Annotated in this window: 429 protein-coding genes, 7 tRNA genes and 3 rRNA genes (2 of these 439 cut by a window edge); 307 read left to right on the top strand and 132 right to left on the bottom strand. The window is 63.2% G+C overall.

What is annotated here, in order from left to right:
* The 4 genes from HCR84_RS11545 to HCR84_RS11530 all read left to right on the top strand — a co-directional run.
* Nucleotides 1–697 carry the 3' portion of an ROK family transcriptional regulator gene (locus HCR84_RS11545; RefSeq protein ID WP_235940664.1) on the top strand. Its footprint begins 416 nt before the window's first position, so 697 of the gene's 1,113 nt are visible here — the last part of the coding sequence; its start codon lies off the left edge, out of view; the stop codon is at nt 695–697.
* A gap of 91 nt (nt 698–788) precedes the next feature.
* Nucleotides 789–1,892 carry an ABC transporter substrate-binding protein gene (locus HCR84_RS11540; RefSeq protein WP_166980870.1) on the top strand — a complete coding sequence of 368 codons (1,104 nt, stop codon included), beginning with the start codon at nt 789–791 and terminating at the stop codon, nt 1,890–1,892.
* An 89-nt stretch (nt 1,893–1,981) separates the two neighbouring features.
* On the top strand, nt 1,982–2,803 hold the full coding sequence (locus HCR84_RS11535) for an ATP-binding cassette domain-containing protein (protein ID WP_166981997.1): 822 nt from the start codon (nt 1,982–1,984) through the stop codon (nt 2,801–2,803).
* On the top strand, nt 2,796–4,073 hold the full coding sequence (locus HCR84_RS11530; protein WP_235940663.1) for a sugar ABC transporter permease: 1,278 nt from the start codon (nt 2,796–2,798) through the stop codon (nt 4,071–4,073). The genes HCR84_RS11535 and HCR84_RS11530 overlap by 8 nt, the downstream gene beginning before the upstream one ends.
* A 54-nt stretch (nt 4,074–4,127) precedes the next feature.
* On the opposite strand, the gene HCR84_RS11525 is transcribed toward HCR84_RS11530, so the two are convergent.
* A complete protein-coding gene (locus HCR84_RS11525; RefSeq protein WP_166980872.1) occupies nt 4,128–4,541 on the bottom strand; it encodes a hypothetical protein in 414 nt (137 codons plus the stop codon).
* A gap of 73 nt (nt 4,542–4,614) precedes the next feature.
* Between HCR84_RS11525 and HCR84_RS11520 the strand changes: the two genes are divergently transcribed.
* Nucleotides 4,615–5,241: a MerR family transcriptional regulator gene (locus tag HCR84_RS11520; RefSeq protein ID WP_166980874.1), complete on the top strand. Its 627-nt coding sequence runs from the start codon at nt 4,615–4,617 to the stop codon at nt 5,239–5,241.
* A gap of 44 nt (nt 5,242–5,285) precedes the next feature.
* On the opposite strand, the gene HCR84_RS11515 is transcribed toward HCR84_RS11520, so the two are convergent.
* Nucleotides 5,286–6,248, bottom strand: a complete 963-nt coding sequence (locus tag HCR84_RS11515; protein WP_166980876.1) for a metallophosphoesterase — start codon at nt 6,246–6,248, stop codon at nt 5,286–5,288.
* Nucleotides 6,249–6,250: 2 nt separating this feature from the next.
* The gene (locus HCR84_RS11510) at nt 6,251–8,791 is read right to left on the bottom strand and encodes a transglycosylase domain-containing protein (RefSeq protein ID WP_195706639.1); all 2,541 of its coding nucleotides are present in this window, start codon (nt 8,789–8,791) and stop codon (nt 6,251–6,253) included.
* Between the two features lie 129 nt (nt 8,792–8,920).
* On the opposite strand from HCR84_RS11510, the gene sp36 reads away from it, so the two are divergent.
* Both sp36 and HCR84_RS11500 read left to right on the top strand, forming a co-directional pair.
* The gene (sp36, locus tag HCR84_RS11505) at nt 8,921–9,079 is read left to right on the top strand and encodes a Sp36 family protein (protein ID WP_166980880.1); all 159 of its coding nucleotides are present in this window, start codon (nt 8,921–8,923) and stop codon (nt 9,077–9,079) included.
* The gene (locus tag HCR84_RS11500) at nt 9,079–9,549 is read left to right on the top strand and encodes a RidA family protein (RefSeq protein WP_166980882.1); all 471 of its coding nucleotides are present in this window, start codon (nt 9,079–9,081) and stop codon (nt 9,547–9,549) included. Before sp36 ends, HCR84_RS11500 begins: the two co-directional genes overlap by 1 nt.
* Before the next feature lie 39 nt (nt 9,550–9,588).
* On the opposite strand, the gene HCR84_RS11495 is transcribed toward HCR84_RS11500, so the two are convergent.
* Nucleotides 9,589–10,743, bottom strand: a complete 1,155-nt coding sequence (locus tag HCR84_RS11495; protein ID WP_166980884.1) for a glycoside hydrolase family 3 protein — start codon at nt 10,741–10,743, stop codon at nt 9,589–9,591.
* Between the two features lie 331 nt (nt 10,744–11,074).
* Between HCR84_RS11495 and HCR84_RS17655 the strand changes: the two genes are divergently transcribed.
* Both HCR84_RS17655 and HCR84_RS11485 read left to right on the top strand, forming a co-directional pair.
* Nucleotides 11,075–11,380, top strand: a complete 306-nt coding sequence (locus HCR84_RS17655; protein ID WP_235940662.1) for a hemerythrin domain-containing protein — start codon at nt 11,075–11,077, stop codon at nt 11,378–11,380.
* Between the two features lie 278 nt (nt 11,381–11,658).
* Complete coding sequence (locus tag HCR84_RS11485) at nt 11,659–12,513, top strand: endonuclease domain-containing protein (RefSeq protein WP_166980886.1); 855 nt, start codon at nt 11,659–11,661, stop codon at nt 12,511–12,513.
* Nucleotides 12,514–12,617: 104 nt separating this feature from the next.
* Here the strand turns inward: HCR84_RS11485 and acs are convergent, their stop codons facing one another.
* On the bottom strand, nt 12,618–14,585 hold the full coding sequence (acs, locus tag HCR84_RS11480; protein WP_166980888.1) for an acetate--CoA ligase: 1,968 nt from the start codon (nt 14,583–14,585) through the stop codon (nt 12,618–12,620).
* Between the two features lie 416 nt (nt 14,586–15,001).
* On the opposite strand from acs, the gene HCR84_RS11475 reads away from it, so the two are divergent.
* The 5 genes from HCR84_RS11475 (at nt 15,002) to HCR84_RS11455 (ending at nt 20,395) form a co-directional block, all read left to right on the top strand.
* On the top strand, nt 15,002–15,988 hold the full coding sequence (locus HCR84_RS11475) for a TadA family conjugal transfer-associated ATPase (RefSeq protein WP_235940661.1): 987 nt from the start codon (nt 15,002–15,004) through the stop codon (nt 15,986–15,988).
* A complete protein-coding gene (locus tag HCR84_RS11470) occupies nt 15,985–16,980 on the top strand; it encodes a hypothetical protein (protein WP_166980892.1) in 996 nt (331 codons plus the stop codon). Before HCR84_RS11475 ends, HCR84_RS11470 begins: the two co-directional genes overlap by 4 nt.
* A 132-nt stretch (nt 16,981–17,112) precedes the next feature.
* Nucleotides 17,113–18,756, top strand: a complete 1,644-nt coding sequence (locus HCR84_RS11465; protein WP_166980894.1) for a LuxR C-terminal-related transcriptional regulator — start codon at nt 17,113–17,115, stop codon at nt 18,754–18,756.
* A 137-nt stretch (nt 18,757–18,893) separates the two neighbouring features.
* A complete protein-coding gene (locus HCR84_RS11460) occupies nt 18,894–19,241 on the top strand; it encodes a PQ-loop repeat-containing protein (protein WP_235940660.1) in 348 nt (115 codons plus the stop codon).
* 20 nt (nt 19,242–19,261) lie between these two features.
* A complete protein-coding gene (locus HCR84_RS11455; RefSeq protein WP_166980896.1) occupies nt 19,262–20,395 on the top strand; it encodes a flavin-containing monooxygenase in 1,134 nt (377 codons plus the stop codon).
* 41 nt (nt 20,396–20,436) lie between these two features.
* On the opposite strand, the gene HCR84_RS11450 is transcribed toward HCR84_RS11455, so the two are convergent.
* On the bottom strand, nt 20,437–20,961 hold the full coding sequence (locus tag HCR84_RS11450) for a VOC family protein (protein WP_166980898.1): 525 nt from the start codon (nt 20,959–20,961) through the stop codon (nt 20,437–20,439).
* 256 nt (nt 20,962–21,217) lie between these two features.
* Between HCR84_RS11450 and HCR84_RS11445 the strand changes: the two genes are divergently transcribed.
* Genes HCR84_RS11445 through HCR84_RS11435 form a run of 3 tightly spaced genes read left to right on the top strand, consistent with a single transcriptional unit; the run spans nt 21,218 to nt 22,084 of the window.
* The gene (locus HCR84_RS11445; RefSeq protein ID WP_166980900.1) at nt 21,218–21,415 is read left to right on the top strand and encodes a DUF4244 domain-containing protein; all 198 of its coding nucleotides are present in this window, start codon (nt 21,218–21,220) and stop codon (nt 21,413–21,415) included.
* Complete coding sequence (locus HCR84_RS11440; RefSeq protein ID WP_235940659.1) at nt 21,396–21,734, top strand: TadE family type IV pilus minor pilin; 339 nt, start codon at nt 21,396–21,398, stop codon at nt 21,732–21,734. Before HCR84_RS11445 ends, HCR84_RS11440 begins: the two co-directional genes overlap by 20 nt.
* Nucleotides 21,734–22,084, top strand: a complete 351-nt coding sequence (locus HCR84_RS11435) for an Rv3654c family TadE-like protein (protein WP_166980902.1) — start codon at nt 21,734–21,736, stop codon at nt 22,082–22,084. Before HCR84_RS11440 ends, HCR84_RS11435 begins: the two co-directional genes overlap by 1 nt.
* Here HCR84_RS11435 and HCR84_RS11430 read toward each other — a convergent pair.
* Nucleotides 22,075–22,311 (bottom strand): hypothetical protein, encoded by a 237-nt coding sequence (locus HCR84_RS11430; RefSeq protein ID WP_166980904.1) that lies wholly within the window; start codon nt 22,309–22,311, stop codon nt 22,075–22,077. The two genes, HCR84_RS11435 and HCR84_RS11430, sit on opposite strands and share 10 nt — an antisense overlap.
* 208 nt (nt 22,312–22,519) lie before the next feature.
* Between HCR84_RS11430 and topA the strand changes: the two genes are divergently transcribed.
* From topA to HCR84_RS11375, 11 genes are all read left to right on the top strand, one after another.
* Complete coding sequence (topA, locus tag HCR84_RS11425; RefSeq protein ID WP_195706637.1) at nt 22,520–25,264, top strand: type I DNA topoisomerase; 2,745 nt, start codon at nt 22,520–22,522, stop codon at nt 25,262–25,264.
* Nucleotides 25,261–25,878, top strand: coding sequence for a dTMP kinase (gene tmk / locus HCR84_RS11420; RefSeq protein ID WP_166980906.1), 618 nt, complete (start codon nt 25,261–25,263; stop codon nt 25,876–25,878). The genes topA and tmk overlap by 4 nt, the downstream gene beginning before the upstream one ends.
* A 288-nt stretch (nt 25,879–26,166) precedes the next feature.
* Entirely contained in the window at nt 26,167–27,171 is a 1,005-nt protein-coding gene (locus tag HCR84_RS11415; protein WP_166980908.1) for a hypothetical protein, read from the top strand.
* A 69-nt stretch (nt 27,172–27,240) separates the two neighbouring features.
* Nucleotides 27,241–28,371: a DNA polymerase III subunit delta' gene (locus tag HCR84_RS11410; RefSeq protein WP_166980909.1), complete on the top strand. Its 1,131-nt coding sequence runs from the start codon at nt 27,241–27,243 to the stop codon at nt 28,369–28,371.
* A gap of 11 nt (nt 28,372–28,382) precedes the next feature.
* Nucleotides 28,383–29,945 carry an alpha/beta hydrolase gene (locus HCR84_RS11405; RefSeq protein WP_166980911.1) on the top strand — a complete coding sequence of 521 codons (1,563 nt, stop codon included), beginning with the start codon at nt 28,383–28,385 and terminating at the stop codon, nt 29,943–29,945.
* Between the two features lie 133 nt (nt 29,946–30,078).
* Nucleotides 30,079–30,151: transfer RNA gene (locus tag HCR84_RS11400), tRNA-Thr, on the top strand.
* A gap of 123 nt (nt 30,152–30,274) precedes the next feature.
* Nucleotides 30,275–32,521, top strand: coding sequence for a heavy metal translocating P-type ATPase (locus HCR84_RS11395; protein ID WP_166980912.1), 2,247 nt, complete (start codon nt 30,275–30,277; stop codon nt 32,519–32,521).
* 54 nt (nt 32,522–32,575) lie between these two features.
* Nucleotides 32,576–33,508, top strand: coding sequence for an aldose 1-epimerase family protein (locus tag HCR84_RS11390; protein ID WP_166980914.1), 933 nt, complete (start codon nt 32,576–32,578; stop codon nt 33,506–33,508).
* Nucleotides 33,509–33,517: 9 nt separating this feature from the next.
* The gene (locus tag HCR84_RS11385) at nt 33,518–34,510 is read left to right on the top strand and encodes a Gfo/Idh/MocA family protein (RefSeq protein ID WP_166980915.1); all 993 of its coding nucleotides are present in this window, start codon (nt 33,518–33,520) and stop codon (nt 34,508–34,510) included.
* Nucleotides 34,511–34,552: 42 nt separating this feature from the next.
* Complete coding sequence (locus HCR84_RS11380; RefSeq protein WP_166980917.1) at nt 34,553–35,962, top strand: D-alanyl-D-alanine carboxypeptidase/D-alanyl-D-alanine-endopeptidase; 1,410 nt, start codon at nt 34,553–34,555, stop codon at nt 35,960–35,962.
* Nucleotides 35,963–35,974: 12 nt separating this feature from the next.
* On the top strand, nt 35,975–36,574 hold the full coding sequence (locus tag HCR84_RS11375) for an isochorismatase family protein (RefSeq protein WP_166980919.1): 600 nt from the start codon (nt 35,975–35,977) through the stop codon (nt 36,572–36,574).
* A 41-nt stretch (nt 36,575–36,615) separates the two neighbouring features.
* On the opposite strand, the gene HCR84_RS11370 is transcribed toward HCR84_RS11375, so the two are convergent.
* The gene (locus HCR84_RS11370; protein ID WP_166980920.1) at nt 36,616–38,058 is read right to left on the bottom strand and encodes a helix-turn-helix transcriptional regulator; all 1,443 of its coding nucleotides are present in this window, start codon (nt 38,056–38,058) and stop codon (nt 36,616–36,618) included.
* Nucleotides 38,059–38,221: 163 nt separating this feature from the next.
* Between HCR84_RS11370 and HCR84_RS11365 the strand changes: the two genes are divergently transcribed.
* The 3 genes from HCR84_RS11365 to HCR84_RS11355 all read left to right on the top strand — a co-directional run bounded on the left by HCR84_RS11365 (nt 38,222) and on the right by HCR84_RS11355 (nt 42,372).
* Nucleotides 38,222–40,057, top strand: coding sequence for a phosphoenolpyruvate carboxykinase (GTP) (locus tag HCR84_RS11365; protein WP_195706731.1), 1,836 nt, complete (start codon nt 38,222–38,224; stop codon nt 40,055–40,057).
* 453 nt (nt 40,058–40,510) lie between these two features.
* Nucleotides 40,511–40,786, top strand: coding sequence for a hypothetical protein (locus tag HCR84_RS11360; protein WP_166980924.1), 276 nt, complete (start codon nt 40,511–40,513; stop codon nt 40,784–40,786).
* Between the two features lie 587 nt (nt 40,787–41,373).
* Nucleotides 41,374–42,372 carry a putative Ig domain-containing protein gene (locus HCR84_RS11355; RefSeq protein WP_166980926.1) on the top strand — a complete coding sequence of 333 codons (999 nt, stop codon included), beginning with the start codon at nt 41,374–41,376 and terminating at the stop codon, nt 42,370–42,372.
* 499 nt (nt 42,373–42,871) lie between these two features.
* Here HCR84_RS11355 and hpaD read toward each other — a convergent pair whose 3' ends face one another.
* The 8 genes from hpaD to HCR84_RS11315 form a co-directional block, all read right to left on the bottom strand.
* Nucleotides 42,872–43,945: a 3,4-dihydroxyphenylacetate 2,3-dioxygenase gene (hpaD, locus tag HCR84_RS11350; RefSeq protein ID WP_166980927.1), complete on the bottom strand. Its 1,074-nt coding sequence runs from the start codon at nt 43,943–43,945 to the stop codon at nt 42,872–42,874.
* 49 nt (nt 43,946–43,994) lie between these two features.
* Nucleotides 43,995–45,497, bottom strand: a complete 1,503-nt coding sequence (gene hpaE / locus HCR84_RS11345) for a 5-carboxymethyl-2-hydroxymuconate semialdehyde dehydrogenase (RefSeq protein WP_166980929.1) — start codon at nt 45,495–45,497, stop codon at nt 43,995–43,997.
* 18 nt (nt 45,498–45,515) lie between these two features.
* Nucleotides 45,516–46,214: a GntR family transcriptional regulator gene (locus HCR84_RS11340; protein ID WP_166980930.1), complete on the bottom strand. Its 699-nt coding sequence runs from the start codon at nt 46,212–46,214 to the stop codon at nt 45,516–45,518.
* The gene (locus HCR84_RS11335) at nt 46,196–47,635 is read right to left on the bottom strand and encodes a fumarylacetoacetate hydrolase family protein (RefSeq protein ID WP_166980932.1); all 1,440 of its coding nucleotides are present in this window, start codon (nt 47,633–47,635) and stop codon (nt 46,196–46,198) included. Before HCR84_RS11335 ends, HCR84_RS11340 begins: the two co-directional genes overlap by 19 nt.
* Nucleotides 47,636–47,745: 110 nt before the next feature.
* Nucleotides 47,746–48,579, bottom strand: a complete 834-nt coding sequence (locus HCR84_RS11330; RefSeq protein WP_166980934.1) for an HpcH/HpaI aldolase family protein — start codon at nt 48,577–48,579, stop codon at nt 47,746–47,748.
* Nucleotides 48,564–49,349, bottom strand: coding sequence for a 2-oxo-hept-4-ene-1,7-dioate hydratase (gene hpaH / locus HCR84_RS11325; RefSeq protein ID WP_166980936.1), 786 nt, complete (start codon nt 49,347–49,349; stop codon nt 48,564–48,566). Before hpaH ends, HCR84_RS11330 begins: the two co-directional genes overlap by 16 nt.
* A gap of 263 nt (nt 49,350–49,612) precedes the next feature.
* Complete coding sequence (locus HCR84_RS11320; RefSeq protein WP_166980938.1) at nt 49,613–51,271, bottom strand: thiamine pyrophosphate-binding protein; 1,659 nt, start codon at nt 51,269–51,271, stop codon at nt 49,613–49,615.
* A 462-nt stretch (nt 51,272–51,733) separates the two neighbouring features.
* Complete coding sequence (locus HCR84_RS11315) at nt 51,734–53,605, bottom strand: ABC transporter ATP-binding protein (protein ID WP_166980940.1); 1,872 nt, start codon at nt 53,603–53,605, stop codon at nt 51,734–51,736.
* 172 nt (nt 53,606–53,777) lie between these two features.
* Between HCR84_RS11315 and HCR84_RS17650 the strand changes: the two genes are divergently transcribed.
* The gene (locus HCR84_RS17650; protein ID WP_235940657.1) at nt 53,778–54,809 is read left to right on the top strand and encodes an A1S_2505 family phage non-structural protein; all 1,032 of its coding nucleotides are present in this window, start codon (nt 53,778–53,780) and stop codon (nt 54,807–54,809) included.
* A 73-nt stretch (nt 54,810–54,882) separates the two neighbouring features.
* Here the strand turns inward: HCR84_RS17650 and HCR84_RS11305 are convergent, their stop codons facing one another.
* Nucleotides 54,883–55,038 carry a hypothetical protein gene (locus HCR84_RS11305; protein WP_166980942.1) on the bottom strand — a complete coding sequence of 52 codons (156 nt, stop codon included), beginning with the start codon at nt 55,036–55,038 and terminating at the stop codon, nt 54,883–54,885.
* A gap of 225 nt (nt 55,039–55,263) precedes the next feature.
* Nucleotides 55,264–55,339: transfer RNA gene (locus tag HCR84_RS11300), tRNA-Lys, on the bottom strand.
* 104 nt (nt 55,340–55,443) lie between these two features.
* Here HCR84_RS11300 and HCR84_RS11295 point away from each other — a divergent pair.
* Entirely contained in the window at nt 55,444–56,073 is a 630-nt protein-coding gene (locus HCR84_RS11295) for a DNA-directed RNA polymerase subunit beta (protein WP_166980944.1), read from the top strand.
* 234 nt (nt 56,074–56,307) lie between these two features.
* Nucleotides 56,308–56,904 (top strand): anti-sigma factor domain-containing protein, encoded by a 597-nt coding sequence (locus HCR84_RS11290; RefSeq protein WP_166980946.1) that lies wholly within the window; start codon nt 56,308–56,310, stop codon nt 56,902–56,904.
* A gap of 20 nt (nt 56,905–56,924) precedes the next feature.
* Here HCR84_RS11290 and pstB read toward each other — a convergent pair whose 3' ends face one another.
* The 8 genes from pstB to HCR84_RS11250 all read right to left on the bottom strand — a co-directional run bounded on the left by pstB (nt 56,925) and on the right by HCR84_RS11250 (nt 65,733).
* Nucleotides 56,925–57,704 carry a phosphate ABC transporter ATP-binding protein PstB gene (gene pstB, locus HCR84_RS11285; RefSeq protein ID WP_166980948.1) on the bottom strand — a complete coding sequence of 260 codons (780 nt, stop codon included), beginning with the start codon at nt 57,702–57,704 and terminating at the stop codon, nt 56,925–56,927.
* A gap of 14 nt (nt 57,705–57,718) precedes the next feature.
* Nucleotides 57,719–58,789 (bottom strand): phosphate ABC transporter permease PstA, encoded by a 1,071-nt coding sequence (gene pstA, locus HCR84_RS11280; protein WP_166980950.1) that lies wholly within the window; start codon nt 58,787–58,789, stop codon nt 57,719–57,721.
* Nucleotides 58,789–59,742, bottom strand: a complete 954-nt coding sequence (gene pstC, locus HCR84_RS11275) for a phosphate ABC transporter permease subunit PstC (protein ID WP_166980952.1) — start codon at nt 59,740–59,742, stop codon at nt 58,789–58,791. The genes pstA and pstC overlap by 1 nt, the downstream gene beginning before the upstream one ends.
* Before the next feature lie 88 nt (nt 59,743–59,830).
* The gene (locus tag HCR84_RS11270) at nt 59,831–60,922 is read right to left on the bottom strand and encodes a phosphate ABC transporter substrate-binding protein PstS (protein ID WP_166980954.1); all 1,092 of its coding nucleotides are present in this window, start codon (nt 60,920–60,922) and stop codon (nt 59,831–59,833) included.
* 128 nt (nt 60,923–61,050) lie between these two features.
* Nucleotides 61,051–61,995, bottom strand: a complete 945-nt coding sequence (locus tag HCR84_RS11265; protein ID WP_166980956.1) for an NUDIX hydrolase — start codon at nt 61,993–61,995, stop codon at nt 61,051–61,053.
* A complete protein-coding gene (locus tag HCR84_RS11260; RefSeq protein WP_166980957.1) occupies nt 61,992–64,166 on the bottom strand; it encodes an RNA degradosome polyphosphate kinase in 2,175 nt (724 codons plus the stop codon). Before HCR84_RS11260 ends, HCR84_RS11265 begins: the two co-directional genes overlap by 4 nt.
* Before the next feature lie 51 nt (nt 64,167–64,217).
* The gene (mshD, locus tag HCR84_RS11255) at nt 64,218–65,069 is read right to left on the bottom strand and encodes a mycothiol synthase (RefSeq protein ID WP_166980959.1); all 852 of its coding nucleotides are present in this window, start codon (nt 65,067–65,069) and stop codon (nt 64,218–64,220) included.
* Complete coding sequence (locus tag HCR84_RS11250; protein ID WP_166980961.1) at nt 65,053–65,733, bottom strand: winged helix-turn-helix transcriptional regulator; 681 nt, start codon at nt 65,731–65,733, stop codon at nt 65,053–65,055. Before HCR84_RS11250 ends, mshD begins: the two co-directional genes overlap by 17 nt.
* Before the next feature lie 70 nt (nt 65,734–65,803).
* On the opposite strand from HCR84_RS11250, the gene HCR84_RS11245 reads away from it, so the two are divergent.
* The 4 genes from HCR84_RS11245 (at nt 65,804) to HCR84_RS11230 (ending at nt 68,813) form a co-directional block, all read left to right on the top strand.
* Nucleotides 65,804–66,097: a hypothetical protein gene (locus HCR84_RS11245; protein ID WP_166980963.1), complete on the top strand. Its 294-nt coding sequence runs from the start codon at nt 65,804–65,806 to the stop codon at nt 66,095–66,097.
* Between the two features lie 167 nt (nt 66,098–66,264).
* Complete coding sequence (locus HCR84_RS11240; RefSeq protein ID WP_166980965.1) at nt 66,265–66,867, top strand: heme-binding beta-barrel domain-containing protein; 603 nt, start codon at nt 66,265–66,267, stop codon at nt 66,865–66,867.
* Nucleotides 66,867–68,000 (top strand): CAF17-like 4Fe-4S cluster assembly/insertion protein YgfZ, encoded by a 1,134-nt coding sequence (ygfZ, locus tag HCR84_RS11235; protein WP_166980967.1) that lies wholly within the window; start codon nt 66,867–66,869, stop codon nt 67,998–68,000. Before HCR84_RS11240 ends, ygfZ begins: the two co-directional genes overlap by 1 nt.
* Nucleotides 68,001–68,063: 63 nt before the next feature.
* Nucleotides 68,064–68,813: a phosphoglyceromutase gene (locus HCR84_RS11230; protein WP_166980969.1), complete on the top strand. Its 750-nt coding sequence runs from the start codon at nt 68,064–68,066 to the stop codon at nt 68,811–68,813.
* Nucleotides 68,814–68,882: 69 nt separating this feature from the next.
* On the opposite strand, the gene phoU is transcribed toward HCR84_RS11230, so the two are convergent.
* Nucleotides 68,883–69,551, bottom strand: a complete 669-nt coding sequence (gene phoU, locus HCR84_RS11225) for a phosphate signaling complex protein PhoU (protein WP_166980971.1) — start codon at nt 69,549–69,551, stop codon at nt 68,883–68,885.
* Between the two features lie 161 nt (nt 69,552–69,712).
* Here phoU and HCR84_RS11220 point away from each other — a divergent pair, with 161 nt between their 5' ends.
* Nucleotides 69,713–70,891 carry a sensor histidine kinase gene (locus tag HCR84_RS11220; RefSeq protein ID WP_166980973.1) on the top strand — a complete coding sequence of 393 codons (1,179 nt, stop codon included), beginning with the start codon at nt 69,713–69,715 and terminating at the stop codon, nt 70,889–70,891.
* On the top strand, nt 70,888–71,571 hold the full coding sequence (locus HCR84_RS11215) for a response regulator transcription factor (RefSeq protein WP_166980975.1): 684 nt from the start codon (nt 70,888–70,890) through the stop codon (nt 71,569–71,571). Before HCR84_RS11220 ends, HCR84_RS11215 begins: the two co-directional genes overlap by 4 nt.
* A gap of 34 nt (nt 71,572–71,605) precedes the next feature.
* On the opposite strand, the gene HCR84_RS11210 is transcribed toward HCR84_RS11215, so the two are convergent.
* Nucleotides 71,606–72,100: a hypothetical protein gene (locus HCR84_RS11210; protein WP_166980977.1), complete on the bottom strand. Its 495-nt coding sequence runs from the start codon at nt 72,098–72,100 to the stop codon at nt 71,606–71,608.
* Nucleotides 72,101–72,288: 188 nt separating this feature from the next.
* Between HCR84_RS11210 and HCR84_RS11205 the strand changes: the two genes are divergently transcribed.
* The 4 genes from HCR84_RS11205 (at nt 72,289) to rlmB (ending at nt 76,436) form a co-directional block, all read left to right on the top strand.
* Nucleotides 72,289–72,771 (top strand): CarD family transcriptional regulator, encoded by a 483-nt coding sequence (locus tag HCR84_RS11205; protein WP_166980979.1) that lies wholly within the window; start codon nt 72,289–72,291, stop codon nt 72,769–72,771.
* A gap of 79 nt (nt 72,772–72,850) precedes the next feature.
* The gene (gene ispD, locus HCR84_RS11200; RefSeq protein ID WP_166980981.1) at nt 72,851–74,032 is read left to right on the top strand and encodes a 2-C-methyl-D-erythritol 4-phosphate cytidylyltransferase; all 1,182 of its coding nucleotides are present in this window, start codon (nt 72,851–72,853) and stop codon (nt 74,030–74,032) included.
* Between the two features lie 9 nt (nt 74,033–74,041).
* Nucleotides 74,042–75,457, top strand: a complete 1,416-nt coding sequence (gene cysS, locus HCR84_RS11195; RefSeq protein ID WP_166980983.1) for a cysteine--tRNA ligase — start codon at nt 74,042–74,044, stop codon at nt 75,455–75,457.
* The gene (rlmB, locus tag HCR84_RS11190; RefSeq protein ID WP_166980985.1) at nt 75,450–76,436 is read left to right on the top strand and encodes a 23S rRNA (guanosine(2251)-2'-O)-methyltransferase RlmB; all 987 of its coding nucleotides are present in this window, start codon (nt 75,450–75,452) and stop codon (nt 76,434–76,436) included. Before cysS ends, rlmB begins: the two co-directional genes overlap by 8 nt.
* Here the strand turns inward: rlmB and HCR84_RS11185 are convergent.
* Complete coding sequence (locus HCR84_RS11185) at nt 76,433–77,722, bottom strand: DUF4032 domain-containing protein (RefSeq protein ID WP_166980987.1); 1,290 nt, start codon at nt 77,720–77,722, stop codon at nt 76,433–76,435. The genes rlmB and HCR84_RS11185 overlap by 4 nt on opposite strands.
* Nucleotides 77,723–77,783: 61 nt before the next feature.
* Entirely contained in the window at nt 77,784–78,887 is a 1,104-nt protein-coding gene (locus HCR84_RS11180; RefSeq protein ID WP_166980989.1) for an ABC transporter ATP-binding protein, read from the bottom strand.
* A 266-nt stretch (nt 78,888–79,153) separates the two neighbouring features.
* On the opposite strand from HCR84_RS11180, the gene HCR84_RS11175 reads away from it, so the two are divergent.
* Complete coding sequence (locus HCR84_RS11175; protein ID WP_166980991.1) at nt 79,154–80,074, top strand: DsbA family protein; 921 nt, start codon at nt 79,154–79,156, stop codon at nt 80,072–80,074.
* 43 nt (nt 80,075–80,117) lie between these two features.
* Nucleotides 80,118–80,190: transfer RNA gene (locus HCR84_RS11170), tRNA-Thr, on the top strand.
* 54 nt (nt 80,191–80,244) lie between these two features.
* Here the strand turns inward: HCR84_RS11170 and HCR84_RS11165 are convergent.
* From HCR84_RS11165 to msrB, 3 genes are read right to left on the bottom strand one after another with little or no spacing between them, the layout of a single operon-like run.
* Nucleotides 80,245–80,631 (bottom strand): hypothetical protein, encoded by a 387-nt coding sequence (locus tag HCR84_RS11165; RefSeq protein WP_166980993.1) that lies wholly within the window; start codon nt 80,629–80,631, stop codon nt 80,245–80,247.
* Nucleotides 80,628–81,200 carry a nitroreductase family protein gene (locus HCR84_RS11160; RefSeq protein WP_166980995.1) on the bottom strand — a complete coding sequence of 191 codons (573 nt, stop codon included), beginning with the start codon at nt 81,198–81,200 and terminating at the stop codon, nt 80,628–80,630. The genes HCR84_RS11165 and HCR84_RS11160 overlap by 4 nt, the downstream gene beginning before the upstream one ends.
* Nucleotides 81,197–81,598, bottom strand: coding sequence for a peptide-methionine (R)-S-oxide reductase MsrB (gene msrB / locus HCR84_RS11155; protein WP_166980997.1), 402 nt, complete (start codon nt 81,596–81,598; stop codon nt 81,197–81,199). Before msrB ends, HCR84_RS11160 begins: the two co-directional genes overlap by 4 nt.
* Before the next feature lie 130 nt (nt 81,599–81,728).
* Between msrB and HCR84_RS11150 the strand changes: the two genes are divergently transcribed.
* The 3 genes from HCR84_RS11150 (at nt 81,729) to groL (ending at nt 84,389) form a co-directional block, all read left to right on the top strand.
* Nucleotides 81,729–82,022, top strand: coding sequence for a DUF3263 domain-containing protein (locus HCR84_RS11150; protein ID WP_166980999.1), 294 nt, complete (start codon nt 81,729–81,731; stop codon nt 82,020–82,022).
* Between the two features lie 159 nt (nt 82,023–82,181).
* Entirely contained in the window at nt 82,182–82,625 is a 444-nt protein-coding gene (locus HCR84_RS11145) for a LytR C-terminal domain-containing protein (protein WP_218043569.1), read from the top strand.
* Nucleotides 82,626–82,769: 144 nt separating this feature from the next.
* On the top strand, nt 82,770–84,389 hold the full coding sequence (groL, locus tag HCR84_RS11140) for a chaperonin GroEL (RefSeq protein ID WP_166981003.1): 1,620 nt from the start codon (nt 82,770–82,772) through the stop codon (nt 84,387–84,389).
* Nucleotides 84,390–84,475: 86 nt separating this feature from the next.
* On the opposite strand, the gene HCR84_RS11135 is transcribed toward groL, so the two are convergent.
* The 3 genes from HCR84_RS11135 to HCR84_RS11125 all read right to left on the bottom strand — a co-directional run bounded on the left by HCR84_RS11135 (nt 84,476) and on the right by HCR84_RS11125 (nt 87,286).
* Nucleotides 84,476–84,766 carry a WXG100 family type VII secretion target gene (locus tag HCR84_RS11135; protein ID WP_166981005.1) on the bottom strand — a complete coding sequence of 97 codons (291 nt, stop codon included), beginning with the start codon at nt 84,764–84,766 and terminating at the stop codon, nt 84,476–84,478.
* 114 nt (nt 84,767–84,880) lie between these two features.
* Nucleotides 84,881–86,587, bottom strand: coding sequence for a HAMP domain-containing sensor histidine kinase (locus HCR84_RS11130; protein ID WP_166981007.1), 1,707 nt, complete (start codon nt 86,585–86,587; stop codon nt 84,881–84,883).
* A 9-nt stretch (nt 86,588–86,596) separates the two neighbouring features.
* Nucleotides 86,597–87,286 carry a response regulator transcription factor gene (locus HCR84_RS11125; protein ID WP_166981009.1) on the bottom strand — a complete coding sequence of 230 codons (690 nt, stop codon included), beginning with the start codon at nt 87,284–87,286 and terminating at the stop codon, nt 86,597–86,599.
* 99 nt (nt 87,287–87,385) lie between these two features.
* Here HCR84_RS11125 and folP point away from each other — a divergent pair, with 99 nt between their 5' ends.
* Nucleotides 87,386–88,309 (top strand): dihydropteroate synthase, encoded by a 924-nt coding sequence (gene folP / locus HCR84_RS11120; protein WP_166981011.1) that lies wholly within the window; start codon nt 87,386–87,388, stop codon nt 88,307–88,309.
* Nucleotides 88,302–89,042: a pyrimidine reductase family protein gene (locus tag HCR84_RS11115; protein WP_166981012.1), complete on the top strand. Its 741-nt coding sequence runs from the start codon at nt 88,302–88,304 to the stop codon at nt 89,040–89,042. Before folP ends, HCR84_RS11115 begins: the two co-directional genes overlap by 8 nt.
* A gap of 1 nt (nt 89,043) precedes the next feature.
* On the opposite strand, the gene HCR84_RS11110 is transcribed toward HCR84_RS11115, so the two are convergent.
* From HCR84_RS11110 to HCR84_RS11100, 3 genes are read right to left on the bottom strand one after another with little or no spacing between them, the layout of a single operon-like run.
* On the bottom strand, nt 89,044–90,684 hold the full coding sequence (locus HCR84_RS11110) for a DNA repair helicase XPB (RefSeq protein ID WP_166981014.1): 1,641 nt from the start codon (nt 90,682–90,684) through the stop codon (nt 89,044–89,046).
* A gap of 37 nt (nt 90,685–90,721) precedes the next feature.
* Nucleotides 90,722–92,578: a helicase-associated domain-containing protein gene (locus HCR84_RS11105; protein ID WP_166981016.1), complete on the bottom strand. Its 1,857-nt coding sequence runs from the start codon at nt 92,576–92,578 to the stop codon at nt 90,722–90,724.
* Nucleotides 92,579–92,591: 13 nt separating this feature from the next.
* Nucleotides 92,592–92,861 (bottom strand): multidrug ABC transporter ATPase, encoded by a 270-nt coding sequence (locus HCR84_RS11100; protein WP_166981018.1) that lies wholly within the window; start codon nt 92,859–92,861, stop codon nt 92,592–92,594.
* 134 nt (nt 92,862–92,995) lie between these two features.
* Between HCR84_RS11100 and HCR84_RS11095 the strand changes: the two genes are divergently transcribed.
* Both HCR84_RS11095 and HCR84_RS11090 read left to right on the top strand, forming a co-directional pair.
* Complete coding sequence (locus tag HCR84_RS11095) at nt 92,996–93,379, top strand: cold-shock protein (RefSeq protein ID WP_166981020.1); 384 nt, start codon at nt 92,996–92,998, stop codon at nt 93,377–93,379.
* Nucleotides 93,372–94,154, top strand: a complete 783-nt coding sequence (locus HCR84_RS11090; RefSeq protein WP_166981022.1) for a DUF3027 domain-containing protein — start codon at nt 93,372–93,374, stop codon at nt 94,152–94,154. Before HCR84_RS11095 ends, HCR84_RS11090 begins: the two co-directional genes overlap by 8 nt.
* Nucleotides 94,155–94,260: 106 nt before the next feature.
* Here HCR84_RS11090 and serC read toward each other — a convergent pair whose 3' ends face one another.
* The gene (serC, locus tag HCR84_RS11085; protein WP_166981024.1) at nt 94,261–95,373 is read right to left on the bottom strand and encodes a phosphoserine transaminase; all 1,113 of its coding nucleotides are present in this window, start codon (nt 95,371–95,373) and stop codon (nt 94,261–94,263) included.
* A 112-nt stretch (nt 95,374–95,485) separates the two neighbouring features.
* Here serC and HCR84_RS11080 point away from each other — a divergent pair, with 112 nt between their 5' ends.
* The 6 genes from HCR84_RS11080 to HCR84_RS11055 all read left to right on the top strand — a co-directional run bounded on the left by HCR84_RS11080 (nt 95,486) and on the right by HCR84_RS11055 (nt 103,000).
* Entirely contained in the window at nt 95,486–96,184 is a 699-nt protein-coding gene (locus HCR84_RS11080; protein WP_166981026.1) for an iron-dependent transcriptional repressor DtxR, read from the top strand.
* A 198-nt stretch (nt 96,185–96,382) separates the two neighbouring features.
* On the top strand, nt 96,383–97,291 hold the full coding sequence (locus tag HCR84_RS17745; protein WP_166981028.1) for a C40 family peptidase: 909 nt from the start codon (nt 96,383–96,385) through the stop codon (nt 97,289–97,291).
* A gap of 324 nt (nt 97,292–97,615) precedes the next feature.
* Nucleotides 97,616–98,119, top strand: coding sequence for an HNH endonuclease (locus tag HCR84_RS11070; RefSeq protein ID WP_166981030.1), 504 nt, complete (start codon nt 97,616–97,618; stop codon nt 98,117–98,119).
* A 31-nt stretch (nt 98,120–98,150) separates the two neighbouring features.
* Nucleotides 98,151–98,222 (top strand) — tRNA-Arg (locus HCR84_RS11065).
* 82 nt (nt 98,223–98,304) lie between these two features.
* On the top strand, nt 98,305–98,964 hold the full coding sequence (locus HCR84_RS11060; protein WP_166981031.1) for a histidine phosphatase family protein: 660 nt from the start codon (nt 98,305–98,307) through the stop codon (nt 98,962–98,964).
* 271 nt (nt 98,965–99,235) lie between these two features.
* Entirely contained in the window at nt 99,236–103,000 is a 3,765-nt protein-coding gene (locus HCR84_RS11055) for an AAA family ATPase (RefSeq protein ID WP_195706636.1), read from the top strand.
* Nucleotides 103,001–103,311: 311 nt separating this feature from the next.
* Here HCR84_RS11055 and mscL read toward each other — a convergent pair whose 3' ends face one another.
* The 3 genes from mscL to HCR84_RS11040 are packed head-to-tail and all read right to left on the bottom strand — an operon-like array spanning nt 103,312 to nt 104,576.
* Nucleotides 103,312–103,701, bottom strand: coding sequence for a large conductance mechanosensitive channel protein MscL (gene mscL / locus HCR84_RS11050; RefSeq protein WP_244972466.1), 390 nt, complete (start codon nt 103,699–103,701; stop codon nt 103,312–103,314).
* Between the two features lie 41 nt (nt 103,702–103,742).
* Nucleotides 103,743–103,982 carry an FmdB family zinc ribbon protein gene (locus HCR84_RS11045; RefSeq protein WP_166981034.1) on the bottom strand — a complete coding sequence of 80 codons (240 nt, stop codon included), beginning with the start codon at nt 103,980–103,982 and terminating at the stop codon, nt 103,743–103,745.
* 6 nt (nt 103,983–103,988) lie between these two features.
* Nucleotides 103,989–104,576, bottom strand: a complete 588-nt coding sequence (locus HCR84_RS11040) for a 5-formyltetrahydrofolate cyclo-ligase (protein ID WP_166981035.1) — start codon at nt 104,574–104,576, stop codon at nt 103,989–103,991.
* A gap of 79 nt (nt 104,577–104,655) precedes the next feature.
* Between HCR84_RS11040 and galU the strand changes: the two genes are divergently transcribed.
* The 6 genes from galU to HCR84_RS11010 all read left to right on the top strand — a co-directional run bounded on the left by galU (nt 104,656) and on the right by HCR84_RS11010 (nt 115,564).
* A complete protein-coding gene (gene galU, locus HCR84_RS11035) occupies nt 104,656–105,549 on the top strand; it encodes a UTP--glucose-1-phosphate uridylyltransferase GalU (RefSeq protein WP_166981036.1) in 894 nt (297 codons plus the stop codon).
* A gap of 39 nt (nt 105,550–105,588) precedes the next feature.
* Nucleotides 105,589–106,251 carry a GNAT family N-acetyltransferase gene (locus HCR84_RS11030; protein ID WP_166981038.1) on the top strand — a complete coding sequence of 221 codons (663 nt, stop codon included), beginning with the start codon at nt 105,589–105,591 and terminating at the stop codon, nt 106,249–106,251.
* A gap of 68 nt (nt 106,252–106,319) precedes the next feature.
* Entirely contained in the window at nt 106,320–107,342 is a 1,023-nt protein-coding gene (locus tag HCR84_RS11025; RefSeq protein WP_166981039.1) for a large exoprotein, read from the top strand.
* 9 nt (nt 107,343–107,351) lie between these two features.
* Nucleotides 107,352–110,060 carry a helix-turn-helix transcriptional regulator gene (locus HCR84_RS11020; RefSeq protein WP_166981040.1) on the top strand — a complete coding sequence of 903 codons (2,709 nt, stop codon included), beginning with the start codon at nt 107,352–107,354 and terminating at the stop codon, nt 110,058–110,060.
* Between the two features lie 75 nt (nt 110,061–110,135).
* Entirely contained in the window at nt 110,136–115,403 is a 5,268-nt protein-coding gene (locus HCR84_RS11015) for a cadherin-like domain-containing protein (RefSeq protein ID WP_166981042.1), read from the top strand.
* Nucleotides 115,404–115,491: 88 nt separating this feature from the next.
* Nucleotides 115,492–115,564: transfer RNA gene (locus tag HCR84_RS11010), tRNA-Ala, on the top strand.
* 51 nt (nt 115,565–115,615) lie between these two features.
* Here HCR84_RS11010 and HCR84_RS11005 read toward each other — a convergent pair.
* The gene (locus tag HCR84_RS11005; protein ID WP_166981043.1) at nt 115,616–116,827 is read right to left on the bottom strand and encodes an FAD-dependent monooxygenase; all 1,212 of its coding nucleotides are present in this window, start codon (nt 116,825–116,827) and stop codon (nt 115,616–115,618) included.
* 68 nt (nt 116,828–116,895) lie between these two features.
* Here HCR84_RS11005 and HCR84_RS11000 point away from each other — a divergent pair, with 68 nt between their 5' ends.
* Both HCR84_RS11000 and HCR84_RS10995 read left to right on the top strand, forming a co-directional pair.
* The gene (locus HCR84_RS11000; protein WP_166981045.1) at nt 116,896–117,489 is read left to right on the top strand and encodes a TetR/AcrR family transcriptional regulator; all 594 of its coding nucleotides are present in this window, start codon (nt 116,896–116,898) and stop codon (nt 117,487–117,489) included.
* 59 nt (nt 117,490–117,548) lie between these two features.
* Nucleotides 117,549–117,944, top strand: coding sequence for a VOC family protein (locus HCR84_RS10995; RefSeq protein ID WP_166981046.1), 396 nt, complete (start codon nt 117,549–117,551; stop codon nt 117,942–117,944).
* Nucleotides 117,945–117,967: 23 nt separating this feature from the next.
* Here HCR84_RS10995 and HCR84_RS10990 read toward each other — a convergent pair whose 3' ends face one another.
* A complete protein-coding gene (locus HCR84_RS10990; RefSeq protein WP_166981047.1) occupies nt 117,968–119,527 on the bottom strand; it encodes a molybdopterin-dependent oxidoreductase in 1,560 nt (519 codons plus the stop codon).
* Nucleotides 119,528–119,599: 72 nt separating this feature from the next.
* On the opposite strand from HCR84_RS10990, the gene HCR84_RS10985 reads away from it, so the two are divergent.
* Together HCR84_RS10985 and HCR84_RS10980 are read left to right on the top strand one after the other, a co-directional pair.
* Nucleotides 119,600–120,163, top strand: coding sequence for a mismatch-specific DNA-glycosylase (locus HCR84_RS10985; RefSeq protein ID WP_166981049.1), 564 nt, complete (start codon nt 119,600–119,602; stop codon nt 120,161–120,163).
* Between the two features lie 127 nt (nt 120,164–120,290).
* Nucleotides 120,291–122,810 carry an ATP-dependent Clp protease ATP-binding subunit gene (locus tag HCR84_RS10980; protein ID WP_195706635.1) on the top strand — a complete coding sequence of 840 codons (2,520 nt, stop codon included), beginning with the start codon at nt 120,291–120,293 and terminating at the stop codon, nt 122,808–122,810.
* Between the two features lie 64 nt (nt 122,811–122,874).
* Here the strand turns inward: HCR84_RS10980 and HCR84_RS10975 are convergent, their stop codons facing one another.
* Nucleotides 122,875–124,263, bottom strand: a complete 1,389-nt coding sequence (locus tag HCR84_RS10975) for an MFS transporter (protein ID WP_166981053.1) — start codon at nt 124,261–124,263, stop codon at nt 122,875–122,877.
* Nucleotides 124,264–124,423: 160 nt separating this feature from the next.
* Between HCR84_RS10975 and HCR84_RS10970 the strand changes: the two genes are divergently transcribed.
* On the top strand, nt 124,424–124,582 hold the full coding sequence (locus tag HCR84_RS10970) for a hypothetical protein (protein ID WP_166981055.1): 159 nt from the start codon (nt 124,424–124,426) through the stop codon (nt 124,580–124,582).
* Nucleotides 124,583–124,604: 22 nt separating this feature from the next.
* On the opposite strand, the gene HCR84_RS17740 is transcribed toward HCR84_RS10970, so the two are convergent.
* Complete coding sequence (locus HCR84_RS17740) at nt 124,605–124,736, bottom strand: hypothetical protein (RefSeq protein ID WP_268921434.1); 132 nt, start codon at nt 124,734–124,736, stop codon at nt 124,605–124,607.
* 57 nt (nt 124,737–124,793) lie between these two features.
* Complete coding sequence (locus tag HCR84_RS10965) at nt 124,794–125,963, bottom strand: acyl-CoA dehydrogenase family protein (protein WP_166981057.1); 1,170 nt, start codon at nt 125,961–125,963, stop codon at nt 124,794–124,796.
* Nucleotides 125,964–126,187: 224 nt separating this feature from the next.
* Here HCR84_RS10965 and HCR84_RS10960 point away from each other — a divergent pair, with 224 nt between their 5' ends.
* From HCR84_RS10960 to HCR84_RS10935, 6 genes are all read left to right on the top strand, one after another.
* Nucleotides 126,188–126,790 carry an NADPH-dependent FMN reductase gene (locus tag HCR84_RS10960; RefSeq protein ID WP_166981059.1) on the top strand — a complete coding sequence of 201 codons (603 nt, stop codon included), beginning with the start codon at nt 126,188–126,190 and terminating at the stop codon, nt 126,788–126,790.
* Between the two features lie 380 nt (nt 126,791–127,170).
* Complete coding sequence (gene nrdH / locus HCR84_RS10955; protein ID WP_166981061.1) at nt 127,171–127,404, top strand: glutaredoxin-like protein NrdH; 234 nt, start codon at nt 127,171–127,173, stop codon at nt 127,402–127,404.
* 76 nt (nt 127,405–127,480) lie between these two features.
* Complete coding sequence (gene nrdI / locus HCR84_RS10950; protein ID WP_166981063.1) at nt 127,481–127,882, top strand: class Ib ribonucleoside-diphosphate reductase assembly flavoprotein NrdI; 402 nt, start codon at nt 127,481–127,483, stop codon at nt 127,880–127,882.
* On the top strand, nt 127,879–130,008 hold the full coding sequence (gene nrdE, locus HCR84_RS10945) for a class 1b ribonucleoside-diphosphate reductase subunit alpha (RefSeq protein WP_166981065.1): 2,130 nt from the start codon (nt 127,879–127,881) through the stop codon (nt 130,006–130,008). Before nrdI ends, nrdE begins: the two co-directional genes overlap by 4 nt.
* Before the next feature lie 36 nt (nt 130,009–130,044).
* Nucleotides 130,045–131,025 (top strand): class 1b ribonucleoside-diphosphate reductase subunit beta, encoded by a 981-nt coding sequence (gene nrdF, locus HCR84_RS10940; protein ID WP_166981067.1) that lies wholly within the window; start codon nt 130,045–130,047, stop codon nt 131,023–131,025.
* Nucleotides 131,026–131,394: 369 nt separating this feature from the next.
* Nucleotides 131,395–131,724 carry a nuclear transport factor 2 family protein gene (locus HCR84_RS10935; protein ID WP_166981069.1) on the top strand — a complete coding sequence of 110 codons (330 nt, stop codon included), beginning with the start codon at nt 131,395–131,397 and terminating at the stop codon, nt 131,722–131,724.
* A 9-nt stretch (nt 131,725–131,733) separates the two neighbouring features.
* Here the strand turns inward: HCR84_RS10935 and HCR84_RS10930 are convergent, their stop codons facing one another.
* Nucleotides 131,734–132,921, bottom strand: coding sequence for an FAD-dependent oxidoreductase (locus tag HCR84_RS10930; RefSeq protein WP_244972464.1), 1,188 nt, complete (start codon nt 132,919–132,921; stop codon nt 131,734–131,736).
* Between the two features lie 37 nt (nt 132,922–132,958).
* On the opposite strand from HCR84_RS10930, the gene HCR84_RS10925 reads away from it, so the two are divergent.
* The 4 genes from HCR84_RS10925 to HCR84_RS17780 are packed head-to-tail and all read left to right on the top strand — an operon-like array spanning nt 132,959 to nt 135,203.
* Nucleotides 132,959–133,516 (top strand): TetR/AcrR family transcriptional regulator, encoded by a 558-nt coding sequence (locus HCR84_RS10925; RefSeq protein WP_166981073.1) that lies wholly within the window; start codon nt 132,959–132,961, stop codon nt 133,514–133,516.
* A gap of 48 nt (nt 133,517–133,564) precedes the next feature.
* Nucleotides 133,565–134,335 (top strand): thioesterase family protein, encoded by a 771-nt coding sequence (locus HCR84_RS10920; RefSeq protein ID WP_166981075.1) that lies wholly within the window; start codon nt 133,565–133,567, stop codon nt 134,333–134,335.
* Between the two features lie 32 nt (nt 134,336–134,367).
* On the top strand, nt 134,368–134,811 hold the full coding sequence (locus HCR84_RS17785; protein ID WP_338040091.1) for a sulfurtransferase: 444 nt from the start codon (nt 134,368–134,370) through the stop codon (nt 134,809–134,811).
* A gap of 11 nt (nt 134,812–134,822) precedes the next feature.
* Nucleotides 134,823–135,203, top strand: coding sequence for a sulfurtransferase (locus HCR84_RS17780; RefSeq protein WP_338040090.1), 381 nt, complete (start codon nt 134,823–134,825; stop codon nt 135,201–135,203).
* Here the strand turns inward: HCR84_RS17780 and hrpA are convergent.
* Nucleotides 135,200–139,135 (bottom strand): ATP-dependent RNA helicase HrpA, encoded by a 3,936-nt coding sequence (hrpA, locus tag HCR84_RS10910; RefSeq protein ID WP_166982012.1) that lies wholly within the window; start codon nt 139,133–139,135, stop codon nt 135,200–135,202. The two genes, HCR84_RS17780 and hrpA, sit on opposite strands and share 4 nt — an antisense overlap.
* Here hrpA and galE point away from each other — a divergent pair.
* The 4 genes from galE (at nt 139,134) to HCR84_RS10890 (ending at nt 145,049) form a co-directional block, all read left to right on the top strand.
* Entirely contained in the window at nt 139,134–140,096 is a 963-nt protein-coding gene (gene galE, locus HCR84_RS10905; RefSeq protein ID WP_166981077.1) for a UDP-glucose 4-epimerase GalE, read from the top strand. The genes hrpA and galE overlap by 2 nt on opposite strands.
* A 144-nt stretch (nt 140,097–140,240) precedes the next feature.
* Complete coding sequence (locus tag HCR84_RS10900) at nt 140,241–140,561, top strand: WhiB family transcriptional regulator (protein WP_166981079.1); 321 nt, start codon at nt 140,241–140,243, stop codon at nt 140,559–140,561.
* Between the two features lie 119 nt (nt 140,562–140,680).
* Nucleotides 140,681–143,674, top strand: a complete 2,994-nt coding sequence (locus HCR84_RS10895; RefSeq protein WP_166981081.1) for a glycosyltransferase family 2 protein — start codon at nt 140,681–140,683, stop codon at nt 143,672–143,674.
* Entirely contained in the window at nt 143,661–145,049 is a 1,389-nt protein-coding gene (locus tag HCR84_RS10890; RefSeq protein WP_166981083.1) for a DUF5719 family protein, read from the top strand. The genes HCR84_RS10895 and HCR84_RS10890 overlap by 14 nt, the downstream gene beginning before the upstream one ends.
* A gap of 2 nt (nt 145,050–145,051) precedes the next feature.
* Here the strand turns inward: HCR84_RS10890 and HCR84_RS10885 are convergent, their stop codons facing one another.
* Nucleotides 145,052–145,504 (bottom strand): hypothetical protein, encoded by a 453-nt coding sequence (locus HCR84_RS10885; RefSeq protein ID WP_235940652.1) that lies wholly within the window; start codon nt 145,502–145,504, stop codon nt 145,052–145,054.
* Between the two features lie 74 nt (nt 145,505–145,578).
* Here HCR84_RS10885 and HCR84_RS10880 point away from each other — a divergent pair, with 74 nt between their 5' ends.
* From HCR84_RS10880 to ahcY, 3 genes are read left to right on the top strand one after another with little or no spacing between them, the layout of a single operon-like run.
* A complete protein-coding gene (locus HCR84_RS10880; protein WP_166981085.1) occupies nt 145,579–145,788 on the top strand; it encodes a DUF3499 family protein in 210 nt (69 codons plus the stop codon).
* Nucleotides 145,788–147,224, top strand: a complete 1,437-nt coding sequence (locus tag HCR84_RS10875) for a phosphomannomutase/phosphoglucomutase (RefSeq protein ID WP_166981087.1) — start codon at nt 145,788–145,790, stop codon at nt 147,222–147,224. Before HCR84_RS10880 ends, HCR84_RS10875 begins: the two co-directional genes overlap by 1 nt.
* Nucleotides 147,225–147,245: 21 nt before the next feature.
* Entirely contained in the window at nt 147,246–148,718 is a 1,473-nt protein-coding gene (gene ahcY / locus HCR84_RS10870) for an adenosylhomocysteinase (protein ID WP_166981089.1), read from the top strand.
* 16 nt (nt 148,719–148,734) lie between these two features.
* Here the strand turns inward: ahcY and HCR84_RS10865 are convergent, their stop codons facing one another.
* Complete coding sequence (locus HCR84_RS10865; protein WP_195706634.1) at nt 148,735–149,607, bottom strand: RDD family protein; 873 nt, start codon at nt 149,605–149,607, stop codon at nt 148,735–148,737.
* Between the two features lie 17 nt (nt 149,608–149,624).
* Between HCR84_RS10865 and HCR84_RS10860 the strand changes: the two genes are divergently transcribed.
* The 3 genes from HCR84_RS10860 to HCR84_RS10850 all read left to right on the top strand — a co-directional run bounded on the left by HCR84_RS10860 (nt 149,625) and on the right by HCR84_RS10850 (nt 152,741).
* Nucleotides 149,625–150,644: a stage II sporulation protein M gene (locus tag HCR84_RS10860; protein WP_166981091.1), complete on the top strand. Its 1,020-nt coding sequence runs from the start codon at nt 149,625–149,627 to the stop codon at nt 150,642–150,644.
* A gap of 67 nt (nt 150,645–150,711) precedes the next feature.
* Nucleotides 150,712–151,146 carry a Fur family transcriptional regulator gene (locus HCR84_RS10855; RefSeq protein ID WP_166981093.1) on the top strand — a complete coding sequence of 145 codons (435 nt, stop codon included), beginning with the start codon at nt 150,712–150,714 and terminating at the stop codon, nt 151,144–151,146.
* A 65-nt stretch (nt 151,147–151,211) separates the two neighbouring features.
* Nucleotides 151,212–152,741, top strand: coding sequence for a catalase (locus HCR84_RS10850; protein WP_166981095.1), 1,530 nt, complete (start codon nt 151,212–151,214; stop codon nt 152,739–152,741).
* Between the two features lie 156 nt (nt 152,742–152,897).
* Here HCR84_RS10850 and HCR84_RS10845 read toward each other — a convergent pair whose 3' ends face one another.
* The 5 genes from HCR84_RS10845 to HCR84_RS10825 are packed head-to-tail and all read right to left on the bottom strand — an operon-like array spanning nt 152,898 to nt 158,371.
* Nucleotides 152,898–154,205 (bottom strand): DUF58 domain-containing protein, encoded by a 1,308-nt coding sequence (locus HCR84_RS10845; protein WP_166981097.1) that lies wholly within the window; start codon nt 154,203–154,205, stop codon nt 152,898–152,900.
* 2 nt (nt 154,206–154,207) lie between these two features.
* Nucleotides 154,208–155,209 (bottom strand): AAA family ATPase, encoded by a 1,002-nt coding sequence (locus HCR84_RS10840; RefSeq protein WP_166981099.1) that lies wholly within the window; start codon nt 155,207–155,209, stop codon nt 154,208–154,210.
* 2 nt (nt 155,210–155,211) lie between these two features.
* Entirely contained in the window at nt 155,212–156,402 is a 1,191-nt protein-coding gene (locus tag HCR84_RS10835) for a DUF4350 domain-containing protein (protein ID WP_166981101.1), read from the bottom strand.
* Nucleotides 156,399–157,061, bottom strand: a complete 663-nt coding sequence (locus HCR84_RS10830) for a DUF4129 domain-containing protein (protein WP_166981103.1) — start codon at nt 157,059–157,061, stop codon at nt 156,399–156,401. The genes HCR84_RS10835 and HCR84_RS10830 overlap by 4 nt, the downstream gene beginning before the upstream one ends.
* Nucleotides 157,058–158,371: a hypothetical protein gene (locus HCR84_RS10825; RefSeq protein WP_166981105.1), complete on the bottom strand. Its 1,314-nt coding sequence runs from the start codon at nt 158,369–158,371 to the stop codon at nt 157,058–157,060. The genes HCR84_RS10830 and HCR84_RS10825 overlap by 4 nt, the downstream gene beginning before the upstream one ends.
* A gap of 168 nt (nt 158,372–158,539) precedes the next feature.
* On the opposite strand from HCR84_RS10825, the gene mtrA reads away from it, so the two are divergent.
* The 6 genes from mtrA to secA all read left to right on the top strand — a co-directional run bounded on the left by mtrA (nt 158,540) and on the right by secA (nt 167,100).
* Nucleotides 158,540–159,223 carry an MtrAB system response regulator MtrA gene (mtrA, locus tag HCR84_RS10820; protein WP_166981107.1) on the top strand — a complete coding sequence of 228 codons (684 nt, stop codon included), beginning with the start codon at nt 158,540–158,542 and terminating at the stop codon, nt 159,221–159,223.
* Nucleotides 159,224–159,226: 3 nt separating this feature from the next.
* The gene (mtrB, locus tag HCR84_RS10815; RefSeq protein ID WP_166981109.1) at nt 159,227–160,861 is read left to right on the top strand and encodes an MtrAB system histidine kinase MtrB; all 1,635 of its coding nucleotides are present in this window, start codon (nt 159,227–159,229) and stop codon (nt 160,859–160,861) included.
* A complete protein-coding gene (locus HCR84_RS10810) occupies nt 160,858–162,534 on the top strand; it encodes an LpqB family beta-propeller domain-containing protein (RefSeq protein WP_166981111.1) in 1,677 nt (558 codons plus the stop codon). The genes mtrB and HCR84_RS10810 overlap by 4 nt, the downstream gene beginning before the upstream one ends.
* Nucleotides 162,535–162,622: 88 nt before the next feature.
* The gene (locus HCR84_RS10805) at nt 162,623–163,363 is read left to right on the top strand and encodes a ComF family protein (protein ID WP_166981113.1); all 741 of its coding nucleotides are present in this window, start codon (nt 162,623–162,625) and stop codon (nt 163,361–163,363) included.
* 62 nt (nt 163,364–163,425) lie between these two features.
* The gene (gene hpf / locus HCR84_RS10800; protein WP_166981115.1) at nt 163,426–164,082 is read left to right on the top strand and encodes a ribosome hibernation-promoting factor, HPF/YfiA family; all 657 of its coding nucleotides are present in this window, start codon (nt 163,426–163,428) and stop codon (nt 164,080–164,082) included.
* A gap of 165 nt (nt 164,083–164,247) precedes the next feature.
* Nucleotides 164,248–167,100 (top strand): preprotein translocase subunit SecA, encoded by a 2,853-nt coding sequence (gene secA, locus HCR84_RS10795; RefSeq protein WP_166981117.1) that lies wholly within the window; start codon nt 164,248–164,250, stop codon nt 167,098–167,100.
* A gap of 6 nt (nt 167,101–167,106) precedes the next feature.
* Here secA and HCR84_RS10790 read toward each other — a convergent pair whose 3' ends face one another.
* Nucleotides 167,107–167,571 (bottom strand): Rv3235 family protein, encoded by a 465-nt coding sequence (locus HCR84_RS10790; RefSeq protein WP_235940650.1) that lies wholly within the window; start codon nt 167,569–167,571, stop codon nt 167,107–167,109.
* Nucleotides 167,572–167,780: 209 nt separating this feature from the next.
* Between HCR84_RS10790 and HCR84_RS10785 the strand changes: the two genes are divergently transcribed.
* The gene (locus HCR84_RS10785) at nt 167,781–168,395 is read left to right on the top strand and encodes a hypothetical protein (protein ID WP_166981119.1); all 615 of its coding nucleotides are present in this window, start codon (nt 167,781–167,783) and stop codon (nt 168,393–168,395) included.
* A gap of 9 nt (nt 168,396–168,404) precedes the next feature.
* Here the strand turns inward: HCR84_RS10785 and HCR84_RS10780 are convergent, their stop codons facing one another.
* The gene (locus HCR84_RS10780; RefSeq protein ID WP_166981121.1) at nt 168,405–168,683 is read right to left on the bottom strand and encodes a helix-turn-helix domain-containing protein; all 279 of its coding nucleotides are present in this window, start codon (nt 168,681–168,683) and stop codon (nt 168,405–168,407) included.
* A gap of 89 nt (nt 168,684–168,772) precedes the next feature.
* On the opposite strand from HCR84_RS10780, the gene HCR84_RS10775 reads away from it, so the two are divergent.
* Genes HCR84_RS10775 through HCR84_RS10765 form a run of 3 tightly spaced genes read left to right on the top strand, consistent with a single transcriptional unit; the run spans nt 168,773 to nt 172,164 of the window.
* Entirely contained in the window at nt 168,773–169,408 is a 636-nt protein-coding gene (locus HCR84_RS10775) for a hypothetical protein (RefSeq protein ID WP_166981123.1), read from the top strand.
* Nucleotides 169,405–170,664: a CpaE/TadZ family protein gene (locus HCR84_RS10770; RefSeq protein WP_166981125.1), complete on the top strand. Its 1,260-nt coding sequence runs from the start codon at nt 169,405–169,407 to the stop codon at nt 170,662–170,664. Before HCR84_RS10775 ends, HCR84_RS10770 begins: the two co-directional genes overlap by 4 nt.
* A 9-nt stretch (nt 170,665–170,673) precedes the next feature.
* Nucleotides 170,674–172,164: a sensor histidine kinase gene (locus HCR84_RS10765; protein ID WP_166981127.1), complete on the top strand. Its 1,491-nt coding sequence runs from the start codon at nt 170,674–170,676 to the stop codon at nt 172,162–172,164.
* Between the two features lie 69 nt (nt 172,165–172,233).
* On the opposite strand, the gene HCR84_RS10760 is transcribed toward HCR84_RS10765, so the two are convergent.
* Nucleotides 172,234–172,482 (bottom strand): WhiB family transcriptional regulator, encoded by a 249-nt coding sequence (locus HCR84_RS10760; RefSeq protein ID WP_166981129.1) that lies wholly within the window; start codon nt 172,480–172,482, stop codon nt 172,234–172,236.
* 176 nt (nt 172,483–172,658) lie between these two features.
* On the opposite strand from HCR84_RS10760, the gene HCR84_RS10755 reads away from it, so the two are divergent.
* Nucleotides 172,659–173,084, top strand: a complete 426-nt coding sequence (locus HCR84_RS10755) for a hypothetical protein (protein ID WP_166981131.1) — start codon at nt 172,659–172,661, stop codon at nt 173,082–173,084.
* A gap of 21 nt (nt 173,085–173,105) precedes the next feature.
* Here HCR84_RS10755 and bcp read toward each other — a convergent pair whose 3' ends face one another.
* Genes bcp through aroA form a run of 3 tightly spaced genes read right to left on the bottom strand, consistent with a single transcriptional unit; the run spans nt 173,106 to nt 176,023 of the window.
* The gene (gene bcp / locus HCR84_RS10750; RefSeq protein ID WP_166981133.1) at nt 173,106–173,585 is read right to left on the bottom strand and encodes a thioredoxin-dependent thiol peroxidase; all 480 of its coding nucleotides are present in this window, start codon (nt 173,583–173,585) and stop codon (nt 173,106–173,108) included.
* 27 nt (nt 173,586–173,612) lie between these two features.
* The gene (gene rsgA / locus HCR84_RS10745; protein WP_166981136.1) at nt 173,613–174,653 is read right to left on the bottom strand and encodes a ribosome small subunit-dependent GTPase A; all 1,041 of its coding nucleotides are present in this window, start codon (nt 174,651–174,653) and stop codon (nt 173,613–173,615) included.
* Complete coding sequence (gene aroA, locus HCR84_RS10740) at nt 174,650–176,023, bottom strand: 3-phosphoshikimate 1-carboxyvinyltransferase (protein WP_166981139.1); 1,374 nt, start codon at nt 176,021–176,023, stop codon at nt 174,650–174,652. Before aroA ends, rsgA begins: the two co-directional genes overlap by 4 nt.
* A gap of 97 nt (nt 176,024–176,120) precedes the next feature.
* Between aroA and HCR84_RS10735 the strand changes: the two genes are divergently transcribed.
* Together HCR84_RS10735 and HCR84_RS10730 are read left to right on the top strand one after the other, a co-directional pair.
* Nucleotides 176,121–176,732, top strand: a complete 612-nt coding sequence (locus HCR84_RS10735; RefSeq protein ID WP_195706633.1) for a sigma-70 family RNA polymerase sigma factor — start codon at nt 176,121–176,123, stop codon at nt 176,730–176,732.
* Nucleotides 176,729–176,968, top strand: a complete 240-nt coding sequence (locus HCR84_RS10730; protein WP_166981144.1) for a zf-HC2 domain-containing protein — start codon at nt 176,729–176,731, stop codon at nt 176,966–176,968. The genes HCR84_RS10735 and HCR84_RS10730 overlap by 4 nt, the downstream gene beginning before the upstream one ends.
* 21 nt (nt 176,969–176,989) lie before the next feature.
* Here HCR84_RS10730 and HCR84_RS10725 read toward each other — a convergent pair whose 3' ends face one another.
* Nucleotides 176,990–178,720 (bottom strand): cation:proton antiporter, encoded by a 1,731-nt coding sequence (locus HCR84_RS10725; RefSeq protein ID WP_166981147.1) that lies wholly within the window; start codon nt 178,718–178,720, stop codon nt 176,990–176,992.
* Nucleotides 178,721–178,802: 82 nt separating this feature from the next.
* Nucleotides 178,803–182,486, bottom strand: a complete 3,684-nt coding sequence (locus tag HCR84_RS10720) for a multifunctional oxoglutarate decarboxylase/oxoglutarate dehydrogenase thiamine pyrophosphate-binding subunit/dihydrolipoyllysine-residue succinyltransferase subunit (RefSeq protein ID WP_195706632.1) — start codon at nt 182,484–182,486, stop codon at nt 178,803–178,805.
* A gap of 137 nt (nt 182,487–182,623) precedes the next feature.
* Between HCR84_RS10720 and guaB1 the strand changes: the two genes are divergently transcribed.
* The 3 genes from guaB1 to HCR84_RS10705 all read left to right on the top strand — a co-directional run bounded on the left by guaB1 (nt 182,624) and on the right by HCR84_RS10705 (nt 186,528).
* Complete coding sequence (guaB1, locus tag HCR84_RS10715; RefSeq protein WP_166981153.1) at nt 182,624–184,060, top strand: GMP reductase; 1,437 nt, start codon at nt 182,624–182,626, stop codon at nt 184,058–184,060.
* A gap of 127 nt (nt 184,061–184,187) precedes the next feature.
* A complete protein-coding gene (locus HCR84_RS10710; RefSeq protein WP_166981156.1) occupies nt 184,188–185,495 on the top strand; it encodes a hemolysin family protein in 1,308 nt (435 codons plus the stop codon).
* Nucleotides 185,488–186,528 (top strand): hemolysin family protein, encoded by a 1,041-nt coding sequence (locus HCR84_RS10705; RefSeq protein WP_166981159.1) that lies wholly within the window; start codon nt 185,488–185,490, stop codon nt 186,526–186,528. Before HCR84_RS10710 ends, HCR84_RS10705 begins: the two co-directional genes overlap by 8 nt.
* On the opposite strand, the gene HCR84_RS10700 is transcribed toward HCR84_RS10705, so the two are convergent.
* Nucleotides 186,529–187,620 carry an oxidoreductase gene (locus HCR84_RS10700; RefSeq protein WP_166982024.1) on the bottom strand — a complete coding sequence of 364 codons (1,092 nt, stop codon included), beginning with the start codon at nt 187,618–187,620 and terminating at the stop codon, nt 186,529–186,531.
* A gap of 29 nt (nt 187,621–187,649) precedes the next feature.
* Between HCR84_RS10700 and HCR84_RS10695 the strand changes: the two genes are divergently transcribed.
* The 3 genes from HCR84_RS10695 to HCR84_RS10685 are packed head-to-tail and all read left to right on the top strand — an operon-like array spanning nt 187,650 to nt 190,063.
* Nucleotides 187,650–188,495, top strand: a complete 846-nt coding sequence (locus tag HCR84_RS10695) for an ADP-dependent NAD(P)H-hydrate dehydratase (RefSeq protein ID WP_166981162.1) — start codon at nt 187,650–187,652, stop codon at nt 188,493–188,495.
* Complete coding sequence (locus HCR84_RS10690) at nt 188,492–189,706, top strand: glycosyltransferase 87 family protein (protein ID WP_166981165.1); 1,215 nt, start codon at nt 188,492–188,494, stop codon at nt 189,704–189,706. The genes HCR84_RS10695 and HCR84_RS10690 overlap by 4 nt, the downstream gene beginning before the upstream one ends.
* Before the next feature lie 36 nt (nt 189,707–189,742).
* The gene (locus HCR84_RS10685; protein WP_166982027.1) at nt 189,743–190,063 is read left to right on the top strand and encodes a thiamine-binding protein; all 321 of its coding nucleotides are present in this window, start codon (nt 189,743–189,745) and stop codon (nt 190,061–190,063) included.
* A 161-nt stretch (nt 190,064–190,224) separates the two neighbouring features.
* Here the strand turns inward: HCR84_RS10685 and HCR84_RS10680 are convergent, their stop codons facing one another.
* The 5 genes from HCR84_RS10680 to HCR84_RS10660 all read right to left on the bottom strand — a co-directional run bounded on the left by HCR84_RS10680 (nt 190,225) and on the right by HCR84_RS10660 (nt 196,039).
* On the bottom strand, nt 190,225–190,866 hold the full coding sequence (locus tag HCR84_RS10680; protein WP_195706631.1) for a response regulator transcription factor: 642 nt from the start codon (nt 190,864–190,866) through the stop codon (nt 190,225–190,227).
* Nucleotides 190,867–190,906: 40 nt separating this feature from the next.
* Complete coding sequence (locus HCR84_RS10675) at nt 190,907–192,097, bottom strand: hypothetical protein (RefSeq protein ID WP_166981172.1); 1,191 nt, start codon at nt 192,095–192,097, stop codon at nt 190,907–190,909.
* The gene (locus HCR84_RS10670) at nt 192,094–193,329 is read right to left on the bottom strand and encodes a sensor histidine kinase (protein WP_166981175.1); all 1,236 of its coding nucleotides are present in this window, start codon (nt 193,327–193,329) and stop codon (nt 192,094–192,096) included. Before HCR84_RS10670 ends, HCR84_RS10675 begins: the two co-directional genes overlap by 4 nt.
* A 58-nt stretch (nt 193,330–193,387) precedes the next feature.
* Nucleotides 193,388–194,593 (bottom strand): homoserine O-acetyltransferase MetX, encoded by a 1,206-nt coding sequence (gene metX, locus HCR84_RS10665; protein WP_166981178.1) that lies wholly within the window; start codon nt 194,591–194,593, stop codon nt 193,388–193,390.
* Nucleotides 194,594–194,716: 123 nt separating this feature from the next.
* Nucleotides 194,717–196,039, bottom strand: coding sequence for a bifunctional o-acetylhomoserine/o-acetylserine sulfhydrylase (locus HCR84_RS10660; protein ID WP_166981181.1), 1,323 nt, complete (start codon nt 196,037–196,039; stop codon nt 194,717–194,719).
* 138 nt (nt 196,040–196,177) lie between these two features.
* Between HCR84_RS10660 and HCR84_RS10655 the strand changes: the two genes are divergently transcribed.
* The 7 genes from HCR84_RS10655 to HCR84_RS10625 are packed head-to-tail and all read left to right on the top strand — an operon-like array spanning nt 196,178 to nt 201,826.
* Nucleotides 196,178–197,116, top strand: coding sequence for a protein kinase family protein (locus tag HCR84_RS10655; protein WP_166981184.1), 939 nt, complete (start codon nt 196,178–196,180; stop codon nt 197,114–197,116).
* Nucleotides 197,117–197,126: 10 nt separating this feature from the next.
* On the top strand, nt 197,127–197,903 hold the full coding sequence (locus tag HCR84_RS10650; RefSeq protein ID WP_166981186.1) for an SDR family oxidoreductase: 777 nt from the start codon (nt 197,127–197,129) through the stop codon (nt 197,901–197,903).
* Nucleotides 197,900–198,397: a phosphoribosyltransferase gene (locus HCR84_RS10645; RefSeq protein WP_166981189.1), complete on the top strand. Its 498-nt coding sequence runs from the start codon at nt 197,900–197,902 to the stop codon at nt 198,395–198,397. Before HCR84_RS10650 ends, HCR84_RS10645 begins: the two co-directional genes overlap by 4 nt.
* Nucleotides 198,394–199,098: a Type 1 glutamine amidotransferase-like domain-containing protein gene (locus HCR84_RS10640; RefSeq protein ID WP_166981192.1), complete on the top strand. Its 705-nt coding sequence runs from the start codon at nt 198,394–198,396 to the stop codon at nt 199,096–199,098. Before HCR84_RS10645 ends, HCR84_RS10640 begins: the two co-directional genes overlap by 4 nt.
* Before the next feature lie 38 nt (nt 199,099–199,136).
* Nucleotides 199,137–199,799, top strand: a complete 663-nt coding sequence (locus tag HCR84_RS10635) for a uracil-DNA glycosylase (protein ID WP_166982030.1) — start codon at nt 199,137–199,139, stop codon at nt 199,797–199,799.
* A gap of 25 nt (nt 199,800–199,824) precedes the next feature.
* A complete protein-coding gene (locus tag HCR84_RS10630) occupies nt 199,825–200,376 on the top strand; it encodes a GNAT family N-acetyltransferase (protein WP_235940649.1) in 552 nt (183 codons plus the stop codon).
* 28 nt (nt 200,377–200,404) lie between these two features.
* On the top strand, nt 200,405–201,826 hold the full coding sequence (locus tag HCR84_RS10625) for an amidase (RefSeq protein WP_166981195.1): 1,422 nt from the start codon (nt 200,405–200,407) through the stop codon (nt 201,824–201,826).
* Here HCR84_RS10625 and HCR84_RS10620 read toward each other — a convergent pair whose 3' ends face one another.
* Genes HCR84_RS10620 through HCR84_RS10595 form a run of 6 tightly spaced genes read right to left on the bottom strand, consistent with a single transcriptional unit; the run spans nt 201,827 to nt 207,680 of the window.
* Nucleotides 201,827–202,630 carry an ABC transporter ATP-binding protein gene (locus HCR84_RS10620; protein WP_166981198.1) on the bottom strand — a complete coding sequence of 268 codons (804 nt, stop codon included), beginning with the start codon at nt 202,628–202,630 and terminating at the stop codon, nt 201,827–201,829.
* Nucleotides 202,627–203,415, bottom strand: a complete 789-nt coding sequence (locus HCR84_RS10615) for an ATP-binding cassette domain-containing protein (protein WP_166981201.1) — start codon at nt 203,413–203,415, stop codon at nt 202,627–202,629. Before HCR84_RS10615 ends, HCR84_RS10620 begins: the two co-directional genes overlap by 4 nt.
* Nucleotides 203,412–204,278: an ABC transporter permease gene (locus HCR84_RS10610; protein ID WP_166982036.1), complete on the bottom strand. Its 867-nt coding sequence runs from the start codon at nt 204,276–204,278 to the stop codon at nt 203,412–203,414. Before HCR84_RS10610 ends, HCR84_RS10615 begins: the two co-directional genes overlap by 4 nt.
* A gap of 5 nt (nt 204,279–204,283) precedes the next feature.
* Entirely contained in the window at nt 204,284–205,237 is a 954-nt protein-coding gene (locus tag HCR84_RS10605; protein ID WP_166981204.1) for an ABC transporter permease, read from the bottom strand.
* Nucleotides 205,234–206,724: an ABC transporter substrate-binding protein gene (locus tag HCR84_RS10600; RefSeq protein WP_166981207.1), complete on the bottom strand. Its 1,491-nt coding sequence runs from the start codon at nt 206,722–206,724 to the stop codon at nt 205,234–205,236. Before HCR84_RS10600 ends, HCR84_RS10605 begins: the two co-directional genes overlap by 4 nt.
* 26 nt (nt 206,725–206,750) lie before the next feature.
* A complete protein-coding gene (locus HCR84_RS10595) occupies nt 206,751–207,680 on the bottom strand; it encodes an alpha/beta fold hydrolase (RefSeq protein ID WP_166981210.1) in 930 nt (309 codons plus the stop codon).
* A gap of 91 nt (nt 207,681–207,771) precedes the next feature.
* Here HCR84_RS10595 and HCR84_RS10590 point away from each other — a divergent pair, with 91 nt between their 5' ends.
* From HCR84_RS10590 to HCR84_RS10555, 8 genes are read left to right on the top strand one after another with little or no spacing between them, the layout of a single operon-like run.
* The gene (locus HCR84_RS10590; RefSeq protein WP_166981212.1) at nt 207,772–208,239 is read left to right on the top strand and encodes a carboxymuconolactone decarboxylase family protein; all 468 of its coding nucleotides are present in this window, start codon (nt 207,772–207,774) and stop codon (nt 208,237–208,239) included.
* A gap of 19 nt (nt 208,240–208,258) precedes the next feature.
* Entirely contained in the window at nt 208,259–208,726 is a 468-nt protein-coding gene (locus HCR84_RS10585; protein ID WP_244972462.1) for an SIP domain-containing protein, read from the top strand.
* A 52-nt stretch (nt 208,727–208,778) separates the two neighbouring features.
* On the top strand, nt 208,779–209,564 hold the full coding sequence (locus HCR84_RS10580) for an aldo/keto reductase (RefSeq protein ID WP_434063561.1): 786 nt from the start codon (nt 208,779–208,781) through the stop codon (nt 209,562–209,564).
* 47 nt (nt 209,565–209,611) lie between these two features.
* Nucleotides 209,612–210,547, top strand: a complete 936-nt coding sequence (locus HCR84_RS10575) for a siderophore-interacting protein (protein WP_166981218.1) — start codon at nt 209,612–209,614, stop codon at nt 210,545–210,547.
* Nucleotides 210,548–210,579: 32 nt separating this feature from the next.
* Entirely contained in the window at nt 210,580–211,596 is a 1,017-nt protein-coding gene (locus tag HCR84_RS10570; RefSeq protein WP_195706630.1) for an iron-siderophore ABC transporter substrate-binding protein, read from the top strand.
* Nucleotides 211,596–212,615 carry an iron-siderophore ABC transporter substrate-binding protein gene (locus tag HCR84_RS10565; RefSeq protein WP_166981220.1) on the top strand — a complete coding sequence of 340 codons (1,020 nt, stop codon included), beginning with the start codon at nt 211,596–211,598 and terminating at the stop codon, nt 212,613–212,615. The genes HCR84_RS10570 and HCR84_RS10565 overlap by 1 nt, the downstream gene beginning before the upstream one ends.
* Nucleotides 212,608–213,615 (top strand): FecCD family ABC transporter permease, encoded by a 1,008-nt coding sequence (locus HCR84_RS10560; protein ID WP_166981222.1) that lies wholly within the window; start codon nt 212,608–212,610, stop codon nt 213,613–213,615. Before HCR84_RS10565 ends, HCR84_RS10560 begins: the two co-directional genes overlap by 8 nt.
* On the top strand, nt 213,612–214,640 hold the full coding sequence (locus HCR84_RS10555; protein WP_166981225.1) for a FecCD family ABC transporter permease: 1,029 nt from the start codon (nt 213,612–213,614) through the stop codon (nt 214,638–214,640). Before HCR84_RS10560 ends, HCR84_RS10555 begins: the two co-directional genes overlap by 4 nt.
* Before the next feature lie 128 nt (nt 214,641–214,768).
* Here HCR84_RS10555 and HCR84_RS10550 read toward each other — a convergent pair whose 3' ends face one another.
* The 5 genes from HCR84_RS10550 to HCR84_RS10530 form a co-directional block, all read right to left on the bottom strand.
* On the bottom strand, nt 214,769–216,214 hold the full coding sequence (locus HCR84_RS10550) for an HNH endonuclease signature motif containing protein (protein ID WP_166981227.1): 1,446 nt from the start codon (nt 216,212–216,214) through the stop codon (nt 214,769–214,771).
* A 165-nt stretch (nt 216,215–216,379) separates the two neighbouring features.
* Entirely contained in the window at nt 216,380–216,811 is a 432-nt protein-coding gene (locus HCR84_RS10545) for a Fe-S oxidoreductase (RefSeq protein ID WP_166981230.1), read from the bottom strand.
* On the bottom strand, nt 216,766–218,187 hold the full coding sequence (locus tag HCR84_RS10540; protein WP_166981233.1) for a dihydrolipoyl dehydrogenase family protein: 1,422 nt from the start codon (nt 218,185–218,187) through the stop codon (nt 216,766–216,768). The genes HCR84_RS10545 and HCR84_RS10540 overlap by 46 nt, the downstream gene beginning before the upstream one ends.
* 35 nt (nt 218,188–218,222) lie before the next feature.
* Nucleotides 218,223–219,041: an arginase family protein gene (locus HCR84_RS10535; protein ID WP_166981235.1), complete on the bottom strand. Its 819-nt coding sequence runs from the start codon at nt 219,039–219,041 to the stop codon at nt 218,223–218,225.
* 100 nt (nt 219,042–219,141) lie between these two features.
* Entirely contained in the window at nt 219,142–219,873 is a 732-nt protein-coding gene (locus HCR84_RS10530) for a PspA/IM30 family protein (RefSeq protein ID WP_166981238.1), read from the bottom strand.
* Nucleotides 219,874–220,052: 179 nt separating this feature from the next.
* Here HCR84_RS10530 and HCR84_RS10525 point away from each other — a divergent pair, with 179 nt between their 5' ends.
* The 3 genes from HCR84_RS10525 to HCR84_RS10515 all read left to right on the top strand — a co-directional run bounded on the left by HCR84_RS10525 (nt 220,053) and on the right by HCR84_RS10515 (nt 222,808).
* A complete protein-coding gene (locus HCR84_RS10525) occupies nt 220,053–220,799 on the top strand; it encodes a gamma-glutamyl-gamma-aminobutyrate hydrolase family protein (protein WP_235940647.1) in 747 nt (248 codons plus the stop codon).
* A 49-nt stretch (nt 220,800–220,848) separates the two neighbouring features.
* Nucleotides 220,849–221,688, top strand: a complete 840-nt coding sequence (locus tag HCR84_RS10520) for a DUF3097 domain-containing protein (RefSeq protein WP_166981240.1) — start codon at nt 220,849–220,851, stop codon at nt 221,686–221,688.
* 175 nt (nt 221,689–221,863) lie between these two features.
* Nucleotides 221,864–222,808, top strand: a complete 945-nt coding sequence (locus tag HCR84_RS10515) for a M23 family metallopeptidase (protein ID WP_235940646.1) — start codon at nt 221,864–221,866, stop codon at nt 222,806–222,808.
* Nucleotides 222,809–222,954: 146 nt separating this feature from the next.
* Here the strand turns inward: HCR84_RS10515 and HCR84_RS10510 are convergent.
* A tRNA-Arg gene (locus HCR84_RS10510) sits at nt 222,955–223,027 on the bottom strand.
* Nucleotides 223,028–223,185: 158 nt separating this feature from the next.
* On the opposite strand from HCR84_RS10510, the gene HCR84_RS10505 reads away from it, so the two are divergent.
* A complete protein-coding gene (locus tag HCR84_RS10505; RefSeq protein ID WP_166981243.1) occupies nt 223,186–223,980 on the top strand; it encodes a transglutaminase-like domain-containing protein in 795 nt (264 codons plus the stop codon).
* 1 nt (nt 223,981) lies between these two features.
* Here the strand turns inward: HCR84_RS10505 and HCR84_RS10500 are convergent, their stop codons facing one another.
* A complete protein-coding gene (locus HCR84_RS10500) occupies nt 223,982–224,629 on the bottom strand; it encodes an arginyl-tRNA synthetase (RefSeq protein ID WP_166981246.1) in 648 nt (215 codons plus the stop codon).
* Nucleotides 224,630–224,736: 107 nt separating this feature from the next.
* Here HCR84_RS10500 and HCR84_RS10495 point away from each other — a divergent pair, with 107 nt between their 5' ends.
* The 8 genes from HCR84_RS10495 to prfA all read left to right on the top strand — a co-directional run bounded on the left by HCR84_RS10495 (nt 224,737) and on the right by prfA (nt 235,516).
* Nucleotides 224,737–226,401, top strand: a complete 1,665-nt coding sequence (locus tag HCR84_RS10495; protein ID WP_166981248.1) for an arginine--tRNA ligase — start codon at nt 224,737–224,739, stop codon at nt 226,399–226,401.
* Between the two features lies 1 nt (nt 226,402).
* Nucleotides 226,403–227,191: an LmeA family phospholipid-binding protein gene (locus tag HCR84_RS10490; protein ID WP_166981251.1), complete on the top strand. Its 789-nt coding sequence runs from the start codon at nt 226,403–226,405 to the stop codon at nt 227,189–227,191.
* 85 nt (nt 227,192–227,276) lie between these two features.
* A complete protein-coding gene (lysA, locus tag HCR84_RS10485) occupies nt 227,277–228,677 on the top strand; it encodes a diaminopimelate decarboxylase (protein WP_166981254.1) in 1,401 nt (466 codons plus the stop codon).
* A complete protein-coding gene (locus HCR84_RS10480) occupies nt 228,674–229,984 on the top strand; it encodes a homoserine dehydrogenase (protein WP_166981256.1) in 1,311 nt (436 codons plus the stop codon). The genes lysA and HCR84_RS10480 overlap by 4 nt, the downstream gene beginning before the upstream one ends.
* Entirely contained in the window at nt 229,984–231,069 is a 1,086-nt protein-coding gene (gene thrC, locus HCR84_RS10475; RefSeq protein WP_166981260.1) for a threonine synthase, read from the top strand. Before HCR84_RS10480 ends, thrC begins: the two co-directional genes overlap by 1 nt.
* On the top strand, nt 231,066–231,986 hold the full coding sequence (gene thrB / locus HCR84_RS10470; protein ID WP_166981263.1) for a homoserine kinase: 921 nt from the start codon (nt 231,066–231,068) through the stop codon (nt 231,984–231,986). Before thrC ends, thrB begins: the two co-directional genes overlap by 4 nt.
* Nucleotides 231,987–232,164: 178 nt before the next feature.
* Nucleotides 232,165–234,339 carry a transcription termination factor Rho gene (gene rho / locus HCR84_RS10465; protein WP_166981265.1) on the top strand — a complete coding sequence of 725 codons (2,175 nt, stop codon included), beginning with the start codon at nt 232,165–232,167 and terminating at the stop codon, nt 234,337–234,339.
* A 97-nt stretch (nt 234,340–234,436) separates the two neighbouring features.
* Nucleotides 234,437–235,516 (top strand): peptide chain release factor 1, encoded by a 1,080-nt coding sequence (gene prfA / locus HCR84_RS10460; RefSeq protein WP_166981268.1) that lies wholly within the window; start codon nt 234,437–234,439, stop codon nt 235,514–235,516.
* Nucleotides 235,517–235,522: 6 nt separating this feature from the next.
* Here prfA and epsC read toward each other — a convergent pair whose 3' ends face one another.
* Complete coding sequence (gene epsC, locus HCR84_RS10455) at nt 235,523–236,086, bottom strand: serine O-acetyltransferase EpsC (RefSeq protein ID WP_166981271.1); 564 nt, start codon at nt 236,084–236,086, stop codon at nt 235,523–235,525.
* 2 nt (nt 236,087–236,088) lie between these two features.
* On the bottom strand, nt 236,089–237,027 hold the full coding sequence (gene cysK, locus HCR84_RS10450; RefSeq protein ID WP_166981274.1) for a cysteine synthase A: 939 nt from the start codon (nt 237,025–237,027) through the stop codon (nt 236,089–236,091).
* Between the two features lie 140 nt (nt 237,028–237,167).
* On the opposite strand from cysK, the gene prmC reads away from it, so the two are divergent.
* The 13 genes from prmC (at nt 237,168) to HCR84_RS10385 (ending at nt 248,583) form a co-directional block, all read left to right on the top strand.
* Entirely contained in the window at nt 237,168–238,040 is an 873-nt protein-coding gene (gene prmC / locus HCR84_RS10445) for a peptide chain release factor N(5)-glutamine methyltransferase (protein ID WP_166981277.1), read from the top strand.
* A 415-nt stretch (nt 238,041–238,455) separates the two neighbouring features.
* A complete protein-coding gene (locus HCR84_RS10440) occupies nt 238,456–239,115 on the top strand; it encodes an L-threonylcarbamoyladenylate synthase (RefSeq protein ID WP_166981282.1) in 660 nt (219 codons plus the stop codon).
* A gap of 8 nt (nt 239,116–239,123) precedes the next feature.
* Nucleotides 239,124–240,383, top strand: coding sequence for an MraY family glycosyltransferase (locus HCR84_RS10435; protein WP_166981285.1), 1,260 nt, complete (start codon nt 239,124–239,126; stop codon nt 240,381–240,383).
* Complete coding sequence (locus tag HCR84_RS10430) at nt 240,380–240,826, top strand: Cg1360 family ATP-synthase-associated protein (RefSeq protein ID WP_166981288.1); 447 nt, start codon at nt 240,380–240,382, stop codon at nt 240,824–240,826. The genes HCR84_RS10435 and HCR84_RS10430 overlap by 4 nt, the downstream gene beginning before the upstream one ends.
* 172 nt (nt 240,827–240,998) lie before the next feature.
* Complete coding sequence (gene atpB / locus HCR84_RS10425) at nt 240,999–241,793, top strand: F0F1 ATP synthase subunit A (RefSeq protein WP_166981291.1); 795 nt, start codon at nt 240,999–241,001, stop codon at nt 241,791–241,793.
* Between the two features lie 44 nt (nt 241,794–241,837).
* Nucleotides 241,838–242,071 carry an ATP synthase F0 subunit C gene (atpE, locus tag HCR84_RS10420; RefSeq protein ID WP_098407340.1) on the top strand — a complete coding sequence of 78 codons (234 nt, stop codon included), beginning with the start codon at nt 241,838–241,840 and terminating at the stop codon, nt 242,069–242,071.
* 29 nt (nt 242,072–242,100) lie between these two features.
* Entirely contained in the window at nt 242,101–242,661 is a 561-nt protein-coding gene (locus HCR84_RS10415; RefSeq protein WP_166982050.1) for a F0F1 ATP synthase subunit B, read from the top strand.
* A gap of 6 nt (nt 242,662–242,667) precedes the next feature.
* The gene (locus HCR84_RS10410; protein WP_166981294.1) at nt 242,668–243,462 is read left to right on the top strand and encodes a F0F1 ATP synthase subunit delta; all 795 of its coding nucleotides are present in this window, start codon (nt 242,668–242,670) and stop codon (nt 243,460–243,462) included.
* Between the two features lie 52 nt (nt 243,463–243,514).
* Entirely contained in the window at nt 243,515–245,143 is a 1,629-nt protein-coding gene (gene atpA / locus HCR84_RS10405) for a F0F1 ATP synthase subunit alpha (protein ID WP_166981297.1), read from the top strand.
* Between the two features lie 3 nt (nt 245,144–245,146).
* Nucleotides 245,147–246,043: a F0F1 ATP synthase subunit gamma gene (locus HCR84_RS10400; protein WP_166981299.1), complete on the top strand. Its 897-nt coding sequence runs from the start codon at nt 245,147–245,149 to the stop codon at nt 246,041–246,043.
* 32 nt (nt 246,044–246,075) lie between these two features.
* On the top strand, nt 246,076–247,539 hold the full coding sequence (gene atpD / locus HCR84_RS10395) for a F0F1 ATP synthase subunit beta (protein WP_166981302.1): 1,464 nt from the start codon (nt 246,076–246,078) through the stop codon (nt 247,537–247,539).
* Between the two features lie 2 nt (nt 247,540–247,541).
* A complete protein-coding gene (locus tag HCR84_RS10390) occupies nt 247,542–247,811 on the top strand; it encodes a F0F1 ATP synthase subunit epsilon (protein ID WP_166981305.1) in 270 nt (89 codons plus the stop codon).
* Nucleotides 247,812–247,842: 31 nt separating this feature from the next.
* Nucleotides 247,843–248,583 carry a YaaA family protein gene (locus HCR84_RS10385; RefSeq protein ID WP_166981307.1) on the top strand — a complete coding sequence of 247 codons (741 nt, stop codon included), beginning with the start codon at nt 247,843–247,845 and terminating at the stop codon, nt 248,581–248,583.
* 26 nt (nt 248,584–248,609) lie between these two features.
* Here HCR84_RS10385 and HCR84_RS10380 read toward each other — a convergent pair whose 3' ends face one another.
* Nucleotides 248,610–249,116 carry a methylated-DNA--[protein]-cysteine S-methyltransferase gene (locus tag HCR84_RS10380; RefSeq protein WP_166981310.1) on the bottom strand — a complete coding sequence of 169 codons (507 nt, stop codon included), beginning with the start codon at nt 249,114–249,116 and terminating at the stop codon, nt 248,610–248,612.
* Between the two features lie 102 nt (nt 249,117–249,218).
* Between HCR84_RS10380 and HCR84_RS10375 the strand changes: the two genes are divergently transcribed.
* From HCR84_RS10375 to HCR84_RS10345, 7 genes are all read left to right on the top strand, one after another.
* Nucleotides 249,219–250,181 carry an aldo/keto reductase gene (locus HCR84_RS10375; protein ID WP_166981313.1) on the top strand — a complete coding sequence of 321 codons (963 nt, stop codon included), beginning with the start codon at nt 249,219–249,221 and terminating at the stop codon, nt 250,179–250,181.
* Between the two features lie 42 nt (nt 250,182–250,223).
* Entirely contained in the window at nt 250,224–250,808 is a 585-nt protein-coding gene (locus HCR84_RS10370; RefSeq protein WP_235940645.1) for a TetR/AcrR family transcriptional regulator, read from the top strand.
* Between the two features lie 8 nt (nt 250,809–250,816).
* A complete protein-coding gene (locus tag HCR84_RS10365; RefSeq protein ID WP_166982056.1) occupies nt 250,817–252,550 on the top strand; it encodes an ABC transporter ATP-binding protein in 1,734 nt (577 codons plus the stop codon).
* Nucleotides 252,547–254,520, top strand: a complete 1,974-nt coding sequence (locus tag HCR84_RS10360) for an ABC transporter ATP-binding protein (RefSeq protein ID WP_166981316.1) — start codon at nt 252,547–252,549, stop codon at nt 254,518–254,520. The genes HCR84_RS10365 and HCR84_RS10360 overlap by 4 nt, the downstream gene beginning before the upstream one ends.
* Before the next feature lie 73 nt (nt 254,521–254,593).
* Nucleotides 254,594–255,751: a DUF4192 family protein gene (locus HCR84_RS10355; RefSeq protein ID WP_166981319.1), complete on the top strand. Its 1,158-nt coding sequence runs from the start codon at nt 254,594–254,596 to the stop codon at nt 255,749–255,751.
* Nucleotides 255,752–255,843: 92 nt separating this feature from the next.
* Nucleotides 255,844–256,641, top strand: coding sequence for a PP2C family protein-serine/threonine phosphatase (locus HCR84_RS10350; protein ID WP_244972461.1), 798 nt, complete (start codon nt 255,844–255,846; stop codon nt 256,639–256,641).
* 101 nt (nt 256,642–256,742) lie between these two features.
* Nucleotides 256,743–259,541 carry an FtsK/SpoIIIE domain-containing protein gene (locus HCR84_RS10345; RefSeq protein ID WP_166981322.1) on the top strand — a complete coding sequence of 933 codons (2,799 nt, stop codon included), beginning with the start codon at nt 256,743–256,745 and terminating at the stop codon, nt 259,539–259,541.
* On the opposite strand, the gene ald is transcribed toward HCR84_RS10345, so the two are convergent.
* Nucleotides 259,542–260,657, bottom strand: a complete 1,116-nt coding sequence (gene ald / locus HCR84_RS10340; RefSeq protein WP_166981324.1) for an alanine dehydrogenase — start codon at nt 260,655–260,657, stop codon at nt 259,542–259,544.
* 98 nt (nt 260,658–260,755) lie between these two features.
* Nucleotides 260,756–261,757 (bottom strand): asparaginase, encoded by a 1,002-nt coding sequence (locus HCR84_RS10335; protein ID WP_166981327.1) that lies wholly within the window; start codon nt 261,755–261,757, stop codon nt 260,756–260,758.
* Nucleotides 261,758–261,825: 68 nt separating this feature from the next.
* On the opposite strand from HCR84_RS10335, the gene HCR84_RS10330 reads away from it, so the two are divergent.
* Nucleotides 261,826–262,314 (top strand): OsmC family protein, encoded by a 489-nt coding sequence (locus HCR84_RS10330; RefSeq protein WP_166981330.1) that lies wholly within the window; start codon nt 261,826–261,828, stop codon nt 262,312–262,314.
* Between the two features lie 8 nt (nt 262,315–262,322).
* On the opposite strand, the gene HCR84_RS10325 is transcribed toward HCR84_RS10330, so the two are convergent.
* Nucleotides 262,323–263,081, bottom strand: a complete 759-nt coding sequence (locus HCR84_RS10325; protein ID WP_166981332.1) for a lysophospholipid acyltransferase family protein — start codon at nt 263,079–263,081, stop codon at nt 262,323–262,325.
* A gap of 121 nt (nt 263,082–263,202) precedes the next feature.
* Here HCR84_RS10325 and HCR84_RS10320 point away from each other — a divergent pair, with 121 nt between their 5' ends.
* Both HCR84_RS10320 and dxr read left to right on the top strand, forming a co-directional pair.
* Nucleotides 263,203–264,171: an FKBP-type peptidyl-prolyl cis-trans isomerase gene (locus HCR84_RS10320; protein ID WP_166981335.1), complete on the top strand. Its 969-nt coding sequence runs from the start codon at nt 263,203–263,205 to the stop codon at nt 264,169–264,171.
* Nucleotides 264,172–264,194: 23 nt separating this feature from the next.
* Nucleotides 264,195–265,271, top strand: a complete 1,077-nt coding sequence (gene dxr, locus HCR84_RS10315; protein ID WP_166981338.1) for a 1-deoxy-D-xylulose-5-phosphate reductoisomerase — start codon at nt 264,195–264,197, stop codon at nt 265,269–265,271.
* Here the strand turns inward: dxr and HCR84_RS10310 are convergent.
* Nucleotides 265,268–266,821 carry a Mur ligase family protein gene (locus HCR84_RS10310; protein WP_235940644.1) on the bottom strand — a complete coding sequence of 518 codons (1,554 nt, stop codon included), beginning with the start codon at nt 266,819–266,821 and terminating at the stop codon, nt 265,268–265,270. The genes dxr and HCR84_RS10310 overlap by 4 nt on opposite strands.
* Before the next feature lie 100 nt (nt 266,822–266,921).
* On the opposite strand from HCR84_RS10310, the gene HCR84_RS10305 reads away from it, so the two are divergent.
* Nucleotides 266,922–268,325 carry a M50 family metallopeptidase gene (locus tag HCR84_RS10305; protein ID WP_235940643.1) on the top strand — a complete coding sequence of 468 codons (1,404 nt, stop codon included), beginning with the start codon at nt 266,922–266,924 and terminating at the stop codon, nt 268,323–268,325.
* On the opposite strand, the gene HCR84_RS10300 is transcribed toward HCR84_RS10305, so the two are convergent.
* Nucleotides 268,309–269,691 carry an MFS transporter gene (locus HCR84_RS10300; RefSeq protein WP_244972460.1) on the bottom strand — a complete coding sequence of 461 codons (1,383 nt, stop codon included), beginning with the start codon at nt 269,689–269,691 and terminating at the stop codon, nt 268,309–268,311. The genes HCR84_RS10305 and HCR84_RS10300 overlap by 17 nt on opposite strands.
* A gap of 93 nt (nt 269,692–269,784) precedes the next feature.
* Here HCR84_RS10300 and HCR84_RS10295 point away from each other — a divergent pair, with 93 nt between their 5' ends.
* The 3 genes from HCR84_RS10295 (at nt 269,785) to HCR84_RS10285 (ending at nt 272,016) form a co-directional block, all read left to right on the top strand.
* Nucleotides 269,785–270,921, top strand: a complete 1,137-nt coding sequence (locus tag HCR84_RS10295; protein ID WP_166981347.1) for a sensor histidine kinase — start codon at nt 269,785–269,787, stop codon at nt 270,919–270,921.
* Nucleotides 270,918–271,577: a response regulator gene (locus tag HCR84_RS10290; protein WP_166981350.1), complete on the top strand. Its 660-nt coding sequence runs from the start codon at nt 270,918–270,920 to the stop codon at nt 271,575–271,577. The genes HCR84_RS10295 and HCR84_RS10290 overlap by 4 nt, the downstream gene beginning before the upstream one ends.
* Nucleotides 271,578–271,698: 121 nt before the next feature.
* Nucleotides 271,699–272,016, top strand: a complete 318-nt coding sequence (locus tag HCR84_RS10285; RefSeq protein ID WP_166981353.1) for an SHOCT domain-containing protein — start codon at nt 271,699–271,701, stop codon at nt 272,014–272,016.
* Nucleotides 272,017–272,068: 52 nt separating this feature from the next.
* Here the strand turns inward: HCR84_RS10285 and HCR84_RS10280 are convergent, their stop codons facing one another.
* Nucleotides 272,069–273,253, bottom strand: a complete 1,185-nt coding sequence (locus tag HCR84_RS10280) for an acetyl-CoA C-acetyltransferase (protein WP_166981356.1) — start codon at nt 273,251–273,253, stop codon at nt 272,069–272,071.
* Between the two features lie 160 nt (nt 273,254–273,413).
* Here HCR84_RS10280 and HCR84_RS10275 point away from each other — a divergent pair, with 160 nt between their 5' ends.
* From HCR84_RS10275 to HCR84_RS10205, 15 genes are all read left to right on the top strand, one after another.
* Nucleotides 273,414–274,199 (top strand): CoA transferase subunit A, encoded by a 786-nt coding sequence (locus HCR84_RS10275; protein ID WP_166981359.1) that lies wholly within the window; start codon nt 273,414–273,416, stop codon nt 274,197–274,199.
* A complete protein-coding gene (locus HCR84_RS10270; protein WP_195706629.1) occupies nt 274,196–274,834 on the top strand; it encodes a CoA transferase subunit B in 639 nt (212 codons plus the stop codon). Before HCR84_RS10275 ends, HCR84_RS10270 begins: the two co-directional genes overlap by 4 nt.
* 87 nt (nt 274,835–274,921) lie before the next feature.
* Complete coding sequence (gene ispG, locus HCR84_RS10265; RefSeq protein WP_166982068.1) at nt 274,922–276,055, top strand: flavodoxin-dependent (E)-4-hydroxy-3-methylbut-2-enyl-diphosphate synthase; 1,134 nt, start codon at nt 274,922–274,924, stop codon at nt 276,053–276,055.
* Between the two features lie 115 nt (nt 276,056–276,170).
* The gene (locus HCR84_RS10260; protein WP_166982071.1) at nt 276,171–277,133 is read left to right on the top strand and encodes an AAA family ATPase; all 963 of its coding nucleotides are present in this window, start codon (nt 276,171–276,173) and stop codon (nt 277,131–277,133) included.
* Between the two features lie 8 nt (nt 277,134–277,141).
* Nucleotides 277,142–278,029 carry a DUF58 domain-containing protein gene (locus tag HCR84_RS10255; protein WP_166981362.1) on the top strand — a complete coding sequence of 296 codons (888 nt, stop codon included), beginning with the start codon at nt 277,142–277,144 and terminating at the stop codon, nt 278,027–278,029.
* Nucleotides 278,016–278,468 (top strand): hypothetical protein, encoded by a 453-nt coding sequence (locus tag HCR84_RS10250; protein WP_166981365.1) that lies wholly within the window; start codon nt 278,016–278,018, stop codon nt 278,466–278,468. The genes HCR84_RS10255 and HCR84_RS10250 overlap by 14 nt, the downstream gene beginning before the upstream one ends.
* The gene (locus HCR84_RS10245) at nt 278,469–279,458 is read left to right on the top strand and encodes a vWA domain-containing protein (protein ID WP_166981368.1); all 990 of its coding nucleotides are present in this window, start codon (nt 278,469–278,471) and stop codon (nt 279,456–279,458) included.
* Complete coding sequence (locus HCR84_RS10240) at nt 279,455–280,447, top strand: vWA domain-containing protein (protein WP_166981371.1); 993 nt, start codon at nt 279,455–279,457, stop codon at nt 280,445–280,447. The genes HCR84_RS10245 and HCR84_RS10240 overlap by 4 nt, the downstream gene beginning before the upstream one ends.
* Nucleotides 280,444–281,166, top strand: coding sequence for a tetratricopeptide repeat protein (locus HCR84_RS10235; RefSeq protein WP_166981374.1), 723 nt, complete (start codon nt 280,444–280,446; stop codon nt 281,164–281,166). Before HCR84_RS10240 ends, HCR84_RS10235 begins: the two co-directional genes overlap by 4 nt.
* 74 nt (nt 281,167–281,240) lie before the next feature.
* Complete coding sequence (locus HCR84_RS10230) at nt 281,241–283,013, top strand: proline--tRNA ligase (protein WP_166981376.1); 1,773 nt, start codon at nt 281,241–281,243, stop codon at nt 283,011–283,013.
* Between the two features lie 124 nt (nt 283,014–283,137).
* On the top strand, nt 283,138–284,127 hold the full coding sequence (nusA, locus tag HCR84_RS10225; RefSeq protein WP_166981379.1) for a transcription termination factor NusA: 990 nt from the start codon (nt 283,138–283,140) through the stop codon (nt 284,125–284,127).
* A 55-nt stretch (nt 284,128–284,182) separates the two neighbouring features.
* On the top strand, nt 284,183–284,428 hold the full coding sequence (locus HCR84_RS10220) for a YlxR family protein (protein ID WP_166981382.1): 246 nt from the start codon (nt 284,183–284,185) through the stop codon (nt 284,426–284,428).
* Nucleotides 284,429–284,511: 83 nt separating this feature from the next.
* Entirely contained in the window at nt 284,512–287,247 is a 2,736-nt protein-coding gene (infB, locus tag HCR84_RS10215; protein ID WP_166981385.1) for a translation initiation factor IF-2, read from the top strand.
* 79 nt (nt 287,248–287,326) lie between these two features.
* Nucleotides 287,327–287,770, top strand: a complete 444-nt coding sequence (rbfA, locus tag HCR84_RS10210) for a 30S ribosome-binding factor RbfA (RefSeq protein WP_166981388.1) — start codon at nt 287,327–287,329, stop codon at nt 287,768–287,770.
* Nucleotides 287,771–287,853: 83 nt separating this feature from the next.
* Complete coding sequence (locus HCR84_RS10205) at nt 287,854–288,507, top strand: hypothetical protein (protein WP_166981391.1); 654 nt, start codon at nt 287,854–287,856, stop codon at nt 288,505–288,507.
* 5 nt (nt 288,508–288,512) lie between these two features.
* On the opposite strand, the gene HCR84_RS10200 is transcribed toward HCR84_RS10205, so the two are convergent.
* Complete coding sequence (locus HCR84_RS10200) at nt 288,513–289,385, bottom strand: HhH-GPD family protein (protein WP_166981397.1); 873 nt, start codon at nt 289,383–289,385, stop codon at nt 288,513–288,515.
* A gap of 114 nt (nt 289,386–289,499) precedes the next feature.
* On the opposite strand from HCR84_RS10200, the gene truB reads away from it, so the two are divergent.
* From truB to HCR84_RS10180, 4 genes are read left to right on the top strand one after another with little or no spacing between them, the layout of a single operon-like run.
* On the top strand, nt 289,500–290,411 hold the full coding sequence (gene truB / locus HCR84_RS10195; RefSeq protein WP_195706628.1) for a tRNA pseudouridine(55) synthase TruB: 912 nt from the start codon (nt 289,500–289,502) through the stop codon (nt 290,409–290,411).
* Nucleotides 290,408–290,767, top strand: coding sequence for a hypothetical protein (locus HCR84_RS10190; protein WP_166981400.1), 360 nt, complete (start codon nt 290,408–290,410; stop codon nt 290,765–290,767). The genes truB and HCR84_RS10190 overlap by 4 nt, the downstream gene beginning before the upstream one ends.
* A 23-nt stretch (nt 290,768–290,790) precedes the next feature.
* Entirely contained in the window at nt 290,791–291,228 is a 438-nt protein-coding gene (locus HCR84_RS10185; RefSeq protein WP_166981403.1) for a hypothetical protein, read from the top strand.
* Nucleotides 291,225–292,154: a bifunctional riboflavin kinase/FAD synthetase gene (locus HCR84_RS10180; RefSeq protein ID WP_166981406.1), complete on the top strand. Its 930-nt coding sequence runs from the start codon at nt 291,225–291,227 to the stop codon at nt 292,152–292,154. The genes HCR84_RS10185 and HCR84_RS10180 overlap by 4 nt, the downstream gene beginning before the upstream one ends.
* On the opposite strand, the gene HCR84_RS10175 is transcribed toward HCR84_RS10180, so the two are convergent.
* Entirely contained in the window at nt 292,155–292,823 is a 669-nt protein-coding gene (locus tag HCR84_RS10175; RefSeq protein ID WP_166981409.1) for a maleylpyruvate isomerase family mycothiol-dependent enzyme, read from the bottom strand.
* A gap of 22 nt (nt 292,824–292,845) precedes the next feature.
* Between HCR84_RS10175 and HCR84_RS10170 the strand changes: the two genes are divergently transcribed.
* The 5 genes from HCR84_RS10170 (at nt 292,846) to HCR84_RS10150 (ending at nt 298,532) form a co-directional block, all read left to right on the top strand.
* Entirely contained in the window at nt 292,846–294,060 is a 1,215-nt protein-coding gene (locus tag HCR84_RS10170) for an MFS transporter (protein WP_166981412.1), read from the top strand.
* A gap of 108 nt (nt 294,061–294,168) precedes the next feature.
* The gene (locus HCR84_RS10165) at nt 294,169–295,164 is read left to right on the top strand and encodes a sugar-binding transcriptional regulator (RefSeq protein ID WP_195706627.1); all 996 of its coding nucleotides are present in this window, start codon (nt 294,169–294,171) and stop codon (nt 295,162–295,164) included.
* On the top strand, nt 295,157–296,149 hold the full coding sequence (deoC, locus tag HCR84_RS10160) for a deoxyribose-phosphate aldolase (RefSeq protein ID WP_166981416.1): 993 nt from the start codon (nt 295,157–295,159) through the stop codon (nt 296,147–296,149). Before HCR84_RS10165 ends, deoC begins: the two co-directional genes overlap by 8 nt.
* Before the next feature lie 20 nt (nt 296,150–296,169).
* On the top strand, nt 296,170–297,684 hold the full coding sequence (locus HCR84_RS10155; protein WP_166981419.1) for an aldehyde dehydrogenase family protein: 1,515 nt from the start codon (nt 296,170–296,172) through the stop codon (nt 297,682–297,684).
* Nucleotides 297,681–298,532: an aldehyde dehydrogenase family protein gene (locus HCR84_RS10150; protein ID WP_166981422.1), complete on the top strand. Its 852-nt coding sequence runs from the start codon at nt 297,681–297,683 to the stop codon at nt 298,530–298,532. Before HCR84_RS10155 ends, HCR84_RS10150 begins: the two co-directional genes overlap by 4 nt.
* Before the next feature lie 52 nt (nt 298,533–298,584).
* Here HCR84_RS10150 and HCR84_RS10145 read toward each other — a convergent pair whose 3' ends face one another.
* Complete coding sequence (locus HCR84_RS10145) at nt 298,585–299,106, bottom strand: hypothetical protein (RefSeq protein WP_166981425.1); 522 nt, start codon at nt 299,104–299,106, stop codon at nt 298,585–298,587.
* Nucleotides 299,107–299,310: 204 nt separating this feature from the next.
* Between HCR84_RS10145 and HCR84_RS10140 the strand changes: the two genes are divergently transcribed.
* Both HCR84_RS10140 and HCR84_RS10135 read left to right on the top strand, forming a co-directional pair.
* Nucleotides 299,311–301,455, top strand: coding sequence for a DEAD/DEAH box helicase (locus HCR84_RS10140; RefSeq protein WP_166981428.1), 2,145 nt, complete (start codon nt 299,311–299,313; stop codon nt 301,453–301,455).
* Entirely contained in the window at nt 301,455–301,817 is a 363-nt protein-coding gene (locus HCR84_RS10135; protein ID WP_166981431.1) for a DUF6804 family protein, read from the top strand. Before HCR84_RS10140 ends, HCR84_RS10135 begins: the two co-directional genes overlap by 1 nt.
* A 4-nt stretch (nt 301,818–301,821) precedes the next feature.
* Here HCR84_RS10135 and HCR84_RS10130 read toward each other — a convergent pair whose 3' ends face one another.
* Nucleotides 301,822–302,091 (bottom strand): mycoredoxin, encoded by a 270-nt coding sequence (locus tag HCR84_RS10130; RefSeq protein WP_166981434.1) that lies wholly within the window; start codon nt 302,089–302,091, stop codon nt 301,822–301,824.
* A 170-nt stretch (nt 302,092–302,261) separates the two neighbouring features.
* On the opposite strand from HCR84_RS10130, the gene HCR84_RS10125 reads away from it, so the two are divergent.
* Genes HCR84_RS10125 through HCR84_RS10115 form a run of 3 tightly spaced genes read left to right on the top strand, consistent with a single transcriptional unit; the run spans nt 302,262 to nt 304,497 of the window.
* The gene (locus HCR84_RS10125) at nt 302,262–303,005 is read left to right on the top strand and encodes a methionine ABC transporter ATP-binding protein (RefSeq protein ID WP_166981437.1); all 744 of its coding nucleotides are present in this window, start codon (nt 302,262–302,264) and stop codon (nt 303,003–303,005) included.
* Nucleotides 303,002–303,673 (top strand): methionine ABC transporter permease, encoded by a 672-nt coding sequence (locus HCR84_RS10120; RefSeq protein ID WP_166981440.1) that lies wholly within the window; start codon nt 303,002–303,004, stop codon nt 303,671–303,673. The genes HCR84_RS10125 and HCR84_RS10120 overlap by 4 nt, the downstream gene beginning before the upstream one ends.
* Before the next feature lie 20 nt (nt 303,674–303,693).
* A complete protein-coding gene (locus HCR84_RS10115; protein WP_166981443.1) occupies nt 303,694–304,497 on the top strand; it encodes a MetQ/NlpA family ABC transporter substrate-binding protein in 804 nt (267 codons plus the stop codon).
* 9 nt (nt 304,498–304,506) lie between these two features.
* Here HCR84_RS10115 and HCR84_RS10110 read toward each other — a convergent pair whose 3' ends face one another.
* Nucleotides 304,507–305,736: a beta-ketoacyl-[acyl-carrier-protein] synthase family protein gene (locus tag HCR84_RS10110; protein ID WP_166981446.1), complete on the bottom strand. Its 1,230-nt coding sequence runs from the start codon at nt 305,734–305,736 to the stop codon at nt 304,507–304,509.
* A complete protein-coding gene (locus HCR84_RS10105; protein WP_166981449.1) occupies nt 305,733–307,247 on the bottom strand; it encodes a class I adenylate-forming enzyme family protein in 1,515 nt (504 codons plus the stop codon). Before HCR84_RS10105 ends, HCR84_RS10110 begins: the two co-directional genes overlap by 4 nt.
* A gap of 144 nt (nt 307,248–307,391) precedes the next feature.
* Between HCR84_RS10105 and HCR84_RS10100 the strand changes: the two genes are divergently transcribed.
* Complete coding sequence (locus HCR84_RS10100) at nt 307,392–308,420, top strand: 6-phosphofructokinase (RefSeq protein WP_166981453.1); 1,029 nt, start codon at nt 307,392–307,394, stop codon at nt 308,418–308,420.
* A gap of 70 nt (nt 308,421–308,490) precedes the next feature.
* Here the strand turns inward: HCR84_RS10100 and HCR84_RS10095 are convergent, their stop codons facing one another.
* Nucleotides 308,491–310,605, bottom strand: a complete 2,115-nt coding sequence (locus HCR84_RS10095; RefSeq protein WP_166981456.1) for a S9 family peptidase — start codon at nt 310,603–310,605, stop codon at nt 308,491–308,493.
* A 59-nt stretch (nt 310,606–310,664) separates the two neighbouring features.
* On the opposite strand from HCR84_RS10095, the gene HCR84_RS10090 reads away from it, so the two are divergent.
* The 3 genes from HCR84_RS10090 (at nt 310,665) to HCR84_RS10080 (ending at nt 313,158) form a co-directional block, all read left to right on the top strand.
* Nucleotides 310,665–311,504, top strand: coding sequence for an aldo/keto reductase (locus tag HCR84_RS10090; RefSeq protein WP_166981459.1), 840 nt, complete (start codon nt 310,665–310,667; stop codon nt 311,502–311,504).
* 149 nt (nt 311,505–311,653) lie between these two features.
* The gene (locus tag HCR84_RS10085; RefSeq protein WP_166981462.1) at nt 311,654–312,832 is read left to right on the top strand and encodes an inorganic phosphate transporter; all 1,179 of its coding nucleotides are present in this window, start codon (nt 311,654–311,656) and stop codon (nt 312,830–312,832) included.
* Nucleotides 312,829–313,158 carry a peptidase gene (locus tag HCR84_RS10080; protein WP_166981465.1) on the top strand — a complete coding sequence of 110 codons (330 nt, stop codon included), beginning with the start codon at nt 312,829–312,831 and terminating at the stop codon, nt 313,156–313,158. The genes HCR84_RS10085 and HCR84_RS10080 overlap by 4 nt, the downstream gene beginning before the upstream one ends.
* 19 nt (nt 313,159–313,177) lie before the next feature.
* Here the strand turns inward: HCR84_RS10080 and HCR84_RS10075 are convergent, their stop codons facing one another.
* Nucleotides 313,178–314,458 (bottom strand): uracil-xanthine permease family protein, encoded by a 1,281-nt coding sequence (locus HCR84_RS10075; RefSeq protein WP_166981468.1) that lies wholly within the window; start codon nt 314,456–314,458, stop codon nt 313,178–313,180.
* 143 nt (nt 314,459–314,601) lie between these two features.
* Between HCR84_RS10075 and HCR84_RS10070 the strand changes: the two genes are divergently transcribed.
* The 4 genes from HCR84_RS10070 to HCR84_RS10055 all read left to right on the top strand — a co-directional run bounded on the left by HCR84_RS10070 (nt 314,602) and on the right by HCR84_RS10055 (nt 318,671).
* The gene (locus HCR84_RS10070; RefSeq protein ID WP_218043638.1) at nt 314,602–316,053 is read left to right on the top strand and encodes an NCS2 family permease; all 1,452 of its coding nucleotides are present in this window, start codon (nt 314,602–314,604) and stop codon (nt 316,051–316,053) included.
* A gap of 44 nt (nt 316,054–316,097) precedes the next feature.
* On the top strand, nt 316,098–317,573 hold the full coding sequence (locus HCR84_RS10065) for an aspartate ammonia-lyase (protein ID WP_166981470.1): 1,476 nt from the start codon (nt 316,098–316,100) through the stop codon (nt 317,571–317,573).
* Between the two features lie 178 nt (nt 317,574–317,751).
* A complete protein-coding gene (locus HCR84_RS10060; RefSeq protein WP_166981473.1) occupies nt 317,752–318,126 on the top strand; it encodes an FKBP-type peptidyl-prolyl cis-trans isomerase in 375 nt (124 codons plus the stop codon).
* Between the two features lie 5 nt (nt 318,127–318,131).
* Entirely contained in the window at nt 318,132–318,671 is a 540-nt protein-coding gene (locus tag HCR84_RS10055) for an adenine phosphoribosyltransferase (protein ID WP_166981476.1), read from the top strand.
* On the opposite strand, the gene HCR84_RS10050 is transcribed toward HCR84_RS10055, so the two are convergent.
* A complete protein-coding gene (locus HCR84_RS10050; RefSeq protein WP_166981479.1) occupies nt 318,656–319,834 on the bottom strand; it encodes a trans-sulfuration enzyme family protein in 1,179 nt (392 codons plus the stop codon). The two genes, HCR84_RS10055 and HCR84_RS10050, sit on opposite strands and share 16 nt — an antisense overlap.
* Nucleotides 319,835–319,942: 108 nt before the next feature.
* On the opposite strand from HCR84_RS10050, the gene HCR84_RS10045 reads away from it, so the two are divergent.
* Both HCR84_RS10045 and HCR84_RS10040 read left to right on the top strand, forming a co-directional pair.
* The gene (locus HCR84_RS10045; protein WP_166981482.1) at nt 319,943–320,419 is read left to right on the top strand and encodes an Lrp/AsnC family transcriptional regulator; all 477 of its coding nucleotides are present in this window, start codon (nt 319,943–319,945) and stop codon (nt 320,417–320,419) included.
* Between the two features lie 60 nt (nt 320,420–320,479).
* Nucleotides 320,480–321,523 (top strand): LLM class flavin-dependent oxidoreductase, encoded by a 1,044-nt coding sequence (locus tag HCR84_RS10040; protein WP_166981485.1) that lies wholly within the window; start codon nt 320,480–320,482, stop codon nt 321,521–321,523.
* Between the two features lie 4 nt (nt 321,524–321,527).
* Here the strand turns inward: HCR84_RS10040 and HCR84_RS10035 are convergent, their stop codons facing one another.
* Nucleotides 321,528–322,916 carry a protealysin inhibitor emfourin gene (locus HCR84_RS10035; RefSeq protein ID WP_166981488.1) on the bottom strand — a complete coding sequence of 463 codons (1,389 nt, stop codon included), beginning with the start codon at nt 322,914–322,916 and terminating at the stop codon, nt 321,528–321,530.
* Between the two features lie 113 nt (nt 322,917–323,029).
* Here HCR84_RS10035 and HCR84_RS10030 point away from each other — a divergent pair, with 113 nt between their 5' ends.
* Together HCR84_RS10030 and HCR84_RS10025 are read left to right on the top strand one after the other, a co-directional pair.
* Nucleotides 323,030–324,157 carry an LLM class flavin-dependent oxidoreductase gene (locus HCR84_RS10030; protein WP_166981491.1) on the top strand — a complete coding sequence of 376 codons (1,128 nt, stop codon included), beginning with the start codon at nt 323,030–323,032 and terminating at the stop codon, nt 324,155–324,157.
* Between the two features lie 2 nt (nt 324,158–324,159).
* A complete protein-coding gene (locus tag HCR84_RS10025) occupies nt 324,160–324,789 on the top strand; it encodes an FMN reductase (RefSeq protein ID WP_166981494.1) in 630 nt (209 codons plus the stop codon).
* Between the two features lie 73 nt (nt 324,790–324,862).
* Here the strand turns inward: HCR84_RS10025 and HCR84_RS10020 are convergent, their stop codons facing one another.
* Entirely contained in the window at nt 324,863–325,057 is a 195-nt protein-coding gene (locus HCR84_RS10020; protein ID WP_166981497.1) for a DUF5302 domain-containing protein, read from the bottom strand.
* Between the two features lie 123 nt (nt 325,058–325,180).
* Here HCR84_RS10020 and HCR84_RS10015 point away from each other — a divergent pair, with 123 nt between their 5' ends.
* The 3 genes from HCR84_RS10015 (at nt 325,181) to HCR84_RS10005 (ending at nt 326,291) form a co-directional block, all read left to right on the top strand.
* A complete protein-coding gene (locus HCR84_RS10015) occupies nt 325,181–325,636 on the top strand; it encodes a VanZ family protein (RefSeq protein WP_166981500.1) in 456 nt (151 codons plus the stop codon).
* Nucleotides 325,637–325,747: 111 nt separating this feature from the next.
* Nucleotides 325,748–326,017, top strand: a complete 270-nt coding sequence (gene rpsO, locus HCR84_RS10010) for a 30S ribosomal protein S15 (protein WP_166981503.1) — start codon at nt 325,748–325,750, stop codon at nt 326,015–326,017.
* A gap of 91 nt (nt 326,018–326,108) precedes the next feature.
* Nucleotides 326,109–326,291 carry a hypothetical protein gene (locus HCR84_RS10005; protein WP_166981507.1) on the top strand — a complete coding sequence of 61 codons (183 nt, stop codon included), beginning with the start codon at nt 326,109–326,111 and terminating at the stop codon, nt 326,289–326,291.
* Here HCR84_RS10005 and HCR84_RS10000 read toward each other — a convergent pair.
* The gene (locus HCR84_RS10000; RefSeq protein ID WP_166981510.1) at nt 326,288–327,469 is read right to left on the bottom strand and encodes an acyltransferase family protein; all 1,182 of its coding nucleotides are present in this window, start codon (nt 327,467–327,469) and stop codon (nt 326,288–326,290) included. The two genes, HCR84_RS10005 and HCR84_RS10000, sit on opposite strands and share 4 nt — an antisense overlap.
* Nucleotides 327,470–327,484: 15 nt before the next feature.
* Nucleotides 327,485–330,952, bottom strand: a complete 3,468-nt coding sequence (locus HCR84_RS09995) for a DUF3376 domain-containing protein (RefSeq protein ID WP_166981513.1) — start codon at nt 330,950–330,952, stop codon at nt 327,485–327,487.
* A gap of 316 nt (nt 330,953–331,268) precedes the next feature.
* Between HCR84_RS09995 and HCR84_RS09990 the strand changes: the two genes are divergently transcribed.
* From HCR84_RS09990 to HCR84_RS09975, 4 genes are all read left to right on the top strand, one after another.
* A complete protein-coding gene (locus tag HCR84_RS09990; RefSeq protein WP_166981516.1) occupies nt 331,269–333,542 on the top strand; it encodes a polyribonucleotide nucleotidyltransferase in 2,274 nt (757 codons plus the stop codon).
* A 211-nt stretch (nt 333,543–333,753) separates the two neighbouring features.
* Nucleotides 333,754–334,845 (top strand): pyruvate dehydrogenase (acetyl-transferring) E1 component subunit alpha, encoded by a 1,092-nt coding sequence (pdhA, locus tag HCR84_RS09985; RefSeq protein ID WP_166981519.1) that lies wholly within the window; start codon nt 333,754–333,756, stop codon nt 334,843–334,845.
* The gene (locus HCR84_RS09980) at nt 334,845–335,891 is read left to right on the top strand and encodes an alpha-ketoacid dehydrogenase subunit beta (protein WP_195706626.1); all 1,047 of its coding nucleotides are present in this window, start codon (nt 334,845–334,847) and stop codon (nt 335,889–335,891) included. The genes pdhA (HCR84_RS09985) and HCR84_RS09980 overlap by 1 nt, the downstream gene beginning before the upstream one ends.
* Nucleotides 335,888–337,228 (top strand): dihydrolipoamide acetyltransferase family protein, encoded by a 1,341-nt coding sequence (locus HCR84_RS09975; protein WP_166981522.1) that lies wholly within the window; start codon nt 335,888–335,890, stop codon nt 337,226–337,228. Before HCR84_RS09980 ends, HCR84_RS09975 begins: the two co-directional genes overlap by 4 nt.
* 40 nt (nt 337,229–337,268) lie before the next feature.
* Here HCR84_RS09975 and HCR84_RS09970 read toward each other — a convergent pair whose 3' ends face one another.
* Nucleotides 337,269–337,862: a TetR/AcrR family transcriptional regulator gene (locus HCR84_RS09970; protein ID WP_166981525.1), complete on the bottom strand. Its 594-nt coding sequence runs from the start codon at nt 337,860–337,862 to the stop codon at nt 337,269–337,271.
* 119 nt (nt 337,863–337,981) lie between these two features.
* On the opposite strand from HCR84_RS09970, the gene HCR84_RS09965 reads away from it, so the two are divergent.
* From HCR84_RS09965 to HCR84_RS09930, 8 genes are read left to right on the top strand one after another with little or no spacing between them, the layout of a single operon-like run.
* Nucleotides 337,982–339,589 carry a carboxyl transferase domain-containing protein gene (locus tag HCR84_RS09965; protein ID WP_166981528.1) on the top strand — a complete coding sequence of 536 codons (1,608 nt, stop codon included), beginning with the start codon at nt 337,982–337,984 and terminating at the stop codon, nt 339,587–339,589.
* Nucleotides 339,589–341,601: an acetyl/propionyl/methylcrotonyl-CoA carboxylase subunit alpha gene (locus tag HCR84_RS09960; RefSeq protein WP_218043568.1), complete on the top strand. Its 2,013-nt coding sequence runs from the start codon at nt 339,589–339,591 to the stop codon at nt 341,599–341,601. Before HCR84_RS09965 ends, HCR84_RS09960 begins: the two co-directional genes overlap by 1 nt.
* Nucleotides 341,598–342,764 carry an acyl-CoA dehydrogenase family protein gene (locus HCR84_RS09955; protein WP_166981531.1) on the top strand — a complete coding sequence of 389 codons (1,167 nt, stop codon included), beginning with the start codon at nt 341,598–341,600 and terminating at the stop codon, nt 342,762–342,764. The genes HCR84_RS09960 and HCR84_RS09955 overlap by 4 nt, the downstream gene beginning before the upstream one ends.
* Before the next feature lie 14 nt (nt 342,765–342,778).
* Nucleotides 342,779–343,258, top strand: a complete 480-nt coding sequence (locus HCR84_RS09950; RefSeq protein ID WP_166981534.1) for a MaoC family dehydratase — start codon at nt 342,779–342,781, stop codon at nt 343,256–343,258.
* Nucleotides 343,255–344,124: an HpcH/HpaI aldolase/citrate lyase family protein gene (locus tag HCR84_RS09945; protein ID WP_166981537.1), complete on the top strand. Its 870-nt coding sequence runs from the start codon at nt 343,255–343,257 to the stop codon at nt 344,122–344,124. The genes HCR84_RS09950 and HCR84_RS09945 overlap by 4 nt, the downstream gene beginning before the upstream one ends.
* Nucleotides 344,125–344,183: 59 nt before the next feature.
* Nucleotides 344,184–345,224, top strand: a complete 1,041-nt coding sequence (locus tag HCR84_RS09940; protein ID WP_244972459.1) for an aldo/keto reductase — start codon at nt 344,184–344,186, stop codon at nt 345,222–345,224.
* Nucleotides 345,225–345,262: 38 nt separating this feature from the next.
* A complete protein-coding gene (locus HCR84_RS09935; RefSeq protein ID WP_166981540.1) occupies nt 345,263–346,627 on the top strand; it encodes a M16 family metallopeptidase in 1,365 nt (454 codons plus the stop codon).
* A 7-nt stretch (nt 346,628–346,634) separates the two neighbouring features.
* Entirely contained in the window at nt 346,635–347,237 is a 603-nt protein-coding gene (locus tag HCR84_RS09930) for a histidine phosphatase family protein (protein WP_166981543.1), read from the top strand.
* Here HCR84_RS09930 and HCR84_RS09925 read toward each other — a convergent pair.
* Nucleotides 347,226–347,699: a GNAT family N-acetyltransferase gene (locus HCR84_RS09925; protein ID WP_235940638.1), complete on the bottom strand. Its 474-nt coding sequence runs from the start codon at nt 347,697–347,699 to the stop codon at nt 347,226–347,228. The two genes, HCR84_RS09930 and HCR84_RS09925, sit on opposite strands and share 12 nt — an antisense overlap.
* Nucleotides 347,700–347,737: 38 nt before the next feature.
* Between HCR84_RS09925 and dapB the strand changes: the two genes are divergently transcribed.
* Nucleotides 347,738–348,475 (top strand): 4-hydroxy-tetrahydrodipicolinate reductase, encoded by a 738-nt coding sequence (gene dapB / locus HCR84_RS09920; protein WP_166981546.1) that lies wholly within the window; start codon nt 347,738–347,740, stop codon nt 348,473–348,475.
* A complete protein-coding gene (locus tag HCR84_RS09915; RefSeq protein WP_166981550.1) occupies nt 348,472–348,927 on the top strand; it encodes a hypothetical protein in 456 nt (151 codons plus the stop codon). The genes dapB and HCR84_RS09915 overlap by 4 nt, the downstream gene beginning before the upstream one ends.
* A 28-nt stretch (nt 348,928–348,955) precedes the next feature.
* On the opposite strand, the gene HCR84_RS09910 is transcribed toward HCR84_RS09915, so the two are convergent.
* Nucleotides 348,956–349,384: an OsmC family peroxiredoxin gene (locus HCR84_RS09910; RefSeq protein WP_166981553.1), complete on the bottom strand. Its 429-nt coding sequence runs from the start codon at nt 349,382–349,384 to the stop codon at nt 348,956–348,958.
* Nucleotides 349,385–349,501: 117 nt separating this feature from the next.
* Here HCR84_RS09910 and HCR84_RS09905 point away from each other — a divergent pair, with 117 nt between their 5' ends.
* The 13 genes from HCR84_RS09905 (at nt 349,502) to dapF (ending at nt 362,970) form a co-directional block, all read left to right on the top strand.
* Nucleotides 349,502–350,263 carry an SDR family NAD(P)-dependent oxidoreductase gene (locus tag HCR84_RS09905; RefSeq protein WP_166981557.1) on the top strand — a complete coding sequence of 254 codons (762 nt, stop codon included), beginning with the start codon at nt 349,502–349,504 and terminating at the stop codon, nt 350,261–350,263.
* Nucleotides 350,264–350,295: 32 nt separating this feature from the next.
* Entirely contained in the window at nt 350,296–351,273 is a 978-nt protein-coding gene (gene dapA, locus HCR84_RS09900; RefSeq protein ID WP_166981560.1) for a 4-hydroxy-tetrahydrodipicolinate synthase, read from the top strand.
* A gap of 39 nt (nt 351,274–351,312) precedes the next feature.
* The gene (locus tag HCR84_RS09895; protein ID WP_166981564.1) at nt 351,313–352,989 is read left to right on the top strand and encodes a ribonuclease J; all 1,677 of its coding nucleotides are present in this window, start codon (nt 351,313–351,315) and stop codon (nt 352,987–352,989) included.
* Nucleotides 352,990–353,055: 66 nt separating this feature from the next.
* A complete protein-coding gene (locus tag HCR84_RS09890) occupies nt 353,056–355,785 on the top strand; it encodes a DNA translocase FtsK (protein WP_166981567.1) in 2,730 nt (909 codons plus the stop codon).
* 7 nt (nt 355,786–355,792) lie between these two features.
* On the top strand, nt 355,793–356,362 hold the full coding sequence (pgsA, locus tag HCR84_RS09885; protein WP_235940637.1) for a CDP-diacylglycerol--glycerol-3-phosphate 3-phosphatidyltransferase: 570 nt from the start codon (nt 355,793–355,795) through the stop codon (nt 356,360–356,362).
* Nucleotides 356,359–356,862 carry a CinA family protein gene (locus HCR84_RS09880; RefSeq protein WP_166981570.1) on the top strand — a complete coding sequence of 168 codons (504 nt, stop codon included), beginning with the start codon at nt 356,359–356,361 and terminating at the stop codon, nt 356,860–356,862. The genes pgsA and HCR84_RS09880 overlap by 4 nt, the downstream gene beginning before the upstream one ends.
* Nucleotides 356,863–357,009: 147 nt before the next feature.
* Nucleotides 357,010–357,318: a helix-turn-helix domain-containing protein gene (locus HCR84_RS09875; protein ID WP_166981573.1), complete on the top strand. Its 309-nt coding sequence runs from the start codon at nt 357,010–357,012 to the stop codon at nt 357,316–357,318.
* A 65-nt stretch (nt 357,319–357,383) separates the two neighbouring features.
* Entirely contained in the window at nt 357,384–357,608 is a 225-nt protein-coding gene (locus tag HCR84_RS09870) for a DUF3046 domain-containing protein (protein WP_166981576.1), read from the top strand.
* A gap of 236 nt (nt 357,609–357,844) precedes the next feature.
* The gene (recA, locus tag HCR84_RS09865) at nt 357,845–358,888 is read left to right on the top strand and encodes a recombinase RecA (RefSeq protein ID WP_166981579.1); all 1,044 of its coding nucleotides are present in this window, start codon (nt 357,845–357,847) and stop codon (nt 358,886–358,888) included.
* Between the two features lie 53 nt (nt 358,889–358,941).
* Nucleotides 358,942–359,502 (top strand): regulatory protein RecX, encoded by a 561-nt coding sequence (locus HCR84_RS09860; protein ID WP_166981582.1) that lies wholly within the window; start codon nt 358,942–358,944, stop codon nt 359,500–359,502.
* Nucleotides 359,503–359,566: 64 nt separating this feature from the next.
* Complete coding sequence (gene miaB / locus HCR84_RS09855; protein ID WP_166981586.1) at nt 359,567–361,144, top strand: tRNA (N6-isopentenyl adenosine(37)-C2)-methylthiotransferase MiaB; 1,578 nt, start codon at nt 359,567–359,569, stop codon at nt 361,142–361,144.
* Nucleotides 361,141–362,079: a tRNA (adenosine(37)-N6)-dimethylallyltransferase MiaA gene (gene miaA, locus HCR84_RS09850; protein WP_166982098.1), complete on the top strand. Its 939-nt coding sequence runs from the start codon at nt 361,141–361,143 to the stop codon at nt 362,077–362,079. Before miaB ends, miaA begins: the two co-directional genes overlap by 4 nt.
* Before the next feature lie 9 nt (nt 362,080–362,088).
* Nucleotides 362,089–362,970, top strand: a complete 882-nt coding sequence (gene dapF / locus HCR84_RS09845; RefSeq protein ID WP_166981589.1) for a diaminopimelate epimerase — start codon at nt 362,089–362,091, stop codon at nt 362,968–362,970.
* Between the two features lie 5 nt (nt 362,971–362,975).
* On the opposite strand, the gene HCR84_RS09840 is transcribed toward dapF, so the two are convergent.
* Nucleotides 362,976–363,617 (bottom strand): class I SAM-dependent methyltransferase, encoded by a 642-nt coding sequence (locus HCR84_RS09840; RefSeq protein WP_166981593.1) that lies wholly within the window; start codon nt 363,615–363,617, stop codon nt 362,976–362,978.
* A gap of 45 nt (nt 363,618–363,662) precedes the next feature.
* Here HCR84_RS09840 and hflX point away from each other — a divergent pair, with 45 nt between their 5' ends.
* Nucleotides 363,663–365,165, top strand: coding sequence for a GTPase HflX (hflX, locus tag HCR84_RS09835; protein WP_166981596.1), 1,503 nt, complete (start codon nt 363,663–363,665; stop codon nt 365,163–365,165).
* Nucleotides 365,166–365,168: 3 nt separating this feature from the next.
* Here the strand turns inward: hflX and lexA are convergent, their stop codons facing one another.
* On the bottom strand, nt 365,169–365,840 hold the full coding sequence (gene lexA / locus HCR84_RS09830) for a transcriptional repressor LexA (protein ID WP_166981599.1): 672 nt from the start codon (nt 365,838–365,840) through the stop codon (nt 365,169–365,171).
* A 252-nt stretch (nt 365,841–366,092) separates the two neighbouring features.
* Between lexA and HCR84_RS09825 the strand changes: the two genes are divergently transcribed.
* Genes HCR84_RS09825 through HCR84_RS09800 form a run of 6 tightly spaced genes read left to right on the top strand, consistent with a single transcriptional unit; the run spans nt 366,093 to nt 370,333 of the window.
* Nucleotides 366,093–366,437, top strand: a complete 345-nt coding sequence (locus tag HCR84_RS09825) for a hypothetical protein (RefSeq protein ID WP_166981602.1) — start codon at nt 366,093–366,095, stop codon at nt 366,435–366,437.
* A 17-nt stretch (nt 366,438–366,454) separates the two neighbouring features.
* Nucleotides 366,455–367,531 (top strand): histidinol-phosphate transaminase, encoded by a 1,077-nt coding sequence (locus HCR84_RS09820; RefSeq protein WP_166981605.1) that lies wholly within the window; start codon nt 366,455–366,457, stop codon nt 367,529–367,531.
* 2 nt (nt 367,532–367,533) lie between these two features.
* Nucleotides 367,534–368,139: an imidazoleglycerol-phosphate dehydratase HisB gene (gene hisB / locus HCR84_RS09815; protein WP_166981608.1), complete on the top strand. Its 606-nt coding sequence runs from the start codon at nt 367,534–367,536 to the stop codon at nt 368,137–368,139.
* Complete coding sequence (hisH, locus tag HCR84_RS09810) at nt 368,136–368,777, top strand: imidazole glycerol phosphate synthase subunit HisH (RefSeq protein WP_166981611.1); 642 nt, start codon at nt 368,136–368,138, stop codon at nt 368,775–368,777. The genes hisB and hisH overlap by 4 nt, the downstream gene beginning before the upstream one ends.
* Nucleotides 368,778–368,829: 52 nt before the next feature.
* Nucleotides 368,830–369,576, top strand: coding sequence for a bifunctional 1-(5-phosphoribosyl)-5-((5-phosphoribosylamino)methylideneamino)imidazole-4-carboxamide isomerase/phosphoribosylanthranilate isomerase PriA (priA, locus tag HCR84_RS09805; protein WP_166981614.1), 747 nt, complete (start codon nt 368,830–368,832; stop codon nt 369,574–369,576).
* On the top strand, nt 369,560–370,333 hold the full coding sequence (locus tag HCR84_RS09800; RefSeq protein ID WP_166981617.1) for an SseB family protein: 774 nt from the start codon (nt 369,560–369,562) through the stop codon (nt 370,331–370,333). The genes priA and HCR84_RS09800 overlap by 17 nt, the downstream gene beginning before the upstream one ends.
* Here the strand turns inward: HCR84_RS09800 and HCR84_RS09795 are convergent.
* Entirely contained in the window at nt 370,330–370,653 is a 324-nt protein-coding gene (locus HCR84_RS09795) for a DUF1844 domain-containing protein (protein ID WP_235940762.1), read from the bottom strand. The genes HCR84_RS09800 and HCR84_RS09795 overlap by 4 nt on opposite strands.
* A 292-nt stretch (nt 370,654–370,945) precedes the next feature.
* Between HCR84_RS09795 and infC the strand changes: the two genes are divergently transcribed.
* From infC to HCR84_RS09705, 18 genes are all read left to right on the top strand, one after another.
* Nucleotides 370,946–371,530 carry a translation initiation factor IF-3 gene (gene infC / locus HCR84_RS09790; RefSeq protein WP_166982101.1) on the top strand — a complete coding sequence of 195 codons (585 nt, stop codon included), beginning with the start codon at nt 370,946–370,948 and terminating at the stop codon, nt 371,528–371,530.
* On the top strand, nt 371,523–371,717 hold the full coding sequence (rpmI, locus tag HCR84_RS09785; RefSeq protein WP_166981623.1) for a 50S ribosomal protein L35: 195 nt from the start codon (nt 371,523–371,525) through the stop codon (nt 371,715–371,717). The genes infC and rpmI overlap by 8 nt, the downstream gene beginning before the upstream one ends.
* 28 nt (nt 371,718–371,745) lie before the next feature.
* Nucleotides 371,746–372,138: a 50S ribosomal protein L20 gene (gene rplT / locus HCR84_RS09780; protein WP_166981626.1), complete on the top strand. Its 393-nt coding sequence runs from the start codon at nt 371,746–371,748 to the stop codon at nt 372,136–372,138.
* Nucleotides 372,139–372,218: 80 nt separating this feature from the next.
* The gene (locus HCR84_RS09775; protein ID WP_166981629.1) at nt 372,219–373,040 is read left to right on the top strand and encodes a TrmH family RNA methyltransferase; all 822 of its coding nucleotides are present in this window, start codon (nt 372,219–372,221) and stop codon (nt 373,038–373,040) included.
* Nucleotides 373,041–373,183: 143 nt separating this feature from the next.
* The gene (locus HCR84_RS09770; protein ID WP_166982104.1) at nt 373,184–373,933 is read left to right on the top strand and encodes an amino acid ABC transporter ATP-binding protein; all 750 of its coding nucleotides are present in this window, start codon (nt 373,184–373,186) and stop codon (nt 373,931–373,933) included.
* 55 nt (nt 373,934–373,988) lie between these two features.
* Nucleotides 373,989–374,882 (top strand): glutamate ABC transporter substrate-binding protein, encoded by an 894-nt coding sequence (locus HCR84_RS09765; protein WP_195706624.1) that lies wholly within the window; start codon nt 373,989–373,991, stop codon nt 374,880–374,882.
* A gap of 74 nt (nt 374,883–374,956) precedes the next feature.
* A complete protein-coding gene (locus HCR84_RS09760) occupies nt 374,957–375,604 on the top strand; it encodes an amino acid ABC transporter permease (RefSeq protein ID WP_166981635.1) in 648 nt (215 codons plus the stop codon).
* The gene (locus tag HCR84_RS09755; RefSeq protein WP_166981638.1) at nt 375,601–376,500 is read left to right on the top strand and encodes an amino acid ABC transporter permease; all 900 of its coding nucleotides are present in this window, start codon (nt 375,601–375,603) and stop codon (nt 376,498–376,500) included. The genes HCR84_RS09760 and HCR84_RS09755 overlap by 4 nt, the downstream gene beginning before the upstream one ends.
* A gap of 36 nt (nt 376,501–376,536) precedes the next feature.
* Nucleotides 376,537–377,577, top strand: a complete 1,041-nt coding sequence (gene pheS / locus HCR84_RS09750; RefSeq protein WP_166981641.1) for a phenylalanine--tRNA ligase subunit alpha — start codon at nt 376,537–376,539, stop codon at nt 377,575–377,577.
* Nucleotides 377,578–377,579: 2 nt separating this feature from the next.
* The gene (pheT, locus tag HCR84_RS09745) at nt 377,580–380,099 is read left to right on the top strand and encodes a phenylalanine--tRNA ligase subunit beta (protein WP_166982107.1); all 2,520 of its coding nucleotides are present in this window, start codon (nt 377,580–377,582) and stop codon (nt 380,097–380,099) included.
* Nucleotides 380,100–380,101: 2 nt separating this feature from the next.
* Complete coding sequence (locus HCR84_RS09740) at nt 380,102–382,639, top strand: DEAD/DEAH box helicase (RefSeq protein WP_434063540.1); 2,538 nt, start codon at nt 380,102–380,104, stop codon at nt 382,637–382,639.
* A gap of 209 nt (nt 382,640–382,848) precedes the next feature.
* The gene (argC, locus tag HCR84_RS09735) at nt 382,849–383,892 is read left to right on the top strand and encodes an N-acetyl-gamma-glutamyl-phosphate reductase (RefSeq protein ID WP_166981644.1); all 1,044 of its coding nucleotides are present in this window, start codon (nt 382,849–382,851) and stop codon (nt 383,890–383,892) included.
* Nucleotides 383,889–385,040 carry a bifunctional glutamate N-acetyltransferase/amino-acid acetyltransferase ArgJ gene (gene argJ / locus HCR84_RS09730; protein WP_166981646.1) on the top strand — a complete coding sequence of 384 codons (1,152 nt, stop codon included), beginning with the start codon at nt 383,889–383,891 and terminating at the stop codon, nt 385,038–385,040. Before argC ends, argJ begins: the two co-directional genes overlap by 4 nt.
* Nucleotides 385,041–385,042: 2 nt before the next feature.
* A complete protein-coding gene (gene argB, locus HCR84_RS09725) occupies nt 385,043–385,951 on the top strand; it encodes an acetylglutamate kinase (RefSeq protein ID WP_166981649.1) in 909 nt (302 codons plus the stop codon).
* Entirely contained in the window at nt 385,948–387,132 is a 1,185-nt protein-coding gene (locus tag HCR84_RS09720; RefSeq protein ID WP_166981652.1) for an acetylornithine transaminase, read from the top strand. The genes argB and HCR84_RS09720 overlap by 4 nt, the downstream gene beginning before the upstream one ends.
* 21 nt (nt 387,133–387,153) lie before the next feature.
* The gene (gene argF, locus HCR84_RS09715) at nt 387,154–388,077 is read left to right on the top strand and encodes an ornithine carbamoyltransferase (RefSeq protein ID WP_166981655.1); all 924 of its coding nucleotides are present in this window, start codon (nt 387,154–387,156) and stop codon (nt 388,075–388,077) included.
* A gap of 13 nt (nt 388,078–388,090) precedes the next feature.
* Nucleotides 388,091–389,521, top strand: coding sequence for an argininosuccinate lyase (gene argH, locus HCR84_RS09710; RefSeq protein ID WP_166981658.1), 1,431 nt, complete (start codon nt 388,091–388,093; stop codon nt 389,519–389,521).
* Between the two features lie 2 nt (nt 389,522–389,523).
* Nucleotides 389,524–390,129, top strand: coding sequence for a DNA-3-methyladenine glycosylase (locus HCR84_RS09705; protein WP_166981661.1), 606 nt, complete (start codon nt 389,524–389,526; stop codon nt 390,127–390,129).
* Between the two features lie 3 nt (nt 390,130–390,132).
* On the opposite strand, the gene HCR84_RS09700 is transcribed toward HCR84_RS09705, so the two are convergent.
* Both HCR84_RS09700 and HCR84_RS09695 read right to left on the bottom strand, forming a co-directional pair.
* The gene (locus HCR84_RS09700) at nt 390,133–390,732 is read right to left on the bottom strand and encodes a hypothetical protein (RefSeq protein ID WP_166981664.1); all 600 of its coding nucleotides are present in this window, start codon (nt 390,730–390,732) and stop codon (nt 390,133–390,135) included.
* A gap of 9 nt (nt 390,733–390,741) precedes the next feature.
* Nucleotides 390,742–391,353, bottom strand: a complete 612-nt coding sequence (locus HCR84_RS09695; protein ID WP_166981667.1) for a DNA-binding protein — start codon at nt 391,351–391,353, stop codon at nt 390,742–390,744.
* Between the two features lie 126 nt (nt 391,354–391,479).
* On the opposite strand from HCR84_RS09695, the gene tyrS reads away from it, so the two are divergent.
* From tyrS to rrf, 4 genes are all read left to right on the top strand, one after another.
* Entirely contained in the window at nt 391,480–392,784 is a 1,305-nt protein-coding gene (tyrS, locus tag HCR84_RS09690) for a tyrosine--tRNA ligase (RefSeq protein ID WP_166981670.1), read from the top strand.
* A gap of 534 nt (nt 392,785–393,318) precedes the next feature.
* Nucleotides 393,319–394,850: ribosomal RNA gene (locus tag HCR84_RS09685) — 16S ribosomal RNA — on the top strand.
* Nucleotides 394,851–395,289: 439 nt separating this feature from the next.
* A 23S ribosomal RNA gene (locus HCR84_RS09680) occupies nt 395,290–398,431 on the top strand.
* Nucleotides 398,432–398,527: 96 nt separating this feature from the next.
* A 5S ribosomal RNA gene (gene rrf / locus HCR84_RS09675) occupies nt 398,528–398,644 on the top strand.
* The 16S, 23S and 5S rRNA genes sit together here, the layout of an rRNA operon.
* A gap of 129 nt (nt 398,645–398,773) precedes the next feature.
* On the opposite strand, the gene HCR84_RS09670 is transcribed toward rrf, so the two are convergent.
* Nucleotides 398,774–399,736, bottom strand: coding sequence for an NAD(P)H-dependent flavin oxidoreductase (locus HCR84_RS09670; protein WP_166984513.1), 963 nt, complete (start codon nt 399,734–399,736; stop codon nt 398,774–398,776).
* A 90-nt stretch (nt 399,737–399,826) separates the two neighbouring features.
* Here HCR84_RS09670 and HCR84_RS09665 point away from each other — a divergent pair, with 90 nt between their 5' ends.
* The 19 genes from HCR84_RS09665 (at nt 399,827) to HCR84_RS09575 (ending at nt 417,519) form a co-directional block, all read left to right on the top strand.
* The gene (locus HCR84_RS09665) at nt 399,827–401,101 is read left to right on the top strand and encodes a hypothetical protein (protein WP_195706623.1); all 1,275 of its coding nucleotides are present in this window, start codon (nt 399,827–399,829) and stop codon (nt 401,099–401,101) included.
* Nucleotides 401,082–402,104, top strand: a complete 1,023-nt coding sequence (locus tag HCR84_RS09660) for an HAD-IIA family hydrolase (protein ID WP_434063560.1) — start codon at nt 401,082–401,084, stop codon at nt 402,102–402,104. The genes HCR84_RS09665 and HCR84_RS09660 overlap by 20 nt, the downstream gene beginning before the upstream one ends.
* A 44-nt stretch (nt 402,105–402,148) precedes the next feature.
* The gene (locus tag HCR84_RS09655; protein WP_166984515.1) at nt 402,149–402,316 is read left to right on the top strand and encodes a hypothetical protein; all 168 of its coding nucleotides are present in this window, start codon (nt 402,149–402,151) and stop codon (nt 402,314–402,316) included.
* Nucleotides 402,313–403,119 carry a TlyA family RNA methyltransferase gene (locus tag HCR84_RS09650; RefSeq protein WP_166984516.1) on the top strand — a complete coding sequence of 269 codons (807 nt, stop codon included), beginning with the start codon at nt 402,313–402,315 and terminating at the stop codon, nt 403,117–403,119. The genes HCR84_RS09655 and HCR84_RS09650 overlap by 4 nt, the downstream gene beginning before the upstream one ends.
* Nucleotides 403,116–404,021, top strand: a complete 906-nt coding sequence (locus HCR84_RS09645) for an NAD kinase (protein ID WP_166984517.1) — start codon at nt 403,116–403,118, stop codon at nt 404,019–404,021. The genes HCR84_RS09650 and HCR84_RS09645 overlap by 4 nt, the downstream gene beginning before the upstream one ends.
* A complete protein-coding gene (gene recN / locus HCR84_RS09640) occupies nt 404,018–405,739 on the top strand; it encodes a DNA repair protein RecN (protein WP_166984518.1) in 1,722 nt (573 codons plus the stop codon). The genes HCR84_RS09645 and recN overlap by 4 nt, the downstream gene beginning before the upstream one ends.
* A 6-nt stretch (nt 405,740–405,745) precedes the next feature.
* Complete coding sequence (pyrG, locus tag HCR84_RS09635; RefSeq protein ID WP_195706622.1) at nt 405,746–407,443, top strand: CTP synthase; 1,698 nt, start codon at nt 405,746–405,748, stop codon at nt 407,441–407,443.
* On the top strand, nt 407,440–408,081 hold the full coding sequence (locus HCR84_RS09630; protein ID WP_166984519.1) for an NUDIX domain-containing protein: 642 nt from the start codon (nt 407,440–407,442) through the stop codon (nt 408,079–408,081). The genes pyrG and HCR84_RS09630 overlap by 4 nt, the downstream gene beginning before the upstream one ends.
* Complete coding sequence (gene xerD / locus HCR84_RS09625) at nt 408,078–408,992, top strand: site-specific tyrosine recombinase XerD (protein WP_166984520.1); 915 nt, start codon at nt 408,078–408,080, stop codon at nt 408,990–408,992. Before HCR84_RS09630 ends, xerD begins: the two co-directional genes overlap by 4 nt.
* A gap of 74 nt (nt 408,993–409,066) precedes the next feature.
* Nucleotides 409,067–409,963: a ParA family protein gene (locus HCR84_RS09620; RefSeq protein WP_166984521.1), complete on the top strand. Its 897-nt coding sequence runs from the start codon at nt 409,067–409,069 to the stop codon at nt 409,961–409,963.
* Complete coding sequence (locus HCR84_RS09615) at nt 409,947–410,798, top strand: segregation and condensation protein A (protein ID WP_434063539.1); 852 nt, start codon at nt 409,947–409,949, stop codon at nt 410,796–410,798. The genes HCR84_RS09620 and HCR84_RS09615 overlap by 17 nt, the downstream gene beginning before the upstream one ends.
* Complete coding sequence (gene scpB, locus HCR84_RS09610) at nt 410,788–411,426, top strand: SMC-Scp complex subunit ScpB (RefSeq protein ID WP_166984523.1); 639 nt, start codon at nt 410,788–410,790, stop codon at nt 411,424–411,426. The genes HCR84_RS09615 and scpB overlap by 11 nt, the downstream gene beginning before the upstream one ends.
* The gene (locus HCR84_RS09605; RefSeq protein ID WP_195706621.1) at nt 411,416–412,264 is read left to right on the top strand and encodes a pseudouridine synthase; all 849 of its coding nucleotides are present in this window, start codon (nt 411,416–411,418) and stop codon (nt 412,262–412,264) included. Before scpB ends, HCR84_RS09605 begins: the two co-directional genes overlap by 11 nt.
* Nucleotides 412,261–413,382: a prephenate dehydrogenase gene (locus HCR84_RS09600; protein ID WP_166984525.1), complete on the top strand. Its 1,122-nt coding sequence runs from the start codon at nt 412,261–412,263 to the stop codon at nt 413,380–413,382. The genes HCR84_RS09605 and HCR84_RS09600 overlap by 4 nt, the downstream gene beginning before the upstream one ends.
* Nucleotides 413,383–413,384: 2 nt before the next feature.
* On the top strand, nt 413,385–414,065 hold the full coding sequence (gene cmk / locus HCR84_RS09595) for a (d)CMP kinase (protein WP_166984526.1): 681 nt from the start codon (nt 413,385–413,387) through the stop codon (nt 414,063–414,065).
* A complete protein-coding gene (gene der / locus HCR84_RS09590) occupies nt 414,058–415,572 on the top strand; it encodes a ribosome biogenesis GTPase Der (protein ID WP_166984527.1) in 1,515 nt (504 codons plus the stop codon). The genes cmk and der overlap by 8 nt, the downstream gene beginning before the upstream one ends.
* Before the next feature lie 33 nt (nt 415,573–415,605).
* Complete coding sequence (locus tag HCR84_RS09585; RefSeq protein ID WP_166984528.1) at nt 415,606–416,520, top strand: NUDIX domain-containing protein; 915 nt, start codon at nt 415,606–415,608, stop codon at nt 416,518–416,520.
* A complete protein-coding gene (locus tag HCR84_RS09580; RefSeq protein ID WP_166984529.1) occupies nt 416,517–417,359 on the top strand; it encodes a DUF1684 domain-containing protein in 843 nt (280 codons plus the stop codon). The genes HCR84_RS09585 and HCR84_RS09580 overlap by 4 nt, the downstream gene beginning before the upstream one ends.
* Nucleotides 417,360–417,442: 83 nt before the next feature.
* Nucleotides 417,443–417,519, top strand: a tRNA-Pro gene (locus HCR84_RS09575).
* 133 nt (nt 417,520–417,652) lie between these two features.
* On the opposite strand, the gene HCR84_RS09570 is transcribed toward HCR84_RS09575, so the two are convergent.
* Nucleotides 417,653–418,612, bottom strand: a complete 960-nt coding sequence (locus HCR84_RS09570) for a tyrosine-type recombinase/integrase (protein WP_434063538.1) — start codon at nt 418,610–418,612, stop codon at nt 417,653–417,655.
* Between the two features lie 422 nt (nt 418,613–419,034).
* A complete protein-coding gene (locus HCR84_RS09565) occupies nt 419,035–419,637 on the bottom strand; it encodes a hypothetical protein (RefSeq protein WP_166984531.1) in 603 nt (200 codons plus the stop codon).
* Between the two features lie 148 nt (nt 419,638–419,785).
* On the opposite strand from HCR84_RS09565, the gene HCR84_RS09560 reads away from it, so the two are divergent.
* On the top strand, nt 419,786–420,082 hold the full coding sequence (locus HCR84_RS09560) for a hypothetical protein (RefSeq protein ID WP_166984532.1): 297 nt from the start codon (nt 419,786–419,788) through the stop codon (nt 420,080–420,082).
* 9 nt (nt 420,083–420,091) lie between these two features.
* Entirely contained in the window at nt 420,092–420,223 is a 132-nt protein-coding gene (locus tag HCR84_RS17735; protein ID WP_276511776.1) for a hypothetical protein, read from the top strand.
* 23 nt (nt 420,224–420,246) lie between these two features.
* Here HCR84_RS17735 and HCR84_RS09555 read toward each other — a convergent pair whose 3' ends face one another.
* The gene (locus tag HCR84_RS09555; RefSeq protein ID WP_166984533.1) at nt 420,247–422,469 is read right to left on the bottom strand and encodes a KAP family P-loop NTPase fold protein; all 2,223 of its coding nucleotides are present in this window, start codon (nt 422,467–422,469) and stop codon (nt 420,247–420,249) included.
* Between the two features lie 375 nt (nt 422,470–422,844).
* On the opposite strand from HCR84_RS09555, the gene HCR84_RS09550 reads away from it, so the two are divergent.
* Nucleotides 422,845–424,020: an IS30 family transposase gene (locus HCR84_RS09550; RefSeq protein WP_166984536.1), complete on the top strand. Its 1,176-nt coding sequence runs from the start codon at nt 422,845–422,847 to the stop codon at nt 424,018–424,020.
* On the opposite strand, the gene HCR84_RS09545 is transcribed toward HCR84_RS09550, so the two are convergent.
* Both HCR84_RS09545 and HCR84_RS09540 read right to left on the bottom strand, forming a co-directional pair.
* Complete coding sequence (locus tag HCR84_RS09545) at nt 423,907–425,109, bottom strand: AlbA family DNA-binding domain-containing protein (protein WP_166983823.1); 1,203 nt, start codon at nt 425,107–425,109, stop codon at nt 423,907–423,909. The two genes, HCR84_RS09550 and HCR84_RS09545, sit on opposite strands and share 114 nt — an antisense overlap.
* 48 nt (nt 425,110–425,157) lie before the next feature.
* Entirely contained in the window at nt 425,158–426,945 is a 1,788-nt protein-coding gene (locus HCR84_RS09540; protein WP_166983822.1) for an SIR2 family protein, read from the bottom strand.
* Between the two features lie 846 nt (nt 426,946–427,791).
* On the opposite strand from HCR84_RS09540, the gene HCR84_RS09535 reads away from it, so the two are divergent.
* The 6 genes from HCR84_RS09535 to HCR84_RS09510 all read left to right on the top strand — a co-directional run bounded on the left by HCR84_RS09535 (nt 427,792) and on the right by HCR84_RS09510 (nt 435,908).
* Entirely contained in the window at nt 427,792–428,028 is a 237-nt protein-coding gene (locus HCR84_RS09535) for a helix-turn-helix domain-containing protein (protein WP_166983821.1), read from the top strand.
* Nucleotides 428,029–428,032: 4 nt separating this feature from the next.
* On the top strand, nt 428,033–429,199 hold the full coding sequence (locus HCR84_RS09530; protein ID WP_166983820.1) for a tyrosine-type recombinase/integrase: 1,167 nt from the start codon (nt 428,033–428,035) through the stop codon (nt 429,197–429,199).
* 80 nt (nt 429,200–429,279) lie between these two features.
* On the top strand, nt 429,280–429,861 hold the full coding sequence (locus HCR84_RS09525; RefSeq protein WP_166983819.1) for a type IV toxin-antitoxin system AbiEi family antitoxin domain-containing protein: 582 nt from the start codon (nt 429,280–429,282) through the stop codon (nt 429,859–429,861).
* On the top strand, nt 429,858–430,775 hold the full coding sequence (locus HCR84_RS09520; protein WP_166983818.1) for a nucleotidyl transferase AbiEii/AbiGii toxin family protein: 918 nt from the start codon (nt 429,858–429,860) through the stop codon (nt 430,773–430,775). The genes HCR84_RS09525 and HCR84_RS09520 overlap by 4 nt, the downstream gene beginning before the upstream one ends.
* 505 nt (nt 430,776–431,280) lie before the next feature.
* Nucleotides 431,281–433,107 (top strand): DUF7380 domain-containing protein, encoded by a 1,827-nt coding sequence (locus tag HCR84_RS09515; protein ID WP_166983817.1) that lies wholly within the window; start codon nt 431,281–431,283, stop codon nt 433,105–433,107.
* A gap of 395 nt (nt 433,108–433,502) precedes the next feature.
* Nucleotides 433,503–435,908, top strand: coding sequence for a DUF4062 domain-containing protein (locus tag HCR84_RS09510; protein ID WP_244972608.1), 2,406 nt, complete (start codon nt 433,503–433,505; stop codon nt 435,906–435,908).
* A 661-nt stretch (nt 435,909–436,569) separates the two neighbouring features.
* Here the strand turns inward: HCR84_RS09510 and HCR84_RS17640 are convergent.
* Nucleotides 436,570–436,983 carry a tyrosine-type recombinase/integrase gene (locus tag HCR84_RS17640; protein ID WP_244972458.1) on the bottom strand — a complete coding sequence of 138 codons (414 nt, stop codon included), beginning with the start codon at nt 436,981–436,983 and terminating at the stop codon, nt 436,570–436,572.
* Nucleotides 436,984–437,556: 573 nt separating this feature from the next.
* Here HCR84_RS17640 and HCR84_RS09500 point away from each other — a divergent pair.
* From HCR84_RS09500 to HCR84_RS09480, 5 genes are all read left to right on the top strand, one after another.
* Nucleotides 437,557–437,916 (top strand): GntR family transcriptional regulator, encoded by a 360-nt coding sequence (locus tag HCR84_RS09500; RefSeq protein WP_166983815.1) that lies wholly within the window; start codon nt 437,557–437,559, stop codon nt 437,914–437,916.
* Nucleotides 437,913–438,815: an ABC transporter ATP-binding protein gene (locus HCR84_RS09495; protein ID WP_166983814.1), complete on the top strand. Its 903-nt coding sequence runs from the start codon at nt 437,913–437,915 to the stop codon at nt 438,813–438,815. The genes HCR84_RS09500 and HCR84_RS09495 overlap by 4 nt, the downstream gene beginning before the upstream one ends.
* The gene (locus HCR84_RS09490; protein WP_166983813.1) at nt 438,812–439,522 is read left to right on the top strand and encodes a hypothetical protein; all 711 of its coding nucleotides are present in this window, start codon (nt 438,812–438,814) and stop codon (nt 439,520–439,522) included. The genes HCR84_RS09495 and HCR84_RS09490 overlap by 4 nt, the downstream gene beginning before the upstream one ends.
* A gap of 313 nt (nt 439,523–439,835) precedes the next feature.
* Nucleotides 439,836–440,045: a hypothetical protein gene (locus tag HCR84_RS09485; protein WP_166983812.1), complete on the top strand. Its 210-nt coding sequence runs from the start codon at nt 439,836–439,838 to the stop codon at nt 440,043–440,045.
* A 16-nt stretch (nt 440,046–440,061) separates the two neighbouring features.
* Nucleotides 440,062–440,523, top strand: coding sequence for a DUF4260 domain-containing protein (locus tag HCR84_RS09480; protein WP_166983811.1), 462 nt, complete (start codon nt 440,062–440,064; stop codon nt 440,521–440,523).
* 23 nt (nt 440,524–440,546) lie between these two features.
* Here the strand turns inward: HCR84_RS09480 and HCR84_RS09475 are convergent, their stop codons facing one another.
* Nucleotides 440,547–440,942, bottom strand: coding sequence for a winged helix-turn-helix transcriptional regulator (locus HCR84_RS09475; protein ID WP_166983810.1), 396 nt, complete (start codon nt 440,940–440,942; stop codon nt 440,547–440,549).
* Between the two features lie 97 nt (nt 440,943–441,039).
* On the opposite strand from HCR84_RS09475, the gene HCR84_RS09470 reads away from it, so the two are divergent.
* Nucleotides 441,040–441,702, top strand: coding sequence for an NADPH-dependent F420 reductase (locus HCR84_RS09470; RefSeq protein ID WP_166983809.1), 663 nt, complete (start codon nt 441,040–441,042; stop codon nt 441,700–441,702).
* Between the two features lie 52 nt (nt 441,703–441,754).
* Nucleotides 441,755–442,798 (top strand): LLM class flavin-dependent oxidoreductase, encoded by a 1,044-nt coding sequence (locus tag HCR84_RS09465; protein ID WP_166983894.1) that lies wholly within the window; start codon nt 441,755–441,757, stop codon nt 442,796–442,798.
* Between the two features lie 21 nt (nt 442,799–442,819).
* Here HCR84_RS09465 and HCR84_RS09460 read toward each other — a convergent pair whose 3' ends face one another.
* The 3 genes from HCR84_RS09460 to HCR84_RS09450 all read right to left on the bottom strand — a co-directional run bounded on the left by HCR84_RS09460 (nt 442,820) and on the right by HCR84_RS09450 (nt 445,489).
* Entirely contained in the window at nt 442,820–443,548 is a 729-nt protein-coding gene (locus HCR84_RS09460) for a SurA N-terminal domain-containing protein (RefSeq protein ID WP_166983808.1), read from the bottom strand.
* A 119-nt stretch (nt 443,549–443,667) separates the two neighbouring features.
* A complete protein-coding gene (locus HCR84_RS09455) occupies nt 443,668–444,915 on the bottom strand; it encodes an MFS transporter (RefSeq protein WP_166983807.1) in 1,248 nt (415 codons plus the stop codon).
* 31 nt (nt 444,916–444,946) lie between these two features.
* Nucleotides 444,947–445,489, bottom strand: coding sequence for a winged helix-turn-helix domain-containing protein (locus tag HCR84_RS09450; protein ID WP_166983806.1), 543 nt, complete (start codon nt 445,487–445,489; stop codon nt 444,947–444,949).
* Between the two features lie 149 nt (nt 445,490–445,638).
* Between HCR84_RS09450 and HCR84_RS09445 the strand changes: the two genes are divergently transcribed.
* Genes HCR84_RS09445 through HCR84_RS09435 form a run of 3 tightly spaced genes read left to right on the top strand, consistent with a single transcriptional unit; the run spans nt 445,639 to nt 447,342 of the window.
* Nucleotides 445,639–446,253, top strand: coding sequence for a hypothetical protein (locus HCR84_RS09445; RefSeq protein WP_166983805.1), 615 nt, complete (start codon nt 445,639–445,641; stop codon nt 446,251–446,253).
* Complete coding sequence (locus tag HCR84_RS09440) at nt 446,253–446,465, top strand: DUF6186 family protein (RefSeq protein ID WP_166983804.1); 213 nt, start codon at nt 446,253–446,255, stop codon at nt 446,463–446,465. The genes HCR84_RS09445 and HCR84_RS09440 overlap by 1 nt, the downstream gene beginning before the upstream one ends.
* Nucleotides 446,466–446,511: 46 nt before the next feature.
* Entirely contained in the window at nt 446,512–447,342 is an 831-nt protein-coding gene (locus tag HCR84_RS09435) for a CPBP family glutamic-type intramembrane protease (RefSeq protein ID WP_166983803.1), read from the top strand.
* A gap of 9 nt (nt 447,343–447,351) precedes the next feature.
* Here HCR84_RS09435 and HCR84_RS09430 read toward each other — a convergent pair whose 3' ends face one another.
* From HCR84_RS09430 to rlmC, 4 genes are all read right to left on the bottom strand, one after another.
* Entirely contained in the window at nt 447,352–448,047 is a 696-nt protein-coding gene (locus HCR84_RS09430) for a lysoplasmalogenase family protein (RefSeq protein WP_166983802.1), read from the bottom strand.
* A 23-nt stretch (nt 448,048–448,070) separates the two neighbouring features.
* Nucleotides 448,071–449,189: a fatty acid desaturase family protein gene (locus HCR84_RS09425; RefSeq protein WP_244972607.1), complete on the bottom strand. Its 1,119-nt coding sequence runs from the start codon at nt 449,187–449,189 to the stop codon at nt 448,071–448,073.
* Nucleotides 449,190–449,373: 184 nt separating this feature from the next.
* Complete coding sequence (locus HCR84_RS09420) at nt 449,374–450,729, bottom strand: coiled-coil domain-containing protein (protein WP_195706620.1); 1,356 nt, start codon at nt 450,727–450,729, stop codon at nt 449,374–449,376.
* Nucleotides 450,730–450,899: 170 nt separating this feature from the next.
* Nucleotides 450,900–452,033, bottom strand: coding sequence for a 23S rRNA (uracil(747)-C(5))-methyltransferase RlmC (rlmC, locus tag HCR84_RS09415; RefSeq protein WP_166983893.1), 1,134 nt, complete (start codon nt 452,031–452,033; stop codon nt 450,900–450,902).
* A 39-nt stretch (nt 452,034–452,072) separates the two neighbouring features.
* On the opposite strand from rlmC, the gene HCR84_RS09410 reads away from it, so the two are divergent.
* Nucleotides 452,073–453,614 carry an arylsulfotransferase family protein gene (locus tag HCR84_RS09410; RefSeq protein WP_166983800.1) on the top strand — a complete coding sequence of 514 codons (1,542 nt, stop codon included), beginning with the start codon at nt 452,073–452,075 and terminating at the stop codon, nt 453,612–453,614.
* Nucleotides 453,615–453,620: 6 nt separating this feature from the next.
* Here the strand turns inward: HCR84_RS09410 and HCR84_RS09405 are convergent, their stop codons facing one another.
* Together HCR84_RS09405 and HCR84_RS09400 are read right to left on the bottom strand one after the other, a co-directional pair.
* Nucleotides 453,621–453,902, bottom strand: a complete 282-nt coding sequence (locus HCR84_RS09405; RefSeq protein ID WP_166983799.1) for a hypothetical protein — start codon at nt 453,900–453,902, stop codon at nt 453,621–453,623.
* Between the two features lie 110 nt (nt 453,903–454,012).
* Nucleotides 454,013–454,702, bottom strand: a complete 690-nt coding sequence (locus tag HCR84_RS09400) for an SDR family oxidoreductase (protein ID WP_166983798.1) — start codon at nt 454,700–454,702, stop codon at nt 454,013–454,015.
* Between the two features lie 94 nt (nt 454,703–454,796).
* On the opposite strand from HCR84_RS09400, the gene HCR84_RS09395 reads away from it, so the two are divergent.
* Entirely contained in the window at nt 454,797–455,288 is a 492-nt protein-coding gene (locus HCR84_RS09395) for a hypothetical protein (protein ID WP_166983797.1), read from the top strand.
* An 18-nt stretch (nt 455,289–455,306) separates the two neighbouring features.
* The gene (locus tag HCR84_RS09390) at nt 455,307–456,047 is read left to right on the top strand and encodes an endonuclease/exonuclease/phosphatase family protein (protein ID WP_166983796.1); all 741 of its coding nucleotides are present in this window, start codon (nt 455,307–455,309) and stop codon (nt 456,045–456,047) included.
* Nucleotides 456,048–456,049: 2 nt separating this feature from the next.
* Here the strand turns inward: HCR84_RS09390 and HCR84_RS09385 are convergent, their stop codons facing one another.
* Nucleotides 456,050–456,652, bottom strand: a complete 603-nt coding sequence (locus HCR84_RS09385) for a TetR/AcrR family transcriptional regulator (RefSeq protein ID WP_166983795.1) — start codon at nt 456,650–456,652, stop codon at nt 456,050–456,052.
* Nucleotides 456,653–456,785: 133 nt separating this feature from the next.
* Here HCR84_RS09385 and pdhA (HCR84_RS09380) point away from each other — a divergent pair, with 133 nt between their 5' ends.
* The 3 genes in view from pdhA (HCR84_RS09380) to HCR84_RS09370 are tightly spaced (at most 6 nt apart) and all read left to right on the top strand, a layout consistent with a single transcriptional unit that may run on beyond the window.
* Nucleotides 456,786–457,898: a pyruvate dehydrogenase (acetyl-transferring) E1 component subunit alpha gene (pdhA, locus tag HCR84_RS09380; RefSeq protein WP_166983794.1), complete on the top strand. Its 1,113-nt coding sequence runs from the start codon at nt 456,786–456,788 to the stop codon at nt 457,896–457,898.
* Nucleotides 457,895–458,890 (top strand): alpha-ketoacid dehydrogenase subunit beta, encoded by a 996-nt coding sequence (locus HCR84_RS09375; protein WP_166983793.1) that lies wholly within the window; start codon nt 457,895–457,897, stop codon nt 458,888–458,890. Before pdhA (HCR84_RS09380) ends, HCR84_RS09375 begins: the two co-directional genes overlap by 4 nt.
* Nucleotides 458,891–458,896: 6 nt before the next feature.
* On the top strand, nt 458,897–459,477 hold the beginning of the coding sequence (locus HCR84_RS09370) for a dihydrolipoamide acetyltransferase family protein (RefSeq protein WP_244972457.1). 757 nt of this gene lie beyond the right edge of the window; the window shows 581 of its 1,338 coding nt (coding positions 1–581); it begins with the start codon at nt 458,897–458,899; its stop codon lies beyond the right edge, outside the window.

Below are 459,477 nucleotides of genomic sequence, written 5' to 3'. Positions count from 1 at the left end.
GGGGATGGTTGCCCGTAACGGCATCCTCAGTGGTTGGAGCGGTGTTGACGTTCCCCATGTGATGGAGGATCTGCTGAAACGGCCCGTGTTCGTTGACAATGCGTCAAATCTCGCCGCTCTTGCTGAAGCGAGAACCGGGGCGGGGCGGGGCAAAGACACCCTTGTCTTCATTGACCTTGACCACGGGATCGGCTCGGGGCTGATTCTGGGAGGGCGGCTTTTTCGCGGACATACCGGCGCTGCGGGCGAGCTCGGGCACACAGTGATCAGGGAAGGCGGGCCCGTGTGTCGGTGCGGCAACCGCGGGTGCCTCGAAGCAATTGCGGGCGGGCCAGCCCTGATCGACCAGCTTGAACCGGAGCACGGCTCGATGAAGCTTGGCGACATCGTGATTCGTGCAGTGGAGGGCGACCCTCGCACGTTGCGAGTGCTCGCGGATGCGGGTCGCCATATCGGGCTGGCCGTCGCCAACCTCTGCAATCTCCTCGACCCGGAGAGGGTCGTCATCGGCGGTGAACTCGCCCGATCCGGTGAGCTCATCCTCGGGCCGATCCGCCACGCGATGGAGCGCTCGGTCATTGTCGGACCCGAAGCGGCCCCCGAAGTCGTGCAGGGTCAATTAGGCAGCCACGCTGCAGCCCGAGGTGCGGTCATCCACGCGATCGACAATGTGAGTCTTCAGTCGAACGTGTCGTGACGTAAATGCAATCGCCTCCTTGAGTTCAAGTCTTGACGCCAATAATCAAACCTGCAAAACTCAAGAGCGTCATCACGACGGAGGTAAATCGATGAAGATCACCACCACAACGAAGACAGTGGTCAGTGCTGCAGCGATCCTTCTCTCCCTAGGAACCCTCACGGCATGTTCCAATGCCGCAGAGTCTCAAGAAGGAGACGAGGACTCGTCCGCTCCCACGATCGGCCTGCTGCTCCCGGACAACGTCACGGAACGCTATGCGAGTGCAGACAAACCGTACTTCGAAGAGAAAATTGCCGACCTCTGCGCCGACTGCAAAGTTCTGTACGCGAATGCAGACGCGGATGCGGCAAAGCAACAACAGCAAGCCGAATCAATGCTCACCCAGGGAGCAGACGTTCTTGTGCTCGATCCATTCGATGGCAAAGCTGCCGCGGCCATCGTCAACCAGTCGATCCAGCAGGACGTTCCGGTCATCGCATATGACCGCATGATCAACAGTCCCGATGTTTCGTACTACATCTCCTTCGACAACGTGAAGGTCGGGGAACTGCAGGCGACCGCGCTCGTGAAGCGAATGAAGGATCTCGGACTGCCCGATGATGCCGGAATTCTCATGGTGAACGGTTCCCCGCGCGACCCGAACGCTGCGCAATTCAAGAAGGGCGCTCACAACGTCATCGATAAGTCCGACCTGACGGTGCTCGCGGAATACGACACCCCAGGATGGAAGCCAGCGAAGGCGCAGAACTGGGTGGCCGGCCAGGTCACCAAGTTTGGCGACGAGATCAAGGGCGTCTACGACGCCAATGACGATACGGCCGGTGGCGCCATCGCAGCCCTGAAAGCAGGGGGAATCGATCCGCTCCCGCCCGTGACCGGCCAAGACGCGGCGCTCTCAGGAATTCAGCGCATTCTCGCCGGCGATCAGTACATGACCGTCTACAAGGCGTTCAAGCCCGAAGCGTATAAGGCCGCTGAACTGGCCTTCGCCCTTGCTGACGGTGACAGCCCGAAGGCCGATTCCACGGTGAAGACCGCGGATGGTGACGAGATTCCCTCGTTCCTCCTCGACCCCGTTCCGGTGACGGCCGGTGAGGTCCAATCAACAGTGATCAAGGACGGCCTCTACACGGTGGACGAGATCTGCACGGACGCGTACGCCGCCGCGTGCAAAGAGAACGGCATCACATAAGTGACACCGGCGTCGGCCGGCCGAGCCACTGAGCCGGTCGGTCGACGCCGCCACGGGACCGGCACAGACGACAAGGAGACGTCGTGACAATGGCATCCGATTCAGACGAACATCAGGCGCCCGCCCGCACACCCGTGTTATCCATGCGGGACATCTCGAAGGGGTTCGGCGCTGTGCGCGCGCTCTCGGATGTGGAGCTTGATGTCTTTCCTGGAGAGGTCGTCGCCATCGTCGGCGACAACGGCGCGGGCAAATCCACACTCGTGAAGATTCTTGCCGGAGTGCATGGAGCCGACAGGGGGTCGATCACGTTCACCGGCGAGCCCGTGGCGATCGCCTCGCCGACAGCATCCCGCGAACTCGGAATCGCAACGGTGTTTCAAGATCTTGCGCTCTGCGACAATCTCGACGTCGTCGCGAATCTGTTCCTCGGGCATGAGCTGAGCGCAGGCACCCTCAACGAGGAACTCATGGAACAGCAGTCGTGGGAGCTGCTTCGGCAGCTTTCGGCGAAGATTCCCTCCGTGCGCACGCCCGTCGCCTCGCTCTCCGGTGGCCAGCGACAGACGGTCGCCATCGCTCGCTCCCTGATTGGTGATCCGCAGGTCGTCATTCTCGACGAACCGACAGCGGCCCTGGGCGTTGCACAGACCGCCGAAGCGCTGAACCTGATCGAACGACTGCGAGAACGCGGACTCGGGGTCATCCTCATCAGCCACAATATGGCCGACGTGCAGGCAGTCGCCGACCGGGTCGTTGTGTTGCGACTCGGCCGAAACAACGGAATGTTCTACACCTCCGACGTGAGCTATGAAGAGATCATCGCCGCGATTACGGGGGCAACAGACAACCCGATGACCACGGGGAGAGAATCCGACGCGAGCAAGGAAGACCCGATTAACAATGAGTGACCACACATCGGCCGCCCAGGCGACGGACAACTCCGAACCCACGTCCGTGGCAATGGACATGCAGGACGAGCGAATCATCCGACAGGAGGGAATCGCCGGCGCGATCCGCGCATTCGGAAAGCGGATACGCGCGGGAAATCTCGGGTCCCTCCCGATCGTGGCCGGGCTCATCCTGATCTGGATCGTCTTTCAGCTTCTCAACTCCAAGTTTCTCTCGGCAGACAACCTGGTAAACCTCACATTGCAGTGCGCAGCTCTCGGGACCATCGCACTCGGTGTCGTCGTTGTGCTTCTCGTCGCACAGATCGACCTGTCCGTTGGCTCTCTCAGCGGCGTGGCATCGGCAGTGCTCGGCGTGACGTTCGTGCAGATGAACTGGCCGATCTGGCTCTCCTTGCTCGCGGCCTTGGCTCTCGGTGCGCTCATCGGCTTCTTCTACGGGTACCTTTACACCCGGTTCGGGGTTCCGACATTTGTGATCACGCTTGCCGGACTGCTCGGGTTCCTCGGACTCCAGCTGTGGATCTTGGGGCCGACCGGAACTGTCAACATTCCGTTCTCGTCGTGGATCGTCCAAATGGCAACATCGACGTTCCTTCCGCCATGGGTTGCGTACACCATCACCGGTCTCACGGTCATCGGCATCATCATCTCGGACGTGCGCAAGGCTCAGCGCCGTGTGAAGGCCGGGCTTTCGAGCGTCGCGCTGTCTCTCACGATCATCAAGGCAGTGGTCATTCTTCTCGTGGCCGTCGTCGCCATCACCTACTTGGCGACCGACCGCGGCATCGGCGTGACGTTCCTCCTGTTCATCGCGCTGAGCGCACTTGTCGGCTTTCTTCTGAACCGGACCCGCTGGGGTCGGTGGATCTACGCCGTCGGCGGAAACGTCGAGGCCGCTCGCCGTGCGGGAATCAACGTTAAAGCGATCTATATTTCAGCGCTGATGGTGGGGACCACGCTTGCGACTCTCGGCGGGCTGCTCGCGGCGGCCCGACTGACAGCCGCGAGCATCTCCAGCGGTGGCGGCACCACGAACTTGACGGCAATCGCTGCTGCCGTGATCGGTGGCACGAGCCTGTTCGGCGGTCGAGGACACGCGTGGTCGGCGCTTCTCGGAATCTTCGTGATTCAGTCGATCTTCAACGGTCTCACGTTGCTCAGCCTCGACTCTTCGGTGCGCTTCATGGTCACGGGTGCCGTGTTGCTGCTCGCCGTGATCATCGATGCGCTCTCGCGCAGGGCCCGCGCGTCGCACGGCCAAGCGTAGGCGCGGGGGAGCAGGTTAGCATGAACGCGCAGAGGCGATGGCGGTCGTCGTCGCTCACCCGGCCGTGCCTGTGACGATTAACAGGATGCCGCCGGCAAGCAGCGATACCGTCAGCAGGGCTGCTCCGAGCCAGATCAGCGCAATCCACCGATTCGGCTTCGTGGGGTCTCGGCCGATCACCGAGAAGAAGAAGCCGCCCGGAATCAAGAGTGCCGTCGAGAGCACCCCGCCCGCAATGCGGTCACCCAGCGGGCCGACGTCGGCCGCGCTCATGACGAGCCCGACAATGAGCCCAAGGGTGACGAGCATTCCCGCGTGGGCATGCCCCGCGCGAAAGAACGATTTCTGCAGATCGTTCGCTCCCTGCCTTCCCGTGACGACGCGCAGCATGAACGTGCCGCCGTATGCGATGCCGATCACCGTGAGCAGCACGACACCGGCGGTGATGGTCATTGATGACGAAAACATCTGTAACTCCCCGTGTTAGATAGTGACGATATCCAATAGTAGATACTGATACTATCTAGCACAAGGGGTGATCATGAGAATCTCTGAACTGTCACACGAGACGAGCGTCTCGGTAGCCAGCATCAAGTACTACCTGCGCGAGGGGCTTCTGCCCGCGGGGGAGATTCTCGGAGCCCGCCAAGCGGATTACGGCGATGCCCACATCGCTCGTCTGCGCTTGATTCGGGCACTCGTCGACGTCGTCGGCCTACCCATCGCCAAGGTGAAGCGCATCTTTGAGCTCATCGACAATCCGGGCGACGACATGTTCGCCACACTGGGCAAGGCAGTGGATTCCCTTCCGCCATACGCGGCAGACGGGGAGACGGATGCTGATGACTACCCGAAGGCCCGCGAGATCATCGAGAGCCTCGGCTGGACCTACGACGCACGCTATGCCGCGACAGGTCAGCTCGAACGTTCGCTCGGCGCGATCGAGGGAACCGGTGTGCCGATGTCTCGCGAACGCCTTGAGGTGTACTCACGTGCGGCGCGCATGGTTGCCGAATTCGACATCTCGCACCTGCCGCAGGCAGACGCGGACCCGAGCGCGACAATCGAGTACAGCGTGCTCGGCACGGCGCTGTACGAGCCGATCCTCGTTGCCCTGCGCCGCCTTGCCCACCAGGACATCGCCGCACGGGCGCTCGCGAACGACTGAACCTCGTCAGAGCGGCGTGGCTGTCGGTGTTGGCGCGCCTCTCGTCAGATTTGGGCGGCGACGAGCGTGATGAGCGTCGCCTCGGGGCGACACGCGAAGCGCACGGGCGCGTAGATCGACGTTCCCAGGCCAGCCGAAACGTTGAGGAACGACGAGCGCAGAGCGTGCGTCCACACCGAGAGCCCCTTCACTTTCTTGCGTGGGATATCGCAATTGGTGACGAGTGCGCCGTAGCCCGGAACGCACACTTGACCGCCATGCGTATGCCCGGCAAAGATCATCTGCGCGCCGTGCGTCACAAATGCGTTGAGCACACGCTGGTATGGCGCGTGAGCGACGCCGAGCGTTACGTGGCGTGAGACGTCGCTGCCGTCGTCTGAGGTTTGATCATCGCGCAGATCATCGATGAGCCCCGTGAGCACGTCGAGACGGTCGCGGTGAATGTGCGGGTCGTCGACACCGAAGAAGTCGAGCGTTGTCCCGTTCACCTCGAGGCTCGTCACCGCGTTGTTCAGGTCTTTCCACCGCAGCGTCTCGGTGAAGAACCGATCCATCGCAGCCGTATCGAGGTTGGGGGAGCGCGGTGGGATGCCGCCGCGTGACCGCTCGAAGTACCGAAGCCAGTTCTTGCGCATCGGACCGTAATAGTCGTTCGAGCCGTGCACCTGCACGCCGGGAATTCCGCGAAAGGTGTCAAGGGCTCGACGGATGCCGATCAGGCCATCTTCATGGCCGAGATTGTCCCCCGTCAGAACGACGAGATCCGGCTTCAGCGCGACGAGCTCGGCAACCCAACGCTGCTTGTCTCGCTGCCACGGTGCCATGTGCAGGTCTGAGATGTGCAGCACGCGAATCGGCTCGGCACCCGGAGGGAGCACAGGAACCGTCTCGGTGCGCAACGTGAACAGACGCCGTTCAATGAGGGACCCCCACGCGAATGCTCCGGCGGCGACTGTCGCTGCCGTTCCGAGCAGACCGCTGACCAGACCGACGGTGCGTCTACTCATAGTCAGTCATCGTCGTTGCCCTTGCCGTTTCCTTTGCCCTTATCGCCCGTGTCGCCGCAATAGACGGTGACATTCACTGTCGAGCCATCGCCGCTTGTCTCGCCCGCGCCCGGATCTTGGGCGGCGACGGTGTCTTTCTCTCCGCCCGGCTCGCACGATCCGGCCTTCTTCACTGTGAATCCGGCGCTCTCCAGTTTGTTCTTGGCGGCATCGTACGATTCGCCGACCACGTCGGGCACTTCCCTGCCCTCGCCGTTGCTGACCGAGATCGTGACCGTCGAGCCGCTATTGACGCGGGCGCCCCCAGCCGGATCCGTGCTCGCCACCTTGCCGGCCTCGATCGTCGAGTCGACCTGCTCATCGGCAACGCTGACCGTGAAGCCGGCATCCTTCAGACTCTGGGTCGCTTCTTCGACGGACTGCCCGACGACGTCGGGAACGTCCTTGAGGATGCGCCGCGTGAGGTCCTTGTCGGCGGCGGGGAAATCATTGCCGCCGTAGAGCTCGAACGTCTTCCGGACGATCTCTTGCGTGAGGCCGAACTTGATCCGGTGCGCCGGCGCACCGTTGAGATACTTGTGATTCATCGGCGTGAAGTTCGTGCTATTGAGGTTACCGACCCACACGGCGTTGGCAACCTCGGTCGTCGAGGTGGCGAGCCAGGTGTCCTTGTAAGCATCCGTCGTTCCGGTCTTGCCGAAGACCGGACCAGCGTACGGGTTGCCCGCGCGGCCCGTGCCCTGTGTCATGACCTGAGTCAGAGACTGCACGGCGGTTGCCGCGACATTCTCGGGAATTGCCTGGTCGCAGGACGTGCCCGGGACCTCCATTTCAGAACCGTCGGCCTTCACGATCTTGTCGATGGCACGAGGCTCGCAGTGCTTTCCTCCGGCGGCCAGCGTGGCGTACGCGTTCGCCATCGAGAGCGGGGCAATCGTGCTTCCCGAACCGATGAGAGACGAGGCGTTGGCTTGCAGCTCGTCGCCATTTGCGGCGTGCGCGCCGAGTGCCACGGCCGTCTTGTTGACATCGCATATGTCGAGTTTCTCACCCATGGCAGCGAATACGGTGTTGATGGACTGCGTCGTTCCGCGCTGCACCGAGTACATGCCGCCGGGCATTCCACCGCCATCTCCGGCGTTCTTCGGACCGGGTGCCCATGCGACCGGCCCATTGCACGTCTGATAATGGAAGTCACGTCGGGTTGCATTCACGATCTCCTGCGTCGAATGCCCCTGCAGAAGCCACTCGACGAGAACCATCGTCTTCCACGTCGATCCCGGCTGGAAACCGCTTGACCCGCCGTAGGTCTTGTCGGTGTTGTAATTCACGACGGTGTAGCCCGCGCCCTTCTCAGGGTTGTTGGAGTACGCGGTATTCTGCACCATCGCGAGGATGCGCCCGGTGCCGGGCTCGATCGATGTCGCCGTGCCGCCGAGCTTCATGCCGTCTTCGTGCGAGGGAACCGCGGCGTGCAGGGAATCTGCCTCGGTCTTCTGCAGTCGCAGGTCGAGGCTCGTGTAGATGTCGAGGCCACCGCGCTTCAGCAGTGAGACGCGTTCAGGCTTCGTGTCGCCGAATGCTTCGTTCTCTGAGATCACCTGGGTGACATAGTCGCAGAAGTACGCATTGGAACCTGCCGCGGCACACCCGCCCTTCGGCGCGGTGATGTTCGGCTTGATCTCTGTATTGACCGCCTCTTCGTACTGCTCGTCGGTGATCTTGCCGTAGTGCTTCATCGCGACGAGCACGACGTCGCGTCGCTTCTTCGTCAGCGCGTACCCGTTCTCTTCGCCGTTATCCGGGTTATCCGGCTTGTCGATGCGCAGCAGGTTCGGGTTGTTGACGATGCCCATCAGGGTCGCTGCCTGCGCGAGCGTGACGTCCTTCGCGCTCGTGCCGAAGTAGTAGTTGGCTGCCGACTCGACGCCGTAGATCACGCCGCCAAAACCAGAGATGTTGAGGTAGCCGCGCAGAATCTCGTCCTTCGAGTATTCCTTCTCGAGGCCGATCGCGTAGCGCATCTCTTTGAGCTTGCGCGAGTAGTGCACGCCCGCCACCTCGTCGTAGCACTTCGAGAGCTCTTCCTTGGTGTCGGTCTCGCTCTCGCACTTCTGAATGCGCACGTTCTTCACATACTGCTGAGTGATCGAGGAACCGCCCTGCGTGTCTTCGCCGAGCTGGTTTGAGACGATGGCGCGAAGCGTACCCGTGAGATCGATGCCGCCGTGCTCGTAATACCGGTTGTCCTCCGTCGCGACGGCGGCATCCTTCAGATATTGCGAAATCTCGTCCCACTGAACCTCGACACGGTTCTGCTCGTAGAAGCTTGCGAGCAGCACGTTTTTGTCGCCGTCTTTGGCATAGATGTTCGACTTCTCCATGAGGGGAGTGATCTCGAGGTACTCGGGGAGGTCGTCGAAGACGCCAATTGCACTGTTTGCCGTGATGCCGGTGACGGCAAGCGCGGGAGTGACAGTGGCAGTGACGAGAACTCCGGCTGCGGCGCTGAGACCGATGAAGCCGAGAAGGCCTCCGACCACGCCTCTAGCCGTTCGTTTCTGTTCAGGCATAAGATTGATGCTAAGTGACGATTCTGAAAAACACCCTACGCCCATGCGTTTTTAACCGGATTGTTGCCTGAGAATATCAGCCCCAGACGAAGGAGCCACATGACCAAGTGGGAGTACCTGACCACACCGCTGATCGTGCACAACACGTCGGCAATCCTCAACAACTGGGGCAGCGAAGGCTGGGAACTCGTGCAGGTCGTGACCGGCCCGGAAGGTGGGCTCGTCGCCTACCTGAAGCGAGAGATTGACGACGCCTGATGGGCCGGATCGCTGATCGTCTTGCAGAACTCGGCCTCGAGCTGCCGGCCGTGGCCGCTCCCGTCGCCGCGTACGTGCCGGCCATCGAGAACGATGGTGTGCTGTACACCTCGGGGCAGCTGCCGTTTGTGGGCGGCGACCTCCCGGCGACGGGGAAGGTCGGGGATGGGCACGGACTCGTTCCGGCATCCGATGCCAAGGAATACGCACGGCAGAGTGCGCTGAACGCGCTTGCGGCTGCCGAGAGCGTGATCGGGTCGCTTGATCGGGTGACGCGCATTGTCAAGGTTGTCGGCTTTGTCGCCTCCGACCCGGCATTCACGGGGCAGCCTGGCGTGATCAACGGTGCAAGCGAACTGCTCGGTGAGGTCTTCGGGGATGCCGGCGTTCACGCTCGCTCCGCCGTCGGCGTCGCCGTGCTTCCCCTCGACTCGCCCGTTGAGGTGGAGCTGGTTCTCGCTTACGCGTAGTGCTGGCCCGCGCGCAGAGCCCGTTGCAGAGCCGGGCGACTACTGCTTTGCTGCTGCGATGCGGTGGGCGGCATCATCGACCTTCGCCGCGAAGGCCGGGTCGTTCTGCGCTCGCTTCAGCACGGCGTCGCGCATCGCGGGATAGACAGAGGGATCACTGGAGACGAGCAGAAGATCGACGCCGGCGTCGATCGCTTTCGTTGCTCGATCAGCCGGTGACCACGACGAGACCTGTGCCGCCGCACTGAGGTCGTCTGTGGTGATGACTCCCGTGAAGCCCAGATCGTCGCGGAGCAGCGCGATGGCCTTCGGGGAGAATGCTGCGGGGGCATCCGGATCGATGTGAGCATAGATTGCCGTTGACATCATGACGACAGCGGCTCCTTCTCCGAGAAGCGTGCGATAGACGCTGACGTCCGGCCCGTCTGCCGTCACCACGGTGTCAACGACCCCGGACGAAAAATCAGTGTTGTCTGTCACAGAGCCAAGCCCGGGGAAGTGCTTGATGGTCGGCATCACTCCGGCATCCCGCATTCCCGCGGCAAACGCTCCCGCTCCAGCCGCCACCGCGCGTTCGTCGCCGCCGTACTGGCGGTCGAGAGCGCCGATTGGCGGGTTCTGCGCCGCATTCTGCGGGGGAACAATATCGGCGACCGGGGCGAGATTCATCGTGATGCCCGCCTGCGCGAGCTGCGTGGCCCAGGTGACGGCCGAGGCCCGCAGGTCGTCTGGGGTCATTGCTCCCTGTTCGAGAGCAGACGGAATGTCGTCGAAGCCAGGCCCGCGAAGCACCTGCACGGTGCCACCCTCTTGATCCGTCGCGACCCAGAGGGGCAGCGACGATGCCGAGGCGTCGGTGAACTGGCTGACAAGCGTGGCTGTCGCATCAACACCGGCCATCGAGCGGCCGTGCAGAAAGAGCCCGCCAACGCCGTCTTCGGCGACGGCGGCGAGCGTCGTAGCGTTGACATCATCGACGGGCGTTCCCACCATGAAGAGCTGGGCAACCTTCTGCTCAAGCGTCATCGATGCCAGGGGGTCGTGCACGCTGGGCGTCGGCGATGCCGTTGTCGTGGGAGCGGTGCGGGTCGGCGTGCCCGTGGAGTCTGACGTCACCGCAGCGGCACACCCGGTGAGCGCGAGAACGGCAAGTGCCGTCACGGCAGCGGGGCTGAGGTGTCGAGCGGAGATCATCGTTCGCCCATCATCGCACTCTGTGGTGCGCGGCGAAGGTTCTGTTGCGGAGTTCGATTCGCTATGCTCGGCTGCAGCGTCGCGTGCCGGTGGCAGAGAAGTGTCAGGCATGGAGGCGCCGAATCCCGAAGGAGCATGATGTTCTCATCGTTCCCTTCGCCCTCACGTGACTGAGGGCGAGAAAGCCAGGTTCGTCGCCTGGAGCCACGAGCTGCGTTCCGTGCATGAGCGGTTGCGCAAAGCGTTGCGAGTGACGACCGCGTCGCTCGATGACGCGGAGTAGGCGGAACCGGCAGCCCGAGATCTGCTGCTGTTCTGCCACGGGTTCTGCGTGGCGCTCACCGGGCACCACGAGGCCGAAGATCGTGAGCTGTTCCCGACGATTGCCGCGGAGCATCCGGAACTGCGTGGCACGCTGCGCAGGCTCGAGCAGGATCACTCGATGATCGCCCACCTGATGGCCGGATTGACGGATGCTGTCGAGAGGGCGGCGAGCCCCGCTGAACTGCGCCGCCACATGGAAGGCATCGCCGCGATCATGGAGAGCCACTTCCGCTACGAGGAACGGCAGCTGCTCACCGTGCTCGACACCCTCGCGCTCGATGGCGCTCCGCGCACGGCGCTCGGCTCGTTCTGAGCGTCGTCGAATTGCGGGAAGCTGGCCCGTCACGGCATCCCGTTGCCTGCTCGTGCCGGGAGGAGGACAGAGTGCCGGCACGAGGGCGATTTCCCCAAAGTGCCCTCGTGCGGGCACAGTACCCTCCTCCCGGCACGGTGCGCTGTGTGAAGCGTGAGGCCCGGGCGGGGCCGGGCTGGCAGGACTGTTCTTCGTCCACAGGAGTGCGACCGTGGCTGTCATGCACAACGACGGCGGAAGCACTGCCTTGAGATGACCGAACAGGGCATGATGCCGACATGCGACCGGCAGATGTCTCCGACCACGTGAATCGAGAAGGTGGTATTTCCCATCGGCTCACACTGTACGAAGCCGGCTTTACGAAGAACGTGATCCGAGCCGCTGTGCGAACCGGACTGGTGCGGTGTGCAGCACGCAATTGGTTGTACACGTCGGCGTGCAGTGTGCCAGAGAAGTGGGCGGCCTTCGCCGGTGGCCAACTCACATGTGTCACGGCCGCAAAACACCTCGGACTGTGGGTGCGTGATGACGATGCGCTGTGTCATATCGCGGTTCACGGTTCAGCGGGAATCACTCTCGATCGCAACAAAGTCCGAGTGCACTACGGAGCGGTTCCCGTGCCTCGGCCGACACGCACGTTGATCGACCCGATCGTCAATGTGATCGTCAACGCGTCCCAATGCGTCGCTTTCGAATCGGCAGTGGCTCTCGCAGACTCTGCCGTTCGCTCCGGCTTCGTGCAACGCGCAGAGCTGAGACGTGTGCAGACGAGGTCATCCGCCTTCAAACGTGTCGCCGCTGCCGTCAGCGAGCTCTCCGACTCCGGGATCGAGACGATTCCACGAATCCGCCTCGCGGCTCACGGCGTTGCGATGGCGCAGCAAGTGAAGATCGCCGGCCACCGCGTAGACGGACTGATCGGGGATCGTCTTGTGCTGCAGTTCGATGGCGGCGAGCATCTCTCTCGTGAGCAGAAGCAGATCGACGCACGGCACGACGCTGAGTTGCAGCTTCTGGGCTATACGGTGCTTCGCTTTACCTACTGGGACGTCGTGGATCTCTGGCACGAGGTGGAGTCAAAGATACTGCGCGCAATCGCACAGTGTCTGCACTTCGATTCCGCGGTCGCATAGGCGCATCGTGACCTCAGCCTGTGGCAGCTGCGCGGTGCTCGATACGCACAAAAACAGCGGATGCCGCAGGGCAGCGCCCCGCGGCATCCGCTGTGCTCGTTGTGCTACTTCTTTACCTGGTCGGTGATCACCTTCATGACCATGGTGTCGGCGAGCGTCGACGTGTCGCCGACCTCGCGACCTTCAGCAAGGTCACGCAGCAGACGCCGCATGATCTTGCCCGAACGGGTCTTGGGCAGCTCGTTCACAATGAATACCTCGCGCGGGCGGGCGATCGGGCCGATCTGCTCGCCAACCCAGCTGCGCAGCGAGCTGGTGATGTCGGCGATCTTCTCGGCCTGATCGAGGTGGCTCTGCTTGATGATCACAAACGCCACAACAGCCTGACCCGTCGTCTCGTCACTCGCCCCCACGACAGCCGACTCCGCGACCATTTCGTTGGCGACGAGCGCCGATTCAACCTCGGCTGTGGAGATTCGGTGACCGGACACGTTCATGACGTCGTCGACACGGCCGAGCAGCCACACGTCGCCGTCTTCGTCGAGTCGGGCACCGTCGCCGGCAAAGTATTTGTCGCCGAACTTCTCCCAGTAGGTCTCTTTGTAGCGCTCCGGGTCACCCCAGACGCCTCGCAGCATCGCCGGCCATGGCTCGTCGACGACGAGCAGGCCGCCCCCGCCGTTGGGTACGGCATTTCCCGTGTCATCAAGCACATTCACAGAGATGCCGGGAATGGCGACCTGCGCGCTGCCCGGCTTTGTCTCGGTCAGGCCCGGAACCGCCGAGATCATGATCGCGCCGGTCTCGGTCTGCCACCACGTGTCGACGATGGGCGTCTTGTCGCCGCCGATGACCTTGCGGTACCACATCCATGCCTCGGGGTTGATGGGCTCGCCCACCGAGCCGAGCACACGCAGCGACGTGAGGTCGAACTCCTGAGGAACCTGCCGGCCCACCTTCATGAACGAGCGAATCGCCGTCGGCGCGGTGTAGAAGATCGAAACCTTGTACTTCTCGATCAGCTCCCACCAGCGGCCGGGGTGCGGGGTGTCTGGCGTTCCCTCATACATCACCTGGGTTGCGCCGTTCGCGAGCGGACCGTAGACGACATACGAGTGGCCCGTCACCCAGCCGATGTCTGCCGTGCACCAGAACACGTCGGTGTCGGCGTGCAGATCAAACACATTCTTGTGCGTGAATGCCGCCTGCGTCAGGTATCCGCCTGAGGTGTGCAGAATGCCCTTCGGCTTTCCGGTCGTTCCCGAGGTGTACAGAATGAAGAGCGGGTTCTCTGCCTCGAACGCCTTCGGCGTGTGATCGGCGGATGCTGCGGGAACGGCGTCATGCCACCAGATGTCGCGACCCTCGGTCCACTCCACCTCGTTTTCGCCGCGCTTCACGACGAGCACGTGCTCCACGGTTTCCTGCGTGTTGCCGTCCTTGCCAGCGAGCGCTGCGTCGACGGCGGGCTTGAGCGATGAGACCTTGCCCTTGCGCCACGCGCCGTCTGCGGTGATGACCACCTTCGCCTCGGCATCGTCGATGCGGGAGCGCAGACTGTCGGCGCTGTAGCCGCCAAACACCACCGAGTGAATCGCGCCGAGGCGTGCCACGGCGAGCATCGAGACAACGGCTTCGGGAATCATCGGCAGGTAGATGGCCACGGGGTCGCCCTTGCCGATGCCGAAGCCGGCGAGCACGTTCGCTGTTCTCTTCACCTCATCGGTGAGCTCAGCGTACGTGATGGTGCGGGTGTCGCCCGGTTCGCCTTCCCAATAGATGGCAACGCGATCGCCGAGTCCTGCTTCGACGTGCCTGTCGAGGCAGTTGTAGGCGACGTTGAGAGTTCCGTCGTCGAACCACTTCGCGAATGGCGGGTTCGTCCAGTCGAGGGTTTTCGTAAACGGGGTTTCCCAGCTGATCAGCTCACGCGCCTGTTTTGCCCAGAACTCGAGGCGGTCAGCGGCGGCATCCTCATAAATTGAGGAAGCGACTACCGAGTTCTTCACGAATTCCTCGGTCGGGGCGAACCGACGGTTCTCCTGCAGCAGGTTATCGATCTGCGTGTTCATAGTTCGACTCTTCGCTCCTTCGCGGTCTGCTTTCAGACTCGACAATACTCGTTGGTGACGTACGGCGATAATCCCCGTCTTTTCGCGGATTCCGAGGGTCGATCGCACGAGGTTACGAAAACTGTCCCCTAAAGTGTGGACGATTTGCTTGCGCTCATCGTGTGAATGCGTATTATGAGACAGGCCGAATACTTCATTCTGGCGTGCAACGCACAGATTCCCCCCAATCGAGACGTTGCAGGACGGCACCCGTTCCCCCCGATGGGTGCCGTCCTCTGTTAACGAGTGTTTTCCCGTTTCGCCGTTCAGGTCGTCGTGTCTGACGTCTTCTCCACAGGTGCGGGACAGTCCCCGGTTGTACACAGATCGACAGACACCGGATGCCGGTTCCCGTCGCACTTCCTAAGCTCACTCGCATGGAGTCCTTCGTCGCCGAGCCGTCGTTCGCACCCGTCGGCGATGCCGCTCGGCTGCAGCTTGCTTCTCAGTGCGGCCCCCTCGCCGCCTACGTGGCCGCCGCCGACGTGACAGACATCGTCGTCAACGGTGACGCGGGGCTCTGGTATGACCGAGGCTCGGGGCTCGTGCACGACGCGCTGTGGAACCTTCCCGAACAGCAGCTGCGCACACTCGCAACTCGGCTCATCGCCCTCGGAGGCAGGCACGTCGACGAGGCGACGCCGTGTGTCGACGTGCGACTCCCCGGCGGCATCCGCGTGCATGCTGTTCTGCCTCCCATCTCGACGACGGGCACCCTGCTCTCCATCAGAGTGCCACGCTCAGGTCGCCTCGACATCGGCGCGCTTCACTCCGCCGGCATGTTCGGCACCGACTCGCGAATCCGTATGCTGCATCGCGCCGTCGCGCGCCGCACCAACCTGCTGATCACCGGCGCTGCCGGAAGCGGCAAGACGACGCTGCTCGCGGCCCTGCTCGGCGAAGCCAACCCCGCCGATCGCATCGTGGCGATCGAAGACGTTGCCGAGCTGCGTATTGAGCACCCGCACGTTGTTTCGCTCGAGTCGCGTCAGGCCAACCTCGAGGGGGCCGGGCAGATCGGCCTTGCGCAGCTGCTGCGCGAAGCACTGCGTATGCGGCCGGATCGGCTGGTGTTGGGGGAGTGCCGTGGCGCTGAGATTCGCGAGCTGCTCGCCGCCCTCAATACGGGGCACGACGGCGGTGCCGGAACCCTGCACGCGAATTCGCTGGCCGACGTACCTGCCCGACTCGAGGCGCTCGGCGCTCTCGCGGGAATGACGGCGGAGGCGATTGGGCGGCAGGCAGTGAGCGCAATCGGACTCGTTCTGCATCTGGAACGCGAGTCGGCAACGCGCCGTCTTGCTCAGGTCGGCCGGCTCGTGCTCACCAATGATCGTCTCGATGTCGTCGTGGAGGAGCCGTGACGCGGGCGAGGGCGAGCGCCGGGGCCCGGCGCAGTGTGGCCCAGCGCGGTACTGCTCAGCGCGGTACTGCCCGGCGCCGCGGTGGCGGGCGTCGTGATGGCCCGCCGGCCGTGGAGACTGTCGCATCCATCGCCGAACGCGTTGCCGTGCTCATGGTCGGCGGCGTCGCGCCGTCTCTCGCGTGGCATTATCTCGACGAGTCGCTCGCACGTCGCGACCCCGCCGCGTCCGTCGTTCACGCCGCCGCCACCGCAGAAGACGTCCCATCATCCCTCGCCTCTGGCGGCGACGACTGGCGGGTGCTCGCCGCAACGCTTGCCGTCTCTGCCCGGTGCGGTGCGCCGGCGGCAACCGCGCTTCATACGCTGGCCGCCACACTGCGGGCGATCGGCCAGACGCAGCGCGACATCGCCGCGGCGCTCGCGGGCCCCCGCTCGACATCGCGCTTGGTGATGCTGCTGCCGCTCGTGGGAATCGGCTTCGGCATGCTGCTGGGCTTCGACACCTGGTCGGCGCTGGCGACAGCGCCCGGTGCCGTGTGCGGAGTGCTCGGCGGGCTTCTCATGCTCGGCGGCTGGCGGTGGAGTTCGGCGCTCGCGCGCCGTGCGCAGCCGCGGGACACCGCGCCGGGGCTCATGGTCGACCTCACAGCCATCGCGCTCTCGGGCGGAGCCTCGGTGCCCCGAGCCCGTGCCGTGATCGATGACGTCGCGGCCGACCTCGGGCTGATTGATGACTCCGGGGTGAGCGAAAGCGCGGTCAACGACGTTGTCGCGCTTGCTCAGCGTGCCGGCGTGCCGGCGGCAGACCTGCTGCGCAGCGAGGCCGCGCGCATCCGTCGCGACGCGGCATCCCGAGCTGCCGATGCCGGCGCCCGCCTCTCGACGCACCTCATGATCCCGCTCGGTGTCTGTGTGCTTCCCGCGTTCATGCTGCTGGGCGTTGCGCCGATGATGATCGGCATCATCTCGTCGACGAATCTCGGCATTTGAGCTGTCATGCTGCCTCTGCCCGCCACGAGCCGTCACTGTGGCATCGGTCCGCGGGACGTGCGCCGCGGTAGAATTCTGTCTGTAGGCTGCGGGTGCGGGTCGTGCTCGCCGTCGCGCGAGCGGGTGATGACGATGACCGACACAGCTGCACGAGAGCTGGCACTCACGGCTTTCCACGCGCAGTCCTGGTCTGCAGCATGCGCGCACTTCGACGAGGCGGACCGAACGGAAGACCTCGGCCCGGACGATCTTGAGTGCTACGCGCAGGCGCTTTCGCTGGTTGGCCGAGACGACGCATGCGTGAGGGTGCTTGACCGCTCCTACCACAGTCGGCTCGACGATGGCGACCGAGAGCAGGCCGCGGAGTGCGCCTTCTGGCTGGCGTTCAACCAGATGAATCGTGGCCAAATGGCATCCGCGGGCGGTTGGCTCGGTCGTGCTGGTGAATTGCTGGGCGACGGCGCCGATGACGCCCCACTTCGAGGTCTGCTGCTCATCCCCGCTGCACTGAACGCTCTCCTGACGGGGGACAGCGACGCCGCCCGCCTGCTTTTCGAGAAGGCGCAGCGGATCGGACGCATCTCCGGGCACCCTGAGCTGCGCGCGTTGAGCGGACTCGGCCTCGGACAGGCGATGATTGCGATGGGCAAGAGCGCCGAGGGGATGGCTCAGCTGGACGCTGTGATGGTCGCGATCACTGCCGGTGAAGTCTCGCCCATCGTTTCCGGGCTCGTTTACTGCGCCGTCATTATTGCCTGTCACGATACCTATGACGTCGGTCGGGCGGCAGAATGGACAGGCGAACTCACCCGGTGGTGTGCAAGCCAGCCGGATCTCGTTGTGTTTCGGGGTGAGTGCTTGGTGCACCGTGCCCAGATTCTCGTTTTGAACGGCAAATGGACTGAGGCAACCGAGCAGGTTCAGCGCGCCAGTGAATGCTTCGGGGCACTGGTCGATCAGGTCGGCATCGGCATGGCGTACTACGAGGCGGCCGAGCTGCATCGGCTGCGCGGTGAATTCGCCGCGGCCGAGAACTCGTACAGGCGAGCGAGCCAGTCAGGTCATGAGACGCAGCCGGGTCTGGCGCTGCTGCGGCTCGCTCAGGGACGCGTGGAGACGGCAATGTCGGGAATTCGCCGGGCGCTCGACGAACGGGGGAAGCCTGGAGATCGTCCACGACATCTGGCCGCGTGTGTGGAGATTGCCCTGGCTCATGCTGACGTCGTGCTCGCCCGCACGGCAGCGTCTGAGCTGGCCGACATCGCCGCCGCGTCCACGGCACGACTGCTTGATGCGATGTCGGCTCAGGCGTGGGGCGAGGTTCTTCTCGCCGAAGAAAGACCGCGGGATGCCCTGGACGAGCTGCGCCGTGCCGATGACGTGTGGCGATCACTGGGAGCCCCGTATCAACGTGCGCGGGTTCGTGCCCTCCAAGGCAGGTGCTGCCAAGATCTCGGGGACATGGATGCGGCCGAGATGGAGTTGGATGCTGCGGCAGATGTCTTCCGGCTGCTGGGAGCGCGGCCGGATATGCTCGCGCTGCGGTCCCTCCGAGGCATCGATGCTGAAACTGGGCCGGGGGGCCTCACCCCGCGAGAAGTTGAAGTGTTGCGCGCTGTCGCAACGGGGTGCACAAATCGAGCGATCGCCGAGCAGTTCGTTCTCAGCGAGAAGACCGTGGCCCGGCATCTGAGCAACATCTTCTCCAAGCTTGAGATCTCGTCGCGTTCGGCGGCTACCGCGTATGCATATGAGAACAGACTGATGAACCGGTGACGTCCGGCCGTCACCCGTGCCCTGCATAGTTTCACCCACGATCGAGGTTCATCCGAATGGGGATTTCGGCCGACGCGGTGGTGCGCTGTGCTCACTTAGATTGAGCGGTACGTCTCGATGAAAGAGAGGTGGCCGCGGTGGACATCAGCATTCCCGTGATTGCGGGTTCGACGTCGACAGTGATCTTTGCGGTCAGTACGCTTCCGATGCTCATCAAAGCAGGCAGAAGTAAAAGCATGAGCTCCTACAGCTTCGGAAACATCGTGCTGGCCAACATCGGCAACGCCGTGCACTCCGTGTACATTTTCAGCCTGCCGTTCGGCCCCGTCTGGGTGCTGCACATCTTTTACCTCGTCTCCACGGTGCTGATGCTTGTGTGGTATCTGCGCTACGAGAAAGCGCGTGGGCCACGTCGACCCGTGTCGGATCCGGGCGACGCTGTTCGCGTGCCGGAGGAGCACCCTGCAGTGGCTGGGCAGCTGTGACGACATAACTGGAGGGAATCATGAACACCATCGATCAGAAGACGAAGAAGCAGACGCGCCACCTGGATGCCGTCGTCGTCGGCGCCGGTCAGGCCGGACTTGCCGCGGCCTATCACCTGAAGCGTCAGGGGGCGAACGTCCTCGTCGTTGACGGCAATGCACGCACAGGAGATAACTGGCGCAGCCACTGGGACTCGCTTCGGCTGTACAGCCCGGCGGTGCACGATGATCTGCCAGGTCTGCCCTTCCCGGCCGACCCGCACTCCTTTCCGACCCGCGATGAGGTGGCCGACTACCTGGAGACATACGCCGCAACGTTCGACCTCCCCGTGCGCCACAGCAGCCCGGTGCGTCGGCTGAGCCGGGAGAACGATGCGTTCGTCGTGGAATGTCCCGATGTGCGGTATACGGCAGACAATGTCATTGTCGCGACGGGCACGTTCGGGCGCAGCCCGAAGATTCCGGCATTCGGGGCAGACCTTGATCCGCAGATCGTGCAACTCCACTCCAGCGAGTACCGCAATCCAGATCAGCTGCGTCCCGGACGGGTGCTGGTGGTCGGCGCGTCGCATTCCGGAGCGGACATCGCCATCGAGGTTGTCCGATCCCACGAGACGGTGCTCTGCGGCAGAGACACCGGTGCACTTCCGGTGCGCCCGGGCACCCGCCGGTTTCGACTTGTCTTCCCGCTCGTCTGGCAGATGTGGGGTCTTGTGCAGACGATCCGCACTCCGATCGGGCGGCGCATGAAAGCTCAGGTGCGAGCGCACGGTGCGCCTCTGCTCCGCGTCACGTCAGCGGATCTCACGGCAGCAGGCGTCGAGCGCGTCACCGAACGGATGATCGGCGCGCAGGGCGGCAATCCTGTCGTCGGCACGCAGCAGCTGCCCGGCATCGCGAATGTCATCTGGTGCACGGGATCGAGGCGTGACGACAGCTGGATCGACCTCCCTGTGATCGGTGACGATGGCTGGCCGCGTGAAGAGCGCGGCGTCGTTCCGACGATGCCCGGTCTCTACTTCACCGGAGTGGCTTTTCAATACTCATTCCGGTCAATGCTGATCGGCGGGGCCGGGGCAGACGCGGAGTACGTTGTCAACCACCTGCTGTCGCGCCGGTCGGAGCGCGACGCGTTGCCGGCACCGGCAGCCTGACCGGAACGACACAAGAATGCGCGCGGTGCACGTGACGTTCGTCAGCGTGTGGGGGCGCTGCTGCGACCCTGGGTTCGACCGCTCAGCTCGGCGTCGAGCGTCTCCTGTGCCACCCGCATCTGCTCGGCGTAGGTGGGGTCCTGCAGCCGCTTCCACATGACGTCTTCTGTGACGTCTTCAACGTGACTCATTACCCACCAGATGTTGCCAAACGGATCTTTGATGCGGCCGCCACGCTGCCCGAAAGCATTGTCCGCCAGCGTGGTCACCGTCTCTGCACCGTTCGCTGCCGCCGTGGCGAACACCTCGTCAGCGTTCGGCACGAAAACACGCAGAAGGCTCGGCATGGCCGGCCACTCCGTGCGGCGATCGAAGGCCAGCACGACGGTGTCGCCCACCCGAATCTCGCCGTGGCCGATTGAGCCATCTTCCGTCGCAATGCGCGCAAGCTCCTCGCCGTCGAACACTCGCGTGACGAAATCGAGAAATGCCCCCGTGTCGCTGGTGACAACCCAGGGGGCGACGCTCGTATAGCCGACCGGTTGGACGTTCTGTGGTGTGGACATTGTCGGTTCCTCTCAGGATGCTCTGGCAGTTGTACGGCAACGATATGCAGTCATGAGGACAGATTCTGTCCGCTTTTTTCGTCACGCGAAAGATTCTGCAGCTGTCGCGGGCGCCGTCGTCCACAGCATCCGCGAGGCGGCGCAGTCTCCACAGCATCCCGGTTCGCCATCCACGTGCTCTCTGTTGGGCGCACACTGGAACCACTCGTGCCATCCGTTCCCGACAGGGAAATCCCCACACCGGGGAGACGAAAGGATGCCCATGCCACGTTCCGATTTCGCCAGGTCACTGCTCGAACGCCTTCGCGACGACGAGGGAGCCGCCACAGCCGAATACGCCATCGCAACAATGGCCGCTGTCGGATTTGCCGGACTTCTCGTCGTGATCATGAAGAGCGACGAGGTGAAGGGCATACTCACCGACCTGGTGCGCCGTGCGCTCACGGTCGACTGACAGCGAGCACGGCAGCGTCACGGCGGAGCTCGCTGTGGTGATCCCCGCCGTGATGCTCGTGCTCGCCCTCTGCATGTGGGGTCTGCAGGCAACAGCACTTCAGGTGAGAGTGACGGATGCCGCTGCTGACGCCGCTCGCACGCTCGCTCGGGGCGACAGCATGTCGCTCGCACGATCCCGAGCGGCGACTCTCGTCGAGGGCGCTCACGTGTCGTCGTCGCACTCGGGCGATTTCGTCTGCGCGACAGTGTCGACGCGCGCCGCCTTGCTGCCGATCACCGTGTCTGCCCGCGGCTGCGCCCTCGCCGGAGGTTTGTGATGGCGAGAGTGACCGTGCACGACGAGCGTGGAGCGGCATCCGTTCTCGCGGTTGCCCTTGTCGCGGCGACGCTCATCGCCACGGGTATTCTCACGCCGCTCTGCGCCGCCTACTCGGCGCGTCAGACAGCGGCCGGCGCAGCGGATGCCGCAGCGCTCGCCGCTGCAGATACGGCATCCGGCCTCGTTCCCGGCATACCGTGCGAGGCTGCGCACCGTGCCGCAGAGCTCAACGGGACATCACTTGTCGACTGCGACGTCACCGGCCTCGTCGCCCTCGTGCGCGTGTCGACGACCGCGGTGGGCATTCCCATCACGGCATCAGCGCGAGCCGGGCCGCCTCAGCTGTAGGTCGTCGTTCGGTAGCGATACCCGATGGCGCTGGGCTGGTCGGAGTCTTCTGAGTCGAACTCCTCGTTTCCCGAACGCGTATAGAGGTACGCCTTGCCCTCGTCGACCGGAACCTCGATCGACGGCTTGGCGTCGCCTGAGGGCAAGAAGCCGACCGAGATCGTCTTCCCCTCAAGCGGGCCGTCCGTGAGCTTTGCGGTATAGCTGCTGCCTGAGGTGTTGTTCATACCTTTATTGTGCGTGACACGGTGGATTCCGCAAGTGTTTCGGGACTCATATGCCCTGCGGCGCTGACAAATGTGCGAAACTCTGTTCTCGGTACGTCAGTCGGCCCACCCATGGCGCGCGTCGTGCCGACGTTCAGAGTCCACACAGGCCACGATGAGGTTACGTCGCAGGCGAGGTGTGTATGGTGTGCACGACGAAAGGAGTCGGGTGTCAGGCACGAAGAAGCTGGTCATCGTTGAGTCACCGACCAAGATGAAGTCCATTGCCGGGTATCTGGGCGAGGGCTACGAGGTACTGTCATCTGTCGGGCACATTCGAGATCTTGCGGAGCCCAAAAAGCTCCCCGCCGAGGTCAAGAAGGGCTCGCTCGGCAAGTTCGCCGTCGACATCGACAACGGCTTCGAACCGTACTACGTGGTCTCCGACGCAAAGAAGAAGACGGTAGCCGAACTCAAACGTGCGCTGAAGAACGCCGACGAACTCCTGCTCGCCACTGATGAAGACCGGGAGGGCGAGGCGATCGCGTGGCACCTGCTTCAGGTGCTCAAGCCCACAGTCCCCGTCAAGCGCATGGTGTTCCACGAGATCACCAAAGACGCGATCCTCGCCGCAAAAGACCACACCCGCGACCTCAACATCTCCCTCGTCGACGCGCAAGAGACGCGACGCATTCTCGACCGGGTCTACGGTTACGAGATCTCGCCCGTGCTGTGGCGCAAGGTGGGCCCTGGACTCTCCGCCGGTCGCGTGCAGTCCGCCGCGACGCGCCTCGTCGTCGACCGGGAGCGCGAGCGCCTCGCCTTCGTCACGGCGTCGTACTGGGACCTCTCTGCCGAGGTGACCCCCGCCGGTGCCGACAGCAGATTCGAGGCAAAGCTCGTGCGCCTCGACGGAACGCGCGTCGCCACAGGCCGCGACTTCAACGACGCCGGAACCCTCACAGCGACGGTGCGTCAGCTCGACGAGGCCGCAGCCACAGCGCTCGCCGCGACCCTCAGCTCTGACGGCACCGCCGCGCGCATCTCGAACCTTGAGACCAAGCCCTACTCACGGCGCCCTGCCGCGCCGTTCATTACGTCGACGCTGCAGCAGGAGGCCGCGCGCAAGCTGCGCTTCTCCGCGCGACAGACAATGAGCGTCGCGCAGTCGCTGTACGAGAACGGGTACATCACCTATATGCGCACCGATTCGGTGTCGCTGTCGAAGCAGGCGACGGATGCTGCCCGAGCGCAGGCCCGCTCGCTGTACGGCGACGACGCTGTTCCCGAGAAGCCCCGCCTGTACTCCGGCAAGTCGAAGAACGCGCAGGAGGCTCACGAGGCGATTCGTCCGTCGGGCGACACGTTCCGCACGCCCGCCTCGCTGCAGAGCTCGCTTCACGGCAACGACTTCAAGCTGTACGAGCTCATCTGGAAGCGCACTGTCGCCAGCCAGATGGCCGACGCTAAGGGGCAGACCGCCACGGTCACGATCGAGGCAGAACTGCAGGGCAGCGATGTCGCGAAGACCGCCGAGCTGACGGCATCCGGTACTGTCATCACCTTTCGCGGATTCCTCGCCGCCTACGAAGAAGGTCAAGACGAGGTGCGTGGCGACCGCGACAAGAACGCGAAGCTTCCGCCCATGACCGAGGGGCAGACCGCCGGGCTCTCTGACGTCGAGGCAAAGGGACACGAGACAAGCCCTCCGCCGCGCTACACGGAGGCGAGCCTCACGAAACGGCTCGAAGAGCTCGGCATTGGCCGACCGTCAACCTACGCCCAGATTCTGACGACGATCGTCGACCGCGGCTACGTCACGCAGCGCGGCACCGCACTTGTGCCGAACTGGATCGCGTTCAGCGTCGTGCGACTGCTGGAAGAGCACTTCAGCGACCTCGTCGAATACGATTTCACGGCGGGCATGGAAGAAGATCTTGACCGCATCGCGGCTGGGGAGGCCAAGCGCGTCGATTGGCTCGGCGACTTCTACTTCGGCAACGACCAGCACGCTGGCCTGCGCCACGTCGTCGACAACCTCGGCGAGATCGACGCTCGCGAGATCAACTCGGTGCGCATCGACGACCAGATCACGCTGCGGATCGGCAAGTACGGGCCGTATCTCGAAGTGATCGACGATGACGCCACACCGAATGCCGAGACGGGGGAGATCCCCGTGCGTCGCATCAACATTCCCGAGGGCCTCGCACCAGATGAGCTGACGCTCGCGAAGGCGCGTGAGCTCAAGGATGCTCCCGTCATTCATGATCGTGAGCTCGGGCAGAACCCCGAGAGCGGCAAGACGATCGTCGTGAAGGACGGCCGCTTTGGGCCCTACGTGACCGAGCTCGAACCGGAGCCCGAGGAGCCCGCGGCCGATGCGCCGAAGAAGAAGGCGAAGAAGGGCCCGAAGCCGCGCACGGCCTCGCTTTTCGCATCGATGTCTCCGGAGACCGTCGACCTGGAGCAGGCGCTCGCGTTGTTGAGCCTTCCCCGCGTCGTCGGCGAAGACCCGGAGTCAGGCGAGCCGATCACGGCCCAGAACGGCCGATTCGGACCGTATCTGAAGAAGGGCACAGACTCGCGGTCGCTCGAGGGCGAAGAGCAGATCTTCGGCATCGATCTCGACGGCGCTCTCGCGATCTTCGCTCAGCCGAAGTATGCGGGTCGTCGCGCGTCCAGCGCTCTGAAGGAGTTTGACGCCGACCCCGAGAGCGGCAAGCCGATTCGCGTGAAGGACGGCCGCTTCGGACCGTACGTGACAGACGGCACAACGAACGTCACGATCCCCAAGGGCGAAGACCCGCAGGACATGACCTTCGATCGCGCCGTTCAGATGCTTGCGGACAAGCGCGCGAAGGGCCCGGCGAAGAAGGCTCCGGCCAAGAAGAAGGCTCCCGCCAAGAAGGCTCCCGCCAAGAAGTCGACCGCGAAGAAGTCGACCGCGAAGAAGAGCGCAACGAGCACAGAATGAGCGGCCTGTTCATTACGCTCGAAGGCGGCGATGGCGTGGGCAAGTCGACCCAGGCGCAGCTCCTTGAGCAGTGGTTCGTCGGGCTCGGCCGCACCGTCGTGCGCACGCGCGAGCCCGGCGGCACCGACGTGGGGGAGCAGATTCGCGAGATCGTTCTGCACCACAGGGGCGACATTGCGTCGCGCGCCGAGGCGCTGCTGTATGCGGCCGATCGCGCGCACCACGTTGCAACGAAGGTGCGCCCAGCGCTCGAGGCCGGCGACGTTGTGATTCAGGACCGCTACATCGACTCGTCCGTCGCCTACCAGGGTGCAGGCCGCGTGCTCTCGGGAGACACGATTCGCGACCTTTCGCTGTGGGCCGTCGAAGGACTGCTTCCCGACCTCACCGTGCTGCTCGACCTCGACGAGGCGGCAGCGCGCGAACGTCTGGATGCCGCCCAGAAGCGGTTCGACAGGCTCGAGGCCGAGAAGGCGGAGTTTCACGCGCGCGTTCGTGCGGCATACCTCAAGCTGGCAGCATCCGACCCTCGCTTCATTGTGCTCGATGCGTCACGTGCGCCAGACGCGATTGCGGCAGATGTGCGTGCCCGGGTGGAGACGCTGCTTTCCTAGCCGCGCTCAGGTGCGCACGTATTGCCGTGGTGCTTCAGACAATGTGCACGGTTGCGGACATTGTGCGGGGGTGTGCGGATGCACGTTGTCCGGACCTCGGGACAGTGTGTTGGCCGTTCGAGCGGTGCCCGCGACGTTGTGCACGGTTGCGGACGTTGTGCGGTGGTGTGCGGGTGCACGTTGTCCGGAAGTCGATACGTCGTCCACAGCATCCGAAAGCCACCACACCGTGCACACCTCAACCCGTTCCACAGAGCTGCGCGCCGGCGGCGTGGCACGGTGTGAGGCATGACGACCACGCTCACGACACTTGCCGTTCCGCAGCCGAAGCTGCTTCTCACAGGACGGGGAGCAACGACACACGACGTCTCGCGCGCAATCCGTCGACAGTGCGAGTCCGGCGCGCTCATCAGGCTCGGCCGCGGTGCTTATCTCGCAGCATCCGAGTGGGCGGCCCTTGACGATCGCGCACGGCTCATCGCGCGGATGCGCGCGGTGCAGGCTCGCCATTCGACGCCGATCGTCTTTTGTCGAGACTCGGCAGCCGCGGTGCTCGACTATCCCGCTTACGGGTACTTCGGTGCGGTGCCGCAGGCAATCAGCAGACGACCACGCCAGTCGACGCCGGAACTTCGCTGGCACCGTGGCTCTCTCGACGATGACGAGATCGTTGAGGGCGACGGCTTCTTCATCACCTCGCCCGAGAGGACCCTGTGGGATATCGCGTGCGCGGCACCCCTGGCTCGTGCCGTGGGAATGCTCGATGCCGGCATTCGCACGCTGCGGCCGAAGGATGCTGCGGTGAGTGCACCGCGCGTTAGCAGAGAGCAGCTGCTTGAGCGCGTCTCGACGCGTTCCGGCAAGCGCGGTGCGGTGCGCGCCGCACGGTCGATCGGCTTCGCGCGAGACGGCGCCGACAGTCTCGGTGAATCACTCAGCCGCGTGCAGGAGTACCTGTTCGGGTTTGAGGAGCCGGATCTGCAGGTTTCGGTGAGTGATGCCGATGGTGAGATCGGCGTGGCAGACCAGTGCTGGCGCGACCACCGTGTGCTGGGCGAGTTCGACGGCTACGAGAAGTACACGCGCAACAGATATGCACACGGAACAGCGCCATCTGAGATCGTGTTCCGCGAGAAGGTGCGCGAAGACCGAATGCGCGCGACCGGCGGGGGAATGGCCAGGTGGCTGTGGGCCGATGCTCATGACGGCACGCGCCTCGCCGCGATACTGACGCGAGCGGGGCTGCCGCGCGAACCCCGCCCGCGTGAGAGCTGGCGAGGGATGCCGCACTGAGTGGTGCCTCGGATCGATTGACAGTCCGAAGCGACTCAGGTGTCTGGGGGCGAAGGTAGGCTATACGTCGTGAACGCATGGGACGATCTGACGGGGCAATCGGGTGCCGTCGAGATTCTGCGCTCCGCAGCATCCGGTTCGAGCTCGTCGATGACCCATGCATGGCTCATCACCGGGCCGCCCGGGTCAGGCCGCTCAAACATCGCGTACGCGTTCGCCGCGGCGCTGCTCAGCGGCGACCCAGACAGCGACCCGCAGACGCTCACCCAGGTCGACTCGCGCACCCACCCCGACCTGTCGATTCTGCGCACCGAGAATGTCACGTACAAGATCGACGACGTGCGCTCATTTGCAACGACATCGTACTTTTCGCCCTCGGTCGGGCGCCATCGCGTCATGGTGATCGAAGACGCCGATCGCATGACCGAGCGCACCTCCAACGTGCTGCTGAAGGCCCTTGAAGAGCCGCCCGAGCGAACCGTGTGGGTGCTCTGCGCACCCAGCGACGCCGACATGCTCCCCACAATTCGCAGCCGCGTGCGCACCCTGCGCCTCAGCATGCCGACAATCGACGACGTCGCCGCGCTTCTGCAGGTGCAATTAGGGGTGGATGCTGTCACAGCAGAACGTGCAGCGCGCCTCGCGCAGAGCCACATCGGCATGGCAAAACGGCTCGCCACCGACACAGACGCCCTCGGTCGCCGCGAACGCACTCTGCGCACAGCGCTGGCCATGCACAACGTCACCGATGCCGTCATGGCTGCCGCCGGCATGCTCGAGATCGCCGGTGATGACGCCAAGGCATTCACAGCCGAACGCGACGAGCTGGAGCGAGCAGGCGCCCTGCGCTCACTCGGCGTCGAGCCAGGGGGAACGGTGCCGCCCGCACTGCGCAGCCAGCTCAAGGCCCTCGACGACGAGCAGAAGCGTCGCGCCACCCGCAGCCTGCGTGATGGAATCGATCGCATCCTCGTCGATCTGCTCTCGCTGTACCGCGACATCACAATGGTTCAGCTTGGTCGCGACACGTCGATCATCAACCGTGAGTTCGCTGATGACCTGCGTCGCGCCGCCGACACAACGAAGCCGGCACGTACGCTTCACACGATGGATGCGCTCCAGCAGGCCAGAACGCGCATTGCAGGAAACGTCGCACCCGCACTCGCCCTCGAGGCTGCGCTGGTGACGGCAATCCGCTGAACGGGAGGACCATGAGAAAGAACCGCGCTCGTCGACTGGCTGTCGTGGCGTTTGCCGCCGCACTCGTCGTGCCCCTGAGCGGATGCTTCACCGCGTTCATCCCTCCCGCAGACGGCGAGATCTCGTCGTCAACGCCCAAGCCGCAGCCCACGACGACGGGTACGACGGCCGAAGAGTTCTACGCGCAGGACGTCGAGTGGTCAACGGACTCCTGTCCGTCGAGCTTCGAGTGCGCTACGGTGCGCGCGCCCATGAACTGGGACGACCCGGAGGCGGGCGAGATCGAGCTCGCGCTCATTCGCAGCAAAGCAACGGGCGACGCTCAGGGCTCGCTTCTGCTCAATCCAGGCGGCCCCGGCGGATCGGGCTACGACTTCGTCGCAGACAGCCTCGACTATGCCGTCGACGCCGACCTCAAGAAGAACTTCGACATCGTCGGCTTCGACCCGCGCGGTGTCGGCAGATCGACGGCCGTGACGTGCTATGGGCCCGCTGAAATGGACGAATACCTCTACGGGCTTCCCCAGAACACCGACGTCGGCAGCGATGCGTGGATCGACGAGATGACGACGAGTGCCACCGACTTCGGCACAGCATGCCTCGACAACACGGGTCCGCTGCTCGAATTCATCACAACTGTGCAGGCGGCGAAAGACCTCGACCTGCTGCGCGAGGTTCTGGGCGACAAGAAATTGAACTACCTCGGGTACTCGTACGGAACGTTCCTCGGTGCCACCTACGCCGAGCTGTTTCCCGACAAGGTTGGACGCCTTGTTCTCGATGGCGCCATCGACCCGTCGACGAGCAACTTCGAGGTATCGAAATCGCAGGCGAAGGGCTTCGAAGACGCATTGACCGCCTTTCTGAAGAACTGCATCGAGAGCAACAGCGAGTGCGCGTTCTCGGGCAGCGTCGACGACGCACGCGAGACGATCGTCGATCTGATCGAGTCGGTCGACGAATCGCCGTTGAAGGGGTCAGACGGCCGGATGCTCGGTGCGAGCACGCTGATCACCGCCATCATCCTTCCCCTGTACTCGGCTGACAGCTGGGAGTATCTCAACCTCATGCTCACCGACGTCATGGCGGGGGATGCCGGCAACGCGTTCTACTTCGCCGACCAGTACAACGGGCGCGAAGACGACGGGTCGTACAAAGACAACTCGACAGAGGCATTCATGGCGTACAACTGCCGCGACTACACCTACAACGCCGATCCCGCCACCATGGAGAAGCAGGCGAAGGAGATCAACGAGGTTGCGCCGGTCTTCGGACCGTACATGGGCTACGGCGACATCAGCTGCGCGAATTGGCCCTTCACAGATGGTGCCGAGCGCAACGAGATTCATGCGGACGGCGCCGACCCGATTCTGGTCGTCGGCACGACGGGCGACCCGGCCACTCCGTACAAGTGGGCGGAAAGCCTCGCCGAGCAGCTCGCCTCGGGGCAGCTCGTGACCTACGAGGGTGAAGGGCACACGGCATACAACAAGGGCTCGCAGTGCGTGAACGACGTTGTCGACGACTATCTCATCAACGGCACCGTTCCGGACGACGACCCGATGTGCTCGTAACGCGCTGACTCGGCCCGGCGCGATCTCGCGAGAACGAGATCTCGTCGGTGACGGGTCCCTCGCGTGGTCACGTGAGCCCTCCAGAACGTGTAATATGGGTCGCTGTGCGCGCACGTTGATTGTGCAGCGCCAGGCCGCCTTAGCTCAGTTGGTAGAGCGATTCACTCGTAATGAATAGGTCGTCGGTTCGATTCCGACAGGTGGCTCAACCAGAACCCCCTTCTCTCTGCGCTCGTGCAGAGAGGAGGGGGTTTTTCGTGTGCGCCGGCGGTGAAGGCCGACGGATGAGCACCACCATTTGATACCCGCGTTTGATACCCCCATGGGGTATGCGGTACTGTAGCGTCATGCAGCCAACGGGAAGTTATGAACTCGACGTCACCGGCATGACGTGCGCGTCTTGTGCCATGCGCATCGAAAAGAAGCTCAACCGCTTGGACGGCGTTGAGGCCAGCGTCAACTACGCGACAGAGAAGGCGCGCGTGAACGTTCCCGCCGATTACGACCCGCAGCTGCTCATCGACGAGGTCGAGAAGACCGGGTACGGAGCCGCGCTTCCACGGCAGAATAACGAGAAGGATGCCGAGGCAGACGCCCCGGACGTCGAGCTCACGAGCCTGAGGCAGCGGCTCATCGGCTCTGCCGTGCTGTCGGTTCCCGTGATCGTTCTCGCCATGGTTCCCGCGTTTCAATTCGTTTACTGGCAGTGGGCATCGCTCGCCCTCGCCGCCCCCGTCGTCGTGTGGGCCGGCTGGCCATTTCACCGCGCTGCCTGGATGAACCTGCGGCACGGCGCAGCCACAATGGACACGCTCGTATCGATGGGCACCATTGCCGCATTTCTCTGGTCGCTGTACGCGCTGTTCTTCGGCACGGCGGGCGTGCCCGGCATGACGCACGAGTTCTCGTTCGCGATCGAGCGCTCCGACGGCGCCGGCAACATCTATCTCGAGGTCGCCGCCGGCGTCACCACGTTCCTCCTCGCCGGCCGTTATGCCGAGAAACGATCGAAGCGTCGCGCGGGCGCTGCGCTGAGGTCACTGCTCGACATGGGAGCGAAGTCCGTTGCCATCGTGCGCGATGGCGTCGAAGGCCGCATCCCGATAGCGCACCTTGCCGTCGGTGATGAGTTCGTCGTGCGGCCAGGCGAGAAGATCGCCACCGACGGTCGCATCGTCAGCGGGCATTCGGCCGTTGACGAATCGATGCTCACCGGCGAGTCGGTTCCCGTCGAAGTGATGGTCGGCGACGACGTCACGGGGGCGACAGTCAACGAGTCTGGAGTGCTCACCGTGCGCGCCTCCCGCGTCGGCTCCGACACGCAGCTGGCACAGATGGCGACGCTCGTCGAGAATGCGCAATCGGGCAAGGCCGAGGTTCAGCGGCTGGCCGACCGCGTCTCGGGGGTCTTTGTTCCCATCGTGATCGGCATCGCCCTCGTCACCCTCGCAGTCTGGCTTCTGCTCGGGGCCGATCCCGTGGCCGCGTTCACCGCAACGGTCGCCGTGCTCATCATCGCCTGCCCCTGCGCGCTCGGGCTCGCCACCCCGACAGCGCTTCTCGTCGGCACGGGCCGCGGCGCCCAGCTCGGCATCCTCATCAAGGGGCCAGACGTTCTCGAGTCGACGAAGAAGGTCGACACGATCGTTCTCGACAAAACAGGAACAGTCACAACGGGAATAATGACAATAACGGATGCCGTCACCGCCCCCGGCGTCGATGCGCACGAGCTCGTGCGTCTCGCCGCAGCCGTGGAGAACGGCTCTGAGCACCCCATCGCCCGCGCCGTCGTGCGTGCAGCGGCATCCGCCGCCCTTCAGCCAGTGACGGACTTTCACAACGTCGAGGGTCTCGGGGTGCGCGCAACAGTATCCGGACGCGACGTGGCGGTGGGGCGCGCGCGGCTGATGGTGCAACTTGGCTTCGCTGCAGACGACGCCGTCACCGCGGCGACCGTCGATGCGGAAGAGCGGGGGAGCACAGCGGTGCAGGTCGGCTGGGACGGCCACGTGCGCGGTGTGCTCGTGATCGCCGATGCCGTGAAGCCCTCGAGCGCCGCCGCCGTCGCCCAGCTGCGCGGCCTCGGGCTCGACGTCGTGCTGCTGACCGGCGACAACGAGACGGTCGCAAGGCAGGTGGCCGACCAGGTGGGAATTACGCGGGTGCACGCCGACGTCATGCCGGCAGACAAGGTCGACGTCGTCGCGTCGCTGCAGAGTGACGGCCACGTTGTCGCGATGGTCGGCGATGGAATCAACGACGCCGCAGCGCTCGCGACCGCCGATCTCGGGCTGGCCATGGGCACGGGTACCGACGTCGCGATGAACGCCGCAGATATCACTCTGGTACGGGGCGACCTGCGCAGCGCGGCCGATGCCATTCGTCTTTCACGCCGCACGCTCGGCACGATCACGGGAAATCTCTTCTGGGCCTTCGCCTACAACGTCGCCGCGATTCCGCTCGCCGCCCTCGGCCTGCTGAACCCGATGCTCGCCGGCGCGGCAATGGCGCTGTCGAGCGTATTCGTCGTCGGCAACAGCCTTCGCCTTCGCCGCTTCGCGTCGGCCGCCCACTGACGCGTCGGGGTCACCGGCTCGTCGAGCGGCAGCATCAGCGTAGGCTTGTGTGACATGAGCGCACCGTGGAATCCCACAGGCACCAGCTTCACCGTCGCCCGCGGGCCCAGCTCGCTTATCGTCACCGAGGTGGGAGCGACGCTGCGCGATCTCGTGCTCGACGGCGTCCGCGTCGCCGAGACCTTCGCCGAAGACGCCGCGCCGACATCATCGCAGGGCGCTGTGCTCGTGCCGTGGCCCAATCGCGTGCGCGATGGCCGGTGGACGCTCGAGACCGCAGACGGTCAACGCACAGTTCAGCAGCTCGACCTCACCGAACCCGCACGCCACAACGCCTCGCACGGCCTGCTGCGCACGCAGGGCTACGTCGTCAGCGACTCGGATGCCGCAAGCATCACGCTCTCGGCCGCCATCCATCCGCAGCGCGGCTACCCGTTCAGCGTGGCAACGTCGGTGCGCTACGCGCTGAGTGACGCCGGGCTCACCGTGACGCACACCATCACCAACCACGGTGCAACGGCCGCTCCCGTCGGCGTCGGCACGCACGGCTACTACCGCATCGGCGACATCGACACCGACGAGCTGACCCTCACGAGCTCTGGCGCCGCGCTTATCGAGGTAGATGAGCGCATGAACCCGGTGCGCACCGTGCCCGTGCCCGAACACAAAGAGCTCAGGGCAGGCCGACGCGTCGCAGAGCTCTCGCTCGACGACGCGTATACGCAGCTTCACGTCTCGGCCGACCGCGTGGAGCATGAACTGGCCGCCGACGATGGCCAGACCGTGACGGTATGGGCTGAAGCGGCCTTCGCGTGGGTGCAGTTCTACACGTCCGATCGCGTGCGCGGCGACGGCACTCGTTCCCTCGCCATCGAGCCCATGACCATGCCCGCAGACGCCTTCAACAGCGGCGACGGTGTGGCGTGGGTGCAGCCGGGCGACACATGGACCGGGTGCTGGGGAGTGACATACCGCGCGACCCAATAGGCTGTCGTCATGTCGACACCGCACGCACTGCGCTGGGGCATCCTCGCCCCCGGAGGAATTGCCCGCAGCTTCACCTCGGATCTTCTGCTGAACGGGTTCACCGTCGCCGCCGTCGGCTCGCGATCTCTCGAGCGTTCTCGCGCCTTTGCTGAGGAGTTCGGCATCGCGCGTGCGCACGGTACGTACGCGGAGCTTCTCGCCGATCCCGAGGTCGATGCGGTGTACGTGGCATCGCCGCACAGCTTTCACTCCGAGCAGGCGACGCGTGCCCTCACGGCGGGCAAGCACGTGCTCGTCGAGAAGCCCTTCACCGTGAACGAAGACGAGGCACGCGGCATCGTCGAGCTGGCGGAGGAGCGCAGGCTCGTCGTGCTTGAGGCGATGTGGACCCGCTACCTTCCGCATATGCGGCGCGTGCGCGAGGTCATCGCCGAAGGCACTCTCGGCGAGATCGTCGCCGTCACGGCCGATCACACGCAGCACATCGATGTCGGCCCGCAACATCGCATGATGGACCCGAACCTCGGCGGGGGAGCGCTTCTCGATCTCGGCATCTACCCGCTCTCGTTCGTCGTCGACGTTCTCGGACTTCCCGCCCGCATCGACGCGACGGCGCAGCTGACAGCCACCGGCGTCGACGCTCAGGTCTCTGCCGTGCTCAGCTACGACACCGGGGCGATGGCGACGACGTTCAGCTCGCTGCGCGGGGCGGGCCCCAATCAGGCAAGCATCATCGGCACAGACGCGCGTATTGACCTCGACCGCGTCTGGTACACCGCCACGTCATTCCGCACGACAACGACGGCCGGCGATGTTCTCGAGGAGTTCACAAGCGAGGTGAGCGGCAGGGGAATGCACTACCAGGCCCTCGAGCTCGAGCGCCTTGTCGCTGCAGGCGAGACCGCAGGCAGCATCCTCTCCCCACGCGAGTCCGTCGAGATTATGGGAGTGCTCGACGAAGTGCGTCGGCAGATCGGCGTGATCTACCCAAGCGAGCACTGACGCCAGGCGTGCTCGGAGGTGCCACCCGCTAAAATCAGAGGCGTGTCCAGCAGCCCTCCTCGATCCTCGTGGCGTCGGCGCACCCTCTGGGTCGTCGGGGTGATCGGCGCTGTGCTTCTCGCCGGTGGCTCACTCGCGGCCGGAACCGTGTTCGAGAACCCGGCAGCCCTCGCGGCCAGTCCTACCGCAACGCCGACGCCAACGCCGACCCCCGACCCACGGCCGGTCGCCGACTCGCCCGTGCCTGCCAACGGCATTCGCCAGTGCTCCGTCGCCGACGCGGCATCCGACCCGCTGCTTCACACGCTGCAGGCGCGCGTGGTCAACGCCCAGACGGGCGAGCTGCTCTACGACCGAGACTCGACGCATGCCGCCGCCACAGCGAGCAACCTCAAGCTGGTCACCGCCGCAGCGGCGCTCGAAACCTTCGGCCCCGACTACCGCATCGCCACACCCGTGATGGCGGGCAGCGAACCTGGAACGATCGTGCTCGTCGGGCAGGGCGACATGACGCTCACGCGTCTGCCGACCGGGCAGGAGTCGGTATACCCCGGAGCCGCCCACCTCGATGCCTTGGCCGCGGCGACGAAGAAGGCGTGGATGGATGCCGGTCACACCGAGCCCATCACCCGCATCATCCTCGACAGCAGCGCCTTCACGGGCGAAACCTGGCTTCCCAGTTGGGACACAAAGGGAATGCGCGAGGGCTACCAGTCGCACGTGACCGCGCTGCAGGTTGACGCCGACCGGTTCTACCCGGCAAACGAGTATTCGCCGAGGGGGAGCGATCCCGTTGCCCGGGCCGGAGAGGCCTTCGCGTCATACTTCCCCGGCGCGACAACTGTCGTCGGCACGGCACCAGCAGATGCTGGCCAGCTCGCCTCCGTTGAGTCGCCGCCTCTGAGCGCGCTCGTCGAGTACATGCTGCTGTACAGCGACAACCCGATGGCCGAGTCGCTTGCACGCCTCGTCGCCATCGAAGAAGGCGCGGGCAGTACGTTCGACGCGCTTGCCGAGGGTGTTCCCGCGGCGCTTGACCCTCTCGGAATCGACACGAGCGACCTCACGATCGTAGACGGCTCCGGGCTCAGCGCACTGAACGCCGTTCCCAACAGCTTCTTCACGAAGCTGCTGCGCGGCATCGACCTCGGCGAAATCGACATGCCGTCGATTCTCGAGGGACTGCCGGTCGCGGGCGAGACGGGCACATTGCGCTACGACAGCCGATTCTCAGGGGACGCCGAGGTGGCGACCGGGCACGTGAAGGCGAAGACCGGGTGGATTCAGACGGCGTATACGCTGTCAGGTGTGATCGACGCCGATGATGGGACGTCCCTGATCTTCTCGATCTACGCGCTCGGAGACGAGCCGCTGCCGTACACGACCGCCCACGCTGTGGACATGTTGGCCACCGCCTTTTATCGTTGCGGAAACGCCCTGTCGAATTTGTGAATTGGAGTACCAGTGACGCGCGCATTGCTGATCATCGATGTTCAGAACGACTTCACGGAAGGCGGGGCGCTCGGCGTGTTCGGCGGAGCCGATGTCGCCCGCAACGTCACTCGATGGCTGAACCTCGCCTCCGCGCGCTATGGAACGGTTGTCGCCTCGCGTGACTGGCATAACGCGACAGACGACAACGGCGGCCATTTCGCGCCAGACGGAGCAGAACCTGACTTTGTCTCGACGTGGCCCGTGCACTGCGTCGCCGACACCCCCGGAGCCGAGTACCATCCGGCCTTTGATACGTCGCCCGTTGGCATCCACGTACGCAAAGGCCAGGGCGTTCCCGCGTACTCGGCGTTTCAGGGCACAACAGACGAAGGCCGCACCCTGCTTCGGGCGCTGACGGAGGCTGGCGTCACCGAGATCGACGCGGTCGGCATCGCAACGGATCATTGCGTTCGAGCATCCGTTCTCGATGCCCTTGACGCAGGCATGCACGTGACGGTGCTGACCGATCTGATCGCCGGCGTCGCGGCCGGACCAAGCGCAGCTGCCCTCGATGAGATGGCCGTGCACGGTGCGACCCTCACGAAATCAAGCGAGGTTCCGACCGCGTAGCTCGGCGCTGTTGCTCGTGGGAACGTGACGGTGCCCGCGTCTTACTCACTCATCGCGTGACGGTCGAGAAAGTCGTACACCTCGTTGTCGTCGACACCGGGGAAGCGGCCAGAGGGAAGCGGAGCCAGCACCTGCGTGTGCAGCCGTGCACTCGGCCACGACTTGTCTCGCCACTTCTCGGCAAGCTCGTCTGAGGGGCGCTGGCAGCACGACTCGTCCGGACACTGCGACTCCGCGCGGCGCTGCGTTTCGCGCCCGCGGAACCACTTAGCCTCATCGAAGGGAACACCAACCGAGATCGAGTACTCGCCAGCGGTCGTCGACCCCGTCTGCGTCGAGCACCAGAACGTTCCCACCGGGGTGTCCGTGAACTGATACTGCTCCGTGGTTCGGTTGCGGCGGGCGAATGCCGAACGGGCACTCCACTTGCGACACACGCGCTGCCCCTCGATGGAGCCGGTGACGTCGCTGGGCAGAGGGATGCTGTCGTTCTCGTAGCCTTTCTGCAGCATCCCCTCATCTGTCACCCGCAGAAAATGCAGTTTCATGTCGAGCTGCGACGTGGCGAGGTTGGTGAGACGAAGGCCCGCTGCCTCGTGCGTCACACCGAAGGCGTCGCGAAAGTCTTCGACGGCGAGATTGCGGTTCTTCTTTGCCTCGCTGAGAAAGGCGACGGCCTTGGTCTGGGGCATGAGGCAGCAGGCGGCGAAGTAGTTGATCTCGAGACGCTGCGTTAGAAATTGGGCGTAGCTTGTGGGTACGGTGTGCCCAAGCAATCGGTGCGCCATCGCCTGCAGTGCCATTGAGCGGAGTCCGTGCCCGCCGGGAATGGACGCGGGCGGCAGGTAGATGCGACCGTTCTCCAGATCAGTGATCGAGCGCGCGGAATTCGGCAGGTCGTTCACATAGAGCAGCTCAAAGCCGAGCTGCTCCGCCATGATGCCGACCGTGCGGTGGGTGAGGGCGCCCGTTGAGTGCCCTGCCGCCGTCACCCGTTCTTCGGCGACCTTCTCGATGTCGGGAAGATAGTTGTCGCGGGCGCGCATCATCGCGCGCAGCTCGGTGTTTGCCCGCCGTGCTTCTTCCGGCGTCGCGATTGCCTCTGACGCGCGGCGCTGAAGCTCGCGGTGCAGCCCAACTATCGATTCGAGCATGTCATCGCTCAGACCCCGATTCGGCTTCACCATCGGCAGCCCGAGTGTTGAATAGAGCGGGCCGGCCTGAGCGTCGAGCAGCTCCAGTTCGAGGGCAGCCCTTCGTGACGGCGGTTCACGCGTCAGCAGGTCTGTGAGGGGCACGTTCACGGCGTCGGCGATCGCCGTGAGCAGCGACAGCTTCGGCTCCCGCTTGCCGTTCTCAATGAGGGAGAGCTGGCTGCCTGTCACGCTCACTGCGGAGCCGAGGGCATCGAGCGTGAGCCCAGCCTGGGTGCGAAAGTGGCGGACACGGTGCCCGAGGGTTGCGAGGTCGCTCGATGTGGCCATGATTCAACAGTATCGCAAAAATCCACTTTCTTGACATGCGTTATGACGTAGATAACGTCGAACCATGCCTCAATGTGGAGATAGGACATGTTCTTGACACCGCTCGGAGGCGAAAATGTCACTCGCAGAATTCATCGGACAACGAATCAACGAGAGTGAAACGATGAACGACGGCGGTGCTGTCGATTCCACCTCGTCTCGGCCAGAGAATCTGAGCGGCCTTGACGCGTTGCGCGCATGGGTCGATGAGGTTGCCGAGCTGACCCAGCCAGACGACGTCGTGTGGTGCGATGGCTCTCGCGGAGAGAACGACCGCCTCACCAAGCAGATGGTCGCTGAGGGCAAGCTCATCAAGCTCAATCCGGAATGGCGACCCAACAGCTACCTTGCCCGCTCGACGCCGTCAGATGTCGCGCGCGTCGAGGCGCGAACCTTCATCGCGAGCGAGACAGAAGAGGATGCCGGTCCCACCAACAACTGGGCCGAGCCGACCGAGATGCGCGAGACCCTCAATCGCGTCTTCACCGGCAGCATGCGCGGTCGCACGATGTACGTCGTTCCGTTCTCGATGGGCCCGGTCGGGGGACCGCTTTCGCAAATCGGCGTTCAGGTGACCGACTCGGCGTACGCCGTCGTCTCGATGAGCATCATGACCCGAATGGGCGACGACGTGCTGAACCTCATTGCCGACGGGGCATCCTGGGTCAAGGCATACCACTCGGTCGGCGCGCCGTTGGCGCCGGGCGAGCAGGATGTCGAATGGCCGTGCAACGACGAGAAGTACATTGTGCAGTTTCCCGAGAGCCGTGAGATCTGGTCGTACGGCTCGGGCTACGGCGGAAACGCGCTGCTGGGCAAGAAGTGCTTCGCCCTGCGCATCGCGAGCGTCATGGCACGCGACGAGGGCTGGCTCGCCGAGCACATGCTGCTGATTCGGGTCACCGATCCGAATGGGCGGGCGTACCACGTCGCCGCTGCCTTCCCCTCCGCCTGCGGAAAGACAAACCTGGCAATGCTGCGCCCGACGATTCCCGGCTGGACGGTCGAGACGATCGGAGACGACATCGCATGGCTGCGTCCGGGCGACGACGGCCGACTCTGGGCGATCAACCCCGAGGCCGGCTTCTTCGGTGTCGCTCCGGGAACGGGTGAGTCGACGAACGTCACAGCCGTCGAGACGCTCTGGGGCAACACGATCTTCACGAACGTGGCTCTGAGAGACGACGGGGACGTGTGGTGGGAAGGGCTCACCGACACACCGCCCGATCACCTCATCGACTGGGAAGGCAACGACTGGACACCCGCGTCGGGTCGCCCCGCGGCGCACCCCAACTCCCGATTCACCGTCGCCGCGGCACAGTGCCCGCAGATGGCGCCCGACTGGGAGGCTGACGGCGGAGTTCCGCTTGACGCGATCCTCTTCGGCGGTCGCCGCGCAACGAACGTTCCTCTGGTTGTCGAGGCATCGGACTGGAGCCACGGCGTGTTCATGGGAGCGACGATCTCGAGTGAGCGCACCGCCGCTGCCGAGGGCACCGTCGGCGAGCTTCGCCGCGACCCGTTCGCGATGCGCCCGTTCTTGGGGTACAACATGGCCGACCACTGGTCGCACTGGCTCTCCATCGGATCGAAGCTTCGCTTCGATCGTGCACCGCGCATCTACCAGGTCAACTGGTTCCGCAAGGGCGACGACGGCCGCTTCCTGTGGCCGGGATTTGGCGAGAACTCGCGCGTTCTCGATTGGATCGGCGCTCGCCTCTCTGGTCAGGTCTCGGCAGAGACGACGCCGATCGGACGCCTGCCGCAGCTCGATGACATTGACCTCACCGGTATCGACGTCGCACGCGACGATCTCGAGGAGCTGTTCTCTGTCGATCGCGAAGGCTGGCTCGAGGAAGCCGACCTCACCGAGGAATTCTTTGAGCAGTTCGGCACAAGGGTTCCGGCGGCGCTGCGGGCCGAGCTTGAGGCTCTGCGCTACCGGCTCACAAAGGAGTAGCACGCTACCGCGGCGCGCGCCGGGGGACACAGTGCGCGCGCCGCGGTCATTCCCGCCAGTGATGGGGAGGTGGGCCGGAAGAGCGCCGTGGCCGGACGATTCCGGAACACCTCCTCGCTCCTGGAGCGAGTGACGACGGGCGGCACATGCCAGTGGGGCGTGCGTGTGCCGCCCGTTTTGCTGTGTCGATTTGCCCAGCCGACGTGAGCCACTTATGAGGTGCTAGCACTTGTGCGTGAACCCCGTTCAGGGGGCAGACGAGCGACAATGCGCGGAGTAGCGTTGTGTGCGGCCGTTTCAAGCAGCCGGCCGCCTCTCTCACCCCAGGGCGATTCATCTTGATGATTGCGATATTTAGGGCGGTGGCGACACCGGCGTACTTTCTTCCCGCGCGCACTGCTCGACAAACTGACATTCACTCACAATTATGACTGCAGGCGCGGAGGAGTTTCGATGATGGTGTCGACGTTTAAACGAGGGTTCGTAGTTGGGACTGCGGGAGTTGTCGCTGCCGCGCTTTCGGCTGCTGGGCCGGCCGTCGGTATCGGCATCGCTCCGGCGTTTGCCGCCGACCCCGTTTTGGTGGAACATACTCACGAGGTTTCGGAGCCCGGGCAGGGATTCTGGACTGTTCCTGCAGGAGCGACCGAGATTACGGCGACGCTTGCTGGTGCTTCAGGTGAAGACGATTTTTTTCGGGAAGCGCCGGCGGCACTGGCGGTCTCGTGACCGTAGGCCTCGATGATTCCCTTGCGGGCAGCAGTCTTGGCTATGTTGTCGGTGCGGTTGGAGGGGGCAGCGAACCCCGCGATGACGGACGTAGCACCCAAGCTGGCGGTGGCGGCACCGCGCTAGCGAGCGGATCTGTTCTCCTTTCCGTCGTGGGTGGCGGCGGGGGCGGTTCACACGAGAAAATAGCGTCATCGAGCAACTCGGTCAATGGGGGTGCCGGTGGTGTTGCAACAATACCGGGGGTCGGAAACGGCGAGCGAGGAATAGCAGGCCAGGATGTTAATTCGCATGCACCCGGTTACGGCGGCACCAACCTCGGCGGTATCGCAGCCCCCGACGCGGTTTACACGGGCTCCGATGTCTATGGAGGATCTGCCGGTGTGAATGGTCCTCCGCAGGTGGATGCTGCGGGAAATATTATGTTGAGCCCAGGCGGCACGGCGGGATTTGTGGGCGGCTCTGGTGGTTCCGGCTATGCAGGTGGTGGAGGCGGAACGTGCGACGTCGGTGAATTATTTCCGGACACCATTTTTGATTATGGTTCGGGTGGCGGTGGGTCCGGCTACCTGGCTGACAGCCCAATTGTGAGCTACATTGCCGGCACTGCTGGCACGAATGTTGGTGCCGGATCAATCACGTTCACGTACTTGCTTCCGACCGTGCCGACAGTGAACGATGTATCGGCGAATGTCGCGTATAATGCGGACGCGACGCCGATTGCGTTGAACACAGAGGGCGCAGAAACGGTTAATGTGGTCACGCCGCCGCAGCACGGAACGGCAGCAGCGTCAGGCTCCGATATCTCGTACACGCCAGGGCCCGGTTTTCACGGCACGGACAGCTTCACATACTCGGCGACGAACGAGATCGGTACAAGTGTCAGCGCGACGGTTTCGATCACCGTTGCGGCACCGGATTTGACGGTGTCCCATTTGGGCGCTGACCACGCGGTACAGGGGCAACCGTATGAGACGCAATTCATCGTCGATGGCGGTACGGGGCCGTATTCGTTTGACATCAGCGGGGGCCTCCCGGACGGACTGACCCTTGATGCTGAAACCGGCATTATTGAGGGAACCCCAACGACATCCGGTTTTGCCGAGGTTGCTGTCACGGCAACCGATTCGAGTACGCCGACGCCGCTTACCGCGACGACGACGTATGAAATGCAGGTGTACAGCAACGTCATCAACGCTCCGGACACCGCGATGGAGGGTGACACGATTGAGGTCAGGGGTGAGAACATCATGCCCGGCGACTACACGATTGTGCTGCGCTCAGACCCAGTGACCTTGGGCGACGTAAGCGTTGCCGATGACGGCATCCTTTCGTTCTCGGGGACAATCCCGGCAGACACGATCGTGGGTGATCACACGATCGAACTCGTCAGGGCAGACACCGTGATCGGATCAGCCACGATCGAGGTCACTGCGGCGCCTGTGCAACCTGGTTCGCCTGCGGACTCGACAGACGCTGCACTACCCATGACAGGAACCGACGCAGCGCCTCTCGCCGCCATCGCGCTCCTGCTGCTGCTCGGCGGTGCCGCTTTGCTTCTGGCCAGACCACGCAAAGCGATATGATCCTGGTGGTGAGTAGCAGCATCCGTTGCGATGCGTGACGCTCACCAGCGGGGCGTGCGTGTTCCTCCCGTTTTGCTGCGCCTGCGGCCGAGATCGAAAGCGGCATTGTCTACGCGAACTGAATGAGCGCGGAGCCAGTGAGTTGGTGGCTCTCTGTACCGTTGCTCGCGGATACCGAGATGTTGAGTCCTGCTGAACCAGACGTGCTCGGAAGGGGAAACGCTGACGGCCAGGTGCTCGTGGCTCGGACGATGCATTGGTCCCCAGTGTCACCCGGCGCCACCGTATGGTTGCCCGGCCACCAGTTAGTTGACCGTGTTTGACGGCGCAGATGCGAGGGCGATGACCGGAACCGACCACGCTCCCGCCGTGAGAACAGACCGCCGATTGATGTTGGACGCGTGGTGTTCGCGCGCATTCTGCATAACGTGCGAAGCCTATGAGGGGAGATGTGCGGCGATAACCCACTGTTCAAGGGCTGCGATTGTCGCGCAGCGGCTCAGAGCGTATTGCCGAGCTTGAAGCCCTTCTCCTCATCGTCCTTGCGGGTGTACGAGAAGCCGTCGGCGCCGACCGTCACGGCCATCTCGCTTGGCTCGTCACGAACGATGAGCGGCTGCGGGTTGCCGTCGAGGTCGAGCACTGTCGAGGCATCCGTGTACCAGCTGGGCACAACCGGGTTGCCCCACCAGTCACGACGCTGGTTGTCGTGCACATCCCACGTGACGCGAGGGTTGTCCGGGTCGCCCGTGTAGTAATCCTGCGTGTAGATCTCGACGCGGTGCCCATCGGGGTCACGAAGGTAGAGGTAGAACGCATTCGAGACACCGTGTCGGCCGGGGCCGCGCTCGATGTGGTCAGACATGCGCAGAGCGCCGAGCTTGTCGCAGATGGCGAGAATGTTGTGCTTCTCGTGCGTGGCGAACGCGACGTGGTGCATGCGCGGCCCGTCTCCGCCCGTGAGCGCTGTGTCGTGCACCGTCGACTTGCGGCGCACCCACGCGGCATACACCACGCCGTCTTCGTCTTGAATGTCTTCGGTCACGCGGAACCCGAGCTCTTCCATGTACGTCACGCCGCGCGGCACGTTGTGCGTCACCTGGTTGAAGTGGTCGAGGCGCACGAGCGAGCCCGGCGTGTACAGGTCGTAGCGCCAGGCGAGGCGCTCGACATGCTCCACCTCGTAGAAGAACTCGTATGGGAAGCCGAGCGGGTCTTCGACGCGAACCGCGTCGCCGATGCCCTTCACGAAGCCGTCGCGACGGCGCTTCGTGCGGCATCCCATCTCGTGGTAGTACGCCTCGGCCCGGTCGACGTCTTCGGGTGTGCGCACGCGGTACGAGAACGCGGCGACGGCGGCTTCAGGGCCCTTGCGTAGCACGAGGTTGTGGTGAATGAATTCCTCGAGGCTGCGCAGGTAGATCGCGTTGTCGTCTTCTTCCGTGACGGTGAGACCGAGCACATCGACGTAGAAGTCGCGTGAGCGCTTCAGGTCTGTGACGACGATCTCCATGTAGGCGCAACGCAGGATGTCCGGCGCGGGCACCGAGGGGTGCGGGATTTTTTCGAGCATGTCAGCTTCCTTGCCTGAGTCTTTCGATGAGAACTGTGTGTCGAGTCGGTCAGCTGGTGCCTTGCGCGCCGAAGCGTGCCGTGTGCACATCGCCGAGAGTGATGTGCACAGCCTGCTGGTCGGTGTAGAAGTCGATGGAGCGGTAGCCGCCCTCGTGGCCGAGGCCCGAGGCCTTCACGCCGCCGAACGGGGTGCGCAGATCGCGGACGTTGTGGGAGTTGAGCCACACCATTCCGGCGTTCACCGACTGTGAGAAGGTGTGGGCGCGCGTGAGGTTCTGCGTCCACACGTAGGCGGCGAGGCCGTAGCGCACACCGTTTGCGAGCTCGAGTGCCTCCTCGTCTGAGTCGAACGGCGTGATGGCGACGACCGGTCCGAAGATCTCCTCCTGGAAGATGCGTGCGGAGGGCTTGACGTCGGCGAACACCGTCGGTGCAACGTAATTTCCGTGTTCAAGGCCCTCGGGGCGGCCCCCTCCGGCGAGCAGACGCCCTTCGGTCTTGCCGATCTCGACGTAGCTCATCACCTTGTCGAAGTGCTCGGGGTGCACGAGAGCGCCCACCTCAGTTTTCGGATCGTGCGGGTCGCCGACGACGATGTTCTTCGCGCGGGCGGCGTAGCGCTCGCAGAAGTCGTCGTAGATGGAGCGCTCGACGAGAATGCGGCTTCCCGCCGTGCAGCGCTCGCCGTTCAGCGAGAACACGCCGAAGAGCGTCGAATCGATCGCCGCGTCAAGATCGGCGTCGGCGAAGACGATCGCGGGGGACTTGCCGCCGAGCTCCATTGACATGCCCTTGAGATTGGGGGCACAGTTGCCGAAGATGATCTCACCCGTCTTGCTCTCGCCCGTGAACGAGATGAGGGGAACATCGGGATGCTTCACCAGCGCATCTCCGGCATCCTCCCCGATTCCGTTGACGAGGTTGAACACACCGGTCGGCAGACCGGCCTCTTCGAAGATGCCGGCCCACAGGCTCGCGGAAAGCGGCGTGAATTCCGCCGGCTTCAGCACGACGGTGCAGCCCGAAGCCAGCGCGGGAGCGAGCTTCCAGCTCTCGAGCATGAACGGCGTGTTCCACGGCGTGATGAGTCCCGCGACGCCCTTGGGCTTGCGATTGACGTAGTTGATCTGGCGGCCGGGAACCTTGTAGGCATCGTCGGCCTGCGCGACGATCAGGTCGGCGAAGAAGCGAAAGTTCTCTGCGGCGCGCTGCGCCTGGCCGAGGGCCTGCGTGATCGGCAGCCCGGAGTCGAAGCTCTCGAGCTCGGCGAGCCGAGCATCCTGCGCCTCCACAGCATCCGCGATTTTGTTCAGAATGCGCGCACGGGCGCGCGGCAGCATGCGCGGCCAGGGTCCGTTGTCGAACGCCTCTTTCGCGGCGGCGACGGCGCGGTCAATGTCTTCCTTCTTTCCGGATGCCGCGGCGACGTAGTTCTCGTTCGTCACCGGGTTGAGGACGTCGAACGTGTCGCCGGAGATGCTGTCGACGAATTCGCCTCCGATGTAGTGGGTGATGCTCGACGGCAGGTTGTCGGGAACATGATGGCCCATGATTGTGCCTCCTTCTCGTTAAGACGAATGCGCGGGCTTGTGCGCCTGCTGGTACGACGTGAACGCGTCGAGCGTCGCCAGACGGTGGTTTCTGGCGGCGAGCTCGATGTCGAGGGGGTCCGCCCCCGATTCGATGAGCGCGAGGATGCCCTCGTGCTCGGCAACGGATTCGCGGGCGCGCCCGGGGACGAAGCTGAATGTGGAGTCGCGGAGCGCGCGCATGCGGTTCCAGCCGCGGTGCACGAGATCGAGAATGTGCGGGTTGGGGCAGCCGTCGTACAGAATCTCGTGAAACTCCTTGTTGAGCTCTGTGAAGCGGTGCGGATTGAAGTCTTCGAGACTTGCCACCATGTCGTCGTTGACCGTGCGCGCCCGCGCCAGACGCTCGGGCGTCATGAGGTGAGCCGTCAGCCGTGTCGCCGCGCCCTCGATGATCGCGAGCGACTCCATCGTGTGTACGTATTCGGTCACCTCGATCATGGCGACCTGCGCCCCGACGTTGCGCTCGAACGTGACGAGGCCCTCGGCTTCGAGGCGGCGGATCGCCTCGCGCACGGGAACGACGCTCACGTCGAGCTCGCGGGCGATCTGCCCAAGCACGAGACGGTAGCCGGGAACGTAGCGTCCGTCTTCGATGCGCGAGCGGATCCAGCGGTACGCGCGCTCCGACTTGCTCGGCGTGCGCTCGGCCTCGGGGTTCAGCGTCGGGAGAGCCATGCTGCGTACCGGTCCTTCCACTCGTCGTTCATGGGGAAGAGTCCCTCAATTCGCTCACCTGCGGCGACCATCTCGGCGATGAACACTTCGCTCTTCTCCTGCTCGAGCGCAGCATCGGCGACCTCGGCAGCGAGGGCGGGAGGAATGACGATGACGCCGTCGTCGTCGCCGACGATGATGTCGCCCGGCTGCACGGCGGCCCCGCCGCACGCGATCGTGATGTCGGTGTCCCACGGAACGTGGCGGCGGCCGAGCACGGCCGGGTGGGCTCCGTTGTGGAACGTCGGCATGTCGAGGCCGGCCACCTCGGCAAAGTCGCGAACGCCGCCGTCCGTGACGACGCCGGCCGCTCCGAGCTGTTGGGCGCGCAGCGCGATCACATCGCCGAGCGTTCCCGTGCCCGTCTCGCCGCGCGCCTCCATGACCAGAACGTCGCCTTTCTCCAACGAATCGACAATGCGCTTCTGCGCGTTGTAGCCGCCGCCGTGGCTCTGAAAGAGATCTTCGCGGCCTGGAATGTAGCGCAGCGTGCGCGCCCGCCCCACCATGCGCAGGCCGGGACGTGTCGTTGTGACGCCGTCGATCGACACATTGTTGAGGCCGCGCTTGCGCAGCTGAGACGAGATGGTTGCCGTGCCGACTGATGCGAGTTTTTCGCGCAACTCGTCTGTGAGAACCGGGGTGAATCCGGCGGCCTCGGGGCTGCCCCAGGCTGCTTCTCGCTGAGCATCCGTTGCCTTCGGCTTCTCGCCGGCGTCGGTGAACGGCTCGCGGCCCTCGACGACTGTTGTGGTGAGGCGTCCCGTACTCGGAGCACCCGGCGCCGTCGGAGCATCCACCTCAACCTCGACGGTGTCGCCTGGCTGCACGACGGACGAGCCCGCGGGGGTTCCCGTGAGAATGATGTCGCCAACGTGCAGCGTCATCATCTGCGACAGATCGGCGACGATCTGGCCGAAGGGGAACAGCAGCCCTGCTGTCGAGTCGTCTTGCGCGAGCGCGCCGTTCACCCAGGTGCGCACGCGGATGGCGGCGGGGTCGATCGCGTCGGCAGGGATCACCTCGGAGCCGAGAGGCGTGTAGCCGTCACCGCCTTTCGACCGCACATTCGACCCCTTGTCTGCGGCGCGGAAGTCATAGAGCCCGAAGTCGTTTGCCGCGGTGACACCGGTGACGGCCGCCCATCCCTCGTCGGGGGAGACGCGGCGCACGTCGGTGCCGATGATGAGGGCGATCTCGCCCTCGAAGGCGAGAAGCTCGGTTCCGATGGGACGTTCGATCGTCTCGCCAGAGACGCTGAGCGACGATGCTGGCTTGAAGAAGTACGAGGGGTGGGCAGGAATGCGGCCTCGCTGCTCGGCACGCGAACGGTAGTTCAGGTGCACGGCGATGATCTTCGGTGCGGTCACCTCGTGAGTCATGACGGTCTCTCCTCGTCGTGGACGGTCGTATTCCAAATGATATACGATCTGGCGGGTTTCGGGAAGGGGTGAGGCATCTCCCTGCGTGCGCGGGGGTGCATCGGCGTGCGTCAGTAGCTGGCGCGGGGTGGTGCACCGTCGTTCTCTTCGCCAGCGTCGTCGACGGGCGGGAGCCATGTGTCGGCGAGAGCTTCGCTGGCGCGGGCGAGCAGAGAGACGTCGGCGGCGACGAGTATGAATCTGACGCCCTGCTCGAGGTAGCGGCTCGCGGCGGCGGGGGCGAACGCGTTGATCCCGACGGAGACGCCGAGCTCAGTCAGATCGCGAATCGTCGTCTCGACGGCATCCACAACCTCTGGGTGCCCCTGCTCGCCGAGATGCCCCATGGATGCTGCGAGGTCGGCGGGCCCGATGAATACGCCGTCAACGCCGTGCACCGCCGCGATCTCCCGCGCATTCGCCACAGCCTCCGCCGTCTCGATCTGCACGTACAGCGACACGGCATCGTCGGCCGACGCGAGATAGCCCTCCACGCGATTCCACCGAGCGGCTCGCGCGAGAGCGCTGCCGACCCCGCGCACGCCCCGTGGCGGGTAGCGCACGGCAGCGACGGCTTTCTCGGCATCAGCCGCGCTGTTCACCATGGGAACAAGGAGGTTCTGCGCGCCGATATCGAGGTACTGTTTGATCACAACGGCGTCGCACACCGGCACGCGCACGAGTGTTGTCACGGGGTAGGCGGCGACAACCTGCAGTTGAGCAAGAATCGACTCGAGCGTGTTGTGGCTGTGCTCGCCGTCGATGAGCAGCCAGTCGAGGCCGCTTCCGGCGCAGATCTCGGCGTTGAGGGCATTGCCGCTGCTCACCCACATGCCGACGAGCGCGCGGTCGGCGTGTGCGAGGCGGTCGCGGAACGTGGGCGGCAGCTCTAGGCGAATCGGCATGTGATGGCTCCCAGCTGTCCGTAGTCGGCGTGCACCGTATCGCCCCGCTCCACCCACATGGGGCGCGTGAACGATCCGGCAAGAATGATCTCGCCGGCTTCGAGGCGGTCGCCGTGATGGGCGAACTTGTTCGCAAGCCAGGCAACACCGGATGCCGGGTGATTCAGCACAGCTGCGGCAACGCCCGACTCCTCGATCGTCTCGTTGCGGTAGAGCAGCGCCGACACCCACCGCAGATCGACGGCGTCGACGGCAACGGGGCGCCCTCCGAGCACCATGGCGCCGAGAGCCGCGTTGTCTGAGATCGTGTCGACGATCGTGCGGCCGGCCATCTCGACGCGCGAGCTCAGCACCTCGAGAGCGGGCACGACATACTCGGTCGCGCGCAGCACATCGACGAGCGAACAGTTCGGGCCCTCGAGCGGTGCACCCAGCACAAACGCGAGCTCCACCTCGATGCGCACGTTCGAAAACCGGTCGAACTCGATGACCGAGCCGTTCTCGTAGACCGCATCGTCGAAGATCACGCCGTAGTCGGGCTCGGTGATGCCCGTCGCCTGCTGCATCACCTTCGACGTGAGGCCGATCTTGCGCCCGACGAGGCGCCTTCCCGCTTCGATTCCCCGCTGCTTCCACACGTTTTGCACGGCGTAGGCGTCCTCGATGGTCATGCCCTCGTGGCGTGCCGTCAGCAGGGGGATGGTCGAGCGTGTTCTCTCCGCCTCGGCCAGCTCATCTGCGATGGACACGATGTCTGACTGCTCAAGCACGTGTGGCTCCACTTCGTCGTCGATAGCTCTGCAACGATCGTATACGATCGCGGGTACTCTGTGCGACGCGGTGTCAGGTCGAACTGAAAGAATGCGCATATGTCAGGTACTGCACTTTTCGATGATCAGCACGAGCCCGAGGCTGCGCTGTCATTCACCTCGACATCGTCACCAATTGGCGTAGCTACCTGGCGGAGCCTCGACGCTACCTGCGGCACGTCCTCGACTGACTGGCATGAGAGAACCGTTCGCGTCTGAATCCGTCAGACCGCGGCGGGCTCGAAGAGGGCGCTGTTCTGCTCGATGACTTCCTCTTGGTACGGCGCACGCAGCGACTGTGAGATGCGACAGTCGAGCAGCATGACGCCGTCATCGCCCGAGGCAACCCAGCGCTCGAAGACGTCGAGGTCGTCGAGCGTCGACACCGTGACAGCATCCGCCCCGACCGAGCGCGCGAGGCCGGCGAAGTCGACGCCGGAGATCAGCATGGGGCGCTTGTCGAATCCCGCGAGGCCGTAAAGGTGAATCTCGGCACCGTACGCCGCATCGTTGTATACGATGATGGCGCCGCGCCTCGTTGCACGCACAGCGGACTCGAGGTCGGCAAGCGCCATCAGGCCGCCGCCATCTCCCATGCACAGCACAGAGAACGACTCAGGGCGTGAGACCGCAGCGCCTACGAGGCTTGGCAGGCCAAGGCCGATGGACTGGAACGGCGTGCCCACCATCGCAAAGCGGTCGGGTGCGGAGACGTCGAAGTACTGGTTGACCCAGCCGAGAAAGTGGCCGCCGTCATTCACCATGACGCGGTCGGCGGGAATGATCTCGTTGAGGCGCGCAGTGAGGCTGCGGGGGTCGAGCAGGCCATCGGATGCTGCAGGCTCACCGGGCTCTCGCACACTCAGTGTGCCATCGGAGAACCCCGTGATCGACTCGCGCCAGCCCGTGGAAGCCGTGCTGTCGAGTCGTGCGATGAGGCCTTCGACGCTCAGGCGTGCGTCGCCGGAGACGAAGGCGTTTACCCGTGAACTCGTTGGAGCGTCGGTCACGTCGAGCTGGATCACCTTCGCGTGCTCGCCGATAAGAGCACCGAAACGCATGGTGAACTGGTTGAGACCTGCACCGATCACGAGCACCACGTCCGCGGTACCGGCGAGATCCATCGCCTTCTCCTGGCCGAAGCCGCCGGCGACTCCCAGGTCGTACCGCACGTCGAACTGGCCGCGACCGAGGGCCGACGACGCGGTAACGGCGCCGAGGCGGGCAGCGAGCGTGCGCATTGCATCGCCGGCGCCAGACAGGAAAGCGCCGCGGCCGGCAAGCAGAAGGGGGCGCCGTGCGGTGCGCAGCACGGCTGCAGCGTCGTCGAGAGCCTGCGCGCGGGGTGGCCGGGGAGAGGGTGTGGCGAGCGGAGCAGTCGCGTGGTCGACAGCATCCTGAGCCTCGAGCCCGCCGAGATCGTAGGGAATCTCGAGAACCACGGCCGTGCGGTTCGCGAGAGCGTGCTCGAGGGCGGCGCGGGTGCTGGCGACGGGGGAGTCCTGGGTGACCGTGATGACGTGCGCGCCGACCGCGCGGCACAGTGCCGCCTGGTCGACGTCCCACGGCCGCAGCCCCGTGGTGGGGGCCGATCCGGTGATGAGCAGCAGGGGAGTGCGCGCCTTCACGGCCTCGGCCAGCGGCGTGATGGTGTTCGTGAACCCGGGGCCGTATGTGGAGGTCGCGACTGCGAGGTGCCCGTTCGTGCGGTAATAGGCGTCGGCGGCGGCGACGGTGCCGGCCTCGTGCCGCACGGCGGTGTAGGCGACAGTGGTGCCGGCCAGGGCATCCAGCAGATACGCGTTGCCATTGCCCATCACCCCGAACATGTCGGTGACGTGGGCGGCGAGAGTGGTGGCGATATGCGCAGAGACCGTGGGCATAATGCTCCTTCGAGACAACGGACGAATGACATTCCGTATATGTCTCGCGCGGCGCGCTTCGTGCCCCTTTTTCGAGCACCGGGCTGGCGGCCCGGACACTTTTACTGTAACACCAGGGCGAGGTGACGACCATGCGATCGCAGCCTGCCGCCGGCGTGCGGGTGGTGGAACGCATAATTGGTGCGCTGTCCGGCGGTTTTATGCGTTCTCGTCAGGCCGGACTGGCGCTTGTGCTGCGTCGCACACCGAGTGACCCGAGCGCCCCGAATGCACCCCGCCATCGCACACGGTTAAGGCGAATGCACGTCCATGAGCGTGGGCACGAGCCGTTTGGCTCACGCGTGCGCTTGATCGCGCGTGTCTGCGCACCCCAGATCGCTTCATAGGTCAAAGAATGCTTTTAAACGGCGTTCTGAGAGCAAACTTTGACCTTTCAACGCTCGCGGGTGACGCGAGGCACGGCTAGACGAGCAGTTGGTGCTTCGCCAGGTCGCGGTACAGCGGCACCTCCTGCACCAGCTGCGAGTGGGTTCCCGTGCCGATGACGCGGCCCTCATCGAGCACGACAATGCTGTCGCTGTCGACGACCGTCGAGAGCCTGTGCGCAATCACGATGAGCGTGCGATCGGTGGCAACGGCATCGATGGCCTCGCGCATCTTCTGCTCGTTGACGCCGTCGAGACTCGACGTCGACTCGTCGAGCAGCAGAATCGGAGGCGCCGAGAGAATCGAGCGCGCAATCGCGAGGCGCTGCCGCTCGCCGCCCGAGAGCATGATGCCGTCTTCACCGACCGGGGCATCGAGTCCCTGCGGATTGCGACCGAGCACGTCGCCGAGGTTGACGGCGTGCAGCACATCGATGCACTCAGAATCGGTGGCATCGGGGGAAGCGAGCAGAAGGTTGTCGCGGATGCTGCCGGCCAGCACAGGGGCGTCTTGCTCGACGTAGCCGATGCGAGATCGCACGTCGTCGCGGCTAAGCGTGCGAATGTCGACGCCGCCCAGGCGGATGCTGCCCGCCGTCGTGTCATAGAAGCGCTCGATGAGCCCGAGGATCGTCGACTTGCCCGCACCACTCGGCCCGACGAGCGCCGTGCGGGTGCCGCGCTCCGCCTCAAATGTCACGTCGCGCAGCACGGCGCCATTCGCTGTCGCGGCGTTGGTCTGGGACGTGGCGTCGGCGTTGGGCTCGGCCTCGGCGTCGCGGTGGGCGCGGGCGACAGCATCCGGATATGAGAACGACACGCTTTCGAAGGCAATTGCCGCTGCGAACGGCGATGCAACGCCTGGCTCGGCGACGGACGCCGCAATGTCGGCGTCGCCGTCGGTCTCGGCATCGAGCGACACGATCTCCTGAATGCGCCCGAGCGCTCCAAGCGCCTGGTTTGTGGCGCTGATCGCCCCGAAGGCCTGGCCGAGCGGCATGATCATCATGAAGAGAAACAAAATGAACGCAACGAGGTTGGCGATGGTGATGGAGCCATTGGCGACGCGGAACCCGCCGACGCCGAGCACAACGAGAAACGACGCCTGCATGGCGACGCCCGCAACGGGCACGACGAGCGCCGAGACCTTCGCGACGTTGAGGCCCATGCGCCATGCGCCCACGGCTTCGGTCTGCACGGCGTCGATCTCGCGCGCCGTGGCACCGGAGGCGCGGATCGTGCGCACCGAGCCGATTGCGCGCTCCAACGCGGCGGTCAGGTCGCCCACCTTCTTCTGCGTGCGTGCGCTCGCGACGCGGATGCGGCCGGCCAGCGCACCGACGACGACGATGGATGCCGCGATCACCGCAGCCGTGAGCCCGAGCAGCACCGGGTCGATGATGAGCATGGCAATGAGTGCACCGAGAAACGTGACGCTGCCGCCGATCGCTTCAACGAGGCCCTGCGTCAGTACGGCGCGCAGCAGCGTTGTGTCACTGCCGACACGCGAGACGAGGTCGCCGGTGCGACGCGCATCGAACTGCGCGATGGGCAGGTGCAGCATGCGGGCGATGAGACGCCGCCTGCTCGAGAGAACGACGCCCTCGCCCATGCGCTGCAGCAGGTAGTGCTGGTACCCCGAGATCAGCGCAGAGACGATCACGAGTGCCACCAGCGCCCAGACAAGCCAGCCCAGCGGTTGCGACCGCTCGACAAACTGGATCACCTGACTGACGAGCAGCGGCTGCGCCAGAGACGCGGCGGCGCCGAACACGCCGAGAACGAGGGCCGCGGTGAGCGGGCCCTTGTGCTCGAGAAGGTAGGGCAGCAGCTGGCGGAACTTTGCGCGCGGCCCATCATCTGAGGGGCGGGCAAAGGGGGAACGGCGTGTGGCAGAAGAGGAGCTCATGCGTACTCTCGACGAGTGGATAGAGGCACTCGACCTTACCGAGTCAGCCTTTGAGAGTGGCGAGTGTCCGTGACGACGGGGCAGCGGCGGCATATCCTGGCCGAGACGTCACCGGGCAGTGGTCACCGCAATGCCCGTGAGGCGCGGGAATCGGATGCTGGAGGGCAGACACATGCACATCGAGTCGCTGAAGCCAGGGGAGATCTTCGTCTTCGGATCCAACGCATCGGGCGCACACGGTGCCGGAGCCGCGCGCACCGCATATGAGAAGTTCAGTGCCGTGTGGGGCCAGGGCTCGGGGCTGCAGGGCCAGTCGTACGGCATCGACACGATGAGTGGCATCGAGGTCATTGCGCAGGAGGCCGCTGACTTCACGGTGTTTGCGCGAGAGCATCCGGAGCTGACGTTTCTGCTGACGCCGGTTGGCTGCGGCATTGCCGGGTATGCCGCCGCTGACGTGGCACCGTTCTTCGCCGATGCGCCGAGAAACGTCGTGCTTCCCGACGAGTTTCTTGAGGTGATTCGGGCACCGGATGACGCGGGCAACGGTCACACGCACGACGCCCAACCCGCCGAAAGCGAGCCTGCCGACAGGCAGGGCTACTGGAATGGGCGCTACAGCGGAACGGAGCGCATGTGGTCGGGACGGGTAAACGCTGCGCTCGCCGAAACGGTCGTAGAGCTTTCCCCGGGGACAGCACTCGATCTCGGATGTGGCGAGGGCGGTGATTCGCTGTGGCTTGCCGAGCAGGGCTGGACGGTGACGGGCGTCGACATCTCGGATGTCGCGTTGGCGCGAGCGGATGCCGAGGCCCGCTCTCGTGGCGTGCACGCCGTGACGTGGCAGCAGGCCGATCTCGAGACGTGGGCTCCTGAGGAGCAGTTCGACCTCGTCTCGGCGTGTTTTCTCCAGGCACCGCACGACTTCGACCGCGAGGGTGTGCTGCGCCGCTCGGGGCACCACGTGCGGCCGGGCGGGCACCTGCTGATCGTCTCCCACGCATCGATGCCGCCGTGGTCGCACCACCATGATCACGAAGAGTTGCCGACGGTGCAGAGCGAACAGGCCGCGGTCGGCGACGCCTCCGGGTGGGACATCGTCGTCGCAGACGTGCGGCAGCGGCAGGCGACGGGTCCAGACGGCACCGTTGCACCCCTCAATGACAACGTCGTGCTGCTGCGTCGCCGGACCCTCGCACAGTGATGACGTGCCCGTGACGCGCCTGTGACGTGTCAGTGATGCACCGGAATGTGTCGCTTTGCGTGGCGACGACGCGCTACTTGTTGACCGCTCGGCGGATGAATCCCCAGATGAGTGTCGCAACGAACAGCACGATGCCAATCACGGCGAGCCAGACGAGGCCCTTGATCGCAAACCCGAGAACGGAAAGGATCAGCCAGATGACGAGCAGCGTGATGATGAATCCGAACATGGTGTCCTCTCAATCTCTCGATAACGCCCAGTATGTCTCGCTCGGTTGGTTCTGGGAACCCCTTGCGTTCTGCGGGCAACGGTGGGCACGCAACCATCGCGCGGTGAGATGCCAGAAAACGTCGCTCTGCGGGCCGCCCGAAGCGACAGGCCCTGGCATCTCTCTGTGCGAGCCACGTCAGCGCGAGGTTGTGCGAGCGGGAACGTTGCTCGCCACACGCACATCTGGTGCGCCCGCCGGGGCTCGAACCCGGGACCCGCGGATTAAAAGTCCGATGCTCTACCAACTGAGCTACAGGCGCCGACCTACTTAATCTACAGGTCTTTGCTGGGTGATGTGACCACAGCGGCGGTGTCGCGCGAGAGTACCGTTAGAGCAAGCACCTGCGCAGACGAGGAGAACTGCTTGACACGAGACTTCCACAAGCCAGCACGCTACCCCGCGTCGGTCTTCGACAACATCCAGGGCGGAATCGACCCTGCCGAATCCAGTCGGATCGCACACGAGACGGCCCGGGCGCTGCTCGCGCGCGTGCGCGATGAGGGCGACCCCGACATCGTCGAGCGCGTCGTCGCCTACACAGACGAGCACGGAATCGACACCATCGCTGAACTGTGGTCGCACGCGACAAGCCGCAGCCTTCCCGGATGCCTCTGGCGAATCTACCTTCTGCGCTTGCAGGTGAGAGAAGATCCGCACGGCACGGGGCTGGTGTTCCAGCGTGGATCGGAAGTTCTGCGCACCATCGATCCTGTCGTTGCCGGCGCACCAGCCCCAACCGGCCCGGCCGAGATCATCGCGCTGGCCGACCGCATCCTTCGCGGTGTGTTCGAGGGTGACTTCACCATCGCCCTCGACAGGGCAGCGGCATACTGCCGGGTGTCGTCTGCGGGGTGCACAAGCATCGCCGATGACCTCGAGTCGACGGAGCCGGAACGCGCAAGCGACCTCACCCAACGGGCGCTGCGGTTGTCGACGTACGCATCAGATCTCGCGTCTGCGGCGCGCCTCTGGCGACGCGACGAGCTCGACTGAGCACCGCAACATCCGCTGGGAATACTGACGAGACCCATGCGTTACACTTTTGCGTGGCCGGGCCGCTAACCCCGGGCTCCAATATTTGCCGCTTCGAGCGGCCTTCCGCCGAGAGGCGTTTTGCGGCCCGGTCACTTATTCTGTTCGGGCCCGGTCTGATTTGCGTGAGCCAGGTAGGGGCGCGCCGCGGCACCTGCACTGCCGAAGACGACCCCTCATGAGAAGCTGGTGAATGTGAGCAACGAGAATCACATCGAGAGGGCGAGCGCGCCGACGACAAAATCGGGTAAGGGTGCGCCGAATGAGGCGGGCGAAACCAACTGGCAAGAGCACAAGGCTCGGCGCAAGCTGGCAAAGAAGGCCGAGAAGAAGACAGTGTCGCGCCCCGTTGCCGCAGCCATCTCTCTCGTCGCCGTGTGTGCATCTGTCGCTGTCGCTAGCGGCTTCGTCGGGCTCGTTGAGAACGGAAACCAGCTCCCTCAGGCGCTGCAGCTGGCCCAGGTGAACGCTCAGAGCGACGTCACACGCTCGCAAGTCGTTCTCGACACCACAGATAATGAAACGGCTACCATCGTGTGGTCGCGAAATCTCGATACCGCGGCCATCATCGTCGAAGGGCTCTCCAAGCTCGAGAGCGACACATATCGCGTGTGGTACGCATCAGACGACTCATACACGCCGGTTGGCGAACTCACCGTCACACATGACGGCTCCGAAGTGTGGGCGACGCTGAGCGGTGACATCGCCGCTGCGCAATCCGTGATGATCACTATCGATTCCGCCGATGCTGCCGAACCAGGCACCGACGTCGTCGCCGAAATCGAACTCTGAGAATCGAGCTCTGAGCGCGGTTAGCCGAAACGGCCAGAGACGTAGTCTTCCGTCGCCTGCACGCTGGGCTGTGTGAATATCGTGTTCGTGTCGTCGAACTCGATGAGCTTTCCCGGCTTGCCTGTTCCCGCAATGTTGAAGAAGGCCGTGCGATCGGAGACGCGTGAAGCCTGCTGCATATTGTGCGTCACGATGACAATCGTGTAGTCCTGCTTCATCTCTTCGATGAGGTCTTCGATCGCCAGCGTCGAGATGGGGTCGAGGGCGGAGCACGGCTCGTCCATGAGCAGAACATCCGGTTCAACGGCGATGGCCCGCGCGATGCAGAGGCGCTGCTGCTGACCGCCCGAGAGGCCGGAACCCGGCTTGTCCAGTCGATCCTTCACTTCGTTCCACAGGTTGGCTCCGCGCAGGGCCTTCTCGGTGAGAGCATCCTGATCTGATTTTGAGATGCGCTGGTTGTTGAGCTTGACGCCCGCGAGCACGTTCTCTTTGATCGACATTGTGGGGAACGGATTGGGCCGCTGAAACACCATGCCCACCTGACGGCGCACCGCGACCGGGTCGACACCCGGGTCGTACAGGTTGTTGCCGTCGATGAGAACATCGCCCTCGACATAAGCGCCGGGGATCACCTCGTGCATGCGGTTGAGAGTGCGCAGAAACGTCGACTTGCCGCATCCGGACGGGCCGATGAAAGCGGTGACGCTGCGGGGTTCGATGGTGAGAGTGACGTCTTCGACAGCGCGAAATGCGCTGTAGTACACGTTGAGGTCTGAGACTTCGATTCGTTTCGACACGTTTTTCCTTTGCGTCAGCGACCCGATTTGGGGGCGAAGTAGCGGGCGATGATTCTTGCGATGATGTTGAGGAGCATCACGATCACGATGAGCGTGAGGGCACCGGCCCACGCCCGATCAAGATAGGCCTGGGCGTCAACTCCCTGACTCACGTAGGAGTTGTACACGGCAACGGGGAGGCTCTGCATGCGGCCCTCGAGCAGGTTGTAGTTCATGTTGTTCGTGAACCCCGCAGCGATGAGCAACGGTGCGGTCTCGCCGATGACACGGGCGATGGCCAGCATGATGCCGGTTGTGATTCCCGCGATCGCGGTTGGCAGCACAACCTTGAGGATCATCAGCCAGCGGGGAACACCGAGGGCGAGGGCTGCCTCGCGCAGCTCATTCGGAACGACCTTCAGCATGTCCTCGCTCGACCGGACGACAACGGGGATCATGATCACGGCAAGCGAGATTGCGCCGGCAAGGCCGATCTTCGTTCCCGGCCCGAAGATCAGTGCGAACGCGGCATACGCGAAGAGTCCGGCGACGATCGACGGAATGCCGGTCATGACGTCGACGAGGAAGGTGATCGCCCGAGCAAGGGCGCCGCGGCCGTACTCCACAAGGTAGATCGAGGTGAGAAGGCCGACGGGAACGGAGATGACGGCAGCGGTGAGCGTCATCAGCAGCGTGCCGATGATGGCGTGCAGAAACCCGCCGCCCTCGCCGACGATGTTGCGCATCGACCAGGTGAAGAACGTTGCGTCAAACCTCGCCGAGCCATTGACGATGACGGTGACGACGAGCGAGATCAGGGGAGCGAGCGCAATGAGGAAGGCCGCGCCGACCAGCGTTGTGATGAGACGGTCCTTCGCCCGTCGCCCGCCCTCGATGAGCAGCGACGAGATGAAGAGCAGTGAGGCGTACAGCAGGGCCCCGACGATGATGGCACCGGTGATGTTGAGGCCGTCTGTCGCGCCGGCCGCGGCCAGAAGAGCAAACGCGACGATTGAGATGGCGAGGGAACCGGCGAGAATCAGCCAGGGCGCTGCCTTGGGCAGGCGTCCGCTCGCATAGACGTTGGGGATCGCAGTCTGGGTCATCAGTTCGCTCCCGAGAATTCTTTGCGGCGGGCGACGATCCACCGGGCGATCATGTTGATGATGAGCGTGATCGCGAAGAGAAGAAGACCCGTTGCGATGAGTGCATCGACATTGAGGCCGAAGGCCTCGGGGAAGCTCAGCGCGATGTTCGCGGCGATCGTGCCCGGGTTTGCCGACGTGAGCACCTTGAAGCTGATCCCGCCCGAGGCGGAGAGCACCATAGCGACGGCCATGGTCTCACCGAGCGCGCGGCCGAGACCGAGCATTGATGCCGAGATGATTCCGGAGCGTCCGAACGGGAGGACGGCCATGCGGATCATCTCCCACCGCGTCGCGCCGAGGGCGAGAGCAGCTTCTTCGTGGAGAACCGGCGTCTGCAGGAAGAGCTCACGGCAGAGCGCCGTGATCACCGGCAGAATCATGACAGCGAGCACGATTCCGGCGGTCATCATTGTGCGCCCCGTTCCCGAGACGGGCGGGGCAAAGAGCGGAAACCAGCCCATGTTGGCTGTGAGCCACGCGTAGATGGGCTGAATGGCTGGAGCGAGAACGTTAGCGCCCCAGAGGCCGAAAACGACAGACGGCACCGCAGCCAGCAGATCGACGACATAGCCGAGCGCCTGGGCCAGGCGGCGCGGCGCATAGTGCGAGATGAACAGGGCAATGCCGATCGAGACCGGAACGGCCATCAGAAGGGCGAGGAACGCCGCCCAGACGGTTCCGAACGCGAGCGGGGCGACATAGGTCCAGAAGGTGCCGCCGTCGAAAAGGGAGATCTCGTCGGGGTTTGCCGTGAGAGCGGGAAAACCCTGCACGAGCAGAAAGGCCGCAACGGCAGCGAGTGTGGCGAGAATCAGCGTACCTGCGGTGAGCGTTGCACCAGAGAAGATGCGGTCACCCAGGCGCTGGGCTGTGCGCCTTCGTGTCGGAAGCGACGCTGTCGGCGAAGTCATTCGATGTCGTGTCCTGTTGGTTCGGGTGGGAGGTGGGCGTCAGAGTGGCCCGGCGCGCCGTTGGGGCGCCGGGCCACCCGGATGGGTTCTACTTGATGCCCTCGACGGCGGCCGAGGCCGCGTCAAAGAGCGTGCTCGAGATCGGCGCGGTGCCGGCCGCCTCCTGCGAGGTGGCCTGTCCCTCTTCGCTGATCACGTAGCTGAGGTACGCCTTGGTGAGTTCAGCTGCCGCGGCATCCTGGTACTCGTTGCAGGCGATCAGGTAGCTGACCAGAACGATCGGGTAGGCACCCGACTCGGTCGTCGAGCGGTCGAGCTCGATTGCCAGGTCGCCGTCTTCGCGGCCCTCGGCAAACGGTGATGCGTCAACGATGGCGGCGGCCGCCTCAGCCGAGTACGGAACGTACTCCTCGCCAACCTTGACCGCGACGGTGCCGAGGTCACCGGCGCGCGACGCGTCAGCGTAGCCGATGGTTCCGGTGCCGTTGCTGACGGCGTCAATCACGCCGGAGGTTCCCTGCGCGCCTTCGCCGCCGTCATAGGGCCACGTTTCGCCGGCCTCTGCGTCCCAGACATCGCCGGACGCTGAGTGGAGGTAGTCGGTGAAGTTCTCGGTTGTGCCCGACTCGTCTGAGCGGTGCACGGCGGTGATCGCCTGATCGGGAAGGTCGGCATCGGGGTTCTGGCTGACGATTGCCTCGTCGTTCCAGTTTGCGATGTCGCCCTTGAAGATTCCGGCGATGGTGGCCGGGTCGAGGTTCAGGCTGTCGACATCGTCGATGTTGAAGACGATGGCGATCGGGGAGATGTACGCCGGGATCTCGATGATGCCGGTGTCGGGCGTGCACGAGGCGAACTCGCCGCTGGCGATCTCGTCTGCCGTGAACGCCGCGTCGGAGCCGGCGAAGGAGCTTGCTCCGACCATGAAGTTTTCGCGTCCGGCGCCCGAGCCTTCTGGGGCGTACTCGACGGTGACGTCAGGGTTCTCGGACTGGAATGCTGCGACCCATGCCTCTTGGGCCGCCTGCTGAGATGATGCGCCGCCTCCGATGAGCGTGCCGGTGAGGGACGAGCCGGAGTCGGTGCCGCTTGCCGAGCTCTCGTTTGCCGCACACGAGGTGAGCAGGAGTGACGCGGCTGCTGCCACGGCAAGTGGGAAGCCGTAACGCTTGATGTTCACAGGTTGAGCCTTTCGCTGATAACAGGACGGGAGTCGGGCTTTTCGGCCCTTCCGCTGGTCACGCTAAGCAGGTCGTGTGACGAGCATCCCTCAGGGGGGTAAACGAAAGGTGAACGGGAGGCGTACGGTCAGTCACGCGATGCGTGGGTCTCGATCGTAATGATGCCTGAGCCGGGATTGGTTGCCGACAGGTGAACGACCGAGAACTCACCGGTTCCGAGTGCCGCGGCCTCTCGGAGATACGAACCGTCAAGTGTTCCCGTGGCCAGCGCGATCTCGCGGAGCACCCCCGGAATCACCGGGCCGTGGCTGCAGAGCACCGCCGTCTTGCGCTTGCGCACGCGTTTTCCGATGACGCTGCGCACATCGCCTGTTCCGTCTTCCCACGCATCCTGGCTCAGCGACTCTGACTGCTTCGGCACGATTCCGCGTGCGGCCGCGAGGGGAGCGACGGTCGTCACACAGCGAACCGCCGTGCTCGTGACGATCTTCTTCGGCGACCACGCCTCGATCGAGGGAACAGCGGATGCTGCTTGCCGCACTCCCTTCGCCGTGAGAGGTCGCGATGCGTCGGAGCCGTTCCACTCGCCTGGGGGAGTCGCCTTTGCGTGGCGCAAGACGATGAGCGCGAATGTCCCGGTGATCCCCTCGTCGACGAGGTCGGAGAATCGCGAGACGACGTCGACGTCTTGAGGGTACGAGAGGTAACGGCGCGCGCGACTGATCGACACCCATTCCTCGGCGGCGACCTCGCGGTTCGGCACGAACGTCGATGCGCGAACGGCGGCGTCTGTGACCTCGGCCGCCCAGTAGTGCACGTACTTGTCGCGGCCCGAACCCACCGTGTAGTGGGCGATGCCCACAGGAACGCCGAGCGTGACATCGAACCCGGTCTCTTCCTTGATCTCGCGCACGGCCGTCTGCGGCAGCGTCTCGCCCGGGTCGACCTTGCCCTTCGGCAGGGTCACATCGCCGTGCTTCGTTCGGTGAATCACGAGCACGCGAATCTCGCCCTCGATGGCGCGCCAGCATACGGCTCCGGCAGCGTACACGGCCTTCTCGTGCCGACTCATCGACGGCTCCGAGGACGCTTCTTTCGCGAGACGGCCGACATCAGATCGTCTTGAAAGCTGCGAAGGGGGTTCCCTGCTTCGTCAAATGCGTGCCGCGTCCAACTGCCGTCCGGCTCAAGCCACCACGACGACGTGCCGTCGTCCATTGCCGTGTCGAGCATCGAGTTGATCGCGTCGATGTGGGTCGTGTCGGCGAGGCTGACGAGCACCTCAACGCGGCGATCGAGATTGCGATGCATCATGTCGGCGCTGCCGATGTAGGTGATGTGGTCTCCCGCGTTCTCGAACGAGAAGATGCGGGAGTGCTCAAGGTAGCGGCCGACGATCGATCGCACCCTGATGCTCTCGCTGAGCCCGGGCACACCGGGTCTCAGCGCGCTGATGCCGCGCACCCACACGTCAATGGGAACCCCGGCCTGGCTCGCGCGGTAAAGCGCGTCGATGATCTCCTCATCGACGATGGAATTCACCTTGATCCGGATGCCGCTGGGCTTCTCGGCCTCGGCACCTCGACGTTCTTTCTCAATCAGCTTCAGCAGGCCCTTGCGCAGGTGCAGAGGCGCGACGAGGATGCGATTGAACTTCTTCTCGATCGCGTAGCCCGAGAGCTCGTTGAACAGCCGAGTGAGATCCATGCCCACCTCGTCGTCAGCGGTGAACAATCCGAGGTCTTCGTAGACGCGGCTTGTCTTCGGGTTGTAGTTGCCCGTGCCGATGTGCGAGTAGTGTCGCAGTTTTCCACCCTCGTGGCGAATCACGAGAGCGAGCTTGCAGTGCGTCTTGAGGCCGACGAGGCCGTACACGACGTGCACGCCTGCCTTCTCGAGCTTGCGCGCCCACTCGATGTTGTTCTGCTCGTCGAACCGCGCCTTGATCTCAACGAGGGCCAGCACCTGCTTGCCTGCCTCAGCGGCGTCGATGAGCGCCTCGACAATGGGGGAGTCTCCCGATGTTCGGTAGAGCGTCTGCTTGATGGCGAGCACCTGCGGGTCGGCCGCCGCCTGCTCGAGAAACTCCTGCACGCTTGTCGCAAACGACTCGTATGGGTGATGCACGAGCACGTCGCGGCGTGAGATGGCAGCGAAGAGATCTGCTTTGCCGTTGGGCTCGGCCGGGCGAAAATCGGGTGCCGTGTTGGGGACGCGACGCGGGTACTTCAGATCGGGCCTGTCGATCTTCGCCACCTCGAACAGCCCGCCGAGATCGAGCGGCCCGGGGAGCCGGTAGACCTCCTGCTCGGTGATGTTCAGCTCTCGAATGAGCAACTCGAGCGTCTGCTCGTCCATGTCATCTGTCACTTCGAGACGAATCGGCGGCCCGAAGCGTCGGCGCAGCAGCTCGCGCTCGAGCGCTTGAATGAGGTTCTCCGATTCGTCTTCCTCGATCTCGATGTCTTCGTTTCTCGTCACGCGGAAGACATGGTGGTCAATCACTTCCATGCCAGAGAACAGCGCATCGAGGTGCTGCGAGATGAGGTCTTCCAGCGCGATGAAGCGAATGTGATCTGCCCCCTCGCGGTGATCGACGCGAACGAACCGCGGCAGCATCTGCGGCACTTTGATGCGCGCAAACTCCTGCCTGCCGGTTCGCGTGTTGCGCACGCGCACCGAAAGGTTCAAGGAGAGTCCTGAGATGTAGGGGAAAGGATGCGCCGGGTCGACGGCGAGCGGCATCAGAACGGGGAAGATCTGGCTGGCGAAGTAGTCGCTCAGATACGTGTGGTCGCTGGCGTCGAGCGAATCCCAGCTGACGATGCTGATGCCAGTGTGGTCGAGTTCGGGCTCGATTGAGGTGTGCCACACGTCGGCGTGGCGCTTCTGCAGCTCATGGGCGCGCTCTGAGATCTCGTCGAGAACGTCCTTCGGCGACCGGCCGACGTTTGTGGGGACGGCGAGGCCCGTGACGATGCGGCGCCGAAGGCCGGCGACGCGCACCATGAAGAATTCGTCGAGATTGCTCGCGAAGATCGCGAGAAAGTTCACGCGCTCCAGCGGCGGTAGCGTCACGTCTTCTGCGAGCTCGAGCACGCGCTTGTTGAAGGCGAGCCAGCTGATCTCGCGGTCGAGGTAGCGGTCTTCGGGCAGCCCGGCGTCTTCGTCGCCCACAAGGGGGTCGAAGTCATCGTCGTCGCGATCGATCGCTGAGTCGTTGACGAAATCGGTGGAAGCCATTGTCTTATCTTGGCATTCAGCGCTCGCCGGTGCGAGGAGTTCTCGGTGAATTCATGATCGTGCGTCGTGCCGGTACTGCACGTCGGTCGTGTAATCCGTGAATCCCATCGCGCGGTACAGGTGAACGGCGCGCTCGTTCTCGTCGTCGACGTAGAGCGCTGCCGTGCGGCATCCTCTCTTGCGCATATGCGCAAGACCGGCGGCCGTCAGCGCGCGGCCCAGCCCCCTGCCCGCCGCGTTCGCGTCGATGCCGAGCACATAGATCTCGCCGACGTCACCCTCGATCTTCAGCCAGTTGTAGCCGATGAGAGCACCGGACTCGGAGCGCGCGACGAGCATGTCGTCGCGGCGAAACCACGGCTCGGCCATGCGGGCGTCGAGATCCGATCGCGTGATTCGCCCCTGTTCGGGATGATCGGCGAACACCCGCGCGTTGAGAGCCACCCAGTCGTCGGCATCGCGCTGCGGGTCGAATCTGTCGAACGCGTCATCGCCCGACGTGTCGACATCGAGCGGACGGCGCAGCTGGTACAGCGTGCGAATTCGCGTGAGATGAGTGGATGCCGCGAGGCGGGCCGCTGCCGGATGGTCGCCGTGTGCCCACGTGAGCACCTCGCCGTCGTAGCGCGCAAGCAGCGATCGCAGGGCACGGCCGCCGTGCCCTGCGCCGCGGTGCGCGGGAGCGATCACGAGCTCGAATTCGGCGGGGTCGGAAGCGCTCGCAATCGCCGCGCCCACGAGTGTTCCCTCGTCATCCGCGATCTCGAGGTAGTCGCGTCGCTCGTCGCGGGCTTCCACGATTGACTGGTCGCTGAACGGCGGCTGCCCGTCGGTGGCCAACGCGTCGGCGACGAGACGGTCGAAGGCCTCGCGTTCGCGGCGCAGATCACTCGTGTGCAGCATTGGTTGCCCCTCCCTCTGTCGCGGCGAAGCGGTACCCGACGTTGCGCACCGTTCCGATCAGCTGCTCCATATCGCCGAGCTTGGCACGAAGCCGCCTCACGTGCACATCGACGGTGCGGCTGCCGCCGTAATAGTCGTAGCCCCACACCTCGCTGAGCAGCTGCTCGCGCGTGAAGACGCGCGACGGATTCGCCGCGAGAAACCGCAGCAGCTCAAACTCCTTGAACGTGAGATCGAGCGGTCTGCCTTGCGCGCGTGCGGCATAGCTGGCTTCGTCGATCACCACGCCAGACGTCGAGATGACTGTCGTCTGCTCTTCGGGCGCTGCACGCCCAAGGGCAAGGCGAATGCGCGCGTCGAGTTCCGCGGGCCCCGCGGTCGTGAGCACGACGTCGGCGATGCCCCACTCGTGCGACACCGCGGCAAGCCCGCCCTCGGTCACGGCGACGAACACGGGCGCCGGTTGCCCCGTGCTGCGCAGTATCGCGCACAGCGCCTTCGCCTGAGCGAGGTCGTGCTGCCCATCGACGATCACAATGTCTGCGGGAGGGGCGTTCACCAATTCTGCAGGTGAGGCTGGAATTCGTCGCACAGTGTGTGCGAGCAAATCGAGCGCAGGAAGTGAACCCGAGGTGTCGGGTGTGAGAACGATCACGTGTGCCAAGGTGGGCCTTCCCGTGTGTGTTTCCAGTGTAGAGGGCGGTCGGAGTCACGTCGTGCGGCACAATGGAATGGTGACTGACCAGACTGCTCTCTCCCGCAGCCCCGCGCTCGTCGGGCAGATTGTTGTGTGGTCGCTGACGATCGTGATCGCGGTGCTCGCTGCCATCTTCGCCCCCGAGGGGTTTCGATTCACATGGCTCGCGCTCGCGTGCGCCGTCGGTGTGCTCGCCGGGTTCGTCCGTGAGCTGGCAACGCACACGAAAGACGGCTTCGTCGTGCGCGTTGCTGTTCTGAGCACCGGCTGCTTTCTCATCGTGTCCATCGTCGCGGGAGTCGCCGGTCTCACGGAGCTGTTGAGCTACTGAGCGCGCACGGGTCCCGATGCGTCACCGCTTGTCGACTAGACTGAGCGCATGGACCTCGTAGCTCTTGAACTCTTCTTCGTCGGTCTGCTCGGCCTGGCCAGCCTCGCCATCGTGTGGACCGCCGGCGTCGTCTGCTGGAATCTCTTTCGCGGTCAGAGGTAAGCCTCGTGCGTGAGATTCCGGCCGACCTCCCCTCGGAGATCGTGCCGCTGTCGTGGCTGCTCGGCGTCTGGGAGGGCACGGGCGTCATCGATTATCCGATCGGCGACGAGAAGGTGTCGCGCGAGTTCGGGCAGCGCGTCTCGTTCAGCCACGACGGACTGTCATACCTGAATTACTCGGCGTTCACCTGGCTCGTCGGCGAGAATGGCGACGACGAGCCGCTCACCGCCGAGACCGGCTACTGGCGCCTCGAACGCCAGCGCGAAGACGGAGACGTCGGCCCGGGCATTCTGCCGCGCCGGGGCGCTGCTCCCTTCGCGGACGTTGACGCCGTCGAGTCGCTGCGCCGTCCCTCGGGCGGGTTCCCGCTCGAAGTGTCGATTGTGCACCCAGACGGCGTCTCGGAGCTGTACCTCGGTGAGGTGAACGGCCCGCGCATCGATATCGGCACGGATGCCGTCATGCGCAGCGCCGGAGCGAAGAACTACAGCGCGGCAACACGCATGTACGGTCTTGTCGACGGCCACCTCCTGTGGGCATGGGACATCGCGGCACTCGGTCAGGAACTGCGCTCGCACGCATCAGCTCGCCTGGCGAAGGTGGACTGATGGCTCCCTCGCCGTTTCTCTCGCTTCCCGCCGCCATTGAGCTTCCGGATGCCGTCGACCAGGGCGTTCCGTCACACTACGGTTCGCCAAACATCGAGCAGCGCACCCTCGAGCGCGGTCAGGCGATCGTCGACCTCTCCACTCGCGCTGTCGTGTCGATCACCGGGCCGGACCGCCGCAGCTGGGTGAACTCGCTCGCCAGCCAGAGCGTCGCCGACCTCGCGCCCGGTGTCAGCACCGAGGCGCTGTTCCTCGGCCCCCAGGGCCGCGTTGAGCACGCCGTCGGCATCGTTGACGATGGCGAGACGCTGTGGCTGCTCGCCGAGCCGACGACGGCAGAGGCTCTCATCGCGTGGCTGAGTCGCATGGTATTCATGTTGCGCGTCGAGGTGACCGACCGCACAGCCGAGTATGCCCGCATCGGCATGATCGGCTCAGGGCTCGACATCGAGGCTGCGGCTCCGGCCGGCGTTCCGCTCGTCTGGGACGACCCGTGGGGCAGCATTCTTCCCGGCGGGTGGCAGTACGCCGCAGACGAGCATCCCGGTGCCGATTGGCGGTGGCGCGAAGTTCTCGTTTCGCGGGAGTCTCTGCCGCAGCTGGCCGCTCGCGTGCGCTCGGGCGAGCTGCGCGCTGCCGGGTCGCTCGCCGCCGAGGCGCTGCGGGTCGCTGCCTGGCGCCCGCGTCAGGCGATGGAGGCAGACGAGAAGACAATTCCGCATGAACTCGACTGGCTGCGCACGGCGGTGCACCTGAACAAGGGCTGCTATCGCGGCCAGGAGACCGTTGCGAAGGTGCACAATCTCGGGCATCCTCCACGTCGGCTCGTGCTCCTGCATCTTGACGGCAGCGAGTCGGCCATGCCGCCGCACGGTGCAACAGTTCTTGCGCCGAAGGGCGACGACGAGCGCGAGGTCGGGCACATCACAACGGCGGTCATGCATCACGAGCTGGGCCCCGTTGCGCTCGCCGTCATCAAACGCGCCGTGCCCGAGGAGCTTGACCTCGTCGTGCTCGACGGCGAGACGCGCATTGCTGCGGCGCAAGAGATCATCGTGCCGTCCGGTGCGGGGGCGACGGCCGGCGTGCCGCGACTGCCCCGGCTCGGTGCCCGCACGCGGCCAGGGCGCTGACGTCAACCGGCTGAGCAGTCAGGCGACTGCGCACGCGGCATCCGGTGCCTCTATGCTTGAAGCATGTCTGAGCCCTACACTCTTATTCTCCTTCGGCACGGAAACAGCGACTGGAACCAGAAGAACCTGTTCACAGGCTGGGTCGACGTTCGACTCAGCGAGCAGGGCGTTCGCGAAGCGACGCGCGCAGGGGAGCTGATCGCCGAATCTGGCCTCGCCCCCGACGTTCTCTACACCTCGGTTCTCACCCGTGCCATCCAGACCGCCAACATCGCCCTCGACCGCGCCGACCGCGCCTGGCTGCCCGTGAAGCGAAGCTGGCGCCTCAACGAGCGTCATTACGGCGCGCTACAGGGCAAAGACAAGGCGCAGACGCTCGAGGAGTACGGCGAAGAGCAGTTCATGACCTGGCGTCGGTCGTTTGATGTTCCGCCTCCGCCACTTGCCGCGGACGGCGAGTACTCGCAGGCGCACGATGAGCGCTATGTCGGCATTGACGGCTCGGTACCCGAGACGGAGTGCCTGAAAGACGTCATCGACCGCTTTCTGCCGTACTGGGAGTCCGACATCACCGTCGATCTCGCCGCGGGCAAGACAGTGCTCGTGACCGCGCACGGCAACTCGCTGCGTGCTCTCGTGAAGCACCTTGACGGCATCAGCGACGACGAGATCTCTGGGCTCAACATTCCCACGGGCATCCCGCTCGTGTACACGCTCGATGAGAACTTCGCGCCGGTCGAGCCGGCCCGCTACCTCGACCCGGAGGCTGCCGCTGCCGGTGCCGCCGCTGTTGCGTCTCAGGGCAAGAAGTAGCACGACCGACGCTGCTTGACGGGTGAGGGCGATGCCGAATGGCATCGCCCTCACCCGTTGACGTCGAGGCTACGCGGGTGCCTCGGTCTCGTCGGCACCGCTCCAATCGCCCGTTGCGAGGTACTGAACCTTCTTCGCAATGGAGACGGCGTGGTCGGCAAAGCGCTCGTGGTAGCGCGACGCGAGCGTTGCGTCGACGGTCGCCGTTGCCTCGCCCTTCCACCGCTCGCTCAGCAGCTTGTCGAAAACGCTCGCGTGAAGCTCGTCGACGAGGTCATCTTCGTCGCGAATCTCATTGGCGATCAGCGGGTCCTGCGTACGCAGGAGCTCGACGAGCTTGTGCGCGATCTCGACATCGATCGTTCCCATCTTGGCAAACGTCGACTTGAGCCCCTTCGGGACGGCGCGCTCGGGAAACCGATAGCGGGCGAGCTGGGCGATGTGCTCGGCCATGTCGCCCATGCGCTCGAGCGACGAGCTGATGCGCAGAGCACTGACGACAATGCGCAGGTCTCGGGCAACAGGCTGCTGCAGCGCGAGAATGTTGATGGCGAGTTCATCGAGCTCGACTGCCTTTTCATCGATGCGGTTGTCGTTCTCGATGACGTCTTCGGCGACAGCGACGTCCGTCTTCGTGAATGCCTCGACGGCATTGGTGATCGACACCTCGACGAGCTCGGCGATCTCGACGAGACGCTCCTGCAGTTCTCGAAGCTCCTGCTGAAAAACATCGCGCATTGGTGGCCGGTCCTTTCGCTCTGACGGCATACAACCTCGACACTCAGAGTGCATTGCAAAGGTTAACGGTTGGTGCCCTCTGTCTGAACAGTTCGCCAAAAAGCCTGGTCGTGGGGGTTGCCGATCGGAAACCAACTGTCTCTGCCCTCTAACCTAGTCATATGGACGCGACCTGGGTTGTGCTGCTCGCACTGGTGCTCGGCATCTCCCTCGGAGCCGGGTTCGCTGTGTTCGTGTTTGCCGCAGCGCGTCGCGGAGAGCAGGTGCAGCAGGTGATCACGCCACGCGTGCCTGACGGCGTCGATCAGATTCTCGGTGTGCTCGAGAGCATCGGCATTGTTCTCGACACGTCAGACAACGTGCTCAGGGCCTCCCAGGGGGCATTCGCCCTGGGGATCGTGCGCTCGGAACGCATTGCCGTGCGCGATGTGCAGCAGATCGCAGACGAGGTGCGCCGCACAGGCGAGGCTCAGACCCGCACGGTCACGCTCGAGGGTGTTCGTACGGGCGACGTTGCGCGCGTTCTTGCTGTGCGAGCAGCCCCGCTGGGAACGCGCTACGTCGTCGTTCTCGCCAACGACCTCACGGAGTCGATCAGGCTCGACGAGGTGAGGCGTGATTTCATCGCAAACATCAGCCACGAGCTGAAAACGCCGATCGGCGCCATCAGCGTGCTCACCGAGGCGATCGAGAGCTCCGTCGATGATCCCGAGCGGGTGCGCCACTTCGCAGAGAAGATGACGGCGGAGGCCGATCGGCTTGCGGCGCTCACCGCCGACATCATCAATCTGTCGAAGCTGCAAGCCGATCAGGCCCTGCACATGCCCGAGCTCGTGAGCATCGATTCGGTCGTCGACCAGGCCGTGCAGAAGAACTCCGTCGTGGCAGCCTCCCGTCAGGTGACGATCACCCGCGGCGCGCCGACCCACCTCACGGTGTACGGCGAGGAGCCGTTGCTGGCCATGGCGCTGCAGAACCTCGTGTCGAACGCCGTGCAGTACTCGCCAGACGGATCTCGCGTCGGCGTCGGCACGCGCCTCGTCGGCGATACCGTCGAGATTCGGGTCACCGACCAGGGCGTCGGCATTCCCAAAGAAGACCATGATCGCGTGTTCGAGAGGTTCTACCGCGTCGATGGCGCCCGGTCGCGCAACACCGGCGGCACGGGCCTCGGCCTTGCGATCGTGAAGCACACGGCCCAGAACCACGGGGGGAACGTCTCTGTGTGGTCGCAGCCGGGAAACGGATCGACGTTCACCGTTCGGCTCCCCGTCGCAACGGACGACGAGGGCATCTCCGCACCGACAACGGCCACCTGGCCCGAGAGGACACAGACATGACACGCATCCTGCTGGTCGAAGACGAGGCTGCGCTCAGCGACCCGCTTGCATTTCTGCTGGAACGTGAGGGGTACGACGTCGCTATCGCCGAAGACGGGCAGGCGGGGATCGACGAATGGGAGCGTGACGGCGCCGACCTCGTGTTGCTTGACCTGATGCTTCCGAAGGTCGCGGGCACCGAGGTGTGTCGCCGCATCCGCACCACCTCGACCGTGCCGATCATCATGCTCACAGCCAAGGACACGGAGGTGGACATCGTCGTCGGGCTCGAGTTGGGCGCCGACGACTACGTGACGAAGCCGTACAAGACGCGTGAGCTGCTCGCGCGGGTGCGCGCGGCCCTTCGTCGCCGCGTTTCAGACGATTCTGCCATCGATGAGACGGTTCTTGAGGCGGCCGACGTGCGCATGGATCTCGACAGGCACACGGTGTCGGTGCGCGGGGAGGAGATTTCGATTCCGCTACGCGAATTCGACGTTCTCGAGTTTTTGATGCGCAACGCGGGGCGGGTGCTCACTCGCGGCCAGCTGATCGACCGCGTGTGGGGCAGCGACTACTTCGGCGACACGAAGACGCTTGACGTGCACATCAAGCGCATTCGCTCGCGCATCGAGAAGGACTCGTCGAACCCGCTCATGGTGGTCACTGTGCGGGGGCTCGGCTACCGCTTCGAGGGCTGACAGCATCCGCCCCTCGACCGCTGGTGTGTGCTGACTACTCGGTCTCGGCCGGCGTCGGCACGAGCGTGCTGTACTCGGGAAGATCGTTGTTGTAGACGGGAACGTCGAGCGAGACGCCCGTTTCGCTGCCGTACTGGAAGAAGATCTCGGTTGTCGACCCCACCTTCGCGTCGAGCGGGTCGATCACGATGTTCTCGCGCTCGGTGTCGTCTGCCGTTGGCGCGCTGAACGTGAAGATGCCGTCTGCATCGATGACAACCTCGGTTGATGTGCCGTTTGCAAACTCGATCGTGACGCTGTGCGCACTCGACCCGTTGTTCACGACGGTCACGACAAGGTTGCCGACGGTGCCGTCTTCATTTGCGATGACCAGTGCATTGCGAACGTCGATATCGCCAACGGAACCACCGACGCCGTCGCTCGCGTCATAGTGGATCGTCGTTGCCTGCGGGGCGAGAAACCCGCACCCACTCGTGCCCAGCGCAACGGCTGCGGCCAGAACGATGATTGCGGCAAAACGCGATCTCACAGAAAGCCTCCAGATGATGGGCGCAGCACGTCACGCACATTATTCGTGCGCTGCGCGGTCTCAGACGATTTTAGCCTAGCTTGTCTGCCGTTCGGCACAGGGTAAGGCTCGCCTTACAACGACGGGGGCGCGAACCTTACAGTATGCCCCCTGTGGTATCCTGGGTGTCGCTGAAGGGATGCTTATCGATGCTTTTTGAGGTTGGCGAAACCGTCGTTTACCCGCACCATGGAGCCGCGACAATCGCGGAAGTCAAGACCCGGGTAATCAAGGGCGAAGAAAAACTCTACCTGAAGCTGCACGTGACACAGGGCGATCTGACGATCGAGGTGCCGGCTGAGAATGTCGACCTCGTCGGCGTTCGTGATGTCATCGGACAAGAGGGGCTCGACCAGGTGTTTGAGGTGCTCCGTGCGCCATTCACCGAGGAGCCGACCAACTGGTCGCGCCGGTACAAGGCGAACCTCGAGAAACTCGCGTCCGGCGACGTCATCAAGGTCAGTGAGGTCGTGCGCGACCTGTGGCGCCGTGACCAAGACCGCGGGCTCTCCGCCGGAGAGAAGCGGATGCTTGCGAAGGCACGTCAGATTCTGGTTTCCGAGCTCGCGCTCGCAGAGAAGACAGACGAGGCGAAGGCCGAGGGGATGCTCGACGAGGTTCTCGCGTCCTAGTCCATAACGAAAGACACGTCGAACGGCTCGGATTCGTCCGGGCCGTTCGCACGTTAACGCACCCATTACGCTCGTGGTCATGAGTGATTCGCCGCGAACCGCTGTCATCGTCGTCTCCGCCGGCTCGGGAACGCGCCTGGGGGCAGGCATGCCCAAGGCGTTTGTCGAGTTCGCCGGACGGTCAATTCTGCGTCACGCGCTCGACGGCGTCTTCGGCATGAAGGAGCCGGCGCAGGTGATCGTCGTCGCGCCGAGGGGACAGGCAGAGGATGCTGTCGCCATCGGCCGCGCGGCGGCGGGCGCGGCATCCGGGTACCTCTCGGTCGTTGAGGGCACCGAGACAAGGCAGGGCTCCGTCGCAGCCGGCCTCGCCGCCCTTGCGCCGCACGTCGAGACGGTTCTCGTGCACGACGCCGCGCGGGCGCTCACGCCGCCTGAGCAGCTCGATGCCGTCGCGCAGGCGGTCGCGTCGACGGGCGTCGGCGTGGTTCCCGCACTCGCGGTCACCGACACGATCAAGCGCGTCGACGCCGACGAGTCTGTGCAGAGCACCGTTGATCGCGGAGCTCTGCGCGCCGTGCAGACTCCGCAGGGGTTTCCTCGCGAGCTTCTCGACGCCGCATACGCGGCGGCGACCGAGCCGCTCACCGACGACGCTGCGCTCGTCACGGCCTTCGGCGGTGACGTCACGATCATCGCCGGAGACGAGCGCGCGTTCAAGATCACAACGCCCTGGGATCTGCGTCGCGCCGAACTGCTCGTCGGCGGCGCACCCGCCGCGCGCACCGGCCTCGGCATCGACGTGCACGCGTATGACGACAGCCGCGAGCTGTGGCTTGCGGGCCTGCTGTGGCCAGGTGAGCCGGGTCTCGCCGGGCACAGCGACGGCGACGCCGTGTGTCACGCGGTGACCGATGCGCTGCTCTCTGCCGCGGGGCTCGGCGACATCGGCGGAATGTTCGGCACGGACGACCCGCGCTACGACGGCGCGCGCGGCGAGGTGTTCGTCTCGGAGGCGCTGCGACAGGTCGCAGCATCCGGATTTCGCGTTGTTAACGTGACGGCGCAGATCGTGGGCAACCGCCCGCGCTTCGCCTCAGGCCGCCGCGACGCAGAAGCGCAGCTGAGCCGAATGCTGCAGGCGCCGGCAAGTCTCGCAGCGACAACGACAGACCATCTCGGCTTCACGGGGCGTGGTGAGGGCATCGCCGTCATCGCCACGGCGCTTCTCACAGCGCATTCACCCCAGTCGCACCAGTAGGATTTACCCGTGGCTTTGAGACTGTACGACACCAAGACGCAGACACTGCGTGACTTCACCCCGCTCAGACCGGATGAAGTGGGAATGTACGTGTGCGGACCGACCGTGCAGTCGTCACCGCACATCGGCCACCTGAGATCCGCCCTCGTGTACGACATTCTGCGACGCTGGCTCACGTACAGGGGACTGCGCGTGACCATGGTGCGCAACGTAACGGACATTGACGACAAGGTGCTCGTCAACGCCTCAGAAGACGAACACTGGTGGGCGCTCGCGTACCGCATGGAGCTCGAGTTCAGCGACGGCTACCGTGCCCTCGGCATTCTGCCGCCGACGTACGAGCCGCGGGCGACGGCGAACATTCAGCAGATGCAGGAGCTCATCGCGCGATTGATCGAGGCGGGCCACGCCTATGCGGCGAGTGACGAATCGGGTGATGTGTACTTTGACGTGCACTCGTGGCCGACGTATGGCGCACTGACGCGCCAAGACGTCGACATGTTAGAGGATGCCGGTGACGCGGACCCGCGCGGCAAGCGCGACCCGCGAGACTTCGCGCTCTGGAAGGGGCACAAGCCGTACGAGCCGGAATCGGCCTCCTGGACGAGCCCGTGGGGGCCTGGGCGCCCCGGCTGGCACATCGAGTGCTCGGCAATGGCACGGCGATATCTCGGCGAGAGCTTCGACATTCACGGTGGCGGACTCGATCTGCGCTTTCCGCACCACGAGAACGAACTGGCGCAGTCCAGCGCTGGCGGCGATGGATTCGCCTGCTACTGGGTGCACAACGGACTTGTATCGATCGACGGACAGAAGATGTCGAAGTCGCTCGGCAACTCCATCTACGCGTCAGAGCTGCTCTCGAGAGCGTCGCCACTCGTCGTGCGCTACTACCTCGGCCAGGCGCACTACCGATCGACGATCGACTACCACGACGGCTCGCTTCGGGAAGCAGAAGCGGCACTCGAGCGCATCACCGGCTTTCTCGAGCGGGCAACGCGGCGCCTCACGGGAACGCGGTTCGCGGCGACCGAAGCGATTGCGATTCCGTCGGAGTTCGCCGAGGCGATGGACGACGACCTCGGCGTGCCGCAGGCGCTCGCCGTGCTGCACGATTCAGTGCGTGCCGGAAATGCCGCGATCGATTCCGACGACCTCTCGGTCGCGGCGTCCGCGCTCGGCGCCGTCACGGCGATGACAGACGTGCTGGGTATCAACCCCAGCTCGACCGCATGGAACGGCTCAGAGGATGCCGCGAACACGGCGACGCTCGGCCGCGTCATTGAGGCGCTCATCGACCAGAGGCAGACCGCTCGCCGTGAGCGGGACTTCACAACAGCTGACCGCATCAGAGATCTTCTCGCGTCCAGTGGAATCACAATCGAAGACACCCCCTCGGGGGCACATTGGAGCATCGATGGCTAGCAAAGGACGCCCGGGAGCGGGCAAAGGCAAGAAAGGCCCGTCAAAGGGCACGGGAGGCCTCGGGCGCAAGGCACTTGAGGGACGAGGCCCGACGCCGAAGGCGGAAGACCGCACATACCATCCGGCCGGAAAGCGAAAGGCCGCGCGCGACCGCCTCGACACTGCTCGGGGCGCACGCAAGCCCGCGGCCTCCTCACGCAGACCGCAGACCAAGCGCTCGTCGACAGACGATGTCGAGACCGTGACCGGTCGCAACTCCGTTCTTGAGGCGCTGCGCACGCGGATTCCCGCGACGACCCTCTACATCGCCACGCGCATCGAGATGGACGACCGCGTCAAGGAGATTCTGTCGCTCGCCACGGGCACGGGAATTCCGGTGCTCGAGGTCACCCGTCCGGAGCTTGACCGAATGGGCGGTTTCGATTCCGTTCACCAGGGTGTCGCCATCACGGTGCCCGCCTATGGCTACGCCCACCCGGGGGAGCTCCTCGATCGCGCCGTCGCCTCATCGACGCAGCCGCTGCTCGTCGCACTCGACGGCATCACCGACCCGCGCAACCTCGGTGCGATCATCCGCTCGACCGCGGCTTTCGGCGGACACGGCGTCATCATTCCTCAGCGGCGCTCGGCCGGAGTCACCGCTGCCGCCTGGAAGACATCTGCCGGCGCCGCTGCGCGTCTGCCCGTCGCCCGGGCAGCCAACCTCACGCAGGCGCTGAAAGACATGAAGAAGCAGGGCGCGTTCGTGATCGGCCTCGACGGCGGAGGCGACATGAACCTGCACGACTTCGACCTGGCCGACCGCCCCCTCGTCGTCGTTGTGGGAAGCGAAGGAAAGGGCCTCTCGCGCCTCGTCACCGAGACGTGCGATGCAATCGTGTCGATCCCGATCACGGCGGCGACCGAGTCGCTGAACGCCGGCATCGCGGCATCCGTCACTCTCTACGAGATCTCGAAGCGCAGGGCTGAGGCCAGCTAGACGGTATCGCGCCAGTCAACGTCATTATCTGACGTGACGACGTCGATTGCCGAGGTCAGCGCGCCTGTCGGCGGGTCGATTATCGTCGCCTCATCACGGCGGTGCCGCAGCACGTTGTTGATATACGACGTGAGCGCCTCAGCGAGCGGAACATCGCGCTGCTCGGTCTGCGAGAGCTTCCACCGATGCTCGAGCAGCTGGTGGAACACCTCGGCAGGCTCAAGCTTGCCGCGCAGCTCACGAGGGATGGAACGCACGACGGGTTCGAAGACGCGAATGAGCCACTCGTGCGCCACAACCTCTTCGTCATCGTCTTGTTTGCCCGTCGTGGCACGAAACGAGTCGAGGTCGTTGAGGAGTCGGCGCGCTTGATTCTCACCCGTGTCGAGGCCTGTGAGCCGAATGAGTCGACGCTGGTGGTGCCCCGCGTCGACAACCTTCGGCTGAATTCGAACCTGGCTTCCGCCTTCGTCTGTCTTGATGGCGAGCTCCCCGATGTCGAATCCGAGGGCATTGAGGCGCTGAACGCGCTCGTTGATGCGGTACCGCTCATGAGAGGCAAACTGCTCGGTGCCCGTGAGCTCACTCCAGAGGGAGCGATAGGCGTCGACGATGCCGTTGGAGACGGCGACGGGATCGAGCTCTTCGTCCGTTCGCCCTCCTGCCGAGAGGTCCATGAGCTCGCCTGCGATGTTCACGCGGGCAATCTCGAGATCGTTCTCGCGCTGCCCGTTCGAGAGGCCGCCCTGATAGAGCTTTCCGGTCTCTGCATCGACGAGGTACGCGGCAAAGGCGCCGGCGTCACGACGGAACAGCGTGTTCGAGAGCGACACGTCGCCCCAGAAGAATCCGGCGATGTGCAGACGCACGAGAAGAAGAGCAAGGGCGTCGACGAGGCGAGTCGCCGTGTCGGGGCGCAGCTGCTGGCTGAAGAGCGCGCGGTAGGGGAGCGAGAATCTCAGGTGCCTCGTCACGAGAACGGGAAGCAGATCGTCGGCATCGGCAGATCGTCGACCGGTGATCACGGCGACGGGCTCGACGCAGGGAATGTCGAGCTTCTGCAGCGATCGCAGCATCTCGTACTCGCCCTTTGCCATGTCGAGCGTCGTCTCCTTGATGGCGATGACATAGCCCGAGAGGTTGGCGAAACGCACGAGGTGACGGGAGATCCCCTTGGGAAGCGAGGCGATGTTCTCAGACGGCCAGGCGTCAAGCGGCAGCCCCCACGGCAGATCGAGAAGGGCAGGGTCGACCGTGGCCGATGTGATATTCAGTGAGGCGCTCATGCGTTAATCTACATACCGGCCGATGGATGCTGCTGCACCCACCGGCCGGTACGCGAAATCGTCAGTCGCTGATGACTGCTTTGTTGCCGAGACGCTCGCCCGACTCGTTGCTGAACACGTGAACGTGGTGCGGCGTCGGTGTGATGTACGCCTTGTCGCCCGCGTTGGGGTGGATGCGTCCATCGACACGCGCGACGATGTCGTGGCGTACGCCGTCGATGTCTGCGTGACCGTGCAGGTATCCGTCGGCACCGAGCTCTTCGACGAGGTCGACCTCGATCTCGAGGCCCTCAGACGGGTTGTTCGACACAACGATGTCTTCGGGGCGGAAGCCGATGGTGACTTCTGAACTGGTTGACTCGTTGAGAACCTCGCGCTCGACGGGAACAACGGTGGAACCGAACTGAACTCCGCCGTCGGCGATGCTGCTCGTGAGCAGGTTCATAGCGGGCGAGCCGATGAAGCCGGCGACGAACACGTTCGATGGCTTCTCGTAGAGGTCGCGCGGTGTTCCAACCTGCTGCAGTAGGCCGTCTTTCAGCACAGCGATGCGATCGCCCATGGTGAGCGCCTCTGTCTGGTCGTGCGTGACGTAGACGGTCGTGACACCGAGGCGACGCTGCAGTGATGCAATCTGCGTACGAGTCTGCACGCGAAGCTTTGCGTCGAGGTTCGACAGCGGTTCATCCATGAGGAAGACCTGCGGCTGGCGAACGATGGCGCGGCCCATCGCGACACGCTGACGCTGACCGCCCGAGAGGGCCTTCGGCTTGCGGGCGAGGTAGTCCTCGAGGTCGAGGAGCTTTGCTGCCTCCTGAACACGCTCAGCGCGCTCGGCCTTGTTGACGCCGGCGATCTTGAGCGCGAAGCCCATGTTCTCGGCAACCGTCATGTGTGGGTAGAGCGCGTAGTTCTGGAAGACCATGGCGATGTCGCGGTCTTTCGGGGGAATGTCGGTGACATCGCGGTCACCGATCATGATGCGACCCTCGTTTACCTCTTCGAGGCCGGCGAGCATACGCAGCGATGTGGACTTACCGCAACCAGAGGGTCCCACGAGAACAAGGAACTCGCCGTCGGCGATGTCAAGGTCGAGCTGGTCGACTGCGGGGCGGGTACCACCGGGGTAAACACGGGTGGCTTTGTCGAAAGTTACCGACGACATAGTGCTGTTTCTCCTTCACCGGCAGGTACGTGCCGGACGATCCGAGTGACGGAGCGGGGCATACCTGCCCCGCAACACGGCATCTTCACCGCGTTAACACATCAGTATGGCACGAACTGAGGCGCGCACAGAACCGATGCGGTTTTACCGAGCAGTTTGGGGTTTTCCCAGCGGGCCGCATTAGCATCGGAAGGTAATTGCGCGCGTGGCCTCCCGAAGATGTGCACAGCTGCGCCGCATTCCCGAGATCTTTCAAGTGAGGTTCAATGGCCGGCGACGGTGAGATTGACGACTCGACGAGCCCGAGCAAGCGTCACCAGGTGCGCGAAAAGGCACGGCAGCTTCGTGAGAAGCAGCACAAGCGCGACGTGCGCAACCGCGTGCTTCTTCAAGGTGGAATCGGCGTGCTCATCATTGCCATCATCGTCGCTGTCGTCATGATCGTCGTCTCGTCGATCAAGCCTGAGACCGCCGGGCCGAAAAACATGGCGAGCGACGGAATCGTGATCGGCAAAGATCTTGTCGCGCACACGACCCCCGCACTCGCTGCCGGAGCATCCCCCGTGCAGGCGACGGCGGATCCCGATGTCGCCCACATTCGCATCTATGTTGACTACCTGTGCCCGTGGTGCGGTGATTTCGAGAAGACGAACATCGACCAGCTCGAAGGCTGGCTGAATTCTGGCGCCGCCGTTCTGGAGATTCACCCCATTGCCGTGCTCACGAGCAAGTCCCAGGGGACCGAGTATTCGCTGCGTGCAGCGAACGCTGCGGCCTGCGTTGCCAACGAATCGCCTGACTCCTTCTTCGCGTTCAACAAGGCGCTTTTCGAGAAGCAGCCGGAAGAGGGCACGAAGGGGCTCACGGACGACCAGCTCGTCTCGATGGCCACGTCGGCCGGCGCGTCGTCGATTGACAACTGCGTCGACGACAAGACGTACTCCTCGTGGGTGCAGTCGGCAACGGAACGCGCCGTGAGCGGCCCGCTTCCCGGCACGGACGTCGAACGGGTCGAAGCCACGCCGACGGTGCTCGTGAACGGCAAGCAATACACGGGTTCGCTGACCGACGAAGAAGAATTCCACGCATTCGTCGTTGCAACGAATAGCGAAACCGTTGCGACAACCACCCCATCGCCCTCCGCGAGCCCTCAGGGAGACGAGGGAAAAGACTCCGATGAGAAGTGACGTTCACATCGACGTCTGACAGCCCCTATGATGGATAGGTCCCGCCGCCTTAGCTCAGTTGGTAGAGCACTTGACTTGTAATCATGTGGTCGCGAGTTCGATTCTCGCAGGCGGCTCAGAAGGGCCCCGCTTCCGAGAGGAAGACGGGGCCCGATGCTTGTGTTGGCGGCTTACGCGTTGTCCGTTGCCGGCCAGACGAGAGGCTCCGAACCCCACTCCGAGAGGCTGTCAGGTGCGGGGAAGCCGAGGTCGTAATACAGCTGCGGTGCGCCGACCGCGCCGAAGTCATCGAGCTTCGCCGTGATGCGCGTCGCACTCACTTCGGCGAGACGCACGCGGATGCGCTCGCCAGAATCGAGTTCGAGGCGATACGGGTCCGCAAGGTAGCCGATTCCTCTCTCATCGAGCGCTTCTTCGGCCGTCATCCAGTCGACGGGGCCGATAACGTGGCGCCCGAGCAGGTCGACGGCAGTGAAATCGTCGCCGTCAGGCAGCATCCAGCCGACGCGCTCGCCGTCTGGCCTGCGGTGCTCGATCCAGTGTGAACGGTCTGTCATATGCGTTCGTTGCCTTCCGTGTTGTCCGGTTCCTCAGTGAGGGAGGTGAGGAAGTGATCGGCGTTGACGGGTGCTGCGGGCCGCGTGGTGTGGGCGCCGTCTGTGCCGCCGACGTAGAGCCAGCCGAGAAGATACTCGTGCTGCTCGAGGCGATGCATGTGATGAACCTCGGGCGAGCGTACATGGCTTCCGGTTCGCCACATCACTCCCCACCCCGCATCGGTGAGCAGCAAGCTGAGCATGTGCGCCACGCCGGATGCTGTTGCCTCCTGCTCCCAGACGGGAACCTTTGCACTCTGCTGTGGAACCACGACGAGGGCGATGAGCAGGGGCGCGCGCAGCGGCTTCGACGATGGCTTGTCGTCGCCAGCGGCAGCGGCAAGCGCGTGGCCGAGATCGACGCGCGCGTCCCCGCGCAGCTCGACGAGTCGCCACGGAGCGAGGCCGCTGTGATCTGCGACGTGACCGGCGGCCGCGACGAGCAGAAGAAGCTCGTCGTGGCTGGGCGACGCGTCAGTCACCTTCGACCGTGAGCGCCTCGCGGTGACCAGGTCGATGAGGTTGCTCACGACTGCGGTGTGAATCCGAGCGAGATCGAGTTCATGCAGTAGCGGTCACCGGTCGGGGTGCCGAAGCCATCATCGAAGACGTGGCCGAGGTGTGAATCGCACGCAGCGCAGCGCACCTCTGTGCGCACCATGCCAAGGCTGCGATCTTCGGTGAGCGTGACGGCTTCGGGTCGCACTGACTCGTAGAAGCTCGGCCAGCCGCATGCGGAGTCAAACTTCGTTCCGCTCTTGAACAGCTCTGCACCGCATGCCGCACACGTGTACACGCCGGCGCGGTCCTCGTCGAGGAGCTCACCCGTCCACGGACGTTCCGTCGCTGCCTCGCGCAAGACGGCGTACTGCTCTGCAGACAGTTCGGCGCGCCACTGCTCGTCGGTCTTTTTCGTGTTGTCGGTCATGCGCGCTCCTGGATGTCGGAAATCAGTTCTCTTAAAAGGTTAAGCCGCGCGGGCGCTGGAATGTTCCGAATGCTCACACCGGGCTCCCACCAAGCTGCCGAGAAACTAGGATGGCGACGGAAGGGTCGAGATGGCGTCAGACGAGCGAAATGCACAGGCGGGCGAGCACGCGCCCGCCCCGCTGGGCGAGCGCGACAGAGCCATTCTCGATTTTGAACGACAATGGTGGACGCACGCGGGCACGAAGGAGCAGGCGATCAGGCAGCGTTTCGACGTGTCGTCTGCTCGCTACTATCAACTTCTCGCCGCCCTCATCCGGCGTCCCGAGGCTCTCGTGTACGATCCGATGCTGGTGAAGCGTCTGTTGCGCGTGCGAGATCAGAGGTCCGCGGCCCGACGTCGACGTACCTCGTCAGACCACTAGCGGCGACAGGCCCCGAACGAAGGAAGACCGCACCGTATGGGAAGTTCGCATCCCCGAGACCGATTTGATGACGTACCGCACTCGTCGCGAGTCGGCGCGCATCGAGCCCCGGGTCGGCGAGGGTGGCTCGGGTTCCTTTGGGCGGCTATTGCGACGATCGTGTTGATCGCCGTGGGAATCTTCGGGCTGAGCATTGCAACAGACCGTCTGAACCTCGATCAGGTGATCCCCGGTCCAAGCGAGCCGAGCGAGACGCCGACGCCGTCGCAGACGACGCCGGAGCCGACTGTCGAGCCGACAATCGATCCCGAGGCACTGATTCAGGTGCTCAATGGCACGACGACGCCAGGACTTGCCGGCGACGTCAAAGCCGTCCTCGGCGACGGCGGCTGGACATCGTCGAACGTCACAGCAAGCAATGCGAGCGATGACAGCCTTGAGAAGACGGTGATCTACTACGATGCCGACGCTCTTGAGGGGGCGGCACGCGGGGTCGCGAAAACCCTCGGAGTCGGCGCCGTCGAGTATTCAACGGAGTTCAGCGTCGGTGATGTTCCGCAGATCGTCGTCGTGCTCGGGTCTGATTACACCGCTGGGGGCTGAGCGCAACGGGTTATGCCGACGGCGAAACGATTCACAGCCTCGTAGCTTGCACTCGACGGTGCAGAGTGCCAGAATTGCCATTAGCACTCACCGTAGGGGAGTGCTAAGAACGTTCATTCACGTCCGGGAGGGACGAAACTCACGATGGCAAAGATCATTGCTTTTGACGAAGAGGCCCGACGCGGCCTCGAGCGTGGCCTCAACACGCTCGCCGACGCAGTCAAGGTGACGCTTGGGCCCCGCGGTCGCAACGTTGTCCTCGAGAAGAAGTGGGGCGCCCCCACCATTACGAACGACGGTGTGTCGATCGCCAAGGAGATCGAGCTCGACGAGCCGTACGAGAAGATCGGTGCAGAGCTGGTCAAGGAAGTTGCCAAGAAGACGGATGACGTCGCTGGCGACGGAACCACGACCTCGGTCGTTCTTGCTCAGGCGCTTGTGCGCGAAGGTCTGCGCAACGTCGCAGCCGGCGCCGACCCGATCGCGCTGAAGCGCGGCATCGAGAAGGCCGTTGCCGCGGTCTCCGACGAGCTGCTCTCGGCAGCCAAGGAGATCGAGACAAAGGAAGAGATCGCAGCAACCGCGTCGATCTCTGCCGCTGACCCGCAGATCGGCGAGATCATCGCCGAGGCCATCGACAAGGTGGGCAAGGAAGGCGTCGTCACGGTTGAGGAGTCGAACACGTTCGGCACCGAGCTCGAGCTGACCGAGGGCATGCGCTTCGACAAGGGCTACCTCTCTGGTTACTTCGTCACCGACCAGGACCGCCAGGAAGCTGTCTTCGAGGACCCGTATGTTCTCATCGTCAACTCGAAGATCTCGAACATCAAGGATCTGCTCCCTGTTGTCGACCAGGTCATCCAGGCTGGCAAGCAGCTTCTCATCATTGCCGAGGACGTCGAGGGCGAAGCGCTCGCAACTCTCGTTCTGAACAAGATCCGCGGAATCTTCAAGTCCGTTGCCGTCAAGGCTCCGGGCTTCGGAGACCGTCGCAAGGCCCAGCTGCAGGACATCGCGATCCTCACGGGTGGACAGGTCGTTTCCGAAGAGGTCGGCCTCAAGCTCGAGAACGTCACGCTTGATCTGCTCGGCCGTGCACGCAAGGTTGTCGTCACCAAGGACGAGACGACCATCGTCGAGGGTGGCGGAGAAGCCGAGGCCATTGCCGGTCGCGTCTCGCAGATCCGCAAGGAGATCGAGAACACCGACAGCGACTACGACCGCGAGAAGCTGCAGGAGCGCCTTGCCAAGCTCGCAGGCGGCGTTGCCGTCATCAAGGCTGGCGCCGCGACGGAGGTTGAGCTCAAGGAGCGCAAGCACCGCATCGAAGACGCCGTCCGCAACGCGAAGGCAGCTGTCGAAGAGGGCATCGTCGCCGGTGGTGGCGTCGCGCTCATCCAGGCGGGAAAGACCGCTTTCGACAAGCTGACGCTCGTCGGCGACGAGGCAACTGGCGCGAACATCGTCAAGGTTGCCATCGACGCTCCGCTGAAGCAGATCGCCACAAACGCAGGCCTCGAGCCTGGTGTTGTCGCAGAGAAGGTTCGCGGGCTCGAGGTCGGGTTCGGCCTCAACGCCGCGACAGGCGAGTACCAGGACATGCTGCTCGCTGGCATCGCTGACCCGGTGAAGGTCACCCGCTCGGCCCTGCTGAACGCAGGATCGATCGCTGGTCTGTTCCTCACCACTGAGGCTGTTGTCGCCGACAAGCCTGAGAAGGCTGGCGCTGCTCCTGCCGACCCGACGGGCGGCATGGACTTCTAAGAAGTCTGACTCCGTACGCACAATGGGCGCCTCCGCATGGAGGCGCCCATTGTCGTTTTCTACCCGAGCTGGCGGCTTCCGGGTGCTCAGCGGCCGAACATGCCGGCGTTCTGCATCTCGACGTCCGCGTACTGCGTTCCCGCTTGCGCGAGTGCCATATTCAGCTCGTTGATCGACTCTTCGACGCGAGCCTGCGTTGTTCGCCAATCGTGTGCGGCGGCCGTGAACGCGCTGGCGGCCTGGCCCGTCCACTGCGACTGCAGGTTCTGAATCTGGCCCATCAGCGTGTTCACATCCGCGCGAAGCTGCTCGGTCACGCCGCGAATGCTGGCGCTCGCCGCCTGAACCGCCTCGCTATCGACTGTGTATTTGCTCATCGTCGCTCCTCTCGTCTTGTGTGTTTCGACGGTATCCAGGAGTGCACCCGCGCTGCCCGATGAGTCGTGCGATCTGTGGAGAGTCGCTCCTCTGAATGCCGCTGTGGACGAGAGTCAGAGGGTGTCGTCGTCGCCCGTGTCGCTGTCGGGCGATGAGGGGGCGAGGGGAAGGTGAATGCGGAATGTCGCGCCGCCGCCCGGTGTCTCTGAGACGTCGACTGTGCCGCTGTGAGCGGCGACGATCGACGACACGATGGCCAGGCCGAGGCCGCTGCCGCCTGTTTCCCTCGTCCGTGATGAATCGGCGCGCCAGAATCGTTGAAAGATCTTCTCGCGAATCGGCTCGGGAATTCCCTCACCGTGGTCGATCACAGCGACGGTCGCCATTCTCGTGACCGGATTTGCCGACACGCCCACCTCGATGGGGCTGCCGTCTGGGGTGAAGCGCATGGCGTTGCCCATGAGATTCGCGATCACCTGGCGGATCTTGTTCTCTTCGGCCATCACGATGGCGGGAACCGTGGGAATGGATGCTGTCATATGCGTGACAGGCTCCACGGTGAGCGGCCGTGGCTCGGGCTCGCCGCCCTTGCGGGGCCGACGGCCGCGCAGCCGAGCAAATGTGGCGCCCGCGAGAGCAATGGGGCCTGTGTTGCCGCCGGTTCCGTTCGGTCGCGTCACCGCTCGCGGCGATGGCTCGGGAGCCACCGGCTCTGCCGGGGTGTCTGGCGCTCCCACGGGCGCATCGGGAGGAGTGTCGATGATGAACGATACAGGACGGCCCGGGTATGAGGCGCGCGCGTCCATGACGGCATCCTTCCCCAGAGGCGTGAGATCGATGCGCGTCAACTCACGGGGGCGCGCCTCATCGAGCCGTGCGAGTTCGAGAAGGTCTTGAACCATACCGCTCATGCGCACGGCTTCCTTCTCGATGCGCTCCATTGCCTGGGCAACGTCTTCCGGCTTCTCGAGAGCGCCCATGCGGTAGAGCTCGGCGTAGCCGCGGACGGTGACGAGAGGGGTGCGCAGCTCGTGGCTGGCGTCACCGACGAATCGGCGCATCTGCTCGATGGTCTGCGCACGATCTTTAAACGCCCGGTCAATGCGATTGAGCATGGTGTTGAGCGATCGATTCAGCCTGCCCACCTCGGTGTTCGGCGTCATGTGGGTGAGTCGCTGACTGAAATCGCCGCCGGCGATATGGGCGGCCGTGGTCTCGGCCTCGCGCAATGGGTGCAGCGTGTTTGTGACGAGCACTCTCGTGATGAGGGCACCGAGCACGATCACACCGAGCCCAAGCCCGAAGAAGATTGTGAGATACGTCGCGACGACGCTGTCTGGTCCGCGCATCGAACGCGCGATGAAGACGACGCCGTTGGTTCCGCGATCATCCATGGCGTCAGACACCACGGTGACGGCTTGAAACTCCGAGCCCGCCAGGTTCGTCACCGCCGTGGGATGCGTCGAAATGGCGTTTGCCACGCTGATCGACCCTGTCGCAGGGCGAGGGAGGAGGCGGGAATCCCTGTCGTCCCAATTGTGGTCGACGAGGTTGCCGTCTGGATCGTAAAGTGCGATGTAGTACTCGTTTGTCTCTCGAACGTGACGCGTGCCTTCGTCGTCGACGTCGATATAGCGAGAGATATCGCCGGTTGCGAACGCGACGAGCTCAGCTTTTGCCTGTTCGATCAGAGCCTGTTTGAGAATGATGACCGTGCCTGCGCCGGTGACGAGCAATCCGAACGTCAGCACGATCACCGTGACACCGGTGATCTTGCTGCGCAGGGTTATCGAGTTCCACCAGTCGGCTATGGCCTTCATACAACGAGGCTATTGCTTGCTCGTCTTCAGCATGTAGCCGAATCCGCGCTTCGTCTGGATGAGCGGCTCGGCCGAGTACTGGTCGAGCTTGCGACGCAGGTAGGAAATGTAGCTTTCGACGATGCCCGCGTCGCCGTTGAAGTCGTACTCCCAGACGTGGTCGAGAATCTGCGCCTTGCTCAGCACGCGGTTCGGGTTGAGCATGAGGTAGCGCAGAAGCTTGAACTCCGTCGGGCTGAGCTCGATGTTCGTGTCGCCGACGTACACCTCGTGGGTGTCTTGGTCCATGGTGAGCTCGCCAGCGCGAATGATGGCGTCTTCATCTGCCTGCATAGTGCGGCGCAGAATTGCCTTGATGCGCGCGACGATCTCGTCGAGGCTGAAGGGCTTGGTGACGTAGTCATCGCCACCCACGGTGAGGCCGGTGATCTTGTCTTCGGTGTCGTCTTTTGCCGTCAAGAAGAGAATCGGCGCGGTGTATCCCGATGCGCGGAGTCGCTTGGTGACTCCGAACCCGTTCATATCGGGGAGCATGACGTCGAGGATTATCAGGTCGGGTTCTTCTTCGAGAACAGCGGAGATGGCCTGGGCGCCGTTGCCGACGGCTCTGACGGCGAAGCCGGCAAAGCGCAGGCTTGTCGTCAGCAGGTCGCGGATGTTTGGCTCGTCATCAACGATGAGGATGCGTGGTCCAGTCATGCCCCCAGTATCTGCGAGCTTTCTGAGAGCGGGCTGGGTGAACTTATCAGGTTTACCGTGGGAACTCCGCCTGGGGTGTGGATGCGGCACGATGGAGTCATGACTGAGCCTTCCCCACACGATCTGCCGCCTCTGCCGACGATCGTGCATGCCATTCGGAGAATCGGCGTGCGGCAGTTTGATTTTTCCCGTGAGGTCGCGGTCATGGCTGTGGTGAACCGCACACCCGATTCGTTCTATGACCGCGGCCGCACGTTTGCGCTCGACAGTGCGGTGAAAGGATGCCTCGACGCGGAACGTGATGGGGCCGATTGGGTGGATATCGGCGGAGCTCCCTTTGCCCCAGGGCCGGAGATTCCCGCGAAGGAGGAGGCAGAGCGCGTTGTTCCCGTCGTTGAGGCCGTGCGCGCGGCATCCGACATTGTGATCTCGGTTGACACGTTTCGACCGGACGTGGCACACCGCAGCATCCTCGCCGGTGCCGACGTGATCAACGACACGACGGGGCTTGCCGATCCGGAGCTCGCCCGCGTTGTCGCCGATAGCGACGCAAGCGTTGTGATCACACACAGCCTTGCGTCGCCGCGCACCCCGTACGCGTCTCCGACGTATGCCGATGTGTCGATGGAGGTCGCCGACTTTCTCGAGAGCCGCATCGAGCGCGCCCTCGGCGCGGGGATCCCTCCGGAGCGCATCATCATTGACCCCGGACACGATCTCAACAAGAACACACTTCACAGTCTCGAGCTCAGCAGGCGACTCGGCCCCGTCGTCGACCTTGGCTATCCAACGCTCGTCGCCGTCTCCAATAAGGACTTCATCGGCGAGAGCCTTGATGCCGAACGAGGCGCACGCGTTGAGGGGTCACTTGTCGCCGCGGCACTGTGCATTGCCCAAGGGGCTCGCATCGTCCGCATGCACAATGTGAGCGAATCGGTGGCCGCTGTGCGCATGGCAGAAGCGATTCTCGGAATGCGCACACCGTCGCACCTCCACCACAACATGGGAGAACGCAATGACTGAGCTGACGCGAATCTGGCCGCTGCCGGCAGCCGCATCGTCTGAGGCGGCCGACATCGCCGACTGGTACGCGCGTGACGACCGCGAGACACCGTGGCTGCGTATGAACTTCATCTCCAGTGCCGACGGCGCCGTCACCGTCGACGGCCTCTCTGGCGGGCTCGGAACCGACGCCGACCAGCTCGTGTTCGAGGCGCTCCGCACGCTTGCCGACGTGATTATCGTCGGCGCGGGAACGGTGCGGGCTGAGGGATACGGGCCACTCAGAGTGGATGCGCCGGAGCAGCGCACCGCCCGCGGCCTCGCACCTCAGCCGGTGTTCGCCATCATCTCGCGCGCCCTCAGCATCGACCCGGGCGATCGCATCTTCACCGACGCGCCCGTTCGCCCCCTCATCGTGACGTGCCGCAGCGCCGATGAGGAGCGGCGAAAGCGCCTGGAGTCAGCGGCCGACGTGCTGCTGTGCGGAGACGATCGCGTTGATGGCCGAGAGCTGCGCCGTGCGCTCGCCGAAAGAGGCCTTGCGCAGATGCACAGCGAGGGCGGGCCGACGCTGTTCGGAGACCTCGTGCGCGACGATGCCGTCGACGAGCTGTGTCTCACACTCAGCCCGATGCTCGTCGGCGGTGCTGCCAACCGCATCATCGCGGGCGACGACCAGACGCTCAGAGGGCTTTCGCTCGCCCACGTGATCGAGAGCGACGGCACGCTGCTTTTGCGTTACCAACGCGCGTAGCTCAGGCGGCGATGCTCGTTGCGTCGAGAATCGAGTAGCTGTAGCCCTGCTCAGACAGGAACCGCTGCCTGTTCTGCGCGAAGTCCTGATCAAGAGTGTCTCGCGCCACAAGCGTGTAGAAGTTGGCGGTGAGACCCGATGTCTTCGGGCGCAGCAGCCGACCGAGTCGTTGTGCCTCTTCCTGGCGCGAGCCGAATGAGCCGGAGACCTGAATGGCAACGGTGGCCTCGGGGAGATCGACAGAGAAGTTTGCCACCTTCGAGACGACGAGAACCGGCTCATTGCCCTCGCGGAACTGCTGGTAGAGCCGTTCACGCTCATCGTTCGGTGTTGCGCCGGTGAGCTTGGGGGCGCCCAAGACGTCAGCAAGCTCGTCGAGCTGATCGAGGTACTGGCCGATCACCAGAATGCGCTCGCCCGCGTGCTTGTTGATCAGTCGCTTGACGATGCTGATCTTCGCCGGGGTCGTTGCCGCGAGCCGATAGCGCTCGTTGTCTGCCGACGCGGCATACTCTAGGCGATCGGCCTTGGGCATGTCGATCCGCACCTCGAAGCACTCCGCGGGGGAGATATAGCCCTGCGCTTCGATCTCCTTCCACGGCGCGTCAAAGCGCTTGGGCCCGATCAGGCTGAAGACGTCCCCGGCGCGTCCGTCTTCGCGGACGAGCGTCGCGGTGAGCCCCAGCCGGCGCCTGGCCTGCAGGTCGGCTGTGAGCTTGAACACGGGGGCGGGAAGCAGGTGCACTTCGTCGTACACGACGAGTCCCCAGTCGAGGGCGTCGAGCAGTGACAGGTGAGCGTACTCGCCCTTTCGGCGCGAGGTGAGAATCTGGTACGTGGCGATTGTGACGGGCTTCACCTCTTTCACCTCGCCCGAGTACTCGCCGATCTCTTCTGCCGTGAGGCTCGTGCAACGGATGAGCTCGTCACGCCACTGCCGCGCCGACACGGTGTTCGTCACGAGAATGAGCGTCGTGGTGTTCGCGGTTGCCATCGCGCCGGCTCCGACGAGCGTCTTTCCGGCGCCACACGGCAGCACGACGACACCCGAGCCGCCGTCGAAGAAGTTGTCGATCGCCTTGTGCTGGTAATCGCGCAGCGCCCAACCGTCTTCGTGCAGGTCGATCTCGTACGGGGTTCCCGGCGTGTAGCCGGCGAGGTCCTCGGCCGGCCAGCCGAGCTTCACGAGCTCCTGCTTCACCTGGCCGCGCGCCCACGGTTCGATGAGAAAGCTGTTCTCTGTGGGCCTGTCGATGAGCAGCGGCCCGATGCGCTTTGCCCGTGACACCTCGGTGAGCACGGCGGCATCCTGACTCGAGAGAACTAACTCGCCCTCGTCGTTTCGCTCGATCACCAGACGTCCGTAGCGCGACACGGTGTCGGAGATGTCTGTCGAGACCGTCTGCGGAACGGGGAACTTTGAGTATTCGTCGAGGGTCGCCAGCATCTCTTCGGCCCTGTGCCCTGCGGCGCGGGCGTTCCACAGGCCGAGTCTCGTGATGCGGTACGTGTGGACGTGCTCGGGGGCGCGCTCCAACTCGGCGAAGACCGCGAGCGCGTGGCGCGCTTCTTCCGCGTCGGGGTGGGCGACTTCGAAGAGCACGGTGCGGTCGCTTTGAACGATAAGAGGGCCGTCAGACATAGCCCTTCAGCTTAGCGCCGTCAACTGGGAACAGCACTCAGGCGTCAGCGCGAGACACCGACTGGATGCTGGAGAGAGGCAGCGTGCGCTCGACATCTGCCGTGCTGTCCCGTCCGCGCAGGCGCCCGCCGCCGATTCCGGTCGGCTCGAGTGACAGATCGATGGTCTTGCCTCCGGGCATGGCGACCGAGACGACAACAGTGGATTTGCTGCGTACGGCAAGTTCGAGCTGCCGCACGAGCCAGGCATCGTCGGGGTGCGCACTCGTTCCCCTCACCGAGGCACGCAGACGCGACACGAACTCGGTCAGGTCTGCGTCGGGCTCGGCAGTGACTGTGGCGATGTGGTGTCGGGTCACGCGGATCAGCTGGCCGTTCTCGTCTTCGGCCGACACCGGATACCGGGCGTCTTGCAGCGCCCAGAAGACGAGGTCGCGCGAGAAGCGGCTCTCGAGCAGCCCCGGTGCCACGCGGTGCAGAGCAAGGGATGCCAGATTCTGGTCGACAGTGAGCGTTTCGAGCAGGTCGTCATCGACAGATCGGATGCTGCTGCGCACCGCATGGCGGTCGCTGGAGCTCTCGCGCACTCTCAGCAGACCGTGATGCGCGGCGACGTCCGCGATGAGATAGCGCAGAGGCTGCGGAATGCCGGTGAGCGACAGGTCCGTGAGAAAGGCGACGATGCTCGTCTCTCCTTCTCCAGCGCTCAGTGCACGGTCGATGCTCGACCGGCTGAATCGGTACGTCGTCGCCTGCGAACGAGACTCGATATCGGTCATGAGCCGCAGCCGCGCGTCGCGTGACGGGCTCAATGGGCCCGGGGAGATGACGCTCAGGTCGTCTTGCAGATACACCTGGCTCACCTCGCGTGGGAGGGTGGCGCGAACGAATTCTGCCGCCGCGTCCGCGGCGCCGACGAGCAGCTCTCGTCCGGCCTGCGACAGCGTGTCGTGTGCGATGACACCGAGCACCTCCGCCTGCGCAACAAGATCATCGACGCGAGCGTTGAGCGCATCGCCGCCGAGCGGATACAGCCACAGTGCATACGCACGCACCGAATGCGCCCACCGTGCATCGCGTCGTGTAGTCAGCAGAGGCCGGGCATCGTCGGGAATCGCCGTGACCCAGGCTTCGGCGAGGCGCAGCCACCGGTCGACCGTCGGCAGGGTGAGCCAGTCGAGGCCGGTCTGCGTTGGAGCCCAATGCCGGTCGTCGAGTGCGACGAACTCGGCCGCAGCGAGCGCGGTGATGAGCGTGCCGATGGCATCGAAGTCCACTCCCGTTGCGGCGGCGAGACGGCGAGCGTCTGGCAGCGCGAGGCCACCTCGGCCGAGTTCCTTTGCCGGCGCGCGCAGCAGCTCGGTGATGATCTCGCCGGCCGCTGTCGTCGTCGTGAATGCACGTTCGCCTGCGGCGGCATCCACGCGCTCCGAGGCCTCGACGGCGCCCAGTGTCGTGGGCAGGTGGTCGGCAAGGGCCTTCGTCGAGGGCAGCCCCCGAGTCCGCAGCTCGTTGATGGCGGCACTGACCGTCTCGAGCGGGTTCACGCGATGATCGTCCACGACGACGAGGGCGAGTCGACCCGCCCGGGCGATGCCGTCGAGTGCGGACTCCGCCGCCTCGGCGCCCGCGCCGAACGACTCGATGTGCGATGTCACGTCGTCGAACGTATGGGAGGTGCGGCGGTCCGCTGCGGCCGAGAGCGCGAGCAGCATCCGTCGGTCGCAGGTGCGCAGCGCACGCTCGATGCGCTGCCGCTCGAGCAGACGTTCTGCCAGATCGAAGAAGTCGTTCAGCCGCGAATCATCGGTGATTCCCCGTGCACGCAGCAATGATGTGAGCTCATCGTCAGACAATGAGCGCAGCTGCGTTGCAAGAAGCAAGGCGTCTGTCATGTACGAGCCTCGGTCATTGCCCGCGCGCCGCTCGACTGCGGCCGATCGCTCCCGCGATCAGCAGGGCGATGAGCACGAGCATCGCCAAAGGAAGTCCGATGTACGGCGTCATGGCAACGACGGGCCACAAGCCCGTACCGAAGTCCGCCTGGCTCATGCCGGTCCACGTGCCGATCATGATCGCGAAGAAACTGCCGACCGAAATGATCACGACGCCGAGCAGGGCATATGCGAGAACGCGTTGGATGGTGCTTGTCGAGGTTTCGGAAGGGTTTGGAGCCACGCTCCCCAGGATAAGCCACCAAGCCCCTTCAGCGAATACGATAGAGAGGAGCGGGGTTCTCCTGCTCGCCGACGGTGATGATCCGTTGGTGCACATCAGGCGCATGCAGCGTCTCGTTCCACAGTGAGGTTTCCATGCCCACCGGCAAGGTCAAGTTCTACGACGAAGACAAGGGTTTCGGCTTCATCACGAGTGAAGACGGCGAGCAGGTCTTCTTGCACGCGTCGGCACTTCCCGACGATGTCACGAGCCTGCGGGCAGGAACCCGTCTCGAGTTCGGCGTCGCGCAGGGAAAGAGAGGCGCGCAGGCGCTGTCGGTTCGGCTGCTCGACCAGCCTCACAGTGTGGTTCGCATGAACCGCAAGCCCGCCGATGACATGGTGGTGATCGTCGAAGACCTCATGAAGATTCTCGACGGCGTCAGCGGAACCCTTCGCAAGGGTCGCTACCCCGATAACGCACATTCACGAAAGGTCGCGGCGGTTCTGCGCCGCGTAGCGGACGAACTTGATGCCTGAATCCAGCGAAGAGATCACACCAGACGCCGCCGCGAGCGAGCCCACGGCGACAGAGCAGGATGCCGCGGCTGCACTACAGCGCGAGGCAGATCCCGTGTTGCTCGACTCCGTCGATTTCGCGCGCCGCGCTCTGCGTGACGTGACAGACGACGATTCGGTCGGCGCCTTCGTCGGGCATTCCGTCGAAGACGACAACGCAGTGTCACTGCTGTTCGAGAACAGGCTTGACGGCTACCCCGGCTGGTTCTGGACGGTGACACTCGCACGCGTCGACGACGGCGAGCCCACCGTTCTGGAGTCCGAGCTCATGCCGGGCGATTCGGCGCTGCTCGCGCCCGACTGGGTGCCGTGGTCTGAGCGACTTGCCGAATACCGCGCGCAGCAGGAGGAAGCCGCTCGGGAAGCGGCCGAGGCAGATGACGCGGCCGAGTCAGACGACGCAGACGAAGACGATTCCGATGATGACGATGACGACGGCGAAGCACGGCGGCATCTGCACGCGGGCGACGTCGATGGCGTCGACGTCGACGAGTTCGATCATCCGGGCGACGTCGCCGGGGCCGATTCAGGCGACGACTCTGAGGACGAGGACTCTGAGGACGAGAACTCCGATGACGACGCAGACGACTCCGATGACGATGAGGATGCCGAGGGCGATGACTCCGCGGACGACGACTCAGACGGCGAGAAGGGCCCGGGCGGCGAAGGCCGTCGTGGCTCACGCCGGGGTGGCTCCCGCGGGCGCCGGCGTTCCCGCGGCCGACGTCGCGGCTGACTGCTGAGCGAAACGCCGCCCCGACGCCGCCCCGACAACGTGTGCCACTTCTGGTGCTTCCAACGAGGGCGTAACCGCAGAAAGTGGCCCGCGTCGGGGCGAGCCCTTAGAGTGCGTCGACGACGTATTCGATCGAGCGGATGAGCCGGCGAACGTCGTCTGGGTCGATCGAGACGAACGTTGCGATGCGCAGCTGGTTTCGGCCGAGCTTGCGGTAGGGCTCGGTGTCGACGATGCCGTTGGCACGCAGTGCATTCGCGACGGACGCGGCATCGACCGAGTCATCGAAGTCGATCGTGACGACGACGTTCGAGCGGTGATCCGGGTTGTCGACGAACGGCCGAGCGTAGTCGATCGACTCAGCCCAGGTGTAGAGCACAGACGCTGATTCCGCCGTGCGCTGCGCTGCCCAGTCGAGCCCGCCGTTGTCGGTGATCCAGCGCACCTGGCTCTCGAGCAGGTGCAACGTCGCAACGGCCGGAGTGTTGAGCGTCTGGTTCAGCCGTGAGTTGTCGACGGCGTTCTTCAGGCTCAGAAATTCGGGAATGTAGCGGCCGGATGCCGCGACACGCTCGACCCTCTCGAGCGCCGCGGGCGAAAACAGCGCAAGCCACAGCCCGCCGTCCGAGCCAAAGTTCTTCTGCGGCGCGAAGTAATACACGTCGGTGTTGGAGGCATCGACGGCGAGACCGCCAGCGCCACTCGTCGCATCGATGACGGTGAGCGCACCATCGTCGCCGTGCACACGGCTGACAGGAGCCATGACGCCCGTTGACGTCTCGTTGTGCGGCCAGGCGTACACGTCGACACCCTCGACAGGTGACGGTGTGGCAAGCGAGCCGGGCTCGGCACTGCGCACGTCTGGTGCGGTGAGCCAGGGCGCTGCCGCCGCTTTCGCGAACTTTCCGCCGAACTCGCCGAAGGTCATGTTCTGCGAGCGCTTCTCAATGAGACCGAATGCCGCGGCGTCCCAGAACGCCGTTGAGCCGCCGTTTCCGAGAATCACCTCGTATCCCTCTGGAATAGAGAACAGTTGAGCGAGCTGCTCCCGCACGCTTCCGACGAGATTCTTCACGCCGGGCTTGCGATGAGAGGTGCCGAGAAGACCAGCTGCCGCGTCGGAGAGTGCCTCAACCTGCTCGGGGCGCACTTTCGACGGCCCACAGCCGAATCGACCATCAGCGGGCAGCAGGGCAGGGGGGATTACGATCTCAGACATAGACCGATTCTATGCGCGCCGCGACACAGCGAGGTTTTTTTGACGAGTTCAAGACTCAGGCTGATTCCCGATAGGCTTAGTGCATTAGTGAGCATTGCCGGGGGAGGCATTGATGACCGACCTTATTGATACGACCGAGATGTATCTCCGCACGGTTCTCGAACTTGAAGAAGAGGGAATCGTTCCTCTGCGCGCGCGCATTTCGGAGCGTCTGGGGCATTCTGGGCCGACGGTGTCCCAGACTGTCGGGCGCATGGAACGCGACGGGCTCATCGTCGTCTCTGATGACCGTCACCTCGAGCTGACAGAGAGCGGTCGTCTGAAGGCCGTTCATGTGATGCGCAAGCACAGGCTTGCCGAGCGGCTACTGAACGATGTGATCGGGCTCGAGTGGGAGTACGTGCACGAAGAGGCATGTCGGTGGGAGCACGTGATGAGCGAGCAGGTCGAGCGCAAGCTTCTCGACATGCTGAATCATCCGACCGAGTCCCCGTATGGAACCCCGATACCCGGGCTCGATGAGTTCGGTGAGAGTCCGAGCATTGCCTTCTCCCACGGCGTTGTCAATCTTGTGGCGCTCGTGCGCGAAACCGATGAGCCGCGCCGTGCCAGCATCCGCCGTCTGGCAGAGCCTGCGCAGTTCGAGCCCGAGCTCCTCGCTCAGCTCAAGCAGGCGGGTGTCGTTCCGGGCAATGCAGGCGAGTTCTCGAAGAACGGCTCGTATGTCGTCGTCACGATCGACGGATTCGACGAGGGAATCGAACTTCCGTCTGAACTCGCCACCCACATCTATGTGACGAACCCTGCATAGCGCGGTGCGACACATTCTCCGAAAAACGTTGCCAAAACGTGACAAACGGTGGGTGGATGCCGTAGCCTCGGTACGTCCTGAGGCGTGAAACTTCAGGAACGGCATCGGGCGCCCTGCAGAACTCGTCCCCGATGACGAAACCCGAGATGACTGTGCGTGGACGAGTCAGCGTGAGCTGAAAGGGCGCCGGAGGAACCCGTGGCCCTATCCACTCCCGCCGAGTCTGACTCTGCTCCTTTCCCTTCTGAACGTCCAGCAACGCGCCGAGAGCGCCGCGCGGCCCAGGCGAAACGGTCGAACGATGTCGTCGCTGACCCGTCTGTCGCGGCGAGATTGACGGCGCGTTCCGCGTCGTCTGCGACAGGCCGCCCGTCCGCGCGCACCGCGCCCGCAACGGCCGCGTCAGCCGAGCGACCGTCGCGGTGGAAGCGCTGGCGCTCAACTCTCGTGATGATGATCGTCGTTCCCGGTCTGTGTGCGGCATTCGCGCTTCCCGGAACTTTTGCGCCCGCCAGCCAGGCTGCTCCGCTGTTTGAGCATCAGGATCGCACGGCAGGTGCGCAGTCCCTCAGCGTGAGTACCGAAGCGAGCATCGCCTCGGTCGCCCGTGACACCTACTCGGCCACGTCGCAGAACGAACTCGCCGCGGCGGCGGCAGAGAAGGCCGCGGCTGAAGCGGCGAAGCGCGCTGAAGAGCAAGCGGCCAACCGCCAGTCATCGAACGGTGCTGGCTCCGAGACAAGCACGTCGCCCGTCGCCCCTCCCACGACTCCCTACAGTCTCTCCGCGGTCTTCAACACGGCGAAACAGTACATCGGTACACCGTACGTCTACGGCGGTGCCACCCCCGCGGGCTTCGATTGCTCCGGGTTCGTCATGTACGTCTTCGGGCAGTACGGCATCTCCCTCCCGCACGGTGTGTCGGGCCAGGCCGCGGCAGGAACGCACATTCCGGTCTCTCAAGCGCAGCCGGGCGACCTCGTGATCATGAGCGGACACGACGGCTTCTACGCGGGCAACGGCATGATCCTCGATGCGCCGAAGCCCGGTGGACACGTCAGCATCCGCCCGCTCTGGACGAGCAACTACTCGATCGTGCGCATCTGAGAGCAATGAACGCCGGGTAAATTTCCGGCCAGCGAACATGCGAACGGCGCGCCCGGTTACCCGGGCGTATCGTTCGTGGGTTAATCTAAGGCTCAGACAACTCACTGGAGGTGAGAGAAGCGATGAGCGGAATACCCGGTGTCCCCTCCATGGACATACGAGACTTTCCCGCTCGCCGCCCTGTCGGAGAGATAAGCCGCGTTGCGGCTGACGAAAGGCACTGCCCACAGGGCGGTGCCTTTTCTGTTTCCGGCCCCACCACGCAGGAGCTGTTCACGTGTCGAATTACCGGGAAGCCGTCACGGCCATTCGAGAGGAAGCGCAATGCGCACATTGGTACTGAACGCAGGATTCGAGCCGCTCGCCGTCGTCTCGTTTCGCAGGGCACTCGCACTCGTCATTTGCGGGAAGGCTGCTGTTGTCGAGATCGTCGAGGACGACCCCGTGTGGGGAGTCTCTGTTCGGTATGACCGACCGAGCGTCATCGTGTTGACGCGCTACGTCAAAGTGCCGTATTCGCGTCGGGTCCCCGTCACCAGGCGCGGAGTGCTCAAGCGAGACCTGCACCGCTGCGGGTACTGCGGGTCGAGCGCGACGACGATCGATCACGTGATCCCGCGCTCGCGCGGGGGAGAAGACAGCTGGCAGAACCTCGTCGCGTGCTGCCTCGGGTGCAACAGCATGAAGGGCAATCGCACGCCGGCCGAGATGGGCTGGCAGCTGCGCATCACCCCGCGCATGCCGTATGGCCCAGGATGGGCTGTGCGCGGAGCGGAGGGAGCGGCTCCCCAGTGGGAGCAGTACCTCGCTCAGGCCGTCGCCGCGTGAGGTGCGGAACACGTTAGACTGTCGAAGGTTTGCCTCTGTAGCTCAATGGAAGAGCAGTTGCGTCCTAAGCAAACGGTTGGGGGTTCGAGTCCCTCCAGGGGCACCGTTGCACGTGGTCATCCACTGGTTCTTCAGACGCTCCCGGATAAGATCGATGAAGACCGTGAGCCTGCGAGGAGTGCCCTATGAGATTGCTGCTGATCCGTCACGGGCAGACCCCCTCGAACGTCGCAGGGCGTCTCGACACCGCGGTTCCGGGACCGGGTCTGACGGAGCTTGGGCTCGCGCAGGCCGCCGCGATCCCGCGGGCGCTTGAGCGGGAGTCGATCGACGCCGTCTTCGCATCGACGCAGCTCCGCGCGCAGCTGACGGCGACACCTCTCGTCGAGAGCCTCGACGCGCCGCTCGCCGTGCGCGACGGCATCCGCGAAATCGACGCGGGCGACCTCGAGATGCGCAACGACTGGGATGCCGTCATGGAATACCACCGGGCGTCATTCGCCTGGGTGGACGGCGAGCTTGACGAATGCGTTCCCGGAGGAGAGAACGGCCACAGCGTCTTCGACCGCTTTGACGCGGTTGTCGACGAAGCGGCCACGCTTGGCGAGAAGACCGTTGCGATCGTCGCCCACGGGCAAGTGCTTCGGGTCTGGGCTGCCGCCCGCACGCGGGCAACACAGCAGTTTGCCTCAGAGAACCCGCTGCACAACACCGGAATGATCGTCATGGACGGCACGCCGCGCCATTGGTCGCTCGTCGAGTGGCACAGTGCTCCGCTCGGTGGCGACAACCTCGACGTCGGCATCAGCGGCGGTCCTGGAGGAACGGCCGCACGCGTGCGCTGACCGTCGTCAGACGCGGGTCGGATGCCGCAGCGGCGGCCCCGCAGCCAGAGCATTGTGCGACGTCAGAGGCGTCGAGCACGCTGATGCGACGTGGCGACATGTCCGTCGGTTTGGCAGAGTCCACCAGCTGTGTCACCCATCTGCGGGACACGGTCGGCCGCAAACCGCTCGACGCGGCTGCCACTCTGCACAAAACTGCGCGAAACTCGCCGACATTACCGGTATTTCGCGTTGCTGCACTTAGTGTGGCGGTGTGTGGAGGCGTGACAGAATGAGTGAGAGAGCAGTGTCAGACGGCAACTCGTCACTTGAGCTTGCTCCGAACCTGACGCAACCGCAGCAGATGTCGATGGGGGATCCCACGGTCGAAATGGGAAACGTCGCAGACGACGAGTGGCAACGCTGGCGCGATGACCTCTCTGAGATCGGCGGCGTATCGCCCCTGCTGCACTTCGATGACGAGCGCGAGTACCGCATCGAGTTGGGCGCAGCGCACCCGGGAAGTCTTCCGCAGTTCATCACGGGCAACTCAACGCTGCTGTCGAACCTGATTCGCGACGACGTCGCCCTGCGGTCCGCTCGCGTCGCCGCCGACCTCATCACGACAAAGGGTATCGAGCTGCGCACCGTTCGCGGGCTCGAGGCCGTGCACCTGTCTGTCGGGCTCGCCCATTGGCGACACGGCGGAAAGAACTTCTGCGCTCCCGTGCTGCTTCGCCCCGTGGCGATTCGCCGCTACGGCAACGACTACGAGCTCAAGCTCACCGGTTCGATCACGCTCAACCCCGAACTCGCCCGCGCGCTTGAGGATCAGTTCGACATTCACTTGGATGCTCGGGCGTTCGAAGCCCTCGCAATGTCAGAGGGAGTTTTCAAGCCGCAGCCCGTTATCGACAGCCTGCGTGGGCTCACGAGCCACCTCGACTGGTTCAACGTTCAGCCGCGGCTTGTCGTCTCGTCGTTCTGCGCCGTTGGCGCTGCAATGCGACGGGATGCCGACGAGCTCGATCATCCGATGCTCGACGCGCTCGCCGGCAATGCAAGCGCCCGTCGGCTTCTCGAATCAGGAACCGGCCTTGTCGACGCCGTCGGCTCTGACGAGCGCAGCCCTTCGACCGACACGCTGCTTCTCGATTCGGATGCCGAGCAGGAGAACGTGATCGCGCAGATCACCGAGGGGCAGTCGGTCGTCGTCTCCACGCTTCCCGGAACCGGGGGCACCCAGACCATCGTCAATGCGCTCGGAGCGCTGGTATCGGGCCATAAGCGCGTGCTTGTCGTCAGTCCCAGAAAGTCGACGCTCGACGGCATCCGTCATCGGCTTAACGGAGTCGGGCTGCCTGGCCTCGCGGCGCACCCGCGGACGCTGCGTCGTGACGTGGTTCAGGCGATCTCGCGCAACGAGAAGGCTACGAGCCCGAAAGTCTCCGACATCGATGACGCACTTGTTCGGCTGCGGAAGGTGCTTCTCGACTACCGCACGGGGCTCGCCCACAAAGACCCGGCGCTCGGTGTCACCGTCTCTGACATGCTGAGCGCTCTGACGGCGCTGTCGAACCTGCCGAAACCGCCGTCGACGACGGCTCGGCTCGGCTACGCGTCGCTGGCGAAGCTGTCGACGGGGCGCGCTTCTGTCGCCGAGTCGCTCGCACAGGCTGCCGCCCTCGGAGAGTTTCAGTACGGTCCGGACGACTCGCCGTGGTACGGCGCGAACTTCCAGACGACCCCCGAGGCGAAGCAGGCCCACGAGCTGGCAAAGCGCATCAACAACATCGACCTTCCGCGTCTGCTCGAGAGGGCATACGAGCTGATCGGTCAGACGCGCATGCGCCCGTTCGAGAGCATCGACGAGCTCGGAGTCTACCTGCGGCTCATGCTTGACATTCGCGAGACGCTCGACAAGTTCCTTCCCGCCGTCTTCGACAGGTCGCTTGCCGAACTCATCGCGGCAACGGGAAGCCGTCGAGATGCATCGAGCATGTCCAGCGGCAACCGCCGTCGTCTCAAGAAGCTCGCGCGCGAATACGTGCGGCCCGGTGTGCACATCGCCGACATGAATGCATCCCTCCGCCGCATTCAGCAGCAGCGCATTCTGCTTCAGCGCTACGTCGACGCCGGAATCTCACCCGAGGTGCCCCTCGGCATCGCCGATGTGCATGTCGCCCATCAGAAGGTGCTCGCCGACCTGGCGGAGCTTGATGTGCCGCTCGGGCGCACCGATCACAACAATCGTCTTGCCGCGCTTCCGATTCGGTCGCTCGTGCGCGTGATGTCTGGGCTCGCCGCCGAGTCGACCGTGATGGAGAACCTGCAGGAGCGCACGACGCTCATCACCGAACTTCGCGAGGCCGGCCTGACGCCGCTGCTCACCGATCTCTCGAACCGCCACGTTCCCGCCGAGCGGGTGACAGACGAGCTCGAGCTCGCGTGGTGGCAGTCAGCGCTCGAGCACACGCTTGCCACAGACAGATCGCTGCTCGGCGCGAACACTCAGGTCATCGACCGGCTCGAGTCCGACTTGCGCCTCGTCGATGAGGCGCACGCGTCGGCGTCGGGGCAGCTGCTCGCGGGGTTGCTCGCTGAGACATGGCGCATTGGGCTCGTTGACTGGCCAGAAGAGGCACGCGATCTTCGCTCGCTTCTCAAATCGGTTCCTCGAGTGACGCCGCCCGAACTCGAGCAGGTCGCTCCTCACCTCTCTCGCGCACTGTCGCCTGTGTGGCTCGCCTCGCCGTACGAGGTTCATCAGATTCCCGACAGCATCCGTTTTGACGCCGTCTTCCTCGTGGATGCGGGAGCCTCGACGATCGCCGAGAACGTCGGAGCGATCCGCAGGTCGAAGCAGGTCGTGGCGTTCGGCGACACCGTCACCCAGAGCCCGACGCCGTTCCACACAGCGGTGTCGGATGCCGCGACAGACGCGGCACTCGCCGAAGACGTGGAGTCGCGTCACGCCGACTCGGCACTCGCGCGTCTGTCTGACCTGCTGCCACAGCTCACGCTCACGCGCAGCTACCGTGCCGGCGGCGAAGACCTGGCTGAGCTTGTGAACCAGCGCTTCTACGGTGGCGAGATCGACTCGCTTCCCTGGGCCGGATCTTTCCTCGGGCACGGAAGCCTGACGCTCGACTACGTGGCGAACGGGCATGGAATGCCCGACCCAGACACGGGAACCGTCGAGTCCGTCGACCCCGAAGTCGTGCGCGTCGTCAATCTCGTCCTCGAGCACGCGACGAACCGCCCACGCGAATCGCTCATGGTGATCACAGCCAGCCAGCGCCATGCGACGCGCGTTCAACAGTCGGTGCTCGCGGCATTCGCCCGTCGTGCCGACCTGTCTGAGTTCATCCTGCGCGAGAGGGCAGAGCCGTTCACCGTGCTGACGCTTGAGCAATCGGTGGCCGAGAGCCGCGACCGCGTGATCTTCTCGCTTGGCTACGGCGTCACGCCGCACGGTCGGGTGCTCTCGACGTTCGGCACTCTCGGTGAGCCTGGGGGAGACCGTCTGCTCGCTGTCGGCATGACGCGCGCCCGCCGTTCGATGGTGATCGTCACGTGCATTCGCCCGGAAGACATCGACCCGGAGCGCATGCAGCACGGCATCGCTGCGCTTGCCCAGCTGTTGCGCGAGCCGCCCCGCTGGACGCCTCGCCCGCCGGTTGTCGATGGAGCCGAGCCGATGATGCTCGACCTTGCCGAGCGCCTCTACCGAAACGGACTGTCAGTCGAGATCGGCTATCGCGGCAAGCTCGCGCTTGTCGCCAGCTACCGCGATCGTGCGATTGTCGTCGAGTCTGACGTCGAGGTGGCGGCAGAGTCGCTTCGCGAGTCGCTGCGGCTGCGCCCCGAGGTGCTGCGGCGCCTCGGCTGGCATTATCTTCGCGTGCACGGCTTCGACTTGTTCAGCGACCCTGTCGCTGTGGCGAGCAAGGTGATGTCGATCGTCGGCGCCCCCGAGACGCAGCCGGCAGATCCTGGCAGCGAACGCGCGGCCGAGCTCATCGACACAGCACCGCAGCCCACATTCGAGGCGTGAGCGTGGCGCAGCATCCTGAGCCTGCTCCACGACGCATTGTGCGTTCCCGTGGCGGGCGACGTGCAACGCTGCCCGCCGCGCCGGGGACGGATCCGCAACCGGAGAGCGGTCGTGCGCGTTCGGAGAGCGAGTCAGACGAGGCATTGCGTGACGATCAGTCGGGCAACGACCGACGGCTGCGTGCGGACAAACCGCCTCACTGGGGATGACGCCGTCCCGGGGAGCCGACGCACGCGGCCAGCGTGTGGCCGTCGTGGTTTAACGGGGAATGCCGCGGCCCTCGGAGAGAGCCGCGGCACCACGCACCACGGTTAGACGTGCTTCCCCGTGTCTTTGTCCGTGGTCTTCAGAAGGTCACGAATTTCGGTCAGAACGTCGATCTCTGTCACGGGAGCGTCCTCATCGACGACGCCGGCGTTCCGGCGCGCCTCGGCGCGCTCGCGCAGCTTGTTCACCGGCAGAACGAACGCGAAGTACACGACGGCGGCGACGACAAGGAAGCTGATGACTGCCGCAATAACGGCACCGAACTTGAACTGCGCCCCACCGAGCTCGACGATCAGCGCCGTGTTGAGGCTGTCGGCGTTGAAAAGCAGGCCGATGAGCGGATTGATCAAGTTGTCGACAAGCGCCGTGACCACTGCCGTGAACGCAGCGCCAACCACGACCGCGACGGCAAGGTCCATGACGTTGCCGCGCATGATGAATTCTTTGAACCCCTTGAGCACGGTGTTCCCCCTCGCTATGAGCCGGCGGATTTTCCCCCGGAATCCGATGCTGAGCTTGAGGATACCGGCTTCGGGGCCGATCGGGAGTCATTTCGGTAAAAACCCGTGCCGTTGAATGTGACGCCGAGGTTGCCGAATACCTTGCGCAGCTGCCCTCCGCACGACGGGCACTCCGTCAGAGAGGCGTCAGAGAACTGCTGATGAATGTCGAAGGCGTTGTCGCACGCCGTGCAACGATAGGAGTAAGTGGGCATGGTCTTTCAGTCACACGAGAAATCCAGGATGCGGCTCGGAGTCACGACGCCGTTGACCGGTTGATCGTGAGCTTCCTTTGGTACGTCCGGCAGTACCTCGTTGTCGAAGACCACTGCATACACCGGTGGACGTTTCTCCAGCGAGCCGAGCGTCTTGTCAAAATAGCCGCGGCCCCATCCTAACCGGGTTCCCTGAGTATCAACGGCGCTGGCCGGAACGAGAATCAGGTCGACGTCGTTGATCGCTCGCGGGCCGAGTCGCTCGCCTGCGGGTTCCGAAATTCCCCACAGGCCCGTGGCCTCGCCGCCCTGCTCTCCGGCCGTCCAATCCAGCAGGCCGTCGTCGCGGCTGATCGGAAAGAGAACACGGATGCCGTGCGCCAGCGCCCAGGTGACGAACGGACGTGTGCTGGGCTCCGTCGGTGTGGAGAGATAACACGACACAGACTGCGCTCCGCGGGCGGTGACGAGAGTCTGCAGGTTCCGACGCAGACCCTCACCCGCCAGCGCAGCCTTCGTCGAGGAGAGGCTCCGGCGACGCGCGCGAATCTCGGCACGCAACGCGCGCTTCGCCTTGTCTGCGGTGGCGGCCATGGCGTCATTCTAAGCTGGGTGGGCGTGTCGCGCGCGGCAACAGGGCCCGGAGCGGGCGCTTGACGGTTACTCTAGATCCATGACAGCAAGAGTTCGAAAAGCCGTTATTCCTGCAGCCGGCCTGGGCACGCGTTTTCTGCCGGCAACGAAGGCTCTTCCGAAAGAGATGCTCCCGGTGGTGGACAAGCCGGCGATCCAGTACGTCGTCGAAGAGTCCGTGAGTGCGGATCTCACGGACGTTCTGATGATCATCGGCCGCAACAAGAACGCGATCAGCAATCACTTCGACCGTGTCACCGAGCTGGAGCTCAACCTTCAGAAGAAGGGCGATACGCAGAAGCTCGAGCGCGTGGTGAAGTCGCAGGAGCTCGCTGACATCTACTATCTGCGTCAGGGAGACCCCAAGGGGCTCGGCCATGCTGTCGCTCGCGCTCGCGCGCACGTGAACAACGAACCGTTCGCTGTGCTGCTCGGTGACGATCTCATTGACGCTCGCGACCCGCTTCTGTCGACGATGATCGCCGAGCAGGAGAAGCGCGACGCCACGATCATCGCGTTGATGGAGGTCGACCCAGACCAGATTCACCTGTACGGCGCTGCGCAGGTCGAGCAGACCGACACCGACGATGTCGTGAAGGTGACGGGTCTTGTCGAGAAGCCCGCGAAAGAAGACGCGCCGTCGAACCTCGCGATCATCGGACGCTACGTGCTCAAACCCGAGGTGTTCGACATTCTCGAGCACACCGAGCCGGGCAAGGGCGGCGAAATTCAGCTCACCGACGCGCTTCAAGAGATGGCAGCAGATGACGACGTCGCCGGAGGGGTGTACGGGGTGATCTTCCGAGGTCGCCGCTACGACACCGGTGACCGCCTCGACTACATCAAAGCGATCGTGCAGCTGGCCATGGATCGCGACGATCTCGGCCCCGCACTGAAGCCCTGGCTCAAAGACTTCGCGGCAGACATCGACTGACGCTCGCCCTGGTGCCGGAGACGGCAGGAGGAAAGACCGATGGTGGCTCCGCTCCCGACGCTTGAGCACGGCAGAATTGGGCTGCGCCCGATCAAAGTGCGTGATGCGAAGGTGCTTGAGCGCGAGCTGCTTGGCAATCGAAGCTGGTTGCGCGCGTGGGAGGCGTCGAACCCAAACGGTGCCGGCAGCTTCGACGTGCGCGGCAGCATCCGTTCCCTTCTCGCTCAGTCGAGACAGGGCACCGGCCTGCCGCTGGTGATGGAGTACGACGGCGAGTTCGCCGGCCAGCTCAACGTTTCTGGAATCACCTACGGCTCTGTGTCGTCGGCGACGCTCGGCTATTGGGTGACTGAGCGGTTTGCCGGGCGCGATGTGACGCCAACGGGCGTCGCGCTCATCACGGACTACTGTTTCGAGCGACTCGGACTTCACCGCATGGAGATCTGCATTCGCCCGTCGAACGGCGCAAGCCTTCGCGTCGTCGAGAAGCTCGGATTTCGGTACGAGGGGCTGCGCCGCCGCTACATCCACATCAACGGCGACTGGGCGGATCACTTCTGCTTCGCGCTCGTGCGAGAAGAGCTGAACGAGTCGATCCTCTCGCGCTGGCTCTCTCACAGGGTTGCGCCCGATGCCTGTGTGATTCCCGATGCCGACAGGCGCGCGGCGGGGATGCCGCTGCGCACGTTCCCGAACCGCTGACGCGAAGCTGACGGGACACACCGAGGCAATGACGGGTTTGCCCGGATCTGCCCCGTAGCCTGGGGAGCATGGCTGGCGGTGGAATTCTCAGCGGAGGAATTGTCTTCGCGATCGCAGCCGTGCTCTGGCTCGTCTACCTCATTCCCACATGGGTGCGTCGACACGAGTACATGTCAGCCGAACGCAACTCCGTGAGGCTGCAGCAGACACTTCGTATTCTCGCCGAAACCTCTGAGATGCCAGACGAGGTTCGCTTCGAAGCCACGGCGCGTGAAGTTGCCGCGCAGCAGAAGCGGCTCAAGCGCATTGAAGCGGAACGGGCTGCGGCTCGCAAAGCAGAGAGTCGCGCCGCTGTCGAAACCGCACGTGCCGAGTCGCAGGCGACCGCGCTGCGGGCACGAGCAGATGCCCGAGCGGCGGCTGCGCGAGCGCGAGCTCAGGCCGCGGAGGCGACAGAGCGTGCGGCAGCCGAACAGGCACGTGCCCGTGCGAAGACCCGACTCATGCGGTCGAGAAGGCGCGCACGACTCGCTACGACACTGTTCGCGGCGGCCAGCGGCGTCACGGCGTCTGTGACCGGCATCACAGCGGTCTCAACGGGGGCGTGGGCGCTGCCGGCAATCTCCGCCGGGGGAGTCGTCGCCTCGATCGCGCTGCTCGGACGCATGGCGACCGTCGGGTCGCGCGTGACGCGAACGGTGACTGTGCCGCAGATGGCGCGCCCCGTCGAGCGCGAGATCTTCGATGCAGATTTGACGGCAGAAGAGAAGGCGACAGTCGAGCGCACGTGGACTCCAACCTCGCTGCCAAAGCCGCTTCACCTGTCCCAGGGTTCTGTTGCCGCGGCGACACTTGCCGCAGAGGCGTCACGCACACGACTTCGGGAAGCAGCGATCGCCGAGGCGATGGCGCAGAAGGCGAACGGGCGTCAGCCTCAGGCGGCATCGATCGACGAACGCCGTGCCGCCAGAGACGAACAGCGCTCCGTGCAGCAGCCGGCCGAGGCGTCTCCGTACGCGTCGATGGGGATTGTCGACGAGGGCGAGATTCTCGCCGCCGACCTGCTGCGTCGCCGGATGGCCGCGGGATAGCATAGCGATGTGATCACGCCGGCAGTGGCACCCTGGCCGTTCTTCGGTCGTGCCGTCGAGTTTGAGACGGTGATGAGCGCAGTTCGCTCGGGTATCGGTTCGAAGCGAGGGGCCGTCGTCATTGCTGACGCTGGGGTGGGCAAGACCCATCTCCTCCGGAGAGTCGGAAAACGGATAGCCGCGGACCGCACCCGAGTGATCACAATCGCGTGCAGCCGTTCGACATCACGATCGCCGCTGAGCATTGCCCCGCATCTGCTGTCGTCGCCCGCCGACGTGACCCGCAGCACAGTTTTTCGCCGGTGTGTCGACGAGCTTGGAGACTCTTCGCCTGAGACGCCACCACCGCTTGTCATTATCGATGACGCTCACCTGCTCGATCCGGCAAGTGCGGCTCTCGTCCTTCGGCTGACGATGGCCGACGTGATCACTGTGCTTGTCGGTGTGCGTCGGGGCGCTGTTCCGCCCGACTCGATCACGGCGCTCTGGAAAGATGAGCACGTCATTCGAGTGGATCTCGCACCGTTTAGTCCGCTCGAGGTCGCTGATCTCGTCTCGCAGGTGCTCGACGGGCCCATTGACACGCACAGTACACGTCGCCTCGTCGACGTCACGGGGGGAAACGCGCTCTATCTGCGGCACCTTGTGGAACAAGCGCGTCATACCGGGGCGCTCCACCGCGATCACGATGTCTGGATATGGGATGGCCGGGTAGAGGTCGACCCGGCATTGAACGATCTGATTGACCAGCAGCTGGGCAGCCTGCGCGCCGATGAGCACGAAGCACTCGTCCTCATCGCGCTCGGTGAGCCGCTGACCCTACGCGTATGCACCACGCTTTTGGGAATCGATATTCCTGCGCGACTGGAAGCAGCAGGCCTTGTGCGTGTGGGACTCGACGGCGACGGTTTCACTTCGAGAGATCGGCCGACAGCGAACGAGGCAACGATCCAGCTTGCGCAGCCCATGTATCGAGAGGCGATCCGTGCCCGAGCGGGCCCCCTGCAACGCCGTCAGCTTCTGACTCGGTTAGCCGATGCGCACGGTGCCGACGACGTGCATCAGCAGAGCCGCGTGGCCTCCTGGAGGCTCGACGCGGGTGCTGAGATGAGCGGCAGTGATCTGGTCACTGCATCTCTGGCGGCGTCGGATGTGTACGATTTTGAGCTCGCGGAGCGGCTGGCGCAGGAAGCAGCGGTCCGTTCTGCCCCGGCGTCCCCTGTCGCATTGGCGACGGCGCTCATCGGCCTCCGACGATTCTCCGAAGCCGCTGAGCTGCTTGCCCAGACGGAGTCCGAGGTTCTGCGTTCGAGAGACGAGGGAATGCAGCGTCGGCACCTGATGGGGCAGTACCTCGCTCTCTATCAGGGTCTCGGTGATGACGTGAGCACGGCACAGCTGCTCGAGAGATTCGCGCCTCATTTCGGTGATCTCGCCCGGGCACTCGGTTCCAATCTTCTGATCGATCGCGGTCAGCTCGCCCAAGCGCAAAACGCGACTCGACCGGTGCTTGACGCCGAGCGACCGGACAGTCTGGCGCTCATGATCTCTTTGGAGAACACCGCAGAGGCTGCGGCTCACCAGGGGAACATGACACGAGCGCAGGGGATGCTCGACAGGTTGAGAGCACTCGCCGAGGGTGGCGAACCGCTGCTGGAGCGAGCGCCAGCGACTGCGAGCTATCAAACCGCGATGTGCAAATTGCTTGACGGTCACGTTGGAACGGTCATTGAGGAGTTCGGCGCATCATATGTCGATATGCTCCGCGACGGCGACCCGGTGATGCGCGGTCTCGCGGGAATCATCTTTGGGGCTTCGCTGATCAGGCATGGTCACGTGTCGAGCGCGCGCCAGCGTGTTCTGGATGCTGTCGCTGCGATGTCCGAAGCGTACGTTGGCGATGCTCTGCCGTGGGCTCTCGCCATTCTGAGTCAGGCCCAGGCGCTCGCGGGGGAGGGGAGCGCCGCCCGTGCATCGCTTGCCGAAAGTAGGCGTCTCCGGCTGAACAAAAAGACCGCGCGCCTCACGCGTGATTTTGTGCTCGCTGAGGCATTCGTCGCCATGGTCGATGGGCGGCGAGCCGACGCCGTCGATCTCTGTCTCGAGGGCGCGGCTCGCTCGGACGAGTTCGTGCTCTATCGGGCGGAACTTCTGCACAGCGCGCTACGGTTCGGGGCGGAACCGATTGCTCTTCGACAGCAACTCGACGTCATCGCAGCGTCTGTCGAATCCCCGCTCGTTTGGCGGCAGGCTGAGCACGCAGCTGCCCTTGCCAGCGACGACGCAGATGCCCTGCTCCGTCTCGCCTCGCAGTGGGCAGATGACGGTGCCCTACTGGAGGCAGCGGAGGCAGGCGGACAAGCGGCAGCTGCTTTTGAGCGACATGATCGCCGGGTGGAAGCATTGCTCGCAGAAGAGAGCAGTCGCGGGTGGTGGGATCGATGTGAAGGCATCGACGAGCGATTTCGCGCGACACCGTCGCTGTCTGTGAAGCTCAGCTCGCGTGAGACGGAAGTCATTTCTCTGGCTGCCACCGGACTGCATAACAGTGAGATCGCCGAACGCCTCGTGTTGTCAGTGCGCACTGTCGAATCTCATCTGTACAGCGCCTTCTCCAAGATCGGCATCTCGCGCCGCGCCGATCTTCCCGTCATCGGCCTTGTGGGCCGGCATGTGGGTGCCCCGAACGAGGGACACCGATCGGGAAGAGTTCCGTAACTGACTACTGAGGGTGGCTGTCGCTGCTGTCAGTAGCCTTTTCAGAGTCTGTGTGGGCACTGGAAAGGTAGGCCAATGGTTCTGCGGGCTTCTTCTCGTTCGAAGGTTGTGGCGGATCGGCGTGCCCGACTCGCTGTGCGCTACGGTGCCGTCGTTGCCGTTGCAGCTCTCGCGGGGGCCTTGCTTATGGTGACCAGCCCGCCCCAGAAAGCGAGTGCCGCGCCAGCGGGAAACATTATTATCGTTGACAGCACGCAGTACGAAGTGCAGGGGACCTGGAATCACAACCCCAACGGCTGCCACCTGCCTGACGCGATTCGCGCAGCCAACACGAACACCTCGGTCGGCGGATGTGCTTCAGGCGATCCGAACAATGAGCAGGACGTTATCGTCCTCACGGTTGACGCTCCGCTCTTCTCGGCGACGCCAACGATCACGTCGCCAGTCGCGATTCGCGGCAACGGCAACGTCATCGACGGTCGAGACGAATTCCGACTCCTCGACATCTCGGGAGCTGACGTCGACATCAGCAATGTGGTGTTGCAGCACGGCTCCGTCACAGGTGCCACCGGTAAATCAGGTAGAACCGCTGCATGCTATATCGGCGACCGACCCTATTCGTGCAACACGGGGGTGCCGGACGCATATTCGGGCAAGAAAGGCGGTGCTGCTCACGGTGGTGCTATTCGTGCGGTGGCTGGTGCGGGGGTCACTCTGAACCGCGTCGTCATCACGAACAATCGAGTGATTGGCGGTGAGGGTGGACCATCGATCATCGGTGGAACGGGTGGAACCGGAGGCGAAGCTGCAGGCTCCGCCATCTACTCTGACAGGTCGGCCATGGTCATCACACGGAGCGTCATCTCCGAAAATCTCACCGTCGGAGGCGACGGTGGGGTGGGTGGAATCGGCTGGCCTGGTGCCCCGGGCGAGCAAGGCGTGTGCTCGTTCGGGGGCCCAGACCCGGAGCCCACAGACGGAGACGACGGCGGCCAGGGAGGCGGAGGCGGCGTCGGCGGCGAAGCCGCTGCAGCGGTATACGCGCGCGGTGGAAGCATCTCGATAACCAATACTGAGCTCTCATCAAACTCAGCGTCCGGTGGCAATGGGAACGTTGGCGGTGACGGAGGCGAAGGCGGCGTAGGCATGAGCTTGGATTGCGCGTCATGGCTCCCCCCGCAGACAGGAACCGGTAATGAAGGCGTCTGGACGTCGGACAATGGCGAAACGGGTCCGCAGGGAACTCACGGGATCGGCGGAAAGGCAACGTCGGCTATTCGAACGTTCGGTGCCGCGCTGACCATGACCAGCAGCACGATTGCGGAGAACAGCGCGTCAACAGGCGACGGTGGCAATGCCTGGTCGACAACGGTCAACACAGTTGGCGGAGTGCAGATCTCAACGTCGACCCTTGTCGAGAACACGACGAACATCAGAGACGGCGACGACAAGCGCTCGCCGGACATCTGGTCGCAGAAAGGACAGGGGCAGACGGCGGCGGTCACGCTTTCAAACAGCGTCGTCGCACGAAACTCGGTAATTCTGAATACCGATACAGCTGTGGCTCCCTGGCAGTGCGAGAGCTCCGTGGTGTCGGATGGGCACAACGCACTGTCGGCTCAGGCGACGGACGGCGCGTGTGTTGACCGAGCAGACGGCGATGTCGTGTATGCCGAGGACGATCTTGAGGCTGACGCGACAGATGCTGACCCGAGCTACAATCTGCCTGGAGACGGGACGACGCGGGTTTACGTGCCGACGAACAGCTCGCAACTCGTTGGGCAAGCCGCATGCGGAGCCAGCGATACCGATCAGCGTGGCGTTGTGCGACCGGCATCCGGATGCGACATCGGAGCGTATGAGCGCGACGGCACGACACCGCCGAACACTGCTCCGATCGCTGCGTCACCCGTGTACCTTCGCGGCGAAGCCGGAGACACAGTGTCTGTGAAGCTCGATCACTACTTTGATGACGCCGAAACTCCAGACACGCTGACCTACAGTGCCGAGATTGAGACGGACTCCGGTGCTGTCGCTGAGACGAAGATCGACCTTGGCAATCTGTTTGTGACGTTGAACGCTGGCATCGAACTAACACAGAGCACGGTCAGTGTCACCGGAACTGACCCGGGCGGGAAAACGGCAGAACTCGCCGTGATCATCGAGACACGGTACTTGGGCGAGCCGGTGTTGACCGCAGACAACTACAAGCTGACTGAAGGGTCAAGCCTGACGATCGCGCCCACCTACGGAATCTTTGCAAATGATGCCGGTGTCGGGCCCGGTTATGACGTCGACACATCCGGTCTTGCCTTCCTCCCCTTGGGGGCCGTTTCGGGAACGATAACTAATATTGATCCGGAGCTGGGTACGTTCACGTATACGCCGCCGGAAGGCTTCGTGGGCGACGATACGTTCCTTTATGGGCTGGGCAATATTTCCTCCGCCTCGACTGTGACCTTCCACGTCGTCGGACAGGCCGTCGTGTATGACGACAACTACATCGCGGCGACCGGCACCCTGCTCACCATCAACTCCGTCGATGAGGGGATCTATGCCAACGACACGGGCGTGCCAGACGACCCGACGGTCGTCGTGGAAGACAACGAACTCGGTGTCGATGTGAACGACGACGGAACGTTCTCGATCCAACTCCCGATCAACCCGGCTACATACACGTTCACATACAAAATATATGCGGGAGGATTCTCGAACACTGCGACCGTCACAATTGACGTTCGTGATGTGGATGCTGCGGGGGAGTCGTACGTGCTCGATCAAGACACCACTCTGACAGTTGGTGCAAACGACGGGCTTCGATCCAACGACAGCGAGACGACGGGCTTCGAACTGAAGGTCACCGAGCAGCCTGAGCACGGTGAGCTGATCGCGAAGCAGGACGGGTCGTTTAGCTACGCGCCTAGCGAAGGATATGTCGGAACTGACTCGTTCAGATATACCTATATCGACGGAGCAGACACCGCTCCGGTCAAGGCAACACTGACTGTCCGTTCAACCCAGGTGCCCGCAGCGGAGCATCTCACCTACACGACAGATGAAGACGTGCCACTCGTCATCGACGACCCGGCCGACGGGCTTCTCAGCTCAGCGAGCGGGTTCGACGGCAGCGGTCTTGAGATTGCTCTGACTTCTGAGCCGGGCGCGGGATCGATCGATGTCAACGACGACGGCACGTTCACGTATGATCCAGCCAAGAACTCAACCGGGACGGTCACCGTCGGCTACACCGTGAGTGACGGCACGAGCAGCGTCGACGTGACGGCATCCATTACTGTCACGGCGGTGAATGACGCGCCGATTGCAAACGCCGATCGATTTGGCGTGTATCAGGGGAAGACTCTGACGCTCGACGCCGACCAGGGCGTTCTGCGCAATGACACCGATATCGACGGCGATGCGCTGACGGCCACCCTCGTGGACGAGGCAGCACACGGGACGATCACGATCGCCGCAGACGGAGCGATCGTGTACACGCCAGAAGGTGGCTTCTCGGGAACTGATACGTTCTCGTACACAGCCTCTGATGGCACGGCGTCCAGCACCGGGACGGCAGAGATCGTTGTGCTCGCCGACACCGGAACGGAAAATCCGCCTGCCGAGTCCGTCGATGACGCATTCGATGCGCAACAAGACGTTGTTCTGACTGTTGGCGCCCCTGGAGTCCTTGACAACGACGCGGGAACTGATCTGACCGCCGTTGTCGACACTCTTCCCTCGCACGGCACCGTCACGCTCAACGCCGACGGCTCATTCGAGTACACGCCTGACGCAGGATGGGCCGGCACAGAAACCTTTACATACAAGGTCGCCTCCAGCAGCGGCGTGACGGGGCCCGCTACGGTGACCATCGAGGTGCATCCCGCAGCAGCCGAGTTGACGGCACATGATGACGCGTATTCGACAGCGGCAGACACGGCATTGACGGTGGACGCTGAGTCCGGACTTCGGGCAAATGATGCATGGAACGAGAGCGGTACTGATGCACCGACGGCCGTGAAGATAAGCGACCCGTCATCGGGAGCGGTCACTTTGAGCACCGACGGCAGTCTCTCGTACACGCCAGAGGCCGGGTTCGTCGGGACGGTATCGTTCGAATACGTTCTGGAGGACGCGTCGGGGGCGCGTTCAGAACCGGCCACTGTCACCATTGTCGTCACGGCTGCGGGAGGCGAGGCGCCAACCGCAGGCGACGACGAATACAGCGGGGCAGAGGATGCTTCTCTGAGCGTCGATGCCGGCTCGGGGGTCGCCATGAACGACTCGGCCGGTGCGACCGTTGTGCTTGTCGATGGTCCGGAAAATGGATCGTTGGTGCTGGAGGCAACCGGTGCCTTCGTGTTCATGCCTGAGGCGAACTGGTTTGGTACCGACACATTCACGTACCAAGCGCTGACTGCGGAGGGAGTTTCGGAGCCCGCGACCGTAACGTTGACCGTCACGGCAGTGAACGATGCGCCGATGCCTTCCGATGATGCATACGCTGCAGAAGCGGGTACGTCTCTCGATGTAAGCGCCGATGCCGGGGTGTTGGGCAACGATTCTGACGTGGATGGCGATGAGTTGACCGTATCGGCTGCGGTAACGCAGAACCTCGGTCAGCTCACAATCAACGCAGACGGTTCCTTCGTGTATGCGCCGCCTGCTGACGGCAGCGTCGACGATGTGTTCACCTACAGGGTCAGCGACGGAACAGTGACAGCAACCGCAACAATTCGCTTCGTCGGTGAAGCGCCGCCAGAGGCAGTGCCAACAGTTATCACGAGCACAGATCATGCAGAATTCACTGTGGGTGAGGATGGCACATTCACCCTCACCGCGACCGGTGACGGCCCGATTGCATTTGGCCTCGACGGAGCGCCATCCTGGCTGTCGATCACCCAACCAGGCGCGACGTCGATGCGTGTGGCCGCTGCGTCGTCTGCAGCCACGCTCGTCGGAACCCCACCGGAGGGTTCAGCGGGAACCTACACATTCGTCGTGACCGCGGAGGCAGAGGGTGGCGCGACGGATCAGAGCTTCACACTTGTCGTTTCCGAGTCGAACACCGGCGGGCCGGGGGATGGCTCCGACGATGATCCCGGCGATCCGGGGGCGAGTGACGACGGGCCGGGAGGCTCAGAGACTCCCACACCGCAGGCTCCTGCGGCATCCGACCAATCTGGAGAAGGCAACGGAGGGTCGGTGAACGATGCTGCGGGTGCGCTGCCGTACACGGGGCCATCGGTGAGCCCGATTAGGTGGACGATGATCGGGGCTGTGCTTCTGCTGATCGGGGGTGCACTGCTCGCGGGGTCGCGACGACGCCGGCTTTCGCGGCGTTGAAACTCCACGCGCACGATGCTCGAGCCCGCATGCACGGGAACCGTGCACGATTGACCTGCGTTGACGTGATAATCTCGAAGACGTCCACGGGCCCATGGCGCAGTTGGTAGCGCGCCTCGTTCGCAATGAGGAGGTCGGGGGTTCGAATCCCCCTGGGTCCACACTGTGATGTCTCGCGACATACTTCATATATGTCGCGAGACATCGTTCACTTAATTGTGGGCTGGTCGTTGCGACTCGCCGCTCAATGCCCGGATGGCAGCGGTCTCGGCGAATTGCCTTTCGATTCCCGCGATCTGCCGTCGTCCGGCGATGGTCTTCATGATGACGTCACGCGACATTGCCATCACAGGGCTGCTCCACGACGTGATGTTGCCGATGCTCCGCGAGGTTCTCTGCAGCTGCTCAGCCTCGGGTTTGCGCACACGACTGTACGTGTCGAGTACACGGCCCAGCTGTCCGGCGTCGGTGAGGTCTGCGGTGCGCAGGAGGTCGGCGAGCGTGATGGCATCGAGCATTGCCTGCCCCGACCCGCGTCCGAGATTCGGTGTCGTCGCGTGCGCGGCGTCGCCCAGCAGGATCACACGTCCCTTGCCCCACCTCGCGATCGGGTCGAGGTCACGTACCGTGTGGTGGATGAGCGTGTCTGCCGGGGTGGCGTCGATGACAGAGGCGATTCCCTCGGGGAACGAGGCGAAACGGCGCAGAAGGTCGGCTTTCAGCCTCCCCGGATCGCCGTCGAGCGGTACAGTCGGGTTCTTCATTCCGACAAGCCAATAGAGCATGCCGTCGCCGCAGTCGCCAACGGCGATTCGGTTTCCGCGCCCGAGAAACATCGCGAACACGTTCTGTCCGACCGGTGCAGGATGCGCCACGAGGGAGCGAACGTAGCGATACGAGGCAGTGCGGATGCGAACATCGGGAAACAGCTGACATCGCGTCATCGAGTTGATCCCATCTGCCGCGATCAGCAGATCGGCCTGGTCGCTTGTGCCGTCTTCGAACGTCACGGTCACGCTGTCGGACGCGTGCTCGACGCTGACGATACGACGCCCGAGATGCACGGTCTCGGAATCGACACCGGCAGCAAGGGAGCCAACGAGCGCCGCGCGTGAGATCATCACCGGCATCGGTGTCTCGTGCTGGCGTGCGAAGCCCGCCAGGTCGGCGGAGTACAGGGGCGTGCCTGCCGCGTTGAAGAAGCGGTGAGCGCGCACCTCCGCGCCCGCACTGCGCACCGCGTCAGCGACGCCGAGCTGTCGCAGCGCCTCCATTCCCTTGACCCAGACCTGGATGCCCGCGCCGACCTCGTCGAACTGCTTCGCTTGCTCGTAGACAACCGCGTCGACCCCGGCTTGCCGCAGTGCGATGCTCGCGCACAGTCCGCCGATGCCCCCACCCAGAATGATGACCTTGCCGCTCATGACGCCTCCTCGAAATAAGTTATCAGTGAATTACAACATAACACGTTATTCACTGATAACCTCGAGACATGAGTGAAATCCGCACGCGCCTCCCCGCCGCAGAGCGGCGAGCATCAATCCTCGATGCCGCCGCGACGGTGTTCGGCGAACGTGGCTATGCAGCCGCGACAACAGATGCCATCGCCCGGGTCGCCGGAATCAGCCAGGCATACGTCGTGCGAACTTTCGGCTCGAAGGAGGCCCTGTTCGTCGCGACGGCCGAGCGCGCGGTCGAGCGGGTCGCCGACGCCTTCCGTTCGGTCGTTGCGGGGGCTGATGACGTCGCGGACGCGAAGATCGAACCGCGGCTGGGGGAGGCGTACATGCGTCTCGCTGAGGACCGGGGCACACTCGTGACGCTCTTGCACCTGTTTACGCTTGGCCACGATCCCGTGATCGGCGCAGTCGCTCGTTCCGGGTTTCTGCGCATCTACGCGATTCTGCGCGATGAGGTGGGGCTGCCCTCTGACCGCGCCACCGCCTTTCTCGGCAACGGAATGCTGGTCAGCACGCTCCTCGCGCTTCAGCTTCCGGCCTTTGCGGAGGACCCGACCAGTGCGGAACTGCTGCGCGCGACCTTCCGCGAAAACACCGATCTCGTCACCCGGCTCTTCAGTCGCTGAACCGGTCGCGATGCGGTGCTCCTCGCCTTCGAGGAACACATATGGCAGTGTGTCGTCTTATGGCACTTCGCATCTCGCACACATCAGTTGACTCCCACGACGCCTACGCCCAGTCGCGATGGTGGAGCGAGGTTCTCGGTTACAGTGAAGACAGCGAAGACCCGAATCTGCCTGGCCACGAGGAGTGTTTGATCATCTCCCCGGACGGCGCCGTGAGGGTGCTCTTCATTGAGGTGCCCGAGAAGAAGAGCGTGAAGAACCGGCTGCACTTCGACCTGCGGCCGACAGACGTCACGCGACGTGCGGAAGTCGATCGAGTGCGTGCGCTCGGAGCGACGCACGTTGCCGACTTCATTCGCCCGGATGGGACGGGCTGGGTGGTGCTTGCTGACCCTGAGGGCAATGAATTCTGCATCTTGACTGGTCAGCCCGAACTGGATGCCCTGGGACTCTGACGCGAACGCGGCACGAGGTTCGTCTACGCGACGTCAAGGCGCACGGAATCCCAGCCTTCTGCGCCATTGGGCGCGACGGGAGCGAACTGGCCACTTTGCACTGTTCCGTCTTTGTCCGTGGCGCGGGCCTCGATGACGTGCGCGCCTGACGAAGCATCCCAGTCGAGGGCCCACTGCACCCACGTGTCGTCAGAGATCGGCGCTGCGAGCCGAGCCGGCATCCACTCGCCCCCATCGATGCGCACCTCGACGGCCTCGATTCCGGTGTGCTGGGCCCAGGCGATGCCCGCGATCACAATCGTTCCCGAGTCGAGGGTCTGACGTGCGGTTGGCACATCGATGCGCGAACAGGTCTTGACCGGTCCTTTCGCTGACCAACCGCGATCCGTCCAGTATGCGCGTGAGCGTTCGTACGTTGTGAGCTCGAGCTCAACGACCCACTTTGTTGCCGAAACATAGCCATAGAGACCCGGAACGACCATGCGCACGGGGAAGCCGTGCTCGAGAGGGAGCGGCTCGCCGTTCATGCCGACAGCGAGCAGGCAATCGCGATCCGTTTCCTGAAGAACATCGAGCGGTGTGCCCGCCGTAAACCCATCGATGCTGCGCGAAAGCACCATGTTTGCTCCCGACTGAGGCTTCGCCCGCTCGAGGATCTTGTGCAGCGGATATCCGAGCCAGGTGGCGTTTCCCGTGAGGTCACCGCCGATCTCGTTCGAGACGCACATCAACGTGATGTTTCTCTCGGTGAGAGGCAACGCGAGCAGCTCGTCGAACGTGATCTCAAAAGGCTCCTCCACCATGCCGGTCACGCGCAGGCTCCAGTCGGAGGCGTCGATGCTCGGAACCTGCAGTGCAGTGTCAATGCGGTAGAAGTCCGCGTTCGGGGTGATGAGCGGCGTGATTCCCGGAACGTCGAGAGCAGCGCCGTCGGGAATGGCCGGTGCCGCGAGTGCAGGGGTGGGCAGCTTGATGGCCTTGCGAACCGCAGCAGCGGCGATCGTCGTTGCGTTCACCGTTCGCGCGCCGATTCCGATGACGGCCGCACCGACGGCTGTGCTCGCGATGTAGACAAAGAAGTCACGTCGAGACACTCCGCTGGCGCGCTGGTCGCCCTTCGCTGCGACGGTCTGGGCAGTTGCCGTCCACACACCAAGCTTCGTAACGATGCGGTAGAGCATCAGCGCGGCGCCCAGCATGCCGACGACGGAGGGAATCGCCCAGGAGGCGAGGGACTGCTCGCGGGTCGTCGCCGCGATCGTGGCAATGCCGCCGATGACGCCGAATGTGACAAGACCCCACGGCGCAGTGAAGAGCTGAAGGGCCCCGGCTCCCGCTGCAAGCGCAGTGAGGAGCACGACGATGAGCGTGAGCAGGAAGATCTTGTCGTTCGTTCCGAAGGCCGCAATGGCGAAGTCCTTCGCCCACGTGGGGGCGAGGTCGATCACGAGCGATCCGACGGCGATGAGCGGACTGCTGGCGGGAGCGATCACCAGCGCTATCGCCTCAGCAATTGCCAGACCAGCGGCGGCGCTGGCGACGCCAGCGAGAGCAGACCAGAACAGCTTCGTTTTCAACGTCACGACGCCACGATAGAACGAGTTGTCGCGAGTTCTCTGATCGGGGCCAGAAAACCTGCACTGGATAATGGCGTGATGAGGTTTACGAAAATTGAACTCGAGCAGTTCAGGGATGCCGTCATTCCCGACCTCGTCGCCGATGGCGTTCGACTTCTCTTTGTCGGAATCAACCCGGGGCTGTGGACTGCGGCGACGCAGACCCCCTTTGCGCACCCGGGCAATCGCTTCTTCCCCGCGCTGCGGGAGGCGGGCATCTACGATGCCGGACGATCGTTCTCGTCGGGATTCAACGACGCGGATCGGCGACGCTTCACGGATGCCGGTCTCGGCGTGACAAATCTTGTGAGGCGCGCGACGGCGCGCGCTGATGAGCTGTCCCGGCACGAGCTGCGCGAAGGCGCACATGCCCTCGAGGCGCGCGTTGCGCAGTGGAATCCTCGCGTTGTGGCAATGGTGGGTCTCACGTCTTACCGTCACGGGTTCGATCGTCCGAAAGCGCTCGCAGGAAAGCAGGAGGTGCTGTTGGGCGGGGCCGAGCTCTGGGTGCTTGCGAACCCGAGCGGCCTGAACGCCCACGAGACGGTGTCGACTCTCGCAGCCTCATACGCGCAGCCCGCGCGTTCGGCCGGCGTGGTCTGAAACTCGGCTGCACCAGAGCGCGTGGCTGGTTCGCTCGTGGAGAACACCGTTCACACGGGAATGAATGACCGCGCCCAGCGTTGCATTGAGTCAAAGGCACTCAAGTTTCAACCGGGAGGTCAGCACATTGGCTGCATACTTCGGACCCGTCGGCTCGGATCCTCGCTCATTCGATGAGTTTCTGGCTCGCTACCTGCGGGGCCAGCAAGCGGCACAGCCCAGTCGCTCGATCGATATCACCCGTCTGCTCAGCAGGCGAACGCACGACGTGCTGAACGTTGCCGCGCGATTCGCCATGGAGCATGGGCACGACGAGGTCGACGCTCTGCACATTCTGCGAGTGATGGCCGAGGAGTCGCCCGCGGCCGATGCCATTCGAGGCACCGGCGCCGATCCTGCGGCCGTCGCGAGGGCCGCAGAAGAAAGTCTGCCCGCTGCGCATGACGAGAAGAGGGAGCAGCTTCCCTCCCTGACATCGTCTGGCCGTCGTCTTCTCGTCGACGCGTACCAAGTCGCGCGCGGTTTTGGGTCGACGTACGTCGACCCTGAGCACCTGTTCCTCGCCTTCGTGCTGGGCGAAGACTCGCCCGCCGCCCGCATTCTGCAGAAGGTCGGCGTGACTCCCGCGGCACTGCAGGCCGTCGCCAACGGCGAGTCGCCTGCGGGCATCTCGACGGACGAGGGCAGCTCGACAGCATCCGAAAGCCCCATGCTTGAGAAGTTCGGCCGAAATCTCACCGAAGAAGCGCTCGCGGGACGCATTGACCCCGTCATTGGGCGCCACGACGAGATCGAGCAAGCCGTTGAGATTCTCTCGCGACGCACAAAGAACAATCCGGTGCTGATCGGGGAAGCGGGGGTCGGAAAGACTGCCGTCGTCGAGGGGCTGGCCCAGAAGATCGCTGCAGACGAGGTTCCCGTGCAGCTTCGGGGCAAGCAGGTGATCGAGATTGACGTTGCGGCCATGCTGAGCGGCACTCGCTATCGTGGCGATTTCGAGGAGCGCCTCACGACGGTGCTTGATGAGATCACCGCGCGCACCGATGAACTGATCGTCTTCATCGACGAACTGCACACGGTCGTCGGGGCCGGCGGCGGCGGTGAGGGCGGTATGGATGCCGGAAACATTCTCAAACCGCGACTCGCCCGCGGCGATCTTCACCTGATCGGCGCGACGACGCTGTCGGAGTACCGCGTCATTGAAAAGGACGCGGCGTTCTCCCGGCGCTTCCAGCCGGTGGTCGTGGGCGAACCGAGCATCGACGACACGGTGACGATTCTTGACGGGCTGAAGGACGCATACGAACAGTTCCACGCCGTGACGTACACCGACGAAGCGCTCCGCGCGGCGGTGCAGCTTTCGGCACGGTACATGACGGATCGCTTCCTGCCGGACAAGGCAATCGACCTCATCGATCAGGCCGGCGCTCGCAAACGGCTCGCCGATGGCGCCGCCGTCGACGTTGATGCGCTGGGCGACGAACTCAGCTCTCTGGAAGCGGAGAAAGCTGAGGCCGTTGAGCGTGAGGACTACGAGCAGGCGTCGCGCATTCGAGACAAGATCGTGGAGGCAGAGTCAGCGGTCACGGCTGCAGCAGACTCTGTGCGCCCGACGATCGAGCAGGCAGACATCGCCGCCGTGATTGCGAGGGCGACTGGGATCCCTGTGAATCGCGTGACTGATGTAGATCGTGGGCGGCTTGCACAGCTGGACGGTGACCTTCATAAGCGGGTCGTCGGGCAGAACGATGCGGTCGAGGCCGTGGCACGGGCTGTCCGTCGCAGCCGCACGGGAATGGGCGACGAGCGTCGGCCGGTGGGAAGCTTCTTGTTCCTTGGCCCGACAGGGGTCGGTAAGACCGAGCTCGCGAAGTCGCTCGCCACCTCTCTCTTCGGCACAGACGACGCCATGGTCCGATTCGACATGAGCGAATTCGGAGAGCGGCACACCGTCTCACGGCTGGTGGGAGCGCCCCCCGGATACGTCGGCTACGACGAAGCGGGGGAGCTCACGGAGCGCGTGCGCAGGCGCCCATACTCCGTCGTGCTTCTCGACGAGATCGAGAAGGCGCACCCGGACGTCTTCAACATGTTGCTGCAGGTGCTCGACGACGGCCGTCTCACGGACGGACAAGGGAGAACTGTCGACTTCAGAAACACCGTCATCATTATGACGTCGAACCTCGGGTCGGAATTTCTGTCGAGCAAGAGCGGACCGATGGGGTTCGTCGCAGACGGGCACGATGAGATTGACGTTCGCGCACGGGTCATGGGGCGCCTCCGCGAGTCCATGCGCCCCGAGTTCCTCAACAGGATCGATGAGATTGTTCTCTTCAGCAGATTGGGGCCCGAGCAGCTGAAGGAGATCGTCCGTCATCTCATCGCGAGTACCGAGCAGCGCGTGACGGCGCAGGGCCACGGGTTCGCAATCGATGAAGCGGCCATCGCGTGGATTGCGGAACATGGCTCCGAGCCGGAGTTCGGCGCACGTCCGCTGAAGCGGCTCATTCAACGTGAAGTCGACGACCGCATTGCCGGACTGCTTGTCGACGACAGTCTTCGAGATGGTGACGACGTCGAGGTGACTGTCGCGGGCGGTGAGATTGTCGTGCGTGCCCAGCGGCATCGCGTGGCTACTGCGGCATAGGCCACGAAGACGCCCGCGGCTCCGCTCGAACGACGAGCGGAGCCGCGGGCGCGTCAGTTACCCATTACTCCTTTGAACCGTCCGACCCGCCGACGACGGCGATTTCCGACGTGGGAATCTCCGAACCGCGAATGGAAGCGCCCGCGGTCTCCGGAACGAATTTGAGGGCGATGAGACCGACGATGCAGGCAGCCATCATGTAGAAGGCCGGAATGAGAAGGTTGCCCGTTGCATCGATCAAGCCCTCGTTCACCGCCGGTGCCGTACCGCCGAAAATCGCTGTTGCCACGTTGTAGGTGATGGCAAAGCCGGCGTAGCGCACCTGCGTCGGGAACATGGCGGGGAACGTGGCAGATATCGTCGACAGTTGGATCACGTAGAGGATTCCGAGGACGGCGAAGCCGATCAGCGCGCCGACGAACCCTGTTCCCATGAGCATGTACATGGGAATGGCTGCGACGATGAGTCCGATCAGCGACACAGCCCACATCGGTCGTCGACCGACTTTGTCGGAGATGCTGCCCGAGAACGGGATGATCGCCATCATGCACAGCTCCCCGATGATGATCAGAAGCAGGGAACCGTCCTTGCTCATGTTGATCTGCGTTTCGAGGTACGTGGGCATGTAGGTGAGCAACGTGTAGTTCGTGACATTCAACGCGACGACGAGTCCGCCCATCGCGAGCAGCGGACGCCAGTACCGCATCACGAGGTCCTTCAACCCGCCTGTCGCGGACTGCTCGAGCTGCTGGGTGTCCTCCATCTCGCGGAAGACAGGTGTGTCCTCCATCTTGCTGCGAAGATACACACCGATGAGCCCCATGGGGGCTGCGAGGAGGAACGGGATTCTCCAGCCCCAGGCCATCATGGCGTCCTCACCGATAATGAGGCTCAGCACCAAGACGAATGCCGTTCCGAGCACAAAACCGAAGAGGGTTCCGAACTCGAGGAAGCTGCCGAAAAACCCGCGCTTCTTGTCGGGGGAGTACTCGGCCATGAACGTTGCCGCACCGCCGTACTCGCCGCCGGTTGAGAAGCCCTGCACCATGCGGAGGAAGATCAACAGCCCTGGAGCCCAATAGCCGATGACGTCGAAATTCGGCAGTAGACCGATCACCGTCGTCGAACCCGCCATCATGACGATCGTCAAGGCGAGAACCGCTTTGCGCCCGAGCCGGTCACCGAGGGGCCCCCAGACGAGACCACCGAGCGGTCTCACCAGGAACGAGATGGCGAACGTGGCGAGTGCCCAGACGGTTCCTCCCGAGAAGAAGTTCGCCGTGATGTACGTGACTGCTACCGAGTAGACGCCGTAGTCGTACCATTCTGTCGCGTTTCCGATTGCGGATGCGCCGATCGCCCGCCTGATGGTTTTGCGACCTTCCGGCGAATCGACGCTCGGCGCCGAATACTCCGCCTCAGGTTCGCTGTTCTCCCCTGCATTCGATGACATTGAGATTCATCCCCTCTGCAACAACGTTCTGTGCGTGCCAGGTGGCAGTGGGGCAATCATGCCGCGCTTGACGTCATTTGTCACCCATTTCGACGCGGAAGTCGGTTTAAAACACCGGCGGTGGCAGCCCGCGGGAGTTTGCTCGGATAGGATGAGCCGTATGGGCTTCATCATCTCGTTCCTGCTTTTCGTCGTCGGGCTCTTCCTTTTCGGAGTTGCCTTCAACGCGGCCGCATTTCAAGCAGCGATCTTCTTCGCAGGCATCCTGCTTGTGTGCCTTTCGTTCGGCATCCCGGCACACATTCTGTCGAAGCGATAGCCAACGAAGCTCGCGGGTGAACTCAGCCTTTCGTTCGCACCGTTCCGCAGCGCCAGCAGGTGTCTGAGTCATCGTCGATGAGAGCACCGCACTCGTCGCACACCTGACTCAGCCAGCAGGCCGGGTCTCCGCTCGGCGTTACCTCGTCGCTCATATCACTATCCTGCGACGACGCCGAAGGCGGGTCAAGACGTCGGGAACGTCGGCGGAGTCAGACCTCTGTTGTCGGGCCGAGCAATCCGTTCGCCGCTGCTTTGTGCGCGGCATCCGAATTCGAAGGATGGAACATGCCGGCGAGTACATCCCGATAGAGACGTCCCAGTTCGCTGCGCGAGAAATAGCTGCCACCGCCGGCGACGGCGATTGCCTGATCGACGACGGAGCGCGCTGTGTCGGTGGCTCGCACCTTCACCGCAGAAACCTTTGGAAACCACAGACTGCCGTGATCGATCCCGTCTGCGATGTCACTCGCGGTGCGTTCGATCTGGGCAGGTATCGCATCGAGAGCCATCCAGGCGTCTGCGATCCTCCAGCGCAGAACCGGGTCATCGGAGTATGGAGAGTTGTTGTTCTGCTTCGACGTTCGCTTTTTTGCGGCTTCGATTGCCAGTTCAAGGGCCCGCTCGGCAAGGCCCGTGTACACGCTGGCGACGAGAAGCTGAAAGTTGGAGGATATTCCGAAGATCAGCGGGTCGGGGTTGGGGCCAGGCACAAGGCGGCGCACGACGGCATCCGCTGCCGCATGTGCTCCCTCGAGCACGGTCGTGCGGCTCTGCGTCGCGCGCATGCCAACGGTGTCCCAATCGTTCTTGATCGTGAAGCCTCCGTCCTCGCGGCGCACGAACCCATAGACGACCTTGGGCGCGTCGTCTGACGTCGAATCGAGCCCCATCGTGCCCAGCACGGTCCACGCGGGAGCAAGCGACGTGAAGATCTTCGTTCCGTAGAACGAGTAGCCCCCGTCGTCGTCTGGGCGTGCCTCTGAGTTCGAACCGACCAGCACAAGGTCGTTTCCTGCCTCGCTGATTCCGAACGCATAGATTTCGCCCTGAGCGGCTCCTGTCAGAACGAAATCCAGCGAGGAGTCACCACGGTCATGCAGCTGACGCGCCACTCCGGTCCAGATGAGATGCATATTGACGGCAAGCGCCGTTGCCGGCGCAGCGGAGGCGAGGCGGCGTTGCAGCCGCGACACGTCAACGAGGGTCAATCCGGGCCCGCCAAGGGAGTGCGGAACAAATGCAGTCAGGTACCCGGACTGCACAAGCTCAGCGAGGTCGTCATCGAAGAACTCATTGTTTTTGTCGAGTCCAGCGGCTCGCGAGCGGATGCGCTCAAGCAGCGTGTCTGGCAGCAATTCGGCCATGCTTCTCTCCTCCATTGTGCGTTGGATCGTCGGTGCTGGTGCTTCCTCTATGTTCCCACCGTGTCGAAATCGTGCGGGGCGGCGATGGATTCCGACCATAAATGATGATTGCTCATGTTTTATCCCCATTACTGGGGTGAGAATTCTCCGCCTGGTCGGAACAGAATGGAGAAGAGCCGGTCCCTAGCCGGCGAAACCCTGAAGTCCCCACCCGCGAAACTCCTCAGAAGAGCGAGATCATGTCTATAAACTCCCCCCGGCCGAGCGAGCGTCCCCTACGCATCATGCTCGTCCTCGGCAGCGTTCGCCCCGGACGTGTTGCCCTCCCGATCGCCCTCTGGGTGCATGACCATCTCGGTGATGTCCCCGACATCGACGTTGATTTCGTCGATCTCATGGAGGAGCAGCTGCCATTCATGGACGAGCCCGTTCTTGACGGTGGCCAGGGATATGCCAACGCCCATTCTCGAGCCTGGAGCGAGCGCGTCGCCCGTGCCGACGCCGTCATCTTCGTTGCCCCGGCGTATGGCGACGGGTTCTCGCCCGTCGTTCGAAACGCACTCGACTACCTGAATCGCGAGTGGCACGGCAAGCGCGTTGGCCTTGTGACCTATGGGCGCGACGCGAAGAGGCTCTCACGGCGACTCGGCGACTCGCTGCAGGCGAGGGGAATGAGCGTCACTCGACCCGTCGTCGCGATCACGGATCTGCAGGCACGCGTGCGCGGATTCGACTTCGACGGAAATTCGCAGATCAGCAGGAGCTGCGTGCGTATGATCGGCGGAGTGCGACAGTCGTTCGCAGCCGTCGAGCCCCAGCTCGTCGCAGGGGGAGTTGCCTGACCACGCGTTCCGACGCGCATGATCCGACGTTGTGTCGGTCGCAAACATGCGCCGATGGTTCGACACGCGCCGACACGCCGACACGCCGACAGAATGTCGGTGGGTCGGCGTATTTTTTGTGTTGTGGATGAAGAGGAGATTCCCAGCAGTGAAAGGGCAGGTATTCGGCCATTTCAGTGTTGTATTCAGTGTGGGGCGAGCAGTGGATAACCGGTGGATAACTCGCCAAAATCGGTGGAAAGTCCGGTGGAAAACTACATCCCTGTAACTACTATCCCTAGGGGTTCTCCTCAAAACAGAGAACTATATGTAGTATTGGAAGCCCGGCGGGGGAATGCCGGGGAACAATAAGATTTTTAGGTTGGGAAAGGTCTTCAAACATGGCAATCACGGTTTACACCAAGCCTTCATGCGTTCAGTGCACGGCGACCTACCGCGCGCTCGACAGCAAGGGTCTCGAGTACGAAGTTCACGATCTTTCTGAAGACGAATCGGCGCTCGAGCAGGTCAAGGCTCTCGGCTACCTCCAGGCGCCCGTCGTCATTGCCGATGATGAACACTGGTCGGGGTTTCGTCCCGACAAGATCAGCGAACTCGCTGAACGGCTCGGCTAGCGGCACTCGGGTGCCGTGCTTTGCGTGGCGGCACCATCCGTCGTCACGTCCGCATCGTCATGGGAGGTGACTCACAATGACACGACTGGTCTATTTCTCAAGTGTTTCGGGGAATACGCACCGGTTTGTCGAGAAGCTCGGGATGCCCGCGCGGCGAATACCGCTGTACGCGAAAGACCCTGGGCTGAAGGTAGATGAGCCTTTCGTGCTCGTCACGCCGACGTACGGCGGAGGAAACGGCCACGGCGCCGTGCCCAAGCAGGTGATCCGGTTCCTCAATGATGAGGAGAACCGGAACCTGATCAGGGGAGTCATTGCCGCAGGAAATACAAATTTTGGCGAGGCGTACTGCCTCGCAGGCGACATCATCTCGGCAAAATGCACGGTGCCGACTCTCTATCGTTTTGAACTTTTTGGAACCCCGGACGACGTGAACGTCGTTCACGAAGGATTGGATCAATTTTGGAAGCGACAATGACCGACGCGATCGCGACGGAGAGCGGAATGGACTACCACGCGCTCAACGCCATGCTCAATCTGTATGGCCCCAACGGCGAGATTCAGTTCGACAAAGACAAAGAGGCTGCACGCGAGTTCTTCCTGCAGCATGTCAACCAGAACACCGTCTTCTTCCACTCGCTGAAAGAGCGGCTGGACTACCTCGTTGAGAAGGAGTATTACGAGAAAGAGGTTCTTGACCAGTACTCGTTCGACTTCATCCAGCGGCTCAACGACCTTGCCTACTCGAAGAAGTTCCGTTTTCAGACATTCCTCGGCGCGTTCAAGTACTACACCTCGTACACGCTGAAGACCTTCGACGGAAAGCGGTACCTCGAGCGCTTTGAGGATCGCGTCGTCATGACGGCCCTCGGCCTCGCAAACGGTGATGAGAAGCTCGCCGTCAGCCTTGTCGAAGAGATCATCGCCGGGCGCTTCCAGCCGGCGACACCGACATTCCTGAACTCAGGCAAGGCCCAGCGCGGAGAGCTTGTATCGTGCTTCCTGCTGCGCATCGAAGACAACATGGAGTCGATCTCTCGGGGCATCAACTCATCGCTCCAGCTGTCGAAGCGCGGCGGAGGCGTTGCGCTGCTGCTGTCGAACATCCGTGAGTCCGGCGCGCCGATCAAGCAGATCGAAAACCAGTCGTCCGGAATCATCCCCGTGATGAAGCTCCTCGAAGACTCATTCAGCTACGCCAACCAGCTCGGAGCCCGCCAGGGTGCCGGTGCCGTCTACCTCAACGCGCACCACCCCGACATTCTGCGCTTCCTCGACACCAAGCGCGAGAACGCCGACGAGAAGATCCGCATCAAGACGCTGTCGCTCGGCGTCGTGATTCCCGACATCACCTTTGACCTCGCTAAGAAGGGCGAGGACATGTACCTCTTCTCGCCGTACGACGTTGAGCGCGTCTATGGTGTGCCGTTCGGCGACATCTCCGTGTCCGAGAAGTATCAGGAGATGGTGGACGACGCGCGCATCAAGAAGACGAAGATCAATGCGCGCGAGTTCTTCCAGACAATCGCCGAGATTCAGTTCGAGTCCGGTTACCCCTACGTCGTCTTCGAAGACACGGTGAACAAGGCAAACCCGATCAAGGGCCGAATCAACATGTCGAACCTCTGCTCGGAGATTCTGCAGGTGAACACGCCGACCACATACAACACCGACCTGTCTTACGACCAGATCGGCAAGGACATCTCGTGCAACCTCGGCTCGCAGAACATCGCATTGACGATGGACTCGCCCGACTTCGGGCTGAGCATCGAGACATCGATTCGCGGTCTCACGTCGGTGTCTGACCAGAGCCACATCAGCTCTGTCCGTTCCATCGAAGACGGCAACGACAAGTCGCACGCCATCGGACTTGGGCAGATGAACCTGCACGGCTATCTTGCTCGTGAGCGTGTGCACTACGGCAGCACCGAGGGCATCGACTTCACGAACATCTACTTCTACACGGTGCTCTTCCACGCCCTTCGCGCGTCAAACGCGATCGCAAAAGAGCGCGGCGAAGCCTTTGAAGGATTCGCCGATTCGACGTACGCCTCGGGGGAGTTCTTCGATAAGTACACGGATGCGGTGTGGGAGCCGGAGACCGAGCGCGTGCGCGAGCTGTTCGCACACGTGCACATTCCGACCCAGGAAGACTGGTCGGAGCTCAAGCGTGACGTGCAGGAGCACGGCATCTACAACCAGAATCTCCAGGCCGTGCCTCCGACAGGATCGATCTCGTACATCAACAATTCGACGTCGTCGATCCACCCGATCGCGTCGAAGATCGAGATTCGCAAGGAAGGCAAGATCGGCCGCGTGTACTACCCGGCGCCGTTCATGACGAACGACAACCTCGAGTACTACACCGACGCCTACGAGATCGGCTACGAGAAGATCATCGACACCTACGCCGCAGCCACGCAGCACGTTGATCAGGGACTCTCGCTCACGCTGTTCTTCAAGGACACCGCGACGACCCGCGACATCAACCGCGCGCAGATCTACGCATGGCGCAAGGGCATCAAGACGATTTACTACATTCGCCTCCGACAGCTCGCCCTCGAGGGCACTGACGTGAGCGAGTGCGTCAGCTGCATGCTCTGAGCTGACTGACGAATACCCGAAAGGCAGAGAGAACCCGTGACTCCCCCCGAGAAGCTGAAACTGGTTGAACAGGTTCAAGCGATCAACTGGAACCGCATCGAAGACGAGAAAGATGTCGAGGTGTGGCACCGTCTCACCGGAAACTTCTGGCTCCCCGAGAAAGTGCCGCTCTCCAACGACGTGCAATCGTGGAACACGCTGAACGCGAAAGAGCAAGAGCTCACAATGCGCGTGTTCACCGGTTTGACGCTGCTGGACACGATTCAGGGCACCGTCGGTGCTGTCTCGCTCATTCCTGACGCAGTGACACCGCACGAAGAGGCCGTCTACACGAACATTGCGTTCATGGAATCGGTGCATGCCAAGAGCTACTCGTCGATCTTCTCGACGCTGTGCTCAACCAAGGAGATCGACGAGGCATTCCGTTGGTCTGTCGAGAACGAGAACCTGCAGCGCAAGGCAGCGATCATCATGGACTACTACCGTGGTGACGACCCGCTCAAGCGCAAGGTCGCCTCGACGCTTCTCGAATCGTTCCTGTTCTACTCGGGCTTCTACCTGCCGATGTACTGGTCGAGCCGGGCCAAGCTCACCAACACAGCCGACCTCATCAGGTTGATCATCCGCGACGAGGCCGTGCACGGGTACTACATCGGCTACAAGTACCAGAAGGGCCTCGAGAAGGTCAGCCAGGCCGAGCGCGACGAGCTCAAGGACTACACGTTCAACCTCATGTACGAGCTCTACGAGAACGAGGTGCAGTACACGCAAGACCTCTACGACGGCGTCGGTCTCACCGAAGACGTCAAGAAGTTCTTGCACTACAACGCCAACAAGGCGCTGATGAACCTCGGCTACGAACCAATGTTCCCCAGCACGGCCACCGACGTGAACCCGTCGATCCTCTCGGCGCTCTCGCCCAACGCAGACGAGAACCATGACTTCTTCAGCGGGTCGGGTTCGTCGTATGTGATCGGCAAGGCTGTCTCGACTGAAGACGAGGACTGGGACTTCTAAGCCCGGAATTCATGCGACGCCCAAGCGGGCGGATGCGCAACCAGGGCCCGCAGAGATCTGCGGGCCCTGGCTTTTTTCTGCCTCCTCGCTCTGATCGCTTCGAGTCACTCGCGGACCGGGGCGCGGCCGTTACAGACGCGGCTCGCACACCGAGGCTGGGTGGGCAACAGCACGAATTATCGCGCTGAACCCGCTCACAGCCGCACACGAAAAGTTGCACACGAGAGACTGTCAGAGGAGCAAACTGGTTAGGACGGTTTATGGCGGTATTTGGCACGACGTCTTCTACCCGATCGGCCCACCCGATCGGCAGAGTGCGCCCCTCGCGCCGGACGCTCGTGCGTAGAAGCGAGACGGAAGGAAATTTTCGTGAGTACAGCATCTCTCCCTGGCCCCATTCAGGAGTTCATCGACGCAACCAATTCTGGCGACACCGAGCGGTTCGTCGCTGCATTCTCTGAGGACGCCTACTTAAACGACTGGGGTCGTGAGTTCTCCGGTCGCGACGGCGTTCGCAGCTGGGACCGGACTGACAATATTGGTAAGCAGACGCACTTCGAGGTCGTCGCCATCGCTCCCGGGGCGCAGGACGGGTCGTACGCCGTCACAGTGAACGTCACGGGCAACGGCTTCAATGGAACAGGCCCACTCGATTTCGTCGTGCGCGACGGCAGCATCGCGGAGCTGCGCATTAGCTGAGGCGGACGGTCACGAGAGAGTCGATTCTCTGCGGATGCCGAGGCCGACAAACCTCCCGGTCAGCCGCGAGAGCACGGGCACGTTGCGGAGCAGGCGAAGCGGGAGCGGGAGCGGCGTGCCCGGGGCGTGCGACGCCAGCAACGGGCCTTGCAGCGTGCGCTGCACACGCTGCGTGACGCGTGCGGGAAAGCTTCTGCGCCTCTGCACGCGCTTGAGGGCCGCTGGCGTCGGCACGCCGCGTTGCAGCACCGGTGCAAGGAGCCGCGCTGCGGCAACAGCATCCTGAATCGCCAGATTGATGCCGACGCCGCCTGCCGGAGACATGGCGTGCGCTGCATCGCCGATGCAGAGGAGGCCGTCTTCGTACCAACGGCGAAGCCTCTCGAGACGCACGCGAAGCACGTGCACATCATCGGCAGTGATGTCTGCCGCGGCATCCGCCATGCGCGGGGAGATGTGCATAATGCGCTGTTTCATCAGCTGAACGTCGGAGTCGGTCCCCGACCAGCTTCCGGCCGGAATCACGTGGGCGATCTGGAAGAAATCGTCGCGGTCGATGGTGATGATCATGCCGGCTCCCGCCTGAATGAACGGATACGTCTCTCCCGGAGACTTGGCGAGGCGGAACCACAGCACGTCCATCGCCGCAGCAGCGCCGACGGGGGAGAGGCCCGCGGCAGCACGCACAGACGAATCGCGCCCATCGGCACCGATCACAAGCTTGGCCTTGAGCGTGACCTCTCCGTCTGGACCGCTCGCTGTCACCCCGGAGATGCGACCACCCTCGCGAATGACGTCGGTGACCTGTGTCGAGCGGATGAGCCGGAAGGCGGGCACCTGCGCGCTGGCGTCGGCGATCATGTCGAGAAAGTCCCATTGGGGCATGAACGAGAGAAGCTTGCGCCGCGTGGGCAGATGGCTGAAATCGGCGAGTGTGAGTTCTACGCCATTCCAGCTCATTGTTACCTTCGTGACATCGGCATGGGGCCGACTGAGGAAGTCGTCGAGGAGGCCGAGCTCGACGAGCAGCTCCTGCGTTGAGGGATGGATCGTGTCTCCGCGAAAGTCCCTCAGGAAGTCAGCGTGCTTTTCGACGACGATCGTCTCGACTCCCGAACGGGCAAGGAGAAAACCCGTCATCAACCCTGCGGGCCCGCCACCGACGACCACGCAGTCTGCTTCATATGTGCTGTTCATACGCTCAGCATCGACCGATGCGTGCCATGATGCGAGCATGGTCAATAACCGGCGGGGGCGCCCTCACGGCCGGAGTCCGGCGCGCGATCAGCTGCTTGAAGCCGCACGGCGGCATTTTGAGGCGGGCGATCTGACGCGGGTCTCGGCGCGAGATCTGGCAGCCGAGGTTGGCGTGAGCCACACGTTGGTCAATTATCACTTCGGCTCACGTGATGCCCTGATCGCCGCGGCCGTCGCGCTCAGTGCAGCACCGCACCAGATGGTCGCCGCCGCGACGGATGGCCGTGGACAGATCGATATCGAACGACTCGTTCACGGACTCATCGTCGTGTGGGAGCATCCGGAACACGGGCAGCGGCTCGTCGGCTTCGCGCGCCACCTGAGTTCTGGCGATGCGGGTGCGGCAGCTCTGCAGGAATACCTGCGGCACGCGGTATTCGAACCGCTTGTCACCGCCTTCGGCCAGGAGCGCGCGCGATATATGACCACGGCGATCGTCGGCGTGGTCTTCGGGCGATACGTGCTCGAACTGCCAATACTCACGATGCTGACGCGGCGGCAGCTTGCCGCCCACCTGCTCTCCATGATGCGCTGACGGGGCAGACGGCCGTTGGAACCGGCTCTCCGTGGCAGACTGAAGACGATGAGTGAGCCGTATTACCGCGATCTCGGCGACGAGAGATTTGAATCGACGATCCATGCGCAAGGCGCGTGGAACGAGCACGAACAGCACATGGCGCCGGCGTCGGGGCTGCTGACCGAGGTGATCGACCGCGAATTCGCCACAGAGGGGATGCGGATCGCGAGACTCAGCTTTGAGATCTACGGGATCATTCACGCGGGCGAGTTCGAGGTGCGCACGCAGGTGCTGCGGCCAGGGCGCACGATCGAACTCGTGCAGGCAGAGATGATCTGCGGCGACCGCGTTGCCATCTCGGCTCGGGCCTGGCTGCTGGCCACGTCAGACACCAGCGACCTCGCCGGCATCGAAGACGCGCCTCTGCAGCCGCTTCGGGACGCTGAGCGGTGGGACGGGATGTCGCCGTGGCCCGGGGGATACATCGAGTCTCTCGAGTTTCGCACCCTGGGAGAGCCTCGGCCCGGCTCACGGCAGACGTGGCTGCGATCGCAGCATCCGCTTGTCGATTCGGGCGACGTGTCGCCGCTCGCTCACCTCGTGCGGCTCGCCGATACCGCGAACGGCCTCTCGGCGCGCGAGCATCCGGCGAAGCTGCTGTACCCCAACGTCGACCTGCAGATTCACGTGCATCGGCTGCCCCGGGGCGACTGGCTCGGAATCGACGGCGTTCAGCAGTACGGTCCAGATGGTGTCGGCCTGACTTCCAGCATCCTGAACGATGAGACGGGCCCGTTCGCGCGCGTCGAGCAGATTCTCACGCTGCGCCGGCGATGATCAACCTGCCACACGATGAGGGGACCAGCCACATGAGATCGGCACTCGTGACACCAGAGCAGGTAGAGCGGATGCTGCGGGAACGGTCGACCGTGCGGCTTCTCGATGTGCGCTGGACGCTCGCGAAGCCTGACGGTCGCGACGACTACATTCGCGGGCATCTGCCCGGGGCCGTATACGTCGACCTCGATGCCGACCTTGCCGCGCAAGGATTGCCCGCGACGGAGGGGCGCCACCCGCTTCCCGACATCGACGCGCTGCAGTCGACGGCTCGGCGCTTGGGCATTCGCCGCGGTGACGCCGTTGTGGCGTACGACGCCTGGAACATCATGGGCGCCGCACGGGCATGGTGGCTGCTTCGCTGGGCCGGACTTGCCGACGTGCGGGTGCTGAACGGCGGAATCGATGCGTGGAGGGCGGCCGGTCTGCCGCTGGAGACGGGGCGGTCGAGCCGATCAGCGGTGATGTGGAGTTGAGCGCCGGGCACATGCCGACGCTCGACATGGATGCCGCGGCTGCGCTGGCTCAGCACGGAACCTTGATCGATTCGCGAGCCGCAGAGCGGTTTCGCGGTGAAAGTGAGCCGCTGGATCCGCGGGCCGGCCACGTTCCCGGGGCCGTGAACGTGCCATCCGAGGGCTACCTCGTCGACGGCAGATTTCGGGATGCCGATGAGCTGCGGCGCGTCTTCGCCCGTGTCGGGGCGGAGCCGGGCGCTCCTGTGGGCACGTACTGCGGTTCGGGGGTCACCGCCGCGCACACGGTGCTCGCTCTGCACGAGATCGGCGTCGAGTCGGCTGTGTTCCCCGGTTCCTGGAGCCAGTGGTCGAACCATGCAGATCGTCCGGCAGCGACGGGCGAGAACTAACCCGCGAGAACCTTCGCGATGCGCTGGGGTGACACGGTGTATGCCGTGCCGAGGTGTTGAGCGAAGTAGCTGACACGCAGCTCCTCGAGCATCCATCTCGCCTGCACGATCGTGTCGGGGGCACGTCGATCGAGAGGGATGCTGCCGCCTGCCCTCTCGAATCGCTCGGTCGCCTTCTGCACATCGAGCATCCACGCGCGGTCCCTGCTGGGATTGTCGGGAAGCTTCTGCGCCCTGTGGGCTATGGCCGCGAGATATCGAGGCAGATGCTGAAGCTGCGCGCGACCCGTGCGCGAGACAAAGTCGGTGAAGATGAGACCGTCGAGCTGTGCCTTTGCATCACTCACGGCCGGAAGAAGCGCGAGGCTCGTCGCCGCCGAAAGCGCCTTCTGCGCGTCGCGTGCCGCCGTCAGCGTGTGGGCCGTGAGCGACACTGTCTCGAACATGGCATCCATGACGGAGGCCGACACCCGGTCGCGCACGGCGTCGAACTGCGCGCGCGTCACGATCATGCCACTCGGGTGCATGCGAAAGAGCACGTCGTCAACGACAGCGATGAGGCAATCGTCAAAGAGGCGCGACGTCGATGGGTATGGGCTCGCCCCGAGCGTCAGCTTTTCTGCGGAGGTCAGGTGAGACTGCACGTAAGACGCCGGGTTCGCCGTCGCCAGCAGCAGAAGGCGACGGATGCCGCCCGGCATCGCTGCGCGCTGATCGCTCTCTGACGCCTCAATGCGAATCGCCACGCTGTCGCCCTCGTCGACGAGCGCCGGGTAGCCGCGAATGACCCCGGCCGTCTGCTTCGTATCGACGAAGCGGGGCAGATCATCGAAGTCCCACGTGGTCAGACCGCGCCGCTCGATGCGGTTCGGCACGCGGGCGCTTGCCACGCGCGCCACACTGTCGCGCATGCGGGACCCGAGGCGCTGCTGCAGCTTGCGCAGATCTTTGGATGCCGCGACGTCGCGCCCTTTCTCATCGACAACGCGGAACGTGATCTTGAGATGATCGGGCACGCGATCGACGTCGAAGTCCGTCGCGTCGATCGGCATGTAGGCCAGGCGTTTCACAGCAATGGCCAGCGACGCCATGAGCGTGTCTGCATCCGTCGATTCCGGCTCTGGTGGGGTATCGGGGAGCTCCGCCATCAGCTTCGTCGCCCAATCGGCCGCAGGAACGATGTTGCGCCGCAGCGGTTTGGGAAGCGACTTGATGAGCGACGTGACAAGGTCGTGGCGCAATCCGGGCACCTGCCAGTCGAAGCCAGCGGGGGAGAGGCGGGGCAGCAGGGCGAGCGGAACGGTGGCGGTGACGCCGTCGCCCTCGGCGCCCGGCTCGAACCGGTAGCTGAGCGTGAGGGTCTGGTCTCCCTGCCGCCATGATGGCGGAAATGCCTGCTCGTCAATTGTCGGAACGTCGGCGGGAAGCAGATCGTCAGGACTCATCGTGAGCAGATCGGGAGTGGCTTCGCGCGTCGTGCGCCACCAGCCCTCGAACGTGCGCGTCGACACGACGTCTGCTGGCACCCTGGCGTCGTAGAAATCGAAGACAGCCTCGTCGTCGAACAGAATGTCGCGCCGGCGTGTGCGTTCCTCTACCTGAGCGAGTTCGCGCCGCAGCCGGGTGTTCGCCCTGTCAAACGACTGCGGAGACTCCCACTCGCCGGCGACGAGGGCGTGTCTGATGAACAGCTCGCGGCAGAGCGCCTTGTCGATGCGCGCATACTGCATGCGCCGACGCGGAACGATCGGCACCCCGAAGAGCGTCACCTTCTCAAAGGCGACGACGGAGCCCTGCTTCTTCTCCCAATGCGGCTCTGAATAGCTGCGCTTGCAGAGGTCGCCGGCGATCTGCTCGGCCCAGGCGGGATCGATCGCGGCATTCGTACGGGCGAAGAGCCTGCTGGTTTCGACGAGTTCGGCGCTCATCACCGCGTTTGGCTGCTTCTTCGCCAGCGCTGAACCCGGAAAGAGCACGAACCGCGTATTGCGGGCGCCGATGTAGTCGCCCTTCTTCGGCGGCCCGCCGGAACGCTGGCCCTTGCGAGCGGATGCTGCCGCGGCATCCTTCAGACCGATATGCGAGAGCAAACCGGCAAGAAGGGACCGATGGATGCCGTCAGGGTTCGCCGCCGGGTCTCCGATTGTCAGCCCGAGTGGCTTTGCCAGCCGACGCAGCTGCCTGACGACGTCTTGCCATTCGCGCACGCGAAGGTAGTTGAGAAACTCGCGTTTGCACAGGCGTCGGAACGCGCTTGACGAGAGCTCGCGCTGCTGCTTCTCGAGGTAGTTCCAGAGGCCGAGAAGCGAGAGGAAATCACTTGTCGGATCGGTGAATCTGCCGTGCAGCTCGTCTGCCTGCTGGCGCTTTTCGAGCGGGCGCTCGCGCGGGTCTTGAATGGTGAGCGCAGCGACGATCACCAGCACCTCGCGAGACGTGTTCCACTGCTTCGACTCGACGACCATGCGCGCGAAGCGAGGATCGATCGGCAGGCGCGACAGATCCCGACCGACCGACGTGAGGCGCAGCTGCTTCTCGACCGATTCTCCCCCCTTCAGAGCGCCGAGCTCGGTGAGCAGATCGACGCCGTCTTTGATGCCGCGGGAATCGGGCGGCTGCAGAAACGGAAACTCCTGAATTTCGCCGAGGCCGAGCGAAACCATCTGCAGAATCACGGCGGCGAGGTTTGTGCGCAGAATCTCCGGCTCGGTGAACTCCGGGCGTCGTGCAAAGTCGTCTTCGGAGTAGAGACGGATCGCGATTCCGGAACTTGTGCGACCCGAGCGCCCCGAGCGCTGACTCGCCGACGCCTGCGAGATCGGCTCGATCGGAAGGCGCTGAACCTTCGACCGCGCGCTGTAGCGCGAGACGCGTGCTGTTCCGGCATCGATCACAAAGCGGATGCCGGGAACGGTGAGGCTCGTCTCGGCGACGTTCGTTGCGAGCACGACTCGTCTCTTGACGCCGACGAGCGTGCTCGGTTGAAACACCTTGTGCTGATCGGCCGAGCTCAATCTCCCATAGAGGGGGAGCACTTCGGTGACGCCGCCGCGCTCGTGAGCGAATTTGCTGCGCAGCGCATCGGCGGCATCCCGAATTTCGGCCTCGCCGCTGAGAAACACGAGAACGTCGCCGAGTGACTCTGCGGCGAGCTCGTCGAGCGCGTCGCTGATGCCGTCGACGACGGTTCGCTCGTCTGTCGACGAATGCGAGGCGTCTTCGTCGTCAGCGTCGTCGCTGTCGTCGTCGGCGACGAGAGGGCGATACCGAATCTCAACGGGGTAGGTGCGGCCGGAGACCTCGACGATGGGAGCGTCGTCGAAGTGCCGCGAGAAGCTCTCGGGATCGATCGTCGCCGACGTGATGATGAGTTTGAGGTCGGGACGCTGGGGCAGCAGGCGCTTGAAATAGCCGAGCAGAAAATCGATGTTGAGACTTCGCTCGTGCGCCTCGTCGATGATGATGGTGTCGTAGGCGCGCAGCATCCGGTCTCGGTGAATCTCATTGAGCAGAATGCCGTCTGTCATCAGCTTGATGCGGGTGTCTTTCGACACGCGGTCGGTGAAGCGCACCTGGTAGCCGACCGTGCTTCCGAGCTCGGAGCCGAGCTCGTCGGCGATGCGCTCGGCGATCGTTCGCGCCGCGAGGCGCCGCGGCTGTGTGTGCCCGATTGAGTCGCGGCCTAGCTCGAGGCAGATCTTGGGCAGCTGGGTGGTCTTGCCCGAACCCGTTGCTCCCGCGACGATCACGACTTGATGATCGCGGATCGCCGCGGCGATGTCGTCGCGCATCTGGCTGACGGGCAGCTCAGGCGGGTACGAGATCGAAAATGACATAGCTCTCCATTCTAGCCGCGTGTGGCTGCCCGGCTGTGTCGTCGCTATGCTCGTTGCGGGGCGAGCATCCCCGTCATGATTTCGAGGAGGGCACATGGCCTGGTTGGTCACCGGAGGCGCCGGGTACATTGGCGCGCACGTCGTTCGGGCTTTTGGCGCCGAGGGAATCGACGTCGTTGTTCTCGACAACCTCTCCAGCGGCCACGAATCATTCGTTCCCGAATCGGTTCCGTTCGTGCGCGGCTCAATCCTTGACCGCGACCTGCTCGAGCGCACATTCGCCGAGCACAACGTCACAGGGGTTGTGCACGTCGCCGGCTTCAAATATGCGGGAGTCTCCGTTCAGAAGCCGCTTCACACCTATGAGCAGAACGTCACGGGCACCGCCGTGCTTCTTCAGGCCATGCAGAATTCCGCTGTGCGCAAAGTCGTTTTTTCGTCGAGCGCCGCCGTGTACGGAACCCCCGACGTCGATCTCGTCACGGAAGACACTCCGAAATCTCCCGAGTCACCGTACGGCGAGTCCAAACTGATCGGCGAATGGATGCTGCGGGACGAAGCAATTGCCACGGGCCTCGCCCACACCTCGCTTCGCTACTTCAACGTGGTCGGCTCCGGGTACTCCGATGTCTATGACACGAGCCCGCACAACCTGTTTCCCCTCGTGTTCGACGCATTGCTCGGCGGGCAGACGCCGCGCATCAACGGAAACGACTATGCGACGCCAGACGGCACCTGCGTACGCGACTACATTCACGTCGCCGATCTTGCGGCATCGCACGTCGCGGCGGCCAAGCGCCTCGACGCCGGTGAGCCGATCGAGCCCGTGTACAACCTCGGCTCGGGTGACGGCGTCTCCGTTGGCGAGATCATGCAGACGGTGGCTGACGTGACAAAGATCGACTTCACTCCGCAGATTGCCCCTCGCCGCCTCGGTGACCCCGCACGCATCGTTTCGACGGGCGCGCGCGCCGCTCGCGACCTCGACTGGACGATGCGCCACAGCCTCGCCGACATGGTGTCGAGCGCGTGGGAAGCACGACGCACAGCACAATGAGAGAACTCGGGGCGAGTCGTAAACCCTCGATAGTGAGTTGAGGGTTTACCATCTGCGACTTGACCGAATCGAATTACAGGGGTGTAATTTACTGAAGAACACGCCAACCGGCGTGTTGCGGGTAACACAAGGTGGGGAGACGGTATGGCATTGCCAGAATATCGTTCCGGAGTTCCCGATGACTGGTTCGTTGACCCGATTCAGTTGGGGGTCCCTGGAGTTCGACGGGACGTCGATGATGACAATCCGTTGGCATGGCAGGCAGATGCGCTCTGCGCGCAGACTGATCCAGAGGCGTTCTTTCCAGAAAAGGGCGGCTCGACTCGAGATGCAAAACGCATCTGCGACAGTTGCGAAGTGCGATCTGAATGTCTTGAGTATGCGCTTATGAACGACGAGCGCTTCGGCATTTGGGGAGGGCTGTCAGAGCGCGAACGCCGCAGGCTCAAGAAGCAGGCGAGCTGACGCGTTCAGCTGCGCGAAAGCGGGGCGCTGGAGATGCATCTGCATTGACAGCGCCCCCACTTCGTTAATTGGCGCGCCGCAACGGCTCAGCCGAGCAAGCCGACATAAGCTGAGCGCATATGGAAACACGAGTCACTGCACTCGTCGTCGCCCATCGCGACGTCGAGCACCTGCGCCGCACCCTCGACGCGCTCGACGAACAGACGCGTCGCGCCGATGCGGTGGTCGCCATCGCCTTCGACGCCTCTGACGAGGTGCGGGGGCTCCTTGAGGAACGCCGCGTTGATCGGCTCGTCACCTCGAAAGAGCAGCTGACCTTCGGCAGGGCGCTCGCCGAGGGGGAACGCACCCTCGCCGACCCCGAGAGCGACGACGAGTTTCTCTGGCTCCTTGCTCAAGACAACGCCCCACAGAAGAGAGCGCTTGAGCGGCTGCTGGCTCGCTTTGAGACGGCGCCCTCCGCGGCGGTCGCCGGCCCGAAGCTGGTCGACTGGAATGACGCTTCTCGACTCAGAGGAGTCGGCGAAACGGTGACGACGCACGGCAAGACCGTCACGTACGTCGACGATCAGCTCGATCAGGGTCAGTACGACACGATGAGCGATGTTCTTGCCGTTGCCTCGCCCGGCATGCTCGTGCGCCGAACGGTGTGGCGTGACCTTGACGGCTTCGACCCGGCTCTCGGGCCCATCGACGACGGCCTCGACTTCTGCATTCGCGCTCGTCTCACCGGAAAGCGCGTCGTTCTCGCGCCGGGATCGACAGTCGCCGTCTCCGGTGATGGAATCGCCGGTGCGCCGCGGTCGCGTCGATGGAGCGTCAAATACAAGCGCGCACGGTTGGCGAGAGCCGCGGAACTCCACCGCCGTCTCGTGTACGCGCCCGCCGTTTCCGTCTTCTGGACCTGGCTTCTGCTGATTCCGCTCGCAATCGTGCGGTCGATCTGGCTGCTCATTCGAAAGCAGCCAGAACTGATCGCAGCGGAGTTTCGTGCCGCTGCCTGGGTCGCATTCGGGGGGACGCACGTGCCCGCTGCGCGCAGACGGCTCGCCTCGGCAAAGGTTGTCGGCTGGTCAGCACTCGCCGATCTCAAGATTTCAACCCGAGAGCACACTCGACGCAAACGTCTCGAGCGAGAAGATGGCGTTCCCCTCGGGTCCGTCGAGAGAGGCGATCTGCGGTTCTTCACGGGCGGCGGTGGGTGGATTCTTCTGGCGTCGGTCGTCGTCGGGGCGATCCTGTTCATCAGGTTTGTTCCCGCGACCACGCTGTCTGGCGGTGGCCTGCTTCCGCTCAGCGATGATGTCTGGGGTCTATGGCAGAACATCGGGTACGGCTGGCGAAGTGTCGGCGATGGCTTCGTCGGCGCGGCCGATCCGTTCGCCGTTGTGCTTGCGATTCTCGGCACTCTCACCTTCTGGCAGCCATCGTATTCGCTCATCATTCTCTGGATTCTCGCGCTGCCCCTCGCGACGCTCACCGCCTGGTTCGCCGCAACGCGACTCACCGAGCGCAGCGGCTACCGCAACCTCGGCGCCATCGCGTGGACGTTGTCGCCCGCGTTCCTGCTTGCCCTCGCGGAGGGGCGGCCGGCGGCCGTCCTTGCGCACATTCTGCTTCCCGTGCTCTTCTCGGCGGGCGTCGTTGCGGCGCGCTCGTGGGGTGCCGCTGCAGCGGCATCCCTCGTGCTCGCCCTTGTCGCGGCCTGCGCGCCGTCTCTGATTCCCGCCCTGCTCATTCTGTGGCTCGCCGCTGTGCTGATCGCGCGTGCTCGTTTCGGCCGCGTGCTGTTCATTCCCGTGCCGCTTCTCGCGCTGTTCGGACCGCTCATCTGGCAGCAGGGCGTTGTGGGCGGTCGCTGGCTCGCCCTGCTCGCCGACCCGGGCAAACCGCTTGGCTCGCCCGATGTCAGCGTCACCGATCTGCTTCTCGGACTTCCCCAGGCGGGGCTGGCCGGATGGCGCGATGCTGCGGCAGCCCTCGGTCTGCCGCCAACGCTGATCGAGGTCGGCGTGCCCGTCTTGGTGGGGCTCGTTGCACTCGTGGGTCTCTTCGGGCTCTTCATTCCCGGCGTGTTGCGCCGTGTCGCCCTGTGGGGCGTCGCTGCGCTCGGCTTCGCCACGGCGCTCGCCTCCGCGCACATCGCCGTCACCTTCGTCGGCGTCGAGGCGACGAGCATCTGGCCCGGCCCAGGACTCAGCCTCATGTGGCTTGGAATTGTCGGCGCTGCCGTGTCGACCTGCGACAGCCTGAGAATCCGCGGGAGCATCCCCGCGATCGTCTCCGGCATATCCGTTGCCGCACTTGCCGCCCCTGCCCTGCTGATCGTGCCGCTCGGCGCGGGTGCCATCGCGTCGAGCGACGGGCGAACCCTTCCCGCCTATGTCACCGCCGCCGCCGATGGCGACCCGGGGCTCGGCACCCTGCGCATCACGCCGACAGACGACGGAACCGTTGTTGCGACGGTCATTCGAGGCACGGGGGAGTTTCTCGACAGCCAATCGACGCTGGTGAACACCGGTGCGCTCGTCGCTGACGCGAACGGAGACCTTGCCCGTCTGACCGGAAACATCGTCTCGGTGAGCGGACGCGCGTTCACCCCCGACCTGCAGAAGCAAGGAATCGAGTTTCTGCTGCTCACCGCAACGCCCGATTCAGCGAGCGAAGAGCAGCAGGCCATCGCGGTCCGTGCCGAGACGGCCCTCGACGCGAATGCCGAACTCGAGAACGTCGGAGTGACCCAGGTGGGAACACTGTGGCGCACCGCGGACGAGGTGACGGGCCGTGAGGCCGGAGATGTGCGCTCTGTCGGCACGGTTCTCTCGCTCGCCGCGCTTATCGCGATGACGCTCATCGCGCTGCTCATGGCCATTCCAACGAGCAGCTCGCGTGAGGCCGCGCGCATGAGCCCACGCACCGTCGGACGGCGTGATAACAACGAGGGCATGGTCGTTCGCGATCCCCTCGATGATCAAGATTTCCTCGCGGACCCGGATGCCGAGGCCGAACCGGAGTGGGCGGATGTCGTGACGCTTCCCGGCGCGGAGCCGCCGGCACGATCCACGGACGATGGGGCCGAGAAGACGGATGAGACGGGAGATGACCGTGAATAAGCGACTGCGTTTCGGAATGCGCATCGGAGCAGGAGCCGCGACGGCGTTCGGGCTCGCCGTCATCGTTGGTGCCGCGCTTCTCGTCGATCTGCCGCACTACAGCGCCGATGCATCACAGACAACCGTGACTCCCGAGGCCGCCGACCAGCTGCGCGTCTGCCCGGGGAGTCTGCTCGAGGTGGGCAAAGACGCGGCAGCCGCGACGGCGCTCACTCCCGTCGGCGATGCCACGCTGGCTGCCTCGGCTGACGATGGAAGCGCTGTCGCCCCGACGTGGCTGAATGCGCCTGACGTGAGTTCAGACGATCACGGTCCGGCCATTCTCACGCTTCCGGCCGAGGGCCCCTCCGACACGATGGGTGCGAGCCAATCTCAGTCTGTTGATTCTGACACCCTCGCGGGATTTGCCGCGGCCGAGTGTCAGGAGACCAGCTCTGAGGCGTGGCTTGTCGCCGGATCGACAGACATCGGACGCACGAGTCTCGTGATGCTGAACAATCCCTCCGGCGTCGACGCGACTGTCGACATCGTCGTCACCGGAGAGAACGGGCCGATCGACAGCCCAAACGGGCTCGGGATTCTTGTGGAAGCGGGAACGCAGAAGGTTGTCACTCTCGCGGGCATCGCCCCAAACACGATCACGCCGGTCGTGCACGTGACCAGCACGGGAGCCGACATTCAATCGTGGGTGCAGCAGTCATCCATTCGAGGTCTCGTTCCCGCGGGCATTGAGATGGCGGGTCGAGGCACCGACCCGTCGGTGTCGACGACGATTCCCGGTGTGCAGATCTACTCGGGCCAGCCCAAGAAGTCGACGCAGGAATACGATGATCGTCGCCCCTCGTTGCGGGTCTTTTCTCCGAGCGGCAAGCCAACTCACGTCTCTGCGACCGTCTCAGACGAGTCAGGGAAGAGCGTGTCGACAATCGACGTCGACGTCGCCACGGGCGCGGTGGGCGAATACCCTCTGGGAGACCTGCCCGCAGGGCGATACAGCATCCACCTCGAATCGAGCCAGCCTGTCGTCGCCGCGGCGCGAACAAGCGTTGCCGATGACAAAACCGGAGATTTCTCGTGGTTCGCTGCGGCGCCGGATCTTGACGCGCCCTTCGTCGTCGATGCGGCGTCTGGGCCCGGGCGCAGTCTCGTGCTTCACAACCCCAGCGACGCGGAGATGACTGTCGAAATCGGCTCGCAATCAGTGACGATCGACGCGCAAGCGTCCCACGTCTCTCCCCTCGAGGGCCCGGTGACCGTCACGCCAGACGCCGCTGTTCTCGCTGCCGTGAGCTATGCGGGTGGAGGCTCGGTGTCGTCGTTCACGATTACCGCGCCGAAACCAGCGTCGGAGCCGATCGACGTCTCTGTTCGCTGACGTCAATGCGGGTCGTGACCGCCGAGGTCGAGCTCCCACGGGTCCAGTCCGAGATATTCGGCTGCGGCCTGAAAGGTGTAGCTCTCAGCGGCCATGCGTCGATGAAGGTCATCGTTCATGTGCAGTCGGGTGAGTCGTTGCACGGGAACGCGGTAGAGCACGATCGTCCGCGCGTCTCTGTCGATACTCCAGCGGTCGATTCGGTCACCGTGCTGGGCTGCCGTCGGCATGCTCGCCAGCAGAAACGTCACATCGCCCAGCTCGTGCGGGTAGGCGCCGCGCAGATACTCGGCCGCGGCGGCAACACTCACCGAGAACAGGTCGCTTCGTCCCGCGAGAGGGCGCAGCGGGGGCCGCACGACGGAGCTTCTGCCTGACCGCCCGTGTCTGTCGTGCCGAAGCGCTGGGCGTGGAAACATCTCTCGTCTGCCTCGTCCGGCGATCCGTCTGCCCATGTTTCAATCGTAGGCCAGGAAAGCCCCGCTCTGGGGTGACGTGCGGGCGTCGAAGTCATCGTAAACTAATCCGGATGGACGAAAGAATCTGCTCTCGAGTCGGGTGCAGCCGAGAGGCTGTCTCGACCCTCACCTACGACTACGCGGATCAGATGGCCGCGCTCGGGCCGCTCGGCCTGTCACGAGAGCCGCACAGCTACGATTTGTGTGCACGTCACGCCGACCGGCTTTCCACCCCGCAAGGGTGGCAGATCATCAGACATGCAAGCCAGACGGAGGCATAGTGGGCGCGAAGCAGGGGCGGTCGGCCGCCGAGAGACTCACCGCCGCCGTGAAAACATACGATGTGCGCGGACTTGTCGATGTCGACCTGACAGACGAGATCATCGAGGCGGTCGGAGCGGCATTCGTCGACGAGATCGAGGCAGCCGGAGCCGACGTCGTTGTCGGCCACGACATGCGCGACTCGTCCCCCCGGTTTGCCGCGGCATTTGCGGCAGGAGTCCGTGCGCGCGGAGGCAATGTCGTGTCGATCGGTCTCTGCTCCACAGACGAGAGCTACTTCGCATCGGGGTCAATGGATGCCGCGGCCGCCATGTTCACGGCGAGCCACAACCCCGCGACGTACAACGGAATCAAGATGTCCCGGCCCGGAGCGCAGTCGCTGTCGTTCGACACAGGGCTCGGAGCCATCAGAGACCGCGCGATCAGATACCTGGAGTCGGGCATCCCTGTCGCCGATGCTCCCGGGTCGGAGCGTTCAGCCGACGTGCTTGCCGACTATGCGCGGGCGCTGCGAACATTCGTTCCGCTCGAGCAGATTCGACAATTGCGCATCGTCGTCGACGCGGGCAACGGAATGGGAGGCATGACGGTGCCCGCTGTTCTCGGACGGGCCGCGGGGCTTGACGCGCTGCCCCTCGACATCATCCCCCTGTATTTCGAACTCGACGGTACGTTCCCGAATCACGAGGCGAACCCTCTCGATCCCGCAAACCTCGTCGATCTCAAACGCGCGGTCATCGACAGCGGAGCCGATGCGGGGCTCGCCTTCGATGGCGATGCCGATCGCTGCTTCGTCGTTGACGAGACGGGCGAGCCGGTCAGTCCGTCGGCCGTGACGGCGATTGTCGCCGTGCGTGAAATTGCTCGCGAGCGCGAAGACGGTTCCACGGGGACGATTCAGGTGCTGCACAACCTCATCACCTCCCGCTTCGTTCCCGAGATCATCGAAGGCCACGGTGCGGAGCCGGTGCGCACACGGGTCGGGCACTCGCTCATCAAAGCGCAGATGCGGCAGACTGGGGCGATTTTCGGCGGAGAGCACTCTGCCCATTATTATTTTCGCGACTTCTGGGGTGCCGACAACGGGATGCTCGCCGCAATGCACGTTCTCGCGGAGCTCGGCTCTCAGCCGCTGCCGCTGTCGGAATTTGCCGCCGAGTTCAGCCCATACCAGCAGTCGGGCGAGATCAATTCGACTGTCGATGACGTTGCGGTGACCTACGCCCGCATCGTCGACGCGTTTCAGGGGCGTGCCGAGTTTGACGAGATGGACGGTCTGACAGTAACGGGAATCACCCCGAAGAATGAGCCGTTCTGGTGGTTCAACGTACGGCCGTCGAACACTGAGCCCCTTGTGCGACTCAACGTCGAGGGTGAAGATGCCGCGACGATGGAGTCGGTGCGCGATGAGGTGCTCTCGCTCATTCGCCGCTGACGCGCGTGGGACAATGGTCGAATGACCAGCACTTCACCGTTCGACTTTCAGATCGCCGACATCACCCTCGCTGAAGCGGGCCGTCACCAGCTCCGCCTCGCGGAGAACGAGATGCCCGGGTTGATGGCGCTGCGTGCGGAGTACGGCGAGGCGAAGCCGCTCGCCGGTGCGCGCATCGCCGGTTCTCTGCATATGACCGTGCAGACCGCCGTGCTCATCGAGACGCTCGTTGCCCTCGGCGCACAGGTGCGCTGGGCAAGCTGCAACATCTATTCGACCCAGAATGAAGCTGCTGCCGCGGTTGTTGTCGGAACCGAGGGAACGGTCGACGAGCCCGCCGGTGTTCCTGTCTTCGCCTGGAAGGGCGAGACTCTCGAGGAGTACTGGGCGTGCACCGATCGCATCTTCGATTGGAGCAGTGAGGCCGAGGCGGCGGGGGAGCGCTGGATCGGCCCCAACCTGATTCTCGATGACGGTGGCGATGCAACGCTCCTCGTGCACAAGGGGCGCGAGTTCGAGGCAGCGGGGGCGGTGCCCGAGGCGACGGATGCCGACAGCGACGAGTTCCGCGTCGTGCTCGGCGTGCTGCGTCGCTCTCTTGCGGCATCCGGTGATCGGTGGACGCGGATCGCGGCGGAGCTGGAAGGCGTCACAGAAGAGACGACAACGGGCGTGCATCGACTGTACGAGCTCGCGCGCGATGGCGAACTGCTCTTCCCCGCGATCAACGTCAACGACTCGGTGACGAAATCGAAGTTCGATAACCGCTACGGCATCCGACACTCGCTTCCCGACGGTCTCAATCGGGCTACCGATGTGCTGATCGGAGGCAAGGTCGCCTTCGTCGTCGGCTACGGCGACGTGGGGAAAGGCGCGGCCGAGGCGCTGCGCGGGCAGGGTGCTCGCGTGATCGTCTCTGAGATCGACCCCATCTGCGCTCTGCAGGCAGCGATGGACGGCTACCAGGTGGCTGCCCTCGAGTCCGTCGTCGAACATGCAGACATCGTCGTCACGTGCACGGGCAACCGCGCTGTCGTTCGCGCCGAACACATTCTGGCGATGAAGCACCTCGCAATCGTGGCGAACGTCGGGCACTTCGACAACGAAATCGACATGGCCGGACTCGCCGCAATCGACGGTGCCGTCAAGATCGAGATCAAGCCGCAGGTTCACGAATGGCGACTGCCGACCGGCCGATCGGTGCTCGTGCTCAGCGAAGGTCGCCTGATGAACCTCGGCAATGCCACGGGGCATCCCTCATTCGTGATGAGCAACTCCTTCGCAAATCAGGTGCTCGCCCAGATCGAGCTGCATACGCGTCGAGACAGCTACTCCACCGACGTGCACGTGTTGCCGAAGCGACTCGATGAGAAGGTGGCGCGTCTGCACCTCGAGGCGCTCGGGGTCGAGCTCACGACGCTGTCACCCGATCAGGCCGCCTACATTGGCGTCGACGTCGCGGGGCCGTACAAGCTTGATCATTACCGGTATTGAGGCACGATCGCTTCCGCTATTCCCGAGGGAATGACGGGGTGCCTGCGACCTGTCGCTCCGGGAATCGGTTCGGGTTCCCCGAGAGCACGGGCTGCAGACGCTGCAGCCGTTCGCGCTCGAGCACGAGCGCCCGAAAGCTGCGGTCTCGGCGAAGGGCGGCGACGGCGCAGAGAAACGTCAGCGGATCGACGGGCGGCACGGGTGAGACATACGGTGCCGCTTCGTTCGCGAGCTCCTGAGACAGCCGTGCGCGTGACGGCGGGGCCATGCTCGGCGCTTGAGAGAGAAACTGGGCGATGCGTCGCGCCAGGCGATCAGGCAGCCTCGCGACGTCGGCGATCGACGCCCACGATGCCAGTTGGGGTGGAAGAGGGGAGGGCGTTGACCTGACCCGTGGAACTCGCTCGTGCTGCGAATACGTCCCTGCGAGCATGTCGCCGATGCGCTTGGCCTTGGAGTTCAGCAGGCCGACGAGTGCGGCACCGCCCCCCAACGTCATATAGATCTCGAAGAAACCGACAAGGGCGCGAATGAACGCGTGCCTGAAGCCGATGGCGCCGCCGTCGTCTCTCACGATGCGCGCGCCGACCGCGAGCCGCCCGAGGGAACGACCGTGCGTCAGCAACTCGATGCCGGTGGGCACGGCGATCGTTGCGAACACGATGATCGAGATCATGAACGCCTGCATGGCGGCCGGGTCCATGCCCGTCTGAGCTGCCGTCGTCACGAGCAGCAGCGCGAGGAGACCACCGACGATGAGAGAGAGGAGAACGTCGATCATCGCGCCGGCAGCGCGCAGCAGAAAGCTCGCGGATCGCACATCGAGAGCGACGGCCTCGCCCGTCACAAACTCGTCGGCGTCGCGAGAGAAGGAGACCGCTGCACTCATGGGTATCATCTAAGCAGATGGACCTTGACGCCTACACCGAAGCCCACCGCTCCGACTGGGAGCGGCTCGATGAGCTTTCGCGCACCCAACGGCTCACCGGCGCGCAGTCGGATGAGCTGATCACGCGGTATCAGGCAGCGGCATCGCAGTTGTCTGCGATCAAGACGACAGCGGGAACAACGACAGTCGGAGATCGGCTCAGCGTTCTGCTCTCTCGGGTTCGGCTGCGCTTCACCGGGGCGTCGGGAAACGCGCTGTCGCAGCTGCCGCGCTTCTTTGTGCTGCAGCTTCCCGCTGCCCTCTACCGGCTGCGGTGGCTCACGTTGGCTGTGGCCGCAGCGACGGTTCTGATCGCGGTGGCCTTCGGCGTGTGGGCATCGCAAGACCCTCGCGTTCTCGCGAATCTCGGCGGCGAATCTGAGCTCTCATCTCTTGCACACGACCAGTTCGTCGCCTACTACTCCGAGAATCCGGCCGCGTCGTTTGCGGGACGTGTCTGGACGAACAACGCGTGGATCGCCGCACAATGCATCGCCTTCGGCATCACGGGAGTATGGGTTCCCTATATCGTGCTGCAGAATGCTCAGAACCTCGGAATCACTGCGGCCGTCATGTTCGCCTACGACAAGGGAGACGTCTTCTTTCTCTTCATCGCCCCGCATGGTCAGCTTGAGATGACGTGCATCTTCGTGGCGGCGGCCGCGGGGCTGCGCATCTTCTGGTCGTGGGTGGCGCCGGGCAGACGCACTCGACTCGATTCGATTGCGCACGAGGGCCGAAGCCTGATCACCGTTGTTGTCGGCTTGATCATCGCACTGTTTGTTTCGGGCATCGTTGAGGGCTTTGTGACGCCGTGGCCGCTGCAGGAGCAGATCGAGCCCGCACTCGGGTGGACGATCAAGATCGGAATCGGAACCCTCGCGCTCGCCGCCTTTCTTGCCTACATGCTCGTTGTGGGTCGCCGCGCAGCGCGGCAGGGCGAGACGGGCGACCTCGACGCGTTCGAATCGGGGGCGAGCGCCCTCACCGCTGCCTAGACGCGATGTGACGTCACGCGGCATCCGGTTCTTTTGACTGAGTCAAAACAAGTGTTAGACTGATGTCATGCACACGATTACCGACGCCGAGTTCAGCACTGCGCTGCGCGACGCGGGGCTCAAGGCGACGGCTCCGAGGCGAACAGTGCTGCGTGTGCTCGAAACGCGTCAACACGCCGATGCCGCGGCGATCTTCGATGAGGTGCTGCGCGATCTTCCCGACACCTCCCTGCAAGCGGTGTACGGCGTGCTTTCGGCTCTGACCGAGGTTGGACTCGTGCGTCGAATCGAGCCTGCGGGGTCTCCGGCGCTGTACGAACGACGCATCGGAGACAACCATCACCACGTGGTCTGTACCCAGTGCGGTGCCGTGAGCGATGTGGACTGCGTCATCGGCGAAGCCCCCTGCCTCACACCGTCGAACACGGCAGGCTTCGCAATTTCGACGGCAGACGTCACGTTCTGGGGCGTGTGCCCCGCCTGTCAGGCGCAGACAGCTTAAAACTTTCTTCCAGACGCGCGACCAGCCGGTCGCGCCATCGATCATGCCTATACGCAAGGAGAAGTATGTCTGAAACACCGATCACCACGACAACAACGGGCGCGCCTGTCGCCGCTGACGGGTACTCGCAAACCGTCGGAACCGACGGTTCGATCGCCCTCACCGACCACTACCTTGTCGAGAAGCTTGCGCAGTTCAACCGCGAGAGGGTTCCTGAGCGCGTCGTTCATGCAAAGGGCGGCGGCGCATTCGGCACATTCGAAGCCACAGAAGACATGAGCGCCTACACGCGGGCTGCGGTGTTCCAGAAGGGAACGACGACAGAGATGCTCGCGCGGTTCTCGACCGTCGCGGGGGAGCAGGGATCGCCAGACACGTGGCGCGACCCGCGCGGATTCGCCCTGAAGTTCTACACGTCTGAGGGCAACTACGACCTCGTCGGAAACAACACCCCCGTGTTCTTCATTCGCGACGGCATCAAGTTTCCCGACTTCATCCACTCGCAGAAGCGCCTCCCGGGCATCAACACACGCGACAACGACATGCAGTGGGATTTCTGGACAAATTCGCCCGAGTCGGCCCACCAGGTGACCTGGGTGCTCGGAGACCGCGGACTGCCGGCATCCTGGCGAAACATGGACGGCTTCGGCTCGCACACGTACCAGTGGATCAACGCCGCGGGCGAGCGCTTCTGGGTGAAGTACCACTTCAAGACCGATCAGGGAATCAAGATCCTCACAAACGAGGAGGGCGAGCTGCTCGCCGGTCAGGACGCCGACTACCACCAGCGCGACCTGTACGAGGCAATCGAGCGCGCCGACTTCCCGTCGTGGACGCTGTCTGTGCAGATCATGCCGTATGACGACGCCAAGACATACCGTTTCAACCCGTTTGACGTCACCAAGGTGTGGCCGCACGCGGACTACCCGCTGATCAAGGTGGGTACGATGCAGCTCAACCGCAACGCCGAGAACTACTTCGCGCAGATTGAGCAGGCGGCCTTTGCCCCATCGAACTTCGTTCCCGGCATCGGAGCAAGCCCCGACCGGATGCTGCAGGCACGCATCTTCAGCTATGCAGACGCGCACCGCTACCGGGTCGGCACGAACCACGCTCAGCTTCCGGTGAACGCGCCGAAGGTCGAGGTCAACTCGTATGCGAAGGACGGCCAGAGCCGCTACTCCTTCCCGTCGTCTGATCGCCCGGTGTACGCTCCGAACTCATTTGGCGGACCCCACGGCGACCCCCAGGCGGCCGGTGACGCTGCCGGGTTCGCCAGCGATGGTGAGCTCGTGCGCACCGCACAGGCGCTGCGCAGCGAGGACTCCGACTTCGGCCAGGCAGGAACGCTGTACCGCGACGTCATGGACGATGCGGCGAAGGCGCGCTTCCTCGACACCATCACCGGACACGTCGGTGCTGTGAAGAGTGATGAGATCCGCGCACGGGCGATCCAGTACTGGACGAACGTCGACGCCGATCTCGGAGCCGCGCTTGGTGAGAGGCTCTCCGCCGGGGCGTCGGGCGCCGCCGTTGTCAATGGCGCAGACACCGAGGCCGCTGAGAAGACCGAAGGAAGCGTGACGGTGTCATAACGTCGCGCTGCCGCTTCACGCGGTGAGGGCGCCGGGGAAGAAGTCTCCTCGGCGCCTTCCGTGCGATCCGCAGCATCCGATGGTGTGCCGCTTTGTGCTGTTTCTCCCCCGGGGAGTAACAGCACAAAGCGGCACAGCCCGAGCAGGATGAGGGCGCTAGAGCCGGCCAGCTGCCTTCAACGCGATGTAGTGGTCGGAGAGCGCCGGTGGCAGATCTGCGGGCGGCCCCGCGACGACGTCGGCACCCTGCTGCCTGATTGCTGCCGCGACACGCGTCGTGTCGAGAAGCGCACGTTCAGCGGATGCCGCGCGATACACGTCTGCGAGGCGATCGCGCTGCGACACGGCCTGCACGACGTCGGGGTCGGTGACGCTCGCAACGACGACCGTGTGCTTCTTGGTCAGCTGCGGAAGCACCGAGAGCAGCCCCTGTGATGCCCCCGCGGCGTCAATAGACGTGAGCAGCACGACGAGAGAACGATGTGCGCTGATGTTGCGCACCTGGGCCGGTACAGCATCCCAGTCCATCTCGATGAGTTCGGGCTCGATGCCGGCCATCGTGTCGACCATGCGGGAGAGCAGAGTGGGGCCGTTCGCGCCTTGAACCCGCCCGCGCACGCGGCGATCGTAGGCGACGAGGTCGACCCTGTCGCCCGCACGCGTCGCGAGGGCGGCGAGCAGAAGCGACGATTCGAAGGCCGTATCGATTCGCGGCTCGTTGTCGATGCGCGCGGCTGAGGTGCGCCCGGTGTCGATGACGATGATGACGCGGCGATCCCGCTCGGGACGCCACGTGCGCACAACGAGATCTTGGCGACGCGCCGTCGCGCGCCAGTCGATGGAGCGTACGTCATCGCCACGCACATACTCTCGAAGCGAGTCGAACTCGGTGCCCTGGCCACGCATCATGACGGCGCTTGAGCCGTCGAGCTCCCGCAAACGGGCGAGCCGACTGGGCAGATGCTTGCGGGCGTTGAAGGGAGGCAGCACGCGAATGCGTCCGGGAACGGCGAGCGTCGCCTGCCGGGCGCCAAGGTGAAGCGGACCAAACGACCGAACGGTCAGCTGCGAGGTCGTGCGATCGCCACGCCGAAACGGCGTGAGCGACTGAACGACGGCACGCCGCTCGCCCGCGGGAAGGCGAAGCCGCTGACGTGACGGCGTCGCGACGGCCGACGGCTGCCAAGCGTCGCGAACGAGGGCCCGCACGGTGCGCCGGCCTGCGTTTGTGATGAGAACAGTGCTTGTGACGATCTCACCGAGTCGCACGCGGTCGGGAAGGGATCGGCGGATGCTCAAGCGTCGTGGCGATCCGGCCAACACCACGTCGAGCGTGAGAATCAGCAGGCACACCACGAGCCAGCCGACGAACGGCGCCCACGCATTTCCCGTCGCCTCGCCGATCGCGATGACGGGAATCACTCCGACCGCGACAAGCGCAACGAACCACCCCGTGACGGCCATCGTTAGAACGGCACCTGCACCTGCTGCATGACCGAGGTCAGAATCGCATCGACCGAGACGCCCTCGAGCTCCGCTTCGGGCCGCAGCTGAATGCGGTGGCGCCAGACAGGAAGCAGCATCGCCTGAACATGGTCTGGGGTGATCGACGAGTACCCGGTGAGCCAGGTCCATGCCTTTGTCGCGGCAAGAAGCGCCGTTGTGCCGCGCGGACTCACGCCGATGCGCACCGACGGGCTCTGGCGTGTGGCACGCGCGAGGTCGACGAGGTACGCCAGAACGGCATCGGTGACGCCGACGGCAGAGGCAGCGGACTGTGCTGCTGTGATGTCGTCTGCTGTCACGACGGGAGTGACGCCGGCAGCTGCCAAGTTGCGTGGGTCGAAGCCGTCAGCGTGCCTGCGCAGCACCTCGACCTCGGTCTGGCGCTCGGGAATGTCGAGAACCAGCTTCACGAGAAAGCGGTCGAGCTGCGCCTCAGGCAGTGTGTACGTGCCTTCGTACTCGATTGGGTTCATCGTCGCGGCGACCATGAACGGCACAGGGAGAGGGCGTGTCACGCCGTCTGCCGAGACCTGGCGCTCCTCCATCGCCTCGAGCAGTGACGACTGCGTCTTCGGCGGCGTGCGGTTGATTTCGTCGGCGAGCATGATGTTCGTGAAGACGGGTCCCTGCCGAAACTCGAACTCGCCCGCCTTTGCGTCGTACACGAGCGATCCCGTGACATCGCCAGGCATCAGGTCGGGCGTGAACTGAACGCGCTTCGTGTCGAGCGAGAGCGAGGTGCTCATCGAGCGCACGAGAAGCGTCTTCGCGACGCCGGGGACTCCCTCGAGCAGCGCATGCCCGCGAGCGAGCAATGCGACAACGAGCCCCGTCACCGCGGCATCCTGCCCGACGACGGCCTTTGCTACCTCTGTGCGCACCTGCGCGAACCGCTGTCGCAGCTCGTCATGTGCGTCATCGGCGGAGTTCTGCGGCTGCGGCGAGCCTTGCTGATTCGTCATTGTCACATTCTTCCTGTTTCATCGATCGTCGCGCGTACCTGCGCTTCAAGTTCGTCGAGGGCGTCAGAGAGCGACATGACCTCTGCGTCGGTTGAGGGGATGTCATCGACAAGCACGGCGCGCGTCTGGCGAGCATCACGAGCCAGAACGGATGCCGCGGCGTCGGCGACCTGCCACACCGTCGCGCCGGTCGACAGTCCAAGGAGCCCCGCGACGCGTGACACCGTCCCCAGGCGCAGCATGTCGATGGCGTGGCCACGCGCGTTTCCGCGCTCGTACAGGCGCGCACGTCCCTCGACGGTTTCGCGCGCCGGCACATGCACGGGAAGGTTCTCGACGACGACGGGTCCAAGCCGGCGGCCGCGCCAGAACATCGCGGCAGCTGCCGTGAGCGAGAGCAGAACGGTGAACGGCACAACCCACCTGGGTGTCAGCTCACCGAGCGTCGGCGGTGCGTCGGCCTGCACATCGGCGATCGTCGGGAGGTACCAGACGAGCTCGCCGTGCTCGCCGAGCAGGTTGAGAGCCAACGCCGCATTGCCCCCGTGGAGGATCGTTTCGTTGTTCAGCGCGCTCGGATTTCCCAGCAGCGTCAGCGAACCGCCTCCGCTCTGCGGAAGCGACACGAGGCCATAGCGCTCGTCCGAGACGGGAAAGCAGCCGAGCGCGTCGTCGTTGTCGATGATGCGGTAGGTGTACAGCAGCTCCGACGTCTGTGCGGCGCGGGCTGCGGGAACATCGCACGCGGCGTCGACGGGTGCCGCATCGGCCGGTTCAGAGCCGCCGGTGCGCACACCGGCGGCGATCTCGCGCAGATCGGCGAAGTCGGGCGTCATCACCACGGCGTCTGTCGCCTTCTCCGTGAGCCGTGCCAAATCGCGCGGCTCGAGAAACCCACCGGCGTCGTAGACGAAAAGAGTTGCCTCACCGGCATCCAGTACGTTTTCGGCATCCGCGGCGCTGTCTGCGGCGGTCACCGATACGCCATGCTCTTCGAGAACCGTGACAAGGCCCTTGGCGCCAGATGGCGTTGCGCTGTCTGCCTGCAGCGGGCGGCTCTGGTCACTGCCGGCACCAGAGAGGGCCAGCGCAATCCCCACGATGATCAGCGCACCGATTCCGAAGGCGATCCAGAATGCGCTGCGCCGCAGTCGTGCCCCGAACGTCGGGGTCAGTGATTCCGCAACGCTCACGGTGTCGCTACCTCGGCGTCATGAATGCGCGGTGTCGCGTGCGCGAGCTCGCCGTCGAGAGCGGCGAGTGCCTCGTATTGCTCGGCCGTGGCTCCGCCCTCGAGATAGCGAACGGAGTCGAAGACGGATGCTGCAGAACGCAGCCGTGCCGCGTGCGGAGGGAAGGCAGACGCCGCTGCTGACGCGAAGCCTCCGGCGGTAGTGCCTGGCAGAACGGTGACGAGCGTTCGCTCGTCGAGACCGCGGGCAAGGGCACGGAAGATCTCGAGAACGGCGGTCTCCCAGTCGCCGGCCTGCGCGGCCTGTCGCGCGTGGGTGCGCAGCTCGTGCGCCGTTCTCGTGTCGTCGTCTCCGAAGAGCGCTGCCGTGTTTCTTCCCGCGCGGTTTCTTCTGGGCACGCCCCAGATCAGAATCGCTGCAACGACAGCTGCGGCGATGAGCACGACGATGATGACGGGAACCCAGGCGGCGAACGTACCGTCGCCCGGGACGACGAGGGAGAGAAACCACTCCCTGACGGCCGAGGCGATGCGGTCGATCAGCGACGGCTGAGCCGCCGTGTACTCGGGCTTCGACAACTCTCTGACGAGCCAGTCATACGCTTCATCTCTGCCGGGGTGCAGCGGAGGAGTGTCGTCGAGCGGCAGAATGCCGATCACGGCTGCCCTCGCGGTCCAAACGGATCGGGCACTGACGTGTCACCGACCTGGCGCGCCTCGACAAACCGCGTGAGCTCGATGTCGAGTCCCTCGCGTCGCATGCGCAGATCAATGTAGATCAGGGCGAGTGCCCCCGACTGCACGACAGACATGATCGACCCCAAGACCACGGTGATCAGCAGAAGCACCACTTCGCCGATGGCGAGAAAAGTGAGCATGGAGGCCATGTCAGAGCCGGTCGGGTCGAGAAGACCGGGAACGATGCCGAACACGAGCGACAGGGGAGTGGTGATGATCTGCGAGGCGATGTTGAGAATCATCGCGATGAGGAAGATCACGCCGAATGTCTTCCAAAAGCTTCCTGTCGTGAGGTACCACGAGCGAACCATCGCGTTCTTCAGCGTGGCGTGCTCCATCACGATGATGCTGGGCACGATAGCGAGCTTTGTGAAGATCCACACGCCCAGCGCGATCGCCGCCAACGACCCGAAGACAATGAAGAGAATGCCGATCACAAGCCCGGCACCACCCTGAACAATCAGGAGCGCGCCGATGCCGCCGATGACAGCCAGAGCGATGAGCGCTGCAACCAAATACACGGCCGTCCAGCCGAGGAGCGTCCAGAACCGCGGCCAGGTCGCCTTCCAGACGTCACGCATTCTCAGCTTCTCGCCGAGCGTCGCCCGCGCCGTGTCTGTCACGACGACACCCTGCAGAAACGCGGAGCCGACAATCGAAACGAGAATCGGAACGATCATCGACAGCAGAATCGTCAGCACGGCGCCCGATGCGATCTCGGCTTGATCCTGAGCGGACGCCTGGTCAATTCGACCGAGCATCAGCATGGTGACCACGCCGGTGATGATGATCGTGAGTATGACGGTGACGCCCTGGATGATGAGCGCGCTTCCCACCGTTGTCTTCGGGTTGTGACGCAGCTCCTTGAACGGAGCGGTCAGGAGGGCGCCGAAGCTCAACGGTCGCAGCGGAATGAGACCGGGCTTCGGCGGCGGTGCCCAGCCGTACGAGGAGCCGAACGGCTGTTGGCTGTTTTGCCCGTACTGCGGCGGCTGCTGCCCGTATGACGGCGGTGGTGGGTACTGTCCGTACTGCGGAGGAGCGTACTCGCCGTACCGCGGTGGCGGTGGTGGCTGCTGCCCGTATGGCGGCTGCTGAGGCTGCTGCGGGGTCTGCCCGACTGCTTCGCCCGTGTCCGGGGGCCCCGGGTTCTCACCCTGAGTGCGGTTCGCGTCAGACGGCGTACCTGCTGAGTTACCGGACGGCGAGTGCCATGACCCGTTATCGCTCACTCGTTCGCGCCCCTTTCAGACCCTTGCGAGACACTTTCAGGGTTCTACTCTGTCATACGGCGCGGCGTCTCGTGCGTTTCACCGACGGGCATGGAGCCAAGCGTCAGATAGCCTTGTGGAACGCGGGCCGGGACGCCGTCCGTGTACACAGAAACGAGAACGAGACGAATGAACCCACGAATTCTTGTTGTCGACGATGACACAGCTCTCGCGGAGATGATCGGCATCGTGCTGCGATCCGAGGAATATGAGCCGATATTCTGCGCAGACGGGGCGTTAGCGCTCGCCGAGTTTCGCCAAGAGAAACCCGATCTCGTGCTTCTCGACCTCATGCTGCCTGGCGTCGACGGCATTGAGATCTGCACGCAGATCAGGCAAGAATCCGGCGTGCCCATCATCATGCTCACGGCGAAGTCGGACACGGCAGATGTCGTGCGCGGGCTGGAGTCGGGCGCAGACGATTACATCGTCAAGCCCTTCAACCCGAAAGAACTTGTGGCTCGCATTCGCACACGCCTGCGTCCGGCATCCGAGTCGACTCAGGATGCTCTGGAGGTCGCCGACCTGAGCGTTGACGTCGCAGGGCATGAAGTGCGACGGGGCGACAAGAAGATCAACCTCACCCCGCTTGAGTTCGATCTTCTGCTGACGCTCGCATCGAAGCCGCAGCAGGTGTTCACGCGAGAGATGCTTCTTGAGCAGGTCTGGGGCTATCACTACAAGGCAGACACACGACTTGTCAATGTTCATGTGCAGCGTTTGCGCGCGAAGATCGAGCACGATCCCGACAATCCACGCATCGTGACAACAGTGCGGGGAGTCGGCTATCGGGCGGGCACTTCGGGCTCGTAGACAATGAGCTCACCGCTGTCGGTTGCGGAGCTGGGGCTTTCGCAGGTGCGCACGTGGCCCAGCCGGGTGCGCGAATTGTGGCGACGGTCACTGCGGTTCAGAACCGTGTCGATCACCGTGGGCCTCACCCTCGTCGCTGTGCTCGCGTCGGGTGTGTATATGTCGATCAGCGTTCGCAACGACCTCTTCTCGTCTCGGCTGAGCCAGGTTCTCGATGACTCCGGGCGCACAATGAGTTCGGTGCAGCGTCTCTTCGAGTCGGCTGATATCAATGACCGTGTGGCGATCACCACCGTGATGAACACGGTGCGAAACCAGCTCGCGGCGACGTCGTCGAGCCAGCTCATCGCGGGTTACCGGGCGCCGGGGCAGGAATACAACCCCTATGCACCGCAGGGCTTTCGCAGCTCGGAGCTCGCCGGCGGCGTTCTGTCACCCGAGCTGCGAAACGTCGTACAAGATGGCGTCGGCGAGCAGTGGTGGCAATCTGTCACGCTCAAGGGCGCAGACGGCGAAGTTCCCGGTGTGATCGTTGGACAGCTCATCGATGTTCCGGGAGCTGGCCAGTACGAGTTCTACATCGCCTTCGACCTCAGCGACTCCGAGCGCACACTGCAATTTCTGCAGCAGACGATGCTCATTGTCGGCCTTGCGCTGCTTCTGCTTGTCGGTGCCGTCGGCTGGGTTGTCGTTCGCCTCGTCGTCGAGCCCATCACGATCGCCGCCGAGACAAGCCAGCGGCTTGCCGACGGCGACCTGGGAGTGCGAATCCGCGAGACAGGGGCCGACGAGCTTGCGACGCTCGCTCGATCGTTCAATGGAATGGCAGACTCGCTGCAGCAGCGCATTCGCGAACTGGCTGATCTGTCGCTTGTGCAGCAGCGGTTCGTCTCCGATGTCTCACACGAGCTTCGCACTCCGCTGACAACCATCAGACTCGCCGACGACGTCATCTATGACCATCGCCACTCGTTTGCGCCAGCGACGACGCGCACGGCCGAATTGCTGCACACGCAGGTTGAGCGGTTTGAATTGCTGCTTGACGATCTGCTGGAGATCAGCCGCTATGACGCCGGCTCTGTGCAGCTGGAGCTTGAGCCGACCAACCTCGCCACGCTCGCGCAAGACTGCATCGACGGCATGGAAGCGCTCGCCGCGGAACGTGGTACCGATATTCGACTTGTCGCCCCGGGGGGCCACAACCAAGTGGAGATGGACCCACGGCGCATCAGGCGCATTGTGCGCAACCTGATCGGCAACGCCGTCGAGCACGGGGAGGGCCGCCCGATCGTGGTCACCGTCGACAGCAATGCGGATGCTGTCGCGCTCACCGTGCGCGACTACGGGCTCGGCATGAGCGACGCCGACGCTGAGCATGTCTTCGACCGTTTCTGGCGCGCGGATCCCTCTCGACGTCGAACGATCGGTGGAACGGGCCTCGGCCTCGCCATTTCGACGGAAGATGCCAGCCTGCACGGTGGAGAGATCGATGTCTGGTCTCGGCCTGCGGCGGGCAGCAACTTTCGGCTGACGCTCCCGCGAACGCCAGGCGCGGCGATCACCTCGTACCCGCTCGACCGTGTTCCCGATGACGCAGACGGCTCGGGCCCGCCGATTCAGCAAGAGGACGACGCATGAGACGAATCACCTCAGTCTTGTCACTCGCCGTCATCGTGGCGCTTCTCGCGGGGTGCGCCGGCATCCCGCGCAGCGGGAGCGTGCGCGAGGGTAACCCCATTGGAGAAGACGAGAACAACGCAGACGACGTCACGCTGATCGCCGACGCTCCGGTGCCCGGCGCGTCGCAGGAGGATCTGCTCAAGGGCTTCATCGCGGCAGCATCCAGCCCGCTCAACAACTATGCCGTCGCGCGCGAATACCTGGCACCGGATATTCGGCTCGATTGGAATCCAGATGCCTCGGTGACGCTCGACGATCCCGGTGAACGGCAGTTTGACAGGCAGTCGGATGCGACGATCGATGTTGCTATTGCGCCCACCGCTCTCGTTGACGGCACGGGCGTGTACTCCGAGCGAACGACAGGGGGCCTTGTTCACCAGAGCTACACCTTTGCCAAGGTCAGCGGCGAATGGCGCATTGCGGAGGCGCCGAACGGCATCCTCCTGGAAGAGTCACTCTTCGAGACGGTGTTCGATCAGCATGCGCTGCGCTTCTTCAACCCGCAGTGGACGTCTCTCGTGCCCGATCTGCGCTGGTTCCCCTCGGGAAGCTCCTCGGCGACCCGAGTCGTGACGGAGCTGCTCAAAGGGCCGAGTGAATGGCTCGCGCAGTCGGTGACCACGGCGTTCCCAGACGGAACGCGGCTGGCACGCAGCTCTGTGCCCGTCACAGACGGAGAAGCGCAGGTGGACCTCAGCCGTGATGCCCTCACAGCCGACGATTCCGCCCGAAAGCGAATGAAAGCGCAGCTCGTGGCGAGCCTGGAGAACGTTGCCGGCGCCGGCATCGTCACGGTTCTCTTCGACGGGCAGCCGATGGACATTCCATCGCTGACCGTGCGTGAACCTCGCGTCGACTCACGGCCTCTCATCATGACCGATGACGGGTTCGGGTATGCGTCGGGCAAGGGCATCGAGACGATTTCCGGAATCTCGACCACCGTCGAAGCGATGAACGCAACGGCGGCGATCATCAACAGTGAGAACACGCAGATCGCTGTTCGCACAGAAGACGGCGTGTACTCCGTGACATCGGAGAAGGACCCCGTGCTCGTCGACAGTCGTGACGACCTGATCGCACCGACACTCGACGATTCCGGGTTCGTCTGGAGCGTTCCCGCTGGTCAGCCCGGAAAGATGCAGGTGCACGATCAGTCGGGCGCGGCATACGATGTGCAGACACCCTGGCCGGAGGCGTCGACCATCGCCTCGCTCGAGCTGTCCCGTGATGGCACGCGAATCGTCGCACTCATCGACTCCGGCGATTCGCCGCAGCTTCTTCTCGCCGGAGTGCGCAGAGGAACGGCAGGCGTGCCGACATCAATCAGCGAGACCGTGCGCTTCCCCGTTGCATCGGGCACTCCGATGTCGGCAACATGGGTCGACGACCAGACAGTCGCGGTGCTCACGAGCGACGCAACCGACGTGGTTCAGCTGATTGAGTTGGGCGGGCCATCGACGAACATCGGACCGGTTGAGGATGCCGTGGAACTCGTCGGCAGCAACGGCGAGGAGGCGCTCAGGGCTGTCACAAGCAACCATGAGCTTTTCGCCCGCCGCGGAACCGGATGGCAGGTGTCTCGCGAGGGAGTTGCCTTCATTGCAACGCAGATCGGCACGCCAGCGAACTGACGCGTCCACAGGCGGTGCGCGTGCGGCGGCTCTCCCCATTTTGCTCTGGACGGTTGCTGATGAGCAGCGCCACGGCAAGGCTTGAGCGATGACACGTCACCGTGGCCGAGCGTGGGGGCCTTCGCTCGCGCACCACTGTCTCGCACTCGGACGGCGCGTCATTCGTGAGATCGTTGCATTTCTCGTCCCTGTCGTCTGTGCCGGATGCGGCGAAAATGACGCCAGCGTGTGCGCAACGTGCCGGGACGCTCTGTGCAACAGCATCCTGACGCGCACGCTCGACGGCGTTCCCGTCTACAGCGCTGCTCACTATTCGGGCCGCGTGAAGCGCATGCTGCTCGCTGTCAAACGCGACGGTCGTGTCGATGCAGCGTCGGCGCTGGGAATCGCATTGCACGCTGCCATCACGGCGGCGCTTGCCGATGCTGAGGGCCGGGGAATTGAGCTCGCGACGGTGCCTGCGTCGCTGCGGTCTCGGCAACGTCGTGGGTTCGTACCCGTCGATCTGATGGTGCGGAGAGCCGGTTTCGGGCGCTCACGGGTGCTCGCGTGGCGACGACGACCGCGCGACCAGATCGGGCTCGGACGTGCACAGCGAACCGAGAATCTTGCGGGCGCCATCAGGTCGAAGAACGTGAGGGGCCGACGATTTATCGTCGTCGATGATGTTGTGACGAGCGGGGCGACGCTCTCGGAGTGCGTCCGCGCGCTGAGGCTGAGCGGCGGCGAGATCGTTGCGTGTGCGACTGTTGCGTCGACGCCGCTGCGTCTCGCCACGCCCGGTCGAGATCAGAGCGTGACAAGGTCGGGGACTGGGGCTACGGTGTAGGAAAAGGCGTGAAAGGATCGCCCGGAAAACCAGGCGACCTCGCGCCGGATCCGGAGGTCGCCGTGGAAATTAACATCGTCGGAATTGGCCTGGGAGTCACCGATCGCTTTCGTGATTATGTGGAAGAGAAATCAGAGAAAATCACCCACATCACGGATCGCATGATCGCGTTCGAGGTCAAAGTGAGCCGCCACAACGACAAAAGTGGAAAGAACGGCGATGATCGCGTCGAGTTGACGCTCATCGGGCCGGGGCCCCTTGTGAGGGCAGAGGCGACGGGCGGTGACAAATACAGCGCGTTCGACATTGCGATCGACAAGATGCTCGAGCGCATACGCCGGGCAAAGGAGCGCAGGCAGGCACGTCGAGGCAAGAAGCGCACATCACTTCACGCCGCGGCCACGAGCGAGTTCGCCGTTGTCGGGCTGCAACCGGCGCCCGCAGATGTCATCGAGCGCGTCAGCGCCGGTGAGTCGCCGGTTGACGATGTTGAAAGCGAGGAGCAGTACTCACCTGTCGTCATCAGGCAGAAGACATTCCCCGCAGAATGGATGACCGTCGACGACGCGGTGGATCGCATGGAGCTGGTCGGGCACGACTTCTTCCTTTTCATTGACGCGCGCACTGATCGCCCGAGCGTCGTGTACCGGCGCAAGGGCTGGGATTACGGTGTGATCGAGCTCTCGGAGGAAGCCGAGGCTGAAGCAAGCAGGGCCTAAGAGCCCAAAGGCGGCCTGGCGATGCCCGTATCCGGGCGCGCCCGGCCGCCTTTCTTCAGCCCGCGCCAAGCGGTGGGTCGCTAATATAGGTACGATCGACCCCGGCCCGATCGAACGAGACGGGACCTGGCGCCTCGAGCGCCGTGAACTAAGTGGAGTGCATTCGTGGCCTCAGTATTGGAAAAAGCCCTTCGCGTCGGCGAAGGACGAACCCTCAAACGCCTGAAGAACTACGCGAAGGCCGTCAACGCACTTGAAGACGACTTCGCCGAACTCAGCGATGAGGATCTCAAGAACGAGACAGCGGAGCTTCGCGAGCGCTATGAGAAGGGTGAGAAGCTCGACCATCTGCTGCCCGAGGCTTTTGCCGCGGTCAGAGAAGCGGCAAAGCGCACGCTGGGCATGCGGCCCTTCGACGTTCAGCTCATGGGTGGGGCGGCGCTTCATCTCGGCAACATCGCCGAGATGAAGACCGGGGAAGGTAAGACCCTCGTCGCGACGCTCCCCGCGTACCTCAACGCCATCACTGGCAAAGGCGTGCACGTCATCACCGTCAACGACTATCTTGCGAGCTATCAGTCCGAGCTGATGGGGCGTGTGTTCCGTGCGCTCGGAATGACAACGGGTGTTGTCGTCTCCGGCCAGACACCGGACGTGCGGCGCAAGCAATATCAAGCAGACATCACCTACGGAACGAACAATGAGTTCGGGTTCGATTACCTGCGCGACAACATGGCGTGGCAGAAGGACGGAATGGTTCAGCGTGACCACTATTTCGTCATCATCGACGAGGTCGACTCCATCCTCATTGACGAGGCGCGGACCCCTCTGATCATCTCTGGCCCGTCGTCAGGCGAGGCGAACAGATGGTTCACCGAGTTTGCGCGAATCGCGCAGGGCCTTGTGGCTGGCGAAGACTACGAGGTCGATGAGAAGAAGCGCACAGTCGGCGTGCTCGAGCCCGGAATCGAGAAGGTGGAAGACCACCTCGGGATCGACAATCTTTACGAATCGGCGAATACCCCGCTCATTTCCTTTCTCAACAACGCCATCAAGGCGTCGGCGCTGTTCAAGAAAGACAAGGACTACGTCGTCATGAACGGCGAGGTCATGATCGTCGATGAGCACACCGGGCGCATCCTCGTCGGACGGCGCTATAACGAAGGTGTTCACCAGGCGATCGAGGCGAAGGAAGGCGTCACAGTCAAGGCCGAGAACCAGACGCTTGCGACGGTCACACTGCAGAACTACTTCCGCATGTACGACAAGATGGCGGGAATGACCGGTACGGCCGAAACAGAGGCCGCCGAGTTTATGTCGACGTACAAACTCGGTGTCGTGACGATCCCAACGAACAAACCGATGCAGCGCATGGATCGATCCGACCTTGTATACAAGACAGAAGAGGCGAAGTTCGCCCACGTCGTCGACGATATCTCTGAGCGAAACGACGCAGGTCAGCCGGTGCTCATCGGTACGACGAGCGTGGAGAAGAGCGAGTACCTCTCGCGTCTCCTCGCGAAGAAGGGCATCAGACACGAGGTGCTCAATGCGAAGAACCACGCCCGTGAGGCATCCATCGTCGCTCAGGCGGGCCGCCTCGGCGCGGTTACCGTCGCAACGAATATGGCCGGACGCGGCACCGACGTCATGCTCGGCGGCAACGCCGAGTTCCTCGCCGTTCAGAAGATGAGCGAGTTGGGGCTCTCGACGACCGAGACTCCCGACGAGTATGAAGAGAAGTGGGACGAAGTCTACGACGAGGTGAAAGCCGGGGTGCAGACAGAAGCCGACAAAGTTATCGAGGCCGGAGGGCTCTACGTTCTGGGCACCGAACGTCACGAATCTCGCCGCATCGACAACCAGCTTCGCGGCCGGTCCGGCCGTCAGGGCGACCCGGGCGAGAGCCGCTTCTACCTCTCGTTGCAAGACGATCTGATGCGCCTGTTCAACTCCGGCGCCGCAGAGAGTCTGATGTCACGAGGCGTGCCTGACGACGTCGCCATCGAGTCGAAGGTCGTCAGCAGGGCAATTCGATCGGCGCAGTCCCAGGTGGAGTCACGCAACGCGGAGATCCGCAAGAACGTTCTGAAGTACGACGACGTGCTCAACCGCCAGCGCGAGACGGTGTACACCGACCGACGACAGATTCTCGAAGGCGACGACCTCCAAGAGCGCGTCCGGGTGTTCCTCGAGGACGTTGTCACCGAGGTGCTCGATGAGCACGTCGGCGAAGGCAATGGAGACGATTGGGACTTTGACGCTTTGTGGGTTGAGCTCAAGACTCTGTATCCGATCGCTCTCACTGTCGATGAGGTTGTTCAGGAAGCGGGTTCGAAGGGACGCGTCAATCGAGCATTCGTGCAGCGCGAGATCTTGTCAGACGCCAAGCTCGCCTACGAGCATCGTGAGGAGCTGCTCGGCTCCGATGCCATGCGTGAACTTGAGCGTCGCGTTGTGCTGCAGGTCATCGATCGCCGGTGGAGAGACCATCTCTACGAGATGGACTACCTGAAGGACGGCATCGGTCTGCGGGCGATGGCCCAGCGTGATCCCCTTGTCGAGTACCAGCGTGAAGGCTTCTCCCTGTTCCAGCAGATGATGGGACAGATTCGAGAGGAGTCCGTCGGGTACCTGTTCAACCTCGAGGTCGAGGTGACGCGACCAGACGATGCGGAGGGCGAGGTCAGCCCCGTAATCGTTGCAAAGGGGCTTGCGCGCCCCGATGGCGAGACGGAGAAGCTCAGCTATTCGGCAGCAAACGAAGAAGGCGACGTCGAGGTTCGCAATCAGCGCGGGCAGATCGAAAAGGGCGCAACAGGCAAGGCCCAACGCGTGGCTCAAGGATCGACAAACGGTGCAGCGAAGGGAAGCCCTGCCCGCCAGGCGCGACCGGCGGCCGCACCTCAGAAGAAGAAGCCTGCTCAGCGCGGTGCATTCGGTCAGACAGCATCCGATGATGCGAAGCCGGCGCCGGCCAACCGTGCGCAGCGACGTTCACAGCAGAAGAAGAAGTAGCCTCAGCTAAAGGACGCCGATCGACGTCGCACGCCAGCGATGGTCGATGCCCTCGAGCCGAATCGCAACGGCTCGGGCACGTGTGCGCCCGACCTGCACCATGATCACGGCTTCACACACGTCGTCGACGGGGGCTTGGACATGCACCTTTCCGACGTGCACGACCGGCCGCACGGCGTTCTGACCCTTCAACGTTCGGGCCCGCGCGGTGATGACGGTCTGCTTGACGAGCGTCTTGTACACATCTTCGCTGATCCAGCGGGAAAGCTGCTCAAGGTTGCGTGCTCCCGCAATCACCTCGATCACGCTGCGTGTGAGATTGACGAGAAGCGGTTCTGGGTCGGGCAGATCTGTCGCGTTCGTTCGGAGAAATGTGAACTCGCTGTCGGGATCGGCGGTGCCGCAACGGGCAGGACGGGCGGGCGGCGCGGGGGAATGCTCGTCGGATCGTGCGACATTGCCTTCACTCATCTTTGCTCCGCCCAGGCCGTGGAACGGCCCTGGCTGGGCCGCTTTGCCATCGCGGGTCCATGATGAACCCACTGCTGAGTGACCCCCTCGTGGGGGTCAGGACTCATGGTTAGACACTCAACCAGGTAGCGCGTGATCTTGTAAAGCAATTTTTGCAATCTGTGGATAACTCGGTGAACCTCTCCGGGGAACCGCTAGTCTCGGGCACCATGAGATGGGACAGCCTGTTCGACGATCTCGAAGGCCAGCTGGATTCGGCATGGAGCGCCGAAGACATCGAGAGACGCGCTGAAGACGAGCGGCTTCGCATCGGCCGCCTGAGCCTCCGCGACCGCATGATCGCGTATGGGCAAAGCTCGGTCGACGACCCGAGCATGACGAGGCCGATGAAAGTCATCCTCCGCAGCGGCCGCGACATCACTGTGCAGCCTCGAACTTTCGGCCGCGACTGGATTGCCGCCGATCTCATCAGGCAACACGGGAGCGACGGGGCATGTGTGATCGCGCTCGCCGGCATCAGCAGCATCCTGTTGCACCCTGACGATGTCGAGCGGAGCATCGCGGAGGGCGATGACGCACGTCGGGGCCCTCAGATCACCGACCGCATCGGATTTCCGTTTGTCTTGAGAGACCTCTGTCGCCGTCGAACGTACGTGACGATGTCGACAGTGATGTCGTCAGATGCGATCGGCGGAACCCTCGACCGTGTGGCTCGGGACCATGTCGACATCGCTCGTCACGCGCGCGGAACCCCTCGACGCGCCCGCGATGTTGCGCAGGTGCAGCTTGTCGCCCTGTCTGCGATCGATCTGGTTGAACTCTGAGAGCCGCGGTCAACGGCGGTGCTTCGGCCCGTCGCTGATGTCTTGGATGCTTGCGGCATTCGCCTCGCGCCAGAGGCTCATACGGCGTGTCTCTTCATACTTCTGCTCGATGTATTCCTCGAGAACGCGGCGTTCTATGCGCCAGCGGCCGGGGGAGCCCACGCTGATCGCGGGCAACTCAGCTGACCGGATCAGCTCCCGTACCTCGTCGGCGGAGACGTTAAGGATCTCCGAAGCATCGGCCACTGTTAGGAAGCGGCCGATCGACTCTGGTGAAATGTGATCCATGACTATTGATTATGGTCACTTCTCCTGTGTGAATCGTGTCCTGTGGATAACTTTCCTGGAAAGCCTGGGAAATTGGCACCATGGTCTGCATGCCGAACCAACCGAGGTCCGCCGCGCGGACAACACGACGGCGATTCTGGTTTGACCCGCGTTTCATCATCGGGCTTGTGCTCGTGATCATCTCGGTAACCGGCGTCTGGCTCGTCGTCGATTCCCAAGACCAGACGGTGCCCGTGTACGCCGCGGCGGCGACGCTGCCTGCCGGGGCACACGTGATGACCGACGATCTGACTCTGTCCCGCGTCAGCCTCGGATCGCTCGACGGCCGGTACATTCGCGAAGGGGAGCTGCCAGAAGGCGACCTCGTCACCGTTCGAACGGTCGGTGACGGTGAGCTCATTCCCGCGTCGGCGATCGCCGACGCAGCCGCGAGCGCCGTCGCTCCTGTTGTGATCGACATAACGGGGGAGCTCCCTGAATCTGTCGCTGTGGGCGCACGTGTCGACATCTGGGCCGCCGCGCCAAACGAGCAGAACGGGTTCGGCCAGCCGACGGTGATCGTCGATGGGGCCGTCGTGGCCCGAGTCGTGACCGATGACGCGATGGTCGGGCAGCAGAGCACGAGCGTCGAAATTCTCATTCCCAAAGGGGACGTGGCGACGGTGCTGAGCGCGCAGGCGAACGGTCATGCCCTGTCGATTGTTCCGGGGGCGGGCATCGCATGACTCGTCTTGTGCTCGCCGTGGCTCGCAAAACCGAGGAGCGCATTCTCGAGCCTCTGCTCGAGCGCGGCCATGACGTGCTGGCTCGGCTTGGGCCGCTCGACGATGTCGCGGAGGTCATCGCCCGCACACAGCCAGATGCCCTGATCGCTGACGGCGATGTGATGACCGCAGAACTGCTGTCACACTGTGATGATTCCGGATGCCGCGTTGTCGCGGTGTGCTCAGACGAGACGCAGCGCCGCCACATTGCCCGGCTCGGGCTCCGCGAGCATGTCGACGTCGGGGCGAGCATTGCGCAGTTCGAGGCGTCTCTCGCGGGCCCCGATCTCGATGTCGGGCGCGACGAGGCGGCCCGCGGGGTCGTCACCGCCGTGTGGGGGCCCGCGGGCGCTCCCGGACGAACGACGATCGCAATCTCGCTCGCCGTCGAGCTTGCCGAACTCGGTGGGCGGGTGTGTCTCATCGACGCAGACACCTGGAGTGCATCGATCGCCCAGATGCTGGGAATGCTCGATGAGTCGCCGGGGTTCGCTGCGGCCTGTCGTCTTGCTGGACAGGGCGCGTTGACGCACGACGAGCTGGATCGCATCAGCGAGCGCTATCCCGTCTCACACGGGTCGCTCTCGGTGCTCACGGGCCTCACGCGCTCATCGCGCTGGCCCGAGCTCACGCAGTCTCGCGTCACGGATTCCATCGAGATGTGCCGTCTCTGGGCCGACCATGTCGTCATAGACACGGGCTTCAGCCTTGAGAGCGATGAAGAGATCTCCAGCGACCTGTTCGCGCCGCGGCGCAATGCGGCGACGCTTGCCGCGCTGCGCGCCTCAGATCGCGTGCTCGCCATCGGGCGTGCAGACCCCATCGGAATCAGCCGGTACCTTCGGTCGCACGCGGAGCTGCTCGAGGTCGCCGCCGGAATTCCGGTGCACACCGTGATGAACCGCGTTCGTTCGGGGCCCGTCGGGCTTGCGGCCGCCAGCCAGATCACGTCGACGCTGCAGCGCTTTGGCGTCATTGACAAGCCAACTCTCATCGGGAACGACGAGCGAGCGGCAGACGCGGCTTTGCTTGAGGGCAGGTCGCTGCGCGAGGTTTCTCCTCGTTCGCCTGTCGTCGCCTCCGTCAGAGGGCTCGCCCGAGGCATGATGCCTGAAGCGGCTGTGCCGACGACGCGCCGCGAGAGAAAGACCCGGGCCTCTCGCACGCGGCACACCCGGGCGTGGCACGTGTCCGGGCGAGCGGCGTCCTCACCATAAACTGGTGCAATGTCGACGCTCAGTGAACTGATTCTCGCTCAGGGCCGCTCTGATGAAGCGGATGTTGAATGGCTGCACATGCTGGTGGAAGATGCGCAGCTGCTCGCTGATCTCGCCTTCGCCGACATTGTGCTGTGGGTTCCGACTCACGACGACAGTTTCATCGCCGTTTCTCACTACCGCCCGTCGAGCGCAGCAACGCTCTTCTACCGAGACTTCGTCGGGCAGAAGGTCAAGCAGCAGTGGCGGGCTCAGGTGACCGAGGCCTTTTCACGTGGCGAGATCATCGACTCCTCGGCACCAGACTGGTACGAAGAAACTCCGACCCGGGTCGTCGCGGTTCCCGTCGTCCGGCGTCTCACCTCAGAGAGCACGGTGACGACGCCCGGCCCGATCGCCGTGCTCACACGCCACACAAACCTCAGCGAGACCCGTTCCCCCAGCCGTCAAGAGCTGACGTTCAACAACTGCGCCGCCGACTTGTTCGGCATGATCGCCGGTGGCGACTTTCCGGATCTCTCCGCTCCAACGGGCCCCAGACGGGGCGCGCCGCGAGCCTCAGACGGCCTGCTGCGCATCGACGTGGAGGGCACGACGACCTTCGCGAGCCCGAACGCGCTGTCGGCGTTCAACCGGATGGGGTTTGAAGATGAGCTCGAGGGCGAATCACTCGCCGATGTGACGACGGAGATTTTGGGTGACCAGCAAGAGATCGACGAGTCACTGCCTCTCGTCGTCACCGGCAGAGCACCTTGGCGCACCGATGTCGAATCGAAGGGCGTCACAATCTCGCTTCGCTCGATCCCACTGCGTGTACGCGGCGGGCGCGTGGGCGCCATCGTGCTCTGCCGAGACGTCACGGAGCTGCGCCACCGTGAACGGGAACTGATTACAAAGGATGCCACGATCCGCGAGATCCATCACCGGGTGAAGAACAATCTTCAGACTGTCGCCTCGCTTCTGCGCATCCAGGCTCGCCGGGCACATTCCGACGAGGCAAGCAACGCGCTGACGCAGGCGATGCGGCGGGTGACGGCCATCGCCGTCGTGCACGACACGCTGTCAGAAGGTCTGTCTCAGGATGTTGACTTCGACGACGTGTTCGAGCGGGTGCTCATGCTGATCGCGGAGGTGGCTTCCGCGCACAACACAACCGTGCGGCCCACCAAATCCGGTCGTTTCGGTGTTCTGCCGAGCGAGTACGCAACACCTCTCGCGCTCGCCCTGACCGAGTTGGTGACGAATGCCGTGGAGCACGGGCTCGCCGGGCGCTCTGGCGAGGTTGAGATTCAGGCGGAGCGCACCGAGGAGGTTCTCTCGGTGACCGTGCGTGACAACGGAACGGGCCTCCCCGAGGGGCGCGTGGGCCAAGGCCTCGGCACCCAGATCGTGCGCACCTTGATTCAGGGCGAGCTGAGCGGCACGATCGACTGGCACACCGTCGTCGGAGAGGGCACCGAGGTGACCATCGAGGTTCCTCTGCGGTTCATCACGAGCTGAGTGCGAGATCGCGCAGTGAAAACGGGGCCGGATGCTGTGTCAGCACCGGCCCCGTTTCGCAGGGATTTGCTAGGAGGCACGGCGGGCGCGTGCGGCCCGACGTTTGAGAGCCCGACGCTCGTCTTCGCTGAGTCCGCCCCAGACGCCGGAATCCTGGCTGGTCTCAAGTGCATATTGAAGGCATACTTCGGTGACGGTGCACGTTGCGCACACGGCCTTTGCCTTTTCGATCTGGTCGACGGCCGGGCCGGTGTTACCTACCGGGAAAAATAGCTCCGGGTCAGCTGTGAGGCAGGCGGCCTTGTCGCGCCAGTCCATGGGTATGCTCCTTATTTCATGCGAGAATTGGTCTCACTGGACCGTAGGGAATGGCCGAGTCGAGGGGGAGGCCCACCGATTGGGGCCTGCTCACAACCCTGTGAACGAAAAACTCGGCCTGCACAATGTTCGCATATCCGCCAGAATCGATCAATAGTTTTGTATGGGATATTTCTGTGAGTAACCAATTCGACACCGCCGCGTCATCAGATTCGGGTAAGCGATCACGCGCCGTCGTTGTGACGGCAGCATTGCTTGGGCTCGAGGCTGCCGCTCTCGTCGTCGTCTCAGGCATGCTCATCGTCGATCTTTTCACCCTGCGACCCGACCGATACGACTCGGCAATCGCGCTCACGGTTCTCGCCGTTGTCGCGGCGATCTGGCTGATCGCCATCGTGGTCGCCTTCTGGCGCGGCCGGCAATGGTCACGAGCCGCAGCGCTCACCTGGCAGGTGCTTCAGAGCGCCCTTGCGATCGGAGCTTTTCAAGGCATCTTCGCGCAGCCGACCATCGGCTGGGCACTCTTGCTGCCCGCGCTCGCAGTGATCATCCTGCTGCTGACGCGCTCGGTCATCGAACACTCGCGCCCGGAGAAGCAGTGACGATCGGTGACGAGCACTGACCTACGCGTCGATGGCGAGCTTGCGTCGCAGCATCTTCACGTGTCCCGTCGCCCTCACGTTGTAAAGCGCGAGCGCTACCTGACCCGAGCCGTCAATGACGATTGTCGATCGCAGCGTGCCGGTGAGGAGTCGCCCGTAGCTGTTCTTCGGTCCAAAGGCTCCATACGCTTTGTGCACGGCCTGATCGGGGTCTGACAGAAGCGGGAACGGCAGCGCGTCGCGCTCGGCAAAGTGGGACAGCTTTTCCGGGTCGTCTTTCGAAATTCCGATCACGTGATACCCGGCTGCCTGCAGGCTCGTCATGCTGTCGCGAAAGTCGCAGGCCTGGGTTGTGCAGCCCGGAGTCATTGCCGCGGGGTAGAAGTAAACGATGACGTTCTCGCCAGAGAAATCTGACAGCGATACGTCGCCGCCGTTGTGATCCGTGAGAGTGAAATGGGGTGCGGCGTCGCCTGCCGAGAGACGCGGGTAATCAGTCATGCTTTCAGCCTATGCTCCGTTGGGCTGTCAGCTGGCGAAGGTCGTGAGCAGTCGCTGCAGAGAATCCAGACGCTGAAGCGTCACCGAATCAAGCTCGCCGGCCTGTGATGCCTCGTTGAGTGCGCAATCGGGGGCGTCTGGCAGGTGTGTGCACCCCCGTGGACACTCATCGGCACGGCGATTCAGATCGGGGAATGACCGGAGGATGTTGCTTGTGTCGACATGACCGAGGCCGAATGATCGAACCCCGGGCGTGTCGATGATCCAGCCTGAGCGACCGTCGTGCGATAACCGGTAGGAGACCGCAGACGACGACGTGTGCCTGCCGCGTCCCGTTACCCGATTCACATGCCCCGTCGAGCGATGCGCTTCGGGTACGAGCGCGTTGACGAGTGTCGACTTGCCGACCCCCGAATGCCCAACGAAAACTGTTGAGTGCCCGACGAGCAGCTCGGCGATCTCAGCGACCGGCATGTCATCGGTGCGGCTTGTCAGCACCGTCAGCGGCAGCCCGGCGAACAAGGTCATAAAGTCGGCAGGGTGGGCAAGATCGGTCTTGGTGATCACGAGCAGGGGAGTGATTCCGGCGTCGAATGCGGCGACGAGGTACCGGTCAACGAGACGCGCACGCGGTTCCGGGTTTGCCGCGGCGACGACGATGAGCATCTGGTCGGCATTTGCCACGATGATGCGCTCGACCTCGTCTGTGTCGTCTGCGCTGCGGCGCAAGAGGGTCGAGCGCTCTTTGATGCGCACGATGCGAGCGAGAGTCCCCTGCTCGCCGGAGACGTCGCCCACCACATCGACGCGGTCCCCGTTGACGATCGGCTGCCTTCGCAGCTCGGAGGCCCTGCTTGCGGTGATTTCCCGTTCGCTCGTCCGATTCTCATCGAGCAGCACCGTATAGCGGCCGCGATCGACGCCGAGCACTGTGCCGATGACGGCATCCTTGTGAGCGGGCCGCGTCTTTGTTCGGGGCCGCGAGCCGCGGCGGCTCGGGCGCACGCGAATGTCTGACTCATCGGGGAGTTGTTCGTCGTCATCGTCGTCGACGTCCCACCAGCTCATGAGCGTGTGTTGCCTGTCGTTCCAGATGCGACGAGGGCGTCCCAGAGCGATGTGAACTGCGGAAGCGTTTTCGCCGTCGTTGCGATGTCGACGATCTCCACACCGGGAACGGCGATGCCGACGAGTGCACCGGCCGTCGCGGTGCGGTGATCGTTGTAGGTGTTCCAGACGCCGCCGTGGAGGGTCTGCGGCCGCACCGTGACGCCGTCTTCGTGCTCTGTGACATTCCCGCCAAGATTCGTCAGCTCGGTGGCGATAGCGGCAAGCCTGTCGGTCTCGTGGTGGCGAATATGCGCGATTCCTCGAAAACGAGAGGGGCCGTCGGCGAAGGCGGAAAGCGCGATGAGCGTCGGTGCCAGCTCGCCGGCGTGGCTCAGGTCGAGATCGACGGCGTGGATGCGCTCTCCCGCCGTCACCGTCAGGTTTCCATCGGCCGTGAGCTCGACGTGTGCCCCGAATTCCGCAAGCAGAGTGGCCAGATCTGCACCCACCTGTGTGGTCTCGGTTGGCCAGTTCGGAATCGTCACCGAACCTCCGGCAACGAGAGCGGCGGCAAGAAAGGGCGCCGCGTTGGAGAGATCGGGTTCGATAGTGACATCGCGCCCCGCGATCTCTCCGGGGGAAACACGCCAGACTCCGAGTTCTGGCGACGATGCATCGACGCCTCGCTCGCGCAACGCAGCGATCGTCATATCGATGTGAGGGATGCTGGGAAGCTTCTCGCCCGTGTGACGAAGAACGATCCCGTTCTCGAACCGGGCGGCCGACAGCAGGAGCGCTGAGACAAACTGGCTCGACGCCGAGGCGTCGACGCTGACGTCGCCTCCGGGGACAGAACCGCTGCCGTGCACGGTGAAGGGCAACGAACGGGCACCGGGATCGATATCGACTCCTGACGCGCGGAGGGCGTCGAGAACGGCTGCCATGGGCCGGCCCCGTGCTGCATCATCGGCGTCGAACGTCGTCGGACCGAGGGCCAAGGCGGCAACGGGAGGCACAAAGCGCATGACCGTTCCGGCGAGACCGCACTCAATTGTCGTCGACCCGGTCAGTTCGCCCGGCGTCACGAGAAAGTCCGCACCGTACTCTCCGCTCGCCTCGACCTCGTCGATGCGCGCTCCGAGTGCACGAAGCGCCTCGACCATGTTCTGGCTGTCACGAGAATGAAGCGGTGCTCTCAAGAGACTGGGCTCGGACGCAAGCGCGGCGAGCACGAGTTCGCGATTGACAAGCGATTTGGAGCCGGGGAGCGAGACGCGCGAGGTGATCGGGCCGTCCGCCTTTGGCGCAGGCCAGAGCGTCTCACCGTCGATGAGACGGCGGTCGCCCGCAAGCTGGTCGTCTGGACCGGAATATTTCGACTCAAACATCGTTATCTAATGTATCGGCGAAATCTGCGGAGGTACACATATGACGACAAGTGCAGTTCTCGAACGCGCTAGCGTGCACGACGTAGACTTAGCAGTGATGACTGTGCCCGAAAAACCAACACCACAGGCGAGGGACGAGTCCCACGCCCTCTTCGAAGAGCAGGCTCTGCCGTTTCTTGATCAGCTCTACGGAGCTGCTATGCGCATGACGAAGAATCCCGCAGACGCGCAGGACCTCGTCCAAGAGACGTTCGTCAAGGCGTACGCGGCCTTCGGGCAGTTTAAACAGGGAACAAACCTCAAGGCGTGGCTGTACCGCATTCTGACGAACACGTACATCAACCTGTATCGCAAGAAGCAGCGCGAGCCGTATCAGAGCGCGATCGACGACCTTGAGGACTGGCAGCTCGGGGGAGCGCAGTCAACGACGGCGAGCACACATCGCTCCGCCGAAAGCGAGGCGATCGACCACATGCCTGACAGCGCGGTGAAGCAGGCGCTGCAGGACATCCCCGAAGACTTCCGTCTTGCCGTCTACCTGGCCGATGTCGAGGGTTTCAGCTATCAAGACATCGCCGAGATTATGAAGAGTCCCATCGGTACCGTGATGAGCCGGCTGCACCGTGGCCGCCGAATGCTGCGCGACCGACTGACTGATTACGCCGTCGCGCGGGGCATCACGGCTCCGACGGCAGGGAGCACGAAATGACTGACTGTGGCTGCGCAAAAGCACGGCGAGATCTCGAAGAGTTTCTGAGAAACGAGATCTGCCATACGGATGCGTCGGATATTCGCGAGCACCTGGCCGACTGCGCCGATTGCACGCGCGAGGCGCTGCTCTCGCGCACGCTCACCGAGACGGTGCAGCGTGCCTGCAGGGAGACAGCTCCGGAGGAGCTTCGCGCCCAGGTGATCGAGCGGCTGCGCACGGCGACCGCTCACTGAGTCCAGCCGCCGCCCGTTTCGTCAGTGGGCACCTGAATCGCCGTCCATGTGACCGAGACGGGTCTCTTCCGCGTCGAGGATGGCCTGGGCACGCTCGAGCACGCGGGAGCTGTAGACGCCGCGAGAACGTGCGTCAAGCAGCGCTGCGCGCTCGGCCTGCAGCACCATGCGCCTGAGTGCACGCCTCTGCTCGTGGGGACCTGGCTCGTCGCTGCCCAGCGACTCTGACATCGCTTCTGAGATTCTTGTGGTGTCGACTCGTACTTGCGCGATGATCGCCTCGTCGTAGCGTCGCCCATTTGACTGATGCAATTCAGGGTTATCGAGAAGAGCACCGCCGATCGTGCCAATCTCATCAATCAACCCGGCAAGCTCGGAGCGATCGGCAAGGGCATCGGAGCCCTTGATTCCGAGGAGCCTGATGAGCAGAGGCAGCGTTCCGCCTTGCACAACAAGCGTGACGATCGCGACGGTGAACGCGATAAGCACAAGTTGAGGCTGATATGGCGTCTTGTCCGGCAGCGACTGTGCGGCAGCGAGCGTGATGACTCCGCGCATTCCCGACCAGCCGAGCACTGCCGCGCCGCGCCACCCCAGTCCCTCCGACGTGAGAAAGTCGGCGTCTGCCTGTCGTCGCTGCAGCATGCGCGTCGCGCGGTCCCACCGTCTTGACGGTGCGATATCCGCCGGTCGTGCCGCCGCCAGCCGCTCCATTGCCTGATTGAGCCGGGGTCCCTGTACTTGCGCACGTCGCTGCTCGGTTCGCAGGGACCCGACGAGGGGCACAACGAAGAGCACGCGGACGACAAGAAGGATACCTGTCGCAAGCAGACCATAGAGGATGCTGTTTGTGACGCTGAAGCCGCCCTCTTCCACCCGAGCGATGATGACGTGAACCTCGTACCCCATGATGAGGAATACCCCGTTTTCGAGAATCAGCTGGGCGGTGCGCCAATTGATGCGCTCGCTGATGCGATCTTGGGCAGAAAAGTGTCGTGCGCTCTGATGACCGGTGATGAGCCCAGCGGTGACGACGGCGACAACGCCGGACGCGCCGATCTCCTCTGACGGCACGAACGCGATGAAGGGGACAGCGAACGAGATCGCGGTCGTGAGCACCGAATCGTTGAGTCGTGAGCGCACCCACACTGAGACGAGACCGATGACCACGCCGAACGCAATGGCCACGAAGAGGGCGAAGAGAAAGTCGCCGACAACGCCGAAGAAGGTGACGGTGCCGCCGACGGCAGCAATGGCCGAGCGCAGCATGACGAGGGCCGTCGCGTCGTTGACGAGGCCCTCGCCTTCCATCACCGTGACGAGTCGTGGGGGAAGGCCGAGGCGCTTTCCAATGGACGTTGCGGCAACCGCATCCGGAGGGCTGACGACCGCGCCGAGCGCGATTGCCGCGGGGAGCGAGAGGTCGGGGAGCAGAAGGAAGAAGATGAACCCCGTCACGAACGCCGACACGATGACGAGCAGCACGGACAGCCCGCTGATTGCCTTGAAGTTTCGCCGGAAATCGACGATGGGAACGTTGACGGCCGCCGAATAGAGGATCGGCGGAAGAGCGACGGTGAGAATGAGCTCGTGCGGCAGCTCAAACTCGGGAGCTCCCGGGATGTAGCTCGCGCCGACGCCGAGCAGCACGAGCACGATCGGAGCGGCGACGCCGAGCTTTGGAGCAAAGAACGATACGACAACGATGACAAGCACGCCCACCGCGCTTAAGAGGGCGAGCTCAGATTCCATAGGACTATTTTACGGGCACGGCGGATCGGTCACGACAAAGCGGTCGGGCCCGGTGGGCCCGACCGCTTTGTTCGTCGGTGTCTCAGAGCGACAACGCGCGCTCGATGAGCTTCGTGTGCTCTGCCGCGTGACGCTTGGCCGAGCCCGTTGCCGGGGATGCGGCTGCCGCTCGTGTGATGCCCGTGACGGCATTGTTCGAGAGGTGCTTGGTCAGCTCGAGCGAGATGAACGGCCACGCTCCCTGGTTCTCCGGCTCTTCTTGAACCCACACGATCTCTGCGTTGGGGTACCGCGAGAGCACGGAGCGCAGCTCGGTTCCCGGAACGGGGTAGTACTGCTCAACGCGAACGAGCGCGATGCGTGGGTCGGGGTTCTTCGTGAGCTCGCTGCGAAGATCCCAATGGACCTTGCCTGCGTGCAGGATCACTCGCTTCACCTCTGCCGGATCCGTGATGCGATCGTCATCGATGATCGGCTGGAATTTTCCGGTCGTGAAGTCCTCAAGTTCGCTCGTTGCACCCTTCAGGCGCAGCATCGCCTTCGGCGTGAATACGACAAGGGGACGGCGCGGGCGGGCGTATGCCTGCCTCCGGAGCAGGTGGAAGTACGACGCCGGGGTCGAGGGGCGCGCGACAGTCATATTGTTCTCGGCGCTGAGCTGAAGGAACCTCTCGATGCGCGCCGACGAGTGGTCGGGTCCTGCGCCCTCGTAGCCGTGGGGGAGCAGGAGCACGACGCTGGATCGCTGGCCCCATTTCTGCTCGGCAGAGGAGATGAACTCGTCAATGATCGTCTGCCCGCCGTTCGCGAAGTCGCCGAACTGCGCCTCCCACAGCACGAGTGCGTCTGCACGCTCAACGGAGTAGCCGTATTCGAAGCCCATGACCGCGTACTCCGACAGCAGCGAATCATAGATCCAGAAGCGCGCCTGATTCTCAGAGACGTTGGTGAGCGGCAGCCACTCCTGACCGTTCTCACGGTCGTGCAGCACGGCGTGGCGCTGAACGAAGGTGCCTCGGCGAGAGTCCTGGCCGCTCATACGGACGGGCGTGCCTTCGCGCACTAGAGAGCCGAATGCGAGAAGCTCGCCGAACGACCAGTCGATCGTGCCGTTGCGACTCATGTCAACGCGCTTATCAAGCAGCTGCTGGAGCTTCTTGTGCACTGTGAACCCGGCGGGCTTGTTCGTGAATGCGTCACCGATTTCGTGAACGACATCGATGTCGACTCCGGTCGTTTCGGGCTCACCCGTGTAACCGTCTTCGTCCGTGTCTGGCAAGATGACGGGAGTTGAGCTCGTCTGGGCCGCGTGCGTCTCCATGAAGGCGCGCTCGAGGCGGTCTTGGAAGTCGTTGTGCGCTGACTCGTACTCTTCTTGCGTGATGTCGCCGCGCCCGACGAGAGCCTCTGTGTACAACTTTCGAACCGAACGCTTCGCTTCGATCAGGTTGTACATGAGCGGCTGCGTCATTGACGGGTCGTCGCCCTCGTTGTGGCCACGGCGGCGGTAGCAGATGACGTCGATGATGACGTCCTTGTGGAATTCCTGCTGGAACTGGAAGGCGAGTTGGGCAACGCGGGTGACCGCCTCAGGGTCATCGCCGTTCACATGCCAGACCGGAGCCTGAATGGTCTTTGCGACATCCGTCGAGTAGATCGATGTGCGACCCTCGCCCGGTGTCGTCGTAAAGCCAACCTGGTTGTTGACGACAACGTGGATGGTGCCGCCCGTGCGGTAGCCGCGCAGCTGCGAGAACTGCATGGTTTCGAGAATGACTCCTTGGCCGGCCATCGCGGCGTCGCCGTGGATGAGAATCGGCAGCGTGCGGAATGTTCCGATCGGCTGGCGGTCCTGCTTGGCGCGAACGATGCCTTCGAGCACCCCGTCTACCGCTTCGAGGTGCGACGGGTTCGCTGCGAGATAGACCGGAAGCTCTGTTCCGTCGAGGGCACGGAACGTCCCCTCCGTTCCGAGGTGGTACTTCACATCGCCAGAACCGGTGTTCTTTGAGTCTTGATGACCCTCGAACTCCTGGAAGATCTGCCCGTATGTCTTGCCCGCGATGTTCGTGAGCACGTTGAGTCGACCGCGGTGCGCCATGCCGATGGCCGCGCCGTCGAGTCCGAGTTCCGTCGCCTCTTGGAGAATTCCGTCGAGCAGGGCAATCGTAGACTCGCCGCCCTCGAGGCTGAACCGCTTCTGGCCAACGTACTTCGTCTGAAGGAAGGTCTCGAACGCCTCCGCCTCATTGAGCTTGCCGAGAATGCGCATCTGCTCGTCGTGCGTCGGCTTGGCGTAGGGGCGCTCCACCTTGCCTTGAATCCAAGCCCGCTGAGCTGGGTCTTGAATGTGCATGTACTCAAGCCCGGTTGTGCGGCAGTAGGAGTCACGAAGAACTCCGAGAATGTCGCGGAGCTTCATCTGACGCTTGTCTGTGAAGTTGCCCGTGACGAACTCACGATCAAGATCCCAGAAGGTCAGGCCGTGCGAGGCGATATCGAGGTCAGGATGCGCACGCTGCACGTACTCGAGCGGGTCGACGTCTGCCATCAGGTGTCCGCGAACGCGGAACGAGTTGATGAGCTCCTGCACGCGCGCTGTCTTGTTGACGGTGTCGCTGAGATCAACGGAGATGTCCGGTGCCCAGTGGATGGGGTCGTACGGAATGCGCAGCGCCGCAAAGATGTCCTCGTAGAAACTGCGCTGCCCGATCAGGAGCTCGTGCACCTTCTTGAGGAACTCACCGGAGCCGGCGCCCTGAATGACGCGGTGGTCGTAGGTTGACGTCAGCGTGATCGTCTTGCCGATGCCCAGCTCGACGATCGTCTTTTCTGAGGCTCCCTGGAACTCGGCGGGGTATTCGAGCGCGCCAGCGCCGATGATGCAGCCTTGGCCCTTCATCAGGCGCGGCACCGAATGCACGGTTCCGATTCCACCCGGATTTGTGAGAGAAACGCTTGCGCCGGCGAAGTCAGCTGCTGTGAGCTTGCTGGCGCGTGCACGGGTTACGAGATCTTCATATTCGGCAAGGTATTCGCCGAAGGTGAGGCTTTCTGCGTTCTTGATCGCGGGGACCATCAAGGCGCGCGTTCCGTCTGGCTTGGGGAGATCGATCGCTATTCCCAGGCCGATGTGCGCCGGTGCGACGACACTGGGCTTGTCTCCCACGATGTCGTAGTAGACGTTTTGGCTGGGGAAGTCCTTGAGCGCCTGAATGAGTGCCCATCCGATGAGATGGGTGAAGCTCACCTTTCCGCCTCGAGCCCGCTTGAGGTGGTTGTTGATGACGATGCGGTTGTCGATCATCAGCTTCGCGGGGATCGTGCGAACGCTTGTCGCCGTCGGCACGGTGAGGCTGAGGTCCATGTTCGCCGCGAGCGCCTTCGTCATTCCCCGCAGCGGAGTGACGGCATCTTGAGGGCCCTGGTCGCCAGAATCGGCGTCTGAGCTCTTCTTGTCTGGCGAACTCTGGGGCGCATCGGCGGGAATCGGCTGCGACTTCGGCTGGATGCTTGTGGTGCGGGCGACAGGGCGACCGCCGGACGATGCGGGGGCCGGGGCGCCTGCCTGGCTGCTGCGCTCGGCAGGCGCTGGCGCCTCGCCGCTCACGGGCCGATAGTTCTCCAGAATCGGCCACCAGGACTTGTCAACGGAATTCTTGTCTGCGAGGTACTTTGCGTACATCTCATCGACAAGCCACTCGTTTGCCCCAAAATCTGCTGCGGCGCCACCATCGGCCCCGACTCCGGTCAACTGGCCTGACACCGTTGATCGCCTACCTTCTCTGTCAAAAATCGCCACCCGCGGCACCGCACCAGGGACGTGCAGCACCTCACATTGTTCTTGCCCAAGCCTACGTCCTCGAGCGTGCATTGCGGGCGAAGGACAAGTAGCTTTGAGATATGCGATTCATCGGTGAAGTCCCGGCACATGACCTGACGTACTCGGATGTGTTCCTCGTTCCTTCGCGTTCAGATGTTGTCAGCCGTCTCGACGTCTCCCTTGCTCCCGATGACGGAACGCCGGCGACGATTCCCCTGGTCTCGTCGAATATGAACTCGGTGACGGGCCCGCGACTCGCGGTCTCGCTTGCCCGGAGGGGCGGATTGGGTGTGCTGCCGCAGGACATGCCGCTGCAAGAGCTCGACTCCGCCATCCGCTGGGTAAAAGACCAGCCTGTTCTGTGGGACACGCCGACGGTGTTCAGCCCCGACTCCACGGTTGCCGACGTTCTGGCGGAGGTTCCGGCCGTCGACGGGCACGGAATCGTGATCATGAACGGCGACGACTACGCCGGCAGCATCCCGACGAAACGGCTGGGGACAGCGCTTCCGGATGCTCGTCTCGGCGATCTGCTTCGAGGGTCGCAGGCAGCCCTTGACGCCGACGACATCGAGACGGGCAGACAGGCTTTCGACCTCATGGCGGATGCCGACTTGAGCTTTTCCGCTGTTCTGCGTCGTGGAAAACTCGTGGGCGCAGTGAGCCAGAGGAGCGCCCTGCGCTCGACCTTGTACTCCCCGGCCGTCGACGCAGACGGCCGGCTTGCGGTCGCCGCAGCCATCGGCATCAACGGCGACGTTCAGTCGAAGGCGCGCGCACTCGCCGCGGCCGGCGTCGATGTTCTCGTCGTCGACACCGCTCACGGCCACCAGGAAGGCATGGTCTCCGCCCTGCGCAGCGTCTCTGAGCTGCGCTTGGGAATCCCGCTTGTCGCAGGCAACATCGTCACCGCCGTCGGCGTTGCCGACCTCGTGGACGCGGGCGCCTCGATCATCAAGGTCGGCGTCGGCCCCGGCGCGATGTGCACGACGCGCATGATGACGGCCGTTGGGCGCCCTCAGTTCTCCGCCGTGCTCGAGACCGCAGCGGAAGCCGCAGACCAAGGTGCCCATGTGTGGGCGGATGGTGGCATTCGCTACCCGCGCGACGTCGCACTCGCGCTGTCCGCAGGCGCGGCGAGCGTCATGGTGGGGTCGTGGTTCGCGGGAACCATCGAGGGCCCCGGAAACCTGCGTACAGACGCAGACGGGCGTCTGTACAAGGAGAGCTGGGGAATGGCGTCGACCAAGGCAGTTCAGGAGCGTTTCGGCAGGCTCGACGCATACGAGTTCGCCCGCAAGATGTTATTCGCCGAAGGAATCTCATCGTCGAAGATCTATCTCGACCCGGAACGCCCGTCGATTGAAGACCTTCTCGACATGATCACGTCTGGCGTGCGGTCGTCATTCACCTATGCTGGGGCCCGGAGCGTGTCTGACTTTCATGACCGCGCCATTGTCGGCGTTCAATCGGCAGCGGGCTACGAAGAGGGGAAAGCCTTGCCGGTGTCCTGGTGATTTCGCGCGCGGCGACCTGACAGGAAAAGCACGTGCGTCGCGTCGTATACTTATCGCATCATGGACGACCCTCCCCCTGCCGTCGCATCGGACTCTCATAGACCCAGCCTCCTGAAGGAGGCTCCCCGTGCCTGACCTTGTCCTGCTCGCCATTGGCCTGGTGCTGACTGCTGGAACTGGTCTTTTCGTCGCAAGCGAATTCGCGCTCGTCAATCTGGACCGCGCTGACCTTGAGGCTCGCCGTGATCGAGGCGAGACGCGCCTCGGAATGACGATCGCCGCGTTGAAGGTCACGTCGACGCATCTGTCGAGTGCGCAGCTCGGAATCACGCTGACGACGCTGCTCACCGGGTACACGCTCGAGCCGGCCTTCACCTCGCTGCTGCTCGGACCCGCCCTCGCGTGGGGAGCACCCGAGGCCATCGTTCGCCCCATTGCGACGGTCGTCGCCGTTGGCATTGCAACGCTCGTGTCAATGATCGTCGGCGAGCTCGTTCCTAAGAACTTCGCGCTCGCTGTTCCGCGAGCGACGGCGAAGATCGCTGTTCCGTTCCAAGTCGCCTTCACTGCCGTGTTCAAGCCGGCGGTGCTGCTGCTGAACGGCAGCGCCAACTCGATACTGCACGCGATGGGCATTGAGCCGAAGGAAGAGCTTTCCGGAGCACGCTCGGCTGAAGAGCTCTCGAGCCTCGTGCGCCGCAGCGCGGGGGCGGGCACGCTCGAACGCGACACGGCGACGCTTCTTGATCGCACGCTGCAGTTCTCGGGACGAACGGCATCTGACGTCATGACTCCCCGCCCTCAGGTTGACGCGGTGAACCGCACCGACTCTGCCCAGTCGGTCATCGATCTGACCCGGGCGACAGGCTATTCGCGGTTTCCCGTGACCGATGAGGACATCGATGACATCGTCGGGCTCGTCCACGTGAAGCAGGCTGTGGCCGTGCCGAAGTCCCGGCGCAGCGACGTTCCCGTATCGGCGCTGCAATCGGAGATCGTGCGCGTTCCCGAGACGATGCGACTGGACTCGCTCATCCCGCGGCTGCGGAGGCACGGCTACCAGATGGCCGTTGTCGTCGATGAGTACGGCGGAACAGCAGGCGTTGCAACGCTGGAAGATCTCGTGGAGGAGATCGTCGGTGAAGTGACGGACGAGCATGACCGTACGCGCGCCGGCGTGGTGCGGACAGCATCCGGTGTCGTCTTCTCGGGAAGCCTCCGCCCAGACGAGCTCCGCGAGCGCACGGGGGTGCAGATCTCGGAAGACGGACCATACGAGACCGTCGCCGGGTACATCGTGAGTGAACTCGGTCGACTGCCCGATGTGGGCGACGAGGTAACGATCAGCGAGGGAACGCTCCGGGTGACGAGGATGGACGGGCGGCGCATCGACAGAGTGCGATTCACCAGAGGGGAGGAGCAGCCCGATGAGTGACTGGCTGGGAATCGTCTGGCTTGTCGTGCTGCTGCTCGGCAACGCCTTCTTCGTCGGCGCGGAGTTCGCCGTCATTTCGGCGCGCCGCTCGCAGATCGAGCCGCTCGCCGAAAAGGGAAAACGCAGCGCGAAGGTGGCGCTGTGGGCAATGGAGCACGCAACGCTTATGCTGGCGACGAGTCAGCTCGGCATCACCGTGTGCTCGCTGCTCATTCTTAACGTGTCGGAACCGGCGATCCACCACTTGCTCGCGGGCCCGCTCGGTCTCACGGGGCTGAGCGTTGACGTTGTCGACACCGTCTCGTTCGTCGTCACGCTCCTGCTCGTGTCATATTTGCACGTCGTGTTCGGCGAAATGGTTCCGAAGAACATCTCGTTCTCGAAGCCGGACACTGCAGTGCTTCTGCTTGCGCGGCCGCTCGTGTGGATCGGCCGCGTGTTCAAGCCGGTGATCTGGTTCTTGAACGAAATGGCGAACCTCGTCTTGAAGATGTTCGGTGTCGAGCCGAAGACCGAGGCGAACTCGACGTTCACGCTTGAGGAGGTTGCGACGATCGTGTCGCAGTCTCAGCGCGAGGGAATGCTGACGGACGCGACCGGCACACTCGGTGCCGCGTTCGAGTTCACGAACAAGAAGGTGCGCGACGTCGCCATTCCGCTCGAGAACCTCGTGACGCTGACGTCTGAGGCGACGCCATCGCAGATCCAGCGTGCAATCGCAAAGCGCGGGTTCTCCCGATACGTGATCGTCGACGATAACGGGCTCCCCTCGGGGTACATTCATCTGAAGGATGTTCTGAGGGGCTCGATGGAGCAGGAAGACGACGATGAGCCGATTCCGGGCAAGCGCATCCGCCAGCTCGTATCGCTGTACGACGGCACAGACCTCGAAGACGCGCTGACGAGCATGCGCCTCTCGGGAGCGCACCTTGCGCAGGCGTTCGACCGCGACGGAAATCCCACCGGCGTTCTGTTTCTCGAAGACATCATCGAGGAGCTCGTCGGCACGGTCGAAGATGCCACCCAGCGTTAATCAGTAGGCGCGCTCGTACTGTCCGGGAACGAACGACGTCGGCGCGTGAAGCTGTGACGCCCAGGCATTTGCGCACTGCGGGTTGCGCAGTGCCGCACGGCCCAGCATCACGGCATCGGCACGCTGTGACGCGACGAGCTGCTCGGCGAATGAGGCGTCCTCGATGAGGCCGACCGCGCTCACAGGAACAGAGACAGCGTCGCGAACGCGCGTGGCGAACTGCACCTGGTAGCCGGCTTCGAGGGGAATCTGCGCGTTTGTGAGGATTCCGCCGCTCGAGATGTCAAAGCCGTCGGCGCCCGCTGCCTCGGCACGCGACGCCACAGCGGCGCACGCATCGGCATCCCAGCGTTCTGTTTCAGCATCCGACCAGTCGGTTCCCGAGAGCCGCACCATCAGTGCGGTATCGCCGATCGCTGAACGCACGGCCTCCACGACGCGAATCAGCAGTCGTGCCCTGTTCTCGGCGTTTCCGCCGTACTCATCCGTTCGGGTGTTTGAGGCGGGAGAGAGAAACTGATGCAGCAGGTATCCGTGTGCTGCGTGGAGCTCGACGACATCGAAGCCGGCGTCGACCGCGCGCGCCGCCGCATCGGCGAACGCTGTGACGATGTCGTCGATCTCGGCGCTCTCAAGTTGTCTCGGCGCATCCAGTCTGCCGAATTCGATGGGCGACGGCGCGACGGTCTGCCACCCGCCGTCTGCCACGGGAATGGTGCCCTGAGCCGTTTCGCCCCACGGTGCGTACGTCGACGCCTTACGCCCCGCGTGCGCAAGCTGGATTCCCGCTGTGGCGCCGCGTTCGTTGATCGCACTGACGATCTGCGCCCACGCTTCGCCCTGAGCGCGTGACCAGATTCCGGTATCGCGATCCGAAATGCGTCCCTCAGGGACGACGGCCGTCGCCTCGGTCATCACGAGACCGAAGCCGCCTGCGGCAAAGCCCGTCAAATGTGAGAAATGCCAGTTATTCGGCATTCCATCGCGTTCGAGACAGGAATACTGGCACATCGGCGACAGCCAGACACGATTGCGGGTTGTCGTACGTCCGACACGCAGGGGAGTGAACAAGGGAGAAGTTTCGGGGGACATTGACACGCATCCAATCTATCGTGGTGAGTATGAGTTGGGTTGAATGGACGGATGCCGATGCGGCGGCGCGCATTCGAGTGCCGACCGAGAGCGATGACAAATACTCACGCGGCGTGCTCGGAGTGCTGACGGGGTCGAGCGCGTTCCCCGGAGCGGCCGTTCTCGGCGTGGAGGCTGCCGTCCGCGCGGGCGTCGGGATGGTGCGGTACCTGGGGCAAGAACAGGTCGCTGAGGCCGTGCTGCGTCGTCGTCCCGAGGTTGTGACGGTGTCGGGGCGTGTTCAGGCGTGGCTGATCGGCTCGGGTTTCGATGACGACGCCAGGGCAGACGGAGCTGACGATGTCGACGAGGCGCTGCAATCGGGCCTCCCCGTGGTTCTCGATGCGGGTGCTCTGGCCGATGTGGCGGCGGTGCGTGATCGCAGCAGCGTTGTCGTGACGCCGCACGCGGGCGAACTCGCGCGGCTGCTCAGCTCGCGCGGGCACGACGTGACCCCAGATGCGGTGAAGAGCGCTCCCGAGACGTGGGCGCTGCGGGCCGCCGAGGACCTGCAGGTGACCGTTCTGCTCAAGGGAAGCACCACCCGCATCGTGTCGCCCGAGGGAAGCCGTGTCACGGTATCCGGGGCGACGCCCTGGCTGGCGACCGCTGGTTCGGGGGATGTCCTCGCCGGCATCTTGGGGGCGATGCTGGCAACGAGCATCGACGGTGACGCCCAGATTGTCGCGCAGGCGGCGGCGACGGCCGCGCTGCTGCACGACCGCGCGGCGCGCCACGCTTCGAGAGGCGGCCCCATCGCCGCTCTCGATATCGCCGAAGCGCTGCCCGATGCCGTGCGTTCCCTTCTCGGATCGACTCATATGATGAACGGGTGAGAAATCGGGCGGTCCTGTGGGTGTCGTTTCTCGTTGTTCACGGCGCCCTGGCGTGGCTGTGTCTTAATGCACCGGGGCTCCCTCTCGGCGATGTGACGCTCGTGTACAAGCCCTGGGTCGGCCAAGCGATGAATGAGCAGTTCGTCGTCGGGATCGATACTCCGTGGGTATATCCCCTTCTCGCGATCGTGCCGATGCTCGCCGCCTCGGTCGCCGGCTTCGGGAACTTCGGGCTCACCTGGCTCGTGCTGGTGACCGTTCTCGATCTGCTGGCATTCTCCGTGCTCGTTCGGGGCGGCCGCAGGCGCCGCATGGCCGCGTGGTGGTGGATCGCCGGGCTCGCCTGCCTCGGGCCGATCGCGCTCGCGCGGGTTGATGCCGTGACGGTTCCCCTCGCCATCGTCGGCGCGCTGCTTGCACTGCGCTATCCCGCGCTCGCCGGAGCCGCGCTCGCTGTTGCGACATGGATGAAAGTCTGGCCCGCAGCGCTGATTGCGAGCCTGGTCATTGTTCTGAGGGCACGGGTGCGCATTGTGCTCGCGGGAGTAGCCGTCACCATTGCGGTGGTTGGCGGTGCGCTCGCCCTCGGCTCGGGCTGGAACGTTTTCAGCTTCCTCACGGAGCAGACGGGCAGGGGGCTGCAGATCGAGGCTCCGCTGTCGATGGTCTACCTGTGGCAGGCAGCGCTCGGAGTCCCGGGATTCTTCGTCTACTACGACCGTGAGATTCTCACGTTTCAGGTGACCGGAACCGACGTGGACGTGGCGATCGCACTGGCAACTCCGTTGCTCATCGCCGCTGTGCTCTCCGTTGCGCTGATCGGCATCCGAGCCGATCGCATGGGCGCGGCGAGGGCATCAATTCTTCCCGCCCTCATGCTGGCGCTCGTGGCGGCGCTCATCGTCTTCAACAAGGTGGGGTCGCCGCAGTTCATGGTGTGGCTCTTCGTTCCCGTGATCGTCGGGCTCGTCATCAAGGGACGTGATTTCGTTGTTCCCGCCGCGATCGTGCTCGCCATGTGCGCGCTGACGCAGGTGGTGTACCCGTATCTCTACAGTCTGCTGCTGAATACGTGGATTCCGATGCTCGTCGTGCTCACCGTTCGGAACATCGGCACCATCGTCCTGCTGGGCTGGGCCGTCGCAAAGCTGTGGCGGGCCGGCAGCGCCGCCCATTGGCGAGCGGATGCTGCGCTGTCGACGCTCGTCTGAGACATCAGTGCAACACTGGGAGCTGGAGGTATGAGTATGCTTGTCGCTTTTTCAGTTGCCCCGAGCGGAACAGGTCGGGAGGATGCATCCGTGCACGATGCGGTGGCGGCCGCCGTGAGAATTGTGCGGGAGTCGGGTCTGCCGAACAGAACGTCCAGCATGTTTACGGAGCTTGAAGGCTCCTGGGACGAGGTGTTCGACGTCGTGAAGCGCGCAACGAAAGCCGTGGAGCCTTTTGGATCTCGGATATCGCTTGTGATCAAGGCAGACATCCGACCCGGGTACGAGGGCGAGATCGACGCGAAGATTCAGCGTATGGAGTCAGCGATCGACGACGAAGATGTCCGGGGATCTTAACCGGTCGTCGCGCTGACAACCTGCCGGGCTGCAGGAGTACAGCCCCCGTAAGGGGAGTGCTGATTCCGATTCGTGCCGTCGAGCGACCGGAGCGTCCTGTACCCGCGTTGAGCGCCGCCACTCTGACAGCTGCGCTCACTGCTGCCGGCTGATTGTTTCGGCTAGTTGACGATGATGCCGTCGACAATCGCCTGTTTGCGCAGGGCGACCTTCGTTCCGACATCGATGCCCTTGCTTCGATACTTCTCGCGAATGCGCTTGAGGTAGGACTTCGCCGTCTCCTCGGAGATGCTGAGCTCATAGGCAACAGACTTCACCGGGTCGCCCGCGGCATAGAGCGCCATGACACGGCGTTCTTGCGCACTCAGCCGAGGTGATGCCGATGACGCCCGCCCGAGTGCGGCATCGAGTTCGGCCGAGATGTACGACTCTCCGCGCTGAGCCGAGCGAATCGCCTCAACCATGGCCGAGGCCGGCTCGCTTTTCACGAGATAGCCCACGGCGCCCGCAGCGAGCGCCTCTCGCACGACTCCGGGGTCGGAGTATGCGCTCATGACCACGGTCTGCGCCCCGGTTGTCTTCAGCGTCGCGAGCTTGAGCGACACGGGGATGTTGTCTTTGAGATCGAGATCGAGAAGAACCACATCGACAGGGAAGCTGGGATGCGTGAGCAGCTCGGGCCAGGTCGGCACAGCTGTGATCACATCCACGTCGTCCGCGCTGTCGGTGATCCACTGGGTGAACGCGCTCAGGATCATGCGGTGGTCGTCGACGATCGCCACACGGATCTTGCTTGGAGTCATCACGATGTCCTCTCTGTCTTGGCAGTCTACTGGTCGGGGGTCATTGGCCGATGCTTATCGCGCATTCGACGGCAAACCGCATTCCCTGCGGGGTCTGAGTATCCACCAGGTCACCGACACTGCGCAGGGCGGCCCATGCAGCGGGCTCGACGCGGTTGCGTTTGATATCGGCGACGAGAATCTCAATATGGCAGCGTCGCTCGGGCCCGGACACGCGCTGCACCGAGTACACCTCGCCGATGCGCACGTGCGTTCGAAGCGCCGTTCCCTCAGCCGAGAGAGCGAGAAGCCACAGCGCTGAGAGAAGTCCCTCGCGCTGGGCGGGCTGAAGCAAGGCGGCCGTGGCATTTACATCGTCAAGGTCGAGGCTTCCTCGCAGCACCCCCGATTCGATGACGGCGTGTTGCAGCCAGGTGTTCTGCCTGCCTGAAACAAGGTAGCTGCGCAGCTCCGTCGCCAGCGCGGCGGCGTGGTCGGCGACGTCGGGGGAAAGAGGGAGCTCGAGTTCGCCCGATGCCACCTTCTCAAAGATGACCTCCACTTCACGGTCGACCGATGCGAGCCGCTCGGAGGCCATCAGCTCGGGCCCGAAGGCGGGAGCCGTGACCGTGCTCTGCACCATCACCCGGTCGAGAGCCTTTCGACTGAGCGACCGATAGGCGTTCATGGTGAGACTGCCGATGAGGGGAGGAACGATGGAGACCGCGAGCATCACGAGCTCCGCGCCGAGGGAGATCGCCCTGTCGTGTTCGCTCGACAGGATGGCGGTGATCAGAACGAGCGCGAGCACTCCCGTGCACGTCACGATCTCTCTGATCGGTCTGAGCGAAAGGGCACCGATGAGAACGCCGCCGATGGCGCATGCCGCTGTGGGAAAAGTGCCGGAGTCGACGTACCCCCAGACCGCCGTGACGTCGAGCGAGGCGACGCCGGCGAGAGGGATCGATGCGATCCAGAATGCACGTCCGCTCAGGTGGTAACCCGTGCGTCGCACATGCCAGGTGACGGCGATGAGAGTGGCGATGAAGAGAAGCCATGCGCCGATGTTTCCGGGCAGCTGAGGGTAGGCGGCAATGTTTGAGACAAACCGAACGAAGGAATAGACGACGATGACGGCTCCGGCGAAGCCGGGGCCGACCCCGAGCCGCGCGGTGCCGAGCGCGGCCTGAGACGTTGCGCGAAGCCCGGCTGTGCGCGCGCGCGTTGATCCGCTCGGTTCAGGGAGGCTCACTTGGGCACCTCCAGCACCACGGTCGCACCGGCACCGGGGGAAGAGAAGACACGCACAGTGCCGCCGATCTCCTCGATGCGAGCGACGACAGACTGGCGGAATCCCATGTGCCGGTCGGGAATCTGCGACGGATCGAACCCGACACCGGCGTCGGTGACGACACCGCGCACGATTGTGCCGTCGTCGCTGAGGGTGACGTGCGCTTCGGTCACCTTCGCGTGTCGTCGCACGTTTTCGACGCACTCGGTGAGCGCGTGGATGAACGCATCGAGCTTGGCATGGGCGAGTCCGAGCTGGCCGGAGCCGTGCCACGTGACGTCGAGCTCTGTTCCGTTGAAGCGCTTCTTCACCGATTCGAGCGTCTCGCCGAGTTGCAGCTCTGCCGTGTTGGTGAGCGTGTATTGCCCGGATGCTCGGGGCGAGGGACTCTCACCACGACGCAGCCGTGCGAGCAGCTCGCGGTCGCTTGCCGCCTGGGCGCGAAGGGTCTCGGCGTCGACGCCGACACCCGAGTGGGCGAGGATCGACAGCGTCGCGAGCGCCGTGTCGTGGAGGAGCCGGGCATCGCGCAGCCGCGCAGCCTCGGTTTCGCTTGCCCGTCGTTCGAGGTTGTGAGCGCGGCCGATGCTGACGATGCGTCGCATGACACGGGCCCTGCTACTGACGAGCCACACGCCGAACACCAGGCACAGGAGCCAGAGCACAGTGACAAGGCCGACGATGCCCCAAACGTTTGCCGTCGGAACGTCGATGGAGTGCGCGAGAAGCAGACACGAGAGCTCGGTGGCGACGAAGACGGCGCCGATCGCGAGAATGCCGCCGCGAGTTGCGGTGAGGGAGACCGCAAGCGAACCGATTCCCCAGCCCGCAATGACGCACATCGCTGCTCCGAGCGTGAAGTTGATGCCGGAGGGAGGCACCGCTGCGGTGATGACGACGAGCGTCGTCAGGCCCGCTCCGACAACGCACGCCTGACCGAGCAGGGTTCGGCGTCGCCATGTCCAGAGCGTCGCCGCGGCGAGGAGGAGGTGCGCGAAAATCGCTGTGGGAATCCAGCCACTCGCGATTGCGTCGGGCATGAGCATCGCGACGAGTGACATTGCCGTGGCGACAAGGCAGAAGGAGAGCGCAGTCGCCGACACGAGCTGTGCATGCTGCGTATCGAAGTACTCGAGGGACTCACGCTGCTGACTTCCGGGGGCGGACGGAGCGATCTCGCGCCATACGGCCATGCGCCTCACCCCTCACGAACGTCTCGCGCCTGCAACCCTCAGTTTATGGGGTTGCTGGTCAGACGCTGAGAAGACGTGCCAATTGCCGAGAGACAAGCGCATTTTCAATGAGAAACGCGTCGTGGCCGAAATCGGAACTGATGACCATCGGTTTGTCTCCGTCGATGTTTCCGGGAACGGCTGCGGCGATGACGTCTTGTCCAGAGACAGGGAAGAGCCTGTCGCTGTCGATTCCGAGGACGAGCGTTGGCATCGTCACGCGGGAGCATGCCTCGTCGATGCCGCCGCGGCCACGACCGACGTCGTGTGAGTTCATTGCCTCGACGAGCACCGAGTAGCTGTTCGCATCGAAGCGGCGAGTGAACTTGTTGCCGTGAAAATCGATGTAGGACTCGACGGCGAAGCGGCCGCCGTTGCCGAGGGGGCTGATCTCGGATTGCCATGAACGGGCGAAGCGCGAATTGAGCTCATGGGGACTTCGATAGTTGATCATGGCGAGCCGACGCGCGAGCGCGAGACCGCGGTAGGGCCCGTTGCCGTCTGTCGCGTCGTAGTACGCGCCGCCGTGAAAGTGCGGGTCGGTGCGAATCGCTTCGATCTGCACGGTGTTCTGGGCGATCTGATCTGCCGTTGTCTCAGGTGGCGCCGCGAGGATCGCCAGACGCTGTACGCGATCGGGAAACATTGCTCCCCACTCGAGAGCGTGCATGCCGCCCATCGACCCGCCGACGACGGCCGCCCAGACGTCAATCTCGAGCAGGTCGGCGAGCCGAGCCTGTGCGTCAACCTGGTCGCGGATTGTCGTGTAGGGAAAACGAGCGCCCCATTCGGCGCCGTCTGGCGCAAAGCTCGCTGGCCCTGTCGAACCCTGGCAGCCGCCCAGCATATTCGGCGCCACGACGAAGTAGCGATCGGTGTCGATCACCTTCTGCGGCCCGACGATCTCTTCCCACCAACCGGCCGTGGGGTGGCCGTCTCCAGCGGGCCCGCGAACGTGCGAGTCGCCCGTCAGCGCGTGCAGAATGAGAATTGCATTGTCGCGATTCTCGTTGAGGGTGCCCCAGGTTTCGTACGCGATGCGCACAAATGGAAGGGCTGCGCCCGCTTCACACGAGAACGCGCCGAGCGGGGCGAACTGGCGACGTCCTGAGGGGTCGCCGTCTCGCCAGGCCCCCGTTGCCGGAGGGCGTCCGATGACGGTGCGGCTGTCAGCTTCGGTGATGAAGCTCCATGGCACGGTGTCATCGAGGCGCTGCGAGTCCATGGACTCATTCTGTCGTCCCTGTCTGAGCGCCAGGGCATTGTTACGGTCGCGGCCACCGCATCCGCCGTGAGAACGACAGAGGGGCGGATGCCGTCAGCATCCGCCCCTCTGGTGACTGTCGACTCAGCGCGAAGCCTGCGACACCTCGCGGGCCGTGGTGAATGCCTGCTCGAGGTCGGCCTTGAGGTCGTCAAGGTTCTCGAGTCCGACGGACAGCCGTACCAGCCCCGGCGTGACGCCAGCGGTGAGCTGCTGCTCGGGGGAGAGCTGCGAGTGCGTCGTCGATGCCGGGTGAATCACGAGCGAGCGCACGTCGCCGATGTTCGCCAGATGCGAGAACAGCTGAAGGCTGTTCACGAAGGCGCGACCTGCGTCGGCGCCGCCCTTGAGCTCGAACGAAAGAACAGCCCCAACGCCCTTGGGTGCGTAGTGGTTTGCCTTCTCGTACCAGGGGCTCGACGGGAGGCCGGAGTAGCTCACGCTGGCGATGTCCGGGTGCGCCTCGAGCCACTCGGCGATCTCCTGCGCATTCTGAACGTGGCGTTCAATGCGCAGTGACAGCGTCTCGATGCCCTGAATGAGCTGCCATGCGCTTGCCGGTGCGATTGCCGAGCCGAGGTCGCGCAGCAGTTGCACGCGCGCCTTGATGATGTAGGCGATCGAATCGCCGAGCACCGTCGTGTAGCTGGCGCCGTGGTACGACGGGTCGGGTTCGGTGAGGCCCGGGAACTTGTCGACGTGCTTTGACCACTCGAACTTTCCACCGTCGACGATGACGCCGCCGATGACGGTGCCGTGTCCTCCGAGAAATTTCGTTGCCGAGTGCACGACGATGTCTGCGCCGTAATCGAGCGGACGGATGAGGTATGGCGTCGCGATCGTGTTGTCGACGATCAGCGGAACGTCGTGCGAGTGGCCGACCTCGGCGACGCCGGAGATGTCAAGCACGTTGATGCGCGGGTTCCCGATCGTCTCGGCGAAGAGCGCCTTTGTATTGGGACGGATGGCGCGGCGCCATTCCTCGAGGTCGTCCTGGTCTTCGACGAAGGTCACCTCGATGCCCAGCTTTGCCAGCGTGTACTTGAACAGGTTGTACGTTCCACCGTAGATCGACGACGACGAGACGATGTGGTCGCCTGCCTGGGCGATGTTGAGAATCGAGAAGGTCGATGCTGCCTGGCCTGACGCGAGCAGCAGTGCTCCCGTTCCGCCCTCAAGGGCTGCCATGCGCTGCTCGACGACGTCTTGCGTCGGGTTCTGAATGCGGGTGTAGATGTTGCCGAACTCGGCAAGCGCGAAGAGGTTCTTGGCGTGCTCGGTGTTGTCGAACACATAGCTCGTCGTCTGGTAGATCGGCGTTGCCCTGGCCTTGGTGACGGGGTCGGGTGCCGCGCCTGCGTGAATCTGAAGGGTCTCGAACTTCCAGTCCGAATGTGCGTCGGTCATGATTGTCCTCTGTCGTGGGTTGGGGGTCGCTGAGACGTGTGGCTTGTACATCCGAGAGTACGTTCGCGCACGCGGAAGGCCAAGGGGCGGCGAAACATGACGTCATCTTCGTGTGGCGGCTGCCGCTAAAATCTGCAGATGGATGCTGCGACTCACACACGTCAGATCTGGTCGGACCTGCCCGAGAACCTGATCGCCGAAATCTCGAGAGTGATCGGCGACGTCGTTTCGGCAGACAGCCAGCCGCGAGGATTTTCGACAGGTATCGCGGCCCGCGTGTCGACGGCAGACGGGGGCTGCGCCTTCGTGAAGGCCGCCGATCGGCGGCGCAACGAAGAAACCGTCGCGCTGCATCGGCGTGAGGCGAGCATTCTCGACACGATTCCGCTTGGCCCTGTGGCGCCGGGACTGATCGGCACGGCCGAAGATGAGAATTGGTTCGCACTTGTCATCGATGATGTCGAGGGCAGGCACCCCGATGGTCGGCCCGGGGATACCGAGCGAGTTCTCGATGCGCTCGCGTCTCTGCCGCGCCTTGCCGACGGTCACGGGCTTCCCATCGTGGCCGATGACGAGGCGGAGAACATGACGGCGTGGACGAGTCTGATCGACGCGTCGGATGCTGATCTTCCCCCGTGGGCCTCTGCTCATTGTGACGCGCTCGCCGAGCTTGCCTCCGGCGCAACGGAGGCGCTGCGCGGCGACTGGCTGCTGCACTGCGATACGCGCGCAGATAACCTTCTTGTTGAAGCGGATGGCACTGTTCGCATCGTCGACTGGCCCTGGGCGACGATCGGCTGCCGATGGTTCGACGCACTCGCCTACTTGATTGACGCTCGCCTGCGCGCGGAGCCGATCGATGCCAACCGACTCGTGACGGCGCATCCGATCTTCGCCGGGGCCGCAGACGACGCGATCACCGCTGTGCTCGCGGGCCTGGCTGGGCACTTTCTCGACAAGGCTCGGAGACCGGCACCGCCTTTCATGCCGACGCTGCGGGCGTTTCAGCGAGCCGAGGGTGAGGCGGCGCTCGCATGGGTGCGCGAGCGAGTGGAGCAGGGCCACACAACCACATAGTCTTAAGAACATGACCTTTCGCCGCGCCGTCGTCACAGGAGCAAGTTCAGGAATCGGATGGGCGACAGTCGCTCAGTTGGCACATCGGGGATGGGACGTCGTCGGCGTCGCCAGACGGGCCGATCGCCTCGAGGAGCTGAAGCGCGCAACGGGAGCCGACGTACGTGTGTGCGACGTCACAGACCAGGCAGATGTCGACGCGCTCGCCGCATACGTCGCCGAGTCGGGCGGCGCCGATGTGCTGGTGAGCAACGCGGGCGGTGCGCTGGGGCTCGACACTGTCGAAGAGTCCGATGTCGACGATTGGGCGCGCATGTTCGATGTGAACGTTCTGGGCACGAAGCGCGTGGTCTCTGCGCTGCTGCCGGTGCTTCGCGCCTCGATCGAGCAGGGAGGCGCGGCATCCATTCTTGGTGTCACCTCCATCGCCGGGCAGGTCGCGTACGAGAAGGGCGGCGGGTACAACGCCGCGAAGTTCGCGCAGCGTGCCCTGCTGCAGGTGCTTCGCCTCGAGCTCGCTGGCGAGCCGATTCGGGTCATCGACGTGGCGCCCGGGCTCGTGCACACCGAGGAATTCTCGCTTGTTCGGCTCGGAGGCGACAAGAAAGCGGCGGATGCCGTCTACGCCGACGTGCCGCATCCGCTCACCGCAGACGACATCGCCGAGACGATCGCGCATTCGCTTGAGCTGCCCGCGCACGTCAACATCGACCAGATCACGGTGAAGCCCGTCGCGCAGGCGGCGCCCCACAAACTCGTCAGAGGAGAGCTGAAGGTAACGACATGAGCCAAGAACGCGAAGTACTGACGTGGACCGACTTCGGCGAGGCATCGCGCGCCCTGGCTCGCCAGGTGCTTGACGACGGCCCTCGCCCAGACATTGTCGTCGCCGTCGCGCGCGGAGGGCTGCTGCTCGCCGGATCGATCGCCTATGCGCTTGGCACAAAGAACTGCGGCAGCATCAACGTTGAGTTCTACACAGACATCCATGAGACGCTTCCCGAGCCCGTCGTTCTGCCGCCAGCCCTCGATGCCCCGAGCCTCGCGGGCAAGCGCGTGCTTCTCGTCGACGACGTCTCTGACTCGGGAAAGACGCTCGCCCTCGTCGTCGAGCTGCTCGGCAGGCACGGCGCCGATGTGCGCTCGGTGACGCTGTACTCGAAGCCGCGCACCGTGCTCGAGCCGGACTTCGTGTGGCGCCGCACAGACAAATGGATCACCTTTCCCTGGTCGGCTCTTCCTCCCGTCGATGCCGAACCGAGCGTGGAGGCCACAGCGTGAGCATCTATCTGAGCGGGGGAGGCGAACCGCCGCTTGCCGATTTCGTGGCGGATGCTGCGCGAAGCAGCGCTCGCCGAGACGCGACGGTTCCCCGCATCGCCGTGATCTACACGGGCAGGCACTATCGAAAGACCCGGCCAGATGAGATCGTCGACGCGTTGACGGCGGCAGGGGAATGCGAACCTGTCGTTCTCGAGTACGGGGTGTCGCAGGAGGCCGCGCTTGCCGACCTCATCGACATCGATGCGCTCTACGTCTCCGGCGGCGACCCCCGCGAGTACCTGCGGGCGCTGCAGCCCGTGCTCGGTGAGATCCGACGGCGCGTCGCCGAGGGAACGCCGTACTTTGGAACCTCGGCCGGTGCGCTCATCGCCGCGGAAAAGGCGCTTGTCGCCGGGTACAGCATCGGCGGAATCGCCGTCGCGCCCCCGACGATCAGCGATGCCGAGAGCGAACTCGAGATCGCCGAGGGAATCGGACTCGTCGACATCACGATCGAGGTGCACGCTGCACAATGGGGCACCGTGTCCCGGCTCATCGCCGCCACCGAAGCGAGCCTAGTGACCGGCGGAGTCGCTATTGACGAAGACACCGCGCTCGTTGTCACCGATGGCGGCTTGAACGTCGTCGGCGGTGGCAGCATCTGGCAGGTGATTCCGGGCGAGCACGGCGTCACCGTCGCCACGGCGGCAGCGTCGTGACCCCGAAGACCCTGCAGCAGCTTGCGGCGTCCGGCTCCATGGATGCTGGCTGGGCCAAGGCACTAGAGCCCGTCGCCGGGCCGATTGTGCAGATGGGCGATTTTCTGCGTGCTGAGACGGCCGCCGGTCGCGGCTACCTCCCGCACGGCGACCAGGTGCTGCGCGCGTTCGAGCAGCCACTCGCGAACGTGCGCGTGCTGATCGTCGGCCAAGACCCGTACCCGACCCCCGGGCACCCGATCGGGCTGTCATTCGCTGTTGATCCGCACGTGCGGCCATTGCCGCGAAGCCTGCAGAATATCTACCGCGAGCTGAACGACGATCTCGGCATCCCGCCCGCTGCCACGGGCGACCTCACAGCATGGTCACGCAGCGGCGTGATGCTGCTCAACCGTGTGCTGACCGTCGCCCCGGGCGCCCCGGCCTCGCATCGCGGAAAGGGCTGGGAGGGAGTGACCGAGCACGCCATCCGCATTCTCGTCGAACGCGACGCCCCGCTCGTCGCCCTGCTGTGGGGCCGAGACGCGCAGAGCCTTCGGCCCATGCTCGGCGACACGCCGGTCGTTGAGAGCGCACACCCGAGCCCGCTGTCGGCATCGCGCGGATTCTTCGGGTCGCGGCCGTTCTCCCGGGTGAACCAGCTTCTTGAACAGCAGGGTGCTGCGCCGGTGGACTGGCGGGTCGACGCGATACATGCATGAAACGTGGCGCGCGTAGCCTGTCGATGTGACAGCACCCGCAGAGACGGCGGCCCCCGAAACCGGGCAGCAGACCGAAGGCCACACGATCCGGCGGGCCACAGCTGCGGATGCGGAGCGCATGGCCGAGATCTACGCGCACTACGTCGCGCACTCGTATGCCACGTTCGACGAGCAGCCGATGAACGCTCACGAGTGGAGCACGCGGCTCGCGACGCTCGAGCAGGCGGGGTACCCGGTGCTCGTCGCGGTAGCCGCATCCGGAACCGTCGTCGGCTATGCGTACGCTGCGCCGTGGAAGCTCAAGCATGCCTATCGTCCGACCGTCGAGAACTCGATCTACATCGACCCGCTGGCGACGGGAAGAGGGCTGGGGAGGCGCCTTCTCGTCGCACTCATCGTGGCGTGCCGCGGGGCTGGCCACTCCGAGATGATTGCGGTCATCAGCGATAGCGGCAGCGAGGCGTCGCTCGCACTGCACGAGCGCGCAGGGTTTCGGCGTGTGGGGCGGCTGGAGAACGTCGGCTGCAAGTTCGGCACCTGGATCGGCGTGCATCTGCTGCAGCTGTCGTTGCGGTGAGGCACGGGTCGAACTGTAGCCTCGATGCATGGCCGAACTCCACGATCTGAGCGCACTCGACCTCTGGCGGGCCCTGCAGGCAGGCGATACGTCGCCGACCGAGGTGACAGTGCACGCACTCGACAGAGCGGAGCGGCTGAATGCGCACCTTGGCGCGTTTGTGACCGTGACTGCGGATGCCGCACGGCAGCGAGCGGCAGATGTGGAGTCCGGGCGGGCACGCACTGGCCGGTTGTGGGGGCTGCCCCTCGCCGACAAAGACCTTGTCAACCGGGCAGGAGTTGCGACGGGCTTCGGGTCGCGGGCGTTCCACGGCGTCGTGGCTGCGGCATCCGACGAACTTGTCGATGTTCTGGACGCGGCGGGTGCCATCAGCATCGGCAAGACGGCAACCCCAGAATTCGGCCTTGCCGGGTACACGGAGCCGCTCGCGACGGGACCGGTTCGCAACCCGTGGGACGCGACTCGAGGCGTCGGCGGGTCAAGCGGGGGCGCCGCAGCTGCGGTGGCGGCGCGGATTCTTCCGTTCGCGCCCGGCAGCGACGGCGGTGGCTCAATACGTATTCCCGCAGCGGCATGCGGTCTCGTCGGCATCAAGCCTTCGCGGGGTCTGATTCCGTCTGCCAGTGGCGTGACGTCGCTCGGCGGGCTCTCTGTCGGGGGCGCTCTCGCGCGCACCGTTGCCGATTCGGCTCTGCTTCTCGACGCCATGATTGGCCGGGAGAACGGCCGCATTCCGCATCACTACGCGTTGCGGGCGCCCGATGACGACGACGGGGATCTGCTTGGCGCTGCCGTGCGTGGCGAGGGGCGTTTTCAGCTCGGCATCCTGACGAATACGCCATTTGACGACGAGCTTGACATCGTCATCGACCCGGCGGCGACGGCGGCTGTCAGCGAGGCAGCCAGCCGGTATACGGATATGGGGCACGGCATCGAGGAGTTCGCTCTCGAGCACGACGGCCGTTACGGGGAGCGCTTCCGCGCTCTCTGGCATGCCTCTGCCGCCTCGCTGCCCGTCGACGGCGTGCAGCTCACGCAGCTTGAGCCGCTCACGCGGCACCTGGTCGAGCGGGGGCGGGCGATGAGCGCGCGCGAGCTCACGGCGGTGCTCGGCGCCCTGAGCGAGTTCGAACGCAGCGTCATCAGGCAGTTCTCCCGCTTCGATGCCGTGCTGACGCCAACGCTCGCGCTTTCCCCGCGCCCGCTCGGGTGGTTTGACGCCGACGACCCCGAGCGTAATTTTCGACAGCAGTGTGAGTATGAGCCGTTCACCTCGTTTGTGAACGTTGCGGGGCTTCCGGCGATCACGCTTCCCGTCGGCCAGACGCCAGACGGGCTCCCAATGGGTGTGCAGCTGATCGGCAGGCCGGGCGAAGAGGCGACGCTGTTCGCTCTGGGCGCTCAGCTGGAGCGCCGCATCCGGTGGCAAAGCCGCGCGCCCGGGTGATCAGCTTTCTGCTGGCCGATCCGGAATATCGAGCACGGGAACGGCGTCGAGAAGCCGCTGCGTGTACGGATGCTGCGGGCGGCTGAGCACCTGCGGAGTCTCTCCCTTCTCGACGATGCGCCCATCGGTCATGACGGCCACCTCCTCGCAGAGATCGCGAACGACGCCGATGTCGTGCGAGACGAGAACGAGAGTGAGCCCGAGCTGCTTCTTGAGCCCGGCGAGCAGCTCGAGGATCTGGGCGCGCACGGTGACGTCGAGGGCGCTGACCGGCTCGTCGCCGACGAGCATGCATGGATTGTGCACGATTGCCCGTGCCAGGGCAATGCGCTGGCGTTGGCCGCCCGAGAACTCGTGAGGGTATCGTCCGGCCATCTCAGCATCCAGACCCACCTGCTGCATCACCTCGCGCACGCGCGCCTGATGATCACCGCGAATGTGCAGTCCCCACAGGGGCTCAGCGACGATTCGCCCAACGCTCATGCGGGGATCGAGCGACGCATAGGGGTCTTGGAAGACGATTCCCGTCTGCCGCCGAAACCAGGTTGCCCGTCTGCCTCGGGTGACGGTGCGGCCGCGAAATTCCACGGTGCCCGCAGTCGGCACATCGAGGGCGAGCATCAGGCGAACCAGCGTCGACTTTCCTGAACCCGACTCGCCGATGATGCCGATCGATCGGCCTTCCTCGATCTCAAGGTTTGTGCTCTGCAGAGCATGCGACACGGTTCGCGGAGCAAACGCAGAATCGCGCCGATTCGCGAAGTCGCGGGTGACGCCAGAGAGCCGGATCAGCGGAGTGGTCACTGTGCCTCCGGTTTCGTCCAGCTCGTCGCCCGAGCGGCATCCACGATTTTTCTTGTTGTGGCGGACTGCGGCGCGGTGAGCAGCCCATTGACGGTTCCCGACTCGGCAACGCTGCCGCGATCAAGAACGATCGCCGTGTCGACGATCGACTGCAGCACAGCGAGATCGTGGGTGATGAAGACGAGGGAGGTTCCCAACGTGCTGACGACACGCTCGAAGAGAGCGAGAATCTCAGCCTGGATGGTGACGTCAAGCGCTGTCGTCGGTTCGTCAGCGATGAGCAGCTGCGGCCGGGCGGCAAGCGCAATCGCGATTCCCACTCGCTGACGCTGGCCTCCCGAGAGCTGGTGCGGGTAGCGCGCAAGCATGGTCTCCGGGTCGCTCAACGCGACGAGCCGCGCGAGCTCGAGCGCACGTTCTCGGCACTGCGCACGACCGAGCCGCTCGTGGATGCGCACGGGCTCGACGATCTGGCGCCCGATTGTGCGAATCGGATTGAGAGCGGTGCGCGGCTCTTGAAAGACCATTCCCAAGCGGGATCCTCGCACGCGAGCAAGATCCTTGTCTGGCAGGCCGAGAAGCTCACGGCCGTCGAGACGGATGCTTCCTGTCGCTGTCGCACCCTCGGGCAGCAGCCCGAGCACGGCGAGTGCCGTCATCGACTTTCCCGAACCCGACTCGCCGATGATTCCGAGTCGCCCCCCATCTTCGACGTCGAACGACACGCGATCGACAACGATGCGGCCGGCGATCGTGATCGTGAGATCGTGGATGCTGAGGCTCATGCGGTGATCACCTCCGGGCGCCCGAGGCGCGGGTCGGTGGCGTCGCGCAGGCCATCGCCCAGCAGGTTGAAGCCGAGCACCGTCACGGTGATGGCGATGCCGGGCCACACGACAGACAGCGGGTGGATGCCGATGTAGCTCTGCAGCTCGGCAAGCACACGGCCCCACGACGGCGTTGAGACGGGTGCGCCGTAACCGAGATACGACAGCCCGGCCTCGGCGAGGACGGCGACAGCCATGCACCAGGAGAGCTGAACGATGAACACGGGTGCGACGTTCGGAAGCACGTGCCGTGTGAGGTTTCGCACGGGGCCGAGGCCGGCGGCGACACCGGCCGTGACGTATTCAGATCGCGAGACACGGCGAATCTCCGGACGCGAGACTCGGCCGATGTTGACGCCGAAGCTGATGCCGACGGCGAGGATCACCACCATGATCGATCCGCCGAATGCCGAGGCGAGCATCATCGCGATGAGGAGGGTGGGGAACGCGATCAGAATGTCAATGAACACGGCGACGATCTCTCGCAACCAGCGCGCGGTGAGAGCGCCGAGCGTCGCGAACACGACGCCGACGATGGCGGCGACGATTGACGAGCCGATTGCCACCTGCAGGGTGACGCGCGAGCCCGCGAGCAGCACGCTGAAGATGTCGCGCCCGATGTTGTCTGTGCCGAGCAGATGCTGCGGAGACGGCGGCTGCCACTTGGCAAGCACATCCGTGTGCACGGGGTCATACGGCGTCCAGAGAAGAGAGAGGATCGCGCAGAGCACGAGAATCGTCGTCGACGTGAGCCCGAAAATTCCGGTGGGGCTGCGCAAAAGCGAGCGCACCCAGCCGGGGCGCCTGGTCACGGACGTCATCGCCGTCATGCCGCCGACTCCCTCTGCCGCGGGTCGATGACACGCGCGACGATGTCGACGGCCGTGCCGATCACGAGCACGAGACCGGTCATCACGAGCACATCTCCCTGCACCTTCTCGAGGTCGCGATTGCCGACGTCGGTCACCAGCATCCGCCCGATGCCGGGCAGATTGAAGAGCTGTTCGATGATCACCGCGCCGACGAGCAGCCCGGCAATCTGTAGGGCGAGCACCGAGACCACGGTGAGCGCGACGTTGGGCATGCCGTGCGTGATCAGCGCTCGCGTGCGGGTGAGCCCTTTGGCCGCCGCCGTTCGCACGTAGTCCTGCCCAAGTGCCTCGAGCGCCGCAGATCGGATGAAACGAAGAAGCACCGCGCCTTCGACAACGCCGATCGTGAGAGCGGGAAGCAGAAGCGAATACAGCGCTCGCGCCGGCTCGTCCCATCCCGCACGAGGAAACCCCTGTGGGGGAAACCAGCCGAGCCCGACGGCGAACACCACGACGAGCAGCATTCCTGCCCACACCACGGGAACCGCGGCGATCGCCTGCGACACCATGCTCAGAGCAGAGCCGGTGACGCTGCGGTGCTTGAGTGCAGAGAGGATTCCGAGCGGAATTGCAATGATAAGCGCGATCGCCAACGCGAGCAGAGCAAGCGGAATCGTCACCTGCGATTTCTCGAGAAGCTCGGACGACACAGTGGCTCCCGTCAGCATTGACCGGCCAAGGTCTCCGGTCAGGATGCCCGCAAGCCAGTCGACGTACTGCGCAGGCAGCGGCTGATCGAGCCCGAGCGACTCTCGAATCGCCCGCACCTGATCCGGAGTTCCGTCGGTTCCCGCGATGACCTGCGCGACGTCCCCTGGCAGCACACGAAGCGTCACGAAGATCAGTGCGCTCGCAACGAGCAGCCCCACCGCGAGAAGGGCAATGCGAGTGAAGACGAATCGAATCACGCGGAAACAGAGAGCGAACTGAGATCGAGTCGGGCATTGGGGGAGTCGGTCGGGAATCCCGAGATGCCGTCGCCGATCGCCGTGAGAGTAAGGGCGTTGTAGAGCCAATCTGCCGCGTGGTCTTCAGCGACGATGCGGGCTGCTTCGCTCAGCTTCTGCTCGGCGACCTCGGGGTCGGTGGCCCGCACCGATTCTGCGTACAGCTTCCGAACATCGGCGTTGTCATAGCCGAAGTAGTAGTCGGGGTTCGCCCAATTGCCGAAGTCGCGCGGCTCAAGGTGATCGACGAAGCTGAGGTCATAGTCGTGGTTCGTGTATGCGTCGTTCAGCCAGGTGGAGAACTCGACAGAATCGACGGTGAGTGTGACTCCGATCTCCTTATACGCAGATACCAGGAGATTGGCGACGGTCGTGCCGTAGATGTTGGGAACAGTGAGCGTGAGCGACAGGTCGTCGACGCCCGCTTCGTCGAGCAGGCTCTTCGCCTTCTTCGGGTCGTACGGCCGCAGCGATGTGAGGTCTTCGTAACCCGGGTCGAGCGGAGGGATCGGCCCGCCCATCTCGACGCCGGCGCCTCCGATGGCATCGATCACCGCGGCGTGGTCGACGGCGAGCTGCAGGGCCTTTCGCACGCGCACATCATCGAGGGGCTCGCGCGCATTGTTGAAGGCGAGGGTGTACTTGTCTGTCGTCTTTCCCTCATGCACGGTGAAGTCGGTGTCGTCGAACTGGGCTCTGAGGTTCGGATCCACAGCGGTCAGCACATCGAGGTCGCCCGCAAGCGCCGCGTTCACTCCCGCGGTTGTGTCGCCGATGTAGACGAGCACGACCTCGCTCACCACGGCGGCGTCGCCCCAGTAGTCGTCGTTGCGCGCGAGAGTGATCGAGTCGCCCTGCTTCCATTTCTCGAGAGTGAACGGTCCCGTGCCGTTCGCGGATGTCGAGAGGTCGTTGTCCGCATCCTGATCGAGCACGAGCCCCGCCCGGCCGGAAAGGTTCCACAGCAGGTTCGAATCGGGTTCGGAGAGCGTCAGCGTGACCGTGGTGTCGTCTGGCGCCTCAATCTTCGTGACAGGCTCCAGCAGCTCGTGGTCGCGCAGTTCCGGGTCGTCTTTCACCTGCGTGAGCGACCAGACAACGTCGTCGACCGTGAGTTTGTCGCCATTGTGGAACGTGATGCCGTCATTGATCTCGAACGTGTAGGTGAGGCCATCGTCGCTGACCGTGTGCGACGACGCGATGGTGTCGACGATCTCGCCCTTCGGCGTGCGCGACACAAGTCCCTCGTAGACGTTGTCGATCAGCACTTGATCGAGTGCGGCTCCCGACGTGCGTCGGATGTCGAGGTCTGTGGGTTCAAGCACGAGCCCGACGGCGACAGTCGCATCGCCGTCGTGCCCCTTGTTCCCATCGCCCTGGCCGCTGCAGCCGCTCAGCAGCAGGGCCGATGCGGCGACGATGCCAATGACGGCATAACGGGTTCTCATGCGAGGGTGGGTCCTTTCGATGGTGCTCACGCGTCGGAGTGATGTGGCGCGGGCGAACGAGTGTCGCTCGATCGAAGGAGCTCGGCGACGATGCGAGCGAGTGCCACAGGATCATCTTCTTGAACATTGTGCCCTGTGTCGATCTCGATGACGCGCGAGCGGGGAAGGCGCGCGGCAAATCCCCGCGCAAGCTCCTCTGTCACAATGCCGCGACGTGCGCGCACGAGCCACGTCGGAACAGTGAGATTCTCCAGTGCGTTCCACAGCCGTTCTCTGTCTGAGGTGAGCGAGGGCTGAAGTCCGCCGAGGTGAGCCAGATGATGCGCGAACACCACGCGCCCGTCATCCTGTTCTCGTGTGTTCAGGGCGACGCCGCGCGCGACAGAGTCCCGGGAGACTCCGATTCCCGCGGCACGGGCGCCGTCAACGATCTCGTCGCGACTCGCGAAGTCGCGAGATTGGGCAAGAAACGCAGCGATCTGAGCGGCATCCCCCGTCGAGACATCAGGAGTGATGTCGACAAGGAGAAGCCCCTTCGTCGCGGAATCCTGCGCGGAGACGAGCGCCGCGGCAAGACCTCCAAGTGACTGTCCGACGAAAATATGACGACCGTCGATCCGATCGATGACCGGAGCAAGTGCTGCGGCAATGGTCTCGGGGCGGTAGTCTGCATCGTCGCGCCATTCGGAGGCGCCATGACCGGGCAGATCGACAGCAGCGGCAGGGGCGTTGAGCGAGGCGGCCGTTGCATCCCAGGTGTGGGCGTTCAGCCCGGCACCGTGAAGGAAGATCACCTCGGGATCGCCGGTTCCATAGCGGATAATGCCCAGTCGCCTGCCGTCATCGTCGACATCGTTCGTGCGCATCGCTGGCAGAAGGGGAAGGGGGATGCCGAATTCGGCGGCCTCCTCAACGCGAAAGCGAAATTCGTCCGAGCTGTGATCTGTCACTGCCATGATGATTCCTCACATCGATCGCGGCGGCGGTTGGCGGCGTTCACCGGAGATGCTGGTGCTCACCGCTGCCTCCTGACTACAGTTGAGACGCATGGCCCCATCATCTCGCATTCACCCGTCTCGAACACATCGTGACGCGTATACGTCGCTGAAAAAGCTGTCGAGCACCGTTGCCGATATCGCGGCAGACAACGATCTTGACCCGATTCTCTTAGAGCTCGTGCAGCTGCGCGCGTCGCAGATCAACGGCTGCGCTTACTGCCTCGACATCCACTCGCGCTCGCTTGCGAAGCTCGGTGAGTCGCCGCAGCGCATCGCGGTGCTCTCGGCGTGGTCTGAGGCGGGACTGTATTCCCCGAGGGAGTGCGCTGCTCTGCATCTGACCGAGGCAGTGACGCTCATTCACGATGGGCAGCTTTCTGATGCCGTGTATCGACAGGCGACAGAGGTCTTCACCGACGAGCAGTATGCGGCTCTGCTCTGGGTGATCGTCGCGATCAACGCGTTCAACCGCGTAGCGATCGCCGGTCGGTACTCGATCGAGCCGCAGCCAAGTTAGGTGTGGCTATACTAAGTAAATGATGAACGAGACTCGGACCCGCAACGTCGGTGCGCACGCGCGACGAGACGCACGGGGCCTCGGTCACATCTACCTGCTCACCGCAGACGAGTCGACGCTGACGGAGCTTGAGGCCGCAATGCAGGCCGTTCCCTACTGCGCTCGCGGCAGAGTCTTCATCGAAGTGGACACCGGTGCCGATATCTCCGTGATCGACGCGCCGACGCGCATGACGGTGACCTGGCTGACGCGTCAGACCCGGTCGGGTGCGCCTGGAAGCGGCGCCGCCTGCGCGACGGGCGAAGCGATGAGCCGAGCTGTGAATGCGTGGTCAGACGAAATGCTCTACGCCTCGACAGACACCCCGCACATCTGGCTCGGCGGTCACTATCGCGGAGTCTCTGCGGTTCACGAGCACCTCGTTGCCGACCTTGGCGTGAATCCCGAGCGGATCGTGACACTCGAACCATACCGATTGAGCAGCTGAGCGCGTCGTGACTGAACCGATCCCCGCCCTCACGCTGAGAACAGGGAACGCGATTCCCCAAATCGGACTCGGCGTGTACAAGGTGCCGGAGGACGAGGTCGTTGATGTTGTTCTCACCGCACTTGAAGCCGGATACCGTCACATCGACACGGCGGCGCTCTACCGCAACGAGGCTGGCGTCGGCGAAGCGATTCGGCGCAGTGGCATTCCCCGGGACGACATCTTCCTGACCACGAAGGTCTGGGACGACGATCACGGCTACGACGCGACACTGCGTGCATTCGACGAGAGTGCCCGCCTGCTTGGCGTCGACGACGTGGATCTCTATCTCATTCACTGGCCCGTGCCGAGCCGTGACCTCTACGTTGAGACGTGGCGGGCGCTGGAACGGCTTCACGCCGACGGACGGGCGCGGTCGATCGGGGTCTCGAACTTTCATCCGCACCACTTGCAGCGTCTCGCCAGCGAGAGTGACACGGTGCCCGCGGTAAATCAGATCGAGCTTCATCCGTGGTTGCCGCAGGAGGCGTCCCGCGCCTACGCGCGAACGCACGGCATCGTCACCGAGGCCTGGTCGCCGTTCGCGCGGGGGAAGGTTCTCAGCGACCCGGTTCTCGCTGAACGCGCAGCAAAGTACGGTGTGACCCCCGCGCAGTTCCTTGTGCGTTGGCACCTGCAGCTGGGAAACGTGGTGATTCCCAAATCAGTGACACCCCAGCGGATTCGGTCGAACATCGACGTCTTCGACTTCGAGCTCGATCTGGAGGATCTAGAGGCAGTGAGCCGGCTCGAGTCGGGAGTGCGCACGGGGCAAGACCCAGACGAGCACGGAGCCTGACGAGCATCCGCTTGCAATGTTTAGGTAAGGCAACCCATACTAGAAGGGTGACCGAGACTTCGAACGCTACGCAGCTGACACGTGAGCGCCCGTCGTTCAGCAACTTCGACCTTCGAGTCTCTCGCGTTCGCCAGCTGAGCCCGCACTTCACCCGGGTGACGTTCACGGGGGACGACCTCGTGAACTTCGGAACAGAGGGTCTCGACCAGCGCATCAAGGTTGTGCTGCCGCTGCCAAGCACCGGGTTCGACACGTTTCCGACGGGGGCCGACTGGTACGGCGAGTGGCGAGAACTGCCCGAGGCGAAGAAGAACCCCTTCCGCACCTACACGATTCGCAGCATCCGGGTTGCCGATCGCGAGCTCGACGTCGACTTCGTCGCGCACGGCGACGGCGGGCCGGCGTCCCAATGGGCAATGAGCGCGGCGGTGGGCGAACGCGTCATCGTCGTCGGGCCCGATTCCCGCAGCAGTTCGCGGGGGGTCGGACTCACGTGGAAGCCCGGCGCGGCCCGGCACCTGCTGATCGCGGGTGATGAGACTGCAGTGCCGGCCATCAGCGCCATTCTCGAGAGCCTCCCCGAGACAGCGGTGGGTCGGGTGTTCCTCGAGGTTCCCAGCGCAGACGACGTACTGCAGCTCACGGCCCCCGCTGGCGTGAGCATCACGTGGGTTCCGCGTGTCTCCCCGCACCGCGATTACGGTCTTGGGCTGGTTGCCGCCGTGCGCGATTGGGTGCGCGATCATGTTCGCACGGTGTCGTCAACACCGGTCACTCTCGATGAGGTAGACATCGACAGCGAGATTCTCTGGGATGTTCCCGATCCCGCCGTGATGCCCGGGCCAGACGACATGTACGCGTGGATCGCGGGCGAAGCATCGGCGATCAAGACAATCCGTCGATTCCTCGTCTCTGAGTCAGGACTCGACCGAAAATCCGTCGCATTCATGGGCTACTGGCGTCTCGGCAAAGCCGAGGCCTGAGCCACCGCGACACCTCTCTCGAAAGGACACCTGTGTCTCAACTGCGCGTTCTCGGCGTCGGTCTTGCCATCGTCGCCACTGCACTTGCCGTGACAGGCTGCGGTTCGGCTGCGGCAAACAGTGAGACGTCGGGCTCCCACGCATCCGCCTTTCCCGTCTCGATTGAGAATGCTCTCGGAACGGCGGAGATCTCGGAACGGCCGGAGCGAATCGTCACCCTCGGCCAGGGAACGGCAGACACGGTTGTCGCCCTCGGGCTTACACCTGTGGCTGTTGAGGCCGACCCCTGGGGAGGCGACGATGAGGGGTATCAGCCGTGGGTCCGCGAGGCGATCGAACAGCGCGGCGACGAGCTGCCCGCCCTCATTGACGGCGGCACCGAACTCGATATCGACGCCATCGTCGCCGCTGATCCCGATGTGATCCTTGCACCGCAATCGGGCGTGACACAGGAGCAATACGATGTGCTCAGCGGTCTCGCGCCGACCGTCGCGTACCCGGGTGAGGCCTGGAGCACGCCATGGGACGAGCAGATCAGCATCATCGGCACCGCCCTCGGACTCGAAGACGAGGCATCGAAGATCACGACCGAGATCATCGACGAACTCGATGCCGTCGCAGACACGCATCCGGAGTGGGCGAGCACGAGCGTCGCCTACACCTACACGTCGGCTCCGGGAACCCTCGGCGTCTTCCAGCCTTCAGAACCGCGCGTCGCCATACTCGAGCTCATGGGCCTGCAGACAGCGGAGTTCGTCACGAAGCTGCCGGTTGATCAGGGAACGGCCTCGAGCACGCTCGGACTCGAGAACGCCGACAAACTCGACGACACCGACATTCTCTTCACCTGGTTCAGTGACGAAGCATCGCAGGCCCAGACCGAGGAGCAACCGTTGTACGCGCAGATTCCCGCCATCGAGCGCGGATCAGACGTCACGATCTACGACCACCAGTTTGTGACGGCAGCGAGCCTCATCACGCCGCTGAGCGTCCCCTGGGTGCTCGACGATTACACAGAACTCATCGAGAACGCAATGGAGAACCTCTAATGTCACGATTTGCCCGGGGTGCAGCCGCAGCCGCCATCGTCGCTCTTGCTCTGAGCGGCTGCTCAAGCGATACCAGTTCCCCGGAGACCGAATCGGCGGGTGACGGAGCGTTCCCCGTGTCGATCGAAAGCGCTCTGGGAACGGCAAGGATCCCCGAGAAGCCAGAACGCATCGTGTCGATCGGCTGGGGCACGCCAGATATCGTCGTGGCGCTCGGAGAGACGCCCGTGGCAATCGAAGAAGACACGTGGGCCGGTGACGACGAGGGCGTTCTGCCGTGGCTGCGCGAGGCGATCGAGTCGAAAGGCGATGCCGTGCCGTCGACGTTCGGCGTCTATCCCGAAATCGACATCGATGCTGTTGTCGAGGCCGACCCCGATGTGATTCTCGCTCCGCAGTCGGGTCTGACCCAGGATCAGTACGATCTGCTCAGCGAACTTGCGCCGACCGTCGCCTATCCAGATGCCGCGTGGCAGACCGATTGGAAGACGCAGATCAAAATCGTGGCGCAAGCGCTGGGGCAGCCGGATGCCGCAAAGGAACTCATCGGTGGCATTGACGATCAGCTGTCGGCCGCCGCTGACGAGCATCCTGAATTTGACGGCCTGACGTTCGCGTACGTCTACACGGGAAAGCCGGGGGAGCTGTCTGTCTATCTCCCGGGCGACCCGCGCGTCGACCTGCTTACGGCGCTGGGGTTCAAACTTGATCCCGCCGTCAGCGACCTCGAGCCGGCGGAGGGCGTCTTCACCGCGACGATCGGCATCGAGAATGCCGACATGCTGAATGACGTCGACGTGCTGTTCACGTGGTACAACTCAGACGACGAGAAGGCGAGCGTTGCCAGCCAGGAGCTCTGGAAGCAGATTCCCGCTGTCGAGAGCGGCGCCGTCGTCGAGTTCATCTCGAACCGCGAGTTGGGAATGGCGACGAGCGTGCTGACGCCATTGAGCGTCCCCTGGGCTCTCAACGAATATCTGCCGATTATCTCTGAGGGTGTCGCGCACGTCGATGGCTGAGCGCCGCGCACACGGCAGTGGCCGCTACGCACTTGGCGTGGCGGCCGCTGTCGTGCTGCTCGGCATCTCCATCATCGCGAGCCTCGGCGTCGGCTCGAAGGCGCTCGAGCCAGGGCAGATCATCGACTCAATCACGGGGTCGGGCGACGACTACGTTGATGCCGTGCTCGCCAGTCGAGTGCCACGAACGATACTCGGAGTCATCGTGGGTGCAGCGCTTGCCGTCGCCGGCGGGGTGATGCAGGGGGTCACGCGAAACCCGCTCGCTGATCCCGGCCTCTTCGGCATCAACGTCGGCGCCGCTGCGGCGATCGTCACCGGTGCTGCCTTCTTCGGGACGGTGGCATCGAGTTCTGTGTGGCTCGCGCTCATCGGCGCTGTCGTCGCCGTCATCATCGTGTACGCACTCGGGTCATCGCGCGGACAAGCGGGCACGACGCGAATCGTGCTTGCCGGAGCCGTCGTGACCGCTGTCTTCTCTGCGTACGTGCAGGCAATCTCCCTGAGTTTTCCCGACGTTTTCGACGCCTATCGGTTCTGGGTCGTGGGCTCACTTGCCGGACGCAGCATCGAGCAGGCCTGGCTGATTCTGCCGTTCATCATCGTCGGCCTTGTTCTCGCGCTCGGGCTCGCGCCTGGGCTCAATATGCTCGCGCTCGGCGACGACGTTGCAACGGCCCTTGGTCAGCGCCCCGTCGTCGTTCGGTTACTGAGCGGTGCGTCGGTTGCGATTCTCGCCGGCGCGGCGACGGCTGGTGTCGGCCCCGTGCTGTTCGTTGGGCTCGCCGTTCCTCATATCGCCCGCATGTTCTCGGGGCCCGATCATCGCCGGCTTCTTCCACTGTGCATCGCGCTCGGTCCCGTTCTCCTGCTGCTGTCCGATGTGCTCGGGCGCGTCATCGCGCGCCCCGATGAGCTGATGGTCGGTGTCATGACGGCGTTCGTCGGCGCGCCAGCGCTTTTCATCGCCCTGCGCCGTCTGCGAGGTGAACGGAGATGACCGCTCATCACCGCATACTGCGCGTAGGCACGCGAGTGTCACTGCGGGTGCACGTGCGCACGCTCGTCGTGATCACCTGTCTCGTTGTCGCGATCATCGGTCTTGCCGTTGTCACTCTCGCGCTCGGCGATCTCGGCGTCTCGCCATTGCAGCTTCCGGCGGCGCTCTTCGGCGACACCGGAGCGAGCAGCTTCGTCGTGCAGACCCTTCGCGGGCCGAGGCTGCTCGTCGCGATCGGGGCGGGAGCCGCCTTCGGAGTGAGCGGTTCGCTCTTTCAGCGCGTCACTCGCAACCCGCTTGGCAGCCCCGATGTCATCGGGCTTATGGCCGGCGCTTCGGCCGGTGCCGTCGCGTTCGGCATCCTCTGGCCCGGTGTCGTGCCGTTGCCCGTCGGCGCCGTCATCGGTGCCATCGCGGCCATAGCGCTCGTCTACGTCTCGACGGGAACGGGATTCGCCTCACCGGGCAAGTTGATCATCGCGGGCATCGGCGTGCAGGCGATTGCGCTGTCGTTCGTGCAATTCATGCTTACGCGCATCAAACGTGAACAGGCAACCGTGCTCGCGACGTGGCTGAACGGAAGCCTCGAGGCTCGATCTCTAGACGATGTCGGGATCATCCTCGTGGTTCTCGGCGTGTTCGGAACGGTGGCGCTCGTACTGTCGAGACGTCTCGCCCTCGTCGAGATGGGTGACGACATTGCTGACGGGGTTGGTGCGTCGGCTTCGCGAACCCGCACGTTTGCCGTGTTGACAGCGATCGTTCTCGCTGCGGGAGGCGTTGCCGTCTGCGGTCCTGTTGCCTTCATCGCCCTCATGGCACCGCACGTCGCGCGTGTTGTCGCCCGGTCCAGTTCGCCGGTCGTCGCGGGGCTCATGGGCGCGATGATGCTCCTGTTCGCCGACGTGATCGTGCAGTTCGTTCCTGCTCCGCAGCAACTCCCCGTCGGCGTCGTCACCGCCCTGATCGGCGGTATCTTCCTCGGAGGGCTCCTCATGTCCCAGTGGCGCAAAGGTGCCCTGTAGCCGGATTCATTTGCACCGGGGCGTCTCCAATTGCGTGAAACTCAGCACGAGGCGGCCATTTGCGCACACGTCGTAGCGCTGCGAGTGATTTGACTCGTGCGTTGGGTGTGTCGGGGCCGCCGCGTACGTCAGGTGCGCGGCCCGGTATCTCGATGATCGTCTGGCGGGTCGGTGCCCGGTGCTTCTCGGCGTCCTAGATACCGTCGGTTCACGTACCAGTCTGGTGGGATCAGTCTGGGGTGGCCGTTTTCGTCGCGGGTGAGGGACCATTCGCCGCGATCCAGCAATCTGTGGTGAAACCAGCAGACGATCAGGCCATTTGCAACATCTGTTCGGCCGCCGTTTTCCCATCGTTGCACGTGATGCGCTTCACACAGCCACGCCGGAATGTCACAGTCATCGACAACACAGGTGTTCCCGTCGCGGGCGATCAACGCCAAACGCTGCTTCGCTGTGAAGAACCGTTGCGCGGTCCCGAGGTTGAGCACGTCACCATGCTCGTCAATGGTGACGTTCCTCGTGTCGCCGTCGCATTGCATCTGTGTCACAAAGCTCATCGGCAACGGTGCCGGTGTTCCCGGTGACCAGGCAGCACCGGTACCGGCGTCGAGGTCCTCGTTCTTCACCGTGATCATCACTGTTGGGCCACGCCCGTGGAGTTTCGGTGTGGTGTCTTGTTTCCCGACACCACCGATGATCGACGTGAACACGTCGGCACGCTCCTGCTGCTTTGTCCGCTCCTCGGGTGCTTGCTTGGTCGCGGCGAGCTCTTCAGCATGCATAAACGTCGGCGAGGTTCTCTTCGACATGCACGCATCAAACACTGGTGTCACCTGCGCCGCCTGCTCGGGAGAGAGCACCCCTGTGATCTTCATCGTTCCGTCGTCTTGGTGTTTGAAGACCAGCTTGCGTGCCTCGTGAAGTTCTTCCGTGGTGGGTTCGACACCGTCAGGGTCAAGGGCAACACGAAACACGCGGGCCTGCTGCCGCACAGCATCCGCCGTGAACGGCACTTCACCGAACGCACCCGTCGCATTACCGATCAGCGTTTTCTCGGCCCAGTCGATCTGCTCGGGGGAAACCCGGGGCAGGACAGGTGCCAACGTCGACGTGATCGACTCGGCAACATCCAGACCAATCGTGCCTTGGGCGAGCGCGTCCGCGGTCTGAGCGAACACCGGATCGAGAGGCAGCCCGGTGTCCGACACTCTCGGTGTTGTGTGTTTCGCGACTGTCGCGAACCGATACGCTGTGGAGTTCTTCGCCCCCGTGATCACCTCAAACAGCGCTGTCGGGCTCTTCGCCCCGTGCCGGGCAGCGAGACCATCAAACCCGGCATCCGTGTCAGAGCGCCGAGCAATGTCGCCCACGTTGCCGACTTGCTGGCCCTCGATGATGCGGGAGATGTTGCTGAGAAGGCCCGTATAGGTCAACAGGGTATCGGCGGAAAGTGATGTCGGGTCGATCGAGGCCAGTTCTGCAGCATCGGCCAGAGTCTTCTCCGCGGCACGCACAGCGACAGCATCCGGACCCTCATTGGGTTCGAAACCGGGTGCTGCGACTGCTTCGTGCATGACCAAAGTATCGCAGGACCCACCGACACTCCCACCGACAGAACACCCGGTCAACCACCCATTGTGGATAACTCACCAAAGTTTCTGCCTGTGGACGAAGAAGCGCATAGAGGGGAGCGAGGACGATGCCGAGGAGAGGCAGCGTAGGCACCACCCAGAATCACATCAGCCGCGGCGACGCGTGCTGCGACGTTTGCGGAGGTAGCCGCCCTTTTCGAGGCCAGCTTCGATCTCGAATCGGTTGGTGAGTGGATTGAAGCCTTCCAACGCGTACAGCACGGGGAAGAGAAGCCCGTAGGTTCGCCACTGCTGCTGATGCACGGCTTCGTGCTCGAGTACGTCAGAGCTCACGTTCGTGCGGGTGAGATAGCAGGCCCCGACGCAGGCGCCGCCCCGACCGAACGTCCAGCGCGGCATCCCCCGAAAGATGAAGAGCCCGCCGCGGCGTTCTACCTTGCCCGTTGACCAGATGAACCCCCACACCATCCCCACGAGCGTGCCGTAGGCGTAGCCGAGAAGACTGAGGGGAGAATTCGTGAGGATGCTGCGAATCACTGTGCCTCTGGCTTTCGCAGTGCCTCGAGCATTCGCAGCCATGCTTCGCTCATGGTCGGGAAGGCGGGAACGGCGTGCCAGAGCCGGTGCAGAGGAACCTCGCCGACGACAGCGATTGTCGCCGCGTGCAGCAGCTCAGCGACGTCGTCACCCACGAGAGTCACGCCGATGACGACGTTTCGCTCCGTGTCGACGACGGCACGGAACGTTCCCTCATAACCATCCGCGTGCAGAGCACCGCCGGCGACGGACCCGAGCGCGATGTCAATCGTTCTCACGGGTCGCCCGGCATCCATCGCGGCCGTCTCAGTCATACCGACCATAGCCACCTGCGGGCTGCTGAAGACAACGGACGGAACCGCGTCGTGATCGGCCGTTGCCGTGGCGTCGGCCCAGGGGTGCGTGTCGGGAACATCACCCGCCGCCCGCGCGGCGATGGCCGCAGCCGCTGCGCGTGCTTGGTATTTTCCCTGGTGCGTCAGCAGAGAGCGGTGATTGAGGTCACCGACCGCATACAGCCATTCGCCAGGCACCCCGCGCACGAGCATCGTCTCATCGACGTCGACCCACTCTCCGGGTGTGAGGCCGACAGTGTCGATGCCGACATCGCTGGTTCGCGGAGTGCGGCCCGTTGCGACCAGCACCCGATCAGCGTTCACCGTCTGCCCTGTCGAGAGCCGCACCTGCGCGCCGTCGCCCGCGGCAGAAACAGAATCAACGTCGGCGACGAGCACGTCGATTCCGTCGGCACGGAATCTCTTCGTAACGGCTTCGCCCGCGATCGGCTCATGCCCGCTCAGCAGACCACTTCGCGCGACGACGGTGACGGTCGAGCCGAGCGACGCAAACGCTGTCGCCAGCTCGGCAGCGACGACTCCACCGCCGACAACCACGAGGGATGCCGGTATGTCTTCGGCGATCGTCGCTTCGCGACTTGTCCAGACGTCGATCTCGTCAATTCCGGGAATCGGCGGCACCGTGGGCTCCGAACCCGTGCACACCGCGACAGCAACGCGTGCCGTCAGCGTCTGCGTACCCTCGGGGCGCTCCACCTCGACGGTGCGCTCGGCCACAAGCCGCGCTTGTCCGCGCACGAGGTCGACGCCCGCGCCTTCGAGCCATGACACCTGGCCCGCGTCGTCGCCCTTGCCCGTGAATGCATCGCGACGAGCCAGAACTCGCGCGACATCGAGGCCCCGCGTGACCGCCTGCGCCGCTCCGTCGACAGCGAGAGCAGCACGGCGCGCGTCACCCGACCTCAGAAGCGCCTTCGAGGGGATGCAGGCGCGATACGAACATTCGCCGCCCACCTTGTCGCTCTCGACGATCACACACGAGAGGCCCGCCTGCGTCGCGTAATCGGCGACATTCTCTCCGACAGCGCCCGCACCAACAACTACAACGTCGTACTCGCTCATGCTCCGAGAATACTCGCGCTGTCGCCGGAGCGCAGTCAGCGTCTTGTCAGTGCACCGAGAATGCGCAGGATCGCCGCGAGATCGTCCGTCGCAGCCGCGGCAGACGCGGGTGCGAAGCCCGTGATCCCTGCCCCGGCAAGCGAGAACCTGCCGCGTACGTCACCCAGCACATCGATGAGCTGCGTGAGCGGAATGCCGAATGGCTCCGCCCAGTGCGTTCCGTCAATGTCTGCCGGGTCGAGAACGTCGAGGTCGATGTGCACGTACACCTCTGACGCGCCTGTCTCGACAAGAGCGTCGACGAGACCGGCAACTTCGTCCGTGCTCAGCGCACGCAGCTCGGAAGCGTCGAGATAGGCGGCTTCGTCGTCGTCGACAGAACGGATGCCGCCCAGCACGACCTTGCTGTGCGCGAGGGGATTGGATGCGGCGAGAACGTCGTGTCCCTCTCCGAGCACAGATCTGAGTGCCATGCCGTCGAAAGCGCCAGACGGGGAAGTCTCCGCCGTGTGCAGATCGGGGTGTGCGTCAAGCCACAGCACCGCGAGATCACCGTTCGTGCGCTCCATCGCATGATCGATGGCGGCAATTTCGATTCCGCACCCGCCTCCGATGCAGACGGCCGTGTCGTGCATGGTGCTGAGCTGCTCGCGCAGCCGCTCACGCACGGTGACAAGGGAAGTGAACCTGCGGATTCCGGTGTCGAGGGCGTCGCCCGCTCCCTGGGGCACAGCAACGTCGTGGGTTGCACTCGAGGGCAGATCACCTCTGATCGCCTCGGCACCGTCTATGAGCTGCATTGCACGCGACGATGACGAGCCCTGCCACTGCGGAACCACCATGTATGCCGTCATTGTTCAATTATGCGACGAGGATGCCCGGGCGCCATCATCTTTCAGCGAAGCGCGAACGGGCGCCGGGGAATTCCCCGACGCCCGTTTGCTGAGCACCAGATTACGACTCGATCGAACCGCTTCCACTGCTCTTCAGTGCGGCAAGACGAGCCTCGACCTCGGTCAGTTCGCCGAGGTCGTCGAGCTCTTCGAACTGCGCGTCGAGGCTCGAGGCCGCGAGCTCTTGGTGGCCGAGCACCTTCGCCTCTTCGCGGCGAATCTTCTCGTCGAATCGGCTGACCTCGCTCGTGGGGTCCATGATGTCGATGCTCTTCAGCGCGTCATGCACCTTGAGCTGCGCCTGCGCCGTCTTCTGACGCGCCACCAGCTCATTGCGCTTCGTCTTGAGCTGCTCGAGGCGCTCCTTCATGCCGTTCAGACCATCTTTGAGCTTGCTGACGACATCCGACTGCGACGCGATCTGCGGCTCGGCCGCCTTGGCTTCGCCCTCCGAGCCGATCTGACGCTGAATTGCCACCTTTGCGAGGTTGTCGAACTTGTCAGCGCCCGCTGTGTCACCCGACCCACGCATCTGGTCGGCACGCTTGCTCGCGGCAAGCGCCTTTGTTCCCCAGTCGCGCGCGGCATCGACGTCTTCCTTATGGTCTTGCTCAAGCATCCGCAGGTTGCCGATCGTCTCGGCAATAGCGCTCTCCGCCTCGGCGATGTTGTTCGTGTAGTCGCGAACCATCTGGTCGAGCATCTTCTGCGGGTCTTCCGCCGAATCGATAATCGAGTTGATGTTCGCGCGGGCCAACTGTGCGATGCGCCCGAAGATGGTCTGCTTGCTCATGTACTCCCTCTCGTCGCAGTCGGCCGAGCGGCCGCCGGTTCGGTGCGTCTGAGTCTACGGGCCGTAAAGTTTCTTTTTCCTGCAAATCTGCCGCACCATGTGTCTGTCTGTGACGGCCACGGTGGCAGCGCGTGTGCACCCGCGAGAGAATTGAGCGAAACACAAGAGAGGGGAAGTCGGTGACTCACAGTGATCGGATGCTGCAGCTCGCCATCGTCGAGGTGACTGACGCCCGTCCGCACGCTCCCGAATACGACGCGTATACGCGGGGCATGACGCGGCGCACCGTCTCCGACGCGTCGATTCTCGGATGGGATGCGCGACTGCTCACCGCCGAACGCCTCGGCACAGACGGCCTGCTCGATGCCACCGAGTCGGCCGACGCGATCGTGATCATGGGCGGGGAAGACCTCGCTCCCGAGTTCTATGGCGGTCAGCCGGGGTACGAGGGCGAAGGTCACCATTACCGAACAGCGGATGCCGCCGAGCTCGCACTCGTGCGCAGGGCGGCGTTGCGCGCTACCCCGCTTCTCGGCATTTGCCGTGGTCACCAGGTGATCAATGTGGCGTTCGGGGGAACCCTCGTTCAGCACATGGAGGAGTCCGGTCACAGACTGACCGATCTTCCGGTCGAGTACACCCTCGTGGAGCATCCTGTCTCGCTCGAACGTTCGAGCACTCTCGCACTGCGGTTGGGCGAGCACATCACCGTTCAATCAGGGCATCATCAGGTGATCGATCGCCCCGGCCCCGGACTGCGTGCCGTTGGGTGGTCGCACGACGGTCACATTGAGGCTGTCGAGCACGACATTCTGCCGATCACAGGCGTCCAGTGGCATCCGGAGGCTCCCATGGCCCCAACCGACCAGCTCGAGCGTCTGCTGGACGGGCTCGAACGCGAGGCTCTCAGGCAACTGGCTGCCTGATCGGGGTGGCACCGAGCTCTGCCGAGGTATTGCGGTTAGGGTTCCTCAGGTGACGCATGATCGGTATGGAACAGATGTACTCGCCGGCGATTGGAAGAACCGCGGCAAGCCGATACACACGGCGGTCGAAGCTGAGAAGGGCCTCGTCGTCGAAGATGCGGGGAGCGGCTGGTGCGGAGCGGTCGTCGGCGTCGAGGGGCAGACCGTCGAGCTCGAGGACTTTTCGGGCGCGGTGAGAGCCTTTCCTCTCGGGAGAGGATTCATGATCGACGGCAGGCCGGTCGAGCTCGTCAAGGCGAAGGCACAGGCGAAAGGCCCGACGCGCACGGCCTCCGGTTCGTTCGCTGCTGCAGACCAGAGGGCCCGGGTGGCGCGGCAGAGCCGAATTTTCGTCGAGGGGCGCCACGACGCGGAGCTCGTCGAAAAAGTCTGGGGCGATGATCTCAGATCGGAGGGCGTTGTCGTGGAGTATCTCGGGGGAATCGACGACCTCGACGCGATTATTCGAGAGGCCGCCCCGACGCGGACCGCTCGCATCGGCGTGCTCGTCGACCATCTTGTTCCCGGCTCGAAAGAGAGCCGCATTGCCGACACGGTCGCCCGGTCGGCGCACGGCGCCCACGTGCTGATCGTCGGGCATCCCTACATCGATATCTGGCAGTCTGTGCTGCCGGAGAAGCTGGGCATCTCGGCCTGGCCGACGATTCCTCGCAGCATGGAATGGAAACACGGAATCTGCGAGGCGTTCGGCTGGCCTCACGCCGATCAGGCCGACATCGCGCGGGCGTGGAAGCGCATACTTGGGCGGGTGTCGAGCTACACGGATCTGGAACCGCAGCTGCTCGGCCGCGTCGAGCAGCTGATCGACTTCGTCACCGAGCCATCCTGAAAATTTTCACCAAACGCGCCACGGGACGTGCACAAATCGTTATGTTCCCGTATCCTCGGATGAGTTCGCATGACTACCGGCCGGTGACCCCCACTCGGTCGAGTCGCACACGCGGGGTGAATTCCCTGATTTTCGCACCCAGCGATTCACGGTGTCATGTGTGGAGGATGTACTGGTGACTGATTCGTTCGAGACGAGGCATGACGCCTCAGAAGGCACCCCGAACGCACCCGCTACTCGTCGCGCACGACGAGAGATGGAAGCCCGTCGCCTTGCGAGCCGCGGAGCCTCGCACCCATCGGCACCAACCGCAGCGCGCTCGACTCGACCCGCCGCGAAGGCGAAGCAGCCCCGTTCGGGCAGAAGCATCGCGCGGTCGTGGGCATCGACGGCACTCGTCGGCCTCGTTGTTCCCGGTCTCTTCGCGACAATGGCTCTGCCGTCCTACGCATCACCGGAAGACGCCGGAACACACGGCCCCTCAAGCTACGACATCGCCACGGCATCCGCTCAGACTCTCGACGCCAGCGAGGTTGCCGTCGCGCCGGCGACTCATCTCATTCGAGACAGCTACGGTGCGACGACGACTGAAGAACTCGAAGCCGCACGCAAGAAGGCGGAGGCCGAGGCTGCCGCAAAGCGAGCCGCTGAGCAGAAGCAAAACTCTGCGGACAGCAATACCGGAGGCGGAGGACCTTACTCCGCGATCGCCGGTGACGGTTCCGTGCGCTGGCCGCTTCCCAGCGGAGGAACGATTGGCGACGGCTTTATGAGCCGCGGTGGATCGCACCACGGCGTCGACATTCTGATCGCGGGGGGCACCCCGATCGGTTCGGTCGCTGATGGCGTCGTCGTCGTTTCACAGGAGAGCTACGGCGGATACGGTGTCGGCGTTGTCGTCGAGCACACGATCGACGGCCAGACCGTGCGTTCAACGTACGGGCACATGACGTACGGCTCTCGCCAGGTATCTGTCGGTCAGCACGTGACGGCCGGGCAGGTTCTCGGACTCGTGGGCAGCACCGGGCGCTCGACGGCGAACCACCTGCATCTCGAGATCACGATCAACGGCGGTCTCGTCAACCCACTGGGCTGGCTGCGCGCTAACGGCGCATACTGAACCACTTGCCAGGCAGCGCGTCGCCTGGCCGCTGCCGGTGAGGGAGCACAGCGCGTCACCGACGTCGACTCAGGCGGATGCTTCTCGACGACGGCGAAACGGCGACACACTTTCGTCTGTCGCAGTCGCTGACCGCGTCTGATTTGTGCCCCCGACAGGAATCGAACCTGCGACCTTCGGTACCGGAAACCGGCGCTCTATCCCCTGAGCTACGGAGGCAAATCGCCCGATGTCTCGCATCGGCGCGAACCTAGGCTAGCACCCGCGAGGCGTCGCCCGAAAAGCGGCGCGGCGAGGTGCCTGTGCATCAGCCGTGAAGTGAGTGGTGGGGAGAACTCCACCTGCCGCGTTGCGCCCCCGGGTGTGATGATGAAGGCATGCAGCGCACCGTGAATGCCCATCTCCAGTTCACCCTGGGCGGGCAGAGCGACATGCTGTTCCAAATTGCCGTGGCCGCGGGAACTCCGATTCTGTCGGAATCGTTTACGTTCACGAACAATGGCCGGGTCTATCTGCCGCGAGAGATCGTCGACAGCCACGGAACCCGCATCCTGCGCTTCACGGGTGACGAGGGAACCTACGAGGTGTTCTACTCGGCGAACGTCGCCGGGTCACGGCCGATCGAGCCCGTGCGCGAAATCGATCTGCTGGGGTATCTGCGGCCCAGCAGGTACGCGGAATCAGACGCCCTCTATGTACAGGCCCGCTCGATGTTCGCCGGTCTCACCGGGCTTGTGCTCGTCAACGCCGTTGCGACGTGGACACACGAGACTCTCGAGTACGTACCGGGGTCGAGCACGGGAACGGACAGCGCGCGAACGACGCTGAACGTCGGGCGCGGAGTGTGTCGCGACTTCGCGCACGTCGTGGTGACGATGCTGAGGGCCTGCGACGTGCCCGCTCGCGTTGCCGCTGTCTATGCCCCGGGGCTTTCTCCCATGGACTTCCACGCCGTCGCTGAGGCCTGGGTCGGCGGCCGGTGGAACGTCGTCGACGCCACTCGTCTGGCTCCCCGCCCGTCGCTCGTTCGCATTTCGACGGGACGCGACGCGTCAGACATCGCCTTTCTCACGAACCACATCGGAAATCTGCGGCTCTCCACCGTCGCGGTGAACGCGGTGAGCGACACACTCGTCGCCGATGACCATCTCTCGGCGGCCGTTCTCGCCTGAGCTACGGCAGATTGCCGAGAACGAACTGCGCGAGCTGCTCGGCCCCGCGGGCGTCAGAGAAGTCCTTCGAAGAGATGACAACCCAGTACGTTCCCGTGAAGATCTGGGCCGTGCCCACTCCCGACGAATGGGAGAAGAAGCCCTTCTCCCCGTATGTCTTCACCGATTCCCCCGACGCGTCGGCCTCGGCCGCGAGATCATCGAGAGTCTTCGGTGCGAGCTTGGCAATCGCCACGTCGATCGTTCGGCCGCTCGTGTTGTTGCTCCATCGGCAGGTGATGCCGTTGTACGACGCGACCTTTGCCGCGGGAGTGTCGGCGGCGGGCGAGAACTCGCCGAGCGCGCTCACGTTGGGGTTGAAGTCGTACATCTGCTGCAGCGTGATCACGTCGTCGCAGCCAAGCCCGACGTCCTCACCGGCATCCGGATGCTGCGTGGACTTCGGGGGAGCGGTTGCTGTGTCGTCAGGGCTCTCACGGTGCTCGTCTGCGGGGGGACCATCCGACGACGTCGGCGTGGGGGATGACGACTCCGATGCGGTCGGCGTGCTGTCGGGACCCACGGGAGGGGCGCACGCCGTCAACGTGAGACTCCCGAGGGCGAGAGCGATCACGGCGCTACGACGGAGGACGGCGCTGCTGACGGACATGGGTTCCTTTCGAAGGCGGCGGGGACGATTCGAGAGTACCAACGCGGCGCGAAAGAACGGCGTCAACGCGCAGGGCACCCAGACAGCGGGCATTAGACTCGATGACCATGACTCCATCTGATCTTTCGCGCGTCTTGTTCGGCATTCTCGCACCCATTGCCGAGCGTCGTCGTGAGGGCGCATCGGCTGAGCTGACGGAGTCGATGGTCACGATCGAGCGCCCGAAGAATCGCGATCACGGGGATTGGGCCTCAAACATCGCAATGAAACTGGCAAAGACACTCGGCGCGAACCCGCGGGAGCTCGCCATCGAGATCGCCGGTGAACTGCACAAGGCAGACGGTGTTGCGTCGGCCGAGGTGGCCGGCCCCGGGTTTATCAACGTGCGGCTCGAAGCCGCGGCCGCCGGACAGCTCGCTCAAGTGATCGTCGACGCGGGCATCTCCTATGGGCGCAACGACAGTCTCGTGGGGGAGACGATCAACCTCGAGTTCGTCTCGGCGAACCCGGTCGGGCCGCTGCACATCGGCCACACGCGCTGGGCGGCCCTCGGTGACTCCATCAGGAGAGTGCTCGCAGCATCCGGTGCCGACGTTGCAAGCGAGTACTACATCAACGACGCGGGCAGCCAGATGGACACCTTCGGTCTCTCGGTGCTTGCCGCGGCAAAGGGCGAGCCGACCCCAGAGGGCGGCTATCCGGGAGCGTACATCGCAGAACTCGCCGACGCTGTGCTCACGCAGGCCCCCGCGCTGACGCAGATGCCCGAAGACGAGGCCGTGCGCACAGCACGCGAGATTGCCTATGGGCTGCAGCTCGACGAGATCAAGCAGTCCCTTGCCCGATTCAACGTGCACTTCGACATCTGGTTCTCAGAGAGAACGCTGCACGCCTCGTCGGGCGACGGCAAGAGCGACATCGATTTGGCCGTCGACCGACTGCGCGAGCAGGGGCACGTCTACGACAAGGACGACGCGATCTGGGTGCGCACAACCGAGTTTGGCGACGATAAAGACCGCGTGATTCGCCGCGGAAACGGCGTCTACACTTACTTCGCTGCAGATGCCGCGTATTACCTCAACAAGGGCGACCGCGGTTTCACGCACAAGATTTACCTGCTGGGCGCCGATCACCACGGGTACGTTCATCGGCTGAAGGCGGTGGCAGGCGCCGCGGGCGACGACCCTGAGAAAGACATCGAGGTGCTCATCGGGCAGCTCGTGAGCGTCAACGGGGCGCGGCTTTCGAAGCGCGCGGGAAACATCATCGAGCTCGACGACCTGCAGGCGTGGCTCGGAACGGATGCGCTGCGCTACTCCCTCGGTCGCTCGCCCGCCGACTCGCCGCTCACCCTCGATCCGGAGCTGCTGCGCAAGCGCACGAACGACAACCCGGTCTTCTATGTTCAGTACGCGCATGCCCGCACGTGCGCGGTCGGGCGCAACGCGGCCGAGTCGGGCGTCGACCGCAGCGTTTTCGCGCCAGAGACGCTCACTCACGAGACAGAGGGCGCTCTGCTCGGTGCGCTGCAGGAGTTTCCGCGCATCGTCGCTCAAGCGGCTGAGCTGCGTGAACCGCACCGCGTTGCCCGCTACCTCGAGGAGATCGCCGGTCTCTACCACCGCTGGTACGACAACTGCCGTGTCATTCCCCGGGGCGACGACACAATAGACGACGTGCACCACACGCGACTCTGGCTGAACGATGCATCACGCCAGGTGATCGCCAACGGCCTCGACCTGCTCGGTGTTTCAGCGCCCGAGCGGATGTGATGTGACCGGGCTTTCTGAGGCGCAGACCGTGCCGCACCGAGGCGGCGGGCGACGCGCAACCCTTGTGATCGTCGTTGTCGTCGTGGCGATCGCGGTGATTGGCCTTGCCCTGTGGCTCGCTGACGGACTCGTTCGCGGAATGGCGCAAGATGGTGTTGAAGATGCCCTGGAGTCGAAGCTTCCCGACACCGTCGACGCCGACCTTGAGGTGAGCATCGGCGGAGGATTCTTCCTTCCCCAGCTGATCGCCGGAACGTTTAACGACGTGACTGTCGCAGCCCGCGACGCGGAGGTCGGCGGCATCCCGTTCGATATCGTCGTGACGGCGCACGGCGTTCCGCTTGACGAAAACGGAACAATCGACGAGACGACCGCGGTTGTGACCGGGGGAGAGGATGCCGCAAACGCGCTGCTCGCTCTCGGTGGCGCTGACCCGCAGCTGAGCCTCGGTGACGGAACTCTGAGCTACGACCAGTCATCGAGCTTTCTCGGATTCGCCGTCGGATACACGCTTGTCACCGAGCCCACAGCACACGGCGACTCGGTGAGCCTCACTCCGGTGGATGTTCGCGTTGCCACAGATGTGGGCAACCTTGACCTGACCGCCTTCGTCAACAACCTGCTCGGCAATGAACCGGTCACAGTCTGCGTCGCCTCGTCTCTGCCCGAGGGCATCAGCGTCGACGACATCGATGTCACACCGGAGGAGCTCACCCTGACGCTGTCGGCGACAGATATGCCGCGGAACGGTCCTGACCTCGACTCCCGAGGCTCGTGTGACGCCTCGTGAAGCGGTGAATGCGTCAGACGGCATGCTCTCTCGGTAGACTTTCTGCGACTGAAGTATCTCTCCCGCACCACACGAACGGTCTTCTGTGACGCATAACCCACTCGCCCCCTCGTGGCTCGTCGAGCCCGGCGACGCGAATGCGCTCGCGCCTGGGCTGTGGCCGAGCACAGCGACCCGCGCCGATTCAGGCGAACTGACGATCGGCGGCGTGTCGTCGCAAGAGTTGGCCCGGCAGTTCGGCACCCCCCTCTACGTGATCGATGAGCACGACGCGCGTGGGCGCGCCGATGAGGTGCGCGGCGCCCTGCAGAGTGCCTTCGCGAAGATCGGCAGTCGCGCTCATGTCTACTACGCGGGCAAGGCGCTCCTGACGAGCGAGGTTGCCCGATGGATGGTCGCGGCCGGCTGCCGCATCGATGTGTGCTCGGGTGGAGAACTGAGCGTCGCGCTCGCCGCCGGTGTCGAGGCGGCCGAGATCGGCTTCCACGGAAACAACAAGTCGCGCGCCGAAATCGATCGCGCCGTTGCCGCTGGCGTCGGAACGATCATCATCGACAGCATCCAAGAAATCGACAGGGTTGCGGAGGCCGCCGCGCGCCACGGATCGCGGCAGCGCGTGCGGCTTCGGGTCAACAGCGGAGTTCACGCACACACCCACGAGTTTCTGGCCACCTCCCATGAAGACCAGAAGTTCGGTCTGTCGCTCGAGGCGGCCCCCGACGCGGTTGCGCGCATTCGGGCACTCGCGGGCCTGGAGTTCATCGGGCTCCACTGTCATATTGGTTCGCAGATATTCGGGTCGGGCGGCTTTGCCGAGTCGGCCGCGCGTCTTCTCGCCGTTCACAAGGAGCTGCTGCGCACAGGGCCCGTTGCCGAGCTCAACCTCGGAGGAGGGTTCGGCATCGCCTACACGAGTGCTGACGACCCGACGCCGATCGGCGAGCTTGCCGACGCGATCGCGCGCATTGTCAGCGACGAATGCGCGCTGCTTCAGATTCCGATTCCGGATGTCGCCTTCGAGCCGGGGCGCACGATCATCGGCACAGCAGGCATCACCCTCTACGAGGCGGGAACAACCAAGTCCGTTGACGTTGAGACCGAGTCCGGCACGAGAACGCGCCTTTATGTGAGCGTCGACGGCGGAATGAGCGACAACGCACGCACTGCGCTGTACGAGGCGGATTACTCTGTGCGCATCGCCTCTCGGCAGTCCGGCGCGGACCCCGCGTTGGTGCGCATCGCCGGAAAACACTGCGAGTCGGGCGACATCGTTGTCTCTGCTGACTACCTTCCGTCAGATGTCGAGCCGGGAGATCTGCTCGCTGTACCCGCGACGGGTGCATATTGCTGGTCTCTGGCCAGCAACTACAACTACCTGGGACGGCCGCCCATCGTTGCCGTCCGCGACGGTCGCGCACGCGTCATCGTGCGCGGAGAGACGGAAGCCGACCTCATGGCGCGTGACGCCGGATTGGATGGACGATGATCGACAGCCGCACCCTCAGGGTGGCCCTGCTCGGGGCCGGTTCCGTTGGTTCGCAAGTTGCCCGCAAGCTCATCGACAACCGTCAGGAGCTTGCTGCACGCGCCGGCGCTGATTTGGAACTCGTGGGGATTGCCGTTCGCGACGTCGATGCCAAGAGAGACGTGGAGCTGCCCCGCGAACTGTTCACGACGGACGCCGAATCGCTGATTCTCGGTGCCGACATCGTGATCGAGCTCATCGGCGGCATCGAGCCGGCCAAGTCATACATTCTGGCGGCCGTCAACAGCGGTGCCGACGTCGTCACGGGAAACAAGGCGCTGCTCGCGGCGCATGGCCCTGAACTCTTCGACGCGGCCGAGCGGGTCGGCGCAGAGATCTCCTACGAAGCATCCGTTGCCGCGGCGATTCCGATTCTGCGCCCGCTGCGCGACAGCCTCGCGGGCGACGACATCACGAGCGTTCTCGCGATCGTGAACGGGTCGACAAACTTCATTCTCGACCGCATGGATCGTTTCGGCGAAAGCATGGACGAGGCATCGAAGCTCGCGTTCGAAGCAGGCTACCTCGAGGCCGATCCGACTCTCGACGTTGAGGGCTACGACGCGGCGCAGAAGGTGACGATTCTCGCGGGCCTCGCGTTTCACTCTCAGATTGATGCGGGCAAGGTGCACCGAGAGGGCATCTCCGACATCACAGCGGAGCAGATTCAGGCCGCTCAATCCGCGGGCTACGTGATCAAGCTCCTTGCCGTCGCCGAGCGACTCACAACAGCAGACGGGGAACTCGGCATCTCTGCACGCGTGTATCCCGCACTCGTCCCGCGCGAGCATCCGCTTGCCTCCGTGTACGCGGAGAACAACGCGGTGTTCGTTGACGCTGAGGCGGCAGGGCCGCTCATGTTCTACGGCGCAGGTGCGGGCGGTCTGCAGACAGCATCCGCCATTCTCGGTGACATCGTCTCGGCGGCACGACGCCACGTCGCGGGCGGCCCCGGACTGAACGGGTCGAATCACGCGGCGCTGCCTCTTCTGCCCATCGACGATGTCATCACGAAGTGCCAGATCAACCTTCGGGTCAAAGACCGCTCGGGTGTGCTCGCCGAGGTTGCGGGAATCTTTGCGAACTACGGCGTCTCTGTGCAGACGATCGAGCAGACGATCGGCGACGACGAGGATGGCCTCGCGACGCTGATCATCGGAACCCACCGTGCGAGGGAAAAATCTATTCGCGCGGTCGTCGACGCGTTGCAGGACGCCAGCGCGACCGACCGAATCGTCAGTGTCCTGCGAGTTGAAGGAGCCCAGTAATGGCACACCTGTGGCGTGGAGTCATCAATGAATACCGCGAGCGTCTCGACGTCTCAGACGCGACGCCCGTCGTCACGCTCGGCGAGGGCGGAACGCCGCTGATCCCCGCGCCGTCGCTGTCGCAGCGCACAGGGGCGAAGGTATACGTCAAGTTCGAGGGAATGAACCCCACCGGGTCATTCAAAGACCGCGGAATGACGATGGCCATCTCGAAGGGAATCGAGCACGGTGCGAAGGCCGTCATCTGCGCATCGACGGGCAACACCTCGGCGTCGGCCGCAGCGTACGCGGCTCACGCCGGAATCACGGCAGCCGTTCTCGTTCCCGAGGGAAAGATCGCGATGGGCAAGCTCAGCCAGGCCGTCGCGCACGGGGGGCAGCTGATTCAGGTGCAGGGCAATTTCGACGATTGCCTCGACCTCGCCCGCGAGATGTCAGCCAACTACCCGGTTCACCTCGTGAACTCGGTGAACCCCGACCGCATCGAGGGGCAGAAGACAGCGGCGTTCGAGGTTGTCGAAGTGCTCGGCGATGCCCCTGATTTTCACTTCATCCCGGTTGGCAACGCGGGTAACTACACCGCCTACACGCGCGGGTACTCCGAGTCGATCGATTACGGCGATTCGACGAAGCTGCCGCGCATGTTCGGCTTTCAGGCCGCGGGAAGCGCGCCGATCGTCGATGGTGCCGTTGTGAAGAACCCCGAGACCGTCGCCAGTGCGATTCGCATCGGCAATCCCGCATCGTGGGAGCTCGCGACGCAGGCGCGCGAGAAGACCGACGGCTACTTCGGCGCGATCGGAGACCGCGACATTCTTCGTGCGCAGAAGATTCTGTCGAGCGAGGTCGGCGTGTTCGTCGAGCCGGCGTCGGCGATCAGCGTGGCCGGTCTGCTCGAGCGCTCGGAGGCCGGAGTGATTCCTGCCGGTTCGACGTGCGTGCTGACGGTGACCGGCCATGGCTTGAAGGATCCACAGTGGGCTCTTCGCACAGAAGACGGCGGCGATGTTCATCCGACGATCGTTCCCGTGGATGCGGCTGAGGTTGCCAGCGTTCTCGGGCTCAGCGGCGAGGCACGCGCGTGAGTTTCGCCGGGCGCCGTGTCTCGGTGAAGGTTCCCGCCACGTCGGCGAATCTCGGGCCTGGATTCGACACGCTCGGACTTGCGCTGTCGATGTACGACGAGCTCACGGTCACGGCGACCGCCGAGAAGCGCGTGACCGTCGACGTCCATGGTGTCGGCGAGGGCGAGGTCGCGGTTGATGAGACAAATCTCGTCGCCTCGTCTGCGATCGCGACCTTCGCCGCTGTCGGTCACGAGGCTCCTGGCCTTCACATCGAAGCGCACAATGCGATTCCGCACGGCCGTGGACTTGGCTCTTCTGGTGCGGCTGTCGTTGCGGGCATCGCCGCGGCAAAGGGCCTTCTCGAGGGTTCGGTGACGTTCACAGAAGAGCTGTTGCTCGGCATCGCCTCGGAGCTTGAGGGACACCCCGACAATGTGGCGCCCGCTCTCTTCGGGGGGCTGACGATCGCCTGGACGTCGGCAGAGGGCCCGCGGCACAAGAAGCTGATGGCGCACAGGGGAGTGTCTCCGTTGGTGTTCATTCCCGAAACCACACTGTCAACGCGCCGCGCTCGCGAACTGCATCCCGTCAACGTTCCGCATGCTGATGCCGTGTTCAACGTCTCGCGCTCTGCGCTGTTGGTTGCCGCAATGCTGCAGAGCCCCGAGCTGCTGTTTCACGCGACAGAGGACAAGCTTCACCAAAGCTATCGGGCGGCGGCGATGCCCGAGACGACCGAAACCATCGCGCTGCTTCGAGCCAACGGCCACGCCGCCGTCGTGTCGGGAGCTGGGCCCTCGATCCTCGTGCTCTGCGACGGCCCGGGGGAACGTCTGGAAGCCGCACGGCTGGTCGATAACGAGGCCGCCACACCGTGGCGGGCAGAGATGCTCGCTGTCGACTTCAAGGGTGCTACAGTAGAAGCGATCTTATAGGGAACCACCCGCCAGGGTGAATCTGGCCCTCGGATCATTCACCAATCACAGCCCTTACCCGACGTGTATCGTGTTCTGATGCGATCGACGCGCTCCCCATCTACGGGGTATCGCAGCGGCGTAAGCGGCTCTCCCTGGTTCATCATCGATAGCCAGGCTGAGAAAGGAATACTCTCTAGTGACAGACGCAGGAACCCGCGCAGAAGGCGCGGACCGCGGTACCAACCTCCAATCGCTCAAGGTTGCCGAGCTGCAGAAGCTCGCGGCGGGCCTCGGCGTTCAAGGCGCTTCAAAGCTTCGCAAAGGCGAGCTTGTCGCGGCGATAACCGAGAAGCAGAGCGGCGGCAGCAGCACCGCTTCGCTTCAGACGGAGACGGAGGTTGCCACCGCAACGCAAGAAAGGCAGCCGGCCAAGCGCACATCGCGTCGCGTGTCGACGCCGATCATTGAACCGGCGGCGCCGAGCGCGGCCGACGACGGCAACGCGCCGGCATCAACGACCCCAGTGGAAACGACTCCCGTAGAGACGACTCCCGAGCAGGCAGCAGAATCTGTGCTCGACGAGCCTCGCGCGGGCGCTCAGAACCGTTCGCGGTCATCCAAGCGGCCCGCTCAGGGCACAGAGAAGCCCAGCGACGAGGCCGCTTCCGACAATGCACCTTCTGACGACGCGCCCGCAACGTCGGATGCCGCTGACGGCTCCGACCAGCGCGAAAAGAAGAACGGCAAGCGAGGTGGCCGCCGTCGTGGTCGCAAGGGCGACGACGACAACACGGACTCGAACGGCCAGGGCAACCAGGGTAACCAGGGTAACCAGGGTAACCAGGGCAACCAGGGCAACCAGAACGGCTCGAAGCAGGCCGACAGCGACAGCAGGCAGTCGCCGAAAGACGACGCGACGTCGGATGACGCCTCTGATTCCGATTCCCAAAGCGGAAACAACAACAACGACGAGCGTGGGCGCGGACGCAATCGCAACCGCAATCGCAACAACCGGGGCGACAACCAGGGCGACGATCGCCAGCAGGGTCGTGGTGACCGCAATGACGGTAATCGCAACGACGGCAATCGCAATGACGGTAATCGCAATGACGGAAAGAATGACGACCAGGGTGGTCGTGGACGGGGCCGCTACCGTGACCGCAAGCGCGGCCAGAATGACGATGTTGAGCCAGAGATCACCGAAGACGACGTGCTGGTTCCGATCGCGGGAATCCTTGACGTGCTCGACAACTATGCATTTGTGCGCACGACGGGCTACCTCTCTGGAGCGAGCGACGTCTACGTCTCACTTGGCCAGGTCAAGAAATACAACCTTCGCAAGGGTGACGCCATCGTCGGCGCTGTCCGCCAGCCTCGCGAAGGCGAGCACAACTCCCGCCAGAAGTACAACGCGATCGTCAAGGTCGACTCCGTCAACGGCCAGAGCGTCGATGAAGCGGCCGACCGAGTGCAGTTCGGCGACCTGACTCCGCTGTACCCGCAGGAGCGCCTGCGCATGGAGACAGTGCAGGGTAAGTTCACACAGCGGCTGATCGACCTCATCGCACCTGTTGGCAAGGGCCAGCGCGGACTCATCGTCGCACCGCCCAAGGCGGGGAAGACGATCGTTCTGCAGCAGGTCGCCAATGCAATTGCGACGAACAACCCAGAGGTTCACCTCATGGTCGTGCTGGTCGATGAGCGGCCAGAAGAGGTCACCGACATGCAGCGCACGGTGAAGGGCGAAGTGATCGCTTCCACTTTCGACCGCCCTGCGGAAGACCACACAACGGTTGCCGAACTGGCCATCGAGCGTGCAAAGCGCCTCGTCGAGCTCGGACACGACGTTGTCGTGCTTCTCGACTCCATCACGCGTCTGGGCCGCGCATACAACATTTCCGCTCCCACGAGCGGGCGTGTGCTCTCGGGCGGCGTCGACGCTGCGGCGCTCTACCCGCCAAAGCGCTTCTTCGGCGCAGCGCGCAACATCGAGAACGGCGGATCGCTCACGATCCTTGCGACGGCGCTTGTCGAGACCGGCTCGAAGATGGACGAAGTGATCTTCGAGGAGTTCAAAGGCACGGGCAACTCTGAGCTGCGCCTCTCGCGTCAGCTCGCGGACAAGCGCATCTTCCCGGCGATCGACGTCAACGCGTCGTCAACGCGTCGCGAAGAGATGCTGCTCGGCCAAGACGAGGTGAAGGTTACCTGGAAGCTGCGTCGCGCTCTCGCGGGGCTCGACACGCAGCAGGCACTCGAAGTGGTGCTTGGCAAGCTCAAGGAAACGTCGTCAAACGTCGAGTTTCTTGTGCAGATGCAGAAGTCGATGCCTCAGCCGACCTCGAATGGGCACGAGCGCGACCACCGTTAGCTGACTGTCGAACCCGTTTGCTCTGCGTGCCTCCGTAAGGTGTCGCGGAGCAGACGGGTTCTCTCGTTTCATTCGACCTCACGAAACGGAATAAGAAATGTTTGAATCAGTGACCGCTCTCATCGACGAGCACGCCGATCTTCAAGAGCAACTTGCCGACCCAGCCGTGCACGCTGACCCGGCCAGGTCTCGCAAGATCAACCGGCGCTACGCAGAGCTGTCGAAGGTCATCGCTTCGCATTCCGCATGGATCGCCGCCCAAGACGACCTTGCCGCAGCGAAGGAGCTGGCGAAGGAAGACGACGCTTTCGCAGACGAAGTTCCGGGGCTCGAGGAAATGCTTGCTGAGGCGGAGGAGAAGCTTCGGCGCCTCTTGGTTCCGCGCGACCCCGACGACGGCCGTGACGTGATCATGGAGATCAAGGGAGGCGAGGGCGGCGCCGAAAGCGCGCTCTTCGCCGCTGATCTGCTGCGCATGTACCTTCACTACGCCGAGTCGAAGGGGTGGAAGTCCGAGCTCCTCGAACGCGATGAATCCGATCTGGGCGGCTACAAGAACGTGCAGGTGGCCATCAAAGGATCGTCGAACGATCCCGCGGAGGGCGTGTGGGCTCACCTCAAGTACGAGGGCGGGGTTCATCGAGTTCAGCGAGTTCCGGTTACCGAATCGCAGGGTCGTATTCACACGTCGACAACCGGAGTTCTGGTCTTTCCCGAAGTTGACGAGCCCGAAGAGGTCGAGATCAGCCAGAACGACATCCGCGTCGATGTGTTTCGATCATCTGGACCGGGAGGTCAGTCGGTGAACACCACAGACTCGGCAGTGCGCATCACGCACATTGAGACAGGGATCGTCGTCTCGATGCAGAACGAGAAGAGTCAGATTCAGAACCGTGAGGCAGCGATGCGCGTTCTCAGGGCCCGGCTGCTCGCCAAAAAGCAAGAGGAACTGGATGCTGCGGCATCCGACGCTCGCAAGAGCCAGATCCGCACGATGGATCGTTCCGAGCGCATTCGCACCTACAACTTTCCCGAGAACCGCATTGCCGATCACCGCACCGGCTACAAGGCATACAACCTCGACCATGTCATGAACGGTGATCTCGACTCGGTCATCGAGTCATGCATCCAGTCTGACGAAGAGGCGCGTCTCGCCGCCCTCGCCGACAACGACTGACCTCAGTCAGATGTGGTAGTCGGGCTCGGCGAGGCCGTAACGTTCGCCGGCGACGCGCGGTCGCGCTCGCGCGGGCACGCCAACGATGATTGAGTGCGGTGGGGCATCCTTTGTCACAACGGCATTCGCGCCGATGATGCTGCCTCCGCCGATCACGATAGGGCCGAGCACCTTCGCCCCCGCGCCGACGGTGACCCCGTCGCCGAGTGTCGGATGCCGTTTGCCCTTGCCTCCGCCCTTTCCGCCGAGCGTCACACCGTGGTAGAGCATCACGTCATTGCCGAGCTGCGCAGTTTCGCCGATCACGACGCCCATGCCGTGGTCAATGAAAAGTCGTCGACCGATATGCGCTCCCGGGTGAATCTCGATTCCCGTGAGCGCGCGGGCCGCCTGCGAGCCGATGCGCGCAGGCAGCCTCAGGCCGCGGACCCAGAGTCGATGATTGAGGCGATACCACCAGATCGCATGCAGTCCCGAATAGACAACGGCGATCTCGAACGCGCCTCGTGCAGCGGGGTCGTGAACATGAGCCGCAGTGATGTCCTCGCGAAGGCGAGCCCAGAACCCCATCGTTAGTCGCGGAGGTCCTCGTAGAGGAACGTCGAGAGATACCGCTCGCCGAAGTCGGGAACGACAACGACGATGTTCTTTCCCTCATTCTCCGGGCGTGCGGCGACCTGCAACGCTGCCCACACGGCGGCGCCAGACGAGATACCCGCAAGGATGCCGTCGTCCGTCGCGAGCGTCCGCGCCGTCTTCACCGCGTCATCGACGCCGACGGTGAGCACCTCGTCGTAGATCTCGGTATCGAGAAGGGCAGGAACGAAGTTCGCGCCAAGGCCCTGAATCTTGTGCGGACCCGCCTTGCCTCCGCTGAGCACAGGGGAGTCAGCTGGCTCGACGGCGACGATCTGAATGTCGGGGTTGTGTGCCCTGAGCGCTTGCCCGGCTCCCGTGATCGTGCCGCCCGTACCGATGCCCGCGACGAAGATGTCGACGTTGCCCTCTGTGTCGCGCCAGATCTCCTCGCCGGTTGTCGTCCGGTGAATATCGACGTTTGCCTGGTTCTCGAACTGGCGAGCGAGAATCGCGCCAAGGGTCTCGGCGGCGATCTCTTCTGCCTTCTCGACAGCGCCGCGCATCCCACCCGCTGGGTCGGTCAACACGAGCTCTGCGCCGAATGCGCGCAGCAGAATGCGACGTTCCATGCTCATCGACGACGGCATGGTCAGCACCACCCGGTAACCGCGGGCCGCACCAGCGGATGCGAGCGCGATTCCGGTGTTTCCGCTTGTTCCCTCGACGACGGTGCCGCCCGGCTTCAGATCGCCCGAGGCCTCGGCGGCATCGAGAATGGCGATGCCGATGCGGTCTTTCACGCTTCCGGCCGGGTTGTAGAACTCAAGTTTCGCGTGGACCTGTGCTGAGACACCGCTGGCGGTGCGGCCAAGCGTGACGAGCGGGGTGTTCCCGAACGCCTCCGTGATGTTCGCGTGAATCTTTCCTGTCACGGGTTCTCTCCTTCGATACTTATAGCTACAAGTTTAATTGGTGCTCTGTCGAGACTAGTCTCACACGGTGGCCATATGACAACTGTGACTGAGCGCGACGTTAGGCTTGGTGCGCCGATCGTTCGTTACGAAAGGGTGTCATGTCATCACCGAGTCTCACAGTTCCCGAGGTTCTCGACGCCGCTGAGGCGACACTCACGCGCTCGGGAATCCTCACGGCCGACGTCGACGCGGAGCTGCTTGTCGGCCATGTTCTTCGAATCGGCCGCGGAGAGGTTCAGGCTGCTCGCCTGACCGAGAGGCGGATGCTGGCGCGTGACGTTGAGCTACTGCAGGGCCTTGTGCGGCGCCGGGCAACCAGGGAGCCGCTGCAGCACATCACCGGCGTTGCGGGATTTCGCCGCCTCGAGCTGCGTGTCGGACCCGGTGTGTTTGTGCCCCGTCCGGAAACCGAGCAGGTGACGCAGATCGCGATTGATGCTCTGCTCGCCATCCCCGATCCGTCGCCGATCGCCGTCGACCTGGGCACGGGGAGCGGCGCAATTGCGCTGTCGATGGCCCTCGAAGTGCCATCGGCTCGCGTGTATGCCGTCGAGAATTCGGTTGACGCGTTTCTCTGGGCGTCGGAAAACGCGCGCAGGGTCGGCGCGCCCAATGCGAGGCTTGTCTTTGACGACCTCGGCGATGCCCTTCCCGAGCTGAATGGCACGGCATCCGTCGTCATCTCGAACCCGCCGTATGTTCCGAACGCAGCAATTCCAATTGACCCCGAAGTGCGCTTCTTTGACCCGACGGCGGCGCTCTACGGGGGAGAGGATGGGCTCGACGTCGTGCGGGTGCTTTCTGTCACGGCAGCACGTCTGCTGCACCCAGGCGGAACCCTCGTGATCGAGCACGGTGAGCAGCAGGGGGAGGCGATTCGCACGATTCTCGCGGCAGACGGCTGGCGGGCACCGGCGACGTTCCCCGACTTCACACTGCGCGATCGCGCGACGACGGCGATCAGGGCGTAGATCTCAGCGCTTCTTCGACGCCTTCTCTTTGAGCTTTGCCGCACGTTCGCGTGCCTTCGTGCGGGTCTCTGCTTCGCGGCGAATGCCTATGGTTTTGTTCTCCTCTCCCTTCCGTAGCTTTCCCGCGCGTTCGTGCCCGTCGAGACGATGCCGGCCTGGTTGCAATGGGTGGCCGAGAACCAGCCGATCACTCCTCTGATCGACGCAGTTCGGGCGCTGCTTGTCGGAGGCGACGTCGGTTTGAACGGTGTCGCTGGTCTGCTTTGGTGCCTCGGTATCCTCGCGATAGCGGCTGTCTGGAGCACGTGGATGTTTCGACGACGCGCCGTGAGGCCCTGACGGTGACGGGGATGAGGATGCCGGTGCGCGACGTGCGCGGCATTCTCACACTGGCGTCGCGATACAATCGCAGGCGATGTCGAACGTCTACGACTGCTCTGTCGATTCAGAGCTTCTCACCGGAATGCGGCTCGCGCGCACCACGCTTGGTCGCGGCGAGCTCGTCGTGCTCCCCACTGACACTGTCTACGGGATCGCCGCTGACGCATTCAACCCTGCAGCGGTTCAGCGCCTTCTCGACGCGAAGGGGCGCACACGACAGCAGCCGCCGCCCGTTCTCGTCTCGGGAACAGACACGCTGACGGCGCTCGCATCTGTCGTGCCCGAACTCGTGACCAGACTTGTCGAGGAGTTCTGGCCTGGAGGGCTCACGGTCATCCTTCCCGCTCAGCAGTCGCTTGTGTGGGATCTGGGCGAGACAGACGGCACTGTCGCCCTGCGAATGCCCGACAACGCGATCACACTTGAGCTCCTGCGCGAGAGCGGGCCGCTTGCAGTCTCCAGCGCGAACAAAACCGGGCTCCCTCCGGCAGAGTCGGCGGATGCTGCTCGTGAGATGCTCGGTGAGAGCGTCGAGGTATATCTGGATGCCGGTGACGGAAAGAGCATTCCGTCGACGATCGTGGACGCAACGGCGCTCACCATCGATGATGGTCAGGCGACAATTCTCCGCGAGGGCGTCATCTCGCGCGAACAGCTTCGTGAGGTCCTCGGCGACCGCCTTGCGAACGACTAGGACGGTTCATGCGTCAGTATGCGCTCATTGCCCTTGCGGCCATGATCATCACGTGGGTGCTCTCACTGGCGGTCTATAGGATCGCTCTGCGCTTCAAGCTGTATCCGCCCATCCGAGAGCGCGACATGCACTCGCGACCAACGCCGCGCCTCGGGGGAGTGGCGATGTTCTTCGGGGTGGCGGCCGCGATGCTGATCGCATCCTTCAACCCGTTCTTCGGGGTGATTTTCGATGAGCCGGGGCCGATCCTCGCGATCCTCGGGGCGACGCTTCTGATCGTCGTGCTCGGGATCGTCGATGATCTGATCGACCTCGACTGGATGATCAAGCTTGCAGGGCAGTTTCTCGCTGCCGGCCTGATCGCGTGGCTCGGCGTGCAGATCTACTCCCTTCCGATCGCGGGACGAACTGTCGGTTCGAGCTGGATGTCGTTCATCCTCACCGTGTTCACGATTGTGCTCGTCATGAACGCGGTCAACTTCATCGACGGTCTTGACGGACTGGTCGGCGGCGTTGCGCTCATCGCCAACGGCGTGTTCTTCGTCTACGGCTACCTGCTGGTTCGCACGGTGAGCCAATACAACTACTTCAACCTCTCGCTGCTCATCTCGGCTGTGCTGCTCGGCGTCTGTGCGGGTTTTTTGCCGCTGAATTGGCATCCGGCGAAGATGTTCATGGGAGATGCAGGCGCACTCCTTGTCGGGCTGCTGATGGCGACGTCGGCAATTTCGATCACCGGTCAGATTGACCCATCCGCGGTTGAGAACGGCGGTGACGGCGGTGTGCTCGGAGGGTCGCAGCTTGTCGGAGCATTCATCCCGCTGCTCCTGCCGATCACGATTCTCGTTGTGCCGCTCGTCGACTTCAGCCTCGCCGTGTTCCGGCGTCTGCGTGCGGGAAAGAGTCCGTTCAGCGCAGACCGCCTGCACCTGCACCACCGCCTCATCGACATGGGCCACTCCGAGCTGCACGCGGTGCTGATCTTCTATGCGTGGACTGTCGTCATCTCGGTGCCCTGTCTTTTTCTCTTTCTCTTCGACTCCTATTGGTACGCGTTGGTCTTCTTCCTCGCGGGCGTCGTTGCGTGCACGATCGCAACGTTTGCGCCGCTCGGGCGGCGCAAACGGCATGAAGTTGCAGCGCAGCTCACTCCCGAGCAAGAGACGAGCGTCGAGCAGCGAGGGCACGACCCGCTAGACCATGCCGTCGCCGACAATCACACTCACAAAGCAGATCCCGCTTCGGGCACCGAAGGGACATCATCATGACCTCCAATCCTGTTTTTCGCGCCAGCCTCATCTGGGGAGCGGCCGTCACCGCGATCATCGCGGTTGTCGGCGGCGTCGTCGGCATCTTCGTTGATGGATCGCGCGGGCTTATCAGCGCCCTGCTTGGGGCCGTTGTGGCGCTGGTCTTTCTGAGCGTCACCGCCGTCAGCATCCTGTTGGCCAATCGAAAGGCCGGCAGTGATCTCTTCGTTCCCATCTTTTTCGCGGGAGTCATGGGCGGATGGCTCGTGAAATTCGTTGTTTTCCTGGTTCTCGCTTGGGCTGTGAAGCAGCAAGATTGGGTGAATGACACCATCTTCTTCCTTGCGGTGATCGCCGGTGTGATCGGGTCGCTCGTCGTGGACGGCGTTGTCGTCGCGAAGGTGAGGGTGCCGTACGTGAGCGGCGATACATTGCCGGACGATGAAAGTCGTGATAAATAGGCACTTCTACGATTCGTAGAATGCCAGAAGGTTTGCTAAAGTAGACGGAGATTCTCCCTGCCGGGTGTGTGCCTACGGCTGCCGGGTATGGCGTCTTTCCCACCGATCGAACGTAGCGTGAGCCTTGCTCATTGCTCTGAAAATCCAGGAGATAGCGCTGATAGCGAACGCTGTGAACCTGCTCGTGCCGACCGCCGACGATGGTGGATTCCACTCTCCTTCGATCGCCGAGTTCTTCCCCGAAGTGCTGCTCTTCGCAGACACTCCTTTTGAGATCAACCGGATCATCCTGATCCGCTTTATTGCTGTTCTTGCCGTCGTGCTGCTGTTCTGGCTCGGCACGCGTCGCATGAAGGTCGTTCCGGGCCGTTTTCAGAGCCTGGTCGAGATGGGCCTCGACTTTGTTCGTGTGAGCATCGCAGAAGACCTTCTGGGCAAGGTCGATGCAAAGCGGTTCCTCCCGATTCTGTCGACGATGTTCTTCATGGTTCTCGCGATGAACCTGACGGGCATCATTCCGTTCTTGAATATCGCCGGTACCTCCGTCATCGGCGTGCCGCTTGTGCTCGCAATCGTCGCGTGGATCACGTTTGTGTACGCGGGCATCAAGAAGAGTCCTGCTGGGTTCTTCAAGAACGCGCTCTTCCCCGCGGGGGTGCCGTGGCCGGTCTACATCATCGTGACGCCGATCGAGTTCATCTCGACGTTTATCATCCGCCCCATCACGTTGACGCTCCGACTCATGATGAACATGATCGTCGGCCACCTGCTGCTCGTGCTGTTCTTTGCGGCGACGCAGTTCTTCATCATCTCGCTCAGCGGCTGGTTCACGGCGCTCGGAGTGTTCACGCTGGCCTTCGGCCTCGTGTTCACCCTGTTCGAAGTGCTTGTCGCTGTGCTTCAGGCCTACATCTTCGCAATTCTCACTGCGGTCTACATTCAGCTCGCGGTCGCTGAGGAGCACTAATCGGGCACGGCAACCGCCTGCTCACCATCACGGAAGGAAAACACGTGGACGCAACAACCGTTCTCGCTGCAATTGAAGGAAACATCGCAACGGTCGGTTACGGCCTCGCTGCCATCGGCCCGGCAATCGGCATCGGCATCGTCGTCGGCAAGACCATTGAGGGTGTCGCACGCCAGCCCGAGCTCGCAGGTCGACTCCAGGTGCTGATGTGGATTGGTATCGCCTTTACCGAGGCTCTCGCCTTCATCGGGATCGCGACCTTCTACATCTTCGTCTGATCCTCTTTCACCACTCGTAAGGAGGAATGATGCTGAACACATTTGTGACGGCGGCCGAGGACGGGGCAGCACATAACCCCATTCTCCCGGCGACGTACGACATCATCTGGTCGGCTGTGTGCTTCGTTATCGTTCTCGTCGTGTTCTGGAAGGTCGTCCTTCCCAAGCTCTACGTGATGCTTGACGAACGTGGCGCAGCGATCGAGGGCAACATCGCCAAGGCCGATGAGGCGCAGCGCAAGGCAGAGGCGGCACTCGAGGAATACACGGCTCAACTTGCCGACGCCCGCGCTGAAGCCGGTCGCATTCGCGAGGGTGCTCGGGAAGACGGCAAGAAGATCGTGACCGAGGCGAAGGACCAGGCAACCGAGGAAGCGACTCGCATCACGACGAGCGCTCACGCGCAGATCGAGGCCGAGCGTCAGTCGGCACTGGTTTCGCTGCGTAGCGAAGTCGGTTCGCTTGCACTCGGACTGGCCAGCAATGTCATTGGCGAGTCGCTGAACGACGACAAGAAGGCAACCGCGGTCGTGGATCGATTCCTCAAGGACCTTGAGGAATCCGAGAAGACAACAGCAGGGAACAAGTAATCCGCAATGGGTAGCGCAACAAGAGAAGCACTCGCTCAGTCGGTAGCGGCGCTGGGCGCCGTCGCCGATTCCGTCGACCTCTCGTCCGCGGCGTCTCTGCTCGACGCAGGCCACGTTCTTGGCGATTCTGCGCAGTTGCGCACGCTGATCGCGGACCCTGCCGAAAGCACCGAGACCAAGAAGCAGGTGCTCGGACGCGTCTTCAGCGGTCGCGTCGACGCCACGGTGGCGTCGCTTCTCGAGACTGTTGCCGGTGCCCGATGGTCATCTGCCGATGACCTGCTTGCGGCTGTCGAAGAACTCGGCATTCGTGCGGCGGCTGTTGGGTCGGGCGATGCGGCGATTGAGTCGGAGCTGTTTCAGTTCGGGCAAGTCGTGACGAGCAACGCGGAGCTTGAGTTGGCGCTGAGTTCGAAGCTCGGCGACCCAGCGCGCAAGGCGGATGTCGTCACGCGGCTGTTGAGCGGCAAGGCGTCAGAAGCCACAGTGATCATCGTGTCGCGTCTGCTCCAGCAGCCTCGCGGCCGTCGTATCGGAAAGCTCCTGCGCGATGCCGCATCGGTCGTTGCTGACCAGCGCGGCCGCATCGTGGCGACAGTCACGAGCGCTGGCACGCTCGACGATGCTCAGCTCGATCGGCTTCGGGAACGTCTGTCGTCGACATACGGCCGCGACGTGACGTTCAATCTCGTTGTCGACCCAACGCTCATTGGCGGAATGCGCATTCAAGCGGGTGACGATGTCATTGACGCGAGCCTTTCCTCGCGACTGAGCGACCTGAAACTCAAGCTCGCCGGATAGACCGGTTTCATACACTTATCGGGGAACATCCCCGGCACAGATAGGGAAGAAGATGGCAGAACTTACGATCAGCCCCGATGAAATCCGGGATGCTCTCAAGGACTTCGTCTCGGCATACGAGCCCGACAAGGCATCGAAGACTGAGGTTGGCTACGTCACCGATGCCGGTGACGGAATCGCGCACGTCGAGGGACTGCCTGGCGTGATGGCAAACGAGCTCATCCGCTTCGCGGACGGCACGCTCGGGCTCGCGCAGAACCTCGAAGAAGACCAGATTGGCGCGATCGTCCTCGGTGAATTCTCCGGGATCGTCGAGGGCATGGAAGTTACTCGAACGGGCGAGGTTCTCTCGGTTCCCGTTGGCGACGGCTACCTTGGTCGCGTTGTCGACCCGCTCGGCAATGCCATTGATGGCCTCGGTGAAATTGCAACCGAGGGGCGTCGCGAACTTGAGCTTCAGGCTCCTGGCGTGATGCAGCGTAAGAGCGTGCACGAGCCGCTTCAGACCGGTGTCAAGGCGATCGACGCCATGATTCCCGTCGGCCGCGGCCAGCGCCAGCTGATCATCGGCGACCGCCAGACCGGCAAGACCGCTCTTGCGATCGACACGATCATCAACCAGAAGGACAACTGGGAGTCGGGCGACCCCGACAAGCAGGTTCGCTGCATCTACGTCGCCGTCGGTCAGAAGGGCTCGACGATCGCATCGGTCAAGGGCGCGCTGGAAGAGGCTGGCGCACTCGAGTACACGACGATCGTTGCCTCACCGGCATCCGACCCCGCTGGCTTCAAGTACCTTGCCCCCTACACGGGTTCGGCAATCGGCCAGCACTGGATGTACGGCGGCAAGCACGTGCTCATCATCTTCGATGACCTGTCAAAGCAGGCAGAAGCCTACCGTGCAGTTTCGCTGCTTCTGCGCCGCCCGCCGGGCCGCGAAGCATACCCCGGTGACGTCTTCTACCTGCACTCTCGCCTCCTCGAGCGCTGTGCAAAGCTCTCGGATGAGCTCGGTGCCGGCTCGATGACGGGTCTTCCGATCATCGAGACCAAGGCGAACGACGTGTCGGCATACATTCCGACAAACGTGATCTCCATCACAGACGGGCAGATCTTCCTTCAGTCCGACCTATTCAACGCAAACCAGCGCCCGGCCGTCGACGTCGGAATCTCGGTGTCGCGTGTGGGTGGCGACGCTCAGGTCAAGAGCATCAAGACGGTTTCGGGAACACTGAAGCTTGAGCTTGCGCAGTACCGTTCGCTGCAGGCTTTCGCCATGTTCGCCTCCGACCTCGATGCGGCCAGCCGCCGTCAGCTTGAGCGTGGCGCACGCCTCACCGAGCTGCTCAAGCAGCCGCAGTATTCGCCGTACCCGGTCGAAGAGCAGGTCGTGTCGATCTGGGCAGGCACGAAGGGCAAGCTCGACACGGTTCCCGTCGAAGACGTGCTGCGCTTCGAGCGTGAGCTCCTTGACTATGTTCGCCGCAACACGAACGTGCTCGACCAGCTGCGCGAGACCAACAAACTCACAGACGAGGTCGTTGAGAGCCTCGAGTCGTCTGTTGACACGTTCCTCTCGGAGTTCCAGACAGGTGAGGGCGAGTCGCTCTCGAGCGAGGTTGTCGAGGAGCTCCCCGAAGAAGACGTCAACCAAGAGAAGATCGTCAAGGGACGTCGATAATCTATGGGCGCACAGCTTCGGGTCTACACGCAGAAAATCAAGTCTGCGCAGACCACTAAGAAGATCACCAAGGCGATGGAGCTCATCGCCGCGTCCCGCATTGCCAAGGCGCAAGCGCGGGTCGCGGCCTCTGGCCCCTACTCCCGGGCGATCACACGGGCTGTGTCGGCGGTCGCCACCTACTCGAACGTCGACCACGTGCTGACGACGGAGCCTGAGAAGGTCACGCGCGCGGCGGTCATCGTGCTGACGAGCGACCGTGGCCTTGCTGGTCCATTCAACTCGCAGGTGCTCAGGGAGGCGAGCGAGCTCACTGAGCTTCTGCGCAGCCAGGGCAAAGAGGTCGTGCACTACCTGTTCGGCCGCAAGGCCGTCGGCTACTTTCAATTTCGGAAGTTCCCGATTGCAGGGCAGTGGATCGCCAACGCCGAAGCGCCCGAGTTCGTTTCAGCGCAAGAGATCTCGAAGACCGTTCTCACGGCATTCGAGACGGATGCTGAATCGGGCGGCGTCGACGAGATTCACGTTGTCTACAACCGCTTCGTCAGCATGATGACGCAGACCCCTGAGGTTGTGCGCCTGCTGCCGCTCGAGGTTGTGGAAGGGGTTGAAGAACCCGAGAGCACCGAAGTGCTTCCGCTGTACGAGTTCGAACCGGACGCCGAAAGCGTTCTCGACTCGCTTCTGCCCGTCTACATCGAGAGCCGCATCTTCAATGCAATGCTGCAGTCTGCTGCCGCGAAGCACGCGGCGACGCAGAAGGCGATGAAGTCGGCGAGCGACAACGCAGACAAGCTGATCACGGACTACACTCGCCTGCGCAACAACGCGCGTCAGGCGGAGATCACCCAGCAGATCTCAGAGATCGTCGGCGGCGCCGACGCTCTATCTGGGTCATAAGAGCTTCGACCACGAAGAGAGAAGAAAGAGCTATGACAGACACTGCCACCGCTCCGGAGCAGGCGGAAGAGTCGGCCGGTGCAATCGGCCGCGTCTCCCGCGTGACCGGTCCTGTCGTGGACATCGAGTTCCCGCACGACTCGATCCCCGGCATCTACAACGCGCTGACCACCGAGATCACTATCGGCGGCACAACGCACAAAATCACGCTTGAGGTTGCACTGCACCTTGGTGATGACGTCATTCGCGCAATCGCGCTCAAGCCGACGGATGGCATCGTTCGCGGCCAAGAGGTCATCGATACCGGTGCACCGATCTCCGTGCCCGTTGGTGACGTCACCAAGGGTCGCGTTTTCGACGTGACCGGCAACGTGCTCAACGCCGAGCCGGGCGAGAAGATCGAGATCACCGAGCGTTGGCCTATCCACCGCAAGGCACCGAACTTCGACCAGCTTGAGTCAAAGACTCAGATGTTCGAGACCGGCATCAAGGTGATCGACCTTCTGACCCCGTATGTTCAGGGTGGAAAGATCGGCCTCTTCGGCGGCGCCGGCGTGGGCAAGACAGTTCTGATCCAGGAGATGATCCAGCGTGTTGCGCAGGATCACGGTGGTGTGTCGGTGTTCGCCGGTGTCGGTGAGCGTACCCGTGAGGGCAACGACTTGATCATGGAGATGGACGAAGCCGGCGTGTTCGACAAGACGGCTCTTGTCTTCGGTCAGATGGACGAGCCGCCAGGCACACGTCTGCGTGTTGCGCTCTCTGCGCTGACCATGGCCGAGTACTTCCGCGATGTTCAGAAGCAGGACGTGTTGCTCTTCATCGACAACATCTTCCGCTTCACGCAGGCAGGTTCCGAGGTCTCGACGCTTCTCGGCCGCATGCCATCTGCTGTGGGCTACCAGCCGAACCTCGCTGACGAGATGGGTGTGCTCCAGGAGCGCATCACCTCGACGCGCGGCCACTCGATCACCTCACTGCAGGCGATCTACGTTCCGGCCGATGACTACACCGACCCCGCGCCGGCAACGACCTTCGCGCACCTCGACGCAACGACCGAGCTCTCTCGTGAAATTGCATCGCAGGGCCTTTACCCGGCCGTTGACCCTCTCACCTCGTCGAGCCGTATTCTCGACCCCCGGTACCTGGGCGACGACCACTACCGTGTGGCCACGACGGTGAAGCAGATTCTGCAGAAGAACAAGGAACTTCAGGAGATCATCGCCATCCTCGGTGTCGACGAACTCTCCGAAGAAGACAAGATCACCGTTGAGCGCGCACGCCGCATTCAGCAGTTCCTCTCACAGAACACCTACATGGCGAAGAAGTTCACGGGTGTCGACGGGTCAACAGTCCCGCTCAAGAACACCATCGAGTCGTTCGACGCCATCAGCAAGGGCGAATTCGACCACGTTGCCGTTCAGGCGTTCTACAACGTCGGTGACATCACCGACGTTGAAGAGCAGTGGGCGCGCATTCAGAAGGAGAACGGCTGATCATGGCGAGTCGTTCGCTGCAGGTCAGCGTCGTCGCGGCCGACCACGAAGTGTGGTCGGGCGCAGCCTCGCAGATCATCGCAAAGACCGTCGAGGGCGAGATCGGGATCCTTGCCGGTCACGAGCCGATGCTCGCGATCCTCGCCACAGGCGAGGTGCGCGTGACCACGACAACCGGTGAGAAAGTCACGGCGAAGGCCGATGACGGTTTTCTCTCTGTCGAGAACGACACAGTCACCGTTGTCGCGGGCAACGCGACGCTGGTCAAATAGCTCTCCGCATCTCTCTTCATTCGAACGCCCCGTGCTGATCCTGCTCCCTCCGTCTGAGACGAAGAGAGCAGGTGGCACGGGGCTTTCGCTGTCTGCACAGGCGCTTCGGTTCCCCGAGTTGGCTGCGCATCGCTCTGCGCTGCTCGACGCTCTGACCGAATTGGCGAAGACTCCCGAGGCGATGGTCTCGGCACTCAAGCTGGGGCCGAAGCAGCGCGGTGAGGTCGACATCAACGGGCGGCTGCTCGATGCTCCCACCATGCCCGCCCTCGACCGGTATACGGGCGTGCTCTTCGAAGCACTCGACAGCGAGACTCTCACTCCGTCTCAACGGGCGTTCGCCGATAGGCACGTTGTCATTCACTCGGCCCTTTTTGGGCTCGTTCATGCGCTGGATCCAATTCCGGCATACCGGCTCTCACAGTCCAGTCGCATTCCCGGTCTGTCCCTGAAGAAGCATTGGCGAGACTCCCTGCGCGCGCTCCTTGCCGAGCGAAACGACCTGATCATCGACATGCGGTCTGAGGGATACGCCGAGTTAGGGGCCGCGCCCGATCGTGTGGGCTCGTACTACGTGCGTGTGCTCACAACAGGTTCTGATGGCAGACGTCGTGCGCTCAACCACTTCAACAAGAAGGCAAAAGGGGAGTTCGCTCGCGCAGTGATCTGCGCGGAACGGGACTTCACGGACCTTGACGCCCTTGTCGAGTGGGCCGCTGCCTCCGGATGGAGACTTGAGCGGACAGAGGACGAGATCGCCCTGATCGTGTAGGCGGACTGGAGACTGATCGTCACCGGTTAGCTCGCGTCGGCGCTTTCGTGCTCAATGAGCCATTTCTTGATGGCGACGCCAGCGCTGCCCGTGTACCCCGTCAGCTTGCCTGTCGCCGACACAACCCGGTGACTGGGAATCAGCAGCGGCACAGGTGTGCACGCGACAGCGCGCCCGATCGCTCGCCCGCCGCGTGTGCCGACCGCGTTGCTGCCGAGAGTCGCGTAGCTGACGACTGACCCGTAAGGGACGAGGGCAAGGCCGTCCCAAACCGCACGCTGGAACGGCGTGCCATTCGCCGTGAAGGGAACGGTGAATTCCTGCCGTGAACCATCAAAGTATTCGCAGAGCTGCGTTGCGGCCTCGTCAAGCACATCGTTCGTGCGACGGGGCAGGTCGTCATGGGGGAGGCTGCCGTTGTCTTCAATGGTGAGACACGTGACGGTCTGGCCCTCACTGAGGAGTTCCAGTCGCCCGATCGGGGTCGAAACGACGGCAAGATACTCGGGAATGTCGAATGGTGGATCAATCATGACGGCAGGCTATTCATCGCGGCAGCGTCATCAGTCGACGAGGGAGCAAGCTGTGGATATCCGCCCCGACACGCAGCCTGTGGGCGAGGATAAGCTGATGATATGGCTGAAATGATCTACAGACCGCTTGGGCACTCTGGATTGATGGTGTCGGCAACGGGGCTCGGGTGCAACAACTTCGGCCGTGCAGGCACGGCGACAGAGACGCAGGAGGGAACGGACGCCGTGATCGATGCTGCGCTCGACGCCGGCGTGACCTTCTTCGACACGGCAGACATGTATGGAAAAGAGCCGGGGCTCAGTGAGACGCTCATGGGCACCTCGCTTCGCGGCAGGCGAGAGAACGTCGTGCTCGCAACAAAGTTCGGGCATTCGAATGCCGACGTGGGACTTCCATCGTGGGGTGCAAAAGGGTCACGCCGATACGTTCGGCTTGCGGTCGAGGCCTCGCTTCGACGGCTGCAGACCGACTGGATCGACCTCTACCAGCTCCACACGCCCGATCCGATTACCCCGATCGCCGAGACTCTCGGCGCACTTGACGAGTTGATTTCCGAGGGAAAGGTTCGCTACATCGGGCATTCGAACCTCGCGTCATGGCAGGTCATCGAAGCCGACCTTCGCGCGGAACTGAACGGGAACACGAAATTCATCTCGTCACAAAACGAATACAACCTCGCCTCCCGGGAGGCTGAGCGCGAGCTCCTGCCCGCTGTGCGGCGGGCGGGGCTCGGATTCTTGCCGTTCTTTCCCCTCAGCAACGGCCTGTTCACCGGCAAGTTCAGCCGCTCAGGCGGTCCGGAGAACTTACGCATCATGCGCCAACGTCGTCACGTGATCGAGAACGCACCGTGGGAGGCCATGGATCGGTACGAGGCGTTCTGTTCGGAGCGTGGGATCAGCATGCTGCAGGCGACTTTTGGGTGGTTGCTTGCGCAGCCACAGCTGACGAGCGTGATTGCCGGAGCGACAACGCCGGAGCAGATGAGACAGAACGCGGATGCTGCGACCAGCTGGTGCGCGTCGGCGGAGGAGGTTGAGAGAATTTCAGCGATCTTCTCGTGATCCCGATTGCGGAGTGAGCGCTCACTCCGATAGTGTTCTCTGGTGAGCGGAACCACGAAACGCGCGAGTCCAATGGCGCCGGAGCAGCGACGAGAATCAATCCTCGATGCCGTTATCCCGCTGATCTTCGAGCATGGTCCCTCGGTGACCTCCAAGCAGATCGCTGAGGCGGCCTGCGTCGGCGAGGGGACCCTTTTTCGCGCCTTCGATGACAAGGAGAGCATCGTCAGCGCGGCAATCGAGAAATACTTCGACCCCGACGGATTCCGCAATCGGCTTGCCCACATCAGTCGCGAACTGCCGCTGGAGCGTAAGCTGCTCGAGATCGTCCGCACGCTTCGTGAGCGGTTCTCTGGAGTGGTCAGGCTCGCGGGTCTCGTCGGCGACCCGCGCAGCAGCCACCAGAGGGAACACCGTCATGTCTACGCCGAGATCATCGCCGAAGTTCTTGCCCCCGATGCGGAGCGCCTCAACGTTCCGCCAGAGCGCATCGCCCACCTCGTGAGAATGATGGCATTCGCTGCAGCGATTCCGGCATTCAACACCGGAAATGAGTTCACAGATGACGAGCTCACCCAGCTGATGCTGTATGGCGTTGTCGGGCAGCATCCGGAGGTTCAATCGTGAAGGGAAACATGCTCGTTCGGCTGCTCAAGCAATACCTCAGGCCGCACACTCCGCTGCTCATCGGTGTCGTCGTCTTTCAATTCGCCCAGGCCGTCGCGTCGCTCTACCTGCCAACGCTCAACGCCGACATCATCGATGAAGGCGTCGCGAAGGGCGACACCGGGTACATCATCCGTGTCGGCATCCTGATGCTCGGCATCTCGCTAGGCCAGGTCGTCTGCTCGATCGTCGCCGTGTACTTCGGCGCGAAGGCGGCAATGGCACTCGGCCGAGATGTGCGCACCGCGGTCTTCGACAAAGTGTCGGCGTTCTCTGAGCGCGAGGTGGCCGAGGTCGGCGCTCCATCGCTCATCACGCGGACGACGAACGATGTGCAGCAAGTTCAGATGCTCGTGCTGATGAGCTGCACGCTTATGGTCATGGCGCCGATTCTCGCGATCGGCGGGGTGGTCATGGCCCTCCAGCAAGACGTTCAGCTGTCGTGGCTGATGGCTGTGTCGATTCCCGTGCTCTTGATTTTCGTCAGTTTCATCATCTCGCGGATGGTTCCGCTCTTCCGTGCGATGCAGCGGCGCATCGACGCCGTCAACCAAGTGCTCAGAGAGCAGCTCACCGGCATCCGTGTGATCAGGGCGTTCGTCCGTGAACGTACCGAGCGCGAGCGGTTCAACGTCGCGAACGTCAACGTCACTGACACGACGCTCCGCGCCGGCCGGTACATGGCGATGATGTTCCCCGTCGTCATGCTCGTGCTCAACGTGTCGAGCGTCGCTGTCATCTGGTTCGGCGCGTTTCGCGTGCAAGACGGCGACATTCAGGTGGGCACCGTCATGGCCTTTCTGCAGTACCTCATGCAGATTCTCATGGCCGTCATGATGTCGACATTCATGTTCATGATGCTTCCCCGTGCCACGGTCTGCGCCGAGCGGATCGGTGAGGTGCTGCACACAGCCCCAAGCGTCGAATTTCCGGATGCCGGCGAGACGCACATGCCGCAGCGGGGCACGGTCGAGGTGCGCAACGTGACGTTCTGCTACCCCGGGGCAGAGAAGCCCGTGCTCGACGACATCTCGTTCACGGTTGAACCCGGCACGACAACGGCGATCATCGGGTCGACAGGCGCGGGCAAGACGACGTTCGTCGGGTTGCTTCCGCGGCTTTTCGACGCAACGGAAGGCAGCGTGCAGGTCGGCGGGGTCGACGTGAGGCACCTTGACCCCGATGCCCTGTGGGCTGCGATCGGGCTTGTCCCTCAGAAGCCCTACCTGTTCAGCGGCACCGTTGCGTCGAACCTGCGATACGGCAAACCCGACGCGAGCGACGAGGAGCTGTGGCAGGCACTCACGACGGCTCAGGCTCGCGATTTTGTGTCGTCGCTGAGCGAGGGCCTCGACGCGCCCATCGCTCAGGGAGGCACAAACGTGTCGGGAGGGCAGCGTCAGCGGCTCGCCATCGCGCGTGCTCTCGTGAAGCGCCCGAGCATCCTCGTTTTCGACGACTCCTTCTCTGCCTTAGACGTCTCAACCGACGCACGACTGCGGCGCGCGCTTCGCCGTGACGCGGGCGCAGCGACACAGATTGTCGTGGCTCAGCGTGTGTCCACGATCACGGGCGCCGACCAGATCATCGTGCTCGACGCGGGTCGGGTCGTTGGGATCGGAACGCATGACTCGCTTCTCGAGACGAACGACACATACCGGGAGATCGTGGAATCGCAGCTCACAGCGGAGGACGCAGCATGAGCGAAAAGCAGGCGAAGGGCCCAGGCCTTGCCCCCGGGCAGAAGGCGATGAATTTCGTCCCGAGTGCCAAGCGGCTTCTCGGGCGACTAAAGCCAGAGCGAGTGCGCATTGCGTGGGTGATCGTGCTGACAATCGTCAGCGTCGGCCTCAACGTTCTCGGACCGAAGATTCTCGGCAACGCGACAACGCTCGTGTTCGAAGGCAGCATCTCGCTTCAGATTCCCGAGGGGGTAAGCAAGCAGCAGGTGATCGAGGGCCTGCGGCAGAGCGGCCAGAATCAGCAGGCCGACATGATGTCGAATATGGCGCTGACGCCGGGGCAGGGAATCGACGTGGACGCTCTTGTGAGAACGCTTCTGCTCGCACTTGCTGTCTACGTGCTTTCGTTCGGCTTTGCACTCATCCAAGCGCTGATTCTCAACGGCGTCGTACAGCGAACCGTCTATCGCATGCGGCAAGACGTCGAGTCGAAGATTCACGCACTTCCGCTCAGCTATTTTGACAATGTGCCGCGCGGCGAGCTTCTCAGCCGCGTGACAAACGACATCGACAACATCTCGCAGAGCCTTCAGCAGACGATGAGCCAGATTCTCACGAGCCTGCTCACGGTGATTGGCGTCGTCACGATGATGGTCATCATCTCGCCCCTGCTCGCACTCGTCGCGCTCATCATGGTTCCGGTCAGCGTCGTCGTCACCGCGCAGATTGCCAAACGCTCCCAGAAGCGCTTCATCGCCCAGTGGAAGTCAACGGGGGAACTCAACGCTCAGATCGAAGAGAGCTACACGGGCCACGCACTTGTGAAGGTCTTCGGTCGGCAACGGGAAGTGTCGCATCGGTTCAGGGAGAAGAACCACGAGCTGTATGAGGCGAGCTTCGGCGCCCAGTTCATCTCGGGAATCATCATGCCTGCGATGACATTCATCGGCAACCTGATCTACGTCGTCATCGCCGTCGTCGGCGGTCTCATGGTTTCGGGTGGAACGTTGGCTCTTGGCGACATCCAGGCATTCATCCAATACTCACGGCAGTTCACTCAGCCGCTCGCTCAGCTCGGTTCCATGGCGAATCTGCTGCAGTCCGGCGTGGCATCTGCCGAGCGCGTGTTTGAGCTTCTCGACGCCGATGAGCAGTCTCTGGATCCCGAACAGCCGAGCACACCAGCCTCGGCTGAGGGGCGTCTTGAGTTTGATGACGTGTCGTTCAGCTACGCGCCGGAGCGGCCGCTCATCGATAACCTCTCGCTTGTCGCCGATCCGGGAAGCACGATTGCGATCGTCGGTCCGACGGGCGCGGGAAAGACGACGCTTGTCAACCTGATCATGCGGTTCTATGAGCCGACGTCGGGACGCATTCTTCTTGACGGCGTTGACATCGCGACAATGACGAGAGATGGCCTCAGATCCCGAACGGGAATGGTGCTTCAAGACACCTGGCTGTTCGAGGGAACGATCCGAGACAACATCGCCTACGGTCGCCAAGGCGCCACAGAGGACGAGATCATGGATGCTGCACGGGCAGCGTATGTCGATCGGTTCGTGCACGCGCTCCCCGATGGCTACGACACGCTCCTCGGTGACGAGGCAGACAATGTGAGCGCGGGGGAAAAGCAGCTCCTCACCATCGCGCGTGCGTTCATCGCGAAGCCAGACATCCTCATCCTCGATGAGGCGACGAGCTCTGTCGACACACGCACAGAGGTTCTCGTTCAGGAGGCGATGGCCGCGCTTCGAGCAGATCGCACGAGCTTCGTCATCGCACACAGGCTGTCGACGATTCGTGATGCCGACGTCATTGTGGTGATGAGAGACGGCCACATCGTCGAGAGCGGTGATCACGAGCAGCTCCTCGCGGCCGATGGCGCCTATGCAGAGCTGTATCGTTCCCAGTTTGAAGCGCCGCTCGACGAGGACGTCGGCGGAGACTCGCTTGCCGTGGACCTGGCTGGCAACGCTCGTCCACAGACCTGACGGCCTGCGAGGTTATCCCCAGTCGCTCCCGAGCGGGTAGCGACGCCGTTTCCTGCAGACGACACTTGTCGCCATGGTCACAACATCGCGCGTCAGCCTCTCGGCGCCTCACGAGCTTCTGTCATATGTGCCTGCTCTCGTTGGCATGCGTCCGATCGACTCCGTTGTCCTTGTCGCTTTTCGAGATCAGAGCACGTGCGGGGCGATGCGCCTTGACCGCGGAGCGTTAACCGCCCCGGAGTCTGAAGACGAGGCAATCGAGGCAGCGCTCGATGCCGTGACGCGCATTCCGCGCATCACCGGTGTGATTCCCGTCATCTACACGACGCATACCTTTGCAGACGCGGGAGGGATTCCACACGAGCGTTTCGCTGCAGCCCTCGCTCCGCGTATTGAGAAGCGTGGGCTCGAGGTGATCGACATGCTCTGCGTTGCCGCCGATGCCTGGGGTGGCTACCTCGATGACTCGTGCCGAGGTCACGATCTTTCGCTGATCGCTGACCCAGAAGACCTGCCCGACGGGAGCATTCTCGACACTGACGCCGAGCTGCGGCTCCCCGATGTCGACGCTGACGACCGCGAGGTCTTCGCCAAGGCACGCACGGCCCTCGCTCGCGTGCCGGTTGACGCGGTCGAAGAGAACGCTGGGTCAGGCAGTGCAGACAATGCGTTTCCGGCGGACGGCTCCGAATTTGCCTCGGCAATGGCCTCCTACGTCGCCGATGGGGCTGACGTGCTCGATGCCGAGCTTGCATTCATCGCTGAACTGCTCGACGAGCCCGTTCTACGCGATGTTCTCGCATACAGCTGGGCATGGGGGCCAGAGTCGGGCACGCACCTGTGGAATCGCGTCGTCGCACCGGAGATCTTCGCGACGGAGAGCATCGACGATCCCTGGATGTACGCGTTCGCCGGGCGCATCGAGGTCCGGCCCGATGCCGAGCACTTGCGCACGGCGATCACTCTTTTGAAGCGCATGTGCGCCCTGCAGCATCCGGATGATCGGGCACCGGGCCTGACGCTGATCAGCTGGTGCTACTGGGCATTGGGTCTCAGCTCGTTCTCTGCAGAATGGCAGCGCGAGGCCATCGCAACCGACGGCACGTACGGGCTCGCCATCATCATGCGCATGATTCTTGACTCAGGCACGAACCCTGACTGGGCGTTTTACGACCCGGACGAACTGTCGGCGGAGTCATCGGAGCCGGTCGCGGGAGATCCAACTCGCTGACTCACCGTGGCACGGACACCGGGCCCGAACCGGTACTATGGCACGCTAGGGCGTTGTATCGCGAGCGTCTGAAGACGACCGAAGGGCGACACGTGTCAGAAGCCACCACGTTCACGGATTCTCATGCCGTGACAGTGCGTGGGGAGAACCTTCTCCTTCGCTGGGGCGCCGTAACCCACGTCGGGCGCAAACGGGAAGTGAATCAAGACTCCGTCATAGGGGAATTTCCGCTTTTTGCCGTCGCTGACGGAATGGGCGGCTACGCGGCTGGGGAGCTGGCAAGCGGTGCCGTCGTCAAACACCTCTCGGCATTTGCCCTCTCCGAATCCGGCATCACCCACGACGGCATCGAGGCCTCACTCCGCGATGCGATCGTCGAGCTTGCCGATGAAGACGACATTGACGTTGGCACGGGAACAACGGTGACCGGCATCGCATTCACCTCGACAGATGCCGAACCGTTCTGGACGGTCTTCAACATCGGTGACTCTCGGGTATACGTCGAAAGTGACGGAGAGCTCGCGCAGGTCACGACAGACCACTCTGTTGTACAGGAGCTCATTGCGATCGGGGCGATCTCGCCAGACGAGGCAGAAAATCATCCGCAGGGAAATGTGATCACCCGCGCGGTCGGGTTCACAGACGACCCGGTGCCCGACTACCTGAATGTGCCGATTGAAAAGAACACCCGATGGGTCATCTGCTCAGATGGACTCACGAAGGAACTCACTGACTACGGCATCCTCCATTTTCTCGAGCGTGCTCCGGAAGCCATTGACGCCGCAAACCTGATGGTGGAGGCCGCGGTCGAGAACGGAGGCCGAGACAACGTGACCGTGCTGGTTCTCGACGTCGTCGGCGAGGAATCCTCCGAAGACGAGACGGACTGACCGCAGACGATTCTTCGTCCACAGGGCGCGATTTTCCACCGTTCTCATCAGATTCGCGACGCCGCTGACTCCACGTGTGCTGTCCGTGGTGATGTGGAGGCATGACACAGCACGCACAGATTCGGGTTCCTGCGCCGCCCGGTGAGCAGACGCGCGCCCCGTTTCCCGTGATGGCGAGCATTGCCCCCGTGATTGCGGCCGTCGCCATCTGGGCAATCACGCGTTCGCCGTATGTTCTGATGTTCGCGATACTCGGGCCGGTGATTGCGATCGCCGGCATGATGGACAGTCGGATGACAGGGCGCCGAACCAAGCGGCGCCAAACGCACGAGTATCACAGGGCAATCGACGAGCTCACGGAGCAGCTGGGCGACCGACACGCTGTCGAACGCGAGAAGCGGCTCACACAGACCCCGAGCGCCCGCGAAGTGCTCGATGACGGCGGGCGGATGATGCGCTGGCGTTCGCCGGACCACCGACGCCGAGCCGTCGTACTCGGGCTGGGAGACCTTCCGAGTACGCTCTCGCTGACGGGAGCCACCGAGGCGCCGGAGAATGAGGAGCTGTGCCGCAAAGCGGCGGTCATCAGCGATGCACCATGCACTGTCGACGCATCACGGGGCATCGCCGTACTCGGGCCGCCCATCCTCGCCCGGGCGGTATGCCGCGGCTACCTGCTGCAACTGTGCAATGCGGCTGATCCTCGATCGATGAGCATCGTCTCTCTGCCCGAGACCGGTTGGGACTGGGCGAGACAGCTTCCCCATTCCACGCGGGCAGGAGAGGCGGCGCTGACCGTGCGCGTTGTCGAGGACCCGACGCTGGCTGTCCCCGATGCTGACGTCACTCTTGCCGTCTCCGATGCCATTGAGACGGTTCCATCCAGCTGCGCTGAGCTCGTCAGCTGCGAGTCTGCAGTCACCGCCGATTGGCAGGGAGCAGATGACCCGGCAGACGCACGCGAACTGACGACGTACCCCGTGACGACCGTCGCCGCCGAAGCGTATGCCCGCAGACTCGCCGCCCTCGCCGCAGACACCGGCATCATGTCTGCGTTCGGAGCACCGCCCGACGTTGTCGACTGGAGCGAGCTGTCGCACAGCGATTCTGGCGTCGGCACACGGGCCGCCCTCGGGCGCGACTCCCGAGGGGACGTCGTCGTCGATCTTGTCGAACACGGTCCGCACGCTGTCATCGGCGGGACGACAGGGAGCGGAAAGAGCGAGCTTCTCTCGACGTGGGCGTTGAGCCTTGCCGCGCGCAATACACCGAGTGAGCTCGCCCTGCTGCTCGTCGATTTCAAAGGCGGAGCGACGTTTGGTCCGCTGCAGACGCTCCCGCACGTCGTCGGCGTGATCACCGACCTCGACCCGCAGGGCGCCACTCGTGCGTTGGAAAGTCTCAAAGCCGAAGTGACGTATCGCGAGCGCACCCTGAGAGAGCAGGGCGAGCACGATTCTGCGAATGTCACGGGTTTGGGACGGCTTGTCATCATCGTCGACGAATTTGCGGCGATGCTCGACGGATTTCCCGAACTCCATGCGCTCTTCGTCGATATTGCGGCACGTGGACGTTCACTTGGCATGCACCTCGTGCTCTGCACGCAGCGTCCAACGGGCGTTGTCAAAGACTCGCTCCTCGCAAACTGCACACTCCGCGTGAGCCTCCGAGTCAACAACCGCTCAGACAGTTCTGCCGTTGTCGGCGTCGATTCCGCAGCATCGCTGCCTGTCGACCCACCAGGACGAAGCATCGTTGTCGTTCCCGACAGCGAACCGATGACTGTGCAGATCGCGCGGGTTCGGCCAGAAGACATTGACGTCGTTGCGCGTGCTCACGCGGGCGAGCGGATGCCTCGTCGGCCCTGGCTCGACCCGCTGCCCACCGTCATCGAGCTGAGCTCGCTTCCGCGCTCGGCCGATGCGTTCGTTCTGGGAATGGCCGACATCCCCCGTGAGCAGCGGCAGGACGTTGCTCAGTGGAGTCCAAGTGCGCAGGGCAGTCTTCTCGTACTCGGAGCCGCTCGCGCGGGAAAGAGCACGTTTGCGCGATGCCTTGAAGAGCAGGCGGGAGAACGCTGGCACGTCAGTGTGCTCCCGGATGACCTGGAGCGTGCGTTTGACGAGCTCGAACGCCTCGCTGCGCAATCAGAGCAGCCGGGGCAGGAAGCCGCGAGACGCGGAACTGTTCTTGTGATCGACGATCTCGATGCGATGCTTGGGCGCCTCGGCGACGATGACGCTGACCACACGATCTCGCTGCTGTCACGTGTGCTGCGCACCGGTCCGCGTGCGGGCGTCTGGGCTGTGGCGACAGCTCAGCGGCTTGGCCGAGGTATGAACAGCCTCGGCGCGCTGTTCGATTCGACGATCATGATGAGAATGGCCTCACGACAGGAGCATATTCTGGCCGGTGGCGACAGCTCGACGTTTTCTGACAACCGCCCAGCGGGCAGTGCCGTATGGAACGGCACCACGCTTCAGCTCGCCTCCGTCGAGCTCGCGCTGCGTCCCCACGACGGGCTGAACGCTGCGCTTCTCGAGGTTGCTGCAACCGAGACCGTGCTCGTGTGCACGGCTCGGCCACAGCAGACTGCCGCGCGCCTGCGTCAACGACACCCTGACGCAACCGTCACAATGTTGGCCGTCGGAACATCTGCGGCGCGGCACGACGAATCGGCACGTCAGGTGATTCTGGTGGGTGATGCCGACGCCTGGCAGACAAACTGGTCGCTTTTGGCGACATTGCGAGCAACGTCGACTCTCGTTGTGGAATCGTGCTCGCCAAGCGAATACCGGGCGATCACGCGCTCTCGAGCACGACCGCCGTACCTGCACGTTCAGCCCGGGCGTGCGTGGCGCATTGCGAATGACGGTGTCATCACACGCTGCCAGCTGTGATCACGTCAGCAGAGTCTCCACCGGGGTGAGGTGGAGTCCATGCGCCTCGGCAACGCCCTGATTGGCAATCGCGCCGCCGTGAACGTTCAAGCCCTTGGCGAGCGCCGCATCACGCATGGCTGCGGCCTTCCAGCCATGCGTCGCCACGGAGCGGATGTAGGGAAGCGTCGCGTTCGTCAGCGCGTATGTCGAGGTGTGCGGAACCGCCCCCGGCATGTTCGCCACGCAATAGAACACCGATCCGTGCACGGGGAACGTCGGCTCGGCGTGAGTTGTCGGATGGCTGTCTTCGAAGCATCCGCCCTGGTCGATGGCAATGTCCACGAGCACGCTTCCCTTCCGCATCCGTGCGACCAGGTCGTTTGTCACGAGTTTGGGCGCGCGGGCGCCAGGCACAAGAACCGAGCCGATCACGAGGTCAGCCCCGATCACGGATCGTTCGATCTCGACGGCATTCGACGCGACTGTTTCGATTCGTCCCCCGTATAGCGCGTCAATGTCGCGCAACCGGGACAGATTCGTGTCGAGCACCGTGACACGGGCACCGAGTCCCAGCGCAACGTGCGCCGCGTTGGTTCCAGCGACTCCTCCGCCGATCACGGTGATGTTGGCTGGGTGCGTTCCCGGTACGCCCGGAACGAGGAGCCCGGGGCCTCCGGCTGGCTTGAGCAGAGTGTTGGCGCCGACAATCGCCGAGAGGCGGCCGGCTACCTCGCTCATCGGTGCGAGGAGAGGCAGCGACCGGTCGGGCAACTCGACGGTTTCGTAGGCAAGCGCCGTCATTCCCGAATCGAGAAGCGCTGTCGTCAGCTGCTTGTCCGCGGCAAGGTGCAGGTAGGTGAAGAGCAGAAGGTCGCTGCGAAAATGCCGATACTCGCTCTCGATCGGCTCCTTCACCTTGAGTACAAGGTCTGCGGCGCCCCACACCTCGTCAGCATCGGGTGCGATCGTCACCCCAACATCCGAATAGGCGGCGTCGGGGATCGATGATCCCTCACCCGCTCCAGACTGCACAATTACCTCGTGGCCAGCGGCGATCAGATCGTGAGCGCCCGCCGGAGTGATGGCCACCCGATACTCGTTGTTCTTGATTTCTGTCGGTACAGCAATCCTCATGGTGCTCCTCATCGTGCACGGTGAACGGGCATGTTTCGCCCGTCGTCCAGCCTATGGCGATGAACGGCCACTCCGGGCGCGGCGGAGGAGCGCCTGGGTCAGAGCGTCGGCGAGACCTCGATGTGCCCGACAACCGCTTCTCCGCCGAGAACCGAGAGGTCTAGGTCGGGAATCACCGCGTCAACGTCGCTGCGAGAGAGGGAACCCGCGCGAACAAGCAACTCGAGAGCCACAATCATTGCGGCTCGCCCGCTGCCGTCGAGCATCTTCAGCGCAGCTGTCGTGCCGTCTCTCGCAGCCATGACCATGACGCCTTCGGCCCCGAGCTTGGCGAACACGCCAAGGCGTTCGATCACAATCGTGTTCGGGGTGCCCGGGCCTTGGATCGCCCACGGGTCCTCGAGAACCGCTTCGGCGAGCACGCCCGCGTTGCGGTAGATGGCGAAGGGTGACGAGGGCGAGGACGTGCGCACACGCGCGATTCCTCGAGCCAGTCCGACGAGCGACACAGCGAAGACCGGCGCACCGCATCCGTCGGTAGCGGTGGCAGCGGGCTTCTCTCCGGTGAAGCGCTCGACGGTATCGAGTACGGCACGCTGCATCGGATGCTCCGGATGAAGGTATCCCTCGGTGTCCCACCCGTTCGCCGCGCAGGCAAGCAGCATCGCCGCATGCTTTCCCGAGCAATTCATCGCAATGCGCTGCGGCCCGACACCCTGCTGGATCATGGTGTTTCGGGTCGATTCGTCTTGGGGAAGCGCCGGAGGGCACTGCAGCGCGTCTTCCGTGAGTCCCGCTGTCGCCAGCATCGCACGCACCGTCGACATGTGCTTCATCGTTCCCGTGTGGCTCGCTGTCGCGAGCACAGCCTGCGCACCGCGCAGCTGAACTCCGGCATTCAAAACGGCGATCGCCTGAAACGGCTTGAGGGAGGAACGGGGAAAGATCGGCTTGTCCGGCGCCCCGATGCTGCGCTGAATATCTCCATGCTGGTCAAGCACGACAGCGGATCCGACATGACGGGATTCGACGAATCCCGATCGGGTGAGGATCGCGAGTTCTCGAGCCTCTTCTGCCGTGAATGTGCCGAGCTGTGCCATGAAACCTCCGTCAGTGTTGCGCCGATCATTCAGCGTACTCTGCCTGTGAGATCTGTCATGCTGAATGCATGGTGAGTCAGCACACGTACAACGTTGAAATCGTCTGGACGGGAAACAGAGGCACGGGCACAAACGGATACCGCAGCTACGGCCGCGACCTGCGCATCATCGCCTCGGGCAAACCTGAGATCGATGGCTCGGCCGACAGCACATTCCACGGGGATGCCGACAGGTGGAACCCGGAAGAGCTTTTTCTCACCTCGCTGGCACAGTGCCACATGCTCTCGTACTTTCACGCGGCGGTGAAGGCCGGTGTGGTTGTGACGGCGTACTCAGACGCTCCGACAGGTACTCTTGACGTGAACTCTGATGGCTCGGGAGGCTTCAGCCAGGTAACTCTTCGCCCGCGTGTGCGGCTCGCTCCGGGAAGCGACACGGATGCTGCCGTGCGCGCTCACGAGGAAGCACACCGCCTTTGCTTCATCGCCAACTCGGTGAGCATTCCGATTCACGTCGAGCCGGAGATCGACGTCGACGAGGCAGAGTCAGCGTCGTAGCACTTCGGTCAGAGGCGCTCGGGTCGCAAAACGGCCTGTCTGATCTTCTCTGCCGGAGTGGCCGGGGGCGACTCGTTGTATGTGCCTGCGAGCTCTTGGCCGCTGAGCTCATGGATCGCGGCCATAATCTCGTCCGTCGCCTGCCGGCGCGCACGTCCCGACGTTGCCGCGCCATATTTTCTGACGTCGATGGGCTCGCCAAACGCGACGGTCACCTTCGACCGTTTGGGAATCGTCGATCCGACAGGCATCATCGCGTCCGTGCCCTTCAGACCGACGGGCACGACGATGGCCCCCGTCGCCAAGGCAAGCCAGGCGACCCCGGTTCTGCCTTTGTACAGCCGCCCGTCCCGTGAGCGAGTGCCCTCGGGATAGATCGCGAATGCGCTCTCGCTCTCGAGAACTCCGCGTCCCTTGTCGAGCGCAGCCTGAGCCGCGTGACCGGCACCCCTGTCGACGCCGACAGCTCCGATTGACCGGAAGAACGTGCGCTCGAGCCAGCCCTTCGGCCCACTGCCGGTGAAATAGCTGGATTTGGCAAGAAACTGCACGGGCCGTGGGGCACACACAGGGATCGCGATGCTGTCAATGAACGACAGATGATTGCTGGCGAAGATGACGCGCCCGGTCTTCGGCACGTTTTTGCGCCCGGTGACCGTCGGGCGGTAATAGCCGCGAGCGAGAGGGGTGAGCACGAACCTTCCCAGCCAATAGACAAAACCAGGCTTCTTTGCCCGCTCGGGTGCGGTCGTTGCAGCATCAGACACTCTCCGACGCTACCCGCGCGCTTATTCCGGAGAAGGCATGAACTTTGCGCCCAGCATTTCCCGATGGCACATAGGGCAGACTTGACGGGTTCACCCGTATCTCGTCTGGAAGAGAACTTTCGTGCGCCTCCGACACGTCATCATTCCCGTGGCAATCACCGCCCTTCTGCTCGCTGGCTGCTCCTCGAGCCCCAAGCCGACGTCGACGGAGCAGGCCTCCAGTGAAGGCACCTGTCTCGACACGTCGTCTGGCGCAGCATCCGAATCTGTGTCTGTCGAGGGCGACGAGGGAAAGGCGCCAACGGCGACGTTCGACACCCCGCTTCAGGTCGACACGACCGAGCGCACGGTCATCACCGAAGGCGATGGCGACGAGACGGCGCACGGTGACTGGGCCGGAATCGAGATCACGCTGTACAACGCGACGACGGGTGAGAAAGTGCAGTCAAGCTCGTATGCCGGCGGACCCATGCAGGTGAAGATCGCCGATGACGCGCTCATTCCCGCACTCGTTCGCGCCATCGAATGCGTTCCCGTTGGCTCCCGCGTGGTCTCGGTGTCCCCTGCGGCAGATGCCTGGGGAGAACAGGGCAGCTCTGACGGTGCTGTCGGCCCCGGAGACGCCGTTGTGATCATTGCCGATGTCGTCTCGATCACCCCGGAGACGGCAACAGGCGAACCGCAGGAGGTCGATCCGTCGCTGCCCGGCGTCACACTCGACGATTCGGGTGCCCCTTCAGTCACGCTCCCCGAGGCGAAGGCGCCGACGGCGTTCGAGCTCGGCGTTCTGAAGAAGGGCGATGGAACCACCGTCGAAGACGGCGACAGCGTCACCGTGCAATACCAGGGAGTGAACTGGCGCACGGGGGAGGTCTTCGACCAAAGCTGGGGCGATGCTCCGGCGCAGTTCGGCACGGGCGATGTGATCGCCGGCTTCACGAAGGCGCTCGTCGGCCAGACCGTCGGAAGCCAGGTGATCGCCGTGATTCCACCCGAAGACGGTTACGGTGCGACGGGAAGCGAATCTGCCGGCATCAAGGGAACAGACACGCTCGTCTTCGTCGTGGATATTCTCGCGACAAGCCGCTGATACCCCGACGCTAAGCTGTCGATATGAGACGCGTCGTCATTCTTGGATCGACAGGTTCAATCGGCACGCAGGCGCTCGAGGTTATTCGCGCGAACCCGCAGCGCTTCGAGGTCGTCGGGCTCGCAGCAGGCGCAAACCGAGAGAGGCTCGCCGAGCAGGCGTCTGCGTTTTCCGTCGATGACACCGCGCTCGGTGCGGAAGAGGCCGAGCAGCTGGTTCGCGACGTCGAGGCAGATGTCGTGCTCAACGGCATTACGGGCTCCGTCGGCCTCGGCCCGACGCTCGCGGCGCTTGACGCCGGACGAACGCTTGCCCTCGCCAACAAAGAGTCGCTGATCGTCGGCGGCGATCTTGTTCGTCGTGCAGCAGCTCCTGGGCAGATCGTGCCCGTTGATTCCGAGCACTCGGCAATTGCGCAGGCTCTGCGCGCGGGAACAGCGGGCGAGGTGCGCCGGCTCGTGCTGACAGCATCCGGTGGCCCGTTTCGTGGGCGAACGCGTGCGTCACTCGCCGCCGTCATGCCCGAGGAAGCTTTGGCCCACCCCACGTGGAACATGGGTCGGGTTGTAACGACGAATTCGTCGACGCTCGTGAACAAGGGCCTTGAAGTGATCGAGGCCCACCTGCTGTTTGACGTCGGATTCGACGACATCGACGTGACTGTGCATCCGCAGTCGATTGTGCACTCGATGGTCGAGTTCGTCGACGGGTCGACGATTGCGCAGGCATCGCCGCCAGACATGCGCCTGCCGATTTCGCTCGGGTTGGATTGGCCCGACCGCGTGGCCGGGGTGGGGGAGCCGCTCGATTGGTCGACGGCGCAGCAGTGGAGCTTTGAACCGCTCGATGACGAAGCATTTCCCGCTGTCGAGCTCGCGAAGCGCGTCGGGCGCGCGGGCGGGACATACCCCGCGGTCTTCAACGCGGCGAATGAGCAGGCTGTTCATGCATTCCACGAGCGGCGTATCGGCTACCTGGACATCGTCGACACCGTGCAGCGCGTTGTCGACGCCCATGAGCCGAGCGACGAGCTCAGCCGCGAATCGCTCGCCGATGCGGAAGAGTGGGCACGCAGGACTGCGGACCAACTGATCGGCTAGTCGTCGCTGAGACTCCAACCCGCTTCGCGAAGCGCGCCGCGGGTTTCGTCTTCGACGGAGAAAGGCACCTTATCGCCGGCGATCTCCCGATAGTCTTTGCCTGCGAGCCCAGCCCAGACAACTGTGTCGTCGGCGTCGGCCGCAGAGACGGCGACGCGAATAGCGTCTGCGGGGTCGGGAACCTCGCGAATATCGCCGTCTGGCCGTGCGTCGCGTGCCGCGTCGAGGAGCGCTCGCCTGATGTTCGCAGGGTCTTCGTCGCGCGGATGATGATCGGTGATGATGAGCATGTCGCTGCCGAGCGCCGACACCTCGCCCATCTCGGTTCGCTTCGTCGTGTCGCGATTTCCATTTGCGCCGGCCACCATGATCACCTTGCCTGGCGTGACGTGTCTGGCAGCCTCAAGCAGCTTGGCGAACGCATCGGGGCTGTGCCCTGAGTCGACGATCACGGCCGGGCCGTGATCGACAGGAATGCGTGTGGATCGGCCGGGAACAGAAGCGAGGATGCCGTCGTCGCGTGTGAGCACCCCGGCGATGTCGTCGAGCGCGAAGCCCGCTTCGACAAGCATCGCGATGGCGAGTCCCGCGTTTGCTGCCATATGCCTGCCGATGAGGGGAACCTTCGTCGTGAGGGATCCGTGGCGTTCGCTGACGAGCGTGAACTCCGTTGCAGCGGGGCTTTCCATTCCGATGTCGACGAACCAATCGGCGGAGACGTCGTCTCGTGAGCTGATCGTTGAGACGGGAATGCCCGCGGCATCGACGACACGCTGTCCGGCCTCCGTGTCGAGGCACACGATCGCTGAGCGAGCCCTGTCCGGCTGAAAGAGAGCGATCTTCGCCGCAAGATAGTCGTCCATCGACGCGTAATCGTCGAGGTGGTCGTGACTGAGATTCGTGAAGCCGGCGACATCGAACATCAGCCCGTCGACGCGGTGCCGGGTGAGCGCATGCGCGCTCACCTCAATGACGATCGCTTCGACATCGACCTCGCGCATCCGTGCGAGAAGAGCGTGCATTTCGGGGGACTCGGGCGTTGTCAGCACGGACGGAAACACGTCGCTCCCCGCGCGCCGTTCGGCCGTTGAACTCAGACCGACTCGCAGACCCAACTGCGTGAGGATCGCCTCGAGAAAGTGCGCTGTCGAGGTTTTCCCGTTTGTTCCGGTGAGCCCGAACATCGGGGGTCTGTCGCGATCCGTGTCATACGTCCACGCAGCCATGAGGCCGAGAATCTCGCGGGGGCTTGCGGGGGCGGTGAGCACCGGTACCGTCGCGTCCCCGAGCTGCTCAGCTCCGGCGGCATCCGTGATGATTGCGACGGCCCCGCGTGCGATGGCCTCGGGAACGAACTGAGCGCCGTGAAAACGTGCGCCGGGTATCGCGACATAGATGTCGCCGGGCTGCACGAGCGAGCTCGCGAGGGTGATGCCCGTAAACGAGAGATCTGTCTCGGGCGGTGTGAGTGAGAACGAGACAGAGAGCTCGCTCAGAGATTTGGGCGTCGGACTATGCGGTCTCGACGCCCTGGATGTGTCAGCCTCCACGGCGGGTTGTGTCCTTCTCGATGCGTGTGATGAATATGTCACCATGCTCTCACAGCCGTGGGACAGCCTGAGCGAAGGCAGGCGCGATATCGTTTGCGGTGTGGAATCCGTCCTTCTGTACATCTTCGGCGTGCTCATCATCGTTGTGGGGCTCGCTGTGTCGATCGGCCTGCACGAGCTGGGGCATCTGATTCCGGCGAAGCTGTTCGGCGTCAAGGTGACGCAGTACATGATCGGCTTCGGAAAGACCCTGTTCTCCCGGCGCAAGGGCGAAACCGAGTACGGTCTCAAGGCGATTCCGCTCGGCGGCTACATCTCGATGATCGGCATGTTCCCACCGACGAAGCCGGGCGAGAAGGTGCACGCGTCGAGTACGGGATTCGTACAGCAGCTTTCCGACGCGCACACAGACACGGCGGCGACAGACGTGGCCGGAGCGATCGAGGGCGCGATCGACGAGCCGACAGAACCCTCGGGTAAGCGGCGCGCATTCGATTCGCTTGTTCAGGATGCTCGTGACATGAGCGCCGAGACGATCGGTGACGGCGAGGATTCCCGAGCGTTCTACCGGCTTCCCGTGTACAAACGCGTCATCATCATGCTCGGTGGCCCGGCGATGAACCTCGTTCTCGCTGTGCTGTTCTACGGCATCGTGCTCGTTGGCTTCGGCGCTCCGGCCGCATCGGTTGGAGCAATCAGCGAATGTGTGATGCCTGCCGGTGCCACCCAGCAGTCGTGTCCCGCTGACGCCGAGCCGTCTCCTGCGGCTGCCGCGGGTTTTGAGCCGGGCGACCGTGTCGAAAGCATCGACGGTCAGTCTGTGACGTCGTGGGATCAGTTCTCCGCGATCATCCGCGACCACCCTGGAGACCAGCTTTCCGTGACGGTGCTGCGAGACGGTGGCCATGAGACCCTTCAGCTCACGCCAAAGCTCACCTCACGGCCGGAATCGGCGGGAAGCAGCACGATGGTCGATGTCGGTTTCGCGGGCGTCACGCGCGCCGGCGACATGCAGCCGCAGCCCGTCACCGCGGTTCTGCCCGCTGTCGGGGACAACATCGGGGCCGTCGTCGGCATCATCACCCACCTGCCGCAGCGTCTCATCGACATTGGGCAGGCAGCCTTCGGAACCGAGGAGCGTGACCCCAACGGGCCGATGAGCGTCGTGGGCGTCGGGCGCCTCGCTGGCGAAGTGGTGAGCATCGACACGATCCCCGTCGTGGCGAAGGCGCAGACGATGTTCGGCATCCTCGCCTCCCTCAACGTGGCGCTGCTGGTCTTCAACCTGATTCCGCTCACACCGCTCGATGGCGGACACGTCGCCGCGGCGCTGTGGGAAGGCATCAAACGCGGCTGGGCGAAGATTCGCCGAAAGCAAGACCCCGGGCCCGTCGACGCGGCAAAGCTCATGCCGCTCACATTCACCGTCGTCGTGATTCTCGGGGGCATGAGCGTACTGCTGATCTACGCAGACATCGTCAAGCCCATCACTCTGTTCGGGTGACCGGGCGCCACCGCGAGACGAGAACGAGAAGCACGACGGCAAGCACGGTCGCCGTGATCGTCACCTCGATCCAGCTGGCGGGGGTTGTGCCGTTGCTGAACGCGATGCCGAGCATGGTGGTCGACAGAATGGCGCCGACGTACCGAGACGTCTGGAAGATTCCGGTTGCGACGCCCGCCGACTCGCGGGTAGCAGCCGAGTACAGTGCCTGGCTCATCGCGATGCTCACGACACAGTACGGAACCCCCATCATGGCGGTGATCAGCAGTGGAATGAGCGGCGTGACGCTCGTGGACAGCAGCGCAAGCAACGCCGAAGCGACGATCAGCCAGCCGACGCCGAAGAGAAATGCCGGACGGATGCCGCGTCGCTCGATGAATCGGGCGGCAAACGGAGTGAGCAGGATGTTGAGCGACGCGAGGGGAAGCATGAGCAGACCGACGACATCGGCGCGGTAGTCGCCGAACTCCTCCAGATACTGCGGAAGTCCAAAGAACACCACGTAGTACACGATATTGAACAGCGCGAATCCGGTGTACACGAGCACGAGGCGGCGATTGCGTGAGAGCATCCGCAGGTCGATGAACGGCGTGCGCGTCGTCAGCTCACGCCAGACGAACAGCCCGGCGGCAGCGATCGCAACGACGAGCAGCACCCACTGCGGCTTCTGGGTGACGCCGAGCAAAAAGACGAGCAGCGCGACAAGCGCCGCCGTGAACGTGAGCACACCCGGCACATCGGAGTCGGCGAGCACCGTGCGCATGGGCTGCCGTCCGCGCGTTGGATCGATCGGCGCAAACATACGCACTCCGACAAAGGCGATGAGTGCCAGCGGAACGTTGATCCAGAAGATCGCCTGCCAGCCCAGGAACGTGACGAGCAGTCCTCCGATCACGGGACCGATCGCCGCACCGGCCGTATTGGCCATCTGCAGCCTGCCCAGCAGCCGAGGGGAGCTGAGCCCTGAGCGCGTCGTGATCGGGTGCAGAAGCGCAACGGCGGAGGGGAACGCGCAGGCCGTTCCGATGGCGAGCGCAACACGGCCGGCGCAGACAAACCAGAACGTGGGGGCGAATGGCGTAAGCACGCAGGTGATGGCAACGACGATCATGCCGAAGAGGAACAGGCGACGAGCTCCGAAGCGGTCACCGAGGCGCCCCATGAGCGGTTGGCCCGCTGCCGATGCGAGGTAGAAGGCGGTGATCACCCAGGTGACCGTGAGCACATCGAGACCGAACGCGTCACGAAACGTCAGAAGCGCCACGGCGATCATCGACGAGTTCAACGGATTCAGCAGGGTCCCGACGCTGAGCGACGCGATGGCGAGTCCAGCCCTGCGCGGGGTCATCGGGGGAACATCGCTCACCGCTCCACTCTATGACCGCATACTCCCTGGGGAGTATGCGGGGTCTCCGTGAGCAGGGCGCATTCGCGGAGTCTCTGGCCGTAAGCTCCATCTATGCACACGATAAGCGGCCCGGAGCCGGCGAGATTTCGGATGCCGCAGGCGCTCCGTCTCTGGCTTCCCGTCGTTCTGTCTGCCGTCGTGCAGCTGGGCGGAACGCTGTGGGCGCTGGAACGGACGGGCGACGCGCCGAGCGCGCAGGGGGCGCTCGCCATCGTCGTTGCGCTCATCGGCCCCGTTGCGCTCAGCTTTGCTCGCCGGTTCCCCGGGCCCGTCGTGGTCATCACGATCGCGGCGGCAGCGGCAGATCTTCTGCTCGCACCGGTTCCGCAGCCGCCTCCGATCGCGATGATCTTCGGCGTCGTCATCGCGCTCATCCGCGGAGAACGGCTGTGGGTGTACATCGCCCTCGTCATTGCGTGGAGCACGGTGCTGCTGTTCGGAGGCGCGGCGGGGCTGAACTGGCACCCCGCACGCATCGTCGGCACGACGCTTGCTCTCGGTATCCTTATCGTGATCGGCGAGTCGATTCGGCATCGCCGACAGCGCAGTCGGGAGCGCTGGCAGCGCATTCGCGAGCAGAGGGCACGCGCTGAGCGCGATGAGCGGGTTCGGATCGCTCGTGAGCTGCACGATGTGATCGCGCACTCGCTGTCGCAGATCTCGGTGCAGGCCGGCGTCGGCCTTCACCTCATGGATGCCCAGCCTGAGCAGGCGCGCACGGCTCTTCAGCACATCAAGACAACGAGCAAGGATGCCCTCGATGAGGTGCGCGGCGTGCTCGATGTTCTGCGCGGCGATGAGGCCCCGCTGACGCCTGCCCCGGGGCTCACGCAGATCGACGATCTCCTGCGTGCGATCACCGCCGTTGAGGTGTCGTCGCAGCAGACCGAGGCCGGTGACGTTCCCGATACGGTGCAGCAGGCCGCCTACCGCATCGTGCAGGAGTCCCTCACAAACGTCGTCAGGCATGCTCATGCGGCGCGCGCTGTCGTGACCGTCGCCCGCCAGGGCCGCGATCTCGTTGTCCGCGTCGCCGACGACGGTCGCGGCGGGGCGCGCGAGAGCGGAAACGGTGTGCTCGGAATGCGCGAGCGCGCCGAACTGCTCGGCGGATCTCTGCAGGTCGAGACGGGAGCATCGGGGACGACGGTTACCGCGTATCTTCCCCTGGGAAAGGAAGCGACATGATCCGTGTGGCACTCGCTGACGACCAGCAGTTGATTCGGGCTGGGTTCCGGTCGCTGCTCGAGGCTGAGCCCGACATCGACGTCGTGGGCGAAGCCGCGACGGGGGAAGAGATTGTCGCCCTGGCAACGCAGGCGAAGCCCGACGTCATTCTCATGGACATCAGGATGCCCTCTGGCGACGGACTGTGGGCGACGGAGCAGTTGGTCGCCGACCCCGCGCTCGCCGAGTGCAGCATCGTGATCGTGACGACGTTCGAGCTCGACGAGTACGTTGCGCGGGCGATCTCCGCGGGCGCCAGCGGGTTTCTCGTGAAAGACACCGAGCCGGTCGAGCTCATTCGGTCCGTTCGGGTCGCAGCGCGCGGTGATGCGCTGCTCTCCCCAACGGTGACGAAGCGACTGCTCGAACGTGTCGCCGGCAGCATCCGCCCTCCGCAGGTTCACTCGCTCGAGGCGCTGACCGAGCGGGAACGCGAGGTGCTCGCGCTCGTCGGTGAGGGCCTGACAAACGACGAGATCGCCCAGCGCCTTTTTCTCAGTCCGCTCACCGCCAAGACGCATGTGTCGCGCATTCTGGGCAAACTCGGCGCCCGTGACCGCGTGCAGCTGGTGATCATCGCATACGAGACGCAGCTTGTGCGGCCGGGGAGCATCTGAACCCTGCTCCCCGGGGAGTAGGGCAGGTGACTTCCCTGGGCCGATGTGCATGATCACCGGCTCGACGACGCTTGATATATCGGCTCAATCGGGCCGAACTCGCGTCACAGATTGGCACACCATGCTTTCCGCAGCACTCGTCACCTCACCACTTGTCACAACACTTGCCACGGGCCCCTTCTCCGACCACTTCTCGGGAGGATATGGCGGACCCGGCTGGTGGTTTCTGCTGATTCCTCTGTTCTGGATCGCCGTCTTCGCCCTGCTGTTCACATTCATGTTCCGTCGCCGCCGCGACGCGATCACACGATGGAAGAGCGAACACTCGCCGCGGCGCGGTGCAGAGAAGACGCTCGCAGAGCGGTATGCGAACGGGGACATCGACGAGGTGGAGTATCGTGCACGCCTCGAGGTGCTTCGCGCGAATTCCGGCGATTAGGCTCCCGGATGCCGTCGGCCGACGTTCAGCGTCGGTCGACGGCATCCGTGTGTCATCGTTCGAGCAGAAGCGCTTCGCCTTGCCCGCCGCCGCCGCAGAGTGACACGGCGGCTTTGCCTGAGCCGCGCCGCGAGAGCTCGAGCGCCGCGTGCAGTGCAAGTCGCGCTCCCGATGCGCCGATTGGGTGCCCGATCGCGATGGCGCCCCCGTGAATGTTGACGATGTCGTCAGACAGGTTCAGATCGCGCATCGACTGAATGCCGACAGCGGCAAACGCTTCGTTGATCTCCACGAGGTCCAGATCGCCGACGCCCCATCCCTCGCGGCCGAGGGCGTGCTCGATGGCGCGCGATGGCTGAGAATGCAGTGACGTGTCGGGCCCGGCAACCTGTCCGGGGGAGCGCACAACGGCAAGCCACTCGAGTCCGCGTTCGTCTGCCCAGGCGCGGTCGGCGACGACGACCGCGGCCGCCCCATCGCTCAGAGGAGAGGAGTTGCCCGCCGTGATGGTTCCTTCGGGATCGAAGGCCGGACGCAGCCGTGACAGCGATTCCGGTGTGGAGTCGGCCCTGATGCCTTCATCGGCATCGACGACCGTGACGGATCCCTTGCGTCCGGGCACGTCGACAGAAACGATCTCCGAGTCGAAGACACCGTCAGCGGTAGCGGCTGCCGCGCGCACGTGCGAGGCCGCGGCGAGGGCATCCTGGCTCTCACGGGAGATGCCGAGCGGCGCGTTGTGGCGTTCCGTCGACAGACCCATCGACACCCTGTCGAATGCGTCGGTGAGTCCATCGTGCGCGGCGACGTCGAGAAGCGCCGTCTCGCCGTACTTGAAGCCCTTTCGCGCACCGGGCAGAACGTGTGGCGCGTTTGTCATGGACTCCTGGCCTCCGGCGACGACCACGGAAGCCTCACCCGAGCGAATGAGCCGTGCGGCATCGGTGATCGCGACGAGCCCTGAAAGGCAGACCTTGTTGAGGGTAAGCGTGGGAACGTCCCACCCGATTCCTGCTTCGATGGCCGACTGGCGTGCGGGATTCTGGCCCGCGCCGGCCTGCAGAACCTGACCCAGAATGACGTGATCCACGTCGGTGGGCTCGATGCCGCTCGAGCGCAGCGCGCCCGTGACGGCTGCCGACCCGAGATCGACGGCCGTGAGCGAGGCGAGCGACCCGAGCAGTCTTGTGAACGGCGTGCGGGCGCCGCCGAGAATGACGACTTCGTTGTGTGTCATGGTGATGACCCCTTTGTCAGTTCTGATGTTTCTACCGGTTCTAGCTTCGCATGTCAGAGACGCGGCGACCGAGTGCGCGCGGATTGCCAGTAGATTGGATGGCGAAGGTGATCCGTGCGCGTGAAGGGGCGGATCGACGTGCAGCAACGGAGGTGCGGTCATGACCATGGACAAGACGATCGGAAGCGCGGAAGAAGCGGTAGCAGATATTCCGAGCGGAGCATCACTCGCCGTCGGCGGATTCGGGCTCTGCGGCATTCCGATGGTGCTCATCGCCGCGCTGCTCGAGCACGGGAGCGACGATCTCTCGGTCGTCAGCAACAATTGCGGCGTTGACGACTGGGGGCTTGGTCTTCTGCTTGGTGCTCGTCGCATCAGCACAATGACGTCGTCGTACGTTGGCGAGAACAAGGAGTTCGAGCGACAGTACCTTTCGGGCGAGCTCACAGTGAACCTCACCCCGCAGGGAACACTCGCAGAGAAGCTGCGTGCTGGAGGATCGGGCATCGCGGCGTTCTACACGCAGACGGGCGTCGGCACCCAAATGGCCGAGGGCGGTCTGCCACGACGTTACGCGCCAGACGGCTCGATCGCTGACAGCTCGAAGCCGAAAGACACCCGAACGTTCGACGTCGACGGCGTGCCCAAGCCCTTCGTGCTTGAAGAAGCCATAACGACAGACTTCTCCATTGTGCACGCCAAGCGCGGCGACAGGCACGGCAACCTCGTCTTCACCAAGTCGGCTCGCAACTTCTCGCCGCTCGCGGCGATGTCGGGCCGCGTGTGCATTGCGCAGGTGGAAGAGCTTGTGGAACCGGGGGAGATCGAGCCGGATGCCGTGCATCTGCCCGGCGTCTTCGTGCACCGCGTTGTCGAGGTCGGTTCCGACATCGAAAAACGTGTGGAACGCCGAACGGTTCGCGAGTCGGAAGGAGCGGGGTCATGAGCCTCACACGCACGGAGATGGCCGCCCGCGCAGCCCGTGAGCTGACAGATGGCGCCTATGTCAACCTGGGAATCGGGCTGCCGACGCTCGTTCCCAACTACGTTCCCGAGGGCGTCACGGTCACACTGCAGTCGGAAAACGGAATTCTCGGCGTCGGGCCCTACCCGACGGACGAGAACGTCGACCCTGACCTCATCAACGCGGGAAAAGAGACGGTGACGACTCTTCCGGGCACGGCGTTCTTCGATTCGGCTCTGAGTTTCGCCATGATTCGCGGAGGCAAGATCGATGCGGCGATACTCGGCGCCATGCAAGTGTCGGGCTCCGGTGATCTGGCGAACTGGATGATTCCGGGGAAAATGGTGAAGGGCCCTGGCGGAGGCATGGACCTCGTACACGGTGCGCGGCGCGTGATCGTGTTGATGACGCACACGGCGAAAGACGGCAGCCCGAAGATCGTCTCCGAATGCTCGCTTCCGCTTACCGGTCGTGGCGTCGTTGACAGGATCATCACAGATCTCGCCGTTATCGACGTGACAGATGAAGGGCTGACCCTCGTCGAGACCGCTCCCGGCGTCACCGCCGATGAGGTAATTGAACTCACGGAACCGGAGCTCACCGTCGCCCTGCGGTGACGGAAGCAGAGAGGCTCGCCGTGCACTCCCAGGAGGCGCGCACGGCGAGGTCGTAGGATTATCGACGTGCCAGCAGTGAACCTCGGTATGCCGAACGTGCCCGAAACCCTCGCCCCCCGCCGCGTAACGCGGCAGATCAGGGTGGGCAAGGTGCTCGTCGGCGGCGGAGCACCCGTCAGCGTGCAGTCGATGACGACAACGCCGACGACGAAGATCAACGAGACGCTTCAGCAGATCGCCGAACTTACGGCATCCGGGTGCGATATCGTGCGCGTCGCCGTGCCGACGCGCGACGACGCCGAGGCGTTGCCCGCGATTGCCCAGAAGAGCCAGATTCCGGTTATCGCCGACATTCACTTTCAACCGAACTACGTGTTCTCGGCAATCGACGCTGGCTGCGCGGCCGTGAGGGTAAATCCAGGCAACATTCGCAAGTTCGATGATCAGGTTGGCGAGATCGCGAGGCGGGCGAAAGCAGCTGGCGTGTCGCTTCGAATCGGCGTGAACGCGGGTTCGCTCGACAGGCGCCTTCTCGAGAAATACGGAAAGGCGACACCGGAGGCTCTCGTCGAGAGTGCCGTGTGGGAGGCGAGCCTCTTTGAAGAGCATGACTTCCACGATTTCAAGATCTCGGTGAAGCACAACGACCCGATCGTGATGGTGAAGGCGTATCGCATGCTTGCCGAGCGCGGCGATTGGCCGCTGCACCTTGGCGTGACCGAAGCGGGCCCCGCTTTTCAAGGCACAATCAAGAGCGCCACAGCTTTCGGCATCCTCCTTTCTGAAGGCATCGGCGACACGATTCGCGTGTCGCTCAGCGCCCCTCCCGTCGAAGAGGTGAAGGTCGGACTGCAGATTCTGCAGTCGCTCAACCTGCGTGAGCGCAAGCTCGAGATCGTCTCGTGCCCCAGCTGCGGGCGCGCCCAAGTTGATGTCTACACTCTGGCGGATGAGGTCACAGCCGGCTTGGAAGGCATGTCGGTTCCGCTGCGCGTTGCCGTGATGGGCTGCGTTGTCAATGGACCGGGTGAAGCGCGCGAAGCAGACCTCGGCGTTGCATCGGGCAACGGAAAGGGCCAGATCTTCGTCAAGGGTGAGGTCATCAAGACCGTGCCCGAGTCAGAGATCGTTGAGACTCTGATTGCCGAGGCGAACCGCATTGCCGCTGAGATGCCGTCGGCAGAAACGTCGACGGGCTCCCCGACGATCTCGGTCGGCTGAACAGCCCAGAGTCCGCCCATGCGACGTGGATACACTGTCTCCCGCACCGCTTCGCAGACCATCGGAGAGAACCCACGTGAATCAGTCTCAGGACGCATCCCTTTCCCCGAATGAAATGGATCGCGCCGGGCGCATCCTCGAGACGATCGTGCGGTCGTACAGCACGAAGGTCGTCGGTCAGTCCGGTCTGCGGACAAGCCTGCTTGTTGCCCTGATGACGGGCGGCCACGTGCTGCTTGAGAGTGTTCCCGGGCTCGCGAAGACCACAGCGGCAGAGGCGATCGCGGATGCCGTGCGGGCGAAGTTTCAGCGCATTCAGTGCACACCCGACCTGCTTCCCTCCGACATCGTCGGCACGCAGATCTTCGATCCGGGAGCGCGCGCGTTCTTCACCCAGCTTGGCCCGATCCACGCGAACTTCGTTCTGCTCGACGAGATCAACAGGGCGAGTGCGAAAACGCAGTCGGCCATGCTGGAAGCGATGCAGGAGCGGCAGACCTCGATCGGCGGCGAGATTCACGAGCTGCCCACGCCCTTCCTCGTTCTCGCGACGCAGAACCCCATTGAGCAGGAGGGCACATACCACCTGCCCGAGGCCCAGCTTGACCGGTTTCTCATCAAGGACGTTCTCGGCTACCCGTCGATTGCCGACGAGGCAGAGATCGTGCGCCGCGCCGGAAGCGGTGTGTACGACGGCGATGACGCCGCGGCCGACGTCACCCTCGACGACGTGACGTACCTTCAGCAGCTGACGCGGCGCGTATACCTCGACCCGTCGGTGCTCAATTACCTCGTTCAGGCGGTCTATGTCACACGCCACACGAGTCAGTACCTGCCCGAGTCCCTCTCGCGTTACGTCGAGTACGGGGCGAGCCCTCGCGCGAGCATCGCATTCGCATCGGCCGCGCGTGCGCTCGCGGTGCTGAACGGCCGCGACCATGTCATCCCCGACGACGTGAAGGCTTTTCGGCACCACGTGCTGCGGCACCGCATGATCTTGAACTTCGAGGCGGATGCCGACGGCGTGAGCCCCGAGACGATCATCGATGCGTGCTTCGCCGCCGTTCAGGTTCCGTGAGCTGACACATGACGGGTCTGCTTTATCGTGTGAAGTCGAAGCTGTCGATCCGCGCGCACAGGCGGGTTCGCGGCCTGCTCGATGGCGAATACGCATCGGTGATGCACGGTAAGAGCCACGAATTCGAAGAACTGCGCCCGTATGTTCCCGGCGACGAGGTGCGTGACATCGATTGGAAGGCGACGGCTCGCAATGGAACGCCGTACATTCGGCTCTACGTCGCGATGCGCAAGCACCTCGTGACCTTTGTCGTCGATACCGGCCGCAACATGGCGGCGATCGGAGCGTCGGGCGAGCCCAAGCGTGAGACGGCGGTGCTTGTCGCTGGCATCGTCGGGTACCTCGCTCACCGGCACGGCGACCATGTTTCGCTGGTCTTCGGCGATGCCGACGGCGTGCACTCGATGCCGGGAGCGGGCACAGAATCGCATGTGGAGCAGGTGCTCGGGCGCATCAAGGCCCGGGCCGTTCCCGACGCAGGGCTGAGCGACCTCGATCTGCTGCTCTCGTACATCGCGCGCAGAACCAGGCGGCGCAGCATCCTCGTCATCATCAGTGACGATGAGGTCATCGACGATGACAGGGCACGGATGCTTCGGCGGCTCCGCGCCCAGCACGAGCTGCTCTGGGTCAGCATCGCCGATGCTGACCCGCTTGACCCGGGCTGGCAGGGCAATCAGGTTCTCGACATCGCCGACGGCGAGCAGCTTCCCGAGTTTCTGCAGCGCGACAGCGCGCTGCACCGTGAGTTCGCGAGCTCGGTTGCTGCTGCTGAATCGGCGACGATCGACAAGCTGGAGTCGCTGGGGATCACGGGCGTTCGGGTGACCGGCCCCGATGACGCTGTCTCTGGTGTCTTCCGACTGCTCGAGAGGCACAACAGTGGTCGGCGATAACGGATACTACGATCCCGTCTCGTACAGCCCCCTCTGGCTGTGGATCGCGTGCGCCATCATCGTGCTCGTGCTGCTCTGGTACGTCGCTGTGTGGTTCTATCCCCGCGCACGCGCGCCGAAGCGCGCGCCCGCCGCCACGCCGAGCCGTGGCGACCTCGTCGTTCGCTACCGCGGTCTGATCGACGACATTGAGGCGGCCAACGCGACGGGCGAGCTCTCGACGCGCGAGGCACACCTGAAGCTCAGCATTCTCGTTCGTCTCTTCGTCGAAGAGCAGTCGGGTACGCGCTTCTCTGCAATGACGCTCGCCGATCTGACCGAGGCAAATCAACCGGGCCTTGCCCATGCCGTCGCCTCGTACTATCCGTTCGAGTTCGCCCCGGCATCATCGGGGGACCTCGCACCATCGCTTCAGCGCGCGCGAGAGGTGGTGATGTAGGTGGAGCTGATCAACGGATGGATGCCGCTGATCTGGGCTGGTGCCCTCGTTGTCACCGTCATCGTCGCCCTGCTGATTCGCTCGCGCCGACGGGCGGGGACCTCCGCAGTGCGGGTTGCTCACCTGAATCGGGTGAGCATGCTTCCCGCCTTTCGGCGTGCACGCTCGCGCATGCGCATTGCGCTGGCCGTCGGCATCGCCGTGACGACAATCGGCATCGCAGCATCAGCGGCCTTGAGCTCCCGCATCGTGACAGTGCACACCGTGACACCCGAGGTGCACAACCGCGACATCGTGCTGTGCCTCGACACATCCGGGTCGATGACCGACTACGACATCGCGATTCTCGACACGTTCATCGAACTCGCAGATCAGTTCAACGGGGAGCGCATCGGGCTGACGATCTTCAACGCGTCTGCCGTCACCTATTTTCCGCTCACCACCGACTACGAGTACGTCACAGAGCAGATGACCGAGCTTCGCGACAACATGGATGATCCGGATACCGATTACGCCTACACAGACGGCACGCTTCTCGGCGACGGCTCGTCGCTCATCGGCGACGGCCTCGCCTCGTGCACCATGCGTTTCGACAACCTCGATGAAGATCGCTCCCGGTCGATCATCTTCGCGACAGACAACTTCGTCGCGGGACAGCAGCTGGTCTCGCTGCCCCAGGCCGGAAAGTACGCGAAAGACAACGGCGTCGTCGTGTACGGCTTGAACCCCGGAGACTCGACGGCGAAAAACTATATCGAGGAGCTCGCAACGGAGCTGAAAGACACAGTGGAGTCAACGGGAGGGGAGTACTTCGCCCTCAGCGATCCCCAAGCCGTCCCCGACATCGTGACGTCGATTCAGAAGCAGGAGGCCTCCGCCATTGACGCACCCTCGTACGTCGTCAGGTCAGATCAGCCGGATCTGCCTCTGTGGATCGCGTTCTGGAGCACCATCGCGCTCCTCGGCATCGGCTGGAGGCTGAGGCGATGATCGTCAACCCTGTCATGCCTGGCGTACTGATGCTCATCGTGTTTACCGGACTCATTGTGTTCACGATCGTTCAGGCCGTTCGGGCTCCGACCGCGAAGATTCGGCTGCACTGGATCTCCCGAACGGGGCTCGTCGTGCTTCTCGGTGCCATGATGCTGCGACCCGTTGCCGGCGACGGACGGCCACCGGATGCCGTGGGAAGCGACGTCGACGTCTACTTCGTGATCGACACGACGAGCAGCATGGCCGCAGAAGACTGGGGCGACGGTGAGCCACGGCTCGACGGCGTGCGCGCAGATGTGACAGAGCTCACAGAGACGTTGGTCGGTGCTCGGTACTCGGTCACGACGTTTGACGCCGCGACCGTTGAGCGCGTTCCCCTGACAACGGACTCCGGCGCGATCGAGCAGACTGTCGCGGCCATGACCCAAGAGATCACGGGCTACTCGTCTGGAAGCAGCATCTCGGCCCCGCTCAGCCATCTGAGGGAGGCGCTCGCCGAAACGGACCCCGATCACACGACGATCCTCTACTATCTCGGCGACGGCGAGCAGACCGTCAGCGAGCAGCCCGAGTCGTTCGCCGACATCGCAGAGTATGTCGATGGCGGTGCGGTGCTCGGCTACGGAACGCAAGGCGGCGGCCGGATGCTGGAGAACGGCGGGCTCGACTCGGAAGGCGAACCCGAATACATCACCGATCCGGCGACGGGTGAGCCGGCGCGCTCGCACATCGACGAGGAGGCGCTGCAGGCGATTTCGACGCAGCTCGGCGTTGACTACCTGCACCGAGATGCGTCGTCGAGCGTCGCCGAAGCGGCATCCGGAATCACCGTCGTACCCGAGCCGGAAGCAGGAAAGGAGCCAGCACCTGAGCCAGAGCTGTACTGGATTCTGGCCATTCCGTTCGGTGCTCTGCTTCTCTACGAGCTCGCGAGCGTCATTGTCGATCTGCGCCGTCTTCGCCCACGAGGGCAGGCGCACTCATGACGAACTCCAGGCCTCGCCGAACGCGCACGCGTCTCGTGCTCATCACGCTTCCGCTCGTGCTCATCGCCCTGACCTTCTCAGGAAAGCTCGTGAGCCTCGGTGTGTTCGCCGACCAGGGATCGCGATCCTACGCGGAGGAGCAGTACACGACATCGGCGAGCCAGTTCGACGGGCTCATGCTGTGGAACGCGTTTGAGCCGTGGATCGCTCCGTTTGATCGGGGCACCGCGCATGCGGCAGCCGGAGACTTTCCGGCTGCGACCGAAGACCTCTCGCACGCGCTCGTGCTCGCACCCGACGGCCGAACCTGCGAGATTCGGGTGAACCTCGCACTCGCGTGGGAGCAGCAGGGAGATGCACACGCAGAAGCAGGCTCAACCGAAGGTGCCACCCGAATGTGGGAGACGGCACTCGCGGTGATCGAGGGCGGAGCGTCGGAAGGCTGTGACAAGCCGCAGGACTACAAGGCAGACGAGCAGCTGAAGACCGCGAAGAAGCGCATTGAAGACAAGCTCAACCAGGAATCTCAGGACGAGGGCGACGAGAAGAACGACGGCTCGGGCACAGACGACTCCGAAACCGATGGCGAAGAGTCAGATGGCGACAGTCCGATTGACGATCTGAATGAGCGCGGCAAAGACGCTGAGCGCAAAAAGCAGGACGGCGACGCCGACCGACGCGGATCTGGCGGTGGCGGTGGGACCGACAAGCCCTGGTAGGCGGCAGCGCCGCTGACGGCTCGGCAGGAGGCGACGAGTTCCAGGACGCCTCGGAGCATGAGTACGATGGTGACGTGGTAACGCGCCTATCTAACTACTTCGTTCGCACGCTCAGAGAAGACCCTGCAGATGCAGAGGTCGCCAGCCATCGCCTCTTGGTGCGGGCTGGTTATATTCGGCGCCAGGCGCCAGGAATCTTCGCCTGGCTGCCGCTCGGCCTGCGTGTCAAAGCGCGTATTGAGCAGATCGTTCGAGAAGAGATGGAAGCCGCTGGGGCGTTCGAGGTGCATTTTCCCGCGCTCATGCCGCGCGAGCCATACGAGATTTCCGGCCGGTGGGATGAGTACGGGGAGAACCTGTTTCGACTTGCCGATCGCAAGGGAGCCGATATGCTCCTCGCGCCGACGCACGAAGAGGCGTTCACGCTCCTTGTGAAGGATCTCTACTCGTCGTACAAGGACCTCCCTCTCTCGATCTATCAGATTCAGGACAAGTACCGCGACGAGGCCCGACCGAGAGCCGGACTTCTGCGTGGGCGCGAGTTCACAATGAAGGACGCATATTCATTCGACTCGTCTGATGCCGGACTCGACGCAAGCTATCAGCGGCAGCGAGACGCGTACGAGCGCATCTTCACTCGACTCGGCCTTGACTACGTCATCGTGAAGGCGGATGCCGGTGCCATGGGCGGCTCGAAGAGCGAGGAGTTTCTTCATCCGACTCCCGTCGGCGAAGACACGTTCGTGCGTTCGGCCGGCGGTTACGCGGCGAACGTCGAAGCATACGTCACTCCGAGAGTTGAGCCTTTGCTCACGGACGGTCGGGCGGAGGCCCGCATCTTCGACTCACCGAAGACGCCGACGATCGCAACGCTTGTCGATCTGCTCAACGCGCAGCAGCCGCGCACGGACGGGCGTGACTGGGCGGCATCGGACACTCTCAAGAACGTCGTGTTGGCGCTGAAGCACCTCGATGGCGCGCGCGAACTCGTCGTCGTCGCCGTGCCCGGTGATCGCGAGGTCGACATGAAGCGTGTCGAGGTCGCCTTCGCTCCGAGTGAGGTCGAGGCAGCGACAGACGAGGACTTCGCGGCAAACCCCGCTCTCGTGCGCGGGTACATCGGACCCTGGTCAGAAAATGGTGCGGTGCTCGGCGAGCATTCAGCAAGCGGCATCCGGTATCTGGCCGACCCGCGCATCGTTGAGGGCACGGAGTGGGTGACCGGCGCCAACATCGCGGAGAAGCACGTTCTCGGGCTCGTCGTCGCGCGCGACTTCATCGTCGACGGAACGATCGAGGCAGCGTCGATTCGCGAGGGGGATCCCGCCCCCGACGGCTCCGGCCCCGTGACGATCGACCGCGGAACGGAGATCGGCCATGTGTTTCAGCTCGGCCGCAAGTACGCGGAGGCTCTCGGGCTCCAGGTGCTCAACGAGAACGGAAAACTCGTCACCGTCACGATGGGGTCATACGGAATCGGCGTCACTCGCGCCCTCGCGCTCATTGCAGAACTGAACAACGACGAGAAAGGCCTCTGCTGGCCAGAGAGCATCGCGCCGTTCGACGTGCACGTCGTCGCCACGGGAAAGGATGCCGGGGTCTTCGACGTCGCAGCGACGATCGCAGATGAGCTGGAAGACGGCCGTCTCGATGTGCTGTACGACGACAGGCCGAAGGTATCGCCCGGCGTGAAGTTCGGTGATGCCGAGCTTCTTGGCATTCCGACGATCGTCATCGCCGGCCGCGGCGTTGCCGACGGACTCGTCGAACTGTGGGACCGCCGCTCGGGCGAGCGCACCCAGGTTGCCATCGACGAGGTCGCCGCGCGCATTCTCGCTGACCGCTAACGTTGCCATGGCAGTTCGACGCGCGTGCGTGTGGTGACGAACCTCAGTTCAGTCGGGTAGCCTTAGAGTTCGGCCAGGCACCGCGACGTTTGCCTGTGCCATATCTGAATAGGGAGGCTCTCTGGTGGACATCGATCTGAGTGTGTTGAAGTTGATGGAGCGGGAGAAGGAAATCCCCTTTGATGAGCTGATTCACATCATCGAGCAGGCCATTCTGACCGCTTACCTCAAGAATGAGGCGCAGAACGGCAATGAAGACGCCGAGGGGCGCGTCGAACTCGATCGCAAGAGCGGCCACGTCTCGGTGCTCGTTCCCGAGAAGGACGACGACGGAAACCTCATCGGCGAATCGGAGACGATGCCGGAGGACTTCGGCCGCATCGCCGCATTCGCCGCAAAGCAGGTAATCAACCAGCGCCTGCGCGACATCGCCGACGATGCTGTTCTCGGCGAATTCAAGGGGCGCGAGGGTGACATCGTCGCCGGCGTCGTTCAGCAGGGGCCCAACCCACGGATGATTCACGTGGACCTGGGCACGGTCGAAGCCGTTCTGCCTCCGGAAGAGCAGGTTCCCAGCGAGGAGTACACGCACGGTCGGCGTATTCGCGTCTACGTGACAAGCGTTGCAAAGGGGCTCAAGGGTCCGCAGATCACGGTGTCACGCACGCACCCGGCCCTCGTCAAGAAGCTCTTCTTCCTCGAGGTTCCCGAGATCGCCTCCGGACTCGTCGAGATCGTCTCGCTTGCGCGAGAGGCAGGGCATCGCACAAAGATCGCTGTTCTCGCGAAAGACCCGTCGATCAATGCAAAGGGCTCGTGCATCGGCGAGCTTGGGCGCCGTGTGCGCGCGGTGACCGAAGAACTCGGAGATGAGAAGATCGACATCGTCGACTACTCAAGCGACCTGGCGACATTCGTCGCGAATGCGCTGTCGCCCGCTCGCGTGTCGTCATCGTACGTGCTCGATGCCGAGACAAAAGCCGTTCGAGCGCTTGTTCCCGATTACCAGCTGTCATTGGCAATCGGGAAAGAAGGGCAGAACGCCCGACTTGCGGCAAAGCTCACCGGCGCGAAGATCGATATTCAACCGGATTCAATTCTCGACGAGGAATGATCGCGGTCGACCGGCAGCGCCGCTGCTGGTCGGCTCACAGCGCGGGGAGTGTAAGATGGAGCCCGTGAGAACGTGCATCGGATGCCGAATGCGCGCCGAAAGATCTTCTTTATTGAGGGTCGTTGCCCGGGATTTCGTGGTTGTTGTTGATGAGACAGCGTCGCTCCCCGGCAGAGGTGCGTGGTTGCATCCGACTGACGTGTGTTGCAAACGAGCTGTGAAGCGACGCGCCCTCGGGCGAGCACTTCGCGTGAGTTCGGCACTGAACACGCAAACACTAGAGAACAGGCTGAATGGCTAATGGACAACTAATGAGCGGCTCGAAATGAGACCCGTCCGTAACTAACGGTCTGCCCTGTCTGGGCAGACCCAGACAGGAGAGAAGTGGCTGCAAAACCACGCGTACACGAGATCGCATCTGAGTTCTCGGTAGACAGCAAGGTCGCCCTTGCGAAGCTCAAGGAATTGGGCGAATTCGTGAAGGGACCATCGTCGAGCATTGAGCCTCCGGTTGCGCGCAAACTGCGTGCGGCACTTGAGGCAGACGGCGCGAAGCCCGCGGCCGACGAGAAGAAGGACTCCGGCAAGCCGGCATCCTCCCCGGCAAAGCCGGGAAAGCCCGCACCGAAGGCGCCACAGGCACCGAAGGCGGAGACTGAGACTGACGTTGCTGCAGCAGCGCCGCAGGAAAAGAGCGCTGCCGACGAGAACGCCCCGTCGACGTCTGGTGAGAGCGGCGACGAGTCACTCGCGCCGCGCCCCGGCCCTGCACCCACGCCGAATCAGGCACGTTCCGAAGGCGCACCGCGCCCGGGCAACAACCCGTATTCGAGCGCTCAGGGCATGGGCCAGCGTCCGCAAGGCGCTCCTCGCCCGGGCAACAACCCGTATTCGAGTGCTCAGGGCATGGGACAGCGCCCCACTCCCGCGAACATTCCCCGTCCTCCCCGCCCTCAGGCTCCGAGGCCCGGCGCTCCGCGCCCAGGGGCTCCGCGCCCCGCTGGCGGCGGTCGTGGTCGGCCCGGTGGCGCCGGTGGTGGCGCTCCGCGTCCGGGTGCTCCGCGCCCCGGCGCAGGCGGCGGTGGCTTCCAGCGCCCAGGAGGCGGTGGCCCCGCTGGCGGTGGCTTCCAGCGCCCGAGCGGTGGCTTCGGTGGACGCCCAGGCGGCGGTCGTGGCCGCGGCGGCGGCACAGCCGGTGCATTCGGCCGTGGCGGTGGCCGCGCGAAGTCTCGCAAGTCGAAGCGGGCGAAGAGGCAAGAATTTGAAATGAGGCAAGCGCCGTCAATCGGCGGCGTGAACGTTCCCCGCGGAGATGGCAACACAATTCTTCGCTTGCGTCGCGGTGCCTCGATTGCTGACTTCGCCGACAAGATTGACGCGAGCCCCGGTGACCTCGTCACCGTGCTGTTCCACCTCGGTGAGATGGCCACAGCGACCGAGTCGCTCGACGAAGCGACGTTCGAGGTGCTCGGTGACGAGCTTGGCTACAAGATTCAGATGGTGTCGCCAGAGGACGAGGACCGTGAGCTCCTCGAGGGCTTCGACATCGATCTCGACGGTGAGCTTGAGGCTGAAGATGACGAAGATCTGATGCCTCGTCCGCCGGTCGTCACGGTCATGGGTCACGTCGACCACGGTAAGACCCGACTTCTCGATGCAATGCGTCACGCAAACGTCGTTGAGGGCGAGGCCGGTGGCATCACCCAGCACATCGGCGCGTACCAGGTGCGCACCGAGCACGAGGGCGCTGACCGAGCAATCACGTTCATCGATACGCCAGGACACGAGGCGTTCACCGCCATGCGTGCACGTGGTGCCCAGGTGACCGATATTGCGATCCTCGTCGTTGCTGCTGACGACGGAATCATGCCCCAGACGATTGAGGCTCTCAACCACGCTCAGGCAGCGGACGTGCCCATCGTCGTCGCGGTGAACAAGATCGATAAGGAAGAGGCGAACCCGCAGAAGGTGCGCCAGCAGCTCACCGAATACGGTCTTGTCGCTGAAGAGTACGGCGGCGACGTCATGTTCGTCGATGTCTCGGCACGCAACAACATCGGCATCCAGGAGCTTCTCGATGCTGTGCTCCTCACCGCTGACGCCGGGCTCGAGCTTCGCGCGAACCCCAACAAGATCGCGCGCGGTATTGCCATCGAGGCAAAGCTCGACAAGGGCCGCGGTTCCGTGGCCACGGTGCTCATCCAGTCGGGAACACTGCACATCGGAGATGCAATTGTGGCTGGCACGGCTTACGGCCGAGTGCGCGCAATGATCGACGAGACGGGGTCAAACCTCGACGAGGCCGGTCCGTCACGTCCGGTTCAGGTGCAGGGGCTCTCAACGGTTCCTCGTGCCGGCGACACCTTCCTCGTCACTGAGGAAGACCGCACGGCCCGCCAGATCGCTGAGAAGCGTGAGGCAGCCGAACGCAATGCGCAGCTGGCGAAGGCCCGCAAGCGCATCAGCCTCGAGGACTTCACCCGCGCTCTTCAAGAGGGCAAGGTCGAGTCGCTCAACCTCATCATCAAGGGTGACGTTTCCGGTGCTGTCGAGGCGCTCGAAGAGTCGCTGCTCAAGATCGAGGTCGACGAGAGCGTTCAGCTGCGCATCATCCACCGCGGTGTCGGAGCCGTGACGGAATCCGACGTCAACCTTGCGACGATCGACAACGCGATCATTCTCGGATTCAACGTGCGCCCCGATGCGAAGGCGCGCGACCGCGCGGCTCGCGAGGGTGTGGACATCCGGTTCTACTCGGTTATCTACAACGCGCTCGAAGATGTCGAGTCGAGCCTCAAAGGACTCCTCAAGCCGGAGTACGAAGAGGTTCAGTCGGGTGTCGCCGAGATTCGCGAGGTTTTCCGCTCGTCGAAGTTCGGCAACATCGCCGGTGTCATCGTGCGCTCGGGAACAATCACCCGAAACGCCAAAGCCCGCATCATCCGCGAGGGCGTTGTTCGTGCGGACGGGCTGGCCATCGAGTCGCTTCGCCGATTCAAGGACGACGTCACCGAGGTGCGTACGGACTTCGAGGCGGGAATCGGGCTCGGCAAGTACAACGACATTCAGGTTGGTGACGAGATCGAGACCACGGAGCTGGTCGAGAAGCCTCGCACCTGATCGTCATGAGTGAGCAGTGCGGCCCGGTACGGATTCTGTCCGTCCGGGCCGCAACGCTTCAGAACACAAGGAGAAAACCATGGGTGAGAACCCACGGGCACGTCGCATGGCCGACCGGATCAAGCAGATCATCGCCACACGGCTCGAAAAGGGGCTTCGCGATCCGCGCCTCGGCTTCGTCACCATCACCGATGTTCGGGTGACGGGAGACCTTCAGCACGCAAGCATCTTCTTCACCGTCTACGGAACAGACGATGAGCGCTTTGACAGTGCGAAGGCACTGGAATCGGCGAAGGGGATGCTTCGCAGCGAAGTCGGTCGCAACATCACCGCCCGCATCACGCCGAGCCTCGAGTTCATCGCCGATGCGATCCCCGAGAACGCGAAGCACATCGAAGACCTTCTGAATGAAGCAAAGCAGCGCGACACGCAGGTGGCTGACCTTGCGGCATCCTCGTCGTACGCCGGCGATGAAGACCCGTACGTCAAGCCTCGCGAAGACGAGGACGGCGAGCAGTCCTGATCATCTGCTGGTGACTCCATAACGATTCGCCGCCTGCCTGTGGCCGCCACTTAGAATGGCCACACGGCAGATGGGGGAACATCATGGTCGTTGCCAGAAGAGCTGCGGGGCTCGTGCTGGGTGCGCTGACGGCGATAACGCTCGTCATCGGCCTGAGCGCATGTGGCAGCAGCGCGACGACCGAGCAGAGCGATTCCGGATCGGACGCGGGCGAAAGCGGGTCGACGTCCGAATCACCGAGCGAGACGGGCACGCCGCCTGACGACGATATGTGGATGATCTCGCTGTCGGGAATCGGGCCGTTTGAGATCGGCATGCGGTACGCCGATGCCCTGACGACCCCGAGTGCGGACGTGAGCGAGCTTTGCGAGGGTGTCGCGCAGACGTCGGTGCCCGAGAGCGTCGATTTGAGCATGTGGGTGATCGCCTCCGAGCGCGACCCCGCGAGCACGTTGTCCGAGATTTCAATCTCCGCTCCCGCCGACACAATCGAAGACATCCCTTCCGGTCCCGAGACGGAGAAAGGCATCGGACTGGGATCAACGGCGACGGAGCTCGTCGATGCCTACCCTGATGCTCGAGAACTCGACGACACGGGAGTTCCCGGCCGCATCATGTACTACGTGCAGGCAGGCGATGGCGGAGGCATGATCTTCACGACGACAGCCGAGTCCGAGGCCATCTGGCAGATCTCGATCACGACGGGGGAGACCCCGGCGTACGAGCCCTGTGCGTGAGCCGTTCAGGGAAGCAGATAGCCGCCGTCCGCCACGGTGGCGAGACCATCGGAAAGCAGCCCGCTCAGAGCACGGTCGCGCTGCGCGACATCGGGCCACAGCCGTGAGATCTCTTTGTCTGTGAGGGGCACGTTCGAGGCGCGAAGCTCGGCCATGATGAGTCCGCGCACGTGACGGTCGCTGCCCTCATACCGCTTTTGCACACCCTTGCGCGGGCCGGTGTATTCCGGTTTGCCCGCGGCAACCCACGCACAGTCGCGGCGAAGAGGGCATTCGTCGCACCGCGGCGATCGGGCCGTGCATACGAGAGCACCGAGCTCCATTGCGGCGGCATTGAAGATTCGAGTCTGCTCGTCGTCTGCCGGCAGCAGATCAAGCATGTCGGCGAGGTCGCGACGTGACGATGGGGGAGCAGGTTCCCCCATGCCGTGCACAGCCCGCGCGATGACCCTGCGCGTATTCGTGTCGACAACGGGGTGGCGCTCGCCCCAGGCAAACACCGCGACGGCGCGCGCTGTGTAGTCGCCGACTCCGGTGAGAGCAAGCAGCGACTCGATGTCGCGCGGCACTGCGCCCCCGTGCCTCTCTGTAATCTGCTCGGCCGCGCTGTGGAGCCAGAGCGCGCGCCGCGGGTAACCGAGATTCGACCATTCGCGCACGGCCTCGCCCGCGGGCACCGCCGCGAGATCGGCTGGGCTTGGCCACCGCGCGAGCCAGCGGCCAAGGCGGGGAATGACGCGGGAAACCGGTGTCTGCTGAAGCATGAATTCGCTCACGAGCACGCCCCAGGCACTGAAGCCAGGCTTCCTCCACGGCAGGTCGCGCGCGTTTGCGAGATACCAGGCGTTCACGAGCGGGGCGAGTGGATGCTGCGTCACCGCTCCAGCCTAAGCGGGTAGGCTCGAAAGCATGACAACAGCCCGCGCTCGGCTCGTGCGCACCCCGTTTTCCGCGCTCATCTTCTCGGGTTTCGGCGAGGACGGTGGCCGTAGATGTCCGTGACATCAAGCGGCCTGCTGCTCATCGACAAACCGCCTGCCCATACGAGTCACGACGTTGTCGCCCGCACGCGGCGGCTCGCCGGAACGCGCAAGGTCGGTCATGCGGGAACTCTCGACCCGATGGCGACGGGCCTGCTCATTCTCGGGGTGGGCTCATCGACTCGCTTGCTCACCTATATCGTCGGTTGCGACAAGCAGTACAGTGCAACGATTCGACTCGGACAGTCGAGCTCGACTGACGATGCAGAAGGCGAGCTGTCGGGACTGGCGTCTTCTGACGACATCGCCGCCATCGATCAGGACGCGATTGCGACGGAGATCGCAGCGCTGACCGGTGAGATCGAGCAGGTTCCCTCAACGGTGAGCGCCATCAAAATCGACGGAAAGCGGGCCTATGCACGCGCTCGGGCCGGTGAGACCGTTGAGCTGAAGGCTCGGACAGTCACCATCTCGGAGTTCGAACTCGAGGACGTTCGGCGGTCGCCGGAGCACATTGACATCGACGTCCGTGTCACATGCTCGAGCGGAACCTACGTTCGCGCGCTTGCCCGTGACATCGGTGAGTCCCTCGTGGTCGGCGGGCATCTCACTCGCCTGCGGCGCACGCGCATCGGGCCGTTCGCGGTTGCCGATGCGAGCGAGCTTGACGGTCTCGTCGTTGCGGACTCGATGCTGCCGCCAGCACAGGCGGCGCGCATGCTTTTTCCCGTCGCAACGCTTGACGACGAGCGCGCCCGAGCGCTCGGGCATGGGCAGCGCATCGATTCGCGGGGCCTGCCCGACGTGGACGGCCCGATTGCGGCGCTCACGGAGCACGATCGGCTCATCGGCCTCGTCCACGTGCGCGGCAGTGACGTTCGAAGCCTCGTGAACTTTCCCGACGACGAGTACGACGACCGATGATCATCGGGTTCACTCTGATTCAAGTGGGGATCGCCGGGCTCGCTGCGCTGCTGTGCATCGTGCTTGGCCTTGTCGGTCGAGTTCCGAACGATCTGACGATGGGCTCCATTGTTCTCGTCGAACTGCTGCTGATTGCCCAGTTCGTCATGTCGTTCATTGCGCCGTCAACCGGAAACTCCGCATCGGGAAGTCTGCTCGAGTTTTACACCTACCAGGTGAGCGCGCTGCTTGTGCCGCCCGCGGCCGTGTTCTGGGCCCTCATTGATCGGTCACGCTGGGCGACGGTGATCCTCGGAGCCGGATGCGTGACTGTCGGCATTATGGTGTATCGCATGCAGCAGATCTGGGGCGCCTGATCCGCGGGTAGAATCAATTGGTTATGTCTCCCTCTCCTTCGAGCCTCACGCGAGGCGCCCGACGCCAGGCCATGTCCGGCATTGGGCGGGCTCTCGTTGCGGTCTACGCCGTTCTCGCCCTCGCTGCCACAGGGCGGTCGTTTGTTCAGATTGTTGCGAAGTTCGACGAAGCACCGCTCGCATACGCTCTTTCGGCGCTCTCGGCCGTCGTCTACATCGTTGCCACCGTCGCTCTTGTGAGACGGACGAAGCCCTGGCATCGAGTTGCCTGGGCGACGATCACGTTTGAACTGATCGGCGTGCTGGTTGTCGGAACGCTCAGTCTCGTCGAGGCCACGTGGTTTCCGCACGACACGGTGTGGAGCGTCTATGGCCGAGGCTATCTCTTTATTCCGCTCATTCTGCCTGTGCTCGGCATGATCTGGCTGCGGTCGCAGTCCGCCAGAGAGGACGCCCGATGATCATTTTCCACGGACTCGACGAGATTCCCGCTGACTTCGGCCCGAGCGCCGTGACGATCGGGAAGTTCGATGGCGTTCACGCTGGGCATCGCGCCATCGTGTCTCAGCTGCAGGAGATCGCAGGCGAGCGCGGTCTCGCGAGCGTTGTCATCACGTTCGACCGCAATCCGCTGTCGATTGTCGCCCCGCAGGTGTGCCCAGATCCACTGGTGAGTCTCGAGCAGAAGCTTGACTTGCTCACGGAGACCGGTGTCGATGCGTGTCTGGTTCTGCGCTTCGACGCCGCGCGCTCGGCCCAGCCGGCCGAGGAGTTCGTGACAGAGCTGATCGTCGGTGCGCTGCACGCCGAGGCCGTCTTCGTCGGAGATGATTTTCGCTTTGGTCACAAGGGTTCTGGCAACGTCGCTCTGCTTCGCGAGATGGCGCCCTCTCACGGCTTCGAGGTGCTGAGCATTTCCGATGTCGCGCCGTTCGGGGATCGCCGCGTGTCGTCGACCTGGGTGAGAGAGCTGCTGGCTGCGGGCGATGTCGGCACGGCAGCCCAGCTGCTCGGTCGGCCACATTCCGTTCGCGGCCTCGTTGTGCACGGGGCGAAGCGCGGTCGTGAGCTGGGGTTCCCGACGGCGAATCTGTCGCCTGACGTCCAGGGGCTGATTCCCGACGACGGCGTTTATGCCGGGCGGATGCTTGTTGACGGCGTCTGGCACGCTGCGGCCGTGTCTGTCGGAAACAACCCGACATTCGACGGTGTCGCCCAGAAGCAGGTGGAGGCGCATCTTCTTGATCAGGATCGCGACCTCTACGGCCGTGTCGTCGATGTTGAGTTCGTCGAGCGAATTCGCGGAATGGTTGCGTTTGGCGGCATCCCACCGCTCATCGCGCAGATGCACGATGATGTTTCTCGCGCTCGTTCGATTCTCGTCTGATCAGGCGAAGCCGGGTGACGGCGCTCCGGGCCGAAGCGGGGCGATGATGCGCACCGGGCGAGTCGACGGGTCAATGGAGCGTCGACCCGTGAGGTAGAGGATGATGCTCTCGGCTGTTCCATCAATGTGCTGATCGCCGCGACCGATCGACCAACCGGCATCGGATGCCGCGAGCACACGGTGCCGCAGCAGAGTCCGCACGTCCCGTGAGGCTGTGCGGCGCGCCAGAGTGGCAACCGTGAACGTTGCCTCGTCGTCGAAGCGCAGTCGCAGCCCGATCGGATGCGCGGCGTCATAGCCGTGCACGATGGTCTCGAGCAGCCGGGGGGAGGAGCCGCGCTGATCGCCCGTGCTGATGCGGCGTGAGATGAGCGTGAGGTCGTCGACGAGCTCGCTTGTTGAGCGCGTCTCGGCAATCGACAGTGCGATATCGGCCATTGCGTGAGAAGGATTCAGCTGCCTGCTCGTGAAGCTCGCGCGTGCGATGTCGTCGATCATTTCGCGAGACGACGCCGAAACTCGCCACACGAGGTGCGCGACAGCAGCCTTGACGCTCCACCCCTCGCACAGCGACGGTGCTGCCCATTGGTCATCGTTCAGCGTGGCAACGCCGTCTCGTACGACGGCGAGTGCTCGTCCGACGGCGTCGTCCATATCTGTCCGCGTCATATCTCCAGAGTAGGCTGATTCGGTGTCGGGAGAGCGTCGAAATTTGTGGGCGGGGCGAAGTCTCGCGTTTGTGGGGCTCATTCTGGTGGCCGCGAATCTTCGTACGGCCGTTGCCGCTCTGTCTCCCGTTTATGATGCGATCGACGCCGATCTGCACGGTGGGGCCGTCGGCCTCGGTGTGCTCGGCATGCTCCCGCCGCTCTGCTTCGCTGTCTTCGGGCTCATCACCCCGTCGCTCGCGCGACGATTTCCGCTTGAGGAGCTGCTTGTCGGCCTTCTGGCCGTGATGCTTGTCGGCCACGCTCTGCGCGGATTCGCGTGGAGCTTCGGCTCGCTTCTCGGCGGCAGCATTCTCTGCTTCGCGGCAATTGGCGCGGGCAATGTGCTGCTGCCCGCCGTCGTGAAGAAGTACTTCTCAGATCGACTCGGGCAGATGACTGCCGTGTACACGACCGTGCTGTCGATATCGACGTTCGTTCCGCCTCTTGTCGCTGTGCCGATGGCTCAGGCCGTGTCGTGGCAGTTCTCCATCGGCGTCTGGGGAATGCTCGCAGTGCTTGGCCTCGTGCCGTGGGTGGTTCGTGCCGCAATCGATCGCCGGCTGGCGCGAAACGACCCGGGCATCGCCGAGCTCGGTGATGTGGCTGCCAAGCGGGTGTCCCGTTCGCGCACGGTGTGGGCTCTGGCCGTCACCTTCGCGTCGTCATCGTCTGTTGCGTACACGTCCTTTGCTCTGCTCCCGCAGATCCTCACGGATGTCGCGGGCGTCGCGCCAGCGGTTGGGGGAGTGCTGCTTAGCCTCTTCGGATTTCTCGGCCTCCCCGCGGCGATCATCATGCCGCAGTTGGCGACGCGCGTGAGGCGACCCGCGGGACTCGTCTGGCTTGGTTCGGTCTTCATCCTCTCGGGAGCGACAGGCCTTCTTCTGGTTCCGCACTCGATGACGTGGCTGTGGGTGGCGCTTCTCGGTGCGGGGCCGCTTTGGTTCCCCCTCGCGCTCACACTGATCAATCTGCGTTCGCGCAGCCATCAGACGGTGATCGCGGTGAGCGGCTTCGTTCAGGGCTGCGGCTACGTGATCGCTGCACTGTTCCCCGTGCTGATCAGCGGCCTGCACGCGCTCACGGGCGGGTGGACGATTCCGATCATGGTGTTGGGCCTGCTTGCGCTTCCGCCGGTGTGGGCTGGGTGGGTCATCGGCGCTCGGCGCATGATCGATGACGAACTCACGAGGTGACAGCGAACGCGCAGCATCCGCGCCTTGCGTGCTCATATGAGCAGAATGGGCTACGAGTGTTGATGTGAGCACGGGGTCTGTCTACGCTGAGTGCGAGAGGAGACCGCTATGCCCCGTATTGACACTGCCGACGACGAGCTCCTCTCGATTCGTGCGGCAGAGCTGTATTACGACGAAGACAAGACTCAAGACGAAGTCGGCGCCATTCTCGGGCTGACGCGCTGGAAGGTCGGGCGTCTGCTCGCCTCGGCGCGAGAAAACGGCTACATTCGCATCGAAATCGTGCACCCGCGCGCCCGCAAGCTCTCGCTTGAGCGCCAGTTGCGCACCAGACACGGACTGACGGATGCTGTCGTCGTGCCCCTCGCCGGTGCGCGAGGCGAGAGCGAGCTGCGCGAGCGCGTCGCGCAGGGCGCTGCCGACTACCTCGCGGCGCTGCGGCCCGTGCCGCGAACCCTCGGCATCAGCTGGGGCCGAACGCTGCACGACGTCGCGTCTCTGCTGAACGAGCAGTGGGCGATCGGAGTGAATGTCGTGCAGGTAAACGGCGGCGTGAGCGTGAATCAACGTGCGGGCACGGCAGCCGCAACGGCGGTCGAGATCGCACGCAAGGCATCGGGGGAGGCAACGCTCCTGCCGAGCCCCGCGATTCTCGAGCGCGTCGAGACAAAGGTCAGCATCGAGAACGATCGCACGGTCGCCGGTGTTCTCGACCAGGCAGCCGAGGCCACGGCCTACCTGTTCAGCGCGGGGCCCGCAGACCACAGCTCCGCCCACATTCAGAGCGGATACCTCCACACGGGCGAGATGGATGAGCTGGTGCGCCGAGGTGCCGTCGGCGACGTCTGGGGCCGCTACATCAACGCCGAGGGCATGATCGTCGACCCGGCGCTCGACCACAGAACGCTGGGGCTCGGGCTCGCATCGCTGCGAAAGGCCGAGACGGCAATTCTCGTGGTCTCGGGCGAATCGAAGCATGCGGTGACGAGAGCCATTGTGCAGGGCGGCCTGTGCACGGCGCTGGTGACAGACGAAGCGACAGCCGTCGACCTGCTCACTGACTCAAGCGATGAATCCCGACACGACAAGGACAGCAATGACTGACGATTCCGCGATCGCCCCGCGAACCCGCGCGCTCGAGCTTTTCGACGGGCCGGTGACCGATGCGAGCCTCCGCCGATACCTTGAAGGAATCCCTGGTGTTGACGCCGTCGGCCTTGAGCAGCGTGCCGCTGCTCTGGGAACCCGTTCAATCAAGAAGGAGTCGAAGGCGTGGGCCATCGACACGATCATCTCGATGATTGACCTGACCACTCTGGAAGGCGCGGATACACCGGGGAAGGTGCGTTCGCTCGTGGGTAAGGCGCTGACACCGGATTCGACGGACCCGGGCTGCCCGCGCCCCGCAGCAGTGTGCGTCTACGGCGATATGGTGCCCGTAGCGATCGACGCCTTGGGTGCCGCGCACACGGAGATCTCTGTCGCGGCGGTCGCCACGGCGTTTCCCTCTGGTCGTGCATCGCTGCGTGTGAAGCTTGCCGACACTGCGGATGCTGTCGCCGCGGGCGCCGATGAGATCGACATGGTCATCGACCGCGGAGCTTTTCTGAGTGGACGCTATTCCCAGGTGTTCGACGAGATCGTCGCTGTCAAGCGTGCATGCCGCCGAGATGACGGCAGCTTTGCGCACCTCAAGGTGATTCTCGAGACCGGCGAGCTGAACACCTATGACAACGTGCGTCGTGCGTCGTGGCTGGCGATCCTTGCGGGAGCCGACTTCATCAAGACCTCGACGGGCAAGGTCTCGCCCGCGGCGACGCTCCCTGTCACGCTGCTGATGCTCGAGGTGGTGCGCGATTGGCATCGTCTGACAGGGGAACGCGTTGGCGTGAAGCCGGCCGGCGGAATCCGCACGTCGAAAGACGCCATCAAGTTCATTGTGACGGTCGCCGAAACGTGTGGCGAAGACTGGCTGACGCCCAAGCTGTTCCGCTTCGGCGCATCGAGCCTCTTGAACGACATGCTTCTGCAACGGCAGAAATTGGCGACGGGCCACTACTCCGGCCCCGACTACGTCACAATCGACTGACTCGGAAAGGCGAGAACATTATGAGCTTCCTTGAATACGCCCCGGCACCCGAGTCGACGGCGATTCTGAATCTGAAGGACGAGTACGGTCTGTTCATCGGCGGTGACTTCGTCGAGGGATCAGGAAAGACGTTCCAAACGCTCTCACCTGCTGACGAACGCGCAATTGCAACGGTGCAGACTGCTGACGAGTCCGATGTCGATCGAGCCGTCACGGCGGCGCGGACGGCATACGACCGTGTCTGGTCGAAGATGTCCGGTGCCGATCGCGGCAAGTATCTCTTCCGAATTGCCCGCCTTGTGCAAGAGCGGGCTCGCGAGCTCGCTGTCGCCGAGAGCCTCGACAACGGCAAGCCGATCAAGGAAAGCCGCGACGTCGATGTTCCGCTTGTCGCCGCGTGGTTCTTCTACTACGCCGGATGGGCAGACAAGCTCGACTACGCGGGGCTCGGAGCTCACCCGCGCTCGCTCGGGGTCGCCGGACAGGTTATTCCGTGGAACTTCCCGCTGCTGATGCTGTCGTGGAAGATCGCTCCGGCGCTTGCCGCGGGCAACACCGTCGTGCTCAAGCCAGCGGAGACCACGTCGCTGACAGCACTGCTCTTCGCCGAGATCGTGCAGCAGGCCGGCCTTCCGGCTGGTGTTGTGAACATCATCACGGGTGCGGGATCGACGGGTGAAGCTCTCGTCCGGCATCCTGACGTGAACAAGGTTGCGTTCACCGGGTCGACGGGGGTGGGCCGCGCGATTGCCAAGTCGGTGGCGGGAACCGGCAAGAAGCTCACGCTTGAGCTGGGAGGCAAGGCGGCGAACATTGTGTTCGACGATGCTCCCATCGACCAGGCTATCGAGGGGATCGTCAACGGAATCTTCTTCAATCAGGGTCATGTGTGCTGTGCCGGATCTCGTCTGCTCGTGCAGGAGAGCATTCACGATGAGGTCGTCGATCGGCTCAAGAACCGGCTGTCGACGCTGCGACTCGGAGATCCGCTCGATAAGAACACCGATATCGGCGCCATCAACTCGGCGGAGCAACTCGCGCGCATCACCGAGCTGACACAGGCGGGGGAAGCCGAAGGCGCCGAACGATGGAGCGCACCGTGCGAGCTGCCGTCGAGCGGCTATTGGTTCGCTCCGACGATCTTCACCGGCGTATCGACATCGCACAGAATCGCTCGCGAAGAGATCTTCGGACCGGTGCTCTCCGTGCTGACGTTCCGGACACCTGACGAGGCTATCGCCAAGGCGAACAACACCCCGTACGGACTGTCTGCCGGAATCTGGAGCGATAAGGGAAGCCGAATTCTCGCCGTGGCCGACAAGCTGCGCGCGGGGGTCATCTGGGCAAACACCTTCAATAGGTTCGACCCCTCAAGCCCATTCGGAGGGTACAAAGAATCGGGCTACGGACGTGAGGGCGGGCGCCATGGGCTTGCCGCGTACCTTGCGTCGGCATCAGAGCAGACCGCTGCGGTCAGCCCAACGAAGCCGCGCATCCAGACTCAGCGCTCGGCGAAGAAGGAGAACCGAAAATGAGCAGGCTCACGGTGCCCAAGACCTACAAGCTCTTCATTGGGGGCACATTTCCGCGTTCCGAATCCGGCCGCACGTTCGAGATTGTGTCAGCGAAGGGCGATTTTCTTGCCAACGCGGCTCAGGCATCGCGCAAGGATGCTCGCGACGCGGTGAAAGCGGCGCGCGGAGCAGTCTCCGGTTGGTCCGGAGCCACCGCATACAATCGCGGGCAGGTGCTGTATCGCATCGCCGAACTGCTCGAAGGGCGCCGTGGTCAGTTCATCGAGGAGATCCAGCGCGGAGAGAACGTCTCGCGCGCCACGGCTGAGAAGCAGGTTGACGAGGCCATCGATCGCTGGGTTTGGTATGCCGGGTGGGCAGACAAGTACACGCAGGTATCGGGCAACGCGAACCCGGTGTCTGGACCGTTCTTTAACTTGTCGGTTCCCGAGCCCACGGGCGTCGTTGCTGTTATCGCGCCCCAGGACTCTTCGCTGCTCGGGCTCGTGAGCGTTATCGCGCCCGCACTCGTCACAGGCAATGTCGTCGTCGCCGTCGCCAGTGAACAGTTTCCGCTTTCGGCCATCACGCTGGCAGAGGTCCTTGCGACAAGTGATGTGCCGGCCGGAGCCGTGAACGTGCTCACGGGAGTTCCCGGTGAGATTGCGCCGTGGCTCGCCAGCCACGCAGACGTGAACGCCATCGACCTTGCCGGTGCCGAGCACCTCGACTGGATTGACCTGCAGATCAGCGCGGCAGACACGCTCAAGCGTGTTCTCCCGCCGACGGGTGACGCGGGGCCGAGCCTTGACCGCATCACAGCTTTCACCGAGACGAAGACGGTCTGGCACACGAAGAGCATGCTCTGACGCGTGATGTGCCCACCATCGGAGATCTCCGTGGCTGATGGTCGCCCACGGACTAGTCAGCGGCTCGGCCTGTGAAGATCTGCTCGTGCGTGGATGCGTCACGCTCGATGATTCTCTGCAGAACCGACAGTGGCAGCAGGAGCACACCGACGGTGGGTATCACTGTGGCGAATAAGGGGAACAAGATCGGGCCGGTCATAAGCAAGATGTCCTGCCCGGTGTTCGACATCATCAAAAACTGATTCAGTGCACTCACGATGATCGTCGATACGAGCCCGATGCCGATGGCGATCACGCCGATCACCTGCAGGAGACGGGCAACGGAGCGTCGGTGACGAATGCTCAGTGCTCGACCGTGCAGCGCCCGAATCGGGAACGAGACAGCGAGAGAGCCGCAGCCGCACAGCAGCGTCCACGACAGGACGGACTGCGCCGAATTGAGGATCGTCATGGCGACGGGGTCGGGAGTAGCAACGGTGAAGAAGCGACTCACGAGAACCGATCCGATCAGGCCGACGGCGATGAGAGCCACGCCGATCCACAGCATCCGTTTCGCAAGATTTTTGGTGTTCATGACCCTCCACGGTGCATAATGGCACTGTCAGCGTATTGTCATATGCCGACACGCGACGAAGATTCGTTCGACGTGTCGTAGAATGGCAGTGCACTTGCCGTGCGCGTCGATTGGCAGGAAGACCGTCGCCGTCCCGCACTCGTCGCGTGGCAAGCACTGCTCGACGCCGGTTACGCACCGGCATTTCGACTGCTCAGGAGGAGCATGCCGCACAACGGTCAACGCCGTGCATCCGGCCGTGGTTCATCGCGAACCGTCGCACGCCATGATGACGACGCCCCCATCATCCCGATCCTCGCTCGCAAAGTGCGTGAGGTCGAGGCGAAGGCGCAAAAGGGCAAAGTGGGCCCGACGAACCGCACGAAGTTTCAGGTGATCGCATTTCTGGTGCGTGAGGAACGCGCGCGGGTGAAATCCGAGGAGTCGCTCAGCGACTCGGCGCGGGCCGAGCTGCTGAAGCGCCTCGACGGCGTTGCCACGATTCTCGCCAAGACTGCCGCACGCGACACCTCGCTGATCAGCCTGCTCGAAGTCGACCAGGCGACGAGCCCTGTCGCTCAGCGCATGAGACGTGACTGGCTCATCGAGTCGGGCAAAGAACTGTCGCCGGACGAGCTCATCATCACCGTCGAGCGACCAACGGTGGAGCCGACGGTTCCGGCTGAACTGGCTGAGAAGCAGGTTCTGCCGCAGTCGGTGAAGTCGAGACTTCGATCGAGCCCGTTTCTCGCACCAGACTTCAGCCGTGCGCGAGATTCGAGCAGCGTCCGCCGTCGTCTGGACGGCTGGGAACTCATGGGTCCGCTGTACAAGGCGTTCGAAGCCGGAGCGGGAGGCGGATCCGCAACGATGGAGCTGCCCGAGGCCCCAAAGCTCGACAGACTCGCGCCACGGGGGCTCGAGATCATGCGACACCAGGCCCGCTTCGTCGAGAGCGTTCGGGACGGCCACCGGTCGTTCCTGCTCGCCGATGAGCCGGGGCTTGGAAAGACAGCACAGTCGCTTCTCGCCGCATCGGTCGCCGATGCCTACCCGCTGCTCGCTGTGGTTCCCAACGTCGTCAAGATGAACTGGGCGCGCGAGGTTGAGCAGTGGACACCGCAGCGTCGTGTCACTGTGATCCACGGAGATGGTCGTGATGTCGATGCCTTCGCCGACATCTTCGTCGTCAACTATGCGGTGCTCGACCGCCACCTTTCATGGCTCGGAACCCTCGGATTTCGGGGAATGGTCGTTGACGAAGCGCACTTCATCAAGAACCTGCACTCTCAACGGTCGCAGCACGTGCTTTCGCTCGCAAACCGTATTCGCCAGAACGCGCCAGCTGGCGATCCGCTGCTCATGGCCCTCACGGGGACGCCGCTGATCAACGATGTCGAGGATTTCAACGCAATCTGGCAGTTCCTCGGGTGGGTGAAAGACGGCAAGCCGACCGCGGAGCTCATGGCAAAGCTCGATGAGACCGGGCTCACTCCTGCTGACAACGGCTTCTACCGCGAGGCGCGTGAAGCCGTCATCAGCATGGGCATCGTGCGCCGACGCAAGATGGACGTTGCCAAAGACCTGCCTTCGAAGCGTGTCGCCGACCTGCCCGTCGAACTCGACGATGAAGAAGCACGGTCCATTCGTGCGGCCGAGCACGAGCTGGCTGAGCGGCTCATGGCACGCTACAAGAGAATCATCGCGGCGCGCGGCGACGACGCATCCGACGTCGACGAAGACGTCATCCGACTCGTTGCGCAGTCGGAGCTTGAGGAGTCGAAGGGCGCGCGCGGAACAGAGAATGTGTTCACCATGGTGCGTCGCATCGGTAAGGCGAAGGCGCAGCTTGCCGCTGACTACGCGGGTCAGCTTGCCCGTTCGGTGGGCAAGGTCGTGTTCTTCGCCAAGCACATCGACGTGATGGATGCCGCAGAGCAGGCGTTCGAGCAGCAGGGAATCTCGACGGTTTCGCTGCGTGGCGACCAGCCTGCCGCCGCGAGACAGCAGGCTGTCGACGCGTTCAACAACGATCCGAACGTCTCAATAGCTGTCTGTTCTCTGACCGCTGCCGGCGTTGGCGTCAACTTGCAGGCCGCGTCAAACGTTGTGCTTGCCGAGCTCTCGTGGACCGACGCGGAACAGACGCAGGCGATCGACCGCGTGCACCGCATCGGCCAAGACGAGCCCGTCACGGCATGGCGAATTATTGCCGCGCACACCCTCGACACGAAGATCGCCGAGCTCATCGATTCGAAGAAGGGGCTCGCGTTGCGGGCTCTTGACGGGGTCGACACAGAGCCGGGTTCGCAGGATGCCGTGCAGCTGACCGCACTCATTCACCTGCTGCGAGAGGCGCTCGAGGGCTGATGGCTCAGCCGAAGGGCCGCTATCCCGAACGATCATTCACCCGCCCAGCGCTTGCGCCGAGCATCCTTGCGGCGATGGCATTGATGGCCGGGGCTGCCTTGCTCGGCACCGAGTGGTTTATCATCGTGAGGTTCGCCGTCGCGATTCTCGTCGCGGTGATGGGAGTCTTCGCGGTGCAGGCAAAGGCCTACGTGTGGCTTGTGGTTGTCGTGCCTGTTGTGATCGCGTGGAACCCGGTGCTCCCGATCACGATGGGCGGAACAGGGTGGGCCGTCGCCCATCTGGCCGTTCCGGTTGCTCTTGTTGTGGCGGGCTTTCTGATCAGGGTGCCGGCAAAAGAGTCAGATCAGGCTCGTCGCTGATCGCTCAGTTGGTGCCGAGTGACCCAAGCGCCTTCTGCACGTCGATGAGCGAGGGGTTTGTCGCCGCGCTGCCATCAGGGTAGAGCACAGTCGGCACGGTCTGATTGCCGTCGTTGAGCTTCTCGACGAGCGCGGCTGCTCCCTCGACCTCTTCGATGTTGATCTCTGAGTAGCCGATGCCTGCGCCCTGCAGCTGAGTCTTCAGGCGTCGACAATAGCCGCACCAGGTCGTGCTGAACATGGTGACCGAGCCGGCTTCAGGTGTGTAGTCCATGCCTCAAGACTAATCCGAGCGGATGCCCCTGTGGGCCCGCGTGCCGCTTGGCGGAATCGCACAGGTGCACCGGGCGGCGATCATGGAACATTGCCCGGCGGCATCCAGTATTCTCGTATAGTTGTACGCGACCCAATATTAGCTGAACCGACGAAGAATGGAGGCGACGGATGCTGCAGGCAACACCCGTCGCCGAACTTGACGCTGTCACGGTGGCCTACGGATCGACAAAGGCGCTCGACACCGTCAACCTGACGATCAAGCGCGGCGAGATCATCGGAGTGATCGGCGAGTCCGGTGCCGGCAAATCGACACTCCTCGGAGTCCTCGACGCCGTTGACCACCCGACGACCGGGCGGGTGCTGATCGAGGGAACCGACCCGAAAGAGCTCAGCGTGCGCGCATGCCGGCAGCTCCGGCGCCGCATCGGGATGGTGTTTCAAGGATTCAATCTGCTGTCGAATCGGACGGTCAGGCAAAACGTCGCCCTTCCACTCAAGCTCCAACGGCGCTCAGACTCGGCTCTTGTCGCGGAGCTGCTCGAGTATGTCGGCCTCGGGGACCACGCCGACAGGTACCCGGCACAGCTCTCTGGCGGACAAAAGCAGCGAGTGGCAATCGCCCGCGCCCTCGTGACCCGCCCCGGGCTGCTGCTCTGTGATGAGCCGACGAGCGCGCTCGATACGCGAACGACAGCGGACATTCTCGACCTGCTCGCCGCAACGCGACGTGATTTCGGAACGACGATCGTGCTCGTCACACACGAGCTCGACGCGGTCGGTGCCATCTGCGATCGCGTCGCCGTTCTCGAGAGCGGGGCGTTGAAGAGCGTCTTTCCCATTGCTCCCTCCGCACGAGAGAAGACCGAAGACGTCAGCTATCTCGCGCATGCCCGGAGGGTGTTGGGGGCATGACCGATGTGCTCGACTCTCTCGTGGCGAACGTCGACGAGATCGGAATCGCCGTGGCCGAGACCGGTTTCATGCTTGCCTTCTCGCTCGCGGCCGCTGTGATTCTTGGGCTGCCGCTTGGAGTGCTCATCTACCTCACGCGGCCGGGCGGGCCCGAGGAGAGGCGAGCGGTCTGGACGGTCGCCAACCTGTACGTCACCGTCGTTCGCTCGTTTCCCTTTCTGCTGTTCGTCGTCTTTCTCATTCCGCTCACGCGGTCTCTGTACGGAACGACGTTCGGCACCGGGGCAGCGACGTTTCCGCTGTGCTTTGTGGGCGTTGCCCTGTATGCGCGGCTCGTTGAGCAGATTCTTCTTGAGGTGCCGCCCGGCATTCTGCACGCCGCGCGCTCGATGGGCGCGAGCTCGGCGCAGACTGTCGTGAGCTTCCTGCTCGTCGAGGCCCGTTCGGGACTCGTTTACGCACTCACATCGGCCGCGATCAGCCTCATCTCGTACTCAACCGTCTTGGGCATCGTTGGTGGTGGCGGCCTCGGCGACTTCGCTCTGCGCTACGGATACCAAGAGTACGACTACGCGCTCATGTACTCGACGATCGTCATCGTCATCGCCTGCGTGCTGCTTCTGCAGTTCGCAGGCGAGAAGGTGTCGGCCGCACTCGACAAACGCTGACCCCCAGACGAAAGGCTCCCATGAAAACCCGCACCCTCACAGCAGCCACGATTGCGTCACTTCTCTTACTCACAGCCGGTTGCAGCTCCGCGACAGCAGGAGGTGACGAGGCAGAGAAGGTCACGATCAAAGTGGCGGCGACGGTCACCCCAATGACGGATGCTGTCGAGGCAGCAGCTGAGGTTATCGAAGACGGTTACGAGATCGAGCTGGTTCCGGTCTCCGATTATGTGCAGCCGAACATTCTGCTGAAGAACAAGGAGATCGACGCCAATCTCGTGCAGTTCCCCTCTTTTATGCAGGAGTTCAATGCCAAGAACGATGCAGATCTCGTAGCAATTCAGCCCGTCTACAAGACGGTTGTCGCGTTTTACTCAAAGACGCTGTCAAGCCTCGACGAGTTGCCGCAGGGTGGCAGCGTTGTGATTCCCAATGACAAGGCAAACGCCGGGCGTGCGCTGCAGATGCTCGCCGACGCTGGGGTGATCACCCTTGACGAGAACGTCGAGCGGTTTGCGGCGAAGACAGGCGACATCACCGAAAACCCACTCGATTTGACGATCACGGAGGTGGGTCTGATGCAGCTCAACACCGCGTACGACGAGGCGGATGCTGTGTTCAACCTTCCGTCGTTCGCACGTCAGCTCGAGCTCACACCCGAGGATGACGGGCTTATGGTGGAGCAGGACAAGGCGTTCGAGGTGACGATGGCTGCGCGTCCGGACAATCAGGATTCGCCGGAGATCGCGGCGCTCACCGCGGCGCTGACAAGCGACCATGTGCGCGAGACGCTCACGGATCTCGGAGTTCCGCCCGCCTTCTGATCGAGCACGTCAGAGCGTTCGCAACACGAGCGACGCGTTGTGACCGCCGAAGCCGAAAGAGTTGGTGAGCACGGTGCGAACGCTCGCCGGACGTGCCTCATGCGCGACGACGTCGAGCTCGGGGAACTCCAGATCATCGAGGTTGATCGTCGGCGGGATCGTGCCGTCCCGCATGCTGAGAAGCGAGACGGCGGCCTCGAGAGTTCCCGCAGCGCCGAGCAGGTGCCCGGTCGTCGACTTCGTGGAGGTAACAGGAACGGAGCCGACCGAATCGCCGAAGATCTCGCGCAGCGCCCGTGCCTCCATTGCGTCGTTCAGAGGAGTGCCGGTTCCATGGGCGTTTACGTGGTCGACGGCATCGGAGGTCAGTCGCGCATCGTCAAGCGCACCGCGCATTGCCGAGATGGCCCCACGGGAATCGGGACGTGGTGCCGTTGGGTGGTGTGCATCGGACGAGACGCCGTATCCGACGATCTCGCCGAGAACAGACGCATCACGCCGTGCTGCGTGATCCTCCGATTCCACGAGCAGAGCGACGGCACCCGCCGACATGACAAAGCCGGAACGGCCTCTGTCAAATGGTCTGCTCGCTCCAGACGGATCATCGTCGTAGCCGGGCGCGAGAGCGCCGAGCATCGAGTTCACAGCGAGGTTCACCCGGTTGAGACAGTCGTCTGCGCCGACGACGAGCACAGCGTCGACATAGCCATGGCGAATGGTGCGCAGCGCCTCGCCGAGCGCAACTGTGCCGCTCGCACAGGTTGCCGAGAGTCCGACGCTCGCGCCACGAGCGTCGTAGTGCTGGCTCAGGTATGCGGCTGCAGCATCCGGACCGCCATAGACGACGACGCCGGGCGGAATACGCCGCGGGCCCTGGTCATCAAGAGTTCGAACAGCGTTCTGTGTCAGCGTGAGCGCCCCGGAGCCCGTCGCAACGGTGACGCCGAACCGGTCGGGGTCAATCGGCGTGACACCGTCCATCGCCTCGTGCGCGGCGGCGATTGCGTAGAGCGCGTGCGGATCGAGACGGCGCGAGTCCGAGCGTGAGACGTGCGCGAGCGGGTCGAACCCTCGCACTTCGCCTCCGACGGAAACCGCAAGATCCGAGACATCGACGCCCTCGAGCGCACGGATCGCGCTGCGACCCGAGACGATGGCGTCCCAGGTCGTCTTCGCATCGAGCCCGCACGGGGTCACTGCGCCGATGCCGGTCACAACGGCGCGCACTCCCGCGGTCATCGGCGCTCGCCCCGTCCGTCGGTGAGAAGATCCGCGACGGCGGTGCGTCGAATCTTTCCACCGGCTGTGCGAGGCAGTTCGTCGACTCGGTAGTAGCGGTGCGGAACGAACTGCGGTGCGAGCAGCTGCCGGAGTGTCTGCTGCATCACCGACTTCGCGGGAATCTGCTCGCCCTCGATCGCCACAGCGATGAGCGAGCCGAGCGAGGCATCGGGAAGGGCGACTGCGCAGCATATCTCGCAGCCGGGCACCGTCGCGAGGGCTCGCTCAACCTGGGGGAGCGACACCTTGTGCCCTCCGGAAACCGCGATATCGTCGGCCCGGCCCGCGAGTTCGATGACACCGTGTGAGAAGGACGCCTGGTCGTAGACAGTCGACCATCCGTCATCGCCGGTTATGCGTTCGGTGCTCGTCGCCGCGAGGTAACCGTCGACGGCTGAGGCAACGCGAATGTAGAGCGTGCCGATTTCTCCCTCTGCCAGGGGAGTGTCGCCGTCTCGCACGCTGACGTCGACGCCATCAAACGGCACAAGGCGTGTGCCGTCGTCGGAATCGCTGTACCCGATGAACCCGATCTCTGAGGCTCCGTAGTAGCTGCGCAGGTGGGCGTCGGGCGCGGCCTTCTCGAATGTCTGCCGAATCTTCGCGCTCTGGTTGGCGCCACCCGTGATCACCTCGCGCAGCGACGTCAGCGAGAGCCCGGCGTGCTCGGCCGCGCGCACGAGGCCGAGCAGCATCGAAGGAACACCGACGAATCGCTCGATCTTCTCGCTGTCGATGGCGCGGGAGGCGGCGATGGCGTCGAAGCCCGACTGCAGGTGGAGCGATCCGCCTGTCGCCATGACTTCAACGAGGGAATACAGCGTGAGACTATACGACACGGGTCCCGGCGCGATCGTCGAGAAGCCGTCTTCCGCACCGAGATAGGCCCTGCTGATCGCAACATTGTGATCCCAGCTTTCGCGTGTGCGAACGAAGCCCTTCGGCAGATCCGTCGTTCCCGATGTGAAGAGCAGCAGAAAGGGCTCGTCTCGGGGGCGCACCTCGGGCCCGGCCGAGACGGGCGCGGATGCTGCAAGCGCGTCGAATCGTTCACGTGAAATCGCCGTGCCCTCCCAGCCGTCGAGCGCGGCGAGGCTCTGCTCGAACGTCGAATCGTCGGTGATCACGAGTGCGGCGTCGACGCGCCTGATGATCTCCGTGCGATGCGCGAGGGGCCACAGCGGGTCAAGCACGGCGATAATGGCGCGGAATCCATTTGCGCCGCAGATGAATCGCGCGCTGTCGACAGCGCGGGAGAGCGATACCGCAATGATCGGCACGCCCTCGGTCTCGTCGTCCCGTTTCTGCCTCGTGCTCTGCGACCCTGCGAGCAGCTCTTCGGTGCCGCTGCGCACAAGAGTGCAGGCATCACGCAGCTGTCCGTATGTATAGCGTTCCCCGTCGCCAGCAAGCGCGAGACGCTCAGGAGTGGATTCGGAGACCGTGAGTATGGTGCGAGTGAACGGCATGGTTCGAGCTTAGTTCGGCCGTGCCTGGCGTGCCGAGCTCTGCCGTTGATGTTTAAGCTGAGCGTGAGTAGCGCTATTGTCGTGTGGTGAAGCAACGGCGCTGAACCTGTACATTCCCCCGATCAAGAGGAACGAGACTATTTCATGAGAATCGGCGTACTCACCAGCGGCGGCGACTGCCCAGGACTGAACGCGGTGATCCGCGGCACCGTGCTCAAGGGCACGAAAATCCACAATCAGGAGTTCGTCGGAATTCGAGACGGCTGGAAGGGAGTCGTCGAGGGCCTCACGATGCCTCTCGACCGTCACAGCGTGCGTGGCCTCAGCAAACAGGGCGGCACCATCCTCGGCACAAGCCGCACCAATCCTTTTGAAGGACCGCATGGCGGGCCCGAGAACGTTCAGGCGACACTCGATCGCATCGGAGTCGATGCTCTGATCGCCATCGGAGGCGAAGGCACTCTCGCCGCGGCAAAGCGGCTCACCGATGCCGGACTCAACATCGTCGGAGTTCCGAAGACGATTGACAACGATCTCGACGCCACGGACTACTCATTCGGGTTCGACACCGCGGTTGAGATCGCGACGGAGGCCATTGATCGGCTTCGCACGACGGGCGAGTCGCACAAGCGCTGCATGGTCGTCGAGGTTATGGGGCGACACGTCGGCTGGATCGCCCTGCACGCGGGAATGGCTGCTGGCGCCCACGCGATTCTCATTCCGGAACGCCCCCAATCAATGGACCAGATTGTGCAATGGGTCCAATCGGTCGCTGATCGAGGTCGGGCACCCGTTGTTGTGGTCTCCGAAGGCTTCACCCTCGACACCATGGAGACAGCGCACTCCGAGAAGGGACTTGACGCGTTCAACAGACCCCGCCTCGGTGGCATCGCAGACGTGCTTGCACCCGAGATCGAGTCCCGTACCGGAATCGAGTCCCGCGGCACGGTTCTCGGCCACCTGCAGCGCGGCGGTGTTCCCAGCGCCTACGACCGCGTGCTCGCAACACGGCTGGGCATGGCAGCCATCGATTCGGTCATGAACGGTGAGTGGGGCACGATGCTTGCCCTCCACGGCACCGATGTCGTCAACGTGCCATTCGAGCAGGCGCTCGGGGGGCTCAAGACAGTCCCTCAGGACCGCTACGACGAGGCAGCAATCCTCTTCGGCTGACGCCCACGACGTGGCGCGGGTCCCGGGCAATGCCCGGGACCCGCGTCGTTGTGCGTGCGTGTCACGTTGTTCAGGCCGACGGGTTGGAATCTGCACGGCCGAGCACGTCGAGAATCCATGCCATCTCCCATGCCCGCTCTCGCCAGCCGGCATAGCGTCCGCTTACACCGCCGTGGCCGGCGTGCATCTCGGTGCGCAGAATCACGGGAGCCCCCACATCACGCAGTCGAGCCACCCACTTTGCCGGCTCCGCATAGAAGACGCGGGTGTCATTGAGGCTCGTTGTCGCAAGGATGCGGGGGTACGCAACGTCGTCGCGCACATTCTCATAGGGCGAGTAAGACTTCATGTAGGCGTAGACGTCGGCGTTGTGCAGCGGGTCGCCCCATTCGTCCCACTCGATCACCGTCAGCGGCAACTCCGGGTTGAGAATCGTCGTCAGTGCGTCGACGAAGGGAACTGCAGCGTGAACCCCGGCGAAAAGCTCGGGGGCCAGATTCAGCGCGGCGCCCATCAGCAGACCGCCAGCGCTCCCGCCCTCGGCGACGAGCTGATCGGGCGTCGTGAGCCCCGAATCGATGAGGTGTGTGGCGCCGTCGACGAAATCGGTGAACGAATTCTTTTTGTGAAGCAGCTTGCCTTGTTCGTACCAGCGGCGTCCGAGCTCGCCGCCGCCGCGCACGTGCGCGATGGCGAAGGTGACTCCGCGGTTCAGAAGAGAGAGGCGTGCAATCGAGAACCCGGGGTCCATGCTCGCCTCGTACGATCCGTACCCGTAGAGCAGAACAGGGCCGGGTCCGGATGCCGCGTCGCGGCGCCGCACGAGTGAGATCGGCATGCGTGAGCCATCGCGTGCCGTCGCCCAGTCACGCGACTGCACGTACTGTGCCGGATCGAAGTCGCCGAGTACTGGCTGCTGCTTGAGGAGCGTGAGCGTTCCCGTTGCCGGCTCCAGAGAATAGACGGTTCCCGGGGTGACAAATGAGGTGTAGCTCAGGCGAAGCGTTGGCTGCTCCCATTCGGGATTTCCCCCGAAGCCAACTGTGTACAACGGCTCATCAAACTCGACGGGTGCGATTGTCATGTTCGTCAGCGTCGATGCGTCGTCGAGCTCAATCGTTCCAATGCGGGCAAGCCCTCCGGCACGGTACTCGATGGCGAGACGATCGCGAAAAGCCTCGACAGATTCCAAGCGAACGTCATCGCTGTGGGCGAGAACCGTCACTGCCGACGTCGGGTCTCCCAGCGCATCAGCGTCGATCGCGACGAGCTCGAAGTTCTCGGCGTGCCGATTGTGCAGAACCAGCAGCGTGGAATGACCTCCGATGACAGCGTGCTCAACGTCATACTCAACGCCCTCTTCACGCTGCCAGACGACCCGCGGCTCACCGCTGGGAGTCTCGGCATCGATCAGCAGCCACTCGCTCGTCACATTGGAGCCGAGCACGATCACGATGTAGCGGCCGCTCCGGGTCACTCCGACTCCGGCCCAGAATCGATCGTCCGGCTCGTGGTAGACGCGCTTGTCGTTGTCTGCAGAGGTTCCGACGCGGTGCCGCCATACAGTATCGGGCCGCCATGCATCGTCGACTGTCGTGTAGAAAACCCATTCGCCGTCGGGGGAGAAGACCGCCCCAGAGAACGTGCCAGGCACGTGGTCGCTGCCGCCGCGTCCCGTGGTCAGATCACGGATGCGCAGCGTGTAGCGCTCGTCTCCAACCGTGTCTGTGGCGTAGAGCATCCGATTTCCATCTCGGGTGATGTCGAATGAGCCGAGGCGATAGAACTCGTGCCCCGCAGATTCGGAGTTGTCGTCGAGAACGATCTGCTCACCCTCAACGTCGCCGGTCTGCGTGTTCGGAGGAGTCCAGTCAGAGGCAGGGGCACGCATGTGGCTTGCGTACTGCTTGCCAGCGAAGGTGCGCGAGTAGTACCACCAGTCACCCTCTCGCACGGGTACCGAGAGATCGGTCTCCTTGGTGTGCGCCTTGATCTCCTCGAACAGGGTCGTGCGCAGCGAGGCAAGCCGCGTCGTCTCAGACTCGGCGAAGACGTTTTCACGGTTCAGATAGTCGAGCACATCCGGATGCTCTTTGTCGCTCAGCCAATGATAGGGATCATTGACGGTGTCGCCGTGATGGGTTCTCGCGTGGTCGCGGCGAGAGGCGCGAGGTGCATCTGTCATGCATCAACGCTAGCCGCTCACGGTCGAGAATCGCTCGGCTGACGGTCTACGGTGGAGGAATGACTGGGAACACTATGCGCCAACTTCGGGATGAGACATCGCTGCCCGCCATCGGTTTCGGCACCTACCCGCTTCGCGGTGATGAGGGGACGAGTGCGGTGCTTTCTGCTCTCGATGCGGGCTATCGCCTGCTCGACACCGCCGTCAACTACGAGAACGAGGATGCCGTCGGGCGCGCGCTCGCCGAGACGAGCGTGCATCGCTCAGACATCACCGTAACGACGAAGCTCCCCGGCCGTCACCACGGCTACGACGCAACGCTTGAATCGTTTGAAGCATCGCGCCGCTCGCTCGGTGTCGACGTCATCGACCTCTATCTCATCCACTGGCCGAATCCAAGTGTCGACAAGTACGTCGACTCGTGGAAGGCGATGATCGATCTGCAGAAAGACGGCCGTGTGCGATCAATCGGCGTCTCGAACTTCACAATCGACTATCTCACTCGGCTCGCAGCCGAGACCGGTGTGCTGCCCTCGGTCAATCAGGTGGAGGTTCATCCGTACTTCCCGCAGGAATCTCTCACCGAATTCCATGCGGAGCACGACATCGTCACCGAAGCATGGAGCCCTCTGGGCAAAGGCGCCGCACCGTACAACGAGAAGGTGATCGTCGACATCGCAGCCGCGCACGGAGTCACTCCGGCCCAGGCTGTGCTGCGCTGGCATCTCGAGCGCGGGATCGTGCCCATTCCCAAGTCGGCGAATTCCGAGAGGCAGCGGGAGAACCGCGACGTCTTTGGGTTCTCCCTCGACGCGGACGAGGTCGCCGCGATCTCGGCACTCGGAACGCCAGATGGGCGGCTGTTCGACGCCGATCCGACGGTGCACGAGGAAATGTGATCTCGAGCGCGGTCTGAGTTGACCGACACGGCACGCGGGTGCAAGACTCGGTTACGCCCGCCTCAACAGTGGGTGTCCACAAGCCGACGTCCGCGTTTACCGACGTGGAGCGACGTTCGTGCACCGGCTACGAATCAGAGACTCTACTGGTGGAAATAACCTCCCTCGTCGTCATTCTCGTTATCGCGTTCGCGTTGTTCTTCGACTTCACGAACGGCTTCCACGACACGGCAAACGCTATGGCCACCCCGATTGCGACGGGTGCCATGAAGCCGAAGGTGGCTGTGACCGTCGCGGCCATCCTCAACCTCGTCGGAGCGTTCTTGTCGACGGAGGTGGCACGCACCATCTCAGGTGGGATCATCCGTGAGGGTGAGTCCGGGGTTCTGATCACTCCCGCTTTGATATTCGCAGGTCTGCTCGGAGCCATTGTCTGGAACATGCTGACGTGGGTTCTTGGTCTTCCCTCGAGCTCATCGCACGCGCTGTTCGGAGGGCTTATCGGCGCGGCACTCGTCGGAGTCGGAATTCACGCTGTCGACTTCGGTGTGATGCTGTCGAAGGTGATTCTGCCCGCGCTCATCGCGCCGTTGACCGCGGGCATCATCGCGTTTGTCGCCACGCGCATGGCCTACGCCATGACGCGACGGTACGACAAAAAAGCCGATGGGCGAAGCGGCTTTCGCTTCGGCCAGATTTTTACGTCGTCTCTCGTTGCCCTCTCTCACGGAACAAACGACGCCCAGAAGACGATGGGCATCATCACGCTGACTCTCATCGCTGTCGGCTCACAGGGCGCGGGAACGGGCCCGCAGTTCTGGGTGATTCTCGTGTGTGCCCTTGCGATTGCCTTGGGAACCTACATTGGCGGCTGGCGCATCATCAAGACGCTGGGAACAGGGCTCACCGAGGTGAAGCCTGCACAGGGCTTTGCCGCTGAAGCGTCGACGGCAGCGACAATTCTTGCGTCGAGTCATCTTGGCTTCGCGCTTTCCACAACGCAGGTGGCGTCGGGTTCGGTCATCGGCTCCGGGCTGGGCCGTCGTGGAGCGAAGGTGCGCTGGGGAACCGCGGGTCGTATTGCCATCGGCTGGCTGCTGACGCTTCCCTCCGCTGCCATCGTCGGGGCGGCGGCGGCGCTTCTCGCAGGCATTGGCCCGGCAGGGCTCCTGATTGACACCGTGCTCGGCGTTGTGATTGTTCTCGGAATCTACCTCTGGTCGCGGCGCGAGAAGATCGACCACACGAATGCCGTCGCCGATATCGCCGCTTCAGGTACCGCCGTGAAGATCTCGAAGTCCGGCCGGAAGAGAAAGGCGAAGAAATGATCGACTGGCTCGCGTTCCTCATCGTCTTCGTCTCGGCGCTTGCTGCCGCTGTTGTTGTCGTCGGGCTCTACGCGCTTGGGCTCAGGCTGCTTGTCACGGCCGGGCGGGCACCTCTCGTCGCACCGGCGGAGTTCACCGATGCGATCACAGTGATGTCCGAGAAGAAGCGTCAGCGCGAAGAGAAGCGCGTCGAGAAAGCAACGCGGAAGAACCCGCTCAGCCCCGCTCAGCGTGTGGCTGCTCGCAGTGCCGCATACGCATGCTTCGTCGGCTGCGCTGCGGCCGTGCTGTACGGAATCTATTTGATCGTGCCGCTCTTTCACTGACCCCGCCCGGCGAAGAGGGTCAGTTCGTTCCTCTCCACCGGCCGATCCAGGTCATGACGTGGTAGATCACGATCGCCGCGATCGTACCGAATGCGATTCCGTTGAACGTCACTCCCGTGGCCTCATCGCTCCAGATGAAGTTGGCGATTCCAATGATGAGCGCCGTTGCGGCGGTGAACTGGTTCACCGGCTTGCTGAAGTCGACCTTGTTGTCCATCCAGATCTTGACGCCGATGATGCCGATCATGCCGTAGAGCGCCGTTGTGACGCCACCGAGAACCCCCGAAGGGATAGTGTCGATGACGGCGCCGAATTTCGGGGAGAGCGAAAGCACGATCGCGAAGAGGCCGGCAACCCAGTAGGCAGCGGTCGAATAGATGCGCGTGGCAGCCATGACCCCGATGTTTTCACCGTAGGTTGTCGTCGCGGAACCTCCGCCACCGCCAGCGAGCATCGTGGCCAGCCCGTCAGCGAGCAGACCACGCCCGGTCTGGGCATTCACCGATGAGTCCGTCATCTGGGCGACACCGCGAATGTGCCCGACGTTCTCGGCGACAAGCACGAGTACGACGGGGAGGAAAGCGGGAAGCAGACCCCAGAGCTCTGGGTTCGCCACGGGGTTGGCGGGGAACGTGAGTGTGGGCAGTCCAAACCACGGTGCAGACGCGACGGTCGAGAAATCGACTTCGCCTCGGAGCGTCGCGCACACGTATCCGACGACCACTCCGATGAAGATGGAAAGGCGACCGAGAATTCCGCGGAACAGCACAGAGGAGAGAACGACGGCGGCAAGGGTCACCGTCGCGCTCACGGGTGCAAGCTGGTAGTTCTTCCAGGCCTCAGGGCCCAGGTTGAACCCGATGAGCGCAACGATCGCTCCGGCGACGACGGGAGGCATCACCGCGTCGATCCATCCCGAGCCTGCCCACTGCACAATGGCACCGACGATCGCCAGCAGCAGGCCGACGGCGATGATCCCGAACTGCGCTGCACCCATGCTGTGTGCGGCGGTGGCAGCGGTGATGGGGGCGATGAAGGCAAACGAGGAGCCGAGATAGCTGGGCAGGCGATTCTGGGTGATGATCAGAAAGAGAAGTGTGCCGATTCCCGAGAACAGGAGCGTCGTGCTCGGACTGAACCCGGTGAGCACGGGAACGAGAAACGTCGCGCCGAACATCGCGACAACGTGCTGCGCGCCGATTCCGATGGTTCTCGGCCAGCTGAGTCGTTCGGAGGGCCCGACAACATCTCGCGCATCGACGTTCTTGCCGTCACCGTGCAGAGTCCAGGGAAGTGGCATGCGTGCTCGCTCTCGATCGTGGGGGCTCACCGTGCGACCCCGAAGACACCGTATCGGTCAGAGGGAATCGTCGCCGCCAGGCACTGCGTGGCAATAGGATATTCGTCGGCGGCCGATGGTCGCGCATCGAGAGGATCGGATGGCTGACGTCGTCCAGAAGGGAGCGCCGCGTGGCCACCGAGACCGCGACACCGGGGCGTTTTGACCGCTACTTCGAGATCAGCAAGCGAGGGTCATCTCTCGGAGCCGAGCTGCGCGGTGGACTTGTCACCTTTGTGGCGATGGCCTACATCGTCGTGCTCAACCCGATCATTCTGTCGTCGGGAACCGATGTCTCCGGGGCTACGCTCGACTTCGCTCAGCTCTCCGCGGTCACAGCGTTCACCGCCGGGTTGATGACGATTCTCTTCGGGGTCGTTGCACGCCTCCCCTTTGCCTTCGCCGCGGGCCTCGGAATCAACTCCTTCCTTGCGTTCAGCGTCGTGGGCGAGGTCACGTGGGCCGAGGCGATGGGCCTCGTCGTGATCAACGGGATCATCATCGTCGTTCTCGCGGCGACAGGACTCCGGCGAATGATCTTCGATGCGGTTCCGATGCAGCTGAAAATCTCGATCACCGTCGGAATTGGTGTGTTCATCGCGTTCATCGGCCTTGTCAACGCTGGCTTCGTCACATCAACGGGGGAGGCGTCACCACCCGTCGGACTGGGCGTTGACGGGTCGGTGGCAACAGGTCCGACTGTCGTCTTCGTCGTCACTCTCCTCATCTCGGGAGTGCTCGTCGCTCGACGTGTCAAAGGAGGACTGCTCATCGGCATCCTCGTGGGAACGATCATTGCGATGATCGTTGAAGCGATATTCCACCTCGGTTCGTCCGCTGACTCGCCTGGCGGGTGGAGCCTTGCCGTCCCCGCCCTTCCCACAAGCGTGTTCAGCCTGCCCGACCTCGGCCTCATCGGCAATGTGTCGTTCGGCAGCTTTGAGCGCATCGGCGCGCTCGCGGCGCTCATGCTTGTGTTCACCCTCGTGTTCACAAACTTCTTTGACGCCATGGGCACGATGACCGGCCTCTCAAAGGAGGCAGGTCTCGCTGATGATCGAGGGACCTTCCCCCGTCTGAAGTCGGCGCTCATCGTGGAGGGCGTCGGCGCGGTTGCTGGCGGCCTGACGTCAGGATCATCCAACACCGTCTTCGTCGAATCAGGAGCCGGAATCGGCGAGGGCGCACGCACGGGGCTGGCCAATGTTGTGACAGGCGTGCTGTTCCTTTTGGCAATGTTTCTCACTCCGCTCACGGGTATCGTGCCGAGCGAGGTGGCCGCAGCGGCACTCGTCGTCGTCGGAGGAATGATGATGTCGCAAATTCGTGAGATCCAATGGACCGACTTCTCGATCACGCTTCCGGTTTTCCTGACCGTTGCGATCATGCCGCTCACCTATTCCATCGCAAACGGCATCGGCGCGGGCTTCATTTCGTGGGTCGTTGTACGGTCGCTTTCTGGAAAGGCGCGGGAAATCAGCCCGTTGCTCTGGATCGTCTCCCTCGGGTTTCTTGTGTACTTCGCACGTGGTCCGATCGAGGTGCTTCTCGGCTGAAAAGTTCGCCCGGAGCATACTGAATCGCCGGTAGAGTCGCAGTCATGAGCGAACGGCCGACACGAACGGAAACCGACTCTCTCGGATCGATGGAGATCCCCAGCTACGCATACTGGGGCATCCATACCGCGAGAGCTTTCGAGAACTTTGACATTTCCAAACGACCGATCTCGGTGTACCCACACCTGATCGTCGCACTCGCCTCAGTCAAACAGGCTGCCGCACGCGCGAACGCCGAGCTCGGCGCGCTGAACGCCGAGAAGGCCGATCTGATCGACCGCGCGTGCCAGCGTGTCATCGACGGTGAGTTTCACGAGGAGTTCTGCGTCGGCGTCATTCAGGGTGGTGCTGGCACGTCGACGAACATGAACGCGAACGAGGTGATCACCAATATTGCGCTCGAGATGGCCGGTCACCAGAAGGGCGACTACGCCTTCATCTCGCCGTACGACCACACGAATCGCAGCCAATCGACAAATGACGTGTACCCGACGGCAATCAAGATTGCGCTCGCGCGGTCGCTGACAGACCTTCTCGACGAACTTGAGCTGCTTCGGCAGTCATTCGCGGTAAAGGGACAAGAGTTCCGGCACGTGCTCAAGGTGGGCCGCACTCAGCTTCAGGATGCTGTCCCCATGACGCTCGGCCAGGAGTTCCACGGTTTCGCGACGACGCTCGGTGAAGACCACAAGCGTCTCGCCGAGACGATCTGGCTGCTCGCCGAGATCAACCTCGGTGCGACAGCGATCGGAACCGGAATCACCGCTGACCCTCGGTACGCCTCGGTTGTGGTGCGCCACCTCAACGGCATCACCGGCCTGAAGCTCGAGACCGCTCCTGATCTTGTCGAGTCGACGAGCGACGCCGGTGCCTTCATGTCATTCAGCAGCGCACTCAAGCGCTCGGCAATCAAGCTCTCGAAAATCTGCAACGACCTTCGACTTCTCTCGAGCGGCCCTCAGGCCGGATTCGGCGAAATCAACCTTCCCGCGAAACAAGCGGGCTCGTCGATCATGCCGGGCAAGGTAAATCCTGTGATTCCCGAGGTGATGAACCAGATCGCGTTCTCTGTTGTCGGAGCCGACACGACGGTGACGATGGCTGCGGAGGGCGGGCAACTCCAGCTCAACGCCTTCGAGCCGGTCATTGCCCACTCGCTCTTGCAGAGCATTCTCTGGATGGCGCGCGGCTGCGAGACGCTGCGCGTCAACGCGATCGATGGAATCACGGCGAACGAAGATCGCCTCGAGACAATGGTGGGAACCTCTGTCGGCGTTGTCACAGCGCTCACGCCGTTCATCGGCTATACCGCGGCCGCGGCACTGGCGAAGACCGCTCTGCTGACCAACCGCAACATCGCCGATCTTGTCGTCGAGGCGGATTTGATGTCGCGCGAAGAAGTGACGAAGCAGCTCTCTCCTGCCCGTCTCTCAGGGCTTGAAGCCATCACGACGGCAATACCGATCATCGACAATGAGACGGCGTCTGCCGCAGTGGGCAGCGAGGTAACTGACTCCTGACTGCGCTGGCTCAGGACGGGGCTTAACGTCCTCATCGCCCGGTGTTCGCGGCTTTACCTGCGAATCGGACCGGGCGATGAGTTTTGTCAGTTAAGAATGCCTCTGACCCTCGCAGAAATCAAGCATCATCCTGGACTCTCAGGTTGCTGCGGCCCCGCTGGTCGGCTTTGATGGAGCTATGACCGAATCGAACAAGACAAAGCCAGAGGTCGACGCCCCCGTCGGCCCCGCCCCGGAAACACTGCAGATCGTCGACATCGACGTGGGCGATGGTGACGAAGCACAGGCATCATCGACTGTTGACGTGCACTATCTTGGGGTCTCGTACGACAGCGGCGAAGAGTTCGACTCGTCGTGGAGCCGAGGCCAGAGCATCAACTTTCCGTTGCGAAATCTGATTGCGGGGTGGCAGGAAGGAATCCCCGGCATGCGCGTCGGCGGTCGTCGTCAACTCACCGTTCCACCGAACCTTGCATACGGCTCAGCAGGTGGGGGGCATCCGCTCTCCGGTCAAACTCTGATTTTCATCATCGATCTCCTCGGGGTGAGGTAGCGTCGGTGAACATTGCCACCCGAGTTCTCGAACTCAGCGAGACGATCCCGGACTTCCCGAAGCCCGGGATCGTCTTTCGCGACCTGACACCGGCGTTCGCCGATCCGGAAACCTTGCGCGCCATCGTTGACGCGCTGAGCGCAGATGTCAGAGGAGGGTTCGACGTTGTCGCTGGCATCGAAGCGCGGGGGTTTCTCCTCGCGTCGGCCATTGCCTACGCGACGCAGGCTCGGCTGCTTCCGATTCGCAAGCAGGGCAAGCTCCCCGGTGACGTTTTGAGCGAAGACTACGCTCTCGAATACGGCACAGCATCTCTCGAGATCAAGCCGTCTATCCTTCCTCAGGGGTCGCGAGTTCTCGTCGTTGACGATGTTCTCGCGACGGGCGGCAGCTGCCGAGCGGCGGCGCGGCTCGTCGAACGCTCGGGGTCGATCGTCGCCGGAATCGGCGTTGTGCTGGCGCTCGACGGCCTGGGCGGTGCCGATGCGCTGAAAGACTACGACCTGAGCGTCTTGCTGACGGAGCGCGTTCAGCCCGCGGTTTGATCGAGGGCCTGCAGAAGGTCTTTCTCGAGGTCGAGGGCGTCTTCAAGACCCACAGAGACGCGAACGATTCCCTCGCCCGGCTTCGCGCCCGCAGCGACCGGCCGATGAGTCAGAGAAGCAGGATGCTGCACAAGGGTATCGATTCCCCCAAGCGATACGGCATGGCACGCAAGGCGAACGGCGTCGACGAAGCGTGATGCCGCGGCGTAGCCGCCCGTGAGTTCGAGGGCGAAAAGCGACCCCGGGCCAGACATCTGACGCGAGACCGTCTCGGCAGCCGCGCCCGTGGCCAGACCGGGGTAGCGAATCGACGAAATGGCCGGGTGAGCGCGAAGCCTCTCGGTGAGCGCGCGCGTCGTTTCCTGCTGCGCGCGCACGCGAACAGGAAGGGTGCGCATGCCCCTGTGCAGCAGATAAGCGGCAGACGGATGCAGCAGCGCCCCCGTGAGCGCACGCACATGTCTGAGCCGACGCATCCATTCTTCGGGGCCAGCGACGATGCCGCCCATGACGTCGCCATGGCCTCCGAGGAACTTTGTTGCGCTGTGCAGCACGAGTGTTGCTCCGAGGCTGAGCGGGCGCTGGAGCACCGGCGTGGCAAATGTGTTGTCAACGAGCACAGGAACGTTCCCTGCTCGGTGTGCAACCTCAGCGATATCGACGATATCGAGAGTCGGGTTTGCTGGCGTCTCGCAGACAATGAGCGCGGTTTCGGAGGTGACATGCTCAGCAATCGTGTCGGGTGTCGCCCAGCTGACGTGCGTGCCGAGCAGCCCGCTGTCCAGAACATGGTCCGTTCCGCCGTAGAGCGGCCTGAGCGCTACGACGTGGGAGCGTCCTTCCGAGACGACGGCGGTCAGAATTGCGGTGAGGGCAGCCATGCCCGTGCCGAAAGCGACCGCGGACTCAGCACCCTCGAGGCCCGCAAGCGAGCGCTCGAATCGGGCAACACCGGTATTCCAGAGGCGCTGATACACGGGGGAGTCATGAGCGCCGAGCGCCCCGCCGGAGGCCAGATTCTCATAAGAGTCTCCTCCCGCCGCAACATCGGCGAGGGTGTTCGTCGTCGAGAGGTCGATGGAAGGGACGTGCCCTCCTGCCTCTCGAATCGATTCCATCCCGCCGTGCACGGCCCGTGTGTCGAAGCGAACGTCACTGTCCATGCTGTGATTAAGACAGAATCTGTGGCAATCTTCAAGGGATGTTGAAGTTTCATTGAAACAAGGCCCCCAAGACAAAGAAACTTCAAAATTTCCTCGAGAGGTAGGACAATGACGCAAAAGGCCCAACTCGACTCGACCGACCGCGCCCTTCTCAAGGCGCTCTCCGTGAATGCGCGTGCATCGGGCTCGCAGCTTGCCGCTGAACTGGGTATCGCCGAATCGACAGTTTCGCTTCGACTCAAGCGACTGCAGCGATCCAATGATATTACGGGCTACTACGCCGACATCGACCTCGCGGTGCTCGGAGCACCTATCCAGGCGGTCATCGCGATTCAGCTCACTCAGCACGATCGCTCAGATATCGAGGCGTTTCGTCGCGAGGTGACGACGTGGCCCGGCGTGCTCTCCCTCTTTCACCTCGGTGGCCGAGACGACTATCTGCTGCACGTCGCCGCTCGCAGCACGACGGAGCTCAGAGACTTCGTTGTGAAGTACGTCACGGGGCATGCTGTCGTCGCGCACTCGGAGACGAACATCGTCTTCGAGCATGTCAAGGGAACCGGCTGGCAAGACCTTCTCGACTGAGGTGGCAGCTTCGCCGGTCGTCGGGAATGAATCGACGGGGAGCGTGTGTTGAACTGTGTGATGAAACTCTCGGTGCTCGATCTCATTCCCGTCCGTTCGCGGCAGACCACATCTCAGGCGCTTCAGGCGTCGACAACGCTTGCCCAGAAGGCGGATGCCCTGGGTTACACGCGCTACTGGGTGGCTGAGCATCACAATATGAAGGCGGTGGCATCGACGAATCCGGCGGTGCTGATCGCGCTACTGGCGTCTCGAACCGAGAGGATTCGGGTGGGGTCGGGCGGCGTCATGCTCCCAAACCATGCGCCGCTCATTGTCGCCGAGCAGTTCGCTCTGCTTGAGGCGGCCGCACCGGGGCGCATCGACCTCGGCATCGGCCGTGCGCCGGGAAGCGATCCGGTCGTGACGGCGGTTCTGTCGCAAGCGGGGGCGACGAGCGACGTGAACCGATTTCCTTCTCACGTGAGTGACATCATCGCACTGCTGGGCAGCGACGGTGCGAGCGTAGAGCTGACGAGCGGGTCGGAGTACGGCCTGCGTTCGACGCCGTCGGCCGAAAGCGCTCCGACCGTGTGGCTGCTCGGTTCCAGCGACTACTCGGCAACCCTCGCCGCGTCCTTGGGGCTGCCATACGTGTTCGCCAACCACTTTGCTGGAACTGGCGCAGAGCGCGCACTCGATCTCTATCGCAGAGAGTTCAAGCCGTCTGCCTACGCGGAGAAGCCGACGACGTTCATGACGGCAAACGCGGTCGTCGCTGCCACGGCAGACGAAGCGTATGCTCAGGCTCTTCCAAACCTGCAGCAGATGGCACGCCTGCGCACGAACAAGCCGATGGCCGCGGTCTCGACGATCGAAGAGGCCGAAGCTGCAGAGACGGATGCGCTTACTGAGGAATTCATGCAGCAGGCGCTTTCGGGGTACATCATCGGCGATCAGGCGACGGCAGCGACGAAGGCGCGTGATCTCGCGGCGCAATACGGCGTCGACGAGTTGATGATCTCTCCCGTCGCCGGCGCCCACGATTCAGAGCCGCTTGACGCGGTGCCGGCTCGCGAACGCACGCTCGAACTGCTTGCAGAGGAGCTTCTCGATACCGATTGAGGTGTCACTCGTGATCTGCGCTGCGCACCCGCTCGATGATCTCTCGCCACGAAGCCGTGAGCTCTGACTCTGCGAGAGTAGTCTCGAGGTCGTCGGACTCGCCGTCGAGAGACGTGCAGTGAATTCGGTACTGAAATTGGTCTGGCGCGCGGGTGCTGAGTTGTCGAGCCGGCTCCGAGGCAACGTCGCGAAGCATCCTGCGCACGTCGTCAGCGTCGGGGAGCGTGTCGATGGACATGTGCCATGTGCGGCTGATGCCCGCGACACCTCCGGAGCGCTCGACGATGAGCTGCGATGTGCGCGGCGCAGGCACCGTGCTCCCAGAGGAGAGCGGGCTGTCGGGCGCCCCGACGCTGACCTCAACGGCCTGCCACGCGCGCTGCACAGCGGCAACGACGGACTCATTGAAGAGGGAGCCCGCAGCCGTCACCGTCGCGTCGGCAAACTCGGCGAACGACGCGTCGGCTGTGAGCCCGCCTGCCGTGAGCGCCCGGTACCAGATTGCTCCCGCTTTCTCCCACGCGTGGCCGCCAAGCGACGTTGCGAGAAGGTAGAAGGCATGGTTCGGGATGCCGGAGTTGATGTGGACTCCGCCATTGTCCTCCTGCGTCTCGACGTAGCCGGACATCGTCGACGGCTGGGGGTCGATTCCGAGAACATCGTCGTCATACGCCGTTCCCGGTGCTTTGAGCGAGCGCAATGCCTGGCCCTGTACGGCATCGGTGAAGAGGCCCTCCCCGATGAGCCAGCTCGCTTCGCCCACCGTCTGGGAACGCGCATACTGCTCAACCAGACTGCCGAAGACGTCGGAGATCGATTCGTTCAGAGCCCCCGACTGCCCCGCGTAGCGAAGTGCGGCCGTGTGCTCGGTTACTCCGTGCGTGAGCTCGTGACCGATGATCGACAGCGAGATGGTGAAGCGATTGAATACCTCGCCGTCCCCGTCGCCGAACACCATGCGCGTGCTGTTCCAGAACGCGTTGTCGTAATCCTGCCCGTAGTGAATGGTTGCCCGAAGGGGCATACCGCGACCATCGATCGATGATCGATCGAACACGTCGCCAAAGAGCGCGTACGTGTGACCGAGGCCGTCGTACGCCTCGTTCACCGTCGGATCATCGCTCTCGGGCTCACCTTCGATTCGCACGGGCGAGCCGGGCAGAATCTCTGTTCCCTCGGCATCGGAGATTTCCCGAGTGAGAGCCTGCTCCGCGCGTTCCGACGGCGGCTCGCCCGCAACCTTTCCGGATCGCTTGATGGCAGCCAGGCGTTGCGCCTCCTGGCGAACGAGTGTGTTCTGTGCCGCTCTCGGTGCCCGTCGCAGGCGTGTTGCCGACGCGATGCGTTCCAGCAGGTATGGCGGAATAACCGTTGGCCGCTCGAACTGATCCATCTCCCCATCGTTGCACCAGAGCACGTCAAGCAACAGGTCGGGAATACGATGGCGGCAATGCGAGTTGTCGGTAATATCTATTCAATTGCATCTAAATTTCAGGAGTGCCGAGAATGCAGTTCGGAATCTTCAGCGTCGGAGACATCACGCCCGACCCCACAACCGGTCAGACGCCGACCGATGCGTCGCGGTTGCAGGACGTACTGACCATCGCGCAGCATGCTGAAGAGGTCGGCCTCGATGTCTTCGCGATGGGGGAGCACCACAATCCGCCGTTCTTTCCGTCCAGCCCGGTCGCTATCAACAGCTACCTCGCGGCGAAGACATCGCGCATCATTCTCTCGACAGCAACGACGCTGATCACGACGAACGATCCCGTGCGGCTGGCCGAGGACTACGCGATGCTTCAGCATCTGTCCGACGGTCGGATGGACGTCGTGCTCGGCCGAGGAAACACCGGCCCCGTCTATCCGTGGTTCGGCGAAGACATTCGGCAGGGAATTCCGCTCGCCATCGAGAAGTACGGGTTGCTCCACAAGCTCTGGCGCGAGGAGTTCGTCGACTGGGAGGGGCAGTTCCGCACTCCGCTGCAAGGGTTCCAGTCGACGCCGAGACCGCTCGACGGCACCCCGCCGTTCGTCTGGCACGGCAGCATCCGCTCTCCGCAGATTGCCGAGCAGGCCGCCTATTACGGCGATGGGTTCTTCGCGAATCACATTTTCTGGCCAGGCTCGCACACCCAGCGCATGGTTGGCCTGTACCGTCAGCGTTTCGAGCACTATGGGCACGGCACGGCGGACCAGGCGATCGTCGGGCTCGGAGGGCAAGCCTTCATACGCAAGAATTCCCAGGATGCGGTCAACGAATTTCGCCCGTACTTCGACAACGCGCCAGTCTACGGACACGGCCCGAGCCTCGAAGAGTTCACAGCGCAGACCCCTCTCACGGTCGGAAGCCCCCAGCAGGTCATCGACCGAACGCTCGGCTTCCGCGACTACGTCGGCGACTACCAGAGGCAGCTTTTCCTCATGGATCACGCGGGGCTGCCGCTCAAGACAGTTCTCGAACAGCTCGATCTGCTCGGCGGAGAAGTCGTTCCCGTTCTGCGACGTGAGTTCGAGAGCGTGCGTCCCTCTCACGTACCGGATGCTCCGACGCACGCGGCGCGCGTCTCGGCGGGGAATGCTCGGCAGCCGGAACCGGTTACACTGAGCGCGTCACCAGCAGAATCGGAGAAGTAGATATGGCAGCTCGCAAACTTGCGGTTGTGGCGTCAGGGCTCAGCAACCCGTCGTCGACACGGATGCTGGCAGACAGGCTTGCTGAAGAGACGCGGACGAAACTTGTCGGCGCCGGCGTCGAGGTCGACGTCGCCACGTTCGAACTGCGCGATCTCGCGCACTCGATCACAAACAACATGCTCACCGGCTTCGCCGACGATGAGCTGCAGCGCGCGATCGACGCAGTGACGGGTGCCGACGGCCTCGTCGCTGTGTCGCCTGTTTTCAAGACAAGCTATGCAGGGCTCTTCAAATCGTTCATCGACATCATCGACAACACGGGGCTCACAGATCTTCCCGTGGTGATCGGCGCAACGGGCGGAACGCCGCGACACTCTCTCGCTCTCGACTACGCGATGCGCCCGCTTTTCAACTACATGCATTCCGTCGTCGTTCCCACCTCCGTCTATGCGGCGAGCGACGACTGGGGCGCTGGAGAAGACACGGTGAAGTCGCTCCCCGAGAGAATCGACCGTGCTGCGCGTGAGTTGGCGGGGCTCATGCAGCACTCCACCCGCTCTGCAACCGTCATCGACCCTTTTGCGCTCGATGAGAACTTCGATCAGCTGCTCGGGGGCTTCCAGGGCAACTGACGGTCTGCACGCAGGCAAAAAGGGCGGGTGAACCGATACCGGCTCACCCGCCCTTTTCCGCATCAACAGTTGATCATCCTGTCTTGCGACGGAATTCTCTCTTCTGGTCGGGGCGGTTCTGTGCGTGGTCGACGGGCGAATTCTCCCGAAGATGGTCTTCACCATCGACCGAATTCTGCTGCTGCTTGTTCTTGCGGTCGAGCGCTTCACGGAACTTGCGCTTGACGTCTTCTGGTGGGCCGTCTGGAGCTGAATTATCGGAGCTCATTGTCCTCCTTGCAACGCAACGGCGAGAGAAACGCCGCTGTTCTTCCGGTACGACTCAGACTATGCGACCGGGGAAGCGAAGACCAGGGCGGCGCGCAGGGCGCCGGTGCGACACAATGGGGGGATGCTGCATCGACGTGCGATCTTCGGCGCCGTGAGCGCGCTGTATGCCGTGTTCATCGGCGCCGTTACGTTGACCCCCGATCCGTTCGGCACCGGCGTCGAGGGAACGATCGATCGGGTGATCGATGCGTTCTCCCAGCATCCGCTGACCGCCTGGATGACATACGATGTCGTCGAGTTCACCGCGAACATCGGCATGTTTGTGCCACTTGGACTGTTCGTCGCCGTGTGGGCGGGGCCGCGGCGGTGGTGGGTGGGAATCGTCGTCGGAGCGGCATACACCATCGTGATTGAGTCCTTTCAGGGGATCCTCCTCGCGGCGACGCGCTACGCGACGCTCAGCGACGTGATCGCCAATACTCTCGGCGCGATTATCGGTGCCGTGCTCGCGCGACTCATCCACGCGTTCGTCGTCGCGCGAGCCGCGCGATCATCAGAGGCAGGCAGCGTCAGGTGAGGGTGTACAGGTCTGCTAACATTGTTCAGTTGCCGTCTATCGGCCGCGGATAAAGAGAGCTCGCACGTCGTGTGACGGGCACCGCGCAACGACAGGAAGGGGATCGATTCTATGGCACTTGATGCAGAGACCAAGAAGGCGATCATCGAAGAGTACGCTACCCACCCCGGTGACACCGGATCCCCAGAGGTCCAGATCGCCGTGATGACGGAGCGCATCAAGGGGCTCACCGAGCACCTGAAGGATCACAAGCACGACCACCACTCGCGTCGTGGGCTGCTCCTTCTCGTCGGTCAGCGCCGTCGCATGCTGGGCTACCTGTCCAACGTTGACATCAACCGCTACCGCGCGCTCATCGAGCGCCTCGGACTGCGCCGCTAAGCGTATATCGCACTTCTTCATGCAACCGGCCGTCACCCTTGGTGACGGCCGGTTTGCCATCGTGTGAGGGCTCAGCCTCAGAGAGGATCAGATGGGAAAGACAGGTCGCAGAATTCTGGCCGCTGTCGTATTCATCGTGGCGATCATCGTTGCATGGTGGCTCATCGGGGCGGTCTTTCACCTGCTCTGGTTTGTCGTCAAGGCGTTTCTCGCCGTGATCATCGCGCTCGTTCTCGTTGGCGTGGTTCTCGTCGCGATCCGACGGCGTTCCTAACTCGAGCGCTTGGGCGCTCCGGCATCCTCGTCGCCAGCGCGTGGCGCGACCGTCGGAACGCTCTCGGTTTTCGGGCGCCGGGACCCCGTTGGATCGGTACGGCTCGGCCCAGCTGGAAGTCGATCATCGCGTATGAAGATCCAGTGCGGTTTCGGCTCGATGAGTGGGCGGAAGAATCGTCGCACCGGCCACGTCGACAAGGCAACGGCCAGCAGAAAGCTGACGACGAGCATCACCGGAAGCAGGTAGTCAGCAAGCGCCTCATGCTTGAGAAGACCTGACTCACGAAGCGGGTAGAGCACGAAACTGTGCAGCAGATAGACGTACATGGTCGCCTGCCCAAAACCCGAGAACGCTGTGCGGCGCCGTGGTATGAGAATGATGAACGCAGCGATCAGCACCGTGTTGAGCAGAATGACGGCAAGGCGGACGGCCCCCGCCCACCACGCGTCTTGCCCAAGCCCGTCATATGACTGGTCGTAGAAGAACCAGTGGCGCAGCCCGATAGTGCGCCAGACGTCGATGAACGCCCACACAAAGGCAGCCCAGATGGCGAAGGCCGCGAGAGCCGCCATGCGCAGCCACCACGGAATGTGCTCGTCGAGTCTCAGGCGATCGAAGAGATCCCATTTCTTCACGCGCCAGCCCAGAACGAAGAAAGGCAGAATGCCGAAAAGTCGTGCAAGCGAGAACGTGCTGTCGACGTTGTCGAGATAGCCGACACCGATGGAGAACACGACGGCCCAGAAAAGCGGCCAGCGCATGAGCGCAAGATAGGGAAGCACGAGTCGGAAGATCGCGAGGGCGAGCAGAAACCAGAGTGTCCATGACGGCTTTGTGGGATTGAGGGTTTCGTCGCCTTCGGCGAAAAACTTGACGGCAGTCCAGATCGACTCCATGAAGACGTAGGGAAGCACAATATCGGTGATGACGCGCTGCATCTGCCTGATCGATGGTGCGCCAGACTTCGAGAAGTACCCGCTGATGAAGGCGAACGCCGGCATGTGGAATGAGTAGATCACGAGATAGACCGTGAGAGCGGCATCCGAGTCGCCAACGAGTCTCTGAATGCCATGGCCCATCACAACGAGGGTGATGCACGCGAAGCGGGCGTTGTCCCACAGCGGGATGCGCTTGCTTCGTGCGGGAACGGAGCCTGTGTGCGGGGCACTCGACATAGTTGTCCTTTGTGATCAGACGGCGGCGGGCCGGCGCGCGTCGTTCTCGGTCTGGCGGTCGTGCGGGCCGGGCGGCACCTCGGGTAGCCACCATAGCGCTGTGCCCCACAATCCGATCGCGAGGATGACCGTTGAGATCGTCGTGAGAACAGGGAATGGGGTCTGAGCGATTCGGGTGGCGATCCACGCGGGGATGGCGCCAACGAGTGCCGAGAGGACGCTCGTTGACAGGGGATTCGAGAGGATGCCTCGGAACGACCACGCCGGCTTGAGCCAGCCGACGGTGAGCAGCGCCGAGCTGAGTGCGCCCGCGGTGCCAATCGTGAGCGGTGTCACCCAACGATTGTCGAGCTGGAGCGGACCGAGAGCAAGGGGAAGGCAGATGATCACTGCGGCCCAGACGGCAAACAGCGCCGAGCCCGTGGCGTAGAGAGCCGCGGGGCGGGGAGTCGCCGACGGATCGAGGGAACGCACACGCCCGTGGATTGCGATGGCTGTCGCCGAGGCAACGAGAATCCACCATGTCGAATCGAGACCGCGCAGCACCACCACGATCGATGCGGCAAAAGTCGTGGCAACAGCCATGGCGCACAGAGCACCACCCTGCGAGCGTGCCCGAGAGCGCAGGGCGACCATGTCTGCAATCGTGTCGCTGGGCAACGGGAGTTCCACGTGATGAAGGCCGCGGATGACGTGTCGCCATCGGCGCGACGCGCTGAGGAATCCGGCGATCGACGCGCAGATGATCACGGCGGATATCACGTGAGCCGGCCACGTAGCAGCAAGACGCGTCGGGCCTGCGGTGCCGTTCACCGCCATGATCACGGCAACGGCGAGACCGATGATGGCTCCGAAACCTGCGGCGCGAAGCGGAGTTGTCACGAGAGGAGCAGCGACAGCAATGGGGCGTGCGAGAGCGACGAGAACGCGGCCGACGGGGCCGATCGAACTCGACAGTGCCCGCGAGCTGATGCGCAGTGCGCGCGAGGCGATCGCGAGACGATAGTGGGGAGTGAGGTTGTCGAGCGTATCTGCCCCAAACTCAAATTCCTTTCTGATCTCGGGAACGCTGCGGGGGCCCTTTCGCCCCGAGAGGGGTGCATCTGGTGAGGAGGCGAGCTCCGCGAAGAGGGAGCTCTGCACAGCGTCGACGGAATCTCGGGATTGCGCGGCCGCCGACGTGCAAACGGAACGTTCGTTGAGGATGCGCACGATCGCCGCCGAGGAATCGAGACGGCCCCACCACCAGTCGTTTGCCCGCCATGTTCTGCTGAGAAATCCACCGAAGTTGAACAGCAGCGAACCCGACAGCTTGTCCTCGGCGCCCAAGGTCGGCCCGGTGAAGAGGCGTGCAAGCGACTCGTCCGTCACATCGGCGGGGTCGAGGCTGAGAGCGATGCGTGCGCGACGCCGTTGGCGGCGGCGGACAAGCACCTGAAACTGCTCGCCGTGGGCCGGGGGCTCGTCGGCTGTGAGTCGTTCGAACGTGAGCGAGCTGATCGGCTCGGGTATGCCGCGGGGAGCGAGGAACGGCGCGAGGTCGTGCGCTCCCGCATTGCGCGTGGGAAAGACGCTGAATGGGCTGTGCGCCCAGGCCTCACCCGAGTCGACACCCGGTGAGATCTCTCGAAGAAGGCAGACGACCGTATTGAGCTCGCTCCAGAGTGCACTGAGGTTGGTGCTTCCCTGGGCGGTGATCCAGGTTTCGATCGCCCGCGCCGCGGGGTGAGATCCAGAGCGTGCGGCGTCGAGAACATCGACGACCGTGGCATCGCGGGCGTCGGTGGCCGAGCCGAGTATGCGGTAGAGGCTCACGCGAATCTCTGCAATTGACGTTCCGCGATTGAGGGTGTCAGGCGGAAGCTGTTCGAGCGCGCGCACCCAGGTCAAACCGCAGAGAGCCGCGTCCAGGACTCCCTGCGGACCGAAGGTGATCGCGTCGATGACTGTCGAGGGCCCTGCGTGTTCCGTTGCCTGGGAATAGCGCTCACGAGCGGCATGCTCCAGGTCTTCGCGGTGTGCGCCATCCCACGTCCGCCACACGGAGCGCGAATCGATATTCGCCGAGTTTTGCCACGCGGACGGGTCGGCGGTGACGGTACTGAGAAATTGCACGTCGGCGGATGCCCTGTAGCGCACATAGGCTCGTCTGGCGGCATCCCCGTCGAAATGCGCTGTTGTCTGCGCGGCCGCATAGGCGTCACCTCGTGCCTGCTCCCGCAGCAGAGCGAGCCGAAAGCGTTCGATATGGGCGATCTCTTCTGCCCCCGGTTCGCGATCATCGGCGGATCCGCCGCCGAAGCGCAGCACATTGAGAATACGTGACTGACGGTCGGCGAATCGGCGCAGCACCGAGAGTGGCCCGTGTGGCGGTTCCGGTGGCCCGTAGCGCGTCGGTCTGATGGTTCGAGGTGACGGGGCCGGTGGGCTCGGGTCGAGGTACAGCATGAGCCGTGAGGAACTCGTCGCAGATGCCGAGCGGCGGGCGGCCCTGAAGGCCTGGTCGATCGGAACCTCGTCGAGGATGCTTCCATCGATGACACGAAACGGATGGTTCCACGTCGGACGGTGCCCGCTGAAGGCATATGACATGTCGATGTGGGTTGCGTCGCCCTCCGGTTTCTCTGACGGGTTCTTCGTCGAGGAGAAGATGAGCGCCGGCTCGAAAGCGCCCGGATATGATGAGGTGGAGCGTGCGGCATACGCGAGTCGAGCAAGATCGGTTCCGTCGCCGATGTCAGAGGGAATGCCTCGGCCGCGATCGGCGCCTTCTGCGCTGTCGGAACCGACGAAGTGAAAATATCCTCGGCTGTCTCGCGCACCAGGAACGCTCCGGTCTGCGCTGTCAATGATCGTCGCGGCCAGGTCAATGCTCACACTGCCCGAGCGATGGATGTCGTTGTGCGGAATGAGATCGTCGTCGTAGAGATCGTGGAGCGCGCGGGTGACTCGGGGCCAGAAGTAGTAGTCACCGCGCAGCAGCGAGTCAACGCGAGAGAACCCAGGCGGCTGAAGCAGCTGGCGAATGTCGGCGGCGTCTTGCCACGTTTCAAGCAGCGGATTCACGCTCGCGCCTGCACGTTGGGCAACCGCATAGACCACGGCGTTGAGTCCTCCGGCACTCGCGCCGGCGATAACGTCGATCTCGATCGAATCGAAGGCTGCCGCGGCGAGGAGCCGACCATACTCTCGGGCGCGCTCGATCTCGGGTGTGTCAAGTGCAGGAGGCGTGCTGCCACTCGGGGGAGTGTAGAAGGCATCCCATCCGCCCGATGTCTGCCGAATGCGCACGCGCCGGGCGACGTCGAGCTCGGCAACGGCGCCCCCGATCCACACTGCGAGGCTGACTCCTCCCCGCAGGGCGAGTGCCACGCGCAGAACATGGCGATGTGGCCCGTCGCCTAACTCACCGACCGAGACGAGATGCGGACGCGACTCGGAACCGACTCCGAGGGCGACGACCTGCCCTGACGCTTGTGCCATGCTCACGCCCCCTGTTCGCACTGAGTCAACGGTAGCGCTCAGGAGGGACAACCTGCCAGGCGCGCAAATACTCAGGCATGAGCAGTGTGCTCTGGTAGGATCGGGCGAGATCGATCAGCTGATCGATTATGCAAGAACGGAGCAGGCCGGCAGGAAGCTGGTCCTCGGTGGTGGATTTCTCTCGCGGAGTGAGAGCAATTTTCTACTGGAGATCAGCCATGACGACCTCACTGTGGTCATGAGTATGTACTGCCTGTTCTGCTCCGTGAACGTCGGGCGCGCTTTGGCGCGCCTGCGGACACAAAGGAGAGTGACCTTGGAAGGTCCAGAAATCACTGCTGCCGAGGCTGTCCTCGACAACGGGCGCTTCGGCAAGCGCACAGTTCGGTTCGAGACGGGCCGTCTCGCCCAGCAGTCACAAGGCGCCGTCGCCGCCTACCTCGACGACGAAACAATGATTCTTTCGGCTACGTCGGCGGGAAAGCATCCGAAGGACAACTTCGACTTCTTCCCTCTGACCGTTGATGTCGAGGAGCGCAGCTATGCTGCCGGAAAGATCCCCGGATCGTTCTTCCGCCGCGAAGGACGCCCATCGACAGACGCCATTCTCGTCTGCCGCCTGATCGACCGGCCCTTGCGCCCGTCGTTCGTCAACGGTCTTCGCAACGAGGTGCAGATCGTGATCACCGTGCTGTCGATCGCGCCGGGCGAGTTCTATGACGCGCTGGCAATCAACGCGGCCTCGGCTTCGACGCAGATCTCCGGTCTGCCGTTCTCCGGCCCGATTGCCGGTGTGCGCCTGGCGCTCATCCCCGGCAACGGCCAGGGCGAAGACCAGTGGGTCGCGTTCCCGAACGCTGAGCAGGTTGAGCAGGCGGTCTTCGACCTCATGGTCGCCGGTCGCGTTGTCACCAACGCTGACGGAACAGAAGACGTCGCCATCATGATGGTTGAGGCCGAGGCCACCGAGCACAGCTTCGACCTGATCAAGGCCGGAGCCGTCAAGCCGAATGAAGAGATCGTCGCAGGCGGACTCGAGGCAGCGAAGCCTTTCATCGCCGAGCTTGTGCGCGCACAGTCAGAGATGGCCTCGCACTCGGCAAAGGAGATCAAGGACTACCCGGTCTTCCTTCCGTACACAGACGAGGTGCTCGGCGCCGTCGAGGCTCTGGCCTCAGACGAGCTCTCGAAGATCTATCAGATCGCCGACAAGCTCGAGCGTCAGGATGCAGATGATGCACTGAAGGATCGTGTCAAAGAGGCAATCGCTGCACAGGTCGACGCAGGGGAGCTGCCCGCCGAGGCAACGGGACAGGTCTCTGCCGCGTACAAGTCGGTGACCAAGAACATCGTTCGCGGCCGCATCCTCGCCGAGGGTGTGCGCATGGACGGTCGTGGACTTGCGGACATCCGCCCGCTCGACGCCGAAGTGCAGGTGATTCCTCGTGTGCACGGTTCAGCGATTTTCCAGCGCGGAGAGACCCAGATCATGGGCGTCACCACGCTGAACATGCTCAAGATGGAGCAGCAGATCGATTCGCTGTCTCCGCAGACGCGCAAGCGCTACATGCACCACTACAACTTCCCGCCGTATTCGACGGGAGAGACGGGTCGTGTCGGTTCGCCCAAGCGTCGTGAGATCGGTCACGGATTCCTCGCCGAGCGTGCGCTTGCGCCTGTTCTGCCGAGCCGTGACGAATTCCCCTACGCGATCCGTCAGGTATCCGAGGCTCTTGGCTCGAACGGCTCGACGTCGATGGGCTCCGTCTGCGCATCGACGCTCTCGCTTCTCAACGCCGGTGTTCCGCTCAAGGCTCCCGTCGCGGGAATCGCCATGGGGCTCGTCACAGACGAGGTGGACGGCCAGACCCGCTATGCAGCTCTCACCGACATTCTCGGTGCCGAAGATGCACTCGGCGACATGGACTTCAAGGTTGCGGGAACAAGCGAGTACGTGACGGCGATTCAGCTCGACACGAAGCTCTCTGGGCTCCCTGCCTCCGTGTTGGCCGCAGCCCTCACGCAGGCGAAGGACGCGCGCACGCAGATTCTGCAGGTGCTGAATGCCGCGATCGATGCTCCGGACGAGATGGCCCCGACGGCTCCGCGCGTGATCAGCGTGCAGATTCCCGTTGACAAGATCGGCGAGCTGATCGGCCCGAAGGGCAAGACGATCAACGGCATCCAGGACGAGACGGGAGCCGACATCTCGATCGAAGACAACGGCACCGTGTTTATTGGGGCCGTTGACGGACCGTCGGCTGAGGCTGCTCGCGCGCAGGTAAACGCGATCGCCAACCCGACGAACCCTGAGGTCGGCGACCAGTTCCTCGGAACCGTCGTGAAGATCGCGGCGTTCGGCGCCTTCATCTCGCTGCTTCCGGGCAAGGACGGACTGCTGCACATCTCGGAGGTCCGCAAGCTTGCCGGTGGCAAGCGCGTTGGAGCTGTCGAGGACGTTCTCGGCGTCGGCCAGAAGATTCTGGTTGAGGTCACGAAGGTTGACGACCGCGGCAAGCTGTCGCTGCAGCCTGTCGTTGCCGACGAGGATGCCGATTCCGGCGCCGAGTCGCCGGCTGAGGAGAGCTAAGCTCTTCGCTTTAGATGGCCCGTCCCGCGTTGCGGGGCGGGCCATCGTTGTAGTTAAGCTGTGCGCGAGCCGCATTGAGAGCCCGCTCGAGGTGACGTAGTCTCGAAGTAATCCGGCAACGAGGCCGGGGCCGTATGGCGAGCCACAAGCGACCCATCCGGAACACGAGAGAAAGACGCGTGTCATAGTGTCCACCACACATGGTCCGACAATGCTCCTGACACACTCAGGGGAGTATGTCCAACTGCTCACACCGCGCGGAGAACGCGTGGATGCCCCGGGTTTCGACCCGTGGGTCGCCGATATCGGCTCGGTCGAACTGCGTTCGCTTTACGAAGACATGCTGATCAGCCGACGGCTTGACACCGAAGCCACAGCACTGCAGCGACAGGGTGAGATCGGGCTCTGGCCGCCGCTTCTCGGGCAGGAAGCAGCACAGGTTGGCTCTGCCCACGCATTGCGGCCGAGCGACTTCGTCTTCGGCAGCTATCGCGAGAATGCCGTTGCTTTTTGCCGAGGCGTCGACCTGACGACGATGATCTCCGTCTGGCGCGGAAACGCGAACGCCGGCTGGAACCCCTACGACATCAGCATGGCTGCTCCGGCGATCATCATCGGGGCGCAGACCCTCCACGCCGTTGGCTACGCCATGGGCTGCGATTTCGATCGGTCCGATGACATTTCGGTCGCCTACTTCGGCGATGGTGCGACAAGCCAGGGCGATGTGAACGAGGCGATGATTTTTGCCGCGAGCTTCTCCGCTCCCGTCATCTTCTTCTGCCAGAACAATCACTACGCCATCTCCGAGCCTGTCGGCGTGCAGACAACGAAGCCGATCGCCGACCGTGCGCCGGGCTTCGGCATTCCCAGCATCCGTGTCGATGGAAACGACGTGCTCGCCGTCTTTGCGGCAACAGCTATTGCCGCAGATCGGGCGCGGTCGGGAAACGGGCCGACCTACATTGAGGCGGTCACCTACCGCATGGGACCCCACACGACAAGTGATGATCCGACGAGGTATCGGCCGGAAACGGAACTCGAAGAATGGCGTGCGAAGGACCCTCTCGACCGTGTCAAGCGCTACCTGATGAAGATCGGGGCGCTCGACGATGCCCAGATGCAGGCGATCGATGACCACGCCGACCGGGTTGCGAAAGACCTGCGGGCCGCGATTCGAGCTCTTCCCGAGCCGGAACCGCTGTCGTTCTTCGACACCGTCTTCGCCGAGCCCAATGCCCACCTCGCCCGCCAGCGAAGCCAGCACGCCGCGTATCTTGCGGCTTTCGATGGAGGTGAGCGCTGATGACCGATCAGAAGACAGCAGACACCGCAGAGAACGTGCGCACACTTACCCTGTCGAAGTCGATAAACGAAGGGTTGAGGCGAGCGCTCTCCGATGATGACAAGGTTATCCTCATGGGGGAAGACATCGGCGACCTCGGGGGAGTCTTTCGCGTGACCGACGGGCTCAAAGCGGAGTTTGGGCCGCGCCGCGTCATCGACACCCCGCTCGCGGAAGCCGGCATCATCGGCACCGCTGTCGGGCTCGCCTACCGCGGCTACCGTCCGGTGTGCGAAATTCAGTTTGATGGGTTCATCTATCCCGGATTCGACCAGATTGTCGCCCAGGTGGCCAAGCTGCACGCTCGGACAGCTGGCGACGTGCGCATGCCGATCACGATTCGGGTGCCGTTCGGCGGTGGCATCGGCTCAGTTGAGCACCACTCTGAATCTCCGGAGGCATACTTCGCTCACACCGCGGGTCTGCGGGTTGTTTCCTGTGCAAACCCACAGGACGCATATTCAATGCTCCGACAGGCGATCGCCAGTGACGACCCCGTGCTCTTTTTTGAGCCGAAGCGACGCTACTGGATGAAGGGTGAGGTTGACCTTGAGAGCACCCCCGAGCTGCCCCTGAGCTCGGCACGCGTGCTGACGAGCGGAACCGATGTCACGCTCGTCGCCTACGGGCCGCTTGTACCGACAGCGATGAACGTCGCAGCGGCTGCGGCCGATGATGGCGTCTCTGTTGAGGTCATCGATCTGCGCTCGCTTCAGCCCGTCGACTTCGATGCCGTTGTCGCGTCGGTGCGTGTGACGGGGCGCCTTGTGGTCGCACACGAAGCGCAGCGGTTCGCCGGGCTAGGGGCCGAGATCGCCGCGACGATCACAGAACGCTGCTTCGAGTTTCTCGAAGCGGCGCCCGAGCGCGTGACCGGATTCGACACTCCGTACCCGCCCGCCGCCTTCGAGGACCAGTTTCTCCCCGATCTCGATCGCATTTTGGATGCGGTCGACAGGGCGATGGGTCGCCGAAATTCTCTGAGCGGCTGGAGGTTTGACGGATGAGCATCAAGGACTTTCTCCTCCCCGACCTCGGCGAGGGGCTTACAGAGTCAGAGATCGCCAGCTGGAAGATCGCCGAGGGCGACACCGTCACGGTGAATCAAGTGATCGCCGAGATTGAAACGGCGAAGGCTCTCGTTGAGCTCCCGTCGCCGTTCGACGGAACGATTCGCACGCTCTATGCCGAGGAAGGCTCCACCGTGCAGGTCGGCGCACCCCTCATCGCCTTCGAGCTCGACGGTGGTGACGATGAGCCGGAAGATGGCGGTGAGACGCAAGAACGCGAGCCCGTGCTCGTTGGGTACGGTCCGAAGAAAGAAGGCGGAGCGGCGCCGAAACGCCGGCGACGGTCGTGGGAAAGTGCATCGTCTGCCACTGCTGCGACATCGACAGAAACGTCGGAGTGGGATGCCGCGGCGGTGCCATCGCTCGAAACTGCCGGCTCTGCAGTGGGCGCTGAGCGCACGGAACGCCCGAGGACGACCCCTCCGGTTCGTATCTTCGCTCGCGAATGCGGCGTTGACCTGACCGGTGTTGCCGGCACGGGAGCAGGAGGGCTCATCACACGGGCAGATGTTCAGCGGGCAGCAGAGGCCAGTTCCACCGACCAGGCGCGCGAGCAGGCAGTGCCTCACGAGGGGAATCGCGAAGACGTCCGCATTCCGATTAAGGGTGTGCGCAAAGCGACAGCGGCGGCGATGACGGCGTCGGCGTTCACGGCGCCGCACGCGAGTGAGTTCATCACCATCGATGTGACGCGCACAAGCGAACTCGTGACACGGCTGCGAGAGCAGCACCCGAAGACCCGCATCACTGTCATGACGATCGTCTCGAAGGCGATGCTGCTCGCGGCACATCGCACGCCGTCGGTGAACGCTCACTGGGACGAGGACGCACAGGAGATCATCGAGTTCGCCCACATCAACCTCGGCGTTGCGGCGGCGACGGATCGAGGACTCGTCGTCCCCGTTGTGAAAAACGCAGACGCGATGGGGTTGCTTGATCTTGCCGATGCGATCGCAGCCCTTGTGGCGACGGCCCGTGAGGGCAGAACCCAGCCCGCGGATATGTCGGGCGGAACAATGACGCTGACGAACGTCGGCGTCTTCGGCGTGGATGCGGGAACTCCCATCCTCACACCGGGGCAGTCCGCGATCCTCGCGGCGGGGGCCGTGCGCCGCCGGCCGTGGGAGCACAATGACGAGATCGCGCTGCGCGACGTCATGACGCTCAGCATGTCCTTTGATCACCGCATCGTCGACGGGGAGCAGGCGTCACGCTTTCTTGTCGATGTCGCGCGTGTGCTGAACGACCCAGGCACGGCACTCACGCTTCTCTGAGCGGAGAGGTCACGAGGCGCTCGTCTGATGCTTCGTGACCTCAGCTCGTGAGGGCGGCGTAGCTCATGCGCTCGAGCAATGCCCGCAGCCGATCCGCCCTTGCCGCACCACGGCGACGGACGGAGTAGGGCGTTGAGTTCATGAGACCGAAGGCCGCGTGTGCGCGCACGCGCAACTCGGCGACGTCGGCATCGGGAGAAAGTCGCTCGAGAAGCGAGACCCACAGCTCGACATACTGCCTCTGAAGGAGCCGTACCGTGTGTGCATCGTGTGGCGAAAGCGCGCTGCGATCGCGGTCATGCACCCGGATGACGTCTGTATTGCGTATTGCGAAGTCGACGTGGAATTCGATCAGCGCACGCAAAGCGAGATCGCCCTCCGGAGCGCGTTGCGTTTCGAGTGATCCGCCCTCGAGCAGGTCAGTGCTGACGCCGATGAGCAGCTCAGCAAGGACTGCCTGCTTGCTGGGAAAATGACGGTAAACGGCCGGGCCCGAAACGCCGACGGCGGTGCCGAGGTCTTCCATCGAGACGCCATTGAAGCCATGTTCCGAAAACAGAGCGGCCGCAGCATCGAGGAGCGAGAGCCTTCGCTTGTTCTTCGCGTCGCTGCGCCCGTGTGGCTTCTCTGACATGCCCGGCCTCCTCTGGCTGTCTGCTGGCACTGGACACTTCAGTTATTGAATACTAACCTAAGAGAAGGCGAGTTAATGCTCGCTAACTGAAATCGGTCATCGTCGACCACAGGGGAGTCATGCACACTCTGACCACAGCCATCGACCCGTCATCTGACGGAGCGAAGCGCAATGCCGCAGCGCAGCAATCGCTTGTCGGCGAACTCACCGAGCGATTGAGCTCCGTTCGCCGCGGCGGGAACGAACGCGCGCGAGATCGTCACGTCGCGCGTGGCAAGCTTCTGCCTCGCGATCGCATCGATCGGCTCCTCGACGAGGGGAGCCCGTTTCTCGAGGTCGCGCCGCTCGCGGCCGACGGACTCTATGACGGCGCTTCGCCCAGCGCTGGCGTCGTCGCGGGGATCGGTGTCGTGCACGGCCGTCACGTGATGGTCATCTGCAACGATGCGACGGTCAAGGGCGGCACGTACTACCCGATGACGGTGAAGAAGCATCTTCGAGCGCAGGAGATCGCCGAGCAGAACAGGCTTCCCTGCATCAGCCTCGTCGACTCGGGCGGAGCATTTCTGCCGATGCAGGACGACGTGTTTCCCGATCGTGACCACTTTGGGCGAATCTTCTATAACCAAGCGCAGATGTCCGCGGCGGGAATTCCCCAGATCGCTGCGGTGCTCGGCTCGTGTACAGCGGGTGGTGCCTACGTGCCCGCGATGAGCGACGAGACGGTGATCGTCCGCGAACAGGGAACGATCTTCCTCGGGGGCCCGCCCCTCGTGAAAGCGGCAACGGGGGAGGTTGTCTCGGCCGAAGAGCTCGGAGGCGGCGACACTCATTCGCGCATCAGCGGGGTGACAGACCATCTTGCCGACGACGATGACGATGCGTTGCGCATTGTGCGCGACATCGTGAGCACTCTTCCGCAGAACCCTCCACCGGCGTGGGCCGTCAGCGAAAGCAGTGAGCCCGCCGTCGACGCCGGTTCGATCTACGACGTTGTTCCTGTCGACCTGCATGAGTCATACGACGTCCGAGAGGTCGTCGCTCGCATCGTTGACGCCAGCGGCTTTCACGAGTTCAAACGTGAATATGGGACCACCCTCGTGACGGGGTTCGCCCACATCCATGGGCATCCTGTCGGCATCATCGCGAATAACGGTGTGCTGTTCTCGGAGTCCGCACTCAAGGGAGCGCACTTCATCGAGCTCTGCGACCAGCGGGGAATTCCCTTGGTGTTTCTGCAGAACATCTCGGGATTCATGGTGGGCCGTGAGTACGAGGCGGGCGGCATCGCCAAGCACGGGGCAAAAATGGTCACGGCCGTTGCGACAACCAGAGTCCCCAAGCTCACCGTCGTGATCGGAGGCTCGTTTGGGGCTGGCAACTACTCGATGTGCGGGCGGGCGTATTCGCCTCGTTTTCTCTGGATGTGGCCCGCCGCTCGCATCTCGGTCATGGGCGGGCAGCAGGCGTCGGAAGTGCTGGCAACGGTGAAACGCGATGGCATGACGAAACGCGGCGAGACCTGGAGCGACGACGAAGAGCAGGCATTCCGAGCGCCGATCCGCGAGCAATATGAGAATCAGGGCAGTCCGTACTATTCCACCGCCCGCTTGTGGGACGACGGCATCATCGACCCGGGTCAGACCCGCACGGTGCTCGGGCTCGCCCTCGACGTCAGCGCACGCAGCCCGCTCGATGATTCCGGCTTCGGCCTATTCAGGATGTGATGATGTTTCAAACTGTCTTGATCGCGAACAGAGGCGAGATCGCCGTACGCATAATCCGGACGCTGCGGCGCCTCGGCATCCGTTCCGTTGCCGTGTACAGCGACGCGGACGCCACTGCTGCCCATGTTCGCGCAGCAGACAGCTCCGTGCGGCTCGGACCCGCTCGAGCATCCGAGAGCTATCTCAACATTGATCGCGTGATCGATGCTGCGCGTCGCTCGGGCGCTGATGCCGTGCACCCCGGGTACGGATTTCTCTCGGAGAACTCACGCTTCGCCGCCGCCTGCGCAGCCGCGGGACTCACCTACATCGGCCCGGAGCCGCACGCGACAGAGATTATGGGCGACAAGATTCGGGCGAAGCAGCGCGTCGAAGCAGATGGAGTTCGTGGCATTCCGGGGCGCGCGGTGCCCGGCATGACAGATGACCAACTTGTCGAAGCTGCGAATACGATCGGGTACCCGGTGCTCGTGAAGCCCTCCGCAGGCGGCGGGGGCAAGGGAATGATTGACGTACACCGCCCCGAAGACATGCCGGAGGCTCTCAGCGCAGCTCGACGCGTTGCGTCTGCGGCCTTCGGCGACGACACTCTGTTCGTCGAGCGACTGATCACGTCGCCACGGCACATTGAGGTGCAGGTGCTCGCCGACACGCTCGGAACAGTGTTGCACGTGGGAGAACGGGAGTGCTCGCTGCAGAGACGACATCAGAAGGTGATCGAAGAGGCACCCTCGTCGTTGCTCGATGAGGCGACGCGGGAACGCATTGGCCGTGCAGCGTGCGATGTTGCGCGCAGTGTCGATTACACGGGTGCGGGAACTGTTGAGTTTCTCGTGTCGGCCGACGCACCAGACGAATTCTTCTTCATGGAGATGAATACGCGTCTGCAGGTGGAGCACCCCGTGACCGAAGCGGTGACGGGCATCGATCTGGTGGAGCAGCAGTTGCACATTGCGGCGGGAGAGCCGCTTGCTCTCGCGCAGGACGACATTTCGCTGACCGGCCATGCCGTTGAAGCTCGTCTCTACGCCGAAGACTCCAACTTTCTTCCCCAGGCAGGAACCGTCGCGCATGTCGCGTTCCCCCGCGACGTTCGCGTCGACAGCGGAATCGAACGAGGAACCGTCGTCGGCTCCGACTACGACCCAATGCTGGCAAAGATCATCGCGTACGACGACACACGCGAAAGGGCGCTCGAGAGACTCGGCCGCGCACTCGAGAAGACTGTTGTCTTCGGTGTCACAACGAACACGTCATTTCTTCACAGTCTGGTCACCGATGCAGATGTGCGTGCAGGAAAGATGGACACGACGACGATCGACTCGCGGATTCCAGACGGCGAGGCCGACAGCGTCAACGGACGCGTCTGGGCTGCTGTTGCCCTTGCCGTGCACCAGTCACGGTGGCGCGGCGCCGGGGCGGACCCGTGGGCGACGCCCAGCGGGTGGAGGCTCGGAGCTCCCGCGCGAGCAATTGACACGCGGATGCGGTGTGGCGGAGATGAGCGCACGATGACCGTCTCGGGCCCGCCAGAGGCCGCGCGCGTCGATGAGCGTGCGGCGAGCATTCATGGCGACGGACTCGAGCGTCAGGTTGAGATCGACGGTGAGATTTCGACAGTTGCTGTTATGCAGATCGGCGAGAGCATCTGGATTCACGACGGACACGAGGCACGGGAATTCATTCTCGTTGACCGAGACAGCGCACGGGCGGCACGAGCAGACAGCACGCGTGTGGAACCAGAGCTGCGCTCGCCGATGCCCGGAACGATCGTCGCCGTATCGGTCGCCGACGGAGACACCGTCGCCGCGGGCGACACGGTGCTCGTGATCGAGGCGATGAAGATGGAACACCGCATCGTCGCGCCCATTGCCGGAACGGTAACCCGTGCGGCATCCCTCAACCAGACGGTGGCGAAGGACGCCATCGTCGCGACAATCATTGCCCCAGACAACGCGGGCAATGCAGACGAGTCCCACAAGGACGCACACAATGAAGGAGACAACGCGTGAACATCGAGCTCGACGAGGATCACCTCGAACTTGCGCAGACGGTGAAGGACTTCGCCGACACGGTGATTGCCCCCGCCGCCTACAGCTACGACACCGAACGGCGCTTGCCACTCGAGATCATCGATCAGATGGCCGAGATGGGGCTCTTCGGTCTGCCATTTCCCGTCGAGTTCGGAGGGCGAGGCAAGGACTACCTGTCACTCTGCCTCGCTGTTGAGCAGCTCTCTCGAGTCGACCAGTCGATCGGCGTGACACTCGAGGCCGGAGTCGGCCTCGGCGCGATGCCGGTCTATCGCTTCGGCACCGATGCGCAGCGCGAGCGGTTTCTGCCGCAGCTGACGTCAGGCAAAGCGCTCGCCGCATTTGGGCTCACAGAGGCCGAAGCGGGCTCAGATGCCGGAGCGACGAAGACGACGGCCGAGATGATCGACGGCGAATGGGTGATCAACGGAACGAAGCAGTTCATCACCAATTCAGGCACGCCCATCACACGGCTGATCACGGTCACGGCTGTGACGGGCAGCCGCACGTCATCGCGGGGTGGAACGGTGCCGGAGCTGTCATCGATTCTCGTTCCGACCCCGGCAGACGGCCTGACGGTTCACCCCGCCTACGACAAGCTGGGATGGCACACGTCAGACACGCACCCGCTCAGCTTCGATGACCTTCGGGTGCCAGAAGAGAACCTCCTCGGGGAGCGCGGGCGCGGGTTCGCCAACTTTCTCTCGATTCTCGATGAAGGCCGAGTTGCCTTTGCCGCGCTGTGCACCGGCGCTGCTCAAGGGTGCCTTGAGCAGGCGATCTCCTACGCGAAATCACGGAATGTGTTCGGCACAGCGATCGGCTCGAATCAGCACATCGCGTTTATGATCGCCCGAATGGAGGAGCGTGCACATTCGGCACGATTGGCGTACTACCACGCGTGTTCTCTTCTCATGGCGGGGAAGCCCTTCAAGAAGGAGGCGTCCCTCGCCAAGCTCAGCGCGAGCGAAGCGGCAATGGCGAACGCGCGTGACGCCAGCCAGATCTGGGGAGGCTACGGATTTCTCAATGAGAACGCCGTCGGCCGTCACTACCGTGACTCCAAGGTTCTCGAGATCGGCGAGGGCACAACAGAAGTTCAATTGATGATCGTCGCTCGCGAGCTCGGGCTCGTAGAATAGAAGTGGAGGCGACAATGGAGCGTCGGATCGAAGAGCAGCGCGGACTCTACTTTGAGGAGTTCGATGAGCGGACGTGCTATCGACACCGACCGGGCCGTACAATCACCGAGGCCGACAACGTGCTCTTCACAACGCTCAGCATGAACACGCAGTCGCTGCACCTCGACGCGGCGTGGAGTGCAGAGCAGCCGTTCGGCGAGCGGCTCGTCAACTCGATGCTGACGCTCTCGACTCTCGTTGGGCTCTCGGTCGCGCAGCTGACGCAGGGAACGATCGTCGCCAACCTCGGGTTTGAGAAGATCGCCTTTCCGCTTCCCATGCATCACGGCGACACGCTGTACGCAGAGACGATCGTCACGGCGAAGCGGCTGTCGAAGTCCCGTGTCGGGCAGGGAATCGTGACTCTCGAGCACACGGGGCGAAATCAGAATGATGAGGTTGTCGCGACTGCCGTTCGCAGCACTCTCGTCTGGTCAAAGGGAGCACAGCCATGACATTTCGAATGGGTCCATCGCTTCTCTTCTGCCCGGCGGATCGCCCCGAGAGGTTCGACAAGGCCCGAGACCGAGCGGATGCTGTCATCCTCGACTTCGAAGATGGTGTCGACCCCGAATCGCGTGATGCCGCGCGTGACGCTCTTCGAGAGCATCCACTCGACCCGGCGACGACGATTGTGCGTGTGAACCCGGCAGATACCGCCGACTTTCTGCACGACATCGAGGCTCTGCGCTCCACTCAATATCGAACTGTCATGTTGTCAAAGACCGAGCGCACAGACCACGTCGAACGCCTGAACGGGTACAAGGTCATCGCGTTGTGTGAGACAGCCAGCGGAATCATGATCGCCGAGAAGCTTGCCCAGATGTCGACGGTCGTCGCACTGATGTGGGGCGCGGAAGATCTCATCGCGTCTCTCGGCGGCAGCGGGAGCAGACGCCCTGACGGCCGGTATCGAGACGTTGCGGCGCACGCGCGCTCTCGTGTGCTGCTTGCGGCAGGATCGGCGGGCAAGGCGGCGATCGATGCCGTGCATCTCGACATCGACGATCGCGCAGGGCTCGAGACCGAGGTCGAGGATGCCGTTGCCTGCGGTTTCGCCGCGACGGCGTGCATCCACCCCAGTCAGGTCTCGGTGATTCGCGATGGCTACCGGCCCACCCCCGCGCAGCGTGAGTGGTCGCGTGCTCTGCTCGATGAGGCAAAGGGAAGAACCGGGGCATTCCGGTTTCGCGGTCAGATGGTCGACACGCCCGTGCTTCGGCACGCCGAGCAGGTGCTTCGCCGTACACAGCGCGACGGCGTCTCGAATGGGTCACGACTTCACGATGTCGGCACGCCGAGCGGTGAGACATCGCTGTGATGATCTAGAGTCAGGGAAAGGCATCGGGGGATGCTGACGTGCAGCAGCGGGAGGGGCTCATGAACGTACAGCACATGAGCGGTGAAGGTTCACAGCGTGTGGCGGAGCTTCGCCCGCACGATCATCGCGCGCTGCAGACAACAAACACGGCAGACGTCGATACGCCCACCGTCGCCATGCCGGTGCGGAGGCTAATCGCCGACACCGATCTTGCGGTGTTCCCCGTGGCTATCGGAGGCAGCGTCTTCGGATGGACGGCCAGTGCAGACGACACCGAAGGGATCCTCGACAGATACGCGGCCGCGGGCGGAAATTTCATCGACACGGCAGACAGCTATGCTTCGGGACTCAGCGAAGTGCAGATCGGGCGCTGGCTGCGGCGACGCGGCAATCGCGACGACATGGTTGTGGCAACGAAGATCGGGCGCCACGCCGACTACCGTGGTCTTGCTCGCACGACGGTCACCGCGGCCGTCAACGCGAGCCTCGAACGCCTCGGAACCGACCGAATCGACCTGCTCTACCTTCACGAGGACGACCCAAGCACACCTCTTGAAGAGACGCTTGGCTCTGTGCGCGACCTCATCGACGCCGGCAAGGTTCGTGCCGTCGGGGCCTCAGGGCTTCCTGTCGACAGGCTCATCCAGGCACGCATCCTCGCTGCCGCCGGATACCCGAGAATCGTTGCCTTCGAAACGGAATACAGTCTCGCGAACCGTACCGACTTCGAGGGCGACAGGGCACTCGTCGCTCGAGGACAAGACTTGGCCGTCATGCCGTATTTCGCGCTAGCCAGCGGATTTCTCACGGGCAAGTACCGCTCGAAGGCAGACTTCACAGGAACGACGAGAGCGACGCGGGCATCGGCGCATTTCAACAGACGAGGCATGCGGATTCTGCGCGCACTCGACTCCGTCGGCGCAGCACACGGTGTGGGCCCAGCGACAATTGCGCTGGCCTGGCTCCTCACACGCAAAGCGGTGTGCGCTCCCGTCGTGAGCGCGTCAGAGCCCAACCAAGTAGAGGCTCTCGTCGCTGCGCCGCGAATCGCGCTCAGCAGGTCACAGCTCCTCGAACTCGATCGCGCATCTCGCAGTTGACGTCACGACGCGCGGCCGAGCCGACTAGGCTGGAGTCGATGAACGCTGCCGTGCCCTTCCCCCTTGATCTGCCCGAGCTGGATTTCGAGGCGGCCGGTGGAACCCGAATTCGACGCAGCATCCTTCCGGGCGGCATCCGAGTTCTCAGTGAGTCCGTCCCAGGCGCTCGCAGCGCAACGATCGGGTTCTGGGTGGCCGTCGGATCGCGCGACGAATACCTGGCTCAGAGCCCCGTGTCTGGGCAGGGATCGACTCACTTTCTTGAGCACCTTCTCTTCAAGGGCACTCCAACCCGGAGCGCTCTCGACATCGCTGTGGCCTTCGACTCGGTCGGCGGCGACAGCAATGCAATGACAGCCAAAGAGTTCACGTGCTACTACGCGAAGGTGCGCGACCGAGACCTGCCAATGGCCATCGGCGTTCTCGCCGATATGGTGACGAATTCCGTGATCGACGACGGCGAGTTCGAAACCGAGCGCGGCGTCATTCTTGAAGAGCTCAGCCATGCCTCAGACGATCCAGGTGACGTTGCCGGAAACGCGCTGTTCGAATCGGTTTTCGGCACCCACCCGCTCGGTCGCCCTGTCGGGGGAACGCCCGAGACGATCGAGCAGGCGACGCGCAGCGGTGTGTGGGATCACTACCGTCATCACTATCGACCGGACGAGCTCGTGATCTCGGTTGCCGGCGCCGTCGACCATGACGATCTCGTCGCTCTGGTGAATCAATCGCTTGCGGGAGCACAGTGGGAGCTCGATCCCGACGCGACGCCGGTTGCCAGGCGACCGCAGGGCCCCGACGCATTCTCGGGCACCCGTCGACTGCAGACGATCGCCCGGCCCATCGAGCAGGTGCATCTCATGCTGGGCATGCCCGGTCTCGTGGCCAGCGACCCCGATCGGGTGATCCTCAGCATGCTCAACGCGATCCTCGGCGGCGGAATGTCGAGTCGGCTCTTCACCGAGATTCGCGAACGGCGCGGGCTCGCCTATTCTGTCTATTCCTTCGCTGGAGCGCATTCAGATGCGGGTATGCAGGGCATGTATGCAGCGTGCTCTCCGCGCAATGCGGCAGACGTCGCACAGCTGATGCAGGCCGAGCTGCAGAAACTCGCCGACGTTCCTGTCGGCGATGAGGAGCTCGCGCGGGCCTACGGTCAGCTTTCTGGCCGAGCCGCACTCAGTCTCGAAGATTCCGACGTGCGCATGTCACTGCTGGGGCGGGCAGAGATCACCCTCGGCGAATACCTCGATCTTGATGAGAATCTTCGTCGGCTTGCGAGCGTCACGGCAGCCGACATTGCCACCATGGCAGCACGGCTCGTGGCGCAACCGCAATCAATCGTCGCTGTCGGAGCGGTCGATGACGATCTCTTCGCCGACGTCGTGACAAGCAAGGAGTGATTCGCACGTGTCGCAGTATGTGTACCTCGTCAGACACGGGGAGCAGCAGGACGCCGAGCATGGACTGCCAGATGGGCCGTTGTCGCCGCGCGGTCGACGGCAGGCAGAGATGCTCTCGCAGCGCCTCGGCGGTGTTCCGTTCACGAGTGCCCGTCACTCTCCGCTGCAGCGCGCAGCAGAGACCGCGTCGATCATCGGCGAGCGGCTTCCGGCCCTCGAGCTCGAGCCGTCATCGCTCTTGTTCGATTGCATTCCCACGGGTGAGGGCGACGAGACGCCAGCGGCGTATCACCCGTTCTTCGGTGCGGTGACCGAAGACGAGATCGCGGCAGGCAGAGCGCAGATGGCGGATGCTGTTGCCGAGTTTCTCGGACCGAAGAAGGGCGAGAGCCACGATCTGCTGATCACGCACAACTTTGTGATCGCCTGGTTTGTTCGCGAAGTGCTCGGCGCGCCCGAATGGCGATGGATGACACTTGACCAGGCGCATTGCGGTCTGACGATCATCCAGCGCAAACCGGGGCGGCCGTGGACGCTTCTGACCCACAACGATCTCGCGCATCTCCCCGTCGAATTGAGAACGGGGCTTCCCGAACAGCTACCCGTGTGAGGATGCTGTTGTCAGACGCTTTGTGAACCAGGTAGTGGCGTTCGGGTTCGCGTTGTACGCGTCAATTTCCGTGTATCCGCAAGAACGGTACAGTCCATTCGCCGCATCAAGTGACGCATGTGTGTCGAGCACGACGTCGTGTGCACCGAGCGATGCGGCAATCTGCTCGAGCTCGCCGACGAGCAGCCGTCCCAGCCCACGTCCGCGCGTTTCTGGGCGCACGTAGAGATGTTTGATCTCGAACCGGTCGGGCGAGAGCGCGCGTACACCACCGCAGCCGAGTGGGAGGACGCCGTCATAGAGAATGACGAACTCACCCGTTGGCGGTTCAAAATTCTCTGGCAGCGGCGTCGAGGTCACGTATCCGCCGCCCGGGTGCCCGCTTCGACGAGCATCGAAATACTCGTCGAGCAGCATTGTCGCATCGGCTGTGGAGACGGGGGAGCGCCGTACTGTTGTCACTGTGCGATTCTACGACCGCTGGTTGATAGATTGGAGCAATGACGACACGCGTTGCATTGGCCGGGGCACGGGGCAAGATGGGCAGGCAGATCGACTCGGTTCTCGCCGACATGGACGGGTTCGAGGTGGTCGCGCGCCTCGGGAGATCGAGCGACCTCAGCGAGCTGGACGGCGCGGATCTTGTTGTTGACGTGACGCATCCAGAAGCCAGCGGCGCCGTCGTCGAGCACGCGACAAAGAACGGTTCTCGGGTTCTGACCGGCACATCGGGTTGGTCGGCGCAGCGAATCTCGGAGCTGGGCGCTGCGCTTCCTGCCGAAGGCGGGGTGCTGATCATTCCCAACTTTTCGCTCGGCTCCGTTCTCGGCACAACCTTTGCCACAATCGCGGCCCGCTTCTACTCATCGATCGAGATCGTCGAGAGCCACAGAGCGTCGAAAGCGGATTCTCCGAGCGGAACGGCCGTCCGCACCGCGGAGCTCATGGCTGCCGCTCGCGATGGCCTCGGCCCCGTCGAAGCACCGCACACCGAGCAGCGTGCGCGGGGGCAGGAGGTCGCAGGCATTCCCGTTCACAGCCTGCGTCGTCATGGGATCGTCGCACGGCAAGAGACCCTTTTGGGCGGCGACGGCGAGACCCTGAGCATCGTGCACGACACAATCGATCCCAGCGCGTATGAACGCGGCATCCGGGTGTCTCTCGAAGCCGTCGCGACGGTGCACGGAGTGGTCGTCGGTCTGGAGAATGTTCTCGATCTCGGAATCAACCGCTCATGAAAGCTCGTACGGGCGCGATCGTCATGGCCGCCGTGCTCGTTCTGTATCTTGCCCTCGTCGGCCAGCGAGCCGTGCAGTTCGTACTCACCGGGGTGCCGATCGCGGTCGCAATCGGCGTCGCACTCATCGTTCTTCCGATCATCGGGGTCTGGGCTCTTGCCATGGAACTTCAGTTCGGCATCAAATCAGGTCGACTCGCGGACGAGCTCGACGCCGCGGGCGAGACGCCGGCCGATCTCCCTGTTCTTCCGAGCGGACGAGTGGAGCGTTCGGCAGCGGATGCGGCATTCCCCACCTACAAGGCCCACGCAGAAGCCGAGCCGGAGAATTGGCGGGCGTGGTTTCGGCTCGGGATCCTCTATCGGGGGGCTGGAGATTCACGACGCGCGCGTGCTGCCGTGCGTCGAGCTATTCGCCTTCACGACGCAGATGCAAAGCGGGCCGACCGGTAAAACCGATCGGCCCGCAAACAATGACGCGTCAGGCGAGACTTGCCTCGAGCGTGATCTCAACTCCGGCGAGAGCCTGAGACACGGGGCAGCCGCCCTTCGCGGCCTCGGCGAGACGTTGAAACTCCTCGTCGCCGATGTTCGGGACCTTGGCGTTCACCAGAAGGTGGCTTCCGGTGATCTTCGGCCCCGAGGGGTCGAACGTCACGGCAGCCGTCGTCTGAATGCTCTCGGGCGGGAACCCGGCATCGACGAGCGTGTTCGAAAAGGCCATCGAGAAGCACGCTGCGTGCGCTGCGCCCAGCAGCTCCTCCGGGGTCGTCGTGCTCTCTGAGCCCTCGGAGCGCGCCTTCCAATCGACAGCAAGTGAGGCGCTCTTGGACGAATCGAGCGACACCGTACCGTTCCCTTCGAAAAGGGTGCCGTTCCACACTGTGGTGGCTTCGCTTGTGACAGCCATGCTTCCTCCGTTCATTGGGTGCAGCGCACCCTCGTGGCGAATCTCTGTACCTCGAGCCTAACCATTCGCAGGTCGCATAGCGACGGGTTCGCTACGATGACTCCTGAGGAGGTGCGAATGGCACGAGGCGATGAAACAGCGTTGGTGACCGGCGCGACGTCGGGCCTCGGGTTGCAATTCTCCGAGCAGCTCGCTCGTCGCGGGTTCGGCCTTGTTCTCGTCGCTCGAGACCGTGTTCGGCTGCACGAGGTACAGGCGGACCTGATCTCCCGGTACGCACTTCCCGTCGAGATCATCGCCGCAGATCTGGTGACACCCGAGGGGCTTTCCGCGGTCGAATCTCGCGTCGCCGGGCGGCCGCTCAGGGTGCTGGTGAACAATGCCGGTTTCGGTTTGAAGCGGCCATTCGATCGCGCGACGATCGACGAAGAAGAGAAGCATCTCGACATCCACGTGCGCACGCCGATGCGACTGATGCACGCAGCGCTTCCCACCATGCTCAATCGTGGCGCCGGCACCATCATCAACGTGGCGAGCGTCTCAGCATTCACTCCCCGAGGCACGTACGGTGCCGTGAAGTCGTGGATCGTCTCGATGTCACGATGGGCGAACAATCAGTACCGGCCTCGCGGGGTTCACGTGACGGCCGTGTGCCCGGGGTTTGTGCACACGGAGTTTCACCAGCGGCTCGGGGCGAGTCTCGACGACATCCCTTCGTGGATGTGGCTTGACGCCGACGCTGTTGTGGCGACGGCGCTCAAGGACGCTGGGCGGGGCCGTGCGGTGTCGATCCCCTCCCTGCGCTATCGCGCGCTGGTCTCGGCGAGCCGCATCGTTCCGTCAGCGCTTTCGCAGCGTCTCGCCGCACGAGGCCGGTGACTGAACCGAGGGGGAGCCGGTACTCTAGGAAGGTGACGAACGCAGAGAATCCCTTCGGCCAGGTCCTCGTTGCGCTGGTGACTCCGTTCACCGCCGATGGCGAAGTCGACTGGCCCGGCGTCGAGAAGCAGATCGACGATGTCATCAGCCAGGGTGCGGACGGCATCGTCGTCACCGGTACGACGGGGGAAACCTCCACGCTCACCGACCCTGAGAAGATTCGGCTTGTCGAGGTCGGCAAGTCTGTCGCGGCGGGCCGCGCCAAGATCATCACGGGCGGCGGCTCCAACGAGACGGCGCACGCAATCGAGCTCTACAAAGAGAGTGAACGCGTCGGGGCAGACGGGGTCATGATCGTCACTCCGTACTACAACAAGCCAACGCAGGCGGGCATTCTCACCCACTTCCGGTTGATCGCCGACGCCACGGACCTTCCCGTGATTCTGTATGACATTCCCGGTCGCACGGGTGTGCCGATCACCTACGAGACAATTCTGCGCGCGGCGACGCACCCGAACATCCGAGCTGTCAAAGATGCAAAGGGCAATTTCTCCGAGGTCAGTCGCGTGCTCAATCAGACAGATCTCATGTACTTCTCTGGCGACGATGCCAACGCACTCCCGCACTTGTCCATCGGCGCAACGGGCCTCATCGGCGTCACAGCCAATATCACCGCACGCCCATACAGGCAGATGGTGGATGCCGTGAACGCCGGCGATCTCGCGACGGCAACGGCCGCGCACAAGGGCGTCGAGCCGCTCGTGCGCGCCGTCATGACGCATGTGCCGGGAACGGTGTCGGCGAAATACATTCTCCACGGTCTCGGGCGAATTCAGAGTCCGCGTGTACGACTGCCCCTCGTGGGTCCCGAAGAGTCCGAGGCAGCCCGCATTGAAGACGATCTTGCCTTCGCCCACGACATCGACGGCGCCGACTTCACAAACTTCCGCCCCGACCGCAACGCGGCGGCTGGCGGTGCGCTACCCAAGGTGCACGGCACCACGCGCTGACGCGCACAATCCAGACGACAACAGAATCAAGGAGGGCTTATGCCCAATGCCGTAATCGATCCGCCCGCGCTCCCACAAGGCACCCTCAGGGTGATGCCGGTCGGAGGGCTCGGCGAGATCGGTCGCAACATGACAACCTTCGAGATTGACGGCAAGCTCCTCATCGTGGACTGCGGCGTTCTCTTCCCCGAGGAATACCAGCCGGGCGTTGACCTCATCCTGCCCGACATGTCCCCGATCAAGGACCGTCTCGACGATGTCGTCGGCCTCGTGCTCACTCACGGCCACGAAGACCACATCGGCGCCGTTCCGTACCTTCTGCGACTTCGCTCCGACATTCCGATCATCGGCTCCGGCCTGACGCTCGCCCTCACGGAGGCGAAGCTTAAAGAGCATCGCATCAAGCCCTACAGCCTGACGGTCACAGAAGGTCAGCACGAAAAGCTGGGGCCCTTCGACCTCGAGTTCATTGCCGTCAATCACTCGATTCCCGATGCACTTGCCGTCGCTATCAAGACGGAGGCCGGAACGGTGCTGGCCACGGGCGATTTCAAGATGGATCAGCTTCCTCTTGACGGGCGCATCACCGATCTGGGCAGCTTTGCTCGGCTTGCCGACACCGGCGTCGATCTCTTTCTCGTTGACTCGACAAACGCCGACGTACCCGGGTTCACCCCGCTCGAGCGATCGATCGGGCCCGTGCTCGAACAGGTGATCGCGAAGGCTCCCCGGCGTGTAATCGTCGCGAGCTTCTCCAGTCATGTGCACCGGGTGCAGCAGGTTTTGGATGCCGCTCACGCAAACGGCCGTCGCGTTGCGCTGCTCGGTCGCTCGATGCTGCGCAATATGACGATCGCGGCGGAACTGGGGTACCTCCGCGTCCCCGACGGCGTTCTGATCGACTACAAGAAGGCGAAAGACATTCCCGACGACCAGATTGTCTACATGTCGACCGGGTCACAGGGCGAGCCGATGGCCGTGCTGAGCCGCATGGCCAACCTTGACCACGCAATCGAGCCGGGGGAGGGTGACACCGTCATTCTCGCGTCGAGCCAGATCCCGGGAAACGAGAGCGCCATCTATCGCGTTATCGACGGGCTGACCAAGCTGGGTGCGAACGTCGTGCACAAGGGAAACGCGAAGGTGCACGTCTCCGGTCACGCGGCTGCAGGAGAGCTCCTCTACTGCTACAACATCCTCAAGCCGAAGAACGTGCTCCCGGTTCACGGCGAATATCGTCACCTCATCGCGAACGCGAAGCTCGCTCACGACACAGGCATCCCCGAGGAGAACACGTTTGTCGCTGAGAACGGCACCGTTCTCGACCTGCGAGACGGAAAAGTCGATGTTGTCGGCCAGGTCGACATCGGTTTCGTATACGTCGACGGCGCGACAGTCGGCGAGATCACCGATTCCGACCTCAAGGATCGCAGGATCCTCGGCGAAGAGGGCTTCATCTCGATCATCGTCGTCGTCGAATCTCAGACGGGGCGTGTCGTCACAGGGCCCGAGATCCACGCGCGCGGCTTCGCCGAAGACGACGCGGTCTTCGACAAGGTGCGACCCAAGATCGAGGCAGCACTCACCGAGGCTGTCGGCAACGGCGTTCGTGACCAGCATGCTCTGCAGCAGGTGGTGCGGCGCACTGTTGGCCGCTGGGTGAATAACTCGTATCGTCGCCGCCCCATGATTGTTCCGCTCGTTATCGAGGCGTAGGTCCAGTCTGGGCGAACTTCCGCGTCAATACCGGGAAGAGCGCCACCTCACCGGTACCGTGGAGACATGGCTCCAGGCACTAAGTCCTCCGGCCGCAGTCGCAAGAAGACAAGCGACGGCGGTGCTTCGCGCGCCCGCACGACAACAGCGAAGACGAAGAAGATCGAACCGGAACCCGAGTCTGCGAGCGCAAACATTCTCGTGAGGGCCTGGCTTGGGCTCGCCCATGTGGCCGGCGGCGCCGCGCGTGCTCTTGGACCGGAGAAGATCGAGAAGGACCAGCGCCGAGACGGCATCCCGTTCTTTATTCTTCTTCTCGCCATCGCCGGCATGGTCGTCGAATGGTTCGGAGTGAACGATCCACTCGCACAGACACTGGACGAATGGACGTTCGGCGGCTTGTTCGGCCGTCTGGCGTTTGCTCTGCCTGTCGTGATGCTGCTGCTTGCCGTCTGGCTTTTCCGCAATCCCAATCCGGTCAACGACAACGGCCGGGTCGGAATCGGGCTCGGTCTTCTCGTGCTCTCGATCACGGGCGTCTGCCACGCGGTGAGCGACCACCCGTCACCCGGTGCAGGCGGGCTCCCCGCACTCTCCGATGCCGGAGGCCTTCTCGGATGGATGGTCGGCGCTCCGCTAGTGTTCCTGATCACATCGATCGGCGCGACGATCGTGCTCGGGCTGATCGGCGTTCTCGGACTGTTCATCGTCACCAAGACACCGCCAACCAAGATTCCGCAGCGGATTCGGCAGTTCACCGCCTGGATGTTCGGAATTGACCCCGACGAGGCGGCGACAGCGAAGAGCGCAGAGTCAGACGGTCAGGATGCCTCGGGTGACGAGTCCGTGCCCTGGTGGCGACGCAACAAGAGCGGGCGCGAGACGGACTCGGGCAGCAACGCCCTGACCGACGACATGACGGAGCTTCTGTCGCCTGGCCCGGCGGAGAACGCCTACGACTCTCCCGTCGTGCAGGAGCCAGAGCGCCCCAGCTTCGCCCCGACGAACGTTATGGACGACCTCAGCGCCGCAGAGTCCGCGGTATCCGGGTTCACTCCCGGTGCGGAATCCCGCGGCATCCACGGTGATGGCGGAGACAACAGCACGGACGATCTTCCCGACATGCAGACGCTTGCTCTGCGCGGAGACGAAGCCGCACCGGCAAAACCAACAGACGCGGAACACCCCTACCGGCTTCCGTCTACGGCGACGCTCGCTGCAGGCGCCCCGGCGAAATCGCGGTCGGCGGTCAACGATCAGGTTGTCGCCGCGATCTCCGGCGTGTTCGATCAGTTCAAGGTAAACGCCACGGTGACCGGCTTTTCGCGAGGCCCAACTGTCACGCAATACGAGATCGAACTGGGCTCGGGAGTCAAGGTGGAGCGCGTCACGGCGCTGTCGAAGAACCTCGCCTACGCTGTTGCCTCAAACGAGATTCGCATTCTTTCGCCCATCCCGGGCAAGAGCGCGATCGGACTCGAGATTCCCAACGCTGACAAAGAGATCGTCGCGCTGGGCGATGTGCTCCGTTCGTCAGCCGCCACAAATGCCACCCACCCGATGACCATCGGCGTTGGCAAGGATGTCGGCGGGGGCTTCGTTCTTGCGAACCTCGCGAAGATGCCCCACCTGCTCGTCGCCGGCTCTACGGGTTCAGGTAAATCGAGTTTCGTAAACTCCATGATCACGAGCCTTCTCATGCGCGCCAAGCCCAGCGAGGTGCGCATGGTGCTCGTCGACCCGAAGCGGGTCGAACTCGCGCCGTACGCGGGAGTTCCGCACTTGATCACCCCCATCATCACGAACCCGAAGAAGGCGGCAGAAGCCCTCGAGTGGGTCGTGAAGGAGATGGATATGCGGTACGACGATCTGGCGAGTTTCGGCTACCGCCATATCGACGACTTCAACAAGGCGATCGTGAATGGCGAGATCGAACTGCCCGCGGGCAGTGAGCGCGTGCTCAAGCCATATCCCTACCTGCTTGTCGTCGTCGACGAGCTCGCCGACCTGATGCTCGTCGCCCCACGTGACGTGGAGTCCTCGATCGTGCGCATCACACAGCTCGCGCGAGCATCCGGAATTCACCTTGTGCTTGCCACCCAGCGGCCATCTGTCGACGTGGTCACCGGTCTGATCAAGGCGAACGTGCCGTCGAGGCTTGCGTTCGCGGTCACCAGCGTCACCGATTCACGCGTCATTCTCGACCAGTCGGGCGCAGACAAGCTCATCGGGCAGGGCGACGCCCTGTTTCAGCCGATGGGGTCGTCGAAGCCGATCCGCGTGCAGGGGGCCTGGGTCAACGAAAGCGAGATCGAGAAGGTCGTCGCGCACGTCACGGCGCAGGCTCGGCCCGAGTATCGCAGAGACGTGCAGCAGGTTGTCGAGAAGAAGGAGATCGATGCAGACATCGGCCCCGATCTCGATGTTCTGGTCGCCGCCGTCGAACTCGTCGTCAACACTCAGTTTGGATCGACGTCGATGCTCCAGCGCAAGCTGCGCGTCGGATTCGCCAAGGCCGGTCGCATCATGGACCTCATGGAATCCCGCGACATCGTCGGCCCCTCCGAAGGGTCGAAGGCTCGCGACGTTCTCGTGAGCAAGGAGCAGCTGCCGTCGGTTCTGGCTCGGCTCAAGGGCGAAGAGCCGCCGAGTTCGGGGCCCGGTTCGCAGCCCGGCCCTGACGGGTCGCAGCCCAGCGCCCCAGCGACAGACCCGGTTGAGCAGCAGTACGACGGCTACGAGACCGTCAACGCCGACGAGCCAGAAGATGCGTGGCAACTGACGGATCGGGAATAATCGACTTGTGACCACATCATCTCCCCGTGCGCTGAACCTTCCGAATGCGATAACGATCATTCGCATTCTGGCTGCCCCCGTCTTCGTCGCGCTGCTCTTGATCGACGGGGGGACGGATGCCGCATTGCGCTGGACTGCCGGCATCCTCTTCATCGTGGGCATCGCCACCGATGGAATCGACGGCCACATTGCGCGATCCCGAGGCCTTGTCACCGACCTGGGCAAACTGCTCGACCCCATTGCAGACAAGATTCTCACCGGAGCGGCCCTCATCGGCCTGTCCATCTTGGCCGAGCTTCCGTGGTGGGTGACGATCGTCGTTCTCGTGCGTGAGGTCGGCATCACCGTGCATCGCATGATCATTCGGCACGAAGCAGTTGTAGCGGCGGCCTGGATGGGAAAGCTCAAGACGGTCTTTCAAGGAATTGCCATCTCGTTCGCATTGGTTCCGCTCTGGACCCTCGTCGGCGAGTGGATTTTCTGGGTAAACGGCACGCTCATGTGGATTGCCGTGATCCTCACTCTCGCCAGCGGTGCCGACTACATCATCACGGCGGCGAGGGCTCGCCGTTCATGACAGACCGCACCGCCCTGCTCATCCGTTCCCTCACAGAGAGCGGATTGACCATTGGCGTGGCGGAATCACTCACGGGCGGTGCTCTCTGCGCCGAACTGATCAGGCCAGCGGGAGCGTCGGCGGTCGTGCTCGGCGGTGTCATCGCGTATGCAACGCCCGTGAAGGCCCGTGTGCTGCACGTCGATGCCGGCCTTCTTGCGGCCGAGGGCGCCGTTCACCCGCGGGTGGCTGCGGAGATGGCCGCGGGAGTCCGTGACGCCGTCGCCGTTGAGGGGCGCCGGGCCGATATCGGGGTGTCGACGACGGGAGTTGCGGGCCCCGACGCAGACGGTGCGCATGAGCCGGGAACCGTGTACATCGCGGTAGACAGCGAACACGGCAGCGCGGTGCGGGCGTTGAAACTGAGTGGTGACCGCGACGCGGTGAGAGCAGGCTCGGTGACAGCCGCCCTCAACCTCATCGTCGAAATAGTGCTCCACGCGGGAGCGCCAAGGGAATAGTGAGCGGATTCGCTCGGTTATACATCGCAGACTCACACGGAAACATCAGGCGTAAAGCGAACGGCGATCACTAAGCTGGTATGTAGTAGTGTTATCGATCCAGCAGCGGAGCGGCCGTCAAGATGACGAGCAGAAAGGAAGGGTCTCATGGTTCTTGTTCGACAGGAAATCGGAGACGTTCTTCGTGACTTCCGTCTGCAGAAGGGGCATACGCTCCGGCAGGTGGCGAGTAAGGCAAGTGTCGCTCTTGGCTACCTGAGCGAGGTGGAGCGGGGCCAGAAAGAGGCATCGAGCGAAATTCTCGCGTCGGTTGCCGAGGCACTCGAGACGCCGATCTCGGTGGTCATGCGGGAGGTTGGTGACCGTCTCGCGGTTATCGAGGGCATCGACCCGATTCCCGACACCATTCCCGATGCGCTTGTCGCTGAGCTGGATGCCGATCTGGTGACGCGCTGACACGAAGAATATGAGAGTGGGCGTTCCCGTTTTTTCGGGGACGCCTTTTCTCTGCAGGGAGAATCGTGAAACTGAGCGAGTTCAACTACGCTGTCGCGACGGAATTCGGCGATGCGTATGGGCGGGTCGTCGTTCGCGACCTCGTGCTCTCCACCTTGGGCGGACGCACAGCGCACCAGGCGCTCGACGAGGGCGAGCGCCCTCGCGATGTCTGGGCGGCGCTGTGCGATGCGACAGACGTCCCCGCCGAACGCCGCAGCGGCGTCGGGCTGCCAAGTCCGCGCGAGTAATCCAACACGCCGCAGAATCTTCATCGAACACAGCTTCGAATGGTGTTACGCTCTCCACAAGAGCCGTCGCAGACGAGTTATCCACTGCACGGTCGGTCAGCCGGAACAATGTCGGAGACCGCCCGTACAGTCGTTTCCATCCGCGGCCGTCGCTCCAGCCTTGTCGGAGCACCGGTTTTATCCGGGCGCGACAGCCTATAGGCGCACCGAACACAAGAATGAAGGAGACGCAGCTCATGGCAGCTTCAGCAGATCGCGAGAAGTCACTGGAAACAGCTCTCGCGCAAATTGATCGTCAATTCGGAAAAGGCTCCGTCATGCGCCTCGGCAGCGACGAGCGCGCACCCGTTTCGGTGATTGCCACCGGTTCCGTTGCGCTCGACGTCGCACTAGGGGTCGGCGGACTGCCGAGAGGTCGCATCGTCGAGATCTACGGCCCGGAGTCCAGCGGTAAGACGACACTGACACTGCACGCGATCGCAAACGCTCAGGCAGCGGGCGGAATCGCTGCGTTCGTCGACGCAGAGCACGCACTCGATCCCGAGTATGCGAAGAAGCTCGGCGTCGACATCGACGCGCTCCTCGTGTCGCAGCCCGACACGGGTGAGCAGGCCCTCGAGATCGCCGACATGCTTGTGCGCTCTGGAGCAATCGACCTCGTGGTGATCGACTCTGTCGCCGCTCTCGTCCCACGGGCCGAGATCGAAGGCGAGATGGGCGACTCCCACGTCGGCCTGCAGGCCCGCCTCATGTCGCAGGCTCTCAGAAAGCTCACCGGTGGGCTCAACCAGACCGGAACGACAATGATCTTCATCAACCAGCTGCGCGAGAAGATCGGTGTCTTCTTCGGAAGCCCCGAGACGACTGCCGGCGGCAAAGCACTGAAGTTCTACGCATCAGTACGCCTGGACATTCGTCGCATTGAGACGCTGAAGGATGGCGGAGAAGCCGTCGGCAACCGCACGCGCGTCAAAGTCGTCAAGAACAAGATGGCTCCGCCGTTCAAGCAGGCAGAATTTGACATTCTCTATGGAACGGGAATCTCAAGGGAAGGCAGCCTGATCGACTTTGGCGTCGAGCACCAGATCGTCAAGAAATCTGGCGCCTGGTACACCTACGAGGGGGATCAACTGGGACAGGGCAAGGAGAACGCCCGGACATTCCTGCTGAATAATCCCGACATCGCAGCGGAAATCGAATCACGCATCAGAAGCAAGCTCGGGCTTGACGCGTCCGAAGGCGAAGATGCCGACGAGCTCGCTGCACGTCGAGGGGCCTGATCTCCATGGTCTCGTTCCGACCCACATCGGACGAGCACGGTGACATTGCGCCGGTGACGGATCTTTCCCGTCACCGGCGCGATACCGGCCGTGACGAACCTGCGCCGTGCGTTGACCCAGAAGAGGATGCCCCGACTCAGGAGGCACTGGAGGCTGCCGTCGTCAGGGCGTTGGGGCGGCGAGGACTGACCGAGAAAGAAGTGAGTCAGCGGGTACACGACCGGGGCGGCGACGACGCGCAGGCACACGCCGTTCTCGAGCGCATGCGTGACCTGGGCTACGTCGACGACGCGCGCGTCGCCGAAGAGATGGTCCACCGTCTCTCTGAATCACGAGGGAAGAGCCGAGCGATCGTCGCGCGCGAGATGTCGGCGCGAGGGATCAGCCGCGAGATCGCGGACGCTGCCCTCGACGACATCTCCGATGACCGTGAACAGACTCAGGCAATCGAACTCGCACTCAAGCGCGGGGCGCAGCTTCACTCTCTCGATGACGTAACGTTCGACAGGCGCCTGACCGGGTATCTTGCCCGTCGTGGCTACTCCGGGTCGATCGTGCGCGAGGCTGTGGCGTCCGCACGCGCAGAGCGGCGCAGCAACGTGCGATTCCTCTGACAGGCGGGGTCCCACCCGCGACGATTCTGCGCGCACGGGACGGCAGACGTAAACTAGGGGCATCATGAGCACCTTGACCGAACGCCCGACCGAGATCCAGCGCTCCGACGCCGCATTCCGCGCCGATGGAAGCCCGCGTACGTACGAAGTTCGCACATTCGGCTGCCAGATGAATGTGCACGACTCGGAACGCCTCAGCGGGTCATTGCAAGCGGCCGGGTATCAAAAGGCAGACGGGGCTGACCCCGCCGACATCGTTGTGATCAACACGTGTGCGGTGCGCGAGAACGCCGACAACAAGCTCTATGGCAACCTCGGCCATCTTGCTTCCGTCAAACGACGTCACGAGGGCATGCAGATTGCCGTCGGCGGATGCCTCGCTCAGAAAGACAAGAACGTCATTCTTGAGAAGGCGCCGTGGGTGGACGTCGTTTTCGGCACGCACAACATGGGGTCGCTTCCGAAACTTCTCGAACGGGCCCGCCATAATGACGAGGCACAGATCGAGATCCTCGACGCCCTTGAGACGTTTCCGTCGACGCTTCCCGCGAAGCGCGACTCCAGCTACGCGGGCTGGGTCTCCATCTCCGTTGGCTGTAACAACACGTGCACGTTCTGCATCGTGCCCTCGCTCAGGGGCAAGGAGAAAGATCGCCGTCCTGGGCAGATTCTTTCCGAGATTCACGCTCTCGTCGACGATGGCGCCGTCGAGGTGACGCTGCTCGGTCAGAACGTCAACTCCTACGGTGTCGAGTTCGGTGACCGGCAGGCGTTCAGCAAGCTGCTGAGGGCAGCGGGCGAGATCGAAGGCCTTGAGCGTATTCGCTTCACGAGCCCTCATCCCGCCGCGTTCACCGATGACGTGATCGACGCGATGGCAGAAACCTCGAATGTGATGCCGCAGCTTCATATGCCGCTCCAATCAGGCTCTGACCGCATTCTGAAGTCAATGCGTCGCTCCTACCGGAGCAAGAAGTTTCTCGGCATCCTCGAGCGCGTTCGAGAGAGAATCCCGCACGCGGCGATCTCGACAGACATCATCGTCGGATTCCCCGGCGAGACGGAAGAAGATTTTGTCGACACACTGCGCGTCGTCGAGGAATCGCGCTTCGCCACAGCTTTCACCTTCCAGTACTCGGTACGTCCGGGAACACCGGCAGCCACGATGGACGATCAGGTGCCCAAGGCTGTCGTCCAAGAGCGTTACGAGCGCCTCCTTGCTCTGCAAGAGCGCATCAGCCTCGAAGAGAACCGATCCGTGATCGGAACCGAGGTGGAATTGCTTGTTGCCGTTGGCGAGGGCAAGAAAGATGCCGCGACGCATCGTCTCACCGGTCGCGCCCGCGACTCCCGTCTCGTGCATTTCCGCGTGCCAGAGGGCAGCGACCTTCCGCGCCCCGGTGACATGGTGACGGTTACCGTGACGGACGCCGCACCGTTTCACCTGCTCGCTGACTCGACAGACAATGCGCCATTAAGCATTCGGCGCACGCGGGCTGGCGACGCGTGGGACCGCGACCAGGCGGAATCGTGCGGTGTTCCAGCTGCGGGGGGCCAGCCAGCCGGATCGGTATCGCTTGGCATGCCGTCGCTGCGCGCAGCAACCACGCCGATCTACGATCCAACGGGCGGTGAGCGCTGAACGCACCGCCGCTCATCGTCATCGTCGGCGCGACCGGAACGGGCAAGTCCGAACTGTCCCTTGACGTGGCAGAGACGCTCGCACACCGTGGGCAGCCCGCTGAGGTCGTCAACGCCGACGCCATGCAGCTGTACCGGGGAATGAACATCGGAACGGCCAAGGTGCCGTTGGGCGAGCGCCGCGGCGTGCCCCATCACATGCTCGACGTGCTCGATGTCACCGAAGACGCATCGGTTGCCGCGTACCAGCGAGACACACGCAGCATCATCGTGCGGCTGAGAGACCGCGGCGTCGTTCCGATTCTCGTTGGCGGTTCAGGACTGTACGTCTCCAGTGTGATCTACCCGTTCGAATTTCCGGGAACGGATGCGCGCATTCGGGCCCGCCTCGAGCTCGAGCTCGATGAGAAGGGCGTTGGGGCCCTTGCCCGACGCCTTTTCGCACTCGATGAGGAGGTGGCACAGCGAGTCGGCTCGACGAACGCTCGCCGCATTGTTCGTGCTCTTGAAGTCGCGGAGCTCACAGGAGACCCGTCGCGCGGCATGCTCCCGGCAGACCCGCTACCCGTGTATCCGTCTCTTCTGCTCGGCCTGGACGCGCCCCGAGACGTTCTCGTCCCGCGATTGAACTCTCGGGTGACGCGAATGTGGCATAACGGGCTCGTTGACGAAGTTCGCAGCCTGCTGCAGAACGGACTTGAACGCTCGACAACGGCGGGCCGCGCGATCGGCTACGCGCAGGCGGCAGCTCAGATCGCCGGAGAGCTGAGCGCAGACGAAGCCATCGACCGAACCCAGCAACTGACCCGCCGGTACGCGCGCCGCCAGGTCAGCTGGTTCAAGAGATACGAGCATATGATGTGGCTCGATGCCGAATCTGCGTCGCTGAGTGACGAAGCTGCCCGCGCTTTCGATGACCACGTGGCCGCCCTCTAGACTTGGCATATGGCGACGACCCTCCAGTTCACCAAAGGCCACGGCACAGGCAACGACTTCATTCTCTATTCGGACCCCGCGGGAGAGTACCCGCTCGCTCCCGAGCAGATTCGTGCACTCTGCGACCGGCACACGGGCATCGGTGCCGATGGTGTCATCAGAGCCGTACGTTCCGTGGCAATTCCGGACGGCGAGGCGGCGATCGCTGAAGATTCCAGTGCGGAATGGTTTATGGATTATTTCAATGCAGACGGAACCGCTGCGGAGATGTGCGGAAACGGCATCCGCGTATTCGCCCGCTATCTGATCGCGAACGGGCTGCTGACGCTCGATACCGGTGAAACTGTTGCCATCGGGACTCGTGCCGGCGTGCGTGACGTGCAGCGCTCGGCCGATGGCTTTCACGTTGATCTCGGCCGGTGGGTGCTTGAAGAGAGTGAGCCTCTCGTTCGTGTCAAGCAGCTGAAGGTCGCTCGCCCTGGGCAAGGCATCAATGTCGGCAACCCCCATATCATCGTTGCCCTTGCCGACCTCGACGAGCTGGCGGACGCCGACCTCACCTACGTTCCCCAGGTGGAGCCAGCGCCCGAACACGGAGCGAACATCGAACTTGTCGTTCCGCGCGACCCCCTGGTCAAGGACGGCATCGGGCGCATCAGCATGCGTGTGCACGAGCGGGGAGTCGGCGAGACGCTGTCGTGCGGAACCGGCGTCGCGGCGTCTGCGCTTGCAACACGACACTGGGCCGGCTCGAAAGCCCCGCACAACTGGCGCGTCGATGTTCCAGGGGGGACGCTCGGCGTGCGCATGTTTGCCGCGGAAGACGGTGAGCACGTCGGACTTTCCGGCCCAGCGGAGCTTGTCTATACGGGAACGATCGACCTGGCCTGAGTCGCTTACTGCACGACGTCGATCGGCTCGGTTGAGCCCGTGTGCCGACGCGTACGCAGCACGCGATAGCCCTTGCTCGACGTGGTACGGGACACGCTGAACTCGTCGGTCAGCTCGTCGTGAAGCCAACGCTGCAAACTGTCAGAACCCAGGTTTCTCTGCACAACGAAGTACCCGTCCGAGCCCGGCAGGAGACGCGGTATCCAGTGCTGCAGCATGCCGTGGAGCTCATTCTTTCCCACGCGAATCGGCGGGTTCGACCAAATTGCGCGAAACCGTATCGCCTCAGGGACGTCCTGGGGCAGCACAGCACGCACCCCATCAAGGCCAAGCGTCTTCGCATTGCTCCGAAGCCGGTCAAGTGCCCGTTCATTGACGTCTACCCCCCACACGGTGGCGTCAGGAGAGAGCAGGCCAAGGCTGAGCGCGATGGGCCCCCAACCGCACCCGAGATCAAGCAGATGACCGCCCTCTGGCGGAGGAGGAGTGCTGCTCAGAAGAACTCGAGTTCCCAGATCAATACGGTCGGGACTGAAGATTCCGTTCGCCGAAGTGAGACTGTGCTGCGCACCCGCCAAATCGACGGTGATGCTCTTGATGGTGAGCTCGCTCCTGGGAGCGCCCGAGAAATAGTGATCGCCGGTCATAGTTAGGTACGTTATCTCAGGCTTCCGACACTAGGCTTAAGGGAAATGGCTGATATGGGCAAGAACAACACCGACGACGACGCTCTCGACCGCATCATCGCGAGTGGGGACGCACGTGCTTTCTCGGTGTTCGGCCGAGCTCAGGCCCTTCATCAAGATGGGTCCGACTCGAACGCAGACGGTGACCAGCTCGATCGCGAGGAGCGGCGTGCGCTTCGCCGCGTCGCGGGGCTCTCGACCGAGCTCGACGACGTCACCGAGGTCGAGTACCGCCAGCTGAGGCTGGAAAACGTCGTGCTGATCGGCGTATATCCCCAGGGATCCGCCGACGACGCCGAAAACTCTCTTCGCGAGCTCTCGGCTCTGTCAGAGACAGCGGGTGCCGTTGTGCTCGATGGTCTGCTGCAACGACGTCCGCACCCGGATCCGAGCACCTACCTCGGGCGTGGAAAAGCCGAAGAGCTGCGCGACATCGTGCGCTCGCTGAACGCCGACACGGTGATCGCCGACACAGAGCTTGCTCCAAGCCAGCGACGAGCGCTCGAAGACGTCGTCAAGGTGAAGGTGATCGACCGGACGGCAGTCATCCTCGACATCTTCAGCCAGCACGCGCAGAGCCGTGAAGGCAAAGCACAGGTGGAGCTCGCGCAATTGGAGTACCTGCTTCCTCGACTGCGAGGCTGGGGCGAGTCGATGAGCCGTCAGGCTGGTGGTCAGGTCGGAGGTGCCGGTGCGGGAATGGGCTCGCGTGGACCGGGCGAGACGAAGATCGAGCTTGACCGGCGCCGCATCCACACACGCATGGCGAGACTCCGCAAGCAAATCAAGGGCTTCGGGCCAGCACGTGAAGCAAAGCGTGCAAACAGATCACGATTCGCCGTGCCGTCTGTCGCCATTGTCGGGTACACGAACGCCGGAAAGTCGAGCCTTCTCAACAGGGTGACTCAGGCGGGCGTGCTGGTGGAGAACGCGCTCTTTGCCACGTTGGACTCCACGACGAGGCGCACACGTACCGACGACGGTCGAGAATTTACCTTCTCCGACACTGTCGGCTTTGTTCGAAATCTGCCGCACCAGCTCGTCGAGGCTTTCCGCTCGACTCTCGAAGAGGTGTCGTACGCGGACGTGATCGTGCACGTCGTCGATGCAGCGCACCCCGACCCCGCATCTCAGATCACCACGGTCCACGACGTGATCGGGGACGTCGGCGCGCGCGATATCCCCGAGATCATCGTCTTCAACAAAACAGATCTGATCAATGACGACCAGCGACTTCTGCTCAGGGGCCTCGCGCCGAACGCCGTATTCGCCTCTGCCCGAACCGGCGCTGGGGTAGACGAGCTGCTCGAGACGATCGAGCGGATGCTTCCCCACCCTCCCGTCGAAGTGGCTCTGCTCGTTCCCTACGACCGTGGGGACGTCATTTCGATGCTTCACCGTCGCGGTGAAGTGACGAAAATTGACTATCGGGAAGACGGCACGTACCTCGAGGCGGCGGTTTCCGACGAAATCGCCGCGCAAGTCACGGAATTCGCCGAAGCGCGCTAATCCTCAGACCGAGCGCAGAACGGCGACGACCTTGCCGAGAATGTCCGCGTGGTCGCCGAGAATGGGCTCATAGGCACTGTTGCGGGGGAGCAGCCACGTGTGGCCGTCTCGCTGGCGGAAGACTTTGACTGTTGCCTCCTCGTCGAGCATTGCCGCGACAATGTCGCCATTCTCTGCGGTGGCCTGCTGGCGCACGACAACCCAATCTCCGTCGCAGATAGCGGCGTCGATCATCGACTCGCCCTTGACATGGAGCATGAACAGTTCGCCTTTGCCGACGAGTTGGCGGGGGAGGGGAAAAACCTCCTCGACCTGCTGTTCAGCAGTGATGGGGACGCCAGCGGCGATATTTCCGACGAGGGGAACCATGGTGGCGTCTCCGACGGGTCTTGACGTCTCACCGATGTCGGCGGTCTGAGGAAGGTCGATGAGCACCTCAAGGGCGCGCGGGCGGTTCGGGTCCCGACGCAGGTAACCACTCAGCTCAAGCTGGTTCAGTTGGTGGGTGACACTCGAGAGAGAGGCAAGGCCAACCGCATCGCCGATCTCGCGCATGCTCGGCGGATAGCCATTCTGCGAAACAGTCCGCTGGATGAACTCGAGAATCGCCCTCTGCTTATCGCTCAGATTCTTGCGGCGACGGGTGCGTGTCTTCTTCGTCGGATCCTGTGCCATCGCTCTGCTCCTGTCTCCTCACGAGCCCCGATGTCGGTGGCTCGTGGTGATGTGTTCCCTGTGTTCGAAACTGTATCCGCTTCGGCGGGTCGAGGCAAACATCTATTCGAGTGTGTCGCGGAATTTCTTCGGCGACAACCGAAAAAGATGGTTGACAGTTCGAACAGTCGAAGATAGGTTCGGAACACAGGTTCGTTTCGGCCCTCACCGGCCTGAGGGCCGAAACGAACTCGTCAACGAAGGAGCAGAACGATGACATCCCCGCAGACCAATGCAGCACCCCGGCTTCGTCTCACCGCCCGCGGCCGCGCCGTTCTTACGGGAATCGCTGCTATTCCCTTTGTGTTCGGCATCGCCTTTGGCGCTGTACACGCGAATTCCGCCGTGGCATCCGACTCGTCATCGTCGGCGACCTTCGAATACGTGACCGTCTCCGCCGGTGAATCGCTGTGGATGCTGGCAGAGCGCATCGCGCCTGATCACGACCCCCGCGACGTGGTTGCGGAGATCGTCGACCTCAATCGACTTGAGACGTCATCGGTGGCCGCGGGTGAGCGAATCGCGATCCCGTCACGGTACGAGGAAGCTGTTCGGTAAGCCCATACGATGGAGGGGTGACCACATTCGATGATCTTCCTCTTCGCGACGGCCTTCGCGGCCGCTCTCCGTACGGTGCCCCGCAGGCTCCGGTTCCGATTTCGCTGAACGTCAATGAGAACACACATGGCATTCCAGAGGTTGTGGCGCACGATATCGTTGGGGCTGTTGCAGCGTCGATCATCGGGCTGAATCGCTATCCGGACCGCGAGTTCACCGAACTGCGGCAGGACTTCGCGGCGTATCTGGGGCACGGTATGCGGGCAGAGAATATCTGGGCCGCAAACGGCTCGAACGAGGTGCTGCAGCAGATTCTTCTGGCGTTCGGCGGCCCGGGGCGGACTTTTCTTGGGTTCACTCCCACGTATTCGATGTACCCATTGCTTGCCATGGGGACAAACACACGATGGATCGGTCGCGAGAGGGAAAAGGATTTCGAGCTCTCACCCGAGTACATCGCTCGCGTGATCGCGGAGGACGCGCCCGACGTCGTCGTGCTGTGCTCACCGAACAACCCGACGGGCACGCCTCTGACCCTCGACACCATTCGCGCCGCATACGAGGCAGCACCGGGGATCGTCATCGTCGACGAGGCGTATGCCGAGTTCTCTGATCAGGGAACCCCAAGCGCGCTGGAGCTGCTCCAAGGACGGCCTCGCCTTATCGTCTCTCGCACGATGAGCAAGGCATTCGCATTTGCCGGGGCTCGCGTCGGTTACCTCGCCGCTGATCCCGCGATTGCCGATGCTCTGCGCCTTGTTCGACTTCCGTACCACCTGTCGGCGCTGACTCAGGCTGCTGCTCGGGCGGCGTTGCGGCATTCCGATGCCATGCTTGCTGTCGTTGACGACATCCGGGCGCAGCGAGACCGCATGTCGAGCGGGCTCGCCGAACTCGGGTACCGACCGTACAGGTCGGGAAGCAACTTCGTTTTCTTCGGCGGCGTCGACGACACATCGGCGCTGTTCCAACACCTGTTCGAGCGCGGCATCCTCATCAGAGATGTTGGCATCGACGGCCACATGCGCGTTACGGCCGGCACGGAAACCGAGACGTCTGCGTTCCTCGACGCGATGACCGCACTACGATCATGAGTATGACTTCTTCACGCGTCGCACGCATTCAGCGCGAGACTAGCGAGTCGTCCATCGACCTGCACATCGATTTGGACGGTTCGGGCACGAGCGACATCTCGACGTCTGTGCCGTTCTTCGATCACCTGCTGACGGCATTTGCCAAACACTCGCTCACCGATCTCACTGTTCGCGCAACGGGGGACACCGACATCGACGTTCACCACACGGTGGAGGACATCGGCATCGCACTCGGGTTGGCGATCAGGGAGGCACTCGGCACGAAAGCCGGGATCTCTCGCTATGGCGATGCGCTCGTCCCCCTGGATGAGGCTCTTGCGCAAGCCGTTGTCGACATCTCAGGGCGACCGTATCTCGTTCACGGCGGAGAACCGGAGGGCTTCGAATTTCATCTGATTGGCGGCCACTTCACGGGGTCGATGGTGCGTCACGTCTTTGAAGCGATAGCGCTCAACGCGGCGCTGACAGTTCACGTCGAGCTGAAGGTCGGCCGCGACCCCCATCACATTGCTGAAGCTGAGTTCAAGGCGTTCGCACGAGCGTTCCGGCAAGCTAAATCGTTGGATCCGCTTGTCTCGGGGATTCCGTCGACAAAGGGTGCGCTGTGAGCGCACCCCGCGTCGTGGTCTTCGACTATGGTTCGGGCAATGTCCACTCGGCTGTGAAAGCTCTCGAAGCCGCTGGTGCTGATGTTCGACTGACAGGCAGCAAGCGCGAGGCTTTCGAATCAGATGGGCTGCTTGTTCCCGGTGTCGGGGCTTTTCGCGCCGTCGTCGATCAGCTGCGATCTTCCGGCGCGGACGAGGTCATCGATCGGCGTCTCGCCGGTGGGCGCCCCGTACTCGGGATCTGCGTCGGGATGCAGGTGATGTTCGACTCCGGTGTCGAGCGTGGTTTTGACGCTGAAGGACTTGCTCAGTGGCCGGGCGTCGTCGAGAAGCTCGACGCTCCTGTGCTGCCGCACATGGGATGGAACACAGTGGATGCTCCGGCCGCGTCAGCGCTGTTCGCCGGTGTCGCGTCTGAGCGGTTCTATTTTGTGCACTCCTATGCCGCACGCGCGTGGCCGCTCGACGCATCCGGGCCGTTCGCCGCCCCTCAGGTCACGTGGGCCGAGCATGGTGAACGATTCATCGCGGCCGTTGAAAACGGACCGCTGTGGGCCACTCAGTTTCACCCGGAGAAATCGGGGAAGGCGGGCATCCGCTTGCTCACGAATTGGGTGGATACCCTCACCGCTCACTAACATAGGGTTCTTGTGCTGCACAGGCACACGCAACGCTCTTCAAAGGATGGAAATGCGCGAGTTCAATCAGGCTCCGGCACTCGAACTGCTGCCGGCCGTAGACGTTGCCGATGGCAAAGCCGTGAGGCTCACTCAAGGCGAGGCCGGGAGCGAGACGAATTATGGCGACCCCGTCGATGCTGCGGAAGCCTGGGCTGACGCCGGCGCCGAGTGGATTCACCTCGTCGACCTTGATGCAGCATTCGGCCGAGGCAACAACGCCTCCGTCATCAGACGAGTGATCAAGAGCGTGCGCGGCATCAACGTGGAGTTGTCCGGAGGAATCCGGGACGACGAATCACTCGAGGCGGCCCTGTCCAGCGGGGCCAAGCGCATCAACCTCGGTACAGCGGCTCTCGAGAACCCCGAGTGGGCAGCAAATGTCATCGGTCAGTACGGCGAAGCGATAGCCGTCGGCCTCGACGTGCGGGGAACAACGCTCGCAGCGCGGGGATGGACCCGCGACGGTGGCGACCTGTGGCACGTGCTCGACCGCCTCGAGGAGGCTGGCTGTGCTCGCTACGTCGTCACCGACGTGACAAAGGACGGCACGCTCAAAGGCCCGAATATCGAACTGCTCACCGAGGTGATGAATCACACGGAGCATCCGGTTGTCGCATCCGGAGGAATTTCGAGTCTCGACGACATCGCCGCGCTCAGAGAGCTTGTGCCGCTTGGCCTTGAGGGGGCGATCGTCGGTAAGGCGCTGTATGCCGGCGCCTTCACACTCGCAGAGGCCCTGGATGTCGCATCCGACTGACAAAGCGGACTCGGCCGGCCAACCGTGGGCTGGACGCAGCTTCCGCCCGAACGAGAGAGCTGCAGACGATGGCACTGCACCTGCGGGGCTGATCCAGGCACTCGAGGCATTTCAGAGCGGTGACGATGACGGACGCCGAGTCGTCGCTGAGTTTGCTGTCAGCCGCCTATTGATTCCCCTTGTCGCCCATGCAGGCGAACATGGCCTGACCAAAGATGGGCTTGTTGTCGACAAGACCCAGGAACTGTCGATCATCACCGTCGGCGGTCCAGACGGCCGTAACGTGATGCCCGTGTTCTCGTCGGTAGACGCGATGCGCTCGTGGAATCCCGACGCGCGGCCCGTGCCCTCCGAGGGAGTGCGCGTTGCGCTCGCTGCGGCGGAGGAGCGCACCGACCTTGTCGTTCTCGATCCGACGACACCCACGGAGTTCGTCATTCGGCGACCGGCGCTCTGGAGCATTGCGCAGTCACAAGCGTGGATTCCAAGCTTCGCAGACCCAGAGGTGATTGCGGCGTTCGAGAGATCGGCACGCGCCGACCCGCGCATAACCGGAATCACGGTGGAGGCGGGGGATCCGACTGCCCGGCTGACGGCGCCCGAGACGATCGTGACGCTCTCATTGGTTTCTGGGCTGAACCGTGAGGAGCTTGACGCTCTGGTGTCGGCGCAGAGCTCACAGTGGGCCGCGGAGGGCCTGATCGCGAACCGCGTGGATTCGCTGAAGGTCGCTATCGCGGCCGGCCCTCCTGCTTAGGAGACAGGACCCGTCCACTTCTCGCCCGGGCCAGCTCCGGGAGCATCGGGGATCGATGATGCCTCTCGGAACGCAAGCTGCAGGGTACGCAGTCCGTCGCGAAGGCTGCGAGCATGCATATCGCTGATTTCCGGAGCGCCCGCCGTAATCAGACCGGCGAGAGCGTTGATGAGTTTGCGTGCCTCGTCAAGGTCGGTCTGCGAATCGGCATCATCCGCCAACCCGCACTTGACGGCCGCGGCGCTCATCAGATGAACGGCCGTCGTCGTAATCACTTCGACGGCGCCAACCTCGGCGATGTCCCGAGTCACCTCATTCAACGCTTGGTCGAAATCGTTGACGCGGTTCTCTTCGTTTTCGGTCGTGTTCACACTTTTCCTCTGGTAGTCTATTGCAGTCCATGGGATGTATCCCAAGGCGAAAGTGGAGAAACTCCCACCCGCGCTTGACCGCTATCAAGGTTACCGGGTTGTTGCACTCCGCCGGGTCGCACAGCGTCTCGGTAGATAGGGTGCGGTGCAAGACGCTGTCGTGCACATGTGACTCCTCTCTCGTCATGTACCGGTATCCGCCGGCACAGAGGCAAGGTAAATCAAATCAGAGGAGTTCCGCATCAGCGATCCCCGTACCAATGACCGTATCCGGGTTCCGGAGGTTAGACTCGTCGGCCCAAGCGGCGAGCAGGTAGGCGTTGTCAAGCTCGACGTCGCGCTTCGGCTCGCTCAGGAGGCCGACCTCGATCTCGTTGAGGTCGCCCCCAATTCGAAGCCACCCGTGGCCAAGATTATGGACTACGGCAAATTCAAGTACGAGGCTGCGCAGAAAGCCAAGGAGGCTCGGCGCAACCAGGCGAATACCGTGCTCAAAGAGGTGCGGTTCCGACTCAAGATCGATGCCCACGATTACGAAACGAAGCGCAAGCGCGCTGAGGGCTTCCTCAAGGGCGGCGACAAGGTCAAGGCAATGATTTTGTTCCGCGGCCGCGAGCAGTCCCGCCCCGAGATGGGTGTTCGCTTGCTTCAAAAGTTTGCCGACGATGTCGCGGAGTTTGGAACTGTGGAGTCCAACCCGAAGATCGACGGTAGAAATATGGTCATGGTCATCGGACCTCTGAAGAACAAGTCAGAGGCGAAGGCGGAGGCCAACGCACAACGTGCTGCCAAGAAAGCGGCTAAGCAGGAGGAAAAGAATGCCTAAGCAGAAGACCCACTCAGGGGCCAAGAAGCGCTTCAAGGTGACCGGAAGCGGCAAGATCATGAAGCAGCAGGCCGGAATGCGCCACAACCTCGAGGTGAAGGCATCGAAGCGCAAGCGTCGCCTGAACCAGGATCAGGTGATGGCGCCTGCCGACACAAAGATGGCCAAGAAGCTTCTCGGACGCTGAGCCGAAGACCCGTTAGGAAGATAGAGAAATGGCAAGAGTAAAGAGGGCCGTCAACGCCCACAAGAAGCGTCGGGTCATCCTTGAGCGCGCCGAGGGATACCGCGGACAGCGTTCACGCCTTTACCGTAAGGCGAAGGAGCAGGTCACCCACTCGTTCGTGTACTCGTACCGTGACCGTCGCCAGCGCAAGGGCGACTTCCGTCGACTGTGGATTCAGCGCATCAACGCTGCGTCGCGCGCGAACGGGCTCACCTACAACCGCCTCATCCAGGGCCTTGGCCTTGCCGGTGTTGAGGTTGATCGTCGCATGCTCGCCGAGCTCGCCGTGAATGAACCCTCCGCATTCACCGCGCTTGTTGAGGCTGCGAAGAAGGCGCTCCCGGCTGACACGTCGGCTCCGAAGTCGGATGAGGCTGCGTAGCACTCACCATTTCGTTCACGATGGCGGGCACCCAACCGGGTGCCCGCCATTGTCGGTTAACCGCCCCGTAGACTGAGACCGTGATCGAAAACCCGCGCTCCGCCCGCGTTAAAGCCGTAGCAAAACTCTCACGGCGTCAAACTCGACAAGAGACCGGACTGTTTCTCCTCGAGGGGCCACAGGCTGTTTCCGAGGCACTTGCCTGGCGCCCAGAGCTTATTGAAGAGCTGTTCGTCACTCCGACAGCAGCGCAGAAGCACGCCGAGCTGGTGGTGTCGGCCACGGAGGCGAACCTCGACGCGGAGTTCGTCACGGAAGACGTGCTGGATGTCATGACGGACACGGTGACTCCGCAGGGCATTGCAGCCGTGTGTCGACAGCACCCGACGTCGCTGAAAGACATTCTCGCTGGGGCGCCTCGTCTGCTTGCCGTTCTTGAAGAGGTGCGGGACCCGGGCAATCTCGGGACCATCATCAGGGCGGCGGATGCTGCCGGAGCCGATGCGGTCGTGCTGACGGGACGCTCTGTCGATCCGTTCAACCCCAAAGTGGTTCGTTCGACCACAGGCTCGCTCTTCCATCTGCCGCTCTCGGTCGGGCTGGAGCTCGGCACTGTCCTGAGCCAGCTTCGCGCGGCTGGCATGTCGATCCTGGCTGCAGACGTCAAGGGCCAGGACCTCCTCGAATACCGCGAGAGCGGGGCGCTCGCGCAGCAGACCGCGTGGCTTTTCGGAAACGAGGCCCGGGGACTCTCCGTCGATGATCTTCAGCTCGCCGATGGCGCCATCCGCGTTCCTATCTATGGCAAGGCCGAATCGATGAATCTCGCGACGGCGGCATCGGTGTGCCTCTACGAATCAGCGTTCGCGCAGGCAGCATCCGATAAGGGCGCGGTTCGTTAAGTTACGAATCCGTAACGGGGAGGATTCAGCACCCGCGAATAGGGGGTAGGTCGCATAGCGTAAACCGTATGGAATCCAACGAACAGACGGGGTCGGCGAAAGATCGCGGCCCCGCGGCTTTCGAGACGACAAGCAACCCCATTATGGCTGCCGCGGGCGAACCGCTTGTTGTCGTCGACCACGTTGAGAAGTACTACGGTGACTTTCACGCGCTGAAGGACATCAATCTCACGGTTAATAAGGGTGAGGTCGTCGTGGTGATCGGGCCGAGTGGCTCCGGAAAATCGACGCTATGCCGCACGATCAACCGCCTTGAGGTGATCAACGGCGGCGAGATTCGTATCGATGGGAAAAAGCTCCCCGAGGAGGGCAAAGCCCTTGCCGCGCTGCGAGCCGACGTCGGAATGGTGTTCCAATCGTTCAACCTGTTCGCGCATAAGACGATTCTTGAGAATGTCACGCTCGGCCCGACGCGGGTGCGCGGTCAGAAGCGGGCCGAAGCGGAGAAGGCAGCGAAAGCGCTGCTCGAGCGGGTCGGTGTGGCCGTTCAAGCGGAGAAGATGCCTGCTCAGCTCTCCGGGGGCCAGCAGCAGCGCGTCGCCATCGCGCGTGCCCTGGCGATGAAGCCGAAGGTGATGCTTTTTGATGAGCCGACGAGCGCCCTTGACCCCGAGATGATCACCGAGGTTCTCGACGTCATGGTTCAATTGGCGAGCGAAGGCATGACGATGGTCGTTGTCACGCATGAAATGGGTTTCGCCCGAAAAGCGGCCGATCGCGTCGTCTTCATGGCCGAAGGCGAGATCGTCGAAGAGGCGACGCCCGAAGAATTCTTCACGAACCCGAAATCCGACCGGGCCAAAGACTTCCTGTCGAAATTGCTCACTCACTGAGCAGCGCAGGCAGAAGAACGCAAGGAGCATTCGCTCCGAGATGAAAGGAAAGCAGATGCGTAAAGGAATGACGCTCTTCGCCGTCGCAGCGGCAGCGGCGCTGGTGCTCTCGGGCTGCGCGGGCGAGGAACCGGGCGCGCCAGGCGGCGGAGGCGATGAAGACACATCGTCGCTCTATGAAGTGAACGAGAACGTCGAGTTGGAGGGCAGCCCGACTTTCGATGCAGCCAAGAAGGCCGGCGAGATCAAGATCGGCGTCAAGGAAGATCAGCCAGGGCTCGGTTACAAGGATGCCGTCAGCGGTGAGCGCAGCGGGTTCGACATCGAGATCGCACGATGGATGGCCGCATCACTCGGCTTTTCTCAGGACCAGATCACCTATGAGGCGATCGCCAGCGCAAACCGCGAGCAGGCGCTCGTGAACGGCGACATCGACCTCTACGTCGGAACCTACTCGATCACGGACAAGCGCAAGCAGATGATCGATTTCGCCGGCCCGTACTTCATCACGGGACAGGGCCTTCTGGTGCTGAAAGACAACGATGACATCAAGACCGAGGACGATCTCGCGGGCACCAAGGTGTGCTCGGCAACGGGCTCAACTCCGATCCAGAACATTCGCGAGAACTACCCGGACGCGACGCCCGTTGAGTTCGACGTGTACTCGCAGTGCATCGACGCCCTGAAGGACGGTTCGGTGGACGTTGTGACGACGGACCAGCTGATTCTCCTCGGCTATGCGGCCCAGGACCCGGATGCGCTCAAGGTTGTCGGTGAGCCCTTCACGACGGAGAACTACGGAATCGGCATTCCCAAGGGCGATGACGCGCTGCGTCATTACCTCAACCAGGTGCTGACAGACGGATCCGACGTCTGGCAGGGCATCTACGACGCAACGCTCGGCGCAGCCGGCGTCAAGGCAGAACAGCCGTCGGTCGACGACTACTAAGCCGATGATCGGGCGGGCGGCGCTGCCGCCCGCCCCTGTCATCAGTCACACACTCACCGAGCAGAGGGATCCACGTGGACGTCTTGCTGAACAACCTCGACCTTTTCGTCGTGGGGTTCCGAACCACGCTTGTGCTGTTCGCCTGGTCGGCGGTGTTCTCGACCATCCTCGGTCTCATTGTCGGCATGATGCGGGTGTCACCCGTTCCCGTGATGCGCGGCGTCGGCACGGCCTACGTCAACCTCGTGCGCAATACGCCGCTGACGCTGATCTTTTTCTTCTTCGCCTTCGGATACCCCAAGCTCGAGCTTCCGGAGTTTTCCTACACCTGGCTCGCCATCATCGCGCTGAGCCTCTACACAGCTACGTACATCGCCGAGGTTCTCCGCTCCGGGTTCAACACTGTGCCTCTTGGCCAGGCGGAGGCGGCGCGAGCGATCGGACTGTCCTTCGTGCCGACGATGACTCAGGTCATCATGCCGCAGGCGTTTCGCGCAGTGATTCCGCCGTTCATGAGCGTGTTGATCGCTCTTCTGAAGAACACGACAATTGCCGCGGGATTCGCCGTGCACGAAGCCGGTGCCATTCGGGCGTATGCATCGGAGCGTGGTGAGCCGGCAATGGTCGTTCTGCTGTGGGTGGCCTTCTTCTTCATCGTTCTTGTGTTGATTCTCGCCTACATTCAACGACGACTCGAGAAGCGATGGAAGGTGGCACGATGAGCACAGTACTCTACGACGCTCCAGGGCCACGTGCGCGGGTGCGCAACCGAATTCTCGCCGTCATCACGACGCTGATCGTGCTCGGCATCCTGGGATTCATCGTCTATCGCTTCATCATCTCAGGTCAGTTCACCGCCCAGAAATGGGAGCTGTTCCGCTACACGGCCGTGTGGCGTGCCATCGGTGGCGCGACATTGACCACACTGTCGGCGTTCGCCGTCGCCGCTGTTGGAAGCCTTCTGCTCGGGTTCATTCTCTCTGTCGGCCGGATGTCAGTGCACGCGTGGATCCGCGTGCCCGTCACCGTGTTCACCGAGATCTTCCGTGCGATTCCGGTGCTGATCCTGATGCTGATCATGTACTACGGACTTCCACCGCTTGGCTTTGACTTCATCACGCCGTACATCGCTGTCGTCACCGGACTGATCCTCTACAACGGATCTGTGCTTGCCGAGGTGTTCCGCTCGGGCGTCGAATCGCTTCCAGGCGGGCAGTCCGAAGCTGGCTACGCGATCGGCATGCGCAAGACGGCAGTGATGTCGATCATCCTGTATCCGCAGGCGATCCGGGCGATGATGCCCGTGATCATCTCGCAGCTTGTCGTTGTGCTGAAAGACACGGCGCTCGGGTTCATCATCACATTCCAGGAGCTGCTGTACCTCGCGAAGTTCTACGGAAGCCAAGTCACCTACGACAGCCCCATCATTCCCTCGACGATCATCTTCGGCTCCATCTACATCGGACTGTGTCTGCTGCTGGCGGGCGTTGCCAAGTGGGTCGAGCTGCGCTCGAGGAGCAGTAAGAAACTGCCGCGAGACCCGGGAGCGAGCGAAAGTCTGGCTGCTGCCGAGACCAAGGCGATCGCGATGCAGTCGAATCAGATCGGCCGGGGGTGAGAACCCTCTCTCGAGTCACCGGTAGACTTGGGAATCGTGTCTGACGCTATCCCCATCACAGAAGAAGCAGTGGCGTCTGCGGTCACGGCGGCACTCGCCGCCATTGAATCCGCAGAGACCTCGGCTGACCTCAAAATCGTCCGCTCCGAGCACACGGGAGAGGCATCGACTCTCGCGCAGCTCAATGGCGAACTTCGCAATGTTCCCACAGAGAACAAGGCAGAGCTCGGCAAGCTCGTCGGCCAGGCGCGAGGGCGTGTCAACGCCCAATTCGCGACACGGCAGGAAGAGATCACCGTCGTCGAGAAGGCAGCGCAGCTGAAAGCAGAGGCCGTTGACGTTACGGCACTCGCGTCGCGCTACACGCCGGGCTCGCGGCATCCGCTCACTATGCTCCAAGATCGCGTATCTGACATCTTCGTCGGCATGGGATGGGAGATCGCCGAGGGGCCAGAAGTCGAGAGCGAGTGGTACAACTTCGACGCCCTCAACTTCGACGCCGACCACCCAGCGCGAGCGATGCAAGACACGTTCTTCGTCGATCCCGCGTCGTCGCATCTCGTGCTTCGCACTCATACCTCTCCCGTGCAGGTGCGCTCGCTGCTCGACCGGGAGCTGCCCGTCTATGTTTTGGCCCCTGGCCGCACGTACCGCACAGACGAGATCGACGCAACGCATACACCGGTCTTCAGCCAGTTTGAGGGCCTTGCCGTCGACAGGGGGCTCACGATGGCCCACCTGCGCGGAACGCTTGAGCACTTCGCCCGCACAATGTTCGGCCCCGATGCTCAGATTCGACTGCGCCCGAGCTTCTTTCCGTTCACCGAGCCGAGTGCCGAGCTCGACCTGTGGCACCCGACGTTCACGGGCGGCGCCCGCTGGATCGAGTGGGGCGGCTGCGGCATGGTGAACCCCAATGTGCTTCGCGCGGCGGGCATCGACCCGGAAGAATACAGCGGGTTTGCCTTCGGAATGGGCATTGAACGTACGCTCATGTTCCGCAACGACATCCATGACATGCGTGAAATCGTCGAGGGAGACATCAGGTTCTCCCAGCAGTTCGGAATGGTGGTGTAGTGATGCGCGTACCACTCGGCTGGCTCGCTGAATATGTAGAGATTCCAACAGACGCGACTCCAGAAAGCGTTCAGGCGGCCCTCGTCAAGGTCGGTCTTGAAGAAGAAGACATTCACCGCGTCGAACTGAGCGGCCCCATCGTGATCGGTCAGGTGCTGGAGTTCGTCGAAGAGCCGCAGAAGAACGGCAAGGTGATTCGCTGGTGCCAGGTGCGCGTCGCCCCAGAGGGAACGACTGCCGCCGACGGCGGAGATGCCGTGCATGGAATCGTCTGCGGTGCCCACAACTTCGAGCCGGGTGACAAAGTCGTTGTCACGCTGCCGGGTTCGGTGCTGCCCGGGCCGTTTCCAATCGCAGCGAGAAAGACGTACGGACACGTCTCTGATGGCATGATCGCCTCGCCGCGTGAGCTCGGTATGGGCGATGACCATGACGGCATCCTGACAGTGAAGTCGCTCGGTCTCGATCCCGAAGTCGGAACGGATGCCGTTGCGCTGCTCGGTCTCGACGACACCGCCATCGAGATCAACGTCACGCCAGACCGCGGCTATGCGTTCTCAATGCGCGGAGTTGCGCGCGAGTTTTCGCACTCAACGGGCGCTCGCTTCAGCGACCCGGCCGCGCGCGACGTGCCAACAGGCCTTGCCGGAGTTGACGTTCAGGTCGACGACGAGGCGCCGATCCGAGGCAGAATCGGCTGTTCCGTCTTCGTGACGCGAGGGGTCAGCGGCGTTGACGCAGGAGCGCCGACGCCGCCGTGGATGGCGGCGCGTCTGCGCCTTGCCGGCATCCGGTCGCTGTCGATCCTCGTCGACATCACGAACTATGTGATGCTCGAACTCGGTCAGCCGATTCACGGTTACGACAGTGATGCGCTCACGGGCGGCATCGTTGTGCGCCGTGCCAGCGCGGGCGAGAAGCTGACGACGCTCGATGACGTTGAGCGCACGCTTGATGCCGAAGATCTTCTGATCACCGATGGCAGCGGCCCGATCGGGCTCGCCGGAGTGATGGGCGGCACCTCGACAGAGATGAGCGCGTCGACGAGCAACGTGCTCATCGAGGCAGCGAACTTCGACTCGGTCTCGATCGCTCGTACGGCGCGGCGACACAAGCTGCCGAGCGAGGCGTCGAAGAGGTTTGAGCGCGGAGTTGACCCGCAGGTCGCCGCGGCCGCCGCGGACCGCGTCGTTGAGCTCATGGTGAGCCTCGCCGGGGGCACGGCAGAATCCAGAGGCTCGGAGGTCGACACCACGGTGGCGGCCCGGCCCATTGTGCTTCCAGTCGGATTCGCCGCCTCGCTCGTGGGCGTCGACTACACAGATGCTGAAGAGCGCGGCGCTCTCACGGAGATCGGCTGCACGCTTGCCGATGTCGAGGGGCAGCTTGTGGTGACGCCGCCGTCGTGGCGCCCCGACCTCGCGGGCAAAGCTGACCTTGTCGAGGAGATCGCGCGCATCGTCGGCTACGACCGCATCCCGAGCGTTCTTCCGGTGGCCCCGCCCGGGCGAGGACTGACTCGGGAACAGGCGGCTCGGCGTGCGGTTGCCGACGCTCTTGCCTCGGCTGGCAGCACCGAGGTGCTCGCGTACCCGTTCGTCACAGCCGAGTCCAACGAGCTGTTCGGAAACGCAACGGACGAGCCCATCCAGGCAGTCACGCTTGCCAATGCGATGGATGCTCGGCGCCCCCAGCTGCGCACCTCGCTGCTGCCCGGGCTGATCGAAATTGCTCACCGCAATCTGTCGCGCGGGCTCACCGACCAGTCACTGAGTGAGATCGGGCTGGTTTTTCGTCCGAAGCTGGGCGTCGCATATGGGTCGACGACGCTTCCGTCTGGCACGGAGCGTCCATCGGCAGAGGCCCTCGGGGCGCTCAACGACGGTATTCCGCCGCAGCCGCGCCATGTCGCGGTGCTCGACGTCGGCAACGCGATCGCGAAGCAGCCGGGTCAGCCCGCCGTTGCCGTCGGTGTGGCCGATGTTCTTGCCCGCGTAGCGCAGATCGGTCTCGCCATCGGTGTGCATATCGATGTGGTGCAGGGCGCGCATAAGGCCCTCCACCCGGGGCGCACCGCTGAGCTGCGCATCGGAGACGAGCCCATCGGGTTCGCGGGTGAACTGCTGCCGGACATTGCAGACGAGCATGATCTGCCTCGGGTTGTTGCCGTGGCAGAGTTGAACCTTGACGCCGTGCTCAAAGCCGCGCCGATGGTCGTTGCAACTCGCAGCATCCTGACGCAACCCGCGGCAACCCAAGACCTCTCGCTCGTCGTCTCGTCGTATGTCGCCGCCGCAGATGTACGTGACGCTGTGCGTTCTGGAGCAGGAGACTTGCTTGAGGACATTCGCCTCGTCGACGATTATCGAGGCCCTGGGGTCGACGACGAGCAGAAGAGCCTGACGTTCGCACTGCGCTTCCGTGCCGCTGACCGCACGCTGACCGCGGCCGAAGCATCCGAGGCGAAGCTGGCCGGTGCCGAACGCGCCGGTGCGCTCTTCGGTGCGGCGATCCGAGACTGACGGTGAGTACGTCGCTGCCCGATGGTGCGGCAGAGGCTGGGCCCGAATCGTCCACCCTTGTCGTGCCGACGTCGTCTGACCCGGATGTGGTTCTCGAAACCTTCACCGAGTGGACGTCAGGGCACGGCATCGAACTGTATCCTGCCCAGGAAGACGCACTTCTCGATGTCGTGAGCGGCAACAACCTGATTCTCTCGACGCCAACCGGAACCGGAAAGTCACTCGTTGCCGTCGGGGCGCATCTGCTCGCTCTCGCGCGTGGAGAACGCAGCGTCTATACAGCTCCGATCAAGGCGCTTGTGAGCGAGAAATTCTTTGCTCTCGTTGAGACGTTCGGCGCTGAGAACGTGGGCATGATGACGGGTGACTCCAGTGTGAACTCGGATGCCCCCATCATCTGCTGCACAGCGGAAGTGCTCGCCAACCTTGCATTGCGTCGCGGTTCCGACATCGACGTGAAGCAGGTGGTGATGGATGAGTTCCACTACTACGGTGACCCCGAGCGCGGATGGGCGTGGCAGGTGCCCCTGCTCACCCTTGAGGATGCCCAGTTCATTTTGATGTCGGCGACGCTCGGCGACGTGACCGACCTCGCGCACGACCTCGCGAGGCGCACAGGTCGGGAGACCGGTCAGGTCACGGGAGTTGAGCGACCCGTGCCGCTCAGCTATCACTACGAGACATCGCCCATTCACGAGACCGTCGACGAGCTGCTGCACACAGACAGAGCACCCGTGTACGTTGTGCATTTCTCGCAGGCGCAGGCGATGGAGCGTGCGCAGGCGATGACAAGCCAGAAGATCGTCTCGAGAGAGCAGAAAGCGCGCATCGCCGAACACATTGGCGATTTTCGCTTCACGACGGCATTCGGCAAGAGTCTCTCTCGTCTCGTGCGTGCGGGAATCGGCGTTCACCATGCCGGGATGCTGCCGAAATACCGTCGGCTTGTCGAGCAGCTTGCCCAAGCAGGACTCCTTCCCGTCATCTGCGGCACAGACACGCTCGGTGTGGGAATCAACGTGCCGATTCGCACCGTGCTGTTCACCGCGCTGACGAAATTCGACGGCACGAGGATGCGCCAGCTCAATGCCCGCGAGTTTCATCAGATCGCTGGACGTGCAGGGCGTGCCGGCTTCGACACCGCCGGAACGGTGATCGTGCAGGCCCCCGAACACGAGACGTTGAACATCAAAGCTCTCGACAAGGCGGGCGATGATCCGAAGAAGCGTCGAAAGATCATCCGCAAGAAGGCGCCAGACGGGTTCGTGTCGTGGGGGAGAGGCTCGCTTGACCGGCTCATCGTGGCCGAGCCCGAAACGCTCACGAGCCACATGACGATGACGAGCGCCATTCTCATCAACGTGATCGCGCGCGGAGGTGATGTCTTCGAGAACGTGCGCCGTCTCGTCTTCGACAACCATGAGCCGCGGACACGACAGCGGGAGCTCGCACGGCGTGCCCTCAGCATCTATCGCACGCTGAAGGACGCCGAAATCGTCGAGGTGCGCGACGGCAGCATCCGTCTCACTGTCGATCTGCCGGCAAACTTCGCCCTCAACCAGCCGCTGTCCCCGTTTGCTCTCGCTGCCTTCGAGCTCTGTGATCCCGAATCGCCCACGTTCGCTCTCGACATCATCTCCATCATCGAGGCGACGCTCGACAATCCGCGTGCCGTGCTGAACCAGCAGGAGTTTCTGGCAAAGGGCGAAGCTGTTGCCGAGATGAAAGCGGAGGGAATCGAGTACGAGCAGCGCATGGAGCTGCTCGAGGAGATCACCTGGCCGAAGCCGCTTTCCGAGCTGCTTGAGCATACCTTCGAGACATTCAGAGAATCGCAGCCCTGGATCGCCGACTTTGAGCTTGCCCCGAAATCTGTCGTGCGCGACATGTTCGAGCGCGCCATGTCGTTTGCCGAGTTCGTTCGCTTCTATCAGCTCGTGCGCTCCGAGGGCGTTGTGCTTCGATATCTGAGCGACGCGTATCGCGCGATCCGCCAGCTTGTACCCGAGTCGCTCATGAGTGAAGAGCTCGCCGACATCGTGGAATGGCTCGGCGAGCTTGTGCGGCAGGTCGACTCCAGCCTGTTCGATGAATGGGACGAACTGGTGAATCCGGATGCTGCTGCACACCGGGCGCACACGACAGACGCCGTGCCTCCAGCGCCGGCACGTCTCACGACACAGACCCGAGCCTTCCGGGTTCTGGTGCGCAACGAGCTCTTTCGGCGGGTGCAGCTGGCCGCCCGCGAAGACTACGACGCCCTTGAGGCCCTTGACCCGGCGCGCTCGTTCACCGCAGACGACTGGCGAGAGGGCCTCGACGCGTACTACGGGGAACACGAGGAGATTCTCACGGGCCCTGACGCGCGCGGCCCGAAACTGCTGCTCGTCGACGAGGGGACAACGGCGTGGACGGTGAGACAGATCATCGACGACCCGGCCGGAGACCACGACTGGGGAATCTCCGCGACGGTCGACCTCGAGGCATCCGATGAGTCGGGCGAGGCCCAGATAACCGTCACTGCCGTCGACAGCCTCTGACATCAAGTGGCGTCGACAGGGGGCTGCAGGGTAATCTCGACGCATGATGTTGCTCGCTCGCCCACTCGACCGCGTTTCAGCGGTTCGCGGCATGCGTCGACGTCGGCGCGCCGTGCGAACCTCGGCGACGCCTGTCGTGCACCAGTGATCTGGGCGCGAGTGGGTGCCGCCGACACCAGTGCAGACCGCCCACTCAATAAGGTAGAAGCATGACATTCACCGTCGCCGTCGCTGGCGCCTCAGGGTACGCCGGGGGAGAGCTGCTCCGGCTGCTTGCCGCGCACCCCGAGTTCGACATCACTACAGTGACCGCTCATTCCAACGCGGGGGCGCCGCTCGTCGCCCTGCAGCCGCACCTGCGCTCACTGCGCCACCTCACGCTGTCGGAGACGACTCCCGAGGTGCTCACGGGTCACGACATCGTTTTCGTGGCGCTGCCCCATGGCAAATCCGGTGAGCTCACGTCGCACCTCGATGACGGCACGCTGATCGTCGATTGCGGCGCAGATCACAGACTTGAGTCGCGCAGAGACTGGGGTTCGTTCTACGGCGGCGATTACTTCGGCGCGTGGACCTATGGGGTTCCCGAGCTCATCGTGAGAAACGGCAGGCAGCGTGACGCTCTTGTGGGCGCTCGCCGCATTGCGGCACCCGGCTGCAACGCGAGCACCGTCGAGCTTTCTCTCGCGCCCGGTGTCGCCGCCGGCGTCATCGAATCGACAGACATCGTTTCTGTTCTCGCTGTCGGGCCGTCTGGCGCGGGAAAGAGCCTCAAACCGCACCTGCTTGCAGCAGAGGTGCTCGGGACGGCCAATCCATACGCCGTCGGCGGGACGCACCGCCACATTCCCGAGATCGCGCAGGGCCTTCGCTGGGCGGGCGCCGCCGACGTGAGCCTCTCGTTCACGCCCGTGATCGTGCCGATGTCGCGCGGCATCCTTGCGACGTCCACGGCACGGCTCGCTCAGGGCGTCACGTCCACTCAGGTTCGTGACGCGTGGGAAGCCGCCTACGCCGATGAGCCCTTCGTGCAGGTTCTTGACGCTGGACAGATGCCGAGAACGGCAGACGTGCTTGGTGCGAACACGGCGCTCATGGGCCTAGCCATCGACGAGGCAACAGGTCGCGTCATCGTCGTCACCGCCGTTGACAACCTCACGAAGGGGACAGCGGGCGCCGCCATTCAATCAGCAAACATTGCACTCGGACTGCCCGAATCAACGGGCCTTACTGTGAACGGAGTAGCGCCGTGAGCGTCACAGAACCTCAAGGATTCACCGCGGCCGGCGTACCGGCAGGGCTCAAGAACTCGGGTGCGCGCGACATTGCTCTTGTCGTCAACACGGGTCCACGTCAGGCAGCGGCGGCGGTATTCACGAGCAATCGGGCCGTTGCGAACCCCATTATCTGGTCGCGTCAGGTCGTTCTTGATGGCGTGGTGTCGGCGATCGTTCTCAACTCGGGCGGCGCGAACTGCTTCACGGGGGAGCAGGGGTTCCACGCAACGCACGCGACGGCCGAAGCGGTGGGCGAGGCTCTGAGTGTCTCGTCAAGCGATGTTCTGGTGTGCTCAACGGGGCTCATTGGCGAACAGCTTGATGTCGCGAAGATTCAAGCGGGCGTGGCGGATGCCGCCGGCGAACTCGCCTCCGACGGCGGACTGCACGCCGCAGAAGCCATCATGACGACAGACACGCATCCCAAGACTGCTGTACGTTCGCGGGGAGGATATGCGATTGGCGGCATGGCCAAGGGGGCCGGAATGCTGGCACCGGGTCTCGCGACGATGCTCGTCACCATCACGACGGACGCCGACCTCAATGCGCGTTCTCTCGACCGGGCGCTGCGTTCAGCCACGCGCCAGACGTTTGACCGGCTCGACTCAGACGGCTGCATGTCGACGAACGACCAGGTGACGCTGCTCGCCTCGGGTGCGTCCGGTACTGTCCCAGACGAGGGGGAGTTCACTGAACTTCTCACCGAACTCTGCCACGATCTTGCCGGGCAGCTGCAGAGAGACGCTGAGGGTGCGAGTCATGACATCGCCATCACTGTGACGCAGGCGGCGAGCGAAGACGACGCACTTGAGGTCGCCCGTTCCGTTGCCCGCAACAATCTGTTCAAGACGGCAATCTTCGGCAATGATCCAAACTGGGGGCGTGTGCTCGCCGCCATCGGAACAACGTCGGCCGTGTTCGACCCCTACAACGTCGACGTGTCGATGAACGGGGTGCGCGTCTGCCACGCCGGTGGCCCAGACGAGCCTCGCGAACGCGTTGATCTCACGGACCGCGAATGCACAGTGCTCATCGAGCTGAATTCGGGCGACGAATCGGCGACGATTCTGACAAACGACCTCACGCACGATTACGTGCACGAGAACAGCGCATACTCGAGCTGACCATGGCAAAGCACGAGACTCAGCTGTCGCGCGACGTGGCCCAAGAGCGCGCCGCGACCCTCATCGATACGCTTCCGTGGCTCGCGCGTTACCGCGGTGCCGTCGTGGTCATCAAGTTCGGTGGCAACGCGATGGTGTCAGACGAGCTCAAAGCGGCGTTCGCAGAAGACATCGCGTACCTGCATTACGCGGGCCTTCACCCTGTCGTCGTGCATGGCGGTGGACCGCAGATCTCGCGGGCGCTCGCCGACGCTGGCATCCACAGCGAGTTTCGTGGCGGGTATCGCGTGACGACTCCCGAGGCCATGGACGTCGTGCGTCAGGTGCTGCGCGATGAGGTGAATCGCGAGATCGTCGACCTGCTCAATGTGCACGGTGATCTCGCCATCGGGCTGTCGGGCGAAGACGCCAGTCTGTTCACGGGAGAGCGGCGCAGCGCCGTCGTCGACGGCGCGTCGGTCGATTTGGGGCGGGTCGGCGACATCGTCGCAGTGGATCCGGCTGTTGTGCACAGCGCAATTGACGCGGGTCGCATCCCTGTCGTGTCGTCGATTGCGCCTGAAGAGGGTGATCTTTCGCGACCCCTAAATGTGAATGCGGATGCCGCGGCCGGCGCACTCGCTGCCGGCTTGGCCGCAGCGAGACTCATTGTTCTGACGGATGTTGCCGGTCTCTACAGCAACTGGCCAGATACCAGCTCGCTCGTCACTCGAATCACCGCAGATGAGCTTCGAGCGCTCATGCCGACGCTTGAAGCAGGGATGATCCCCAAAATGGCGGCCTGCCTCACGGCGCTCGATGGCGACGTCGGCGCGGCATCGATCATCGACGGGCGAGTGCACCATTCAATCCTCCTCGAACTCTTCACAGAGTCGGGTGTGGGTACGGAAGTCGTAAAGGAGAGCAGATGACGACGTGGCGAGAGCGTGTCGAACGCGACATGATGCACACTTTCGGTCCAACACAGGCAATGCTTGTGCGTGGTGAGGGCTGCTACGTCGACGACGTCGATGGCAAGCGGTACCTCGACTTTCTGGGCGGCATCGCCGTCAATGTGCTCGGGCACGCGCATCCGGTCGTCGTCGAAGCAGTGGCGCAGCAAGCGGCAACGCTCATTCACGTGTCGAACTACTTCTCGACGCCGCCCCAGCTCGAGCTTGCCGCCCGTCTGAAGCGGCTGAGCGGCGCAGGAGACGCGGGACGGGTGTTCTTTGCAAACTCGGGAACAGAAGCAAATGAAGGCGCGTTCAAACTCGCTCGGCTAAATGCCGGTGCCGACGGCAGGCGCACGCGCATTCTCTCGATGAAGAACTCATTCCACGGTCGAACCATGGGCGCTCTCGCAATGACAGGCAAACCCGCTATGCACACGGAGTTCGCGCCGCTGCCCGGGGGAGTGGAGTACATCGACACAACGATCGACGCTCTCGAGAGCGCGATGGACGATCGGGTTGCCGCTGTCATCGTCGAACCGATCAAGGGCGAAGCCGGCGTTGTCGAGGTTCCCGCCGGCTTTCTCGAACGCGCTCGAGAGCTCACGAGCGATGTCGGCGCGCTGCTGATGATCGACGAGATCCAAACGGGCGTCGGTCGCACCGGGCAGTGGTTCGCCTACCAAGCACAGGGAATCACTCCCGACGTCGTGACTGTCGCCAAGGGAATCGCCGGGGGAGTGCCAATGGGAGCGATCATCACCTTCGGTGCGGCGAGCGGCCTTTTTCACCCAGGACAGCACGGCACGACGTTTGGCGGCAACCCGCTGGCAACCGCGACGGCGAACGCCGTACTGGGCGAAATAGAGACGGCGGGTCTCGTCGAGAACGCGGCGCGGCGTGGAGAGCAGCTTCGATCGGACATTCTCAGCATCGGCTCTCCGCTCATCTCCGGGGTCCGCGGGCGCGGGCTGCTTCTCGGCATCGAATTGTCGAAACCCGTCGCTTCTGAGCTGCATGCCGCGGCACTGGCGGAGGGTCTGATCGTCAATGCGCCAAACGCCGAGACGATTCGGCTCGCTCCACCCCTCATCATCGGTGACACCGAGATCGCCGACTTCGACGCGCGGTTCCGCTCTGCGCTCTCTGCCATCAACTGACCTCATATTCGAAAGAGCACAATGACCCGACACTTCCTTCGCGATGACGACATCACCCCGGCCGAACAGGCGGAGATTCTCACCCTTGCGCGTGAGCTCAAGGCGGACCGCTGGACGCAGAAGCCTCTCGCGGGCCCGCAGACCGTCGCCGTGATCTTCGACAAGTCGTCGACGCGCACCCGCGTCTCCTTCGCCGTTGGCATTGCCGACCTCGGTGGCGCCCCGCTCATCATCTCCACGGCGAACAGCCAGCTCGGTGGCAAAGAGACGCCGAGAGACACGGCTCGGGTGTTGGAGCGCATGGTTTCTGCCATTGTGTGGCGAACCTATGGTCAGGCCGGCCTCGAAGAGATGGCGCAGGGCACAACCGTTCCCGTCATCAACGCGTTGTCCGACGATTTTCACCCGTGTCAGCTGCTCGCCGACCTGCTCACCATCCGTGAGCACAAGGGGGAGCTTGCCGGTCTGACGCTCACCTTCATCGGCGACGGGGCCTGCAATATGGCGCAGTCGTACCTGCTCGCCGGGGCCACCGCCGGAATGCACGTGCGCATCGCGTCTCCTGCTGGATATTCACCGAACGACACGGTCGTCGCCGACGCTCGCGAGCGTGCCGAGCAGACGGGCGGCTCGGTCAGCATCCTCACCGACCCTGCTGCCGCAGCCTCCGACGCCGACGTGATCGTGACAGACACCTGGGTGTCCATGGGCAAAGAAGAAGAGAAGTCCGCGCGCCTCGATTCGCTTGCCTCCTACCGGGTCGACAGCACGCTGATGGCACGTGCCAAACCGGATGCCGCATTCATGCACTGCCTGCCCGCAGACCGTGGGTTCGAGGTCTCCGCCGACGTGATCGACGGACCGCAGAGCATCATCTGGGACGAAGCAGAGAACAGACTCCACGCACAGAAGGCCCTCATGGTCTGGCTTCTCGAGCGGGCGTGACGGAAAGGACGATATGACGACGAATCGTGCAGGCGAAGCCGGAGCCCTCTGGGGTGGCCGATTCGCGAGCGGGCCATCGCCCGAGTTAGCGGCGCTGAGCAAGTCGACGCAGTTCGACTGGACGCTTGCGCACTACGACATTCTGGGCTCGAAAGCCCATGCCACCGCGCTGGCCGCGGCAGGCTATCTCACCGAAGACGAGCGTTCAGCGATGCATGCCGCGCTCACCGAACTCGATGTGAAGGTGACCGATGGCCGCTTCGTTGCGGCCGAGGCTGATGAAGACGTGCACAGCGCGCTTGAACGCGGTCTCATTCTGATCGCCGGAAAGGATCTGGGCGGAAAGCTGCGCGCGGGCCGCAGCCGCAACGACCAGATTGCCACGCTCGTGCGGCTCTATCTGAGGGATCACGCACGCGTGATCGGTCTGCAGCTCGTGCAACTGATCGACGCGCTCGTGTCGCAGGCGGAGGCTCACCCTGACGCAGCCCTTCCCGGGCGCACGCACCTGCAGCACGCCCAGCCCGTTCTTCTCGCTCACCATCTGCTGGCTCACGCGTGGCCTCTCGTGCGAGACCTTGAGCGCATCCGCGATTGGCTCGTGAGAGCATCCGCTTCTCCGTATGGCGCGGGAGCTCTGGCCGGCAGCACTCTCGGGCTCGACGCCGCACTTGTGGCCAGAGAGCTCGGGCTTGACCGCCCGAGCGAGAACTCCCTCGACGCGACAGCGAGCCGAGACGTCGTCGCCGAGTTCTCCTTCATCACGGCGATGATCGGCATCAATCTTTCTCGGTTCTCAGAAGAGATCATTCTCTGGAACTCGCGCGAATTCGACTACGTCACCCTCGACGATGGCTATTCAACGGGCTCCAGCATCATGCCGCAGAAGAAGAACCCCGACATCGCGGAGCTCGCGCGGGGAAAATCGGGTCGTCTGATTGGCAATCTCTCTGGGCTGCTTGCAACGCTCAAGGGGCTCCCGCTCGCCTACAACAGAGATCTGCAAGAGGACAAAGAGCCCATCTTCGACACCGTCGACACTCTCGAAGTGTTGCTTCCGGCGTTCACGGGCATGGTGGCGACTCTGCGGTTCAATACGGAGCGCATGGCGGCTCAGGCGCCGCAAGGGTATTCGCTCGCGACGGATGTCGCGGAATGGCTCGTGAAGCAGGGCGTGGCGTTCCGCGATGCCCACGAGATCAGCGGGGAGCTCGTGGCGCACTGCGAGAAGCTCGGTATCGATCTCGATGAGCCAGACGATGAGACCCTCGCGCAGATATCACCGCACCTCACTCCAACGGTGCGCAGTGTGCTGACCGTCAGCGGCTCCATCGGAAGTCGCTTGGGAGCCGGTGGCACGGCGCCCGAGCGAGTTGCCGAGCAGCAGGCCGAGCTGATCGACCGCGTCAACGCACTGAGTCACGATCTTGGGCTGACGCGCTGACCATGCCGATTGACCGTTCGACCCTCGCGGCCTCTGCCGTGGAGCTTGGGCCCACGCTGTTGGGCAGTCTGATCAGCCACACGACGCCGGAAGGCACCGTGACGATTCGGCTCAGTGAGCTCGAGGCATACGTGGGAAACGGGGTTGATCCGGGTTCTCACGCGCACCGGGGCAAGACGAAGCGCAATGCCTCGATGTTCGGTGACGCCGGGCACCTGTATGCCTACTTCACATACGGAATGCATGTCTGCGGCAACATCGTCTGCTCGCCCGAAGGTCAGCCTTCAGGGCTGCTCATGCGTGGCGGCGAGGTTGTTGAGGGCATCGAGTTGGCGCGACGCAGGCGAACGACATCGAAGGCCGACCGTGATCTTGCTCGCGGACCGGGCAGGCTGGCGGTTGCGCTCGGAATTCAGCTAGCCGACGATGGCTCCGATCTGTTTGCGCCGCCTTTTCTGCTGCACGAGGGTGACGCGCCCGCGCGCGTCCTCGCCGGTCCGCGAACCGGTGTCAGCGGCGCGGGCGGCGGGAGCTCGTATCCGTGGCGCTATTGGATTGAGGGCGACCCAACGGTTTCGCCGTACAAGCGGCATCCACGTGCCGAGTGAGCCTTAGGCGATCGCGAGCAGCCAGACGCCCGCGGAGGCTGTCGCCCAGATGATGCTCGTGAGCGTGCCGATAATGAACCGTTCGCGGGACTCTGATTCTGCGAGCTCCGTGAATCTGCCGACCCCTTTGACGGCGACGACGACGGCGAATGCCCCGGGAAATCCCGCCATGAGAGACGCCGCGATCGCGAGCCGCTCGAGAATGCCAATGACAAGCCCGCCCCTCATAACCTCTTCGGTTTTTGCGGGTGCGACAGAGGGGGTGTCTGTGACGCGGCGGTCTGAGCGAGCCAGAAGAATTCCGCCGTGTGTGCCCGGCATCACGGTTCCCCGCGTTGCCGCTTCCAACACCACCGTCGCCGCGGGGCCGCCGCCGATGACCGCGATCACGAGGCTGAGTCCCGCAACGACGACGGCGACGGGGAGGGGGAGCGGAGCGAACGGCAGCGCTGCGAGCGCGAGTGCCGAGGCGAGAAAAGCACCCGAGACAGTCACGATGATGGCACGCGGGCGCCGAAGGGCCGCAAGAGCGAGTGCTGTCGCAACAGCGAGGAACACGGCAGTTGTCGCCCAGTAGACGATGTCCAGTATCTCGAACGGCATGAGTGCTCCTTAAGCCTCCGGCATTGGGTTGAGGTTCTCGAGCATACGTACCAGCGCTCCGACAGCGGCATCTTCTTGCCTGATGCCGGCGGCGCGCACACGAAGGCTGACGGCGCCCGGTGTGATTCCCAAGTGCTCAGCAGCCTCCGCCTGGGTCATGCCCGTTGAGAGGAGGTCGCGCACTTCCCACCCGCCGTCCGTCCGGCGATCAAGAACAAGCAGAAGGATGCTGAGAAGCGCGTCGAGATCTTCGGTCTGCTGTCGGTCGGCTCGTGCTCCTGGTTCGCAGGCGAATCGCACGAGTCGAGGCTTCGCGCGCTCCACTGCAGCCCGGGCGGCGAAGAATGCATCTCCCGTCGATGCGCGGGTCGAGCTCCCGAGGGGGAACTCCGCATCGCCGATGGCGAGACCGATGCTCCATCTTCCCTCGCGGAAGAGCTCAAGCGTAATGGAGAGCGCCGTCGATGCGTCGTCGGTGAGAAGCTGAATCTCGTCTCCTGCTGTACGCTCGGCGGGGAGCAGGAGTGTGCGCTTATGAGCGGTGTTGACCGCGGCGAGCGTGTCTTCAACGGCATCGCTCGTATGGCGGCTGTCTACCTGGTCGGCAGTGATGACGAACATGAGGCTCCCTTCAGGGTGAACCGTGAATCCAGCATACTTTAGTAAAAACACAAAAGCCAGCCATAATGAGGAAATAAGCTAAAGCGCGACGAGTTGAGGGAGGACGGCGCTGGTACTGTATTGAACGTGTCGAATCCCGCGCTTTCCCTTCAGAAAAATGATGCTGCCTTTGATGACGTTTGGGACGAACTCGTGTGGCGAGGACTCGTTCAGGTGTCGACAGATGAATCGGCGTTGAAAGAGCTCCTCGGTGGGAAGCCGATCACCTATTACTGTGGGTTCGACCCGACGGCGGAGAGCCTGCATCTTGGGCACCTGGTTCAGTTGCTCACCCTGCGACGGCTTCAGCTCGCTGGCCACAAGCCGCTCGGTCTCGTCGGTGGCTCGACCGGTCTAGTTGGTGACCCGCGCCCCTCGGCCGAGCGCACGCTGCAGACAAAAGAGACGGTCTCCGAGTGGGTTGCCTCGCTCGGTGCCCAAATCGAGAACTACCTGAGCTTCGAGGGTGACAATCGCGCCCGCATGGTGAACAACCTTGATTGGACGGGCGATCTCACCGCTATCGACTTCCTCCGGGATATCGGCAAACACTTCAGAGTCGGTGCGATGCTCAAGAAAGACGCCGTCTCAGCGCGTCTCAATTCAGATGCGGGAATCAGCTTCACCGAGTTCAGCTACCAGCTCCTGCAGGCACTGGACTTCCTCGAGCTCTACCGCCGGCATGATTGTGTGTTGCAGACCGGTGGAAGTGACCAGTGGGGCAACCTCGTTGGAGGCGCCGACCTGGTGCACCGCGTCGAGGGCGTCAGTGTCCAGGCGTTCGGCACGCCGCTGATCGTCAACTCAGACGGCACAAAGTTCGGCAAGAGCGAGGGCAACGCCATTTGGCTCAATCCCTCCATGACCACCCCGTATGCGTTTTACCAGTTCTGGGTGAATGCAGCGGATGCTGATGTCATCGACCGGCTCAAGGTCTTCACGTTCCTGAGCAGGGCAGAAATCGAAGAGTACGCAGCCACGGTCGAAAACGAGCCGTTCAGGCGCGAAGCGCAGAAGCGACTGGCGTGGGAGGTGACATCCCTTGTGCACGGAGAGGCGGCGACGCAAGCCGCCATCGATGCAGCGGGTGCCCTTTTTGGCCAGGGCGATCTGACCGCACTCGACGAGGCGACTCTTGAGGCTGCCCTCTCCGAACTGCCGAACACGGCGAGCACATCAGGAACCGGCGCGAGTGTCGTGCAGCTTCTTGTCGACACCGGGTTGACGAAGAGCCTCGGCGACGGAAGACGTGCCATCGAACAGGGTGGCGTCTACCTCAACAACACAAAGGTGGCGGCGGCGGATGCTGTCGCAGATCAGCTGCTCCATGATCGTTTCCTCGTGCTTCGGCGCGGAAAGAAGACGCTCGCCGGCGTCACCGTCACGCCCTGAGCAGACGCTCGAAACGGCGGCTGTTCTCTGCGGGGAACGGCCGCCGTTTTTTCGGTGTCGGGAACGCAAATATCCGACGGTCACTCACGACACGCCCGGGCGCCAGCCGTGATTTGCCGAGCGGGTGAACTCTGCGTAAAGTATTCATCTGTCGCCACAAAGGTGCCGAAGAGCGAGAAGCTCACGGGCCTCAATCGGCGAAATCACCCTCACACAGCTTCGATGTTACGTCGAAATAGCTTGTGCGTCGGTGGTAAGATTGGAAGGTTGCTCCAGAGTGATGTGCTCCTGTTTTGGGGGTGTTGATTTTGGGTGCGTCTGGTCCTTGAGAACTCAATAGCGTGCACATGTCAAATGCCAATTATTTGAACCTCGGCCTCGCGTTTTGTGGGGTTGGGATTCCTTTGAAATTGATTGATTGATAGCGAATGTCAGCAATGATGTTTGTTTTGTCATGATTGAACTTGTGATTCGCCTCTTTTGGGGTGTTTCGCGTTGATGTTTGCTGGCTGTTTTTTGGTCAGTTTTTATGCATTTACGGAGAGTTTGATCCTGGCTCAGGACGAACGCTGGCGGCGTGCTTAACACATGCAAGTCGAACGATGATGCACCAGCTTGCTGGTGTGGATTAGTGGCGAACGGGTGAGTAACACGTGAGTAACCTGCCCCTGACTCTGGGATAAGCGCTGGAAACGGTGTCTAATACTGGATATGACTCATGACCGCATGGTCTGTGGGTGGAAAGGGTTTTACTGGTTGGGGATGGACTCGCGGCCTATCAGCTTGTTGGTGAGGTAATGGCTCACCAAGGCGACGACGGGTAGCCGGCCTGAGAGGGTGACCGGCCACACTGGGACTGAGACACGGCCCAGACTCCTACGGGAGGCAGCAGTGGGGAATATTGCACAATGGGCGAAAGCCTGATGCAGCAACGCCGCGTGGGGGATGACGGCCTTCGGGTTGTAAACCTCTTTTGTCAGGGAAGAAGCTTCTTGTAAGTGACGGTACCTGGAGAAAAAGCACCGGCTAACTACGTGCCAGCAGCCGCGGTAATACGTAGGGTGCGAGCGTTGTCCGGAATTATTGGGCGTAAAGAGCTCGTAGGCGGTTTGTCACGTCTGCTGTGAAATCTGGAGGCTCAACCTCCAGCCTGCAGTGGGTACGGGCAGACTAGAGTGCGGTAGGGGAGATTGGAATTCCTGGTGTAGCGGTGGAATGCGCAGATATCAGGAGGAACACCGATGGCGAAGGCAGATCTCTGGGCCGCTACTGACGCTGAGGAGCGAAAGGGTGGGGAGCAAACAGGCTTAGATACCCTGGTAGTCCACCCCGTAAACGTTGGGAACTAGATGTGGGGGCCTTTCCACGGTCTCCGTGTCGCAGCTAACGCATTAAGTTCCCCGCCTGGGGAGTACGGCCGCAAGGCTAAAACTCAAAGGAATTGACGGGGGCCCGCACAAGCGGCGGAGCATGCGGATTAATTCGATGCAACGCGAAGAACCTTACCAAGGCTTGACATATACGAGAACGGGCCAGAAATGGTCAACTCTTTGGACACTCGTATACAGGTGGTGCATGGTTGTCGTCAGCTCGTGTCGTGAGATGTTGGGTTAAGTCCCGCAACGAGCGCAACCCTCGTTCTATGTTGCCAGCACGTAATGGTGGGAACTCATGGGATACTGCCGGGGTCAACTCGGAGGAAGGTGGGGATGACGTCAAATCATCATGCCCCTTATGTCTTGGGCTTCACGCATGCTACAATGGCCAGTACAATGGGCGGCGATACCGTGAGGTGGAGCGAATCCCAAAAAGCTGGTCCCAGTTCGGATCGTAGTCTGCAACTCGACTACGTGAAGTCGGAGTCGCTAGTAATCGCAGATCAGCAACGCTGCGGTGAATACGTTCCCGGGCCTTGTACACACCGCCCGTCAAGTCATGAAAGTCGGTAACACCCGAAGCCGGTGGCCTAACCCTTGTGGAGGGAGCTGTCGAAGGTGGGACCGGTAATTAGGACTAAGTCGTAACAAGGTAGCCGTACCGGAAGGTGCGGCTGGATCACCTCCTTTCTAAGGAGCATCTGGCACTCGTTATGGGTGTCCAGCAGGCTGTATCAGGACCGTTCGTGTTCTGGCGGCTAGCTCATGGGTGGAACATTTGATGTGGCCGGCCGGGTGGCTGGGTTGTTGGAGTACGCCTCTTTGGGGTGGGAAACAGTGGTCTGGTTGTTGGGTTGGCGTGCACGTTATTGGGTCCTGAGGGACCAGGTTGGTTTTGCCCTTGTTTTTGGGGTGGGGCCGCGGGTTTCTCGGACCGTGGGTGGGTTCCTTTTTGGGGGCTGCTTTCGGTACCGACCGTACGTTGAGAACTACACAGTGGACGCGAGCATCTTAGAAACACTTTTTGTGTTTCTTGAATGAAAACAATATGTTCGAACAATTTTTTGTTCGGACCATTGGTCAAGATTTGTCTTATTTATAAGATTGATTTCGATTCATACTCATGTTGTATCAAGTTTCTAAGAGCAAACGGTGGATGCCTTGGCATCTGGAGCCGAAGAAGGACGTCGTAATCTGCGATAAGCCTCGGGGAGCTGATAAACGAGCTTTGATCCGAGGATTTCCGAATGGGGAAACCCGGCTGGGGCCTGTTATGGGTGCCTGGTCACTCCCGTCTGAATGTATAGGGCGGGGTGAGGGAACGTGGGGAAGTGAAACATCTCAGTACCCACAGGAAGAGAAAACAATAGTGATTCCGGTAGTAGTGGCGAGCGAACCCGGATCCGGCTAAACCGGTCATGTGTGATACCTGTCAGGGGTTGCATGGTCGGGGTTGTGGGACTTTTCTCATCATGCTGACATGTGGTGGGCGTTGTGAGTGGTATAGGCGAACGGTTTTGAATGACCGGTCAGAGAGGGTGCGAACCCCGTAGCTGAAATGCCATGATCGCGTGAAGAGTATCCCAAGTAGCACGGGGCCCGAGAAATCCCGTGTGAATCTGTCAGGACCACCTGATAAGCCTAAATACTCCCAGATGACCGATAGCGGACAAGTACCGTGAGGGAAAGGTGAAAAGTACCCCGGGAGGGGAGTGAAATAGTACCTGAAACCGTTTGCTTACAATCCGTTGGAGCAGCCTTGTTGCTGTGACAGCGTGCCTTTTGAAGAATGAGCCTGCGAGTTAGCGATATGTGGCGAGGTTAACCCGTGTGGGGTAGCCGTAGCGAAAGCGAGTCTGAATAGGGCGATTCAGTCGCATGTCCTAGACCCGAAGCGAAGTGATCTATCCATGGCCAGGCTGAAGCGTGTGTAAGAGCACGTGGAGGGCCGAACCCACTTCAGTTGAAAATGGAGGGGATGAGCTGTGGATAGGGGTGAAAGGCCAATCAAACTTCGTGATAGCTGGTTCTCTCCGAAATGCATTTAGGTGCAGCGTTGCGTGTTTCTTTCCGGAGGTAGAGCTACTGGATGGCTAATGGGCCTCAACAGGTTACTGACGTCAGCCAAACTCCGAATGCCGGAAAGTGAGAGCGCAGCAGTGAGACGGTGGGGGATAAGCTTCATCGTCGAGAGGGCAACAGCCCAGACCACCATCTAAGGTCCCTAAGCGCGTGCTAAGTGGGAAAGGATGTGGAGTTGCAGAGACAACCAGGAGGTTGGCTTAGAAGCAGCCACCCTTGAAAGAGTGCGTAATAGCTCACTGGTCAAGTGATTCCGCGCCGACAATGTAACGGGGCTCAAGCACGCCACCGAAGTTGTGGCATTGACATTAGTAACCAAGCCGCACGTTTTTCGTGTTGGTTCAGGTGTGTTGATGGGTAGGAGAGCGTCGTGTGGCCGGTGAAGCGGCGGTGTAAACCAGCCGTGGAGGCTACACGAGTGAGAATGCAGGCATGAGTAGCGAAAGACGGGTGAGAAACCCGTCCTCCGGAAGACCAAGGGTTCCAGGGCCAGGTTAATCCGCCCTGGGTAAGTCGGGACCTAAGGCGAGGCCGACAGGCGTAGTCGATGGACAACGGGTTGATATTCCCGTACCGGCGAAGAACCGCCCAAGCTAATCCAGTGGTGCTAAGAGTCCTAGCCATGACACGGAAGCTTCCTTTTCGAAGGGGGTGGATGGTTGTGGTGAACGCTCGACCCCATGCTGGTGCGGTTAGCGTATTAACAGGTGTGACGCAGGAAGGTAGTCGGTCCTGGGCGATGGTAGTCCCAGGCCAAGGCTGTAGGCCGGGAGATAGGTAAATCCGTTTCCCGTGAAGGCTGAGAGTTGAAGGGGAACCCGTAAAGGGTATGATCCGATGATCCTATGCTGCCAAGAAAAGCATCGACGCGAGGTTCTAGCTGCCCGTACCCCAAACCGACACAGGTGGTCAGGTAGAGAATACTAAGGAGATCGAGAGAATCGTGGTTAAGGAACTCGGCAAAATGCCCCCGTAACTTCGGGAGAAGGGGGGCCATCCGCTTATACCGCCTTGCGCGGGAAAGGGTGTGGTGGCCGCAGAGACCAGTGGGAAGCGACTGTTTACTAAAAACACAGGTCCGTGCCAAGTCGCAAGACGATGTATACGGACTGACGCCTGCCCGGTGCTGGAAGGTTAAGAGGAACGGTCAACCCCTTGTGGGTGAAGCTGTGAATTTAAGCCCCAGTAAACGGCGGTGGTAACTATAACCATCCTAAGGTAGCGAAATTCCTTGTCGGGTAAGTTCCGACCTGCACGAATGGCGTAACGACTTCCCAGCTGTCTCAACCACGAACTCGGCGAAATTGCATTACGAGTAAAGATGCTCGTTACGCGCAGCAGGACGGAAAGACCCCGTGACCTTTACTACAGCTTGGTATTGGTGTTCGGTGTGGCTTGTGTAGGATAGGTGGGAGACTATGATGCGGGCACGCTAGTGTTCGTGGAGTCGTTGTTGAAATACCACTCTGGTCACTCTGGATATCTAACTTCGAACCGTGATCCGGTTCAGGGACAGTGCCTGGTGGGTAGTTTAACTGGGGCGGTTGCCTCCTAAAAAGTAACGGAGGCGCCCAAAGGTTCCCTCAACCTGGTTGGCAATCAGGTGGCGAGTGTAAGTGCACAAGGGAGCTTGACTGTGAGACTGACAGGTCGAGCAGGGACGAAAGTCGGGACTAGTGATCCGGCAGTGGCTTGTGGAAGCGCTGTCGCTCAACGGATAAAAGGTACCTCGGGGATAACAGGCTGATCTTGCCCAAGAGTCCATATCGACGGCATGGTTTGGCACCTCGATGTCGGCTCGTCGCATCCTGGGGCTGGAGTAGGTCCCAAGGGTTGGGCTGTTCGCCCATTAAAGCGGTACGCGAGCTGGGTTTAGAACGTCGTGAGACAGTTCGGTCCCTATCCGCTGCGCGCGCAGGAAATTTGAGAGGATCTGACCCTAGTACGAGAGGACCGGGTTGGACGAACCTCTGGTATGTCAGTTGTCACGCCAGTGGCATCGCTGATTAGCTACGTTCGGGATGGATAACCGCTGAAAGCATCTAAGCGGGAAGCCGGCCTCGAGATGAGATTTCCATCCCCATTTATGGGGGAGAGGCTCCCAGTAGACGACTGGGTTGATAGGCCAGATGTGGAAGCACCGCAAGGTGTGGAGCTGACTGGTACTAATAAGCCGATAACTTGATAACACCAACATGCTGCATGTTCGCGTCCACTTTGTGGTTCCTGACGCACGGTCAGAACCAAACAACACACACACGTGTGTTCATAGCGTCACAGACTGTTACGGCGGTCATAGCGAGAGGGAAACGCCCGGTCACATTCCGAACCCGGAAGCTAAGGCTCTCAGCGCCGATGGTACTGCAGGGGGGACCCTGTGGGAGAGTAGGACACCGCCGGACTTAACTTCAGCAACACAGTGTGAAGGCCACCCCAACCAGGGTGGCCTTCACCAGTTAACCCACCAGCTCACTGTTGGTGGCTAGCACAAGGGGCATATACCCAATTCGGTATATGCCCCTTTTGCGTATCTAGTTTTCCTCGGGGAGGTAGTCGCAATATGTGGCGAAGTCGTGAAGGATCTCGGCTGCCGATTCGACGCGCGTGATCATGGCTGAACCCTCTCCTGAATAGATGGGCGCGACGTCGAAACGGTCGCGAGCTCGAGCATCCTTCATGTCGTCGGTGATCTCGTCAGATGCTGCAACGCGTTGCTCGAGCAGCTCTTCGCGCCCGTTCCACGTGCGACTGAACGTGTTTGACAGCGCCCGACCGCCGTAGTGGGGTGGCCACGCTCCACGTTGGGCAATGTCGAAGACTCGCGTATAGACGGTGTCGCCGCTTCGCGCATTGATGACCCGTTGCCGTGCAGCATCCGAGAATTGCGACTCCGTGGCAACGGTGAACCTCGTGCCGATCCAGGCCCCGACCGCTCCTGCCGTCATGACCGCTGCGAGGCCTCGCGGCGTCGTCACGCCGCCGGCGGCCAGGATCGGAATCGCCGTGCGCTCTGCGGCCAATTGGAGGAAGGCGAGGGTGCTGATCTCATTCCGGCCATGTCCGCCCGCCTCCGAGCCGCGCACGATGATGCCGTCGACGTTCGCGCTGACGGCCTGTTCGAGCTCGATGACGTTTCCTACCTGGGCAAGCAGAACAGCTGGCGTGTCTCGCACCGCGGCAAACGCATGCTCTGAGTGCCCGAATCCCAGCGTCACAACAGCGGGCCGGTGTGCAAGCACCACCTGAAGCGGAGCCATGTCGCGGTCGAGGGCAAAGGAGAGAAACCCCGCGCCCCAGACAGCACCTTCGCGCTCGAGGCGTTCGCCTGCCGAAGCCAGTGTCTCGAGGTTCGGCGTTCCCGAGACGCCCACCATGCCGATGCCGCCAGCCGCGCTGACGGCGGAAGCAAGATCAGCGCCTGCAGCGCCGGCCATCGATGCGTTTGCGACGGGAACGTTCCGGGTGGCGAGCACTTTGAGTAGCGCGTTCATCATGATTTCAGTCTATTGACGTAAGCTGGATCCGGATCGGCTACAGCTGGTCCCACAAACTCAATATGCGCATCCGACCAGGAGGACCCCACAATGACGAACGACAGCGACGACTCAGAGCGCTCTTCGGAGTCGCGTCGGGGCAAGGATGCGCGCGATCGGCACTCTGATGCCGGTCGTGGAGCCCAACAGGGTTCTCGAGACAGCGGTCGCTCTCGAGACAGTGATCGTCGCCCTCCCCGCGATGGCAACCGCACGAACACGCCGCGCACCGGCGGCGACCGGCGGCAGCCCCGCGACGGAGCTCGTCAGTACGCGCCGCGTGATGGTAACCGGCGTCCTCCTCGCGACGGGGATCGTCGTTTCGAGAAGCGTGACGGCGAGCGTCGGCCCCCGCGTGACGGTGACCGTCGTGGAGGCCGTCCCGAGCGTGGAGGCCGCCCCGACCGCGGTGGTTCACGTAATCAACAGCTGTGGACACGCGACGGCAAACCCGCTCGTGGCGACCGCAACGCACCGGCACACGAGGAAGAACTCACAGAAGAGCAGATTCGACAGCGTGAGCTTCGGTCCGTGCGACCTCGGCACGATGACCCCGAGATTCCCGACGAGATCACAGACCAAGACCTGCACAGATCGGCCCGCAACGAGCTCAAGACGCTCTCGAAGGAGAACGCCGAAGGCGTGGCCCGACACCTGGCCATGGTGGCTCGACTCATCGACGATGACCCGGAGCTGGCCCACAGGCACGCCGTGAGCGCCTCCCGCCGCGCCGGTCGCATCGCTGTTGTGCGAGAGACTCTGGCTGTCACTGCGTATCGAACGGGTGACTTTGCTCTCGCCCTCAGAGAACTGCGCACCTATCGCCGAATCAGCGGCTCAGACGAGCAGCTTCCGCTGATGGTCGACAGCGAACGCGGCGTTGGCCGCCCGGAACGCGCGCTTGAGCTCGGTCGCTCGGTCGACAGATCGACGCTGAGCCCCGGGGTGCAGGCAACGCTCGCAATTGCGATGTCCGGCGCCCGACTTGACCTCGGCCAGGCCGCGCTTGCGCTGAGTGAACTGCAGATTCCTCAACTCGACCCGACAGTCGCATTCAGCTGGAGCCCCGCGCTTTTCCACGCCTACGCTGAAGTTCTCGACGAGCTTGAGCGGCATGAGGAGGCGGACGTCTGGCGGTCACGCGCGGAGATCGCCGCCGCGGCGCTTGACGAGGCGGATCGGGTCGACGAAGACGAGACGATCGTCGTCGTCGAAGAGGAGCAGGAGCTTTCGCCCGAGACAGGCGAAGCCGATGCAGAGGTTTCCGAGGAAGACACGAACGAAGACCAGGAGGCCGTTGACGGTGCTGGGCCGACGCAAGACTAAGACCGTGATGCCGCTCGAGGGAATCGATGCGGTGCTCGCCGATCTCGACGGAGTCGTCTACGCCGGACACAGGGCGATTCCGCATGCCGTAGAAAGCCTCACACGGGTGACCGAGAGCATCCGGGTTGGCTACATCACCAACAACGCAGCCCGCACCGATGCGGCCGTGGCCGAGCAGCTGCGCGGGTACGGCCTCGAGACGACTGCGCGCGACGTGATCACGAGTCCGCAAGCCGCCGTTCGCCTCCTGCGCACAAAAGTGCAGGATGGGGCGCTCGTGCTGGTTGTGGGCGGTGAAGGACTTATCGATGAGCTGACGAAGGCCGGCTATCGGGTGACGAGAAGTTCGGAGGATCGTCCGGATGCTGTCGTACAGGGGTTCGCCCCGGACGTCGACTGGACGCAGCTTGCCGAGGCCGCCTACGCCCTGCAGGATGGCCGCGAAGCAAACGACCTGCCCTGGATCGCGACAAATACCGACTGGACGATACCCCGCGATCGTGGAATCGCCCCGGGCAACGGGACCCTCGTCTCTGCGGTGCACACGGCCGTCGGGCGCCTTGCCGAGGTGGCGGGCAAACCAGAGGTTCCGATCTTCGAAGAGGCGAAGCTTCGCTTCGACTCGCAGCATCCGCTCTTCATCGGCGATCGCCTCGACACGGACATACTCGGGGCAAACAGGGCAGGCATTGCCTCGCTGCTCGTTCTGACGGGTGTTGACCGGGCAAAGCACGTTCTCGCGGCGCCAGAGGGCTCGCATCCTAATTTCGTTGTGTCCGATCTGCGTGAACTGTTTGAGCCGTATCCGGTCACAGACCTCTCGCGTGACAACACGCAGGCGAAGGTCGGAGACGCCGTTGTGCGCGTGGAAGACGGCAGACAGATCGTCATCGCTCGCGAGGGCGATTCCGCCCTCAACCGGCTGCGTGCCGCCAGCGCGGTGATCTGGGCAAGTGGGCGCCAAATCTTCGGCTTCAACGTTCCCGAGCAGCTCTACTCGTAGCGTGCCTGCCCAGCACCGTTGCGGCGAGCTTGTACGCTAGGCATGTGACGAACGATGAAGAGCAGGGCTCGATAGCTCCCGACGCGCTCGTGTCGCGTTTGTCTCTGATCGAGGAACGCCCACTGGCAGAGCGTGCCGACGCGTATGGTCGCCTGCACGACGAATTGAATCGGGTGCTCGAGGGAAGCGACAACGAGGGCTCTGCACGGTGACGGCTCGCCGTCTCGACGCAGTGCTTGTCGCGCGCGGGCTCGCGCGCTCCCGGGCTGCGGCCGTTGACCTGATTGCATCGGGAAGCGTTTCGGTTGACGACCGGCCAATTGTGAAGCCGTCAACGCAGGTAGGCGAGCGTGCGCGCATCAACGTCTCTGGCGCAGACCACTACGTGAGCAGGGGAGCCCACAAGCTCAACGCTGCCCTCGACATCTTCGGCTGTGCCGCAGCGGGGAGGCTCGCTCTCGACATCGGAGCATCGACAGGTGGCTTCACGCAGGTGCTGCTCGAGCGGGGCGCGCGCGAGGTGATCGCTCTCGATGTCGGTCATGATCAACTGGCTGCGTCGCTCCTCGATGACTCCCGTGTTCGCGTCATCGAGGGTTTCAACGTTCGCGATCTCAGCCGTGAGGCACTTGCCGAGCACGCGGGCACCGCAGAGATTCCCAGCATCGTCGTCGGAGATCTTTCGTTCATCTCGCTTCGATATGTCTTCGCTCCGCTGCGACAGGTTATCGACGATGACGCCGATGTTGTCGTGCTGATTAAGCCGCAATTCGAAGTTGGCCGCACGGGAGTGCGCGAAGGCATTGTGAAAGATGCCGGCCGCCGCATCGACGCCGTGCAGTCCGTGCTCTGGTCTGCGTGGGATTCCGGGCTCGGAGTGGTTGGTCTTGAACGCTCGCCCATTGCGGGAACGCATGGCAACTCCGAATACCTTGTGCACATGCACGCACAGCACGGCTCGAATCCGACAGAATGGATGCTGCGAGCAGAACAACTTGCGGGAGGTGCCGAATGACCACGACGCGGTCGATCCTGGTCGTTTCGCACACGGGACGCGCCGACTCCATTGAGGCGGCGGCCAACGTCATGCGTCAGCTCAGAGAATCGGGCATTCGCCCCGTGCTCGTTGAGGAGGAGCGCGAGCAGCTTCTGCGTGCCGGTGCCGACATCGAGGGAGTCGATACGCTCGACGGTGAGCATGTCGACGATCTTGAGCTCGTGATGGTTCTTGGAGGCGACGGCACGATTCTGCGGGCAGCCGAGCTGGTGCGTGACCACGCCGTGCCCATGCTCGGCGTCAACTTGGGGCACGTTGGCTTTCTTGCAGAACTCGAGCGAGACGACCTCGCGAACGCCGTGCAGCGCGTCGTCGCGCGAGACTACGGGGTCGAAGAGCGCATGACTCTCGACGTGTCGGTCACCATCGGCGGCGATGTCGTGTACGAGACGTGGGCGCTCAACGAGGCGACGGTGGAGAAAGCAAGTCGCGAACGGATGCTGGAGCTCGTCGTCCAGGTGGATCAGCGCCCGCTCGTGTCGTTCGGCGCCGACGGTGTTGTGATCTCGACGCCGACCGGATCGACAGCGTACAACTTCTCGGCGGGAGGCCCGATCATCTGGCCCACCGTCGAAGCGATCACGCTCGTGCCGCTGAGCGCGCACGCCCTTTTCGCAAAGCCCATTGTGATCGCCCCCGACTCGACGTTGGCGATCGATGTTCTCGGTCGCAGCGACGGCATCGGAGTGCTCTGGTGTGATGGCCGACGCACGTTCGAACTCGAGCCGGGCTCCCGCGTCAACGTCGAGCGCTCCGACACACCGGTGAAGCTCGCACGCCTTCACGACAGCCCCTTCACCGACAGGCTCGTGCGCAAGTTCCACCTCCCCGTGAGCGGTTGGAGGGGGCCCGCCGCATGATCGAAGAGATCGAGATCTCCGACCTCGGTGTCATTGCCGGCGCGACGCTTCCGCTCGGCCCCGGTTTCACCGCGATCACGGGAGAGACAGGGGCGGGCAAGACCATGGTCGTCACCGCGCTTGGCTTGCTTCTCGGCGGGCGTGCGGATGCCGCGACGGTGCGCTCTGGCGCATCGAACGCGAGAATCGACGGGCGCTGGGTCGTTCCCGAGACGGGCATCGTCGCCGAGCGCGTCGGCGAGGCAGGGGGAGACGTCGATCCGTTCGGATCTAACGGAGACGCCGAATTGACGCTTGGCCGCACCGTGACCGCCGAGGGTCGAAGCCGTGCACAAGTTGGGGGCCGCAGCGCTCCCGTTGGAGTGCTCGCCGAGCTCAGTGGGCACCTGGTAGCCGTTCACGGGCAATCGGACCAGATTCGCCTCCGCTCGCAGTCGGCACAGCGCGATGCGCTCGATCGCGCGTCCGGTGCCGAACTTGACAGTGCGCTCACGCGCTACCGCGCCGCATTCGACAGTTGGCAGGCAAACTCGGCAGAGCTCGACGTGCTCACCCATGACAAGGAGACGCGTGAGGCAGAGGCCGAGAGCCTGCGCGCCGCCATGGACGAGATCGAACAGGCAGCCCCGCAGCCTGGTGAAGACGACACGCTCGCGGCGACCGCCGAACGACTGACGAATCTCGAAGAGCTGCGGCTCGCCGCCGCGGGTGCCAGGGAAGCGGTATCGACGGAGCTGGCCGACGGTGAAGACGTTCTGGCGCTCATCGAAAATGCGCGCCGGTCCCTCGAACGGGTCGCGGACGTCGACGAAGCGCTGCAGCCCATTGCCGAACAGCTGCAGAACCTCAGCTACCTTGCCTCGGAGACAGCGGGTGAGCTCTCGAGCTATCTCGCCTCGCTCGACGCCGACGACAGCCATGAGCTCGAAGCGATCAATGAGCGGCGGGCGCTGCTCACGACGCTCACGCGCAAGCACGGACCAACACTCGACGACGTCATCGCGACGCTCGAGCGCGGCAGCACACGCCTGCTCGAGCTCGACGGTGACTCTGAGCGCATCGACACGCTCACCGCACAGGTCGACATCGACGCGCACGAACTCGACGAGGCAGCATCCACCCTCACCGACTGCCGCCGGGCAACTGCCGAGCGTCTGGGGGCGGCGATCAGCGACGAGCTCTCGGCGCTGGCGATGCCCGACGCCACTGTCGTCATCGAGGTGACAGACAAGGGCGAGTACACGCGATCGGGGCGCGACGCCGTGGCATTTCTGCTGCGACCGCACGTCGGGACCGAGCCTCGTGCGCTGTCGAAGGGGGCATCCGGAGGTGAGCTGTCGCGCGTGATGCTGGCGATCGAGGTGGTGATCTCGGCAGCCGATCCGGTTCCCACCTACGTCTTCGACGAGGTGGACGCCGGTGTCGGCGGAGCAGCCGCAATCGAGATCGGCCGTCGCCTCGCTCAGCTCGCGCGACACGCCCAGGTGATTGTCGTCACCCACCTGGCACAGGTCGCCGCATTCGCGTCGAACCACCTCACTGTTGTGAAAGAGAGCGACGGTTTCGTGACAGCATCGAGCGTCACGCGCCTGGAAGGCGACGCTCGAACGGCCGAGATGACGCGGCTTCTGTCGGGGCTCGCCGACAGTGATTCTGGACGCGCCCACGCCGAAGAGCTGCTTGAGCTCGCTCGGCAGAGAACGAAGATGGTAGGATAAAAGCCCGTGGCGAACATTTCTGAAACGGGTATCTCTCACGACACGACGAAGCACATTTTTGTGACTGGTGGTGTCGTTTCTTCTTTGGGCAAGGGCCTGACGGCGGCAAGCCTCGGCAACCTTCTCACCGCACGCGGTCTTCGAGTTGTGATGCAGAAGCTCGACCCGTATCTGAACGTGGATCCGGGAACGATGAACCCGTTTCAGCACGGGGAAGTGTTCGTCACCGACGACGGTGCCGAGACCGACCTCGACATCGGGCACTACGAGCGTTTTCTCGATATCAATCTGACCCAGGCAGCGAACGTGACAACGGGTCAGGTGTATTCGACGGTGATCCAGAAGGAGCGCCGCGGCGAATACCTCGGCGACACCGTGCAGGTGATTCCGCACATCACAGACGAGATCAAACGACGGATGCGTCTGCAGGCGACGGAATCTCCGAAGCCCGACGTCATCATCACCGAAGTGGGCGGAACGATCGGCGACATCGAGTCGCAGCCGTTCATTGAAGCGGCCCGTCAGGTGCGTCACGAACTCGGTCGCGACAGCGTCTTCTTCGTTCACGTATCGCTTGTGCCGTTCATGGGCGCCTCTGGGGAGCAGAAGACCAAGCCGACGCAGCACTCGGTTGCTGCGCTGCGCTCCATCGGCATTCAGCCCGATGCCCTCGTGCTGCGCAGCGACCGGCCCGTCACAGAAAGCAACAAGCGCAAGATCGCACTCATGTGCGACGTCGACGAGCGTGCCGTCGTGAACACCGTCGACGTGCCGTCGATCTACGAGATTCCGTCGACCCTGCACGCCCAGGGACTCGACGCATACATCATGAACGCTCTCGGTCTGAGCGCTGGCGACGTCGACTGGACGCGCTGGAACACGGTGCTCGATGCCGTGCACGATCCGAAAGACGAAGTGACGATCGGCATCGTCGGCAAGTACATCGACCTTCCCGATGCCTATCTGTCCGTCACCGAGGCCATCAAGGCCGGCGGGTTCGCCCACAAGACGCATGTGTCGCTCACGTGGATTCCGTCAGACGAGTGTGAGACGCCGGAGGGTGCGGCGAGGGCCCTCGCCGGCGTGGATGGCATCTGTGTTCCGGGCGGGTTCGGCATTCGCGGCATCGAGGGAAAGCTCGGTGCTCTCACCTATGCGCGGACCAACGGCATCCCGACCCTTGGACTGTGCCTCGGGCTGCAGTGCATGGTGATTGAGTATGCACGCAGCGAAGCAGGGCTCGTTGGCGCAAGCTCGACGGAATTCGATGCAGGGACGCAGCATCCGGTCATCGCGACGATGGCGGAGCAAGTCGACATCATTGCCGAGGGCGACCTCGGCGGCACCATGCGCCTCGGAATGTACCCCGCGGTACTTGCGGACGGTTCGATCGTGAACGAGCTCTATGGCGCCGACGAGGTGTCTGAGCGCCACCGTCACCGTTATGAGGTGAACAATGCATATCGCGACCGCATCTCGGAGGCAGGGCTCGTGTTTTCGGGCACGTCACCCGATGGCGGCCTTGTCGAGTACGTGGAGCTTCCGCGCGCAGTTCACCCGTTCTACGTTGCCACGCAGGCACACCCCGAGCTGCGTTCACGGCCCACAGACGCCCACCCGCTCTTCGCTGGGCTCGTCGCGGCAGCCCTCGACAGGCACAAGGCGAGCCTGCTGTTTGACGACGAAGTGACGGAAAGCGCGTGACGAGCGCGGTGCGTGCGCTGCGCGACGAAAGCGGCTCAGCGGAGCTCGAATCGAGCGACGTCGCCTTCAGCGGGCGCGTCTGGGATATCAGGCGAGACACGTTTCAGCTGAACGATGAGTCAATCACGCGTGAGTACATGGATCACACCGGCGCCGTCGCGATTCTCGCTCTCGACGAGCAGGATCGGGTGCTGCTGATCAACCAGTACCGGCACCCTGTTCGTGCCCGGCTGTGGGAGATCCCTGCCGGACTCCTCGACATCGACGCCGAGCATCCGCTCGACGCGGCGAAACGCGAGCTCGCCGAAGAGGCAGATGTCGAAGCGGCCGAATGGGCGGTGCTCTCGGAGTTCTACACATCGCCGGGTTCAAGCGACGAGGCAATTCGCATTTACCTGGCGCGAGGCGTCACCGCCCTGCCCGAGAGATTCGACCGCGAGGCAGAAGAAGCCGATATCGAAAAGCGCTGGGTCAGCCTTGACGAGATCACGGATGCTGTTCGCGCGCGCGCCGTTCAGAACCCGTCACTCGTCACCGGTGTGCTGTCTGCATACATCGCCGGAGAACGCGGCTGGACGGGACTCGGGGCAGCCGATGCCGACTGGCCGCGGCTTCGTCAGCGCGGCACAGCGGAATGAGCCTCGAACGTTCGATCGACACGTTTCTGAGACACGTGCGCATCGAGCGAGGCCTCGCCGAGAACACGGTCTCTGCCTACACGCGTGACCTCGCGCGCTACCGCGAATGGCTCGACGAGAACGGCCTCGGCGAGTTCTCAGAGGTCACCGGTGTGCACGTCACGGCATTTCTGCGCAGCCTCGCTCAGAACGACGAGAAGAAGCTGTCGCCGACATCGATCGCTCGCTCGCTGTCGTCAGTGCGGAGCCTCCATCGGTTTCTGCTCGAAGAGGCGGTTGTCACCATCGACGTGGCGAAGGACGTCAAACCTCCGAAGCAGCAAGACAGACTGCCGAAGGCAATAACGATCGCGCAGGTCGAAGCTCTGCTGGCGACAGCATCCGGTGATGCACCGCAGGCCATCAGGGACCGTGCCCTGCTCGAACTTCTCTATGCGACCGGCGCACGCGTCTCAGAAGTGTGCTCGCTCAACGTCGACGACGTCGTCGACACCGACATCGTGCGGCTGACCGGAAAGGGCAACAAGCAGCGCATCGTGCCGATCGGAAGCTACGCGCGCACGGCTCTCGACGAGTACCTCGTGCGGGTTCGTCCGGCCCTCTCGGCTCGGGGAGCAGCGACGCCCGCACTGTTTCTCGGCCTGCGTGGGCAACGGGTGTCGCGTCAGAACGCCTGGCTGATCATCAAGGCCGCTGCCGAGCGGGCCGGGCTCGCCGAGCACGTGTCGCCGCACACGCTTCGGCATTCGTTTGCAACCCACCTGTTGCAAGGAGGAGCGGACGTGCGCGTCGTGCAGGAGCTGCTGGGGCACTCGTCGGTGGCGACGACGCAGATCTACACGCTCGTGACGGCCGATACTCTGCGTGACATGTATACGCAGTCGCATCCGCGAGCTCGCGCAGATTCGTAGCGCCCGCACGCCTGCGCGGCGAACAGAACCCACGCCGGTACAATCGAGCACGACCATAGAACGAGACTCGGGGAATGAGGCAGGCAGTGGCCACAATCGACAACACCGCGGCCGCGGCAGACACATCGCACACGGAGCTCGGACCCACGGGTCGCCCGCGCAGCGAGTTTGCGGAGCCGGCACCGCTCAAGGGGCACGGCCCCGCACGCGTCATCGCCCTGTGCAATCAGAAGGGCGGCGTCGGCAAGACAACGACGACAATCAGCGTCGGTGCGGCGCTGGCTGCATATGGTCGCAAGGTGCTCTGCGTCGACTTCGACCCGCAGGGCGCGCTGTCCGCGGGGCTTGGCGTCGCGACGCACGACGACCTGACAATCTACGATCTGCTGCTGTCGAGCAAAACAGACGCGCATGACGCGATTAAATCGACAAACGTCGAGGGACTCGACGTGATCCCGGCGAACATCGACCTGTCTGCAGCCGAAGTGCACCTGGTCGGCGAAGTCGCCCGCGAGCAGATTCTCGCTCGTGTTCTTCGCAGCGTATCCAGCGACTACGACGTCGTGCTCATTGACTGCCAGCCATCGCTTGGCCTCCTGACTGTCAACGCGCTCACCGCAGCGCACGGTGTGCTGATTCCGCTCGAGTGCGAGTTCTTTGCCCTGCGCGGCGTTGCCCTGCTCATCGAGACGATCGAGAAGGTGAAGGACCGCTTGAACCCGGCGCTTCAGCTCGATGGGATCGTCGCCACCATGTTCGACGCGCGCACGCTTCACTCACGTGAGGTGCTCGATCGCGTGGTCGAGGCTTTCGGTGACGACGTTCTCGAGACAGTGATCGGGCGAACTGTGAAGTTCCCCGATGCCTCGGTGGCAGGTGTGCCGATCACCGAATTCGCTCCCGAGCACAATGCCGCGAAGGCCTACCGTCAGCTCGCGAGGGAGCTGGTTGCACGTGGCGCCGTCGCGTGACGGCGCCACGCCGACTCCTGAGCTCGTCGCCGACTCCGAGCCGGCGAACGAGCAAGGCGGATTTCGCGTTGCGCTGAGCAACTTCGAGGGGCCCTTTGACCTTCTTCTTTCGCTGATCGCAAAACACGAGCTCGACATCACCGAGGTGTCGCTCTCCCGCGTCACTGACGAGTTCATCGCCTACCTCCGTGACGTGGAGACGGAGAAAGAACTTGATCAAGCATCGGAGTTCCTTGTCGTGGCCGCGACGCTTCTCGACCTGAAGATCGCCGGCCTGCTTCCGCAGGGAGAACTCGTCGATGCCGAAGATGTTGCGCTTCTCGAGGCCCGCGACCTGCTGTTCGCACGCCTGCTGCAATACCGGGCCTTCAAGGAAGCATCCACCTGGTTCTCTGACACGTTCGATGGTGAGGCTTCTCGACACCCGCGAACCGTTCGGCTTGAGCAGAAGTACCGCACGCGCACGCCCGAGCTCGTCTGGACGCTCACGCTCGATGATTTTGCAGCGCTGGCGACGTTGGCGTTCACGCCGAAAGAGATTCCAGTCGTGGGTCTTGACCATCTGCACGCACCGCTGATCAGCATTCGCGAGCAGGCTGCCTATATCGTGGGAATACTGCGCGTCGGCGAACCGGTAACATTTCGACAGCTGATCGCCGGCGCCGGTGAGAAGGGCGTGATCGTCGCGCGCTTCATTGCGGTGCTCGAGCTGTACCGGCACGCCGCGCTCTCGTTCGAGCAGGTGGAGCCATTGGGCGAGCTTACGCTTCGCTGGACGAGCGAGCAGTGGTCTGAAGAGAATCTCGCGCACCTGGGAGCTGATTATGACGGTTGAGCAGAAAGAGAGTGGAACAACCGAGATGACGGATGCTGCTGACGCAACGGCGCCCGCAACGGTGATCGACGCCGACATCGACATGGATCGCGCAATCGAAGCGCTCCTGATGGTCGCAGACGAGCCGCAGAGCGTCATGGGCATCGCGACGGCGCTCGGCACTCCGGTGAAGCAGGTCTCGGCAACGATCGAGCGTCTTGTCGCTGACTACGACGGCGAAGGCGGGGGAGTGCGGCGTGGCTTTGAGCTGCGTGAGGTCGGCGGCGGTTGGCGCATGTACGTGCGCGAGGACTATGACGACGTTGTCGCCGCCTATGTGTCGGAGCAGAACCCGAGCAAGCTCTCGCAGGCTGCGTTGGAAACGCTCGCCGTGATCGCGTACAAGCAGCCGATCTCTCGCGGTGCGATCGCGTCGATTCGCGCGGTGAACGTCGACTCTGTTGTGCGCACTCTCGTCGGGCGCGGGCTGGTCACCGAGCTCTTCACCGATAGCGAGACTGGGGCGATCAACTACGGCACGACCGATCTGCTGCTGCAACAGCTCGGCATCAATTCGCTCGACGAGCTGCCCCCAATCTCTCCACTGCTCGCCGATGGCTCGGAGGGATTCGACGACGATGTCCGATAATTCATCAGTGCTGCCCGCGGGCGTGCGCCTGCAGAAAGTGCTTGCCGCAGCCGGAGTGGCGTCGCGTCGCGTCTGCGAGCAGTACATCGCCGAGGGTCGCGTCAGCGTCAACGGCGCCGTCGTCACGGTGCCGGGCACACGCATCGACCCGGACGTCGACCGGGTGGCGGTGGATGGCAGAGCAGTGCAGCTCGACACGACGAAGCGCTACATCATGCTGAACAAGCCGCGTGGCATTGTCAGCTCGATGCGCGACGAGCAGGGGCGGCCCGATCTGTCGCGATTCACCTCGCATTTGGACGAGCGGCTGTTCAACGTCGGGCGCCTCGACGTTGAGACATCGGGCCTGCTCATCCTCACCAATGACGGCGAAATCGCACATGTTCTCGCGCACCCGTCGTTCGGCGTCGCGAAAACTTACGTCGCCAAGGTTCGCGGGGCCGTGGAACCGCGCACGCTCACTGCTTTGAAATCTGGCATCACGCTCGACGATGGCCCCATCGCCGTTGACGCCGTGCGGGTGCTTGACGCCCACGGCACGCAGTTCACGCTCGTTGAGCTCACAATCCACTCGGGCCGCAACCGCATTGTGCGACGCATGATGGCCGAGGTAGGGCATCCTGTCATTGATCTCGTGCGGCGCAGCTTCGGGCCCCTTCACCTGGGAACGCTGCGCGCGGGCGAAATGCGCGAGCTGTCGAAAGACGAGCTGGGAGGCATTCTGACAATCGCGCGCAACGCGCACGTAACCGGCGAGATTGCGGCGAAGGAATACGACGCAGGCGCCGCCGGTCCGTCGGCGCGCACCGCGCCCAATGCGGAGGAAGAATCACGGTGACCCCACCGACACAACCACCTGGAGGCCCGTCGACAAATGGCTCGCGCCTCGACGTCACCGTGCGCGTCGTAGGAACGGGGCTGCTCGGAGCAAGTCTCGGCCTTGCGCTCACCGCGAATGGTCTCGACGTTGCACTCGCCGACGCGTCTCCCTCGCAATTGCATCTCGCGATTGACTACGGCGCGGGTCGCGCAGCCGCAGACGATGATGATCCCGATCTCATCGTCGTGGCCGTTCCCCCCGACGTTGTCGCTGATGTCGTCGCCATGGAGCTTGCTCGCTACCCCCGAGCCGTCGTCACCGACGTGGCGAGTGTGAAGACGGCGCCGTACCTCGACCTGAAGGCGCGAGGGCTCGACCTGTCTCTGTACATCGGCTCTCACCCCATGGCGGGACGAGAGCGCGGCGGGGCAATCTCGGCTCGCGCCGACCTTTTTGCCGGTCGCCCCTGGGTGATCTGCCGCGACAAGTGGACGCCACGTCATGCGCTTGCGGTCATCGAGGACCTCGCGCTCGATGTCGGTGCGACTCCGATCGAGATGACGCCGGACCAGCACGATGAGGCCGTCGGCCTTGTTTCGCACGTTCCCCAGCTTGTGTCGAGTCTTCTCGCGGCCCGACTCGTCGATGCCCCCGATGCGGCGCTCCGGCTGACGGGCCAGGGGCTGCGGGACACCGTGCGCATTGCGTCGAGCGCGCCCGAGCTGTGGGTGCAGATTCTGGGAGCGAACAGCGCCCCCGTCGCCGAGGTGCTCACGTCGCTGCGCTCCGATCTCGATGCAATCATCACGGCTCTCCATAATCCGGATGCTGTCGGGGCACGGCGCCGCATTGCCGACTCCATCGCCGCGGGCAACGTCGGCGTCGCCCGGTTGCCGGGCAAACACGGTCAAGACCGCCGTTTCGCCCAGATCGTTGTCATGGTCGATGACACCCCGGGTCAGCTGGGCAGACTTCTCACCGAACTGGGTGAGATCAACGTCAATATGGAGGACCTTCGCCTCGAGCACTCACCGGGAACGGCTGTGGGCTTGGCAGAGATCAGTGTTCTCCCCGAAGTCAAGCAACGCACGATTGACGATCTCGAAGTGCGCGGCTGGCGGATTGCGAGTGTGTGAAAATGGCAAACATCGTCGTTGCGATTGATGGGCCGGCAGGTTCGGGCAAGTCGAGCATCTCCAAGCAGGCCGCGCGTCAGCTGGACTATGACTACCTTGACACGGGGGCCGCCTATCGAGCGCTCGCCTGGTGGGTTCTCGAGCGCGACATGTCGAGTGCAGACAGCGCCGCCATCGTCGATGCTCTTCCCGACTGGGATTACAGCATCGGAGTCGACCCCGATGATTGCGTCGTGATGGTGGGCGAAACCGACATCACCGAGGCGATTCGCGAACCGCGTGTTTCGGGAGTCGTCAGCAGCGTGGCGCGCGTGCCCGCAATCCGCGAGCATGTGAATGCGCTCTTCCGCAGCATCATGCGCTCGTCTCCCCGGGACGGCATCATCGTCGAAGGTCGCGACATCACAACGGTCGTCGCCCCGGATGCTCCCGTTCGCATTCTTCTCACAGCATCCGAAGAGGTTAGAATGGCGAGGCGCTCGGCGGAGCTCACGACCGAGAACGCGACGGAGGTCGCGAATCAGCTTCGCAAGCGCGACGCCGCGGACTCGCGCGTCGTCGACTTTATGACAGCGGCCGAAGGCGTTGTCACCGTCGACTCGACAACCCTCAACTTTGATCAGACCGTCGATGCAGTACTCGATGTGATCACCCAGCAGACCGCAAGGACGACACATGGCTGACCCCACGCCCGATGACGACCAGTTCGGCGATGATGATAATCTCGCCGAGCACCTGGAGTCGCTCGACGATGATCTGGTCGAGCAGCGTGCCGACACGCTTAGGCGCGGGCTCGACGACTACGACCTCGACGAAACCGATCTCGAGATGCTCGAGACGGCAGCCGAGGGACCCGAGGCGATTCGCTACCTGCCGACGCTTCCCGTCGTGGCAATCGTCGGGCGGCCGAACGTGGGCAAATCGGCTCTCGTGAACCGAATTATCGGGCGCCGTGAGGCGGTAGTCGAAGACACGCCAGGGGTGACGCGCGACCGCGTCTCGTACCGTGCTGAATGGAACGGCAGGCACTTCACACTTGTCGACACCGGCGGGTGGGAACCTGATGCCAAGGGCATCGACGCATCCGTTGCCGCTCAGGCGGAAGTCGCCATCGATCTCGCCGACGCCGTCATGTTCGTCGTCGATGCGAATGTGGGCGCCACAAGCACAGACGAGCACGTTGTGCGTCTGCTTCGCAAGGTGAAGAAGCCCGTCTACCTCGTCGCCAATAAGGTGGATGACGTGCGGCAGGAGCCGAACACCGCGGACCTGTGGTCGCTCGGCCTCGGCGAACCGCGTGGTGTCTCAGCGCTGCACGGGCGCGGCGTCGCTGATCTTCTCGACCTTGTTCTCGATAAGCTCCCCGAGGTCTCCGCTGTCGCGAAGCGGGAGGTCGGCGGGCCACGGCGTGTGGCGATTGTCGGCCGACCGAACGTGGGCAAGTCGAGCCTGCTCAACAAGGCAGCGGGAGAAGAACGCGTCGTCGTCAATGACATTGCCGGTACGACACGCGATCCTGTTGACGAACAGGTTGAGATCGCTGGCAAGGTGTGGAGATTCGTCGACACTGCCGGCATCCGCCGTCGCGTGCACATGCAGCAGGGTGCAGACTTTTACGCGTCTCTGCGCACGAGCGCAGCCCTTGAAAAGGCGGAGGTCGGTGTCGTCGTGATCGACGTGAGTGAACCGATCTCTGAGCAGGACGTCCGCATTGTTGACCTCGTGCTGCAGTCAGGTCGCGCCCTCGTGCTCGCCTTCAATAAGTGGGATCTACTCGATGACGAGCGTCGCTGGTTTCTCGAGCGCGAGATCGAACAAGATCTCGGACATGTGTCGTGGGCACCGCGAGTGAACATCTCGGCGCAGACTGGGCGACACCTCGAAAAGCTGGTTCCGGCTCTCGAGGTGGCGCTTGAGTCGTGGGACACGCGAATTGCGACGGGAAAGTTCAATGCATTTCTCGCCGAACTCGTCGCCGAGCATCCGCACCCGCTGCGCGGCGGAAAGCAGCCTCGTGTGCTCTTCGGCACGCAGGCCTCGTCGCGCCCTCCGACATTTGTGCTTTTCACTACGGGCTTCCTCGACCCCGGCTACCGTCGCTTCATTCAGCGTCGCCTCCGAGAGATTTATGGTTTCGAAGGCAGCCCCATCGTCATCAACATGCGGGTGCGCGAACGACGTAAACGATGACGGAGAGCCGCTGACTCGTGAGAGTCTTGAGGGGTGGTACGAATTATCCCTCCGGTTCCCGGTGAACCACGGCGCCCTCGTGGCCCGCGCGACTCCGGCGATGCCTGGGTCGAAGGGGAGCGAGGCAGGTTCTGGGGCCGCTATGGGGCGGCCGGGCTCATCGCCTGGGACCCGGCGCGCGGCGTTCTTCTGCAGCATCGCGCCGAGTGGAGCGACCAGGGAGGAACCTGGGGTCTCCCTGGCGGGGCCTTGCACGAGGGAGAGAGCGCTATCGACGGCGCACTCCGCGAAGCTCATGAAGAGGCGGGAGTCCCCGCGGATCAGTTGCTTCCGCGCCTGACATCGACGTTCTCAGTTGGCTACTGGAGTTACACGACGGTGATCGCCGAAGTGACGAAGCCCTTCGAGCCCGTAATGAACGACCACGAGAGCATCGCGCTGGAATGGGTTCCGTTAGACAGCGTCGCCTCAGCGCCGCTGCACCCCGGCTTCGAAGCATCCTGGCCACACCTGCGACCGTTGCTCGGGTGTTCTCCGCAACTTATCATCGACGCAGCGAACGTCGTCGGCTCTCGCCCAGACGGATGGTGGCGCGATCGCCGTGCCGCAGCCGCGCGCCTGCGCGACCGGCTGGAAGCCCTCAGCAGCGAAGGAATCGCCGATGAGAAGGTGGCTGGCTTGCGGTGGTGTCCGGAGATCGTCATGGTCGTCGAGGGCCAGGCGAAGGGCGGAGGAAATTCTGCCCACGTCCGCGTGGTGAACGCCCCGGGCGAGGGTGACGATGAGATCGTGGAGCAGGTGGCAGCGTTGATCGTCGGCCAGGCAGAAAGAGATGTGACGGTGATCACGAGCGACCGAGAGCTGGCCGCTCGTGTCGAAGAGCTTGGAGGGCACGTGCACGGGGCTGCATGGCTATTGGAACGCATGGATACGGTGGTCGATCGATGACAGATCTCGAGCGGTTCCGTGGTGAGTGGAGCGCATGGCGTCGCGCGCGTGACGAGCAGATGGCCGATGTGCGGAGCCCCTTAGCGTTTGTGTGGGGCGCTCACGTGACGGCGCCAGACACAGAGGTTCCGCCCGCACCGGGCCGCTGGGCGCCGCTTGAGGGCGGCCGTGGTCTCGGCGTGACAGCCGAGGCAGCTGACGGCATCCGCATTAACAGCGAACTCGTCGATGGGCACGCGGAGCTCTACTGGCTTGCTCTCGACGGGCCCACCGAAGCGACATTCTCCGACGGCAGCATTGGTGTCGTTTTCAGCTACGACGGCACACGGTTCGCGCTGCAAATCTGGAATGCCGCATCCGAACGCAGGCAACGCTTCGACCGCATTGATTCCTTTACCTATGACGCTCGGTGGGTGGTGCCTGCGCGCATCAAACAGCCGTCAGAAGGGCGCACTGTCGCGATTTCGCACTACCGTGACCCCGCACCTGTCGAGGTGCCCGTCGTCGCGGAGATTGTGCTCACGATCGATGAGAGGTATTACATTCTGCAGGCAACGGAACACGAGGGGACGTTGGCGATCCCGTTCCGCGACGAAACAAGCGGCATCTCCTCTTATGGCTCGGGTCGAGTTCTGGAGCTCCCACTTGACGGACCAGACCCTGTGAAGGTGGGAGACGTTGCTTTCATCGATCTCAACCGGGCGCGATTGCTTCCGTGCGCGTTCAGCCCGGCCTGGAACTGCCCGCTGCCACCGAGCGACAATGTGCTGCCTATCGCCATCGAGGCGGGCGAGAAATGGCCGGTGGATGCCGCGGGCAAACCGCTCGATAGCGACTGACCGCGACCCGCCACGGCGATGGTCACAACCACTGTTCCAGACACGTTAGACTGGACAAGTTGTTTCCGGCTCGCCGGCAACATCGGGCTGTGGCGCAGCTTGGTAGCGCACTTGACTGGGGGTCAAGGGGTCGCAGGTTCAAATCCTGTCAGCCCGACCAGAGAGAAATACCCGATCAGAAGGTATTTTCAAGAGGTCGTAAGATCGGCGTTCGCGCCGGTCTTGTACCCAAGATCGTACCCACTGAACCCCTTGACTCGACATGGTCAAGGGGTTCAGGCGTTTCTAGCTGCTCATCCCGCCTCCCGAAGGCGCTCATCCATCCGTGCCGCAGCGTTCTGCAACGCTGTGGTGTCAGTGTTCAGGTACGCACGAGTCGTCTCGACCGATGCATGCCCGAGGATGTCGCTCACAACATGGATCGGAACACCCGCGTTCGCGAACCAGGTTGCACCCGCATGACGGAGGTCGTGACGGCGCAACCCCGGGAAACCCAGCGATGCAACCAGCGCGTCCCAACTGGTTGCGTCACGCAATGCTGCGGTGGTGATGACACCTCCGCGTGGCCCCCGTAACAGCGGTAGGTTGCGCGACCGTTGCGTCGTGAGCCTTCGCAGCACGGGCTCGAGCGGTCCGATGATCGGCACGCGGCGCGCGCGACGACCCTTTGGAGGCTTGATGCTCAGCCCGCCCGCGCCGGGGAAGCACTGTCGTTCGATCGTGACCATCTTGCTCTCCCAATCGACATCGCCGACGACGAGCCCGCCTACTTCCGAGCTGCGCGCGGCGAGGAACGCGCTGAGCATGACGTGGTCGCCGTAGCTTGTATGGATCTCAGCGCAGGCCCCAGCGATTCGCGCGACATCACTGGGCCCAAGAATCAGCTTCGCGTGCCGAAGCTCAGTGTTCGCGCTATAGCGCCTGTCGGCGCGGTCACGCACAGGATTGCGAGTGATGAGATCATCGCGCACCGCTTCATCGAACACCCGCGTCAGTGCGGCGATCGTGTTCTTGAGCGTGGAGCGGGAATGGGCTGTCTCCCAGCTGTCGATGGCTCGATCGACGAGCCCCGTCATGACCTCGCGCAGGCGGATATGGCCCAGCGCGGGAAGAACCCTGAGACGGAGGCCAGCTCGGTATCCGGCCGCGGTCGACGTCGGATCGACACCGCGAAGGAACCGGTCGCCGATCGAATGCGCGTAGTCGCTCAGAGTGATGAGTGGATCGACGGTACGGTTCGAACTCACTCGCATGAGTTCGAAGAACTCTCGAGCGGCGATGTCATCATCGACCGTGACAGAGCGACTTCCGCGTTCCCGCGAAAACGGATCAGTCCAGCGGACCCGGGCGCGGATCCGGGAACCGCGGCGGAGAGTGTCGAGGTGGAGGCGAACTCCGAACGGTGGCAAGGGGGGCGTGATGAACCGTCATTCGATCGAGGATGTCGCACTATCGCTGCGGACCTAACGTTCTCTGTAGGCAGGCAGTTATCTGACTGCGTGACACGTGCAGGCGGCCGAGTACCTGCAACTCAGCGAGGGAGAGAAATCCAGGCTCACTGCGAGCCGAGCATTCTTACCAGCCGTCGTGATCATGACCGCATGCTGCCGCCAGCGCAGTGCGCAACTTCACGGTGTTAGACGGGATTGAACTACCTGGTTGGCTAGTTGCGTGTCTACCCCACAGACCTGACGCGGGAGTTCGGCATGAGGAACTCCCGACCTGAAGCATCGACCAATCGCATGGAAGCGCCCCGTAACCGGTCGTCGTACGGCAGCGGCTCGGGTGTCTCGAGGTGGTACTCGCCGTCATTGGGGCCGAGCTCTTCCCAGCCCGTCATAGTCGCGACATCGCCCACGCTCGATGTGATGTCATCAAGGAGCTCAGGAAGGCTGTGGAGCTTTGCGACAACGCTGGTGTCGTGCCGTGTGCTGGCGCCGGTGCGGCGTAGAAGATCGGCCGCATCCTTGTCGGTGACGACGACATGACAGTACGGGATGGCAAGGCTGAGTGCGTCGATATCTCGAAGCATGTTCCAAGACCAGCTCCGTCCCTTGTTCCGGAAGAGCAGCGCTTTCATATCCGCGGAAATCCGGGCTGTGGGGACACGTTCCATGAACGCGACGGCTTTCGCGCGGCTCGCCATACCGGTTCTGCCACCGGTGATCATCGACAGCGTAAGCCGGTACTCCGCAAAAATGTCGTTGAGCAGATCGGTGTACTCGTGATTGATCTCGCGTGCCATCACAAGGGCGCGTAGCTCGTCCGCATCGGGCAAGCTGCTCTGAGAGCCACTGCTCGTACTCGACGCGATTGCCGGGACGGTTCTCGAGGTCGCGAGGGGCGACGTATCCGAGATCAAAGAGACCCGGTAGATCGTCGGGCAAAGGCCCGGTGAATACTGCAGCCTCGGCGTACTCGTTGAGATGTCGCAGGCGCGTCCTGTCGACATCGATCACCTGCCCTTCATCGTTCACGACTTTGAAGAAGGCCTGCACACCGCTGAACGCCCAATGGACGCCAACGCCGAGGACCTTGGGTCGCGGCGGGCGGAATGCGGGGCGTCCGAGCGTCTCGTGAAGCGCAGCAAGGAACTGATGTCGCATGAGCACGGGCTGCGCCCGGATCGTTTGCATGAGCGAGATCGGCGCGACCACATCGGTGAGGTCCTTCCGCTGCCGCCAGTCCAGGATGCGCGCGGTTTCCTCGTAGTGGGTCGCTGACAGCGGAAAGTGGACGCCCTTCGCGGCAGCGGCGCGTACTGCATCCAGTACTCGCTGATCCTCATTGTGCTGGGGGCGTCCGACGTTCGCGCGAGCGAGTCGAATCCATACCCACTGATCGAGGTACACGGCTGGACGTGAGAGCTTCAACCCAACTTTGGACACTACTCGTCACCCTGTTTCTCGTCACCCTGTTTCGGCGTCGAGGCGTCTCGGTCGAGCTGCAGACGAGTCAGGGACGACAAGGCGACAGCTCGTCGATTCTCAGGGTTGTCTTCGAGTCTCCTGCGGTCCGCTTCTTCAAGCAGCGGGCTTGGGAGCAGGCCTCTGAGGGCATGCAAGACCGCATCCACGCCGAACAGTCGATCGACGATCTGCAGATCCAGATTGCCGAGAGTCCAGGGCGCGCCAGGCGCGCCCATGATTCGCTGTCGGGACACGAATCTGGCGACCACATCGAGGCGTGGCCATCTGCCAGGGTCGATGCGTGCCCGCAACCACGACCTTGCTCCGTCAAGATCGATGATCTGCCAATCCCAGATCAGTGACCAGAACTCCGCAGGGACGTTGAAGATTTCATCCTCGTTGTACTGGCTGAGCGTAGCTCGCACGGCGGAGCTGAACTGGTGTTTGGCGCTCTCGAATGCTGTTAGTCGATCCCACGATGGGCGTCTCTCAGCTTCTTGGGCAGCGTGCGAGATGAGATAGGACGCGAGAGAAAGCCCGCCCTCAGTGTGAGCGAGAGTCGTGATGGCCATAGCAGGCTCATCGGCTGGCAAGAGCAGATAGATCTGCTGCGCGATCCATCGTGACTGAATGTCCGGCGTCAGCATCCCGTCGTCGTCCGGGAGCTCGTTGCGGTGCTTCGCGATCCAGCGCAAGAGTTCGACGCCGCCGGCCCGCTCGTTTTCAAAGGCGTGGAGTATCTTGCTGAGCGCGAGATTTAGGTTACTGACGTCGTCGGCGATCTTGCCCTCGATCAGTGCCAGCTCTGTGCCGTGCTCGCCTGCACGCAGCTGTCGATATGCGTTGGTCGCGTCGGCGTCGGACACATCCTCCGGAGGGACTCCGAAGGCGAAGTAGCGATCGAAATAGTCGGGATGATGAACACGCCCGGCCGTCGGCTGCCGCCTCGAGTGGTCGGGATCTTCCCGAGTCCAGTGAGCCTTGAAGCGGGGGAACAGAAGCCCGACCATGTCGGCCACGCCCTCCATGTGGATGAGGGACACTCGTGCCATCTCTAGCCGGATTCGCCAGTAATCGCGAGATCCCTCCTTGTCGGGCTTGCCGAACAAGTCGGCCGTCTCAATGTTCCTGACTTCGCCGAGTAGCGCCAAACGTTCTCTTGCGAGCAAGTCGTACACCAGCGGCTCCGCGGTACGGAGCCACGTCAGCACGAGGAAGTCCACCACGTCGACTTCGGCATGGACGGCATCGAGAAACGCATCCACCTGGCTGAAGTATCGCTTCACCGCTCGCGGCGTGGCGAGACGGTCGCGAAGATGCCCGAGGAATGCATGCGCGAGGCGCCTTCGGGCCGCACTGTCCAACGCGAAGTCCAGCCGCTGCTGAAGTTCAGACAGCTCCTGCTCGATCCACTTATCGAGCTGCCCCTGCCGGACAGGTGGCAAGTCCAACCGCACTTGGATCATCTTCTCCAGGTAGTCGACGCCGCGTCGGGAGTCGACGCCGACCAAACCGGTCCTGCTAAGGCTGTCGAGCAGCGTGTCCTCGTCGTAGGCGACGAGATAGTAAACGTGTGGCAGTCGTCCCACCAACCGGATGAGCTTGAGCGTCAGGAGGAGCTCATCGGGTGCAAGGCGATCAAGGTCATCGAGAACCATCAGGACTGGCCGATCGAGGTCACGTAGCGAGTCCTCGAGCTTGGTTCGAGTCTTCGCGAGGCTCTGATCCGGCGAGATGAAGTCGCTGAGCGCCTGCATTGACTTGGAAGCATCGATCCCGCCGAACAGGGTCGCGATCGAGGTGAGTGGAGCGACAGCCCTGCCGAAGGTGGCCAAGGATTGGCGAACCGCATCCACCTTGCTTCCCCGTGACGGGAGAGCAGCACTCAGCTCGCGGAAGAAACCGGCCTGGAGTGTATCGAGGTCCTGGAAGAACCAGGGGTTGAAGTCGGCGATGATCCAGCCGGATGATGCGTGCTCGTTCTCTGCCCTGAGCGAAGACTTGATCATATTGAGCGCGCTGCTCTTGCCGGATCCCCACGGGCCTACGAGCGCAACAACCGAAGACGCCTCGGAGGCTGCCACTGCCTTCAGGATCGAAACGGCTGAAGACACGAAGTGGTGCCGTCCAAGGTGGTCAGCGGCGACATCATTGCCTGCCAGCGGGTCATCGTTGAGATCGCGTGCGGAGAGTTGGGTCACGTTCCTATGTTGTCGGAAGGCACCGACATCTCCGACTGTCGAGAGCGCGACTCTTTCGTCGTTACCGAAACCAAGGCGGTGCGCTCACACGGTGGTCGGGGTTACTGCTCAGACGGTCGATTCGTTGTCCCGTTTACCTGCTGCCTCAACTCTGGCGACTACGCGTCCTAGCTCGGAGGGGCTGACACAACGTGGAGATGTGTGATCCCGCCCTGGTTTACACAGTCCTCCGCGAGTCGGTACACGTCTTCCTGGAAAGCGTCGGCAGGGCCGGTGGCATTAATAGTCGTTCGGACTGGTGTGTACTTTCGTAGGGGAGTGGAGGCGCGACGGTTTCTAACCATCGTTGCGAATCTCTTCTGAAGGGAGATTCTGATGGTGCGTTGGGCATGGAATAAGTCGTCTGGTGACGTGAAACGCCGATACTTTGAAATGATTAGGCAGGGTTCCAGCGGGTCAGCCGCGGCAGTGGCTGTCGGAGTGTCGTTGAGCTGCGGGTCGAAGTGGTTCGTTGACGCTGGAAGCGTGACATTCATCGACACGCCGATCAGTAGCCGTTATCTGAATCAGGACGACCGAATCGAGATCGCCGATGGTTTGGCGGCGAAGGAGCCGATAAAACAGATCGCTGCCCGTATCGGTAAGAGCTATCAGAGCGTGTATCGAGAGATCGCTCGCCATCGTCGACCAAACGGCCGGTATCAGCCGTGGCATGCGCATGGCCAAGCCTGGGAAGCGAGGCGGCGGGATCGTCCTCGTCGATTCGACGAGGACGAAGATCTGCGCGAGATCGTGGCCGAGAAGCTGAAGGAGAAGTGGTCGCCGCAGCAGATCAGCCGATGGCTGCGGCGCCGATGGCCGAAGCGCGAAACCTGGCATGTATGCGCTGAAACGATCTACGAGGGCATCTACCGGGGCCTGATCGTCGCGAGGGACGAAAGCGCCCTGCGCACGGGGCGTGTTTATCGTCATAAGCGGGGCCGGGGACGAACCCGTGATGGTGCGCTCAAGCAATGCACGAATATGAAGTCGATACATGACCGGCCGAAAACAGTCGAGAAGCGTCGCCAAGTGGGGCATTGGGAAGGCGACCTGATCGTCGGAAAAGGACAGCAATCCGCCATCGCCACGCTCGTCGAGCGAAAGACCCGACACACCATCCTCGTCCCGTTGGCATCAGGACACACGGCCACAAGAGTCGCCGAGGCCCTGACACGAGTATTCGCCGGGCTTCCGCGGAAGATTCGGCGCACCCTCACCTGGGATCAAGGCAACGAAATGTTCCAGCACGAGCGCGTGGAAACAGACACTGGAGTCCAGATCTACTTCGCCGATCCGCACTCTCCCTGGCAACGCGGCACGAACGAGAACACGAACGGGCTCCTACGGCAGTATTTCCCCAAGGGAACAGACCTTCACCAGTACACCGAGCAGCGGCTAAACGACGTCGCCGCAGAGCTCAACGCCAGACCCCGGCTCACCCTCAAAGACCGCACCCCAGCACAGCTCATGAGACGCTGGATAAAACAACCAATTCGCAACGATGGCTAGAAACCGTCCGCCATCGTAGGTCTGACCGCTCCAATCGACGGTCAGGATCTGAAGCGCTTCTCTTCCGCCCCATTCGATACCAACACGCACTTCGTACTCTTCGACAGAACGAACCTCAGCTGTTGCGCGAACCAAGGCACTGAAGTCAGCTACGCAACACTCGATTCCGCGACTTTCGACCTGCCATCCATGGTGGAATCCATCCGTGCTCATTCGATGTCCGCCGACTGCCGCTGCGAGCATGACGGACCCGTCATGATGAATTTCTGCCCAAGCTTCCTTCCAGATCTCTCGTTCACCTGTCGCAGCATTCACGGCGCCCCACCGACGAAGGCCCGGCCGAGGGTTGAGCGCTTCCATGTTCTCGAACGGATGGACTCCGTTCCGACTCGAGTAGGTCAGGGTGATCGCTTCTGCACGGCTGAAAATGTTGCTCGCCTGTGCGCGGTCAGGGCGTGACGTGAGATCCGGGATGCGTGGATGCGCAATTGCTACTAGCCATGCTCGCTTTTCGCTATCCCGTCCCGCTGCCGCTTCCTCGTAGAGCGAGTCCACGGCATCCGATGTCCGTCGTCGTTCGTCGAAGCGTGCCCGGTACATCGTCTCGATCTGACGCTCCTTCATCCATGCCGTATCGGCATCGTTGCGGATGGGCGCCCCGAACAGGTCGTTCTTGTAGATCAAGTGTGGTCCATCGACGCTTGCAGGCACCTCGACCGCCACAGCACGGACATCCGTCCCCAAGCGATGAATGATCAACCCGAAGATCGGCGGCGAGATGGCGGTGACTGCGGCGCTCCGGTATGCGCGCTCATACCGCTCGGTGAAGTCCCCGGCGTCCTTCCTCCCAGTCGCAGCCTTCTCCACCTCTTCGACCCCGTACACGATCATCCCGCCACCACTGTTCGCCATTGCCGCGATGTCCTTCGGGATGTCCGTCTGCGAGATCCCATTCACCGGGGGGAGCTCTGACTTCCAATCCAGGTCGTCAGTCTCTGTGATGCCGGCGCTGATCGCTGCGTCGAGGATGTCGTCAGTGAACGGGCCCGGCGCCAATCCCAGCGCTCGATGCAGCGGAGTAAAGGTCATGCGCTAAGACTATTGGCCGAGCAGCACAAGGGTCCGAGGGGGAGTGGCCTACCAGCGCTTGTAGCGGCTGATCACCTCACGATGCCTTTCAACGACATCGTTAAGCTGATCAGTCCCGCCTAGGAAGTGGGACCACGGTTGCGATCGCGATCGGTCTATCTGCCTTCGGAACGTCGCCTCAACCAGGGGAACCCCGTCGAACCCCCACGCTCGTTCGCCCACATATTCACCGCTGATGGCTCGTAGGAAGATGTTGGGCGTCAGCTGCTCCTGGACCAGACCCAAGCGGTACTCGAAGCCGTGATAGGCCGCCCGGTAGTCGTCAAAGGCGGGATATGTCTCTTTGAAGTACCGCCAGAGATCGGTCACGAACATGTGGCTCGCAGGATAAGTCCATCGAGTCCCCTCCCACCTCGGGAGCGCGTTCACCCAATCATCGCTTGTGAGCCGGAGGTAGTGCAGGAGATGCGCCGCGGGGAACACATGCTCTTCGCCAGGCCGCGGACGCCCCTCCACTTCCGTCGCAAGTCGGATGAGCAGACCTTCGCGGTCTCGCCGCATCGCAGTCATTCCGCAGATGGCAAGCGCGGCAAATGCGGGCAACAGCCGCGCTGGATAGAGAGCGTCATTCCATCCCTGGGAAGGGACAGCCGTTCCGGCATCGACCAGCCGCTGCAGGACATCGACCCAGAGCTGATCGTGCGCCCCTTCGGGATCATGCCATACGCCAGCCTCCAGCAGCGGTGCGAGCTGCTCTATTGATGAGAAGTAACCCTCATAGGTGTCCTGGAGGTCCTGCCATTGCAGCGGGCCATCCGAGTTGATGGGTGAGGCGGCAATGTGTTCGACTACCGCGTCCACCTGACGCATGACGAGGTCGTGTAAATCGATTCGTCTGACGGGGTCCGCGAGATACCGCTTGAGTCGCGCGAGCGCCAGCGCAGCAGACAATGGTGGTGCTGAGAGCCGATCAAGCGCGTCGATATCTCCCGCAAGCTCGGAGAAGAACTCATCTGCGCTCGACGCCGGCACGATGGTGCCCGATCGAGCCGCAAGGAGGCGTTGGGCGTTATCTCCCTTGCTGCTGCGCGCGTCCCAGTAGAGCGGGTACCGGCGGTTCGGGGTTCGTTCAAGTGCGGAGACGAGGGCCGTATCCCAGTCCGCTGACCAACCTGAGACGATGAGCCCGTACTCGTCGAAGACTTGGCTGAGAAGGGCGTTCCACTCCGCTGGGTAGGAGTTGAGCTCGTCAGGGGTATTACGGCTGCCGAGGTCTTTATAGTCGCCGTGGAGTTTGATGATTGTGGCGGGGGAGTGAACAAGTGGTGCCATGCCGTTGACGGCCTCGGGGCGGGCGATCACCTGCGGCGTCACTCCCTGTGCTTCGAGGGCACGCTCCATGAGCCGGTCGAAGTTCGTTGTGATGATGACCCCTACCAGCCCGTTCTTCACCAGCTTGGCCAGCGATTCGTGCGCCTTGGTCGGCTGCTTGAGTCCTTCCTCCCGTTCGTCCTCATCGGGTTCGAAGAAGTCGGCGAGGAGACCTTGACGCGCGGCGGCCGTTGGCGCGAGCTGTTCCAAGAGCGTCGAGTAGCCGAGTTTGCCCTCCGCGTTCTCGGCCCACCAGGCTTCGGGGTCGCCCCACGCAGTGTCCACCGCTGACGAGTCTCCGCCATCCGCGGCAGCAATCCGCCGCACCAACTCGCGAACGACACCCCAGCCGGTTGGGATGCCGGCAGCTGTCGAAACCCCCGAGCCGAGGAGGACAGCGTACACGCCGGGTTGAGCGTGCATCGATGTCGCCAGCGATACGAGTGGGGATAGCGTGGTTGACATGTGACCTCCAATGCACAGTATGGCAACAAGGTGGGACAACGACTCGAGAAACGCATTGTCAGGAACTGGTGCGCCCCCTTCCGAATGACGGTTCGGAAGCGGGTGCGGATTCTTGGCAACCGCGATACACATCTGCTGCGTTTTAGTCGTAAGAGAAGAAGACCAATTTGACGACGGCTCGCTCACTCAGCCATAGATTGTCGCGCGCGTACGTCAGGCCGATCGATGGCTCGGGGGCAGAGCGGGGACGGACGACGGGCACATCAGCGCCACTGACGGTGCTGTCGCGGCCGACTGTGCGCAAAGAGCGGCCCTTGCCAAGTTCTTTCCGCCGCCACAGTTGTCTTTGGTCGCGCTGCTACAGCGGGCTCGGGGGCAGCGGCGCTCTTCGAGTTGGCATCGGGCAGCCAGCAATACTGGGTCAAGCCGCTGAAAGAACCCGCCCTCTGTCCTGACCGAACGGGCCAGAGTCGGCGAGCGCCTCGCTGCGGCGCCGCTCAACGACGAAGACGGGACCAGAAGGGGACCAGAATCATGTAAACCATGCATTGCATGATGTGTCCTGCATGATCTGATCCGTGGAACTACGCGGTTCTTGGCCCGATTCGGGCCGTTTGGACGCCTGGGGGTCAAGGGGTCGCAGGTTCAAATCCTGTCAGCCCGACCAGAGAATCGCGGAAACTCAAGGGTTTCCGCGATTTTTTCGTTGGTGAGATTTGATCCGGTCATCTAATACCCATCCAAAAGCGCTCCTGAAACAGCTTCTGACCAGCGCTTTGCTCGGTTCGCGAGTGTCGCCTACGGGTGATTTCGGTTGCTTTGGAGCGTGCGGCGCACCTCGTCTGCATGACCACTCCAACGCCGTTTCCTCTGCCTCTGCCCGACCTGCCGCCTCTGCTCGACATCCGCGAGTTATCGGAGTATCTCGGCGTTCCCATCTCGACGATCTACGACTGGCGTTCGCGCGGCGTCGGCCCGCGCGCATACCGCTTCGGCAAGCACCTCAAGTTCGCCGTCACGGACGTGACCGAGTGGATCGAAGCGCAGCGCGATCCGGCGCCTTCTCGACCTCTTCAGGGGTGACACGATGAGCCGCCCGCGCCTGACGATCGGCACCTTCGGCGAGATCACTACCCGTTGTCGCCCGAGCCGACGCATCGAAGCCCGCGCCCGCTACCGCGACTGGGATGGCGTCACCCGGCTCGTGCAAGCGAGCGGCGACACCGCAGCTGCTGCAACCCACGCGCTCAAAGCCAAATGCGTCGATCGCAACCTGATCGCGCCGAGTGCGGGGTCGCTCACGGCTGACAGCCCGTTCCCCGATCTGGTGGAGTACTGGCTCGAAGACATCGAGCTGGAGGATCGTCTCGCGACCGCCACTCGGCAACTGTATGAGCGTGACATGCGCACGCTCGTGTTGCCGGTATTCAAAGACCTGACGCTGCGCGAGATCGGTGTGGCGCGGTGTGACCAGTTCTTAAAGCGGCTGGCGAAGGATTCGAGCTCGAAAGCAAAGCACGCGCGTGTGGTGTTGCGGCTCGCCCTCGCGCTGGCCGTGCGACACGAGGTGCTGTTGCGAAACCCGGTCGATCATGTCGCGCGGTTGCATCGCGACGTTCGGATTCCCGACGCGTTCACTTCTGAGGAGATTACGGCGATCCGTGCGGCAATCACGTATTGGGAGGCCGGGCGCGATGTGTCGGGCCCGAAGCCCGATGGACAACTCGGCGCAATCGTCGAGGTCATGCTGGGCACCTCCGCGCGCATCGGCGAGGTGCTCGCAATACGTCGGAGTGACATCGACCTGAGCGTGCCATCCGTACGAATCACCGGAACGATCGTCAGCCCGAAGAGTGAACCGACGACAAGGCAGGAGCATCCGAAGAGCGCGCGCTCGCGGCGCACGATCCAGCTCCCGGGGTTCGCTGCGCACGCCGTGCAACGTCGATTGAAGCAGCTCGACACGATCGATCCCGAGGCGCTGCTGTTCTGTTCCCGCGGGGGCACGCCGCTGACGACGAACAACGTGCGCCGCCAGCTCCTCCACGTCATGGGTCTGGTCAGTATTGAGGGTGTCACGCCGCATAAGTTCCGCCGCACTGTCGTCACGACGATCAACGAAAGCGCGGGCGTCGAACTAGCGTCTCAACTGCTTGGCCATACCGACCCGGCGATCACGATCAAGCACTACATCCGCCGCAACGAAACCCTCGACCCCACGACGGCAGGACTGCTGGAGGGGGCATTCGGATGACAAGGTTTGGAGCTCTGGCGATCAGAAACAGTAACAGGTATGCTGCATGTGTAACTAATTCTGTTCGAATGGAGGTGAACATGGATGCTGCATTGCTGCCAGACCTGCTGAGATACAAGGATCTCGCAGACGCGGGATTGACGCGAAGGGAGTTCGACCGGCTCATCGACACCAAGGAATACGAGCGGATCGCTCCTGGTCAGTTCCTACGCGCTGGTGCAACGGATGACACTACGGCGGCGTGGATGGCGATTGCTGCGAAGCGGCCGCAGGCGACGCTCTGCCTGCTGACGGCACTATCGATCCACGACTTGACGGACGAGATCCCGACGCTTAGCAACATCGCCATCCCGCGAGGAATGAAGCCCTTGACCGCCTGGAGTGCGCCGATCAGTTGGCACCACTTCGGTGCCGCAACCTTCGACATCGGCCGTACTAACTACGCACTGCCGGGCGGAAGGACGATCGGGCTCTATTCCGGGGAACGCACGATCATCGATCTATTCCGCCTCAGTCACGAATGGGGCAGCGACCTCACAATCGACGCGCTCAAGCGATGGCTCCGTGTTAAAGGGAACAGCCCGTCCCAACTGCTCACCATTGCCAAGAGCTTCCCGAAAGCGAGACCCGCACTACAGAACGCTCTTGAGATCCTGCTATGACACCAAAACCGCAACGCGGCACGCCCGATGGTGATGCAACACTGGCAATTCAGAAACTCGCCCGTGAGACCGGCGGCGACGTGCAAGAGTTGCAGACCCTGTATGTACTCGAAGCGCTGCTTGCTCGCATTGCCGCGTCACCGCACCGAGACGATTTTGTGCTCAAGGGAGGTGTGCTGCTGGCGGCATTCGCTGCTCGTCGCCCTACCAAGGACATCGATCTCCAAGCTACTGGGTTATCTAATGATGCCGATGACGTGGCTGGGCGGTTGCGTGAGATTGCAGCCATCGAACTGTCTGACGGGGTGGCCTTCGACGCAGACAGCATCACCGCATCTGCCATTCGGGACGGCGATGCTGATGAGTATGCTGGCGTGTGCGTGCGACTCGTCGGTCACCTCGGTCGTGCTCGGCTGACTGTCGGGATCGACGTCAACTTCGGTGACCCGATATGGCCAGCTCCTCAACTCATCGAGCTGCCGCGCATCGTGCCACTCGATCAACCACCGGTTACGCTGCTCGGCTATCCGCTCGCAATGGTGCTCGCCGAAAAGATCGTCACCGCGATCGATCGAGGAGAGGGGAACACGCGCTGGAGGGACTTCGCTGACGTCTACACGCTTACGCACCTTCACTCAGTTGAAGCAGCCACCCTCCGAAACTCGCTGGAGACCGTGGCCGCTTACCGAGGCGTCACCCTCGCTCCATTGTTATCGGCACTCGCGGAAATGACCGAGCGTGCGCAACCCAAGTGGCGTGCCTGGCGTACACGCGTAAGTCGCCAGAAAGAGCTCCCCGAAGCCCTCGCTGACGTACTCAACGAAGTTGCCCGCTTCAGTGACCCCGTGTTGCTGGGGACGGCCAAGGGGAGCTGGAAGGTCACAGAGCGGGCTTGGACGGATCGCAATCGATAGATCTGTGGACGAATTGGCAACGTGAGCGTACCTTGGAGGTATGGGATCGATCACGGCTTCCGGCGCAAAACCGTAGCTGTGCTCCGATCATAGTAGGAAGAACGGTGACGCAAAATTTGCGTCACCGTTGTTTTGTGTCTGACAGAGGATGCAGGCTCCAACGACCTGCCGCAGACGATTGATTGAATAGCCCTCTGCCTTCGATGACGTTTCTGAACCTTCCATCCTGACTGGTGACACTTGAGAACCCCGCTCTGATGCTGCCACGCGTCTCGCAGATCGAGGCTTCATGGGTTCCGAGTTCAATCGAGATTGGCTCCAGGAAGGTGCAGAAGTATGTTTGCCCCGCGGTTTAATCGGCAGGCCACAAGAATCAATCAAACCGGCATCGGACCCTCGACCGCACTCACAGGGACATTGAGCCGAGCAAGCCGCCGAAGTAGACGCTCGCCGATTGGACACAGATCGCCGAGCTGGTGTCAGCGGTCGCCGATAGCCTGGGCTCATGATCACGCCCCATAATTCTCGCTGGCAGGTTGCTGCGCGCCACCCCGATTTGAAGGCCGCGTACGCTGACGATTATGCTGCGACTCTACTTATCGGCAGTCCACTTCGGACCATCGCCGACGACGCTGATGCCGACGACGATGTCCGCTATATCGCGGGTCTCCTTGCGACGATCGCCTGGTTCATGCCGAACGGGGACGACTGGAGCAACCCGTACGGCCCTTTTGCGACGTTCGGCGACCGGCGGAGCGCCGTTCCCGCAGATTTTGTGGAGGCGGACATTACAGTGCTGGCTGAGATCGCCGAACATATCCCCAACCTAATTCTTCGGAGTCGCGTCCTTGACGTCGCCGCAATCGCTGGCGACTCCGCGCTTCGCGCGACCCGGCACGCTGCGCAGCTCCAGGCGCTGGTCGACCACGGGGTGACGAGCGAAGCGATGACCCACGATGCCGAACAATGGGACCGTGGACTTGCGGTCGGAGTCCGCTTCCGTGGTGTCGCGTCGGTGCAACTCGACGCGATCGAGCGCCAACTCGTCGAAGCCTCAACCACATCCACTGATAGCGGTCTTGCGGTGAGCGCGGCGCGAATGCTCGGTGCGCACAGGCTTGGACTCCCACATGCATCGGCCATCGCGGTCCGCCTTGCTGAACACGCTGAAGGCATAGAGTCAATCGCCGCTCAGCACATACTGGAGATATCAGCCGAATGGTTCCGCCGTGCGGGCGATCCGGAGGCGGCTGAGGACGCAACATACTCGATCGTTCAGCGGCTGATCGCCGAATCTAAAGCTACCGAGGCATTCCGCGCATCCATCCACCTGGAAATGGCTCTCAAGGTTCTTCGCACGCTGCCACGTACGGCCCGCGAACGCCTGGGCAGCGCTGACTTGCCGATCGAGCTTGCCCGCCGGATCCGGGAGAGCGGCGCTGCGGCGATCGGCAAGATGAGAGTGTTCACCACAGAGAGTGGCGACCTTGGCGATCATGTAACCGAGTTGATTGCCGCAATTCGCAGTGAAGATCCAGTCGAATCGGTCCGGCGCTTCGCTGGCATACAATCCTTCGCAAATCTGTCGGCGGCGCGGACTGAAGCGGAACAGCGGGAGAGACAATTCCCCCTCTCGTCGCTTTTTGGAAAGCGAACTCTTAGTTCCGACGGGCGGACCGTATACCGCTCGCCCGTGAGTGACGACGCCACGATCTATGGCGAGAAGGCGTCAATCTGGGAAGGCATGATCCAGCACTATCAGCTGCGAATCAATCTCGTCGGCGGCATCGTGCTGCCGAGAGCTTGGAGACAGCTGTCCACCGATCACCGGCTTCACATTGGCGACTTCCAGGCCCTTGCCGTGGGGAGCACCATCGTACCGAGCACGCACGAGGGCGTCCTAGCTCGGGGGTTGCACTACGGGTATACCGGAGATTTTGGAACAGCAGTACACCTCATTGTTCCCGCAATCGAGGCGCTCGTGCGACTGCATCTCTTGAACGCCGGCGAACGCACGAGCACAATTAATGCCGACGGCAACGAGAACGAGATAGGCCTTTCCTCTCTCATGGAGAACGAGCGGGTTGTCGACATTTTCGGAGAGGACGTTACGTTCGAGCTTCGCGCGCTTCTGTGCGGACCCATAGGTCCGAACCTTCGCAACGAAGTTGCACACGGGCTGATCGGGGACTCGGTGTTTTCCTCAAGCGTCAGCGTCTACCTCTGGTGGCTCACGCTAAAGCTTGTCTTCATGCCTTACTGGAACGCGCTACACGATCCGGAAGCGGCTGAAGCACGCGAGCCGACCACTCCGGAAAGGGAGTCACAATAGACCGCCGCTACAATAAGCATGCTCACGACACGCGGCGTCGAGAAGGTGCGGGTCCCTTCGTCCGATGCGGATTGGCGTCTTCGGAAAGTCATCTCCGAACGGCCCTGCGCCCATCGTACCGGAACCTAAACGACCGGTGCTTTCGGAACTTCGGAATCCATGATCTGCAAGAGGGGTGTCGTCTCATAAGCCGGTCTGCGTGGGAAGCTTCAGGCAGCAGCGCGGGGCTCGGCAGAGGAACGTCACGAACGGCGGAGTGGGCTCGATCGGCCGCGCGTTTGCTGAAAGACGTGTGGCCTCTCGGGTCCGACTCCACCAGCTAGGACGGTCTCGCTGGCGTGGGAGCCGCTATCCTGAGGCGCAGGCAAACATGAGGGGTGGAGTCAAGAGTGGCGATGGAGAAGGATCTGCGCGAGCTACGCGTCTTCATGGCATCTCCTGGCGATCTTACTGACGAGCGTGATGCACTTCGCAACCTCGAACGCCGCTTGAATGCGATGTTTCGTGAGCGAGGAGTCCGCGTCTCAATTGAGGGCTGGGAAGATGTACAGCCTGACGCCGGGGCTCCGCAGGAACTCATAAACCCCTTGGTGTATAGCTGCGATGTATTCGTCGGTCTTTTAAACGTGCGCTGGGGCACGCCCACTGACAATGACTCTTCCGGTTTTTCTGAAGAATTCAATATCGCGTTGAAGCGTAGGCAAGAAAACGGCACCGCTCCAACGGTCGGGATGTACTTCCGCGAGATCGATCCGGAACGGTTGCGAGACAGGGGACCACAACTCGAGGCCGTGCTCGCTTTCAAGGAGCGGGTGGAGGCCGAGCGGCTTGTGTTGCATAAGACCTTCAGTGGCACGGATGACCTTGCTCTTGAGGTTATGAACTTCCTGTTACCACACGCGCTGCGGATAGCTGACGAAGTGTCAGCTAGTACAGCGGAGCTGAGCTCAGGATCGTCTGGGTCGACACCTGCTAACGATGAGCCCGAAACCCTGGAGTCGGCCGAGGCCAAGACTGATGACGATGACTCGGCGGGCGAGCCCGACTCTGCTCAGCTCCAGATCATGTCCGCGCTGTCCTCGTTCTCGAACCTGTTCCTGGGCGGGACGTCGATTGCACCGGAAACGCGTGATCGTGTGACTTTGGCAGCAGAGGCATTCGCGCAGGAAGCTGAAACTCTCGGCTCGCATCACGTCAATCGTCTGTTCAAAAATCGCGAGAACCTTGACCTGACTCTTGGCGAGGCCAGGATTTGGTACCGAACTTTTTTCGAGAACTACGGCTTGGTCGAAAGGGACCATCGGGTCGTTCCTATTTGGGGCCTCATCCCGCCCGACCGATTGGATGACCGGTTCATCGATGAGCTTGCAACGTTAGCTACCGACGACAACTCAAACGTGGTTCGAGGTGTCTTGCGATTCCTGACCGAACATGTGATCCGTCCTAGATCTTTTTGGGAACCCGATCCGGCAGGAGGTGATGGCGAAGGCCTCTCTTTTGAACCGCGGACGGCAGAAACACCTGCGGCTAGGTGGGCCGATCTGTTCGGGAAGTTCTCCGGCATTGACTCGACTCTGAACTACATGGTTGCAGTCGCGTCTCTGGAGGATTTAGAACTTCTCAAAGGTGTTGCTGACCTGGATGCAGTCGATGATCGAACCCGAGATCTGATTCGGGCGGCCATCGATGTGATGGCCGGAGACTTGACAGACGTCGGGGATCTGGCACCAACGAGATACAGCGGGAATGATACATCCGCGTTGCGTGACCTTGTCGTGAACTCAGTTCCTCAGCTACAGGCTGATCAATGGAGTCCTCTGCTGGTGGGAACCCATTGGCAGATCGCTGTTGCTGCCGCACTCCAAATCGTTGAACACGAGAACATATCAGCGGAACAGCTGAAGACGGTCTCTGAGCTGAAATCTGCAGAAATTGAATGCGCTCTTGTTGAGCGTGCGAGGCGTGATATGGACTGGGCTCTCTTGCAGATCAAAGAACTGACCGATCGCGATGAGTACGGGTCTGCCGACATGATCAGTCGGCTACTGGCAGCGTCTGTCTCGAAGGAGAGTCTGGAGTTACTCGACCGAGACGAGACGCTAGACGTACGTGCATGGGTAGCTCTCACCATCCAGAATCCACACAACTATCTCGAATCGGCGCGCGATGTGCTGGACGGCACATCTGAGTGGCTCAACAAGCGTAAGGCACCGCTGGCGGACAAATACGCGGTGATTGCTGAACACATGACTGCGAAAGCTAAGGGCGCGGCCTGCCTTGTGTTGTCTCAAGCTGCCGAGATCATTGACGCAGATGTCGAGCGTGTCAGCGCGGAGCTTCGAAGGGACTCTTATGTATCGCGTTCCTCCGCGCTCCACGCATTGATCGCAATAGTTACGCGGACCGAACGTGCCCTGCCGAGTCTGGGCGATCTCACGGTGCTTGACAGCTATGGTTTCTTGGACGACGCGGAGTTCGTGCTCGACAGCCCGTTGGCAAGAGTGGTGGCGCCGGTTTGGGCGGTTAGTAAAACTAAAGCGCTTCAGGAACTGGGCCGCGCATGGCGGCTTCGTCAGCAGAGAACATCAGATGTAGATCTAGAGGAAGCTTTGTATCTGGATAGCGAAACCCTCCGGATGGTTGCACTTGACCAGCTAATGTCACGCTGGAGTGACGGGCAACTCAGAGAATTGCTGGACCGCTACGGTGATCAAAACAGGCAGTGGTGGTATAACATCATCGCTGCGTTGGATGAGCGTCTGTTCGGGTTCGGTCGCCAAGCAATCAGCGTCCGTGAGTAACCCCTCATCTCCTTGAAGCACTGATCTAATTCAGGGGGCCGCTCAGCCTGAAGGAGGGATCGCTCGAGAGGCCTTCTCGCACACCGTCATCCGGCTCACCTCGAACGGCCGAGCGACCTGAATGCGTAGATTTTGGGAGATGAGGTACTGGTTCTCGGCTGGGGATTCCTGAGTCAAGCATTGCACTTCGCAGGTTTCACGTGGCCAGTAGCCGCGTAAATCGATCTCGACCCGGGCAGCCTGTTCGGCTAGAGCAGCCTAATTGGTGGGTGCTAGGCGCGCGGGTTGCTTTACTACGTGGGATTGGTCTTGGTCGTCATTTAGCCTCTCCTGATTTAGGCATTCGTAGGGGCCCATCTAATACCCATCTCAATCACCCGTGACGGACCGCCAGTGACCGGGTAGACTAGAGGCAGGAGAATCACTCGATTCCCCCTACGACCAGGGAAAACTAGAGATTTTCGGAAGCTTTCGGTGAGGTCAAAAAACCTCCAAGGGGTCGCAAGTTCAAATCCTGTCAGCCCGACAGAAAGAAAATACCTGATCAGACGGTATTTTTTGGAAGTCGCCAGATCGGTGAATTGCCGGTCTTGGGCCCAAATATGTACCCGTTGAACCCCTTGACTCGACATGGTCAAGGGGTTCAGCTATTTCTAGCTACTCATCGCTGCCTCCGGAGGTGCTCATTCATCCGTGCCCCGGCGTTCTGCAATGCCGTGTTGTCAGTGTGGAGGTACGCACGGGTCGTCTCGACCGATGCGTGCCCGAGAATGTGGTTCACGACGTGGATCGGGATTCCTGCTTTTGCGAACCAGGTTGCGCCCGCGTGCCGAAGGTCATGGCGACGCAACCCCGGAAACCCCAGTGATGCAACCAGAGCGTCCCAGTTGGTTGCATTGCGCAACGCCGCGGTCGTAATGACCCCACCACGCGGGCCACGCAACAGCGGCAGGTTGCGCCCCCGTTGCACCGTGAGTCTGCGCAGCACTGGCTCGAGTGGCTCGATGATCGGAACGCGGCGAACTCGACGACCCTTTGGCGGCTTGATGTTAAGGCCCCCGGTGCCGGGAAGCACTGGCGCTCGATCGTGACTAGCTTGCTCGTCCAGTCGACGTCGCCGTGAGTCAGCGTCGCTGGAACGACGAACCGTGCCGGCAAACTATGTTCGGTCTGCAAAGACCGGACGCTTCGTCGTGGCCCGTAACGCGCAGAAGTGACGCTCGATCCGGGTTGCGGCGAGACTCCGCTCCCGTTCGATGAGCTGGATGCCCTGACTCCGGCGGCTCGCGAAGCCCTTGAAGAACCGATCACGAAAGCGGCCGTGGGAACGGCCGGAGCACCCGCCTGTATGCCGATCTGACGTTCCTCGCTGCTCAGGAGTCAGAGGATGTCGAGATGTACGACTGGTCGATCGACAAGAAACCGTACGTTGAACTGCTCCGTGCGTATGACGCCAATCGTGACCCCAAGCCGTTCTCGGCCTTCATCCATATACAAGCTCTAGCGCCGAGATCTCTCATCGCCAGTGATTAGGGCTTTACGGGGGCAGGTCAAGATGTCACCAATCCCTGCATCAGACCGGTCGGCCTTGACTTCGATCGTGGCACCCCTTAGGTTCTATAGTGCACTATAGAACCTAAGGGGTTGAATGCTCACCGGTGAAGGACCGATCTATCAGCAACTCGCCGACCACATCGCCGAGGGCATCATGGCCGGCACCTATCCGGAGGAGTCCAGCGTCCCGTCCACAAACGAATACGCCGTGTTCTATCAGATCAGTCCCATTACCGCGGCGAAAGGCGTCAACCTGCTCGTGGAGGAGGGCGCGCTGTATAGGAAGCGTGGTGTCGGGATGTTCGTCGCGGCGGGAGCCAAAGACCGGCTGCACCTATCGCGACGGTCAGAGTTTCGCACCGAGTACGTCGCCCCGCTCGTCCACGAATCACGGTTGCTGAATATCGACAGAGAAGAGCTCGCAGAGATGATTGATCAGGAGAACGAGAAATGACCAACGCGATCGAGGTCCGCTCCGTCACGCGCTTCTACGGCCGGGTGCACGCGCTGGATGATGTCAGCTTTGCCGTCCCCGAGCACTCGATCCTCGGCCTGCTCGGCCGCAATGGTGCCGGAAAGACCACCATCATGTCGATCATGGCAGGCCAGGACCGTCAGTCCTCCGGCGAGATCGAAGTTCTCGGACACACGCCGTTCGAGCATGCGCCCACTCTCGCCCAAATCAGTTACGTTCGCGATAACCAGCGGTACCCAGACGACTACCGGTTGCATCACGTGTTGAGGATCGCGCCGGACTTCGCGCCGAACTGGAGCCCAGATGTCGCCGAAGAACTTGCCGACAGCCTCCGCATCCCGACAAAGACCCGAATCAAGAAACTCTCCCGCGGGCAACTGTCATCGATCGCCATTGTCCTAGGGCTGGCGTCCCGAGCCCCGATCACTTTGCTTGACGAGCCGTACCTCGGACTTGATGTCACCGCACGGGCCGTGTTCCACCGGATGCTCCTTCATGATTACGAACAACATCCTCGGACGATCGTCCTCTCGACTCACCTGATAGACGAGTCTGAGTCGCTCTTCGACCAGGTGGTGATCATGGATCAGGGACGTGTCGTCACGAATGGCGACCGTGACGAGCTGATGGCATCGGCGTGGGTGATGAGCGGCACCACGGATGCCGTCGCCGAGTTGGTCGCCGACCGTCCCGTTCTGCAGAGGACCGCAGTCGGCGGTTTGACCTCGGTCACGGCAGCCTTTGTGCTCGATGATGAAACCCGCATCCGTGCACGAGACCTCAGAGTGCAGCTAGCCCCGGCGTCACTGCAAGACCTGGTTGCCGCATACGGAGCAGACGACGCAGAATCCACCGATGTGAAAGTAGAACGAGCATGAGCACGATGATCGCGACCACCAAGTTGCATCTGAACAAGCGCGAGGTGACCTTCGTCGTACCGCTGTACATCACCGCGATGGTGGCGGTGATCTCGGTCTTGATCTCGTTGTTGTTCTGGCGCGGGGGCAGCCTTCCCGGCACGGAAGGCTGGATCCAAGGCTCGCAGAGCAACCCCGGAATTCTGTACGCGCTTGCCGGGTTCCTTGTGTACCTCGGCGTGCAGTCCGTCGCCACCACATTCCCGTTCGCGCTCACACTCGGAGCCACCCGGCGCGGATTCACCGCCGGCACACTGCTGTGGAACGTGACCGTCTCGGCCTACCTCGCCCTCGTGTTCGCGGCCCTCGCACTGATCGAGATCGCCACCGACCACTGGTTCGCCGGATTCTACATATTCGACATTTACGTGCTCGGGGCCGGCGACCTCAGCCTGCTGCTGCCCATCGTCTTCCTCGGCGTGTTGTCCATGCTCACGATCGGCGGCGTGTTCGGCGCATCATGGATGAGGTTCGGCGCCCGTGGGCCCCAACTGATCGCCGTCGCCGTCGCTGTCGTTCTCGTTGTCACACTGATCGTGATCATGCCCTCCGCCGCAGAGATCATCGCCGCCTTCCAACTGTGGTGGCTCGCTGTTGCCGCAGGAATAGTGATCATCGTGTCTGCAATCGGCAGCTGGCTTCTGTTGCGCTCAGCGATCGTGCGTTGACCGCCGCAAGTCGCTCTTCGATTTCAAGGACGGAGCGGGCAGGCTCAGCGCAAGAAGGTGTTGGCAACGTACAAGCCATCGTCCGTGCGGATCACCGGAACGATCATCAGCCCGAAAAGTGAACCGACAGCGCGGCAGGATCACCCGAAGACCGCGCGGTCGCGGCGAACCATTCAACTTCCGAGGATCGCCGCAACGGCCGTGCAACGGCGTCTGAAGCGACTGAACACGATCGACCCGAACGCGCTGCTGTTCTGCTCCCGCGAGGACAGTCCGTTGACGACAAACAATGTGCGCCGCCCTCCGCTGTGTCATGAACCTGGCGGGAATCGAGGGTGTCACTCCGCATAAGTTTCGGCGCACCGTCGCGAGCACGATCAACGAAAGCGCGGGCGTGGAACTGGCATCGCAGTTGCTCGGCCACGCTGACCCCGCAATTACGATCAAGCACGACATCCGTCGCAACGATACCGTCGACGGCGGGGAGCGGAACCGTCACACCCTTGTCTTGAGATTTGAATGAGAGGAAGATGGCCGACATGGCCGATCGTGCTCCACGAAACGACACCGAGGCGCCACAAAATACCAGCCGCGGACTGAACCCCAGAGCGGTTCAGATGGTCGAGAGCGCACTTATCGGGGTGCTGTCTCTCGTCGGCACGATCGTGCTCGCCCCACATATGTGGTGGTTCCCGTTTGCCGTGTTCTTTGTATTTGACCTCTCTGCTCTGGGCTACCTGCGTTCGCCCGCGACCGGGGCGGTTTGGTACAACGCCACCCACACCTACGCGTGGCCAGCCCTGGTGGGCGTCATCGCACTCGTGACGGTTACGTTCTCACCCGAGTGGTCGCTGTGGCTTGCCCTTGTCGCTTTCGCTTGGGCCTTCCATGTCGGTTTCGACCGGATGCTGGGCTACGGGCTCAAGCTGCCCGACGCGTTTACGCACACTCACATGGGATGGATCGGAAAGGATCGCCCAGCGACGACCCCGACACGGTGAGATCGTCGTTGGCTGTCTGGGCGCTAGGCGGAGGAGGCCGCCCGCACACCCGGCGTGAGACCCGGCGTGTGAGTGGCGTCGTCAACGCCGCTCTGTCGGGTTCGACTCCAGTTCACTAACGGATGCAACAGTGAGATCAGCTCGAGGCCGGATGACGTCAGATCGTAGCTGATTGATACCGGCGTGGTTGGCTGTACGCCGCGGCGGATGAGCCCCTCGAGCTCGAGTTCTTTCAGCCTGGCGGCGAGGAGACGATCGGAAATTCCTTCCACGAGGGTGCGGTACTCGGAGAACCGGCGCGCCCCTCGCGCTCCTGCCAGCAGGATCGCCGCATTCCATTTGCGTCCAGCTAGCTCAGCGGATGCTTGAAACCGGCGGCACTCTTCGTCGTCAATGTGCGTGAATTCAGAACCACTCATAGCGCCCCTCGCTTACTAATTATTAGTAGGTTACTGCGTATTGGTTCTCTGGCGCAAGGGTTGACATCGTTAAGTCATCGACAGAAGAAGGGTCTCCATGATAAGAACGATTGGCATCCTCGGAGCGGGCCGGGTGGGCTCAGCCATTGCGCGCACTGCTCTCACGGCGGGGTACGCGGTGAATATCTCCGGCTCCGGTCCGGGTTCAGACATCGAGATGCTCGTTGACATCGTCGTGCCGGGGGCGCGGGCAATGTCGGCGTCAGATGCCGTCGCGAACTCAGACCTCGTGATCATTGCTGTTCCCCTGCATAAGTACCGCACCGTGTCGCCGGCCCTGTTGTCGGGCAAGATCGTGATCGACACGATGAACTACTGGGAGCCGATCGACGGCCGATTAGATGATTTCACAACGGATGCCCGCAGTAGCAGCGAGGTCGTAAGCGACTACTTCACTGGCGCACGGGTCGTGAAAACGCTCAACCACATCGGGTACCACGAATTGGAAGCCGACAATCATGCCGCCGGGCGGGATCAGCGCCGCGCTCTCGCCATCGCTGGCGACGATGATGCAGCGTCCGTCGTTGCCGAGATTATTGATCGTTTCGGGTTCGACGCGGTATATGCCGGCCCTCTTGAGACCGGCGCCGCGTTTGAGCCAGGCACAGCCATCTTCGGTGGCAGACACACTGCCGATGAGCTGGGCGCCGAGTTGGGGCTCACCGGATCGACCACGTTATTCAGCGGTGCCGAGCTCTGAGCTCAGCCGTCGCGGGCAGCGCATACACACGACAAACATATTGGAGAACATCATGGAACTTGGTGCATACAGCTTCGGTGACACCCAGCTGAACCCAGACGGAAGCCAGCGGTCCACCGCTGAGGCGATTCGCAACTTATTCGAGACGATTGAGCACGCCGACAAAGTCGGTTTGACGTATTTCGGCATCGGTGAGCACCACACGGCGAGTATGCCGGCGTCGTCCCCCGGGGCGATGATTGCCGCCGCCGCTGCCGCGACCGAACACATCATCCTCGGGAGCGCCGCGAGCATCATCAGCACCGACGATCCGGTACGTGTGTTCCAACAGTTCGCGACAGCCGATGCGATCTCTGGCGGCGGCCGAGTCGAGATCACAGCCGGTCGCGGATCGTCAGTGGAAACCTTTCCTCTGTTCGGGTTCGATCTGCGGGACTATGACAGGCTCTATGCGGAGAAGCTTGATCTGCTGATGACGATCAATGAGAGCGTCTCAGAGAACGTGACCTGGTCGGGAAGCGTGCGCCCGAACGTGGATGACCTTGCCGTCGTGCCGAGGCCCGTTGGCGGGCGGTTGCCCATCTGGCTCGCCACTGGCGGCAACGCATCATCCTCGGCTCGGGCAGGTAAATTGGGCCTGCCGGTCTCCTACGGAATCATCGGCGGTGAACCGCACCGTTTCGCACCGCTGGCCGAACTCTACCGTCGCAGCGCAGCCAAGGCGGGCCATACCGGTGACAAGATCAAAGTTTCGGTGGCCGCGTGGGGACTTGTCGCGCCGACGAAGAAGGAGGCAATGGAGCGCTTCTACCCTGGCTGGCGAAACCTGAACATCGAGATGGGCAAGCTCCGCGGTTGGGGTGCGCCTGACAAGCGCCAGTTCGACGCCCAAGCTGAAGCGCCCGGCGCCTACTATGTGGGCGATCCCGACGAGGTCGCGGAGCGGATTGTGCATCTCCACGGGTACATGGGGCACATGCGCCACTTCCTGCAGATGGACATAGGCGGATTGCCTCAAGAGCACTTCCTTGAATCGATCACCCTCCTTGCGACCGAAGTCAAGCCACGCGTCGAGCGTCTCCTCGCCGCCAAGTAACGTTGAACCGTTGGTTGCGAATCACAAATTCACCGTGATGTCGGCGCCCTTGCGGAGCTTTTTCACCAGGACTTCATACGCCTCGGATTGCTTCTGCGATTTTGCCTGCTCGACGAGCTGCGGCCTCGCCTCTTCGTACGACGGAAGTTCGCCACCCTGCCCGCCGGACTGCTTCTGCTGGGCGACGGCTTGATCGTAGAGCTTCTGCAGCTCTTCATCTGTGGGCTCGATGTCGCCCGTTTCCTGAGCGATGAGCTTGTCCAAACGCACCTGCGTCTTCAACTGTGAGTAAACGGCCTTTTCGTCGAGTCCCTGTTCCTTGAGCGCGGCGAGCGCCTCGTCCGCCGTTTTCATCTGGTTTGTGGTCGCCAGCTTCTCGAGGGCCGCATCGAGTTCCTCCTGGGTGGCCTCGATGTTGCGCGCGTCAGATTCTTGGATGAGCAGTTCAGTGTCGACCATTGCGTCAGCCGTCTGCTTCCGCAGGGCATCTTGATCGACTTCCTCGCCGGTCGTCTGCGACTGCTGCTGCATCTGCTGGTATTGACCTTCGTAAAGCTCAACGAATTCGTCCTTTGTGAGCTCTACGCCATTCACCTCAGCCACGACGTCGGGAACGCCAGAAACGTCGGGTTGCGACCCTTGTTGCTGACTACCTGTGGGTTTCGGGCCCTCGATCCCAGAGGTGCTGCACCCCACCATGCCGAGCAGCACTACAGCCGCGCCCAGTCCTGCCAACAGCTTTCGATGCATTCGAATCTCCTCGTCGTCGCTTGGGCGACGCTAACAGGGTCGTCTGAACGTGCGGTCCATCCGGAAGCAGGCCCGTGGAATTGCGAGAGTGAACCTGCTCCCGTATGAACGGGCAGTACCTACTCGGGTTTGTCCACAGGCCGAAGCGACATTGCCCGGAGCGCGCGGTTGCGCAGTGGGAAGATCATCAGGGCGGCAAGACTGGATCCATAGAGCGTGAACGGCACCCACAATTCGGTAACTGAAGCGATTGCGCCAAAAGCAGCCATCGCCAGCGGCATCAGGCAGTCGTCGCCAAGACGTGTGATGGCGCTCATGCGGCCGAGAAATGACGTATCGACTGTGGCCGCAAAGGTTGAGCTGAGAAGTACCGAGGCATAGCCCGCGGTCAGGCCGATCACGAATGCCCCGCCACCGACAAGCCACACGGGCCCGATGCCGAGACAGACAATCGCGCCGCCCTGGACAACGAGCGCCCAGAACCCGGCGTTCGCCTCACGTCGCGGACGCCACTTGGTCACGGAGATGGCCCCGAGGGCAGCGCCAGCTCCGACAAGGGCCTCGAAGATGCCGACGGCTTGCGCGCCCCAGCTCTGTTCGGTTGCCCTCAGCGCGAGCCCGATGCCGAGCGCCGGACCGACGGCGAGGTTGAGCCCCGAGAGTGCGATGACGAGGGTGCGAGTTGTCGGAGCATCCTTCAGGTGTGTGAAGCCCCTGATGATGCCTCGCAACGGTGACTCTTTCTCGCTTCGGGGGAGCGCAAACCGTGGCCGCAGCCAGATGGCGATGAACGCGACGACGAGGGCGAATGTGACGGCGTTCGCTGCCGAGCTTCCCACCATGCCGGCGTGCGCAACGAGGAAACCTCCGATCGCAGCGCCGCCCATCGTGCCGAGACGGGTGGCTGTCTGCATGACGGCCGAGTAGGTGGGCAGATCGTCCGTGCGCACGAGTTGGCGGGCGATTGTGCCGGCCGAGGGTTCGTAAAAGGCGTCGCAGATGCCGAAACCGATCGCAGCAAGAAGCAGCACAGCGACGGTCGGGGGAGACGCGAGAACCCACAGCGCGACGCCAATGAGCACGGCGATGCGGATGCTGTTGAACAGGATCATGATGTGGCGCGCGTTGGCGCGGTCGGCCAGAACACCGCCGAACATCAGGATGACTGCACGGGGCACTGTTCCTGCCGCGACGATGACACCCGCGAGCGCCGGAGAGGTGATCTGCACTGCTGTCCATGCCAGGGCGATCGTCCAGATGGCGTCGCCGGCATCAGACAGGGCCTTCACTCCGATCCACGTATGGACCGCTCGGTCTCTGCGAAATGGTGGAGGTTCGCGCAGCAGGCGCGGCTCGACTGTGACCATAGTTGTCCCCTGATTCACGGTGAATGAAGGATTACGGGAGAGTGGGGAAGCCGTGTGCGAAGAAAAAGACGGGGCGGCGCTGCTGCCCATCGTCTGTATCGATTCTTCGCTTCCAGGCATCGAGAGTGGCACTCAACGAGGCCGACAGATCGGCGAGTTCGTCTGGAGTTGCCCAGGCGAGCGCGTCTGTGCTGAACCCGTCCCACTCGGGGGATCGGGATGCGGACTTCTTCCACTCCTGGAGGCGCCGCATGTGTACTGCAATGTTGATTCGCTCGGCTTCGCGCGCAAGCACGGCGTCTGCCGGCGAATCGGCGAAGTCGTCGAGCGACCAGCTGAAACTGTCTCTCTTTGCGACCCACCAACTGGAGCGCTTGTCTCCGTCAGGTGCGTCTGCGCGTTCAACAATGTCTGCTCGCTCGAGCATCCGAAGATGATGGCTGATACTGCCCACCTGCTGATCGAGTGCGCGCGCAAGGGTGCCGACCTGTGATGACCCGTGCAGATACAGATACTCGAATATCCGCCGGCGCACCGGGTGGTGAATCGCGGTGATTGTCTCGATCTGCTCCATGTGCTTAACGCTAAACGGCAAAAATGATTTCGACAAGGCTTCTTGTATACCCCGAAATCATCGCAAAAAGGAAGCGATCTGGCGACGAGTCACATCTCGGGTCGCCACGTCATCGAGGATGTGATTGACCGCAGTTCTACACTCGGAATATGACGGTGCAGATGCCGATTCGCCCGCGCGATGTGCCGTGGCTCATCGTTCTGCTGCTTGTCGCTGTCTTTCAGCTGATTCGCGGGGCATGGGTGGATGCGGCGTTCTTTGTCGCTGCGCTCGTCGCAGCAACGCTCTGCACATGGGTGAGAGGGTCAGTGCGCGGCACGCGCGCGAGCCCAGGACTCGTCATGCTGGCGGTGGGCATCGGGCTCCTGACTGCGGTTGTGCTTATCGCAGCGCCCCGGCATGGGCTCGCGACGGGCATCCTCGTGTGCATTATCGGACTGGCTGCCGCCTACGTAGCCATTTTCGGGCGACACACGACCGCGCGAAGCATGCAGCGAACCACCCCTGATGGTGCGGAGACGGTGCTTCGCCGTGCCCGCGTAGCGTGGGGAAGCCTCATTCTGATTGCCGGAGTGTGGGAGGCGACGGCGTACCTCACGTGGAAATGGGGGCTGCTTGCCGACGGCACAATGCCCTCGATGTCGGACGTACTCGACCCCGTGCTCAACAGTCCGGTGGGGAAAAGCGTCTTCGTCGTCGCCTGGCTGGCGGCGGGCATCTTTCTGATGATGCGAGCGTGGCCAGGACGCGGAAGACGGGAGTAATGATGCACACTGTCACAATTGGCGTTTACACGCTGTGTCTTGTCGCGGCGTGTGGACTCGTCGCGTGGTCCCACCGGGATCCCGTGGCGATGTCATCTCCGTCGCAACTGCTTGACGACCTCTTCACCTCTCACGCTGCCCGGATCGCCATCATTGTGTTCTGGTGGTGGATCGGATGGCATTTTCTGTTCGCCCAGACATTGGATGGGTAGCCGGATGGCGCAGCCGACACTGTGTGGCTGCCGATACGCTGGGCAGATGATCGCCGAGAGACGAATCGACTACCGCGTGAGCGTTCTTCCTGCGGCTCTCGTCTGCGCGGCGGCACCCGCTTTCTTCGTGCTGCAGTTGCCCTGGCTTGGCTGGGTGCTGCTGGCATGCGGTGTTGCGGGAGCGTTTCTGATCGAGCGACGACGCGTGCGCGCATCCGACGCGTCGCTGACGCGCGATCTGAGCCTGATCGCCATCGGAATGCTCATCGTGAGTTCGATTCCGCTTGCCGCAGAGCTCGACAACCTCGCGATGATGCGATTTACGGCAGCTCTCGGCGGGGCGGTCCTCGTTCCGTACCTGCTCTCGCGGTTCGTGTACCGGGACCGTGCAATCAGATTTCCCTGGCGAACGGGAGAGCGCTGGAAAGGCCTGCAGTGGGGCTGGCTGATTGCCGTGCTGATTCTCGGCTGGCTGGTTCTTCCGTTTTACTTCATCAGCAGTGGCGCGTACCTAAACTGGCCCGAGGTGACGACGCCGGAGCTCATTTCCCGTCTCTTCGTCGGTGTTGGCGCGGTCGGCATCTGGGACGAGCTGTTCTTCATCTGCACGGTGTTCACCCTGCTGCGGCGGCATTTTCCCGGGCTGCTTGCCAACCTGCTTCAGGCAATGGTGTTCGTGTCGTTTCTCTGGGAGCTCGGATACCGTGAGTGGGGCCCCGCGCTGACGATACCGTTCGCTTTGCTGCAGGGCTTCATTTTCATGCGCACGCACTCGCTCGCCTACATTGTCACGGTGCATCTGCTGTTCGATGCCGTGGTCTTCGCCGTGCTCGTGCACGCCCACAACCCCGGCATGCTGCCGATCTTTCTTCTCTGAGCGCGCCGGTCACGATGCGGCAACTGTCGCCATCGTGCATTCCCGCGTGCGCGACAGTGTCAGCAACATTCCGGCCACAATGAGTGCCTGGCCTGCCGTGTAGGTTGCCATGACAGCGGGACTTGTCCACGGCGGCATCCACTCGGGCAGAAACAGCCGAAATGCCAAGACCGAGTCACTGAGAAGAAACAGGAAGCTGCCGCTCACCGTGAGCGGATGACAGCGCGATGCGAGAGTGGCTGTGCCACCGAGCACGAGTCCGTACACAGCGACCGCGGCGATGAGCGGGCCGACGTGAGAAGCGAGGAGGATGAGCATTGCCACCCACCAGACGCCGTAGATGAGCGTCCAGCGTGGAAGGCGCCGACGTACGGCGTGCCGTGCGAAGAGCAGCATGTACGCACCGTGTGCAAGCCCGAAGAACAGCAGCATTGTCGGAAGCTCTGGCGCAAAGCCGAAGAACGCTCCCGCCGCGTCGCCAAGCCACGAAAGTGCAATCGCGCAGACGAGAAGAGCGACTGCGGTGCGAGGAGTCAGTCTTCGTGAAGCGACAGCGACGGGAACGAGCAGCAGCGGCATGAGGAACAGCTTCGTCGGTGCCGCAATGGGACTCGAGAGCCACAACGCCATGACGTGCACGACGGAGATGATCGCGAACGGCGCAAAACTCCAGACGAGGCCCACAGGGGGGATGCGACTGTGCATTCCCCCATCGTAGTAGCAGCAGATTATCCGCGGCGGTACTGAGCCGAAACGGGGCAGTCGAACGGATCGCGGGCCGCGAGGCCCACACGGTTGAGGTAATCGATGACGATCGCATAGGAACGCCACAGGGTTGTCTCTGTGTACGGAACACCAAGCGTCTCGCACTGCGTGCGCACGATCTCGCGTGCCTTCGATAGGTGTGGTCGTGACATGCTCGGAAAGAGGTGGTGCTCCACCTGGTAGTTCAAGCCGCCGAGCAGCCAGGTCGCCCACCAGCCCCCGGAGATGTTGCGAGACGTGCGCACCTGCTTCGAGAAGAAGTCGATCTTCGCCTCGGGGGCGATCACCGGCATGCCCTTGTGGTTCGGTGCGAACGCGGCACCCATGTACACGCCGAAGACAGCGAGCTGAACGCCGAGGAAGGCGAAAGCCATGCCCAGGGGCAGAAGCAGGAAGATCGGCGTGAGATAGAGCGCGAAGCGGAGAACGATGAGGCCCAGCTCGATCCAGCGCCCCTTGATCGGCTGCTTCGAGAGGAGGTGCTTGATTCCCAGATAGTGCAGGTTGAGACCCTCAAGAGTCAGAAGGGGGAAGAACAGCCAGCCCTGCCTGCGGGTGATCAGGCGGCGAAAGCCCCGTGCCTCAGCGGCATCCTCTTCGAGAAACGAAATTGTATCGACTTGGATGTCGGGGTCTTTGCCCACCTTGTTGGGGTTTGCGTGGTGACGTGAATGCTTGGAGTCCCACCAGGAATAGCTCATGCCGACGCCGAAGCCGGCGAGAACGCGAGCGAGCCTGTCATTCGCGGGCCCGGTGTTGAGGATCACACGGTGAGCAGCCTCATGGGCAAGGAACGCGACCTGTGTGAACAGAATGCCGAGTGAGCCGGCGATGAGCAGCTGAAACCAGCTGTCACCCAGCAGGATGAACCCGGTGATTGCTCCGCCGAAGCCGAGGACGAGTGCCGCCCCGACAATGGAGTAAAACCACGGGGCTCGGCGCAGCAAGCCCGATTCGCGGGCAACTTGCGACACCTCTTTGTAAGCACGAGCGACAGGAGGGAACGTCTCTGTTCCCGCATAGGTCTGGCGGACGGGGCCGAGTGTGGACGTTGGATAGCGGGTGAGGGAAGGAGAACTGATGGTGCACCTGCCGATCGACGGGCCGTGTGGCGGTTGCGGAAGCCAAGGGCAGTTGCCGTTCGCTTGCCCGATGTTACCGTGGGTTCTATGCGCTAGCAGGCATACGAGGAGGATGCTCGGCATGTCCGCAGTAGACGGACAGCGCGCCGCAAGAAACCCACGGTAACGACAGTGTGAACGTGCGTCAGTCTTCGACGGCGTCCTCGTCTTCTGGTTCGACGGGCGCGGCCGGTGGCGCGTCAGCGACGAATTCCGACGCGAACTCGCGTGGGTCGTCTGCGTCATCGACGACATCGTCGTCGATGACCTGCTCGAGCGGATCGATCTCCTGAAGCACCGCCGCGCTCGCGACGTTCTCTGGACGGATCAGCTCGCGCACCTCGGCCATGAAGCTCGTCAGCTGCTGCTGCTGCCAGCGGAGTTCTCGAGTGCGGTCCTCTGCATCACGAAGCACGGTCGTGGAATGATCGATGACGGTATCGACGATTTTCTTTGCCTTGACCTGCGCTCGTTCGAGCGTTGCCCGTGACTGCAACTGCGAATCAGCCTCGATCTGCGACGCCTGAGCACGCATGACCTTCTCGTAATCGTCCGCCCGCGTAGAAATGCGCTGTGCGTGTTCGAGTGACGAGGCGACTTGCTCGTTTGCATCAGACGTGATGCGTTCCGCGTGCGCCACGGCCTGATTATGCAGAACAAGAAACTCCTGCTGCGCATCGTCTTGACGGCGAGTGAGTGTCTCTTCGAATTCCAGCACGCGCGCATTCATCTCGGTAACCTCGCGCTCGGCCTCGGTACGCTGTGCCGTCGTCTCGCGCGTCACTAGGGCTCGAAGCGAGGCGGCGCCCTTCTCCGCCTCCGTGCGAATTGTGGCGGCCTCGCGCTCAGCGTGGGTCACCTTCTCATCGACGTGAGCCTGCTCACGCTCAATGCGCGCCTCGTGTGCGGTGTACTCCGTGTCCATCTTGAGCCGCACCTGATCGGCGTCCTGCTCGGCCTGCGCCGTGATGCGGGCAATATCAGCATCAAGCGCTGCGCGACGTGACTTCTCCTGGTCGCGCGCGGCAGAAAGCAAACGCTCCGCCTGAATCGTCGCGTTTTGAATGATGGCGTTTGCCTGTTCCTCGGCAACCCGGAGAACCGCCTCGAATTGCGGCCGGGCCTGCTCTTCGCCCTCATCGTCATCGTCGGCCGGTCGCTCCAGCATTTCAGCCGTCAGCGTCTGAACCTGCTTCTCGGCGTCTGCCGCACGGGCTTGGGCGACAGCCAGCTCCTCTTCGAGCTCCGTCGACGTGGTCGAGCTTTCGCTCCGGGCGCGTTCGACCTCCTCGCGGTGGCGAAGCAGCGCTTCGTCCAGCGACGTTGTTGCACGCTGCAGTCGTGCGGAGAGATCGGCGACCGCGGTATTCACTTCGTCTTTGTCGTACCCGCGAAATGCGACGGTGAACGCCGGCTGGTCGACGGACTGCGTGTTGATGAACGTCTCGAAGAACTCGTCGCTCCGCTGGTCATCCGAATTTGGGGCAGTGGACTCGGTCATGTATCAGTCACCTAACTGGGCAGAGTGATGCGGGGTGCGGATCTGCCCGAACCATGGATGCGTGATCGATCACACGCATCGGCGGGCCATATCGAGTGTGACACATGCGAATGCGCCGCTGCCACAATCGTTTGAAGAAGCGCGGGTCGCGAGCGGGCTGTCTTGAGCGATCATCCGTTGCGCTCGAGCAGCACCATCGTCTCGTAGTGTCTGGTCTGAGGAAACATATCGAGAACTTGAGCGCGCACGGGGGAGAGCGAGGGCATTGCCGCAAGGTCTGTCGCCAGCGTTGTGGCGTTGCAACTTGAATAGATGACCGTGCTGACCGAGCTCTTCTCCAGCCACTCTGCGAGCTTCGGCCCCACCCCGCGACGCGGCGGGTTCACCACGACGAGGTCCGGTACGTCTTCGGGGCGTGACCCGAGGGCGAATTGTGTCGCGTCCGCGGCGACAAACCGGATGTTGGCGAGCCGGGCATCGTTCGCGCTTGCCGTTGCGCTCTCAATCGCCTCGGGACTGACTTCAATGCCGGTCACCGACCGCTCTCCGTCAGCGAGATGAAGTGCAAAGCCGCCAACGCCGCAATACATGTCCCACACCGAACGGGGACCCACCTGCGCTGACCAGCGGCGTGCTTGGGCGTAGAGGTGCTCAGCCACGGCCGTGTTCGTCTGAAAAAAGCTCTTGGCACCCAGATGCAGGTCGATGTCGCCTGCTTTCATCGTGAGCGTCGACCTCGGGGTGAGCATGATCTCCTGCTCACCCTCGATGATTGCCTTGTGCTCGGGTTGCAGGTTTACAGAGATGACACGCGCTCGGGGCAGCGAATGTTGGAGCTCTGGCAGATGCTTGCGTATGCGGCTGATCGCCTCTCGGGACCGGAGCACAAAGCGAAGCATCAGTTCCCCGGAGGTCGCCTCCGTCAACAGTACGTACTTGAGTTCACCGCGCCGTGCCTCGACGTCGTAAGGCTCGATGCGCGCGAGCGAGATGAAATGAGAGATCGGTGGAAGGGCATCGCGGAGCCCGGGCTGCAGCACTCCGCAGCGTCGAAGATCGATCCCGTTTCTCTCTGAATCGAGAATGCCGAGAGTGGGGGAGGTCACGCTGCCACCCACGACCATTTTCGCCTTATTGCGGAAATCGTGCTCAACGCTCGTCACAGGGGAGAGCCAGCGAACGTTGGGGTAGGCGGCGAGCAAAGCGCGGCACTGCTCCTGCTTGTCGGCTACCTGCGATGCATACTCCGTACCCATGAGCGTGCACGAACGGCACGCACCCGAGTCAAAATACGAACACTGCATCACGCAAGGAGTCTACGAGCACGGTGATAGCGTCGCATCATGAGTTCGCCGGATGAGCAGAAACAACCGAAGATTCGACGCCGCGGTTTCGTGACGGTCTCGCTAGCAGCCATTGGCGGCGCCATCGTCGGCGCGGGTGCAACATGGGGCGGTATGCAGCTGGTCCCCGCACCGAACCCGAAAGAGACAAAGAAGCCGAAGAGCTCAAGCAACGACGACGACAAGGTCGAATTCAACCGCTTCGTCAGCACGGCGCTCACCGTTCCCGTCGTGACGGCGTGGGCGGCAGACGGGGCGACGGTGGCTCCCGGCTATGTTTTTCTGAGCCCCCGAGACGAGATCTTCACTGCCGCGATCCTCGACAACGACGGTGAGCCCGTCTGGATCGCGCCGAACGGCATCGATTCAACCGATGTGCGTGTTCAGACATACAAAGGCAAACCCGTGCTGACCTACTGGGCCGGTCGCGTCGCGAGCGGCAACGGACACGGCACGGGCACGATCCTCGACACGAGTTATCGCGAAGTCGCAACGGTTCACGGAGGAAACGGCGCGATCCCCGATCTTCACGAGTTTCACCTCACCGAGCGCGATACCGCCCTGATCACGACATACCCCGTCGCGCGGCTAGACCTGTCAGCTGTCGGTGGCCCCAAAGACGGGTATGCGTTTGCTTGTCGCGTTCAGGAGATTGACATTTCGACAGGCAACGTCCTCGTCGACTGGAATATCCTCGACGACATCGAGATCACCGAGAGCATGAAGCGAATCGATGAGGACGATGACAAGACGGGCTCCTCACCGGAAAACGCCTTCGATCCGATTCACGTGAATTCGGTGGAAGACGACGGAGACCGTCTCATCATCTCCTGTCGGCATACGTGCGCCATCTACGCGATCACGAGGGCGACGGCGAAGCTGCAGTGGCGACTTGGCGGAAAGAAGAGCGATTTCGATGTCGAGAAGGACGCCGAATTCTCGTGGCAGCACGACGCGCGGTGGCACGGCGACGGAAAGCTCAGCCTGTTCGACAACGCCGGAGTCAGCGGCGACGAAGCCGTGTCTGCTGGTCTGGTGCTGACCCTCGATGAAAAAGCGATGACTGCAACACTCGACACGGCGTACCGCTACGGAGAATATGAAGGCTATGCCATGGGCAACACCCAGCTTCTCGAGGGTGGCCGCGCGATGGTCGGCTGGGGCAGCGCCCCTGCCGCCACGGAGTTCGATGCCGAGGGCAACGCCGATTTCGGCTTTACAGAAATTGGGTCGGGTTCGTACCGCGCCTACCGGTTCGAATGGGAGGGGACTCCCGCAACCATTCCCGATCTCGCGACGTCGACAACGGACGGGAAGCCCACCGCATTCATGAGCTGGAACGGCGCGACGCGGGTCACATCGTGGGCGCTTCTCACGGGAGCCGATGCGTCGTCTCTCGCTGAGGCAGCGACCGCCGAACGAACGGGATTTGAGACGGCAATCACCATCCCAGACGCAGAGACCACCGCATACCTGCGGGTGGAAGCCCGAGATTCAGATGGGACTGTCCTCGCGATGTCCCGCGTCATCGAGGCGTCGTGAGAACCGCTATTCCTGGTCTGCTGTAACGAACAGCGAGACAGCATCGTCGAGTGATTCTGCAGTCCATTGTGCAACGAGCTCGTTGATCTCCAGAACGGTGAAGCCGACATCCGTCTGCTCGATAATGCCGAGCACAGACGGAGCGTCGTGCTCATCGAGGCGACGATCGGTCACACGCCACTCATGGTCGGAAAGTCGGTCGAGGGTGATGTCACCGCGTTCGCGGTTTTCGGCCAAGTGCGCGTACCGCGCGTTCTCGCGTGACGGACCCACGTCAAGCATTGTCACGATGCCCCCTTGCTTCGTTTCTGCTTGTTCTCATACTACCCCGGGAACCGGCGAAGTTGATGCCGATCGTGCACCTGTCTCGTCATCGAGTTCTGCAGTTGCCTGCCTGATCACCGTCCGGGGCGGATTGACAGGTCGGTGATCTCAGCGTCCCGTGGCAGATCGACGGCGTTCAGGATGCTTGCAGCCACAGAGGTGGGATCGATGAAGCGTTCCGCGTCGTATTCGACACCCTCCTGGTGGTGCACCTTCTGCTGCATCGGAGTAGCTGTGCGCCCTGGGTACACCGACGTCACGTGCACGCCGTTCGCGTGTTCTTCGGCGCGAAGGGAGTCGGCGAGCGCCTTGAGCCCGTGCTTTGAGGCGGCATACGCCGACCATTCCGGGCTCGCGCGAAGACCCGCGCCCGAGTTGACGAACACAATGCGCGCGCGTGACACGCGGAGCACGGGAAGCAGCAGACGCGTGAGCTCGGCCGGGGCCGCGAGGTTGACCGTGAGCTGCTGCTGCCACGATGCCGCACTGAGATCGGCGACGGCGCCCAGATCGACAACGCCCGCCGCGTGCACGAGTGAGTCGATGCGGTCGGGAAGTGACTGTTTCGACAGGGCCCACGCGAGCCGTCCCGGGTTCTCGAGATCGCCGACGAGGGTCGACACGCCCGGGAACTCCGCGGCAATCTGCTTTGCTCGACCTGCATCTCTCGCGAGAGCGACAACGCCGTCTCCACGCTCGATCAGCATGCGGGTCAGAGCTGCGCCGATTCCAGACCCGGCGCCCGTGATGAGGTGCACTGGCATGCGCCCATACTCTCATGGCGACGACGCCGGGGGCATGAGCCTCCCAGGTGAACAAGGCAGTATCGGTGGTGACTCGATCAGAAAGCATCTCCCTATGTCCCTGTCTTCACCCGCCGTGAAACGCTCCGCCCTCGTCTGCACTCTCACCGTCGTTCTGATCGGCGTCGCGTTGGCCGCATGGATCGGTTTCGGCCGGGTGCTGTTCGGCTGGTCGGGCACCATCGGCATGATCATGTCGCTGACGGTTGCGCCGATCGCGCTCGTGCTTCAGGGCGCTGCCGGGCTCTCAATGGGCTCTGCTCTGCGTCGCCGTCACAGCATCCGCCGGGCAATTGTGGCGTTCGTGCTCGCGGCGGGGAGCGGCGTGCTTTTCGGCGCAACCGTTCCGGAGATCACCGAAGCGGGTGCCCGTTCAATTATGGCGCCGACGGGCGAGTCCTGGGCCGTCGAGATGACGATAGCTCTCTGCAATCCACTGGGAATCGTGTATCTGGGCATGTCGATCACCACTCTGGTTCTCTCGCGCACAGCTCTCAGGGGGCCGAAGATCGACGCCGAGTCGCACCCCGAAGTCGGCGTAGGCTGAGATGGCGAGGGAGGAAGCATGAAGGTCATCAGCTATAACTTGCGCAAGAATCGCGCCATCAGCGAACTCCTCGAATTGATCGAGAGGTATGAACCGGATGCCGTGTGTCTGCAGGAGGCAGACACCGTCGATCTCCCAGACGACGTCGGAAACCTGCGACTTGCCGATTCGACCCAGCGCAACCGGCTCGGCCTTGCCATCTACTATCGCGACGACAGGTATGAGGCAGTGGACACCCAAGCGTTCGCGCTGAAGAAGTCAATGCACGATCGCGTGCTGCGCCCCGCACACGAACGTCTTCTCGGAACGCGTCTCACGGATCGCGAGCACGGACGCGACGTCATCGTCGCTTCGTTTCACGCTGCGCCACTGACAGCCCTCAACTCGCTTCGCCGCAATCAGATCAGGACGGCTCACGAAGAGCTGCACCGCATGGGCCCCGGCATTCCGACGCTCATGGTGGGGGACTACAACTACCCGGTGTTCAAGAACGGATTGACGCAGCGGGTGCGCAATCGTGGGTACGACCTCACTCTGAGCGACGCACGCACGTACACTCGCTACAAGTTCTTTCGCGGCCACTTCGACTTCGCGACGTCAATCGGGCTCGACATCGGCAACGTTGCGACGCTGCCGCGTGGGCTCTCAGACCACATGCCGATTCTCATCAATTCCAACTACGGAACGTCGGCGTATAAAGAGCAGGATGCTCACGGGGCTGCCGCCGTCGACACAGATTCCAGCGACTTCGCCATCTGAGCTCAGCGATCGAGGCCGAGCGCGTTCAAAGCGGATCGCGCGTGCGCTGCAGCGTCGTCTTCGGTGACGGGGTCGAGAAGGCCGAGAAGGCGCATCCGGTGTGGCAGGCCGAGAAGAAGCGTAAAGAGAATCGGTGCAAGCTGCTTCGCCTCGGGGCCGCGTTCGGCGCTCAGATGCTCGGCAAGTCGCGCGATGTGACGCTCGTCACCATTTGAGTGCAGAGTGACGGCCAGTTCGGGAAATCGAGAGGACTCGGCGATGACGAGCTGGTGCAGGCCGATGAGCTCCGCCGAATGCAATCGAGTCACGATTCGCGTTGCGAGGGTCTCCAGCGTGTCGCCGGGAGGCGGCTCGGTGCTGACGCCCTTGGCGAGACGTTGCACCATCTCTGCGAACACAGCTGCCTTGTCGCCGAAATAGCTGTAGATCGTGCGTTTACTGACGCGCGCAGCCTGTGCGAGCTGGTCAATCGTGGTGTTGCCGAAGCCATGCTCGAGGAACACAGCGAGGGCGGAATCGAGAATCTGGCTTCGGCGCTGCACACGTTCTGCCGCTGTTGGGCGGCCCCGCTTGCGCGCTGGGGTGCCCCGGTCAGATACTGGCATGACTGCTCCTGTCCGTCACGCGCCAAAGTGGGTGCGTTTGGCGACTCGATGCCATATAATGATACCGAACAGTCTCATTTTGACTGAAATTGGCACGAGGCCCTCTTACAAAGAAGGCCGAAGGGAGATCTTGATGGCCACGCGGACCCCGCGGAAGACGACATCACGCTCGACCAGTACGTCCAGCAAGAAGGCAGCTTCGGGCACGAAGAAGAACGCGAAGCAGCTGACTGACTTCTACCGGCAGATGATGAACATCCGCCGGTTCGAAGAGCGGGCGTCGCGCGCTTATACGCAAGCGCTGGTCGGAGGATATTGTCACCTGAACCTCGGCGAAGAAGCCGCCGTCGTCGGATTGATGGCGGCGCTGAAGCCCACCGACTACCTCTTGACGAACTACCGTGAGCACGGCTACGCGCTGGCACGCGGCATCGACCCCAACGAAGTGATGGCCGAGCTCTATGGTCGCTCAGACGGCGTCTCGAAGGGCTGGGGCGGGTCGATGCACCTGTTTGACGTTGAGAAACGACTGCTCGGCGGCTACGGCATCGTCGGCGGGCAGGTCCCACTCGCGACCGGCGTCGCCTTCGGCATCCAGTACCGCGGTGACAAAGACGTGGTCATGTGCACGATGGGCGACGGGACGACGAATATCGGTGCGTTCCACGAGTCGCTCAACATCGCGGCGCTGTGGAACCTTCCGTGCGTCTTCGTCATCATCAACAACGGCCTCGGAATGGGGACGACGGTTGAGAAGGCCTCGGCGGAGCCCGAGCTGTACAAGCGCGGAGCGGCCTATCGCATGGAGTCCGAGCGCGTCGACGGCCTGGATCCGACCGCTGTTCTCGAAGCCGCCAAGCGCGCCGTCGCATCGGCGCGCAAAGGCAAGCCATTCCTGCTTGAGGTGATGGTCGAGCGTCTCAAGGGGCATTCGGTCGTTGACCCGGCAAAGTATCGCGATTCCAAGGACGTTGAGAAGCTGAAGCAGAATGATCCCGTGATCACGTTTGCGGCGCAGCTCAAAAAAGATGGCGTACTCGACGACGACCAGATCGCGAAGATCGATGAGGACGCGAAGAAGTACGCGACGGACGCTGCCAAGTTCGCCGAAGACAGCCCGCACCCCGACGTCTCGACACTTTTCGACTACACATACGCGACGCCCGTTGCGAACGACTCACGCCGACTCCCGGGTGAGTACCTCTTCGAACCGGCGCCCTTCCCCACGAACGGAGGCCGCGCATGAGCATCATGACCTACCGCCAGGCGCTGCACGACACCCTGCGCTCCGAGATGCTCCGCGATGACGACGTCTTCCTCATGGGGGAAGAGATCGGCATCTTCGAAGGCTCGTACAAGATCACTGCCGGCATGCTCGAGGAGTTCGGCGAGAAGCGGGTGCGCGACACGCCGATCGCCGAAGAAGGATTCACCGGCGCCGCCATCGGCGCCGCGATGATCGGCCTGCGACCCGTTGTCGAGATCATGACGATCAACTTCTCGCTGCTCGCTCTCGATCAGATCGTGAATCACGCCGCGAAGATCTATGGCATGTTCGGCGGTCAGGCCAAGGTGCCGATGGTGATCCGCACTCCCGGTGGCGGAGGCCAGCAGCTGGGGGCCACGCACTCGCAGAACATCGAGCTCTACTACTCGTTCGTTCCCGGGATGAAGGTCGTTGCCCCGAGCACGCCAGCCGATGCCAAAGCATTGCTTCTGGCGGCAATCCGCGATGACGACCCGGTGCTGTTTCTCGAAAACCTCGGGCTGTACAACACAAAGGGCGAAGTTCCCGATGGTGACGAGGCAGCAGAGATCGGCAAGGCAAAGGTTACCCGCGAGGGCACCGACCTCACGCTCATCGGCTACTCGCGCATGGCCACGGTTGCGACGGCTGTGGCCGAAGAGCTTGCAGAGAAGGAAGGCCTCGATATCGAGGTCGTCGATCTGCGCAGCCTCCGACCCCTCGACCGCGAGACGTTCGTCGAATCGGTGAAGAAAACGCACGCGGCGGTCGTTCTCGAAGACGACTGGCTCACCTACGGAATCGGGGCAGAGATCGCGGCATCCATCTCGGACGGCGCCTTCGACTACCTCGACGCCCCCGTTCGCCGTGTCGCAATGGCCGAAGTGCCGCTGCCCTACGCGAAGCCCCTTGAGACGGCAGCCCTGCCGTCTGCGGATGACGTGAAGAACGCCATCCGTCAGACCCTCGACGCGGTCGGACACCGCAGGTAAGACGGAATGATGATTGAAATCACAATGCCGCGACTCTCCGACACCATGGAGGAGGGCGCAATCGCCACCTGGCACAAGAAGGCTGGCGACACCGTAGAAGAAGGCGACGTTCTCGTCGAGATCGAGACCGACAAGGCCACGATGGAGTACGAGGCGTACGAATCGGGAACTCTCGCAGAGATCCTCGTGGAGGAAGGCGAGCTCGTTGCGATTGGAACGCCGATCGCAAAGCTCGATGACGGCTCAGGCGACGACGGAGGCGACTCTGATTCGGGCACGGCGCGGTCGGCGAAAGATGACTCCGCCGAGGAGAAGGCCGAGACTGCCGACGAGAAGGCTGAGCCTGCCGATGAGACGGCCGAGACGGATGCTTCGTCAAGCGAGTCTTCCGAGAAGACAGCCAATGCTCCGCAGAATGACGGTGAGCGGCAGTTCGCCTCTCCGCTCGTGCGCAAGCTTGCTCGCGACTACGACCTCGACCTGAGCACGGTCAAGGGAACGGGCCCAGGCGGCCGCATCATTCGCGCCGACATTGACCCGCTTCTCTCAGAGGCACCGTCGTCGTCGAAGAAGGCCGAAGCGAAGCC

It is taken from the genome of Paramicrobacterium fandaimingii, from assembly GCF_011751745.2.
GTDB classification, from domain to species: domain Bacteria; phylum Actinomycetota; class Actinomycetes; order Actinomycetales; family Microbacteriaceae; genus Paramicrobacterium; species Paramicrobacterium fandaimingii.
This window is presented reverse-complemented; position numbering and strand designations above follow the sequence as displayed.

Excerpts from the sequence above, each read along its gene's own strand:
- HCR84_RS11340 (WP_166980930.1), bottom strand. The coding sequence starts at position 46,214 with ATGGCTCTCCCGACGCTGAACCCCGAGGCCGAGCGCACGCCGAGCAAG.
- HCR84_RS10290 (WP_166981350.1), top strand. The coding sequence starts at position 270,918 with ATGATCCGTGTGGCACTCGCTGACGACCAGCAGTTGATTCGGGCTGGG.
- HCR84_RS11025 (WP_166981039.1), top strand. The coding sequence starts at position 106,320 with ATGGCTGGCGGTGGAATTCTCAGCGGAGGAATTGTCTTCGCGATCGCA.
- HCR84_RS10435 (WP_166981285.1), top strand. The coding sequence starts at position 239,124 with ATGCGTCAGTATGCGCTCATTGCCCTTGCGGCCATGATCATCACGTGG.
- HCR84_RS10375 (WP_166981313.1), top strand. The coding sequence starts at position 249,219 with ATGGCTGAAATGATCTACAGACCGCTTGGGCACTCTGGATTGATGGTG.
- HCR84_RS10505 (WP_166981243.1), top strand. The coding sequence starts at position 223,186 with ATGCAGCGCACCGTGAATGCCCATCTCCAGTTCACCCTGGGCGGGCAG.
- HCR84_RS10080 (WP_166981465.1), top strand. The coding sequence starts at position 312,829 with ATGATCGACTGGCTCGCGTTCCTCATCGTCTTCGTCTCGGCGCTTGCT.
- argF (WP_166981655.1), top strand. The coding sequence starts at position 387,154 with ATGACCCGACACTTCCTTCGCGATGACGACATCACCCCGGCCGAACAG.
- sp36 (WP_166980880.1), top strand. The coding sequence starts at position 8,921 with ATGACCAAGTGGGAGTACCTGACCACACCGCTGATCGTGCACAACACG.
- HCR84_RS10000 (WP_166981510.1), bottom strand. The coding sequence starts at position 327,469 with ATGTCGAGTGCCCCGCACACAGGCTCCGTTCCCGCACGAAGCAAGCGC.
- HCR84_RS17650 (WP_235940657.1), top strand. The coding sequence starts at position 53,778 with ATGCACATCGAGTCGCTGAAGCCAGGGGAGATCTTCGTCTTCGGATCC.
- HCR84_RS11305 (WP_166980942.1), bottom strand. The coding sequence starts at position 55,038 with ATGTTCGGATTCATCATCACGCTGCTCGTCATCTGGCTGATCCTTTCC.
- HCR84_RS10140 (WP_166981428.1), top strand. The coding sequence starts at position 299,311 with ATGCCGCACAACGGTCAACGCCGTGCATCCGGCCGTGGTTCATCGCGA.
- HCR84_RS10345 (WP_166981322.1), top strand. The coding sequence starts at position 256,743 with ATGACACAGCACGCACAGATTCGGGTTCCTGCGCCGCCCGGTGAGCAG.
- HCR84_RS10885 (WP_235940652.1), bottom strand. The coding sequence starts at position 145,504 with ATGGGCAGACGGATCGCCGGACGAGGCAGACGAGAGATGTTTCCACGC.
- der (WP_166984527.1), top strand. The coding sequence starts at position 414,058 with ATGGCTGACCCCACGCCCGATGACGACCAGTTCGGCGATGATGATAAT.
- ygfZ (WP_166980967.1), top strand. The coding sequence starts at position 66,867 with ATGGCTCCCTCGCCGTTTCTCTCGCTTCCCGCCGCCATTGAGCTTCCG.
- atpD (WP_166981302.1), top strand. The coding sequence starts at position 246,076 with ATGACAGACACTGCCACCGCTCCGGAGCAGGCGGAAGAGTCGGCCGGT.
- HCR84_RS09895 (WP_166981564.1), top strand. The coding sequence starts at position 351,313 with ATGCCCAATGCCGTAATCGATCCGCCCGCGCTCCCACAAGGCACCCTC.
- HCR84_RS11030 (WP_166981038.1), top strand. The coding sequence starts at position 105,589 with ATGGTGGCTCCGCTCCCGACGCTTGAGCACGGCAGAATTGGGCTGCGC.
- HCR84_RS11175 (WP_166980991.1), top strand. The coding sequence starts at position 79,154 with ATGGCCGGCGACGGTGAGATTGACGACTCGACGAGCCCGAGCAAGCGT.
- HCR84_RS11185 (WP_166980987.1), bottom strand. The coding sequence starts at position 77,722 with ATGAGCGCCTCACTGAATATCACATCGGCCACGGTCGACCCTGCCCTT.
- HCR84_RS09770 (WP_166982104.1), top strand. The coding sequence starts at position 373,184 with ATGGCTGCCGCGGGCGAACCGCTTGTTGTCGTCGACCACGTTGAGAAG.
- HCR84_RS11520 (WP_166980874.1), top strand. The coding sequence starts at position 4,615 with ATGAGAATCTCTGAACTGTCACACGAGACGAGCGTCTCGGTAGCCAGC.
- HCR84_RS10555 (WP_166981225.1), top strand. The coding sequence starts at position 213,612 with ATGACCGCTCATCACCGCATACTGCGCGTAGGCACGCGAGTGTCACTG.
- HCR84_RS09720 (WP_166981652.1), top strand. The coding sequence starts at position 385,948 with ATGACGACGTGGCGAGAGCGTGTCGAACGCGACATGATGCACACTTTC.
- argC (WP_166981644.1), top strand. The coding sequence starts at position 382,849 with ATGACATTCACCGTCGCCGTCGCTGGCGCCTCAGGGTACGCCGGGGGA.
- HCR84_RS11530 (WP_235940663.1), top strand. The coding sequence starts at position 2,796 with ATGAGTGACCACACATCGGCCGCCCAGGCGACGGACAACTCCGAACCC.
- HCR84_RS10095 (WP_166981456.1), bottom strand. The coding sequence starts at position 310,605 with ATGACAGATGCACCTCGCGCCTCTCGCCGCGACCACGCGAGAACCCAT.
- HCR84_RS10020 (WP_166981497.1), bottom strand. The coding sequence starts at position 325,057 with ATGAGCTCCGATAATTCAGCTCCAGACGGCCCACCAGAAGACGTCAAG.
- HCR84_RS10860 (WP_166981091.1), top strand. The coding sequence starts at position 149,625 with ATGGACCTTGACGCCTACACCGAAGCCCACCGCTCCGACTGGGAGCGG.
- HCR84_RS10625 (WP_166981195.1), top strand. The coding sequence starts at position 200,405 with ATGGCCGAACTCCACGATCTGAGCGCACTCGACCTCTGGCGGGCCCTG.
- HCR84_RS11215 (WP_166980975.1), top strand. The coding sequence starts at position 70,888 with ATGACACGCATCCTGCTGGTCGAAGACGAGGCTGCGCTCAGCGACCCG.
- ispG (WP_166982068.1), top strand. The coding sequence starts at position 274,922 with ATGCCGAACGTGCCCGAAACCCTCGCCCCCCGCCGCGTAACGCGGCAG.
- hrpA (WP_166982012.1), bottom strand. The coding sequence starts at position 139,135 with ATGTGCCCTCCTCGAAATCATGACGGGGATGCTCGCCCCGCAACGAGC.
- folP (WP_166981011.1), top strand. The coding sequence starts at position 87,386 with ATGACTGAGCCTTCCCCACACGATCTGCCGCCTCTGCCGACGATCGTG.
- HCR84_RS11430 (WP_166980904.1), bottom strand. The coding sequence starts at position 22,311 with ATGAACAACACCTCAGGCAGCAGCTATACCGCAAAGCTCACGGACGGC.
- atpA (WP_166981297.1), top strand. The coding sequence starts at position 243,515 with ATGGCAGAACTTACGATCAGCCCCGATGAAATCCGGGATGCTCTCAAG.
- HCR84_RS11125 (WP_166981009.1), bottom strand. The coding sequence starts at position 87,286 with ATGACTGGACCACGCATCCTCATCGTTGATGACGAGCCAAACATCCGC.
- HCR84_RS09450 (WP_166983806.1), bottom strand. The coding sequence starts at position 445,489 with ATGGAGCAGATCGAGACAATCACCGCGATTCACCACCCGGTGCGCCGG.
- HCR84_RS11105 (WP_166981016.1), bottom strand. The coding sequence starts at position 92,578 with ATGACAGACGCCTTGCTTCTTGCAACGCAGCTGCGCTCATTGTCTGAC.
- HCR84_RS10685 (WP_166982027.1), top strand. The coding sequence starts at position 189,743 with ATGCTTGTCGCTTTTTCAGTTGCCCCGAGCGGAACAGGTCGGGAGGAT.
- galU (WP_166981036.1), top strand. The coding sequence starts at position 104,656 with ATGACAGCAAGAGTTCGAAAAGCCGTTATTCCTGCAGCCGGCCTGGGC.
- HCR84_RS09800 (WP_166981617.1), top strand. The coding sequence starts at position 369,560 with ATGTCGCATCCGACTGACAAAGCGGACTCGGCCGGCCAACCGTGGGCT.
- HCR84_RS09995 (WP_166981513.1), bottom strand. The coding sequence starts at position 330,952 with ATGGCACAAGCGTCAGGGCAGGTCGTCGCCCTCGGAGTCGGTTCCGAG.
- HCR84_RS10285 (WP_166981353.1), top strand. The coding sequence starts at position 271,699 with ATGCTTTCCGCAGCACTCGTCACCTCACCACTTGTCACAACACTTGCC.
- pstC (WP_166980952.1), bottom strand. The coding sequence starts at position 59,742 with ATGACTTCGCCGACAGCGTCGCTTCCGACACGAAGGCGCACAGCCCAG.
- HCR84_RS09520 (WP_166983818.1), top strand. The coding sequence starts at position 429,858 with ATGACACCAAAACCGCAACGCGGCACGCCCGATGGTGATGCAACACTG.
- HCR84_RS09965 (WP_166981528.1), top strand. The coding sequence starts at position 337,982 with ATGCACACTCTGACCACAGCCATCGACCCGTCATCTGACGGAGCGAAG.
- HCR84_RS09605 (WP_195706621.1), top strand. The coding sequence starts at position 411,416 with ATGTCCGATAATTCATCAGTGCTGCCCGCGGGCGTGCGCCTGCAGAAA.
- lexA (WP_166981599.1), bottom strand. The coding sequence starts at position 365,840 with ATGGCACAGGATCCGACGAAGAAGACACGCACCCGTCGCCGCAAGAAT.
- HCR84_RS10735 (WP_195706633.1), top strand. The coding sequence starts at position 176,121 with ATGACTGTGCCCGAAAAACCAACACCACAGGCGAGGGACGAGTCCCAC.
- HCR84_RS09840 (WP_166981593.1), bottom strand. The coding sequence starts at position 363,617 with ATGACCGGCGATCACTATTTCTCGGGCGCTCCCAGGAGCGAGCTCACC.
- HCR84_RS11005 (WP_166981043.1), bottom strand. The coding sequence starts at position 116,827 with ATGAGCGGCAAGGTCATCATTCTGGGTGGGGGCATCGGCGGACTGTGC.
- HCR84_RS10025 (WP_166981494.1), top strand. The coding sequence starts at position 324,160 with ATGGCAGCTCGCAAACTTGCGGTTGTGGCGTCAGGGCTCAGCAACCCG.
- HCR84_RS10655 (WP_166981184.1), top strand. The coding sequence starts at position 196,178 with ATGGATGCTGCGACTCACACACGTCAGATCTGGTCGGACCTGCCCGAG.
- hisB (WP_166981608.1), top strand. The coding sequence starts at position 367,534 with ATGACTTCTTCACGCGTCGCACGCATTCAGCGCGAGACTAGCGAGTCG.
- HCR84_RS09545 (WP_166983823.1), bottom strand. The coding sequence starts at position 425,109 with ATGACCTTTACTCCGCTGCATCGAGCGCTGGGATTGGCGCCGGGCCCG.
- HCR84_RS11180 (WP_166980989.1), bottom strand. The coding sequence starts at position 78,887 with ATGTCGTCGGTAACTTTCGACAAAGCCACCCGTGTTTACCCCGGTGGT.
- HCR84_RS10205 (WP_166981391.1), top strand. The coding sequence starts at position 287,854 with ATGGTCGTTGCCAGAAGAGCTGCGGGGCTCGTGCTGGGTGCGCTGACG.
- HCR84_RS09390 (WP_166983796.1), top strand. The coding sequence starts at position 455,307 with ATGAAGGTCATCAGCTATAACTTGCGCAAGAATCGCGCCATCAGCGAA.
- HCR84_RS09875 (WP_166981573.1), top strand. The coding sequence starts at position 357,010 with ATGGTTCTTGTTCGACAGGAAATCGGAGACGTTCTTCGTGACTTCCGT.
- HCR84_RS09510 (WP_244972608.1), top strand. The coding sequence starts at position 433,503 with ATGGAGAAGGATCTGCGCGAGCTACGCGTCTTCATGGCATCTCCTGGC.
- HCR84_RS10705 (WP_166981159.1), top strand. The coding sequence starts at position 185,488 with ATGAGTGACTGGCTGGGAATCGTCTGGCTTGTCGTGCTGCTGCTCGGC.
- HCR84_RS09620 (WP_166984521.1), top strand. The coding sequence starts at position 409,067 with ATGAGGCAGGCAGTGGCCACAATCGACAACACCGCGGCCGCGGCAGAC.
- HCR84_RS09580 (WP_166984529.1), top strand. The coding sequence starts at position 416,517 with ATGACAGATCTCGAGCGGTTCCGTGGTGAGTGGAGCGCATGGCGTCGC.
- HCR84_RS10090 (WP_166981459.1), top strand. The coding sequence starts at position 310,665 with ATGACTGGGAACACTATGCGCCAACTTCGGGATGAGACATCGCTGCCC.
- HCR84_RS10855 (WP_166981093.1), top strand. The coding sequence starts at position 150,712 with ATGCACACGATTACCGACGCCGAGTTCAGCACTGCGCTGCGCGACGCG.
- recN (WP_166984518.1), top strand. The coding sequence starts at position 404,018 with ATGATCGAAGAGATCGAGATCTCCGACCTCGGTGTCATTGCCGGCGCG.
- HCR84_RS11260 (WP_166980957.1), bottom strand. The coding sequence starts at position 64,166 with ATGGCTTCCACCGATTTCGTCAACGACTCAGCGATCGATCGCGACGAC.
- HCR84_RS11205 (WP_166980979.1), top strand. The coding sequence starts at position 72,289 with ATGCTTTTTGAGGTTGGCGAAACCGTCGTTTACCCGCACCATGGAGCC.
- HCR84_RS10615 (WP_166981201.1), bottom strand. The coding sequence starts at position 203,415 with ATGAGCCTCAGCATCCACGATCTCACGATCACGATCGCCGGCCGCATC.
- HCR84_RS10105 (WP_166981449.1), bottom strand. The coding sequence starts at position 307,247 with ATGCCGTTCACTCGCACCATACTCACGGTCTCCGAATCCACTCCTGAG.
- HCR84_RS10495 (WP_166981248.1), top strand. The coding sequence starts at position 224,737 with ATGACTCCATCTGATCTTTCGCGCGTCTTGTTCGGCATTCTCGCACCC.
- HCR84_RS11360 (WP_166980924.1), top strand. The coding sequence starts at position 40,511 with ATGATGGTGTCGACGTTTAAACGAGGGTTCGTAGTTGGGACTGCGGGA.
- cmk (WP_166984526.1), top strand. The coding sequence starts at position 413,385 with ATGGCAAACATCGTCGTTGCGATTGATGGGCCGGCAGGTTCGGGCAAG.
- HCR84_RS10590 (WP_166981212.1), top strand. The coding sequence starts at position 207,772 with ATGGCCCCATCATCTCGCATTCACCCGTCTCGAACACATCGTGACGCG.
- HCR84_RS10880 (WP_166981085.1), top strand. The coding sequence starts at position 145,579 with ATGGACGAAAGAATCTGCTCTCGAGTCGGGTGCAGCCGAGAGGCTGTC.
- HCR84_RS09480 (WP_166983811.1), top strand. The coding sequence starts at position 440,062 with ATGGCCGATCGTGCTCCACGAAACGACACCGAGGCGCCACAAAATACC.
- HCR84_RS09975 (WP_166981522.1), top strand. The coding sequence starts at position 335,888 with ATGAGCATCAAGGACTTTCTCCTCCCCGACCTCGGCGAGGGGCTTACA.
- HCR84_RS10180 (WP_166981406.1), top strand. The coding sequence starts at position 291,225 with ATGATCATTTTCCACGGACTCGACGAGATTCCCGCTGACTTCGGCCCG.
- HCR84_RS09475 (WP_166983810.1), bottom strand. The coding sequence starts at position 440,942 with ATGAGTGGTTCTGAATTCACGCACATTGACGACGAAGAGTGCCGCCGG.
- HCR84_RS09435 (WP_166983803.1), top strand. The coding sequence starts at position 446,512 with ATGATCGCCGAGAGACGAATCGACTACCGCGTGAGCGTTCTTCCTGCG.
- HCR84_RS10660 (WP_166981181.1), bottom strand. The coding sequence starts at position 196,039 with ATGACCGACGCACATTCGGACTGGAAGTTCGAGACCCTTCAGATTCAC.
- HCR84_RS10005 (WP_166981507.1), top strand. The coding sequence starts at position 326,109 with ATGGGAAAGACAGGTCGCAGAATTCTGGCCGCTGTCGTATTCATCGTG.
- HCR84_RS17740 (WP_268921434.1), bottom strand. The coding sequence starts at position 124,736 with ATGAGCGACGAGGTAACGCCGAGCGGAGACCCGGCCTGCTGGCTGAGT.
- deoC (WP_166981416.1), top strand. The coding sequence starts at position 295,157 with ATGACTGACGATTCCGCGATCGCCCCGCGAACCCGCGCGCTCGAGCTT.
- HCR84_RS10390 (WP_166981305.1), top strand. The coding sequence starts at position 247,542 with ATGGCGAGTCGTTCGCTGCAGGTCAGCGTCGTCGCGGCCGACCACGAA.
- HCR84_RS09670 (WP_166984513.1), bottom strand. The coding sequence starts at position 399,736 with ATGATGAACGCGCTACTCAAAGTGCTCGCCACCCGGAACGTTCCCGTC.
- HCR84_RS11415 (WP_166980908.1), top strand. The coding sequence starts at position 26,167 with ATGACGACCACGCTCACGACACTTGCCGTTCCGCAGCCGAAGCTGCTT.
- HCR84_RS11135 (WP_166981005.1), bottom strand. The coding sequence starts at position 84,766 with ATGAGCAAATACACAGTCGATAGCGAGGCGGTTCAGGCGGCGAGCGCC.
- HCR84_RS10645 (WP_166981189.1), top strand. The coding sequence starts at position 197,900 with ATGAGCCAAGAACGCGAAGTACTGACGTGGACCGACTTCGGCGAGGCA.
- HCR84_RS11015 (WP_166981042.1), top strand. The coding sequence starts at position 110,136 with ATGGTTCTGCGGGCTTCTTCTCGTTCGAAGGTTGTGGCGGATCGGCGT.
- HCR84_RS10700 (WP_166982024.1), bottom strand. The coding sequence starts at position 187,620 with ATGTCCCCCGAAACTTCTCCCTTGTTCACTCCCCTGCGTGTCGGACGT.
- HCR84_RS11500 (WP_166980882.1), top strand. The coding sequence starts at position 9,079 with ATGGGCCGGATCGCTGATCGTCTTGCAGAACTCGGCCTCGAGCTGCCG.
- HCR84_RS11055 (WP_195706636.1), top strand. The coding sequence starts at position 99,236 with ATGAGTGAGAGAGCAGTGTCAGACGGCAACTCGTCACTTGAGCTTGCT.
- HCR84_RS09905 (WP_166981557.1), top strand. The coding sequence starts at position 349,502 with ATGGCACGAGGCGATGAAACAGCGTTGGTGACCGGCGCGACGTCGGGC.
- rlmC (WP_166983893.1), bottom strand. The coding sequence starts at position 452,033 with ATGCAGTGTTCGTATTTTGACTCGGGTGCGTGCCGTTCGTGCACGCTC.
- HCR84_RS09970 (WP_166981525.1), bottom strand. The coding sequence starts at position 337,862 with ATGTCAGAGAAGCCACACGGGCGCAGCGACGCGAAGAACAAGCGAAGG.
- HCR84_RS10985 (WP_166981049.1), top strand. The coding sequence starts at position 119,600 with ATGAGGTTTACGAAAATTGAACTCGAGCAGTTCAGGGATGCCGTCATT.
- HCR84_RS10355 (WP_166981319.1), top strand. The coding sequence starts at position 254,594 with ATGGTCACAACATCGCGCGTCAGCCTCTCGGCGCCTCACGAGCTTCTG.
- HCR84_RS10185 (WP_166981403.1), top strand. The coding sequence starts at position 290,791 with ATGTCTCCCTCTCCTTCGAGCCTCACGCGAGGCGCCCGACGCCAGGCC.
- HCR84_RS10760 (WP_166981129.1), bottom strand. The coding sequence starts at position 172,482 with ATGGACTGGCGCGACAAGGCCGCCTGCCTCACAGCTGACCCGGAGCTA.
- HCR84_RS11495 (WP_166980884.1), bottom strand. The coding sequence starts at position 10,743 with ATGATCTCCGCTCGACACCTCAGCCCCGCTGCCGTGACGGCACTTGCC.
- HCR84_RS11525 (WP_166980872.1), bottom strand. The coding sequence starts at position 4,541 with ATGTTTTCGTCATCAATGACCATCACCGCCGGTGTCGTGCTGCTCACG.
- HCR84_RS09705 (WP_166981661.1), top strand. The coding sequence starts at position 389,524 with ATGCCGATTGACCGTTCGACCCTCGCGGCCTCTGCCGTGGAGCTTGGG.
- HCR84_RS10500 (WP_166981246.1), bottom strand. The coding sequence starts at position 224,629 with ATGTCCGTCAGCAGCGCCGTCCTCCGTCGTAGCGCCGTGATCGCTCTC.
- hpaE (WP_166980929.1), bottom strand. The coding sequence starts at position 45,497 with ATGGGCCATCATGTTCCCGACAACCTGCCGTCGAGCATCACCCACTAC.
- rpmI (WP_166981623.1), top strand. The coding sequence starts at position 371,523 with ATGCCTAAGCAGAAGACCCACTCAGGGGCCAAGAAGCGCTTCAAGGTG.
- ispD (WP_166980981.1), top strand. The coding sequence starts at position 72,851 with ATGAGTGATTCGCCGCGAACCGCTGTCATCGTCGTCTCCGCCGGCTCG.
- HCR84_RS09420 (WP_195706620.1), bottom strand. The coding sequence starts at position 450,729 with ATGACCGAGTCCACTGCCCCAAATTCGGATGACCAGCGGAGCGACGAG.
- HCR84_RS09665 (WP_195706623.1), top strand. The coding sequence starts at position 399,827 with ATGACGAACGACAGCGACGACTCAGAGCGCTCTTCGGAGTCGCGTCGG.
- pstA (WP_166980950.1), bottom strand. The coding sequence starts at position 58,789 with ATGACCCAGACTGCGATCCCCAACGTCTATGCGAGCGGACGCCTGCCC.
- HCR84_RS10175 (WP_166981409.1), bottom strand. The coding sequence starts at position 292,823 with ATGACGCGGACAGATATGGACGACGCCGTCGGACGAGCACTCGCCGTC.
- HCR84_RS10840 (WP_166981099.1), bottom strand. The coding sequence starts at position 155,209 with ATGACGAATCAGCAAGGCTCGCCGCAGCCGCAGAACTCCGCCGATGAC.
- HCR84_RS10135 (WP_166981431.1), top strand. The coding sequence starts at position 301,455 with ATGGCTCAGCCGAAGGGCCGCTATCCCGAACGATCATTCACCCGCCCA.
- HCR84_RS10730 (WP_166981144.1), top strand. The coding sequence starts at position 176,729 with ATGACTGACTGTGGCTGCGCAAAAGCACGGCGAGATCTCGAAGAGTTT.
- HCR84_RS10380 (WP_166981310.1), bottom strand. The coding sequence starts at position 249,116 with ATGATTGATCCACCATTCGACATTCCCGAGTATCTTGCCGTCGTTTCG.
- HCR84_RS10650 (WP_166981186.1), top strand. The coding sequence starts at position 197,127 with ATGACCTTTCGCCGCGCCGTCGTCACAGGAGCAAGTTCAGGAATCGGA.
- HCR84_RS11165 (WP_166980993.1), bottom strand. The coding sequence starts at position 80,631 with ATGACAGACCGTTCACACTGGATCGAGCACCGCAGGCCAGACGGCGAG.
- HCR84_RS10110 (WP_166981446.1), bottom strand. The coding sequence starts at position 305,736 with ATGACCGCGGGAGTGCGCGCCGTTGTGACCGGCATCGGCGCAGTGACC.
- HCR84_RS10190 (WP_166981400.1), top strand. The coding sequence starts at position 290,408 with ATGATCATCGGGTTCACTCTGATTCAAGTGGGGATCGCCGGGCTCGCT.
- HCR84_RS10550 (WP_166981227.1), bottom strand. The coding sequence starts at position 216,214 with ATGCACGAAGCAGTCGCAGCACCCGGTTTCGAACCCAATGAGGGTCCG.
- HCR84_RS11265 (WP_166980956.1), bottom strand. The coding sequence starts at position 61,995 with ATGAGTCGGCACGAGAAGGCCGTGTACGCTGCCGGAGCCGTATGCTGG.
- HCR84_RS11320 (WP_166980938.1), bottom strand. The coding sequence starts at position 51,271 with ATGCCCACGGTCTCTGCGCATATCGCCACCACTCTCGCCGCCCACGTC.
- HCR84_RS09940 (WP_244972459.1), top strand. The coding sequence starts at position 344,184 with ATGAACGTACAGCACATGAGCGGTGAAGGTTCACAGCGTGTGGCGGAG.
- HCR84_RS10565 (WP_166981220.1), top strand. The coding sequence starts at position 211,596 with ATGTCACGATTTGCCCGGGGTGCAGCCGCAGCCGCCATCGTCGCTCTT.
- HCR84_RS10125 (WP_166981437.1), top strand. The coding sequence starts at position 302,262 with ATGCTGCAGGCAACACCCGTCGCCGAACTTGACGCTGTCACGGTGGCC.
- rsgA (WP_166981136.1), bottom strand. The coding sequence starts at position 174,653 with ATGAGCTGGTGGGACGTCGACGACGATGACGACGAACAACTCCCCGAT.
- HCR84_RS10220 (WP_166981382.1), top strand. The coding sequence starts at position 284,183 with ATGGAGCCCGTGAGAACGTGCATCGGATGCCGAATGCGCGCCGAAAGA.
- HCR84_RS10100 (WP_166981453.1), top strand. The coding sequence starts at position 307,392 with ATGAGAATCGGCGTACTCACCAGCGGCGGCGACTGCCCAGGACTGAAC.
- rlmB (WP_166980985.1), top strand. The coding sequence starts at position 75,450 with ATGGCTAGCAAAGGACGCCCGGGAGCGGGCAAAGGCAAGAAAGGCCCG.
- HCR84_RS10635 (WP_166982030.1), top strand. The coding sequence starts at position 199,137 with ATGGATGCTGGCTGGGCCAAGGCACTAGAGCCCGTCGCCGGGCCGATT.
- HCR84_RS10295 (WP_166981347.1), top strand. The coding sequence starts at position 269,785 with ATGCACACGATAAGCGGCCCGGAGCCGGCGAGATTTCGGATGCCGCAG.
- hpaD (WP_166980927.1), bottom strand. The coding sequence starts at position 43,945 with ATGCTCGAAAAAATCCCGCACCCCTCGGTGCCCGCGCCGGACATCCTG.
- HCR84_RS10280 (WP_166981356.1), bottom strand. The coding sequence starts at position 273,253 with ATGACACACAACGAAGTCGTCATTCTCGGCGGCGCCCGCACGCCGTTC.
- HCR84_RS09530 (WP_166983820.1), top strand. The coding sequence starts at position 428,033 with ATGAGCCGCCCGCGCCTGACGATCGGCACCTTCGGCGAGATCACTACC.
- HCR84_RS10480 (WP_166981256.1), top strand. The coding sequence starts at position 228,674 with ATGATCGACAGCCGCACCCTCAGGGTGGCCCTGCTCGGGGCCGGTTCC.
- HCR84_RS10680 (WP_195706631.1), bottom strand. The coding sequence starts at position 190,866 with ATGACTCCAAGCAAGATCCGTGTGGCGATCGTCGACGACCACCGCATG.
- HCR84_RS10890 (WP_166981083.1), top strand. The coding sequence starts at position 143,661 with ATGACCGTGAATAAGCGACTGCGTTTCGGAATGCGCATCGGAGCAGGA.
- HCR84_RS10275 (WP_166981359.1), top strand. The coding sequence starts at position 273,414 with ATGACCATGGACAAGACGATCGGAAGCGCGGAAGAAGCGGTAGCAGAT.
- msrB (WP_166980997.1), bottom strand. The coding sequence starts at position 81,598 with ATGACCGACAACACGAAAAAGACCGACGAGCAGTGGCGCGCCGAACTG.
- HCR84_RS10560 (WP_166981222.1), top strand. The coding sequence starts at position 212,608 with ATGGCTGAGCGCCGCGCACACGGCAGTGGCCGCTACGCACTTGGCGTG.
- HCR84_RS10585 (WP_244972462.1), top strand. The coding sequence starts at position 208,259 with ATGATGAACGAGACTCGGACCCGCAACGTCGGTGCGCACGCGCGACGA.
- HCR84_RS10360 (WP_166981316.1), top strand. The coding sequence starts at position 252,547 with ATGAGCGAAAAGCAGGCGAAGGGCCCAGGCCTTGCCCCCGGGCAGAAG.
- pdhA (WP_166983794.1), top strand. The coding sequence starts at position 456,786 with ATGGCCACGCGGACCCCGCGGAAGACGACATCACGCTCGACCAGTACG.
- HCR84_RS09890 (WP_166981567.1), top strand. The coding sequence starts at position 353,056 with ATGGCTCCAGGCACTAAGTCCTCCGGCCGCAGTCGCAAGAAGACAAGC.
- HCR84_RS09465 (WP_166983894.1), top strand. The coding sequence starts at position 441,755 with ATGGAACTTGGTGCATACAGCTTCGGTGACACCCAGCTGAACCCAGAC.
- HCR84_RS09950 (WP_166981534.1), top strand. The coding sequence starts at position 342,779 with ATGGAGCGTCGGATCGAAGAGCAGCGCGGACTCTACTTTGAGGAGTTC.
- HCR84_RS10900 (WP_166981079.1), top strand. The coding sequence starts at position 140,241 with ATGGCATTGCCAGAATATCGTTCCGGAGTTCCCGATGACTGGTTCGTT.
- HCR84_RS10145 (WP_166981425.1), bottom strand. The coding sequence starts at position 299,106 with ATGAACACCAAAAATCTTGCGAAACGGATGCTGTGGATCGGCGTGGCT.
- aroA (WP_166981139.1), bottom strand. The coding sequence starts at position 176,023 with ATGTTTGAGTCGAAATATTCCGGTCCAGACGACCAGCTTGCGGGCGAC.
- HCR84_RS10975 (WP_166981053.1), bottom strand. The coding sequence starts at position 124,263 with ATGTCATCGAATGCAGGGGAGAACAGCGAACCTGAGGCGGAGTATTCG.
- priA (WP_166981614.1), top strand. The coding sequence starts at position 368,830 with ATGCGCGAGTTCAATCAGGCTCCGGCACTCGAACTGCTGCCGGCCGTA.
- HCR84_RS09375 (WP_166983793.1), top strand. The coding sequence starts at position 457,895 with ATGAGCATCATGACCTACCGCCAGGCGCTGCACGACACCCTGCGCTCC.
- pheT (WP_166982107.1), top strand. The coding sequence starts at position 377,580 with ATGCGCGTACCACTCGGCTGGCTCGCTGAATATGTAGAGATTCCAACA.
- HCR84_RS10925 (WP_166981073.1), top strand. The coding sequence starts at position 132,959 with ATGGTCAATAACCGGCGGGGGCGCCCTCACGGCCGGAGTCCGGCGCGC.
- mscL (WP_244972466.1), bottom strand. The coding sequence starts at position 103,701 with ATGCGCGGCAACGTCATGGACCTTGCCGTCGCGGTCGTGGTTGGCGCT.
- HCR84_RS10030 (WP_166981491.1), top strand. The coding sequence starts at position 323,030 with ATGCAGTTCGGAATCTTCAGCGTCGGAGACATCACGCCCGACCCCACA.
- HCR84_RS11515 (WP_166980876.1), bottom strand. The coding sequence starts at position 6,248 with ATGAGTAGACGCACCGTCGGTCTGGTCAGCGGTCTGCTCGGAACGGCA.
- HCR84_RS10165 (WP_195706627.1), top strand. The coding sequence starts at position 294,169 with ATGCCCCGTATTGACACTGCCGACGACGAGCTCCTCTCGATTCGTGCG.
- epsC (WP_166981271.1), bottom strand. The coding sequence starts at position 236,086 with ATGGGGTTCTGGGCTCGCCTTCGCGAGGACATCACTGCGGCTCATGTT.
- HCR84_RS09755 (WP_166981638.1), top strand. The coding sequence starts at position 375,601 with ATGAGCACAGTACTCTACGACGCTCCAGGGCCACGTGCGCGGGTGCGC.
- HCR84_RS11405 (WP_166980911.1), top strand. The coding sequence starts at position 28,383 with ATGAGAAAGAACCGCGCTCGTCGACTGGCTGTCGTGGCGTTTGCCGCC.
- HCR84_RS09455 (WP_166983807.1), bottom strand. The coding sequence starts at position 444,915 with ATGGTCACAGTCGAGCCGCGCCTGCTGCGCGAACCTCCACCATTTCGC.
- HCR84_RS11435 (WP_166980902.1), top strand. The coding sequence starts at position 21,734 with ATGGCGAGAGTGACCGTGCACGACGAGCGTGGAGCGGCATCCGTTCTC.
- rpsO (WP_166981503.1), top strand. The coding sequence starts at position 325,748 with ATGGCACTTGATGCAGAGACCAAGAAGGCGATCATCGAAGAGTACGCT.
- HCR84_RS10595 (WP_166981210.1), bottom strand. The coding sequence starts at position 207,680 with ATGGCAGTGACAGATCACAGCTCGGACGAATTTCGCTTTCGCGTTGAG.
- HCR84_RS10335 (WP_166981327.1), bottom strand. The coding sequence starts at position 261,757 with ATGGCACAGCTCGGCACATTCACGGCAGAAGAGGCTCGAGAACTCGCG.
- HCR84_RS10060 (WP_166981473.1), top strand. The coding sequence starts at position 317,752 with ATGACCGAATCGAACAAGACAAAGCCAGAGGTCGACGCCCCCGTCGGC.
- HCR84_RS09445 (WP_166983805.1), top strand. The coding sequence starts at position 445,639 with ATGACGGTGCAGATGCCGATTCGCCCGCGCGATGTGCCGTGGCTCATC.
- HCR84_RS10270 (WP_195706629.1), top strand. The coding sequence starts at position 274,196 with ATGAGCCTCACACGCACGGAGATGGCCGCCCGCGCAGCCCGTGAGCTG.
- scpB (WP_166984523.1), top strand. The coding sequence starts at position 410,788 with ATGACGGTTGAGCAGAAAGAGAGTGGAACAACCGAGATGACGGATGCT.
- argB (WP_166981649.1), top strand. The coding sequence starts at position 385,043 with ATGGCAAAGCACGAGACTCAGCTGTCGCGCGACGTGGCCCAAGAGCGC.
- HCR84_RS09515 (WP_166983817.1), top strand. The coding sequence starts at position 431,281 with ATGATCACGCCCCATAATTCTCGCTGGCAGGTTGCTGCGCGCCACCCC.
- HCR84_RS09490 (WP_166983813.1), top strand. The coding sequence starts at position 438,812 with ATGAGCACGATGATCGCGACCACCAAGTTGCATCTGAACAAGCGCGAG.
- HCR84_RS10965 (WP_166981057.1), bottom strand. The coding sequence starts at position 125,963 with ATGGAGGAGAGAAGCATGGCCGAATTGCTGCCAGACACGCTGCTTGAG.
- HCR84_RS10115 (WP_166981443.1), top strand. The coding sequence starts at position 303,694 with ATGAAAACCCGCACCCTCACAGCAGCCACGATTGCGTCACTTCTCTTA.
- truB (WP_195706628.1), top strand. The coding sequence starts at position 289,500 with ATGTCCGTGACATCAAGCGGCCTGCTGCTCATCGACAAACCGCCTGCC.
- HCR84_RS10415 (WP_166982050.1), top strand. The coding sequence starts at position 242,101 with ATGCTGAACACATTTGTGACGGCGGCCGAGGACGGGGCAGCACATAAC.
- HCR84_RS10670 (WP_166981175.1), bottom strand. The coding sequence starts at position 193,329 with ATGGCCGTATGGCGCGAGATCGCTCCGTCCGCCCCCGGAAGTCAGCAG.
- HCR84_RS10410 (WP_166981294.1), top strand. The coding sequence starts at position 242,668 with ATGGGTAGCGCAACAAGAGAAGCACTCGCTCAGTCGGTAGCGGCGCTG.
- HCR84_RS09525 (WP_166983819.1), top strand. The coding sequence starts at position 429,280 with ATGGATGCTGCATTGCTGCCAGACCTGCTGAGATACAAGGATCTCGCA.
- HCR84_RS11485 (WP_166980886.1), top strand. The coding sequence starts at position 11,659 with ATGCGACCGGCAGATGTCTCCGACCACGTGAATCGAGAAGGTGGTATT.
- HCR84_RS10790 (WP_235940650.1), bottom strand. The coding sequence starts at position 167,571 with ATGAGTGAAGGCAATGTCGCACGATCCGACGAGCATTCCCCCGCGCCG.
- HCR84_RS10255 (WP_166981362.1), top strand. The coding sequence starts at position 277,142 with ATGACGGGTCTGCTTTATCGTGTGAAGTCGAAGCTGTCGATCCGCGCG.
- HCR84_RS11115 (WP_166981012.1), top strand. The coding sequence starts at position 88,302 with ATGACTGAGCTGACGCGAATCTGGCCGCTGCCGGCAGCCGCATCGTCT.
- HCR84_RS10810 (WP_166981111.1), top strand. The coding sequence starts at position 160,858 with ATGAGACGAATCACCTCAGTCTTGTCACTCGCCGTCATCGTGGCGCTT.
- HCR84_RS09385 (WP_166983795.1), bottom strand. The coding sequence starts at position 456,652 with ATGCCAGTATCTGACCGGGGCACCCCAGCGCGCAAGCGGGGCCGCCCA.
- dxr (WP_166981338.1), top strand. The coding sequence starts at position 264,195 with ATGAGACGCGTCGTCATTCTTGGATCGACAGGTTCAATCGGCACGCAG.
- HCR84_RS11220 (WP_166980973.1), top strand. The coding sequence starts at position 69,713 with ATGGACGCGACCTGGGTTGTGCTGCTCGCACTGGTGCTCGGCATCTCC.
- mtrA (WP_166981107.1), top strand. The coding sequence starts at position 158,540 with ATGAACCCACGAATTCTTGTTGTCGACGATGACACAGCTCTCGCGGAG.
- HCR84_RS11000 (WP_166981045.1), top strand. The coding sequence starts at position 116,896 with ATGAGTGAAATCCGCACGCGCCTCCCCGCCGCAGAGCGGCGAGCATCA.
- HCR84_RS10725 (WP_166981147.1), bottom strand. The coding sequence starts at position 178,720 with ATGGAATCTGAGCTCGCCCTCTTAAGCGCGGTGGGCGTGCTTGTCATC.
- HCR84_RS10530 (WP_166981238.1), bottom strand. The coding sequence starts at position 219,873 with ATGAGCAAGCAGACCATCTTCGGGCGCATCGCACAGTTGGCCCGCGCG.
- HCR84_RS11450 (WP_166980898.1), bottom strand. The coding sequence starts at position 20,961 with ATGTCCACACCACAGAACGTCCAACCGGTCGGCTATACGAGCGTCGCC.
- tmk (WP_166980906.1), top strand. The coding sequence starts at position 25,261 with ATGAGCGGCCTGTTCATTACGCTCGAAGGCGGCGATGGCGTGGGCAAG.
- HCR84_RS10075 (WP_166981468.1), bottom strand. The coding sequence starts at position 314,458 with ATGCCACTTCCCTGGACTCTGCACGGTGACGGCAAGAACGTCGATGCG.
- HCR84_RS09535 (WP_166983821.1), top strand. The coding sequence starts at position 427,792 with ATGACCACTCCAACGCCGTTTCCTCTGCCTCTGCCCGACCTGCCGCCT.
- HCR84_RS10805 (WP_166981113.1), top strand. The coding sequence starts at position 162,623 with ATGACACGTCACCGTGGCCGAGCGTGGGGGCCTTCGCTCGCGCACCAC.
- HCR84_RS10065 (WP_166981470.1), top strand. The coding sequence starts at position 316,098 with ATGAGCGAACGGCCGACACGAACGGAAACCGACTCTCTCGGATCGATG.
- dapB (WP_166981546.1), top strand. The coding sequence starts at position 347,738 with ATGACGACACGCGTTGCATTGGCCGGGGCACGGGGCAAGATGGGCAGG.
- HCR84_RS11110 (WP_166981014.1), bottom strand. The coding sequence starts at position 90,684 with ATGTCTGACGGCCCTCTTATCGTTCAAAGCGACCGCACCGTGCTCTTC.
- HCR84_RS11445 (WP_166980900.1), top strand. The coding sequence starts at position 21,218 with ATGCCCATGCCACGTTCCGATTTCGCCAGGTCACTGCTCGAACGCCTT.
- prfA (WP_166981268.1), top strand. The coding sequence starts at position 234,437 with ATGTTTGAATCAGTGACCGCTCTCATCGACGAGCACGCCGATCTTCAA.
- HCR84_RS10240 (WP_166981371.1), top strand. The coding sequence starts at position 279,455 with ATGATCGTCAACCCTGTCATGCCTGGCGTACTGATGCTCATCGTGTTT.
- HCR84_RS09980 (WP_195706626.1), top strand. The coding sequence starts at position 334,845 with ATGACCGATCAGAAGACAGCAGACACCGCAGAGAACGTGCGCACACTT.
- mshD (WP_166980959.1), bottom strand. The coding sequence starts at position 65,069 with ATGCTGCACACGAGTGATCTGCGCCGCGAACGCGAGGCCTTCGACCGT.
- HCR84_RS09460 (WP_166983808.1), bottom strand. The coding sequence starts at position 443,548 with ATGCATCGAAAGCTGTTGGCAGGACTGGGCGCGGCTGTAGTGCTGCTC.
- phoU (WP_166980971.1), bottom strand. The coding sequence starts at position 69,551 with ATGCGCGATGTTTTTCAGCAGGAGCTTCGAGAACTGCAGGAGCGTCTC.
- HCR84_RS09495 (WP_166983814.1), top strand. The coding sequence starts at position 437,913 with ATGACCAACGCGATCGAGGTCCGCTCCGTCACGCGCTTCTACGGCCGG.
- HCR84_RS10040 (WP_166981485.1), top strand. The coding sequence starts at position 320,480 with ATGAAACTCTCGGTGCTCGATCTCATTCCCGTCCGTTCGCGGCAGACC.
- HCR84_RS09960 (WP_218043568.1), top strand. The coding sequence starts at position 339,589 with ATGATGTTTCAAACTGTCTTGATCGCGAACAGAGGCGAGATCGCCGTA.
- HCR84_RS11070 (WP_166981030.1), top strand. The coding sequence starts at position 97,616 with ATGCGCACATTGGTACTGAACGCAGGATTCGAGCCGCTCGCCGTCGTC.
- HCR84_RS10545 (WP_166981230.1), bottom strand. The coding sequence starts at position 216,811 with ATGGCTGCGAATGCTCGAGGCACTGCGAAAGCCAGAGGCACAGTGATT.
- HCR84_RS11080 (WP_166981026.1), top strand. The coding sequence starts at position 95,486 with ATGACCGACCTTATTGATACGACCGAGATGTATCTCCGCACGGTTCTC.
- HCR84_RS11095 (WP_166981020.1), top strand. The coding sequence starts at position 92,996 with ATGCCCACCGGCAAGGTCAAGTTCTACGACGAAGACAAGGGTTTCGGC.
- HCR84_RS11465 (WP_166980894.1), top strand. The coding sequence starts at position 17,113 with ATGACCGACACAGCTGCACGAGAGCTGGCACTCACGGCTTTCCACGCG.
- HCR84_RS10050 (WP_166981479.1), bottom strand. The coding sequence starts at position 319,834 with ATGGACAGTGACGTTCGCTTCGACACACGGGCCGTGCACGGCGGGATG.
- HCR84_RS09935 (WP_166981540.1), top strand. The coding sequence starts at position 345,263 with ATGAACGCTGCCGTGCCCTTCCCCCTTGATCTGCCCGAGCTGGATTTC.
- HCR84_RS09645 (WP_166984517.1), top strand. The coding sequence starts at position 403,116 with ATGACCACGACGCGGTCGATCCTGGTCGTTTCGCACACGGGACGCGCC.
- metX (WP_166981178.1), bottom strand. The coding sequence starts at position 194,593 with ATGGACTCGCAGCGCCTCGATGACACCGTGCCATGGAGCTTCATCACC.
- HCR84_RS10930 (WP_244972464.1), bottom strand. The coding sequence starts at position 132,921 with ATGAACAGCACATATGAAGCAGACTGCGTGGTCGTCGGTGGCGGGCCC.
- HCR84_RS10995 (WP_166981046.1), top strand. The coding sequence starts at position 117,549 with ATGGCACTTCGCATCTCGCACACATCAGTTGACTCCCACGACGCCTAC.
- HCR84_RS11395 (WP_166980912.1), top strand. The coding sequence starts at position 30,275 with ATGCGGTACTGTAGCGTCATGCAGCCAACGGGAAGTTATGAACTCGAC.
- xerD (WP_166984520.1), top strand. The coding sequence starts at position 408,078 with ATGAGCCTCGAACGTTCGATCGACACGTTTCTGAGACACGTGCGCATC.
- HCR84_RS11130 (WP_166981007.1), bottom strand. The coding sequence starts at position 86,587 with ATGAAGGCCATAGCCGACTGGTGGAACTCGATAACCCTGCGCAGCAAG.
- HCR84_RS11385 (WP_166980915.1), top strand. The coding sequence starts at position 33,518 with ATGTCGACACCGCACGCACTGCGCTGGGGCATCCTCGCCCCCGGAGGA.
- galE (WP_166981077.1), top strand. The coding sequence starts at position 139,134 with ATGGCCTGGTTGGTCACCGGAGGCGCCGGGTACATTGGCGCGCACGTC.
- HCR84_RS09485 (WP_166983812.1), top strand. The coding sequence starts at position 439,836 with ATGAACCTGGCGGGAATCGAGGGTGTCACTCCGCATAAGTTTCGGCGC.
- HCR84_RS09825 (WP_166981602.1), top strand. The coding sequence starts at position 366,093 with ATGACATCCCCGCAGACCAATGCAGCACCCCGGCTTCGTCTCACCGCC.
- serC (WP_166981024.1), bottom strand. The coding sequence starts at position 95,373 with ATGTCTGAGATCGTAATCCCCCCTGCCCTGCTGCCCGCTGATGGTCGA.
- rbfA (WP_166981388.1), top strand. The coding sequence starts at position 287,327 with ATGGGTGAGAACCCACGGGCACGTCGCATGGCCGACCGGATCAAGCAG.
- HCR84_RS09550 (WP_166984536.1), top strand. The coding sequence starts at position 422,845 with ATGGTGCGTTGGGCATGGAATAAGTCGTCTGGTGACGTGAAACGCCGA.
- HCR84_RS09945 (WP_166981537.1), top strand. The coding sequence starts at position 343,255 with ATGACATTTCGAATGGGTCCATCGCTTCTCTTCTGCCCGGCGGATCGC.
- HCR84_RS11150 (WP_166980999.1), top strand. The coding sequence starts at position 81,729 with ATGGCGTCAGACGAGCGAAATGCACAGGCGGGCGAGCACGCGCCCGCC.
- ahcY (WP_166981089.1), top strand. The coding sequence starts at position 147,246 with ATGACCAGCACTTCACCGTTCGACTTTCAGATCGCCGACATCACCCTC.
- HCR84_RS09470 (WP_166983809.1), top strand. The coding sequence starts at position 441,040 with ATGATAAGAACGATTGGCATCCTCGGAGCGGGCCGGGTGGGCTCAGCC.
- HCR84_RS10235 (WP_166981374.1), top strand. The coding sequence starts at position 280,444 with ATGACGAACTCCAGGCCTCGCCGAACGCGCACGCGTCTCGTGCTCATC.
- HCR84_RS11045 (WP_166981034.1), bottom strand. The coding sequence starts at position 103,982 with ATGCCCACTTACTCCTATCGTTGCACGGCGTGCGACAACGCCTTCGAC.
- HCR84_RS10970 (WP_166981055.1), top strand. The coding sequence starts at position 124,424 with ATGGGCTTCATCATCTCGTTCCTGCTTTTCGTCGTCGGGCTCTTCCTT.
- HCR84_RS11335 (WP_166980932.1), bottom strand. The coding sequence starts at position 47,635 with ATGACTCACGAGGTGACCGCACCGAAGATCATCGCCGTGCACCTGAAC.
- HCR84_RS11040 (WP_166981035.1), bottom strand. The coding sequence starts at position 104,576 with ATGGCCGCCACCGCAGACAAGGCGAAGCGCGCGTTGCGTGCCGAGATT.
- HCR84_RS10535 (WP_166981235.1), bottom strand. The coding sequence starts at position 219,041 with ATGACGGCATACATGGTGGTTCCGCAGTGGCAGGGCTCGTCATCGTCG.
- rplT (WP_166981626.1), top strand. The coding sequence starts at position 371,746 with ATGGCAAGAGTAAAGAGGGCCGTCAACGCCCACAAGAAGCGTCGGGTC.
- HCR84_RS10260 (WP_166982071.1), top strand. The coding sequence starts at position 276,171 with ATGGATCGCGCCGGGCGCATCCTCGAGACGATCGTGCGGTCGTACAGC.
- HCR84_RS09540 (WP_166983822.1), bottom strand. The coding sequence starts at position 426,945 with ATGTCAACCACGCTATCCCCACTCGTATCGCTGGCGACATCGATGCAC.
- HCR84_RS11365 (WP_195706731.1), top strand. The coding sequence starts at position 38,222 with ATGAACGACGGCGGTGCTGTCGATTCCACCTCGTCTCGGCCAGAGAAT.
- HCR84_RS10960 (WP_166981059.1), top strand. The coding sequence starts at position 126,188 with ATGTCTATAAACTCCCCCCGGCCGAGCGAGCGTCCCCTACGCATCATG.
- nrdH (WP_166981061.1), top strand. The coding sequence starts at position 127,171 with ATGGCAATCACGGTTTACACCAAGCCTTCATGCGTTCAGTGCACGGCG.
- HCR84_RS11390 (WP_166980914.1), top strand. The coding sequence starts at position 32,576 with ATGAGCGCACCGTGGAATCCCACAGGCACCAGCTTCACCGTCGCCCGC.
- HCR84_RS10540 (WP_166981233.1), bottom strand. The coding sequence starts at position 218,187 with ATGAGCGAGTACGACGTTGTAGTTGTTGGTGCGGGCGCTGTCGGAGAG.
- acs (WP_166980888.1), bottom strand. The coding sequence starts at position 14,585 with ATGAACACGCAGATCGATAACCTGCTGCAGGAGAACCGTCGGTTCGCC.
- nrdI (WP_166981063.1), top strand. The coding sequence starts at position 127,481 with ATGACACGACTGGTCTATTTCTCAAGTGTTTCGGGGAATACGCACCGG.
- HCR84_RS10765 (WP_166981127.1), top strand. The coding sequence starts at position 170,674 with ATGTCGACGCTCAGTGAACTGATTCTCGCTCAGGGCCGCTCTGATGAA.
- HCR84_RS10865 (WP_195706634.1), bottom strand. The coding sequence starts at position 149,607 with ATGAGTGCAGCGGTCTCCTTCTCTCGCGACGCCGACGAGTTTGTGACG.
- HCR84_RS10780 (WP_166981121.1), bottom strand. The coding sequence starts at position 168,683 with ATGGATCACATTTCACCAGAGTCGATCGGCCGCTTCCTAACAGTGGCC.
- HCR84_RS11330 (WP_166980934.1), bottom strand. The coding sequence starts at position 48,579 with ATGCCGATTCGCCTAGAGCTGCCGCCCACGTTCCGCGACCGCCTCGCA.
- groL (WP_166981003.1), top strand. The coding sequence starts at position 82,770 with ATGGCAAAGATCATTGCTTTTGACGAAGAGGCCCGACGCGGCCTCGAG.
- recA (WP_166981579.1), top strand. The coding sequence starts at position 357,845 with ATGGCAGCTTCAGCAGATCGCGAGAAGTCACTGGAAACAGCTCTCGCG.
- HCR84_RS11060 (WP_166981031.1), top strand. The coding sequence starts at position 98,305 with ATGAGATTGCTGCTGATCCGTCACGGGCAGACCCCCTCGAACGTCGCA.
- HCR84_RS09410 (WP_166983800.1), top strand. The coding sequence starts at position 452,073 with ATGAGTTCGCCGGATGAGCAGAAACAACCGAAGATTCGACGCCGCGGT.
- HCR84_RS09430 (WP_166983802.1), bottom strand. The coding sequence starts at position 448,047 with ATGCACAGTCGCATCCCCCCTGTGGGCCTCGTCTGGAGTTTTGCGCCG.
- HCR84_RS09880 (WP_166981570.1), top strand. The coding sequence starts at position 356,359 with ATGACAGACCGCACCGCCCTGCTCATCCGTTCCCTCACAGAGAGCGGA.
- HCR84_RS10775 (WP_166981123.1), top strand. The coding sequence starts at position 168,773 with ATGCCGAACCAACCGAGGTCCGCCGCGCGGACAACACGACGGCGATTC.
- HCR84_RS09570 (WP_434063538.1), bottom strand. The coding sequence starts at position 418,612 with ATGCGAGTGAGTTCGAACCGTACCGTCGATCCACTCATCACTCTGAGC.
- HCR84_RS10155 (WP_166981419.1), top strand. The coding sequence starts at position 296,170 with ATGAGCTTCCTTGAATACGCCCCGGCACCCGAGTCGACGGCGATTCTG.
- HCR84_RS09910 (WP_166981553.1), bottom strand. The coding sequence starts at position 349,384 with ATGGCTGTCACAAGCGAAGCCACCACAGTGTGGAACGGCACCCTTTTC.
- HCR84_RS11455 (WP_166980896.1), top strand. The coding sequence starts at position 19,262 with ATGAACACCATCGATCAGAAGACGAAGAAGCAGACGCGCCACCTGGAT.
- HCR84_RS10430 (WP_166981288.1), top strand. The coding sequence starts at position 240,380 with ATGACCTCCAATCCTGTTTTTCGCGCCAGCCTCATCTGGGGAGCGGCC.
- ald (WP_166981324.1), bottom strand. The coding sequence starts at position 260,657 with ATGAGGATTGCTGTACCGACAGAAATCAAGAACAACGAGTATCGGGTG.
- argH (WP_166981658.1), top strand. The coding sequence starts at position 388,091 with ATGACGACGAATCGTGCAGGCGAAGCCGGAGCCCTCTGGGGTGGCCGA.
- HCR84_RS09700 (WP_166981664.1), bottom strand. The coding sequence starts at position 390,732 with ATGCCGTTCGAGATACTGGACATCGTCTACTGGGCGACAACTGCCGTG.
- HCR84_RS09765 (WP_195706624.1), top strand. The coding sequence starts at position 373,989 with ATGCGTAAAGGAATGACGCTCTTCGCCGTCGCAGCGGCAGCGGCGCTG.
- nrdE (WP_166981065.1), top strand. The coding sequence starts at position 127,879 with ATGACCGACGCGATCGCGACGGAGAGCGGAATGGACTACCACGCGCTC.
- bcp (WP_166981133.1), bottom strand. The coding sequence starts at position 173,585 with ATGACTGATTACCCGCGTCTCTCGGCAGGCGACGCCGCACCCCATTTC.
- HCR84_RS10695 (WP_166981162.1), top strand. The coding sequence starts at position 187,650 with ATGAGTTGGGTTGAATGGACGGATGCCGATGCGGCGGCGCGCATTCGA.
- HCR84_RS10365 (WP_166982056.1), top strand. The coding sequence starts at position 250,817 with ATGCTCGTTCGGCTGCTCAAGCAATACCTCAGGCCGCACACTCCGCTG.
- HCR84_RS10150 (WP_166981422.1), top strand. The coding sequence starts at position 297,681 with ATGAGCAGGCTCACGGTGCCCAAGACCTACAAGCTCTTCATTGGGGGC.
- HCR84_RS09400 (WP_166983798.1), bottom strand. The coding sequence starts at position 454,702 with ATGCCAGTGCACCTCATCACGGGCGCCGGGTCTGGAATCGGCGCAGCT.
- HCR84_RS10035 (WP_166981488.1), bottom strand. The coding sequence starts at position 322,916 with ATGGATCAGTTCGAGCGGCCAACGGTTATTCCGCCATACCTGCTGGAA.
- HCR84_RS11090 (WP_166981022.1), top strand. The coding sequence starts at position 93,372 with ATGCCTGAATCCAGCGAAGAGATCACACCAGACGCCGCCGCGAGCGAG.
- guaB1 (WP_166981153.1), top strand. The coding sequence starts at position 182,624 with ATGCGATTCATCGGTGAAGTCCCGGCACATGACCTGACGTACTCGGAT.
- HCR84_RS10045 (WP_166981482.1), top strand. The coding sequence starts at position 319,943 with ATGACGCAAAAGGCCCAACTCGACTCGACCGACCGCGCCCTTCTCAAG.
- dapF (WP_166981589.1), top strand. The coding sequence starts at position 362,089 with ATGGCGACGACCCTCCAGTTCACCAAAGGCCACGGCACAGGCAACGAC.
- HCR84_RS10920 (WP_166981075.1), top strand. The coding sequence starts at position 133,565 with ATGAGTGAGCCGTATTACCGCGATCTCGGCGACGAGAGATTTGAATCG.
- HCR84_RS10330 (WP_166981330.1), top strand. The coding sequence starts at position 261,826 with ATGGTGAGTCAGCACACGTACAACGTTGAAATCGTCTGGACGGGAAAC.
- HCR84_RS10600 (WP_166981207.1), bottom strand. The coding sequence starts at position 206,724 with ATGAGAACCCGTTATGCCGTCATTGGCATCGTCGCCGCATCGGCCCTG.
- HCR84_RS10850 (WP_166981095.1), top strand. The coding sequence starts at position 151,212 with ATGTCTGAAACACCGATCACCACGACAACAACGGGCGCGCCTGTCGCC.
- thrC (WP_166981260.1), top strand. The coding sequence starts at position 229,984 with ATGGCACACCTGTGGCGTGGAGTCATCAATGAATACCGCGAGCGTCTC.
- HCR84_RS11315 (WP_166980940.1), bottom strand. The coding sequence starts at position 53,605 with ATGAGCTCCTCTTCTGCCACACGCCGTTCCCCCTTTGCCCGCCCCTCA.
- HCR84_RS11540 (WP_166980870.1), top strand. The coding sequence starts at position 789 with ATGAAGATCACCACCACAACGAAGACAGTGGTCAGTGCTGCAGCGATC.
- HCR84_RS10015 (WP_166981500.1), top strand. The coding sequence starts at position 325,181 with ATGCTGCATCGACGTGCGATCTTCGGCGCCGTGAGCGCGCTGTATGCC.
- HCR84_RS17785 (WP_338040091.1), top strand. The coding sequence starts at position 134,368 with ATGAGATCGGCACTCGTGACACCAGAGCAGGTAGAGCGGATGCTGCGG.
- HCR84_RS10120 (WP_166981440.1), top strand. The coding sequence starts at position 303,002 with ATGACCGATGTGCTCGACTCTCTCGTGGCGAACGTCGACGAGATCGGA.
- HCR84_RS10440 (WP_166981282.1), top strand. The coding sequence starts at position 238,456 with ATGTCGAACGTCTACGACTGCTCTGTCGATTCAGAGCTTCTCACCGGA.
- mtrB (WP_166981109.1), top strand. The coding sequence starts at position 159,227 with ATGAGCTCACCGCTGTCGGTTGCGGAGCTGGGGCTTTCGCAGGTGCGC.
- pdhA (WP_166981519.1), top strand. The coding sequence starts at position 333,754 with ATGCTCCTGACACACTCAGGGGAGTATGTCCAACTGCTCACACCGCGC.
- HCR84_RS10785 (WP_166981119.1), top strand. The coding sequence starts at position 167,781 with ATGAGATGGGACAGCCTGTTCGACGATCTCGAAGGCCAGCTGGATTCG.
- HCR84_RS09695 (WP_166981667.1), bottom strand. The coding sequence starts at position 391,353 with ATGTTCGTCATCACTGCCGACCAGGTAGACAGCCGCCATACGAGCGAT.
- hflX (WP_166981596.1), top strand. The coding sequence starts at position 363,663 with ATGGCTGATATGGGCAAGAACAACACCGACGACGACGCTCTCGACCGC.
- HCR84_RS10770 (WP_166981125.1), top strand. The coding sequence starts at position 169,405 with ATGACTCGTCTTGTGCTCGCCGTGGCTCGCAAAACCGAGGAGCGCATT.
- HCR84_RS10610 (WP_166982036.1), bottom strand. The coding sequence starts at position 204,278 with ATGACGTCCGTGACCAGGCGCCCCGGCTGGGTGCGCTCGCTTTTGCGC.
- miaB (WP_166981586.1), top strand. The coding sequence starts at position 359,567 with ATGAGCACCTTGACCGAACGCCCGACCGAGATCCAGCGCTCCGACGCC.
- HCR84_RS10845 (WP_166981097.1), bottom strand. The coding sequence starts at position 154,205 with ATGGCCGTCACGGGGTGGTTCGTTGCGCTTGTCGCGGTCGGAGTGATT.
- HCR84_RS09915 (WP_166981550.1), top strand. The coding sequence starts at position 348,472 with ATGAAAGCTCGTACGGGCGCGATCGTCATGGCCGCCGTGCTCGTTCTG.
- HCR84_RS09560 (WP_166984532.1), top strand. The coding sequence starts at position 419,786 with ATGTCGCAGGCGCGTCCTGTCGACATCGATCACCTGCCCTTCATCGTT.
- HCR84_RS11535 (WP_166981997.1), top strand. The coding sequence starts at position 1,982 with ATGGCATCCGATTCAGACGAACATCAGGCGCCCGCCCGCACACCCGTG.
- HCR84_RS11475 (WP_235940661.1), top strand. The coding sequence starts at position 15,002 with ATGGAGTCCTTCGTCGCCGAGCCGTCGTTCGCACCCGTCGGCGATGCC.
- HCR84_RS09395 (WP_166983797.1), top strand. The coding sequence starts at position 454,797 with ATGTCCCTGTCTTCACCCGCCGTGAAACGCTCCGCCCTCGTCTGCACT.
- HCR84_RS11230 (WP_166980969.1), top strand. The coding sequence starts at position 68,064 with ATGTCTGAGCCCTACACTCTTATTCTCCTTCGGCACGGAAACAGCGAC.
- HCR84_RS09440 (WP_166983804.1), top strand. The coding sequence starts at position 446,253 with ATGATGCACACTGTCACAATTGGCGTTTACACGCTGTGTCTTGTCGCG.
- prmC (WP_166981277.1), top strand. The coding sequence starts at position 237,168 with ATGTCATCACCGAGTCTCACAGTTCCCGAGGTTCTCGACGCCGCTGAG.
- HCR84_RS10400 (WP_166981299.1), top strand. The coding sequence starts at position 245,147 with ATGGGCGCACAGCTTCGGGTCTACACGCAGAAAATCAAGTCTGCGCAG.
- HCR84_RS09500 (WP_166983815.1), top strand. The coding sequence starts at position 437,557 with ATGCTCACCGGTGAAGGACCGATCTATCAGCAACTCGCCGACCACATC.
- HCR84_RS17780 (WP_338040090.1), top strand. The coding sequence starts at position 134,823 with ATGCCGACGCTCGACATGGATGCCGCGGCTGCGCTGGCTCAGCACGGA.
- HCR84_RS10895 (WP_166981081.1), top strand. The coding sequence starts at position 140,681 with ATGGAAACACGAGTCACTGCACTCGTCGTCGCCCATCGCGACGTCGAG.
- HCR84_RS11370 (WP_166980920.1), bottom strand. The coding sequence starts at position 38,058 with ATGGCCACATCGAGCGACCTCGCAACCCTCGGGCACCGTGTCCGCCAC.
- HCR84_RS10130 (WP_166981434.1), bottom strand. The coding sequence starts at position 302,091 with ATGGACTACACACCTGAAGCCGGCTCGGTCACCATGTTCAGCACGACC.